This is a genomic window from Streptomyces liliifuscus (assembly GCF_016598615.1).
Taxonomy (GTDB): Bacteria; Actinomycetota; Actinomycetes; order Streptomycetales; family Streptomycetaceae; genus Streptomyces; species Streptomyces liliifuscus.
Genome location: NZ_CP066831.1, coordinates 455,716 through 917,088 on the forward strand (window position 1 = coordinate 455,716; position 461,373 = coordinate 917,088).

Annotated in this window: 386 protein-coding genes, 1 tRNA gene and 11 pseudogenes (2 of these 398 cut by a window edge); 191 read left to right on the forward strand and 207 right to left on the reverse strand. The window is 69.3% G+C overall.

The genetic code is table 11. The features are described 5' to 3' along the window. The 3 genes from JEQ17_RS02005 to JEQ17_RS02015 all read right to left on the reverse strand — a co-directional run. Positions 1–1,474, reverse strand: partial view of an ArnT family glycosyltransferase gene (locus tag JEQ17_RS02005; protein WP_200393538.1) — the 5' portion only. 788 nt of this gene lie to the left of the window's left edge; 1,474 of the gene's 2,262 nt are visible here — the first part of the coding sequence; it begins with the start codon at positions 1,472–1,474; its stop codon lies off the left edge, out of view. 17 nt (positions 1,475–1,491) lie between these two features. Further along, the gene (locus JEQ17_RS02010; RefSeq protein ID WP_200393539.1) at positions 1,492–2,781 is read right to left on the reverse strand and encodes a bifunctional glycosyltransferase family 2/GtrA family protein; all 1,290 of its coding nucleotides are present in this window, start codon (positions 2,779–2,781) and stop codon (positions 1,492–1,494) included. A 375-nt stretch (positions 2,782–3,156) separates the two neighbouring features. Then, positions 3,157–5,598, reverse strand: a complete 2,442-nt coding sequence (locus JEQ17_RS02015) for a SpoIIE family protein phosphatase (protein ID WP_200393540.1) — start codon at positions 5,596–5,598, stop codon at positions 3,157–3,159. Between the two features lie 145 nt (positions 5,599–5,743). On the opposite strand from JEQ17_RS02015, the gene JEQ17_RS49850 reads away from it, so the two are divergent. Together JEQ17_RS49850 and JEQ17_RS02025 are read left to right on the forward strand one after the other, a co-directional pair. Continuing rightward, complete coding sequence (locus JEQ17_RS49850) at positions 5,744–6,148, forward strand: aldehyde dehydrogenase family protein (RefSeq protein ID WP_234048005.1); 405 nt, start codon at positions 5,744–5,746, stop codon at positions 6,146–6,148. A gap of 78 nt (positions 6,149–6,226) precedes the next feature. Next, positions 6,227–6,565: a carotenoid oxygenase family protein gene (locus JEQ17_RS02025; protein WP_200393541.1), complete on the forward strand. Its 339-nt coding sequence runs from the start codon at positions 6,227–6,229 to the stop codon at positions 6,563–6,565. Here JEQ17_RS02025 and JEQ17_RS02030 read toward each other — a convergent pair. Further along, positions 6,542–7,426: an IclR family transcriptional regulator gene (locus tag JEQ17_RS02030; protein WP_325176234.1), complete on the reverse strand. Its 885-nt coding sequence runs from the start codon at positions 7,424–7,426 to the stop codon at positions 6,542–6,544. The genes JEQ17_RS02025 and JEQ17_RS02030 overlap by 24 nt on opposite strands. A 395-nt stretch (positions 7,427–7,821) precedes the next feature. Here JEQ17_RS02030 and JEQ17_RS02035 point away from each other — a divergent pair, with 395 nt between their 5' ends. Genes JEQ17_RS02035 through JEQ17_RS02045 form a run of 3 tightly spaced genes read left to right on the forward strand, consistent with a single transcriptional unit; the run spans position 7,822 to position 10,086 of the window. Then, the gene (locus tag JEQ17_RS02035; RefSeq protein ID WP_200393543.1) at positions 7,822–8,370 is read left to right on the forward strand and encodes a flavin reductase family protein; all 549 of its coding nucleotides are present in this window, start codon (positions 7,822–7,824) and stop codon (positions 8,368–8,370) included. Continuing rightward, positions 8,367–9,302, forward strand: coding sequence for a fumarylacetoacetate hydrolase family protein (locus JEQ17_RS02040; protein WP_200393544.1), 936 nt, complete (start codon positions 8,367–8,369; stop codon positions 9,300–9,302). Before JEQ17_RS02035 ends, JEQ17_RS02040 begins: the two co-directional genes overlap by 4 nt. Positions 9,303–9,318: 16 nt before the next feature. Further along, positions 9,319–10,086, forward strand: a complete 768-nt coding sequence (locus tag JEQ17_RS02045; RefSeq protein ID WP_200393545.1) for a cupin domain-containing protein — start codon at positions 9,319–9,321, stop codon at positions 10,084–10,086. 41 nt (positions 10,087–10,127) lie between these two features. On the opposite strand, the gene JEQ17_RS02050 is transcribed toward JEQ17_RS02045, so the two are convergent. The 19 genes from JEQ17_RS02050 to JEQ17_RS02140 all read right to left on the reverse strand — a co-directional run bounded on the left by JEQ17_RS02050 (position 10,128) and on the right by JEQ17_RS02140 (position 27,693). Beyond that, positions 10,128–11,264 carry an IclR family transcriptional regulator gene (locus tag JEQ17_RS02050; protein WP_325176235.1) on the reverse strand — a complete coding sequence of 379 codons (1,137 nt, stop codon included), beginning with the start codon at positions 11,262–11,264 and terminating at the stop codon, positions 10,128–10,130. 27 nt (positions 11,265–11,291) lie between these two features. After that, entirely contained in the window at positions 11,292–11,933 is a 642-nt protein-coding gene (locus JEQ17_RS02055) for a 3-oxoacid CoA-transferase subunit B (protein WP_200401247.1), read from the reverse strand. 23 nt (positions 11,934–11,956) lie between these two features. Then, the gene (locus JEQ17_RS02060; protein ID WP_200393547.1) at positions 11,957–12,691 is read right to left on the reverse strand and encodes a CoA transferase subunit A; all 735 of its coding nucleotides are present in this window, start codon (positions 12,689–12,691) and stop codon (positions 11,957–11,959) included. Positions 12,692–12,719: 28 nt separating this feature from the next. Next, a complete protein-coding gene (locus JEQ17_RS02065) occupies positions 12,720–13,427 on the reverse strand; it encodes an SDR family NAD(P)-dependent oxidoreductase (RefSeq protein ID WP_200393548.1) in 708 nt (235 codons plus the stop codon). After that, the gene (locus JEQ17_RS02070) at positions 13,420–13,836 is read right to left on the reverse strand and encodes an SRPBCC family protein (RefSeq protein WP_200393549.1); all 417 of its coding nucleotides are present in this window, start codon (positions 13,834–13,836) and stop codon (positions 13,420–13,422) included. Before JEQ17_RS02070 ends, JEQ17_RS02065 begins: the two co-directional genes overlap by 8 nt. Before the next feature lie 46 nt (positions 13,837–13,882). Continuing rightward, a complete protein-coding gene (locus JEQ17_RS02075; protein WP_200393550.1) occupies positions 13,883–14,533 on the reverse strand; it encodes an NADPH-dependent F420 reductase in 651 nt (216 codons plus the stop codon). Continuing rightward, positions 14,530–15,288 carry an ABC transporter ATP-binding protein gene (locus JEQ17_RS02080; protein WP_200393551.1) on the reverse strand — a complete coding sequence of 253 codons (759 nt, stop codon included), beginning with the start codon at positions 15,286–15,288 and terminating at the stop codon, positions 14,530–14,532. Before JEQ17_RS02080 ends, JEQ17_RS02075 begins: the two co-directional genes overlap by 4 nt. Next, the gene (locus JEQ17_RS02085) at positions 15,285–16,061 is read right to left on the reverse strand and encodes an ABC transporter ATP-binding protein (RefSeq protein WP_200393552.1); all 777 of its coding nucleotides are present in this window, start codon (positions 16,059–16,061) and stop codon (positions 15,285–15,287) included. The genes JEQ17_RS02080 and JEQ17_RS02085 overlap by 4 nt, the downstream gene beginning before the upstream one ends. A 2-nt stretch (positions 16,062–16,063) precedes the next feature. After that, positions 16,064–18,052 carry an ABC transporter permease gene (locus JEQ17_RS02090; RefSeq protein WP_200393553.1) on the reverse strand — a complete coding sequence of 663 codons (1,989 nt, stop codon included), beginning with the start codon at positions 18,050–18,052 and terminating at the stop codon, positions 16,064–16,066. Positions 18,053–18,081: 29 nt separating this feature from the next. Then, complete coding sequence (locus tag JEQ17_RS02095; RefSeq protein ID WP_200393554.1) at positions 18,082–19,329, reverse strand: acyl-CoA dehydrogenase family protein; 1,248 nt, start codon at positions 19,327–19,329, stop codon at positions 18,082–18,084. A gap of 108 nt (positions 19,330–19,437) precedes the next feature. Further along, the gene (locus tag JEQ17_RS02100) at positions 19,438–20,766 is read right to left on the reverse strand and encodes an ABC transporter substrate-binding protein (protein ID WP_200393555.1); all 1,329 of its coding nucleotides are present in this window, start codon (positions 20,764–20,766) and stop codon (positions 19,438–19,440) included. 128 nt (positions 20,767–20,894) lie between these two features. Then, positions 20,895–21,194, reverse strand: a complete 300-nt coding sequence (locus JEQ17_RS02105; RefSeq protein WP_200393556.1) for a DUF6295 family protein — start codon at positions 21,192–21,194, stop codon at positions 20,895–20,897. A gap of 23 nt (positions 21,195–21,217) precedes the next feature. Next, positions 21,218–21,973: a dienelactone hydrolase family protein gene (locus tag JEQ17_RS02110; RefSeq protein WP_234048006.1), complete on the reverse strand. Its 756-nt coding sequence runs from the start codon at positions 21,971–21,973 to the stop codon at positions 21,218–21,220. Between the two features lie 31 nt (positions 21,974–22,004). Next, positions 22,005–22,463: a VOC family protein gene (locus JEQ17_RS02115; protein WP_200393557.1), complete on the reverse strand. Its 459-nt coding sequence runs from the start codon at positions 22,461–22,463 to the stop codon at positions 22,005–22,007. A 40-nt stretch (positions 22,464–22,503) separates the two neighbouring features. Then, entirely contained in the window at positions 22,504–24,159 is a 1,656-nt protein-coding gene (locus JEQ17_RS02120; RefSeq protein WP_234048007.1) for an FAD-dependent monooxygenase, read from the reverse strand. 219 nt (positions 24,160–24,378) lie between these two features. Next, complete coding sequence (locus JEQ17_RS50830; RefSeq protein ID WP_200393558.1) at positions 24,379–24,810, reverse strand: helix-turn-helix domain-containing protein; 432 nt, start codon at positions 24,808–24,810, stop codon at positions 24,379–24,381. 338 nt (positions 24,811–25,148) lie between these two features. Further along, a complete protein-coding gene (locus tag JEQ17_RS02130; protein WP_200393559.1) occupies positions 25,149–25,838 on the reverse strand; it encodes a 3-oxoacid CoA-transferase subunit B in 690 nt (229 codons plus the stop codon). Beyond that, positions 25,835–26,506 carry a 3-oxoacid CoA-transferase subunit A gene (locus tag JEQ17_RS02135; protein ID WP_200393560.1) on the reverse strand — a complete coding sequence of 224 codons (672 nt, stop codon included), beginning with the start codon at positions 26,504–26,506 and terminating at the stop codon, positions 25,835–25,837. The genes JEQ17_RS02130 and JEQ17_RS02135 overlap by 4 nt, the downstream gene beginning before the upstream one ends. Beyond that, entirely contained in the window at positions 26,503–27,693 is a 1,191-nt protein-coding gene (locus JEQ17_RS02140; protein ID WP_200393561.1) for a thiolase family protein, read from the reverse strand. Before JEQ17_RS02140 ends, JEQ17_RS02135 begins: the two co-directional genes overlap by 4 nt. A gap of 83 nt (positions 27,694–27,776) precedes the next feature. Between JEQ17_RS02140 and JEQ17_RS02145 the strand changes: the two genes are divergently transcribed. The 6 genes from JEQ17_RS02145 to JEQ17_RS02170 all read left to right on the forward strand — a co-directional run bounded on the left by JEQ17_RS02145 (position 27,777) and on the right by JEQ17_RS02170 (position 34,846). After that, positions 27,777–28,679: a LysR family transcriptional regulator gene (locus tag JEQ17_RS02145; protein WP_200393562.1), complete on the forward strand. Its 903-nt coding sequence runs from the start codon at positions 27,777–27,779 to the stop codon at positions 28,677–28,679. A 191-nt stretch (positions 28,680–28,870) separates the two neighbouring features. After that, positions 28,871–29,818 carry a helix-turn-helix domain-containing protein gene (locus JEQ17_RS02150; protein ID WP_200393563.1) on the forward strand — a complete coding sequence of 316 codons (948 nt, stop codon included), beginning with the start codon at positions 28,871–28,873 and terminating at the stop codon, positions 29,816–29,818. Positions 29,819–29,946: 128 nt separating this feature from the next. Further along, positions 29,947–31,740 carry an FAD-dependent oxidoreductase gene (locus JEQ17_RS02155; protein WP_200393564.1) on the forward strand — a complete coding sequence of 598 codons (1,794 nt, stop codon included), beginning with the start codon at positions 29,947–29,949 and terminating at the stop codon, positions 31,738–31,740. 5 nt (positions 31,741–31,745) lie between these two features. Next, positions 31,746–32,801, forward strand: coding sequence for a maleylacetate reductase (locus JEQ17_RS02160; RefSeq protein ID WP_200393565.1), 1,056 nt, complete (start codon positions 31,746–31,748; stop codon positions 32,799–32,801). After that, on the forward strand, positions 32,798–33,685 hold the full coding sequence (locus JEQ17_RS02165) for an intradiol ring-cleavage dioxygenase (protein ID WP_200393566.1): 888 nt from the start codon (positions 32,798–32,800) through the stop codon (positions 33,683–33,685). Before JEQ17_RS02160 ends, JEQ17_RS02165 begins: the two co-directional genes overlap by 4 nt. Before the next feature lie 369 nt (positions 33,686–34,054). After that, the gene (locus JEQ17_RS02170) at positions 34,055–34,846 is read left to right on the forward strand and encodes an MHYT domain-containing protein (RefSeq protein ID WP_200393567.1); all 792 of its coding nucleotides are present in this window, start codon (positions 34,055–34,057) and stop codon (positions 34,844–34,846) included. A gap of 180 nt (positions 34,847–35,026) precedes the next feature. Here the strand turns inward: JEQ17_RS02170 and JEQ17_RS02175 are convergent, their stop codons facing one another. The 9 genes from JEQ17_RS02175 to JEQ17_RS02215 all read right to left on the reverse strand — a co-directional run bounded on the left by JEQ17_RS02175 (position 35,027) and on the right by JEQ17_RS02215 (position 47,826). Further along, positions 35,027–36,352, reverse strand: a complete 1,326-nt coding sequence (locus JEQ17_RS02175) for an MFS transporter (RefSeq protein WP_200393568.1) — start codon at positions 36,350–36,352, stop codon at positions 35,027–35,029. Positions 36,353–36,766: 414 nt separating this feature from the next. Further along, entirely contained in the window at positions 36,767–38,275 is a 1,509-nt protein-coding gene (locus JEQ17_RS02180; RefSeq protein WP_234048008.1) for an MDR family MFS transporter, read from the reverse strand. Positions 38,276–38,855: 580 nt separating this feature from the next. Then, complete coding sequence (locus JEQ17_RS02185; protein ID WP_200393570.1) at positions 38,856–40,214, reverse strand: MFS transporter; 1,359 nt, start codon at positions 40,212–40,214, stop codon at positions 38,856–38,858. 748 nt (positions 40,215–40,962) lie between these two features. Then, on the reverse strand, positions 40,963–42,294 hold the full coding sequence (locus JEQ17_RS02190; RefSeq protein WP_234048009.1) for an acyl-CoA dehydrogenase family protein: 1,332 nt from the start codon (positions 42,292–42,294) through the stop codon (positions 40,963–40,965). Between the two features lie 267 nt (positions 42,295–42,561). Then, positions 42,562–43,077: a nuclear transport factor 2 family protein gene (locus JEQ17_RS02195; RefSeq protein ID WP_200393571.1), complete on the reverse strand. Its 516-nt coding sequence runs from the start codon at positions 43,075–43,077 to the stop codon at positions 42,562–42,564. Further along, a complete protein-coding gene (locus tag JEQ17_RS02200) occupies positions 43,074–44,432 on the reverse strand; it encodes an acyl-CoA dehydrogenase family protein (protein ID WP_234048010.1) in 1,359 nt (452 codons plus the stop codon). Before JEQ17_RS02200 ends, JEQ17_RS02195 begins: the two co-directional genes overlap by 4 nt. Before the next feature lie 111 nt (positions 44,433–44,543). Then, complete coding sequence (locus JEQ17_RS02205; RefSeq protein WP_200393572.1) at positions 44,544–45,842, reverse strand: acyl-CoA dehydrogenase family protein; 1,299 nt, start codon at positions 45,840–45,842, stop codon at positions 44,544–44,546. 73 nt (positions 45,843–45,915) lie between these two features. Beyond that, positions 45,916–46,491, reverse strand: coding sequence for a flavin reductase family protein (locus JEQ17_RS02210; protein ID WP_200393573.1), 576 nt, complete (start codon positions 46,489–46,491; stop codon positions 45,916–45,918). 36 nt (positions 46,492–46,527) lie between these two features. Continuing rightward, the gene (locus JEQ17_RS02215; RefSeq protein ID WP_200393574.1) at positions 46,528–47,826 is read right to left on the reverse strand and encodes an acyl-CoA dehydrogenase family protein; all 1,299 of its coding nucleotides are present in this window, start codon (positions 47,824–47,826) and stop codon (positions 46,528–46,530) included. Positions 47,827–47,955: 129 nt separating this feature from the next. Here JEQ17_RS02215 and JEQ17_RS02220 point away from each other — a divergent pair, with 129 nt between their 5' ends. Further along, the gene (locus tag JEQ17_RS02220; RefSeq protein WP_200393575.1) at positions 47,956–48,651 is read left to right on the forward strand and encodes a TetR/AcrR family transcriptional regulator; all 696 of its coding nucleotides are present in this window, start codon (positions 47,956–47,958) and stop codon (positions 48,649–48,651) included. Positions 48,652–48,938: 287 nt separating this feature from the next. Beyond that, entirely contained in the window at positions 48,939–50,327 is a 1,389-nt protein-coding gene (locus JEQ17_RS02225; RefSeq protein WP_200393576.1) for an MFS transporter, read from the forward strand. 76 nt (positions 50,328–50,403) lie between these two features. On the opposite strand, the gene JEQ17_RS02230 is transcribed toward JEQ17_RS02225, so the two are convergent. Both JEQ17_RS02230 and JEQ17_RS02235 read right to left on the reverse strand, forming a co-directional pair. Further along, positions 50,404–51,024: an NADPH-dependent FMN reductase gene (locus JEQ17_RS02230; protein ID WP_200393577.1), complete on the reverse strand. Its 621-nt coding sequence runs from the start codon at positions 51,022–51,024 to the stop codon at positions 50,404–50,406. Positions 51,025–51,087: 63 nt separating this feature from the next. Then, entirely contained in the window at positions 51,088–51,972 is an 885-nt protein-coding gene (locus JEQ17_RS02235; protein ID WP_200393578.1) for a nuclear transport factor 2 family protein, read from the reverse strand. Between the two features lie 156 nt (positions 51,973–52,128). On the opposite strand from JEQ17_RS02235, the gene JEQ17_RS02240 reads away from it, so the two are divergent. The 5 genes from JEQ17_RS02240 (at position 52,129) to JEQ17_RS02260 (ending at position 57,626) form a co-directional block, all read left to right on the forward strand. Beyond that, entirely contained in the window at positions 52,129–53,592 is a 1,464-nt protein-coding gene (locus JEQ17_RS02240; protein ID WP_200393579.1) for a benzaldehyde dehydrogenase, read from the forward strand. Between the two features lie 49 nt (positions 53,593–53,641). Beyond that, positions 53,642–55,195: a carotenoid oxygenase family protein gene (locus tag JEQ17_RS02245; RefSeq protein ID WP_234048011.1), complete on the forward strand. Its 1,554-nt coding sequence runs from the start codon at positions 53,642–53,644 to the stop codon at positions 55,193–55,195. Positions 55,196–55,234: 39 nt separating this feature from the next. Beyond that, positions 55,235–55,729, forward strand: coding sequence for a VOC family protein (locus tag JEQ17_RS02250; RefSeq protein ID WP_200393580.1), 495 nt, complete (start codon positions 55,235–55,237; stop codon positions 55,727–55,729). 211 nt (positions 55,730–55,940) lie between these two features. Further along, positions 55,941–56,795 (forward strand): fumarylacetoacetate hydrolase family protein, encoded by an 855-nt coding sequence (locus tag JEQ17_RS02255; protein WP_200393581.1) that lies wholly within the window; start codon positions 55,941–55,943, stop codon positions 56,793–56,795. A 42-nt stretch (positions 56,796–56,837) separates the two neighbouring features. Then, positions 56,838–57,626, forward strand: coding sequence for an IclR family transcriptional regulator (locus tag JEQ17_RS02260; RefSeq protein ID WP_200393582.1), 789 nt, complete (start codon positions 56,838–56,840; stop codon positions 57,624–57,626). Between the two features lie 91 nt (positions 57,627–57,717). Here JEQ17_RS02260 and JEQ17_RS02265 read toward each other — a convergent pair whose 3' ends face one another. Then, entirely contained in the window at positions 57,718–59,301 is a 1,584-nt protein-coding gene (locus JEQ17_RS02265; protein WP_200393583.1) for a sodium:solute symporter family transporter, read from the reverse strand. Between the two features lie 1,155 nt (positions 59,302–60,456). Here JEQ17_RS02265 and JEQ17_RS02270 point away from each other — a divergent pair. Further along, on the forward strand, positions 60,457–62,400 hold the full coding sequence (locus JEQ17_RS02270) for an alpha-L-fucosidase (RefSeq protein WP_200393584.1): 1,944 nt from the start codon (positions 60,457–60,459) through the stop codon (positions 62,398–62,400). 131 nt (positions 62,401–62,531) lie between these two features. Here the strand turns inward: JEQ17_RS02270 and JEQ17_RS02275 are convergent. The 3 genes and pseudogenes from JEQ17_RS02275 to JEQ17_RS02285 all read right to left on the reverse strand — a co-directional run. After that, a pseudogene (locus tag JEQ17_RS02275) lies at positions 62,532–62,960 on the reverse strand (FadR/GntR family transcriptional regulator); the annotation flags it as partial. Positions 62,961–63,194: 234 nt separating this feature from the next. Next, a complete protein-coding gene (locus JEQ17_RS02280; RefSeq protein ID WP_200393585.1) occupies positions 63,195–64,952 on the reverse strand; it encodes a ThuA domain-containing protein in 1,758 nt (585 codons plus the stop codon). Positions 64,953–64,969: 17 nt separating this feature from the next. Further along, positions 64,970–67,819, reverse strand: coding sequence for a PQQ-dependent sugar dehydrogenase (locus JEQ17_RS02285; RefSeq protein ID WP_407700032.1), 2,850 nt, complete (start codon positions 67,817–67,819; stop codon positions 64,970–64,972). A 490-nt stretch (positions 67,820–68,309) separates the two neighbouring features. Here JEQ17_RS02285 and JEQ17_RS02290 point away from each other — a divergent pair, with 490 nt between their 5' ends. Next, positions 68,310–69,272 carry a threonine ammonia-lyase gene (locus JEQ17_RS02290; RefSeq protein ID WP_200393586.1) on the forward strand — a complete coding sequence of 321 codons (963 nt, stop codon included), beginning with the start codon at positions 68,310–68,312 and terminating at the stop codon, positions 69,270–69,272. A gap of 145 nt (positions 69,273–69,417) precedes the next feature. Here JEQ17_RS02290 and JEQ17_RS02295 read toward each other — a convergent pair whose 3' ends face one another. Further along, entirely contained in the window at positions 69,418–69,834 is a 417-nt protein-coding gene (locus tag JEQ17_RS02295) for a hypothetical protein (RefSeq protein ID WP_234048012.1), read from the reverse strand. A gap of 178 nt (positions 69,835–70,012) precedes the next feature. On the opposite strand from JEQ17_RS02295, the gene JEQ17_RS02300 reads away from it, so the two are divergent. The 4 genes from JEQ17_RS02300 to JEQ17_RS02315 all read left to right on the forward strand — a co-directional run bounded on the left by JEQ17_RS02300 (position 70,013) and on the right by JEQ17_RS02315 (position 73,135). Next, positions 70,013–70,264 carry a hypothetical protein gene (locus JEQ17_RS02300; protein ID WP_200393588.1) on the forward strand — a complete coding sequence of 84 codons (252 nt, stop codon included), beginning with the start codon at positions 70,013–70,015 and terminating at the stop codon, positions 70,262–70,264. A gap of 81 nt (positions 70,265–70,345) precedes the next feature. Continuing rightward, the gene (locus tag JEQ17_RS02305) at positions 70,346–71,092 is read left to right on the forward strand and encodes a phosphotransferase family protein (RefSeq protein ID WP_200393589.1); all 747 of its coding nucleotides are present in this window, start codon (positions 70,346–70,348) and stop codon (positions 71,090–71,092) included. A 150-nt stretch (positions 71,093–71,242) separates the two neighbouring features. Continuing rightward, positions 71,243–72,319 carry an AI-2E family transporter gene (locus tag JEQ17_RS02310; protein WP_383382736.1) on the forward strand — a complete coding sequence of 359 codons (1,077 nt, stop codon included), beginning with the start codon at positions 71,243–71,245 and terminating at the stop codon, positions 72,317–72,319. Between the two features lie 105 nt (positions 72,320–72,424). After that, complete coding sequence (locus JEQ17_RS02315) at positions 72,425–73,135, forward strand: DUF4389 domain-containing protein (protein ID WP_200393591.1); 711 nt, start codon at positions 72,425–72,427, stop codon at positions 73,133–73,135. Between the two features lie 72 nt (positions 73,136–73,207). Here JEQ17_RS02315 and JEQ17_RS02320 read toward each other — a convergent pair whose 3' ends face one another. The 4 genes from JEQ17_RS02320 to JEQ17_RS02335 form a co-directional block, all read right to left on the reverse strand. Continuing rightward, complete coding sequence (locus tag JEQ17_RS02320; protein WP_200393592.1) at positions 73,208–74,062, reverse strand: carbohydrate ABC transporter permease; 855 nt, start codon at positions 74,060–74,062, stop codon at positions 73,208–73,210. Positions 74,063–74,064: 2 nt separating this feature from the next. Continuing rightward, a complete protein-coding gene (locus JEQ17_RS02325) occupies positions 74,065–75,081 on the reverse strand; it encodes a carbohydrate ABC transporter permease (RefSeq protein WP_200393593.1) in 1,017 nt (338 codons plus the stop codon). A gap of 64 nt (positions 75,082–75,145) precedes the next feature. Next, positions 75,146–76,486, reverse strand: coding sequence for an ABC transporter substrate-binding protein (locus JEQ17_RS02330; RefSeq protein WP_200393594.1), 1,341 nt, complete (start codon positions 76,484–76,486; stop codon positions 75,146–75,148). Between the two features lie 81 nt (positions 76,487–76,567). Further along, positions 76,568–77,587, reverse strand: a complete 1,020-nt coding sequence (locus JEQ17_RS02335; protein ID WP_200393595.1) for a LacI family DNA-binding transcriptional regulator — start codon at positions 77,585–77,587, stop codon at positions 76,568–76,570. Positions 77,588–77,768: 181 nt separating this feature from the next. Between JEQ17_RS02335 and JEQ17_RS02340 the strand changes: the two genes are divergently transcribed. Beyond that, positions 77,769–79,109, forward strand: coding sequence for a glycoside hydrolase family protein (locus JEQ17_RS02340; protein ID WP_200393596.1), 1,341 nt, complete (start codon positions 77,769–77,771; stop codon positions 79,107–79,109). A 103-nt stretch (positions 79,110–79,212) separates the two neighbouring features. On the opposite strand, the gene JEQ17_RS02345 is transcribed toward JEQ17_RS02340, so the two are convergent. The 3 genes from JEQ17_RS02345 to JEQ17_RS02355 form a co-directional block, all read right to left on the reverse strand. Continuing rightward, positions 79,213–80,280 carry an isopenicillin N synthase family dioxygenase gene (locus tag JEQ17_RS02345; protein ID WP_234048013.1) on the reverse strand — a complete coding sequence of 356 codons (1,068 nt, stop codon included), beginning with the start codon at positions 80,278–80,280 and terminating at the stop codon, positions 79,213–79,215. A gap of 95 nt (positions 80,281–80,375) precedes the next feature. After that, positions 80,376–81,272, reverse strand: a complete 897-nt coding sequence (locus JEQ17_RS02350; RefSeq protein WP_200393598.1) for an RNA polymerase sigma-70 factor — start codon at positions 81,270–81,272, stop codon at positions 80,376–80,378. Positions 81,273–81,423: 151 nt separating this feature from the next. Beyond that, entirely contained in the window at positions 81,424–82,623 is a 1,200-nt protein-coding gene (locus JEQ17_RS02355) for an NAD(P)/FAD-dependent oxidoreductase (RefSeq protein ID WP_200393599.1), read from the reverse strand. 251 nt (positions 82,624–82,874) lie between these two features. Here JEQ17_RS02355 and JEQ17_RS02360 point away from each other — a divergent pair, with 251 nt between their 5' ends. Then, entirely contained in the window at positions 82,875–83,663 is a 789-nt protein-coding gene (locus JEQ17_RS02360; RefSeq protein WP_200393600.1) for an SAM-dependent methyltransferase, read from the forward strand. Between the two features lie 96 nt (positions 83,664–83,759). Next, positions 83,760–85,658 (forward strand): Na+/H+ antiporter NhaA, encoded by a 1,899-nt coding sequence (nhaA, locus tag JEQ17_RS02365; protein WP_200401254.1) that lies wholly within the window; start codon positions 83,760–83,762, stop codon positions 85,656–85,658. A 96-nt stretch (positions 85,659–85,754) separates the two neighbouring features. Here the strand turns inward: nhaA and JEQ17_RS02370 are convergent, their stop codons facing one another. Together JEQ17_RS02370 and JEQ17_RS02375 are read right to left on the reverse strand one after the other, a co-directional pair. Then, the gene (locus tag JEQ17_RS02370) at positions 85,755–86,369 is read right to left on the reverse strand and encodes a VOC family protein (protein ID WP_200393601.1); all 615 of its coding nucleotides are present in this window, start codon (positions 86,367–86,369) and stop codon (positions 85,755–85,757) included. Positions 86,370–86,408: 39 nt separating this feature from the next. Further along, entirely contained in the window at positions 86,409–87,524 is a 1,116-nt protein-coding gene (locus tag JEQ17_RS02375) for a phage baseplate protein (RefSeq protein WP_200393602.1), read from the reverse strand. 252 nt (positions 87,525–87,776) lie between these two features. Here JEQ17_RS02375 and JEQ17_RS02380 point away from each other — a divergent pair, with 252 nt between their 5' ends. Both JEQ17_RS02380 and JEQ17_RS02385 read left to right on the forward strand, forming a co-directional pair. Next, a complete protein-coding gene (locus JEQ17_RS02380; protein ID WP_200393603.1) occupies positions 87,777–91,070 on the forward strand; it encodes a GH92 family glycosyl hydrolase in 3,294 nt (1,097 codons plus the stop codon). Between the two features lie 251 nt (positions 91,071–91,321). After that, complete coding sequence (locus JEQ17_RS02385) at positions 91,322–91,705, forward strand: hypothetical protein (protein WP_200393604.1); 384 nt, start codon at positions 91,322–91,324, stop codon at positions 91,703–91,705. 195 nt (positions 91,706–91,900) lie between these two features. On the opposite strand, the gene JEQ17_RS02390 is transcribed toward JEQ17_RS02385, so the two are convergent. The 3 genes from JEQ17_RS02390 to JEQ17_RS02400 all read right to left on the reverse strand — a co-directional run bounded on the left by JEQ17_RS02390 (position 91,901) and on the right by JEQ17_RS02400 (position 94,499). After that, positions 91,901–92,962 (reverse strand): threonine aldolase family protein, encoded by a 1,062-nt coding sequence (locus tag JEQ17_RS02390; protein WP_200393605.1) that lies wholly within the window; start codon positions 92,960–92,962, stop codon positions 91,901–91,903. Positions 92,963–93,111: 149 nt separating this feature from the next. After that, positions 93,112–93,687, reverse strand: coding sequence for a helix-turn-helix domain-containing protein (locus JEQ17_RS02395; protein WP_200393606.1), 576 nt, complete (start codon positions 93,685–93,687; stop codon positions 93,112–93,114). Then, positions 93,687–94,499 (reverse strand): alanyl-tRNA editing protein, encoded by an 813-nt coding sequence (locus tag JEQ17_RS02400; protein ID WP_234048014.1) that lies wholly within the window; start codon positions 94,497–94,499, stop codon positions 93,687–93,689. The genes JEQ17_RS02395 and JEQ17_RS02400 overlap by 1 nt, the downstream gene beginning before the upstream one ends. Positions 94,500–94,738: 239 nt before the next feature. On the opposite strand from JEQ17_RS02400, the gene JEQ17_RS02405 reads away from it, so the two are divergent. Beyond that, the gene (locus JEQ17_RS02405) at positions 94,739–96,847 is read left to right on the forward strand and encodes a LamG domain-containing protein (protein WP_200401255.1); all 2,109 of its coding nucleotides are present in this window, start codon (positions 94,739–94,741) and stop codon (positions 96,845–96,847) included. A 99-nt stretch (positions 96,848–96,946) separates the two neighbouring features. Here the strand turns inward: JEQ17_RS02405 and JEQ17_RS02410 are convergent, their stop codons facing one another. The 5 genes from JEQ17_RS02410 to JEQ17_RS02430 all read right to left on the reverse strand — a co-directional run bounded on the left by JEQ17_RS02410 (position 96,947) and on the right by JEQ17_RS02430 (position 101,345). Next, a complete protein-coding gene (locus JEQ17_RS02410; RefSeq protein ID WP_200393607.1) occupies positions 96,947–97,888 on the reverse strand; it encodes a hypothetical protein in 942 nt (313 codons plus the stop codon). Further along, on the reverse strand, positions 97,885–98,367 hold the full coding sequence (locus tag JEQ17_RS02415) for a hypothetical protein (RefSeq protein ID WP_200393608.1): 483 nt from the start codon (positions 98,365–98,367) through the stop codon (positions 97,885–97,887). The genes JEQ17_RS02410 and JEQ17_RS02415 overlap by 4 nt, the downstream gene beginning before the upstream one ends. 3 nt (positions 98,368–98,370) lie before the next feature. Then, on the reverse strand, positions 98,371–99,591 hold the full coding sequence (locus tag JEQ17_RS02420) for a macrolide family glycosyltransferase (protein WP_200393609.1): 1,221 nt from the start codon (positions 99,589–99,591) through the stop codon (positions 98,371–98,373). Further along, positions 99,588–100,496 carry a patatin-like phospholipase family protein gene (locus JEQ17_RS02425; RefSeq protein WP_234048015.1) on the reverse strand — a complete coding sequence of 303 codons (909 nt, stop codon included), beginning with the start codon at positions 100,494–100,496 and terminating at the stop codon, positions 99,588–99,590. Before JEQ17_RS02425 ends, JEQ17_RS02420 begins: the two co-directional genes overlap by 4 nt. Before the next feature lie 162 nt (positions 100,497–100,658). Continuing rightward, on the reverse strand, positions 100,659–101,345 hold the full coding sequence (locus JEQ17_RS02430; protein ID WP_234048016.1) for a nitroreductase: 687 nt from the start codon (positions 101,343–101,345) through the stop codon (positions 100,659–100,661). 227 nt (positions 101,346–101,572) lie between these two features. Between JEQ17_RS02430 and JEQ17_RS02435 the strand changes: the two genes are divergently transcribed. From JEQ17_RS02435 to JEQ17_RS02450, 4 genes are all read left to right on the forward strand, one after another. Continuing rightward, positions 101,573–102,046, forward strand: coding sequence for a carboxymuconolactone decarboxylase family protein (locus tag JEQ17_RS02435; protein WP_200393612.1), 474 nt, complete (start codon positions 101,573–101,575; stop codon positions 102,044–102,046). 232 nt (positions 102,047–102,278) lie between these two features. Continuing rightward, positions 102,279–103,175 carry an RNA polymerase sigma-70 factor gene (locus JEQ17_RS02440; RefSeq protein WP_200393613.1) on the forward strand — a complete coding sequence of 299 codons (897 nt, stop codon included), beginning with the start codon at positions 102,279–102,281 and terminating at the stop codon, positions 103,173–103,175. 195 nt (positions 103,176–103,370) lie between these two features. Further along, positions 103,371–105,071, forward strand: coding sequence for an L-aspartate oxidase (locus JEQ17_RS02445; protein WP_200401256.1), 1,701 nt, complete (start codon positions 103,371–103,373; stop codon positions 105,069–105,071). Between the two features lie 57 nt (positions 105,072–105,128). After that, entirely contained in the window at positions 105,129–105,920 is a 792-nt protein-coding gene (locus JEQ17_RS02450) for a sigma-70 family RNA polymerase sigma factor family protein (protein WP_200393614.1), read from the forward strand. Positions 105,921–105,932: 12 nt separating this feature from the next. Here the strand turns inward: JEQ17_RS02450 and JEQ17_RS02455 are convergent, their stop codons facing one another. Then, entirely contained in the window at positions 105,933–106,835 is a 903-nt protein-coding gene (locus tag JEQ17_RS02455; RefSeq protein ID WP_200393615.1) for a helix-turn-helix transcriptional regulator, read from the reverse strand. A 199-nt stretch (positions 106,836–107,034) separates the two neighbouring features. Between JEQ17_RS02455 and JEQ17_RS02460 the strand changes: the two genes are divergently transcribed. Further along, the gene (locus JEQ17_RS02460) at positions 107,035–107,862 is read left to right on the forward strand and encodes an SDR family NAD(P)-dependent oxidoreductase (protein WP_200393616.1); all 828 of its coding nucleotides are present in this window, start codon (positions 107,035–107,037) and stop codon (positions 107,860–107,862) included. A 156-nt stretch (positions 107,863–108,018) separates the two neighbouring features. Here JEQ17_RS02460 and JEQ17_RS02465 read toward each other — a convergent pair whose 3' ends face one another. Next, positions 108,019–108,477, reverse strand: a complete 459-nt coding sequence (locus tag JEQ17_RS02465; RefSeq protein ID WP_200393617.1) for an SRPBCC family protein — start codon at positions 108,475–108,477, stop codon at positions 108,019–108,021. A 552-nt stretch (positions 108,478–109,029) separates the two neighbouring features. Here JEQ17_RS02465 and JEQ17_RS02470 point away from each other — a divergent pair. The 4 genes from JEQ17_RS02470 (at position 109,030) to JEQ17_RS02485 (ending at position 114,438) form a co-directional block, all read left to right on the forward strand. Next, entirely contained in the window at positions 109,030–109,806 is a 777-nt protein-coding gene (locus JEQ17_RS02470; RefSeq protein WP_325176326.1) for an AfsR/SARP family transcriptional regulator, read from the forward strand. A gap of 177 nt (positions 109,807–109,983) precedes the next feature. Continuing rightward, positions 109,984–112,863, forward strand: a complete 2,880-nt coding sequence (locus JEQ17_RS02475; protein ID WP_234048018.1) for a beta-ketoacyl [acyl carrier protein] synthase domain-containing protein — start codon at positions 109,984–109,986, stop codon at positions 112,861–112,863. Continuing rightward, entirely contained in the window at positions 112,860–114,038 is a 1,179-nt protein-coding gene (gene redW / locus JEQ17_RS02480; protein ID WP_200393620.1) for an L-prolyl-[peptidyl-carrier protein] dehydrogenase, read from the forward strand. Before JEQ17_RS02475 ends, redW begins: the two co-directional genes overlap by 4 nt. Positions 114,039–114,087: 49 nt before the next feature. Continuing rightward, positions 114,088–114,438 (forward strand): RedY protein, encoded by a 351-nt coding sequence (locus JEQ17_RS02485; RefSeq protein WP_200393621.1) that lies wholly within the window; start codon positions 114,088–114,090, stop codon positions 114,436–114,438. Between the two features lie 9 nt (positions 114,439–114,447). On the opposite strand, the gene JEQ17_RS50665 is transcribed toward JEQ17_RS02485, so the two are convergent. From JEQ17_RS50665 to JEQ17_RS02520, 7 genes are all read right to left on the reverse strand, one after another. Continuing rightward, the gene (locus JEQ17_RS50665; RefSeq protein WP_325176236.1) at positions 114,448–115,110 is read right to left on the reverse strand and encodes a response regulator transcription factor; all 663 of its coding nucleotides are present in this window, start codon (positions 115,108–115,110) and stop codon (positions 114,448–114,450) included. 439 nt (positions 115,111–115,549) lie between these two features. After that, on the reverse strand, positions 115,550–116,779 hold the full coding sequence (locus JEQ17_RS02495; protein WP_234048019.1) for a nitroreductase family protein: 1,230 nt from the start codon (positions 116,777–116,779) through the stop codon (positions 115,550–115,552). Between the two features lie 13 nt (positions 116,780–116,792). After that, entirely contained in the window at positions 116,793–117,575 is a 783-nt protein-coding gene (locus tag JEQ17_RS02500) for a 4'-phosphopantetheinyl transferase family protein (RefSeq protein WP_234048020.1), read from the reverse strand. A gap of 8 nt (positions 117,576–117,583) precedes the next feature. Continuing rightward, the gene (locus JEQ17_RS02505) at positions 117,584–118,474 is read right to left on the reverse strand and encodes a DUF6206 family protein (protein ID WP_200393622.1); all 891 of its coding nucleotides are present in this window, start codon (positions 118,472–118,474) and stop codon (positions 117,584–117,586) included. A 10-nt stretch (positions 118,475–118,484) separates the two neighbouring features. Next, positions 118,485–118,928: a DUF6041 domain-containing protein gene (locus JEQ17_RS02510; RefSeq protein ID WP_234048021.1), complete on the reverse strand. Its 444-nt coding sequence runs from the start codon at positions 118,926–118,928 to the stop codon at positions 118,485–118,487. A 75-nt stretch (positions 118,929–119,003) separates the two neighbouring features. Then, entirely contained in the window at positions 119,004–120,242 is a 1,239-nt protein-coding gene (locus JEQ17_RS02515) for a beta-ketoacyl-[acyl-carrier-protein] synthase family protein (RefSeq protein WP_200393623.1), read from the reverse strand. Continuing rightward, positions 120,239–120,487 carry an acyl carrier protein gene (locus JEQ17_RS02520; protein ID WP_200393624.1) on the reverse strand — a complete coding sequence of 83 codons (249 nt, stop codon included), beginning with the start codon at positions 120,485–120,487 and terminating at the stop codon, positions 120,239–120,241. Before JEQ17_RS02520 ends, JEQ17_RS02515 begins: the two co-directional genes overlap by 4 nt. A 363-nt stretch (positions 120,488–120,850) precedes the next feature. Here JEQ17_RS02520 and JEQ17_RS02525 point away from each other — a divergent pair, with 363 nt between their 5' ends. The 11 genes from JEQ17_RS02525 (at position 120,851) to JEQ17_RS02575 (ending at position 140,658) form a co-directional block, all read left to right on the forward strand. Continuing rightward, positions 120,851–121,852 carry a beta-ketoacyl-ACP synthase III gene (locus tag JEQ17_RS02525; RefSeq protein WP_200393625.1) on the forward strand — a complete coding sequence of 334 codons (1,002 nt, stop codon included), beginning with the start codon at positions 120,851–120,853 and terminating at the stop codon, positions 121,850–121,852. 23 nt (positions 121,853–121,875) lie between these two features. Then, positions 121,876–122,124: an acyl carrier protein gene (locus tag JEQ17_RS02530; RefSeq protein ID WP_200393624.1), complete on the forward strand. Its 249-nt coding sequence runs from the start codon at positions 121,876–121,878 to the stop codon at positions 122,122–122,124. 96 nt (positions 122,125–122,220) lie between these two features. Beyond that, the gene (locus JEQ17_RS02535; protein WP_200393626.1) at positions 122,221–122,481 is read left to right on the forward strand and encodes an acyl carrier protein; all 261 of its coding nucleotides are present in this window, start codon (positions 122,221–122,223) and stop codon (positions 122,479–122,481) included. Next, complete coding sequence (locus tag JEQ17_RS02540; protein ID WP_200393627.1) at positions 122,478–124,379, forward strand: aminotransferase class I/II-fold pyridoxal phosphate-dependent enzyme; 1,902 nt, start codon at positions 122,478–122,480, stop codon at positions 124,377–124,379. Before JEQ17_RS02535 ends, JEQ17_RS02540 begins: the two co-directional genes overlap by 4 nt. 7 nt (positions 124,380–124,386) lie before the next feature. Continuing rightward, entirely contained in the window at positions 124,387–126,039 is a 1,653-nt protein-coding gene (locus tag JEQ17_RS02545) for an amino acid adenylation domain-containing protein (RefSeq protein ID WP_200393628.1), read from the forward strand. 11 nt (positions 126,040–126,050) lie between these two features. After that, positions 126,051–133,832 carry a type I polyketide synthase gene (locus JEQ17_RS02550; RefSeq protein WP_200393629.1) on the forward strand — a complete coding sequence of 2,594 codons (7,782 nt, stop codon included), beginning with the start codon at positions 126,051–126,053 and terminating at the stop codon, positions 133,830–133,832. A 44-nt stretch (positions 133,833–133,876) separates the two neighbouring features. Further along, on the forward strand, positions 133,877–134,800 hold the full coding sequence (locus JEQ17_RS02555; protein WP_234048022.1) for a thioesterase II family protein: 924 nt from the start codon (positions 133,877–133,879) through the stop codon (positions 134,798–134,800). Next, on the forward strand, positions 134,788–135,867 hold the full coding sequence (locus JEQ17_RS02560) for an SAM-dependent methyltransferase (RefSeq protein ID WP_200393630.1): 1,080 nt from the start codon (positions 134,788–134,790) through the stop codon (positions 135,865–135,867). The genes JEQ17_RS02555 and JEQ17_RS02560 overlap by 13 nt, the downstream gene beginning before the upstream one ends. Positions 135,868–135,888: 21 nt before the next feature. Further along, positions 135,889–138,621, forward strand: a complete 2,733-nt coding sequence (locus JEQ17_RS02565; protein WP_200393631.1) for a PEP/pyruvate-binding domain-containing protein — start codon at positions 135,889–135,891, stop codon at positions 138,619–138,621. Between the two features lie 62 nt (positions 138,622–138,683). Continuing rightward, positions 138,684–139,916 (forward strand): aromatic ring-hydroxylating oxygenase subunit alpha, encoded by a 1,233-nt coding sequence (locus tag JEQ17_RS02570; protein ID WP_200393632.1) that lies wholly within the window; start codon positions 138,684–138,686, stop codon positions 139,914–139,916. 61 nt (positions 139,917–139,977) lie between these two features. After that, complete coding sequence (locus JEQ17_RS02575) at positions 139,978–140,658, forward strand: methyltransferase family protein (RefSeq protein WP_200393633.1); 681 nt, start codon at positions 139,978–139,980, stop codon at positions 140,656–140,658. A gap of 99 nt (positions 140,659–140,757) precedes the next feature. Here the strand turns inward: JEQ17_RS02575 and JEQ17_RS02580 are convergent, their stop codons facing one another. The 3 genes from JEQ17_RS02580 to JEQ17_RS02590 form a co-directional block, all read right to left on the reverse strand. Next, a complete protein-coding gene (locus tag JEQ17_RS02580) occupies positions 140,758–142,617 on the reverse strand; it encodes a LamG-like jellyroll fold domain-containing protein (RefSeq protein ID WP_200393634.1) in 1,860 nt (619 codons plus the stop codon). Between the two features lie 199 nt (positions 142,618–142,816). Beyond that, positions 142,817–143,929, reverse strand: a complete 1,113-nt coding sequence (locus tag JEQ17_RS02585) for an ABC transporter substrate-binding protein (RefSeq protein WP_200393635.1) — start codon at positions 143,927–143,929, stop codon at positions 142,817–142,819. A gap of 194 nt (positions 143,930–144,123) precedes the next feature. After that, positions 144,124–144,711 (reverse strand): helix-turn-helix domain-containing protein, encoded by a 588-nt coding sequence (locus JEQ17_RS02590; RefSeq protein WP_200393636.1) that lies wholly within the window; start codon positions 144,709–144,711, stop codon positions 144,124–144,126. 133 nt (positions 144,712–144,844) lie between these two features. Between JEQ17_RS02590 and JEQ17_RS02595 the strand changes: the two genes are divergently transcribed. Together JEQ17_RS02595 and JEQ17_RS02600 are read left to right on the forward strand one after the other, a co-directional pair. Further along, the gene (locus JEQ17_RS02595) at positions 144,845–145,525 is read left to right on the forward strand and encodes a class I SAM-dependent methyltransferase (RefSeq protein WP_200393637.1); all 681 of its coding nucleotides are present in this window, start codon (positions 144,845–144,847) and stop codon (positions 145,523–145,525) included. A 42-nt stretch (positions 145,526–145,567) separates the two neighbouring features. After that, on the forward strand, positions 145,568–146,077 hold the full coding sequence (locus JEQ17_RS02600) for a DinB family protein (RefSeq protein WP_200393638.1): 510 nt from the start codon (positions 145,568–145,570) through the stop codon (positions 146,075–146,077). Between the two features lie 11 nt (positions 146,078–146,088). Here the strand turns inward: JEQ17_RS02600 and JEQ17_RS02605 are convergent, their stop codons facing one another. Beyond that, positions 146,089–146,985, reverse strand: coding sequence for a LysR family transcriptional regulator (locus JEQ17_RS02605; protein ID WP_200393639.1), 897 nt, complete (start codon positions 146,983–146,985; stop codon positions 146,089–146,091). A 116-nt stretch (positions 146,986–147,101) separates the two neighbouring features. On the opposite strand from JEQ17_RS02605, the gene JEQ17_RS02610 reads away from it, so the two are divergent. Together JEQ17_RS02610 and JEQ17_RS02615 are read left to right on the forward strand one after the other, a co-directional pair. Then, positions 147,102–147,761: a dihydrofolate reductase family protein gene (locus tag JEQ17_RS02610; protein WP_200393640.1), complete on the forward strand. Its 660-nt coding sequence runs from the start codon at positions 147,102–147,104 to the stop codon at positions 147,759–147,761. A gap of 116 nt (positions 147,762–147,877) precedes the next feature. Further along, entirely contained in the window at positions 147,878–148,468 is a 591-nt protein-coding gene (locus JEQ17_RS02615; RefSeq protein ID WP_200393641.1) for a cysteine dioxygenase family protein, read from the forward strand. Between the two features lie 7 nt (positions 148,469–148,475). Here JEQ17_RS02615 and JEQ17_RS02620 read toward each other — a convergent pair whose 3' ends face one another. Both JEQ17_RS02620 and JEQ17_RS02625 read right to left on the reverse strand, forming a co-directional pair. After that, a complete protein-coding gene (locus JEQ17_RS02620) occupies positions 148,476–148,787 on the reverse strand; it encodes a hypothetical protein (protein ID WP_200393642.1) in 312 nt (103 codons plus the stop codon). After that, the gene (locus tag JEQ17_RS02625; protein ID WP_200393643.1) at positions 148,784–148,969 is read right to left on the reverse strand and encodes a hypothetical protein; all 186 of its coding nucleotides are present in this window, start codon (positions 148,967–148,969) and stop codon (positions 148,784–148,786) included. Before JEQ17_RS02625 ends, JEQ17_RS02620 begins: the two co-directional genes overlap by 4 nt. A 152-nt stretch (positions 148,970–149,121) precedes the next feature. On the opposite strand from JEQ17_RS02625, the gene JEQ17_RS02630 reads away from it, so the two are divergent. The 6 genes from JEQ17_RS02630 (at position 149,122) to JEQ17_RS02655 (ending at position 159,372) form a co-directional block, all read left to right on the forward strand. Then, on the forward strand, positions 149,122–150,126 hold the full coding sequence (locus tag JEQ17_RS02630) for a LacI family DNA-binding transcriptional regulator (protein ID WP_200393644.1): 1,005 nt from the start codon (positions 149,122–149,124) through the stop codon (positions 150,124–150,126). A 315-nt stretch (positions 150,127–150,441) separates the two neighbouring features. After that, positions 150,442–151,776, forward strand: coding sequence for an ABC transporter substrate-binding protein (locus tag JEQ17_RS02635; RefSeq protein ID WP_200393645.1), 1,335 nt, complete (start codon positions 150,442–150,444; stop codon positions 151,774–151,776). Positions 151,777–151,895: 119 nt separating this feature from the next. Next, a complete protein-coding gene (locus JEQ17_RS02640; protein WP_407700033.1) occupies positions 151,896–152,702 on the forward strand; it encodes a carbohydrate ABC transporter permease in 807 nt (268 codons plus the stop codon). Between the two features lie 47 nt (positions 152,703–152,749). Beyond that, positions 152,750–153,556 (forward strand): carbohydrate ABC transporter permease, encoded by an 807-nt coding sequence (locus tag JEQ17_RS02645; protein WP_200401262.1) that lies wholly within the window; start codon positions 152,750–152,752, stop codon positions 153,554–153,556. Between the two features lie 59 nt (positions 153,557–153,615). Then, entirely contained in the window at positions 153,616–156,345 is a 2,730-nt protein-coding gene (locus JEQ17_RS02650; RefSeq protein WP_200393646.1) for a glycoside hydrolase family 38 N-terminal domain-containing protein, read from the forward strand. A 51-nt stretch (positions 156,346–156,396) separates the two neighbouring features. Further along, the gene (locus JEQ17_RS02655; RefSeq protein ID WP_200393647.1) at positions 156,397–159,372 is read left to right on the forward strand and encodes a glycoside hydrolase family 2 TIM barrel-domain containing protein; all 2,976 of its coding nucleotides are present in this window, start codon (positions 156,397–156,399) and stop codon (positions 159,370–159,372) included. A gap of 51 nt (positions 159,373–159,423) precedes the next feature. Here the strand turns inward: JEQ17_RS02655 and JEQ17_RS02660 are convergent, their stop codons facing one another. Both JEQ17_RS02660 and JEQ17_RS02670 read right to left on the reverse strand, forming a co-directional pair. Next, entirely contained in the window at positions 159,424–160,257 is an 834-nt protein-coding gene (locus JEQ17_RS02660; RefSeq protein ID WP_200393648.1) for an alpha/beta fold hydrolase, read from the reverse strand. A gap of 308 nt (positions 160,258–160,565) precedes the next feature. Further along, positions 160,566–161,813 carry a sensor histidine kinase gene (locus JEQ17_RS02670; protein ID WP_234048023.1) on the reverse strand — a complete coding sequence of 416 codons (1,248 nt, stop codon included), beginning with the start codon at positions 161,811–161,813 and terminating at the stop codon, positions 160,566–160,568. A gap of 160 nt (positions 161,814–161,973) precedes the next feature. On the opposite strand from JEQ17_RS02670, the gene JEQ17_RS02675 reads away from it, so the two are divergent. The 5 genes from JEQ17_RS02675 to JEQ17_RS02690 all read left to right on the forward strand — a co-directional run bounded on the left by JEQ17_RS02675 (position 161,974) and on the right by JEQ17_RS02690 (position 166,130). Then, on the forward strand, positions 161,974–162,339 hold the full coding sequence (locus JEQ17_RS02675; RefSeq protein ID WP_200393650.1) for a DUF4333 domain-containing protein: 366 nt from the start codon (positions 161,974–161,976) through the stop codon (positions 162,337–162,339). 47 nt (positions 162,340–162,386) lie between these two features. Continuing rightward, entirely contained in the window at positions 162,387–163,073 is a 687-nt protein-coding gene (locus JEQ17_RS02680; protein ID WP_200393651.1) for an ABC transporter ATP-binding protein, read from the forward strand. 142 nt (positions 163,074–163,215) lie between these two features. Then, positions 163,216–164,229 (forward strand): FtsX-like permease family protein, encoded by a 1,014-nt coding sequence (locus JEQ17_RS50670; RefSeq protein WP_325176237.1) that lies wholly within the window; start codon positions 163,216–163,218, stop codon positions 164,227–164,229. After that, on the forward strand, positions 164,172–165,230 hold the full coding sequence (locus tag JEQ17_RS50675) for a hypothetical protein (protein WP_325176238.1): 1,059 nt from the start codon (positions 164,172–164,174) through the stop codon (positions 165,228–165,230). Before JEQ17_RS50670 ends, JEQ17_RS50675 begins: the two co-directional genes overlap by 58 nt. A gap of 171 nt (positions 165,231–165,401) precedes the next feature. Continuing rightward, on the forward strand, positions 165,402–166,130 hold the full coding sequence (locus JEQ17_RS02690; RefSeq protein ID WP_200393652.1) for a response regulator: 729 nt from the start codon (positions 165,402–165,404) through the stop codon (positions 166,128–166,130). Between the two features lie 223 nt (positions 166,131–166,353). Here JEQ17_RS02690 and JEQ17_RS02695 read toward each other — a convergent pair whose 3' ends face one another. From JEQ17_RS02695 to JEQ17_RS02705, 5 genes and pseudogenes are all read right to left on the reverse strand, one after another. Continuing rightward, entirely contained in the window at positions 166,354–167,205 is an 852-nt protein-coding gene (locus JEQ17_RS02695; RefSeq protein ID WP_200393653.1) for a maleylpyruvate isomerase family mycothiol-dependent enzyme, read from the reverse strand. 106 nt (positions 167,206–167,311) lie between these two features. Next, positions 167,312–167,800, reverse strand: a pseudogene (locus tag JEQ17_RS51035) (IS630 family transposase); the annotation flags it as partial. A gap of 206 nt (positions 167,801–168,006) precedes the next feature. Beyond that, entirely contained in the window at positions 168,007–168,237 is a 231-nt protein-coding gene (locus JEQ17_RS02700) for a DUF6479 family protein (RefSeq protein WP_200393654.1), read from the reverse strand. 248 nt (positions 168,238–168,485) lie between these two features. Further along, positions 168,486–168,608 (reverse strand): hypothetical protein, encoded by a 123-nt coding sequence (locus JEQ17_RS50440; protein WP_267924743.1) that lies wholly within the window; start codon positions 168,606–168,608, stop codon positions 168,486–168,488. Between the two features lie 65 nt (positions 168,609–168,673). After that, positions 168,674–169,139 (reverse strand): annotated as a pseudogene (locus JEQ17_RS02705) (NADPH-dependent oxidoreductase). A 457-nt stretch (positions 169,140–169,596) separates the two neighbouring features. Between JEQ17_RS02705 and JEQ17_RS02710 the strand changes: the two are divergent. The 3 genes from JEQ17_RS02710 (at position 169,597) to ltaE (ending at position 174,225) form a co-directional block, all read left to right on the forward strand. Next, positions 169,597–170,907: an ATP-grasp domain-containing protein gene (locus JEQ17_RS02710; RefSeq protein ID WP_234048024.1), complete on the forward strand. Its 1,311-nt coding sequence runs from the start codon at positions 169,597–169,599 to the stop codon at positions 170,905–170,907. 7 nt (positions 170,908–170,914) lie between these two features. Beyond that, entirely contained in the window at positions 170,915–172,936 is a 2,022-nt protein-coding gene (locus JEQ17_RS02715) for a CocE/NonD family hydrolase (protein ID WP_200393656.1), read from the forward strand. Positions 172,937–173,196: 260 nt separating this feature from the next. After that, positions 173,197–174,225, forward strand: a complete 1,029-nt coding sequence (ltaE, locus tag JEQ17_RS02720; protein ID WP_267924744.1) for a low-specificity L-threonine aldolase — start codon at positions 173,197–173,199, stop codon at positions 174,223–174,225. Positions 174,226–174,258: 33 nt separating this feature from the next. On the opposite strand, the gene JEQ17_RS02725 is transcribed toward ltaE, so the two are convergent. Together JEQ17_RS02725 and JEQ17_RS02730 are read right to left on the reverse strand one after the other, a co-directional pair. Next, the gene (locus tag JEQ17_RS02725; protein WP_200393657.1) at positions 174,259–174,858 is read right to left on the reverse strand and encodes a hypothetical protein; all 600 of its coding nucleotides are present in this window, start codon (positions 174,856–174,858) and stop codon (positions 174,259–174,261) included. Positions 174,859–175,063: 205 nt separating this feature from the next. Continuing rightward, on the reverse strand, positions 175,064–177,217 hold the full coding sequence (locus JEQ17_RS02730) for an alpha-galactosidase (protein WP_200393658.1): 2,154 nt from the start codon (positions 177,215–177,217) through the stop codon (positions 175,064–175,066). A gap of 85 nt (positions 177,218–177,302) precedes the next feature. Between JEQ17_RS02730 and JEQ17_RS02735 the strand changes: the two genes are divergently transcribed. The 5 genes from JEQ17_RS02735 (at position 177,303) to JEQ17_RS02755 (ending at position 184,266) form a co-directional block, all read left to right on the forward strand. After that, a complete protein-coding gene (locus JEQ17_RS02735) occupies positions 177,303–178,370 on the forward strand; it encodes a LacI family DNA-binding transcriptional regulator (RefSeq protein ID WP_234048026.1) in 1,068 nt (355 codons plus the stop codon). Positions 178,371–178,488: 118 nt separating this feature from the next. Further along, positions 178,489–179,823 carry an ABC transporter substrate-binding protein gene (locus JEQ17_RS02740; RefSeq protein ID WP_200393660.1) on the forward strand — a complete coding sequence of 445 codons (1,335 nt, stop codon included), beginning with the start codon at positions 178,489–178,491 and terminating at the stop codon, positions 179,821–179,823. Positions 179,824–179,877: 54 nt separating this feature from the next. Beyond that, positions 179,878–180,807 (forward strand): carbohydrate ABC transporter permease, encoded by a 930-nt coding sequence (locus JEQ17_RS02745; protein WP_143642653.1) that lies wholly within the window; start codon positions 179,878–179,880, stop codon positions 180,805–180,807. A 62-nt stretch (positions 180,808–180,869) separates the two neighbouring features. Beyond that, positions 180,870–181,694 carry a carbohydrate ABC transporter permease gene (locus JEQ17_RS02750; protein ID WP_200401264.1) on the forward strand — a complete coding sequence of 275 codons (825 nt, stop codon included), beginning with the start codon at positions 180,870–180,872 and terminating at the stop codon, positions 181,692–181,694. A gap of 100 nt (positions 181,695–181,794) precedes the next feature. After that, positions 181,795–184,266 (forward strand): CBM35 domain-containing protein, encoded by a 2,472-nt coding sequence (locus JEQ17_RS02755; protein WP_200393661.1) that lies wholly within the window; start codon positions 181,795–181,797, stop codon positions 184,264–184,266. 135 nt (positions 184,267–184,401) lie between these two features. On the opposite strand, the gene JEQ17_RS50445 is transcribed toward JEQ17_RS02755, so the two are convergent. Together JEQ17_RS50445 and JEQ17_RS02760 are read right to left on the reverse strand one after the other, a co-directional pair. Then, positions 184,402–184,536 carry a hypothetical protein gene (locus JEQ17_RS50445; RefSeq protein ID WP_267924746.1) on the reverse strand — a complete coding sequence of 45 codons (135 nt, stop codon included), beginning with the start codon at positions 184,534–184,536 and terminating at the stop codon, positions 184,402–184,404. A gap of 176 nt (positions 184,537–184,712) precedes the next feature. Then, positions 184,713–185,468, reverse strand: coding sequence for a helix-turn-helix transcriptional regulator (locus JEQ17_RS02760; RefSeq protein ID WP_200393662.1), 756 nt, complete (start codon positions 185,466–185,468; stop codon positions 184,713–184,715). 54 nt (positions 185,469–185,522) lie between these two features. On the opposite strand from JEQ17_RS02760, the gene JEQ17_RS02765 reads away from it, so the two are divergent. After that, the gene (locus JEQ17_RS02765) at positions 185,523–186,746 is read left to right on the forward strand and encodes an MFS transporter (RefSeq protein WP_200393663.1); all 1,224 of its coding nucleotides are present in this window, start codon (positions 185,523–185,525) and stop codon (positions 186,744–186,746) included. A gap of 77 nt (positions 186,747–186,823) precedes the next feature. Here the strand turns inward: JEQ17_RS02765 and JEQ17_RS02770 are convergent. Together JEQ17_RS02770 and JEQ17_RS02775 are read right to left on the reverse strand one after the other, a co-directional pair. Next, positions 186,824–187,072 (reverse strand): annotated as a pseudogene (locus JEQ17_RS02770) (transposase); the annotation flags it as partial. Positions 187,073–187,472: 400 nt separating this feature from the next. Next, the gene (locus JEQ17_RS02775) at positions 187,473–187,703 is read right to left on the reverse strand and encodes a hypothetical protein (protein WP_200393665.1); all 231 of its coding nucleotides are present in this window, start codon (positions 187,701–187,703) and stop codon (positions 187,473–187,475) included. Positions 187,704–187,849: 146 nt separating this feature from the next. Here JEQ17_RS02775 and JEQ17_RS02780 point away from each other — a divergent pair, with 146 nt between their 5' ends. Together JEQ17_RS02780 and JEQ17_RS02785 are read left to right on the forward strand one after the other, a co-directional pair. Then, on the forward strand, positions 187,850–188,542 hold the full coding sequence (locus JEQ17_RS02780; protein ID WP_200393666.1) for a response regulator transcription factor: 693 nt from the start codon (positions 187,850–187,852) through the stop codon (positions 188,540–188,542). Then, positions 188,539–189,990, forward strand: a complete 1,452-nt coding sequence (locus JEQ17_RS02785; RefSeq protein WP_200393667.1) for a HAMP domain-containing sensor histidine kinase — start codon at positions 188,539–188,541, stop codon at positions 189,988–189,990. The genes JEQ17_RS02780 and JEQ17_RS02785 overlap by 4 nt, the downstream gene beginning before the upstream one ends. Before the next feature lie 365 nt (positions 189,991–190,355). On the opposite strand, the gene JEQ17_RS02790 is transcribed toward JEQ17_RS02785, so the two are convergent. From JEQ17_RS02790 to JEQ17_RS02805, 4 genes are all read right to left on the reverse strand, one after another. Then, a complete protein-coding gene (locus tag JEQ17_RS02790; protein ID WP_200393668.1) occupies positions 190,356–192,506 on the reverse strand; it encodes an MMPL family transporter in 2,151 nt (716 codons plus the stop codon). A gap of 88 nt (positions 192,507–192,594) precedes the next feature. After that, on the reverse strand, positions 192,595–192,957 hold the full coding sequence (locus JEQ17_RS02795; RefSeq protein ID WP_200393669.1) for an aromatic-ring hydroxylase C-terminal domain-containing protein: 363 nt from the start codon (positions 192,955–192,957) through the stop codon (positions 192,595–192,597). A gap of 333 nt (positions 192,958–193,290) precedes the next feature. Beyond that, complete coding sequence (locus JEQ17_RS02800) at positions 193,291–193,689, reverse strand: hypothetical protein (RefSeq protein ID WP_200393670.1); 399 nt, start codon at positions 193,687–193,689, stop codon at positions 193,291–193,293. A 3-nt stretch (positions 193,690–193,692) separates the two neighbouring features. After that, positions 193,693–194,535, reverse strand: coding sequence for a hypothetical protein (locus JEQ17_RS02805; RefSeq protein WP_200393671.1), 843 nt, complete (start codon positions 194,533–194,535; stop codon positions 193,693–193,695). A 711-nt stretch (positions 194,536–195,246) separates the two neighbouring features. Between JEQ17_RS02805 and JEQ17_RS02810 the strand changes: the two genes are divergently transcribed. The 4 genes and pseudogenes from JEQ17_RS02810 to JEQ17_RS02820 all read left to right on the forward strand — a co-directional run bounded on the left by JEQ17_RS02810 (position 195,247) and on the right by JEQ17_RS02820 (position 202,752). After that, positions 195,247–201,237, forward strand: a complete 5,991-nt coding sequence (locus JEQ17_RS02810) for a hypothetical protein (protein ID WP_200393672.1) — start codon at positions 195,247–195,249, stop codon at positions 201,235–201,237. A 3-nt stretch (positions 201,238–201,240) separates the two neighbouring features. Beyond that, a complete protein-coding gene (locus JEQ17_RS02815; RefSeq protein ID WP_200393673.1) occupies positions 201,241–202,236 on the forward strand; it encodes an NUDIX domain-containing protein in 996 nt (331 codons plus the stop codon). Between the two features lie 89 nt (positions 202,237–202,325). Beyond that, positions 202,326–202,401, forward strand: a pseudogene (locus JEQ17_RS51040) (helix-turn-helix domain-containing protein); the annotation flags it as partial. Between the two features lie 168 nt (positions 202,402–202,569). Beyond that, positions 202,570–202,752 carry a hypothetical protein gene (locus JEQ17_RS02820; protein ID WP_200393674.1) on the forward strand — a complete coding sequence of 61 codons (183 nt, stop codon included), beginning with the start codon at positions 202,570–202,572 and terminating at the stop codon, positions 202,750–202,752. A 635-nt stretch (positions 202,753–203,387) separates the two neighbouring features. On the opposite strand, the gene JEQ17_RS02825 is transcribed toward JEQ17_RS02820, so the two are convergent. Then, positions 203,388–203,463, reverse strand: a tRNA-Ile gene (locus tag JEQ17_RS02825). Positions 203,464–203,625: 162 nt separating this feature from the next. On the opposite strand from JEQ17_RS02825, the gene JEQ17_RS02830 reads away from it, so the two are divergent. From JEQ17_RS02830 to JEQ17_RS50685, 5 genes and pseudogenes are all read left to right on the forward strand, one after another. Then, complete coding sequence (locus JEQ17_RS02830; protein WP_234048028.1) at positions 203,626–204,381, forward strand: phosphotransferase; 756 nt, start codon at positions 203,626–203,628, stop codon at positions 204,379–204,381. Positions 204,382–204,591: 210 nt separating this feature from the next. Continuing rightward, a pseudogene (locus tag JEQ17_RS02835) lies at positions 204,592–205,253 on the forward strand (RNA polymerase sigma factor). Then, the gene (locus JEQ17_RS02840; RefSeq protein ID WP_234048029.1) at positions 205,250–205,837 is read left to right on the forward strand and encodes a hypothetical protein; all 588 of its coding nucleotides are present in this window, start codon (positions 205,250–205,252) and stop codon (positions 205,835–205,837) included. The pseudogene JEQ17_RS02835 and the gene JEQ17_RS02840 overlap by 4 nt, the downstream one beginning before the upstream one ends. Positions 205,838–206,149: 312 nt before the next feature. Continuing rightward, positions 206,150–206,617 carry a hypothetical protein gene (locus JEQ17_RS50680; protein ID WP_325176239.1) on the forward strand — a complete coding sequence of 156 codons (468 nt, stop codon included), beginning with the start codon at positions 206,150–206,152 and terminating at the stop codon, positions 206,615–206,617. 14 nt (positions 206,618–206,631) lie between these two features. Further along, positions 206,632–207,105 carry an acyltransferase family protein gene (locus JEQ17_RS50685; protein ID WP_325176240.1) on the forward strand — a complete coding sequence of 158 codons (474 nt, stop codon included), beginning with the start codon at positions 206,632–206,634 and terminating at the stop codon, positions 207,103–207,105. Here JEQ17_RS50685 and JEQ17_RS02850 read toward each other — a convergent pair. Further along, entirely contained in the window at positions 207,095–208,951 is a 1,857-nt protein-coding gene (locus tag JEQ17_RS02850) for an alpha-1,3-galactosidase-related protein (RefSeq protein WP_234048030.1), read from the reverse strand. The two genes, JEQ17_RS50685 and JEQ17_RS02850, sit on opposite strands and share 11 nt — an antisense overlap. 137 nt (positions 208,952–209,088) lie before the next feature. Continuing rightward, entirely contained in the window at positions 209,089–210,084 is a 996-nt protein-coding gene (locus JEQ17_RS02855; protein ID WP_200393676.1) for a LacI family DNA-binding transcriptional regulator, read from the reverse strand. Between the two features lie 253 nt (positions 210,085–210,337). Between JEQ17_RS02855 and JEQ17_RS02860 the strand changes: the two genes are divergently transcribed. After that, the gene (locus JEQ17_RS02860) at positions 210,338–212,329 is read left to right on the forward strand and encodes a carbohydrate-binding protein (RefSeq protein ID WP_234048031.1); all 1,992 of its coding nucleotides are present in this window, start codon (positions 210,338–210,340) and stop codon (positions 212,327–212,329) included. A gap of 12 nt (positions 212,330–212,341) precedes the next feature. On the opposite strand, the gene JEQ17_RS02865 is transcribed toward JEQ17_RS02860, so the two are convergent. Continuing rightward, entirely contained in the window at positions 212,342–213,442 is a 1,101-nt protein-coding gene (locus tag JEQ17_RS02865) for a hypothetical protein (RefSeq protein WP_200393677.1), read from the reverse strand. Positions 213,443–213,773: 331 nt separating this feature from the next. Here JEQ17_RS02865 and JEQ17_RS02870 point away from each other — a divergent pair, with 331 nt between their 5' ends. Continuing rightward, positions 213,774–215,459 (forward strand): ribonuclease J, encoded by a 1,686-nt coding sequence (locus JEQ17_RS02870; protein ID WP_200393678.1) that lies wholly within the window; start codon positions 213,774–213,776, stop codon positions 215,457–215,459. A gap of 171 nt (positions 215,460–215,630) precedes the next feature. After that, positions 215,631–216,359, forward strand: coding sequence for a polyamine aminopropyltransferase (locus JEQ17_RS02875; RefSeq protein ID WP_200393679.1), 729 nt, complete (start codon positions 215,631–215,633; stop codon positions 216,357–216,359). Positions 216,360–216,462: 103 nt separating this feature from the next. Here the strand turns inward: JEQ17_RS02875 and JEQ17_RS02880 are convergent, their stop codons facing one another. From JEQ17_RS02880 to JEQ17_RS02900, 5 genes are read right to left on the reverse strand one after another with little or no spacing between them, the layout of a single operon-like run. Next, positions 216,463–217,038 (reverse strand): hypothetical protein, encoded by a 576-nt coding sequence (locus tag JEQ17_RS02880; protein ID WP_200393680.1) that lies wholly within the window; start codon positions 217,036–217,038, stop codon positions 216,463–216,465. Further along, positions 217,035–218,429 carry a hypothetical protein gene (locus tag JEQ17_RS02885; protein WP_200393681.1) on the reverse strand — a complete coding sequence of 465 codons (1,395 nt, stop codon included), beginning with the start codon at positions 218,427–218,429 and terminating at the stop codon, positions 217,035–217,037. Before JEQ17_RS02885 ends, JEQ17_RS02880 begins: the two co-directional genes overlap by 4 nt. After that, positions 218,426–219,235 carry an ABC transporter ATP-binding protein gene (locus JEQ17_RS02890; protein ID WP_200393682.1) on the reverse strand — a complete coding sequence of 270 codons (810 nt, stop codon included), beginning with the start codon at positions 219,233–219,235 and terminating at the stop codon, positions 218,426–218,428. The genes JEQ17_RS02885 and JEQ17_RS02890 overlap by 4 nt, the downstream gene beginning before the upstream one ends. A gap of 32 nt (positions 219,236–219,267) precedes the next feature. Beyond that, positions 219,268–220,086 (reverse strand): zf-HC2 domain-containing protein, encoded by an 819-nt coding sequence (locus JEQ17_RS02895; RefSeq protein WP_200393683.1) that lies wholly within the window; start codon positions 220,084–220,086, stop codon positions 219,268–219,270. Continuing rightward, positions 220,083–220,643: an RNA polymerase sigma factor gene (locus tag JEQ17_RS02900; RefSeq protein WP_234048032.1), complete on the reverse strand. Its 561-nt coding sequence runs from the start codon at positions 220,641–220,643 to the stop codon at positions 220,083–220,085. The genes JEQ17_RS02895 and JEQ17_RS02900 overlap by 4 nt, the downstream gene beginning before the upstream one ends. 232 nt (positions 220,644–220,875) lie before the next feature. Here JEQ17_RS02900 and JEQ17_RS02905 point away from each other — a divergent pair, with 232 nt between their 5' ends. The 9 genes from JEQ17_RS02905 (at position 220,876) to JEQ17_RS02945 (ending at position 231,626) form a co-directional block, all read left to right on the forward strand. After that, positions 220,876–221,973, forward strand: a complete 1,098-nt coding sequence (locus tag JEQ17_RS02905) for a LacI family DNA-binding transcriptional regulator (RefSeq protein WP_234048033.1) — start codon at positions 220,876–220,878, stop codon at positions 221,971–221,973. Between the two features lie 56 nt (positions 221,974–222,029). Continuing rightward, on the forward strand, positions 222,030–223,628 hold the full coding sequence (locus JEQ17_RS02910) for an FAD-dependent oxidoreductase (RefSeq protein WP_200393684.1): 1,599 nt from the start codon (positions 222,030–222,032) through the stop codon (positions 223,626–223,628). 97 nt (positions 223,629–223,725) lie between these two features. Further along, complete coding sequence (locus JEQ17_RS02915) at positions 223,726–225,855, forward strand: hydantoinase/oxoprolinase family protein (RefSeq protein WP_200393685.1); 2,130 nt, start codon at positions 223,726–223,728, stop codon at positions 225,853–225,855. Next, on the forward strand, positions 225,852–226,451 hold the full coding sequence (locus JEQ17_RS02920; protein WP_200393686.1) for a hypothetical protein: 600 nt from the start codon (positions 225,852–225,854) through the stop codon (positions 226,449–226,451). The genes JEQ17_RS02915 and JEQ17_RS02920 overlap by 4 nt, the downstream gene beginning before the upstream one ends. 3 nt (positions 226,452–226,454) lie before the next feature. Next, positions 226,455–227,762 carry a TRAP transporter large permease subunit gene (locus JEQ17_RS02925; protein WP_200393687.1) on the forward strand — a complete coding sequence of 436 codons (1,308 nt, stop codon included), beginning with the start codon at positions 226,455–226,457 and terminating at the stop codon, positions 227,760–227,762. 54 nt (positions 227,763–227,816) lie between these two features. Beyond that, positions 227,817–228,818 carry a twin-arginine translocation signal domain-containing protein gene (locus tag JEQ17_RS02930; protein ID WP_200393688.1) on the forward strand — a complete coding sequence of 334 codons (1,002 nt, stop codon included), beginning with the start codon at positions 227,817–227,819 and terminating at the stop codon, positions 228,816–228,818. Between the two features lie 140 nt (positions 228,819–228,958). After that, positions 228,959–229,279 (forward strand): hypothetical protein, encoded by a 321-nt coding sequence (locus JEQ17_RS02935; protein WP_200401269.1) that lies wholly within the window; start codon positions 228,959–228,961, stop codon positions 229,277–229,279. A gap of 354 nt (positions 229,280–229,633) precedes the next feature. Beyond that, entirely contained in the window at positions 229,634–230,428 is a 795-nt protein-coding gene (locus JEQ17_RS02940) for an SDR family NAD(P)-dependent oxidoreductase (protein WP_200393689.1), read from the forward strand. Between the two features lie 370 nt (positions 230,429–230,798). Next, positions 230,799–231,626, forward strand: a complete 828-nt coding sequence (locus tag JEQ17_RS02945) for a winged helix-turn-helix domain-containing protein (RefSeq protein WP_234048034.1) — start codon at positions 230,799–230,801, stop codon at positions 231,624–231,626. Between the two features lie 31 nt (positions 231,627–231,657). On the opposite strand, the gene JEQ17_RS02950 is transcribed toward JEQ17_RS02945, so the two are convergent. Continuing rightward, positions 231,658–232,443, reverse strand: coding sequence for an SDR family NAD(P)-dependent oxidoreductase (locus tag JEQ17_RS02950; RefSeq protein ID WP_234048035.1), 786 nt, complete (start codon positions 232,441–232,443; stop codon positions 231,658–231,660). A gap of 165 nt (positions 232,444–232,608) precedes the next feature. Here JEQ17_RS02950 and JEQ17_RS02955 point away from each other — a divergent pair, with 165 nt between their 5' ends. Continuing rightward, a complete protein-coding gene (locus JEQ17_RS02955) occupies positions 232,609–233,595 on the forward strand; it encodes a helix-turn-helix domain-containing protein (RefSeq protein WP_200393691.1) in 987 nt (328 codons plus the stop codon). 262 nt (positions 233,596–233,857) lie between these two features. Further along, positions 233,858–234,115: a DUF6221 family protein gene (locus JEQ17_RS02960; protein ID WP_200393692.1), complete on the forward strand. Its 258-nt coding sequence runs from the start codon at positions 233,858–233,860 to the stop codon at positions 234,113–234,115. 231 nt (positions 234,116–234,346) lie between these two features. Here JEQ17_RS02960 and JEQ17_RS02965 read toward each other — a convergent pair whose 3' ends face one another. Continuing rightward, positions 234,347–235,594 (reverse strand): MFS transporter, encoded by a 1,248-nt coding sequence (locus tag JEQ17_RS02965; protein ID WP_200393693.1) that lies wholly within the window; start codon positions 235,592–235,594, stop codon positions 234,347–234,349. A gap of 123 nt (positions 235,595–235,717) precedes the next feature. On the opposite strand from JEQ17_RS02965, the gene JEQ17_RS02970 reads away from it, so the two are divergent. Continuing rightward, the gene (locus JEQ17_RS02970) at positions 235,718–236,680 is read left to right on the forward strand and encodes a LysR family transcriptional regulator (RefSeq protein ID WP_200393694.1); all 963 of its coding nucleotides are present in this window, start codon (positions 235,718–235,720) and stop codon (positions 236,678–236,680) included. A gap of 90 nt (positions 236,681–236,770) precedes the next feature. Here JEQ17_RS02970 and JEQ17_RS02975 read toward each other — a convergent pair whose 3' ends face one another. After that, on the reverse strand, positions 236,771–237,403 hold the full coding sequence (locus tag JEQ17_RS02975; RefSeq protein ID WP_200393695.1) for a DUF1707 SHOCT-like domain-containing protein: 633 nt from the start codon (positions 237,401–237,403) through the stop codon (positions 236,771–236,773). 333 nt (positions 237,404–237,736) lie between these two features. Between JEQ17_RS02975 and JEQ17_RS02980 the strand changes: the two genes are divergently transcribed. From JEQ17_RS02980 to JEQ17_RS02995, 4 genes are all read left to right on the forward strand, one after another. Next, positions 237,737–241,573 carry a hypothetical protein gene (locus tag JEQ17_RS02980; RefSeq protein WP_200393696.1) on the forward strand — a complete coding sequence of 1,279 codons (3,837 nt, stop codon included), beginning with the start codon at positions 237,737–237,739 and terminating at the stop codon, positions 241,571–241,573. Then, a complete protein-coding gene (locus JEQ17_RS02985; protein WP_200393697.1) occupies positions 241,570–245,763 on the forward strand; it encodes a hypothetical protein in 4,194 nt (1,397 codons plus the stop codon). The genes JEQ17_RS02980 and JEQ17_RS02985 overlap by 4 nt, the downstream gene beginning before the upstream one ends. A 6-nt stretch (positions 245,764–245,769) precedes the next feature. After that, positions 245,770–246,597 carry a trypsin-like serine protease gene (locus tag JEQ17_RS02990; RefSeq protein WP_200393698.1) on the forward strand — a complete coding sequence of 276 codons (828 nt, stop codon included), beginning with the start codon at positions 245,770–245,772 and terminating at the stop codon, positions 246,595–246,597. 202 nt (positions 246,598–246,799) lie between these two features. Continuing rightward, positions 246,800–247,624, forward strand: coding sequence for an SDR family oxidoreductase (locus JEQ17_RS02995; RefSeq protein WP_200393699.1), 825 nt, complete (start codon positions 246,800–246,802; stop codon positions 247,622–247,624). A gap of 12 nt (positions 247,625–247,636) precedes the next feature. Here the strand turns inward: JEQ17_RS02995 and JEQ17_RS03000 are convergent, their stop codons facing one another. Continuing rightward, a complete protein-coding gene (locus JEQ17_RS03000) occupies positions 247,637–248,503 on the reverse strand; it encodes an LLM class flavin-dependent oxidoreductase (RefSeq protein ID WP_200393700.1) in 867 nt (288 codons plus the stop codon). Positions 248,504–248,705: 202 nt separating this feature from the next. On the opposite strand from JEQ17_RS03000, the gene JEQ17_RS03005 reads away from it, so the two are divergent. The 3 genes from JEQ17_RS03005 to JEQ17_RS03015 are packed head-to-tail and all read left to right on the forward strand — an operon-like array spanning position 248,706 to position 251,343. Beyond that, positions 248,706–249,542: a CPBP family intramembrane glutamic endopeptidase gene (locus tag JEQ17_RS03005; protein WP_200393701.1), complete on the forward strand. Its 837-nt coding sequence runs from the start codon at positions 248,706–248,708 to the stop codon at positions 249,540–249,542. Further along, positions 249,539–250,687, forward strand: a complete 1,149-nt coding sequence (locus JEQ17_RS03010) for a sensor histidine kinase (RefSeq protein ID WP_200393702.1) — start codon at positions 249,539–249,541, stop codon at positions 250,685–250,687. The genes JEQ17_RS03005 and JEQ17_RS03010 overlap by 4 nt, the downstream gene beginning before the upstream one ends. Further along, entirely contained in the window at positions 250,684–251,343 is a 660-nt protein-coding gene (locus JEQ17_RS03015) for a response regulator (RefSeq protein ID WP_200393703.1), read from the forward strand. Before JEQ17_RS03010 ends, JEQ17_RS03015 begins: the two co-directional genes overlap by 4 nt. 5 nt (positions 251,344–251,348) lie before the next feature. Here the strand turns inward: JEQ17_RS03015 and JEQ17_RS03020 are convergent, their stop codons facing one another. Continuing rightward, positions 251,349–251,801 carry a DoxX family protein gene (locus JEQ17_RS03020; protein ID WP_200393704.1) on the reverse strand — a complete coding sequence of 151 codons (453 nt, stop codon included), beginning with the start codon at positions 251,799–251,801 and terminating at the stop codon, positions 251,349–251,351. Between the two features lie 236 nt (positions 251,802–252,037). On the opposite strand from JEQ17_RS03020, the gene JEQ17_RS03025 reads away from it, so the two are divergent. Then, positions 252,038–252,331 carry a hypothetical protein gene (locus tag JEQ17_RS03025; RefSeq protein ID WP_200393705.1) on the forward strand — a complete coding sequence of 98 codons (294 nt, stop codon included), beginning with the start codon at positions 252,038–252,040 and terminating at the stop codon, positions 252,329–252,331. Positions 252,332–252,373: 42 nt separating this feature from the next. Here JEQ17_RS03025 and JEQ17_RS03030 read toward each other — a convergent pair whose 3' ends face one another. Continuing rightward, on the reverse strand, positions 252,374–253,195 hold the full coding sequence (locus JEQ17_RS03030; protein ID WP_200393706.1) for a DUF899 domain-containing protein: 822 nt from the start codon (positions 253,193–253,195) through the stop codon (positions 252,374–252,376). A 144-nt stretch (positions 253,196–253,339) separates the two neighbouring features. Continuing rightward, positions 253,340–253,930, reverse strand: a complete 591-nt coding sequence (locus JEQ17_RS03035; protein ID WP_200393707.1) for a TetR/AcrR family transcriptional regulator — start codon at positions 253,928–253,930, stop codon at positions 253,340–253,342. Between the two features lie 152 nt (positions 253,931–254,082). Here JEQ17_RS03035 and JEQ17_RS03040 point away from each other — a divergent pair, with 152 nt between their 5' ends. Continuing rightward, positions 254,083–255,102, forward strand: a complete 1,020-nt coding sequence (locus tag JEQ17_RS03040; protein ID WP_200393708.1) for an aldo/keto reductase — start codon at positions 254,083–254,085, stop codon at positions 255,100–255,102. Between the two features lie 99 nt (positions 255,103–255,201). On the opposite strand, the gene JEQ17_RS03045 is transcribed toward JEQ17_RS03040, so the two are convergent. After that, positions 255,202–255,930 (reverse strand): TioE family transcriptional regulator, encoded by a 729-nt coding sequence (locus JEQ17_RS03045; RefSeq protein ID WP_200393709.1) that lies wholly within the window; start codon positions 255,928–255,930, stop codon positions 255,202–255,204. A 58-nt stretch (positions 255,931–255,988) separates the two neighbouring features. Between JEQ17_RS03045 and JEQ17_RS03050 the strand changes: the two genes are divergently transcribed. Beyond that, positions 255,989–257,188, forward strand: coding sequence for an erythromycin esterase family protein (locus tag JEQ17_RS03050; RefSeq protein WP_200393710.1), 1,200 nt, complete (start codon positions 255,989–255,991; stop codon positions 257,186–257,188). A gap of 57 nt (positions 257,189–257,245) precedes the next feature. On the opposite strand, the gene JEQ17_RS03055 is transcribed toward JEQ17_RS03050, so the two are convergent. From JEQ17_RS03055 to JEQ17_RS03090, 8 genes are all read right to left on the reverse strand, one after another. Next, positions 257,246–258,670, reverse strand: coding sequence for a glucoamylase family protein (locus JEQ17_RS03055; RefSeq protein WP_200393711.1), 1,425 nt, complete (start codon positions 258,668–258,670; stop codon positions 257,246–257,248). Positions 258,671–258,873: 203 nt separating this feature from the next. Beyond that, entirely contained in the window at positions 258,874–260,076 is a 1,203-nt protein-coding gene (locus JEQ17_RS03060; RefSeq protein WP_200393712.1) for a glycoside hydrolase family 1 protein, read from the reverse strand. Between the two features lie 136 nt (positions 260,077–260,212). Then, positions 260,213–261,082, reverse strand: a complete 870-nt coding sequence (locus tag JEQ17_RS03065) for a carbohydrate ABC transporter permease (protein WP_200393713.1) — start codon at positions 261,080–261,082, stop codon at positions 260,213–260,215. Then, positions 261,079–262,056, reverse strand: coding sequence for a carbohydrate ABC transporter permease (locus JEQ17_RS03070; protein WP_200393714.1), 978 nt, complete (start codon positions 262,054–262,056; stop codon positions 261,079–261,081). The genes JEQ17_RS03065 and JEQ17_RS03070 overlap by 4 nt, the downstream gene beginning before the upstream one ends. Before the next feature lie 24 nt (positions 262,057–262,080). Beyond that, positions 262,081–263,325, reverse strand: coding sequence for a sugar ABC transporter substrate-binding protein (locus JEQ17_RS03075; RefSeq protein ID WP_200393715.1), 1,245 nt, complete (start codon positions 263,323–263,325; stop codon positions 262,081–262,083). Positions 263,326–264,001: 676 nt separating this feature from the next. Next, entirely contained in the window at positions 264,002–265,093 is a 1,092-nt protein-coding gene (locus JEQ17_RS03080) for a LacI family DNA-binding transcriptional regulator (RefSeq protein ID WP_234048036.1), read from the reverse strand. 622 nt (positions 265,094–265,715) lie between these two features. Continuing rightward, entirely contained in the window at positions 265,716–266,054 is a 339-nt protein-coding gene (locus JEQ17_RS03085) for a thioredoxin family protein (RefSeq protein ID WP_200393717.1), read from the reverse strand. 411 nt (positions 266,055–266,465) lie between these two features. Beyond that, positions 266,466–267,608 (reverse strand): PucR family transcriptional regulator, encoded by a 1,143-nt coding sequence (locus JEQ17_RS03090; protein WP_200393718.1) that lies wholly within the window; start codon positions 267,606–267,608, stop codon positions 266,466–266,468. Between the two features lie 87 nt (positions 267,609–267,695). On the opposite strand from JEQ17_RS03090, the gene JEQ17_RS03095 reads away from it, so the two are divergent. From JEQ17_RS03095 to JEQ17_RS03105, 3 genes are all read left to right on the forward strand, one after another. Then, positions 267,696–268,751, forward strand: a complete 1,056-nt coding sequence (locus JEQ17_RS03095) for a ferredoxin reductase (RefSeq protein ID WP_200393719.1) — start codon at positions 267,696–267,698, stop codon at positions 268,749–268,751. 7 nt (positions 268,752–268,758) lie between these two features. After that, a complete protein-coding gene (locus JEQ17_RS03100; protein ID WP_200393720.1) occupies positions 268,759–269,877 on the forward strand; it encodes a fatty acid desaturase family protein in 1,119 nt (372 codons plus the stop codon). Positions 269,878–270,831: 954 nt separating this feature from the next. Beyond that, positions 270,832–271,602 carry a YhjD/YihY/BrkB family envelope integrity protein gene (locus JEQ17_RS03105; protein ID WP_200393721.1) on the forward strand — a complete coding sequence of 257 codons (771 nt, stop codon included), beginning with the start codon at positions 270,832–270,834 and terminating at the stop codon, positions 271,600–271,602. 87 nt (positions 271,603–271,689) lie between these two features. On the opposite strand, the gene JEQ17_RS03110 is transcribed toward JEQ17_RS03105, so the two are convergent. Together JEQ17_RS03110 and JEQ17_RS03115 are read right to left on the reverse strand one after the other, a co-directional pair. Next, positions 271,690–272,976, reverse strand: a complete 1,287-nt coding sequence (locus tag JEQ17_RS03110; protein ID WP_200393722.1) for an MFS transporter — start codon at positions 272,974–272,976, stop codon at positions 271,690–271,692. Beyond that, on the reverse strand, positions 272,973–273,461 hold the full coding sequence (locus JEQ17_RS03115) for a MarR family winged helix-turn-helix transcriptional regulator (protein ID WP_200393723.1): 489 nt from the start codon (positions 273,459–273,461) through the stop codon (positions 272,973–272,975). Before JEQ17_RS03115 ends, JEQ17_RS03110 begins: the two co-directional genes overlap by 4 nt. Before the next feature lie 284 nt (positions 273,462–273,745). Between JEQ17_RS03115 and JEQ17_RS03120 the strand changes: the two genes are divergently transcribed. The 3 genes and pseudogenes from JEQ17_RS03120 to JEQ17_RS50835 form a co-directional block, all read left to right on the forward strand. After that, a complete protein-coding gene (locus JEQ17_RS03120) occupies positions 273,746–275,815 on the forward strand; it encodes a serine/threonine-protein kinase (protein WP_200393724.1) in 2,070 nt (689 codons plus the stop codon). 116 nt (positions 275,816–275,931) lie between these two features. Beyond that, positions 275,932–276,933 carry a helix-turn-helix domain-containing protein gene (locus JEQ17_RS49870; RefSeq protein WP_234048037.1) on the forward strand — a complete coding sequence of 334 codons (1,002 nt, stop codon included), beginning with the start codon at positions 275,932–275,934 and terminating at the stop codon, positions 276,931–276,933. Further along, positions 276,816–277,058 (forward strand): annotated as a pseudogene (locus JEQ17_RS50835) (hypothetical protein); the annotation flags it as partial. The gene JEQ17_RS49870 and the pseudogene JEQ17_RS50835, both read left to right, overlap by 118 nt. Here the strand turns inward: JEQ17_RS50835 and JEQ17_RS50840 are convergent. Then, positions 277,044–277,172 (reverse strand): hypothetical protein, encoded by a 129-nt coding sequence (locus tag JEQ17_RS50840; RefSeq protein WP_407700034.1) that lies wholly within the window; start codon positions 277,170–277,172, stop codon positions 277,044–277,046. The pseudogene JEQ17_RS50835 and the gene JEQ17_RS50840 overlap by 15 nt on opposite strands. 391 nt (positions 277,173–277,563) lie before the next feature. Between JEQ17_RS50840 and JEQ17_RS03135 the strand changes: the two genes are divergently transcribed. Next, positions 277,564–278,013, forward strand: coding sequence for a spore-associated protein (locus JEQ17_RS03135; protein WP_200393725.1), 450 nt, complete (start codon positions 277,564–277,566; stop codon positions 278,011–278,013). A gap of 549 nt (positions 278,014–278,562) precedes the next feature. On the opposite strand, the gene JEQ17_RS03140 is transcribed toward JEQ17_RS03135, so the two are convergent. The 3 genes from JEQ17_RS03140 to JEQ17_RS03150 form a co-directional block, all read right to left on the reverse strand. Continuing rightward, a complete protein-coding gene (locus JEQ17_RS03140) occupies positions 278,563–278,805 on the reverse strand; it encodes a DUF6411 family protein (protein WP_200393726.1) in 243 nt (80 codons plus the stop codon). 133 nt (positions 278,806–278,938) lie between these two features. Continuing rightward, positions 278,939–279,511, reverse strand: coding sequence for a dihydrofolate reductase family protein (locus JEQ17_RS03145; RefSeq protein WP_200393727.1), 573 nt, complete (start codon positions 279,509–279,511; stop codon positions 278,939–278,941). Between the two features lie 132 nt (positions 279,512–279,643). Beyond that, on the reverse strand, positions 279,644–280,546 hold the full coding sequence (locus JEQ17_RS03150) for an EamA family transporter (protein WP_200393728.1): 903 nt from the start codon (positions 280,544–280,546) through the stop codon (positions 279,644–279,646). Positions 280,547–280,615: 69 nt separating this feature from the next. On the opposite strand from JEQ17_RS03150, the gene JEQ17_RS03155 reads away from it, so the two are divergent. Beyond that, positions 280,616–281,479 (forward strand): LysR family transcriptional regulator, encoded by an 864-nt coding sequence (locus tag JEQ17_RS03155; protein ID WP_200393729.1) that lies wholly within the window; start codon positions 280,616–280,618, stop codon positions 281,477–281,479. Between the two features lie 12 nt (positions 281,480–281,491). Here the strand turns inward: JEQ17_RS03155 and JEQ17_RS03160 are convergent, their stop codons facing one another. The 3 genes from JEQ17_RS03160 to JEQ17_RS03170 form a co-directional block, all read right to left on the reverse strand. Further along, the gene (locus JEQ17_RS03160) at positions 281,492–282,637 is read right to left on the reverse strand and encodes an RNA polymerase sigma factor (protein ID WP_200393730.1); all 1,146 of its coding nucleotides are present in this window, start codon (positions 282,635–282,637) and stop codon (positions 281,492–281,494) included. Beyond that, positions 282,634–283,053, reverse strand: a complete 420-nt coding sequence (locus JEQ17_RS03165; protein ID WP_200393731.1) for a YciI family protein — start codon at positions 283,051–283,053, stop codon at positions 282,634–282,636. Before JEQ17_RS03165 ends, JEQ17_RS03160 begins: the two co-directional genes overlap by 4 nt. Positions 283,054–283,151: 98 nt before the next feature. After that, a complete protein-coding gene (locus JEQ17_RS03170; protein ID WP_200393732.1) occupies positions 283,152–283,898 on the reverse strand; it encodes a TetR/AcrR family transcriptional regulator in 747 nt (248 codons plus the stop codon). A gap of 239 nt (positions 283,899–284,137) precedes the next feature. On the opposite strand from JEQ17_RS03170, the gene JEQ17_RS03175 reads away from it, so the two are divergent. Beyond that, positions 284,138–286,369: an MMPL family transporter gene (locus JEQ17_RS03175; protein WP_200393733.1), complete on the forward strand. Its 2,232-nt coding sequence runs from the start codon at positions 284,138–284,140 to the stop codon at positions 286,367–286,369. Positions 286,370–286,573: 204 nt separating this feature from the next. After that, on the forward strand, positions 286,574–287,260 hold the full coding sequence (locus tag JEQ17_RS03180; protein WP_200393734.1) for a GOLPH3/VPS74 family protein: 687 nt from the start codon (positions 286,574–286,576) through the stop codon (positions 287,258–287,260). 8 nt (positions 287,261–287,268) lie between these two features. Here the strand turns inward: JEQ17_RS03180 and JEQ17_RS03185 are convergent, their stop codons facing one another. Further along, positions 287,269–287,637 (reverse strand): hypothetical protein, encoded by a 369-nt coding sequence (locus JEQ17_RS03185; RefSeq protein ID WP_200393735.1) that lies wholly within the window; start codon positions 287,635–287,637, stop codon positions 287,269–287,271. A 149-nt stretch (positions 287,638–287,786) separates the two neighbouring features. On the opposite strand from JEQ17_RS03185, the gene JEQ17_RS03190 reads away from it, so the two are divergent. Further along, positions 287,787–289,109 (forward strand): hypothetical protein, encoded by a 1,323-nt coding sequence (locus JEQ17_RS03190; protein ID WP_200393736.1) that lies wholly within the window; start codon positions 287,787–287,789, stop codon positions 289,107–289,109. A gap of 31 nt (positions 289,110–289,140) precedes the next feature. Here the strand turns inward: JEQ17_RS03190 and JEQ17_RS03195 are convergent, their stop codons facing one another. The 6 genes from JEQ17_RS03195 to JEQ17_RS03220 all read right to left on the reverse strand — a co-directional run bounded on the left by JEQ17_RS03195 (position 289,141) and on the right by JEQ17_RS03220 (position 294,002). Further along, entirely contained in the window at positions 289,141–289,680 is a 540-nt protein-coding gene (locus JEQ17_RS03195; protein ID WP_200393737.1) for an SMI1/KNR4 family protein, read from the reverse strand. Between the two features lie 132 nt (positions 289,681–289,812). Then, positions 289,813–290,802 (reverse strand): phosphotransferase family protein, encoded by a 990-nt coding sequence (locus JEQ17_RS03200; protein ID WP_200393738.1) that lies wholly within the window; start codon positions 290,800–290,802, stop codon positions 289,813–289,815. A 193-nt stretch (positions 290,803–290,995) separates the two neighbouring features. Continuing rightward, positions 290,996–291,199, reverse strand: a complete 204-nt coding sequence (locus JEQ17_RS03205; RefSeq protein WP_055617413.1) for a cold-shock protein — start codon at positions 291,197–291,199, stop codon at positions 290,996–290,998. A 280-nt stretch (positions 291,200–291,479) separates the two neighbouring features. Next, positions 291,480–292,373: a prenyltransferase/squalene oxidase repeat-containing protein gene (locus JEQ17_RS03210; RefSeq protein WP_200393739.1), complete on the reverse strand. Its 894-nt coding sequence runs from the start codon at positions 292,371–292,373 to the stop codon at positions 291,480–291,482. 10 nt (positions 292,374–292,383) lie between these two features. Next, positions 292,384–293,103: a helix-turn-helix transcriptional regulator gene (locus JEQ17_RS03215; protein ID WP_200393740.1), complete on the reverse strand. Its 720-nt coding sequence runs from the start codon at positions 293,101–293,103 to the stop codon at positions 292,384–292,386. Between the two features lie 215 nt (positions 293,104–293,318). Beyond that, the gene (locus JEQ17_RS03220) at positions 293,319–294,002 is read right to left on the reverse strand and encodes a GntR family transcriptional regulator (RefSeq protein WP_200393741.1); all 684 of its coding nucleotides are present in this window, start codon (positions 294,000–294,002) and stop codon (positions 293,319–293,321) included. A gap of 163 nt (positions 294,003–294,165) precedes the next feature. Here JEQ17_RS03220 and JEQ17_RS03225 point away from each other — a divergent pair, with 163 nt between their 5' ends. Together JEQ17_RS03225 and JEQ17_RS03230 are read left to right on the forward strand one after the other, a co-directional pair. Next, positions 294,166–294,705, forward strand: a complete 540-nt coding sequence (locus JEQ17_RS03225) for a YbhB/YbcL family Raf kinase inhibitor-like protein (protein WP_200393742.1) — start codon at positions 294,166–294,168, stop codon at positions 294,703–294,705. An 8-nt stretch (positions 294,706–294,713) separates the two neighbouring features. After that, a complete protein-coding gene (locus JEQ17_RS03230) occupies positions 294,714–295,415 on the forward strand; it encodes a metal-dependent transcriptional regulator (RefSeq protein ID WP_200393743.1) in 702 nt (233 codons plus the stop codon). Between the two features lie 199 nt (positions 295,416–295,614). Here JEQ17_RS03230 and JEQ17_RS03235 read toward each other — a convergent pair whose 3' ends face one another. Beyond that, entirely contained in the window at positions 295,615–296,073 is a 459-nt protein-coding gene (locus JEQ17_RS03235; protein WP_200393744.1) for a nuclear transport factor 2 family protein, read from the reverse strand. Between the two features lie 291 nt (positions 296,074–296,364). On the opposite strand from JEQ17_RS03235, the gene JEQ17_RS03240 reads away from it, so the two are divergent. Both JEQ17_RS03240 and JEQ17_RS49875 read left to right on the forward strand, forming a co-directional pair. Next, positions 296,365–299,373, forward strand: coding sequence for a family 16 glycoside hydrolase (locus JEQ17_RS03240; RefSeq protein ID WP_200393745.1), 3,009 nt, complete (start codon positions 296,365–296,367; stop codon positions 299,371–299,373). Between the two features lie 38 nt (positions 299,374–299,411). Further along, a pseudogene (locus JEQ17_RS49875) lies at positions 299,412–299,822 on the forward strand (ABC transporter permease); the annotation flags it as partial. 13 nt (positions 299,823–299,835) lie between these two features. Here the strand turns inward: JEQ17_RS49875 and JEQ17_RS03245 are convergent. Continuing rightward, positions 299,836–300,669, reverse strand: coding sequence for a helix-turn-helix domain-containing protein (locus JEQ17_RS03245; RefSeq protein ID WP_200393746.1), 834 nt, complete (start codon positions 300,667–300,669; stop codon positions 299,836–299,838). Positions 300,670–300,830: 161 nt separating this feature from the next. On the opposite strand from JEQ17_RS03245, the gene JEQ17_RS03250 reads away from it, so the two are divergent. Beyond that, positions 300,831–301,556: an alpha/beta fold hydrolase gene (locus tag JEQ17_RS03250; protein ID WP_200393747.1), complete on the forward strand. Its 726-nt coding sequence runs from the start codon at positions 300,831–300,833 to the stop codon at positions 301,554–301,556. A 13-nt stretch (positions 301,557–301,569) separates the two neighbouring features. Here the strand turns inward: JEQ17_RS03250 and pepN are convergent, their stop codons facing one another. The 3 genes from pepN to JEQ17_RS03260 all read right to left on the reverse strand — a co-directional run bounded on the left by pepN (position 301,570) and on the right by JEQ17_RS03260 (position 305,197). Further along, positions 301,570–303,681 (reverse strand): aminopeptidase N, encoded by a 2,112-nt coding sequence (gene pepN / locus JEQ17_RS03255; RefSeq protein WP_234048038.1) that lies wholly within the window; start codon positions 303,679–303,681, stop codon positions 301,570–301,572. Further along, on the reverse strand, positions 303,678–304,037 hold the full coding sequence (locus JEQ17_RS49880; RefSeq protein WP_234048039.1) for a hypothetical protein: 360 nt from the start codon (positions 304,035–304,037) through the stop codon (positions 303,678–303,680). The genes pepN and JEQ17_RS49880 overlap by 4 nt, the downstream gene beginning before the upstream one ends. Positions 304,038–304,234: 197 nt before the next feature. Beyond that, the gene (locus JEQ17_RS03260) at positions 304,235–305,197 is read right to left on the reverse strand and encodes an NAD(P)H-dependent flavin oxidoreductase (RefSeq protein ID WP_200393748.1); all 963 of its coding nucleotides are present in this window, start codon (positions 305,195–305,197) and stop codon (positions 304,235–304,237) included. A gap of 74 nt (positions 305,198–305,271) precedes the next feature. On the opposite strand from JEQ17_RS03260, the gene JEQ17_RS03265 reads away from it, so the two are divergent. Beyond that, positions 305,272–305,694: an ankyrin repeat domain-containing protein gene (locus JEQ17_RS03265; protein ID WP_200393749.1), complete on the forward strand. Its 423-nt coding sequence runs from the start codon at positions 305,272–305,274 to the stop codon at positions 305,692–305,694. A 49-nt stretch (positions 305,695–305,743) separates the two neighbouring features. Here JEQ17_RS03265 and JEQ17_RS03270 read toward each other — a convergent pair whose 3' ends face one another. Continuing rightward, on the reverse strand, positions 305,744–306,847 hold the full coding sequence (locus JEQ17_RS03270) for a DUF4037 domain-containing protein (protein WP_200393750.1): 1,104 nt from the start codon (positions 306,845–306,847) through the stop codon (positions 305,744–305,746). A gap of 171 nt (positions 306,848–307,018) precedes the next feature. Beyond that, complete coding sequence (locus JEQ17_RS03275) at positions 307,019–307,456, reverse strand: glutaredoxin domain-containing protein (RefSeq protein ID WP_200393751.1); 438 nt, start codon at positions 307,454–307,456, stop codon at positions 307,019–307,021. A gap of 122 nt (positions 307,457–307,578) precedes the next feature. Between JEQ17_RS03275 and JEQ17_RS03280 the strand changes: the two genes are divergently transcribed. Next, positions 307,579–308,772 (forward strand): MFS transporter, encoded by a 1,194-nt coding sequence (locus tag JEQ17_RS03280; protein ID WP_200393752.1) that lies wholly within the window; start codon positions 307,579–307,581, stop codon positions 308,770–308,772. A gap of 34 nt (positions 308,773–308,806) precedes the next feature. Here the strand turns inward: JEQ17_RS03280 and JEQ17_RS03285 are convergent, their stop codons facing one another. After that, positions 308,807–309,976, reverse strand: coding sequence for an FAD-dependent oxidoreductase (locus JEQ17_RS03285; RefSeq protein WP_200393753.1), 1,170 nt, complete (start codon positions 309,974–309,976; stop codon positions 308,807–308,809). Between the two features lie 49 nt (positions 309,977–310,025). Further along, positions 310,026–310,763, reverse strand: a complete 738-nt coding sequence (locus JEQ17_RS03290) for a TetR/AcrR family transcriptional regulator (RefSeq protein WP_234048040.1) — start codon at positions 310,761–310,763, stop codon at positions 310,026–310,028. Between the two features lie 166 nt (positions 310,764–310,929). Between JEQ17_RS03290 and JEQ17_RS03295 the strand changes: the two genes are divergently transcribed. After that, positions 310,930–312,447: a hypothetical protein gene (locus JEQ17_RS03295; RefSeq protein ID WP_200393755.1), complete on the forward strand. Its 1,518-nt coding sequence runs from the start codon at positions 310,930–310,932 to the stop codon at positions 312,445–312,447. Positions 312,448–312,508: 61 nt separating this feature from the next. On the opposite strand, the gene JEQ17_RS03300 is transcribed toward JEQ17_RS03295, so the two are convergent. From JEQ17_RS03300 to JEQ17_RS49885, 10 genes are all read right to left on the reverse strand, one after another. Then, positions 312,509–313,732, reverse strand: coding sequence for an FAD-dependent monooxygenase (locus tag JEQ17_RS03300; RefSeq protein ID WP_200393756.1), 1,224 nt, complete (start codon positions 313,730–313,732; stop codon positions 312,509–312,511). A gap of 18 nt (positions 313,733–313,750) precedes the next feature. Continuing rightward, positions 313,751–315,238, reverse strand: a complete 1,488-nt coding sequence (locus tag JEQ17_RS03305; protein ID WP_200393757.1) for an MFS transporter — start codon at positions 315,236–315,238, stop codon at positions 313,751–313,753. A gap of 267 nt (positions 315,239–315,505) precedes the next feature. Continuing rightward, positions 315,506–318,052 (reverse strand): FtsX-like permease family protein, encoded by a 2,547-nt coding sequence (locus JEQ17_RS03310; protein ID WP_200393758.1) that lies wholly within the window; start codon positions 318,050–318,052, stop codon positions 315,506–315,508. Beyond that, positions 318,049–318,870 carry an ABC transporter ATP-binding protein gene (locus tag JEQ17_RS03315; protein ID WP_200393759.1) on the reverse strand — a complete coding sequence of 274 codons (822 nt, stop codon included), beginning with the start codon at positions 318,868–318,870 and terminating at the stop codon, positions 318,049–318,051. Before JEQ17_RS03315 ends, JEQ17_RS03310 begins: the two co-directional genes overlap by 4 nt. A 411-nt stretch (positions 318,871–319,281) precedes the next feature. After that, positions 319,282–319,956 (reverse strand): response regulator, encoded by a 675-nt coding sequence (locus tag JEQ17_RS03320; RefSeq protein WP_200393760.1) that lies wholly within the window; start codon positions 319,954–319,956, stop codon positions 319,282–319,284. Continuing rightward, positions 319,953–321,227, reverse strand: a complete 1,275-nt coding sequence (locus tag JEQ17_RS03325; RefSeq protein ID WP_200393761.1) for a sensor histidine kinase — start codon at positions 321,225–321,227, stop codon at positions 319,953–319,955. Before JEQ17_RS03325 ends, JEQ17_RS03320 begins: the two co-directional genes overlap by 4 nt. Before the next feature lie 73 nt (positions 321,228–321,300). Next, entirely contained in the window at positions 321,301–322,395 is a 1,095-nt protein-coding gene (locus tag JEQ17_RS03330; RefSeq protein WP_200393762.1) for a fatty acid desaturase family protein, read from the reverse strand. Between the two features lie 214 nt (positions 322,396–322,609). Next, complete coding sequence (locus JEQ17_RS03335; protein WP_200393763.1) at positions 322,610–323,821, reverse strand: acyltransferase family protein; 1,212 nt, start codon at positions 323,819–323,821, stop codon at positions 322,610–322,612. Beyond that, positions 323,818–324,795 (reverse strand): alpha/beta hydrolase, encoded by a 978-nt coding sequence (locus tag JEQ17_RS03340; RefSeq protein ID WP_200393764.1) that lies wholly within the window; start codon positions 324,793–324,795, stop codon positions 323,818–323,820. The genes JEQ17_RS03335 and JEQ17_RS03340 overlap by 4 nt, the downstream gene beginning before the upstream one ends. A 160-nt stretch (positions 324,796–324,955) precedes the next feature. Then, positions 324,956–325,939, reverse strand: coding sequence for a helix-turn-helix domain-containing protein (locus JEQ17_RS49885; RefSeq protein ID WP_234048041.1), 984 nt, complete (start codon positions 325,937–325,939; stop codon positions 324,956–324,958). 322 nt (positions 325,940–326,261) lie between these two features. Between JEQ17_RS49885 and JEQ17_RS03350 the strand changes: the two are divergent. Continuing rightward, a pseudogene (locus tag JEQ17_RS03350) lies at positions 326,262–326,620 on the forward strand (helix-turn-helix domain-containing protein); the annotation flags it as partial. Positions 326,621–326,682: 62 nt separating this feature from the next. Here JEQ17_RS03350 and JEQ17_RS03355 read toward each other — a convergent pair. Both JEQ17_RS03355 and JEQ17_RS03360 read right to left on the reverse strand, forming a co-directional pair. After that, positions 326,683–327,978 carry a cytochrome P450 gene (locus tag JEQ17_RS03355; RefSeq protein WP_200393765.1) on the reverse strand — a complete coding sequence of 432 codons (1,296 nt, stop codon included), beginning with the start codon at positions 327,976–327,978 and terminating at the stop codon, positions 326,683–326,685. Beyond that, on the reverse strand, positions 327,969–329,786 hold the full coding sequence (locus tag JEQ17_RS03360; RefSeq protein WP_234048042.1) for a non-ribosomal peptide synthetase: 1,818 nt from the start codon (positions 329,784–329,786) through the stop codon (positions 327,969–327,971). The genes JEQ17_RS03355 and JEQ17_RS03360 overlap by 10 nt, the downstream gene beginning before the upstream one ends. A gap of 251 nt (positions 329,787–330,037) precedes the next feature. Between JEQ17_RS03360 and JEQ17_RS03365 the strand changes: the two genes are divergently transcribed. From JEQ17_RS03365 to JEQ17_RS03380, 4 genes are all read left to right on the forward strand, one after another. Continuing rightward, positions 330,038–330,988, forward strand: coding sequence for a LysR family transcriptional regulator (locus JEQ17_RS03365; protein ID WP_200393766.1), 951 nt, complete (start codon positions 330,038–330,040; stop codon positions 330,986–330,988). A 156-nt stretch (positions 330,989–331,144) separates the two neighbouring features. Beyond that, positions 331,145–332,248, forward strand: a complete 1,104-nt coding sequence (locus tag JEQ17_RS03370) for an FAD-dependent monooxygenase (protein WP_234048678.1) — start codon at positions 331,145–331,147, stop codon at positions 332,246–332,248. Between the two features lie 66 nt (positions 332,249–332,314). Continuing rightward, on the forward strand, positions 332,315–332,941 hold the full coding sequence (locus JEQ17_RS03375) for a DedA family protein (RefSeq protein WP_200393768.1): 627 nt from the start codon (positions 332,315–332,317) through the stop codon (positions 332,939–332,941). Between the two features lie 174 nt (positions 332,942–333,115). Then, a complete protein-coding gene (locus tag JEQ17_RS03380) occupies positions 333,116–334,087 on the forward strand; it encodes an AraC family transcriptional regulator (RefSeq protein ID WP_234048043.1) in 972 nt (323 codons plus the stop codon). A gap of 25 nt (positions 334,088–334,112) precedes the next feature. Here JEQ17_RS03380 and JEQ17_RS03385 read toward each other — a convergent pair whose 3' ends face one another. Genes JEQ17_RS03385 through JEQ17_RS03405 form a run of 5 tightly spaced genes read right to left on the reverse strand, consistent with a single transcriptional unit; the run spans position 334,113 to position 339,648 of the window. Next, positions 334,113–335,003, reverse strand: a complete 891-nt coding sequence (locus JEQ17_RS03385; protein ID WP_200393769.1) for a PhzF family phenazine biosynthesis protein — start codon at positions 335,001–335,003, stop codon at positions 334,113–334,115. A 6-nt stretch (positions 335,004–335,009) separates the two neighbouring features. After that, positions 335,010–336,563 carry an FAD-dependent oxidoreductase gene (locus JEQ17_RS03390; protein ID WP_200393770.1) on the reverse strand — a complete coding sequence of 518 codons (1,554 nt, stop codon included), beginning with the start codon at positions 336,561–336,563 and terminating at the stop codon, positions 335,010–335,012. Next, the gene (locus tag JEQ17_RS03395; RefSeq protein WP_200393771.1) at positions 336,560–337,069 is read right to left on the reverse strand and encodes a PhzA/PhzB family protein; all 510 of its coding nucleotides are present in this window, start codon (positions 337,067–337,069) and stop codon (positions 336,560–336,562) included. The genes JEQ17_RS03390 and JEQ17_RS03395 overlap by 4 nt, the downstream gene beginning before the upstream one ends. Positions 337,070–337,102: 33 nt before the next feature. Further along, complete coding sequence (locus JEQ17_RS03400) at positions 337,103–339,028, reverse strand: anthranilate synthase family protein (RefSeq protein WP_200393772.1); 1,926 nt, start codon at positions 339,026–339,028, stop codon at positions 337,103–337,105. Further along, positions 339,025–339,648 carry an isochorismatase family protein gene (locus JEQ17_RS03405; protein WP_200393773.1) on the reverse strand — a complete coding sequence of 208 codons (624 nt, stop codon included), beginning with the start codon at positions 339,646–339,648 and terminating at the stop codon, positions 339,025–339,027. Before JEQ17_RS03405 ends, JEQ17_RS03400 begins: the two co-directional genes overlap by 4 nt. A 448-nt stretch (positions 339,649–340,096) precedes the next feature. Between JEQ17_RS03405 and JEQ17_RS03410 the strand changes: the two genes are divergently transcribed. Together JEQ17_RS03410 and JEQ17_RS03415 are read left to right on the forward strand one after the other, a co-directional pair. Further along, the gene (locus JEQ17_RS03410; protein WP_200393774.1) at positions 340,097–340,648 is read left to right on the forward strand and encodes a DUF3455 domain-containing protein; all 552 of its coding nucleotides are present in this window, start codon (positions 340,097–340,099) and stop codon (positions 340,646–340,648) included. A gap of 196 nt (positions 340,649–340,844) precedes the next feature. Then, positions 340,845–342,485, forward strand: a complete 1,641-nt coding sequence (locus tag JEQ17_RS03415) for a serine/threonine-protein kinase (RefSeq protein WP_200393775.1) — start codon at positions 340,845–340,847, stop codon at positions 342,483–342,485. A 22-nt stretch (positions 342,486–342,507) separates the two neighbouring features. Here the strand turns inward: JEQ17_RS03415 and JEQ17_RS03420 are convergent, their stop codons facing one another. Continuing rightward, positions 342,508–343,161 (reverse strand): response regulator, encoded by a 654-nt coding sequence (locus tag JEQ17_RS03420; protein ID WP_200393776.1) that lies wholly within the window; start codon positions 343,159–343,161, stop codon positions 342,508–342,510. Further along, complete coding sequence (locus JEQ17_RS03425) at positions 343,158–344,129, reverse strand: HAMP domain-containing sensor histidine kinase (protein ID WP_200393777.1); 972 nt, start codon at positions 344,127–344,129, stop codon at positions 343,158–343,160. Before JEQ17_RS03425 ends, JEQ17_RS03420 begins: the two co-directional genes overlap by 4 nt. 285 nt (positions 344,130–344,414) lie before the next feature. On the opposite strand from JEQ17_RS03425, the gene JEQ17_RS03430 reads away from it, so the two are divergent. The 3 genes from JEQ17_RS03430 (at position 344,415) to JEQ17_RS03440 (ending at position 346,662) form a co-directional block, all read left to right on the forward strand. After that, the gene (locus JEQ17_RS03430; protein ID WP_200393778.1) at positions 344,415–344,885 is read left to right on the forward strand and encodes a cation:proton antiporter regulatory subunit; all 471 of its coding nucleotides are present in this window, start codon (positions 344,415–344,417) and stop codon (positions 344,883–344,885) included. Positions 344,886–344,889: 4 nt separating this feature from the next. Continuing rightward, positions 344,890–346,128, forward strand: a complete 1,239-nt coding sequence (locus tag JEQ17_RS03435) for a cation:proton antiporter (RefSeq protein ID WP_200393779.1) — start codon at positions 344,890–344,892, stop codon at positions 346,126–346,128. A 192-nt stretch (positions 346,129–346,320) separates the two neighbouring features. Next, positions 346,321–346,662: a VOC family protein gene (locus JEQ17_RS03440; RefSeq protein WP_200393780.1), complete on the forward strand. Its 342-nt coding sequence runs from the start codon at positions 346,321–346,323 to the stop codon at positions 346,660–346,662. 27 nt (positions 346,663–346,689) lie between these two features. Here JEQ17_RS03440 and JEQ17_RS03445 read toward each other — a convergent pair whose 3' ends face one another. Next, the gene (locus tag JEQ17_RS03445) at positions 346,690–347,376 is read right to left on the reverse strand and encodes an SDR family oxidoreductase (RefSeq protein WP_200393781.1); all 687 of its coding nucleotides are present in this window, start codon (positions 347,374–347,376) and stop codon (positions 346,690–346,692) included. A gap of 144 nt (positions 347,377–347,520) precedes the next feature. Between JEQ17_RS03445 and JEQ17_RS03450 the strand changes: the two genes are divergently transcribed. Further along, the gene (locus JEQ17_RS03450) at positions 347,521–348,126 is read left to right on the forward strand and encodes a TetR/AcrR family transcriptional regulator (protein WP_200393782.1); all 606 of its coding nucleotides are present in this window, start codon (positions 347,521–347,523) and stop codon (positions 348,124–348,126) included. Positions 348,127–348,271: 145 nt separating this feature from the next. Continuing rightward, the gene (locus JEQ17_RS03455) at positions 348,272–349,933 is read left to right on the forward strand and encodes a serine/threonine protein kinase (protein ID WP_200393783.1); all 1,662 of its coding nucleotides are present in this window, start codon (positions 348,272–348,274) and stop codon (positions 349,931–349,933) included. A gap of 48 nt (positions 349,934–349,981) precedes the next feature. Here JEQ17_RS03455 and JEQ17_RS03460 read toward each other — a convergent pair whose 3' ends face one another. Both JEQ17_RS03460 and JEQ17_RS03465 read right to left on the reverse strand, forming a co-directional pair. Then, complete coding sequence (locus tag JEQ17_RS03460; protein ID WP_200393784.1) at positions 349,982–350,203, reverse strand: helix-turn-helix domain-containing protein; 222 nt, start codon at positions 350,201–350,203, stop codon at positions 349,982–349,984. After that, on the reverse strand, positions 350,203–350,694 hold the full coding sequence (locus JEQ17_RS03465) for a DUF2975 domain-containing protein (RefSeq protein ID WP_200393785.1): 492 nt from the start codon (positions 350,692–350,694) through the stop codon (positions 350,203–350,205). The genes JEQ17_RS03460 and JEQ17_RS03465 overlap by 1 nt, the downstream gene beginning before the upstream one ends. A gap of 225 nt (positions 350,695–350,919) precedes the next feature. Between JEQ17_RS03465 and JEQ17_RS03470 the strand changes: the two genes are divergently transcribed. Both JEQ17_RS03470 and JEQ17_RS03475 read left to right on the forward strand, forming a co-directional pair. Further along, positions 350,920–351,441, forward strand: coding sequence for a DinB family protein (locus JEQ17_RS03470; protein ID WP_200393786.1), 522 nt, complete (start codon positions 350,920–350,922; stop codon positions 351,439–351,441). Positions 351,442–351,564: 123 nt separating this feature from the next. Beyond that, the gene (locus JEQ17_RS03475) at positions 351,565–352,215 is read left to right on the forward strand and encodes a TetR/AcrR family transcriptional regulator (RefSeq protein WP_234048044.1); all 651 of its coding nucleotides are present in this window, start codon (positions 351,565–351,567) and stop codon (positions 352,213–352,215) included. Between the two features lie 94 nt (positions 352,216–352,309). Here the strand turns inward: JEQ17_RS03475 and JEQ17_RS03480 are convergent, their stop codons facing one another. Together JEQ17_RS03480 and JEQ17_RS03485 are read right to left on the reverse strand one after the other, a co-directional pair. Beyond that, on the reverse strand, positions 352,310–353,119 hold the full coding sequence (locus JEQ17_RS03480; RefSeq protein ID WP_200393787.1) for a class II aldolase/adducin family protein: 810 nt from the start codon (positions 353,117–353,119) through the stop codon (positions 352,310–352,312). Between the two features lie 51 nt (positions 353,120–353,170). Next, positions 353,171–354,721, reverse strand: a complete 1,551-nt coding sequence (locus tag JEQ17_RS03485; protein ID WP_234048045.1) for an aldehyde dehydrogenase family protein — start codon at positions 354,719–354,721, stop codon at positions 353,171–353,173. A 107-nt stretch (positions 354,722–354,828) separates the two neighbouring features. Here JEQ17_RS03485 and JEQ17_RS03490 point away from each other — a divergent pair, with 107 nt between their 5' ends. From JEQ17_RS03490 to JEQ17_RS03510, 5 genes are all read left to right on the forward strand, one after another. After that, positions 354,829–355,812, forward strand: a complete 984-nt coding sequence (locus JEQ17_RS03490; RefSeq protein WP_200393788.1) for an SMP-30/gluconolactonase/LRE family protein — start codon at positions 354,829–354,831, stop codon at positions 355,810–355,812. A 165-nt stretch (positions 355,813–355,977) separates the two neighbouring features. Next, positions 355,978–356,781 (forward strand): SDR family NAD(P)-dependent oxidoreductase, encoded by an 804-nt coding sequence (locus tag JEQ17_RS03495; protein ID WP_234048046.1) that lies wholly within the window; start codon positions 355,978–355,980, stop codon positions 356,779–356,781. A gap of 97 nt (positions 356,782–356,878) precedes the next feature. Continuing rightward, a complete protein-coding gene (locus JEQ17_RS03500; protein ID WP_234048047.1) occupies positions 356,879–358,102 on the forward strand; it encodes an amino acid deaminase/aldolase in 1,224 nt (407 codons plus the stop codon). 56 nt (positions 358,103–358,158) lie between these two features. Next, positions 358,159–359,457, forward strand: a complete 1,299-nt coding sequence (locus JEQ17_RS03505) for an MFS transporter (RefSeq protein WP_200393791.1) — start codon at positions 358,159–358,161, stop codon at positions 359,455–359,457. Positions 359,458–359,575: 118 nt separating this feature from the next. Further along, positions 359,576–360,895: a D-arabinono-1,4-lactone oxidase gene (locus JEQ17_RS03510; protein ID WP_200401276.1), complete on the forward strand. Its 1,320-nt coding sequence runs from the start codon at positions 359,576–359,578 to the stop codon at positions 360,893–360,895. A gap of 180 nt (positions 360,896–361,075) precedes the next feature. Here the strand turns inward: JEQ17_RS03510 and JEQ17_RS03515 are convergent, their stop codons facing one another. After that, complete coding sequence (locus JEQ17_RS03515) at positions 361,076–361,978, reverse strand: phosphotransferase family protein (RefSeq protein WP_234048048.1); 903 nt, start codon at positions 361,976–361,978, stop codon at positions 361,076–361,078. Positions 361,979–362,201: 223 nt separating this feature from the next. On the opposite strand from JEQ17_RS03515, the gene JEQ17_RS03520 reads away from it, so the two are divergent. The 6 genes from JEQ17_RS03520 (at position 362,202) to JEQ17_RS03545 (ending at position 369,786) form a co-directional block, all read left to right on the forward strand. Further along, positions 362,202–362,735, forward strand: coding sequence for a hypothetical protein (locus JEQ17_RS03520; RefSeq protein WP_200393793.1), 534 nt, complete (start codon positions 362,202–362,204; stop codon positions 362,733–362,735). 246 nt (positions 362,736–362,981) lie between these two features. Continuing rightward, complete coding sequence (locus JEQ17_RS03525; protein WP_200393794.1) at positions 362,982–365,192, forward strand: protein kinase domain-containing protein; 2,211 nt, start codon at positions 362,982–362,984, stop codon at positions 365,190–365,192. A 100-nt stretch (positions 365,193–365,292) separates the two neighbouring features. Next, positions 365,293–367,536: a serine/threonine-protein kinase gene (locus tag JEQ17_RS03530; RefSeq protein WP_200393795.1), complete on the forward strand. Its 2,244-nt coding sequence runs from the start codon at positions 365,293–365,295 to the stop codon at positions 367,534–367,536. 250 nt (positions 367,537–367,786) lie between these two features. Then, complete coding sequence (gene rpmF / locus JEQ17_RS03535) at positions 367,787–367,957, forward strand: 50S ribosomal protein L32 (protein WP_200393796.1); 171 nt, start codon at positions 367,787–367,789, stop codon at positions 367,955–367,957. Between the two features lie 6 nt (positions 367,958–367,963). After that, the gene (locus JEQ17_RS03540) at positions 367,964–369,136 is read left to right on the forward strand and encodes a GTP-binding protein (RefSeq protein WP_200393797.1); all 1,173 of its coding nucleotides are present in this window, start codon (positions 367,964–367,966) and stop codon (positions 369,134–369,136) included. Between the two features lie 188 nt (positions 369,137–369,324). Further along, positions 369,325–369,786 carry a pyridoxamine 5'-phosphate oxidase family protein gene (locus JEQ17_RS03545; protein ID WP_200393798.1) on the forward strand — a complete coding sequence of 154 codons (462 nt, stop codon included), beginning with the start codon at positions 369,325–369,327 and terminating at the stop codon, positions 369,784–369,786. Between the two features lie 39 nt (positions 369,787–369,825). On the opposite strand, the pseudogene JEQ17_RS49890 reads toward JEQ17_RS03545, so the two are convergent. Beyond that, positions 369,826–369,912, reverse strand: a pseudogene (locus JEQ17_RS49890) (aldo/keto reductase); the annotation flags it as partial. A 72-nt stretch (positions 369,913–369,984) separates the two neighbouring features. Beyond that, the gene (locus tag JEQ17_RS03550; protein WP_200401277.1) at positions 369,985–371,019 is read right to left on the reverse strand and encodes a zinc-dependent alcohol dehydrogenase family protein; all 1,035 of its coding nucleotides are present in this window, start codon (positions 371,017–371,019) and stop codon (positions 369,985–369,987) included. Positions 371,020–371,353: 334 nt separating this feature from the next. Between JEQ17_RS03550 and JEQ17_RS03555 the strand changes: the two genes are divergently transcribed. Then, complete coding sequence (locus JEQ17_RS03555; protein ID WP_200393799.1) at positions 371,354–372,268, forward strand: helix-turn-helix transcriptional regulator; 915 nt, start codon at positions 371,354–371,356, stop codon at positions 372,266–372,268. A gap of 53 nt (positions 372,269–372,321) precedes the next feature. Here the strand turns inward: JEQ17_RS03555 and JEQ17_RS03560 are convergent, their stop codons facing one another. Next, a complete protein-coding gene (locus JEQ17_RS03560; RefSeq protein ID WP_200393800.1) occupies positions 372,322–373,239 on the reverse strand; it encodes a helix-turn-helix transcriptional regulator in 918 nt (305 codons plus the stop codon). 266 nt (positions 373,240–373,505) lie between these two features. Between JEQ17_RS03560 and JEQ17_RS03565 the strand changes: the two genes are divergently transcribed. The 6 genes from JEQ17_RS03565 (at position 373,506) to JEQ17_RS03590 (ending at position 379,804) form a co-directional block, all read left to right on the forward strand. Then, positions 373,506–374,357 carry an aldo/keto reductase gene (locus JEQ17_RS03565; protein ID WP_200393801.1) on the forward strand — a complete coding sequence of 284 codons (852 nt, stop codon included), beginning with the start codon at positions 373,506–373,508 and terminating at the stop codon, positions 374,355–374,357. A gap of 138 nt (positions 374,358–374,495) precedes the next feature. Further along, positions 374,496–375,032: an SDR family oxidoreductase gene (locus JEQ17_RS03570; protein WP_200393802.1), complete on the forward strand. Its 537-nt coding sequence runs from the start codon at positions 374,496–374,498 to the stop codon at positions 375,030–375,032. 68 nt (positions 375,033–375,100) lie between these two features. Continuing rightward, on the forward strand, positions 375,101–375,745 hold the full coding sequence (locus JEQ17_RS03575) for a flavodoxin (protein ID WP_234048049.1): 645 nt from the start codon (positions 375,101–375,103) through the stop codon (positions 375,743–375,745). A gap of 235 nt (positions 375,746–375,980) precedes the next feature. Then, on the forward strand, positions 375,981–376,625 hold the full coding sequence (locus tag JEQ17_RS03580) for a (2Fe-2S)-binding protein (RefSeq protein WP_200393803.1): 645 nt from the start codon (positions 375,981–375,983) through the stop codon (positions 376,623–376,625). Positions 376,626–376,631: 6 nt separating this feature from the next. Further along, the gene (locus tag JEQ17_RS03585; protein ID WP_200393804.1) at positions 376,632–377,612 is read left to right on the forward strand and encodes an FAD binding domain-containing protein; all 981 of its coding nucleotides are present in this window, start codon (positions 376,632–376,634) and stop codon (positions 377,610–377,612) included. Further along, a complete protein-coding gene (locus JEQ17_RS03590) occupies positions 377,609–379,804 on the forward strand; it encodes a xanthine dehydrogenase family protein molybdopterin-binding subunit (RefSeq protein WP_200393805.1) in 2,196 nt (731 codons plus the stop codon). The genes JEQ17_RS03585 and JEQ17_RS03590 overlap by 4 nt, the downstream gene beginning before the upstream one ends. A gap of 134 nt (positions 379,805–379,938) precedes the next feature. On the opposite strand, the gene JEQ17_RS03595 is transcribed toward JEQ17_RS03590, so the two are convergent. The 5 genes from JEQ17_RS03595 to JEQ17_RS03615 all read right to left on the reverse strand — a co-directional run bounded on the left by JEQ17_RS03595 (position 379,939) and on the right by JEQ17_RS03615 (position 389,588). Beyond that, positions 379,939–383,004 carry an alpha-L-rhamnosidase gene (locus tag JEQ17_RS03595; protein WP_234048679.1) on the reverse strand — a complete coding sequence of 1,022 codons (3,066 nt, stop codon included), beginning with the start codon at positions 383,002–383,004 and terminating at the stop codon, positions 379,939–379,941. 221 nt (positions 383,005–383,225) lie between these two features. After that, positions 383,226–386,426, reverse strand: a complete 3,201-nt coding sequence (locus JEQ17_RS03600; RefSeq protein ID WP_200393807.1) for an alpha-L-rhamnosidase — start codon at positions 386,424–386,426, stop codon at positions 383,226–383,228. Positions 386,427–386,498: 72 nt separating this feature from the next. Next, on the reverse strand, positions 386,499–387,767 hold the full coding sequence (locus JEQ17_RS03605; RefSeq protein ID WP_200393808.1) for an ABC transporter substrate-binding protein: 1,269 nt from the start codon (positions 387,765–387,767) through the stop codon (positions 386,499–386,501). Between the two features lie 55 nt (positions 387,768–387,822). Further along, a complete protein-coding gene (locus JEQ17_RS03610) occupies positions 387,823–388,644 on the reverse strand; it encodes a carbohydrate ABC transporter permease (protein ID WP_200393809.1) in 822 nt (273 codons plus the stop codon). Beyond that, positions 388,641–389,588 carry a carbohydrate ABC transporter permease gene (locus JEQ17_RS03615; RefSeq protein WP_200393810.1) on the reverse strand — a complete coding sequence of 316 codons (948 nt, stop codon included), beginning with the start codon at positions 389,586–389,588 and terminating at the stop codon, positions 388,641–388,643. Before JEQ17_RS03615 ends, JEQ17_RS03610 begins: the two co-directional genes overlap by 4 nt. 324 nt (positions 389,589–389,912) lie before the next feature. Here JEQ17_RS03615 and JEQ17_RS03620 point away from each other — a divergent pair, with 324 nt between their 5' ends. The 4 genes from JEQ17_RS03620 to JEQ17_RS03635 all read left to right on the forward strand — a co-directional run bounded on the left by JEQ17_RS03620 (position 389,913) and on the right by JEQ17_RS03635 (position 394,305). Then, positions 389,913–390,998, forward strand: a complete 1,086-nt coding sequence (locus JEQ17_RS03620) for a LacI family DNA-binding transcriptional regulator (protein ID WP_200393811.1) — start codon at positions 389,913–389,915, stop codon at positions 390,996–390,998. 134 nt (positions 390,999–391,132) lie between these two features. Beyond that, the gene (locus JEQ17_RS03625) at positions 391,133–392,272 is read left to right on the forward strand and encodes an ABC transporter substrate-binding protein (RefSeq protein WP_200393812.1); all 1,140 of its coding nucleotides are present in this window, start codon (positions 391,133–391,135) and stop codon (positions 392,270–392,272) included. A 132-nt stretch (positions 392,273–392,404) separates the two neighbouring features. Next, the gene (locus tag JEQ17_RS03630) at positions 392,405–393,661 is read left to right on the forward strand and encodes a sensor histidine kinase (RefSeq protein WP_200393813.1); all 1,257 of its coding nucleotides are present in this window, start codon (positions 392,405–392,407) and stop codon (positions 393,659–393,661) included. After that, positions 393,658–394,305 (forward strand): response regulator, encoded by a 648-nt coding sequence (locus tag JEQ17_RS03635; protein WP_200393814.1) that lies wholly within the window; start codon positions 393,658–393,660, stop codon positions 394,303–394,305. The genes JEQ17_RS03630 and JEQ17_RS03635 overlap by 4 nt, the downstream gene beginning before the upstream one ends. 152 nt (positions 394,306–394,457) lie before the next feature. On the opposite strand, the gene JEQ17_RS03640 is transcribed toward JEQ17_RS03635, so the two are convergent. Further along, complete coding sequence (locus JEQ17_RS03640) at positions 394,458–395,354, reverse strand: helix-turn-helix transcriptional regulator (RefSeq protein WP_200393815.1); 897 nt, start codon at positions 395,352–395,354, stop codon at positions 394,458–394,460. Between the two features lie 166 nt (positions 395,355–395,520). On the opposite strand from JEQ17_RS03640, the gene JEQ17_RS03650 reads away from it, so the two are divergent. The 4 genes and pseudogenes from JEQ17_RS03650 to JEQ17_RS03665 all read left to right on the forward strand — a co-directional run bounded on the left by JEQ17_RS03650 (position 395,521) and on the right by JEQ17_RS03665 (position 400,065). Next, the gene (locus JEQ17_RS03650; protein ID WP_200393816.1) at positions 395,521–395,778 is read left to right on the forward strand and encodes a cupin domain-containing protein; all 258 of its coding nucleotides are present in this window, start codon (positions 395,521–395,523) and stop codon (positions 395,776–395,778) included. A 118-nt stretch (positions 395,779–395,896) separates the two neighbouring features. Then, positions 395,897–398,185 (forward strand): FUSC family protein, encoded by a 2,289-nt coding sequence (locus tag JEQ17_RS03655; protein ID WP_200393817.1) that lies wholly within the window; start codon positions 395,897–395,899, stop codon positions 398,183–398,185. A gap of 12 nt (positions 398,186–398,197) precedes the next feature. Then, positions 398,198–398,461, forward strand: a pseudogene (locus tag JEQ17_RS03660) (metallophosphoesterase); the annotation flags it as partial. Between the two features lie 398 nt (positions 398,462–398,859). Further along, positions 398,860–400,065: an aldo/keto reductase gene (locus JEQ17_RS03665; protein ID WP_267924755.1), complete on the forward strand. Its 1,206-nt coding sequence runs from the start codon at positions 398,860–398,862 to the stop codon at positions 400,063–400,065. A 176-nt stretch (positions 400,066–400,241) separates the two neighbouring features. On the opposite strand, the gene JEQ17_RS03670 is transcribed toward JEQ17_RS03665, so the two are convergent. The 3 genes from JEQ17_RS03670 to JEQ17_RS03680 form a co-directional block, all read right to left on the reverse strand. Further along, positions 400,242–401,219, reverse strand: coding sequence for an aldo/keto reductase (locus tag JEQ17_RS03670; RefSeq protein ID WP_200393818.1), 978 nt, complete (start codon positions 401,217–401,219; stop codon positions 400,242–400,244). 332 nt (positions 401,220–401,551) lie between these two features. Next, the gene (locus JEQ17_RS03675; protein WP_200393819.1) at positions 401,552–402,223 is read right to left on the reverse strand and encodes a response regulator; all 672 of its coding nucleotides are present in this window, start codon (positions 402,221–402,223) and stop codon (positions 401,552–401,554) included. Next, on the reverse strand, positions 402,198–403,373 hold the full coding sequence (locus JEQ17_RS03680; protein WP_200393820.1) for a sensor histidine kinase: 1,176 nt from the start codon (positions 403,371–403,373) through the stop codon (positions 402,198–402,200). Before JEQ17_RS03680 ends, JEQ17_RS03675 begins: the two co-directional genes overlap by 26 nt. 203 nt (positions 403,374–403,576) lie before the next feature. Between JEQ17_RS03680 and JEQ17_RS03685 the strand changes: the two genes are divergently transcribed. Both JEQ17_RS03685 and JEQ17_RS03690 read left to right on the forward strand, forming a co-directional pair. Next, positions 403,577–403,792 (forward strand): hypothetical protein, encoded by a 216-nt coding sequence (locus JEQ17_RS03685; RefSeq protein WP_200393821.1) that lies wholly within the window; start codon positions 403,577–403,579, stop codon positions 403,790–403,792. 5 nt (positions 403,793–403,797) lie between these two features. Continuing rightward, positions 403,798–405,981, forward strand: coding sequence for an MMPL family transporter (locus JEQ17_RS03690; protein WP_200393822.1), 2,184 nt, complete (start codon positions 403,798–403,800; stop codon positions 405,979–405,981). Positions 405,982–406,074: 93 nt separating this feature from the next. Here the strand turns inward: JEQ17_RS03690 and JEQ17_RS03695 are convergent, their stop codons facing one another. Further along, positions 406,075–407,469 (reverse strand): MFS transporter, encoded by a 1,395-nt coding sequence (locus tag JEQ17_RS03695; RefSeq protein WP_234048050.1) that lies wholly within the window; start codon positions 407,467–407,469, stop codon positions 406,075–406,077. 347 nt (positions 407,470–407,816) lie between these two features. After that, on the reverse strand, positions 407,817–408,812 hold the full coding sequence (locus JEQ17_RS03700; protein WP_200393823.1) for an aldo/keto reductase: 996 nt from the start codon (positions 408,810–408,812) through the stop codon (positions 407,817–407,819). 127 nt (positions 408,813–408,939) lie between these two features. Between JEQ17_RS03700 and JEQ17_RS03705 the strand changes: the two genes are divergently transcribed. The 3 genes from JEQ17_RS03705 (at position 408,940) to JEQ17_RS03715 (ending at position 412,019) form a co-directional block, all read left to right on the forward strand. Next, positions 408,940–409,800 carry a helix-turn-helix transcriptional regulator gene (locus tag JEQ17_RS03705; RefSeq protein WP_200393824.1) on the forward strand — a complete coding sequence of 287 codons (861 nt, stop codon included), beginning with the start codon at positions 408,940–408,942 and terminating at the stop codon, positions 409,798–409,800. A 221-nt stretch (positions 409,801–410,021) separates the two neighbouring features. Beyond that, complete coding sequence (locus JEQ17_RS03710) at positions 410,022–410,930, forward strand: hypothetical protein (protein WP_200393825.1); 909 nt, start codon at positions 410,022–410,024, stop codon at positions 410,928–410,930. Between the two features lie 186 nt (positions 410,931–411,116). Continuing rightward, a complete protein-coding gene (locus tag JEQ17_RS03715) occupies positions 411,117–412,019 on the forward strand; it encodes a TIGR03619 family F420-dependent LLM class oxidoreductase (protein ID WP_200393826.1) in 903 nt (300 codons plus the stop codon). A 163-nt stretch (positions 412,020–412,182) separates the two neighbouring features. Here the strand turns inward: JEQ17_RS03715 and JEQ17_RS03720 are convergent, their stop codons facing one another. Next, positions 412,183–412,476 (reverse strand): hypothetical protein, encoded by a 294-nt coding sequence (locus tag JEQ17_RS03720; RefSeq protein WP_325176241.1) that lies wholly within the window; start codon positions 412,474–412,476, stop codon positions 412,183–412,185. A gap of 182 nt (positions 412,477–412,658) precedes the next feature. Between JEQ17_RS03720 and JEQ17_RS03725 the strand changes: the two genes are divergently transcribed. Then, entirely contained in the window at positions 412,659–413,129 is a 471-nt protein-coding gene (locus JEQ17_RS03725) for a hypothetical protein (RefSeq protein ID WP_200393827.1), read from the forward strand. Positions 413,130–413,217: 88 nt separating this feature from the next. Here the strand turns inward: JEQ17_RS03725 and JEQ17_RS03730 are convergent, their stop codons facing one another. Then, positions 413,218–413,685, reverse strand: a complete 468-nt coding sequence (locus JEQ17_RS03730) for an SRPBCC family protein (RefSeq protein WP_200393828.1) — start codon at positions 413,683–413,685, stop codon at positions 413,218–413,220. Between the two features lie 236 nt (positions 413,686–413,921). On the opposite strand from JEQ17_RS03730, the gene JEQ17_RS03735 reads away from it, so the two are divergent. The 5 genes from JEQ17_RS03735 (at position 413,922) to JEQ17_RS03755 (ending at position 418,157) form a co-directional block, all read left to right on the forward strand. Further along, the gene (locus tag JEQ17_RS03735; RefSeq protein WP_200393829.1) at positions 413,922–415,253 is read left to right on the forward strand and encodes a cytochrome P450; all 1,332 of its coding nucleotides are present in this window, start codon (positions 413,922–413,924) and stop codon (positions 415,251–415,253) included. 172 nt (positions 415,254–415,425) lie between these two features. Then, positions 415,426–416,025 carry an isochorismatase family protein gene (locus JEQ17_RS03740; RefSeq protein WP_200393830.1) on the forward strand — a complete coding sequence of 200 codons (600 nt, stop codon included), beginning with the start codon at positions 415,426–415,428 and terminating at the stop codon, positions 416,023–416,025. A gap of 10 nt (positions 416,026–416,035) precedes the next feature. Next, positions 416,036–416,944, forward strand: coding sequence for a GlxA family transcriptional regulator (locus JEQ17_RS03745; RefSeq protein ID WP_200393831.1), 909 nt, complete (start codon positions 416,036–416,038; stop codon positions 416,942–416,944). Positions 416,945–417,050: 106 nt separating this feature from the next. Further along, positions 417,051–417,830, forward strand: coding sequence for an SDR family oxidoreductase (locus JEQ17_RS03750; RefSeq protein WP_200393832.1), 780 nt, complete (start codon positions 417,051–417,053; stop codon positions 417,828–417,830). 45 nt (positions 417,831–417,875) lie between these two features. Continuing rightward, on the forward strand, positions 417,876–418,157 hold the full coding sequence (locus JEQ17_RS03755) for a hypothetical protein (RefSeq protein ID WP_234048051.1): 282 nt from the start codon (positions 417,876–417,878) through the stop codon (positions 418,155–418,157). Positions 418,158–418,299: 142 nt separating this feature from the next. Here the strand turns inward: JEQ17_RS03755 and JEQ17_RS03760 are convergent, their stop codons facing one another. The 5 genes from JEQ17_RS03760 to JEQ17_RS03780 form a co-directional block, all read right to left on the reverse strand. Beyond that, the gene (locus tag JEQ17_RS03760) at positions 418,300–418,851 is read right to left on the reverse strand and encodes an RICIN domain-containing protein (protein WP_200393833.1); all 552 of its coding nucleotides are present in this window, start codon (positions 418,849–418,851) and stop codon (positions 418,300–418,302) included. 83 nt (positions 418,852–418,934) lie between these two features. Next, on the reverse strand, positions 418,935–419,846 hold the full coding sequence (locus tag JEQ17_RS50450) for a calcium-binding protein (RefSeq protein WP_267924756.1): 912 nt from the start codon (positions 419,844–419,846) through the stop codon (positions 418,935–418,937). A 148-nt stretch (positions 419,847–419,994) separates the two neighbouring features. After that, complete coding sequence (locus JEQ17_RS03770) at positions 419,995–422,682, reverse strand: LuxR C-terminal-related transcriptional regulator (RefSeq protein WP_234048052.1); 2,688 nt, start codon at positions 422,680–422,682, stop codon at positions 419,995–419,997. 191 nt (positions 422,683–422,873) lie between these two features. Beyond that, positions 422,874–423,275 (reverse strand): peptidoglycan-binding domain-containing protein, encoded by a 402-nt coding sequence (locus JEQ17_RS03775; RefSeq protein WP_200393834.1) that lies wholly within the window; start codon positions 423,273–423,275, stop codon positions 422,874–422,876. Between the two features lie 202 nt (positions 423,276–423,477). Continuing rightward, complete coding sequence (locus tag JEQ17_RS03780) at positions 423,478–423,867, reverse strand: hypothetical protein (RefSeq protein ID WP_200393835.1); 390 nt, start codon at positions 423,865–423,867, stop codon at positions 423,478–423,480. Between the two features lie 286 nt (positions 423,868–424,153). On the opposite strand from JEQ17_RS03780, the gene JEQ17_RS03785 reads away from it, so the two are divergent. The 3 genes from JEQ17_RS03785 (at position 424,154) to JEQ17_RS03795 (ending at position 426,365) form a co-directional block, all read left to right on the forward strand. Next, positions 424,154–424,330 (forward strand): hypothetical protein, encoded by a 177-nt coding sequence (locus JEQ17_RS03785; RefSeq protein WP_200393836.1) that lies wholly within the window; start codon positions 424,154–424,156, stop codon positions 424,328–424,330. Between the two features lie 234 nt (positions 424,331–424,564). Further along, complete coding sequence (locus JEQ17_RS03790; RefSeq protein WP_200393837.1) at positions 424,565–425,623, forward strand: ArsR/SmtB family transcription factor; 1,059 nt, start codon at positions 424,565–424,567, stop codon at positions 425,621–425,623. Between the two features lie 244 nt (positions 425,624–425,867). Then, on the forward strand, positions 425,868–426,365 hold the full coding sequence (locus JEQ17_RS03795) for a hypothetical protein (protein ID WP_200393838.1): 498 nt from the start codon (positions 425,868–425,870) through the stop codon (positions 426,363–426,365). 86 nt (positions 426,366–426,451) lie between these two features. On the opposite strand, the gene JEQ17_RS03800 is transcribed toward JEQ17_RS03795, so the two are convergent. From JEQ17_RS03800 to JEQ17_RS03815, 4 genes are read right to left on the reverse strand one after another with little or no spacing between them, the layout of a single operon-like run. Continuing rightward, positions 426,452–427,852 carry an acyl-CoA reductase gene (locus tag JEQ17_RS03800; RefSeq protein WP_200393839.1) on the reverse strand — a complete coding sequence of 467 codons (1,401 nt, stop codon included), beginning with the start codon at positions 427,850–427,852 and terminating at the stop codon, positions 426,452–426,454. Then, entirely contained in the window at positions 427,849–429,192 is a 1,344-nt protein-coding gene (locus JEQ17_RS03805) for a hypothetical protein (protein ID WP_200393840.1), read from the reverse strand. The genes JEQ17_RS03800 and JEQ17_RS03805 overlap by 4 nt, the downstream gene beginning before the upstream one ends. A gap of 10 nt (positions 429,193–429,202) precedes the next feature. Continuing rightward, the gene (locus JEQ17_RS03810) at positions 429,203–429,916 is read right to left on the reverse strand and encodes an ABC transporter ATP-binding protein (RefSeq protein WP_200393841.1); all 714 of its coding nucleotides are present in this window, start codon (positions 429,914–429,916) and stop codon (positions 429,203–429,205) included. Positions 429,917–429,961: 45 nt separating this feature from the next. Further along, positions 429,962–431,200, reverse strand: a complete 1,239-nt coding sequence (locus JEQ17_RS03815; RefSeq protein WP_200393842.1) for an ABC transporter substrate-binding protein — start codon at positions 431,198–431,200, stop codon at positions 429,962–429,964. A 188-nt stretch (positions 431,201–431,388) separates the two neighbouring features. Here JEQ17_RS03815 and JEQ17_RS03820 point away from each other — a divergent pair, with 188 nt between their 5' ends. Next, complete coding sequence (locus JEQ17_RS03820) at positions 431,389–434,148, forward strand: branched-chain amino acid ABC transporter permease/ATP-binding protein (protein ID WP_200393843.1); 2,760 nt, start codon at positions 431,389–431,391, stop codon at positions 434,146–434,148. Between the two features lie 69 nt (positions 434,149–434,217). On the opposite strand, the gene JEQ17_RS03825 is transcribed toward JEQ17_RS03820, so the two are convergent. The 5 genes from JEQ17_RS03825 to fabG form a co-directional block, all read right to left on the reverse strand. Beyond that, positions 434,218–435,012, reverse strand: coding sequence for an SDR family NAD(P)-dependent oxidoreductase (locus JEQ17_RS03825; RefSeq protein WP_200393844.1), 795 nt, complete (start codon positions 435,010–435,012; stop codon positions 434,218–434,220). A 16-nt stretch (positions 435,013–435,028) separates the two neighbouring features. After that, on the reverse strand, positions 435,029–436,234 hold the full coding sequence (locus JEQ17_RS03830) for an acetyl-CoA acetyltransferase (protein ID WP_200393845.1): 1,206 nt from the start codon (positions 436,232–436,234) through the stop codon (positions 435,029–435,031). Further along, positions 436,231–437,670: an OB-fold domain-containing protein gene (locus JEQ17_RS03835; protein ID WP_200393846.1), complete on the reverse strand. Its 1,440-nt coding sequence runs from the start codon at positions 437,668–437,670 to the stop codon at positions 436,231–436,233. Before JEQ17_RS03835 ends, JEQ17_RS03830 begins: the two co-directional genes overlap by 4 nt. Next, a complete protein-coding gene (locus JEQ17_RS03840) occupies positions 437,670–438,929 on the reverse strand; it encodes an acetyl-CoA C-acetyltransferase (RefSeq protein WP_200393847.1) in 1,260 nt (419 codons plus the stop codon). The genes JEQ17_RS03835 and JEQ17_RS03840 overlap by 1 nt, the downstream gene beginning before the upstream one ends. Before the next feature lie 68 nt (positions 438,930–438,997). Beyond that, entirely contained in the window at positions 438,998–439,744 is a 747-nt protein-coding gene (fabG, locus tag JEQ17_RS03845; RefSeq protein WP_200393848.1) for a 3-oxoacyl-ACP reductase FabG, read from the reverse strand. 104 nt (positions 439,745–439,848) lie between these two features. Here fabG and JEQ17_RS03850 point away from each other — a divergent pair, with 104 nt between their 5' ends. Beyond that, complete coding sequence (locus JEQ17_RS03850; RefSeq protein ID WP_200393849.1) at positions 439,849–441,066, forward strand: acyl-CoA dehydrogenase family protein; 1,218 nt, start codon at positions 439,849–439,851, stop codon at positions 441,064–441,066. 198 nt (positions 441,067–441,264) lie between these two features. On the opposite strand, the gene JEQ17_RS03855 is transcribed toward JEQ17_RS03850, so the two are convergent. Next, a complete protein-coding gene (locus JEQ17_RS03855; protein WP_200393850.1) occupies positions 441,265–441,834 on the reverse strand; it encodes a DUF2889 domain-containing protein in 570 nt (189 codons plus the stop codon). Next, positions 441,831–442,712 (reverse strand): enoyl-CoA hydratase-related protein, encoded by an 882-nt coding sequence (locus JEQ17_RS03860; protein WP_234048053.1) that lies wholly within the window; start codon positions 442,710–442,712, stop codon positions 441,831–441,833. Before JEQ17_RS03860 ends, JEQ17_RS03855 begins: the two co-directional genes overlap by 4 nt. Before the next feature lie 201 nt (positions 442,713–442,913). On the opposite strand from JEQ17_RS03860, the gene JEQ17_RS03865 reads away from it, so the two are divergent. Together JEQ17_RS03865 and JEQ17_RS03870 are read left to right on the forward strand one after the other, a co-directional pair. Further along, positions 442,914–443,714: a FadR/GntR family transcriptional regulator gene (locus JEQ17_RS03865; RefSeq protein WP_200393851.1), complete on the forward strand. Its 801-nt coding sequence runs from the start codon at positions 442,914–442,916 to the stop codon at positions 443,712–443,714. A 98-nt stretch (positions 443,715–443,812) separates the two neighbouring features. After that, positions 443,813–444,994, forward strand: a complete 1,182-nt coding sequence (locus tag JEQ17_RS03870) for an amidohydrolase family protein (RefSeq protein ID WP_200393852.1) — start codon at positions 443,813–443,815, stop codon at positions 444,992–444,994. Positions 444,995–445,088: 94 nt separating this feature from the next. On the opposite strand, the gene JEQ17_RS03875 is transcribed toward JEQ17_RS03870, so the two are convergent. From JEQ17_RS03875 to JEQ17_RS03900, 6 genes are all read right to left on the reverse strand, one after another. Further along, positions 445,089–446,216 carry a serine hydrolase domain-containing protein gene (locus tag JEQ17_RS03875; RefSeq protein WP_200393853.1) on the reverse strand — a complete coding sequence of 376 codons (1,128 nt, stop codon included), beginning with the start codon at positions 446,214–446,216 and terminating at the stop codon, positions 445,089–445,091. Beyond that, on the reverse strand, positions 446,206–447,678 hold the full coding sequence (locus tag JEQ17_RS03880; protein WP_200393854.1) for a class I adenylate-forming enzyme family protein: 1,473 nt from the start codon (positions 447,676–447,678) through the stop codon (positions 446,206–446,208). Before JEQ17_RS03880 ends, JEQ17_RS03875 begins: the two co-directional genes overlap by 11 nt. 4 nt (positions 447,679–447,682) lie before the next feature. Further along, entirely contained in the window at positions 447,683–448,105 is a 423-nt protein-coding gene (locus JEQ17_RS03885; RefSeq protein WP_200393855.1) for a MaoC/PaaZ C-terminal domain-containing protein, read from the reverse strand. Beyond that, the gene (locus JEQ17_RS03890; RefSeq protein ID WP_200393856.1) at positions 448,102–448,554 is read right to left on the reverse strand and encodes an FAS1-like dehydratase domain-containing protein; all 453 of its coding nucleotides are present in this window, start codon (positions 448,552–448,554) and stop codon (positions 448,102–448,104) included. Before JEQ17_RS03890 ends, JEQ17_RS03885 begins: the two co-directional genes overlap by 4 nt. Before the next feature lie 131 nt (positions 448,555–448,685). Further along, positions 448,686–449,537 carry an enoyl-CoA hydratase-related protein gene (locus tag JEQ17_RS03895; RefSeq protein WP_200393857.1) on the reverse strand — a complete coding sequence of 284 codons (852 nt, stop codon included), beginning with the start codon at positions 449,535–449,537 and terminating at the stop codon, positions 448,686–448,688. Between the two features lie 4 nt (positions 449,538–449,541). Continuing rightward, entirely contained in the window at positions 449,542–450,036 is a 495-nt protein-coding gene (locus tag JEQ17_RS03900; protein ID WP_200393858.1) for a PaaI family thioesterase, read from the reverse strand. Between the two features lie 176 nt (positions 450,037–450,212). Between JEQ17_RS03900 and JEQ17_RS03905 the strand changes: the two genes are divergently transcribed. The 3 genes from JEQ17_RS03905 to JEQ17_RS03915 all read left to right on the forward strand — a co-directional run bounded on the left by JEQ17_RS03905 (position 450,213) and on the right by JEQ17_RS03915 (position 452,879). After that, positions 450,213–451,424: a CaiB/BaiF CoA transferase family protein gene (locus JEQ17_RS03905; RefSeq protein ID WP_200393859.1), complete on the forward strand. Its 1,212-nt coding sequence runs from the start codon at positions 450,213–450,215 to the stop codon at positions 451,422–451,424. A gap of 96 nt (positions 451,425–451,520) precedes the next feature. After that, a complete protein-coding gene (locus JEQ17_RS03910) occupies positions 451,521–451,922 on the forward strand; it encodes a hypothetical protein (RefSeq protein ID WP_200393860.1) in 402 nt (133 codons plus the stop codon). Positions 451,923–451,931: 9 nt separating this feature from the next. Further along, entirely contained in the window at positions 451,932–452,879 is a 948-nt protein-coding gene (locus JEQ17_RS03915; RefSeq protein WP_200393861.1) for a hypothetical protein, read from the forward strand. Positions 452,880–452,921: 42 nt separating this feature from the next. On the opposite strand, the gene JEQ17_RS03920 is transcribed toward JEQ17_RS03915, so the two are convergent. From JEQ17_RS03920 to JEQ17_RS03945, 6 genes are all read right to left on the reverse strand, one after another. Beyond that, on the reverse strand, positions 452,922–456,296 hold the full coding sequence (locus tag JEQ17_RS03920) for a CHAT domain-containing protein (RefSeq protein ID WP_200393862.1): 3,375 nt from the start codon (positions 456,294–456,296) through the stop codon (positions 452,922–452,924). 5 nt (positions 456,297–456,301) lie between these two features. After that, positions 456,302–456,847: a hypothetical protein gene (locus JEQ17_RS03925; protein ID WP_200393863.1), complete on the reverse strand. Its 546-nt coding sequence runs from the start codon at positions 456,845–456,847 to the stop codon at positions 456,302–456,304. Positions 456,848–456,971: 124 nt separating this feature from the next. After that, on the reverse strand, positions 456,972–457,736 hold the full coding sequence (locus JEQ17_RS03930; RefSeq protein ID WP_234048054.1) for an SDR family NAD(P)-dependent oxidoreductase: 765 nt from the start codon (positions 457,734–457,736) through the stop codon (positions 456,972–456,974). After that, on the reverse strand, positions 457,736–458,305 hold the full coding sequence (locus JEQ17_RS03935) for a nuclear transport factor 2 family protein (protein WP_200393865.1): 570 nt from the start codon (positions 458,303–458,305) through the stop codon (positions 457,736–457,738). Before JEQ17_RS03935 ends, JEQ17_RS03930 begins: the two co-directional genes overlap by 1 nt. After that, the gene (locus JEQ17_RS03940) at positions 458,302–459,558 is read right to left on the reverse strand and encodes an acyl-CoA dehydrogenase family protein (protein ID WP_200393866.1); all 1,257 of its coding nucleotides are present in this window, start codon (positions 459,556–459,558) and stop codon (positions 458,302–458,304) included. The genes JEQ17_RS03935 and JEQ17_RS03940 overlap by 4 nt, the downstream gene beginning before the upstream one ends. A gap of 20 nt (positions 459,559–459,578) precedes the next feature. Continuing rightward, a complete protein-coding gene (locus JEQ17_RS03945; protein WP_200393867.1) occupies positions 459,579–460,697 on the reverse strand; it encodes an acyl-CoA dehydrogenase family protein in 1,119 nt (372 codons plus the stop codon). A 118-nt stretch (positions 460,698–460,815) separates the two neighbouring features. Here JEQ17_RS03945 and JEQ17_RS03950 point away from each other — a divergent pair, with 118 nt between their 5' ends. Beyond that, positions 460,816–461,373: the 5' portion of an enoyl-CoA hydratase/isomerase family protein gene (locus tag JEQ17_RS03950; protein ID WP_143641711.1), read on the forward strand. The gene runs 264 nt beyond the window's last position; only the first 558 of its 822 coding nucleotides appear in the window; it begins with the start codon at positions 460,816–460,818; its stop codon lies off the right edge, out of view.

Genomic DNA, 461,373 nt, shown 5'->3' on the forward strand with positions numbered 1-461,373 from the left:
CCGCCCAGGCCCCCGGGGCCACCAGAACGGACGCCACCGCCGCGCCCACGGCGGCCGCCAGCAACCGGCCGTGACGTCGTGAAAGCACCAACAGGACGACGGCAGCGCAGCCCACGAGCAGCACCGGCCACACCAGCCAGCCGTTCCAGTCGGGTTCACGGCGGACCAGCACCACCGCCCAGACCACGCTCACCGCGACCCCGGCCGCGCCGGCCAGTGGAGCCCAGCGCAGCCCGGCACGGTGCACGCGGACCAGGCCGGCCGTCAGCCCGCCGCACAAAGCAGCTATGGCCGGAGCGAGTTGGGTCGTGTAGTACGGATGGAAGATGCCTTCCTGAGTCGAGTACACGGCAGCGCAGACCACCAGCCAGGTTCCCCACAGCAGCCAGCCGGAGGCCGGCAGCAGGGCGGAGGCGGGCAGCTTCCCGCGTCGGTGCAGTACCGCCGAGGTGACGGCGACGGCCAGAGCCAGCGCGCAAAGGGGCAGCAGCCAGCTGATCTGACCGCCCACCTGCGTGTCGAACATCCGGCCAAGGCCGGACTGTCCGCCGAACCCGCCGAATCCACCCCCGCTTCCGCCTCCGCCCCCCATGCCCTGGGGCGTTCCGTCACTGGAGCCGAAGACCCTTCCCAGCCCGTTGTAGCCGATCACGAGGTCCCAGGCCGAGCCGTCCTTGCTCCCGCCGATGTAGGGGCGGTCGCCCGGCCACAGGGCGACCATGGCGACCCACCACAAGGAGGACGCCGCCAGGATGGCTCCCGCGCCCAGCAGACGCCGCACTCGCGGTATCCAGGGGCCGCTTCCTCCCACGAGCCAGGCGACGGCGAACGCGGGGATGACCATCCAGGCGGCGAGCATTTTGGTGAGGAATCCACACCCGATCAGGAAGCCGCTCGCGCACAGCCACCAGGTCGCGGCCCTGCCCTCCTCCTGCAGTGCGCGGGTGAGCGCGTACGCCGCCGACACCAGCAGCAACACCAACAGTGTGTCGGGGTTGTTGTCCCGGTTGATGGCCACGGTGATGGGGGTGAGCGTCAGCACCAGAGCCGCGACCAGGCCCGCGCCCTCCCCCGCCCAACGGCGCACGGTGCGGTGCAGGACGAGGACCGCGGCCACGCCCTCGATCACCTGCGGCAGGAGCAGTGCCCAGCCGTGCATCCCGAAGATCTTGCTGCTGATCACCTGTGGCCACAGTGCGGCCGGCGGCTTGTCGACCGTGATCACGCCCGCCGGATCGAAGGAGCCGAAGAGGAAGTTGGTCCAGCTCGTCCCCATCGACTTCACAGCCGCCGAGTAGTAGCTGTTGCCCCAGCCCAGCGAACCCAGCGCCCATCCGTACAGAACGGCCGCGAGCGCAAGGACGGCGCCGAGTGCCGCGGGTGCGGCCCAGGCGGGCAGCGAGCGGACGGTCGGGCTCGTCCGATCGCGGGTCGGGGCCGCCGATACGGGCTTGAAGTGCGCGTAGTTGCTCATGTCGGAATTCGCTCTCATCAGCGGGTACGGCCACGGGGGTCGGCGAATACGGCCAGCCGCAGCACGGCGAAGCGCACACAGGTGACCGCGACGGACGCGATGGCAAGGACCACGGTCTCCGCGGCCGGTGAGGCCCCGGGATCGAGCCACTTGAACCACAGCACCGCTGCGGAGGTGACCAGGTAGCCGAGGACGAACAAGCCACCGGCACCGAGGTGGGCGCGGGCGGGCAGGGCGGTGGAGTGCCGGAAGGTGAGGCGTCGGTTCGCCTCGGTGTTGAGGACGGTGAGGACGAACAGCGAGACGAGGTTGGCGACGGCCGGGCTCCACCAGCCGCGCAGCAGCCAGTACAGGAGTGCCTGCCCGACCGTGGAGACGAGGCCGATCGCGGTGAAGCAGCCGACCTCCCACGACAGCACACCGCGTCGCGCGACGGGTGCGAGGACGGCGTCGGGATGCTCGGCGGCCGGTCCTGGGCGCGGCCGTACCTCGACCCGGGCACCGCCGGAAGCCTTGAGACGCGCCATGCGCCACAGACCCCGCAGGTCGTCCGTGGCGGTGCTCACCACGTCCACCCGGGTGTCGATGTCCTCGACCCAGTCGACCGGCACCTCGTGGACGCGCAGTCCGTTGTGCTCGGCGAGCAGGAGCAGCTCGGTGTCGAAGAACCATGTGTCGTCGCGAGTCACCTTCAGCAGCGGCCGTAGCACCTCGGTTCGGGCCGCCTTGAACCCGCACTGGGCGTCGGTGAAGCGGACGCCATGGGTGAGCCGGATGATGCCGTTGTAACAGCGGGAGACAAACTCGCGGCGCGGCCCGCGCACCGTGCGCGCGCCGGGTGCCAGCCGGGAGCCGATCGCGAGGTCCGAGTGCCCGCTGGCCAACGGGGCGACCAGCGGAAGCAGTCCATCCAGGCCGGTGGACAGGTCCACGTCCATGTACGCCACGATGTCCGCGTCGCTGGCGCCCCAGACGGTGCGCAGGGCCAGTCCTCGGCCCTTGCGGTCCAGGTGGACCACGCCGACCCCGGGCAGTTCGTCGGCGAGGCGGCGGGCGGTGGCGAGGGTCTCGTCGGTACTGGCGTTGTCGGCGACCGTGATCCGCCAGGGGAAGGGGAATCCCTCGGACAGACGAGCGTGGAGGGTGCGCAGGCACCCGGGCAGGGCGCGCTCCTCGTTGTAGACCGGAACGACGATGTCCACCGTCGCTGTACCGGCGTCCGGGAGTAGCGAACGGTCGACCGGCTGGAATGGGGCCGGCCGCTCCACGCGGGCGGCGATGTCGGTGAGGTGGGGGGTGGGAGTCATGGCTTCCTCAGGCATGAGGGGACGGCAGACTGCGGCTCACGGGCCCTGGTCCAGGGCCGCGGCCTCACTGTTGCCGTCCCGCCTGTGGGGGTGGGGGGAGGATACCGAGAACTGACGGAGAGTCAGATCAATGGCCGAAAGCGCTGCCACCGTTCACTGCCGTCGGCACTGGGCGGGCTGACGCTCCGCCGGCCGCACGTCGACAGAAGGTACTCACCACGGCTCAGAGGATCACCGACCGCCTGACCGCCGTCGGAGACTGACAACGCACCGGTCGTCCCAACCCAAAGGCCGCTCATGGTTCTCAACTCTGCGTCGCCATGCGGCGCAGGACGCAGACCCAGGAGCCGTAGACAGCAGGCCAGGAAACACGGCCTACAGAGTTGCGCTGTCCCATACGGCGGCATAGGCGGTGTCCTGCGCCGCAAGGGCTGTTGTCGATTCCTCCGCCCAGATGGTCTTGCCCGTCTGGTGGTAACGGCTTCCCCACCGTTTGGAAAGCTGGGCCACCAGAAACAGCCCACGGCCCCCTTCGTCGCCGACCCGCGCACGCCGTAGCCGGGGCTGGGTGTTGCTGCCGTCCGTGACCTCGCACACCAGCGTCGCGTCGTCGTGGAACAGGCGCAGGCCTACGGTGCCACCGGCATAGCGAATCGCGTTGGTGACCAGCTCACTGACGATCAGTTCGGTGGCGAATGCCATGTGATCGAGCTCCCAGGCGGCCAACTGCCTGGCGACGGCCCGGCGTGCGTCGGCCACTGCCGCGGGATCGTCCGGGAACGTCCAGTCGGCGATGTCGGACGCGGGGACCCTCTGGGGGCGGGCCAGGAGAAGCGCCATGTCGTCACGGGACGGCGTCTCGGTGTGCTCACCCATCACAGCGTTACCGATGTCCTTCAACGTTTCGTCGTGGCGGCACAGCGACGAAAGTCTGTTCAGAAGTTCTCGGATGCCCCGGTCGGTGTCGTCAGACCTGGCACGGACGACGCCGTCGGTGTAAAGAGCCAGCGTGCTGCCGGGTTCCAGGTCGACTGTGGTCACCTCGAAAGGCATGCCGCCAACTCCGAGCGGTGGCCCTGGCGAGACAGTGATCAGATGGCCCGTTCCGTCGGGCGAGATCACCGCAGGGGGCGGGTGTCCCGCAGCGGCCAGGGAGCAGGTACCGGAGACCGGGTCATACAGCGCGTACAGGCAGGTGGCGCCGATGCTGTCCTTCAGACGAGGATCGGTCTCGTCAGCGAGTTGCTGGACGAGATCGTCGAGATGGCTGAGGAGCTCTCCGGGTGCGAACTCCAGGTCGGCCAGGGTGTGGATGGCGGTCCGCAGGCGCCCCATGGTGGCAGCCGCGTGCAGTCCGTGCCCGGTGACGTCACCGACGACGAACGCCACTCGCAGCGACGGCAGGGGGATGACGTCGAACCAGTCGCCACTGATGTCCGCCCCGCCGCCCGCGGGTATGTAGCAACCAGCCGACTCCGCCGCCGTGGTCCGCGTGACGGCCCTGGGCAGCAACCGCTGTTGCAATGCGACCGCGGCCCGATGCTCACGGGTGTAGCGGCGGGCGTTGTCCAGGCTCAGCGCGGCGCGCGCGGCGATGTCGAACAGGAGGTCCTCGTCCTCCTGCTCAAACGGCTCGGGCCACTCGGTCCGCCACACCACGACGAAGCCCAGGAGATGATCACGCGCAAAGAGCGGAGCGACGATCACCGAGTGCCCTTTCGCGGGCATCATCGACCGGATCACCTCCGGATCCTTGAAGAGGTCCGCCATCTCCCGCCGCGTCGTATTGAGGACCGTGTCGCCGTGCAGGGCCCCCTGGCGCACCTGGGGATCGTCCGGGAGTTCCGGGATCACACCGCCCACGGGGATGAGCTCGGCGGGCCAGGGGCCGACGGCCGAGGCCACCGCCACTCGGCGCAGGGACCATTGGCCGCCAGGAAGGACACCCTTGGGCATCTCGTCGCCTTCGAGCACAGGATCGGCGATCTCTACCATGGCCATGTCCGCGAGGGCCGGCACGAGCACACTCGCGATGTCCTGGGCTGTCCGGGTCACGTCCAGCGAACCACCGATCCTGGCCGACGCCTCGTGACTCACCTCGGTACGGCGCCGGGCGCGCCACTGCTCTGTGTTGTCGCTGAAGAGCGCGGCGACCCCCGTCGCGCGGCCGCGCCCGTCCTCAAGCCGGAATGCGGACACGGAGAAGGACCGCTCCCGCTTCGACGCGTCCCTCGCACGCATCCGCTGTTCCCCCGCGACCTGCGCCACCCCGGTCGCCAGTACCTGACGCAACCGCGCCTCGGCCTCGTTCGCGTCGTCCGCGGAAATCACGTCTGCCAGGTGATCGCCCACATGCAGGCGAGGCCACCCGTACATCCCCGGGGTGCCGTTGGTGCGCACGACCTTCAGTCCGGTGTCGAAGAGAACGATCCCCATTTGCTCCTGAGCAAGCAGGGCATGCAGGAAGGCCGCACTCTGTTCCCACACCCCTGGTTCCGGTGCCGGCGTCACCACGAGGACGACTTCGGAGGAGCCGTCCAGAGGCTTGGCGGCGACAGTAAGTTCGACCGGTCCCCCGGAGCTGTGCCGGAATCGAATCGGGCCGCGGCCCGTGAAGGGGCGACCATTCTCCGCAACGACGCGGCTCAGTTCGGAGGGATCTTCGAGCAGCGCAGCGATCGGCCGCCCGCAAACCTCCGCGGCCGTGTATCCCAGCAGCTCAGCGGCCGTACTCGAGAACCGCCGCACGACTCCCGCGCGGTCGAGCAGGATGACTGCCACCTCTCGGGCCGCGCCGCGCTCACTCAGGTTTGCCATGAGCCACCTCAACTGTGGCGGACGCCGCGCTGTCTCTTCAGTATGTATCCGTGGCGCCTACACCCGCCAACGGACGGCACCTGTGCTCCGCGTATCACGGGGCACACATATCGGAGCCGCCACGCCCGCCGACCTGGACAGAGCCGTGACACAGGCCGCACGGGCCCGGCGCGCGTGGGGCCCTGCCGTACAACGAGCGAGCGCAGGTGCACGGCATGCCGGAGCCCTGTTCGAGAAGCACCAGACGGGCATCGCGGACGGGATCGTGCGTGAGTCGGGAGCCCTGCGCCCGTTCGCGGAGTTCCAGACCTCGAAGGGCGCCGCCGAGGAGCGCTACGAGGCCGCAGCCCTCACGGCGGCCCTCTTCGGCGTGATACTCCGCTCGGTGCAGGACCGGCTGTCGTTCTCTCGGCGACGGTCCGTGGCCGCCCTGGGCGTGATCGCTCCGTTCAACGTGCCGATGGTGCCGGCCCTGCAGGCGGTGGCACCGACACTGGAGCGGCGCCGGTGGACGGACGACCCCGGGTACCGGCCAACTCCGGGCCGGTGAGGCGATCGCCACGGCCGCGGCACAACCCCTGAAGCGGGTCCACCTGAGGGTGGGCGGCGCTGAGGCACCCGCTGGGTGATGACCGACTCCATGAAGTTCGAGGTCGAGCAGGGCCACGCCGTCCACAGCGGCTTCGCCAACAGCGCCGGTACAGCGCCCCTCCCCCCACCGCGCTCCCTCAGGAAGAACGTCGCCAATACCGACGTCGGCATCTTCGACGACCACTTGCTCGTCTGCTGCGAGGGCGGACTGCCGTACTCGAAGCACCCCGAAACGCTGGAGACGTACGGCAGTTACGACTTCCACGACGGCGTCGACGTCCTGTGCACCGGCCGCTACAAGACCGACCCCGACAGCGGCGACATGCTCTTCTTCGCCGCCACCGGACGTCGGTTACTGCGTCGGCTCGAACGATGAGGAAGGCAGGTCTCCGGTCGCGGTCAGGCGGTCGGACATCTCACGCGCGACCGACTGCAGTTGCTGCACCAACTCCGCGTCCTGAGCCGGGTCCAGCTTCCCCAGACACACCATGGCCGCCAGGGGACGCCCACCCGAATCCAGCACCGGGACCGCGATCCCGCGGCCGGTGTCGAACCTCTCGAAGTTGTCGACCGCGTAGCCCTGCGCCCGAATCTCCTCGAACTCGCGCCTCATCCGGTCGAGATCGGTGATCGTGTTCCGCGTGAAGCGCCGCAACTCCTCGACCCCGAGGACGTCACGCACCTCGTCCTCCGGCAGATACGCCAGCAACAGCTTCCCGTCAGCCATCGCATGCGCCGGCTGCGGATGCCCCGGCTCGAACTCGAGGATCTCCGTGTTGACACCGGCCGAACGTGCCAGCTGCACCGTCTTGGCACCGACGAGCGTACTCAGCACCGCGTCGTGACCCGACCACTGGGCAACCCGGGCAAGATACATTCGGCCATCGTGCACGACAGGGTTGGTCACGAGCGCCACACTGCCTATGCCCACGGCCCCCATCCCCAGGCGATACTTGCTGGTCCGCGAGTTCTGCTCCACCCATCCCACGCTGACGAGCGTCGCCACCAACCGGTGGACACTGGCGGGCGAGAGCCGTACGAACTTGGCCAGCTCCACGATGCCCATCGGGTACGGATGCTCGGTCAGCGCCCTCATGATGCGAGCCGCACGCTGGACCGCCCGGACATGCCCGACATCCCGGCCCTCGCCGGACGAGGCGGCTGAAGACGAGCGTTCTTCGTTCACATGTCCTCCGATCCACCTCAGGATACTGATCCGGAGCCGCGCTCGTCGCACCTGGCTCGGACCGCGATCTCAAAGGGCCTCCGATCGGGACCGGTTGCCCTCCATGCACCGAGCAATGAGCGTCTCGCGAGGTGAAGCGTGTCGCAGAAGGGTGCCTTGGGGCAGGTCAGAGACGCGTTTGGGACGGTTGGGTTCACAAAGGAATGCCTGCGCTGTCGGCCGATCGCCGAGACCGTCCGGGACACGTAGGCACGGCTTGACCGGGACGACGAGCGGGACCCCGAGCGACGCCGTACCGCCCGGCCCGAGGCCGCACCGGCGTCACTGCCCGCAGGGCTCTCCGACCCCCCTTCGACCTCCGCACGAACGATCCCTCACCACCCTTGACGGCCGTGGTGCGCCTTACTACATTTACGGAATCAGATTCCGGCAGATGGAATAACGACATGTCACTGCAAAGCAAACGAGTCGCAGACACCTCCGTTCCCAAGCACATCGACCCGAGCGAGTTCCGGAACGTACTCGGCCATCTCCCCACGGGGGTGGTGGTGCTCGCCGCCGACGCCTCCGGTCAACCTGTGGGGATGGCGGCCAACTCGATCACCTCCGTCTCGCTCGACCCGCCCCTGATCGCCGTGTGCGCCGCTCGAACGTCGAGCACATGGCCGCTGATCCGGCGCGAGGAACGCTTCTGCGTGAGCGTGCTGGCCGCGCATCACGAACACATCTCACGGCAGTTCTCGCGATCCGGCGCGGACCGATTCGCCCGGATCAGCTGGCACCACCGCGACACCGGGCCGGCGCTCGACGATGCCATCGCCTGGATCGACTGCGAGCTGGTCGCGGAACACGACGCCGGCGACCACACGATCGCGGTGGCACGGGTACTGGACCTCGCCTCCGCACAGGACGGACGGGCCCTGGTCTTCTTCCGAGGCCAGTACGGCCGGTTCGTACCGACCGGCTTCGAACCATCACGAAGGGAAAACGGATGAAGCTCCTGTTCTTCAATGACTTCCGGCTGGGCGTATTCGACGGCGACTCCGTCATCGACGTAAGCGGCGCTGTCGCGGACATGCGGCCGACGCACCCGCAGGAACTGCTGACGGCCGTCATCACACGGTGGCCGGAGTTCGAGGACAAGATCCGGCAGGCGGCCGATCAGGGTACCGGCGTCCCGCTGGACTCCGTCCGTGTCCGGCCTCCGGTTCCGAGGCCGCTGAACATCGACTGCATGGCACGCAACTACATGGAGGGCGCCACCGAGCGTCCCCCCATCAACGGCTTCCCCAAGACGCCCAACTCGATCGTGGGCCACGGCGACCAGATGGTGCTGCCCGACATCCCCGCGACGGTCTTCGAAGGGGAGGCCGAACTCGCCGTCGTCATCGGGCGGCGGGCGCAGAACGTCTCCGTCGACGAGGCGCTGGAGTACGTCTTCGGGTACACCAACCTCATCGACGGCTCCGCCCGGGGCATCCCGCCCCGGCAGAACGCCTTCTACCAGATGAAGTCCCGTGAGACCTTCTGTCCGATCGGCCCGTTCCTGGTGACCGCCGACGAGGTTCCGGATCCGCAGAACCTGCCGGTCCGCCTCTGGACCAATGGCAACCTGATGCAGGACTTCAACACCGACGACATGGCCTACGGCATCGCCGAGTCGATCGCGTTCGTCTCCTCGCTGCACACCCTCGAACCCGGTGACCTGGTGGCCACCGGAACCACCCATGGCGGCCTGCACCCGTTCATGCACGGTGACGTCGTCGAACTGGAGGTGGGCGGCCTGGGACGGCTTCGCATCGACGTGCACGACGACCTCAAGCGCACCTGGAAGCGGGAGACGCGTCACGACCGTGCCCTTGCCGGCCTCGACGGCACACCGACCCAGCTGAGCGGCAAGTACACTCCCGAAACGGTCCAGGCCTGAAGTGCGCGTACTGCACGTGACTGACGTCTCCGGAGCCGCGGATGTGCGTCAGGTCCTCCTCCCTTACCGCGATGCTCGGGACAAGGGGCGGCCGTACGACGTCATCCCGGCATCGGGGTTCTGGCTCGCCCGGCTTCGGGCAGACGAAATGCCCGCGTTCCCAGCGCTCGGCTGTCACTTGGTCGTAGTGCTGTCCGGTCGTATCGAGCTCTCCGTCAGGGGAGAGCCCGCGAGCGAACTGGAGCCCGGGGACGTTGTCTGCTTCGACGTCGGCGCTTGCGACGACGTCGCGCTCAAGTGGCCGGACGACGCATGGCTCTTCTTCGTCTCCACGCCGGGATGGGTGCCGGAACCGGGCTGTCACGAAGTCGGGTCCCGTCACGACCCCCGCCCCGGTCGCCCCCTTCTCACCTGGATCCGCGACGACGACGGGCGATCGCGCTCCGAGCCCTTCCGGTGGCCGTACCCTCTGGGCCCGGTACCGCCCGTGGACACATGGCCGGCATCGATCGGGGCTTTCGTCACCCGGCGTGAATACGGATCGGAGGGCTACACCCCAGGGGTATGGCACAACGGCCCGCGACGGCAGTTCGGCATCACCCTCAACGGGTGCGCCGAGAACGAGACCGGGGACGGCACCGTCACCCGCCCGGTGACCGGCGACGTGGCTCTCATCGACGACGTGACCGGGGCCGGCCATGTCACCCGCGGTCTCGGAGACCGATGGATGATGTTCGTGACGGTCGCTCCCGGCGACCTCGGCGAGCTCACCCCGGAACTCTGACCGACCCCGCACCATCGAGGTACGGGCCGCCCCCGAATCAGTCAGCCACGGCCAGGATCGGCGCGAACCACGGACTGCGTCGGCTCGAACGATGAGGAAGGCAGGTCTCCGGTCGCACTCAGGCGGTCGGACATCTCACGCGCGACCGACTGCAGTTGCTGCACCAGCTCCGCGTCCTGAGCCGGGTCCAGCTTCCCCAGACACATCATGGCCGCCAGGGGGCGCCCGCCGGAATCCAGCACCGGGACCGCGATCCCACGACCGGTGTCGAATCTCTCGAAGTTGTCGACCGCGTAGCCCTGCGCCCGAATCTCCTCGAACTCGCGTCTGATGCAGTCGAGATCGGTGATCGTGTTCCGCGTGAAGCGCCGCAACTCCTCGACCCCGAGGACGTCACGCACCTCGTCCTGCGGCAGATACGCCAGCAACAGCTTCCCGTCGGCCATCGCATGCGCCGGCTGCGGATGTCCCGGCTCGAACTCGATGATTTCCGTGTTGACACCGGCCGAACGTGCCAGCTGCACCGTCTTGGCACCGACGAGCGTACTCAGCACCGCGTCGTGACCCGACCACTGGGCAACCCGGGAAAGGTGCATGCGACTGTCCTGCACAACAGGGTTGGTGACAAGGGCCACGCTGCCTATGCCTACGGCCCCCATCCCCAGTTGATACTTGCTGGTCCGCGAGTTCTGCTCCACCCATCCCACGCTGACGAGCGTCGCCACCAACCGGTGGACACTGGCGGGCGAGAGCTGCACGAACTTGGCCAGCTCCACGATGCCCATCGGGTACGGATGCTCGGTCAGCGCCCTCATGATGCGAGCCGCACGCTGGACCGCCCGGACATTCCCGACGTCCCGGCCCTCACCGGACGAGGCGGCTGAAGACGAGCGTTGATGGTTCACATGGCCTCCGGTCCATCGCAAAATGCTGAGAATACTGTTTCGCCGCTGCACTCGTTCCGCCTGCCTCGGACAACGGCCCGGCTGGTCATCTCGGAGGCCCGAGATCGTCTCTGACAGATGAAGACGCAAGCAAACAGGGGAAGTACCCGCAGACCGGCCGCGTCGTCCATGCGGAACATGGACGACGCGTAGTTCTGCCGGAAGGACCTCGTGCCGGCGCTGTCTGTGACCTCCCGGAGAGCCAACCAACCGCCTGCCCGACGAGGCACGCACGAAGAGTTCGGAGGCTGTCGGTCCGAGTCAACCCCCCTCACGGCTGTCGGCGAGCCGGGGCGACACGACGACCGGAGCCGCCGTGGCGCCCAGAACCAGGTCGAGACCAACGCCCGGGGCCAGCTCGACCAGCTCCAGACCCTGTGCCGTCACATCCAGCACACCGAGATCGGTGATGATCCGGTCGACCACGCCGCGGCCGGTGAGGGGGAGGGTGCACCGAGGCAACAGCTTGGGCGAACCGTCCTTGGCGACATGCTCCATGAGGACGATGACACGACCGGCGCCGTTCACCAGGTCCATCGCCCCACCCATCCCCTTCACCATGAGGCCCGGGATCATCCAGTTGGCGAGATCTCCGGTGGCCGAGACCTGCATTCCGCCGAGGACCGTGGTGTCCACGTGCCCTCCGCGGATCATGGCGAACGACATCGACGACGAGAAGAACGCCGCACCGGGCAACGTGGTCACCTGCTCGGTACCGGCGTTGATCACGTCAGGGTCCCCCTGGCCGTTGTCGGGGTACGGCCCGACGGCCAGGACGCCGTTCTCGCTGTGAACCACCACATGGATGCCCGACTCCAGGTACTGGGGTACCTGGGTGGGCAGCCCGATGCCGAGGTTGACGCACTCGCCGTCGCGCAGCTCCCGCGCCGCCCGCGCAGCCATCTCCTGTCGGGTCCGGCCGACCTTCACTCGATCCTCCCGGCGCCCACGGCGATCACTCTCTGGACGAAGACCCCCGGCAGGTGCACCGCGTCGGGATCGATCTCGCCGGGTTCCACGACCCGGCCCGCCTCGACCACCGTGACGCGCCCCGCCATCGCAACGTCCGGATTGAAGTTCATCGCCGCGGCATGAAAGACGGCGTTGCCATGACGGTCCGCGACCGCTGCCCTGACGAACGCGTAGTCGGTGACGATGCTCTCCTCCAGAACGAAGTCCCTGACGCGACCTCTCACCGTGAAGGTGCGGACCTCCTTCGCCGGCGACGCCACGAGGACGTCGCCGCCTGCGTCGTAGCGCCGAGGGAGTCCTCCCTCGGCCACCACCGTGCCCACCCCGGTCGGAGTGAAGAAGGCCGCGATCCCCGCACCGCCGGCACGCAGGCGTTCGGCCAGCGTGCCCTGGGGCGTCAGTTCGACCTCGATCTCGCCGGCGAGGTACTGGCGGGCGAACTCCAGGTTCTGGCCGAAGTAGGACGCGATGACCTTGCTGATGCGGTGCTCTTCGAGCAGGCGCACCAGCCCCGCACCGTTGATACCGCAGTTGTTGGTCACGACGGTGAGGTCCTTCGCGCCGTGGTCGAGCAGCGCCGCCACCAGCTCCCACGGGACACCTGCCGTCCCGAATCCGCCTACCGCGATGCTCGCTCCGTCGGGGATGTCCCGGACAGCCGCAGCGGCGCTCTCGACTACTTTGTCCACGGCGTGCTCTGTCTCCTCACCCTGTCGTTCACCGCAGCACCAGTCCCCCGTCCGGGCAGATGGTCTGCCCGGTGAGAGCCTCGGCCTCCCGTGAGGCGAGGAAGCCCACGACCTCGGCCACGTCCTCGGGAACCAGACTCCGTGGGAGTGCCTGCCGCGAGCGGACGCCCTCGGCCACGTTCGAACCCAGTCCGGGTTCGGACACCGGGGGCGGCGTCATGCCGGGCGCCACACAGTTGACGGTGATGCCGTCTGTGCCCAGGGAACGAGCCAGAGCCCGCGCGGCGCCGATCAGGGCGCCCTTGGTCATGACGTACGGGAGCATGTCCGGCACCGGCGGCGGGTCGAAGAACGTGTCCGACACGACCATCACGACCCGGCCGAAGTGATGCTCGGCCATGCTCGGCGTCAACTCCTGCAGGAGCCAGAGCGGAGCCTCGACGTTGACGGTCATCATCCGGCGCATGAGTGCGGCATCGAGGTCGGGCAGGGCGGCTCGCTCGAAGTTGACGCCGGCGTGGACCAGTACGTCACAGCGTCCGTGCCGCTCCAGCACCGTGCGGGCCACCGCACGGACCTGCTTCTCGTCCGCGAGATCGACGGCGTCGTCCCCACCCCGGTCAAGGACGACGACACGGTGGCCCCGTGCCGTCAACGCCTTGACGATCGCACTGCCGATGAATCCAGCGCCTCCGGTGACAAGCGCGACAGGCGCCCCGCCATCGGCCTCACCCATTGAACTTGGCATCGAGACCGGCGAGCGCCCCGTCGATGTCGGCCCCGATCCCGGCGCGGGCAGCGTCCTGCATCGGGTCGGGCACATCGACTTCGATGGCGTACTCGACGTCGCTGTTATCGCCGGACCCGGTCACGGTGAACGTCGCGGCGAGCTTCTTCATCGGCGTCTTCTGGCCGGGGACGAGCTCGTAGGTGAGAGTACGTGCCGCGTCGTCCTTGGCGGAGATCCGGTCGAGCACCGAGTCACCGCGGGTGAAGTTGACCAGGCGGTCGCCGTCGGGGCGCAGTTCGACGGAGGCGATGTGCGGCTGCCACGCGGCGTAGCCACCGAAGTCACTCACGAACGCCCACACCTGGTCGGCCGGGGCCTTGAGTGCTATGGACTTGCTGACGTTGACAATGGCCATGGTGTTCTCGCTTTCCTTGTGAGGGGTGTGCTTGGTTCGCCGGGTACTAACGCACCTGTTCAAGTGCCTTTGCCAGGCGGGCCCGGGCATCGGTCGGCGTGATCATCTCGAGGGTTCCGGCCAACGGGCCGGACATGCCCTGCAGCCAACCGCCGGTGTGCAGGCCACCGGTGTCGACGGCTTCCCCGCCGATGCCGGCGATGAGCGCCCCGACGAGCGACTTGGCGGCGGCGTCGTCCCCGGCGATGTAAACGGCGTTGTCCTCGCCCGCCGACGATCCGAGGCCCTTGACCAGGAACGGGATGGGCGTGGTGTTGAAGGCCTTGACCAGCCGTGCACCGGGCACCAACTCGGCGACGACCTCGCTCGAGACGCGGTCCCCGATGTCGATGAGGCCGTCGGGGCCGGGCTTGGTGCGGTTGTTGGTGGTGTCGACCACCACCACGCCGGACCAGTCCTCGACCACCGACACCGCCGCCGCGGTCCTGCCCCAGGGTGTGGCCAGAATGACGAGGTCGCTCCCCGCCACCGCGCCGGGGACATCGGCCGCACTGGCGTGCTCACCGAACCGGGCCGTCAACTCGGCCAGCGACTCGGGGCCTCGCGAGTTCGCGAGCACCACGTCGTGGCCGGCCTCCACGAAGAGACCCGTGAGTGCCTGGCCCATGCGGCCGGCCCCGATGATTCCAATTTTCATTGCAGTTCTCCGTCTCGTTCCTTTTCACGGTCAGCTGTGGGCGTCCACTCCTGACCACCCAGGTAGCTGGCCTGGATCACACTGCGGTCCCGGCGCAGTACCGCGGCGTCGTGGCTGTCGCTGCCGGCACCGTGGGCCATCAGGTAGGCCCGGTCGGAAATCTCCAGGGCGAGGTGCACGTGCTGCTCAACCATCAGGACGGCGCAGCCGCTCTCGTCGGCGTAGGTCCGGATCACCGGCAGCAACTGCTCGACGATCACCGGAGCCAACCCGAGACTGAGTTCGTCGAGCACCAGCAGCGAGGGCCTGCGGGCCAGGGCGCGTCCGACCGCCAGCATCTGCTGCTCTCCCCCGGACAGGACCCCCGCCCGTCGGTCGGCGATCGCCGGCAGTGCCGGGAAGTACTGGTAAGCCATGTCCGGGTCGATTCGCTCGCCGCGCGGTCCGAGTCTGAGATGTTCGGCAACGGTCAGCCCTCGGAACAGTCCCCTGTCGTCCGGGACGTGCGCGATGGCGCGGCGCGCTCGTGCGGCGGGGGTCAGTCCGGTCAGGTCCTGCCCGTCCATCGACACGGACCCCGCGGAGACTTTCACCAGACCGGAGAGGGCGCGCAACGTCGTGGTCTTGCCGGCCCCGTTGGGGCCCAGCAGGGCCACCACCTCGCCCTTTCCGACCTCCAGATGGACGTCGCGAACGACATCGACGCTGCCGTAACCGGCGGTCAGCCCCTTGATGCGCAGTACTGGTTCGGTCACGGTTCCTCCCCGACCTTGATGTCGTCGGAGGCGGCCGATCCCAGGTAGGCGGAGACCACCTTGGGGTCACGGCGCACGTCCGCCGGGCGGCCCGTGGCGATGACCCGGCCGAACTCGAGGACGACCACGTGGTCGCATGTCGCGAACACGAGGTTGATGTCGTGGTCGATGAGCAGCATCGGAGTGCCCTGATCACCGATTCGCCGCAGTTGTTTGCCGAGCTCCGCGCTCTCGTCGGTGTCCAGGCCGGCCGCGGGCTCGTCCAGCAACACCACTTTCGGGTCACCCACGAAAGCCCGGGCCATGCCGACCAGCTTGCGCTGCCCTTCCGAAAGCTCGCCGGGCATCGCCTCGGCGAGGCCCACGATGCCGAGCGCCTCCAGGGCGTGGCCCACCGAGGGCTTTGCCGCGTCGCCGTTGACCACCAGCTCACGGAGCGTCGTCAGGACCGTGGGCCGACGGGCGGCGACAGCCAGGTTCTCCGCCACGGTGAGGGCGTCGAAGAGTTCCACGGCCTGCCACGTCCGGCCGAGTCCCGCTTGGACTCGGGCGTGTGGGCGCATCCGCCCGACGTCACGGCCGGCCACCTCGACGCTGCCCGTGCAGCGCGCGAAACCGGTCACAGCGTCGATGAACGTGGTCTTCCCTGCCCCGTTGGGGCCGATCAGGCCCACGATCTGGCCGGGACCCACCTCTATGTCGACGTCGGAGAGCGCCTGCACCCCGCCGTAACGGACGTTGACACCGCGGGCGGACAGAACCGGACTCGACATGTTCACACACCTCCCTGCGGCTTGGCGCCCACGACGGACAGCGCCTTGTCGGCGCGTGATGCACGCGCACGTCGCTCCCGCTTCAGCGCCGTGGACACCAGCAGTCCGTCGGGGCAGAACCTCAGCTGGATGAGCAGACCGGCCCCGATGATGAGCTGCATGTAGATGGAGACCCGGTTCTCCGGCAGGACCCAGGTCTGGAGGATGAGCGGGATCACCGCGCCGGCTGCGCCGAATCCGGCGAGCACCGCCCCCTGGCCCAACGTCACGCCCAGGACGTAGACACTCGCGACCAGAGCGAGGGCGGTCATGGTGTCGTAGCTGTTCGCCGACACCGTGCGGAAGCCGTAGGCGTACAGCACGCCGGCGACGCTGGCCAGGAAGGACGCGATGGCGAAGCCCTGGATCTTGACGGCCCGCACGTTGACGCCTGCCGCCGCGGCGGCCCGTTCGTTCGAGCGCACGGCCAGCATGCGGCGGCCCAGGTCTCCCCTGCGCAGATTCGCCACGAACAGGTAGAGCAACACGGTCACGATCAGGGCCAGGAAGCCGAAGACCGGGCTGGGCTGCGACCCGTCCAGGCCGCGGAAGGAGGCGTCGGTGCCGAGGTTGAAGCCGAACAGTGTCGGTGACTCGACAGCAGCCCCCGTCTGGCCACCGCCCCAGTCCGGGTTGGCGAAGATGAACTGTTCGATGGCGATCGCGGCAGCCAGTGTCACCACGACCAGCGTGACTCCCCGCACCCTCAGCGCACTGGCCCCGATGAGCACCCCGAGCACGGTCGCCGCGGCGATCGCCAGGACCGGGCCCAGGGGGAAGCCGATGCCGTACTCGGCCCCCAGGTGCGAGAGCGCGAATCCCGCGACTCCGGCCAGCGCCAACTGGACGACCGAGAGCTGACCGACGTAGCCCATGATCACCACGAAGGAGAGACACAGGACGGTGGCCACCAGGCCGGTTGTGACGGCCTGTCGGAAGTCGGAGGGAAGCACCACGAGCGCCACGGCACACGCGATGGCCACCGGGGCGACCCGTACGACGAGCCGGTCCTGGTTGGGCACCATCGGTAGTGACCGTTCCACCAGGTCGCCACGGAGCGGAAGGCCGGAGCCCCGCCACCACAGGGCGATGACGATGAGGAGGAACTCGGCCAGCTGCTGCACGCCAGGAATGGCGGAGCCGTTCTGGGTCGGGAACCACGACTCGTTGGACGCCTGGTACAGCAACGACTCGCTGATCCCGATGAGCAGGCTGACGGCGCACGCGATGCCGAACGAGGTGAACCGCGCGAAGAGCGCCGCGGCCAGCGCCGGGATGATCAGCAGAGGCAGCGTCGTGGCGCTGAGCCCGACGATCGACGCGGCCAGCACTCCCACGAACCCGGTGGCCACATGCCCGAGGACGGAGTTGCCCAGCGAGATGGCGTCCGGCGACAGCCCGGCGAGAGCGGCCGAACTGTCGCTCTCCGAGGCGGCCCGCGTCGCGAGCCCGAAGCGGGTGAAGCGGTAGAGAGCCGCGAGAGCGCCTGTCAGCACCACGACGATCCCGGCCAGGATGAACTGCGCTTCGGGCACCGCCACACCGAAGACGGACACCACGTCACTGGTGAGCACCGCCGGGCTGTTCAGCGGCGAGGTGCCGAAGATCAGCAGGACCAGCGCCTGAGTCAGCAGCAGAACACCCAAGGACGCCACGAGCTTGGCGAGCGGGGAGGCATTGCGCAGCGGTCTCACGGCCACCAACTCCACGACCACGGCGTAGAGGGTCATGAACAGCAGCGTCAGGATGATCGCCGGGACGGTCTGCAGCGCGAACCCGAAGAACCCGGTTCGCAGGGCCCAGAACACATAGCCGGCGACCATGACCGTGGCGCCCGCCGCCAGGTTGATGGAGCCGCTGCCTCGCCAACTGAGCACCACACCCAGCGCGATGCCGGCGATGACCGCGCCCGAACCAAGCCCCAGCAGCGCGAAAAGAACAAATGTCTCCATGAACTTTCTCCTTCGGCCGTGCCGCCGGCTCAGACGAGCCCGTCGGCCTTCAGGCCGAAGTGCTCCTGGGCCAGCGCGGTGGCGAAGGTCTCCCACTGCAGCCCGACATTGGTCCGTGCCGTGGAGATATCCCGGTAGTACCGCTGCATACGCGAGCCGTTGCGCCCTCCCTCACTGGTGCCGGAGGTGCGGAACAACAACTCGACCGCTTCCCAGGCGAGGTTGACGGCGTGGTGGGTGCTGGCGTGGATCCGCATCAGCCGCTCCGGGGCGAACCCCGTGTCGTCGACAACCGCCTCCCGGCAGAGTTCCATGTAGAACTCGCTGCTCCGCAGGAGCACGTCCTCCGCCGCGCTGATCTTGCCGCTGGCCACACCCCAGTGGCGCTGGTAGTCGGCCGTCTGGAACCGCGGAACGCCGTGTGGTCCCGGTGTCCTCTTGACGCGGATGATCCGCTCGTACTCGTCCAGCGCCGCGTAGGCACAGCCCACCAGCACCGACGTGATCTCCAGTTGGAGGTAACCCATCGAGTGCCCGGCGTACATGGGATTCCCGTGCAGCCGGTACCCAGGCGTCTCCGGCTTGCCGGCGAACCCCAGCGGGTTTCCCCGGACGACGAACTCGTCGGGCACCACGGCCCCGTCGACCTCGATGCTGTTGGATCCACTGCCGCGCATCCCGAACGAACGGTGCCGCCAGTCGTCCATCAGCGTCCAGTCCGCACGCGGCACCAACGCCAGACCCTGGGCGCCCGTCGGGCCTTCGCCCTCGTCGAGGCGGACCGCGAGGATCGCATGGGTGGAGTACGGCGAACCCGAGCAGTAGTCCCACGTCCCGGCGATCCGCCACGAGCCCTGCTCGGTTCGCGTGGCCGTGCCCATCGGAATGCCGCGCATCGGTGCGGCGAAGTCCCCGTCGGGCCCGATGGCCGCGGCCTGGGCGGCCTCGCCGTAGAGCCCGCCGATCTGCAAGCCGTGCCCGGCCGCGAGGCACAGGCCCCAGCCGCTTCCGGGACATCCGCGGGCGATCTCCACGATCACCCGCAGGAACGTGGGTACGTCGAACTCGTAACCGCCGTACCGGCGGGGCAGGAGGGTCCGGTAGAAGCCGGCCTGCCGGAAGAGCTCATGGGTCTCCGGCGAATAGGCGCCTCGCTCCTCCGTCGCTTCCTGCTCGTCGAGCAGTCGGTCCCGGAAGGCCGCCGCGTGTTGCACCAGGTCTTCGGGGCGCGGGTTCGGCTCACGGGGCCGGATCGTGGCGCTCGCTGGGGCGCTCATGCTGTCTCCTCGTCTTCGCCCGCCGTCGTGCGGGCATGGGTGGTCTGCAGGGGGTCGATCGTGCGGTTGTGGTTGTGTGTATGACGTGCCGTTACGTGCCTTCGGCCGTCAGAGGCCGGATGGGGTGATCCAGTCGGTGGCGGCGGAGAAGGTGTTGCCGCCGGTGTGTTCGAAGACCCGGCTCTGGGCGCCGCAGAGTCCCGGCTGGTCGCTGTAGGCACCGCACTTCACCGTCTCGCTGCCCAGGAGCATCGGACCCGTGAACGACTCGGCGGCCTTGGCCACCGTCTTCGTGGTCGCGTCCGCGCCACCGGCCGCGTTGAGGAACTTCGTTGCCGTCATGACCAGGCTCCAGGCGAGCGTCGCGTCGGAGTCGCTCTGGGCGTCCGCGTTCAGCGAAGCGGCCTTCGACTGCTTGAGGTAGGCCTGCACGTCACTGAGGGAGGTGTCGGCGACGTTGGTCTGCGTCGACAGCTGCAGCCACTTCGGCGCTTCACCGCCCAGTCCTTGTGCGACCGCGTTGGAGAAGCAGAAGGAGCCCGTGGACACGATCGGAGCCTTCACCGACAGGGAGTCCAGCGCCTTCGCCGCCGAGACACAGTTCGGCGGCGACGACACCAGCGGTACGACGGCGTCGGCCGTCTGGACGCCGGCGGCGACCGCGGCCGCGGTGAGATTGGTCGTCGACGGGTCGAACCCCACCGCCTTGAGCTTGATGCCCAGCTTCTTCAGGTCCTTCCGGAGCACATCCACGCCGTCGATGCTCTGTGCGTCCTGCGGGTAGAAGACGGCCACGTTCTTGGCCTTGACCTCGTCGTCGAGGTAGGTCGCCAGCCCTCCGAAGATCGAGTTGGGGTTGCCGTTGAAGATGAAGACGTTCTTGCCCTTGGCGTCCGGTGTGCTGATCGAGTTCGACATCATGATGGGCTTGCTGCCCTGGATGACCGCCCGCATGGACTGACCGCCGTTGATCAGCGTGCCGACGAGGACTGCTTCGATGTCGTCGTCGTTGGCCATCTTCAGTCCGCAGGAGTTGCCCTCCTGCTCGCTGTCCACCACGTAACAGGTGCTCAGCTGGAGCGGATGACCGTCGATCCCGCCGAGTTTCTCGTTGATGTACTTCACCGCCGCCTGAGCACCAAGTGTGGCGTTCGGGTACTCCAGCGACCCGCCCTGCTGGTTGACCCATCCGATCCTGACCGGCGAGAGGCTGGTGTCGGCCGCCCCCGACTTGCCACCGGTGTAGTCGGCCGGATCCGTCACCGCCCAGGGATCCGCGGAGCTGGAACTACGGGGAGAGGTGCTCCCACCGGCTGTGGCGGCGGTGTCCGAGTCGGCGCACCCGCCGGCGACCAGGCCGAGCACCACGCTCAGTCCGGCGGCAGTGATCCTCGCGCGCCGGCCGACCGGAATGCCTGCATACACGTTCTTGGACATCTACGACTCCTTGCTTCCCGCAAATCCGTCCGGGGGCGGCCGTGGACCTTCAAAGGGTCCTATGCGGAATTTGATTCCGCTAGATGGAATGCGGGGAACGTAACAGCGTGACCGGGACCACACAAGAGTTACGACACGGTTTCCTGTTCCGAACCCGCCAGGGCATGCCGCTGGGCCGCGAGATCCGCCTGGGCCTCCGGGCTTTCGAGGGCTGCCGTGATGGCTCGCACCAGTTCCCACGCCGAGGCGGCGCTGAGCTCGATCCCAACGCGAGCGCCCACGCCGGCGTCGGGGTCGACGAAATCGATGATCAACGCGTGGTCGTACGCGGCACTGACGGGGTGGTCGTAGAACACGTTGGCCCGCGTCACCTTCAGCCAGTCCGGTACCCCGCGCGCAGCTCCGGCGATGCCGATCTGCTCGGTCATCCATGTGCACATGCCGGCCTCCTTCAGCGCAGGTGCTCGTTGTAGAACTCGAAGACCCGCTCCCACCCGTCCACGGCCTGCTCCTGCCGGTAGTTGGGCTTGTCCGAAGCGAAGAACGCGTGACCGGCACCGTCGTAGCGGAAGAACCTGAACGACTTCCCGTGCTTCGTCAGCACGCGTTCCATCTCGTCGACCTGCTCCGGGGTGGGGTTGAGATCTTCGTTGCCGAAGATCCCCAGAAGTGGCATCGACATGTCCGGCGCCCTGTGGATGACGCCCTTCGGTGCCGGGCCCGGGCGACCGGGATCGGGGGGTTGCGGGAAGATGCTCCCGCCCCAGCAGTCCACCGCCGCATCGAGCGAGGGCACGTCGCAAGCCGCCAGGAACGCCTGCCGGCCGCCGGAGCAGAAGCCGATCACCCCGACCTTGCCACTGGCACCCGGCTGCGCCCGCAAGTACGCTGCGGCGCCGGCGGTGTCGCCCATCACCTGTCCGTTCGGCATCGCCTTGGCGAGCCCCTCCGCGCGAGCAGCGGCGGCGACGTCCGCCCAGTGCCCGGGACCGCGCCGGTGATAGAGGTGCGGAGAGATGGCCGTGTAGCCCCGGGACGCGAAGCGCCGCACCACCTCCTTGCACCACGGGTCAAGTCCCGGTGCGTGGTGGAGGACGACGACTCCGGGGGTGGGTTCGGTGGTCACGGGCCGGGCGAGGTAGCCCTCGATTGCGGTGTCCTCGTGACCCCGGAAGCCGACGACCTCGACGATCATTCCTTCTTTCAAGGGAGTTCTCCTCCCTGGAGGCCCCGCCCGGTCACGCCGAGGCCTTCATGTCGTCCAGCACCCCGAGGAGCTCCGCCTCGGACAGGAACAGGTCGATCGGCTGGCTGAAGGGCTGCGGCCAGTCGATGCCCGTGTGCCAGTAGACCTCGACACGGTTGTCCTCGGGGTCACGGAAGTAGCAACCGATCGCGTTGCCATGGTTGTTGACGTGGTCGATCGAGTACTTCCGCTCGACGATCTGCGCGTAGAACTCCCGCAGGTCCGTCAGCGACTCGACAACGAAGGACAGCTGCTGCGGGTCGGTGTGCCGCTCCTCGTTCTTCGCCAGAAGCAGCTCGTGGTGCTCCTCGCCGGGACGCGAGCTCAGGAAGACGCGCCGCTCGTCGCGGTCGGTCACGGTCATACCGAGGAAGCCCGAGTAGAACGCGAGCATGACCTCCGGATCGGTGACGAACAGACCGACGTGGCCGAGACGGGTGACCTTGGGCATGGTGGATCTCCTTTGTGTGGTGGGCGCCGAGTGGCGCGATTCACGGGGTAACGGCCGTCGGCCAGGCCGACGACCCGGTGACGACGTCGAGCAGACGGTCGACGTCGTCCAGCGCATGGCCACGCCAGGCGACGTGGTGGTCCGAGCGGAGCAACGTCGCGGGTGCCAGGTAGAGGTCGTGCAGGGCAGCCCGGTCGGGCTCGCCGGGCGTGAACACGTCGAGCGGTACGCCGCGCGCGTCGGCCGCCCGACGCAGCGGCCCGGTCTCGATCTCGTCCAGCACCAGGAGGGTGAACCCCTGCCCGATGTGGTCATAGAGCGAAGAACCGTCCTTGAGCCAGTGATGGGGAGCCCGGTTGCCCGGCGCCGCCGAGGGGACGTAGTCCTCGAAGTTGGCCGCCGGCTCCTGCACGCCGTCGCGCAGGATGATCGGCGAGCTGGAGTACCGGTAGCCCAGTTGGCCACCCATGCGCTTGAACTGTCGCGCCTTCTGCACCTGGATGTCCTCGGCGACCTGCGCACGCACGGCATCCCCTTGCGGACCCGGGTCCTCTATACCGTCGCGCACCAGCTGCGACGCGCCCACAGCCTGATTGCGCTCGCAGCCGTCGAGGATGAACCGGGCCGCTTCGCCCCGCTCGATGCTGTAGCTCGCCAGGAGCAGGGGCCCACCCCATCCTTGGACGAGTGCCGCGAGCTTCCATCCGAGGTCGGCGGCGTCCCCGATGCCGATGTTCATACCGAACCCGCCCATCGGGGAGACCAGATGGGCGGCGTCTCCCGCCAGCAGCACCCGGCCGTAGTCGTAGCGCGGTGCCTGCATCGAGTGGGTGATGAACGTCCCGCCCTCCAGCGGCTCGACCTCGAACTCGGCGCCGACCGCGCGGAAGAGCATGTCGCGGCATGCCTCCCAGTCGTCGCCGTCGATGTGGTCGGGAACCGGCGAACAGAAGTACGCCCACTGGTCCTCGCCGGACTGCGGTACGAGGCTGTCGCAGTAGCGGTCCTCGTTGTAGAAGAGCGTCATGGAGACCATGGGCGAGGCCTTCCAGTGCTCTGCGAGCCCGGGGGCACGCAGATGCCAGAGGAAGCTCCGCGCCAGGTTGGCCTTGCCCTCCAGGCGCACATTGAGAACCCGGCTGCGCAGCCGCGACCGGCTTCCGTCCGCGGCCACGAGGTAATCGCTGCGGAACGCCCTCGGCCCGTCGGGCCCGGTCACGTGCACGGTGACGCCGTCGTCGTCCTGCTCGAACGACTCGACCTCGTGCCCGAAGCGCACGTCGATCAACGGGAGTTCCGCAGCCCGGGCCCGCAGAGTCTTCTCGATCGCCTCGTTGGGCGCCCACTCGGCGACCTCCGAGGCGATCGGCAGCCGCTCGGACCACTCGTAGGCCCGGGGGAAGTGCTGGATCAGATGCCCGTTCAGTCGTGTCACGAAGGCCACGTCCCGCTGGATCCGCGGGCTCACGGGGTCGTTCTCCCGCAGCGCGTCGGCGATCCCCCAACGGCGAAAGTGCTCCATCGAACGGACGTTTGTCATGTTGGTGCGCGCCGAGAAACGGTCGCCTTCGGCGCGGTTCTCGAAGACCACGCTGGCCACGCCACGCTGCGCCAGGTCGATGGCGAGCGCCATCCCAACGGGCCCGCCTCCGGCTATCGCCACCGAGGTCGACGCCTCAATAGGTGCCCTGCTCACACTTGACCTCCATTCCGTCAGGTGAAATCTGATTCCAAAATAGACGCCGGGTCACGCCATGTCGAGCGTCCGGCAGGCAGTTCTTTCGTCCATGTCTCGCGCGGGTTACTTCGCCGGGTACCACCACATGCCCACCGACAGGGACCGCTTCGGCGCCGAAGCGCACCCACATGCCTGCGCCACCCGCTCGGCCATGGGCCGGTCCCCTCGGCGTCACGTTCAAGGCGCGTGACCGGTGCGGCCGTGCAGGCCGGGGCCTCCCCCGCCCCTCTTCCTCGCACTCGCTCCTGGACGACCGGCATTCAGCCTTCTTGGCACAGAGCCGCTGGTGTCGTACCGCGAGAGCGGATCAGCTCGGTCCAGGTGCTCCTGGCGGAAGAAGCCGTGCCGGGCCACCACCTGTGCGATGGACAGGCTTCCGGGACACAGCAGGCGGGCTGCCTGTTCCACTCGGAGTCTCATGAGAGAGCGATGGGCAGGGCGCCCGGTACGCGCCTTGAACTGCCGTGCGAATTGGCTGAGTTCGGCCCCGCCGTCGCGGCGAGGCCCTCCAGGGAGACGGGCCAGGAGGGGGTCGGTACCGCCGAACTGCTCCTTCAGCCATGCTGGTGGGCCGGTCCGCCACGGACTGCCCAATCGTGTCCGGCACATGGACGTGCACGGCGTTCAGGTACGCACTGGGCTCCGCGTCCGGTTCCGTGCCTGCCGGGTACAGGAAATGGCCACCGACGGCACCTGTCGCGCGGCGGTCAGCGCCTGCGGCATCCGCGGCGGACGGTGACCGGCCCGTCCAGACGCGGGATCACCAGATGGCTGCCGGCCCCCAGGAAGGCGTCCCTGTACGGCAGTTCCCGCTGCGCCGATACAACCGGCCTCGTTCCCGGCCGGGCCCGGCGCTCTTGCGGACCGTACACACGCCAGTCCGGGCCACCGTCCCGTGGGGGTCAGTCAGCGCCTACATGCAGGAGAGCCATCGGCGCAGGCACACGTCAGGGCCCGTCCACACGAGACAGAGCGACTTCGAGGCGCTGCGCGAGGTCGTCGTACTGAATGCCGAAGGTCTCAAGGACGGTGGCGCCCCCGGGACCCACCTGGAACGTCGCGAAGTCCGTGTAGATGCGGTCGACACAGCCGATGCCGGTGAGCGGGTAGGTGCACTCCGGGACCAGCTTGGGCACACCCTGCTTGGTGAACAGAGTCATCATCACGAACACCCGCTTGGCGCCGATCGCCAGGTCCATCGCCCCTCCGACAGCCGGAATGGCGTCGGGGGCACCCGTGTGCCAGTTGGCGAGGTCGCCGCCCGAGGACACCTGGAAGGCACCCAGTACGCAGATGTCGAGATGGCCGCCACGCATCATGGCGAAGGAGTCGGCGTGGTGGAAGTAGGCGGCTCCGGGCAGTTCGGTGACCGGGATCTTGCCCGCGTTGATGAGATCGGGATCGATCTGTCCGTCCTGGGCCGCCGGGCCCATGTTGAGCATGCCGTTCTCGGTGTGCAGCACCACCCCCGCCCCCTCCGGAAGGTGGTCGGCCACCAGCGTCGGCTGGCCGATGCCCAGATTGACGTAGGACCCGTGCGGGATGTCACGCGCCACCCGCGCGGCCATCTCGTGCTTGGTCAGCGGCCCCCGGCCGAGGTGTTCCACGAGGGACAGGGATGAGCTCGTCGGGTTCATGCTGCGGGCACCACCTGTACGACGCGGTCGACATAGATGCCGGGGGTCACCACGGCCTCGGGATCGAGTGCGCCGACATCGACGATCTCGCGCACCTGGGCCACGACCGTGGTGGCCGCCGTGGCCATGACCGGCCCGAAGTTGCGGGCGGTCCTGCGGTAGACGAGGTTGCCCATCCGGTCGGCCCGGTAGGCACCGATCAGTGCGACGTCCCCCTTGATCGGGTACTCCAGGACATGCGTGCGGCCCGCTATCTCCCGGGTCTCCTTGCCCTCGGCGAGCAGGGTGCCGGCACCGGTGGGCGAGTAGAACGCGCCGATCCCGGCGCCGGCCGCGCGCAGCCGCTCGGCGAGCGTGCCCTGCGGGGCCACCTCCAGTTCGATGCGGCCAGCGCGGTACAACCGATCGAAGACCCACGAGTCGGACTGCCGGGGGAACGAGCACACGATCCGGCGCACCCGCCCCTTGTCCAGCAGGGCCGCGAGCCCGGCGTCGCCGTTTCCGGCGTTGTTCGACACCACGGTCAGCCCGGTCGCGCCCTGCCGGATGAGCGCGTCGATCAGCTCGACCGGCATCCCGGCCATGCCGAACCCGCCCACCAGTACGGTCGAGCCGTCCTCGATCCCGGCGACGGCCTCGTCGGGATCCCCGCACAACCGAATGCTCATACCGCACTCTCCAGGACCACGGCCAACGCCTGTCCGACACCGATGCAGATCGCGGCGACCCCCCATCGCTGTCCCGACGCGCGCAGACGCCCGGCCAGCGTGCCGAGGATCCGGCCGCCCGATGCTCCGAGTGGATGGCCGAGAGCGATGGCACCGCCCATGGTGTTCACGATCGCCGGGTCGATCTTCCAGGCGTCCACGCAGGCCAGGGACTGCACAGCGAAGGCCTCGTTGAGCTCGACCGCGGAGACATCGGCCCACGAGATCCCGGCTCGCTTCAACGCCCGCTCGGCCGCCTCGACCGGCGCGAACCCGAACATCTGCGGTTCGAGCGCCGACACCCCCCGCCCGGCGATCCGGGCCAGCGGCGTGCTGCCGATCCGGGAGGCGGCTGCCTCGGAGCCGATCAGCACGGCGGACGCGCCGTCGCTGAGCGGCGAGGCGTTGCCTGCTGTGATGCAGCCGTCGGGCCGGAAGGACGGTTTGAGGCCGGCCAGCTTCTGCGGAGTGGATCCGGCCCGGATCCCCTCGTCACGGGACAGGACATCCTCCCCGTCCACCACGACCGGGATCACCAGGTCGTCGTAGAAGCCGGACTCCCAGGCGGCGTGCGCGAGGGTGTGGGAGCGGGCGGCGAACTCGTCCTGGCGCTCTCTGGGTATCTCGAACCGGTCGGCGAGCTGCTCGTTGGCCTCGCCGAGGGAGACGGTCCACTCCTTCGGCATGCGTTCGTTGATCTGTCGCCAGCCGAGAGTGGTCGACAGAGCGGTCACATGGCCGGTGGGGAAGGCCCGGGACGGCTTGGGCAGCACCCACGGTGCCCGGGTCATCGACTCCACGCCGCCCGTCAGGACGATGTCGGCGTCACCGCTCTCCACCGCGCGCGAACCCGTGATCGCCGCGTCGAGGGAGGAGCCGCAGAGCCGGTTCACGGTCGTCGCGGGGACCGTCGTCGGCAGCCCGGCCAGGAGGACCGCCATCCGGCCGACGTTGCGGTTGTCCTCGCCTGCTCCATTGACGTTGCCCCAGAACACGTCGTCGAGGGCGGCGGGATCGAGGGAGGGGACCTTGCCCAGAACAGCCGACACCGCGGTGGCGGCGAGGTCGTCGGGACGGATCTCGGCGAGCGCCCCGCCGTAGCGGCCGAAGGGCGTTCGCACTGCGCTGTAAACGAAGCTGGCAACCATGGCAGCGACGCTAGGCCGCGCCATTAATCACGTCCAATATCTATTGGTTCATGATTAATCATCAACGAAGATAAGCTGTGGTCATGGAGCTCCGGCAGATCCGCTACGTCCTCGCACTCGCCGAGGAGTGCCACTTCGGCCGCGCCGCCGAGCGACTCCACGTGGCGCAGTCCGCCCTCTCCCAGCAGCTCAAGCAGTTGGAGCGCGAGCTGGGCACCACACTGTTCACACGGTCGACGAGGCGGGTCGAACTCACCGAGGCCGGCCGTCAGCTGGTCGCCCATGGACGGTCGATCCTGGCCGAGGTCGGACGGGCCGAGGAGCAGATGACGCTGCTCGCCACCGGCCGGGCGGGTCGGGTGTCCATCGGCTTCGTCGGCACAGCCACGTACGACGTCCTGCCGCAGATCGCCCGACGGGTTCGCGCGCAGCTCCCGGACGTGGCCCTCGAACTGCACGGCGAACTGCTCAACCCCGAGCTGGTCGAAGGCCTTCGGGACGGCGCCTACGACCTCGCCCTGCTGCGCTCCGACGCTCTGCCGGACGTCGGCCTGACCTTCACCGCCCTGCGGTCCGAACGCCTGGTGGCCGCCCTTCCCGCCGGGCACCCACTGGCCGACCGGAGCCGAGTCGCCCTCGCGGAACTCGCCGACGAGTCCTTCGTCGTCCATCCCTCCCAGGGCAGGTCCTCCATGCACGGCCGGGTCCTCGCCGCCTGCGCCCGTGCCGGCTTCGTTCCCTCACCGTTGACGGAGGTGGGCGAGACATCCACCCTGGTCGTCTTCGTCGCGGCCGGCCACGGTGTCGCCCTGGTCCCGGAATCGGTACAGAGCCTCCGCCTCGACAGGGTCGTCTACGTCCCACTTGTCGAGACCGAGACGGTCACTCTCGGACTGGCGCGTCGTCCGCTGCGGAACTCGCCGGCCACGGAACGGATAGCGGCGATGATCGAGCAGTACATGTCGAGCAGTGCCGGGCAGCAGTAGGCAGGCCGCGGACGGGGGTGGCGGCCGTTGCGCCAGATGTTCACGGCCCGCACCGGCTTCCCGCACCGGTCGCCAAGGTGCACCGCCCGTCTTACGGAACCGGGAGCCCGGCGGTACCGTTCCGACCCTTGGCCAACAAGCGACCCCGACGCACACTGTGGTGGAGTCGGTATTGAGCAGGCAGGTGCAGCATGATCGGCGCCGTCAGGATTCCCAGAGCCCGTCGCTTCGCCACCGCACGGATCGAGCCGGACCGTCAGGTGGAGCTCTGGGAGCGGCACAACGCGGAGTCTTTGATCGCCCTCGCCTGTCGACCGCCGGTGGCGAGGCCGTTCGCTGCTGTAGAGGTGAACCTCCAGCTTGAGCGGGTCCATCTCGCCCGGGTACGTGGGACTCGGCACGTGGTCGAGCGCTCTGCCGAGTTGGTCGAGGCCACGCCCACCGAGGCGATCGCCGTCTATATGACCATCACGGGAGAGGCGGTCTTCGAGCAGGACGGACACCGTCGGGTGCTGCGGCCCGGGCAGCTTCTCGTCTGCGATGCCGACCGTCCCTTTCTCCGTGGGTTCGGCCGCGGACTGGAGGAACTGGCCGTAAAGGTTCCCCGTTCGGAGTTCTCCGCGCTCACCGGCCTGGCGACCGTGCCCACGCCCGTCGTCGTCGACGTGGGCCCCGGCGAGAACCCTCACGGTCGGGCCCTGGCCCGACTCGCGGCACGGGCGGTCCGCCAGGATCGCCCTGTGCCGGCAGACGAGCAGGCAGTCATCGAACTCGTATCGGTGCTCGCCGCCTCCGACCACGTCGGTCTGCCGGTGGCACACAGAGCGGCGGCTCGCACGTTCATCGAGGAGCACTTCACCGATCCGGCGCTCCGCGCGGCCGACATCGCGTCCGGCACGGGCATCAGCGAGCGACACCTGTCGCGTCTGTTCGCGGCCGTCGGCACCAGCGTGCCCGGACACATCCTCTCGCGTCGGCTGGATGCGGCGTACAGCATGCTGACGTCCGATGCGGCCAGCGGCCTCCGCACGTCGGACGTGGCTGCACGGTGCGGCTTCACGTCGGCCGCGTACTTCTCCCGCACCTTCCACGAGCGGTTCGGCACCACCGCCGGCGGGGTTCGGGCCGGGTCCGCCTGACCGGTCGCGTCCCGCGATGCTCATTTCCGCCATCTCGGTCCGGATCGTTGGGTCGGCCCGGGTGTGACCGCCGACACTCGTACGCACCAGCCCGGTGCCCTTGTCCGGGACGAGGAAAGGTGTGGCACATGCCCGTGTTCGACGACGGTCAGCCCGAGACCCGTCCGCCCACGTCGTCGGTGGTCGAGACCGAAGTCCTCATCGTCGGCTCCGGACCGGCCGGCGCGTCGGCGGCGTTGTTCCTGTCGACGCTGGGCGTCGACAACATGGTGATCACGAAGTACCGGTGGACGGCGAACACGCCGCGGGCTCACATCACCAACCAGCGGGCGATGGAGATCTTCCGGGACATGGGCATCGAGGACCAGGTCCTGGCCGATGCAACACCGCACCACCTGGTCGGCGACACGGTTTTCTGTACGTCGATCGCCGGTGAGGAGATCGGGCGTATCCACACCTGGGGGACCCACCCGGCGCGTGAAGCCGACTACCAACTGGCCTCGCCCTGCCTCGTGGTGGACATCCCGCAGACCTATCTCGAGCCGATCCTGGTCAAGAACGCGACCGCGCGAGGCACGCAGACGCGGTTCTCCACGGAGTACGTCTCGCACGTACAGGACGCGGACGGCGTCGACGTCCTGGCCCGGGACCGGCTGACCGGTGCGGAGTACACCATCCGGGCCAAGTACCTGATCGGCGCCGACGGTGCCCGCTCCAAGGTCGCCGCGGACATCGGGCTGTCGTACGAAGGCGCGATGGACATCGCCGGGTCGATGAACATCACGTTCAAGGCCGACATCGAGCGCTACGTCGGTCACCGGCCCTCGGTCCTCTACTGGGTGATCCAGCCGGGGGCGAACGTCGGAGGCATCGGGGCCGGCCTGGTGCGCATGGTGCGTCCGTGGAACGAGTGGCTGATCGTCTGGGGCTACGACATCGACGACGAGCCGCCCGTCGTCGACGAAGCGTCCGCGACCCAGATCGTGCGCGATCTCCTCGGGATGCCCGACATCGACGTCGAGATCACCGGCACCAGCCTGTGGGGCAACAACGAGATGTACGCCAAGCACCTGCAGAAGGGCCGCGTCTTCTGCGCCGGGGACGCGATCCACCGGCATCCGCCGAGCAACGGGCTGGGCTCCAACACCTCGATCCAGGACTCCTACAACCTGGCCTGGAAGCTCGCCCTCGTGCTGCGCGGCCAGGCCGACCGGAGTCTGCTCGACACCTACTCGGCCGAGCGGGCGCCGGTCGCCGAACGCATCGTCCGACGGGCGAACCGGTCCAGCCGTGAGTTCGTGCAGTTCTTCGAGGTGCTCGGACTGCTCGACGCCACGACGGAGGAGGAGATGGTCGCGGCAATCGAGGAGCGGAAGGCCAACACGCCCCAGGGCGCGGCCAAGCGCGCCGCTCTGGTAGCCGCGATGGACCTGAAGAACTTCGAGTTCAACGCCCACGGGGTGGACCTCGGCCAGCACTACCAGTCCGCCGCGGTCGTCTCCGACGGCTCAACCCTGCCTGCGCCCAGCCGCGATCCCGACCTGTACTACGAGATGTCCACCGTGCCCGGCTCGCACCTGCCGCACGCCTGGGTCGGTGACACCATGCACAGGACGGCGATGATGGACCTCGCCCCCTACGACCGTTTCACCCTCGTCACCGGCATCGCCGGCGAGGAGTGGGCCTCCGTGGCCGACAAGGTCGCGCACGAGTTCGGGATTCCGCTCGCGACCGTCGTCATCGGACCGGGCCAGGAGGTCACCGATCTGTACTACGACTGGGCGAAGCTGCGCGAGGTCGACGAGGGCGGTGTCGTGCTGGTGCGGCCCGACAAGCACATCGCCTGGCGCTCGACGACCATGCCCGAGGACCCCGAGGGCGCTCTGCGTGCGGCGCTGCGCCAGATCCTGGGGAAGGCGTGAAAAGCATGCGGTTCGACCACGACACCCTCCCGCAGCGGGTTCGGTTCGCCTCAGCGGCGGCGGCGCAGAACTTGGCCGACGAGATCAAGGAACTCGGCGCGGCCCGGGTCATGGTGATCGCCGCGGAGGCCGAACGCGAACTCGCCCACCGGGTCGCCGCGCAACTGCCCGTGGCGCACTGGCACCACGAGGTGGCCATGCACGTGCCTGTCGAGGTTGCCGAGCGGGCCCGGGAACAGGCCGCCGCTCATCTCGTCGACGCGCTCGTCTGCATCGGCGGAGGCTCGACGACTGGCCTGGCCAAGGCCGTGGCGCTCACAACAGGTCTGCCCATCGTCGCGGTGCCGACCACGTACGCGGGCTCGGAGGCAACCAACGTCTGGGGACTCACCGAGCACGCGCGGAAGACCACGGGCACCGACCCCCGGGTGCTCCCGCGAACAATCGTGTACGACGCGACACTCATGCTCACCCTGCCGGTCGACCTGAGCGTGGCGTCCGGCCTCAACGCCCTGGCACACTGCGTCGATTCGATGTGGGCCCCACGAGCCGACCCGATCGACCGGGCACTGGCCGGCGAGGGCATCCGGGCCCTGCGCATCGGACTGCCGATGGTCGCCGCCGAACCGGGCGGCCTCGACGGGCGTGAACACGCCCTGTACGGCGCCTACCTCTCCGCGGTGACGTTCGCCTCGGCGGGATCGGGACTCCACCACAAGATCTGTCACGTACTCGGCGGCATGTTCGACCTCCCCCACGCACAGACCCATGCCGTCGTCCTTCCTCACGTACTCGCCTTCAACGCGCCGGCGGCTCCGGACGCCGAGCGACGTATCGCCGCCGCCCTCGACTCCGGGTCCGCGACCGGCGGACTCGCCCGACTGCGCGCTCAGCTCGACGCACCCCGCGCTCTTCGCGACTACGGCATGCCGGAGTCCGGCATCGCCCCCGCCGCGGAAGCGGTCCTCGCCGCTGTGCCGCCGGGCAATCCGACCCCCGTGACCCCCGACAACATCACCGGGCTGCTGCGCGCGGCCTGGGAAGGAGCAGAGCCCCGATGACCGACACCGTCTCCGCCGAACAGGAGCGTCGCGAGGCGGACCTGGTCGAGCGTGTCGTCCGTTCGTTCGACGGCTGCTCCGACCCGCGGCTGAAGCAACTGATGACCTCGCTCGTGCACCACCTGCATGCCTTCGCCCGTGAGGTGCGCCTGACCGAGGAGGAGTGGGCCAAGGGCATCGGGTTCCTGACCGCCGCAGGGCACATCACGGACGACAAGCGCCAGGAGTTCATCCTGCTCTCCGACGTGCTCGGCCTTTCCATGCAGACCATCGGCATCAACAACGAGGCTTACGGCGACGCGACCGAGGCGACCGTCTTCGGTCCGTTCTTCGTCGAGAACAGCCCCGAGATCCCCCTCGGCGGCTCTATCTCCGGCGGCGCGACCGGCGAACCGTGCTGGGTCGAGGGCACCGTCTCCGACAGCGACGGACACCCGGTCGCCGGTGCTCGCATCGAGGTCTGGGAGGCCGACGCGGAAGGCCTCTACGACGTCCAGCACGATGACGGCCGGACCGCCGCCCGTGGCCATCTGTTCACCGATGCCGAGGGACGCTACTCGTTCTGGGGCGTCACACCGACGCCGTACCCCATCCCCCATGACGGTCCTGTGGGTCAGATGCTGGCGGCCGTCGGCCGGTCCCCGATGCGGGCCTCGCATCTGCACTTCATGGTCAGCGCGGCAGGACAGCGCACCCTGGTCACCCACATCTTCGTCCGCGGCGACGAACTGCTCGACTCGGACACGGTGTTCGGGGTCAAGTCGTCCCTGGTGAAGGGGTTCGAACGCCAGGCCCCCGGCTCCCCGACGCCGGACGGGTACGCGGTGGACGGCGCATGGTCACGGGTCTCCTTCGACATCGTGCTGGCCCCGGCCGGTACGTGACCGTTCGGCACAGTCCCCACCGGCCGACGCGCGTTCGCGGGCGGTTGGTGGGGCGACCGAACGGGGCGGGCCACTCGACGGAGCAGAGGGCGAGCCCAACCCCGGGGACACCCGTGCCCTCCCACCCCGACCAGGTCCCAGCCCTCGAACGAGCGTAGCCAGGTCCGCAGCCTGCGGGATCCTGCCGCCGTGGCCTCGAACAGCCCGAACCCCGACGTGGCCTGAACCGACCGTCCGGTTCACTGCATCCCACCTGCCCGGCAGGACTGCCGTGACGGCCCACACCCCTGTCCCCGACTCCGGCGGGACGCAGCCGACCGCTCCGCCCGGCCGCGGTCCGTCCCGCCGTCCGACACGAAGGGAACCCGTATGCGCGCCACCGTCTCCAACTTCGACTACGGCGTCGTGACCCCGATCGCCGCCTACCTGATGGCCACCATCGGGGCGGCGCTAGGGCTGCGGTGTACGACACGGTCGCTGAGACGTCCGCACCACAGAGCCAGATGGCTGGCCCTGGGCGCCGTTTCGTTCGGCTGCGGTATCTGGGCCATGCACTTCATCGCCATGATCGGCTTCGATGTCGAGGGCGTGGCGGTCCGCTACGACCGGGACCAGACTCTCCTCAGCCTCGCGGTCGTCATCGCCTGCGTAGCCGCCGGCATGTTCCTGGTCGGCTACCGGGGCCGCTCTGCGTTGACCCTGGTGGCGGCCGGCATCATCACCGGGAACGGGGTGGTGACCATGCACGGCGTCGGGATGAACGCCATCAAGATCGACGGCAGCCTCCACTACGACGGCCGCATCGTGATTCTCTCCTTCGCCTTCACCATCGTGATCGCCACGGTGGCACTGTGGGCGGCGGTCTCCATCCACGCCCTGTGGTCCAGCATGGGCGCGAGCCTGATCATGGGAGTGGCGGTGACCGGCATGCACTACATCGGCATGACCGCCCTCTCCATCCAGCTCACCGGCCAGGCCGCCGCCGAGGAGCCGACCAGCAATCTGGGGTTCCTCATGGCCATGCTCGCCGGCCCCCTCGCCGTCCTGCTGATCGCCACCACCATCGTCATGTTCGACCCCGACATGATGACCGGTGACGACGACTTGGGCCGAGCGGCACTCGCACCACGCGGCACCGACTCCACCCACCCCGTGCAATAGACGTCCCAATCGCTGATAGGCCGGTTCGGCCAACTGGTCGGCGCGTTACGGAAGGAGGGCGGCCGTCGCGCCTTGCATTTGTTCGCGTGTGCGGGCCTTCGGGCTGCGGGGACGGTCGGTTGACGACGATCCCCCGGCGCGGCCGATCCCGGATTCGAAGCCGTACGTGCGGCGTTCGCGTCACCCGCGTCGGCGATGGCGGCCCGCGGCGGAGCTGTCGAACCTCACATCCCGCGGCTGCGGCACCGGGTACCCGCCAGGGAGATGGGCCTCGACTGCGTCGTCCGCCGAGGCGGGTGCCACCGGGCCGGGGACCGGTGGCTGCGCCCAGGCCGTCTGAGTTCCCGGGGAAGGCTCCGGTGCCGGCGCATCGGTCGTCGCGGCCGGCGCGGCGGGTTTCGCCCGGCGCCCGGCACGGTGCCGCCTCCCAGGGGAGGGCCGGTTCCGTCGGCCCGGGGTCAACTTCGGCGGTTCCTCGGCCGAACCCACGGACCTGTTGAAGGTGTCCGCGACCCAGGTGTTGACCAGGTTCAACGCGCCCTGCAGACCGGACCCGACGGGACCGAACAGCATCACGAGCACCCCGACCGCCACACCGAACGTTCCCGGCATGAGCACTACGAACCCGAGTCCGCCGATGGCGCATCCCAACACGGTCCTACGGTTCGAGCCCCGCCGTAGCGCGACCGCGGCCACCACGCAGGCCCCTACGACCGCACCGGTGTTCAGCGTCAGGTTGAACTGGAGGTCCGAGGAGAGCCCGCGCAGCGGGCCGAGAGCCGCCGCGCCCGCCCCGCCGTCCAGGATTCGCCAGGTGAGCAGATTGACGGCGGCGACCACCGCGCCGAGTAGACCGGCCATGAGTCCTCGCCGGAACGGTGCGCCGCTCGCCACCGACCGCGCACCCGGACGAGCCGTACCGTCCGCCCTCTCACGGGCAGGCGGGAATTCCGGAAGCCACCGCGCGGCGACAGCGAGGACGAGGACTCCCAGCGCGGAGCCGACGGCAAACATGGCCCGCCAGCTGTAGGCGGGCAGCACCATGGGCGCCAGCACCATGGCACTGATGCCGCCGCCGGGTGGCATCAGTGCCAACGACACTCCGGTGACCCGCTTGGCCCGCCCGGGCGGCATGGATTGCCTGCACGCGGTGAGCACGCAGGGCACGACGGCGCCCAGACCCAGCCCCGCCAACCCGCGGAAGTTGGCAAGTTGCACCGGATCGGCGGCCAGCGCGCAAGCCGCGGTCCACACGCTCGACCAGGCGACCTGGACGAGTACCACCGGACGCAGGCCGAACCGGTCGAGCAACGCTCCGGAGAACATTCCGCCGGCCAGCACCCCGACATAGACGGTGCTGCCGGCGGCCCCGGCGGTCACCGCATCGAGGCGCCATCCCGGCTCGCCCAGGAGCGAGCCCAACAAGGTGCTGTAGACGATCAGGTCGTAGCTCTGCACCAGGACCAGGAGGGCGCACAGTAGTCCCACGCCGCGTCCGATTGCCATGCCCTGCCTGTCAGCATGTGTCATGCGCTGCCTTCCTGCTCCGTTCAGCATGGGGCGCGGCCTCCGGCAGACGGATGTGAGGCGAGTAGCGCCGCCGCGACAGGGCGGGGGCGGGAGGTGCATCGTGACCGCATTCTCGAATGCGCCTCGGGGCCGTCACCCACGCTCGTGCCGACTCGAGCGGCACCGGTAACGGTGCCGGGTGTGCACTAGGGACAGTCCTCGGTATTGCACTACGGGGTACGGAAGACAGGGCGTTCAGCGACCGCGCGCTCCGGTCTCCTCCAGAACAGCCGTGCCGGATACGTGCGGGCCCGACGAGCACCCGATCCCCTCCGGGTGACAGTGCGTGGCTGCCGGAGAGCTGCCGTCGCGGCGATGAAGGTCCTGTCCGAAGTGATGTCGCCCGTCCGTTCACCTCGCCTTCGTCTCCGGTCCTCCGGGCGCTGGTCCCGGTGTCTCCCCGTCCGGGCTTCCGGAGTCGCCACCCGCGAGCCGCTTCTCGGGAAGTAGGACGGCCAGCACAGCACCGACGAGGAACAGCGGGACCAGATAGGCGAAGACCGGGGTCAGGGCGTGCTGGTAGGCCGCAACTATGGCGTCCTGGACAGGGGCCGGCAGGGCATGGACGAGTGCGGGGGTCAGCGAGTCCGTGTCGCCGACTGTCTTGAGGTCGCGCAAGGACAGCCGGTTGCCGAGTTGGTCGGTCAGTCGGCTGGTGAAGACCGCGCCGACCGCAGCGGTCCCGACCGTCGCGCCGATCTCGCGGAAGAAGTTGTTGGCGGCGGTCGCGGTGCCCACGTCGGCGGCTGGAAAGGCGTTCTGCACGGCCAGGACGAGGGTCTGGGACATGAGGCCGATGCCCACGCCCATCAGGAAGAGGTACCCACAGAGCAGAACGAGGGGGGTGTCCACCTCGATGGTGGAGAGCATCAGGGCTGTGACGGCGATGACGAGCGAACCGGCGATCGGGTAGATCCGGTAACGGCCGGTCCGGCTCATCTGCTGGCCGACGGGCAGACTCGCACCCATCAGGCCGACCACCATCGGCAGCAGTAGCCAGCCGGACTGTGCGGCGGTGGCGCCGTAGACCATCTGCAAATACGTCGGCATGTAGCTGATGACCGCAAACATCCCTACACCGATCACGATCATGCCGATAAGGGTGGCGATGGAGAAAATGGGGCTGCGGAACAGACGCAGCGGGATGATCGGTTCGGCCACGCGGCTCTGCGAGTGGAAGAACAGGATCCAGGATCCAACGCCCGCACCGGCGAGGCCGAGGATTAGCGGGTCGCTCCAGGCATAGTCGGTGCCGCCCCAGTCCGCGACCAGGACGGTGCAGGCGACGGCCGCCGTCATGAGCGCGATGCCGATGTAGTCGATCGTGGCCTTGAGTGCCTTGCGCGGCAGGTGCAGCGCCACAGCACACACAGCGAGTGCGAGCAGGCCGACCGGCAGGTTGATCCAGAAGCACCAGCGCCAGCCGACGCTGTCGGTGAACCAACCGCCGAGCAGCGGGCCGACGACAGCTGCCAGCGCGAAGATGACACCGATCGGAGCCATGTACTTCGCGCGCTGACGGGTCGGTACCAGGTCGGCGACGATCGCCTGTGAGGTGATCATCAGGCCGCCGCCGCCCAGGCCCTGAACGGCCCGGCCTGTGATCAGCATCGACATGTCCTGCGCGGATCCGGCGATCACGGAACCTGCGAGGAAGAGGATGATTCCGCCGATGTACAGGTTCTTACGGCCGAGCAGATCACCGAGGCGGCCGTAGACAGGCATCACAACGGTGGCGGCCAGAATGTAGGCCGTGGTCACCCACGCCATATGTGTCACGCCGTGAAGTTCGCCGACGACAGTGGGCAGTGCGGTGCTGACGATGGTCTGGTCGAGCGAGGCGAGCAGCATCACTGCCATCAGGCCGGCGTATATGAGTCCGAACCGGCTCGGCCCGTCGGAGGAGTGCCGCTTTTCCTCCGGCGAGCTTGTCACAGAGAGGGAGTCACTCATCGGTTCTCCGGAATGGGGGGAGAGCAAGTCTGGGGCGGGCGGTCTTGTGGCCGACGGCGCATCAGGTCGGGGGAAGGGTCTGTCGGAGATCGGCGGAGCGCTCGACATACGGCACGGCCGCGTCGTCGCGCCCAGTTCGTAGCTGCGCTCCGCTTCAGGGATGATCCGGTCGGAGCCGCGCGTGACGAGCGTGAGCCGGAGCTCTGGGGGTTTCTCGCTCGTCCAGTGCTCCGGCCCACGCGCACTGCGACCGGTTCAAGGACGGCGACCAGGCTGGGCGTCTCGTCGTAGCGGCTCTGCCCCAGACGTTCGGCGACCACGTCGGTCGGCGAGCACGCCCACGCGGATGGGTCCGCCTCCGCGTGAAGTGCTCTTCCTGACCGCCGGTTTCCGCCCCCCTGGGATCAGAGCGCCCGAGCCGATCCCCTCGCGGCGACAGGTCTCGCAGAGCGCCGAGAGGATCGTCCCGGCATGCTGTCGAAGGCCGTCACGCCGGCTCGATGGTCTGATCGGGCGGGTTTCCGATCTTCCACTGTGACGGGAACTTCGGTAGTACCGCCGCCAGGACGACGGCGACCACCGTCAGCGCGGTGAGCGCGAGTACCGGCACGGTGTAGCTTCCGGTCGCGGTCTGCATCGCGCTGACCAGGAACGGCGACATGCCGAGCGACAGGGTGGAGATGGCCAGCGTCAATCCCTGCAGTTGCGCGAACGAGGCAAGGCCGAAGTACCGCGCGATGAGGAAGGGTCCCAGCGCCGACTCGGCGCCGGTGGCGAAGCCGAGAAGGACCATCGCGACGAACAACAGCGGCGTCGAGCCGTGATTGACGAATGCGATCAGGAGCCCCACCGGCACCGCCGCGAGCATCGGGACCACCACCCGGGGCCGGTCGGTCCTGTCCAGGATCATCCCACCGCCGAGAAGTCCGACGACTGACGCAGCGAACAGCGCGGACAAGGACAGCGAGACCGTCGCCTCGGTGAATCCGCGCTCGTTGAAGAAGTCGACCGCGTTCTGCCGCACAGTCATCGGCCCGGCTGCTGCGAAGGCGAGGGAGACCGTGATGGAGATCCAGATCCGCGTCCGGACCGCCCTGCGCAGCGGGATGCCCGGAAGACGCGGCAGATCCACTTCGGGCCCCGTCACACGCGGCGCCGTCGGCTGCGTCGGCTCCTGCGGCTCCTGCGGCTCAGAGATGAGGAACACGGTCGTCGGGATCGCCACTACTGCGATAACCGCAGCCACGAGTAGGTAGGTTCCCTTCCATCCAAGGCCAGCGCTGCCGCTGATCAGCCACTGGAACACGGGGGAGAACACGGTGGCGGCCAGGCTGGAGGCCACGCCGATGAGGGCGAAACCAATCCCTCTGTGCTGCGGCAGCCAGGTCGAGACAACCTTGAAGACGACAGCCAGACCTGACATGAAGCCGAACACGGACGCCAGGATCAGCACGACCGCCAGCGCCGGCACGCTGGACCCGCACAGCGGGATCAGGGCCGTCAGCGCCGCGTAGAGGACAGCGGAGGGGATCGCGACCCTGCGTGCGCCCAGTCGATCCACCCAACGGCCCGCGAAAGGCAGGACGATCGGCCCGATCAGCAGCGGGAGGGAGACGAACACGAGAATGCCGGCGGATTTGGCGGCACCCGTGTCCATGGCGAACGCCGGCACGATGAACGTCGTCATGGCGGAGAGCCCGGAAGGACTCACCAGCATGAGGAGAAGACAGCCGGCCAGAGCGGCCTTGGCGCTCGGTGGTGCCTGCCAGAGGTCGGCGAGATAGGACTTCCAGCCTGGTTCGGACGAAGACGGGACGGTGTCGCCCGTCGGCACGGAAGTGGTCATGGGAAAGCCTCCGTTACGGATACGCCGCGGCCCCATTGGCGCGGCGAGCTATTCAGAGGGCGGCTCAATCGGTCATGGGCCGGGATGGCGACGCTGTGGAATGCTTCGTTCCTGACCAGCTGTGGGAGTTGTTCCGGCGAGTAGCGCCCGCGGCGCCAACGTGGCCGCACAGCGGCAGTCGGCGTCGGCACGGCGACCGGGAGGTGCCGGCCTGCGATCGTGTACTCGGCCATCTCTCGGGGTGGCCGAGGCCAACCACCGCCTTTCGTTGGCCCGTTGGGCCCGGCCGGACCGGTCCCGGCGCGTGATCGACTCCGACACCATGAGGGCTCTGGAAAACGGGGCCCGGCAGATCCCGAGCAGAGTGAGAATTCGCTTGCTCGCCGTGCGGAGGGGCCTGCCCCTCCGCACGGCTCAACTCCTTGTGCGAGGTATCCCACGCTCCCGGCGCGGCACAGCGGGTCGCCACGCCTGGCACCCCCGCCGCCGCATGCGCTCCGCCGCAGGCCCTGCCGACACGGGCTGCGACTTTGTCACCTGCGCCGTTGGCTCCGGACCCTCGGTACCACCGCGCGCATCCGCCCGTGGATGCGTCGAGTTCTCCGAGCGCCCGGAGCGCTGCTTCCGGACCATCGGGAGTACCGCTGCTCGGCTCACGTGGTGACGCCGCTCCGGCATCACCACGAGCGGAGAGCCGACCACTTGCTCACATTCGCCGGTAGCGCCGCAGCCCTCATGCGGAATCGGTTCACGCGGGGCGCGGCACCGGGCCCGGAAAGCTGCCGTTGGCCGCGTGCGGAGGCATCTTCGCGGGAGGAGGCGAACCGAGGGCGGCAATCATCGGTAGCGGCTCCATCCCGAAGATGTCCCGACCGTTGATCTCGGCCATCGGATCGATCCGGAACGCGCCGTGGGTCGCCAGCACATGCACGTCCCGGACGAACCGCTGGATCGGGTTGGACAGGCCGACGGTCGAGGAACCGAGTGCCAGCTGCAGCCCGTCGATCACCTGGAGACAGGCGTGGATCTGATGGACGAGGTCCATCGTGATCTCGGGTTCATCCCACGGGTGGAAGTCCTCGCCCGCCAGCGCGCGCCTGTCGATCTCGTCCGCCTGCCGCTCGATGACCGCCGCGGCCGTGTTGATGACGGCCCTCGCCTTCCCCGCCACGACCTGTGTCGAGGCCATGTCGGCCATGGCCGGATAGGGCAGGTTGAACGGCGGCCGCTTGGCAGCCTGTTCGACGAAGGCACCGAGAGTGCCTTCGGTCATGCCCAGAGCGAGTGCCGCGAAGGCCGTCGTGGTGGCGACCATGGTTCCGGTCGCGGAGTGCATGAATCCCAGTCCCTGGTACTTGCCGCGCAGGGCGTCCATGCGCGCGGGCATGTCCATGGTGTGGATGACCCGGTACTCGGGGACGAACACCTCCTCGTCGGCTCGCACACTGTTGCTCGACGTGGCGCTCATGCCCATGACCTGCCAGTCGTCGACGATCGTGTACTGGTCCTGGGAGAGCAGCCCCATCGCCCGACGCCGTTCTCCGGTCTTGGGATCGTCGTACTCGAAACCGACCGAGCCCCACTTCGCGATCTTGCAGCCGCTGCCGAACGCCCAGCGGCCCTTCACCATCCAGCCGCCTTCGACCTTTCGACCGTCGCCGACCTTCGGCGCGAAGACGGTGGCGCCGAACAGGAGCGGTCCCTGCCAGGTCCCGATGTCGGCGAAGACCTCGTCCTTCACACGCTCGTCGAGTGCGAGCGCACTCCGGGACGCGCTGGAGACGATCACCGTCCAGCCGGCCGACCCGTCGACGCGTCCGAGCTCACGCACGACCTCCGTGGTGTCGCGTGCTCCGAGTGCGAACCCGCCCAGCTCCACCGGGATGGTGATGCGGAACACCCCGATCTCGTGCAGTACCGAGACCGTCTCGGGTGCGAGTGTGCCCTGCAGCTCCCCCTCGCGCGCACGTTCGGCGAGGCCGGGCGCCGCCGCGCGCACCGCGTCGCGCATGCGCCGTCCCTCCTCGCTGAGATAGGGGGACTCGGGGAACCTGCTCACTTTGGGCAACGTCATGGTCATCTCAGTTCTCTTTCCTCGTCCTTGGGCATCGCCGACGCGTTCTGCACTGCGCACGAGTGGCGGCGGATTGCGATGGGGGGGCAGGAGCGACTCGGCCCTGCGGCCTCGAAGGCGGATGTACGGCGCGGCCTTCGAGGTCGACCAGGTCGACCTCGGACCCGCCGTCCGCCACCGCGCGGTTGTACGTCCGCTGCGCGATGAGGGAGCGCGCGGCGCCGGCCTGAGCGGTGCTGCGGCAACGGTCTGCGACCGGGCCGGGCTCGCCGCTCAGTTCCCCGGCATCGGTCCGGCCATCTTGCGGAAGGCACTCCAGTGCTCGGCGAGCTTGCCGTCGCGCACGCGGAAGACCGTCAGGATGTACCAGTCGTATGTGCTGCCGGGGCTCACCGGGTCCGGCGTCGGATGCTTCATCATGACGCACGCCAGATCGCCGTCCAGGACCACGCTCACCACCGGCGGCGGTGTGCCGTTGCCGGTCGGCACGTGGCGGAAGTGTTCGATGAGGTTGTCCAGGCCGTTGCCGGGCGCGTTCGGGTCGTGCTGGATGTAGTCCTCGACGATGTAACGCTTCATCACGTCGACGACGTTGTCCTGCACGCTGTCGTCGCGCACCATGCGCGCGAGGTCGGCCTCGAAGTCGACCAACAGGCGCTTGACGGCGGTCCGCTCGGGTGTCTCGGCCTGCGCGACGGCGGCCTTGTAGTCCTCGCGGTCGAGCCAGGTCTCGTACAGCTTGGGGTCGTTGATGTGTGCGACGCCGTCGATGATGCTGAAGTCACTCATGCGCGGATGGGCTCCTTGTCTCGGGATGAATCTGTTGAGGCACGGCGCTCGGGAACGGCGCCGCCGATCATGGCGAAGGGAGGCAGGCCCAGGAGCCGGCGTCCGTTCTGCTCCGCCAGCGGGTCGACGCGGATCGCGCCGTGCGACGTGAGTACGCGGACGTCTCGGACGAACCGCTGGATCGGGTTCGACAGGCTCACGGTGGACGAGCCGATCGTCTTCTGCAGCAGGTTGATCGCGTCCTCGCACAGGTTGGCCGCGTACGCGATGGAGAGACTGATCTCGGACTCCTCCGGCGGGGTGAAGTCGAGTCCCGCCGCCGTTCGCGCGTCGAGCTGGTCGGCAGTGCCTTCGATCGCCGCGGCGGCGAGGTTGATCATCGCGAGGGCCTTGCCCGCCGCGACCTGGGCCGACGCCATGTCACCGATCGTGGGATACGGAAGAGTGAAGGGCTTGCGCTTGGCAGCCTGTTCGGTGAAGCAGTCGAGCGCTCCCCGCGCCATCCCCAAGGCGATCGCGATGTTCGCAAGTGACGCGCAGAGCAGAAGCGCCAGACCGTGCTGTGCGAAGCCGACGCCTGTGTAGCGGTCGCGCACCTGCCCCAGCCGCAGGGGGAAGTCTGCGAGGTCGATGAAGCGGTGCGCCGGGACGAACACCTCGTCCTGCACGCGAAGGCTGTTGCTGGACGATCCCGACAGACCCATGACTTCCCAGTCGTCGAGGATCTCGTACTGCTCCCGGCGGAGCGCGACCATGCCGCGTCCGCCTCCCCCTCCGGCTTCGGCGGGGTCGTACTCGATGCCGACCAGTGCCCAGCTCGCGTGCTTGCAGCAGCTGCCGAACGCCCACTTGCCCTGCACCATCCAGCCGCCGTCGACGGCTCGGGCAGCGCCGACCTTGGTCGCGAACACGGAGGCACCCACGATGGCCGGCCCGACCCAGTCCCCGGTCTCGGCGCGCACCTCGTCGACCACCTGCGCATCCATGGCGAGCAGGTTCTTCAGGCCCACTCCCACGAAACCGGCCCACCCGGCGGAGCCGTCGCCCTCGCTGAGCGCGCTGATCACCTCGACCAGGTCCCGTGCGCCGAGCCCGTATCCGCCCCACTCGACGGGCATCGACATGCGAAAGACACCGGCGTCATTGATCGCTTCGAGCACCTCGGGAGTGAGCGCCGCGATCTTCTCTCCCTCGCGGGCCTGAGAGCGGATCAGCGGGATCAGCTCGCGCACCCGGTCACGGATCCGGCGGCCCTCGTCGGTGATCCACGGGGAGGCCACGGCTGACGCGGGCACCGCGGGTGGCATCGGCGGCAGTTGGGCGTCATGTGGGCGCGGCGGGGGTGATGCGGTCATCGAAGCACCATCGTTTCTATCGAAATGGACTGCACCGTTCAGTGCATCTTGTGGGTATGAGGATGAACAGGTTGGAAAAGCGGAACGGGAGGTCACCCAGGGGCGTCGGCGTCAACCGCGTTCAGGTTGAGGGGCGTTGACGCCGCGCTGCGGCACTGCGGCGCCGATCATGGGGAACGGCCTGAGTCCGAGGAGGCGTCGGCCGTTCTGCTCGGCGAGCGGGTCGACGCGGATTGCTCCGTGCGAGGTGACCACGCGTGCGTCACGAACGAATCGCTGGATCGGATTGGACAGCGAGACGGTCGAGGAACCGAGCGTTTTCTGAAGCAGGTTGATGGCGTCCTCGCACAGGTTCGCCGCGTACGCGAGCGCGAGACTGATCTCCGACTCCTCGTCGTCGCCGAATTCGAGACCGGCCTCGGTGCGTGCGTCCACCTGGTCCGCGAAGCGTTCGATCGTCGAGCCGGCCAGGACGATCATTGCCTGCGCGCGCCCGACGGCCACTTGTGCCGAGGCCATCTCGGCGACGCTCGGGTAGGGCAGGGTGAACGGCTTGCGCCTGATCGCCTGTTCCGCGAAACAGGTCAGTGCGCCGCGTGCCATGCCCAGCGTGATCGCGGTACTGCTGAGGGCTACGGTCATCAGCAGCGCCCGGCCGCTCTGCCGGAAGGCGGCGCCGCTGTAATGGTGTCGGATCCGGTCGAGCCTCGGCGGAAACTCGGCGAGGTCGAGGAAGCGGTGGTCGGGGACGAAGATGTCCTCGGTGACCCGCAGGCTGTTGCTGGACGTTCCGGAGAGCCCCATGACGTGCCAGTCGTCGAGGATCTCGAACTGCTCCCGCTCCAGCACCACGACACCGCGACCGGTGCCGCCGGCTTCCGCGGGGTCGAAGGCGACTCCCACCAGCGCCCAGCGGGCGTGCTTGCAGCCGCTGCCGAAGGCCCAGCGACCGTTGACCATCCAGCCGCCGTCGACCTTGCGTGCGTTCCCGACCGTGGTCGCGAAGACGGAGGCACCGACGAGAGCCGGACCCACCCAGCCCTCGATGTCCTTGCGGATCTCTTCGACCACCCGTGGTTCCAGGGCCAGGAAGTTGCGCAGTCCGACTCCGACGAAGGCACTCCAGGCCGCCGACCCGTCGGCCTCGCCCAGGGCTGCGACAACCTCGACGATGTCGCGGGCGCCCAGCGCGCTGCCGCCCCACTCGACCGGCATCGTCATGCGGTAGGTGCCCGCCTCGTCCAGCGCCTGAAGCACGTCGGGAGTCAACGCCCCGATCCGCTCTCCCTCGCGTGCCTGCGACCGAATGAGAGGGACGAGGTCCCGGATCCGGTCGCGCAGCTCACGTCCGGCGTCGGTCAGCCACGGCGATTCGACCGCCCTGACCTCCGGGGCGATGTGCTTGGACATCGGCTCTCCTCATTGAGATTGAGCGAATACAACGAACTGATCTGTATGGGGTGGGTGAGTTGGTGGCAGCCCCTCAGGCGGGGACAGCCGACCTGTCGCCGTCGTCGAGCCGCCGGAAGCGGCTTCCGTGGAAGACCAAGGGCTCGGCCGACGGCAGCGTCCACAGGCGATCTATCTCCAGCAGGGCGATGATGTGGTCGCCCGCCGGCAGTTCGGCGCGGAGCGTGCAGGTGTACCAGGTGACCGCCCCGGGAAGGACCACAGCTCCTTCTCCGGTCGTCTCCCAGTGCACCTCGGCGAACCGGTTCTCCTCCGCACCTGCGAGCGCGCGGCACACCTCGCCCTGCTGCTCGCCCAGGACACTCAGGCCCAGCCGAGGCAGCTGCCTGAGCTTCGGCCAGGTGCGCGACGAGGTCTGAAGGCACACCGAGACAAGGGGCGGAGCCAGCGAAACGGAGGTGAAGGAGCTCACCGCCATTCCGACGGGCCGATCGTCCACCATTCCGCACACCGCGATCACCCCGCTCGGGAAGCGGCCGAACGCTTCCCGCAGCGCCTGCGCGTCCATCGCCGCCACCGGTGTGGGCTGCGGCTCGACGCCGGAGCTCGAATTCACGAGCCCATGGGGTCCGTGGTCATTGATCGACATGGTCCTCACCTTCCTTCTTCCTGCGCGGGGGTCCGCTCAGCCCACCTGGGGCACGCCGCCGGCGAACATGGGAAACGGTTCGAATCCGAGGAGCTGGCGGCCGCTGAGCTCGGCCAACGGGTCGAAGCGGATCGCGCCATGCGTGGCCAGCACGCGCACGTCCCGCGCGAAGCGCTGGATGGGGTTCTTGAGGCTCACCGTGGAGGAGCCGAGAGCGAGTTGGAGTTTGTCGATGGCGTCCGCGCACAGCCGCACCGCGTAGACAAGGTCCATCGTGATCTCGGACTCCTCGGCGCCCGTGAACTCGATCCCGGCCAGAGCGCGGCGGTCCACCTCGTCGGCATGACCGAGGATGGTCGCCTCCGCGGCGTTGATCATCGCGCGGGCCGTGCCGGCTGCCACCTGGGTCGACGGCATGTCCGCCACGGTGGGGTAGGGCAGGTTGAACGGCTTGCGGGCCTTCGACTGCTCGACGAAGCAGTCCAGGGTGCCGCGGGCCATGCCGAGTGCGACTGCCACATTGCTGAGACAGGTGATCAGCATGAGCGCGCGTGTGTCGTTGCGGAACCCGATACCGGCGTAGCGGTCCCGCACGCTGTCCATGACCGCGGGGAAGTCGGCCAGGTCGACGAAGCGGTGATCAGGGACGAACGCCTCTTCCTCGGCGGTGATGCTGTTGCTGGAGGTGGCCTTCAGCCCCATGACCTTCCAGTCGTCCAGGATCGTGTACTGCTCCCGGCTCAGCAGCGCCATCGCCCGGCGTGGCCGGCCTTCCGCGTCCTCGCAGGTCACGCCCACGGCCGCCCAGGCCGCGTGCTTGCAGCCGCTGCCGAACGCCCATTTCCCGGAAACCAGCCATCCGCCGTCCGCCCTGCGGGCCGATCCCACGCTGGTGGAGAACACGGAGGCGCCGACGACCAGCGGGCCGATCCAGGTGTCGATCTCCTTGAAGATCTCGTCGACGGTCTGCTGGGGGAAGCCGAGGACATTGCGGATGCCACCGGCCACGAAGACCGTCCAGGCGGCGGATCCGTCGCCTTCGCCGAGTGCCGTGATGATCTCCACGGTGTCTCGCGCCCCGAGAGCGTAGCCACCCAGTTCGACGGGCAGGGCGGTCTTGAAGACACCCGCTTCGTGTATCGCCCTCAGCGTCTCGGGGGGCAGGGCGCCGAGGTCTTCTCCTTCCTGCGCTTCCTTCCTCAGGAGGGGGCTGAGGGCGCGTGTCTCGTCCCGGATCTGCCGACCGCGGTCGCTGAGGTGCGGAGAGGGACGCCGATCGCCCGCCGTAGTGACCGACTCGCCTCTGGAAGGGGTCGGAGAGGGTGGGGTGCTCATGGGGCTCCTTCGCATCCAACTGTACTGTACCGTTCAGTTCAACTGAACCGTACGGTAGGGTTCAGCGAAAGGTCAAGCGATGAGATGCGTACCGGCTCCCACCAGGGCCGGGATTCGACAAGGAGTGAGATGGCTGAACAGGGGCGCCCCCGGCGGGCGGGCGGGCGGAGCAAGCGGGAATCCATTCTCGACGCGGCCATCGAACTGTTCCTCGAACTCGGTTTCGATCAGACCTCGATGGATGTCGTGGCAGCGCAGGCCGGCGTATCGAAGACGACCGTCTACGCCCACTTCGGCGACAAGCTGGAGCTGTTCCGTGCGGTGATCGCCCGCGGAGGAGCCTCGCTCGACTTCGATCTGGACCAGACGATGCTGGCCTCCGTCGACGACCCCCAGGAGAGGCTGGCGCGCATCGTCCTGAAGCTCCTCCAGGCCACGACAGCCCCGGCCTACCTGGCCTTCATTCGCGTCCTGACCGTCGAGGCGGGCCGCCGCCCCGAGCTGACCGAGGCGATTCGCTCCCTCGGCGTACCCCATGTCGTCGACCTGGTGGCCGTGGCCCTGCGCGAGGACGCACGGCAGCGCGGCTACACCCTTCCCGACCCGGAGGCGTACGCGGGACTGTTCGTGCGCATGACGGCCGCCGGGCCGCAGATGGATGCGCTGCTGGATCCGGAGTCCGACCGCGACCTGGCCCATTTCGAGGCCTACGCCCAGTGGACGACCGCCATCTTTCTGCGGGGCCTGCGCGCCGGCGACCTGCCGGCTGCCCCCGCCTCGGCGATGAGTCAGGTCTTCCCCCGGCTCTCGCGGGCGAACTCCTGACAGGCGCCGGGGCGCGGATGGCAAGGCCTTCCGCGCCACGGCGCCCCTGAGGACTCCTCCGGGACGCTCGGACACCGTTCACGGCACCCTCCGCACCCTCTCCCTGGTGGGCCGCCATGGCACTCGTCTCGCGCCGGACCTCTTGACCTGTGCACTGCACTGGACCGTACAGTGCATCATCGGAGTGCCGCTCGGCGCTTGGCACCCTCGGCGAGCCACCGGCAGCACGAGGCCGCCCCGCCCGCTCAGTCGGCGGCCGCCACCTCCTTGTGCGAGGAAGGACGACGATGTCCACGCCCCAGTCCCACCCGGAATTCACTCCGCCCGGTCAGCCGGGTGCCCCTGCCCCCGCCTCCCTGCGGGAGTCCTTGTCCGCATTGCGCGGCTATCCCACACCGGCCTGGAAAGCCGCGATCGCCTGTGTGCTCGCGATGGTCCTCAGTCCCCCGGCTCTCGTCACCGCCGTCACGTTCCTCATCGACCCGGTCGCCAAGGACTTCGGCTGGTCCCACTCGGAAACGCTGAGCATCTTCAACATTCCCACCGTGGCGGCCCCCTTCGTGCTGCCCCTGGCCGGCCGTCTGGTCGACCGCTGGGGCGCCCGGGCGGTAGCCGTACCGGGCACCGCCCTCTACGCGCTCTCGACGGCCTCGGTGTCGCTCGTGGGTGCGAACGGCGTCGTACTGATGATGGTCCTGCTGGTCAGCACGGCTCTGGGATACACCTCGATTCTCGGCGTGGTCTACAAGGTCGTCTCGGAGTGGTTCCCCCGGCACCGCGGACTGGGATACTCCCTGCTCATCGGCGCGACCTCCAGCCTTGCCGGTGCCGCCCTCTCTCCCCTGAGCCAGTTGTCCATCGACCATTTCGGCTGGAGGGCGACCTACCTGCTGATAGGCGTGTGCATCCTGCTGATCGTCTTTCCCGCCCAGTACTTCCTGATGTACGAGCCCGTGTCGGCACCACTCACCGGTGCAACTGCCGTTCCGTCGAAGGGAAAGATCCGCCCGGCGCACAAGGAGCTGCCCGGCCTCCCGCTGGGCCGGGCACTCAGGACCCGGGCCTGGTGGTACATGGTGCTGGTGCTGACCGTGGCGGCGGGTGTGGCGATGAGTGTGCGTCTGAACGCCGTGTCACTCTTCGGCGAACAGGGCTATTCGGCCACCGAAGTGTCCCTGTCGGTGTCGGTGATGCTGGTGGCATCCATCGGCGGGCAGATCCTCGCGGGCGTGGTCCTCGACCGGTCGCGCACTCCTCGTGCCTTTGTGCCGTTCATGGTGTGCCTGGTGCTCGGCATGGTCATGGTCTTCGCCGCCACAGGAGACATGTGGGCCCTGTTCCTCACCATGGCCCTGCTCGGTGTCGTGACGGGCGCGGAGTCAACCACCGGACCGTACCTGGTGGGGTGCTACTTCGGTATGCGGGCCTTCGCCCAGATCCAGGGCATCACACTGGGCGTCGTCAGCCTTGTCGGCATCGGAGTCTTTCCGGTGCTGGCACAGGGAGCCGCGGAGAGCACCGGTGGATACACCGCGACGCTCATCGTGCTCACCGCCGGAAGTCTGATCGTCCTTGCCCTGTCGCTCCTCCTGCCGCGCTATCCGAACCCCGACGAGAGCCCGGACACCGACGAGCCGGAAGCCAGCCGCGCCGATGAGCGCATAGGCAACGTGTAACAGCCGGCTGCACAAAGATCCCGGGAGGGTACGCGCTGCGCGTACCCTCCCGGGCGTTGTCGGGGCTCGGCCGGTACTAGACCCGCGACACGGGGGCTCCCGGCACCGGCGGCGCGGCGGGAGCCGGCGGCAGCGGGTTCAGGCGCAGGGGCTGCAGAGCCTCGGTCCAGCGCAGCAGTTCGTCGAGCATCATCGTGGCTCCGGCCTCCAGCGGTCCGTCGGCCTGGAAACCACTCTCCCCCATGAGTTTGAAGACGAACGGTATGGCCACAGCCTCGGGAATCGGCATCATCTTGAGAGTCGTCGCCACCTGCTTGAGCACCTGCACGGAGCGCATGCCGGCCGCTACGCCGCCGTAGCTGACGAATCCGACAGGCTTGTAGAGCCACTCCCGGTACAGGAAGGAAAGGGCGTTGAGCAGCGCCGCAGGAGGACCGGAGTTGTATTCGGGCGTGACGAAGACGAAGGCGTCGGCCTTGTCCACCGTGGCGCTCCACCTGAGTGTGTGTTCGTGGGTGTACTGGCCCGCACGCGGATGACCGGGTTCGTCGAGGAGCGGGAGGCCGAGCTCAGCGAGGTCGACCAGTTCGACGTCGAAGCCGCCGTGCTGCTTCGCGGCCTGGGCCGCCCACTGGCCGATGGGTAGTCCCAGCCGGCCGGGACGGGTGCTTCCGATGACAACGTGCAGTTTCGGCATGGGTGCGCCTTTCTGAGTATGCGTGTGTTCGAGTACGAGCAGACCGAGGAAGCCGACCGCCGATCAGGTCTGGGCGGCGGGCGGAGGGCCGGGGGGCTTGGGCGGGGCGGACTTGGTGATGCCGCTCAGGTGCTCCGCGAGCCGTTGCCCACGTAGGCGGTAGGCGTCGTACATGTAGTACGGGTAGAGCGCGCCGCTTTCGTCGGGTTCGGCCTGGGGAAGCAGTGCGGCGACAACGACGATGTCGCCCTCGGCGACGATCAGCGCCGGCGGGATGAGGGGCTCGGCGGGCGGCGGAACAGGACCGTCCGGGAATCGGCTGCGCACGAACTCCTCCAGCCCCTCCCTGCCGGGCGGGTAGTGGGAGACGTGCTGGAGGTAGTCCTCGGTGACGAAGTCCATGACCGCGTCCGGGTTCTGCGCGTCGAAGACGCAGCGGTAGAAGTCCACCACCAGGCGCTTGTTCGCCTCGATGTCGATCGAAGGGGATGACGACACGGTGGTAGCTCGCGTCGGCGTGTCCGGTGCGGGGAGCCGCGGTGGGGCGATCTTGTTGATGGACGGCCACCGTTCGGCGATCCGTCCGTCGCGGATCCGGTAGGTGGTGAACGCGTAGTAGTCGAAAGTGGAGCCTGGGGAGTCCGGGTCGGGTTGCGGCATGTAGTGGCAGGCACAGACCAGGTCGTTCTCCGCTATGACAAACACCGGGTCCCGCGGCCCGGAGACATCGGCCGTGCCCTGGTCCGCTGCCGGTCCACGGTCGAACTCGCGGCGCAGGAGATCGGCGAACGCCTGCGCGCCGTCCGGGACGTCGGCACCGTGCTGGACCAGGTCCGGGGCGACGTAGTCGGCGACCGCGTCGGCGTTTCTCGCGCCGAAGACATCGGCGAGGAACCGGTCGACCAGAAGTTTGTTGATACGTGGCTGTTGCTCGAGTGATGTAGCCATGCGACTAACTAAACTGTACCGTACAGTTCAAGTCAACCGGACCCTCGGCACCTCCCCCCAACCAAAAGGGAGTGTCCCAGATGGCGTCCTGAATGCTGGATCACTAATTGCGAAGCACAGGACAGCGACGGCTTGTCCTGCAGAGAAGGAGACGTCATGACTCTTCTGGATGCCAGCGACTGGCAGGAGCGCATCTTCTCGGGAGAATGGATCAAGGCGGCCGGTGAGTCCTACGACTCCGTCGAGCCGGCCACCGGCAAGACGTTGGGCCGAGTCGGCTCCGCCACCCCCGCCGACCTGGAGCGGGCCGTGGAGCATGCGGCGCGGGCTCAGCGCGACTGGGCGGCGCGGCCCTACGTCGAGCGGGCCCAGGTGCTGCGGCGGGCGGCGCGCCTGTTCGAGGAGCACCAGTCCGAGATCGCGGAATGGATCGTGCGAGAGGCCGGTACGCTGCGGCCGTTCGCGGACTTCCAGACCTCGAACGGGGCGGCCGAGGAGTGCTACGAGGCCGCGGCGCTGGCGGCGGCTCCGTACGGAGAAGTGCTGAGGTCCGTCGAGGACCGGCTGTCGTTCGCGCGGCGGCGCCCGGTCGGCGTTGTCGGGGTGATCTCCCCGTTCAACGCGCCGATGGTGCTGGCCATGCGCGCCGTCGCCCCCGCGCTGGCGCTGGGCAACGCTGTCGTGCTCAAGCCCGACCCGCGCACCGCCGTCTGCGGCGGCGTCACCATCGCCCGCGTCTTCGAGGAGGCGGGCCTGCCCGCGGGCGTGCTGCACATGCTGCCCGGCAGCGCCGACGTCGGCGCCGCGCTGGTGGACGACCCGCGCGTGCCCGTCATCGCGTTCACCGGCTCGACCCGGGCCGGAAAGGCGATCGCCACCGCCGCGGCGCAGCGGTTGAAGCGCGTCCACCTGGAACTCGGCGGCAACTCGGCGCTGATCGTCCTCGACGACGCGGACCTGGAGAAGGCCGTCTCCGCCGGAGCGTTCGGCTCGTTCCACCATGCCGGACAGGTGTGCATGGCCTCCAGCCGCCACCTGGTGCACGCCTCGGTCGCCGATGCGTACGCCGAGCTGCTGGCCCAGCACGCGAACGCCGCCCCGGTCGGGGACCCGGCCGGCGGGAAGGTCGCTCTGGGCCCGATGATCGACGAACGGCAGCTGCAGGCGGCCCACTCCATCGTCACCGACAGCGTGGCGACCGGGGCGCGTCTGGCGGCCGGCGGAACCTACGAGGGCCTGTTCTACCGGCCGACGGTGCTGGCCGACGTGCCGCTCGACGCCCGTGCCTACGCGGAGGAGATCTTCGGTCCGGTCGCCCCGGTCGTGCCCTTCCAGGACCTCGACGAGGCCGTCCGGCTGGCCACCGACACCGAGTACGGACTGTCGCTGGGCATCCTGACCCGGGATGTGGCCAAGGGCCTGGCGCTGGCCGACCGTATCCCCACCGGGCTGGTGCACATCAACGACCAGACCGTGAACGACGAGGCGACCGTCCCGTTCGGCGGCGTCGGCGAGTCCGGCAACGGCTCCCGTCACGGAGGGAGCGTCGCCAACCTCGAGGCCTTCACCGAACAGCAGTGGGTCACCGTCCGCGGCGAGATCCCCGACTACCCCTTCTGACGCCGCTCTGGTCTCTCTCCCCCGCTTCACCCGCACTTGGAGCATGCAGATGACACTTCCTTCGCGGCAGGGCCCGTCCCTGCCCGATCCCCTGACGATCGCGCCGCGTACCACCGCGCATCCGCCCACCCCGCGGCTCGCTCAGGACGCCGCCGGCTGGGCACCCGGCAACAAGTTCCTGGAAGGCCCGTTCACTCCCTGGACGGAGGAGAGCGGCGCGTACGACCTGGAGGTCGACGGGCAGATCCCGGGCGACCTCGCCGGGGCGCTGTTCCGTATCTCCTCCAACCCCCGCTTCCAGCCGCGCGATCCCGACCGCTACCACTGGTGGGAGGGCGACGGCATGGTCTGCGGCATCTACCTGCGCGACGGACGCGCCGCCTACCGCACCCGCTGGGTGATGACCGACTCCATGAGGTTCGAGGTCGAGCAGGGCGAGGCGGTCTACAGCGGCTTCGCCAACGGCGGTACGCCCTCTCCCCTCCCCGCGGCGGCCCCGCCGGCAAAGAACGTCGCCAACACCAACGTGGGCCTCTTCGACGATCACCTGCTGGTCTATTTCGAGGGCGGACTGCCGTACTCGATGCACCCCGAAACGCTGGAGACGTACGGAAGTTACGACTTCCACGGCGGCATCGACGTCCTGTGCACCGCCCATTTCAAGACCGACCCCGACAGCGGCGACATGCTCTTCTTCGCCGCCACGGGGCCGACCATCACCTGGTACCGGGCGGACGTGAAGACCGGGTATGTCGTCGACAGCCACAGCTTCGACATCAAGGTGCCGGTGCTGATGCACGACTTCGCCGTCACCGACAACTACGCGATCTTCTTCGTCACCCCGGCCCAGTTCCGCCTCGACCACATCATGCGGGGCGAGCCGGGCGTGGTCTGGGACGAGGCGTCGCTGCCGCACGGTGTGCAGATCGTGCTCATGGACCGGCGGACGCACGCCGTCAGTTGGCACGAGGTGGGCGGCCACTGGGCCAACACCCACTTCTACAACGCCTACGAGGACGACGGCCAAGTCGTCATCGACGGACACCGCATCACCCGTCTGGGCACACCGGCCGACCGGCTCGACACTCCTGTGACGTCCCACTCCTGGTTCCCGCCGTCGGTGCCCCACCGCTGGCGTGTGAACCTGGCGACCGGGCGGGCGACGGAGGAGTTGGTCGGCGGCGTCGCCGGAGAGTTCCCGAGGATCAATGACGCCTTCACCGGCCGACGTCACCGCTACGGCTATTTCGTCACCACCCGCTATCTGGCCGACGACACCATGAGCGACGGTCTCGCCAAGCACGACGCATTGCGCGACTCGACCACCGTCGTCGAGGGACCGGACCACCTCACCAACCCCGGCGAGCCGGTCTTCGTCGGCCGGGAGAACGCCGTCGCCGAGGACGACGGCTACCTGCTCACCCTGTGGTGGAACCGCGCGACCGGCCTGAGTGAACTCCTCATCCACGACGCCGCCGACCTGCGACGCACCCCCCTGGCCCGGGTGAAACTGCCCAGCCGTGTGCCCTTCGGCTTCCACGGCAACTGGGCCGACCACACCACGCTCGATCACGCTGTGGCCGCCCACAGCGACGCGAACTGACCCGTCTCTTGCATCACATGCTTCTGAAAGGAGAGGTCCATGGCTATCACCGGCCTGGGACACACCGGCTTCTGGGTGGACGACCTGGAGACGATGCGTGACTTCTACACCCGGGTCATGGGGTTGACCGTGACCGACGAGGACGATGAGCGGGGCATCGTGTTCTTCTCCTCGCGCCCCGAGGAGGAGCACCACGAATTCGTGCTCCAGCGCGGCCGCACCGCTCCTCCCGGTGCCAAGCTCACCCACCAGGTGTCGTGGAGGGTCGACTCGCTGGAGACGATCATCGAGTTCCACCACCGGTTCCGCGCCGAAGGCATCAAGGTCCAGCAGGAAGTCACCCACGGCAACGCGATCGGGATCTACTTCTTCGATCCCGAGGGCAACCGCAACGAGGTCTATCTCCGGGTGGAGCGGGACGTACGCCAGCCCTTCCGTAAGTCACTCAACCTCGACCTGTCCCCGGAGGAGATCTTCGCCGAGGCCGAACGGCTGCTCACCGAGGGCGGCCCGGCCTACCAGCCGGTCCAGTGACGGTGTCCCCACCACGGCCGCGCTCCGGAATCCCGGAGCGCGGCCGCAGGACTTCGGCGCCGGCGGCCGTGGCCCTCGATGCCGGACGCACAGCCCTCCATACAGCACGCTTCGTACTCCGATCCCTCCCCCACCTCAATGGCCCACCCGCGACTTCGGCCGAGGTGCCGACCCTGGCCGCCGTTTCGACCCCGCCTTCCGGAGAACCGTCATGAGACTGAGCACCGTCCGTCTGCCCGCCCCCGATTCCGACGGGCTGATCACTGCTGCCGCCCGCCACGAGGCCGATGAACTGGTCCTCCTGCCGTACCCGGACGTCGGAGTGCTGCTGGCCGGCGGGGAGGACTGGCAGCATCGCGCCGCAGCGGCCGACGGCGAGCGGCTGCCTCTGGAGGGGGCGTCCCTCGCCCCCGTCGTCCCGCACCCCAACAAAATCGTGTGCCTCGGCCTGAACTACGCCACACACATCAAGGAGATGGGACGGCCGACCCCGACCCACCCGACGCTCTTCGCGAAGTACGACGGGTCCTTGGTCGGGGCCCACGACGACGTCCATATGCCGTCCGTCAGCGACGACCTCGACTGGGAGGCCGAGCTCGGTGTCGTGATCGGACGGCGAGCCAGGCACGTCACCCGGGACGAGGCGCTCGCCTACGTGGGCGGCTACACCGTCGTCAACGACGTGACCGTACGGGACTGGCAGCATCGCACCCGGGAGTTCCTCTCCGGGAAGACGTTCGAGGCGACCACGCCGGTCGGGCCGTCTCTCGTCACCCCGGACGAACTCCCCCCTGGCGGCTCGGGATTGGTTGTCGGCTGCAGTGTCGACGGCCACACCATGCAGAAGTCCAATACGTCCGACCTGCTCTTCGACGTCGCCGCGATCATCGCCTACATCAGCACCATCATTACGCTCCTGCCGGGTGATCTGATCGCCACCGGCACACCGGGCGGAGTGGGGGCAGGACGCGACCCCAAGGTCTTCCTGCGTCCCGGGCAGCAACTGGTCACGTTCATCGAGGGAGTCGGCGAGCTGTGCAACACGGTCGTCAAGGACCGGTTGTGACCTGCGGTCGCCGGGAGGCAACTGCGCTGTAGGGTGTCTCCCATGTCAGGATCAGCGTCCCCCAGCTATCGCGAGCGCAACTCCACGGCCGACCGGGCCCTGGACATCCTGATGATGTTCGACGACACCCAACTTGTCATTTCCGGTAGCGCGGTCGCCGAGCGTCTGGGGGTCGCCCGTTCGACCGCCTACCGATATCTGCAGTCCCTGGTGAGCAGCAGGTTCCTGGAGGAAGCTCCGGGCGGTGGGTTCCGGCTCGGGCTGCGTGTCCTGGAGATCGGCCGGCTGGCAAGGCGCAGCTACGGACTGTCCGAGATCGCTGTTCCGGCGATGACCGAACTGTCCGAGGACGTGTGCGAGACGGTGCTCCTGACACGTCGCGCCGGGGACCTGGTCGTCTGCGTCGACTCCGCGGAGGCCGGCACACGGGCGGTACGCATCTCCTACGAGCGTGGCAGCACCCTCCCGCTCAACGCCGGTGCCTCCGCGCTCGTCCTGCTGGCTTGGATCCCGCAGGACGAGGCGCGCCGACTGCTGGAGGCGGCCGAACTGCGGCGTTTCACGCCGGCCACGCTCACCAACGTGGACACTCTCATGGACCGGCTCGCACACATCCGTCGCGCCGGGTATTCCGTCACGCGCGGCGAACTCGATCCCGATGTGACGGGCGTAGCCGCACCGATCCGCAACGACGAGCAGCAAGTGGTCGCTGCGGTGAGCGTCGCGGCGCTGGCCTCCAGGGTGTTTCCCGAAGCAGAGGCGGAACTGGCTCAGAAGGTGCTGACCACGGCCCAGAGGATCTCTGACCGTCTGGCCGCCGTCGGAGGTTGAGGACGCCGGGTCGCGCCCAACTCGGGGGCCGAGGCGATGGAAGTGGCCAGAGCCACCTCCTTCGCCTCCGGGTCGGCGTTGAACGAGTCGCTCAGGAGGCAGGCCGCATTGGCGCTGTCTCAGGGCGGCTGGCGTTCCGATGTCGTCCTGCCATGCTGGAAGCCCATCCTAGGAAGAAGGTTCCGGGGACGGAGATGAGGGCCGGGCTGATCTGATGCAACCGCGTGAAGTCGACGCCGGGGAAGAGCGCGGCAGGGATTCCGGTAAATGAGGGTGACATCAAGTACAGGACGACCGTGAGCGCTGTTCCTCCGTACAGTGTCCACAGCAACCCCGTGCGGTTGTAGCCCTTCCAGAAAAAGGTGTACAGAAGAGCTGGCGCGACGACGGATGCGGCGATCGCGGCACTCACTGCGCCCAGGAATACCGTGGAGTGGTTACGCCACAGCACAGCTATCAGAATTCCCGAAGCGCCGAACAGGAAGGCGCTGGCCCGAGCTGCCAGCATTCCGTTCCGGAAATGCTGATCGTCGTCATCCCTAACGTTCTGGTAGATGTCCTTGGCTATCGCGCCCGCCGCAGCCACGGTGCTTCCTCCGACGACAGCGAGCACACTGAGGAAAACGGCGCAAGCGACTGCCGTGAACAGCGTTCCCCCGCTGCCCAGGTTGCGCGCCAGGAGCAACAAGGCGCCGTCCCCGTCTCCGCTTCCGGACGAGATCTTTCCTGCTCCCACCAGAGCGGAAGCACCCATGCCGACAATGACGATTGCCGAGGAAAGCAGGGCAACGAGACATGTCGCGTACTTGACCGAGCGCCGCGCGGTGGCAGGATCCTTTGCGCCATGGATCCTGACCAGGACATGCGGCATACAGGCACTCCCCAAGATGAGGATGAATCGCTCTCCGACCCAATCGAAACGCGCCGCTGCCCCCGTTCCGTTCATCGTTCCGGAACTCAGATAGCCACCAGGCTTGGCGCTTCCGGAGTCCGCTTGCGCGAGGAGGGAGCCGAAGTCGCCGTGGAACTTGACGACAACCGCGAGAGCAGCCACAGCCATGGCAACCAATACCACGACGGCGGCGAGGATGTGCACCGCCGTGAGTCCTTTGATACCGCTCAGCACTACACAGGTGACCATCAGACCACCGATGACCACCGTGCAGACCTGCTGCACCCCCAGACCCGAAAACCCGAGCAGATCTGCGGTCAGTCTGCCCGCGGCGATGAGCTGAACGACCAGAAATGGGCCGGCTATGGCCAGGGTGGTCACGGCCGCGGCGACACGCGGCGCAGTTCCCGAACCCGGGATCGAGAATATGTCTCCGAGAGTCTGGGCGTTGCGCAGCCGGATTGGTCGCGCCAGCACGACCAGGAGGCCGAAGGACAGAAGGACGTTCGTGGCATCCATTATTCCGTCGAAACCGAAGGTTGCCACCGTGGCGGTGCTATTGAGTAGCAGCGGTGCCGACACAAAGCTGCCCGCTATCGCCAGACCGCTCACCAGCGGAGAATGCCTGCCGCCTCCTACATAGAATTCTTTCGGAGTGTCCGATTCGAGACCGGAAAAGACAGACAGGAAAAGAGTGATCGCGATGAACAATAGAAAGACGGTTATGATGGGCAAGTTTTCGTGAGTGTCCGTTGCCAGCGAGACGTCCAGATTGTTCACCACGCTTTTTCCTCGCATCTACTTCCTCTGTCGAAGCGATGCACGGTTGCCAGGAGGAGTGCCACCTGAGTGAGGCAGAGGAGAATCCCCAAGGGCATACCTGATGTGCCGAAGGTCCGAATCTCCGGCAGTTTACCGATCGTTCCAAAAATGATCTCAACTACGAGGAGTGCGATGTTGGGGGCCAGGTATTTTCTCTCCAGACTCCACTTCTTGCGAGTAGCGCTGCGTACGCCGGAAGAATGCTTCGATACGGGGTTCTCCTGCGATGATCGCAGGTGAAAGCCTTCTTGCATGGGATATCTCCACGCGGGGGTATGGGGGCGGTCGGCTGAAGGCACGACCAGGGAGCGGTGTGGCGCCCACAGTGTCGGCTCAGACCGCTGATGCAAGCGTTGACGATACCGCAAGACGAGCACATGTCCTCTTAATCGATACACATGTTTCGTAAAGTAAGACAGTGCGCGACTCTGAGAGGAGGGGCAGAGCGCCGGCCCGGTCGCGTGACACCGTTTCGCGCTGCGGGCGCTGACTCACAGGACCGGAACGGCGCCGGCACAGATGCCCTTCGTGCAGCCGCCTGACGGCTCGGCAACGGCCAGATCGTCCTCATGCACGACTGGTCCGCCAACACGCGGGCCGCGACACCCTGTTGGGCATTCCAGTCCGCCCGGGCGCGCCCCTGCCAACCGCGTGGCCATCGACCCCTCTGGGCCTCCCGACGGCGAGAACGGACGCCGCGCAGCCGGCCTGAACCCAACACCCCCACGCACGTAAGGAGATCCGAGACTCAGTCCCCAACTGTTGTGATGGCGAGCCTTGTTGACGCCCGACCGGGCACGGAGGCGATCAAACATGCCATGTCTAGGCCTCGAAAAGACTGCACAATACGCCTTATAACGCGCAAAGTTCCCTCCGTGATCGGCTTTTCATCCCTCCAAACGGTTGACAGTCCGGTGTTACGTGCCCGAACTTCATGCGTAACACCTGGTGCTTGAGACGCGTGAGTGTCGCGGCGTCTGTGTGCTTTCTCCGTACCAAGGATGTCCTCATGCACTTTGGCGGGCATGCGCTGTCCTTTTCCCCGCAGCTGGAGAGGTTTCGGCCCTCTTCTGAACAGTCCTACGCGGCTGGAGCCACACAACTGGGAGTGAGAGCATGTCGCCAGGAAGTCTGTCCCGCCGTACGCTGCTCGGGGCCGCCGGCGCCGCTGCCGCCGCGACCGCGCTGCCCGTCGTCCCCGCCTTCTCGGGCCTGGTGTCCGAGGCGGTGGCCGCCGACCCCCAGACCAATCTGAACGACATGGTGGACATGCGGTTCGGCATGTTCAACCACTTCAACATGGGCACGTTCACCGACGAGGAGTGGGCCGCCCCGAACCAGAACCCCGCCCTCTTCGCCCCCACGGCCGTGGACTGTGCGCAGTGGGCGGCCGCCGCCGCGGCGTCGAAGATGAGCTACGGCGTGCTGACGACCAAGCACCACGACGGCTTCTGCCTCTGGCCGACCGCGTACAACGACTACAACGTCGCCAACAGCTCCTACAAGCAGGACATCGTCGCCCAGTACGTCGACGCGTTCCGGACCAAGGGCCTGAAGGTGGGCCTGTACTTCTCGATCTGGGACCGCACCTACAGCGTGCAGGCGTACGACACCCGGCACGGCGTCGCCGCCGACCAGACGATCCAGCCCGGTGATCTCACCTACATGCTGAACCAGATCACCGAACTGCTGACCGACTACGGCACCATCGACATGTTCATCACCGATGGCTACGCGTGGCAGATGGGCCAGCAGGCCGTCTCGTACCAGCGGATACGCGAGCACGTGAAATCGCTCCAGCCGGACATCGTCATGATCGACCACGGTGGGTTGTCGGTACCGTTCCTCGGCGACGCGATCTACTTCGAGGAACCGCTGGGCATCACCTCGCCGACCGGAAACACCTACGCCTCCATGCAGGGGCAGACGATCAGCAACGGGTGGTTCTGGCATCCGTCGACCCCGACGGAAGGCCTGATGAGCAAGGCCTCCATCCTGGCCCACCTGACCGACCTGGAACCGAAGTACACCTCGTTCATCCTCAACTGCCCGCCCAACCGCAACGGCAAGCTGGACACCAACGTGGTCGCGCGGCTCGCCGAGGTCGGGGCAGCATGGAGCCCCGACACTTCCAGGGCGCCCTTGCCGACGCAGATGGCACGCGCTGAGCACCCCGTGACTCCCGTCAGCGCTTACGCCACCGGATTCCATACCGGCGAGGGCCCGATGAACGCGATCGACGGGCTGAGCGACAAAGGCTTCGAGACCTGTTGGTCGACATGGGGACAGTCCCCGTCCCTGCCTCACTCGATCACCATCGACCTGGGCGGAGTATGGAGCAACGTCTCGACCCTGGAGTACCTGCCCAAGCAGTGGAACCGCAGCAACTCCACTGACGGAGACATCACTTCGTACACCATCTCCACGAGCGCCGACGGCACGACCTTCACCCAGGTCGCCACCGGTTCCTGGACCGGCGACCATGTCACCAAGGTGGCCGAGTGGAGCGCCAGGAATGTTGGATTCGTGCGGATTCAGGCCACCTCCGGCACTGGCGGATACGTCAACATGGGCGGCATCCGGATCGGCGGCAGAACCGCCGAGCCAACCCTGTTGTCGCGTGTCCTACCGGGCAACGCAACCGTCTATCGCCTGGTCAACCGCAACAGCGGCCAGGTAGCCGATGTGCGCGGGAACGGAACCGCCAATGGCACCGGCATCCTCCAGTGGCCCTGGCTGAACCAGGCCAACCAGAAGTGGACCTTCGCCTCCACCGGTGACGGCTACTTCAAGATCAAGAGCGTCAGCAGCGGCAAACTCATGGAAGTGGCCGGCCTCTCACGTGCAGACGGCGGCAAGGTTGGCATCTGGTCGGACGACAGCGTTTTCCAACAGCACTGGGCGGTGACGCCCACGGGTGACGGCTACTACTACCTCACCAACCGGCTCAGCGGACTGTCACTCAACGTCCACGGCGCCTCCACCGCCAACGGTGCCGACATCGAGCAGGAGACGTACAACCGGGCCTCCCAGCAGGAGTGGCAGATCATCGCCGTGTGATGCATCGATTCGATCACTCCGTCGCAAGTCGACGTGCGATGAGCCGACGGGATTGAGGTCACCGACGGCAGCGGGATCGGCGCCGTCGCAAGAGGCCTGGTCGGGCAGCGCCCATCCTCTCCTTTCCGCAGGGTCGTCCCGGAGAGCAGGGCTTCGCCTGAGCCCAGGTACGCCCTCAACCAGCGCTCGGTGTTGCTCACGTGCAGCAGTACCGCGGCCTGGCTGAGGGCGGCGTCATGGGTGGACAGTGCGTCAAAAATCGCCTCGTGCTCTGCGAGGGTGCGACCTGCGGCCCGGGGGTCGACCAGACCGCGCCAGATGCGGGCACGCAGCGTGCGGCCGGAGACTGCCTCCAGGAGAGTGAGCAACGTTTCGTTGCCCGTGGCCGAGACGACGGCGCGGTGGAAGGCCGCGTCGTGCGCGTTGAGCCGGGCGAGGTTGCGGGACAGGCCCAGCTGTGCGGCCAGGTCCGGCTCGAGAGGAAGCTTCGAGCCCGGAGGCAGGGCACCGGTCCGGATCAGCTCACGTATCTGCTCGATGGCCTTGTCCATCGAAGACAACGCGAGCTCCTTCCGTGACCGTCTCAGCGGGCGCGTCCGACCCGATCAGGTCCTGAGCGCGAAGATCACCCCAGAGACCTTCTGGGACGTGCCGACGACGTGCGGATCCCTCCGGTCATGTACGACCTCCCGGCGACTGATGGCATCGCGTCTTCGCCCCGCTCACGCCGGTGAGCGGGGCGAAGTCATCAAGAAGGGCGCTGGTTCAACGCACCGTGGCAGTCAGTCAGTTCGTCACGGCAGGGTCCATTTCTGGTTGGCGTTGGTGTGGCAGGTCCACAGATGGACCGCGGTTCCGTCGTTCCAGGTGCCGCCCGAGGCGTCCAGGCACTTGCCGGACTGCGGGTTGCGGACCGTGCCGTCCGACTGAGCCGCCCACGTCTGCGCGCCCGAACCGTTGCACGTCCAGAGCTGGATCCTCGTACCGTCCGCGCTGCCTCCCTCGGACACGTCCAGGCACTTGCCCAGTGCCCGCAACGTGCCGTCACCGGAAACCGTCCACTTCTGCGCCCCGGACCCGTTGCACGTCCAGATCTGCACCTTCGTACCGTCGGCCGTCTGGGCGTTGTCGATGTCCAGGCACTTGCCGTTCACACCCTTCACCTCACCCGAGCGGGAGCCGGGATCCTGGCCGCCGGCGCGCTTGACGCGGATGTTGCGGAAGGACACGTCGTCGCCGTCGCCGTGGTTCTGGATGCCGATGTGCCCCTGTCGCAGACTCCGTACGGGGTCGGTGTTGGTGAAGTCGTTGATCTTCCGGCCGTTGAGGAAGATCTCCAACCGCTCGCCGGTGACCCGGAGTTCGTAGGTGTTCCACTCCCCCGGCGGATTCAGCGCCGCGTCCCGTGCGGCGATGTCCGCCGACTTGAAGCCGTAGACGGAGCCCGTCGTGCGGTCGGCGGCGTCCGTGGCGTCGATCTGGATCTCGTAGCCGTTGTTCACCGCCGTCCACGGGTCGTCGGAGGCCGGGAAGCCGATGAAGACACCGGAGTTGTCGTCCCCGGCCATCCTCCAGTCGAGCTTGAGGGAGTAGTCGCCGGTGAACTCCTGGGCGTTGTACCAGAACAGCCCCATCCCGCCGACGGAGGTGAGGGTGCCGTCCGCGAGGCTGAACTGCCCCGGACCGGCCTGCTTCCAGCCGCTGGTGGACGAGCCGTTGAACAGCGATGTGTAGCCGGTCTCCGGCCGGCAGTCCGCGTCGGTCATCCCGGCGGCCCAGCGGATGCCGCCGAGCAGGTGGCGACGGAAGGCGGGCTCGGCGTACGACTCGTCGGTGTGCCCGCCGCCGGTGTAGAAGGCCCTGCCGCCCTGGTAGTCCTTGCACCAGGCGATCGGATGGTCGCCGGACATGTTCCCGCCCGAGTAGCTGGACTCGTCGAGCGAGGCCAGGACGTGGGCGGTGGTGCGCGGGTTGGTGCGATAGTTGTACCACTCGTCGGTGCGCTGCCAGGTGCTGCCCAGATGGGCGGTGGCGTCGTGCGCCCGGTCCTCCACCTTGACCGTGGCGGACTGGATGGCCGGATGCGAGTGGAAGAGCGCACCGGCCAGGCCCTCGTAGAACGGCCAGTCGTACTCGGTGTCGGCGGCGGCGTGGATGCCGACGTATCCGCCGCCGCCCTGGACGTACTGCTCGAAGGCCGTCTGCTGGGCGGAGTTCAGCACGTCGCCCGTCGTCGACAGGAACACGACGCTCTTGTACTGGGCGAGATTGCCGGTCGTGAAGGTCCCCGCGTCCTCGGTCGCGTCCACGGTGAAGTTGTTCGCGGTGCCCAGGCCGCGCAGCGTCTCGATGCCCTTCTCGATCGAGGAGTGGCGGAAGCCCGCCGTCTTGGAGAAGACAAGGATCTTGTACGCGGGGTCGGCCGCCGCGACCGGTCGTGTTTCGGCGGTGACGGACTGGCTCACCGCTGCGGGCAGCGCCGCGGCCTGCGGGGCCAGACAGAGCGCGGCTCCGACGAACAGGCCGAGGGCCGCTTTCAAGTAGGTACGCATGGTCGGTCTCCTCCCTCCTACGGCAGGGTCCATTTCTGGTTGGCGTTGGCGTGGCAGGTCCACAGGTGGACCGCTGTTCCGTCGTTCCAGGTGCCGCCCGAGGCATCCAGGCACTTGCCGGACTGCGGGTTGCGGACCGTGCCGTCCGACTGGGCCGCCCAGGTCTGGGAGCCTGTGCTGTTGCACGTCCAGAGCTGGATCTTCGTGCCGTCCGCGGTGCCTCCCTCGGACACGTCCAGGCACTTGCCCAGTGCCCGCAGCGTGCCGTCTCCGGAGACCGTCCACTTCTGGGCGCCTGATCCGTTGCACGTCCAGATCTGCACCTTCGTACCGTCGGCCGTCTGAGCGTTGTCGATGTCCAGGCACTTGCCGTTCACGCCCTTCACCTCACCCGAGCGGGTGTTGCCGCCCGAGGTGGTGAAGGAGAACTCGTCCACGTCGAAGAGCGCGCCACTGCCGCCCTTGAAGACGAGGTACAGGGGGGTGGAGCCGGTGGGCTGGTTGCTCAGACCGGCCGTCACGTCCTGGAAGGTCTCCCACCCGCCGGTCACCGGCACGGTCGCCGTGCCGAGCAGGGTGCCGGTCGTGGATCCGGCGCGAACCTCGATGGTGCCGCCCGCGCCCGCGGAGGAGACCCGTGCGGTGAACTGCGTCGCGTTGCCGAGGGCGTACGGCTGGAAGGAGATCCAGTCACCGTTGTCGATGTTGCCGACGGTCTTCCCGCCGTGTGCGGGACCGTGGGAGATGACGTCGACACCGGCCGAGGCGCCGTAGTGCTCGCCCTGCCGGTGGCTGGGCTGGACGACGTGCTGGTCGTGCGAGGTCAGCGCGGGCTGACCGCCGGCGCCCTTGTCGGTGTACTCGGCGTCGATCACGCCGAAGATGTTGGCGTTGGGGTCGTGCTCGCCGTCCGCCAGGGTCTGGAGTGTGCCGTTGCAGCCGGTGGTCGAGGTCTGCGGATGGCCGTGGCTGTCGTGTCCGACGATGAAGGTGACCTTCACCTTGGAGCAGTCGATCGTGCCGTCCTCGGGGTCGGTCACCGTCACCTTGAACGGGATGGCGTCACCGAAGTCGTGGATGCTCCCGTCCAGCGGCAGGTCGAGCTTGACCGTGGGGGCGGTGTTCCCCACCGTGATCTGTACGGAGGCCGTCGCGGACTTGCCGGTGGTGTCCGTGACCTTCAGCGTGGCCGTGTACTGGCCGTTGGTCGCGTAGGTGTGGGAGGGGTTGGCGGCGGTGGAGGTGCCGCCGTCGCCGAAGGTCCAGGCATGGCTGAGGGCGTCGCCGTCCGGGTCGGTGCTGCCTGCCGAGGAGAAGGTGACGGCCAGGGGTGCCTTGCCGGAGGTGACGTTGGCCTTCGCCTGTGCGGTCGGGGCGAGCCCGTCGACGACGTGCTCGATGCGGTACAGGGCCGAGTTCTCGTCGCCGCTGAAGTAGCCGGTGCCGTAGTCGAGGACGTACAGGGCGCCGTCGGGGCCGAAGGCCATGTCCATCACCTGGGTGCCGCTCCAGGGGAAGGGGTTGATGGACTGCACGGTGCCGTCGGTGCCGGACTCGATGCGCTTGATCCAGCGGCGGCCGAACTCCCCGGCGAAGTAGTCGCCGTCGTACTCCTGCGGGAACTTCACCTCGGAGGTGGAGGCGGCGTCGTAGCGGTAGACCGGGCCGCCCATCGGGGACTCCGAGCCGTTGCCGAACTCCGGTACGGATCCGCCGTCGTAGGGGATCCAGGCGGGCTGGACGGGCGGCAGGGCGGTGAGTCCGGTGTTGTTCGGTGAACTGTTCGTGGGCGCGCCGCAGTTGAAGGCGGACCCGGAGGCGCCGGTGGCGAAGTTGTAGTCGATGTAGGCGTCGTTGTCGCCGGTGCAGTACGGCCAGCCGTAGTTGCCCGCCTTGGTGATCCGGTTGAACTCCACCTGCCCGCCGGGTCCTCGTGTGGGGCTGGCGGTGCCGGCGTCGGGGCCGTAGTCGCCGAGGTAGACGATGCCCGTGGCCTTGTCGACGCTCATGCGGAAGGGGTTGCGGAAGCCCATCGCGTAGATCTCGGGGCGGGTCTTGGCGGTGCCGGACGGGAAGAGGTTGCCGCTCGGGATCGCGTACGACCCGTCCGCGTTGACCTTGATCCGCAGGACCTTGCCGCGCAGGTCGTTGGTGTTGGCCGAGGAACGCTGGGCGTCGAAGGCGGGGTTGCGGGTGGAGCGCTCGTCGATCGGGGTGTAACTGTCGGAGGCGAACGGGTTGGTGTCGTCGCCGGTGGACAGGTACAGGTTTCCGGCCGCGTCGAAGTCGATGTCGCCGCCCACGTGGCAGCAGATGCCGCGGGAGGCCGGCACGTCGAGGATCTTCTTCTCGCTGCCGAGATCCAGCGTGCCGTCGGTCTTCAGCACGAACCGGGACAGCCGGTTGACCCCGTCGAAGGGGGCGAAGTCGGCGGCCGTGCCGTCGGCCGGGGCATCACCGGCCGGAGTGCTGAGCTTGGGGGCGTAGTAGAGGTAGATGGACCGGTTGGACGCGAAGCCGGGGTCCACGGCGACGCCTTGCAGGCCTTCCTCGTCGTGGCTGTACACGTCCAGCTTGCCCGCGACGGCGGTGGTCCCCGCGGCGTTCGTCAACCGGACCGTGCCGTCACGGGAGGTGTGCAGGACCGAGCGGTCCGGCAGCACCGCCAGGGTCATGGGCTCGCCCGTCTCGGCCACGCCCTTGGCGAGCGTGACCTGTTGGTACTCGACGGCTGCCGCCTTGGGCCCGGGGGCCGGATCCGCCTGGCGGGCGGCGGCCTGGGGCATGGGCAGCAGACAGCCGAAGGCGCAGGCCACGGCGGTCAGCAGGTAACGGATGCGTCTGTGTCTGAGCGGTTTGTTGCGCACAGAGGTCTCCCAAAGTGGGGTGGGATGACAGCAGCCCTCGCCGGGCTGCCAAGCCAAGCAGTGCACAGGCGCGCGCCGTCGCGCCGTCATGACCGGTTGCGGCTCTATGACCGGTTCATTTCAAGGAAGTTAGCGAGCTTTGTTGAGCTCCGTAACCCCTTTCACGCATGATCTCGATACTTTTTCCACGTGCGGGACAAAGTTGGGGCCCCGGTCTTGCCGGGGCGACCGCAGGCCGACCGCAACTCGCCCCTCCGCCATCGGAAACGTACGAGTCCCGGCACGAAGGCGTCGCTCCCCGCCCGGCCCCCTGCCCGATCCCCGGTACGGGCCACCACCCGACAGCGGACACTGTCCTCGAAGGAGACCGCAGCCACGGCCTCGCCTGCGACGGAGTCGTCAGGGCCGTGCCGACCGCGACATGCGAAGTCATGTGCAACGTAGGGCTGTTGGGCCCGGCCGCGACGCGGCGTGCGGTACGTTGCTCGTCATGCTCACGACGCGCCTCGATCTTGCCCGGATCCGCGCGGCCCGTCGGGACATCGACCCGATCTTCCTGGATACGCCGCTGTACCAGTGCGACGCGTTGGGACGCGAGCTCGGCTGCACGGTGAGTATCAAGCTGGAAACGGCGAACCCTGTGCGCAGCTTCAAGGCCCGCGGTACCGAACTTTTCGCCACCCTGCTGGCAGGCCACGGCGGCACGGCCGCGGTGTGTGCCAGCGCCGGCAACCTCGGCCAGGCACTCGGTTGGTCCGGTCGCCGCCGTGGCCTCGATGTGACGGTCGTGGCATCGCGCAGGGCACCCGCCGCCAAACTCGATCGGATCCACGCGCTGGGTGCGGAGTTGGAGCTGGTCGACGGCGACTTCGAGGCGGCCCGCGAGCGAGCGGTGAGTATCGCGCAACAGCGCGGGGTCCGGCTGCTCGAGGACAGCCTCGACATCGAGACCTGCGAAGGCGCGGCGACCATCGGCCTGGAACTGGCCGACAGGGCGCCCTCCTTCGACGCTGTCCTGATCGCCCTGGGCGGCGGCGCGATGGCCACCGGAGTGGGCTACGTCCTGAAGACCCTTTCGCCGGACGTCGAGGTGATCTGCGTGCAACCCCTCGGTGCACCCGCGTTGACCCGCTCCTGGCACCAGCGCCGGGTCGTCACCACCGACTCCACCGACACCATCGCCGACGGCGTGGCCGGCCGATACCCCATCCCGGCGGTCCTGGACGACCTCCTCGCGGTGGCCGACGACGCCGTCCTGGTCCGCGAGGCATCCATCGTCACGGGCATGCGGATGCTCCTGGAGCGCGCGGGCCAGGTCGTCGAACCCTCAGCGGCCCTCGGCGTCGCGGCCGTCCTGGAAGACCGTGACCGCTTCGCCGGCCGTCACGTGGCCACCATCATCTGCGGCAGCAACGTCGACCTGGACGCCTACCACCACTGGGTCCGCACGTGAGCCGGCGGGACTGGGCGTTCGATTCGAGTGCATCGAGGTCTGCGGAAGTTCCGCCACGCTACGGCGGACACGGGCCTGGTTGCGTCGTCGCCAGGTGGTTCAGCTCAAAGGCGCGCAGGTCGTCGCGGTCCTGATCGGCATCCACCTAGTGATCGACTGAGGCCTCACTGCTCGGGTGCCACCGGAACCAGAGGTCTCCTCCGTCGGGCCGGTAGCGGTCCCCGTCGTCCAACCGCACCTCACCCATCAGCCGCCGAGCGGCGTCAGGCACCTGACGGTGTGGCGCAAGGAGCAAGTCCAGTTCGTCGTAGCGGGCATCGACCCCTGCCGGATGCTCCTCCCTCCACACCTCGCACCTGACGAAGATTGCCCACTGCTCGCGCTCCATCGCCACCGCCGCCTCGCTCGCGGGCCAGACAAAGTACTCGTCGGCCACGTTGGCTGGGTGGTGGTCCCAACCCTCGAAGTAATGCGGGACACCATTGATGACCGCGAGTCCTTGACGCGGCCCGTCGTACCAATCCAAGACGGCGTACGCACGCTCGAAGCCGTCTGCGATCAACTGCTGCTCATCCCAAGGCCCAGGCACATCGGCATGCTACCGGCCGGCGGCCTCGTCACCCGGGCAGGGTGAGGCGTGCGCCGACCTCGGCCCGGAGAGCGGGAAGAATTGCCTGCATCGCGCCGTGACCGCGTGCCCTTGACCGGCCGACAGCTGGATTCCGTTCTCGTTCTCCGAGGTGCCCGGGCTTCGCTTCAAGATGTGGCTCTCCGATCCGGACACCAACCGGTGGGGAGCCGCTCTGTTGTGGGAGTCGGAAGAGGCGTCCCAGCAGGCGCTGGCCAGCCTGGCGCTCGAACTCATCGGCTACCCACCGCAGGTCGCGCACGGGTTCGACGTGGAGGCAACGACCGAAGGTCGGTACAAAACGCAACGACTCGCCCTGCAAGGGCCGGCCTTCGCCGAAACAACGCAGGGAAACAACGGCTGACTCCATGAGCCGAGTTGTCGGTGGGTGTGATGAGCCCGGACCGGATCGACTCATCGATCATTCCCGGGATACTGGTCGCCCATGGATGAGGTCAAAGTCGTCGTCGCCCATTCCGAGCGCGCGACCCTGCGCGTCGGCGACGTGTTCCTGAAGGTGGACGCCGATCAGACGCGCATCGACGTCGAGGTCGAGGCGATGGCACTGGTGCCGGTCCCGACCCCGGAGGTCCTGTGGCGCAAGCCGCCCGTGCTTGCGATCGCCGCGGTCCCGGGGACGGCGCTCGGCCGCCTCGGCGAGCCGTCGACCGCATCCCCGGCGACGTGGGCCGCGGCGGGTGCCGCCATCCGGAAGTTGCACGACGCGCCGTTGCCGCCCTGGCCGGGTCGGGGCGGCCGGGGCATCGACGAGTTGGCGGCGGATCTCGACGGCGAGTGCGAGTGGCTCGTGACGAACGGCGTCCTGCCCGCCGACCTGGTCACCCGCAACCGCCAGGTCGCCGAGGCCGCGTTCCGGCCGTGGACTCCGGTGTTCACGCACGGCGACCTGCAGATCGCTCACGTGTTCGTGGACGGCGACGAGATCACCGGCATCATCGACTGGTCCGAGGCGGGCCAGGGTGATGCCCTGTTCGACCTCGCGACCTTGACGCTCGGACACGAGGAGCACCTCGGCGACGTCCTTGCCGGCTATGGCGCCGACGTCGACCTCGACGTCATCCGCGCGTGGTGGTCGTTGCGAAGCCTGCTCGCGGTTCGCTGGCTGGTAGAGCACGGCTTCGACCCGTTCGCGCCGGGCTGCGAGGTCGACGTGCTGAGGTCCCGGCTGTGAGGCTTCGCGGGCCCGACAGATGACGGCACAGCCGAGGACGACGAGCGCGAAGCAGGCGCGAAGTCCCGGTGCCTCACCGACCGGTGGGTTCCGCAGCCCAGGTCATCCGGTCGGCAGCCGTGCCAATAGGGTTCCAGCGTGACTGCCACCCTGAGTTCCACGAAAGCCCGCGACGCGCTCCGCACATCGGCGCGCTTTTCCGCAGAGCTGCTGCTGATATTCGCCATGCTCGCAGTGTCTCTGTGGCTTCTGGGCCGGATGTGGTCGGTGGTGTGGCCGCTCGTCGTCGGCCTGCTGCTGACCACACTGACCTGGCCCCTGGCCCGTTTCCTGCGTCGTCACGGGTGGAAGCCCGCCCTCGCCGCGTCGGCCGTGACCGTGCTGTCCCTCCTCGTCGCAGGCGGCGTCGTGGCGCTCATCGCCGTACCGGTCGCGTCCCAGTCCGGCGAGCTGACCGACGGCGTGGTCGACGGCATCCAGAAGTTGCGTGACTGGGCCTCCGGGCCGCCGTTGAACATCGGCGACGACGACATCACCAAGGCCATGGACAGCGCGGTCGCCCGCGCTCAGGACGGCCTCGGCAGCATGGTCACCACTGTGGTCACCGGAGTGAGCACCATCGTCAACGGCCTGGTCACCGCCGTGCTGGCGCTCTTCCTGATGTTCTTCTTCCTCAAGGACGGCCCGCGCTTCCTGCCGTGGCTCGCCCGTCAACTGCCCGGCCGGCTCGCCACCGACATCCCCACCGTGGCCGCTCGCGGCTGGGCGACCCTGGGCTCCTTCGTACGTTCCCAGGCGGCCGTCGGCCTGCTCGACGCCATTCTGATCGGTCTGGGCCTGTGGGTCGTGGGGGTGCCGCTGGTGCTCCCTTTGGCGGTGCTGACGTTCGTCTCCGCGTTCGTGCCGATCATCGGCGCCCTGTTCGCCGGTTTCGTCGCGGTCCTCATCGCGCTGGTCTTCAACGGTCTGACGGACGCGCTGATCGTGCTGGCCATCATCATCGTGGTGCAGCAACTCGAAGGGAACGTGTTCCAGCCCATGATCCAGAGTCGTGGGCTCGGCCTCCATGCGGCCGTGATCCTGCTGGCGGTGACACTGGGCGGCAGTCTGGCGGGCATCGTGGGCAGTCTGCTCGCCGTACCGATCGCCGCGCTGATCGCGGTGGTGTGGAACTACCTGCGCGAGCAGCTCAGCGAGCCGTCGCCGGAGCCGGTGGCCGAAGGGTGACCTGCCGGTCGGGGAGTCGGTAGGGGCCGGGCGCGCGAACGGCCCCTCCCAGGTCGCGGTGCTCCACCTCGCTTGCGAATCTGCAAGCGAAAGGAGTTGCCTCCCATGGTTCCTGTCACCGCGTCGCCCGTGCGTATCGAGGCGTCCGTCGATGCCCGGCTCTCCAGATGGCTGTGGCTGGTGAAGTGGCTCCTCGCCATCCCGCACTACATCGTGCTGTTCTTCCTGTGGATCGGTTTCGTCCTCGTCACGGTGGTCGCGTTCTTCGCCATCCTGTTCACCGGCCGGTATCCCCGTTCCCTCTTCGACTTCAGCGTCGGCGTACTGCGATGGAACTGGCGGGTCAGCTACTACGCCCACACCGCGCTCGGCACCGACCGGTACCCGCCGTTCACCCTCGCGGATGTGCCGGACTACCCGGCGCGGTTCGACGTCGCCTACCCCGAGCGCCTCTCACGCGGTCTGGTCCTGGTGAAGTGGTGGCTGCTGGCGATCCCGCAGTACATCGTCGTCGCGATGTTCGCTGGTGGCTGGGGATGGGGCGGGGGCGGGGACGACGGGGGCTGCTGGCGGGGCGGCGGGCTGATGCCCTTCCTCTCCCTCGTCGCCGTGGTCATCCTGCTGTTCACCGCCCGGTACCCACGGCACCTCTTCGACTTCCTGATGGGCCTCGCCCGGTGGGTCGCGCGAGTGATCGCCTATGCCGCGCTGATGACCGACCAGTACCCGCCGTTCCGTCTCGACATGGGCGGACAGGAGTCCACGCCGGGCCCCCGGCCGGACTCACCGCCGGCGTCCCCCATGACAAAGAGCTGAATCCGCGGAGGGGGCGCTGGTACTCGGACGGCAGCGCCCCCTGGTATTTGTCCGTTCCCTCGGCAAACGTGCTCAGCCCTTGACGGCGGAGCTGGCGACTCCCTGGACGAACCAGCGCTGGAAGAACGCGAAGACGATCAGCACGGGCAGGACCAGCAGGACGCCGAAGGCGAGGATCTGGCCCCAGTCCGGGGGCAGTTGGGCCTGGAAGACGCTCATCTCCAGCGGCAGCGGACGTACCGAGGGGTCGGAGACCATCAGGACGGGCCAGAGGAAAGAGCCCCACTGAGTGAGGAAGGTGAGGATCGCCACGGACGCGAAGGCCGGCTTCGACATGGGGACGACGATGGCGAAGAAGGTGCGCCAGGGGCCCGCGCCGTCGATGCGGGCGGCTTCCTCGATGCTCGGCGGGATCGAGCGGAAGAAGGTGTGGAACTGGTAGACGGAGAAGGCGTTGGCGATGAACGGGATCGCCTGGATGAAGAGCGTGTTGCGCTGGTCGTTGTACATGTAGAAGAGCGGGACGGCCACCGACTCGAACGGGACCAGCATCAGCAGCAGGATGAGGGTGAAGACGGCGTTGCGGCCGCGCCACTTCAGCCGTGACAGCCCGTACGCCGCCATCGAGTTGACGAACAGACCGCCCGTCACCACCACGAACGCGAGCAGCAGCGAGATGCCCATGAAGCGCCAGAAGTAGCCGGTGCTGTCGGAGTTGAGGCTGCTCAGGACGTTGGAGTAGTTGTCGAAGGACAGGTGGGTGGGCAGGAAGCCGGACAGGCCGTTCAGTACTTCGTCGGACGGCTTGAGGCTGCCCATGAACAGGTAGAGGACGGGCAGTACGAAGATGAACGCCAGCACGCCGAGGACGGCGTAGTCGAGGAAGCGGCGCAGGGGTGTGCGGGTGAGGCCCGTGCTGGTGCTCATGGTCAGTCCTCGTTGTCGGGCCGGACGACGCGGCGCTGGATGAGGGTCAGGGCGACGACGATCAGGAAGAAGACGACGGTGATCGCGGCTGCCTGGCCGACGTTGTTCTGGTCGAAGGCGGTGGTGACGGCCTGATACATCACGGTGCGGCCGGCGTCCTCGTTGAGGCCGCCGCCCTTGACGAGGACGTAGACCTGGTCGAAGACCCGGAAGGAGAGCACCGAGGTGAGCAGGGCGACGAAGACGAGGGTGCCGCGGATGCCGGGCAGTGTGACGTGGCGGAACTGCTGCCAGCGGCTCGCGCGGTCGAGATCGGCGGCCTCGTAGAGTTCACCCGGTATCTGCTGGAGGCCGGCGAGGAGAATGACCATCTGGAAGCCGACGCCCTGCCAGATGGACAGCACGATGATCGAGGCCATCGCGGTGGCGGAGTCGCCGAGCCAGTCGAAGGCACCCCAGTTGCCGAAACTGACCGCGTCCAGGGTGGAGTTGAGCATGCCCTGGTCGCTGCGGGCGAGGATGAGCCGCCAGATCACGGCGACCAGCGCCATCGGGAAGACGACCGGCATGAAGAACAGGGACCGGAACAGGCCGATCGCCTTGAGCTTGCGGTTCAGCAGGATCGCCAGTCCGAGTGCCAGGGCCGTCTGGACGGGGACGACGACCACGGCGAAGGTCAGGTTGTTCAGCAGGGCCCGCAGGAAGGGGCCTGACAGGTCGGGGTCGGTGAACAGCCGCCGGTACTGCTCCAGGCCGAAGAAGGTGGGCGCGAGCGGGGAGCCGAGGCGGACGTTGTAGAAGGAGAGGACGACGGCGTAGCCGAACGGGATGCCCACGAAGGCGATGAGCCCGGCGACGGCGGGCGTGGACATGAGCAGTCCGTGCAACCAGTCGCGGTTCTTGCGCACGGAACGCCCGGGACGCGCTGGACGCACCGGACGCGCGGGCTTGGCGGCGGTCACGGGTGGGGCCTTCTCCCGGGCGTGGGGCGCTTCGTGCGCCGGTTCGACGGAGGTCACGGATGGGTCCTGTTCCCGGCGGGGGCGGGCGCGGTCTGTACCGTCCCGCCCCTGGCCGATGGTCCTACGGGATCTTGTAGCCGGCGTTGTCGGAGAAGTCCTGGTCGATGGCGCGGGCGGCCTTCTCCAGGGCGCTCTTCGGGTCGGCCCCGCCGTAGATCGAGTTGAGGGCCTCGCCGAACTTGGCGGTGATGGTGGGGTATCCGGCGGTCACCGGGCGGGTGACGGCGACGCAGGACTTGGTGATGTCGCTGTCGCCGCAGGGCTTGGCGAGCTGGTCGGCGAAGAGCTGGAGCGGCCCGCCCCGCTTGTACAGGGGGCTCGCGGCGAGCGCGGTCCTGGTGGCGGGCGGGGCGCCGTTGGCCGTCGTCATCGCAGTGACGTTGGCGTCGTTGAGGAGGTAGTCCACGAAGGCGCCGGCGGCCTTGGCGTTCTTGGTGTCGGCGCCGATGCCCCACGCCCAGGAGCCCTGGCCGGTCTTGGGACCGTTGCCGAAGTCGGGCAGCGGCAGTACGACCAGGTCGTCGCCGAGGGCCTTGCTGTAGGTGGGGTACATCCAGTGGCCGACCCAGCTCAGGGCGACGCGGCTCTTGGCGAAGGCGTTGCCGTCGGTGTTGGGGTCGACGTACGTCTTCCAGGACTGGACGGTCTTCAGCGCCGAGACCACCGCCGGTGTGTCGAGGGCGCCTTCCGCCTTGTCGCCCTTGATCAGCGAACCGCCGGCCGACCAGACGACGGGGGCGAAGCCGTAGGTTCCCCACTCGGTGGCCAGGCCGTTGCCCTCTTGGATGTCGAGGGTCTTGCCGTCGGAGTCCTTGCCCTTCAACGCCTTGAGCGCGGCCGTGAACTCGTCCGCCGTCCAGGCGTCGGCCACGCTCGTCGGGTACTTGACCCCGGCCGCGTCCAGCAGCTTCTTGTTGCCGTAGATCCCGAGGCCCGAGTCGTACATGCCCAGGCCGTAGTGCTTGCCGCCGATCGCTCCCTGGGACTTGTTCGCGTCGGTGGCGTTGGCCATCGTCTTGGAGGAGACATAGTCGTCGACGGGGGCGAGCTTCTTGTTGTAGACGAAGTTCGCCATCGTCGGGCCGTCGAACTCCAGCACGTCCGGCAGCTCGGAGGCGCTGGTGGCGGTGATGGTCTTGGTGTAGTCGTTGCCGGGTATCAGCTTCAGCTCGACCTTGATGTCGCTCTGCGAGGAGTTGAAGGACTTCACCGCGGCCTGCACGGCGGCGTCCTCGCTCTTCTGGCCCTGGTGGGCCCAGACGCTGATGGTGCCCTTGCCGCTGCCTGCGTCCGCCGAGGCGTCGGTGCCGCTGCCCCCGCCACAGGCGGCCAGTGCCACGAGAGGGAGCAGGGCCAGGCCCGTACAGGCCGTGCGGCGGTGCCTTCTGTTGGTCGAGCTCATGTCTGTGCCTCCGTGCTGTGGCGTGGGTTCGAGGTGTGGGAGCGCTGTCGAGGCGTGGGGGGGGTGGGGCCCGGACGGGCGTTACTGAGGTCCGCGCGGACGGGGCGGGGCGGTGGTCTCGCGCAGGACCATGCGGATGGGCATCCGGACATGGCCGGGGTGTTCGGCGGCCGGCTCGTCCAGCTGGCGCAGCAGCAGCCGGGCGGCCTCGGCGCCCTGGCCCGCGACCGGCTGGGCGACGGTGGTCAGACCGATCACGTCGGCGAGTTCGTGGTCGTCGAAGCCGACGACGGACACGTCGTCCGGGACCTTCAGCCGGTGGCGGCGCAGGGCGCGCAGCGCGCCCATCGCCATCTCGTCGGACTGCGCGAAGACGGCCGTCGGCGGCCGGGAGGCGGCCAGCAACTCGGTCATCGCCCGCTCGCCGCCCTCCAGGGTGTAGTCGCCGTCCGCCTCCAGGGTCGGGTCGTGCTCGATCCCGGCCTCGGCGAGGACGTCGAGATACGCCCGGCGGCGCTCGACGGGTGTGGTCCAGTGCAGCGGGCCGCTGGATCCGCTGATCATGCCGATCCGGCGGTGGCCGATGTTCACCAGATGCCGTACGGCGCTCTCCGCGCCGAGCCGGTCGTCGATGCCGACCACGGTGAAGCCGGGCCGGGCGCCGCCGACCGTGCTGGCCAGCGGCACGCCGAGGGAACGCAGCGCCGCGGACTCCCCCTCGTCGGGGATGAGCAGCGACAGCACCGCGTCCACCCGCTTGCGGACCGGCAACTTCGTGAAGAAACGCTTGCGTGTCTCGGGCGTGCCCAGGTTGTACAGCAGGACGTCGTACCCGGCGGCGCTGAACACCTGCTCCGCCGCGTCGAGCACGGTGCCGAAGAACCAGCGGCCCACGTAGGGGACGACGACCCCGATGGTGAAGGTGCGGCCGCTGGCCAGGCTGGAGGCGGAGCGGGACGCGGTGTAGCCGAGCTGTGCGGCGACGGCCGCGATCCGGTCCCGCACCTCGTCGGAGACGCCTGTGCGGCCGCGCAGGGCGCGGGACACGGTGGACGCGGAGACGCCGGCGGCGCGGGCGACGTCGTTGATGCTGGCCGTCACGGCTCAGTTCCTCCCGTTGATTTCACGGCGGTGTGATCTGCGAGTGACGTGACCGTAAACCTGACCTCGCTGTTGCGCAAGCGTTTGCGTTCATATTTACTTGGGCCGATTCTCAAGAGATGCCGCTTTGGTCAATGGTCAGCGCATGCGTTTGGGCGCTGTAAGCCGACAGGAACTGTGCATGCGATACGCCCCGCCCGGCCTCTGCGTGAACGACTTCGCCCTCCTGCGCGACGAGGACGGCACGTACACCGTGCTGCACCTTCAGGGGCCCTGGACGGCGGAGTTCGACCACCTGCGGATGGAGACCTCCTACGGCCGGGCGACCTCCGCCGACCTGGTCCACTGGCAGCCTCAGGGCACCGCCTTCGGCAACGGGCTGCCCGGTCGCTTCGACCAGCAGGCCGTGTGGACCATGCACCCGTTCCGGCACGGCGGCGGGATGGCCATGTTCTACACGGGAGTGAGCGGGCTGACGGCGGACGGCTGGCCGCTGCAGGCCGTCGGCCTCGCGTACTCCGACCGCACCGACGGCACGGGCTGGCGACGCCACGGCACCGGGCCCGTCGTCGAGGCGGACCCGCGCTGGTACCGCACCGGTGAACGCATGGGCTGGCGCGACCCGTTCGTCGTACGCGACGACGAGGGCGAGGGCTGGGTGATGGCCGTCTGCGCGAGCGACGTCTCGCTGCCGGTGGAGGTCAGCGGCTGCGTGGCCCTGGCGACCTCCCCCGACCTGGAGCACTGGACGGTCCACCCGCCGCTCGTCTCGCCGGGCGACGTGGACGAGTTGGAGTGCCCGGTCCTGGAACGCCTCGACGACGGCAGCTGGCTGCTGCTCGGCTCGATCGGTGCCACCCGCGGCTTCGACGCGTGGACCGCGCCCCGCCTGCGCGGCCCCTGGACCCGCCGCGGCTCCCTCGGACCGACCGGCTCGTACGCCCCCCGTGTCATCGCAGCGCCCGACGGTTCACGCGTCGTCCTGCACACCACGCCCCGTCAGGTCGGCCTCACCGACGCCGGCGACCGCTGCCGCGGCATGCTGGCCCAGCCCAAGTCCCTTGTCGTACGGGAAGATTCGGCGCCCCGCCTGGAATGGTGGACCGGCCTGAACGCCTGGCTCGGCGAGGAGACCGACCGGCCCGCCCTCCACGCGGTCGGTGACATCGGCATCACCGGGCCCGTCGAAATCACGCTCCGCACCGACACCCCGGACGACGGGGCTTCGGCCTTCTCCGTCGGCTGCGACGGCAAGAACCTCTGGGTCACCGGCCCCGGCGGCATCCGCCTCGGCGAGACCGTCCTGACCGAGCCCGCCGCCACCCTCCGCATCCTCACCATCGGCGAATACGTCGAGGTGTACGCCGACAACGTCTTCGCCCTCACAGCCCTGTGCTACTCCGGGCACTCCGCCCCGTGGACAGCCGTAACCGAAGAACACAGCCGCACGATCCCCGTACGCCCGATCCGGCTCCCCGACCCCCACCGCGACGACGCCTCGGCCGTCTGGCCCGGACCCTGAGCCACGACGAGCCACGACGCCTGTCCGATCCCGTGGGCGGCCGAGCTTCGTCACCTCACTGCGCCGAGCACCGCCGACATCACTCGGCCGAGCACCGCCGGCATCACTCGGTGGCAGCCCGGGCACGTGCGGCCTCGCGGACCGCTGCCGCGTTCTTCTTGCCCTGCCGCGAGCCGTTCAGCTTGGCCCTGATGTGCTCCCGGACGGTGACGGGTTCGTAGGCGAGGCCGTCGTCCGCGTCGAGAAGGGCGGGCAGTGTCTCGATGACCGCCTCCGGGTTCCCGTCGTGGAAGAAGGCGGCCGAGCGGCGCCGCAGGATCCTCCCGTCGACGACGGGGGGCTTGACGCGGTGCAGCGTCGACATCCACCGGTCGTTGGTCAACCGGGCCGTGAGATCGCCGAGGTTGACCAGGAGAGCGCCGTCCGCGGGCGCCACGTCGTGCCAGGTGCCGTGTCGGTCGAGCACCTGGAGGCCGGGAATCCGGTCGGCCCACAGCACGGTGACGATCCCGTAGTCGGTGTGCTCGCCCATCCCCATCAGCTCGCCGTCCAGGTCCACGGTGCCTTCGGGCAGGGCGTAGTTGTTCATCCGGAGCACGTCGATGGAGTGTCCGGTGAGCGCGTCGAAGAAGCCCGGTTTCTGACCGAGGGCGTCCGCGAAGATCCGCGTCAGCGTGCGTGCCACCCGCGAGGCGTGCGCGAAGTAGGCCTCCACCCGCGGTGTGAACCCTTCGGTGTCCGGCCACACGTTGATCCCGAAGTCGTCCTCGGAAAGCCCGAGTTCGGGCGGGAAGGAACGCGCCTCGACACCGATGTTGAAGGCTTCGAAGAAGTCGTTCATCCGTGAGGCCGACTCCAGGCCCAGGCTCAGGCTGAGCGACTCGCTGTTCGGCGGGCTGTACCCGCGGTTGGCGCCGCCGTCGACGCGGTACGCCTTCTTCGTCTCAAGTGGCAACGAGAAGAACGCGTCCATCGCCCCCTTCAGACCGTCGAGCGCGCTCTGCGGAATGCCGTGCCCGAGCACCTGGATGAACCCCACCTCGGCACAAGCGGCATCGATCAGCCGTGCCACACGCCCCCGCTCCTCGTCCGTACCGTCCCCGACGTAGGGGGAGATGTCGACGGTCGGCACGGTGAACCTGGGTGTGGGGGTGGCAACGTGAGAATTCACTGTCCTACGTCCCTTTCGGACTGCGGTCATTGGGCGAAGGGTCACTGGCCGTGAGGTCGGGCGCGCCGGGCCCCGAGTGCGGCGGCCGAGGCGCGTCAGCGCGATGAGAGCGGTGTTTCCGACTCGACGCGGGTGAGCTTTTCGGGGTTGCGGACGTAGTAGAGGCCGGTGACGCGGGTGTTCTCCACCGTGAAGGCCAGCACGCCGTCGATCACATCGCCCAGACGCAGGATGAGGCCGGGGTTGCCGTTGACCGTCGTGGGCTCACTGCTGAAGGTGCCGCCCGCCTTGTCGACACTGCCGGCCATGTAGCGGAGCACCTTGTCGGCGCCGACGACCGGCCGCAGGGCCGCCAGCCTGAGGCCGCCGCCGTCGCTGACGAAGACGACGTCCGGGGCGAGTACGTCGAGCAATCCCTGGAGGTCCCCGGTTTCGAGCGCGCTCCGGAACGAGTCCGACGCCGCCCGGGCCTCCTCCGGGGAAGCCGGTGTGCCCGGTCGGCGGGCGTCGACGTGCTGACGGGCACGGTAGGCGATCTGGCGGGCGGCACCAGGGCTCTTGTCGATCGCGGCCGCGATGTCGTCGTAGCCGAACTCGAAGACCTCGCGCAGGACGAAGACGGCGCGTTCGGTCGGTGAGAGCGTTTCGAAGATGTACATGAGCGCCAGCGACAGGTTCTCGGACAGCTCGACGTCCTCAGCCACGTCCGGCGCGGTGAGCAGGGGCTCGGGCAGCCAGGGGCCCACGTAGGCCTCCTTGCGCCGATTGAGGGTGCGCAGCCGGTTGAGTGCCTGCCGGGTCGTGATCCGCACCAGGTAGGCGCGCTGGTCCCGCACCTGCGCCAGGTCGGCCTTGACCCACCGCAGCCAGGTCTCCTGGAGGACGTCCTCCGCGTCAGCCGCCGAGCCGAGCATCTCGTAGGCGACGGTGAACAGCAGGTTGCGGTGGGCGACGAAGGCCTCGGTCGCGGGGTCGGTCACGTGGTCGTTCATGTCGTGCGTTTCGCTCTCTCGCGGTCGGCCCCACCTTCCGGAGGCGGGCCGTGGATATGTACCCGGTCCCAAGACGGGCTATCGCCTGCCGAGCCCCCTCCTCCTTCGGCCGACCCGCTCGGTTCGGCCGAAGGAGGACAGGGCTTGGCGGCTAGGCCGCGCGTCCCGTGTCGGACGGGGTCGTGCGGTGTTCCGGCCGGGGCGTCTCCAGGCGGTCGGTGTCGTCGCCGTGGGCTGTGCGGGGACCGGCCTTGCGTGCCCCGGACACCAGCTTGCCGAGGGTGAACCGGCAGGCGATCTCCTTGACGCCGGCACCGGTCCGCCCGCTGATGCCGATCGCGTTCACCTTGTCGTTCGGGTACGAGAACTGGGTGACGCCCTCCCTCCGGCCGAGGCTGAGGCACTGCCCGGCGAAGAACATCCGGACGGAAGCGGGTGTCTTCCCCGCGATCCGGCGCAGGATCGTGTCGGCGGCGGCCGGGCCCATCTGTACGGCGGCCTGGCAGCTCATCCGGAACGGGTGGTCCGGCATCGCCCCCGCGTCCCCGGCGGCGACGATGCGCTCGTCGTCCAAACTGGTCAGCGTCGTGTCGGTGAGCAGCCGACCCGCGGAGTCGGTGCGCAGCCCGCTGTGGGCGGCCAGGTCCGGGACCCGGAAGCCCGCTGTCCAGATCGTCACCGCGCCGACCACCTCGCGGCCGTCGTCCAGCCGTACGCCCTCGCCCGTCACCTCCGTCACCTGTGCGCCGGGACCTTCGAGGACGGTCACACCGAGCCGGGCGAGCCGACGGGCGACCGGGCGGCGGACCCGGGCGTGCAGGGAGGGGCCGAGCACGTTGCCGCAGACCAGGGTGACCTTGCGGCCCGTTTCCGCCACCTCGGCGGCGGTCTCCAGACCGGTCGGGCCGGCCCCGACCACGGTCACCGAAGCCGACGCGGGCGCCGCGTCGAGCACCGACCGCAGTCGTTCCGCGCCCTCGAGGTCCGACACCCAGTGGGCGAACTCCGCCGCTCCGGGCACACCGGGGTCGGCGGCGCCGCTGCCCACCGCGTAGACGAGATAGTCGTACGAGAGCGTGTCACCGCCGGCCAGCGACACCCGGCGTTCGGCGGCGTCGATCCGGGTCGCGGTGTCGACCACCAGCCGCACGTTCCCGCCCAGGACCTCGCCGAAGCTCTCGACCGCGTCGTCGGAGCCGGTCGCGAGCTGGTGCAGACGGATCCGCTCGACGAATTCGGGACGAGGGTTGACCAGGGTCACCGACACGCCGTCGCGCCGAGCCAGGCGGTTGGCCGCCGTCACGCCCCCGTAGCCGCCGCCGACCACGACCACCTGAACATTCCCGTTCATCATGTCTCCCTGTGTCTACCTCGAGTGATGGACTCGGCATGGAGACACCAGCCGCGCATCCCGTGTCACGGCCCGCGGATGAGACGTAGCCCACATCGGACACCCTGGCCTCACCTTGTCCAGTTCAACGAGGCACGTGGGCGCTGGGACGCTCTTCCCTCCCGCGCGAAGCACATGATCTACTCGACCAGGGCACATGGAGTACTCGGCCTGGCCCAGTCACCTGGAGCGACGGACACGACGGAGCTGTCATGCCGACCGGCCCACAACGGTTCTCACGGATCGTCACCGACAAGGCCCATCCCGCGCGGGTCTACGACTGGCTGCTGGGCGGCAAGGACAACTATCCGGTCGACGAGGCCGTCGGTGAGAAGCTACCGCCCGAGGCCAGGGACGCGGCGCGGCAGAACCGCCAGTTCATGCACCGGGCGGCCGCCTGGCTCGCCACGCAGGGCATCGACCAGTTCCTGGACATCGGAACGGGGATCCCCACCGAGCCCAACCTCCATCAGGTCGTTCAGGGCATCGTGCCGACGGCGAAGGTCGTCTATGCCGACAACGACCCGATCGTCCTGCGTCATGCCGAGGCATTGCTGGTCAGCCTGCCCGGAGGAGTCACCGACTACATCGAGGCCGACGTCCGGCAGCCGCAGGGGATCGTCGAGCACGCCCGGCGCGTCCTGGACTTCAACCGCCCGATCGCGCTGTCGCTGATCGCGCTGATGCATTTCGTCCCCGACGAGCAGGACGCGCACGCCATCGTCCGCGATCTGGTCGCCACACTGCCGCCGGGCAGCTATCTGGTGCTTTCGCACGCCGCCTCCGATCTCTATCCGGAGCTTGCCGCACAGGTCACCGCCGAGTACGCCAAGGGCGGGATCCGGCTCGGCTTCCGGACCCGTGCCGAGGTGGAGCGCTTCTTCGACGGCCTCGACCTCGTTCCGCCCGGCCTGGTCACCGCGACGGAGTGGGCTCCCTCGGGCAAGGAGCAGGAAGCCGAAGGCAGTGGCATCTACGTGGGAGTGGCCCGCACTTCGTGAATCGCGGGCTCTCCCCACGGACAGCGTCGGCGGTGGCGGCGGTCCCCTCTTCGCCGGGTGCCGAATCCTGAGTGGGGTCAGACTTGTGGGGTGACCGTGCCACCTGAGACCTCACCCCCGTCGGGACAGACCCTCTGCGGCCAGGACACGCGCGGTCCTCTGAGTGTCTTCCTGCGGACGGAGACCGGCAGTGCCTCGGTGCTGCTCGCCGGCGCCCTCGCCGCTCTCGTCTGGGCCAACATCGCCGCCGGTTCGTACGAGGCGCTGTGGGGAACCGAGTTGTCGGTCCGTATCGGATCGGGCGAGGTGTCGCTGGACCTGCGCGAGTGGCTGAACAGCGGGCTGATGACGTTGTTCTTCTTCGTCGTCGGCCTGGAAGCACGCCGTGAGTTCGACATGGGCGAGCTGCGAGAACGCCGACGGATCACCCTGCCGCTGCTAGCCGGGCTCAGCGGCATGCTCGTGCCCGTCGCGATCTACCTGTCCGTCAACGCGGGCGAGGACTCCGTGCACGGCTGGGGTGCCGCGATGTCGACAGACACGGCCTTCGCGCTCGGCATGCTCGCCGTCTTCGGGACCCGGCTGCCCGGCAGCCTTCGGGTCTTCATCCTCACGGTCGCCGTCGTCGACGACTTCCTGGCGCTGGCCATCATCGCCTTCGCCTACAGCGAGGCCGTCTCCCTGCCCGCACTGCTGACCGCGCTCGCGCTCTTCGCCGTCGTCCTGCTGGTGCTACGCACCCTCGGCATGCGATTCCCTTCGCTGTACGCGATCCTGGGCGCGGCGATCTGGGTGGCACTCCTGAAGTCCGGGGTGGACCCGGTCGTGACCGGCCTTGCGATGGGCCTTCTGACCTATGCCCGCCCGGCGGAGCGCCAAGACCTGGAACGGGCCAGCAGGCTGTTCAGACGCTTCCGCGAACAGCCGACCCCGGAACTCGAGCGCTCGGTACGACGTCAGATCGCCTCGACGCTCTCCCCCAACGACCGCCTCCAGCGGATGCTGCACCCCTGGACGAGCTATGTGATCGTGCCGCTGTTCGCCCTCGCCAACGCTGGCATCACTCTCAGCGCCGACCAGTTGGCCCGGGCCTTCACTTCACCGGTCACCCTCGGCATCCTGTTCGGCTATGTCCTCGGCAAGCCGCTCGGCATCATCGGCGCGACCTGGCTCACGACGCGCCTCAGCGGAGGGCGCCTGCACCCGCCGGTCGGCTGGGGCGCCATCACGGCCGGCGGCACCCTGGCCGGGGTGGGCTTCACCGTGTCCCTGCTGATCGCCACCATCGCCTTCGACGGTGACGAGCTGGAGCAGGCGAAGGTCGGGATCCTGGCCGCCGTCCTGTGCGCCTTCCTCCTCACCTGGCTGGTCACCGGAGTGATCGGCGCCCTTCCGCGACACTCCCGTGCCCGCGCGCTCCTCGGCACCGGCCGGTCGATCGTCGACCTCAGCGATCCTGTCGACATGGACCGCGACCACGTACGCGGCCCCGTGGACGCACCCGTGACACTCCTTGAGTACGGGGACTTCGAGTGCCCCTACTGCGGGCTGGCCGAGCCCGTGGTGCGCGAGCTGCTCGCCGACTTCGGGGACGTGCGCTATGTATGGCGGCATCTGCCGCTCACCGACGTGCACCCGGGCGCCCAGCTCGCCGCGGAGGCCGCCGAAGCCGCCGCCCGCCAGAACAGCTACTGGGAGATGCACGAGCAGATGATGCGTCATCAGGGAGAGCTGCGGCCCAGGGACCTGCTCCGCTACGCCGAGGAGATCGGTCTCGACATCGACCGGTTCCGCGCCGACCTGAGGGCCGGTACGGGAGCCGCCCATGTTGCCGCGGACGTGGAGTCCGCCGACCTCAGCGGGGTGTCCGGCACCCCCACGTTCTTCGTCAACGGCCGTCGCCATCACGGCGCCTACGACATCGCCACCCTGTCCGCGGCCGTACGCGCCGCGCGGGCACGAGCAGCTCTCACGGGAGCGGGTCACGAGAACTGACGTCCGGTTCCGCGACGGTCGTCCTCCGGTGCCGACGGGTCGGGGCAGAGCGAGCACTCGTCGTGCCTCGCCTCCGCGATGCCGTCGGACGGGGCCTCATGCCGCCGCGGGCTCCCACAGGAACCCGTCCGGGTCGGTGAAGGTCTCGGTGCCGCCGCCGATGGTCAGACAGTGGGACCCGCTGCCCTCCGGCGGGACTCCGGCGACCTTGGCCAGGCCGCGGCGTCCGTACAGCGACAGCTTGATGGGACTGGACGAACCGTCGAACTCGACGTACTTGCTGCCGAAGCTCTTCGCGACCGTGAGGCCGCGGTCGACGTAGAACTGCTTGGTCGCGGCCATGTCCGAGACGCCCAGCAGGACAACGATCTCGTCGATGTTCCGGCTGTCCGGGCCGGTGTCCTTCTTCGACGAGCTCGCGAGCTGCCAGATCGTCCCGTCCGGGGCCTGTACGACGCCGCCGTAGCCCCACAACGACTTCTTGGCGGGCTTCAGCTCGGTGGCGCCGGCGGCCAGGGCCGCGCCGAAGAAGCCGTTGACGATCGACGGCTGGGAGACCACGAGGGACACCGTGAACCCGCGGAAGCCGGATGTCGGCTCCTCCGAGGCCCGCAGACGTACTTCTTTGCCCAGGCCGAAGGCCTCCGTGTAGAAACGCTCGGCGGCCGTGGGGTCGGCCACCTCAAGGGTGAGGAACTCGATGGAAGTCATGAGATTCACGCTAGCCGCGACCCGGTGACCGGCGCTTCTTCAATCCTGATCGGTATGCCCACCTGGGTGCTGCCGGGGCCCGGAGCTGGGCTCCTCCCGGGCCTCCGGCTTCTGAACGTCCGCTGCCTTCGTGGCCGCCTGGACGAACTGGGTCTTGTAGAAGACGCTGGACTGCCGTACGCCGTCGGTGTTCGAGTGGAAGCCGAAGGCCAGCCGTGCGGCGCCGGACGCCAGCCAGATCGCCATGCCCTGCGGTTCACGGCCGGGCAGTGACGCGCCGGCCGTCGTCTCCCACCGGTCCACGACGGTGGACTGTCCGGTGCCGTTCAGGTCGATGACCGAGATGTACGACGGGCCGTTCGCCGCGCCTTCCAACAGGTAGGCGTAGCGGCCGTAGACGGCGAAGCCCTGGAAGGGGTTGGCGGTCCCCCAGTCACCCCTGGACGGCAGGGCCCGTTCGGCCAGCCGGTGTTCCGGATCCTCGGTCAGCCGTCCCGCGCGGGCGTCGCTCATGGTGAAGCCGACAATGCGCGGCATGTCCGCGGCCACCTTGTAGCGCACCCAGAGCCGGTCGGTGGACGGATCGATCGCGGGCTGCGGATTGACCATGGTGTCGGCGATCGACGGTGTGCGGTCCTGGATCGCGGCGCTGGTCATCTCCAGCGTCGCCCCGTTGACGAACTTGAACCGTCCCACCTTGGTGCCGAACCCGGACGCGCTGCTCCACCACTCGGTCCACAAGTAGACGGAGCCCTGGTAGGGCTCCACGCCGATCTGGACCCCGTGGCCGAAGTTGTGCAGCGCCATCGCGCCGAGCTCGTTGCCGGAGAGGTCGGTCTTGGTGATCCACAGATCCCCGACGCGCTCAGGGTCCGTGTTCGACGTGTTGGTCTGGGCGAAGTAGATGTGCTGGTTGACGTTGTCGTACGCGAACGACTGCATGACCCAGTTGGCGTGCAGGGACTTCCTCTTGACGGGATTGTCGCCGTCCCCGTCGAGCTTGAACCGCGGCGAGTCGTCCACTACTGCATGCGCGGGGCCGGCACCGAGCAGAGTGGTTCCGGCGCCGAGCAGGGCCGCGGCGGCCATGCCCCCGCCGGTGCCCAGCAGCCGCCGTCGGCTGAGACCAGGGTCGTTCGAACGTATCGGGTGCATGTGTCTCCAGGCACTGGATGGCTGATCCACCCATTCAAGCAAGCGGGTCGACGCGGTACCGGGAGTTTCTCCGCGGCGCGGGGCACAAGGCGCGTCGCGGAGGATGCTCACGACGTCCCGGTCCTGCACGGGCGTCGACGTCGGCGAACTCAACTGCGCACGGCGGCGTTTGGGCCATTGACAGCGATCCGGTCGGCATGGCAGGTTCTCGGTCTGTCCAGCCGAGACAACGTTGTCAAGGAGGTCTGCCCGATGCGGCTGTCCGTCAGACGGATAACGGCCCGCGCAATCGCTGTGGGCGTCAGCCTGCTCATTCCAGGCCTGCTGTTCGGGGGTGCGCTTCCGCCGGTCGCGGCCGCCGCCGAGCCGGTCTCCGACCCCGCCGCACTGGTGAATCCCTTCATCGGCACCCAGAACTTCGGGAACACCTTCCCCGGGGCCGCCGCCCCCTTCGGCATGGTCCAGGTCAGCCCGGACACCGGCGGTCAGGGCGGATACGACTATCAGCAGGACAAGATCCACGGGTTCAGCCAGACCCATCTCTCCGGGGTCGGCTGCGGTGTCTCCGGCGAGCTGCCCATCATGCCGACCACCGGCGCGGTCGACAGCGTGAACCCGGACACGTACCGCTCCAAGTTCTCGCACGACGACGAGGAGGCCTCCCCCGGCTACTACCGGGTGGGGCTGTCGACGTACGACATCGAGGCCGAGCTGACCGCCACGCAGCGTACCGGCTGGCAGCGGTACACCTTCCCGGCCACCGGCGCGGCGAACGTGCTGTTCAACACCGGCAAGGCCAACCAGCAGGTGTTCGACTCCGAGGTGCACGTGGTCGGTGACCGCACGGTGGAGGGGCGGGTGCGTGCCGGAGGGTTCTGTGCCGGGAAGGACAAGCACACCGTCTACTTCACCGCCACCTTCGACCGGCCCTTCAAGGACCACGGCACCTGGCGCGGTTCAACTCCCCAGCCGGGCACGCGCGATGCCGAAGGGGACGGTGCCAACGGTGCCTGGGTGACCTTCGACGCGACCGACGACCGGGACGCCGTCGTGAAGGTGGGCCTGTCGTACACCGGCATGGACGGTGCCCGGAAGAACCTCGCGGAGGAGACCGGCGACTCGTACGACTTCGACGCGACGCGCGCCGGGTTGCGCGCCACCTGGGAGAAGCAGCTCTCCTCGATCAGGATCGGCGGAGGGTCCCAGGAGCGGCGGAAGGTGTTCTACTCCGCGCTCTACCACGCCCAGTTGCACCCGAACCTGGCCGGTGACGTCGACGGCCGCTACACGGGGTTCGACGGCGCGGTGCACACCGCCTCCGACTTCACGCCGTATCAGAACCTGTCGCTGTGGGACACCTACCGGCCGCAGAACCAGCTGCTGGAGATGCTGGAGCCACGGGTCGCGCGGGACGTGGCGCTGTCGGTCCTCGCGATCGGCAAGGACGGCGGGTGGCTGCCCCGTTGGGCCCTCGCCAACAGCGAGACCAACATCATGACCGGTGACCCCGTGACGCCGTTCCTCGTCGAGGCGTGGTCGAAGGGCCTGCTGGCCGGTCACGAGGACGAGGCGTACGCGCTGCTGAAGAAGAACGCGACCAGTACCCCGCCCGCCGATTCCCCGTACAACGGCCGCTCCGGCGTGGACCAGTACAGCAAGCGCGGCTACGTACCCTCGGGCCTGCAGCTGAAGAAGGACTGCGCGGACAAGGGCGGCGACAACGACTGCACCCACCCGGCTTCGGCGACCCTGGAGTACTCGGCGGCGGACGCGTCACTGGCCCTGATGGCCAAGGGGCTCGGGCACGGCTCCGACGCGCGGATGTTCGCGTCCCGCGGTCAGTGGTACCGCAATCTGTGGGACTCCTCGATCGGCCAGTTCCGGCCGCGCACGACCGCGGGGACGTGGCTGACGCCGTACGACCCGGTCGAGGCGGGCCACCAGTTCCATGAGGGCGGCGCGTACCAGTACCAGTGGCTCGTGCCGCAGGACCCCGCCGGTCTCGTCGATCTGATGGGCGGCCGGAAGGCCACGGAGAAGCGGCTCGACTCCTTCTTCGCCTACGACAGGCTGCTCACCGACCCGGCGGGCACGGCGCGCGAGGACTGGATCTCCCAGCCGTACGACTACTACGGCAAGCCGACCTACAACCCAAACAACGAGCCCGATCTCCACGCGCCCTACATGTATCTGTGGGCGGGCGCGCCGGCGAAGACGGCGACCGTGGTGCGCGCCGCGATGACGCTGTTCACCAACGGGCCCGACGGCATGACCGGCAACGACGACCTGGGCACCATGTCGGCCTGGTACGTGTTCTCCTCGCTCGGCCTCTACCCGACGATGAGCGGCGGCGACTTCATGGCGCTGTCCAGCCCGCAGTTCGACTCGGCGGCCATCACGATCGGCCGGTACGGGAAGCGGCAGGGCGGAACACTGACGATCGACGCGCCGGGGGTGAGCGACACCAACCGGTACATACAGCGGGTGTCGTTGGGCGGCCGGGACGTGAAGCGCACCTGGCTGGACTGGGACAAGCTCTCGCACGGCGGCACTCTGGTCCACCGGCTCGGTGCGACGCCGTCGGGCTGGGGTACCGGTGCGGATGCCCAGCCGCCGTCGGTCAACCGTGCGGACGCCGACGGCCGACGGCACCTGGACGCGTCCCTGCGGAGCTCCTCCGACGTCGTCCCGGTCGGCGACACGGATCAGACCGCCCACCTGACCCTGGACGTCCTCGGCCAGGCCCCTGGCGAGCTGCGGGCGTCGGTGACGGCTGAGGCGCCCACGGGCTGGAAGGTGACGACAACTCCGCGCTCGCCACTGCGGATCCGGTCCCTGCACCTGCCCGTGCAGAAGACGGTGTCCGTGAAGGTGACCGTGCCGCCGGGCACCGCCACCGGGTCATATCCGGTGCGCCTCACGGTCGAGGCGAAGGGAGCGGGCACGGTCACCCGCGACGCCACCGTCGAGGTGCGCCCGGCCGCGGAATGTGCGACGGCCACGGACAAGCAGTGCGCGGTGGACCTGAGCCGGGACATGGCACACGACGGGACGGCCACCACGGACAAGCCCGGCCAGGGTGACTTCGACGGATCCGGCTGGAGTTACGACGCCGACCTGCTTCCGGCCGCCGGTCCTGTCACCTGGGACGGCGTGAAGTACGAGGCGCCGGATCCGACCGGGACCGCGACGAACTTCGTCGAGGCGCGCGGCCAGACGCTGTTGCTGCCCGCCCGCAGTCACGGCACCCTGCGCCTGGTGGCGGCGTCGCACAACGGGCCGGTGACGACCGGGCTGACCGTCCGATACGCCGACGGCAGCAGCTCCGAGGTCCCGGTCGTGGTCGGCGACTGGGCCGGTCAGGCCCCTGATGGCAGCACCGTCGTCCTGGACATGCCCCACCGGATCAAGGCCGGCCAGGGCGTCGACGGGCCGCCGGTGCGGCTGTTCGGCAGTTCCGTCGAGCTGAACGACGCCAAGGAGATCCGCTCGTTGACGCTGCCGGACGACCCGCGGATCGAGGTGTACGCGATCACGCTGTCGTAGGCGGCCTCGCGGAGGCCGCCGTCGGAGACCGTCCTCAGCCCCCCATCCGCCTCCGCTCCAGCCCGTCCGGCCGGAGCGGAGGCGGGGCGTATCTCTCTCGTTGAGTAGTGGTTACTCATGCCATGCCGCAGCAGCGCGAGGCACTCTCTCTACTGGCTCGTCGGGCCAGGCGAAACCTTCCGGTAGGGGCGAGCGGTTCATGTGCGGGCTCAGCGGAGCCGTGCACAGTCGGCATGCATCAGGAGGCAGGTATGAGAGGCAAGTTACGACGAAGAGGCGCCATGGCCGCGCTGGTCGCGGCGCTGAGTGCCGGTGGGATGGTTCTGTCGACCGTGTCCGCGTCGGCGGCCGCGTCCGCGTCCGCGCTGCTCAGGGTGGAGGTCGGGGCGGCTGTCTTCAACGGCCGCAACCTGGCCTCCGGTACGGTCGGAGTCCCGGATCTCTGGGCCGGGGATGTACTTCTCGCCACCTGCTGGAGCACCGGCGAGAACCTCGGTGGAGGCAACCGTTGGTACCTCACCGTGTACGAGCGCTACAACCACCTCAACGGGCTTGAGCTGACGGTGACCGGGTGGACTTACGCGCCGTTCGTGGACAACAGTGCCGCTTCGAATGGCACCATCACGCGCTGCTGATCTGATGGGCGTTACGCCTTTTCCACCGTGAACGTGCTGGTCAGCGATCCAACGCACCTCCGGTGCGCGCCCAGGGCGGGGTCAATCCCGTGGCGCGCGCCGGAGGTTTTTCCTGCCGTCGAGCTGTTTGCCTATTGGGCAAATAAAATGGCCCCATGGGGGCTCCCAGCTACTGGCCGACCTGGCCGCCTTCGGTCAGCGCGTGTGGCGGCGGACCGCGTCGAGGAGTTGGTCGATGTCGTCGGCGCTGTGGGAGAAGGCGGTGACGAACCGGACGATCCCCGGTTCCCAGCGGTCGTGGTAGAAGGCGTAGCCCTCGGCCAGGAGCCCTTCGGTGACCTCCTGGGGCAGACGGCAGAAGAGGATGTTGGCCTGCGGTGTGGCCAGCAGGCCTGCGCCGGGGGTGGCCTTGAGACCGTCACCGAGCCGGGTGGCCATCGCGTTGGCCTGGCGGGCGTTGCGCAGCCACAGACCGTCGGTGAGGTACGCGTCGATCTGGGCCGTGTGGAAGCGCATCTTGGAGGCGAGCTGGCCGGCTCGCTTGGCGCGGAAGGCGAGTTCGGCGGCGAGTGCGGGGGCGAAGGAGATGATGGCGTCGGCGGTCATCGCACCGTTCTTGGTGGCGCCGAAGGACAGCACGTCGATGCCGGCCTTCCAGGTCATCTCGGCCGGCGTGGCGCCGAGATGCACCAGGGCGTTGGCGAAGCGCGCGCCGTCCATGTGGACGCGCAGTCCCGCGTCCTTGGCGATGGCGGACAGACGGCGGATCTCCTCCAGGGTGTAGACGCTGCCGCTCTCCGTGGCCTGGCTGATGCTCACGGCGGACGGCTGCACGCTGTGCACGTCACCGGCCCGACGGCGCACCGCCGCCTGCAACGCATCGGGGTCGATCTTGCTGTCGGGGCCCGGCACCCCGACGAGCTTGGCGCCGTTGGTGAAGAACTCCGGAGCCCCGCACTCATCGGTGTTGATGTGGCTTTCGGGGTGCGAGAGCACGCTGCCCCACGGCGGGGTGAGGGCGGCCAGGCTCAGGCCGTTGGCGGCGGATCCGGTGGAGACCGGGAAGACGTCGACGTCCCGCTCGAAGATCTCGCCGAGCCTGCGGCGGGCGCTGTCGGTGTAGGGGTCGTTGCCGTACGGCAGGACCTGTCCGGCGGCGGCGTCGGCGACGGCCTGGGCTATCTGCGGGGATGCCCCGGCCATGTTGTCGCTGCTGAAGGCACGGCTGGAGGGGGTGATGGCGATGGTGGTGCTCATGAGGGGTCTTCCTTGGTCTCAAGTACTGAGGTCTCAGGCGTGGGGTCTCAGGCGTGGGGTCTCAGGGGTGGCGTCTCAGGCGTGGGGTCGCAGCGGCCGGGGTCTCGAGCGCCCGGGTCTCAAGCGCCGGGGTCTCAGGTGCCGGGGTCTCAGGTGCTGATGGGCGAGGCGAAGACGACGGTGATGTCCACTTCCTCGGCGCCGGTGCGGTAGAAGTGCGGGGCGTCCCCGGCGAAGGCGAGCATGTCGCCGGGTCCCAGGTCCTGCGGGGCGTCGACGGGACCGGCGGTGACATGCCCGGTGGCGATGAGCAGGTGCTCGATCGTGCCGGTGGCGTGCGGGACACCGGGCAGCTCCGTCTCGGGCGGAATGCGCAGCCGCCAGATCTCCAGGCTGTTGCCACTGCTGATGCGGCGCAGCAGTTCCCGGGAGACCTCACCGGGCTCGGCGTCCGTGCCCGGCCGGAAGACCGGCCCGGTGTCGGCGTCGCGCGCCAGCAGGTCGGCGATCGGGATGCGCAGGGCGACCGCGATCGCGTCCAGGGTGTCGATCGTCGGATTGCCGTTGCCGGCCTCCAACTGCGACAGCGTGGCCTTGCTCAGCCCAGCGCGCCGGGCCATCTCCGCGGCACTCATACCGCGCTGCTGACGGCGCAGCCGGATCTTCGCGCCGACCGCGGCGGCGGTACTGCTCACTGGCTGACGGCCGGTCGGCGGGGGCGTCATCAGTGGCTCCTGTGCGTTGCGGTACCCGATACGTGGGGTGCGGCGTCGTATGGCACGTGCGTCGCAGCGCGGGGCACGTGCGTCGCGGTGTAGGACAACACATGCGTCGCGGTGTAGGACACGCGGATGCGGCCCTTCTTGACCTTGAGCGTAGGCAGCACGACATCGGCCAGGTCGCCGAGGCTGCGCACGTGCGTACCCCCGCACGGCGCGGAGTGGAGCGAGTCCAGGTGCACCACGCGCCGCCCGTCGGCGAGGCACCGCGCGAAGACCGGCAGATCGTCGGCGACCGCTGCTGCCACGGCGACGCGCAGCAGGGCGGTCACCTCCTCCCGCCCTTCCGGGTCGGCCAGCCGTGTGTCCGTCCTCGGGGCCTGGAACTCGATGCGTGCCTGACCGGGGAAATGGTTGCTGGCGACCATCTCCCACCCCTGCATCCGCCCGGCCGCTTCGACGAGGTGTCCGGCCGTGTGCAGTGCGGCGTGAGCGGTCCGGACCCGAAGGTCGATCCGGGCCCGCACGTTCTGTCCCTCGGCGAGGGGCGGAAGGCTGCCGCCCTCAACTGCCCTGACCAGGACCAGTCCCGACTCGCGGTCCCGCACCGGGACGACCTCGGTGTCCTCCAGCCACCCCCGGTCGGCGGGTTGGCCCCCGCCCTGCGGATGGAAGGGGTTGCGCTCGACGGCCGCCCATGGCGTTCCGTCCCTCTCGTCGACCGCGATCACCCGCGTATCGACCTGCTCCAGGTAGGTGTCGTCGAGGTAGGCGCTGACCTGTGCGCCAACCTCAAGCACCGCGATCGAGTGAACCATGCGTTCACTATACCGAACTATCTCTGAGCTAGTAAACCTGGCGTTCGTTTTACTGAACAGCTCCGGTCGAGTCAGCGCCACTGCGGGCTGGATGGCTCCGCGTGAGCGAAAACCCTGTCGGTGCTTGTCAGTGCCCTCTGTTAGCTTCAGGCGCTCGTGTGATCCACGAGCCTCAAGCGCTCACAGGGGAGGGACACTTGACCAGGTTCAGAAGGACGGGCAGACGCAGACGGACGGTGATGGGGAGCTGCGCGGTGGCGTTGCTGTTCACGGCCACCGGGACGGCGTACGCGGTGGACAACCTGCCGCCGAAGCAGCCGCTCGTCCAGGATCTCAAGTCGGGAAGCAAGGCCTGCGCGACCGGCGACAACACGCCATACGTCTCGGCGCCGCCCAGGCTCGACGCAGTGCTGTACGACCCGGAGGAGGACAACCAGCCCTCCGAATTCAGCCCGGTCACCGGCGAGTTCGAAGCCTGGTGGACGGACGCGTCAGGCGTGGAGCAGCGGCGCGACCACACCACCATCACCCAGTCGTCCGGATCGCACCACTACTGGACGGTGCCGGGCGACATCCCGGCGAACACCGTCGTCTCCTGGCACGTCCGCGCGAACGACGGCAAGGCGACCTCCGCGTGGAGCGACGAGGGCGACGGCTCGGTCTGCTCGTTCGTGTACGACGACGTGAGCCCGGCGAAGGCAACGATCACCTCTCCCGAATACCCCAACCCCGAGGAAGTGTTCTGGGTTGACGGAGTGGGCGTCTACGGCCACTTCACCATGGACTCACCCTCCGACGACGTGGTGTCGTACACGTACGGCTTCCTGGGCGGCCCCTATGGGACCGTTTCCGCGGAGCGTCCCGGCGCGGCGGTGACCATTCCGTACCTGCCGCTCACCTCGGGGCCCAAGGCGCTGACGGTCCGCGCGATCGACCGGTCGGGCCGGAGCAGCGGGGAGTCCCGGTACGAGTTCAACGTGAAGGCCGGCCGTGCTCCCGTCGCCCGCTGGAAACTGGACGACCCTGCGGGTTCCCGCTCGGCCGCTGCCGAGACCGGCACCGCCGCCCGTGCCGGCACCGGCGTGACCTTCGGCGGCCCGGTACCCGCGGGCACCAACACCTCCGCCACGGTCGGTCTCGACGGCAGCGGCCACGGTTTCCTCACCCCGGACGCCCCGGCGACCGACATCCGCAAGACCTTCGCGGTGAGTGCGTGGGTGCGGCCCACCTCGACCGGACGGAACATGACGGTCGCCAGCCAGGACGCCAACGGGACTCCCGGCTTCGGCCTGGGGCTGCGCCGTCAGGACTCCGGTGCCGCCTGGTCGTTCTCGGTCGGTGGCGCACGGGTGTCCGGCGGCGCCCCCGAGACCGGCGAGTGGGCCCATGTGCTGGGTCTGTACGACGCCGAGACCGCAAAGGCGCGGCTGTACGTCAATGGCCACGAGGTCGGGACGGCGGCGGACGCGGCTCCGGCCGAGGCGGCCGGCGCTTTCCAGATCGGGCGCGCCCGAGGGACGGCCGGCTATCGGGACCGGTGGCAGGGGAACATCGGTGACGTTCAGGTTCACGACCGGGTAGTGGTGCCGGAGGAGGTGGCCGAACTGGCGTACCGCAAGCCGAAGTTGCTCGGCCACTGGTCACTGGAGAACGCGACGGACGGCGTGAGTCCCGAGCAGTCGGACGGCGCGCCTCTGCGGCTCGGTGCGGGTGCTTCGATCTACCGGGGCTCCGACAGTTCCTGTATCCCGGACCTCGACCCCGACTGCACCTACGTGCCGCCGCCGCTGGTCGGTGACGGGCATCTGCGTCTGGACGGCGAGAGCGGGTACGCCGCTGCCGACGGGCCCGTCGTGGACACCGGGGACAGCTTCACGCTCGGTGTGGTCGTGCGCCTCGCGGACTCCGAGCCCGCCCACCCGATGACCGTGCTCTCGCAGGCCGGTGAGCACACCGACGCCTTCAAGGTGCGCTACGAACCGTCCTCGCACACCTGGCAGTTGGTGATGCCGGAGAAGGACGAGGCCGGAGCCCCGGAGCAGGTGGTGTCCCAGATCGAGGGCGCGGACGGGGGCGAGGGCCAGGGGCATCACCTTGCTGTGGTCTACGACGACGCGACCGACACGATCAAGCTGTACCTCGACGGGTACACCAACGCCCAGGCCACCGCGAGCCTGCCCAACGGCTGGAACAGCACCGGCGCCCTCCAGATCGGCCGGGCCAAGGCCGCCGACGGCTGGGGCGAGTACCTGCATGGCGACGTGGACGAGGTACAGGCCTACTCCGGCGCGCTGCGGGACGGGGACGTCCGCGGCCTCGGGTCGGGCACGGATCCTTGTCTGTGCTGACCCCGGATCCCTGATCCCGGAGCCCTGATCTCCGGCCTCCCCTGCGGCCCGCCCGAACCCAGGTTCCGGCGGGCCGTTCTCCGGTCAAGTCCCTCGTGGCTACGGGTGATCCGACACCTCGGTCACCCTGGTCACCCTGTGACGGTCACGGATGAGCGCGATCACGGTGTCGGCGGTGCGGTCGAGATGACTGCGGCCATCGGGCAGTTGAGCCGTCGGACTCACATAGCTGCACGGCCCGACGTGCGTGGCCGGGTCGAGCCGATGCACGGTGATCTTCCCTGCGCGGTCGGCCCGGTTCCACGCACTCCCCCGGAACAGCGGCCAGCGCTGAGGGAACATCCACGTACCGACTCGCTCGATCCGGTCGCTCGAACTGGTCAGCCGGTGCAGGTGCTCGGCGCGGGTGAGGTCGTTGGCGCCGTTGTGGAAGCCACCGAGCGTGATCAGCAGGAGCGGGGAGCGCAGTCGGCTGTACAGTTCGTCGATCGCGCCGCCGGCGACCTGGGCACCGCCGCTGTAGCTGAGCAGCACCACGGGGATACCGCTGTCGGGCCGGTAGCCGGCGAGCCGGAGCTGCGTGGAGATCTGGGAGCCGACGGCCCGGTTGTAGAGGGGTCGGTATCGCTGGTCGGCGGCGACGAAGATCTGCATGACGTTGTGCAGGAACAGCAGCAGCCCGATGCGATGGCGCAGCCACTTCCACACCGGTCGTTCGGCGAGCGGGGCCGCCAGTGGCGAATAGGGCTGTACCTGACCCAGTACCCGCAGCTCGGGAGCTCTGGCGATCAACGCCTTGACCAGCTGACCGCCGTCCCGGCTGTCGCGGACGCGGCGTTTGCCGATGCCGTCCAGGTAGACCAGATAGGCATCAGGCGGACTGTCGGGCGCCGCGCCCCGGGCGTAGGGCACACCCTCCGGGAGCTTGGTGACGGGGGTCCGCCAGCCGGAGCCGTAGGCCAGCACCTCGTAGCGGGCGAGCAGGGCCTCGGCGATGAGAACCGGCCCGATCGCGAAGGCCCAGAGCAGGTACGCGTTCATGTGACCGCCCCCCGTGCCTCGGCAGCGCTGATCCTCACGACGAGACGCCGAACGGCCTCCACTGCGATACCGAGCCCGGCCCCGGCGACGGCCACACATCCGGCGGCGCCCCACCAGCCCAGGTCGGTCGCCGCGGCGAGCGGGCCGGCCAGCCCGGCCCCGACCGCCACGAAGAGCAGCAGGTGGAGGAAAGGCCCGAGCAGGGGGAACGCGAGGACGGCGGCGAGCACCAGCGGGGCGACCAGATCGGGTGTCCAGGCCAGGCCGTCGCCCGCCGGTGCGGAGGACAGCACCAGTTCGGCCAGGGTCCACGCGGTCAGCGGCCACAACGCGAACACAGCACCCTCGACGAGGCCACCGGCACACAGCAGTCCGGCCACCCGCGTCCGCGACATGCCGGGGCGGCCCACGGCCACAGGCAGGATGCGCCCGGCGGCTTCCGACACACCGGCGAACAGCAACAGGACGACGAGTGCCATGATTCAGCCTCGCCGGGACGGATCCGCGATAGCCGGCCGACCGGCCACGGCGTTCGTGCGCAGATACCGCTCGCATTCGTCGGCGGCACGCCGGTATCCGCCCGCCTCGTGCTGAGCACCCCGCAGCGTGGCAGCGGCAGCCCGGAACCGCGGTTCGTGGAGCAGACGCCCCGCGAGGGCACGTACGGAGTCCTCGGTCACGTCCTGGGTGCGGATCGACAGGCCGGCGCCGAGTTCCGCGACACGGCGGGCCACCATCGGCTGGTCGGCGCCCTGCGGGACGACCAGCATCGGAACACCTGCGTACATGGCCTCGTTGACGCTGTTCATACCGCCGTGGGTGACGAACAGCGACGCGCGGGCCAGTACCTCCGGTTGTGGGACAGAGCGGCGGGCGAGCACGTTGGGTGGCAGCGGACCCAGCGCGGCGGGGTCGGTCTGCCCGGTGGAGACGACGACAGTGCCGCCCAGCGGGGCGAGCGCCGTGGCGAAAGCGCGCAGCAGCCGCGGGTCGGCGTTGAAGACCGTGCCGAGCGAGGCGTAGAGCACCGGATCCCGCAGCCGATCGGCCGGGAACGACGGGTCGGCCGGGCGGGCGCCGATGCTGGCGCCCACGAACCGGTAGGACCGGTCGAACTCCTCGACGGCAGGCTGGAACACCCGTGATGTGTAGACCAGGTTGAGTGGCTGGCGGATGTTCCCCAGGTCGAGGAGGGGCAGCCCACTCGTGTCGAAGCGGCGCAGCCCCCGGCGCGCCCGCAGATAGCCCTTGAGGCTGTCCGGCCGAGTCGCCGCCTCGGCCAGCAGGTCCCATGAACCTCGGGTGGGGCTGGGCACGTGCCGGTTGAAGGCGAACGTGGTGAACGACGACGCCGCCGGTACTTCGAGTTCGCGGGCGGCGATCGCGCCCCACAGACAGGCGCTGTCGTGAACGATCAGATCGGGCTGGAGCAAGCGCAGGTCGATCAGCACCGAAGGCAGCAGACGGACGGCGGTGCTCGCGAGCCCCTCCATCAACGTGACGGGCGTCGGCGGATCAGGAAGCGGCTGGTCACCCCCGGGGTAGAGACACACCGTCGCGCCGACGGCCTCGATCTCCGCACGGAAGGCGGGCGAGGTGTGGTACGTGACGGAGTGGCCGCGGCGAACGAGCTCGGCCGCCACCGGCAGCGTCGGATTGACGTGCCCGTGCATGGCGATGTTCAGGAACGCGATGGTACTCACAGGGCCACCCCCGATATTGAGGAAGTCGAGTTCGAGGAAGTCGGTGCTGTCGAGTTCGGGGAAGTCGATGCTTCGGCCGGGCCGTCCGACGTCCCCGGAGGGCCCTCGGCCCGATACAGGCCCGGCCCGCTGACGTGCAGGCCGTCGAGAAAGCGTCCCGCCGTGCGGGAAGCGGTGCTGATGAGCCGCTGGGAGTGGCCGAAGTCCCAGGGGGCGGGCCATTCCTCGATGCCGGTCGGCAGCACGACGGTCGGGATGTGCTGGGCCACCTCGTGCAGGTCACGCTCGATCTGATGGTGCATCAACAGCAGCCCGGCCCTGGCGGCGATGGCGTCGGCCCTCCGCCTCGGGACGGTCGGGCTCAACGGCGAGCACTCCGGTCCGGTCGACAGCACCACCACACTGGCGGCCCCGGCCCGCAGTGCTGCCAGCACCGGGACGTACGCGATCACGCCTCCGTCGACCAGCGTCCAGCCCTCTCGGTCCACCGGGGGCAGCATGCCGGGAACGGCCGCGCTGGCCAGCAGCGCGGACTCGAGGTCTCCGTGGTCGAGCAGTGCCGGAGCGCCGGTGGCCAGGTCCATCGCCACCGCGGTGAACGGGACCGCCAACTGCTCGATCCGGGACGGCAGTCCGGCCCCGGCGATCAGTCGGCGCAGGCCGCGGTCGGTGAAGACACTGGCCCGCGAGGCCGGGAAGCCGAGCGGATACACCTCTCGGCGGCTCAACCGGGTCCACACGTGGTCCAGCCAGGGCGCGGCCGTGTCCGGGTGGGCGGCCGCGATGGCGCCGTTGAGAGCGCCAACCGAGGTACCGATGATCATGTCCGGGACGAACCCGCGCTGCTCCAGAGCGGCCCCGACTCCGACGTGTGCCGCACCGAGCACTCCACCGGCGCCCACCACCACGGCCACGGGACGGGGAAGGGCGTGCAGGCCACGACCACTCGTCGAGTCGCCCCGGCCGAAGCCCGAGGGAGCCCGTGAGACCGGCCTCCGACCACAAGCAATCATCAAGATCAACTCTCCCGGTGCTGAACCGAATCGTTTTTTGGTTCCTCACTCATGTCAGGGCGGCAGCCCTATCTGTGACACCATCTGCCGCATTTTTCTTGTGAGTAGGTCATTGAGGCGTGCGGCAACGCGCGGCACCCATCGGGGGCGGCGAGGGTGACGTCCGGCAGGGTCCACGGTTCCGGTTCCCTGGTCGCGGGGCGTCGAGGTCGAGCAGGTCGCCGCCGTCTCGGCAGCGTCCTCGAAACCGATCGACATGCCGCAGAAGAGGATGAGCCCGTCCGGGAGTGACAGCACCTCCGCGACGGATCGGTGGTACTTCACCCAGGCCATCTGCGTACAACTGTGCAGCCCTTCGGCGCGGAGCAGCAGCATGACGGTCTGCAGATACCTGCCGACGTCGGACCACTGCTCCGGGCCCAAGTCCCGGTCGACGTAGCAGAACAGGACTGCGGGAGCACCGAGGGCGGGCCGGCGTTCGCCGTAAGGGGACTTCGGTGCGGCCGAGTACTGCTCGCACGCCGGCTCGCTCCAGGAGGCGCCCACTGCATCACGTTCACCGACCAGCTTCTCCAACTCGGCCAGTGGCCGTCCGGTCAGCACGTAGACGCGCCGCGGCTGGAGGTCCGGCGCGGACGATGCCCAGGCGGCAGCGGACAGCACCCGCTCCAGCACCTCCCGCGGGACATGCCGATCGGTGAACCCGGACACCGCCCGCCGGCTCGTAACCGCTTCGTACATGTCCAAGTCCGCCACCCATTCCGCTCGGCGTCCCTGCTTGGCCGCCTCCAGATAGTATCATTCAATACCATCTCGTACGCGACGATGGCTGCACGCCCGGGCGTGGATGCCGACTCCCAGGGGGTGGAGACCGAAAGAGGCGCACGTCACGTTCCATCGCTGTCACGGATCACCGGGTGAGCCCGGTCAATACGGTGTAAGCGCCCTATCACCGAGGAGATCCCGTCATGGATTCGCGCGTCAACTACTTCGGAAACGCTCTTGCCGGCAAGGTCATGAGGCACCTCAACTCGGCCAACAAGGTGGTGGCCGAGTCGACGCTGCCGGTCGCGACACAGGAGCTCGTGAAGATCCGCGCAAGCCAGATCAACGGCTGCGGCTTCTGCACCGACATGCACATCAAGGACGCCGTCGCCGCCGGCGAGACCCAGCAGCGTCTGAACCTGGTGGCGGTCTGGCGTGAGGCCAAGGTCTTCACCGACGCCGAGCGTGCGGCCCTGGAGATCGCCGAACAGGGCACCCGCATCGCCGACGCCGCCGGCGGTGTCCCGGACGACGCCTGGGCGCGTGCCGCGAAGTACTTCGACGAGGACCAGCTCGCCGCGCTGATCTCGCTTCTCGCGATCATCAACGCCTACAACCGCATCAACGTCATCAACCAGCAGCCTGCCGGGGACTACGAGCCCGGCATGTTCGGCTGAGGCGATCCGGCCTCGCCGGACATCACCGTCCGTCTCCTCGTCACCCCGGCCCACGACGGGGAGACGGGCTCCCGGGGGCCGACGCGAACACTGATCCGGTGCACCGGATCAGCCCACGCGCGCCTCGCGAGAAGGAACAAACCCCAGGTCAGAAGTGGTGTGAGTGGCCTCGGCGCCCAGAAGCGCGCGGTCCGTGGCGGTTGTAGCATTGTCCTGGCCGAAGGGGGCGACCATGCACGCCGAGGATGACGCCGACTCGCTCGAGAGAGCGACACAGGAGTTCATCGCGGCGCGTCCGCAGCTGTTCGGTGTCGCGTACCGCATGCTCGGCAGTTCCACGGAGGCCGAGGACATCGTCCAGGAGGCCTGGCTGCGGTGGCAGAACACCGACCGTCGGGAAATCGTCGAGCCGAAGGCCTTCCTGACGACAGTCACCGCCCGGCTCGCGATCAACCTGGCGCAGTCCGCGCGGATGCGGCGGGAGTCGTACGTGGGCCCGTGGCTCCCCGAGCCGGTCGACACCAGCCGGGACCCGAACGTGGGTGCGGAGCGCGCCGAAGCGGTCGAGATGGCGGTTCTTCTCGTGCTCGAGAAACTGAATCCGGTGGAGCGGGCCGCCTACGTCCTTCGGGAGGCGTTCGACTACCCCTACCCGCAGATCGCGGAGATCGTGGACACCAGCGAGGCCAACGCCCGCCAGTTGGTGAGCCGGGCGCGCAAGCACCTGGCCGCCGAACGGCGGGCACCGGTCGACAGGGCGGAGCACCAGCGCCTCTTGAAGGTGTTCCTCACGGCGGCGCAGACGGGTGATCTGGCCACGCTGGAGCACGTCCTCTCCGAGGACGTCATCAGCTACGCCGACGGGGGCGGCATCCGTGGCGCGTCGAAGATCCCGGTCGTGGGGCGTCAGCATGTTTCCCGGTACCTCGGGGCGTTCGCCCCGCGCTTCTGGCCCGGGTCGGAGATCAGCTGGGTCGAGGCCAACGACCGGCCCGCGGTCCTGGTCTCCTCCGGCGGCAACCCGGTCGCACTGCTGTGCGTCGACGCTTCGTCCCGCGGCCTCGAACGCATCATGTGGGTGATGAATCCGGCGAAGCTGGCACCCTACGTGGCGTCGCTGGCCGACTGACCCTCGTCCGAGAACAGTGGGACGCGAGGTGGCGCGGTTTGGAGTGGGCCTGCCGCCCGGGTGAGGCAGAAACGCCTGATCAGGTGCGGGAGTCATGAGCCGTTGTCACAAACGGCGGGATCAACTGGTCGTACTGAGTGACGAACCAAGTGATCGGAGCGGAACGTGGCTATCACCGAGCAACGCCTGTCCACCATGGTGTTGGTGATCGGAACGGGCGGAGCGGGACTGCGGGCGGCGATCGAGCTCGCCGAGGCAGGCATGGACGTACTCGCCGTCGGCAAGCGTCCCAAGGAGGACGCCCACACGGCCCTGGCGGCGGGGGGCATCAATGCGGCCCTGGCCACCATGGACCCCGAGGACAGCTGGCAGCAGCACGCCGCGGACACGCTCAAGGAGAGCTATCTCCTCGCCGATCCCCACACCGTCGAGATCGTCACCCGGGGCGCCGCCCTGGGCATCGACGACCTGGAGCGCTACGGCATGGCTTTCGCCCGGGAAGAGGACGGCCGCATCTCCCAGCGCTTCTTCGGCGCTCACAAGTTCCGCCGCACCGCCTTCGCGGGTGACTACACCGGCCTGGAGATCCAGCGCACGCTGGTCAGACGTGCGAGCCAATTGCCGGTCCGCATGCTCGACAGCGTCTACATCACCCGGCTCCTGGTGCACGACGGGGCGGTGTTCGGCGCCTACGGCTTCGATCTCAACGACGGGACGCGCTACCTGATCCACGCCGACGCCGTCATCCTCGCTGCGGGCGGCCACACCCGTATCTGGCGACGCACTTCCTCGCGGCGCGACGAGAACACCGGAGACTCGTTCCGGCTGGCGGTGGAGGCCGGTGGCCGTCTGCGCGACCCCGAGCTGGTGCAGTTCCACCCCTCGGGAATCATCGAGCCCGAGAACGCGGCCGGCACGCTGGTCAGCGAGGCTGCCCGCGGTGAGGGCGGCATCCTGCGCAACGCGCTCGGCGAGCGGTTCATGTCCCGCTACGACCCCGAGCGCATGGAACTGTCCACGCGTGACCGCGTCGCCCTCGCCTCCTACACGGAGATCAGGGAAGGCCGCGGCACAGCCAAGGGCGGTGTGTGGCTCGACGTGTCCCACCTGCCTCGACAGACGATCATGAGCCGTCTGCCGAGGGTCTACCAGACGCTTCTGGACCTGCAGATGCTGGACATCACCCGCGATCCGATCGAGATCGCGCCGACCGCCCACTACTCGATGGGCGGGGTGTGGGTCAGTCCCGACGACCACAGCACCGACGTACGCGGCCTGTACGCCATCGGCGAGGCCTCCAGCGGTCTGCACGGAGCCAATCGCCTCGGTGGCAACAGCCTCATCGAGCTGCTGGTCTTCGGCCGTATCGCGGGACAGGCCGCGGCCGCCTACTCGAAGGGGCTGACGGCACAGCCGCGGTCGGCGGTCGCGGAGGCCGAGGCCCGGCTCGAGATCGACGGCCTGCTCGCCGCGGACGGCCCCGAGAATGTCCGCGCCCTGCAGCGCGCCATCCGCAACACCATGACCGAGCACGCGGGCGTCGTCCGCGACGAGGAAGGGCTGCGCGCCGGTCTGGCGGAGCTCGCCGAGATCGACGCACGCATGGAGAACGTCGGGGTCCACCCGGACATCGCCGGCTTCCAGGATCTCGCGCACGCCTTCGACCTCAAGTCCGCGGCCCTCGCCGCCCGGGCCACCCTCGAAGCGGCGATCGAGCGCCGGGAGACCCGGGGCTGCCACAACCGCAGCGACTACCCGGACATGGATCCCGCACTGCAGGTCAACCTCGTCTGGTCCCCGAAGACGGGAATCACGCGCGAGAGCATCGCGCCCGTCCCGGACGAGATCGCAGCCGTGATGGAAGAGGTGTCCACCGAAGGAAAACTCGTGGAGTGACCGACGGTCGAGGCGGTCGCCCGCTCTGCGCGGTGCCGTGCGAGTGGAGGACGCCGTATGAGCGAAGCAGGTGATTCGGTGTCGATCGCTGATCTGCTCGACGAACGGCGGCATCTCCTGGACATCGCGCACCGGCTGTTGGGCAGCACCTGCGAGGCGGAGGAAGTCATCGCCGAGACCTACCGGCGGTGGTACGAGCTGTCCGGCCCGGCGCGGGCGCGGATCACGACCCCTCGGGCCTGGCTCGAAGGGGTCGTGAGCAGTATCTGCTCGACCCGCCCCACCATGCGCGAACAGCACCGGGACCCTGCGAACGGGGAGAACGGTGGTGCGGCGGACATCGCGGGACGGACGGAACCGGAGTACGTCGAACCGGCCGACCGCGCAGTGCACAGTCTGCAAGCCCAGCGCTCGTGTCCCACCACGCCGCAGCGGCACGACGCCGTGGTCCGTACCGTCCGGCGGGCCTGCGTCACCGAGGACGCGCCTCTTCTGGCCTCTCTGCTGGCACCCGACGCCATGGCGTTCTTCGACGGCGGCGGCAAGGTCCGCGCGCCGATCGGACCCGTCCAGGGCAACCTGCGGGTCGCCCGCAGCCTGCTGACCCTGGTCGCCCGGCACCCGCTGGTCGCCTTGCGCACCCACCCGGTCAACGGCCGCACCGGAATCGTCGTGCGCCACGACCGCCAGGTCGCCGCCGTCATCAGCCTCGACATCGCCGGTCACCATGCCGTACAGATCTGGGTCACCCTCAACCCGGACAAGCTCCGCTCCTGGAACCCGTCACGCAACGAGCGGGGCAGTCGCGCCAGTTGGGCACACCCTCAAGCACCTGGACCTCCCTTGTGACGGCTGCCGACGTCACGCGTACGGCGTGGTCCTGGGCGTCTTCGAGGTGTCGGGCGTCGAGGCGTCGGAGCGGGCGTGGTCGGTGGCCCATGCGGAGAGCACCGTCAGGGCCTCGTCCGACGGTGATCCGGGGTCGGCGAGGAACGTGAAAAGGGTCTGGTCGGGGTCGCCGGGGAAGGTCAGTGCCTCCGTGCGGAGGGTGAGGCGGCCGACGATCGGGTGATGGAGGGTCTTGGTGCCGTGGCTGGGCTCGACGACCTTCTGTCCGGCCCACCAGCGCAGGAAGCGGTCGCTCTTCATGGACAGCTCCCCCACGAGTTCGGCGGTGCGCGTGTCGTCGGGGTGGCGGGCGGCATCCATCCGCAGCGTCCCGACGAACATGGAGGCGGCCTTCTCCCAGTCCTGTGCGAAGAGCGACCGCGCGGCCTCGTCGAGGATGACCCAGCGAACGGCGTTCCGGTCCCGGACCGGCATCGCGCCGAAGTCGGCGAGCAGAGCGCGGGCCATTCGGTTGCTCGCCAGGATGTCGGTACGGCGCCCCAGCACGAAGGCCGGGGTGTCCCCCAGTCGCGCGAGCAGCGCGTGCACCCCGGGACGTACCTTCTGCACGGTACGGGGTGTGCGGCGCCGGCTCGTGGCCGGGCGGCGCGCCACCGCGTGCAGATAGCTGCGTTCCGCCGGATCGAGCTGCAGGGCGTCCGCGAGGGCGTCCAGGACGGCTTCCGAGGGTGTGATGGGCCTGCCCTGCTCCAGGCGCGTGTAGTAGTCCACGCTGACGCCCGCCAGCGCGGCCAGTTCCTCCCTGCGCAGGCCGGGGACCCTGCGCGGGGCCGCGTCACGGATACCGAGCTGCTGCGGGTCCAGTGCCGCGCGCCGGGCGCGCAGGAAATCGCCGAGTCCCTCGTTGCGCTCCATGACCCCATGGTCGCCGGTGCCGACCCGCCGTGTCCCGGTGAAGGTGGCCCTGCGGATCCCAGGATGAAGCGGGCCAATCCCATGGCCCACGTACGCCTGTGTCGGCAGTTGGCTGGAGAGCGGGACACCACACCGGTGCTCCCTTCCCGTCCACCGGGCCGTACGTCCGACGCGCGGCCCACCAGAGAAAGTCTCCGCCATGCCTTCCACCTGGCTCATCACCGGCGCGACCTCCGGCTTCGGCCGTCTCGTGGCCGAACGCGCACTCGCGGGCGGCGCCCATGTGATCGCCGTCGGCCGACGCGGCGACCGGCTCGCCGAACTCGCCGACGGCGCTCCGCAAGGGCAGGTCACCCCGCTCGCCCTCGACATCACCGCACCCGACGCACAGGAGGTCCTGGCCGAAGCCGTGCGCTCCGCAGGGGGCCTGGACGTCCTGGTGAACAACGCCGGCTACGGACTGTTCGGCTCCGTCGAGCAGATCGACGCGGACACGGCACGCGCGGTCTTCGACACCAACGTGCTGGCCAACCTCACCGTCCTGCGCGCCGCACTCCCCGCCCTGCGGGCCGCCCGAGGCCGGATCCTGCAGACCTCCTCGCTCATCGGCCAGTTCGCCTGGCCCTCCTCGGGCCTGTACTCGGCGTCCAAGGGCGCCGTGGAACTGATCAGCGAGGCTCTCGCGCACGAGCTGGCCCCCACCGGTGTCAAGGTCACCATCATCGAACCGGGCACCTACGCCACCGAGTTCTCCACCAGCCTCCACGTCGTCGCCCCGAACGACGTCTACCTGCCGACCGTTGGACAGTTCCTGACCGACTTCGCCGCCCTGCCGCCCCAGGCGTTCGGCGATCCCGAGACCGTCGCGGACGCCATCATGGCGGTTACGGAACTGGACGAGCCGCCCCTGCGCCTGGCCGTCGGCGCGGACGCCGTCGAACACATCCGGGCCTCGCTCCGCTCCCGCCTGGCCGAACTCGACCGTTGGGAGTCCTTCCCGCGCGTACCGGTGGGCGAGCGGGCCTGACCGTCCCGCACCACCGACGCACGAACCGGGCCCGTGTTCCCACGGGCCCGGTGACGTGCGGATGTGCCCGGTCGACGCCGGCTGGAGCCGAGCAGGTCCGGCACGTGCCGGACAGGGACGGACAGGACAGGGAAGGACAGGGACGTCTGCGGGGCGTCAGCGCGGGCTGATCGCCGCTTCGGCCGCGGCCTTGATCCGGTTGCCGAAACCGGCGGCGTCCTTGCGGGCGGCGGCCAGCGCCAGGCCGACGAGGAGCTTGCCGAGCCCGTGGCCCTCCAGGACGTTGAAGATTCGGACCCGGGTCCTGCCGTCCGCCAGCGACTCCAGGTCGTAGCCGCCTTCGCGTGCCGTCACGCTGTTCTTCGTCACCTCGGCCCACCGGATCTTCACCGGGGCTTCGAGGGTGGTGATGCGGAACTCCCTGGCGGTCTTCATCCCGGCATCCTTGACGGTGCTCCGGAAGACGGTTCCCACGGCTGTGGCGGTGTCGGGGATCCGCTCGATCTTGAGCACCCGGGGGCTGAACTGCGGGTCGTTGCGTCCGTCGGCGAGATAGGCGAACACCTCTTCGACGGGCCGATCGACCTCGACCGTCGCTTCGAACTGTCCTGACATCGGCACTCCTGACCGGTCGAGCCGCTCCGTGCCGACGCGTCCCCTTCGGCTGATGTCCGCCGGACCGCCATGCCTCGTGGGATCTGCCTCGCGCACACGCGAAGGAACGCGAGGGCCGCGCCGTACCGCCAGTCCTGTCGTGGCGGCACCGCGACCCTACGGGACCACCGGGCATCTCGCGCGGTGAGCGACGCAACCGCTCGTCCAAAGGTGGGAGGCGTCGGCGCCCCGTCCTCCCACTGCAGTCCACCCTTCGTTGACTCTCGGCGCCGCTCGCCTCAACACAAGGTTGAGACAGCCCCACCTCGGAAGTCGACCGGACGTGGAAGGGGGAATCGATCGGGTGATGGATGACATATGCCAGGAGGGCTGAAAGACTGAGCCGCGGAAACGCCGACCACGCGCAACTTTCCTTGATGAACTGCAAAATCAACGAGCAGTGCACCGATCCTGTTTCTGCAGCAGTGCGCATTTCACGCAGACCGCTCCATCGTGCACCACGCATCGGGGGACAGCTTGCACATCAATATTCTGGGACCTGTGTCCATCAGCGTGAACGGGAAGCTTCATCCCATACGTGCCAACAAGGTTCGGGCATTCCTTGCCACTCTCGCATTGGAGGCCGGCCGGGCGGTGTCCAATGAGGACCTGGCCGACGAACTGTGGTCCGGGCACCTGGTGGGCAACACCCGAAACGCCTTGCAGGCGCACGCGACCCGGCTGCGCAAGGAGATCCTCGGCTCCGCCCACCAACGACGTGGCGTCTCCGTGCTGCGCGCCGTGCCCAACGGATACCTTCTCGACGTCTCGCGCGAGTGCGTCGACGGCAACAGGTTCCTCGACCTCTCCGCTCAAGGGGCCGCCGAGTTACAGGTCCGGCCGGAGCACTCCCTTGAGCTCCTGCAGCAGGCTCTCGAACTGTGGCGGGGGCCCGCGTTGCTCGACGCCGGTGACGGGTTGCGTGCCCGCAGCGCGGCCGCGCTGTTCGACGAGCGCCGCCTCGCGGCCTGGGAGAACCTGGTCAGCGCCTGCCTCACGGTGGGGGACGACGCGCGCGCGATCGCGGAGCTTCGCCAACTCGTTGCCAGGTACCCCCTGCGCGAGCGGTTCTGCGAACTGCTCATGCTGGCTCTCTACCGAACCGGTCGGCAGGGCGAGGCGCTGGATCTGTTCCAGCGGACCAGGAGGCGGCTGGACGAGGAACTGGGAATCCAGCCGGGTGCCCTGCTCCAGCGCCGTCACACGGAGATCCTCGCCCAGGACCCCGCGCTGACGCTCCCCTCCGCGGTGGTGTCGAGTCGGCGGGAGCACGCGGCAGCCAGAAACTGAGGCGCGTGAACACAGCCGCGCCGAACGGCAAGGGTCTGTTCGTGCTGCGCCTCAAGCGCGTACGACTACACCTTCCGGTCCGGGCCGGACTTCGTTTCTCCGATCGCACGGAATTCGCAACCGTAAGCCGGAAAAAAACAGCAGGGGTGTCCACATATCATGCGGTCCGATTCGGTTATGGGGCGAAAGGAACACACCATTCCTCCGGAGCCCGTGGCAATCGTGGGTATCGCCGCCCTGTACCCGGGCGTACAAGGTCCCGAGGAATACTGGAACCTGATGAGTGAGGAATTTCCGGTCGCGGCACCGTCCCGTGCTGCCCGCCACCTCGACGAAATAGAAGTCGATGTCGCTCGATTCGGAATTCCCCCTGCCCAGGCCGGGTCCATGGCCCGTATGCAGATCCTCATGCTCGAGGCCGCCCGGCAGTGCCTGACGGACGCGGGGCACCCCGGGCGACCTCTGCCGGTCGAGCGAACGGACGTCATCGCCGGGACCTGCTTCGGCCTGGACCGCCAGCACGCCAACGCGCTGCGTATCGAGGCGAGCCGCTTCGCCCGCGAGGTCGAACGTGCGGCCGTCTCGGTGGGTGCCGACCCCGAACACGCGGGGCAGGCGGCCGAGGAGCTGCGGATGCTCCTGTCACGGCGTCTCGGGGGTTCTCCGCACGACCGGGTCGGGGAAATGGCGAGCACGATTCCGGCACGCATCGCCACAGCCTTCAAGTTCCACGGCAGGACGCTGACGATGGAATCGGCGGACACAACCTCGTACGTAGCTGTCGCACAAGCCGTCCAGAACCTCCGCGGCGGAATGTCCGACGCGGTCCTCGTCGTCGCCGGCCAGCGCCGCGAGAGCCCAATCGTCGCCAGGGTCCTCGACGCCAAAGGACTCACCACCACGGTCGGTCGCCCGTTCGCGACGGACGGCTGCGGCTTCGAACTCGGCGAGGGAGTCGGCGCCCTGCTGCTCAAGCGGCTGTCCACCGCCGTACGCGACGGCGACCGGATCTACGCCACGATCCTCGACTGCTCGCTGCGTCACGACCCGCGCCCGGGTGCCTTCCACTATTCGCCGTCCGTCGGCCTTCGCCGCTCGACCGCCTCCGACTCACTGCGAGCGGCGGCGGTACTCCCGGAGACGGTCCAGTACGTCGAGTGCGTTGGATCCGGTGTCGGGCAGGAGGTTCGAGCGGAACTGGACGCGCTTGCCGCGCTGCATGAGGGTGCTGCCGCCGGGTCCGTGGCCGTGGGAAGTGTGAAGGACCGACTGGGGCACACCTTCGCCAACGCGGGCCTCGCCGCGATCACCAAGGTCGCCCTCGCGTTGCACCACCGCACGATTCCACCCCAGTGGCAGCCGGAGGGCGCATCGGCGTTCGAGCGCGACGGCACGCCGCTTCGTCTGCCCGGCACGAACGAGCCGTGGCCGCCGGCCCCCGAAGGCCGCCCACGCCTCGCGGCAGTGCACGGTGCCTCCTTCACCGGAACGTTCTGCCATCTCCTTCTCGAAGAACATCCTGTTCTCGAGAAACATCTCCCACTCGAAGAACGTGAGGGGAACGGCCGGCACGAACACGGTCGGGCACCGGTTGCCGAGGCTGTTCGGACGTCCACGCCGCCGGTGGACGGGCCGGAGGCCGGTTATGCGCTCCACAGCTCGGCATCGGACGCCGAGCCCATTGCGGTGGTGAGGCTGGCGGGGTGGTTTGCGGACTCGCCCGACGCCGAGAGCTTCTGGCGGGCCATCCGCTCGGGCGTCAGCCGGATCGGTCCGGTACCGGAGGCCGTACTCGACCAGGACCTCTACTACGCCCCGGGCGCGCTGAGCCTCACCCACAGCTATACCAACCAGGGCGGTCACACAGCGGTTCCGGACGCTCCCCCACGCGATCTGCAGATCTCTCCCGCTCGCCACGCGTCCATGGACAGCGCGCAGCGCCTCGCCCTGCGCGTCGCCGCGCAACTCCTCGACGGCGGGGGCGCGTTGAGCGGACCCGGACTGATCGCCATTGGCAGCAACCTGGGCCTGTCCCGCGAACGCCGTGCCAACGCGGCGTTGTCCTTGGAGAATCTGGAGGACACGGTCACTCGCCTCACCGGTCTCGACGGCCTGTCGCCGCTCCAGCGTAAGTCGCTCGTCACGTCGGTGCGCGAGCGTGTGGAGTTCCCGGACGAAGCCATGTTGCCGGAGCTGCTCGATGGCTGTCTGGCGAGTGGTATCGCCGCCCTCGTCGCCAACGAGTACGGGCTCGACGCGGTGCCCGTCGCTGTGGAGGCAGCATGTGCCTCCTCCCTCGCGGCGATCGATGTGGCAGTCGGAGCGCTCCGTTCCCGAGCAGCCGACTTCGCGATCGCGGGGGGCGTCGAGCTGGCGTGCAACACCCGCGACATGGTCCTCTGCTCCGCGCTCGGGCTGCTGTCCCACAGCAGGAACGCGCCGTTCGACGCGGGCGCCGACGGCTTCACTCCGGGCGACGGTTGTGGCTTGTTCCTGCTCAAGCGCTACGGCGACGCGCGGCGCGACGGCGACGAGATCCTCGGTCTCCTGCGGAGCGTCGGAGCGTCGAACGACGCCAAGTCGCTGATCGCACCCGATGTCGAGGGACAGGCACGAGCGATGGAACGGGCCTTCGCCCAGGTCGACTTCACCCCCTCGGCAGTCGACTACCTAGAGGCACACGGCACCGGCACCAAGGTGGGAGACCGAGTGGAGATCGCCGCTGTCGCAAGGGTCTACGGCAGCGCACGGCGCACCCGACCACTGGAGATCGGATCGGCGAAGTCGTTCTACGGTCACACGTTCGCCGCCGCGGGCAGCGCCGGGCTCCTGCGGACGCTGCTGGCGATACGAGAGCGAACGCTCCCGCCCAACACCCACCTGCACACGCTCAATCCGACGCTCGATCTGGCCGCCGTCCCCGCCAGGGTCTCGACCGAGGCCTCCCCATGGGTGCCTCGGCCCGGGCAGCCCAGGCGTGCGGGCGTGAGTTCGTTCGGCACGGGCGGCATCAACTACCACGTGCTCGTCGAGGAACACATGGACGGATCACGATGAACTTCGCATTCGACCCGGACGTCGAAGAGATGCGCACCATGATCGTGGCGTTCGCCCGGCGCGAGCTGGGCGGGCGGCCCGAGCAGTCCGACACCGGCTTCGACCCCGACGAGTTCCGCAGGCGCTGGATGCTTGCGGGCAAACAGGGTGTGGTGGGTGGCGTGATGCCGCTCGAATACGGGGGCAGTGGCCTGGACGCGGTCGCCGCGTCGGCGGTAATGGAGGCCCTCGGATACGGCTGCTCCGACACCGGCTTCGCCTTCTCCGTCGCCGCGCATCTGTTCGCCTGCCTGATGCCGATCGTCGAGTTCGGCACGGAGGAGCAGAAGCGGCGCCTGCTGCCGGCGCTCTGTTCGGGAGAGCGCGTCGCGGCACATGCGATCACCGAACCCGAGGCGGGTTCCGATGCGCTGAACCTGCGTACTCGTGCCGAGTTCCGGGGTGACCACTACGTCCTCCACGGCAGCAAGTGCTTCACCACGAACGCGCCGGTGGCCGATGTCTTCGTCGTGCAGGCGGCGACCGAGCCGGGTGGTGGCTTCTTCGGCCTGACCGCTTTCGTCGTCGAGGCCGACACCCCGGGGCTCAGCGTGGGGCCGCCTCACAACAAGGTCGGTCTCAGAGGCTCCCCGACGGCCGACGTCCACTTCGACGGATGTGTCGTGCCCGCGGCCGATGTTCTCGGAGTCGAGGGCACGGGGGCCGGCGTGTTCTCCTCGTCCATGAAGTGGGAGCGCACCTGTCTCTTCGCGGCCTACCTCGGTGCCATGCAGCGCGTCCTGGAGTCCACGATCGACTACGCCGGAGAACGCGAACAGTTCGGCGCACCCATCGGCAGTTTCCAAGCGGTCAGCCACCGCCTGGTCGACATGACGCTGCGCCTGGAATCCGCCCGGCTCGTGCTGTACAAGGCCGCATGGGGGCTGGCGCGGGGTGACGAGGACGACGTGGCACCCGCGCTGGCGAAACTGGCCGTCAGTGAGGCAGCCGTCCAGGTGGGCCTCGACGCGATACAGCTGCGTGGCGCACTCGGCATCGTCGAGGGAGAGGCCGAGACCCTGTTGCGCGACGCGCTTCCCTCTCGGGTCTTCTCCGGGACGAACGAGATCCAGAAGAACAACATCGCCCGGGCGCTGGGCCTGAGTGGGAACCGCCGCCGGGCCGGGCGTCGCTGACGTGTCCGGTCGACCCCGTCAACGTGACGAATCCGGAGTGGAGTACGCCATGACGATCATCATTCACCGTATCCGTCTGCATGACGGTGTGACACCGATCCGCTTCGAGACATGGGTGCGGGACGTCGACTACGCCACGTGTCCCGAACTGCCGAGTGTCGTGTCATTCAGCGTCCAGCGGGTTGTCGATCCGGCGGCGCGGAAACACACAGATGCAAAGGGAGTCGTCGGCGACGAGATCTTCCACTACGTCGAAATGATCGAGGTGACCAGTCCTGAGGACTTCGAGCACGACATGCAGAGTCCTCCATTCCGAAAGCTGGTCTCCGACTTCGATCAGATGGCCAAGGTCGTCGACGAGACGGTGGGAGAATGTATCGGAGACGGTTATCACGCGTGAATTTCCGACCTAGGTCGAGTTTGAATTCTGTTCAAGGGCCGATATGAGCCCCGTCTCATAGGCGACGGCCACGGCCTGGGCACGACTGCCGACGCCCAGCTTCCTCAGCAGGTGATGAACGTGAGACCGGACCGTCGCCGCGGAGACCGAGAGTTTCAGGGCTATCTCCGCGTTGGACTTCCCCTGGGTGAGCAGTGCGATCACCTCGGCTTCCCGCGGCGTCAGAGTGTGTACGACGCCTGCGGCGAGGCCGGAGGCCTGTCGGAGCGGCAGACGGTCGAAGCTCCCCCGGGCCGCCTCGGGGATGACCATCGCGCTGCCCGCGCTGACAGTCCTCAGAATGTGGACCAGTTCTTCGGCGGAGGTGTCGGGCGCGAGGACCGCCCGCACTCCGAGACGGAGAGCCTCGATCGAGCGGCAGGCACTCTCGGCCTTGGCGATATGGATGACCTTGGCCAACGCGGCGAGAGCAGTCAGCTCGCGCCTGTTCTCGATGGTCAGCGCGGGGGCCATGACGACGATGACGTCAGGCAGTGAGTCCGCGGCGGCGGCTTGGGACTCCCGCCCGGTCGTGTAGCCGATGACATCGATGTCGGGTTGCTGGTCGAGCAGAGCCCGCATACCGGCCCCCACTATCGACTCCTCGCAGCACACCAGTACGCGAATGCTCACCCGGCACCACCGTCCCGTACGGAATGCCGCGCCGAAGGAGTCGACCGTTCGACTCTCGGGCGTGAGTGCCCGGACTCCCCCTTGAGGGCGGTCATCGCTCGATAGTCGGATAGGCCGCCCGTGCGATCCATTGGGTACCGCTGAGTTCTTTTCGCCGACGGCAGTGCAAGGCTCGTTCCTCCCCGGATATTGACGCGACCCTGCGCATTCCAGTACGACCCTCGATACTTTTCGGCCACCGACCCCGCTCACAGCTTATCAATCACGCAACATTCAAGCCGAGCAACAGGTCCAGACTAACACGCAGAACGCACTCCACTACCCTTTGAGTCCATCCGAGGATTTACCCCCGAGTAACCCACTGCCCTATGTGTCCGGAATAGGCCGCGTCGATCGGGCAACAATTGGGAGAATTCAGCAAGAAGCTTTGAACGGCGTATCAGATCATCCGCACCGCCCGGGCGCCGGTCCGCCGCGGTGACCGGGGGAATTGCGTGAGGGGACGCCCGAGCCGGCTCACGAAGAAGGTGCGTCCGGGCAGTCCGAGCCGGTCCTGCAGCTCCGTTCGTACATCGTCGTGCTGCAGGACGACGCTGACCGGGTGCAGGGCGAGCCCCGCGTCCGTGGCGCGCATCCAGTACTCGGCCAGGTGCGCTCCACCGCGGACAGCGTCTTCGAGGCCGGGAGCCGTTTCGGCGAAACTCATGGTGACGATGGCGGGCGTCGGCCGTACGACGAGGGCGAGTTGGCGGGCGAGCAGGCGGGGATATCCCGCATGCCGTAGCACCCGCATCGTCGTGGGAGCGAGTGCGGCGCGCAGGATGTGCCGACGCGGCCCCGACATCGGTCCGAACAGCTGACCGAGGGTGAAGCCGTCACCGCGTGCCACGGCCTCGGCCTCGTTCCGGCGCAGAAAGGAATGAGTTTCACGCCAGGCCTGCCGATGGCTGAAGTCACGTCCACCGTGGCGGGCCACGAAGTGCGCGAAAGTCGAGCGCTCGCCGTCGGTGACGAGGTGCCGGACAGTGACGTCCGCGCCCTCGGCGGCGCCTGCCCACGGGGCGCAGAGGCCGGCCAGAACAGTGGGGTCGAGCGCTTCGGGGCGATAGGGCCCCCGGTTGGTCCGTCGAGCCAGTGCGGTCTCCCGGAGTTCGGCGAGCCGACCGGAGGACTCGTCCGTGCGGCGCAGCCGGACGGCACACAGAGGTGACCACAGCGGGGGCCAGGTGTCACCGAGTGGTCGGCCCGCGCTCGGGGTTCCGCTCGTGCGCTCGTCGGAGAGTGGGTCGACGAAGCGGATGAGGTCCGTCGACCAGCCCTCAAGAGCCAGTGAGTGCAACAGGATCTGAAGATACGCGCCGCAACTGATCAGCATCTCGACGGCGTGCGCCGGAAGGGAAGTGAGGCGGCGCTGCCGGTCGAGGGCCAGGATTACGTACTCATCCGTTTCGGGCTCATCGGTGCTGCTGCCGTCGGGGGCCTCGCCGACGAGCAGGGCCGCTTCCTGACGGGCACCAGGGCTGGTGGGCCATGCGACGCCCCAGGGCTGGCAGTTGTGGGACGACGGGCTGAGCGCGGCGACATCGGCTGCTTGGCGCAGCGCGTGCTCGAACGACGATCGGCGCTCCGTGGAGGACGTTCGAGGTGTCGGTGCGGGTGGACTGGTCACGGTACTGGGCTCCCTACTGCCACACGAGGGCCAGGGCGTATCCGTCGACGTCCCGGGCCCAACTGTCAAGACGAGTGCTGTCGGCAGCGGGCGCGTGGCGGCGAAGCTCCGGCCCCGCACGCCATGCGAACCGGCCGTCGGGCCACCACTTGGTCAGCTGCACCTCGCGGCTGTCGATGCGCAGGCCGAACCCGAAGTGCTTGAGGACCGCCTCCTTGCAGGCCCACCGCAGTGACAGCGGCATGGCGCCCACGCTCCCGAACCCGGGGCCCGCCGACGCTTCCGGAGGCAGCGTGAGCAGTTCGGCGAGCAGCGGCGGCATTTGTCGCCTGCGCTCGAGGTCGATCCCGACGGCCCGCGGCCCACAGGCGGCGACGGCGAAGTCGGCCGAGTGGGACAGGCCCACCTCGACGCGGGCGTTGACGGTGGGTTTTCCGGCGCGGAGTCCGCCCGGGACCGCCCCGACCGTGATGTCGCGAGGACGCACCGAAGTGCCGACGTGCCGCCGCTGGTAGGCACACACGCTGTGCTTGATGGCCAGACGCCCGGCCAGCCATTCCAACTGTCGCTTACGCAGGTGCAGTTGTGCTGCCTGGTCCAGCTCGTCGTCGCTCAGATGCCGGGCACCGATCGCCGCGCGGTCCGCCTCGTCGCGCCCGCGCAGCCAGGCGATCGACACCACGGCGATCGTCAGTGGCCCGCGTGCATGGCTGACGTACAGGGGACGTGAGGGATCGAGCGCCAGGATCTCGTCGAGCCCGCGCGCCGGGACGCGGCCCGGCGAGGTGATCGTCACGTCGGCCTTCAGCGATCCACGCGCGGGGGCAGGAGAAACGGGTAGGTACTTCGCTTGATCCTTTTGTGCCAGAAGCGGTCGGCCCGACGCAGGCGCTGGATGAGTTCCCACATCCGGGCGTCCGCGCGGTAGTACGCGGCGACCTCCTCCGCGGTGATGGGTTCCGCCAGGCGGGCGTTGGCCTGGTCCAGAAACGCCGGGACGAGGCTGTGGAGCTGCTCCTTGTGCAGGTTGCCGAGGAAGTCCAGAAGGACTCCGCGGGTCTCGTAGAACTTGTCGAAGATCGACCCGCTCATCGAGATGCGGACGGCGTCGCGGAGGATCCAGGGAAGTGAGGAGAAGAAGAGCCGGACATCCAGTCGTTCACGACCGCGGGCGTCGCGCATGAGGGGGGTCGTGACGTCGACGTACATCAACTCACCCCCGACATCCACCCAGTTGGCGGCCTGTGCGTCCAGGCCGAGAGCGGGCTGTACGGCGCGGTCGACCTGGTCGAGGAAGCGGGCGAAGAAGTCCTTGGCCCAGATCTCGTCCTCGGTGTGGAGGAGCCTGGAGCACAGCCGATGCGGTGGCAGCTCACGCTGGACGCAGTAGGCGACGATCCGTCCCGATGGCAGGCGCGTGTGCCAGAGCTCGGTGCCGGCGACGTTGAGACCGCTGTCCGTGAGCCTCCTCAGATATTCGGCGAGGCCTTTCTCGTAACGCTCGAAGCGGCCACGGTCGGGGAACACCGGCAGACGCTTGCACGCGAACGTCTCCTCACCGGCCCGAAGCCTCAGTACCAGGGTCACTTCGCCGTACCCGAGCACATCGAGTGCCCTGCCGTCCGTGGTCCTGAGGGCGTGCTGGACCTGTTCTTCGAGGTGTGCGAGCTCGGCGTGGGGAACGGTGAAGGACATGGCATCGCCCTTAGCTCTGGTTGTCCGTCCTGGCAGGCGTGGTCGCCGTGGCAGGAGGAGACGGTCTGCGGCTGTGCACAAGGAGGAGGTGGATCCCCGCCGCGAAGAACGCGGCGTCGAGCACGAGGATCTGCGGCACGCTGCTGACGAGGACGACGACGAAGCAGACCAGCATGAGCAGTTGGCCGTAGAGCGCGCTGACGACCGGGCCCCGGTTGCGGATGAGTACCGCACCGCTCAGGACCATCGCCGCCGCGACGAACACGGTGACTCCCATGGGGTACTTGGCCAGCCATTCGGTGAAGGGACCGATGACCGCAGCGCCGTCGTTGGCGTCCGCGGCGTCGTCCAGGCGCTCTTCGACCGACTCGATCTGAGGGAAGAACTTGCCTACGCCGGCGATGATGTAGAGGACGCCGACCGTGCGCTGGAGGATCAGGTTTCGTCTGGTCACGTATCGGAGTCTTCCGGTGTCGTGGCCGGGCAGCCGGGGCTTTTTCGGACAGGAGCCGTTGGTGCGTACGGTGACTCAGGCGGCCGTGATGACCAGGACCGCGTTCTGGCCGCCGAAGCCGAACGAGTTGCTCACCGCGACGTCCACCTTCTGCTCACGTGGCGATCCGGCGACGATGTCCAACTCGATCTCGGCGTCCTGCCGTTCGAGGTTGGCGGTCGGGGGTACTCTGCCGTGCTCGACGGTCAGGACGGTCAGCACGGCTTCGATCGCGCCGGCCGCTCCCAGGGTGTGGCCGGTCACCCCCTTGGTGGATGTGACCGCGGCGCCTTCGCCGAGGAGTTTGCGCAGTGCTCCTGCCTCCGCCGCGTCGTTGAGCGGCGTCGAGGTGCCGTGCGCGTTGACATGGTCGACCTCGTCGGGCATGACCCCCGCTCCGGCCAAGGCCGTGCGCAGGGCTTGCAGGACACCGACGCCCGCCGGGTCCGGGGCGGTCATCTGGTAGGCGTCGGCGGAGGCTCCGTACCCGGCGATCCTGGCCCGGACCCGCGCCCGGCGGGCATGTGCGTCCGCCTCGCGTTCGAGGACGAGCATGCCGCTGCCCTCGCCGATGACGAACCCGTCGCGGTCCGCGTCGAACGGGCGGGACGCGGCGGACGGTTCGTCGAGTCTCCTGGAGAGCGCGCCCATCTGGGCGAAGCCCGTCACCATGAGCGGGCTGACCCCGGCCTCGGCGCCACCGGCGACGACCAGGTCGCAGCTTCCGTCGCGCAGCAGCTGCAGGGCCGTGCCGATCGCCGTCGCGCCGGATGCGCAGGCCGTCGCCGTGACGAGATTCGGGCCCGTGGCGTGCAGGTCCATCGCCAGGTGTCCGGCGACCATGTTGGGCACCAGCATCGGGATCAGCAGGGCGGACACCGCTTCCGGCCCCTTCTCCAGCATCCGCCTGTGCTGGGTTTCCCATGTCGCCACACCGCCGAGGCCACATCCGACGACGACCCCGACGCGAGCGCCGTCCCAGTTCCGCGGATCCAGGCCGGCGTCGGCGACCGCCTCACGTGCCGCGGTGATGCCGAGCTGGGTGAAGCGGTCGTGCGCCAGGGAGCTGCGCCTGCCCACGTGTTCGCGGGCCGAGAAGCCGGGCACGGTGCAGGAGATGTCCACGGGAAGTCCGGCCAGCAGCGGGTTCCGGGCCGCCGTGGGCCGACCTTCGCACACGCCCTTCCAGGTGGCGTCCACTCCGATGCCGGCGGAAGTGACCAGACCGACACCGGTCACCGCGATGTCCGGCGACGGGGATACGGGCGTGGTCATGCTGAGGCCTCGGCGGACGCGAGGCGCTCGATCAGGTCGGCGACAGCCGTGATCGTGTCCCCGGGAGACGCGGCGTCGTCCCCGACGTCCACACCGAACTCGGACTGGATCACCAGGAGCAGTTCCACGAGGAACAGCGAGTCCATGTCGAGATCCTCGAACGTGGTGTCGGCGCTGATCTCCGCACGGTCCACCTCGAATCGGTCGACCAGAAGATCGACCAGCCTGCCGTACATCACGCTCATGAGACGCGCCCTGCCCTTCCTGCTGCATGACCTGGCTCGACGACAACGCACGGTCGAACGTGCGCCGATGTCCCGGCCGTTCGTCGACGTCGAGTGTGCGTGCTCGGACTGACCGCTCACTGACCGATGACTGACGGCACGCTGACCGGTCGAGGTGCCCGGATGCACGGGCAGCGGCACCGCGGAATCCGCGACGAGGGAGCCGCCGGGAGCCGCACCCACTCGTGTGCCGCGTCAGCCATCGGTCAGTGGCTGGTCAGTCATCGGTCAGTGCCTCGGGCCAGACTCGGCCCGGACATCACCTTTGGTCCACCGGGAGACGAGGAGCACCAGCGTGGTTGCACGTCGTCGGGACCATGTCCGATGAGTCGGGCCGCCGTGTTGACCGGGGTCGGCAGCTGCCTGCCGCCCAGGGCCGTGTCCAACGACGAACTGGCCGCCGGACTCGGCAGTTCGGATGAGTGGATCCGGTCGCGCACAGGTATCGAGCAGCGGTACTTCGCGGAGCAGGGGACGGCGACCTCCGATCTGGCCGTCGGGGCGGGCGAGAAGGCCCTGAAGAGCGCGGGGGTCTCCGCCGTGGACATGGTGCTCGTCGCCACCACCACGCCCGATCGCCCCTGTCCGGCGACCGCGCCGACGGTGGCCGCCCGGCTCGGGATGAGGGGGACCGCCGCCTACGACGTGTCCGCCGTCTGCACCGGGTTCGTCTATGGGCTGGCGACCGCGGCGGGGCTCATATCCGCCCGGGTCGCCGACCGGGTGCTGGTGATCGGCGCGGAGACGTTCTCCACCCTGCTCAATCCCGAGGACCGGTCCACCGCCGTGATCTTCGGAGACGGCGCCGGCGCCGTCGTACTGCGCTCGGGGGATCCGCGGGAACCCGGCGCGCTCGGCCCCTTCGACCTGGGGAGCGACGGAGCGGGCGAGGACCTGATCAGCGTGTCGGCGGGCGGCTCGCGCCAGCGCCTGTCCGGAGCGGATCCCGCCGCCGACGACCGGTACTTCACGATGTCCGGCAAGGAGGTCTTCCGGCATGCGGTGCGACGGATGACCGGATCGGCCCGCACGGTCCTCGCGCGAGCGGACTGGGATGCGCAGGACATCGACCATCTGGTGAGTCATCAGGCCAACCTCCGGATCACCCATCACGTCGCCGACAGCCTCCGGATCCCCAGGGACCGCTGCGTCAGCAACATCGCCGAGGTCGGTAACACGGCGGCCGCCTCCATCCCTCTCGCGCTCGACCAGGCACACGCGGAGGGCACGTTGCGTCCGGGTGGACGGCTGCTGCTCACGGCGTTCGGAGGCGGGCTCACCTGGGGGTCGGCGGTACTGACGTGGCCGGAACTGGACCGTTTCTGAGCGCAGGGGAAGGAACGCACAGCATGAGCGTGATGTACGGCAGGCTGGTCGATCTTCTGGTCGACCGATTCGAGGTGGACCGTGCGGAGATCAGCGCCGACACCACGTTCGAGGATCTCGACATGGACTCGCTGTTCCTCGTGGAACTGCTCCTGGTGATCCAGTCCGAGTTCGGTGTGGACGTCGGCGACGACGCCGCGTCTCCCGGGGACACGATCACGGCTGTCGCCGACCTGATCGAGCGCCTCGCGTCCGCCGAGGCCTCAGCATGACCACGTCTGCCGCACGCACGGCCGCCATCGTCGCCACAGGGCCGTAGTCAGGCCGGAGTCAGGCCGGAGTCCGCCGAAAACGAGCCGAGGACGACCATGAGCACCCAGCAGTCGATCATCAACTACATCGCCGACGTCTGGCTCGACGGTGACGCGGACGGGCTCGACGCGCACGTCCCCATCGCCGATCTCAACATCATCGATTCGGCCGAGATCTTCGACCTCGTGCATTACCTGCAGAACGACTTCCGGATCACCGTTCCGCTGCGGGAGATCGCTCCTGCCAACTTCCGGACGGTGGACACGATCGCAGCACTCGTCGAACGGCTGCAGCGAGAGGGAGACAGCGTCCGATGACGCACATCATGGGGAACCGGCAGGAGAACACCGGCATCCATCGGCAGGTTCTCGACATCATCGCCTCGCGGACGCTGTACGACGAGTCCTATCTCCTGCCCGACAGCCACTTCGAGGCGGAGCTCGGCATCGACTCGGTCATCTTCGAGTCGATCCTGGCCTCGGTGAGGGAGCAGTTCTCCCTGGCGACGCAGCTGCCGCCCGGCATCGCCACGATCGGCGAGCTCGTCCGTGCGGTCGAGGAGGCACTCGGCCGGGGCGGCGACGCACCCTCGCCGACGGAGCCGGGCGTCGCCACGGCTTCCGAAGGGGACGATCCGCTCCTCGACGCAGTCGTCACCATGACCATGCGGCACACCCAGTACCAACGCGATCAACTGGCGCTTGACGCCGACTTCGAGAGCGAGCTCGGCATCGACTCCGTGCTCCTGGCCGCGATCGTGGCGGACTCGGCCCGGGAGCTCGGCCTTCCCAGCACTCTGGCAGGCACCGTCACCGCGGCGTCCGTGCGCGATCTCGTCACGGCACTGCGTCCGTTCCACGACGGCATGCAGCCTGGGGACCAGGGCTTTGGCGGCGACCGGCCACCCGGGGTCGGCGCGGTCGCGGACGAGTCAGCCGCGCAGTGGGACTCGGCCTGGGACGGCCGCTCGATGAAGGACTTCGTGGAGGAGCGCGACGGCGACCTGTTCGCCAAGGCCCGCAGCTTCGGCACGTACCTGCGACGGCGGGAGGCCGACCGGCTCTACTGGTACGGCATGCCCCTGCATTCCCGCTGCTCGAACCGGGCCGTCATCTTCGACGAAACAGAGGGCCGCACACGCGAGTTCCTCATGTTCGCGTCCAACAACTACCTCGGCCTCGCCAACCACCCCAAGGTGATCGAGGCCGTCTGCGACGCCACGCGCCAGTACGGAGCCACGCACACCGGCTCCCGGTTCATCGGCGGGACCAACACGCTCCACAAGGAACTGGAGCGGCGTCTGGCGGCCTTCAAGCAGCGGCCGGCCTGCATCGTCTACCCCGGTGGATACTCCGCGAACGTCGGTGCGATCTCCGCCCTGGTCAAGAGCTACGACACCCTGGTGGTCGACAAGCTCAACCACATGAGCATCGTGGACGGCGCCCGGCTCTCCGGTGGCACCCGCAAGATCTACCAGCACAACGACATGGCCGACCTGGAGCGCATCCTGAAGCGCTCCGACGACACGTCGGGCGGCAAACTGATCGTCGCCGACGGCGTGTTCAGCATGCACGGCGACATCTGCGACCTTCCCGAGATCGTCCGCCTGGCGAAGGAGTACGGCGCCCGGATCATGATCGACGACGCCCACTCCACGGGCGTGCTCGGCCGGCGGGGTTCCGGCACCGCCGAGCACTTCGGGCTCAAGGGCGAGGTCGACCTCGAACTCGGAACGATGAGCAAAGCCCTCGCGGGCATGGGCGGCTTCGTCGTCGGCGAGGAGGAGGTCGTCGAGTACCTCCGCTACTACTCGAACTCGTACGTGTTCGCCGCGAACATCCCCGCGGGCGTTGCGGCCGGGCTGATCGCGTCGATCGACGTCATCGAGGCGGAACCCGAGCGGATCGCGGAACTGTGGTCCAACATCCGGCTCCTCCACAGCCAGTTGTCGGACGCCGGTTTCGACCTGGAGAACACTCGCAGCGCCATCCTCCCCATCGTCATCGGCGACGAGCGCAAGGCGATGGAGATGGGGCGCGCGGTACGCGCGAGGGGGCTCTTCTGCCAGACGGTCGTCTTCCCGGGCGTGCCGCTCGGCGACGCGCGACTGCGTGTCAGCGTCACCTCGGAACACACAAGGGACGATCTGGAGACCGCCGCGGGCATCTTCGTCGAGGCCGGCCGTGAGGTCGGTGTCCTGCCGTCGGCGGGGTGAGGCGACAATGACGGGAACAGCCATACCCCGGACGCCACACGAGGCCGACCTGTCGCTGATCCGGCTGCAACGGCCGCTCTCCCAGGAGCAGGCGGCCCGTCCGGCCCTCGTCGGCGCGTGGACCATTACCTACGGCCGGCTGGACGCGGAGGTCACCGCCATCGCCTCCGGTCTGCTGGGGCTGGGTGTGGCGATCGGTGACCGCGTGGCGGTCTGGATGGACAAGCAGCCGCTCTACGCCGAGGCGATTCTCGCGACGCTGCAGGCCGGTTGCGCCTACGTCCCGCTCGACGGAGGGCAACCGCCCGCGCGGGTGGAGAGCATCCTCGTGGACTGCGAACCCGTGGCGCTGTTCACCGACCGCCGTCACATGGAGCTGCTGGCGGACCGCGAACTGCCCGCTTCCCTGCGGACGATCGTCGTGTCCGACGGTGCCGACCAGGAACCGAACAGCGCCCTGGCCAAGGCCGACGGCAGGCCGACGGCACCTGTCCGGCCGTGGGCCGACTTCGCCACCGGTGCGGCGGGACACGTCGGGCTCCCGCCCACGCCGGAACGGGACGATCTCGCCGCGATCCTCTACACCTCCGGGTCGACGGGCACTCCGAAGGGCGTGCGGATCTCCTATCGGAATCTGGCGAACTTCATCCGCTGGGCCCGCACCGAGCTGACCGTGGGCCCGCAGGACGTGTTCGCCAACCACGCCTCGTTCAACTTCGACCTGTCGACCTTCGACCTGTTCACTGCACTGTCGGTGGGCGCCCGCGTCTGGATCGTCGCCGACGACCAGGCCCGCGACGTGACGGCGCTCGCCACGGGCATCCGAGATCACGGAGTCACGGTGTGGTACTCCGTGCCCTCCGTGCTGAAACTCCTGACGGTCTCGGGAGCACTCACCGCCGACACCGCGCGCACGCTGCGGTACGTCCTCTTCGCCGGCGAGGTCTTCCCCATCGGGCAATTGCGCTCCCTGGCCGGACTGCTGCCCGAAGGGACCGAGCTGTACAACCTCTACGGCCCCACCGAGACCAACGTCTGCACCTACCACCGGGTCCGCCCGGCAGACCTGACGCGTGACGAACCCGTACCGATCGGCACTCCGCTACCCGGTGTCCGCGTGTCCGTCGTCGACGGGGACGGACGCACGCTGGAGGGGCCCGAGGCATTCGGCGAGTTGATCGTGGAGGGGGACTGCGTCACTCCCGGCTACTGGCGACGGGAGTCACAATCGACCGCCGCCGGACACGGGAAGGGCCGCCACGCCACCGGGGACCTGGTGAGCTACGAGGGCGACAGCATCGTCTACCGCGGGCGCAAGGACCGGATGGTCAAACTCTCCGGCTACCGCGTGGAGTTGGGCGAGATCGAAGCCGCGGCGCTGAGGCACGCGGACATCTCCTCCGTGGCCGTCGTGGTCGACACACAGGGCGCCGAACCCCGGATCGCCCTCTACTACACCCTCCGTACGGGTGCCCGCAGACCGAACCTCATCGAGATCAAGCGGCACTGCGCCCAGCACCTGCCCCGGTACATGCTGCCGCACTCGGCCACCTGTCTCGAGGAGCTCCCGCACAACGCCAACGGCAAGACCGACTACCACCACCTGAGCAGCGGGCCGGCCGGTGCCGTCCGACGCTCACAGGCCCTGCCCGGCAAGTGACGGAGACGCTCATGAACCAGGATCCCAACGAGACACACCTGCGGGGGAACGGGCCGAAAACCGTCGCCGCGCTGCTGCGGCACCATCTCGAACATCGTCCGGGCGCGCTCGCCTACCGTTTCCTCTCGGGAACCAGGCAAGGCCGCTCCGGCGGCGACGGCGAGTCATGGGACTACCGCGAACTCGACCTTCGCGTCCGGGCCGTGGCCTCGCTTCTCCAGCGTGAGGGCCTGTCCGGCAAGCCGGTCCTGCTGCTCCATCCCCCGGGGCTCGACTACATCGCCGGGTTCCTCGGCTGCCTCTACGCCGGAGCGATCGCCGTACCGGCCTATCCCCCGGAGACACGGCGCTTCGGCCAGACCATGCCGCGTCTCGCGGCGATCGCCCGGGACTCGCGGGCCACACACGCACTCACGACCGGGGCGTTGTCGCGGTTCGCGGCCACGAAACGGCGTGAGATCGACTCGCTCGGGCTCGCCGGTCTGCGCTGGCTGGCGACCGCCGACCTCGGCACCGCCGGAGCCGACGACTGGCGAGACCCCGATGTCGACAGCGACTCGACGGCCTTCCTCCAGTACACCTCCGGTTCGACCTCGTCCCCCAAGGGCGTCATGGTCAGCAACGGCAACCTGCTGCACAATCTTCGTTCGATCCATCGCAGGCTGGAGCACGACACCGAGTCGGGAATGGTGTCCTGGCTGCCCCCGTACCACGACATGGGTCTCATCGGCGGCATCCTCACGCCCCTGTACGGGGGGTTTCCCGCGCATCTCATGTCCCCGGCGTCCTTCGTACGGCAGCCGCTGCTGTGGCTGGAGACGCTTTCGCGGACCCGGGCGTCCACGAGCGTGGCCCCCAACTTCGGGTTCGAGCACTGCGTACGCCGGATCACCGACGAGCAGCTCAGCGGCCTGGACCTGAGCCACTGGAGGCTGGCGTTGAACGGCGCCGAGCCGGTACGCGCGGACACCCTCGACCGGTTCGCCGAACGGTTCGCGCCCTGCGGCTTCGTACGCCGCGCCCTGCTGCCCTGCTACGGCCTCGCGGAGGCCACTTTGATGGTGACGGGAGTCGGCGCGCACGAGCCGCCGACGGTCGGCACGTTCGTGCCCGCGGCACTGGGCGTGGGAGTCGCCCGGCCCGCGGGCGGACCGGAGAGCGGGCGGGCGATCCGCACCGTCGGGTGCGGCCCCGCCGTCGACGGGGTGGACGTCGCCATAGTCGACGCCGATACGCGACGGCGGATCACCGACGAAGAGCGCGTCGGAGAGATCTGGGTCGCGGGCGGGAGCGTGGCACACGGGTACTGGCGCCGCCCCGAGGCCACGGAGGAGACCTTCCGGGCCCGCGTCGAGGGCGAGGGAGAGACGAGTTACCTGCGCACCGGCGACCTCGGCTTCCTCAGTGGCGGCCAGCTGCATGTCGTCGGACGTATCAAGGACGTCGTCATCGTGCAGGGCCGAAACCACTACCCGCAGGACATCGAACTCACCGTCGAGCAGGCCGACGAGGCGATTCGGCCGGGCTCGGGCGCGGCCTTCTCGATCGAGGTCGACGGCGCGGAGGAACTCGTCGTCGCCTACGAGATCGAGGGCAGGCGCGTCGACGGCGCGTCGGCGCTTCTGGCGAAACTGCGCACGGCCATCGCCGAGCAGCACGAGGTCGCGCCGCACGCCGTCGTTCTCCTCAAGAGGTCGACGGTCCACAAGACCACCAGCGGCAAGATTCAACGGCAGGCGTGCAAGCGGGCCTTCCTCGACCTCGGGCTCTCGGTGGTGGCGGCCAGTGTCACGCGGGACGTCGAGGTGTCTCCGTCCGTGGACCGTCCCGCCGGTCTGTCCGTCGCCCAGCGCGGGCAACGGGTGACCGACGCGGTCACGGAGGCGCTGACGGGAGTCCCGGCGGCCGCCGACGCCCCGGATCTGACCGGCTGGACGTTCGCCGAACTCGACCTGGACTACCCGGCGTTGCTGACCGCCGTGCGCGGGCTGGAGGAAAAGCTCGGCACGAGGATCGCCGTGGGCGAGCTGCTGGCGCTTCCGCGGGTCGACAGCCTGATCGACCTGTTTCTGGGTGAGGCACCGCAGGGCGGGACGGCCGGCTCCTCGCGGGAGGACGCCGCTCGGCCCTCCGAACTGCGTAAGCCGGAGGCAGTGGAGGCATGGCTGGTCGGAGAGGTGGCCCGGTGCCTGGGAGTGCCGGTCACCTCGGTCGACGTCACCAGGCCCTTGACCTCGTTGGGCCTCGACTCGAAGCAGGCCGCCGCGATCCTCGCGGAGCTTGGAGCCAGGACGGGGCGCGAGGTGACCACGGGTACCGCCTTCGAGCACCCGACCATCCAGGCAGTCGTGGCCCACATCGGTACTTCTCAGACGTCGGCCGACACGCCCCTCGCGGAGCTGCCGCCCCGGCACCAGGAACCCCGGTCCGAGCCGATCGCAGTCATCGGTATGGGGTGCCGCTTTCCCGGAGCACCCGACACGGACAGCTACTGGCGTCTCCTGGTCGACGGACGCGACGCGATCACCGAGATACCCGGCGATCGCTGGGCACCGGGGCAGGTGAACGCTCCCGCCTTCGGCGGCTTCATCGATCGCGTGGACGAGTTCGACGCCCGTTTCTTCGGCCTGTCGGCCAGGGAAGCGGTTCGGATGGATCCTCAGCAGCGGTTGCTCCTCGAAACCGCCTGGCAGACGGTGGAGGACGCGGGTCTGGACCCGACGGGGCTCTCGGGCAGCGCGACCGGCGTGTTCGTCGGCATCAGCAGCCACGACTACTCCGAGCTGCAGATGAGCCGACCGGAGACGATCGACGTCCACGCGGCGACCGGCAACGCGCACTCCATAGCGGCGAACAGGCTGTCGTACACACTCGATCTGCGAGGGCCGAGTCTCGCTCTGGACGCCGCGTGCTCGTCCTCGCTGCTGGCGGTTCACCTCGCGTGCGAGAGCCTGCGGCGCGGCGAGTGCGACTCGGCCCTGGCCGGCGGAGTGAACCTGCTCATCACACCGGGGCTTTCGGTGGCGTTCGCCCAGGGCAACATGCTCTCCCCGGACGGACGGTGCCGTACGTTCGACGACTCCGCGAACGGCTACGTGCGCGGTGAGGGTGTGGGCCTGGTCCTCCTCAAGCCGCTCTCCGCGGCCCTCGCCGACGGCGATCCGGTCCATGCCGTGATCCGGGGGTCGGCCACCGCACACGGCGGCCGGAGCAACGGCCTTACGGCACCGAGGGGTTCGGCCCAGCGGTCCGTCATCGAACGGGCCCTGGCCCAGGCGGGTTTGAGCGGCCGGGCCGTCGACTACGTCGAGGCTCACGGCACCGGCACCTCGCTCGGCGACCCCGTCGAGTGGGAGGGCCTCGCGGCCGCGTACGGAAAGGGGCGGTCCACAGGCGACCGCTGCCTCGTGGGGTCGGTCAAGACCAACATCGGGCACCTGGAGGCGGCCGCGGGTATCGCCGGACTCATCAAGGCGGCCCTCGTCGTACGGCACCGCCAGGTACCGCCGACGCTCCACCTGCGTACGCCGAACCGCCGCCTGGTCTGGGAGGACGCCGGGCTCGACGTTCCGACACGGCTCGTCGATCTGCCGGACGCGGGCGTCGTACGGGCCGGAGTCAGTTCGTTCGGATTCGGCGGGTCGACCGCACATCTGGTGCTCGAATCGGCCCCCGAGCCGGACCCGATCGACGCGGTGGCCCCGAAGCGGCCCGTACATGCCCTGTGCCTGTCGGCGCACACGGGGACCGCCCTCACCACACTGGCACAGCGGTGGCGCACACACCTGGCCGGCCATCCCGACGCGGAGCTCGCGGATCTCTGCCACACAGCCCACACGGGCCGGGCCCAGCTCCCCTTCCGGGCGGTCGTCACCGGCGGCTCCCGGGCGGCGTTCGACACCGCGCTCGACACGCTGGCCCGCGGCGGACCGTCGACCGTCGTGGTTCGCGGTCACGCCCGGCCCGGGTACGCCCCGAAGGTCGCGTTCCTCTTCAGCGGCCAGGGCACGCAGTACACAGGCATGGGCAAGGGCCTGTACGACACGCACACCGGGTTCGCCCGCACCCTGGACCGCGCCGACCGTGTCCTGCGTCCGCACCTCGGCCTCCCACTGACCGAACTGCTCTTCGGGGAGGGCGGTACCGAGAAGCTGGCGAACACCCGTTACTGCCAGGCCGCCCTGGTGGCACTGGAGGTCGCACTCGCCGAGTTGTGGATCTCGCTCGGTGTGCGGCCCGCGGCTCTTCTCGGGCACAGTATCGGGGCGTACGGCGCCGCGTGCGTGGCCGGGATGATGTCCCTGGAGGACGCTCTGGCGCTGGCCGTGGTGCGGGGCAGGTCCATGGCCGAACAGCCTGGCGACGGGGCGATGATCGCCTGTGCCGGAGACGCGGAGGTGATCCGCGCGGCAGTCGCCGACAGCGACTCGGTCGCTGTCGCCGCCGTCAACGCCCCCGAGCAGCTGGTGCTGTCAGGGCCCCGCACCGAGATCGACAGGGTCCGTGCCCGGCTCGAAGGCCAGTCTGTCGTCGTCAGGCCACTGGCGGTGTCGCACGCCTTCCACTCCCCGCTGATGGCCGGTGCGGCTCAACCGCTGCGCGCGGCAGCCCTCGATGTCGAGTTCCGGGAGCCGGAGTACCCCTGGGTCTTCGACGCCACCGGCGAGCAGGTCACCGGGCGGATCGGGGCCGACGACTGGGCCCGGCACATGCTGGGCCCGGTGCGCTTCGCCGACGGTTTCGCCACGCTCCGTCGCCTTGGCTGCGACGCCTTCGTGGAGATCGGCCCGCATCCGACCCTGCTCAACACGGCGCGCACGATGACAGCCTCGGAGGACGAGGAGTCGGTGCTGTGGCTGCCCTCTCTGCGACGGGTCCGCGGCGGCCCGGTGGGCGACGGTGACTGGCAGACACTTCTGCAGTCGCTGGGCCGCCTGCACTGCGCGGGCGGACGCGTGGACTGGGCCGCCCTCGACGAGGGATCCCGCAGGCCGCGAGTCCCGGTACCGCACGCGGTCCTCGAAGGACAGCGGTACTGGTTCTCGCCTCCGTCGGAGACGGACACCACCGTCGACCGGCCGGATCGTGAAGTCGGGCCGACGTCCACAGCGCCCGTGCCGATGCCGGCCGCCGAGGTCGGGAACGACCCTGCGGAGCCCGGACCGGTGCGGTCCGCCGCAGTCGTCGCGGACGCGGTGCGGGACTCGGTGCGAAGCGAGGTGGTGCGTCAGGTCGCACGGACGTGTGCCTTCCCGCCCGAACAGATCCCGATCGGCGCCCGGCTCGGTGCGGACCTCGGATTCGACTCGCTGATGCGGACCGAACTGGAGCGCTCCCTGGCCCGGCAGTTCCCCGAGCACCTCGAGAAATACCGGGAGTCGGTACCCGAGGACCCGACCGTCGGTGAACTGGTGGCTCTGCTGGGCGCCGACGGACAGCAGGCCCCGAGGAGCGACGATCTCCCGGCGGCCCCTCGCTCGCCCCGACCCGTGGCATCGGCCGTGCCTGTGCGTTCCAGGGACGGTTCCGGTCCACCGGTGAAGCAGGAGCGCGCGTTCGAGGAGTGGGCCGAATACGCCGAACTCCAGGGCCGGCTCCGACAGGTGAGGGCGAGCGGCTCGAATCCGTACGGCCGAGTCCACGAGGGCTACAACTCCGGTCGTGCCTCCGTCGACGGTCGCCAGGTCATCAACTTCTCCTCGTTCAACTACCTCGCGCTGTCGAATCACCCGCGCGTCCGCCGAGCTGCGCAGGAGGCCATCGAGCGGTACGGCACCTCCAGTTCCGCGACGCCCCTGCTGTTCGGTGAGACGCCGCTGCACCGCGAACTGGACGCCGAGATCGCCTCGTTCCTCGGCACCGAGGCCGCCATCGTCTTCGCCGGTGGCCACGCCACGAACGTGGCGACCATCGGACATCTCTTCGGGCCCGAGGACCTCGTCCTGCACGACGAGTGGATCCACGACAGCGCGCTGCGCGGCTGCATGCTGTCGGGTGCGCGGCGCCGTCCCTTCCCGCACAACGACTGGCGGGCGCTGGACGCGATGCTGGGCACCCTGCGCCCGGGGGCCCGACGGGTCCTGGTACTCATCGAGGGCGCGTACAGCCAGGACGGCGACGTCCCCGACCTGCGCAGGTTCATCGACGTCAAAGCGCGCCACGGCGCGATGCTGATGATCGACGAGGCGCACTCGATCGGCGTCCTCGGGAGAACGGGCCGGGGCATCGGCGAGTACTTCGGCGTCGACCGCCGTGATGTCGATCTGTGGATGGGCACCCTGAGCAAGGCGATCGGCAGCCTCGGCGGCTATGTCGCGGCTCGCGAACCGATCATCGAATACCTCAGGTTCACCGCACCGCTGCACATCTTCAGCACCGGGATCTCGCCGGCGAACACGGCCGCGGCTCTGGAGGCGATCCGGGTCATCAGGGACGAGCCGCAGCGCGTGGCCCGGGTGCGACAACTGTCCGAGCGCTTCCGCGACTCGGCACGGGCCCGCGGACTCGACATAGGTGTGTCACGGGCCTCAGCCGTGATCCCGGTCGTCATCGGCGACTGGGAGAGGACGATGGCGCTCTCCAACACCCTGCTCGACCAGGGCGTGAACGTGATGCCGATCGGCTACCCGGCCGTCGCCCGCGACGAGTGCCGTCTGCGCTTCTTCCTCAACGCGGACCACGTCGAAGAAGACCTGGAACACACCCTCGACCTCCTGGGACGAGCCATGTCGGAGAACACGCACACGACCCCCTCGCCCGAGCCGGAGCCGCTTCGCGACGCCGCTGCCGCCGACGTCCTGGTCACCGGGGCGAGCGGCTTCATCGGCGGACATCTGACCCGTCGGCTGGCCGAGCGCGGCCACCGCGTACGGGTGCTGGTCCGGGAAGGCAGCGACCGTTCCGCCTTCGCGGGTGTCGACGTCGAGGTGGTGATCGGTGGACTCGGCGATCCGGCAAGTCTGCGTCGTGCCACGGCCGGTGTGCGGCACGTCTACAACTGCGCGGGCATGTCGGCCGACTGGGGCCCCTGGGAGGAGTTCCGGCGGATCAACGTCGACGGCAGCCGCAACCTCGTCGAGGCGGCCCACCACGCGGGTACCGTCGAGCGCCTCGTCCATCTCAGCACCACCGACGTCTACGGCTATCCGGTGGCACCCTGCGACGAGAGCGCGGAACCCAAGGACATCGGGCTGCCGTACAACCGCAGCAAGGTGTTGGGGGAACGCGCCGTGCGGCAGGCCGCCGAGCGCACCGGTCTGCCGGTGACCGTCATTCGGCCCGTGTCGGTCTACGGTCCGCGCAGCAAGGACTTCGTGATCGAGATCGCGACGCTGCTGCTGGGCCGGCAGATGGTCTACATCCGCGGGGGTGCCGTACCGGCCGGACTCGTCTACGTGGGCAATCTCGTCGACGGAATGATCGCCGCGTGCACGTCCGACGCCGCGGTGGGCAAGGCGTACAACCTGCGGGACCCCGATGCGACGACCTGGCGGGAGTACGTGGAGGCGCTGGCCCTCGGTCTGGGTGTGAAGCCTCCCGCGTTCAGCCTGCCGACTCCGCTGGCGCGCGGCGTGGCCACGGTCTCGGAGAAGCTCTACGGCGCCCTGCGGGTGAAGTCCCGCCCCGTACTCACCCGTCACGCCGTTCATCTGTTCGACCGCGATCAGTCCTACGCCATCGACCGGGCCCGCGACGACTTCGGGTTCAAGAGCGAGGTGGGCTTCGAGGCAGGCATCGAGCTCACGCTGGCCTGGCTGGACTCACCGGAGGGCCGCAAGGCCGTCGCCCGCTGACCAGTTGCTGCCAAGGACCGCGAAACCGTACCGAGAGGACCCACGTGCACACGATCGAGCGGGCGACAAGGAGTCCCTCGGCTCCGCGGCCTGCGGCCGACAGGTGGTTTCAGGGGTTCGGCCCGAACCCGGACGCGGGGGCACTCATTCCCCTACTGCGCCCGACCCCGGACTCGGGGGCAGGCACTCCCCCACTGCGTCTCATCTGCCTTCCGTACGCCGGCGGCACGCCGTCCGTCTACCGGGACTGGTCGGCGGACCTGGGCGACGACGTACACGTCGTGCCCGTCCTCCTGCCCGGCCGGGGACTGCGCGTCAAGGAAACGCCGTACACGGCCATGGCCCCTCTGGTGTCCGACCTCGCGGACGCCCTCGTCGAGCGCGAACTCGCCCATGACTACGCCCTGTTCGGCCACAGCATGGGAGCCCTGCTCGCCTACGAGGTCGCCTGCGAGCTGCGCGACCGCGGCCGGCCCGAGCCGACGCACCTGTTCGTGTCGGGAAGCAAGGCTCCGCATCTGTACGGCGATCGCCGGGATCACCAGCTCTCCGACGCCGAGCTGCGGCAGCTGGTGCGCGATCTCGGGGGCCTGGGTGCCGACGACACCATCGGCGGCTCGTACCTCGAACGGCGTCTGCCGGTGCTCCGCGCCGACCTCGCCGTCTGCGAGACCTACCGATGGGCCCCGCGCCGCCCCCTGCGCTGCCCGATGACCGCGTTCTCCGCCACCCACGATCCGATCGCGCCCGCGCACGAGATGGAGGCGTGGCGCGTCCACACCCGAGGGTCGCTCCTGCGCCACCACGTGGAGGGTGACCACTTCTTCCTCAACGGCCCTTCGAAGCCGCACCTCCTGCGCAAGATCCGTGCCGAACTCGCCCGCCACCTCGACGAGTCGAGCGGCCCGGGCGCGACGGCGCGAGACCGACTGCCCACTGTGAAGAGGGAACCCTCATGGATCTACTGAGCCTGGCCAGGACCGTCAAGGACCGGGTGGAGGCGCCGATCACGGATGTGCTGGCCGTGGCGAAGGTCGTCACCGATCCACGGACCCCGCTGCTCCTGGCGCTCTCCACCGTGGTGGTCACTCCGCTGTACCGGGCGGCCTTCCTGGCGTCCGCCTCCGGTTCGGGCGTGCTGCGGTGTCTGGCAGTGCGCCCCTGCGACCTGGAGAGCCTGGCCGAGTACCTGGAAGTGCCCGAGGACCGGGAGCGGCTGCGCACCTGGCTGGAGACGGGCGTCCGCCTCGGCGAGTTCGAGGTGCGCGAGGGGTGTTACCGCCTCAGGAGCACCACGGCCAAGCTCCTGGCCCAGTCGGGGAACGACGCGGTCGCCGCCGCCCTCGAAGAGATCATGCGGTTCCACCTGCCGGTGCTCCTGGACGCGCCCCGGATGCTCAAGGAGGGCCGCCGTTTCTCCCTCGACGACCAGGACGGCACGGTCATCGCCCGTTCCTCCCTGGCCCTGCAGGGACTGGTGCACGAGGCGATCGACCGCACTCTGGAGCGCACCACCCCTATCCGGCTGCTGGAGATCGGCTGCGGATCCGGTGCCTACGTCCGCCACGCCGCGCGCCTCAACCCCCGCCTGACCGCCCTCGCGGTCGACCTTCAGGAAGAGGTCGCTGTCCGGGCCGCCGACAACATGACCGAATGGGGGCTCACCGACCGCGTGGAGACCCGCCAGGGTGATCTGCGCACCCTCGAACTCCAGCCCCAGTTCGACCTCGTCACGCTCCACAACAACATCTACTACTTCCCTGAGGCCGACCGGGTCGAGGTGCTGGAACGAGCGCGCTCCTTCCTGGCGCCCGGCGGCCGGCTGCTCCTCACGTCGTCGTGCCAGGGCGGCGGCAACCTCGGCCTCGACGTGCTCAACCTCTGGTTCGAGTACGCCGACTTCGGTGGCCCACTGCCCAGCGAGGACGAGCTGGTCGCCCAGCTGGAGAAGGCGGGGTTCGCGGACGTACGGGCGAGCCGGATCATTCCCACCCAGCCGTTCCGCGCGTTCGTCGGAACCAACGTTCAGGCCTGACCAGGGCCAGGAGACCTCATCATGGACACCCGAACGGCACACACCCCCGCCTCCGCCCTCTCCGACACCGCGTCGAACGCCCCGCACCGCGAACTCGTGGCCGTGCTCGGCCGCGCGCCCGGCGCCGGTACCGAGACCCTGGGCGGCAAGGCCGCCCGGCTGAGCGAGATGATCGAGGCGGGCCTCCCCGTACCGCCCGCGTTCTGCCTCACCACCGGCCTGTTCGACCTGTTCCTGCGCGAGACGGGCCTCGCCGCGGAGATCCGGGCCGCCGAGGCCCGCGCGGCGGACACCTCGACGATCCGCGAGCTGATCACCGCCCGGGAGCTGCCCGAGGCCATCGCCGATACGATCCTCGCCGCCTACGAGGACCTCGGCCGGCCCAGGGTCGCGGTCCGTTCCTCCGCGTGCCGGGAGGACTCCGCCGCCCAGTCCTTCGCCGGACAGCACGACACCGTCCTGGACGTCGCGGGTGACGAGGCGCTGCTCGACGCGGTGAAGGTCTGCTGGGCCTCTCTGTGGTCCGACCGCGCGGCCGCCTATCGCGACGGAACAGGCCCCACGGGCTCCATCGCCGTGATCGTGCAGGAGATGATCCACGCGGACGTCAGCGGTGTGCTGTTCACCGTCGATCCCGTCGGCGCACGGCCCAACCGCCTTGTCGTGGAGGCTTGTTGCGGTCTCGGCGAGGGGCTGGTCTCCGGACGGGTGTCCAGCGACTTCTTCGTCGTCGACGACCGCACACTGGAGGTGATCGAGGAACACGTGCGGTACAAGGTGACCAAGTGCGCGCCCCTCACACCCGGCCGGATCGGCATGACCAAGGTCGACGCCGCCGACCGCAACGCACCGTGCCTGACCCGGGAACAACTCGGCGAGCTCGCCGGCCTCGCGGTCGAGGTCCGGTCCCACTACGGCACGGAGCAGGACATCGAGTGGGCCATGCACGACGGCACACTCCACCTCCTACAGGCCAGGCCGATCACCACCCACCCCCAGGACAGGGCTACGGACCAGGAGCACAGCCCGTATGTCGCCCGGCAGGCCGACGAGGTGCAGCACGGCACGCTCTGGTCCCGGATGGACATCGGCGAGATCTTCGTGGGCCTGATGTCACCGCTCGGCATGAGCTTCGCGCAGTACTACCAGGAGCACGTGCACGCCGACTGCGCCGCCGCGCTCGGCGTGCGGGACACCGGTGACGTCGGCCTCCACATGGGCTACCTCCAGGGCCATGTGTATTTGAACATCTCCTACACGGCCTACCTGCTCGGTCAGTGCCTGCCCACCCGGGACCAGCGGCACTTCACCCGACGCTTCGTCAGCGAGGAGGTCGACCTCGCCGCGTACGAGAACCCCTTCGGTACCTTCCCCGGAGGCATGGAGGACCTGCGTTCCACGCTTCACTGGGTGCAGTCCACCGCCACCGAGATGCTGAGCATGAAGAACCGTGCCGAGGAGATGGTCTCCGTACGGCTCTACGAGTTCGACCGTGCCCGGCAGTTGGACCTGACGCGGATGAGCCGCCGGGAACTCGACGCGGAACTCGCCCGCTACCTCGGCTTCTTCCACGACGCGCACGTCGGTTATATGCCGTACTACATCAATGCCTTCGGGTTCTACGGCGTCCTCACGGAGTTGTGCGCGAAGTGGCTCGGTGCCGACGGCGACAACCTGCAGAACCGGATCAAGACCGACATGTCGAGTCTGCGGACCGTCGCGTCGGCACAGGAGATCTGGGGCGTGGCCCAGGCCGCCAAGGCCAGGCCTCGCGTCATGGGGATCATCAACGAGGCCCCCCTGGAGGAGATCGAGGAGCGGCTGCGCCAAGATGTCGAGGGCCTGGCCTTCTGGGACACGCAGATGAAGCCCTTCCTGCGGGCCAACGGCACCCGCGGGCGCCAGGAGATGGAGCTCACCCACCCGCGCTGGATCGACGACCCGTCGTACATCTTCCAGATGATCCGCCGCTACGCCGCCGACGGGCTCTCCGTCGACGACATCATGGGACGCAGCCGTGCGCTCGCGGACGGCGACGCCCGGACGGTGCTGGAGAAGCTGCCGCTGCACAGGCGGAAGGTCCTCGAAACCGTCATCACGATGTACAGCCTGTGCAGCGAGCTCCGCGAGACCACCCGTATGTCGATGATCACCTCGATCTGGCTGGTCAGGAACGTCGTGTACGAGGTGGGCCGGCGACTCGTCGCGGAAGGAGTCCTGCACTCCCTGGACGAGGTCGCCTTCCTCGACTTCGAGGACGTCCGGGCCTACCTGGCCGGTGGCGCCACGGAACGTGAGTCGTTCCCCCGCACAGAACTGGACGAACGACGGCGCCTGTACGAGTACCACAACCGGCTGCCCGAACCGTCGCTCACGTTCATCGGAGAGCACGACATCACCCGGGCGGTGCGGCCGGCGGCCGACGGCGCACACCTCGTGGGTCTCGGATCCAGCCCCGGGCGGATCGTGGGCCGTGCCCGCATCGTGGAGGACCTGGTCTGGCAGGCCGACGAGTTCCTGCCCGGCGAGATCCTGGTCACCCGCTACACCGACGCGTCCTGGACGCCGCTCTTCGCCATCGCCGGCGGAGTGGTCACCGACATCGGGTCGATGCTCTCGCACAGTTCGATCGTGTCCCGGGAGTTCAACGTGCCCTCCGTGGTCAACACCAAGTACGCCACGCAGCGCATCAACACGGGCGACATGATCGTCGTCGACGGCGACACCGGCGTCGTCGAAGTCGTCGAGGGCTGAGCGCTCATCAGCGAACCGTGCCGCATCCGCCATGGCGCGGTTCACACAAGGAAGGCAGCGAGATGATCCCCAATCAGTGGTACCCGATCCTGCAGACCTGTGACATACAGCGCGACAGGCCCACGGGCGTTCGGCGCATGGGCGAAGAGCTCGTGCTGTGGCGCGACCTCGGCGGCAACCTCGTCTGCCAGACCGCACGGTGCCCGCACAAGGGCGCCAACATCGCCGACGGGCGGCTCAAGGGCAACACGGTCGAATGCCCGTACCACGGCTTCCGGTTCGACGGCGAGGGCACGTGCAAGGTGGTCCCCGCCCTCGGTTCGGACGCCCGGATCCCCCAGTCGCTCAAACTGAAGACGTACCCGGTGTGGGAGCAGCACGGTCTGGTCTGGCTCTGGTGGGGTGACCAACGTGAGCGACTCCCGGAGATCGAGCTGCCCTCCGAACTCGTGAGCAACCCACGGCCGTACGAGACCATCTCCTGGACCCGGCCCGTCCACTACACCCGCTACATCGAGAGCCTCCTCGAGTTCTACCACGTGACCTTCGTGCACCGGGATCACTGGACGAACAACATCGACTACACCTTCATGTACGGCACCGCGCGCAAGCTGTGGATGGACGGCCGCGAGCGCTACCTGGCCGCGAACAAGATCGTCAACCAGCGGGTCGAAGTGGACGGAACCACGATTCGTTCCACCTTCGACCAGTGCGAGGAGGCGAATCCCGCCAACACATCGCACTTCAACCTCATCTATCAGGCTCCCGGCCTGACACACGTCAAGACCGGCCTGCTGGAGATCACCACCTGGCTCACTCCGATCGACGACGAGAACACGCTGGCGATCATGCGCCTCTACGAGTACCCGCAACTGCGGACCATGGTGCCCGTCAAGCAGCTCAGGCCATGGGTGCTGCGTGCTTCTCTCCTCATGGAGAAGCACGTCCAGGACCCCCAGGACGTGGGCATCATGCTCCGCCAGGAGCCCAAGGTCAGCGAACGCGGTGTGAACAAGTTCATCGCCCTCGACGAGATGGACGCCAAGTTCCTGCAGATGCGTGACCGCCTCAAGGCGGAAGCGGCGGCAGCGCGCTCCCAGGACTCGGAGACATCTGCGGCGCAGACCGCCGAAGCGACTGCCGCCGAGGCGCCGACCGACGAGACGTTGGCCGCGGCCAACACCAACGGCAGCGGCAGCGGCAGCGGCAGCGGCTCGAACGGCACGCGCGGTACTCGAAAGAAGCGGACCGGGCAGGTGGACCGAGAAGGCACCCTGGCGAAGGCCCGTTCCTGATCGCGTCCGGTCACACAAGGTCCTTCCCCCACAAGGGAGTTCAGAGAAAGCGAGCTCGAAGATGTACGGCGGGTACGACGCCTCGACCGGCCCCAAGGCTCTGGTGACCACGTGCAACGCGCTGGCCGTGGCGGCCGCGGGGTGGTTCCTCGTCGGCGGGACGGACACGGTGGCGGACTGGTTCGGGACGCGGCTGGACCAGGCCGAACCGTTGCGCCGGGGGATGCTGTTCACGCTCTCGGCGGTCTACCTGCTGCGCTTCATCGCGACGACGTTCATCATGCTCAAGCGCAGCATGGAATGGTCGGAGGCCGTGACCGTGGGGGTCTGGGTCGTCGTCATCCACGGCACGATGGCCTACCTGGGCGGCACCAACACCGCTTCCGTGGGCGCGCTCGCATGGGTCGGCGTGGTGCTCTACGTCGTGGGTTCGTACCTCAACACGGCCTCGGAGTACCGACGCAAGCTGTGGAAGCGGGTGCCGGAGCACAAGGGCAGGCTCTACACAGAGGGTCTCTTCAAGTACTCCATGCACATCAACTACTTCGGTGACGTCGTGCTCTTCACCGGGTTCGCCCTGGTGACAGGCAGCCCTTGGGCCCTGGCCATCCCGGTGATCATGGCGTGCATGTTCTCCTTCCTGAACATCCCCACGCTCGACAAGTACCTGGCCGAGCGGTACGGCACGGCATTCGAGGAGTACTCCAAGAAGACTGCCAAGTTGGTTCCCTTCATCTACTGAGCGTGCGGCGGTGCAGCACGGGCAGCTCTTTGGCCGTCGAGTGGGCCGATCCCGCGTGCACTGCGGGACCGGCCCACCGAGTCGGTCGAGCGACGCTCCTCACTCGAACGGCGTGAGGAACTCCCGTACGGGCAAGGCCCGGTTCACAATGCGGGTGTCACCGATCCACCCGTAGAAGCCCTGCCCGAAGCGCTCGTCGAACTGCGTGGCACCGATGACGAACGGCTTGCCGAGGGTGGCGATGCCGGTGGACGGCTGAGAAGGATTGCGGGCGATCTTCGAGCCGTCCACGTACATGACCGTGCGGCGCCCGTCGTTGACGACGGCTATGTGCATCCAGCGGCCCACAGGCACCGCATGGCTCCAGGAAGTGGGGTCGGCGTCCTGTCGCTGCGGATAGACAACGAACTGGAGGAACCGCTCGGGCGAGAGGTTGAGGCTGCAGGTGGGCTCCAACGGGGACCAGCCCGTGGTCTTGCCCGCGTCACCGTTGCGCCCTTCCCAGCTGAGGATGCCCATCCAGGCGTGGTCGCCCTCGAAGGGGTCGGGCAGCCTGATGAAGGTCTCGATGGTGTAGCCGCGGGTGAACTTCTCCCCGTTCAGGTCAGCTTGGGCGGCGGTGGTCAGGACCGCGCCGCGGTCAGGGCTCTTGCCACCGTCGAAGCGCAGGCTCGCGTGCGCCGGCTGACCGGGATGGTGGTCGGCCGACCAGGTCAGCGCCTCGGGCCCGCTGGCGTGCAGACGACTCACGGTCAGATCGTTTCCGCGGCCGGTGAGGTCGCGTACGACCGTGCCGTCCGCGACCGGGCTTCCCGCGGCCGTCCCGGACGCGTCGAAGCGCCAGTACGCGACCGTGCCGCGCGGCATCACCGCGGCGGGAGGTCGGGGCTTCGGCGGCACGACGGGGGCGAAGCCCTCGAAGCGCGCGTCGAAGTCGATGCTCAGGCTGAACCGGTCCGAGGGGCCGGTCAGTTCGACGGTCTCGGCCTCCAGGGACGACCGCTGCCCGGAATCACGGGCAAGGAGCCACGGCGAGAAGGTCTCGACATCGATGACACCGCGGACCAGGTCGAATCCGTATGTGCGGATCATGCCCGCTCCGCCGTAGTAGCGGTCCTGGTAGTTGGTGATGTGGACGTGGACATCGTTGTCGGAGTCGTTGCGCAGAACCGTGCGCCCCGGCGGCCAGTAGTGGCCACCCAGCGCGAGGAAGATCTGGTCGTTGCCACGGATGAGGCCGTCCCACAGGCGTTTGCCGTTGTCCGACAACTGTGCCTCGCCGGCGTCGTCCGACCAGGCGAGGTCATGGGTGGTGAGGACGGCGGGCAGCGTGGGGTGCGCGTCGAGGACGCCCTGCGCCCACCGCAACCCCTTGTCCGACACCCGCCAGTCGAGGGCGAGGACCAGCCAGGCACGGCTCGCGGCAGTCAGCACGTGGTACGTGTTGTAGCCGTCGGGCGAGGCGCCGCGGTAGGTCGGCATGGACGCGTACCGGGCGGGACCGAACGCGGCGAGATACGCGGAGGCGCCCCGCTGGTCGTCCCCGGAGTTGATGTCGTGGTTGCCCGCCAGGACGCTGTAGGGCACCTTGCCGTGGATGGTCCGGAAGGTGTCGGCGGCGCGTTCGATCTCGTCCTTGGTGCCGTGCTCGGTGACGTCACCGAGGTGCGTCATGAAGGCGATGTTCGCCTCGGCCCGCTCGGCGACGAGATGGCGGAAGGTCTCGCGCAGCGGGGTCGGGTCCGCGCTGTCGGCGTCGAAGAGGTACTGCGTGTCGGGGAGGACGGCCAGCGCGAAGCGCGGGCTTTCCGGATCGAACCGGCCTGAGTGAGCCGCGGCGGACGCCTGCGCCGGCGTCGCCTCGAAGGCGGCAGCCGCCGCGCCGACCGCGGGTAAGGCGGCCGCTGCCCGCAACAGCGCGCGTCTTTGCAGGGGGTTTCGTTGTTCTGCCGCAGTCATGAACACTCCGTAGGACGGGGGCTGTTGGCAGGCCGTACGCTGCTCAACTGCCACAGCCGTACGGTGGCGGGGAGTTGAACCTCCGCTGCCGGTCACCCAACGTTTGACGGGAGGCAGAATCCTGCCGCTGGTCGCACGGACGGCCAGGCGGTCGGGCGGTCAGGCGGTCAGGCGGTCAGGCGGTCAGGCGGTCAGGCGGTCAGGCGGCGTGAAGGATCCGGAAGCGATCGAGTTCTGCCGGATCCCGGTCGACGACCTGGATTGGCGGCCCGGCCCATTGCCAAACGCTGATGCCCGGCATGCGGGAGAAACGGATCTGCCCGCGGGTGCCTTCGACTGCGACGCGCGGCCAGGATTCGGCAGTGCGCGCCCGGTCCGCGCCGTTGGAACGCAGCACATCGGCGAGGACGGCGACCGTGTCATAACCCTCGAAGGCGACGAAGGAGGGGGCTGCGGCCAGCTGCTCACGGAGCGCCTCCTCGACTCGTACACCGAGTGGAGTGAGGCGCTCGGGCAGGTAGCGCAGGAACGGGATCGCGGCGCTGTCGTCGCCCAGCAGCGTCGCCCATTCGGCGAACTCCGGTTGCCCGGCCGGAGCACCGATCATGATCTCGGCGAGCCGCTGGTCACGGCGGACGGACTTGACGATCGGCACTGCCGGTTCCGGGTGGCCGACCAGGAGAAGGAGGGCTGTCGCGCGATTCTCGACGAGTTCGTCGCACACGGTCGTGGCGTCGAGCGCGCTCATGTCGAGTTCGATGACGGTGCCGCCGCGTGGAGCGAGGTAGTCCCGCAGAATACGGGTCCCGGATGCCCAGTAGACGCTCGGCTGGGCTGCTACGGCGATTCGACTGTGGCCCGCGGCGAGGAGGAAGTCCGCATAGACCTGCCAGCCGCGGGACTGCGGCGGGGAGAGTCGCGCGACCCATTCCGTCGGCTGTTCGGTGAGCGCGTCGAGAACCGCCGACGAGCAGAGGAACGGCAGGCCGAGGGCGTCGGCCCTGGTGGCAGCGGCGCGGGCGACAACGCTGTGGTACTCCCCCGCCAGGGCAGCCACGCCCAGGCCGGCCAATTCGTCCACGGCCGCCGCGGCCCTCTGTGGATCGGCCGCGGTGTCCCGGACCACCAGCTCGAGTGGCCTTCCGGCGATCCCGCCGGTGTCATTGACTTCGCGTACGGCCAACTCGAGTCCTGCGAGCAGGTGTTGGCCCGCCTGGATCCAGCCAGGCCGTGTCAGCGGAACGAGAGCGCCGATCCGGACGGACGCCCCGTCGGTCCGCTCCGCTCCGGGCTGCGACGGTGGCGTGGTCATGTGTTGGCGTCTCCCGTACGGCGGTTGGCTTGCACGTGGCGGCCCAGGTCTCGGAGTGAATGTCCCGGTCAGTCTGCAGGGGACATTGATGTGGGAGACAGGGGCTGTCACCTCGGCAAGCCAAGATCATTCGAACGTGCAGCTTACCCACGTACAGGCCCTTGATCCAGGGCAGTCTTTGGCCGATGTGATGGTCAGTGCCCGGACGGTGCCAGGTGTGCGCGCTCTCCCTGCGGGCCGAACAGGGCGAGCAGTTCCGCGGGCCGGCTGTCGGCGCTGCCGATCCAGTGCGGTGTGCGGGTGTCGAACTCCGCGGCCTCTCCGACGCCGAGCCGGAACTCCTGCTCGCCGAGCACGAACCTGACCTGTCCGTTGAGGACGTAGAACCACTCATATCCCTCGTGGGTCTGCAGGTTCATCGTGGGGGCTCGGCCGGCGGGCGGATGGATCACCTTGTACGCCTGGATGCCGCCGGGCCGCCTGGTCAGTGGCACCATCACCAGCCCGGAATGTCGTACTGGTCGCAGGTGCACGCGAGGGTCGCCGGTGGGCGGTGCCGCGACGAGGTCGTCGAGCGGGACGCCATGCGCCCGGGCCAGGGGAAGCAGTTGCTCCAGCGTGGGGCGGAGCTTGCCGTTCTCCAGGCGGGACAGGGTGCTCGCCGTGAGGCCGGTTTCGTCTGCCAGCGCTGCCAGCGTGGCGCTCCGCGCCCGGCGCAGGGCACGCAGTCGCGGCCCGACTCCGGCCAGAACGTCTCCTGCGGGGTCGTCCATGTTGTCCATGGCCCGATGATGCGGATCCGCAATTTTTCTTGCAAGGGCGAAACCGCGATGCCGATGCTGTCCGTACATCACCGGCGTCCGATGTGCGTATCGGATCACGCTCGGCACGTCGGCCGACGAAGGGGCACCTTAGATGGATTCCACCCGAAGCCGACGGGCCACCGCCGACGCCACGGGCGACCAGGGCACTGCGCACGAGGACGCCCAGCTGTTCTGGGAGCGGCACTACCGCACCCAGCGCGCCTGGGGCGCACGCGTCAACCCGCTGCTCGCCGAGACCGCCACACCACTGCACCACGGAGCAGCCCTCGATGTGGGCTGCGGCGCCGGTGGCGACGCCATCTGGCTCGCCCAGCAGGGCTGGCACGTCACCGGCGTGGACATCTCCACCACGGCCGTCGAACGGGTGCGGGAACGTGCCCGCGATCTCGGCATCGCGGACCGGGTCGTCACCGCACAGCACGACCTGGCCAACAGCTTCCCGGCCGGACGGTTCGATCTCATCTCCGCCCAGTACTTCCACACCCCGCTCCCCCTGCTCCGCGGCCAAGTCCTGCGCACCGCCGCCCGGGCCCTGCGACCCGGCGGTCTCCTGCTGATCGTCGACCACGGCTCCACCGCGCCCTGGTCGTGGAATCAGGACCCCGACATCCACTACCCCACACCCACCGAGACCGCCGCCGAACTCGATCTCGACCCCGCGCGCTGGTCCGTCCTGCGCGCCGACATGCCCAGCCGCCGGGCCACCGGACCTGCTGGTGAGACGGCCACGGTCGTCGACAATGTCCTGCTCGTCCAGCGCACCGCCGAATGACCGCCCCCACCACACGACATCACGTCGGAACGGAGTGACTCGATGTCAGGAAATGACTCGCAGCGATCCCGGACCCGGGCGAAGGACACCGGACCTCCGCTGACCGGGACCGACGAGAAGGCCACCCTGCGGGGCTTCCTCGACTATCTGCGGAACGCTGTCGCGGACAAGGCCGCGGGTGTGCCGGAACCGCAGGTCCGAACGGGCGGAGTGCCCTCGGGCACCAACCTTCTGGGGCTGGTCAAGCACCTGGCGTTCGTCGAGCGGTTCTACTTCCTCGGTGAGGAGGTCGGCGACTGGCGTACGACCATGCGGCCGTCGGCTCAGGACACCGTGGACAGTGTGCTCGCCGACTACCGCAAGACCGTCGAGCGAGCGAACCAGGTCATCGAAGCCTGCCCCGATCTGGCACTTCCCGCCCCGCGACCCCCGCGTCGAGGGCAGGCACCGTCGATGCGATGGGTCCTGGTGCACATGATTGAGGAGACCGGCCGACACGCGGGCCACGCCGACCTCCTCCGCGAGCAGATCGACGGATCCACCGGCCGCTGACCAGTCGGCCACTACTGAGAACCCACGTCCGGCACATCCTGACCACCCTGGCCTCCCAGCTGGATGGCCTGGATCAGCGCCTTGGTGGCCGGTGGGTCGGGTGGATCGCCGTAGGTGACGGTGTAGATCCGGCGGGGGAAGTCGGGGATCTCGGTGGTGTGGACGTCGGGCAGGCGGTGGGCGCGGAGGGCGAGTCCGGGCAGGGTGGTGACACCGATACCGGCGGCGACGAGGGCCTGTACGACGACCATGTCGTCGCAGACCGACTCGATGCGTGGGGCGAATCCGTGGTGCCGGCAGACGGCGGTCAGCTCGCCCTGGCACCGTTCGCAGCCGCCGATCCAGGCTGAGTTGCGATGGTTCGCGACGCTGTCGTCGGGGCTCCGGCTCACCAGGTAGATCGGGTCGTCGGCCACATGGACCATGCGGAACCCTTCGTCCTCCAGCGGGGCGTGCGCGTACCGGAAGACGAGTGCGACGTCGATCTCGCCGTGCCGCAGCATCTGCAGCGCCTCGACCGGATGACGGTCGATCACGCTCAGCGTGAGGCCCGGGTGAGCCTCGGTCAGCATGGCGGCCGCCTTCGGCACGATCGTGCTGAGTACGGACGCGTTGGCGGCGAGGCGCACCCGCCCAGTCCGTAGACCGACCTGCGCGGACAGCTCGTTGGCCGCCGCGTCGACCCGTCCCACGATCTCGGTGGCCCGGTTGGCCAGCAGCTCGCCCTCAGGGGTCAGCCGGATCCCACGGCCCACCCGCTGGACAAGCTTGACACCGGTGGCCGCCTCCAGGCGGGACAGGTGATGGCTCACCGACGGCTGCGAGTAGTGCAGCTCCCTCGCGGCCTCGGTCACGGACCCGTGCCGCGCCACCGCGGCCAGCACCTTGAGATGGACCAGATTCAGCACGTATCAAGAATATCGATGTGTTCCTCGAAGGACTGGCATTAGACGTCATCTGTGCCTCGGTCCATGCTCGTTGGTGAGGGCGCCGATGGCGGTGCCGAGCCGACTGAGGAGGCACGATGAGCAAGCTCAGGTGTCACATCTCGATCTCACTGGACGGTTTCGTCGCCGGCCCGAACCAGAGCGAGGAGAACCCGCTCGGGGAGGGTGGCGAGGGACTCCACGACTGGGTGGTTCCGCTGGCCGCCTTCCGTCAGCCCCATGGCGAGCAGGGCGGTGAGGTGAACGCGAGCACACCGGTGTTCGAGGAGTCGCTCGAGAACATCGGCGCCGCGGTGATGGGCAGGAACATGTTCGGCCCTATCGGCGGAGGTGCCTGGGGCGACGAGCAGTGGACCGGCTGGTGGGGTGACAACCCGCCTTACCACTATCCCGTGTTCGTCGTGACCCATCACCCGCGCAAGCCGGTGGAGATGGCGGGAGGGACCACGTTCCACTTCGTCACCGAGGGAATCGAGTCCGCGCTCGACCAGGCGAAGAAGGCCGCCGCCGGCAAGGACGTCATGTTGTGGGGCGGCGGCATGATCGCTCGGCAGTACCTGGCAGCGGGCCTGCTGGACGAGCTCGAACTGCACGTCGTTCCGGTGTTGCTCGGCGGCGGCTCCCGCCTCCTCGACAGCCTCGGCGACGCGGATGTGCGGCTCGAGCAGGTCCGTGCCGTCGAGGCGCCGGGCGTCACCCACCTCAAGTACCGGATCCTGCCCGGCACTTCGTCTTGATCGACTTGGCGGTCATGGGTTCAGTACACCCAGCCGCACACTCACACCCCACAGCCTGCTGGACCGAGTCATCGCCCGGCGCGCCGCGCAGAAGGCACCCCGCAGAGGAGAGCACCATGCAGTTCGACCGCTTGAAGACTTTCATCGACGACGTGGGACTCGTGGTGCGCAGCACCGACGACGAGCACGAGATCACGGCGCGGGTCGCCGAGCGGCTGTCCGCTCTGCTGGCCGACGGCTACCGGCTCCCGCCGGAGGTCACGCGGGCATCCTCCGCGCGTCACCTGACGTATCCGCTGTACATCGCTCCCGACGACAGCTGGTCGATGGCGTCCGTGGTCTGGGACGTCGGTCAGCAGACCAAGGTGCATTCGCACGAGACATGGGGTGTCGCCGGCATCTACGCGGGCGCCGAACAAGAGATCCGGTACCTCAAGCCGACGGAGTCCACCGCGAGCGGGCCACTGACGCCGGCCGGTGAGACGCGATGGGCGCCGGGGCAGGTGACCGTCTGCTGCACCACCGACGACGATGTCCATGCCGTCACGGCCGTCGGCAGCGAACCAACCGTCGGCATCCACGTCTACGGCGGCAACATCGGCACGATCCGACGACGGTCGTACGATCCCGCCACGGGCGAAGTCGACTGGTTCGTCTCCGGCTGGGACAGCGCCGAGGACGTGTCCCGAGCGAGGGCATCGAGCTGAAGACGGGCTACAGGTCGAGCACCGCCCGGAGCGCGTCGTCGACCAGGGCCTGCTGCGCGGGGCCGATGTTGCCGAGGCAGGTGCCCGTCTCGAAGCGGACCGCGGAGAGCTGGAGCAGGTTGACGGCCACGACCGAGGCGTCGACCGGAGTCGCCAGGCGCACACTCATCGCCGTATCGGGATGAGCCGCGGGGGCGTGCAGCACCAGGGCGACCACGGCCCCGTACCGGTCGGCGAGCCCGTCGAGGCTGGCGATCAGCACGGTCCGGTTGCCCTTGCCGGTGTCGACGTCCCACACGTCGCCCTTGCGGATCGTCACAGAGCGTCGCCCTCGCCATCGAGGTCGAGGCGCTCCAGGGTGGCGAGACGGCCGGCGGCATCGAGGGTCATCTGACGGCGCACGGCCTTGACGATGTACTCGTTCAGCGAGGCGGCGCCGGCCGCGGCATCGCGCAACGGTTTGTCCATGGAGTCCGGAATCCGAACGGTGATGGCAGTCATGCCACCAAATCTAGTGCCAAGACTGCCACCACCGCATCCCCTCGACCGGAGTCGGCCACTTCGCCCAAGGCCCGGCGTCGTGCCGGAGCCCCGTACGTGCATACTCAGGCTTTGCGCGCGCACCGGCGTTCGCGAGAAGCAGGAGGTGGGCGATGGTGTCGGCATCGGGTGCGGAGTCCCGGAAGGTCACGATCAACGACGTCGCCAAGTCCGCGGGGGTGTCCAGGCAGACCGTTTCGCGGGCACTCAACGACAAGGACGAGATCGACAGCGACACCAAACAGCGCGTACTGGACGCCGCTCGGGCGCTCGGCTACCGGCCGAGCCGGTTCGCCCGGGGCCTGGTCCGCCAGGACACCATGACCATCGGGCTGGTCATCCCCGATCTGCTCAACCCGTACTTCACCGAGGTCGCGGCCTCCGCTCTGGAGGCCGCCCGGACCCATGGCTGGCATGTCGTCGTGTACGACACCGCCGACCGGGCGGAGGAGGAGCTCGGCACGCTCCAGGTGATCAGTTCGCAGGTCGACGCGGTCATCGGCTACTTCAGCTGCTCCGACAGCGAACTCGAGGCGTTCACCCGCGGCATGCCGGTGGTGCTCATCGGCCGTGAGGGCAAGTCCACGCGGTTCAGTTCGATCCGGATCGACGGCCGGGAGGGCGTCCACGCCGCGGTCGCGCACCTGGTCGCGAAGGGGCACACCCGGATCGGCATGGTCGACCACCAGGCCCGGGCCGAGCCGAGCATCCGGCACGCGTGGTTCACGGCGGCCGCGGCGGCGCACGGGATCGACGCGGGCATGGTGGTCGGCGCGGATCAGACGGCCGACGGCGGCGGAGCGGCGCTCAGGGAGCTGCTCACCGCTCATCCCGAGGTGACCGCGGTCTTCACGTTCAACGACATCATCGCGATCGGCGCGCTGCGGGAAGCCCGCCGGCTCGGCAGGAGCGTGCCGCAGGATCTGGCGGTCATCGGCTTCGACGGTCTTCAGCTCGGGGCGCTCATGGAGCCCCCGCTCACCAGCGTCGCCCTCGACACACGGCAGCTCGGCGTGCTCGCCATCGAGCAGGTCGCACGGCTGCTGTCGGACCCGCGCACGCTCGCGGTCGAGGACCTGGTCGTGCATGCCGAGCTGCGGCCGAGCGGGTCCGCGTAACCCGCCGGAAACCCATCCGCATCGAATGTCTTGACATTGAACCGCGCCGAAGCGCAGACTTCCGAGCACTTCGCATCGCATCTCGCGAAGTACCTCTGAGAATCCCCGTGAGCGCTCCCGTGAGCGTTCACGGGACCGCTCACAAGTATCCATAACCAGTGTTTTCGCCCCTTCTGTTGTCACCCTTCGCCACGGCGCTCGGCGCCTGAACCGACACCGTTGCGTCCTGTCCCTTCCACCCAGAGGGCGTTCCGCCCGAGGGATCAGCATCGAGCCGCCTAGCACCGTCGCTAGCCGTTGTCTGGAACGGAAAATATGAGCAACACAGTCACGCGCATCCGCCTCGCCGTCGTCACCGCGGCAGCCGGCGTCCTCGTACTCGCCGGATGCTCGTCGTCCGACTCGTCGGGCGAGTCGTCCGCAGCATCCTGTGAGCCCTCGAAGGGCAAGGTCACACTCCAGTACTGGAACACCGTCAACGGCATGGACAAGGTCGTCGACCTGTGGAACAAGGACCATCCCGACATCCAGGTCGAGTCGAAGAACATCTCCAACGACCAGTACGGCGCGATCGGCAACGCCCTGAAGGCCGGTAAGGCCCCGGACCTCGCCCAGGTCGGCTACGACCAGTTGCCCACCCTGCGCTCCCAGGACGCCTTCGTGGACGCCACGGCCTGCAAGACGGCCGCCGGCACCAAGTCGAAGTTCGTGCCGTGGACCTGGTCGCAGGCCAGCTTCGGCGGCGAAGGGGTGTACGCCCTTCCGCAGGACACGGGCCCGATGGCCATGTACGTACGCACCGACATCTTCAAGAAGTACGACGTCCCGATTCCGACGACCTGGGACGAGTACACCACCGCCGCGCAGAAGCTGCACAAGGCGAACCCGAAGCTCACCATGACGTTCTTCGACCCGAACAACGCCGAATGGTTCAACGGGCTCCTCTGGCAGAACAACGCGAACATGTACAGCTACTCCGACGACAAGTGGCACGTCACCGTGGAGTCGGACAAGAGCAAGCAGGTCGCCGAGTACTGGCAGAAGCTGATCGACGACAAGCTCGTGCGCACCGACCTCGCCAACGGGTCGACGCAGATGTTCGCCGCCTACCAGAACGACCAGATGGCCACCCAGCTCGGGGCGGCCTGGGGCTACACGGGCATCCGTGACAACCTGCCCGACCAGGCCGGCAAGTGGTCGATCGTCCCGATGCCGACCTGGGGCACGGGCGGCAACTCCGGTGACTGGGGCGGCTCGACCGTCGCCTTCATGAAGGGCGGCAAGCACCTCTACGAGGCGGCCGAGTTCAACACGTGGCTCAACACCGACCCCGATGCGCTCGCGCTGGCGAACGAGGTGGGCGGTCTGTACCCGGCGTCCACCGACGGGTTGAAGCTTCCGGCGCTGGCCAAGGGTGTGCCGTACTACAACGACGAGAAGATCTTCGACGTCTTCGCCGAGTCGTCCAAGAAGGTCGACACCGACTTCAGCTGGGGCCCCACCCAGAAGACGGTGAACCTGGCACTGCAGGACGCGATGGCCAAGGCGGTGGCCGGTGACGGCAAGCTGACCGGCGCCCTCGCGGCTGCCCAGGCTTCCGCTCTGAAGTCGATGGACGACCTGGCGATCCCTGCCACGGCGGGCAAGTGACCGCGGAATGACCGACATCGCCACCCGCCCCACCGACGCGGTGTCACCACCGCCCCGGGGCCGGCACCATCGTCGCGTTCCTGACGCCCTTCTTCCTGCCGTTCGTTCTCTTCTACCTGGTGCCCATCGGCTACGCGCTCTGGCAGAGCTTCCGCGTGGTACGCCGCTCCGGCGGGCAGTACGGCACCTCGTACACGACGTTCGGCGGCTTCGAGCAGTACGTCGAGGTGTTCCAGAACGACGAGTTCTGGGCCAGCATCGGCCGCATCGGTCTGTTCGGCATCGTGCAGGTGCCCGTGATGCTGTTCACCGCGCTGGTGATGGCACTGCTCCTCGACACCCACCTGCTGAAGCTCAAGGGGTTCTTCCGCACAGCCGCGTTCATGCCGTACGCGGTGCCAGGCGTCATCGCCGCGATCATGTGGTCGTATCTCTACTCGCCGCAACTCAGCCCGGTCGTCGACCTGTTGAACGCCATCGGTCTGAAGCCGGACTTCCTCGGCCCTGGTGCCGTGCTGTGGTCGGCGGCGAACGTCTCGACCTGGCTGTGGACCGGCTACAACATGCTGATCATGTTCTCGGCGCTGCAGTCCATCCCGCAGGAACTCTACGAGGCCGCGAAGATCGACGGGGCCGGCAACTGGGTAATCGCCTGGCGCATCAAGGTCCCGATCATCGCCCCGTCCATCGTCATGACCACGGTGTTCTCGATCATCGGCACACTCCAGCTGTACTCCGAGCCGGCCGTGCTGCGCCAGATCTCCTCGAACATCTCCAGCACGTTCACCCCGAACATGCTCGCGTACACCGTGGCCGTCGGGAACAACTACCAGCAGGCCGCGGCCATTTCGGTGGTCATCGCCGTCATCACGTTCGTCTTGAGCTTCGGGTTCATGCGACTGACCTCCAAGAGGGCGGGACTGTGAGCAATCGACCCCCTTCGCAGGAAAGCCGCGTGAGTCGTACGGCCGTCATGGCCCTGATGCTCGTACTGGCGATCTACTTCCTGCTGCCGCTGTACTTCCTGATCGTCGCGGCGACCAAACCTCAGGGCGATCTCGCCTCCACCAGCGGCCTGACGTTCTCGAACTTCCAGCTGTTCGACAACCTGCACACCCTGTTCACCTTCAACGACGGCATCTTCGCCCGATGGATCCTCAACACGGTCGTCTACGCGGTGCTGGGCGCGGCCGTGGGCACCCTGATCTCGGCGCTGTGCGGCTACGCGCTCGCCAAGTTCCGCTTCCGCGGCAGGGAGTTCCTGTTCTCGGTGATTCTCGGCGGTGTGCTGGTGCCCAGCACCGCGCTGGCGCTGCCGCTGTTCCTGCTCTTCTCCGAAGTCGGACTCGTCAACACCTACTTCGCGGTCTTCCTGCCCAGCATCGTCAGCCCGTTCGGCGTCTATCTCGCGAGGATCTTCGCGAACGCCGCCGTGCCGCAGGAACTCATCGAGTCCGCGCGCCTGGACGGTGCCGGCGAGTTCCGCACGTTCTTCTCGGTGTCGTTCAAGCTGATGTCGCCGGCGCTGGTGACCATCTTCCTGTTCCAGTTCGTCGGCATCTGGAACAACTTCTTCCTCCCGATGGTGATGCTCCAGAAGGAGGAGCTCTTCCCGATCACGCTCGGCCTCTTCACCTGGAACGGGCAGACCGCCCGCACCCCGCTTCTCCAGGAGTCCGTGATCATGGGCTCGCTGGTGTCGATCGTGCCCGTGATCATCCTGTTCATCGTCCTCCAGCGGTTCTGGCGCACCGGGCTCGCCGCCGGTTCCCTCAAGTGACCGCCCGCGCCCGCTCCTTGTCTCCGTACGCCCCGCCCGCACAGAAGGTTCCTCCCGCCATGAGCAACTCCGCCGTCTTCGTGCCCCATTTCCACTGGGACCGGGAGTGGTACGAGCCGTTCCAGGTGTTCCGGCACCGGCTGGTCGCCGCCCTCGACACCGTGCTGGAGACGGCCGAGGCGAACCCGGACTTCCGGTTCACCGTCGACGGGCAGATGGCCGCGATCGAGGACTACCTGGAGATGCGGCCGGAGAACCGCGACCGGCTCGTGGCCCTGGTCACCGAGGGGCGGCTCGCCATCGGCCCGTGGCTCATCCTGCTCGACGAGTTCCTCTGCTCCGGCGAGACCATCGTGCGCAACCTCCAGATGGGGTGGGCGGCAGCGGAGCGGCTCGGCGGCGCGATGCCCATCGGCTATCTGCCGGACATGTTCGGTCACGTCGCGCAGATGCCGCAGATCCTGGCCCGCGCCGGCATCGAGCACGCGGCACTGTGGCGCGGGGTGCCCGGTTCCGTCGACGGTCACGCCTTCCGCTGGCGCGCGCCCGACGGCTCCGAGGTGCGCACCGAGTTCCTCTTCGACGGCTACGACAACGGCCTCGACGTCCTGCTGGTGCCCGACCGGATCGGCCGGGCGCTGGGCGAGTACGCGGAGATGACGTCCGAGCGGTGGGGCGGCGATCCGGTACTGGCGATGGCCGGCACCGACCACAACGCGCCCGACCCGCAGCTCGCGGCCTGGCTGCGCAAGGCGTCCGGCGCCGAGCTGCCGATCACCGTCGCGACACTCGACGAGTACATCCGGGGACACGTGCGCGACGAGGTGTCCGCCGTCGTCACCGGGGAGCTGCGCAGCCATGTGCGCGGCAACATCCTGCCGGGCGTGCTCTCCGTACGGCTCGGGCTCAAGCAGCGGATGGCGGTCGCCGAGCGGACGATCGACCACGCCGAGCGCATGAACGCGCTGTGGTCCCGGCGCGACGACTCACCGTTCCTCTCCCTCGCCTGGCACAAGATCATCGAGTCGACAGCGCACGACTCGGTCGTCGGCTCCGGCACCGACGAGACCTGCGACCAGGTCGCCGCGCGCCTGGCGGAGGCGGCGCAGACCGCTCGCGCCGTGCGGGACGCGGCGCTCGCCGAACCGGCGGCCCTGGTGCCGAGCGACGCCCACCTGGTCGCCAACCCGCTGCCGTTCGGGCGTACCGCGCTGGTCGAGGTGGATGTCGCCGCCCCGCCCGCGGGAACAGGGCTGGCAGCGATCGCCACCGACGGATCGGTGCAGCCCGTTCAGCTGATCGCCGAGGCACCGACGGTACTCAGCGACGAGCACATGGACGCCTCCCAGCTCGAACGCGTGCTGCGTCGAATCCACCGCCGTGAGCTGTTCGGCCGTCTCATCGACCGCTACGAACTCACCCCCGGTCAGCTCGTCTTCCACCTCGCGGAGGTCCCCACCAGCGGACCCTTCGACCTGCTCATCCTGCGCCGGGAGGTCGCCGCCGCGGCCGCCGCGCATCCCGGTGAGTGGCGGGTGCTGACGGTGGAGGAGGCCCGGGCAACCGCACTCGTTCCCGTGCAGGTCCCCGCCTCGGGGCTGACCGCCTTCCGGGTCGAGCCGCGCGAGGACACGGCCGCCGTACCGACGTCGTACGACCCCGCGACAGCGTCGGACCGCACGCTCTCCAACGGCCTGGTCGAGGTCGCGGTCGCCGCCGACGGCACGCTGGACATCACCGGCTCCGACGGGACCGTGCTGAACGGCGTCGGTCGTCTCGTCGACGGCGGTGACCGCGGCGACAGCTACAACTACGCTCCCCCGGCGCACGACCTCCTCGTCCCGGACCCGACGGAGATCACCGTCGACCTTCTCGAGGACGGCCCGCTGCGGTCACGGCTGCGGGTCACCCGCGTCTACGCGTGGCCCGCCGCGCTCTCCGCCGACCGCGATCTGCGCGACGAACGGACCGTGCCGACACCGGTGGAGACACTCGTGGAGGTACGTGCCGGTGAACCGTTCGTACGGGTCTCGACCTCGTTCCTCAACCAGTCCGCGGACCACCGGCTGCGCTTCCACGTGCCGCTGCCCGAGCCGGTGGCCACGTCCTCGTCCGCCGGCCAGTTCGCCGTCACCGAACGCGGTCTCACCGCCGAGGGCGGCTGGGGCGAGTACCCGTTGCCCACCTTCCCGGCCAGTACGTTCGTGTCGGCGGGCCCCGCCACGGTCCTGCTCGACCACTCCAGCGAGTACGAACTCGTGGGCGACGGCACCGAACTCGCGGTCACCCTGCTGCGTGCCATCGGCTCGATCAGCGTCAACATCCATCCTCTCCGCGACGAACCCGCGGCCAGCGAGATCCCCACGCCGGGTGCGCAGGACCTCGGCATGCGCGTCGAGAACCGCTTCGCCGTCGTGCCCTCGGCGACCGGCTGGCGCGGGGCGAACGCGGTCGCTCTCGCAGAGGAGTTCCGCAACGACGTACTCGTCACGCGCGGGACCGCGCCCGCCGGAGGCCAACTGCCGCCCGACACAGCCGGGTTGCACGTCGACGGCCAGGACGTCCTCGTGTCCGGCATCCGCCGCGTCACCGACGACGAGTTGGGGACCGGCACCGAGCTGCGGCTGGCCGCGATGCGCGACACCGCGTCCACCGTCCGTGTGACGGGCACGTTCTCCGAGGCCACCACCGTGGACCTGCTCGGCCGCTCCCTCTCCCGTACCCAGGTGGCGAACGAACTCGAACTCGCCATCGGTGCCTGGGAGATCCGCACAGTCGTACTCCGGTAGAGCCCCGTCGTATCAGCGTCGTACGTGACACACAGAAAGAGTTGTGACCTCTTGCCCAGCCAGCTCTCCCCCCATGTTTCCGACATCGCGCCAGGCCGTGGAGCACTGCGCCCGGCGCGCTCGTGGCTGCACTCCGACACACCCTCGCGTTCACTGAACGGGGCCTGGCGGTTCCGGCTGTCCCCCACGGCGTCGGTGACGGAGGACTTCGCGGCCGACGGCTTCGTCGACGACGGCTGGGACAGCATCCCCGTGCCCTCCCACTGGGTGCTGGAGGGTGACGGGGCCTACGGCCGGCCGATCTACACGAACATCCAGTTCCCGTTCCCGATCGACCCGCCCCACGTCCCGGACGAGAACCCGACCGGCGACTACCGCCGCCACTTCGACGTCCCCGCCGACTGGTCGGACGCCGAACGCGTGGTGCTGCGCTTCGACGGCGTCGAGTCGCTCTTCCGAGTGTGGGTCAACGGCGTCGAGATCGGCAGCGCGAGCGGTAGCCGGCTCGCCCACGAGTTCGACGTGACCTCCGCGGTGCGCACGGGCGACAACGTCGTCGCCGTACGGGTCCACCAGTGGTCGGCGGCCAGCTACGTCGAGGACCAGGACCAGTGGTGGCTGCCGGGCATCTTCCGCGACGTCACCCTGATCGCCCGGCCCGCCGGAGGCATCGAGGACGTCTGGCTGCGGACCGGCTTCGACCACGGGCGCGGAAGCGTGGAAGCGGAGATCACCGCCGACGCGGCCGCGTTCCCGGTCACCCTGTGCATCCCCGAACTCGGTGTGGAGCACGTCTGGGCCGCACCTGCCGACGTGGCTCCCCTCGATGTCACCGGAGTGGAGCCCTGGTCGGCCGAGCGGCCCCGCCTGTACGACGCCACCGTGTCCACGGCCGCGGAGAGCATCGCGCTGCGGGTGGGCTTCCGTACGGTCGAGATCCGCGGCGACCAGTTCCTGGTCAACGGCAGCCGTGTCGTCTTCCACGGGGTGAACCGTCATGAGACGCATCCCGAGCGTGGCCGAGTCTTCGACGAGGAGCACGCCCGCGAGGACCTGGCGCGTATGAAGCAGTTCAACATCAACGCCATCCGCACCAGCCACTACCCGCCGCATCCCCGGCTGCTCGACCTTGCCGACGAACTCGGCTTCTGGGTGGTCCTCGAATGCGATCTGGAGACGCACGGCTTCGAGAAGCTCGACTGGGTCGGCAACCCGAGTGACGACCCGGCGTGGCGCGAGACGTGTCTGGACCGCATCCGGCGCACCGTCGAACGGGACAAGAACCATCCCAGCATCGTGATCTGGTCGCTCGGCAACGAATCGGGGACCGGCGGCAACCTGGCCGCCATGTCGGCGTGGGTCCACGCCCGCGACACCGGCCGCCCCGTGCACTACGAAGGCGACTACACCGGCGAGTACACCGACATCTACTCGCGCATGTACGCGTCGGTGCCGGAGACCGAGCAGATCGGCTCCGACGGCACACGCTCGGCACTGCTGAACTGCACTCCCGCGCAGAGCGCCAGGCAGCGCACCAAGCCGTTCCTGCTGTGCGAGTACGCGCACGCGATGGGCAACGGGCCGGGCGCGTTCGACCAGTACGAGGCACTCGTGCGCCAGTATCCGCGGCTGCACGGCGGCTTCGTATGGGAGTGGCGCGATCACGGCATCCTCGCCACGGCCCCGGACGGGAAGCCCTACTACGCCTACGGCGGCGACTTCGAAGAGGTCGTGCACGACGGCAACTTCGTGATGGACGGCATGCTGTTGAGCAACGACGTCCCCACCCCCAGCCTCCACGAGTTCAAGGCGGTCGTGCAGCCGGTCGAGTTCGTCTTCGACGGCGAGAAGGTCGCGGTCACGAACCTGCGGCACTCGGCCGACACGTCCGACCTGCGCTTCCGCTGGCGCGTCGAGCACGACGGAATCCCCGTCGCTTCCGGGGACTTGGAGATTCCCCTCGTCGCCGCGGGCGAGTCGCAGTGGGCGTCGCTGCCCCAGGTCGCCGTCGCTCCCGATGCCGAGACGTGGCTCACGATCGATGCGGCGCTGGCAGCGCCAACTTCTTGGGCCCCTGAGGGACATGTGATCGCGACGGCCCAACTGGACTGCTCGGCACGGCGTCCCGTGCCCGCGGTCCGGCCACAGGCCGACTGGCGACCGGGCGACGGAACCCTGTCGCTCGGAATCGCCGAGTTCACCGGCGGATCTCTCGTGCGTCTCGCCGGCCGCCCCGTGACGGGGCCGCGTCTGGAGCTGTTCCGCGCGCCGACCGACAACGACGAAAGCCCGTCCGACGGGGTCGAGGAGAGCGACGACAGCGTCGCCGGGGTGTCCAGCGCCGACCTGTGGCGTCGCGACGGCCTCGACCGGCTGACCACACGGCGCGTCTCCGTGGAGCACACCGCGGACGCCCTGCGCACCCTCGACAAGGTCTCCGCGGCGAACTCCGCGCTGTGCGTGATGGTGGAGTCCATCTGGTCGATCGAAGACGGCGAGCTGGAACTGCGCGTGGAGATCGAACCCTCGCGTGGCTGGCAGACAGTGTGGCCCCGGATCGGGGTCCGCTTCGAACTGCCCGACGGTACGGCTCCCGTCGACGGGGCCCAGTGGTTCGGCCTGGGTCCGCTGGAGACCTACCCCGACAGTCTCCGCGCGGGCCGCACCGGCCGCTTCTCCGCCACGGTCCACGACCTCTCGGTCGACTACGCACGCCCCCAGGAGACCGGACACCGCTCGGAACTGCGCCGGCTGACACTGACGAGCGGCTCCACCGAGGTGCTGCACGTCGAGGTGCTTCCCGACACCCGGGGGCGTCGCCCCGGCTTCACCCTCAGCCGCCACACCCCCCAGCAGATCGCCCGCGCCGCGCACCCCTTCGAACTCGGCGACTCGACGACGAGTCATCTGATCGTCGACGCGGCCCAGCACGGTCTCGGCTCGCGGACGTGCGGACCGGACGTCTGGCCCGAGTTCGCGCTGCGCCCCGAGTCGCGCACGATCAGGCTGCGTATCTCGGAGGGATAGAAATCCGAAATCCGGGCGCGGCGCCTGAGGCGTCGCGCCCGACCGCCATGTTCAGGTGCGGGCGAGGAAGCCGAGGAGTGCCTCGGTGGTCTCCTTCGGATGGGTCAGCAGACCCGCGTGAGCGGCCCCGGGTATCGCGACGAACTCTCCCCGGGGAAGCACCTCGACCGCGGCCTTTCCGGACCGCACCGGGAAGTACAGGTCGTGCTCGAACGCCGCGACGAGTACCGGCTGGTGGATGTCCGCGAGGGCGGACATGCGGTGCCCGTCCCGCACCCACCGGCCGGAGGCGGCCCACTGTCCGGTCGCTCCCTCGGCCGATGCCCACACCGACTCCTGGGCGTCGAGCAACTCCAGCCAGGTGCGCACCTGTTCCTCGTCCTCGCGCAGTACCTCCGGTGACAGTGAGGTCAGCAGGGTCTGCAGTTTCGTGAACGCCGGAGGCACATGACCGGTGGCCGAGGCCAGTTCGTTCCCCGCCTGCAGGAAGGCGTCCAGCACTGCCGTCAGCGGCCCGGCACCGGCCAGAAGCACCGCCGCGCGCACCAGATCCGGGCGGGTACGGGCCAGAAGTTCGGCGGTGAAGCTGCCGAGCGAGTAGCCGATGACCGTGACAGCGGTCAGGTCCAGTGCGTCCAGCAGGCCGGCCAGGTCCGCGGCGAGGGCCTCGACCGTGTACGGGGCAGGCGGTGCGTCGGAAGGTGCCACCCCACGCGCGGCATACGTCACCACCTCGAAGCCCGCGTCGACCAACGCGCCGCGCAGGCCGCACAGTTCCCATGCGACCGGCGGCATCCCGGTACCCCCTACGAGGACAACCGGCCGCCCGGCCCCACAACGCTCGTACGCGATCCGCACCCCACCACCGACCGACACCGACTCCATGACCGCTCCCACCTCGATGATCTGACTGGACGTCAGATACTGATCGTGCCACGACGTCCGGCGACGTTGTCGTAGTAGCCCTCCCACTGGGAGGTGTCGATCAGGTACCGCCAGACATCCGCGGCATTCACACCGGCCACGATCACCTCGTTGGAGACGAAGTTGTCTCCTGTACCGGGCAGGTACTTCTCGGGCCAGTTGATCGCGTTCTGCGCGGCAGCCCGCGCCGTTACCGCCCAGCCCGGTGAGACGGTCGCACCCGACGATCACTCCCGCCGCCGGACCGATGTCCTTGAGGGGTGGCTGCCTCAGAGGGCGAGTCGCCTCGTGCTCGTCGCCACCGTGGGGAGCAGGGCCATGACCTCCCAGCCGACGTCCGGGCGAGGGCCGGTGTGCAGTACGCCGCCGAGGGCGGTGACGCGTTCGGTGAGACCGACGATGCCGAAGCCGCCGCCACGGGCGGCATGCGGCATCTGCGTGCCGCCACGGCCGTCGTCGCGCACCAGCACCCGCAGCATGCCGTCCTCGTACGTCAGGCCGACGGTGACCTCGGCGGCGTCGGCCGCGTGACGGCGTACGTTTGTCAGCGCCTCCTGGACCACGCGGTGCGCGGCGGCCTGCACCTCGTGCGGCAGGTCTGCGGGCACCGAGGGATCACGGAGCAGCACGGCTTTCGGGCCGACGAAACCGCCGAAGCCCTCGACCAGGTCCACGAGCGACGACAGATCGGCCGCCGGATGCCGGTCGACCGGCTCCGGAGCGGCCAGGTCCTGCGGGCCCTCACGCAGGATGCCGACCGTGCGGCGCATCGAGGAGAGCGCCTCGGTGGCGGCGTTCTGGATGCCTGCCAGGACCGGGTCCAGGTTCTCGGGTTCGGTGACGGCCATCATGCGGGCCATCTGTGTCTGGACCAGGATGCCGGTGACGTGGTGCGCTACGAAGTCGTGCAGATCGGCCGCCATGGCGAGGCGTTCGGAGCGGCGGGTCTCGGTGACCGCGACACCGCGCCGGTGGTCCAGGACCCGCAGATAGCCGCCGAGCCCCGCCATGATGGCGACCAGCAGCACGAGCACCAGGACAGCCCCGGTCATGCCCGCCGTGCCGCTGTCACCGAGGGAGCTGCGGATCATGCGCAGCGGCAGCACGACCACGGCCACGCCGTCCAGTACGGAGCACGCGACCACCCAGCGCGGCGGGCAGCCGCGGACGGCGACCAGCAACAGGCAGAGCAGGATCGCACTCTCACCGGGCCCGAACTCCTCCAGCCGGCCGGTCGGGGCGGCCACGGCCGTGATCACCAGGGAGACGCCCGCGGGTACGGCCGTACGCAGCTGAGGGGTGAGCCAGGCCGGCTGACGCGCGGCTGGCCAGAGCACGGCGGCGAGACCGAGCGGCAGCACCACCAACAACGGCCGCAGGGCGCCGCCGTCGTTGGCTGTGATCACCAGATCCGTGAGGGCCAGCAGGACCAGCACGGTGATGCCGACCGCCCGCAGACAGCTCTGTCTGCGGGCACGGGGCGCGGCGGGGTCGTCGACCGGAGGCTTGAGGTTCACCTCGCCGAGCGTACGGAGCGGCCGGGGGCAGGGGATCGGCCGAACGGCTGACCCGGTCGCGAACGGACCCGCCGACAGTGGCCGTTCGGCCGAGGTGCGCAGTGCCGTCGGGCGGCGAGAGTCGAGGCACATCGAACACCTCGACCTCAGGAGAAGCGCCATGCAGCGCAAGCACTTGATCGTCATCGGCGTCACGGCAGTCGCCCTCGTCGGTGGCGGTGCCGGAGTGACGTACGCGGTCAGCGGCACGCAGTCCACCACAGAGCTGGACAGCTACTCCACGGTGACAGTGGACGGCCACAAGGCTCTCAGCGCCCGGATACTCGACGGTCGCATCCGGTCCAAGTACCGGCCGCTGCCCTGGATCGGCCGGGACATCGGCCCGGTGTCCTGCCCGAGCGGGCTGAAGGCGGTGACGGGCGCGTCCCTCACATGCACCGCGGAGGCGGACGGCAAGCGGGTGGAGATCCCGGTGAGCGTCGTCAAGGCCGACGACACGTCGATCACCTGGAAGTTCGAGCGCTGAGACACGCGCGCCGCCACGAACCACCGAGAAGGGAACGGCACACGATCATGGGCACCGTCCTGTCCGGGCTCGGCCTGGTCAAAAAGTACGCGTCCGCCACGGCACTCGCCGGAGTCGACGTGGCAGTCGGCGAGCGCGAGTCGCTGGCCATCATGGGCCCCTCCGGGTCCGGCAAGTCCACGCTCCTGCACACCCTCGCCGGGATCATCCGCCCGGACGACGGGCAGGTCCTGCTGCGCGGCGAACGCATCGACCACTGGGGCGAGAACCGGCTCAGCGCGCTGCGGCGCCGACGCTTCGGATTCGTCTTCCAGTCCGGCCAACTGCTTCCCGAACTGCCGGCCGAGGAGAACGTCGCCCTGCCGTTGATGCTGGAGGGCATGCTCCGCAAGCACGCCGTCGCACGGGCCCGCCGCTGGTTCGCCCCGCTCGGCCTGGAAGGTCTGGAACAGCGCCGCCCCGGGCAGCTGTCCGGTGGGCAGGCCCAACGGGTGGCGATCGCCCGCGCGCTGGTGGCCGAACCGGACGTGGTCTTCGCCGACGAACCGACCGGCGCGCTGGACCAGTCCACCGGCGAGGAGGTCGTCCGGCTGCTCACCTCCGTCACCCGCGAGCAGGGCGCCTCCCTGGTCATGGTCACCCACGACGCCGATGTCGCCGCCCACTGCGACCGCATCCTCCAGGTCCGCGACGGCCGCGTGCACGGCCACATCCAGTACACGACAGCGCCCTGACGGAGCGGCCTCGCAGCGACCGCGCCCCCGTTGATCTGCGCCGGCCTCCGCGCCCTTCAGGGGCGCGGGGAACTGCGCGACCAGCCCCCACCGGCCCGCACCCGACACCCAACACGCCCGCCCCGTACGTTCGGAGCCCTCCATGCCCTCCCTCCTGCCACTGACCTGGCACCTGGCCCGCCGCTCCGGGCGCCGCGGCCTGCAGTCCCACCTACTGGCCGCAGGCGCCGCCGCCGTCAGCGCACTCGTGCTGCTGGCCCTGACCGCAGCCTGGCTGGGCGCCGGCGCCCGCGCAGACCGCACCGACTGGCGCACACCGCACCCCGACAGACACGGCACCGCCATCCAGGCCCTGGCCACCACCTTCGTACGCGGCGAACCGGTCACCGTCGTCAACCTCGCCCACCTGCCCGGCCACCGGGTCACCCCCGCCCCGCCGGGCCTGACCGCCTTCCCGAAGCCGGGGCAGGTCAACCTCTCGCCCGCCCTCGCCGAGCTGATGCACAAGCTGCCCACGAACCAGCTCGCCGACCGCTTCCCCAAGCCCTCGGCGTACGGGACGGTCGGTGACGCCGGCCTGGCCGCCCCCGACGAACTCCTCGCCGTGATCGGCCGTGCTCCCTCCGACCCCACGGTGTCCAAGGCCGCGGGCGAGGCCGTCCTGGAAACCGGTCTGACCGGCCGGGCCGTCGTCTCCGATTTCTCCGGCACCACCTCGAACGCGTTCACCGCCCAGGACAGGGACGGCATGCTGCTGGGCGTCGGTCTGCTCGTCGTGCCGGTGATCGTGCTGGCCAGCGCCGCCGGGCGGCTCGGCGCCGCCCGCCGCGAACAGCGGCTCGCCGCCCTGCGGTTGGCCGGCGCCACGCCCCGGCAGATCCTCGCGATGACCGGAGCCGAGGCGGCGGCCGTCGGCGGGGCGGGAGCGGCCGCGGGCGCCCTCGCCTACGGCGCGCTGCTGCCCGCCCTGGCCCGCCTCCCGTACGGCATCGGCACCTGGTTCGCCGGTGACCTGTGGGTCGGGGCACCCGCCCTCCTCGGCGTCGTCGCCGGGGGGCCCTGCTCACCGCACTCAGCGCGGTCAGCGCGCTGCGCGAGGTGGTCCGTTCACCGCTGGGCGTCGCCCAGCAGTCCGACCCGCGGCGCACCCGCATGATCCGCCTGGCCCTGTTCGTCGGCCTCGTGCTCTACGTCGTCACCACGGCCCGGGGCGGCGGCCTCAGGACTCCCCAGATCGTCGCGCTGATGATCCTCTTTTACGGGGCGTTCTGGATCGTCGGCCCCTGGGCCGTGGACCGGCTCGGCGGGATCATGGGCCGCTTCGCCCGTCGTCCCGCCACGCTGCTGGCCGCCCGCAGGCTCAGCGACGACCCGCGCGGCGCCTGGCGCACCGTCAGCGGCCTGGTCCTGGCGGGCTTCGTGGCCGGGTTCTTCTCGGTGGCGCACCTGGACGTCGGCGGTTTCACCTACCCTCATCAGGTCGCCGTGGCCACGCCGGGCGGAACCCACACGCCCGGCACCGTACGGGAGACCGCCGACCGGGCCCGCACACTGCTGAAGCAAGCCGGGGTGCCCGCCACCGTCCGGATCCGTACGGGCGACCGGGCCGACGAGTCGCTGCTGCTGGGCAACACGGGCGTCACGGCCAAGATCTCCGGCGGCCCGGCCCGGGTCGACACCGCCGTGACCGTGCTGGCACCGCTGAACCGCGCGGCACCGGCCTACACCGACAAGTACTTCACCGCCGTGGACGACTTCTCCACCGGCCAGCTGCGGAACCTCAGCCTGGCGACAGTGACCCTGAGCTTCCTCGTCGCCACCGCTTCCGCCGGTCTCACGGCCGCGGCCAACGTTCTGGACCGCCGCCGGGTGTACGGCAGGCTGCGGCTGGCCGGTACGCCACTGCGGGTGCTGGACCGGGCCCGGGTCCGCGAGACGGTGGTCCCGCTGGTCCTCCTCGCCGGGACCATGACGGGGTGCGGTGTCTACGGCGCGATGCAGCTCAACAAGGCGGTTGGCACCACCATCAACACGGCCGGTGCGCTGCAACTGGCCGCGTGTGTGGTGCTTGGCGCGGGGGCGATGTTCGCGGCGATCGGTGCGAGTCGGCCGCTGTTGCGGGCCGTCACTCTCAGTCCGGCTCAGGAGCCGGACTGATGGGCGGGCCGGGCCCCTGCGGGCGGCAGAGCGGGTGGGTCGTGGCCTGGCCGCGGGCCGTCCATGGTCTCCCGGCCTTCGGCCGGGAGGCGCCCCCAGGTCTCGCAGTTCTCCGTGCCCCGTGCGGGGCACGGTCCGCCCTTCTCTCCCACGTTCAGGCAAGATGCGCCCATGAACGATCGTGACCGTGAGCGTGCTCCGATCCGTGTGCTGATCGCCGACGACCAGGACATGGTCCGTACGGGATTCCGGTTCTTCCTCGACGCACAGCCGGACATCACCGTGGTGGCCGAGGCCTGCGACGGGGAAGAGGCCGTGACGCTGGCCAGGCGACTGCGGCCCGACGTATGCCTGCTGGACATCCGGATGCCGAAGCTGGACGGGCTGGAGGCCACCCGCATGCTGGCCGGACCGGATGTCGCCGCCCCGATGCGGGTCGTCGTGGTGACCACCTTCGACCTCGACGAGTACGTCTATGGCGCACTGAACAGCGGTGCCTGCGGCTTCCTCCTCAAGGACTCCGGGCCGACCCTGCTCGCCGAGGCCGTCCGCGCCGCGGCGGTCGGCGACTCGTTGGTTTCCCCGTCGGTCACCGTCCGCCTCCTCAAGCACATCACCGCCGCCCAGGGCCGGAAACACGGACAGGGACGGGCGAAGGAGGCAGTGGCTACCACGCCCGCCTCCTCCGTGCCCCAAGATCCCCTGACCGAACGCGAGTTGGACGTCGTACGCCTGGTAGCCCTCGGCCACACCAATGCCGAGATCGCCGCCTCCCTCTTCGTCTCCCTCTCGACCGTGAAGACACACCTCACCAGCATCCAGCTCAAGCTCGCCGCCCGAAACCGCGTCGAGATCGCCGCCTGGGCCTGGCGAACCGGCCACGCCGACGGCCCGGCGTAGCCCCTCGGCCACCGCCAGATTCTCCGGTCGGCTCGCGGAACACTTGTTGTCCATCGCCCTGTGGGTCACCGTCCGCGATCTCTGCGGGAGGGCTTCGTGGTCCCACGTCAGACGGCGGCGCTGCGTCAGCCGGCCGTGACGGTACTGAACTTGAATGCGTGATCTGCCATCTGTGGCCGGCGGCGACACGCCGCGACAATGGCCCTCGCCGCGGCAGCGTTCATCAGTAGACGATGGACACGATCTGGCAGGCAGCTTCGGCAATCCGGCGCTCGCCGCTGATGCGGACTCGGGCAAGGGCAGTGGAAGGATCAATGCCACGGGTGCAGAGTCGCCAGGCGGTTTCTGGGTCCAGCCGCACTGATGCGGCTGGCCGCCCGCGGGGTGCCGCGGCCAGTGACCAGCGGTCCGCGGTGGCGGTCACGGTCCAAGTGACGGCGGCCGGCTCACCGATGACCACCTGGAGTTGTGTCCCAGCGGGCGCGGGCGTGTGACGCAGCGTGTGGGGCAAGGCCCTCATGAAGGTGTCCAGGACCACGGACAGGGCGTTGGGCTCCGGGTCGGTGTCTCGGCCGGTGGCGTGGCGGATCTGCTGGCGGTGGGTCCAGTACTCGGTGAACTCCCGGGCGAGATCCAGCCACATGGGCGCCGGGTCGGTCCCTGCCCAGGACACTCCCAGGCCCGTTGAGTCGAGGTCGGCGCCCTCGAATTGACAGGCGGCCTGGGTCCCGGCCAGTTCCAGAGCCTCGATGAGCTCGGCGGGGCTGTGATCGGTGTGGAGGTCTATCCATTCCTGGTTGACCCGGTGGATGAACGCTTCCAGCGTCTCTCCAGCCGCCATGGTGCGCTGATGGCCCTCTGTGCTCCAGCCGAGACGGCCGTGGAGGTCACCGAGGATGTGGGCGGCAAGGTCGTGCACTGTCCAGCCCGGGACCGCGGGCTTGCTCCACTCATTGCGCCGCAGACCGCGTAGCACGTCGAGGAGCGAAGCCAGCTCTGGCTCGAACAGCAGGCGAACGTCGATCGGCTTGCCCAGCCAGGAGGGGTTGGATACGTCGTCGGGCCGAGGACTCATACCCAGAGCCTGTCAGCCGGGAGGCCCGGTCTTCCATCGAATACCCCCTCACTTGACGGGAGCATGCTCCGTCAGCCGCCCATGTTCGGGCCGGCGCCGACCAGCAAATGCCCTCTTGCGGCTTCAAGTCGAGAGTGTGGGCGGGCAGCTGGAAGATGACGAGCCAGGTGGCGTTCGCATCGATGAACGTGCTTGTCCCGGCAGTGAGCCGGCGACGCACGTCGCCCCGGAGAAGCACGATGGGTCCGCCGAGATGGATGCGGGCCCGCTCGACCAGGTCGCCCAGGTCCCGTGGCCGAAGCCCTTCGGCTGCCCCGGCGGCCCCGGTTCTCGCGGACTGCCTGGAGCATCCGCGAGCGCCGACCCCGCTGGTAGCAGAGCAGTCCCTGCCATCGACACCCGGCCCGCTCCTCTTCCGCGTAGCCTCACCACGGGCGTGCAGCCCCCGGCGCCCCCAGGTCCCGCGGATCGCAGCGGAGCAGGCGACTGGCTGGCCTCGTCCCGCAGGGCGGACCCAGGCACCGAGCGCCGCCGTGGTGCTCTTGCCCGCGGCAAGACGTCCCTCCTCCACAACTCGACCGCCGTGTCGTCGCGTTCACGGCGCGGCAGTGGTCCGGCGGGTAGTGCTCCGCGAGTTGCGGCTGTGTTCGACACCGCTTGCCTTCAGGGTCCTTCGTCCGCGGCACAAGGCCTCGTACGAGGGGTCTGTCGAGTGGAGCCGCAGGGCTCCGCCCGGGTCGCGGCCGCCGAGCCTGGGGTTGCAGGTTCGAGGCGAGTGCTGGGTGCGACAAGGACGACCGGTCAACGACGCGTCTGCCCATCACCGCTCTCGTCGGGCGTCGTCCAGGAGCCCTGCCGCGGCGCCGCCTCTGGCCCATGGCCTGCGGGACGGGCGCCTGGAGTCTTGCGGTTCGCCGCGCGACGGGTGCCGTACCAGAACGCGCCGATCAGGAGGGCGACAACCACAAACCCGGCGACGATCAGGAAGAACGATGCCGAGCCTTGGGCCGCGAGGGTCTGGGAAGCAAACATATTGGCCGAGTACCCCACTGCCGCGTTCCTACCGGAAACGAGCAAATTGGCGTGAAACGTAAACACCATCGGCTCCGGGTCATCGCCCTGACGCGCTCCGTCTGGGACTGCACCCCTGGTGCAGCACCTGTGCCAGACGACGGGTCCACCGTGCGCCATGCTGCGGAAGGTTCTCCGGCTCCCAGCTGAGCAGGTTCCATGTCCTCCGCTCCGACGGCTTGATCGTCGGGGTGGTCCCCTGCCCGCCCCTAGCGTCGGGATCGGCGGTAGGCCAACACGATTCCGACGACGGCAAGCACGCCGATCAGGACCACGAACCACGGGGGCATCAGGTGGAGCCCCTTGTAGGCCAGGGGCACAGTCTCAGACATCGAGTCTCCTCGGACGGTCGGCAGCGGTGAAGTCAGTGACGTTGTAGAGGCGATTCCGCGGGGTTTCACCTCGGCGGACAGGGGTGGCCGGTGAGCTGGTGAGCCAGGTGCACGGCGTTGGCGGCGAGCGTGTGTGTCGTCGTCTTCACGGCGTCCGGCGTCTCCTTGAGGTCCTGGAAGTCGGTGCCCCGCTGGGCTTCGCGAACCCATGGGTGACCGCCCCGGCGCGAGAGCGAGAAGCCGATGTCGTTGAGGCCCTGGAAGACGCCGGCGCTCACCTCGTGGGTACCGTCCTCGTTGCCCACGACCGCGAAAGCGGTGAGCTCGTTGTAGGCGAGGAGACGACCCTCGTCGTCCGTCCCGGAGAGTTCGGCGTCCAGTCGCTCCAGGGCTCGCTGGCAGACGCTCAAGGGATGATCTCTCCCTTCAAACCAAGCCCCGGAACTCGGCGATCACCTGTTCCGCGAGCAACTGGCTGCTGGAGGAGGTGGGCGAGGTGTTCAACGAACAGACGAGGGACAGTGCGCGCATGGCAGTCAAGCTCCCGACGTGAATCGGCCACCGGCCCGGGAGCCCATGCCGTGGTGCCTGTGTCAGAGTTCCCGGGTTGGGCCCATTCATCCCGGACTGCATCCGCGCATCCTCTGAGCAAGGACGCCCAGCGTGAACACCTCAGTCGCATCGATCAGAGCTGCCCCGGCCGCCGCTGAGACCACGCCGGGAGCCGGGCACCCTGCGTCGGTTCTCCAGGGCGGCCTCCGTCGGCGTCTCAGGTCCGCCCTTGACCTGCCAATGTCGCCAAGGTGGCCGACGCCCACCCCGGGAACCCACCGCCACATTTCACGGCGTCAGTCGCCCTGTTCCATCAAGGCAGTCTCGATCGCTCTGGGTCCTGCGCGGACAGATGACGCCGTTGAGGCTCTCGCCGTGTGCCTGATCGTCTCGCGGGTACTCGCCCGGCTCCATGCACCGACCCCTGGAGCCGTCAGTGAGCCCACGCCCCCGCAACGTATTCGTCGTCGGTCTCGACCAGGCCAATCTGCGGACCCTGCGGGCCGTAACCCGCGCCGAAGAGCTGCGTTTCCACCGCCTCCTGACCATCCAGGAGCTCCAGCACGGCGAGGTGGCCGTACCGGACCTGCTCGACCGGGCCCGGAGCGTGCTGGACGGCTTCGACGAACCGGTCGACGCGATCGTCGGCTACTGGGACTTCCCCGTGAGCACGCTGGTCGCGCTGCTCGGAAAGGAATACGGGACGCGCGCCACCAGTCTGGAATCGGTGGTCAAGTGCGAGCACAAGTACTGGAGCCGTCTCGTACAGCAGGAGGTCGCCACGGAGCATCCGCGCTTCGGCCGGGTTGATCTCGACGCGACCGACCCGCAGCCGCCGGAGGGTGTGCGGTTCCCGATGTGGCTCAAGCCGGCGCTGTCGTACTCATCCGAACTCGCCTACGGAGTAGGGGACATCAAAGAATTTCGCACCGCCGTCGAGCACATCGGCCAGGGCATCCACCGCGTCGGCCGCCCCTTCGACTACATCCTTGACCAGCTCGACCTGCCCCAGGAGATGGCCGGGGTCGGCGGCCGAGTCTGCCTCGCCGAGGAGACGCTCAACGGCGTCCAGGTCGCGGTCGAGGGGTACGAGCACGACGGCGAGATCACCGTGTACGGCGTTCTCGACTCGATCAACTACCCGGATTCCACCAGCTTCCTGCGCCACCAGTACCCCTCGGCCCTGCCGGATCCGGTGCAGCAGCGCCTGCGCGAGGTGTCGAGGCGGGTCATGCGGCACATCGGCTGGCGGCAGGCGACGTTCAGCATCGAGTTCTTCTACGACCCGGCCACCGACGACATCTCGATCCTGGAGATCAACCCCCGCCACTCCCAGGCGCACGCCGAACTCTTCGCCTACGTCGACGGCGTGGCCAACCACCACTGCATGCTCGCCCTCGCCCTGGGCGAGGACCCGGCCATCTCGCCCGGGCAGGGGCCGTACGCCCTGGCCGCCAAGTGGTACTACCGCTGGTTCGCCGACGGGGTCGTGCGCGAGGTGCCGGCGCCCGAAGAACTGGCCCGCATCGAGAAGGAGATACCCGGCGTCCGGATCGACATCGTGCCCGACGAGGGGCAGCGCCTGTCGGACGTCGACCAGCAGGACAGCTACAGCTACGAGGTGGCGCACATCTTCACCGGCGGTGCCGACGAGCGCGAGCTGCGCGAGAAGTACGACCGCTGTGTCGCCGCGCTGCGACTCGCCTTCGACCACCCGACCGACCGTAAGTCCGACCGCACGACCTGAGAGACGTATGCGATATATCGAGAACCTCCCTCACACCACCAGGCAAGAGGACCACGTCAGGATCCCGATGCCGGACGGCGTCCACCTCTCGGCGCGCATCTGGCGCCCGGTGTCCTCGGACGACTCCCCCGTCCCGGCGATCCTGGAGTACATCCCGTACCGCAAGGGCGATCTGAGTTCGGTCCGCGACTCGATCCACCACCCCTACATCGCCGGGCACGGCTACGCGTGTGTCCGTGTCGACCTGCGCGGTACCGGTGACTCCGAGGGCGTACTCACCGACGAGTACCTGGAAGTCGAGCAGAGCGACGCCGAGGCGGTGCTCGACTGGCTCGCCGCGCGGCCCTGGTGCGACGGCACAACTGGAATGATGGGCATTTCCTGGGGCGCGTTCGCGGCGCTGCAGGTGGCCGCTCGGCGCCCCGCGAGTCTGCGGGCCATCGTCATCTCCTCGTTCACCGACGACCGTTACGCCGACGACATGCACTACATGGGCGGCGCGATGCTGTCCGACAACCTCGCCGAAGCGGGCACCATGTTCGCCTACGCCACGTGCCCACCGGACCCGTCCGCCGTGGGCGAGCGCTGGCGCGAGATGTGGCACGAGCGTCTGGACGCCGCACAGCCGTGGGTCCTGAACTGGCTGCGCCATCAGCGCCGCGACAGTTACTGGCGGCACGCGTCGGTGTGCGAGGACTACACCGCCATACGCTGCCCCGTCCTCGCCTCCAGCGGCTGGGCCGACGGATACTCCAACGCGGTGACCCGTCTGCTCTCCCACCTGGACGTGCCGCGCAAGGGGCTGATCGGCCCCTGGTCCCACAAGTACCCGCACCTGGGCGAACCCGGACCAGCCATCGGCTACCTCCAGGAAGTGGTGCGCTGGTGGGACCACTGGCTGAAGGGTGCGGACAACGGGGCGGTGGACGGTCCGATGCTCCGGGCGTGGATGCAGGACAGCGTGCCACCCTCCACCTCGTACGAGGAACGCCCCGGCCGCTGGGTCAGCGAACCCACCTGGCCCTCGCGGCACGTTCGCAACACCGCGTACGCGCTGCGCTCCCGCCACCTCACAGCCGAGGGCGAAGCCCCGAACGACGGGCGGAGCCAGACGCTGCGGTCCCCGCTGTCCGTGGGGCAGTTCGCCGGAAAGTGGGCCTCCTACAACGCCCCGCCGGACCTGCCCTATGACCAGCGTGAGGAGGACGGCGGCTCCCTGGTCTACGAGACCGAGCCGTTGACGGACCGGCTGGAGATACTCGGGGCGCCACGTGTCGAACTGGAGGTGAGCGCCGACCAGCCCGTGGCCATGGTGGCCGCCCGGCTGTCGGACGTGGCCCCGGACGGCAGCGCCACCCGGATCACGTACGGCGTACTCAACCTCACCCGCCGGGACAGCACGGACGAACCCTCGCCCTTGGAGCCGGGTCAACTCCACCGGGCCACGCTGCACTTGAACGGTGTGGCGCAGGCATTTCCACCGGGCCACCGCATAAGGCTTTCCCTGTCCACGTCGTACTGGCCGTTGGCCTGGCCACCGCCACGGCCCACGCTCCTGACGGTCCACGAGCAGCCGTGTCGCCTCGTCCTACCGGTTCGCCCGGCCGACGAACCGGGCACCTCGGCCCCCTTCGAGGCGCCCGAGGGCGCCACCCCCATCACGACGACTCAGATGACGCCGCCCGAGCAGCGCTGGGAGGTCAGCCGCGACCTGATCGACTACGGCGCGGCGTTGAACATCGTCAAGGATCGCGGCACGATCCACTTCGACGCGATGGACCTGGACGTCGGGTGCCGCGCCCACGAGCGGTACACCTCAGTCGCCGACGACTTCACCTCACCGGCCGGTGAAGTGACGTGGACCATGAGTTTCCGGCGCAAGGACTGGGACGTACGGGTCCGCACGAGCACGACGTTGACCTGCGACGCCGAGGAATTCCACGTCAACGCCACGCTGGACGCCTACGAGGGCGGTCGGCGCGTCGCCTCGCGCACCTGGAACGAGTCGGTCTCCAGGGACATGCTGTAGACCGTGCGCGAGCAGGCCGTTCAGACGCGACTCAGCGTGCTCATCCTCGGACAGCGGTCCTGACAGGTGGCTGCACAGGTCGGCCGGCACGTCGACCGAGCCGTCCTCATCACGGACCACCAGCAGGGCCACCCGCCAAATTTCCGGACCGTATCCCGAGTCCTGGCTGCGAGGTACGACTGCGAGGATGTCGGGGTGCCGTCTCAGGCGGTGGGCTGAAAGAACGTCAGTACGGGAAAGAGCCGAGGGGAAGACACACATTGCAGCCGACAGCAGACTTCCGATCAGACACCGTCACGCGCCCCGATGAAGCGATGCGGGCCGCCATGGCATCCGCCGAGGTCGGGGACGCGGTTTTCGACGAGTGTCCGACCAGCAAGCGGCTGGAAGCGTTCGCCGCCGAAATACTCAACAAAGAGGCGGCGTTGTTCTTTCCGACCGGCACGCAGTCGAACCTTGCCGGGCTGATGGCCCATTGCGGACGCGGAGACGAGTACATCGTCGGCCAAATGGCCCACACGTATCGCAACGAGGGTGGCGGCGCTGCCGTCCTGGGCTCGATCCAGCCTCAGCCGCTGCCGAACGAGACGGACGGCACCATCGCGCTGGAGGCGATAGCCGCTGCGATCAAGCCCGATGACTTTCACAATGCGGTCACCCGTCTGCTGGCGCTCGAGAATACTTTCAATGGTCTTGCCCTGCCCGAGGGCTATCTGGAAGACGCCACCGAGCTGGCGCGAACTCGCGGCCTGGCAACGCATCTGGACGGGGCGCGGCTCATGAACGCTGCCGTCGAAAGCGGGCGCGACCCGGCATGGATCGCCGGCCGGTTCGACACCGTTTCGCTCTGCCTCTCGAAGGGGCTCGGGGCGCCCGTCGGCTCTGTCCTGGCGGGACCGGGGCAACTGATCGAGAAGGCGCGGCGTATCCGAAAGATGCTGGGCGGCGGTATGCGGCAGAGCGGAATTCTGGCGGCGGCGGGCATTCATGCGCTGGAACACAATGTGACTCGGTTGCGCGAGGATCACGAACGGGCAGCGCGACTTGCTGAGATACTGAGCAGATTCCCAGAACTTGGGGCAGGAAAGGCACAGACCAACATGGTCTTCATGTCCCCAAGGAAGGCGGACGCAGGCGAGTTCGTGTCCTTCCTGGCCGACCGAGGGATCGCCGTCGGCGGAGGATACGGAACCCTCCGCTGGGTAACGCATCTCGATGTCGACGACGTCTCGATCGATCGAGTCGAATCAGCCTGCTCGGAATTCTTCGAGAACGAGAGAAACCAATAACAGCGCCGAAGCCACTCTGACCTGCACCGATACTCACTTCTCGGAGTCGGACCAAGTCGCCACAAGGGCTCGCCGATCTGGAAAGCGGGGACCGGAGATTGTCTCCTTGGTGGGTTCACCATTGAGCCAGCACACTTGCTCGGGGGCGCCGTCGCCGGTGTCGAACAGGCAGCACACTCCTCCGCTGTCGGCGGTGAGGTCGGTGAACACCTTCCTGATGTTGGCCGACCGGGCGAACAAGCGGCTCATCCCCGACGTCGCTGCCGAGCACTCCATCGACGTGTAGCCAGGGTGCAGAAGGGACTCGAACCGGATCGTCGCGTAGATGTACCCGATCTGGATACGCCCGCCCGCTTCGCGTTCAGGGCCGTTCGTCTGCGCGTACTCGCGCAGTGCGTCATCGACGTCGAACATCAGGGACGTGTCGAGTTCGAGCGTGCTGCTCGTGGAGCAGTCGACCGGCTCGCTCTCGAAATGCGACGTGAACGGGAGGACCAGCCGGTCACCGCCGGGCAGGGTGATCTCAAGTGGTGGTCGGGCACGGGCCGGTGGCGCCAGCGCTGCCAGATTGGCCAACGCCCTGGCGACATTCCGCGGACGCAGATAGATGTCGTAGCTGTAGATCAACCCCACACGTTCCCCCTGTCCCAGATCGCACCGCACCCTCTCACGGCCCGCCCCTCGGGCGCTTGTCGGTTTAGAACGCGCAAAACGTTCATAAGTGGTTTCTTTTGAGGCGCCGTCGGCAAATCAGGCTGCAGGCCAACGAAAGCACGGTGCCGCGTTTGCACACTTCTCAAGATCCTGCTTCGAACTCCAATGGCGGGCCTGGCCGCCTCTACCCTCCCGAAGTGAGACGGATCAGCAGGACGCCGGGCGTGCGCGGCAGCGACACCCGCAGTCCGTCCCCGGTCCCGTCACCGTCCCCTTCCCAGACCGCCGAACCGGCTGTCGGAGCGGACGGGTGCAGGATCTCCGTGCGAACCTTCCGGCCTGCCAAGTGCCGCACCGGCAGATGGAGTTCGCTCTCCCCGCCGCGGCGCCAGACCGAGACGTACGACGTACTGTCACCAGGCAGCCGCATCCCCAGAGCCAGCCATTCGTCCGTCCAGCCAGGAAGGCCGAGCGGCCAGAACGGCACGGCCTCCGCGAGATCCCCGCGGATGGACTTGTACACGGCCACCGCGCTGCGGACGAGCCCGAGTTGGTACTCCGACATCCGGTTCAGGTGGCCCGACAGATGAATTCGCCCGAGCAGCGCCCCGCCCAGAGTGAAGGTGATCAGATCGTCGTCGAACTCGGGCTGCGGGTAGGCCCAGACAGCGCCCTGCTCGGGCGGGACCGCCGTCGGTGCGGCGGCGGCGATCGGTGGGAAGCGCAGCGGGTCCTGCTGATCGCTGGTGGACTGGAGCTGGGCGACGGCCAGCGTCGCCCCGTCCATCCGCATCCCGCCCGAGGCGCAGTTCTCGATCACCAGACCCGGGTGCCGGTCCAGCACCTCGGACAGCCAGCCCAGGTACGCCTCGGCGTGGCCGAGCAGCCCGGCTCCCGGCGCGATGTCCCTAGGGGCGCAGGTCCCCGGGTCGACCACGATGTTGTAGTCCAGTTTGAGGTAGCCCACCCCCCAGTCGCCGACGAGCCGGTCCACCGTCTTGTCCAGGTGCGCACGGGCGGCGGGGTGTCGCAGATCGAGCTGGTGGCGGCCCTGCTCGGTGATGCGCAGGCCGTCGCGCTGGAAGAAGGCGTCCGGCGGCAGTGAGTCCGCGACCGGACTGCGTACGCCCACGACCTCCGGCTCCAGCCACAGACCGGGCACCATGCCGCGCTCCCGGATCCGGTCGAGGACCTCCTGGATTCCGCCGTCGGGGAAGCGGCGAGGTGAAGGCAGCCATTCGCCGACGCTGTCCCACCAGCCCTCGGTGCCGTCGTCGTACCAGCCGGAGTCGATGCAGAAGTACTCCGACCCGGCATCGGCGGCCGCGTCGATCAGCGGCAGCAGTTTCTCCGTCGTCGGATCGCCCATCAGCGTGTTCATGTAGTCGTTGAAGACGACCGGCAGCGTGGTGTGGTCCGGGTGCGGGCGGCGTACGGCACGGCGGTACGAGGTCAGGGCGCCGAAGGCGTCGTCCAGCCCGGAACCGAGGGCCAGGACGCCGTGCACGGTGGTGAATTCGGAGCCGGGGGTCAGCCGGACCCGCCACTGGTGCTCCGCGTCCATGGGCCCGTTCAGCGCCAGATACGTACCGTGGTCGCGCTCCCCCAGGTCCCAGCGCCAGCCCGCCGGGGACTCGATCTGCCACAACCAGGCCCGGTCGCCCCCGCATTCGGTGAGTGCGCCCATCGGAAGGTGTCCGTCGGTGGGCCAACTACCTCGTCCGCTCAGGGTCAGTGCCGCCCGGCTGTCGTGTTGGTGGACGTCGACATGGATGTCGGTGACGGTGTCCCGCAGCGGCTCGGTGTGCCAGCGGCACTCCGCAAGCCAGTCGTTGCGGGCGCGGTGGACGTCGAGGCTGTCGGGTGAGGGAAGGGCGCCCAGCAGCAGACTGCTGACCGACTGGACGACGAGGGGCTCCCCTCCGTCGTTGCGGAGGCGGACGCGGGAGCGGAGCACAGGCAGTCCGACGGGCGAGGACAACTCCAGGAAGGCGGTCAACCCGGTCCGGGCGTCGTGGAGTTCGACGGTCAGGTGCGTCCAGCCGTCGCGTTCCCCGGTGACATGACCGCGGTACCGCAGGCGCGAACCGAGGGCCGTGCCGGTGAAGCGCGGGCCGGACCAGCCGCTTCCGTGGCCGAGGGCGGTGAGCTCCACAAGGTGGAGAGGGGCATCGGAGCCGGACTCCGACACCGGGTCGCCGGGGCGCGCCAGGCGGACCAACCTGAGGACCCCGTCGGCGCCGGTGGCGAACTCCGTCTCCAGCTCCCGGTGGCCCCAAGTGACCGTCTGGTGAGTGTTGTTGGGGGCCGTACCCGCCGCGTCCGACGTAACGGTCAACGTCTTCCCCTCCCGCTGACCGCCGCTGACGGCGGTCTGAGTCTGCCGCGTGAATTCATGATTACGGTCTCTTGACGAGCCTCATGTGACCGGTCACAATCCTGGCATGAATGTGACCGGTCACACAAGGCGCTCGGTGAGTATCAGGGATGTCGCGACCGCGGCCGGGGTCTCGTACCAGACCGTCTCCCGGGTGATCAACGACCATCCCAGCGTCAAGCCGTCCACCCGGGAGCGGGTGCTCGCCGCCATCGACGAACTGGGGTTCAGGCGCAACTCCACCGCGCTCGCCCTCGCCAGCGGACGCAGCCGCGCCGTGACCGTGCTCACCTCCAACACCACGCACTACGGCTATGCCTCGGTCCTCCAGGGCATCGAGGAGGCGGCGCGGGCTGCCTCCTACACCGTGGGGATCGGCGTTCTCGAGTCGGCCGATGAGGCCGACGAGGCAGCCGTTGCCGCGCAAGTTCAGCGGTCGGCGGACGCAGGCGGCGGGCTGATCGTGATCGCATACGATCCGGCCGGTGTACGGGCCCTGGGCGCGGTGCCCGCCGATCTGCCGGTCGTCGGTGTGGTGGAGACCCCCGCGAGCCCGCCCAGCGACGACCGCCCCTGGGTGTGGGCCGACGACCGCGAGGCCGCCTACCAAGCGACCCGCCATCTGCTCTCCCTCGGCCACCAGACCGTGCACTACGTCGCCATCCCGTCCAGCACCCGGCGCACCAGCGCCCGTACCACCGGCTGGCAGCAGGCGCTCAAGGAGGCCGGAGCGCGACGACCCCGCCCGCTGCAGGGCAGTTGGGGCCCGGCGGGCGGCCACGCGGCGGGCCTGAAGCTCGCGGGGAACCCCGATGTCACCGCGATTCTGTGCGGCAACGACGACCTCGCGCTCGGGGTCATCCGCGCCCTCCACGAGACGGGCCGGGCAGTGCCGGGCGACGTCAGCGTGGCCGGGTTCGACGACGCCCCGCACTCCGCCTATCTCACCCCGTCGCTGACGACCGTCCGTCTGGACTTCACCGGGCTCGGGCGGTCCGCGTTCGCCCTGCTGCACGGCGTGCTGGAGGAGTCCGCGCAGATCGCCCCGCACCCCGTCTCCGTACCGGAACTGATCGTGCGGGAGAGCTCGGGGCCGCCGCCCGAACGCGGGTGACCCGTGCCCGCTCCCTTTCTTTCGCTTTGTTTCGCTCCACCCGAACTGCCCGCTCGCACCTCCTCAGTTGGACCGCTTTCCGATCCGCTGACCTGAGCCCGTTCGCGAAAGGCACACCATGAAGAGAAGAGCCCTGCCCGCGCTGGCGTTCATATGCGCTGCCGCTCTGTCCGCCACCGCGTGCAGCGACCCCACCGCCGGCGACTCCGGTTCCTCCTCCGACTCGGGCGGCAAGCAGACGAAGGTCGACCCGAACGCGCGCCTGGACGGCGTGAAGCTGACCATGTGGACCGCGCAGAACACCATCAACGCGCCGAAGCAGGTCATCGACGCCTTCGAGAAGGCCACCGGCGCCAAGGTCGAGGCCCAGGCCATCCCCGACCCGTACGAGCAGAACGTGCCGACCAAGCTCGCCTCCGGCGACAAGCCGGACCTGATGTTCTGGCAGCCGTCCATCTCCACGCTGCCCTTCATCCAGCCGAAGCAGAACCTCCTGACCCTCGACGGGGAGGAGTGGGAGTCCAAACTCGGCGACACCGAGAAGTCACTCGGCATGATCGACGGCAAACGGTACGCGGCGATCGTCACCAGCCCCTCCATGCTCGGCGTCTACTACAACAAGGACGTCTTCAAGAAGGCCGGGCTCACCGAGAAGGACTTCCCGAAGTCGTACGACGAACTGCTGGCACTGGGCAGCACCATCACGGACAAGACCGACGCGGCCGGCTTCTACGAGGCAGGCGGCGACAAGTGGCCGCTGCAGTGGCAGACGCAGGTCCAGCTCACCGACCTCGACAAGCAGTGGTGGGCCGACCTCAACCGGAACAAGGAGAAGTGGACCGACCCGGTCGTCGTCGACGCCATCAAGAAGTACAAGGAGAAGCTGCTCGACGCGGGCCTCGCGCAGAAGAACTACAAGACCGGCACCTTCACGGGGCAGGCCGACTCCCTCTGGAAGGGCGAGTCCGGCATGGTCCTCAACGTCACCTCCTTCCAGAGCCAGTTGCAGGCCAAGTACTCCACGGCCGAGATCGACAAGAGGATCGGCTGGTTCCCGATCGCCAACTCCTCCGCGACCGGGATGTACTCCCCCGACCAGACCAACGGCGTGGTCGCGTTCAAGACCGGTGACGAGAAGCGGCAGAACGCCGCCCGCCAGTTCATGGCCTTCTGGCTCGGGCCGGACTACCCCGACTACATCAAGGCGATGAAGATCCCCTCCGTGCAGCCGTCCGTGCCGACCCCCGACGGCCTCCCCCAGGCGTCGAAGGACCAGGTCGCCGCGCTGCCCACGGCCATCGGCGTCTTCCAGGCCAAGGCGATCGTCGCGCCGGACACCCACCTGTATCTCGCCGACATGCTCTACGGGAAGAAGAGCCCGCAGCAGGTCGCCCAGGCGATCCAGGACCAGTTCGCGCAGGTGGCCAAGGCCCAGGGCGCGACCGGCTTCTAGCCCGACAGCCCGACCGACCCGAACCCGACCGACCCGACGGGCAGGGATTTCCCGATGGCGGACACGGCCATACGCACGCGCACGCAGAAACCGGCGCCCGCCAAGGGCCGGGCAAGAAAAGTGGGACGGCTGCCCCGCGCCGCCGTCCACCACCCCTGGTGGTTCGCGCTCCCCGCGATCGCCGTCTTCGCGGCCTTCTTCCTGGTGCCGAACCTGCTCAACTTCTACTACCCGTTCACCAATTGGTCCTCGTACCACCCGGACATCGCCTTCACCGGCCTCGACAACTTCAAGACCATCGCCGACGACGGCTCACTGCTACGGGCGATCCGTACGACGCTGGTGTACGCCCTGCTGGCCGCGGTCTTCCAGAACGGCTTCGGGCTGGTCCTGGCGCTGCTCCTGGAGGCGGACTCCCGGTTCAACCGCTTCTTCCGCGCCGTCTTCTTCCTGCCCGTGCTCATCTCGGCGCTCGCCACCGGCTACGTCTTCCAGGCGCTGCTGAACCAGGACGGCGCCGTCAACGGACTCCTCGGCACCAATATCCCCTGGCTCGGCTCGACGACGTGGACGCTGGTCCTGGTCACCGTCATCCACGGCTGGAAGTGGATGGGCCTGTCCATGCTGATCTACCTGGCCGGCCTCAAGGGCATCCCCGGCGAGATGCTGGAGGCCGCGAAGTGCGACGGCGCCGGGCCGTGGCGGACCTTCTGGTCGGTGCGCTGGCCGATGCTCGCGCCCGCTCTCACCTTCAACGTCACCACGGCGCTGATCGGCTCGATGAACACCTTCGACATCGTGCAGGCCACGACGGGCGGCGGGCCCGCGGCCTCCACGGAGGTCTTCAACATCTACATGTTCCGCATCTTCGGACAGGGCCTGTACGCCCAGGCCTCCGCGATGAGCCTGGTCCTCTTCCTGGTCGTGGTCGCCGTCGCGATCCCCCTCGTCATCGGACTGCGCCGACGGGAGCAACTGCTGTGAGCACCACCGCGAATACCCCGTCCGCCGCGCTTCCCGTATCCACTGTGCGTCGCGCGTCCGGCGTGCACCCCGCCTGGCGTTACGGCCGTCCGGCGCTCGTCCTCCTGATCGCCGGGCTCGCCGTGGGCGTACCGCTGTGGCTGGTCGCCGTCACCTCCGCCAAGCCGCAGGCCGAAGCGATCACACCCAACCTGGACCTGCCGCGGCAGTGGCAGCCGTCCAGCAACTACGAGGACGCCGTCAGCCAGGGCGAGATGCTGCGCGGCTTCCTCAACTCCCTGCTCGTCGTGGTGCCTTCGGTCGCCCTCGTACTGATCCTCGGGGCGGGCGCCGCCTGGGTCTTCGCGCGCCGCAAGTCGAAGCTGGTCTCGACGGCGTACGCGCTCTGCATCAGCGGGCTACTGCTGCCGCCCGCCGTCATCACCATCGTCATGGAGCTGCGGCAGCTGGGCCTCGCGGGCACCCGGCCCGGGATGATCGCCGTCTACACCGGGATGTACCTCTCCACGTCGATCTTCTTCATGACCGGCTTCATCCGGGCCATCCCGGTGGAACTGGAGGAGGCCGCGCGGATGGACGGCGCGGCGCCGCTGCGGATCTTCCGGCAGATCATCCTGCCGCTGCTCAGGCCGGTCATCGCCACCGCGACGATCATGGTGATGCTCTACGCCTGGAGCGACATCTTCTACGCCTTCTTCGTCCTCGGCGGCGGAGACAAGGCGACCCTGCCGCTCAACCTCTACAAGGTCGCCAGCGCCCAGCTCTACCTCAACAACTGGCATCTCGTCTTCGCGTACGTCGTGGTGATGAGCCTGCCCATGGTCGCCATCTTCCTGGTGGCCCAGCGAAAGATCGTGTCCGGAATCACCAGTGGAGCCGTCAAATGACTGGAGGTCCAACAGCGTGAGCACCCCCACCCGTTCGGGATCCCGCACCAGGTCCCGTACCAGAACCGCCCTTGTCACAGCCGTACTTGGAGTCACCGCCATGGCAGGCACCCTCCCCGCGGCGGGGACCGCGACCGCCGCCGCCGACCCGCAGCGGGTCACCGTCGACCTCGACGCGTCCGAAGGCCCGGTGATGCACGGCGCCAACGGCACGCTGTACGGGCTCAGCGACGACGGCGTGCCCAGCGACGCCGTGCTGGCACCCTTGAAGATCACCAGCGTCTCGCAGAAGCCGGAGGGCGGCGCCCAGCACCCCAACGGCGACGCCCTCACCGTCTCCAAGTCGTTCTTCCGCAACGGCGGCGGCGAGATCCTGGTGATGATGCAGGACATCTACTCCAAGTGGCCGTACGAGGACCTCGGCATCGCCGACTATCTCCCGAAGGTCGACAAGATCGTGACGGAGGTGTCGGCCGACCCGAACAGCGACCGGTTCGTCTACATCCCGTTCAACGAGCCCGACCAGATCTGGTACAACCTCGGCACTTCCAACCAGGCACAGTACGAGGTCAACCGAGACCGGTTCTTCAAGGACTGGAAGACGGTGTACCAGCGGATCCGCGCGATCGACCCCGACGCCAGGATCGCCGGTCCGAACGAATCCGGCTATCACACACGCCTGTTGAAGGACTTCCTCACCTTCGCGAAGCGCGAGAACGTCCTGCCCCAGATCATGACCTGGCACGAGTTGGACTCCAGCTCACTGAAGAACTTCCAGGGGAACCACGACAGTTACCGCGCGATCGAGCGCGAACTCGGCATCGCACCACTGAAGATCAACATTGACGAGTACGCCAACCGCCGCGACCTGTCCGTTCCGGGCCAACTCGCCCAGTGGGTCTCGATGTTCGAGCGGAACAAGGTGTACGCCAACCAGGCCTACTGGGACGCCGCAGGAAACCTCGACGGCAATGTGGTGCGGTCGAACATCCCCAACGGCGGCTGGTGGTTCTTCCGTTGGTACGCCGGGCTGACCGGCAACACCGTCAAGGTGACCCCGCCGCAGGCCAATACCATCGACACCCTGCAGGGTCTGGCTTCGTACGACAAGAAGCGGCGCCAGGCGCAGGTCCTGCTCGGCGGCTCGGCCGGTGACTCCGATGTCGTCGTCCAGAACGTCTCCCGGTCCGTCTTCGGCCGCACGGTGACCGCGACCGTCGCCGAGTCCGCCTGGTCGGGCTACGAGGGCCAGCACGCGGCGCCGCGTGTCCTCGCACGGACGAAGGTCAAGGTCGCGGCCGACGGTTCGGTGACCGTCCCGCTGCGCGGCATGCACAAGATGTCCGCCTACCGCATCGCCCTCACCCCCGGCGGCTCGGGCACCCCGTCCACCGCTTCCGTCCCGTGGGCCGCCTCGTACGAGGCCGAGGACGCGGCCATCACCGGAGGCCAGGTCTACACCCAGGGCACGGTCAGCAACGCCAACGGCTACGCGGCCTCCGGGACGAAGGACGTCGGCTCGCTCAACACCGCTTCCAGCAAGGTCGACTTCACGGTGACCGTACCCAAGGCCGGCACGTACGACCTGGCGATCCTGTACGGCAACCAGTCCGGGGCACCCGCCACACAGAAGCTCTCGATCGACGGCCAGGACCCGGTCACGGTCTCCTATCCCTCCACCGAGAACTGGACCTACCGCGCCAAGAAGGACGTCACCGTCGAACTCCCGGCGGGCCAACATGTGCTGACGCTGGCCAAGGGCGACGCCGAGGTCACCCTGGACCGCATCGACCTGACCGCCCGTACCGCCGCCGCGCCTTCCGCGTCGTACGAGGCCACGCTGGCGGACATCAGCGGCAAGCCGTCCTACGACTACTCATCGTCGGCCGGGGTAGGCACGGGCGCCCTTGTCCTGCGCTCGGGTGACAAGGCGGTCTTCGACGCCTACGCACCGCGCGACGGCTACTACACGGTGGTGTCACGCGCCTCGGCGGCGGTCAATCTGGAGCTGCACGGTGAGCAGGTGACGGCGGCACCCGGCCGGGCCCTGCGGCTGTACCTCGTGGCGGGCAACAACCGCATCGCGATGACGGCCAAGGCCGCCGCCGTCCGCTCCCTCGACGTCTCGGGCGCCGGCTCGACGTCAGGCACCCTCTCCTACGAGGGCGCAGCGGCCTCCCTGGCGGGCGGCGCGAAGCTCGTCGACTCCACCCACGCCTCCGCCGGTTCCTACATCGGCTGGCTCGGCAACAGCGCTTCCAGCACCGCCGAGTTCACGGTGGACGCGGCCAAGTCCGGCCGCTACATGCTCGTCGTCCACTACGCGCACAACGACCGGCGCGACAACGGCCACTCCTACAACACCGACATCATGTCCCGTACGGCGGACATCACGGTGGGAACCTCCGCTCCCCAGAAGGTCACCTTCAAGAACACCTGGAGCTGGGACGACTACTGGACCGTGGGCGTCCCCGTCGACCTGAAGAAGGGCTCCAACAAGGTCACGTTCGGAAACGCCAGCGCCTGGGCTCCCAACATCGACCGCATCGAACTGGGCCGAGTCATCGACTAGTCGACCAACTCCACGCTGACGGCACACGCCTTGGCCGTAGCGGTGGAAGGGCAGGGAGCAAGCAGGGCGCGCTGGGCCGGATCTCTGCGGAGATCCGGCCCAGCGACATGACCGAGCCGTGCGCAGGGGCGGTTGTCACTGTGGCGGGAGTCGGCGGGGGCAGGCCCAGGCGAAGTGGGCGGGGATGAGCGTGGGCCAGAACCACATGGCTGCTTCCGTGTTGACGACGGCCAGGGGAAGGGAGAGGCCGAAGACCAGAACGCTGGACACGAGTTGGGCGGTGAAGCGTCGGCGGGCCGCGGACGAGGTTCCGACGCCACTGCCCCATCACCGTGGTTCGTCCCGGGAGAGGGTTTCGAACGCACTCCGGGCGAGTTCCCCTTCCAACGGCCGTGGATCCGCTGTGCGGCAGGCCGCGGGGGCGCCCGGTGGGGACGATGGGACAGTCAGCCGGTCCGCTCGCGCGACTGGTGTGTTCCCGGGGTGTGCCCGAAGGTGCGGCGGAAGACATCGATGAACGCGCTGGCGGACGACCAGCCGCACAGATGGGCCACGGCAGTCACGGGGGTGTTCTCGGCCAGCAGGACCAAGGCGTGGTAGAGGCGCAGTTGGGTGCGCCACTGCGGGAACGTCATGCCGAGATCGGCCTTGAAGAGGCGGGAGAGAGTGCGGTCGCCGGCGCCGACTTCCCTTCCCAGTGCGGCCAGGGTGCGGCCGTCGGCTGGATTCGTGCGCAGGATTTCGCACAGCGCGATCAGCGGAGGGGCGGTGGGCGTGGGCAGGTGCAGTGGCTCCTGGGGTGATGCCCTCAGCTGGTCGAGCAGCACAGCCCGCAGCCGCCCGCGTTCGGCGCTGTCGTCGTGCGGGGTGCGGGTGTAGGCGAGGATCAGTTCCCGCAGGAGGGCACCGACGGTCAGCACGGTCGGCTCGTCCAGACCGAGCGGGTTGTCACTCGCAGGCAGACCGACCAGGTGCAGTTCGAGTTCACCGTGGGCCTGGTGGGCGTGCACGGTGCCGGACGGTACCCAGATGGCGCGATTGCCCGGCGCGATCCATGAGCCGGTGCTGGTGGTCACGGCCAGCACTCCCCGGCCCGCGTAGACGATCTGGTGGTCGTCGTGGCGGTGGGCATCGATGGCGGCTCCGGGGGCCAGCCACTGAGTGCGGGTCGGCGCCACGGGCTCGTGGCGGATTTCTGTCATTGGTTGGCAGTTTATCGGAAGCGCGACATGCCGCCCGGCGATGACCATGGCGATGTGTCAAGGAAGAAATCAATCACTCTGCTGTCGGTCGGCCATGCCTGTGTGGACATCTACCAGGGCGCGGTCGCCTCTCTCGTGCCCTTCTTCGTCGCCGAGCGCGCCTACAGCTACGCCGCAGTCTCGGGCATCGTGCTCGCCGCGTCCGTGCTGTCCTCGGTGGCCCAACCGGTGTTCGGTCTGCTCACCGACCGCTGGGCGATGCCCTGGATCCTGCCGGTGAGCACGATCCTCGGCGGACTGGGGATCGCCCTGAGCGGCCTGAGCGGTTCCTACCCACTGACCCTGCTCTTCGTGGCCGTGTCAGGCGTCGGAGTCGCCGCCTACCACCCCGAATCAGCCCGCGTCGCCCGGCTCGTCAGCGAAGGCAGCCACACCGCGATGGGCTGGTTCTCCGTCGGCGGCAACCTCGGCTTCGCCGCCGCACCGCTCATGGTCACCGTCGTCGCCACCGGCGGCCTGCGCCTATCGCCACTGCTCGTACTCCCGGCCCTCGCCGGCAGCGTGCTGTGCTTGCCCGTTCTGCGCGCACTGCACGCACTGCAGAAGAAGACTGCATCCGACGGCTCCGGCAGCCGAGCCGCAGCGGGCGTCGACGACAAGGCGTCATTCGTGAAACTGTCGCTGGCCGTGGTCTTCCGGTCCATCGTCTTCGTCGGCCTGAGCACGTTCATCTCGCTCTACGCCCAGCAGCGTGTGGGAGGCGGCACCACAGCGGGCACCGTGGCGTTGTTCGTGCTCTACAGCGGCGGTGCGGTGGGCTCGGTGCTGGGTGGCAGCCTGGCCAACCGCTGGGACCGGGTCACCGTCGCCCGCTGGTCCTACCTCCTCACGATCGTCGCCGTCGCCGGAACGGTGTTCATCCCCGGCCCGGCGTTCTACGCGTTCGTGGCGCTGACCTCCATCGGCCTGTACGTCCCCTTCTCCCTGCACGTCACCCTCGGCCAGGACTACCTGCCCACGCGCGTCGGCACCGCGAGCGGCGTCACTCTGGGACTGACCGTCAGCATCGGCGGCCTGGCCAGCCCCCTCATCGGCGGCATCGCCGACGCGACTTCCCTGCGTACCGCTCTGACACCTCTGATCCTGATGCCCTTTCTGAGCTGGCTGCTGTTCCGCACCCTGCCCGAACCCACCACACCCAAGCCCGCGACGACGGCGCGGCAGAGCCGTGAAAGCACGGAGGCCGAGCTCGCTCCCGTACGCAACCATCACCGGTGACCAGCCTGCACGTCCGGCGACCGGACGTGCAGTCACCTGGCGGCGTGAACGACCGGTCGATGACGTCGTCGCAACGGCTACCAACTCCGCGCCGCGTCGAGCACCACCAGGCCCGGGTCCGCCTTCCGACGCGCCATCTCCCCCATCTGCCGGCCCAACAGACCGTGAATGGTCTGACCGATGCCGTCGTCACACCAGGTGCAGAAGTAGTACTTCACCGCGCCGGGCGGCGGAAAGTCGTGCGGGAGCAGCTCCCACTGACAACCGGTCCGGCCCTGGTAGAGCAGCGCGTTGACGATCTCCCGCATCTCGTACCGGCCCCGACGGCCGCTGACCGGCCGGGATGCCGCGCCGCCACACGTTCAGGCGAGGACAAAACTCCTATGCACTCTCACTCCGCCCTCCCAGACCTCCGGGTGTCCGCCGGCGCGCCGGCGGAGGAAGGATTCGCGGGCCCGGATCACCCGGCGGCGCACCGGTGGGATCCGCAGCAGCAGGGACGGGACGAACACCATCAACTGCCCGGATTCCTCGGGGCAACCCGGCAGCGAGGAACGCCTGGCCGGCCACCCCGACGCGCCAGCCGTCGGGGGACATCCTGGCGACGAGGACCAAGTCCAGGGCGGCGAGGGCGAGTCCACAATCCGAGGTCCCGCGCCCGGATCTGGTGCCAACGCCAGCCGGTGACCGTGGTGACCGGCGTGATCGCGAACGTCACGGCGAGACTCAGCGACGCGGCATTCCGAGTACGCCGGCGGCGTTCTGCTTCAGCGTGGCCACGGCGCCGTCGTCGCCGGTGAGCGCAGCGGCCGGCAGCACGGTCACCAGGAGCACCGGGCTCAATGGCAGCAGCCGCAGGATGATGAGGGTTGGGCGCGGGAGCCACCTGAGGACGCCGAGCGCCCATGACCGCCGCGGAGGATCTGCTGTCCGGTTGCAGGGTGCGATGCCGGTCATCTGGTCCTCCCCTGCATGAGCCGAGGTAGGTTCCATTTCTTAGGCACCCGTAAGAGCGCGGTCCCCAGCGACGCTCTAATGCTGGCCTCAGGTTGATCGGGGACAATGAGCGGCAAAAACATCGACTGGATAGGGGGCGGGCCGGCGTGCGGATCATGATCGCGGATGATGACGTGGCCATCCGTGAGGGGCTGGAGCGAGTGCTCCAGGTAGAGGGTTACGACACCAGCACCGTCGCCAACGGGTTCGCCGTGCTCGACGGGGTCGGTGGGGCCGGCGGTGACACGCTGGATCTGCTGCTCCTCGACGTGATGATGCCCCGCCTCGGCGGGCTGGAGACCTGCCGGCGGTTGCGGGCCGCGGGTCGGGATCTGCCGGTGCTGATGCTGACCGCCCGTGACCAGGTCTCCGACCGGGTCGCGGGGCTGGATGCGGGCGCCGACGACTACCTGCCCAAGCCGTTCGCCACCGAGGAGTTGCTGGCCCGGGTGCGGGCCCTGCTGCGCCGGCGCACGCCGACCGACGAGGAGTCGCAGATCCTGTCGTTCGCCGACGTCCGGCTCGATCCCGACAGGTTCGAGGCGTGGCGGGGCGAGCGGTCGCTGCGCCTGACCCGGACCGAGTTCTCCCTCCTGCAGGTCCTCATGTGCAACGCGACCCGGGTCGTGACCCGCGACGCGCTGTTCGAGGCGATCTGGGGCTTCGGCATGAGCTCCACAGCCAACAACCTCCAGGTATACGTGAGCTACCTGCGCCGCAAGATGGAGGCCGAGGGTGAGCCGCGACTGATCTACACGCTGCGCGGCCTGGGATACACGTTGCGGGAGACTCCTCCGTGAGCAGGCCCGCCGGCCGGGAACCGCGCCGGCTGACCCGATGGTGGCGCCGGCGGTCCCTGCGGACCAGGCTGACGGTGATCGCGGCGACGGCCATCGCGGTCAGCGTGTTCGCGTCCTTCCAGGTGGCCAGCGAGCTACTGGCCTGGGAGCTGCGGGACACCACCGAGAATCAGCTACGCGCCGACTCCCGCGTCCTGGCGACGAACGCGGAGCGCGCCGGTCCGGCGCAGGTCCAGCTACCGCCGTATCCCGGATCCGGTCGGCTGGTGCGGGTCATCCTGCCCGACGGCTCGACCCGGACGCCGGCCGGCCAACCCGCGCTGCCCCCGGTCAGCGAGCACGCCGGGCGCGTGGCGCAGGGCGCGTCGGCCGACCTGATGGAGTCGAACGACAGCGACGAAGACGGCTACCTCATCTACACGCTGCGGGCGGGCGACGGCGCGGTCCAGGTGGCCGTCGTCGCCGACGACAGCCCGATCAACCAGTTCGGGTTCGGCATGCTGCTGATCGGGCTGCTCTGCGTGGTCGGCGGCGCCCTTGTCGGGCGGACCGTGGCGCGGACCGGGCTGGCACCGATCGACCGGCTGACCGCCGCCGCGGTACGTGTCGCGCACACCCGGGATCTCGACGCCGACATCCCGGATGAGGGCGGTGGGGAGATCCGGCGGCTGATCCAGTCGATCAACGACATGCTCGCCGCGCTCCGGGACTCCCGGCTGGCCCAGCGGCTGCTCGCCGAGGACGCCGCCCACGAGCTCAAGACCCCGCTCACCAGCCTGCGCCTCAACGTCGAGCTGCTGATCCGGCTCGATCGGCGCGGCACCCTGCACAGCGCACTGCCGGCGGAGAGCCGGACCCGGCTGCTCAACGATCTCGGCGCCCAGGTGACCGAGTTGAGCACCCTTGCCGCCGAGCTGACCGACCTGGCGCGCGGTGACGTCAGCGACGAGAGCACCGAGGTGCTCGACTTCGCCGACGTGGTGGTGGCCGCCGCGACCCGGGCGGGTTCCCGCGCGCCCGACATCGAGGTCGCGCTCGACGTGACCTCCATGTGGGTGAGCGGGCGTCCCGCTGCGCTCGAGCGGGCGGTGCTCAACCTCATCGACAACGCCGGCAAGTGGTCCCCCGCGGACCAGCCGGTCCAGGTCCGGCTCCGCGCCGAGGGCGCGTCGGCGGTGCTTGAGGTCGACGACGCCGGGCCGGGCATCGACGCCGCCGACGTACCGCGGGTGTTCGACCGGTTCTACCGTGCCGACAGCGCCCGCGCGTTGCCGGGATCCGGTCTGGGGCTGTCGATCGTGCAGCGGGTCGTCGACGCCCACGGCGGCCGGGCCACCGTCGCCCGCTCCGCACGCGGTGGCGCGCTGCTTCGGGTCGACCTTCCGGCCGCGGCCCCGCCCGCCCCGATCGCGCGGCTCACCGCCGGGGAGGACACCTCGGTGCGCTGACCCGCCCCAGCGGCGTGGCGCAGGACAAGGGACGGCGGCCCTCGGGCATGGCCCCGCGCGGCTCACCGCCGGGGCAGGACACCGCGATGCGCAGACCCCAGCCCCGGCCGCACGGCGCAGGACCAAGGGCGGCGACCGTCGGGCAATGGCCCGCGCGGCCCACCACCGGGCAGGACACGGTGCCCCAGCCCCAGCCCCGGCCGCGCGGCGCAGGACAAGCGGCCCACCACCGGGCAGGACACCGCCATGCGCCGACCCCAGCCCCGGCGCGTGGCGCAGGATCAAAGGGCGGCGGCCGTCGGGCCCATGAAAAAGATCCGGGACGGGCCTGGGGCCCGTCCCGGATCTCGTCCGTGCCGCCGCGCTCACCGTTGCAGCGCGGGCTCCTCGTCGTTGGCGAGCGTCTGTTGACGGTCCGGCAGCTCCGCCGCTGGACCGGACAGCCGGCTCGGCCACCACATCCGCTTGCCGATCAGCAAGGTGAGGGCGGGCACCAGGACCGACCGCACCAGCAGGGCGTCGAGCAGCACGCCGAAGGCGACCAGGAACCCGACCTCGACCAGCATCACCAGCGGAAGTGTGGCGAGGACCGCGAACGTGGCCGCCAGGACCAGGCCTGCCGAGGTGATGACGCCACCGGTGGCCGAGAGGGCTTTGAGCATGCCCTCTCTGGTGCCGAGACGCACGGTCTCCTCCCGGGCCCGGCTGGCCAGGAAGATGTTGTAGTCGACGCCGAGCGCCACCAGGAACAGGAATGCCAGCAGCGGCACCGAAGAGTCGATGCCCTTGAACCCGAGAACCGTGTCGAAGAAGAACACGCTGCCACCGAAGGCCGCGGCGAATGAGATGACCACAGTGGTCATCAGGACCAGCGGGGCCAGGATCGCGCGCAGCAGCAGCCCGAGGATGATCAGGACGACGACGAGCACCAGCGGGATCACCAGCTTCTCGTCGCGCACGGTGGTCACCTCGGTGTCGAGGTTCTCCGCACTCGGCCCGCCGACGATCGCCTCAGCCCCGCTCACCGCGTGCACGGCGGTGCGCACCCGCTTGATCGTGTCGTACTCCGCGGCGGTGTCCGGCGCGTCCTTCGGGGTCACGGAGATGTTGGCCCAGCCACCGCTGGTCTGCTCCGGGACGGCCTCGGCCACACCGCGAGTGTCCTTGACGACGTCGAGCACCCGCTCCTGGTGCTCCGGCCGCGTGAAGATCGTCATCGGCTGGCCGCCGAGCTCCGGGAAGTGCTGGCGGAGAACGGTGAAGCCGTTGACCGACTCCGGCGTGGACAGGAACTGGTCCTGCTCCCGCAGGGCGCCGGTGTTGCCCGCCAGCCCGAGGGCGAGCACGCCGAGGACTCCGAGCGAGCCGAGCGTCGCCACCCACCGGCGGCGGCTGATGGCGGTGCCGAGCCGTCCCCACAGCCCCGGCTTCTCCTCCACGGCCGTGCTGAACCGCGGGACGGCCGGCCAGAAGACCCGCCTGCCGAGCACCACGAGCACCGCCGGGAACAGCGTCAGCATGGCCACAAGGGCGCACAGGATGCCGGCCGCACCGATCGGGCCCAGCCCGCTGGTGCTGTTCAGGTCCGCGACGAGCAGGCAGAGCAGGCCGGCGACCACGGTGGCCGCGGACGCGACGATGGCCGGCGCCGCGCCGCGCAGCGCGTGGACCATCGCGACCCGGACGTCCTCATGGTGGTGCAGTGCCTCCCGATATCGAGCGATGAGCAACAGCGCGTAGTCCGTGCCGACGCCGAACACCAGGATCGTCAGCAGCGCCGAGTTCTGGTCGTTGACCACGATGCCGAAGCCCTTGACGAGCAGGTAGACGGTGCCCATCGAGGTCAGTGCGGCCGCGCCGACGGCCACCAGCGGGATGATCCACAACACCGGGCTGCGGTAGGTGAGGATGAGCAGGAGCGTGACGACGATCATGGTGGTGAGGAGGACCTGCGTGTCGATGCCGTCGAAGACGGCATCCATGTCGCCGTCGATCGCGGCCGGGCCGGTCACGTCGAGTTCCAGGCCGGAGGGGCGGTCCTTCGCGGCGTCGCGTACCGGGCCGACGAGGTCCTCCGGTGGGCCGTAGGACGTGTTCACATCGAGGGTGAACACCATCGCCTCGCGGTCGGTGGAGCGGCTCATCGGTGAGCCCTCGTCGTCCTCGCCGGCCGCCGCCGTCCCCTTCGGCGGATACCGCTTGGTAAGGGTGTCGTAGTGGCGCTCGACCGTCGCGCGGTCGGCGTCGGTCATGCCGCCGTCGCGGTGGTACACGAAGACGAACGTGTTGTCCTCACCACCGGGGAGCTTGTCGTCCAGCGCCGCCACCTTGGTGGACTCGGCACTGGCCGGCAGGGTGTCCACGGCACTGTCGGTGGTGACCGAGCTCAACTTTCCACTCAGCGGCACCATGCCCACCGCCAGCACCAGCCACAAGCCAATCACCAACCATGGCACCCACCGGCCTGCCAACCGACCGGCCGGCGCTGCCCCGGACGGCGCTGCGTTGACTGCCATCACTAGCCTCCTACATACGGGTTTTGCATCGCTTAACTGGACGCCTACTTCCTACCGAGCGAACCTGAGACGACTGTTAGGACGGAGCTCAGGCCGGTTGGCCGAACCATGTGCCCAGCGCACGCGCCAGCGTGGTGGCGTCGAGGTCCTGCCCGGTGGGCAAGGCCCGGGCGACACAGCCGTCGGGCCGGATGAGCAACGCGTCGACGTCCACCCGGTCCGTGCGGGCGGTGACGGTGTCGACCCGTCCGATCCACACGGCCGCGGCGTCGCGGACCTCCGCGCGGTCGACGAGGTCCAGCAGGAGCCCACACCCCTCACGCAGCAGGTCCGCCGACCGGGTCACCGCGGTGACGACATCCGGGTCGGGCCGCTCCGGCGTCGACTTCATGTCCGGGCACAGGGTGCCGACGAGCCGGTGGTCATCGCCCAGGTCGTACCGGACGTCCATGCCGGCGAGCATGTCGGCGACCTACCGGTGGGCGTCGTCGAGGTCCATCAGGTCGGAGAACATCTCCCACAGCGCCCTCGTCTGCGGGTCAGGTCGCATCACGGCGAGCTGGGCCCGGGTGTTCTGCAGCAGGCGTGCCGCGACCGGATGCCGTTCGGTGGTGTACGTGTCGAGGATGTCCTCGCCGACCCAGCCTCAGGGACCTCGCCGAACTCAGGATCGCCGCCGCCGGGGACTCTGCTCAACGGACCGTCCCCGCGAACACCAGCCACAGGGCCGCCGCGACAACCATCCCGCCCAACCAGCCGACGGCGCGGCTGGTGTAGACGTTCTTCAGGGCGGTGATCCTCGCGATGGCGTGCGCGGTCGCCCATGCTTGGGCCGCCAGCCGCTCGCTGTCGGCACCGTCGTGGTCCGCCGCGTCCAGGGAGAACCTATTCGGCTCCGAGTGCCGCCCCGTACGCGGCCGGATACCTGCACCAGCAGGTATCCGGACACAATGAAGGTGAGCGTATAGGCGAGGGACGCCAGCCAGAACAGTGCGGCCGGTAGGTCGGTCGGCGCCGGAGCGCCGACCGACGCGATCTGCGCGGACACCACTGCCGCGAGCCCCACGTGCACCGTGACCAGGGTCCCCGCCTTGGTATCCGCCTGCTGCGTGACCTGCTGGAACAACGCCATCGCGGCAACCGCCGCCGCCAACTCCCGCGCAGCCGGGTCATGTTCGGCCATTACTCAGTGCCCGCCCTGGTGGAAGTGGTGGCCGAGGTCGTGGTAGTAGGCAGGGTCGTGGTATCCCGGATCGTCGTGATGGGGGTCGGGGTGGTACGAGTCGGGATTGTAGGGATCCTGGTGGTACGGGTCGCCGTGATATGGAGCAGGAGGATGCACCTCGGCATGCTGCGCGTCGGCGTACTGCACGTCCTGATGGTGCGGACCCGTGTCAAGGGAATCGGGATGGTGCAGGTCCCCAGGATGCGGGGCGGTGTGATGCACGTCAGCGTGATGCGGGCCCGGGAGCCAGGGAGTTCCGCAGTGCCCGTTCCCGTGATGGCCGCTCCCCAGGTGGGCACTCCCGTGGTGGGAGCTTGGCTGCTGGCGTCCCGTGTGGTGGCCGTCTGTGCTATCGCCGTCGCGCGCGTCCATCTCGTCCGGGCCGCCGAAGTCCCCGTCCCCGCCCCCGTACGAGACGCCGGTGTCAGGGCCTGTCAGTGCCCACTCCCGCAGCGTCTGACCGTGCGAAACCACCGCTGCCGCCACGTGAGCGACACCCAGCGCCGGTACGACGAACTCGCGCATCGCCGTATGGGCCGGCGAATGTCCCCAGATCACCGGCTCCGGCCGGGAATCCCGGACGGGAGCCGAGGGCGGCACATGCAGCCAGGCACCGCAGGCGAAGTTTTTCTTCACGACGGCCACGTCGATCCGGTGGAACCCGGCGGCCAGACCGCGCCCGTCGGGCAGGATCACGTCCCGGTACATCTCGTCCGGCACGGCCAGCGCCAAGTCGCTGCCCTCTTCGATTTCGAGGGCGTCGCGCAGTCCGTCCGAGTCGACGAGCCGGTTGACCAGCACCACGGAATCGCCCAGGTAACCGCGGTCGGCCCGGGAGACCGACCCCAGCGCGAGAGCGTCCCGAATCCGGCCTCAGCCCCTCCCACACACCTCCTGCGGACCCCTGCCTCAACGCCAGACCATCACATCCGCGCAGGTCAGAGCGATTCGAACTGACGCCGACGGTTGCGGGGTTGAACTCACGAGCAGCGGATTCAGTCCGTTCAGGCAAAGTTGACGATCCGACACCCAAAAAAGAACGTTTGCGCAGGTCAAAAGCCTAAGCAGGTGGGGCGGGTGGGACTCGAACCCACGGCCGACGGACTATGAGTCCTTTGAGGATCTCGGCGGCCCTTGCCGATCGGTGTCCATTCATGACGCTTCTGCTGCTCAGACATGGTGGGCCATGTCTCCGCCCGTCAGTCTTCGTCGGTCTGTTCCTATCCTTGCGTCCCACATGTGTCCCGACACCGCCCCGAACGGCCAGGGACGCCGGGCTGTCAGGCGATTACGCGAGCTCGGAGGTGGGGCTCGAACCGGCCCGCAGCGGATTTACCTTCCAACGCGCAGAGGATTTCCCGGGGTACCGGGCCAAATCCTCTGCGTGCGGTTCGGGCGCGATCGTCCGCTACTTACGAATCCGTCTCCTGGTCACCCATGCAGGGTGGTACAACAACTAACTTGGGTGGTCGGAGCATGGCAGGATGTGGCCGACCGGCGGAGGTTGGGGGACCGTTGGACAAGAAGCTGCGTCTCGCCGATGCCGCATATCAGGAAATGGCGACTGAGGCCCTGAACCTCTGGTTACCCTCCGCGAGGTTCCTCTTCGAGCCGATGCCCCGGGGCCGCTCGGGTGCCGAGCTGGTGAGCGTGGACATTAGCGGCAACACCGGAGACTTCCGGCCAGGCACCTACGTCCTACGTGTTGGCCCAGCAGAGGAGGATCTCGCCCAGGCGAACGAACTGGCAGCCCATCAACTGATCCGCGAGGCCGACCCGGAGTTCGCCGAGCGGCACATCCCGCGTCTGCTCCGCATCGACCAACGCCGCCACGGCGACGCCCGGCTGGTTGTGTCGCTGCACCAACTCGCCGGCGACAGCCTCAGCTGGTACAGCCCGCCCCGAAGCGGGTCGACGGGGCTGTTGCGTTGCGCGCAAGCCATCTCCCGCGACATCCTGAATGCCTGGGCGGATCCGAGCGACTTGACGCAGATGCGGCCGCACGACGTGCTGTCGAAGGTGACAGGAACGGCCAAGCTCGACGAGTGCCTGGCCGTTGTCTCATCCCTCTTCGGAGGTGACGTCCACCAAGAGGACGGGCACGCGTTTCTCAACCCCCTCTCCGTCCTGGGCGAGGCTGAAAACAGCGAGCTGCCGATTATGGAAGGCATCTGCCACGGGGACCTCAACACCAGCAACGTGCTCGTGCCTCGGAACGAAGTGGCGGTCGCTGACGGCTCCTTCTGGATCGTCGATCTGGACCAGGCGCGCCGGTCCGTCGTCGGGTTCGACCTGGCTTACCTTGAGGTCAGCGTCCTGGTGAACATGCTGCCGACCATCCGCCGCCCCGTGCTCGCCCGGTGCCTGGAGGCAGCCGAGGACGCTTCGGTCAAGTCCGTGCCGGACGATTGCCAGTGGCTCGTGGAGTTCCTGCAGCAGTCACGCGCCGGCATTCTGGAATGGATTTACAGACAGACCGGGCGGGTGGACCGCCTTCACCAGCAGTTAACGCTGGTGCGCATGACAGCCGCACTGCTGTGGGCCCGGCGCTTCCCCCGTGATGACGAACGTACCCGGCTCTGCCTCGCCTATGCCGGCTGGTACGCCCTGCGGTACCGCAGGACCTTCGCCAGCGCCGCGCCGCAGCAGCCGAGCGTTCCGGCGGTTTGCACCCCGCCCAGGGAGGTGGAGCGGGTCCGCGAGGATCTCTGGGAGTCCCTCTGGGGCACCGTCTCCGGGTTCTCCCCGCACGCGGCCCGGTACATCCTCGTCGCGGAGCAACTCCCCCGCGCATCGTCCATCTCGGCGCTCGGCCGCATCCCCTGGTCGCTAATCGTCGACCTCGACCCGGCCTCGGACGGCGACGGACTTCACCACTGGGCCAGCCCGGTCCTCAACACTCAGCGCGCGGTGCATCTCTTCACCGAGGAGCGCCCTGTGATCGACTATGCGCGTGGCACGGCCTGGCTGCTGGCCGCCGGTTCCGTGCTGCGCCGGGAGCCCGCCCTGGAAGGCCGCGAGTGGGTGCTCCGTCGCCTGGACACTGTGCGTCGGCTGACATCCTCGTTCCACCAGTTCGCCGGCGACACGCCGGTGTGCGTCCTGGTGCTCGAGGGCGGCACCGAGTCCGCGCCAGAAAGGGGCCGGAACAGACTGCTGCGGGTCATCGAGACCATGGACGAAATGCTCCAGGGGCAGGCGACCTTCCTGCATGTGGGACTGGCCGACCTACAGCCCTACGTGCCCGTGGTCCAGGTGCCGCTACCCGTACACGACCTGCTGGACCGCCTCGCCGCGACGCTGGGCAGCAGCGCCGAGTACCTCGACTACACGGTCCCCGCCCTCGACAACGGCACGGTGGCGATCTCGCCGGAAACCATGCAGAAGCTGCGCGAGCATCTGGTGATCCTGCATGACGGGATCGATGCGTCAACTCTGCCCGGCGACAAGACCAACAACGACGCCTTCTGGCGCGGCGGCCTCATCGGCTGGGACGATCTGGACGCTGGCCGGGACGTGGTGCGCGCCGTCAACGACGGCATCGTGGCCGCCCTCCGTGACAGTCTGAAGCAGCATCGCACCCGTACCGTCGTGGTTGAACACCGGCCGGGTGCAGGCGGTACGACTGCAGCCCTGCGCGCCGCCTGGGACCTGCATCACGAGTCTCCGGTGGCGGTACTCCCGCACGGCGTGCCGATCGGGCCGTCTCGCGTCCCGCTCGTCGCCGACCGGTTGCATCTGCTGTACACCATCACGCAACTGCCAGTGCTGCTCGTCGCGGAAGCGGGCGACCTGAGCGAGTCCTACCGGGAGACGCTGTACCGCGAGTCAGCCAGACGCAACACCCCGCTGACGATTCTGTATGTCAGACGGGGGGTCACTCAGTCCAGCCGGAGCGCCCTTCAGGTGTCAGAGCCGCTCGAACCGGCGGAGACCGCCGAGTTTTTGGCCCGCTATTCCGCGCTGACGGACGACCAGCATCGGATCGACGAGTTGCGGATGCTCGGTACCAAACACTACGAGCCCTACCGCACGCCATTCTTCTACGGCCTCGTCACCTTCGAGCGGGAGTTCACCAAGCTCTCTACCTACGTACGCACCCATCTCGACCATGTACGTGGCCGAGCGCGCGAGGTCATGCAGTACCTCGCCCTGGCTACCATCTACTCCAATACCGGGCTGCAGCGGGAGCTAGTGCAGAAGCTGATGCACGTCTCCACGCCGTCGGCAGAACTCGACCTCTCCGATGTGCTGGGCCCGGAAGCATCCCGTCTGGTGGCGGTGCGCAACGGCCGGGTACGCCTCCAGCATCAGCTCTTGGCCGAGCAGGTACTGGCCGAACTCCTGAACGACGACCGGTGGAAGCAGCATCTCAAAGAGCTGTCGATCGACTTCATCCAGGCTCTGGCGATCACCACCGACGTATCCGCGGACCCAGTGCGGGTGCTGCTCCGCCAAATGTTCGTGGACCGGCAGGGCGGCACGGCAGACGGGATCGAGGACCGGCGGAAATTCGCCCCGCTCATCGAGCAGCTGGACCTCAACTCCGCCCACCAAGTACTCAAGTCCCTCACCGAGCACGTGCCTGACGAGCCGCACTTCTGGAACCACCTGGGCCGGCACCAGATGTACCGCCTCAACCGGGAGCTCGACAAAGCGGAGGAGTACGTCACGCGCGCCGTGGACCTGGCGGAGTGGGATTTCCTGCATCATCACACCCTCGGTCTCGCGCGCCGCAGCCGGATGCGCCAAGCGCTGCGCGACGCCAAGCGGCGCGGAGTGCAGTCGGTGATGGCCGCCGCCGACCGCTGGTTCGCGCAGACCGTCGAGTGCTTCGCCACCACCCGGAAGCTCAACCCGGAAAACATCTACGGATACGTCACCCATGTGCAGGCCATCGTCGATGTCGCCAAGGCAATTAAGGACGCGGCACGGGTCTCATCCATCGCGGAACTCAGCTCCGACGCGAGCGAGTGGGTCACGGAGAACGTGGCCGAGGCCAACTTCCTGCTGAATGAGGCCGCCCAGCTCTACGGAACTCTAGACCAGCACGACGACTACTTGGTGCGGTGCCAGGCCGACATCAAGCGGCTGTACGGCGACCTCGACTCGGTGGTCGAGCTGTGGGAGCTCGCCGTCGCCGGTAACCGCAGCACACCCATGATGCAGCGGGCACTCGCCCAGGCGTACTACGTGCGCGGCGGCCGCACCTGGCGGGAGTTGGACGACTCCGAGCTGACCCGCATCGTGGAGCTGGCACGGCAGAACCTCTCCAGAACCGGCTGCAAGGAGGAGGACTACCGGCTCTGGTTCGAGGCGTACAAACTCCTGCCGGAGTTTGACATCGACGAGGCGCTCTCCCAGCTCCAGCTCTGGGCGGATCGCTTCCCCTCGTGGCGCGCCCACTACTACCGGTACTGCCTCTTCTTCCACCTCTGGTTCACTGGCCGCAGCAACGACGTGGAGGCTTTCCGCGTGGAACAGCAGCAGGCCGAGAAGTATGTGGTGGGCCGCTCCAACCGCTCCTATCTGTGGCTGTCCACGGGCCCCGATTGGTATCCGCTGATCGCCGACAGCGACCTGGGCGAGTGGAACCGCCGGGACATGTTCTGGACGAACACCACACATCTGCAGCGGGTGAATGGCGTCATCGACCTCATCCGCGGGCCCCAGGCGGGCACCATCCAACTCGAAGGCGCGGTGACCGCCTTCTTCGTCCCGTCCCGGGGCAAGTTCCTCCCGGACAGTGACGAGAACACCCCGGTCAACTTCTTCCTCGGCCTCAGCCCCGAGGGACCCCGCGCGTGGGACGTCAGACGGGGGCATCTCGACCACGCCCTGCGGGCACGGCAGACGGTGTCAGCGGGCCCGGCGCGCACGCTCACCGCCCGGCACCCCGTGCACCTGGCACCGGCCCAGGTTGCGGCGCAGGCTGCTATGCTCACGCGGCAGCGCAGGCTCGATTTCTGCATCTCCCTGCTGGAGGCATGGCAGACGGTCGGCGACACGCCTCGCCTGTCTAGGCTCACCGAGCGGGTCAGTGCTCGTTTCCGGTACAACGGCGCGGACGTAGCCGAACTCCTTGCCGAATCGGACCGCGTCCACTTCGACGCCGACGAGAACGACCCACTCGTCCAACTGCTCGGCTGCCAGGGTCAACCGGTCCGGTCGACAATGGCCGACCATGGGCAGTCCTCCGACGGCCAGCCGGAACTGGGCCGCATCACGTTCGTCAATGAGACCCACGGGCACGGCATCGTTGAACTGGTGAACCACGGGTGGGCGCGCTTCACGACCGACGATGTGCGGACGCAGCTTGCGAACGGCCCGGTCCGCGGCCAGATCGTGCGGGCGGTCATGGTGGAGATGGACCGCAATGGTGGGCGCAACGCACGGGGCCTGGAGCTGTTCCCCCTTACGGCCACGCTGGTGGGCACCGAGGTGGTGGACGTGGAGCAGCTCCTCGATCGCGTTGAAACCGACCTGCGGTACGAGATCGAGGAACGGCTTGCGCAAGGAGTGCGCATGGTGCCGATCCGAGAACTCGAGGAGTGGCTGGAGGAAAGGTTCAAGGGCTGCCAACCGCTCGCGAGCCGCCTCGGTCTGCCGTCCCTGCGGCAGCTGTGGACCGGGCTGGACTGGCTGAAACAGAGCGGCAACCCCGGCAACAGGATGCTGAGCCTGGCCAGCGGGACAGTGTTCGGGCGCGTCTCAGAGGCCCGTGGAAAAGCTGCGGGCCGGGAGCGTCACGCTGATGAGCGCGACGACTTCGGCACGGCGCTGGATTCCGTGGTCACCACACTCCAAAAGGATAATGAGGGCAAGGCACCCACGTTCTACAAGGTGAAGAACGGGCTTGTGAAGCTCTTGAGGAGCAGGTACGACGCCGTGGTCGGCAGGTCCCTGCAAAGGCGGATCGAACAGCAACCGGGGTGGGAACTGCGGGAACTAAATTCCGGTGTGCAGTTAGTCCACCGAGCCGGTACTCCCGCGCCGCCCGCCGACGCGCCGGAGCCGTTCGCCACCGTACTCGCCCACACCGTGGACGAACTCGCCCGGCAGGGAAGGCCCCCAAACCTCCAGATGATCGGGTCTAGCCTGCGGTCCCGACTCGGCGAGGCGTATGCGAGCGTCGTCGGCTCTTCATTGAAGAAGCGGATCGAACGCGAACCCGAGTGGCGGCTAGAGGAGATCAGGCCCGGGGTGCACCTGGCCCATCGAGCCGAAGCCCCCGCCCCGGCGGGGCGCTCTGCGGCAGAGGTGGACGTCGCGGCGGACCTGAACGCCGTGATCGGAGAGCTACTGACGCGTGACGGCGAGGCTCGTCTCACCGTTCTCGGGAACGCGTTGCGGAAGCGGTGGGGCCCTGAGACCTATCAGGCGTTGACCGTCGACCGCACGCTCCGTCAGGTGGCCGAGGCGCACGGCTGGGAGGCCCACTGCCCAAGGCCGGACACCTGGGTGCTGCGCCGGCGCAGTGCCCAGCCCCCCAGCGTGGAAGGATGAGCTGTGGCGGACGATGAGGCGGCTGCGGTCGCCGCGCTCCTGGAGGCCTTGGCCGAACATACCGGGCCTCCGGTCTCGGTGTCCGAGCTTTGCCGACGGACAGGCCTGAGCAGACCAACTGTCGAGACCGCAGCGCCGATGGTGCTGGTGCTGCTGAGCGCGTTCGGCGTCCTGCGGTCCGAACACGAACCGACGAACGGTCAGGCTGGCGTGGTTCCGGTCAGCCCGCAAGCGCGCTACTTCCTGCACAGTCTTGCCTCCTATGTGCGGACGGGCCGCTCGATCCTGGCCAACTGGGAAAGGCCGGGAACGGCCGAGCCGCCATACACCAGCCGCCAGGCACTGTCCGGACCGCAGTTTCTCTACCTGATGGAGGAGCGGCGGCTGGCCCTTGATTCCGACGCCGCACCGCTACGGCGCACCGACGTCGTCCAGGTGGTGGTCAAGTGCCGCCTCCGGGGCCGCGGCGGCCGGGCTCAGTACCTGCTGGTGTACGACGATCGAGCCCGGCAGTACCAACTACCGGGCGGCCACATCCGTGCCTCGGACGCTGACGTCCGCGCCGCAGCCGCCCGGGAATTGGAGGAGGAGCTGCCGGGCTATGACCACACTCCGGGCAGGGACGAGCTGAAGGAACTCGGTACGGTCTCCGCTGTCCAGCTGTCCCGGACGTTCGGCGCAGTGACGGAGTACCGGGTCGTCTTCTTCCAACTCGAGTCAAAGGCCCGGTCAATCCCGGTGGGCCCCGGCGGACGCTGGGTGCCCGAGGACGCCCTGCTCGACCAGGTGACCCTGCTCGACGGCACTACCCTGAACGTCACCGCCCTGAACCGGCTCGACCAGTCACTCCCCGGGGGCCTCCGCAGCCTGCCGTGGAGTCTGCCGGACGCCCAGCGCAGATCGCTGCGCGCGGTGGTCCGAGACAGACCATGGGAGACCGTCGGCCTGGTCATCGGAATCCTCGGACTCTTGCTGTCCGTCATCCCACTTCTGGGCTAGAGATCTTTAACTGTGCGGTTACGTCGTGTCCTGCTGGCTGCCTTGGGCTACATGATGCCAGGAGGACGAGGTATCCCGATGGCGGTGGATTGACGGCCGAGGAACGGGCTCGGCGTGAGCAATTCCGGCTCTCAGTCGCTGGCCTGATCGACGCGGGGCAAGTGCCGAGGAGAGGCCGGAGGATTCAGGGTGTAGCGGATCATGCGGGAGCGCAGGATCGCCAGAACACCCGATGCACCGGGCGCCGCAGCCTGATGAAGGCTGACGCCAATGCGGCGTAATCACCGGATCCGATCAGCCGGGACGTCACCGCCACGCGCCCCGGGACGAAGGTTGTCGGAGACATCCCCTGCATCCCCACCGCCGGGGCGGCGCGCCCTCGTCTGGTCGCTGGACCTGGCCGTCCGGCGAACCACGGACTCCCGCTACGGCCGCGCCCACATCGGCGTGAGTGCGCTGCTCGGCGGCGCCTACATCTACCAGGGTGAGGGACTCGCACTGCTGCGCCTGGACTGACTGACGGACGTCGAGGGGATCACCCCAGCGCCCAGTCGCGCCCGAATGCGCCAAGGCCCGTCCGGTGTCATCCCCGCTAACCGGACGGGCCCTGGTCCATCTACAGGAGCCCGTTGGAGGCGCCGAAGACGAGGACGTAGAGGGCCCCGCCACGAGAACGATCGCCCCATAGCGAACTGTCGCCTTGCGGTACCTGACGGCCACGACTCGGAGCCTCGAGATGCGACGCATCAAGAAGCTCTTGGGCCGTTTTCAGCACGGGCCGTTAGCCGTCGCTCCATCAGACCTCTACAGCGGCTCGGTGATCAGGGGAGCCCAAGCCTAACCTCGCGCCACCCCACCACTCCGATGCCCCTACCCAGCCTTGGTGGGCCTCGACGACACGGCATGGGAACAGCCGCTTCCGTTTCCCTGTGTGCTGCGAGCGTCCCGAATGCGGCGCCCAACCACTCACAGAGGCCATCCACGGCGCCCTCCGCCGCCTACAAGCCTGGCATCCCCGCAGGTCAGAAGAGTTCGAACTACCGTCGTCGGCAACGCTGTTGAACTCACGCGCAGCGGATTCACTCCGATGGGCCAAAGTTCTGAATCCACACTCCTGACGAGACGTTTCCGCAGGTCAGGACCCTGCACAGTGGGGCGGGTGGGACTCGAACCCACGGCCGACGGACTATGAGTCCGCCGCCCCCCTTCCAGGACGAACGCACTCCCTGACTTCCAGAGATTCCTCCGCCAGGCGGAAGCCGCATCGCGCCCGGAAAGGACTCGTCCCGACGATGTCGCCACCCCTTCAAGACGGGAGCCGCAACAATGTCCTGACCGAGTTGTCCGCCCCGCTCGGCCTCTGCCGCGTCGGCTGTGGTGGAGGCCGGGATGATTCAGAGTGGAGGGATGTCTGAATCGTCATTGCCGGGTGGCTTCGTCAATCACGTTGTGCGGGTCGGTGCCACGGTGCGCCGCCCCGCGTCGGCCAGTACAGAGTTCGTCGCCGAACTGCTGAGGTTCCTTGAGGTCCATGGCTGGGGCGGTGCACCGCGGTACCTGGGCCTCGACGAGGACGGGCGTGAGGTCCTCACCTATCTTGACGGGCACGTGGCCTGGGAGCGGGAGCAGCCGTCAGCCGTGCACTCCGAGGAGGGTCTGTTGCTGGTCACGCGGCTCGTGCGGGAGTTCCACGATTTGACAGCCGGCACCGAACTGGCCGGATCACAGGAGGTCGTCTGTCACAACGATCTCGCGCCCAAGAACACGGTCTACCGATCGGTCGACGGCGCCTTGCGTCCGGTGGCCTTCATCGACTGGGACTTGGCGGCTCCGGGCGCGCGCATTCACGATGTCGCCCATGTGTGCTGGCAGTACATCGGTCTCGGGCCCAGGGTGAGAGACATCGACGACAGCGCGCGGCGCTTGCTGTTGGTCGCCGACGCCTATGAGCTGGCCGATCAGGACGACCTCATCCCTGCGATCTTGTGGTGGCAGGACAGGTGCTGGCGCGGCATCGAGGCTGCTGCGCGGGCCGGAGACCAAGCGATGATCGGTCTTCGAGCCGCAGGCGCAGTCACTGAGGTCCAGGCTGCCTGGCAGTGGGTCCTGAACCACCGGGATGTCCTGGCTCGCGCACTGCGATGACGCGATTACGTGCTTGGTGACGGGCATCGTCCCTGCCGACGAGCAGCATGATGCTGCCCGGAGAGGATCTGTCATTTGCCGGGCGCCCGGGCTTGCCCTGTAACGCTTTTCGCGCCTCGGTCCAAGAACAGGTGAAGTGCCTTTGAAGAACCCCGGTGAACCTCCGACGAGGAGGATCGCTTGGGAGTCTCCGACGAGAGGGAGTCGCCTGTGGACGGCGCGGAACGGCTACAGGGTGGGCCCGCCGCGGCAGCACGTGACCCGCAGGTCTTCGAAGAGTTCTACCGGCGTCACGTGGACGCGGTGATGCGTTTCGTGGCCCGCGTGTCGATGACCCTCACACCCCTGCCGACCTGACGGCCGAGATCTTCCTCGCCTTTCTTGACTCCGCCCACACCTACCGGCCACGCCTCGGCAGCGAGACGGCCTGGCTGTACGGCATCGCGCGCAACATCGTGTCGTCGGAGCGGCGCTGGGTCGCGTGGGAGGCGGAACTCGATCTCCGCTTCTCCGGTCGGAGGTTGCTGGAGGCCGACGACATCGTCCGCCTTGAGGACAAGCTCGACGCGGAGAGCCCGGGGCGGCGGGTCCTGGCCGCGCTCGCGCGTCTTCCCGAGGGCGAGCGGGCCGTCATGGAGCTGGTCGCAGTGGGCCAACTCACGGTCACGGAGGCCGCGGCCGCGCTGGGCATTCGGCAGGTGACGGCCCGGGTCCGGCTGCATCGGGCGCGCAAGGCCCTGCGGGAAGAGGCGGGCGTTGCGGCCGCCGAGACGAATGCCGCGAAGACGAACCCGCCGTCCGTACGGGCAAGTTCCACCGGATCGGGAACGCCGGACGCATCGCTGCTGCACGTTGCCAGGGGAGAAGCATGAGCGCGAGGACGACGTTCGAGGACCGGCTCCTGGATAATCTGAAGAAGGAGATCGAACTGCGCGAGGCCGAGGCGAGCCGGGCCAGGGTGGTCACGGTCGCAACCGGCGAGGGAAAGCCGAAGGCTTCCGCACGCCGACTGTTCACCCCGCGTCGGATCGCCGTCGTTGCGTTCGCCTGCGCGGTGGCCTGGCTCGGCGCAGTGGTCGTGCCCGGCTCACTGGCCGACTCGACGGCGTACGCGGTGAAGCGCCACGGTGACGGCAGGGTCACACTCACCGTCAAGGACCAGAACATCGGTGTCGAGGCTCAGCATGAACTCGCGAGAGAAGTGCGCCCCTTGTGCATTGAGGTGACCATTGACTTGCTCCCTGCCGGATACGTCTGCGAGCGCAGCAAGGTCACGCCGCTTCCGGCAGTTGATCGGCAGGCCAACCGTGTCCTCATCATCCCCCTGAAGGCCGGCTGGGATGTCACCCTGCGCCGGGGCAACGTGCTGGCGTTCGAGAACACAGGGGTGACTCCCGACCTCGCGCGGCCGAGTTCTACAAGAGCAAGAGCGAGGCCGAGCCCTGCGTGCCGATGAAGGTCGCACTGCCGGACGACTAGCCGACGAATTCACCGTACTGGGGCCAGGCGCAGCCGCCACTGCACGTCACACGGGTGATCGTGACGTAAGGCCCCTCATCAAGCATGCCCTGCCTTCCGCCGCCCTGCGTCCCCGTCTTCGGCACCCGGCACCCGGCACCCGGCACCCGGCACCCGGCACCCGGATCAGAAACCCGCACCCCTCCTCCCTCACTCCCCTAGGCGGCCACCTTCCGTGACGTGGCGATTACCGACTTCCGAATCCGCTGCCATGCCGCCCCCTCCGTACCCGCTGTGGGCGACTGTCGTCATGGCAATCCTCGCCGTCAGCTGCCTGGGTCTCGCGGAGGTTCGTGATTTCGGCGGGCAGAGCGCTGCCACGGTGACCGTCGCTCACATCACCCTGCTCCAGGAGTTGTTGGGGACACCCAACCTCCTGCTCGTCCTGTGGACGCTCTCGTACGAGATGGCCTTCTATCTGCTGGTCGTCGCGCTCTTCACGGTCCGTCTGCACCAGCGGTCGGCGGCGGTCGCCATCTCCCTGGCCGTGCTCGCCGCCGTGAGCGTTGCGGTAGACGACACGCTGCCGGATGCCGCTCTGTCCGGCCTCGTCGGCACGGGCCTGCTCATCGGACTCGCCTCGGGCGCCCTGATACTCGCGATCTGCTGTGCCAGCACCAGGTCGCCCGCGCTCCGCGTTTCCGGAGGTGTGCTGGGAGGGGTGCTGGCACTCGTCCTGGTCCGCTCAACGGCACGGTCCCGCTGTGGGAGGGCCTGATCATCCTCGCCGTGATGTTCCTCGGCACCGCCGTCCACCGGGCCGAGAACGGTCAGAACACCTGGCAGCTAGCGGCCTGCACAGCCGTAGTCATGGTCACCTGCGCGGTGGGCAGTGCGTCCCAGTACGGCAACAGCGACCAGTTCACCCGGCGCGGCTGGATCGTGGCGTTCCTGCTGGCCGTGCTCACCTTCGATGTCGGGCTGGCATCGCGCCGTCGGCATGTACCGCGACTCCTGACCGGACTTGGCACGATCAGCTACTCGGTCTCCCTGGTGCATCCGGTGCTGCTGGCGGTGATCGACAGCACGATGGGCCGGTTGCGGCACAACAATCTCGTACTGGAAGTGGCGTTCTATGCCGTGCTGTTGCCGCTGTGCATGCCGACTCATCGTTGCATCGAGGCACCGGCCCAGTCATGGGGCCGCGAGCTGGCACGCCAGGTCCCGACCGATCTCAGGTCGGGACCCGCTCCCTTCAGTCAGTGACCACTGACGTGTTCAGGCCCTTGTCGTAGCGGTTGTGTGCGATCCGGATGTCTGAACTGCCGTGGAAGACGAACAGCGGGGAGGTGTACGGCGGGTGAGCCGGTCCGTCCAGCCGCCGGACGGTGTTGCCGGTGAACGCGAACCCGCCGACGCTCTTCGCGTTGACGATGGTGACATCGCCGATGTCGAACGAGTTGTGCTCGACCGAAATGTTGCGATGCACCGGGGTCGACGGGTCGATGACCTGGTTGGTCGGCTCCACGAAGATGACCGGGCCGCTGGGCCGCGTGAACGAGTTCCCGCGGATCGTCAGGTCGGCGACCGGCCCGGACTCGTACCACTGGTAGGCGTCGGCGGAGACGTAGATGCTGGCCATGGACATCCCGTCGAACCGGTTGCCGGTGATCAGGACGGGTTTGCGGGTGGTGACCAGGATGCCGCGGGTCGGCACGTTGCGGAACACGTTGCCGGAGATGACGACCGACGGGGTGGCCGTGATGTTCTCGACGACCGTGCCGCCGATCTCGACCCCGGCGGGAATAGGCCGGTCGAAGGTGACGGTCATCGTGGTCAGCGGCTTGTCGTGGTCCATCCCGCTCGGTCCGTCGACGGCGGTGACCTTCGCGTGCGGGCTCGCCAACGCTGTCATCGTTCGCTTGGTGGCGAACTCGACCTTGTCGCCCGGGGCGAACTGCGGGAATCCGGCGGTCTGCGGGTGTTTGTAGGCGAGGGTGAGGGTGGACGGTCCGGGTTTCCCCACGACCTCGAGATAGGTGCCGTGGATGTTGATCGGGTCGTCGTGCGGGCCGTCGAAAACGCTCCGGGTGATCGAGACCTTCCCCTTGACGCCGGACATCTGCACGAAGTCCGCGAAGGACGATGTCGACCGGCCGGACCTCGGAGCGGGTGCGAAGTTCACCTTGTCGATGGAGATGTTCTCGCTGAACTGCCCCACCACACCGAAGGACTGGAGGTAGTAGGCGTTCATCGAGCGCATCGTGACGTTCTTGGACTGCCAGATGAACGCCCCCGGCTCCGTTCGCTCGATGAGGCGCATCTGGTAGACGAGCCCGGCGTCCGCCGGCCGTGCCGCGGTGGTGTAGTCGATCCGGATCCGGCGTCCGCCCAGGTCGGTGACCGAGGCGACGTCGTTGAACAGCGGGTTGTCCGCTCGCCAGGTCCGTTGCGCCTTGGGGTCGTGGATCTGTGTGTACTGAAGTCCGTCGACACCCGACCAGTACGGCTGTCCGGTGGCCGGGCTCTTCTCGCCGAGCCAGGTGATGTGCGTCCCGTTCACCTCGTACGGGCTGCCGGCCGGGATCGACAGCACGCGGTAGGCGTGCCCGTCGGTGACGCCCGTGGTGGCGACGGTCGCGTCGATGACCTGAGGGGCCGCGTAGTCGAAGGAGAAGTTCGTGAACGTCACGTCGGTCGACCGGATCGACGCGAACGCCGTCTGAAGGCCGTGGTAGACGAGCTTCGCTCCGCCACCGTCGATGGTGACGTCGTGCATGTCCTCGACGAGCAGCCCGATCTTCTTGTCCCGGTAACGCTGGTCGGCGCCCACGGTGTTGGAGACGTACAACTCACGCGTCTCGGCCCGCTCGGGGTAGAGCTGGTAGGTGCCCTTCGAGAAGACGATCCTGACCGGCCGATCGCGATCGACCCACTTGGCGTGCCGGAGCGCCGCGACGACGGCGGGCGTCGAGTCGGTCCGCCCGGTGGGGTCGGCGCCGTAGGCGTCCACGACGACCACCACCGGCCTCGACTTCGGCGCCGCGGCGACAGGACCCCCGCCACCCACGAGCAGCGCGAGCGCCACCCCGAGAAACACGAACCGAGACATAGCCCCTCCGGAGCATCCATGAGCCACGAAACACCCGATGAATAGGGAGAGTTGCCGCCAATGATCTGACTAGATCCCCGAGTGGAGTGTCCATAGACCCGACCTCTAGGTCAATGGTCTGGACGAACAAGTGGAACTCACGCCTTCGGAACCGCCGTGCTCGCACGGATCACCAGTTCGGGGTCGAAGAGGAGTTCACCGACAGGGACGTCGCGGTTGCCGACCAGGGCGAGGATGCTGCGTCCCACCTCCGAGGACAACCGGTCGGCCGGCTGCCGGACCGTGGTGAGCGGCGGGTCGACGAAGTCCATGATCATGGAGCCGTCGTAGCCGACGACAGACACATCGCCCGGTACGTCGTATCCCTGGCGGCGCGCACCACGGATCGCACCCAGAGCCATGTAGTCACTGGCGGCGACGATCGCCGTGGCACCGCGACCGAGGAGCGAGATCGCGGCGGACTGGCCGCCCTCGACGGTGTAGGACTGGCGGACCACCCACTCCTCCGGGTCCTGGACACCCCGCTTGGCGAGGGAGGCGACGAAGCCGCTGACACGACGGTCGGCCGGGCGGTTGCCGACCGGGCCCGATGCCATGCCGATGCGCCGGTGGCCGAGCCGGTGGAGGTGGTCTACGGCGAGTTCGGCGGCCAGCAGGTCGTCGGTGGAGAAGACCGGAGCCTCGCTCACGCCCTCGAACTGGCCGTTGATCCCTACGAACGGGATTCTGCGGGAACGCAGGAGTTCGTACGCCTGCGGGTCCGCGCCCTCCAGTGTGTTGCTGGCCGAGAGGAACACGACCGCCGCGACACCCCGGTCGGCGAGGGAGGTCACGAAGTCCAACTCCTGTACTCCACCGGGAAAACACGGGCATAGGACCGTCTTGAGGCCGTGCGGGGCGAGGATGGACTCGATCCGTTCCGCGACGTCGGCGAAGAACGGGTTGGAGACCAACTCGGTGACGACCGCCACGAGTTGACCCCGCATCTGCCGCTCGTAACCCAGGTCGGCCATCGCCTGCTCGACCGCCTCGCGGGTCTTGCGCGACACCCCCTGGCGCCGGTTGATGACCCGGCTGACCGTGGCCTCGCTCACCTGCGCCCGGTCCGCGACCTCGGTGATGCCGACCTTCATACGGTTCCCTCCGTCACTCCTGGTGCCCACCGGCCGAAGTGACGCCCACGAAGCCGGTCTACCAGACTTGCAAGATATCGACGAAAACTTTCAGCACGAATCTCTGCTCAAATTAGCAGCCAACTTGCTTGTCTTCCATGTTTCTTGCGCATGACCATTGAATCGCCTCTTCGGCCCCTGCTAGCTTTCCCGCCACCGTTCGCCCCGCCTGCCCGCTCGCTCGCTCGCCGTGACTGAAGACCCGGGAGACCCGATGAAGCCCTCAAGGCTCATGCTGCTCACCGCTGTTGCTCTGCTCACGCCGATGGCCCCCGCGCTGTCCGCCGCGGCGGCGCCCGGAGACGGTGGGGTTCCCGGTTCACGCACAGCCGCCGCCCGTCCTCAACTCGCCGTCCCTGACCCGGGGTTCGAGAACGGCGGCACTGGCTGGACCTTCGGCGCGGGCACCGGAGTCGGCACCGGCAACTCCCACGGCGGCGCCCGCTTCCTCTACCTCGACGCCGGAGCCGGCAAGAGCGCCGAGCTGACCATCGTCGCGCCACGGAACGGCAGTTACGACTTCTCCGCGTGGATCGGAAGCGCCGGCACCGGCGGTACGTACACGGTCCGGCGCAACGGCGAGACCGTCGAGACGATCACCCTGCCGGAGCGCCGCGCGTACGCCCGCTACACCATCAGCCGCGTCGAGCTGAGAGCCGGCGACCGGCTGCAGATCGCCTTCGGCTCAGGCAGCGCATGGGTCAACGCGGACGACCTGATGATCTCCCCCGCCGCGCCCGCCGATCCCAAGGTCACCTCGTCCGACCCCGAGGTCGTCCAGATGTTCGGCTGGGCCAAGAGGAAGGCCAACAGCTGGGCTCAACTGCCCGGCACGACGGGCCCGATCAACGTCGACGAGCACCAGACCGGCGGCACCGGAACCGCGCAGTACGCGGCCACGTACTGGGCCGGATACGCCAACCGCAGCGCCTACTACTCGCGCGACATGACCCACCAACTCGCCGGCGCCCACATCCTCGGCCTCGACGAGGCGAACAGGACGATGCTCCGTTCGTTCGCGGCCTCCTCCACCGCCGCGCACAAGTACTTCCCGGTCTGGGCCCTGAACTTCGATGCCAAGACCTATCTGAGCATCGACTACAAGAGCCCGGACAACTACGTGCGCGAGGTGCCCGCCGTCTTCGAACTCGTGGAGAAGGCGGGCCAGGCGTATCTCTGGACCGGCGACCGGAGTTACGTGGACGACCCGACCATGTGGAACTTCTACCGGCACTCCACCGAGGAGTTCATCGACCTGCACAACAGCGCCAAGCCCAACGGCAAGGTCAAGGTCGCCGAGGGCACGGGCAACGGCATCTTCGCCGGCGCCGCCAGCTACAACGAGCAGGACGGCGACGGTCTCGCCGAGGCCGGGGACGGCATCGCCTCGCAGTACCAGGCGTATCTCGCGCTGGCCACGCTCGCCCGCGGCAAGGGCGAGACCGCGCTGGCAAGGACGTATGACCGGCGTGCCGCCGAACTGAAGGCGTACTTCAACGACGAATGGAGCGGCAGCGGAAGCGGCGCCGACATGGTTCGCGCGTACACCACGTCCAACACCCCGGTCACCGGCTGGGGCAAGGAGAACAGCGTGTTCGTGCCGATGAAGCAGATCCTCGATCCCGGCCCGCGCAACGACGCCTATCTCGACTACATCCAGGAACAGGAGTTGGGGCCGGAGGGCTCGCCCAACATCGAGTCGACGACGTACCTGCCCGACATGTTCTTCAAGAACAACCGCAACGACACCGCCTGGACGTGGATGAGGAAGATCTACGGCCAGCGGGAGCTCCAGCACGTCAACTCAAGCCAGGGCCCCAACGGTGACTACCCCGAGGTGTCGTTCACCCTGGTCAGTCAGACCGTCGAGGGCCTGATGGGCATCGCGCCGGACGCGGCGAACCGCACGGTGACCACGCAGTCGCGGCTGCCGTCGGGCATGAAGTGGCTCCAGGCCGCGGACGTGCCCATCGGCACGAGCACGATCACCGTGCGGCACGACGGCGCGACGAAGACCAGGCTGACGAACAACGCCCGCCATGGCGCCTACCGCTGGGAGGCCCGCTTCCCCGGGGTCCACAAGAACATCGAGGTCAACGGTGTCCCGCAGCGCGTGCGCACCAAGACGGTCGGCGGCGTGACGTACACATACGCGACGCCGACGGTGCGGGCGGGGGCGACGGTGGTGGTACGGGTGACGGACTGACGCGACCGCAGTTCACAGTCCGAGCACGCGCCGAGCGCGTCCGGGGAGTTCTGCGAGGTGAGCACCAAATTCCTCCTGGTGCGCAGTGCACACAGGGACGCCTGCGAATTGAGCGGGTGAGGGTGTGTATCGGGAAGGATATTGACAGTCAGGGCAGGTTTGTCCGGCTTCCTCAAGCATCGCCGCGAATCCGGGGAACAGTACTCGATCTTGGCTGGCGAGGATTTCCCGGTAGTGGTTGTTGTTCTGTGGGGTCGAGCTGATGCGGTACCAGAGTTTGACGTTCTCGCGTGCCTGGTCGACAGTCTGGGCTGTTTCCGGATTCCCGATCGTGAGGCTGTCCTCGACGAATCGGTAGCGGCGCATTGTCATGTGGATGGGGCCGGCAATGTTGCGGAGAAAATTGACGACTGGAGTGCGTTCGGGGGTGTCGGCCCAGTGGGCGTCGATATTCCAGAGTGTCTCGCGATAGGTGCGATAGGTGGTTTGGCGGAGGCTGGGGTGGGCGTAGGCGAAGGTGTTGCAGATTTCGCCTTCGGCCCGGTGTTTGTGATAGGCCACCGCGTCGTACATGGCGTCGCAGATTTCGGTGAGGATCTGGTTCTGCTCCTCGGTCAGCCAAGCGTCTTCGATGTTGTTGCAGGCCAGTGAGGCGGCGATGAAGAGACGGGCCTGGGCGTCGCAGTCTCGGATTCGAAACCACTGAGCGGGGCTGTGGGCGATCGCTGCCGTGTAGCGGCTCAGGAGTTCGGCGTTCCCGTGTGGGGAGGACTTCTCGGCGGTGATCAGGATTGAGGAGTAGTACTCGCGGGCCATGGTCTCGTCGACGGCGGTCCCGGCGAAGAGTGTGGCCAGCAGTTCACCCGTGTCGTATCCCGCAATGATTGGAGAAGCCAAAGGGGAAATGTGTTCGCCCCTGAACTCCGTCACGGTGGAAATGGCCGTGAGGCGTGCGAGCGCGATGTATCGCGCACGGTTCGTGTAGGCGGGGACTATCGTTCGCACATATTCCCAGGCGCAGGCGAGCGCTTCATCGGCCTGCCCGGGGGTGAGCCCTTCGGGTTCGAAGGTGCCCCTGAGATCGGGGGGAAAATGCCAGGTCTCATCGGTCACGGGGGCCTTCCCGGAGGCGGGTCAGAATGTGTGGGCGGGAACGGACACCGCTGAGGCTCGGTTCGCCACGGCCGCCGACGACGACGGCAGGGCAGTCGGTTTCCTTACGGCTGCCCTGAATTGATCACCAACCCGAGGCGATTCAACCAGGGGTCCACCGGGTGGCACATACTCCGGTGATACGGGTCCATACGCGTGCGTACACGACCGTCCCGTCCGCTGCCGAAGCAGCCCCGCTCCGCTCGCCGACTCCCTCAGCGGCGCCGTACCGAACCCGCTGGTCGGGGCAGCCAGTGGATCACCTCGGCGGACTCTCCGGTAACGTCGGAATATGAGCCATCCACATCCCGAACTCAAAGCCGCCCCTCCCCTGCCTGAAGGAGGGCTGAGGGTCGTCGCCCTGGGCGGTCTGGGTGAGATCGGCCGCAATATGACCGTCTTCGAGCATGCCGGCAAGCTGCTCATCGTCGACTGCGGCGTGCTGTTCCCCGAAGAGACACAGCCCGGCGTGGACGTGATCCTGCCGGATTTCACCTCGATCCGTGATCGCCTGGACGACATCGTCGCCGTGGTACTCACCCACGGCCACGAGGACCACATCGGCGCCGTGCCGTATCTGCTGCGCGAGCGCTCCGACATCCCTGTCGTGGGCTCGAAGCTGACGCTGGCGTTCCTGGAGGCCAAGCTCAAGGAGCATGGAATCCGGCCGCGCACGGTGCGGGTACGTGAGGGCGACCGGCGCGGCTTCGGCCCCTTCGACTGCGAATTCGTGGCGGTCAACCACTCCATCCCGGACAGCCTCGCGGTCGCGATCCGTACCGGAGCAGGGATGGTGCTGCACACGGGCGACTTCAAGATGGACCAGTTCCCGCTGGACGACCGGATCACCGACCTGCGCGCCTTCGCCCGCCTCGGCGAGGAAGGCGTCGATCTCTTCCTCACCGACTCCACCAACGCCGAGGTCCCCGGCTTCACCACCTCCGAGCGCGAGCTGAACCCGGCGATCGAGCAGGTGATGCGTACCGCCCCGCGCCGGGTCATCGTCTCCAGTTTCGCCAGCCATGTGCACCGTATCCAGCAGGTCCTGGACGCCGCGCACCAGCACGGCCGCAAGGTCGCCTTCGTGGGCCGCTCCATGGTCCGCAACATGGGCATCGCCCGTGACCTCGGGTATCTGAAGGTTCCCAGCGGCCTGGTCGTGAGCACCAAGGAGATGGAGAAGCTCGCGGACCACAAGATCACCCTGGTGTGCACCGGATCCCAGGGTGAGCCGATGGCGGCGCTGTCCCGGATGGCCAACCGCGACCACGTGATCCGCATCGGCAAGGGCGACACCGTCCTGCTCGCCAGCTCCCTGATCCCCGGCAACGAGAACGCCATCTACCGGGTGATCAACGGGCTGACCCGGTGGGGCGCCCATGTCGTCCACAAGGGCAACGCCAAGGTGCACGTCTCCGGGCACGCCAGCGCAGGTGAGCTCGTCTACTGCTACAACATCGTCAAGCCCCGCAATGTCATGCCCGTGCACGGCGAATGGCGCCATCTGCGGGCCAACGCCGACCTGGCCATCCGTACGGGGGTCGATCCGGAGCGGGTGGTCATCGCCGAGGACGGCGTCGTCGTCGACCTCGTGGACGGGCGTGCGTCGATCACCGGCAAGGTGCCCGCGGGCAATGTCTACGTGGACGGTATGGAGGTCGGCGGCGCCACCGAGGCGTCCCTGAAGGACCGCCTCACCCTCGCGGAGGAAGGCGTGGTCACCGTGGTGGCGATCGTCGACGCCGACACGGGCGCCCTCGCCGAGACCCCCGACTTCCTGGCCCGCGGGTTCGTCCACGACGACACCACCTTCGAACCGGTCATCCCTGTCATCGAGAAGACTCTGGCGACCGCGGCGCAGGAAGGCGTCGGCGACGCACACCAGCTGGAGCAGCTCATCGCCCGCGCCGTGGCGAACTGGGCCTTCCGTACCCACCGCCGCAGGCCTCTCATCATCCCGGTCATCATCGACGCCTGACCTGCCTCCTTCCCCGCTCCTGCCCTGCCCGCCGGCTGCTTTGCCGGCGGCGGGAAGGGACGGTTTCGCGCCTGTATCCACACCCGCGCGGAGCGGCGTTCCAGGCCCGCGCGAAGCGGCGTTCCAGGCACCGACTTCCGGCACCGACGGTGCCTCAGAAAGGCAAAACGGATGAGCGCGCGTTTCGAGGAGATCGACTGGCGCCCGACAGCGATGGGCGACATCAGTCTGCGGCGCCGACGCGACCCGGCATCGGGCACCGATGTGTACGAGGTGAAGCTCGGCGACGAGTTCTTGATGTCCAGCCTCTTCACCGCCGGCGAGATCGCGCTTACGGAACTCGGACTGGCGATGCTGCCGGACACCGAACTGGACGTCGTGGTCGGCGGACTCGGACTCGGGTACACCGCCGAGGCTGCGCTGGACGACCCGCGGGTGCGCTCGCTGACCGTGATCGAAACGCTCGCCGAAGTCATCGACTGGCATCAGCGGGGCCTGGTCCCGCTCGGCGCCCGGCTGGCTTCGGACGCCCGCTGCCGCCTGGTTCAGGGCGACTTCTTCGCGATGGCGGCCGACTCGTCCGGTCTGGACCCGAAGGAGCCGGGCCGCCGCTTCCACGCCATCCTGCTGGATGTCGACCACTCGCCACGCCATGTGCTCCACCCGCGCCACGCGGCGCTCTACCAGCCTGCCGGGCTCCGCGCTCTCGCCGAACACCTCCGACCCGACGGGGTGTTCGCCCTGTGGTCGAACGACCCGCCGGACAAGGAGTTCACCTCCGTACTCGGGGAGGTCTTCCCGCAATCAGCGGCCCATGTCGTCGACTTCGACAATCCCCTGCAAGGCGGCACCTCGACCAACACCGTGTACGTGGCCAGGACAGAACCCGGCCCCCAGTAGGCAGACCGTGCGACCAGGACGGCTGCCACGATCGCGGCGTCGCCGCGATCAACCTGCCGACGTAGCCCGATGGTGACTCCCGGTCCGAGGTATCGGGGTCCGGCTACCGTCTCGGTCCCGCGACGGCGTAGGCCGCGGTGCCGACGACCGTGAGGACCAGGGCCGTCCAGGTGCCCGATGCCGTGCCGGGAGGCAGCAGCATCCACATCGCCACCTCCATCGGCGCGCTCGTCGGGGGCGGGGCGAAGAACGAGAACAAGAGCCAGGCGAACGGCAGCGTCCAGGCGTACTGGCCGCCCGAGATCGCCGCGCCCAGGGCGGCCAGCCCCATCAGGCCCGCGCTGTCCCGGACTACGAACGCGGTGGTGGCCATGGACGCGCCCATGCTCTGCACCGTCAGCAGCACCGCGGCGACGACCGCGCCGCAGAGCAGCACATGCGCCGCTCTGCGAGGCACCCAGCGGATCGCGGCCGTCCGGTCCAGCGCGAGGTCCTGCCCGCCGAGCCCGACCGAGAAGGCCATCACCCCCGTGGCGAGGACGAGCACGGGCAGCCTGGGATCACCGGGCCCCGCGCCCTCGTCCCGGGCGAGTGCCCACACCGCCAGCGCGCCGATCACCACCGCGGCGAGCGAAGCGGGTATCCGACGCGAGCGCGCGTACAGCGTCAGCCATCTCACCGGGACGAACCGCCGGACAGCACCTCGAACGGGTCGCCCTCGCAGGAGAGCGCGACGGCGCGCATCGCCTTGATCCGCGAGAGTTGCTCTGCCCGTGGAAGCGCCTTGAGTTCCTTCCACACCGGTCGGGTCTCGGCTTCGACCTCGCGACGCATATTTGCCGGCGTACCGCCGAGCGGCTTGAGGTCCCCCAGGACCCAGCCGACCGCGACGGTCTGCGCGAATTCATCTCCCCCGAAGCCGCTCCAGCCGACGGGAGTGCACCCTGGCACCATGCCTTTGGCGATCAGGGCCCGGGTCAGCTCCTCGCCCTTCGCAGCGGCGACGATGGAGTCGTCGAAGTCGAGGAGCACGGTCTCGCGGGACCACTGCGGCGTGGAGCCCTCCGGCAGTACGGCGGTGTTCTCGCGGATCGAGACCGGCGCCTGATCACCCAGGGCACCGTGCAGCCAGCGCAACGCCTCCTTGCCGGGACCCGCGAGGTCCGCGAGTCGTGCCTGCTGCGTCTTCGTCACGCACACCGGGCCGTCGCACACCAGCTCCGCGGCGGCCTCGTCGACGACGTACATCCGGCGCGCGTCGGCGGGGAGGATAAGCAGGGCGATCGCCGCGCCGGCCAGGACGGGCGTCAGGGCGGTCAGCCGGGCGCGCGGGGTCACGGCGACCAGCAGCGCGAAGCCGGTCCCGGCCATGCCGAGCAGCCAGAGCGTCTGTCCGACGTGCACGGAGGCGGAGAGCGTGACGAACGCCTCGCGCGCGTCTTCCACCGTCGGTGACAGCAGCGAGACCCGGTTCGGTTCCGAGTTCGTGAACCCGTCCGCCGTGTCCGTCTCCGTCCGGCCCAGCGACATGTGCATCAGGGCCGTGAACACGAAGGCGCCCATGGCCAGCGCGGGCGGGGTGAGCGGGGACGGCAGGGCTCTCCCGGCCCCCATGCCCAGCACGGCCCCCGCGACGAGGAAGAGTGTCCCCACCAGCGAGATCGGCAGCCACCCGAGGTGCGTGTACTCGGTGTGCGCGAGCACCTGGACCCCACCCACGAGGACCAGGAACGCGAAGGCCGAGGCCAGCGTGATCGCCGTCGCGCCCGCCAGGGTGGCAGCGCGGTGCCGGGCGGGCCGCGGGGTGCTCGTCAGCAGCTCGGACATCTTCGAGCGGTGGTCGCGCAGTCCCTGCAGTGCCCCGAGCCCGACGGCGAGCGGCCACAGGTAGAACAGCAGGGAGCGGGTCCACAGGGCCAGTGGTGTCCACTGGGCCGTCCACGCCGTGGTGCCACTCCACCAGGCGCCGTTCAGCAGGAACAGGAACGCCAGCGCCGGTGCCAGGACCACGACGCCGGCCCACGGGGCGACCGAACGCCTCAACTCGATACGCAGGACGCGGCTGTTCACCAGGTGCCCCTTCCCTGCTCGGGGTTGGCCAGCAGGGCCGAGTAGCCGCGCTCCAGCGGGCTGTCACCCACGTGTTCGGGGCCGCCCGCCGAGGCCAGTTCGTCCGGAGGGCCCTGGAAGACCAGCCGGCCCTCGGCGAAGAGCACCACGTCGGTGCAGGCGGCGGCGACGTCCTCCACCAGATGGGTCGAGACGAGCACGCAGGTGTCCGTACCCAACTCCTGCAGCAGCTCGCGGAAACGCAGCCGCTGTGCCGGGTCCAGGCCGACCGTCGGCTCGTCGAGGAGCAGGATCGTCGGGTCGTTGACGATGGCCTGGGCGATGCCGACCCTGCGCACCATGCCGCCCGACAGGGCCTTCATCCTCTCGTCGGCGCGGTCCGCCAGGCCCACCCGCTCCACGGCGCGCTGCACCGCCGCGGGGATGTCCGCCTTGGGCACCTCCTTCAGCCACGCCATGTACTCGATGAACTCACGCACCGTGAAGCGCTTGTAGTAGCCGAACTCCTGCGGCAGATAGCCGATTCGGCGGCGTACCGCACGGTGCTCGCGCATGCCGCCCACGGACTCGCCGAGCAGCTCCAGGCTGCCCTCGGTGGGACGCAGCACGGTGGCCAGCGTCCGGATGAGGGTGGTCTTGCCCGCCCCGTTGGGGCCGAGGAGCCCGTGTACGCCGGTGCCCAGCGACAGGTCGAGGCCGTCGACGGCCATCCTTTTCCTGCCGACCCTGACCTTCAGCCCGGTTGCCTGGATCTGCCAGGCGTAGGCCGTCGGTGCGATGTCGGCCGCGCTCACGGCGGACGTCATGTGGTGTTCCTTTCCCATGTTCTTTCCGATGGTCATTGATGAGCTCCCAGCACGGTGTACGCCCCTCTGCGGGCGACCACGACACCGATACCGAGCGCGAGGATCAGCCCCCACACGGGCAGGCCGTCCGTCTGCAGGGCGAAGGTCGTACGGCTGGTGGCCAGGGTCGGCGCCACGACCACGGCGGCCCACACGGCGGCCAGCACGACGGCGGCGCGGGTCACACCGACGACACCGCCGAGCGCCAGCGTCGTGGCTGTGAAGGCCAGACAGGGCAGCAGCCACTGGGCCACCATCACCCCCGTCACCCATCCGCCCACCAGCAGCGCGGGGACCAGCACGGCAAGAACGGACGCGGTGCGCCGCAGCACCAGATAGAGCCCGGCCCTGGGCACGGAGGTCGTCAGTTCGTACGCCGGGTCCAGACCGCGCGACCAGGACGCCGCGACGCCGAGCACGGGCAGGACCGGAGCGACCAGCAGCACCAGCGACACCTCGCCGGAGCCGGTGTCGGACAGGTCGAACAGCAGGGCCAGCAGCGTCACGCCCACGACCATGGCCAGCCACGGCACCATCGTGGGCGTCATCCACCTCGCCAGCGGCGCCGACCAGCGCCGTCGGCGCGGCATCGTGGCAGTGACCGCGAGTTGGGGTTCGAGGCCGGACCACACGGTGTCGACGAGCGACGCCACGGCGGGCGCCCCCGCGCCGACAGCGGCGGACAACCGGTCACGGCACTCCCGGCACATCTCCAGATGCGCCTCCACAGCCCACACCTCGTCGGCGGAGAGGTCCGCGCCGCCGCGCACGTACCCCTCGATGATCCGCTTCGACGCGTGTTCGACACTCATGCCAGCGCCCTCCGCATCTCGATACGGGCCCGGCGGGCACGGGTCTTGACCGTGCCCTCGGGCAGCCCGAGCAGGACCGCGGTCTCCCGGACGGACAGCCCGTCGAGCACCATGGCCTGCAGTACCTGTCTCAGTTCCGGCGCGAGGCACCGCAGCGCGTCCCCGACATCACCGCCGACGGTGTCCGCGAGCGCCAACTCCTCGGCGGCGGGCGCCACGTCGGGCGGAGCGGCGGCCTGCGGCGGCTCCGCGTGGTGAGCCCTGCGCCGGAACGCGTCGACGAGGCGGCGCGCCGCGATCGTCCACAGCCAACCGGTGGCCGTCCCCCCGACCGCGGTTCCGGCGAACGCACCCGCGGCGCGCCACACGGCCAGGTAGGTCTCCTGCATGACCTCCGCGACGATCTGCTCGTCGATACACCGGCGGCGCAGCCGCACCGCCATCCACGGCGACGTACGCCGGTACAGCTCCTCGAACGCGGCACGGTCGCCTTTTGCCACCAGCCGGACGAGACGCTCCTCGTCCACCTCGTGCAGCGCTGCTCTGACTGATCTCACACCTGCTAGACGCCCGGCCCGGGCGACAGGTTTTCCCACAGCAGTGATCCACGTCACACCGGAACCCTCGCCGCCACGGGCCTTCGGGTGCCGCTCTCCATCACGGCACTTCTGTCCCATGCCTTGACCCGCCGGGCCGGGAGGTGCAACCTCTCGTTAATGCGCATTAGGTAATACGCATTAACGCGCTGTCGGCAACAGCACCAAGCGCTGCCCGGAGGAGAGAAGCACTGTGGAACCCAGGAAGCGGCCCGGACGTACGCCCGCTCCGGCCGGTCGTACGTCGCGGCCCCGGCAGGCCGAGGTGGCCCGGCTCGCGGGGGTGTCGCAGGCGACCGTGTCCCTGGTGCTGTCCCCGAAGCCCGACGGCAAGGGACGCATCATCTCCGAGGAGACCCGGCAGCGGGTCCTGGAGGCGGCCCGCAGCCTCGGTTACGTGCCCGATCCGGCCGCCCGGCGACTGGCCGCCGCCCGCAACAACCTGCTCGGTGTCTTCAGCTTCACCGCCACGTTCCCGACCGATGTGCAGCACTCGTACTACCCCTTCCTGGTCGGCGTGGAGCGCGAGGCGGCGGCGCTCGGCTACGACCTGGTGCTGTTCACCGGGTCGAGCACCGGCGGCGCGGGGGCCACGGGTCCCGACGCCCTGAGCCGGGTCCGGCTCGCCGACGGCTGTCTCTTCATCGGTCGGCACACGCCCCGGGCGGAGCTCAAACGGCTGGTCGAGGACGGCTTCCCGGTCGTGCACCTGGGCCGCCGCGAGGAGTTGGAGGGCGTGGCCTGGGTGGGCGCGGACTATGTCGAGGCCACGCGTGAAGTCGTGGGCCATCTGGCCGAGTTGGGGCATCGGCGCATCGTCCTCGTCCGTGAGGACGACGACGCGCCCGCCTCGACGGACCGTCAGCGCGGCTTCCTGGAAGGACTGGTAGCAACGGGTCTGCCCTCCGGGCCCACAGCCGTCTTCCGGTCCGCGGATCCGCAGCGGGAGCTCAGCCCCGAACGGCTGCGCGCCTGGGTCGATGAAGGAGTGACGGCCTTCGTCGCCGAGGAGACCGACACCGGGGCGGCCTGGCGAAGCCTGCTCTCCGCCGTGCGCGAGGCGGGCCTCGACTGCCCCGGAGAGGTGTCCCTCGCCCTGCTCGGCAGCCCGCCCGCCGACCTGGCAAGTGAACCCGAACCCACCGGATTCGACATCCCCCGCCCGCAGTTGGGTGCTGCCGCCGTGCGGTTGCTGGCCGCGCTCGTCGCGGGCGAGGAGGCACGAGAACCACTCGTCAGCTGCGTCTTCCGCCCGGGCCCGACGACCGCACCGCCGCGTGCCCGTCCCTGAGCACGGTCCGTACCGGCCTCACCCCCTGTGCCCCTGATCCAGCAGCAAGGAGAAGCGTGATACCCGAAGCAGACATCCTCGTCGTGGGAGGCGGCCTCGGTGGTGTGGCCGCCGCACTCGCCGCCTGCCGGGCAGGACGCAGCGTCGTGCTCACCGAGGAGACGGACTGGATCGGCGGCCAGCTCACCAGCCAGGCCGTACCGCCCGACGAGCACCCGTGGGTGGAAAGGTTCGGCACGACCGCCTCGTACCGGCGGATGCGCGAGGAGATCCGGAGGTACTACCGCCACTGGTACCCGCTGCGGGCCGAGGCCCTGGCGCTCACCGACCTCAACCCGGGAGCCGGCCGCGTCAGCAAGCTCTGCCACGAGCCGAAGGCCGCCCTCGCCGTCCTGGAGGGCATGCTCGCACCCCACCGAGCGGCGGGACGGCTGACCGTACTCACCGAGCACCGGCCGATCTCCGCCGAGTCCGACAACGATGTCGTACGGTCGGTGACCCTCAAGGACCTGCGCGACGGGACACATCGCACCCTCACCGCGCGTTACGTCCTGGACGCCACCGAGACGGGTGAACTCCTCGACCTCGCGGGTGTCGAGCACGCGAACGGGGCCGAAGCGCAGGCCGAGTTCGACGAGCCGCACGCCCCCGACGAGGCTCAGCCTCTCAACCAGCAGGGCATCACGGTCTGCTTCGCGCTCTCCCATCACGAGGGCGAGGACCACACGATCGACCGCCCGGAAGACTTCGACTTCTGGCGCGACCACCGGCCCTCGTTCTGGCCGGGCCCGCTGCTGGGCTTCGAGGCCCCCGACCCGCGCACGCTGGAGGCGGTGCCGCGGACCTTCGTACCGAATCCGGCCCTCGACCCGCTCAGCGTCTCCGCCGACCAGAGTGCCGACGCCGGTGACAAGGAGCTGTGGGGCTTCCGTCGTATCCTCGCCCGCAAGCTGCACGCGCCGGGCGCCTTCGATTCCGACATCACGCTCGTCAACTGGCCGCTCAACGACTACTGGCTCAAGCCGTACATCGGTCAGGAGGCCGAAGCGCTGCGTGAGGCACGGCAGTTGTCGCTGTCGCTGCTGCACTGGCTGCAGACCGAGGCGCCGCGCGCGGACGGCGGGACCGGCTTCCCGGGACTGCGGATCCGCCCGGACGTGACCGGCACGGCGGACGGCCTGGCCAAGGCGGCGTACGTCCGTGAGTCCCGGCGTATCAAGGCCGTCACCACGGTCACCGAGCACGACGTGGCGATCGACATCGTCGGCCCACGCGGCGGCACGCGGCATCGCGACTCGGTGGGCGTCGGCAGCTACCGCATCGACCTGCATCCCTCGACCGGCGGCGACAACTACATCGACATCGGGTCCGTGCCGTTCGAGATCCCGCTCGGCGCACTCGTGCCGCGCCGGGTGCGCAACCTGCTGCCCGCCGGCAAGAACATCGGCACCACGCACATCACCAACGGCTGCTACCGCCTCCACCCGGTGGAGTGGAACGTGGGCGAGGTCGCCGGTGCCCTGGCCGCGCACTGCGTGGCCGAGGACGTCGAGCCGCACCAGGTGCAGGCCGAGGACAAGCGGTTCGAGGAGTTCGCGCGGCTGCTCGACCGCGACGGAGTGCAACGCCACTGGCCGGACGTACGCGGCTACTGAACGACCCCCGCCTGGGAGGGAGTTCGGGCGGGCGGATCCATCCGCCCGCCCGGCCATCGCCCGCGCGAACCGATCCAGCACAAGGAGGTGCACGGATATGAACACACCCCGCATCCGCGTCGGCATCGACGTGGGCGGAACCTTCACCGACGCCGTAGCCGTGGACGCCACGACCCTCGAACTCCTCGGGCAGGTCAAGGTCCCCACCAGCCACCATCACGAGGACGGCGTCGCACACGGCATCGTCGAGGCACTCGACCGGCTCCTGGAGCAGACCGGCTGCGCCCCGGCCGACGTCGCCTTCCTGGCGCACGGCACGACCCAGGCCACCAACGCCCTCCTGGAGGGCGACGTGGCGACCGTCGGACTGATCGGCATCGGGACCGGCCCCGCGGCGGTGCTCACCCGCCGCCTCGCGTCGTTCGGCAAGCTCGAACTCACCCCCGGCAAAAGGCTTCCGCTGGCCTACGCGCATGTCACGGACCCTCAGGACACGGCCGCTGTCCGCCACGCCGTCGAGGAGCTGAAGGGCGACGGCGCTCAAGTCCTCGTCGCCAGCCAGCCGTTCAGCGTCGACCGTCCCGAGGGCGAGCAGGCCGTCCTGGACACGGCACGGCCGTACGGGCTGCCGATGACCGCCGCACATGAGATCACCTCGCTGTACGGGCTGCACAAACGAACCCGCACCGCCGTCGTCAACGCGGCGATCCTGCCCCGGATGCTGGCCACCGCCGACCTCGTCGACGCCTCCATCACCAAGGCGGGCGTGACAGCGCCGCTGATGGTGATGCGCTGCGACGGAGGCGTGATGGTGCTCGACGAGATGCGCCGCCGACCGCTCCTGACGGTCCTGTCCGGACCGGCTGCCGGAGTCGCGGGCGCTCTGATGCAGGAGCGGGTGAGCGAGGGCGTGTTCCTTGAGACCGGGGGCACCTCGACCGACATCAGCGTCGTACGCCGCGGCAAGGTCGCCGTCCGGCACGCCACCATCCTCGGCAAGACCTCGTATCTGAGCGCCCTCGACGTGCGCACGGTCGGTGTCGGCGGTGGCTCCATGGTGCGGATCGGCGGCGGCCGCGTGACGGGGGTGGGACCGCGCAGCGCTCACATCGCGGGGCTGCCGTACGCCTGCTTCGCCTCCCCCGACCAACTGCGCGACGCCAAGGTGGACACCGTCCGGCCCATGGACGGCGACCCCGCCGACTACGCCGTGATCGACGCGGCGGGCGGGCGGTTCGCCGTCACCCTGACCTGTGCCGCCAATGCCCTCGGCCGTGTCCCCGAGGGCGACTTCGCCCGCTGCGACCCCCAGAGCGCGCGTGCCGCGATCGCGCCGCTGGCCGCCCATCTCGGCACCGACGTCGCGACCGCGGCGACACGGATCCTCGACGCGGGAATCGCGCAGGTGAAGACGGTGGTGGACGCCATGATCCGCGACTACCGCCTCGACAAGGACACGGCGATCCTCGTCGGCGGAGGCGGCGGTGCCGCGTCCGTCACCCCGCACCTCGCCCTCAGCAGTGACATGGAGGGGCGGATCGCCCGTCACAACGAGGTCATCAGCCCCATCGGCGTCGCCCTCGCCCTCGTCCGGGAACAGGTCGAGCGGATCGTGCCCGGTGCCACGCAGGAACAGATCCTCGCCGTACGGGCCGAGGCGGAGCGGGCGGTCGTCGCCCAGGGCGCCGCCGCCGAGGGTGTCGAGGTCGAGGTCACCGTCGACCCGCAGACCAACACCGTGCGCGCGGTCGCGACCGGCGCCACCGAACTGCGCACCCAGGACCGGTCCCACCGCGCCGACGACACCGAGCGGCTCCGGGCCGCTGCGGCCAGCCTCAAGACCGACCCCGCGGCGGTCCACGTCCTCGCGGGCACCGCCGCCCACACCGTCTACGGCACCGAGACGCGCCGCCGCCTGCGCGCGACCCGCCGCCCTATACGGATCGTCGACGTGGACGGCGTCGTACGCCACCACGCCGCCGACGCCCACGTGGAGACCACCACCGTGGCCGGTGCCCCGGAGGTCCTCGCGCGGCTGGTCGGCGAATCCACCTCGTACGGCGACGGCGGGGTGCGCGCTCCTGCCCTGCGGCTGCTGCTCGGCGCCCGTATCGCCGACCTGTCCGGCGTCCTCGACCCCCAGCCTCTACTGGCGCTGGCCCGCAGCGAGTTGCGCGCCCGAGCGGCCGACGAGCCGGTGGTCGCGGTGCTGGAGGTACGGTCATGACGGCCGCCGAACTCGCCCTGGGGGGCGAGGCGTCGACGGATCTCGCGGCCGTCGACGACATCGAGTGGGCCGTACGACTGCTGGCCGCCACCCCCACCCACGAGGGCCGCGACCGCGAACTGCTGCGCCAATGGGCCCGCAGGGCCGACGAGTTCGGCTCCCGGCTCGCGCCCGTTGCGTCCACGGCACGCGTGGTCGAGCGGGACGACGGGCTGGAGCGGATGCTGCTCGCGCGCTACACGTCACGGCCCCCGACGGTCGAGCTGTACACCGACACGCTCGCCCTCGCCGAGGAGTTGGTCGACGCCCGCGGCTGGCGTGCCTGGTACCCGACGGGCTCGGTGCGCGCGGCCGCGCTGGCCCACGAGGCGGTGCACGCCCACCTCCACCACGGCCCCGCGAAGGCCGCACTCAAGCAGGCGCTAGACCACACCGTGCTGCGCCTGGGACGCCGCCGCATGGCCGGTCATGTCGCCGGCGCCGAGGAGGTCGCGGCGCACGCCTACGCCCGAACCGTCTGCGGACTCGGTCGGGGCCCCCTGCTCCTCACCGCCGCGCTTCGCGCGGAACTCACCCGGCCCGGAAGAGAGAAGTGACCCATGGGTGTCGTCATCCTTCTCGTCATGGCGGCCGGCGTCGCCCTGATGCTCACCCGCAGACTGCCCACCGCCTTCGCGCTGGCCCTGCTCGCCGTCGCCATCGCCTTTCTCGCCGGGGCGCCGTTCACCGGCAAGAACAGCGTGCTGGACACCGTTCTCCAGGAAGGCGCGCCGGCCCTGGCCGCCACCATGATCGCCATCATTCTGGGGTCCTGGCTGGGCAAACTCCTCGACGAGACCGGCATCGCGGGCACGCTCGTCCGCAAGATCGTCGAGTTCGGCGGTGACCGCCCGACCGTGGTGGCCCTCGGCGTCCTCGCCGTGTCCGCACTCGTCGGTACGGTGACCGGCTCGGCACCCGCCGCCATGCTCGCCGGGATCATCGGCATCCCCGCCATGATCGCCGTCGGCGTGCCCAAGGTGACCGCCGCGGGCACGGTGCTGATGGGCATCGCCGTGGGCATCCCCTTCGAGCTGCCGCTGTGGCAGTTCTTCTCCACCGCGCTGGAACTGCCGATCCCGACCGTGCGCGGCTTCATGGTGAAGCTCTTCCCGTTCGCCCTGGCCGCCGCTCTCGCGTTCGTCCTGGTCGAGACGCGACGGCGTGGCACGGAGCACGCCTGGTCGCTCAAGTCCGTCGACTCCCCCGGCTCTCCCGGCTCCTCCGGCGCGAAGCCTCGTTCACGTCGCGCGGAGCTGGGCGACGCGCCCTGGTACGCGCTGCTCGCCCCCGCCGTCCCGCTCGTTCTCGCCCTGGGTTTCGAACTCGCCATCATTCCTTCGCTGTTGGCGGGAGTCCTGTACGCGCTGGTCACCACGACCAGGCCCGGCAAGATGAACAAGCGACTGCTACGCACCCTGTACGGCGGCTTCGAGGTGGCGGCCCCGCCGCTCGTGCTGTTCATCGCCATCGGCATCCTGCTCGCGGCCGTGAAACTGCCCGGCGCCGTGGACGCACTCGAACCGCTCGTCAAGGCCGTCAGCCCGCAGAACCCCGTGGTGTTCGTCCTCGTCTTCACGCTCCTCGTCCCGCTGTGCCTCTACCGCGGCCCCCTCAACGTGTTCGGGCTCGGCGCGGGCATCGCCGGCGTCCTCATCGCCGCCGGGATCTACCCCGCGGTCGCCGTCCTGGGCATGGCCACCTCGTACAACCAGGTCTTCGGCGTCGCCGACCCCACCAGCACACAGACCGTGTGGAGCGCCCAGTACGCGGGCGTCTCTCCCCAACAGGTCATGGTGCGCACGCTGCCGTACGTCTGGGCGGTCGCCCTCGGCGGGCTGTGCGTGACCGCGGCCACCTACCTCTGAGCGCGGGCCCGTTCGGGCCCTCCGAGCCACACACCTTCTGTCATTGGAGCCACCATGCAGGAGCAACACCCCGACCGACGTCTCTTCCTGCGCGCCACCGCCGCCACCGGAGCCGCCCTCACCGTCGGGACGGCCCTGGGGTCCCAGCCCGCGGCCGCGGCGCCCGGCGGATTCCCCAACTACACCTACGTCCGCACCCTTCTGACACCGTCCAAGCTGAAGTACAACCCGACCGGCGAGATCATCTTCCCCTGCATCAGAGGCGTCTACGACAAGCTGAGCTCCCCGCTCGGCCGCTACTACCTGTACTACGCGCCGCACGACGCGCCCGGCGGCATCTGCCTGGCATACGGCAACTCGCTGGAAGGGCCGTTCACGGAGTACCCGTCGAACCCGATCGTCTCCAACAAGTGGTCACCGCACTACTCCGTCAGCCATGTCTCGTCCCCCCATGTGCTCTGGAACCAGGACGCCAAGGAGTTCTGGCTGTACTTCCACGGAGAGAACACCACGACCCGCCTCGCCCGCTCGACCGACGGGATCCACTTCACGTACGACAAGGTCGTGCTGTCGACGTCCATGCTCCCGGCGGGCACCACGGAGACGTCGTACGCCCGGGTCTTCCGCCACGACCTGCCCTCACGCGGCGCCCGCTACGTCATGGTCTTCATGCTCAACAACACCACCAACCACCGTGACATCCACTGGGGTTGGTCCGCCGACGGCCGCACCTGGGCCTACGATCAGCAGCCGCTCATCCGGCACGGCGACGTCGGCGCCGTCAACGTCGGCGGCCCGCACCTCCTCCACCGCAACAACAGCACCTACGTCGTCTACAACAAGGACAAGGCGAGTGGCGGCGACATCATGATCACCGAAGTCGGCAACGACTTCACCAAGCGCACCCACCTCGGCGTCTTCTACAACTCGCGCGGCACCGCCCCGGACAACGGCCGCGCCGCGGCACCCTCCTTCGGCACCGACGGCGGCGTCCCATACATGATCTACGAGGCGGGAGAGAGGCTTTCCGGGGCCATCGCGATGGCCCGGGGCTGACCGACCCGCCAACCCGGGGTGCCTCAGTCGGCGGTGGGCCCGGAGCTGTGCGTATATCGCGTTGTGGGTCCAAGGGCTCCCGCCATAAGGTCACCGGCATGTCTGTTCGTCTTCGTATGCGTCAAGCACTGCCGGAAGCGATGCGCGCCCGTGACAAGGCCGCGGTGAGCGCCCTGCGGTCAACACTTGCCGCGCTGGACAACGCCGAGGCGGCGCCCGTGGACGAAGCCGAGCTGCGCGGCGTGGCCCTTGAGCAGTCGCCGGTCGGTGCGGGCGCCACCGAGGCGGCGCGGTGTGAGCTGAGCGAGCGCGGTGTGGTGGATGTGGTGCGTGCCGAGGCCGCGGAGCGACTTGAGGTTGCGGCGCAGTTGACTGCGCCCGCCCACGCCGACCGGGCCGCGCGGCTCCGGGCGGAGGCCGCCGTGCTGCTTCGGTTTCTCGACGGTCCCGACGCCGCGTAGGACACGGTGAGGTTTCTCACCGGAACCGGAAGCGGCGCGGGGGCAGGACTGGGAGCTGGTGGTGGCCGGCCGAGCGGGTCGGCCACGCCGGTACGGACCGGGGCAGGCCAGACCGGGTCGCGGCTGGCCAGGCGGCGAGGCAGCGTCTGCTGAGCCACGCCCGCCGGGACGCGAATGCCGATGCGGAAGCGGATGCGGAAGCGGATGCGGTCCTTCAGGGCACGTCTGGACGGCGCGGGAGCAGTCACCCGTACTGCCCCACCCCAAGGTTTCCGGACATGATCGGGCGCTTTGAGGAGAAGAAGTGCCGTGACGGCCTGATGGCCGCGGAACCTGCGTCGGGAAGGAAATGACATGCGCCTGGACCTCACAGGCCGGACCGCTTTGGTGACGGGATCCACCCAAGGCATCGGAGCCGCGATCGCGGCCGGACTCGCACGGGCCGGCGCCAGGGTCGGAGTCAACGGACGCGACCAGGGCAGGGTCGAGGAGTCCATCAAACAGCTCAAGGCCGACGTGCCGGACGGCGACTTCGTCCCCGTCGCGGCCGACGTCACGACCGAGGCGGGCGCCGCCGGCGCCCAGGAAGCCCTGCCGGACGTCGACATCCTCATCAACAATCTCGGCATCTTCGGCGCCCAGGACCCGATGGAGATCACGGACGACGAATGGCGTCGCTACTTCGAAGTGAACGTGCTGGCCGCTGTCCGTCTGACCCGCACCTATCTGCCGCGGATGACCGAGCAGGGGTGGGGCCGCGTCCAGTACATCGCCAGCGACTCCGCGGTGGTGATCCCGGCCGAGATGATCCACTACGGCATGTCGAAGACCGCCCTCCTCGCGGTCGGCCGAGGCTTCGCCAAGCAGGCGGCGGGGACCGGCGTCACCGTGAACTCCGTCATCGCCGGCCCGACCCATACAGGCGGCGTCGAGGACTTCGTCTACCAGCTCGTCGACCGCGACCTGCCGTGGGACGAGGCTCAGCGAGCCTTCATGCGACAGCACCGCCCACAGTCTCTCCTCCAGCGCCTGATCGAACCCGAGGAGATCGCCAACATGGTGGTGTACCTGAGCTCCGACCTTGCCTCCGCCACCACGGGCGGCGCGCTGCGGGTCGACGGAGGGTATGTCGATTCCATCCTCCCCTGACCTTCGCTGGCATGCAGCAACGCTGTTCGTGATCGCTGCCGCGGGACTTGGTACGCCCAGTCTCGGAAGGGTCCTCGCGTGCAGGGTGCGAGCGCCTCGGGCCGGTTGGCCGAACTGGGCTTGCGCTGCTCGTCTTCGGTAGGCGGAACAAGTTGAACGGCCGGGTGGGGCACGCTGGTTGACCGACGATCCGTTGCTGCGGATCCGGCGGGCCGGGCCCGTAGTCGGGACGCAAGCGCGGGGGCGTGGTCCGCGTCGCCAGCCCGGCCCCGGCCTCGTCCACCGCCATTCATCAGGTGGGCGGAGGCGATAGATTCGGTATGTGGTGTCGTCTCGAAGCGGGGACCATAGGGGCCCGGAGTTCCGCCGGGTGGACAACGCTCTGCGTGAGCAGTTGGCGAACGGAGTGTTCCGGCCGGGTGACATGCTGCCCCCGCAGCGGTCCCTGGCCTCCGAGTACGGAGTCTCCCGCGACACGGTCCAGCGGGTCCTGCGGCAATTGGACTCCGAGGGCTGGATCGAGTCAAGACGGGGCAGCGGCAGCCGGGTGCTGAGGCTCCCCTCTGTCGACCCGGCCGGGCCGGCTACCGAGCGGCGCGGTCGCGCCCTGCTCCTCCCGCTGATCGACGCGGCGTTCGAGGAACCCACGGTGTCTCTGGACGTCTTCACGCTCACCTCCGAAACTCTGGCCCACCACTTGAGGCACCAGACGGAGCGGGCCCTGACCAAGGAGATCTCACCCGAGCGCCTGCACGTCCGCGTACTCCTTCCCTGGGAGGACGCGCCTCTCGCCTACCCACGCGCCAAGGCTCCGGACGATCACAGGGTCTGGCAACGCTGGCAGACGATGACCCGCACACACCTCAAGGACATGCAGGAGTGCTGCAAGGCACTGCGTCAGGCGGGCGTGGACGCCCGCCTGGAAATCCGCAGAGTGCCACTGACCCCGCACTGCAAGCTGTACGTGCTCAACAACTCCGTAATGCTGTACGGGACTTATGACGTGGTCGAGCGCACGGTCACCGTCAGCGACGGTACCGACATCGAGGCCCTGGACGTGATCGGCCTGGGCTCGACCCTCTCGTACCACCGCCGAGAAGAGGACGAGCAGTCGCACGACTCCATGTTCTTCACGAGCATGCAGGACTGGTTCGAGTCGACCTGGACCCTCCTGGGCCAGGACCGTACGACGGGCTGACGTATGCGAACGGTTTCTCGCCGTCGAGGAGTCAGTTGTCGATCCCGTACAGGTTCGTCTGGCCGTTCGACGCGGTCAGGCCTCCGTCCACGGGAATGTGCACTCCATTGAGAAACCCGGCGTCGCGACCGGCGAGGAAGGCGACGACGGCGGCGACCTCGGACGGTTCGCCCGGCCGGCCCATGGGCACACGATCCACGAAACGCCTGCGCAGGGCCGTTTCCTCGGCGAGTGCGTCGCGGATGAACTGGCTGCTGAGCGTCACGCCGGGGTGGACGGCGTTGACCCGGATCTCACGGCCGTGGTCCAGCGCCATCGCGTTGGTCAGGTTCGCCAGCGCGCCCTTGGTCGCGTTGTAGGCGGCCTGGGACCAATCGCCGCGCATGGCACCCACGGACCCGACGTTGACGATGCATCCGCGCACCGCCCGCAGGTGGGGCAGCGCGGCTCGCGAGGCGAAGAAGACGCCGTCGACGTTCGTGCTCATCATGGTCCGGTAGCTGTCCATGTCGATCTGGTCGACAGTGCCCGGAATCGCCACGCCCGCGTTGTTGACCAAGACGTCCAGGCGTCCGAACCGATCGGCCACTCCGTTCATGACCGCGGTGATGGCATCCAGGTCCGATACGTCCCCGACCCAGGGGTACATGTCCGCGCCGTCCGGGCCCTGTTGGGCGGTCTGCCTCAGAGTCTCCTCCGTACGGCCGACGAGCACCACGGTGTATCCGTCGGTGGCGAACCGGTGCGCTATCGCCGCTCCGAGGCCGGCACCGGCACCCGTGACGACTGCCACGCGGCTGGACTTCTCTTGGTTCACGAGTCTCTTGTCCTTCGTGTGCGCCGGGCCCGGAACGGCCCGGGTTTGCTTCTCCCTCAGAAGCCTAGGAATGCTGGCACTGCCCGCACTTGGACCGGCGCGGCGTCCGAGCAGAACAGATGCGCCACAAGTCGGCGGCGGAGCAACGAAGGGGACCGGCCTGCGATGAGCAGCACTGGAGCGGAGGCCGACGGAACGCTCGGTGCGTTTTCCGTGGACTCCACCGTCCCGGGGGCCGTACCGCGAGGATTCGACGTCTTCCTGCGCGAGTGGGAGACGCGGATCGGTGATCGCTTCCCGCAGCCGACCTACAGCCCGGAAACGATCGCCGACTTCCGGGTCAAGAGCCGTGTCGCCAAGATTCGTGACGTGGCGATCACCGATGTCCACGGTGTGTCGGCCGTCCGTACCGCGGGCATCCCGCGTGGTGTCGAGGACCAGGTACGGCTGTACGTCGTCCGGCGCGGAGCCTGGACGTTGGGCGGCTCGCGCGATGGTGGCGAACACACCGTTCTTGGCGGGCAGTTCCTCCTCCGGCACGTCGGGCGGCCGTCGCACTTCGAGACGGTGCCCAACACGACGGCGCGGGTCCTGGTCCTGCCCGCCACGATGCTCAAACCCCTGCTGGGGAACAGGATCATGACCGGGTCGGCGGACTCACCCGAGATACGCCTTCTGGCGGCCCACGCGAACATGGTCCACGCAACGATGGCCGACCTCAGTCCGGCCGGTGTGCACGCCGCCCACAGCAGCCTGATCGAGCTGGCCAAGGCAGTGGCGCAGAGCCGGTTCGACGACATGGAACCCCGCCTGGCCCCGGCACTCGCCCAAGCCGCGAAGGACCTCGCGGACAGCCAACTAGCCGACCCCGAACTCTCCCCACCGATGCTGGCGCGTGAACTCAACGTCTCCGTACGCACCTTGCAACGGGCCTTCGCCGCAGTGGGAGAGTCGGCGACCACCTACATCCGCCACCGTCGCCTGGAGGAAGCCCGCCTCGCCCTCACCGCCGGGCCCGGCCGACCGACCGTCTCGGAACTCGCCGCCCACTGGCAGTTCGCCGACAGCAGCCACTTCATCCGAGCCTTCAAGAAGCACTACGGCCAGACCCCCACCGAGTACGCCCGCGCGACCAGGCCGCCCGAAAACTGAACCAACTCCGTCTACGCAACGCACCGGGCACCGACTGGCGAACCCGAGTCCGCCAACACTGCAGCCCCGCCCAACAGGGCCTCCCACCGGGCGAGTTGCGCCGACGAGCAGCCTGCGGCGAAGCCCCCCATCGGCGGTCGCCCACCGGCCTTCGACGCGGAGGCGTACAAGCAACGCAACGCGGTCGAAGAGCCAGCTCGTCGGGCGGGCTCATCAAGTTGAGCTCGGCCGATGCCGCTCGCCGGTAGGCGAAGATGAGCCCATGGACGACCTCGTGAGATTCCTCCGGGACCGCAATATGGCGGACAACCACGCCTATGCCGAGGTGGCCCACCGCTTCGGTGGCGACGCCCTCCTCGACAGCCACCTGCCGATGCTCGACCTGGTCGACATGCTGGCCAGGGAGTACGAGGCCATGGCCCCGACGGATACACGCCACGCAGGCCTCGCTTACGCACTCAAGGTGCTGGCGCAGTCGTACACCGAGCACCCGGGCTACCGCCAGGAATGGCGTCCGTAGGGCCCAACAAGGACAGCGCCTGGGCCTTCTCCTTTCATCGAGCTGCTCGCATGTCGGGGAGGCCGCTCGGTTACCTGTTGCTGTCGGAAGCGTGGGGACCGCGGGTACGGCGCGGAGGCGCGCGCCGTGGCCCCCGGCTGGTTCGCCAACGCGCTTCCCGGCCGGCCGGTAGTGCTCCGCACCCAGACCGCCAATAGGCGCTCGATGCGCCTCGCGGCAAGGTGTGGTGACTCATACGGCCCGGACCCCCTCCGTCAAAACCCCAGACTCAGCAGCCGACAAATCCATCCGCCTGGGCAGCAACAGTGGCGTAGCAAGCAGGAGAACACCGGACATCGTGATCGCGGTGAGCGGGCTGGTGAGTGTGGCGAGGACGCCCCAGATCACGATCAGGGCAGCTTGCAGGAGTTTGCTGGTGGCGCTCCAGGTGCTGAGGACTTGGGCGGTGCGGTTCATGGGGGTCCGCTGCAGGCGTTCCGTTGCGTAGATCGGGTTGTAGATGCCCATGCAGGTGATCAGCAGGCCCTCGACGACTATCACGGTGAGGAGTCCGGGTATGCCGGGTCGGACGAACGCGAGGCCGAGCGGGAAGAGTGAGCGCAGCCAGCCGGAGGCGATCATGACCCGGTATCGGCCGTAGCGGGTCACGAGGCGCGCGGAGAGGCGGGCGCCCGCGAAGCCGCCGAGTGCCGGGATGCCGAAGGCGAGACCGTATTGCCAGGCCGGGAAGTGGTATTGGCCCAGCAGGAGGACTGCCAGGAGCGGGGCGGTGGCCATGATGAGGCCGCTGACCAGGATCGAGTTGAGGAACAGGCGTCTCAGTGCGCGGTCGTGGAGGATGAACCGCCAGCCGGCGAGGAGGTCGGCTCCGCGCAACCTGGTGGTCCGGTCGCGGGGTGCCGCGATGTCGCCTCCGCGGATGCGGAGGACACCGAGCGCGGACAGCAGGTAGCTGAGGGCGTCGGCCATGACCGTGACGACCGGGCCGAGCACACCTATGAGCGCACCGCCGAGGGGCGGGCCCGCCGCGGTCGCCGCCCAGCTCGTGCCCTCGAATCTCCCGTTCGCAATAAGGAGGTGATCGCCACGGAGGAGGTACTTCAGATACGCGCCGGACGCGGCGGAGAAGGCGATGCTCGCGGTCCCGGAGATGACCGAGACAACCAGCAGTTGCCCGTATGACAGGAGACCTAGGACATACGCGATCGGGGTGCTTGCCACCGCGACGAACCGGATCAGGTCCATCGCGATCATAACCGGCCGCTTGGGCCGGTGCTCGACCCACGGCCCGAGCGAGAACGCGACGACCGCCGCGACGGCAAGTCCGGCCGCCTCCAGCACCGACACGGCAAAGGCCGACGAGTGCAGCACCTGTACCGCGATCAGCGGAAACGCGCCGAAGGCAAGCCACGTACCGTATGTACTGACGGCGTAGGCCGACCACAACCAACCGAAACTGCGCCCCAACTTCACGCGCATGCGACTCCCTCGCGACTTCCGATGTCCGGGTCGCCGAATCACACCGGACGCACCGTCGCGGGATCAAACAACCGGCTCCCGGGCGAGCCACAACCATCGGTTGGGCACATCTATGCTCGATCAATGGATACCGAGGCGGTGCGATCGTTCGTCCGTGCTGCCGAGCTCGGGCAGCTGCAGCACGCGGCCGACGAGCTCGGCGTAACGCAACAGGCCGTGTCGAAGCGGATCGCGACCCTGGAGCGCGAGCTGGACGTCCGGTTGTTCACCCGCACCGCCCGAGGGGTGGAGCTGACACTCGACGGTCAAGCCTTCCTCCCGCATGCCCGGAGCATCGTCACGGGTGTCGATCGCGCCATCACCGCGATCAGACCGGGCTCGCGGGCCCTTCGGATCGACGTTCTGGGCCTGCGATCCGCACAGGCCGTCGTCCTTCACGACTACTGGCGGTCGCACCCCGAAACCGACCTCGACGTGGTGACCCTCAGGGTCAACGACCCGCGCCTGGCGGTCGCCGCCGTCCAGGCAGGCGATATCGACGCCTCGTTCCGCTCGGTCACCGACCCGGCCACGCTGCCGCGCGACGTGCAGATGATCCACGCCTTCGACTCCCCGCTGGAACTGCTCGTCGGCCCGAGGCACCCGTTGGCCTCCGCACGGACGCTGACACCAGCCCAGCTACGCCGGCACCGGATCTGGGTGCCGGGTATCGCGCCGCGAAGCGAATGGGCGGAGTTCTACGATCAGTTGGCCACCGACTTCGACCTCCGCATCGACGCGGCGGGACCGAACTTCGGCAACGAGGTCCTCCTCGACATCCTCGCGGACTCCGAGGACGTGGCAACCCTCGTGGGCTCGCGCGATCGGTACATCTGGCCCACGAACCACGACCTGCGCCGCATCCCGATCGTGGATCCGACGCTCGCGTACCCGCTCTCGCTCATCCTGCCCCGCGAGAATCCGCACCCAGGACTCCGAGCGATCATCAACCACTTCGGAAGCCTGACACCACTCCCCGAGGCAGCCTGGCTCCCCTCCTGGGCAACGACTCCACGCCCCGGCGACGGAACCATCGAACACACCTGACACCGGCGGCCGAGGGCTGCAAGGACAGCCCGCCCCACCGACAGTTCACGGCAGTGCACGACACGGGAGTCGAGCGCCTGCAGGGAGGGATCAGTGCCTACGCAGCAGCCACTGCCCGAACGTCCGACGCCGGGGCCGTACGACCACGCGACCGAAGGCCTTCGTACCGACCAGCTCCACCCGAAGAGCGACCGGCGCGTCGGGATTCTCCGAATTCTGGCGGTACTTGACCTTGCTGTGCACCAGTTGCAGACCATCGGTGTCGACCACGACACCCGGCCTCGTGATCAGCGTCAGGGTCTTCCCGGTCATCCCCACGTCGATTCGCAGGGTGTCGTGCGTGATCACCGCGTCAGTGAAGTCGAGGGTCATCTCGCAGTACGTCACCGCGAGCTCCAGCCTCCGCGGGACCACCCAGCGTCCGACGCGCTCGATCGCGCCGCTGTGGACCTGTTCGATCCGGACTACGTCCTTGACCTCCGCCACGGTCGTGCCGGACGTGGCCGACACGGGCGGCAAGTCAGCGGTGAGCGTGGTCAGTTCGCTCAGTGTCCGCGCCGACAGGGCGGCTTCCAGGCGCTCGTCCAACTCGTCCGCGGTCAGCAGGCCGTCCCCCGCCGCGATACGCAGCACATCCACCACCCGGTCCCGGTCCGCATGGGAGGCTCGCAGCTCGGGCGACGAGCCGGAGGGCTTCCCGGTGGGCGAAATCTCTCCCGACATGCTTCCGTCCTGGTCAGTCGAACGTCCCCGCGCGACGCAGGCAGCGGCGCGACTAGAAGACTAACGCCATATCGCGACATGGATCCCGAGCCCCACCTCCAAGTGGTCACACCTCCGGCCACGCGTCCAAGAGGTGCCCACCGCGGCGAACGCCGCGCCGGCCGCCAGTCCGGCGCGCACGTCAAACCTTCCACCCGACAGCCACTCACTCGTTCGGATGCATATCGGATATGAATCACCCATACAGCTCAATTGGCATATTGAGCCACATGTGAGGCCGAGGTTACCGTCGTCGCCCAGCGCGGACACTCATCACCTGGGCAGGAGCGGCTGGTGACCTCTTCGAATCCGAATCCGGCACTCATCAGGCTGTTACGTACGGAAGATCTGCTGGATCTGAGATTCAGCTTCCTGGGGCTCCGCCTGGACGATCCGCTGCTCGGCAGGCGAACACTCCTGCGGGCCGATCCGGCTGTCGAAGGCTGGGTGGTCGTCGAGTTCGGCCCGCAACATGTCACCGAGCAGGCGTTCTTCGAGTCCGCGGGACCCGGCCTGCCCGCCGCGGGCGAACCGGGTGCGAGCGAACCCCACCCCGCGCCGCCCGTGCCCGCACGGATCGGCGGGCGCAGCGTCCTGGTCTTCGTCGTCGGCGAGCAGGACCGGATCGACTACACGTCCGCCGGCCTGCTGGGCGCCATGCGCACTCTGCCCTTGCGCGTGGTCGACGCGGCTCGGGCGCCGGTCACACCCGCGGTCACCGCACGACTCGCCGAGGCCGTGGCGGACCATCGCGCCGAACACGTCCTGCGGGCGGTCCGGACCCTGGCCCAACTCACCGCGCGGTACGACGCGGAGACCGCGCTGTCCGCGGTGCTCGGCACCCGCCCACCCAACGCACCCCCGCCCAGCATCGCCGCACCGGAACCAGTGCCGGAACCAGTGCCGGAGCCGGGGCCGGGGCCGGAGCGGGGGCCGAGCCGGGAACCGAGGACTGAACCGGTCCAGCAACCAAGGCCGGAACCGCGCCAGGAACCCGGGCAGGTCCAGGGCGTGCAACCGAGGCCCGGCCCTGAGAACCCCCTGGCCGACCCCACCAACCCGCGCACCGGCATCGAACTGCCCTACCGCCTGCTGCTGTCGCCCACCCAGGACGCGCGCTGGACCCACACCGTCGCGCTCGACCCGCCGCAGCCGCAGGAGCGGATCGCGCTGTGGCACACCGGACTGCGGCAGGAGACCGCCAGGGTCGTCTGGACCCGGGACCCCGACTTCGTGCCGGACCGGGTCAGCCTGCCCCCGCCGCGCCAGTACGAGTTCCGTATGCCCCTGGACTCCCGGGACCGCCACCAACTGGTGCACCTGACCTCGAACTTCGCGCTCACCGGCGACCGGCCGCCCGAGCCGGTGGACGTGCGCAACCTGACCCTGTCCAGCCTCGGCGGCGGCCTGGACTCGATCGGCCGCTGGACGACGCCCCCGGAAGACCTGGACGTCACCCAGTGGCGGCACCGCGCGGCCCTCGGCCGGGACCACTATGTGCGCGTCATGTACGCGGGTCGGCTCTGCCCGTTCGGCCACCGGGCCGAGCTGGTCAAGGTCACCGAGCGCAAGTTCGACCACGCTCGTCCGGACCGCGGCGCCTATCTGTCTCAGCGCATGTTCATCGTCGTGCGCGAGCCCGTCATCAACTACGACCGTGAGGTGTACGGGCCCGGCGACCCTCCGCGGGACCAGCTGCATCTGCTGTTCCCCTTCACCAGCGTGCAGTTGCTCACCTCGGTGACCCCGGATCTGGCCGAGCCCGCCAATCTGGACGGCATCCTGCCGAGCGAGTACGCCTTCTTCGCCGTTCCGTACGGCAAGGATCCGACCAAGGCCGAGGACGCGTTCCGGTTCTCCGTCAGTGCCGTCGACCGGGACGGCACGCTGATCGAGTTCCAGGTTCCCCTGCTGTTCCTGGGCAAGACCGCTCACCACTCGCCTGCCCATGTGACCACCGTCGTCAACCAGTACAACGCGCAGGACAGTCGTCCGACCTCGGGCCCACCGGACCAGACCGCGCCCATCGGACGGGTCACCGCGACCCTGCGCGGCCAGTCGATGGCCCTGGCGCCGAGCAAGACACCGGGTGACACCGCGCTCGATGTCGCGGAAGCCGTATGGGGCATGGAGACCACCGAGGAGTTGCTGGCTGAGGACAGCGAGGCCGCTCCTCGGTTCGTGCCACGGCTGCGCTGGGCGCGCGGGGTGCTTCCGCAGGTCAGCAATCTGAGCGGGTTCAGGTCGGCGGTGCCCCTGCGCTACCCTCCTCCCTTCGTCAAACACGGCTTCGGGGACGGCAACCAGGGCGAGCTGTTCGTGGAACTCCTCGATTCCGCGCCGATGGCCTTCCATCACTCGGGCGAGAAGTCGGGCGCCCTGGTGACGCCGAGTTTCTCGGTGGCGGGCGTCTCCCGGCTGACCGGCCCGGTCGCGGCGCCACCGCTGCCCCGCCCGCCGGGCGTGAGCGCGGTGGAGGTGGTCGGATACGACTGGTCCGCGATCGCCGGGGGCGGGTTCGACCCGACGGCGTTCTTCGGCGACAACGCCAAGCTGTTCGGGGTCATCCCGCTGGTGGAACTGCTCAAGGCGACGGGTCTCGACAACCTCCAGGCACCGAACTTCTTCGCCGAGACGGTCGACGCCGTCACCGGATTCCTCGGCGATCTGCGCCGGGTGCGCGGGCTCACCGCCTCGCTGGAACAGCTGTTTCCGGAGATCGCGACCCTGGTGATCAGGACGACCGACTCGGCGGTGATCTTCGCCGAGACCTGGACCGCGTTCATCGTGGGCCGGCTCAAGGACGACGTCGAGGCGCCCGGACTCGACGACGTGGAGAACGCGTTCCGGGCTTTCGAGACCGCGCTGACCCTGCTGCGTGACAACCTGCCCGCCGCCACGGACGCCGGCGTACGCGCCGTACTGGAACGCGTACAGCAGCAGGTGGCGACCTGGCAGGACACGGTCGGCGGCGCCCTGGCACTCAAGGACGCGATTCAACTCGCCGCCAAGGGCGCCAAGTTGGCCGACGTGGTGAACGCCAGGATGGAATGGGCGCCCGATCTCAGCGACTGGCCGGCGCCCCCGAAGGACCCCGTCTTCCATCTTCCCGACGGAGCGGCCGGGCACCTCACTCTCGTGGTGGACCGGCGGGGCGCGCTGCGCGAGGGTGTCCCGCAGGGCGCCGATGTGACCTGCACGCTGTCCAACTTCGACCTGAATCTGGTGCCCGGTGTGCTCCGGGGCCTTGAACTGCACTTCGACCGGATCCGTTTCACCATGCGGATCGGCAAGAAGCCGGACATCGAGGTGAAGTTCGGGCGCGTCCGGTTCGTCAAAGAGCTGTCCTTCGTGGAGACGCTGCGCGAGCTGATCCCGCTGGACGGTTTCAGTGACCCGCCGGCGATCGAGGTGACCAGCTCCGGCATCACGGCGAACTACTCGATGCCGCTGCCGAGCGCGGCGGTCGGGGTGTTCAGCCTGGAGAACATCGCGCTCAGCGCCTCACTCCAAGTGCCGTTCATCGGCGGCACGTTGGAGGTCGGTTTTGCGTTCTGTCGCCGGGAGGCACCTTTCCGGCTCACCGTCTCCATGCTGGGCGGCGGCGGGTACTTCGGCATCGTGCTGTCCGCCGAGAAGATCAAGGTGCTGGAGGCCGCCCTCGAGTTCGGCGCCGCGGTGTCCCTGAACTTCGGGGTGGCCAGCGGAAGCCTCTCCGTGATGGCCGGGGTGTACTTCCGGCTGGACATCGAGTGCGGTGTGAAGCTCGTCGGCTATCTGCGGGCGCGCGGCGAGGTCGACGTGCTCGGCCTGGTGTCCGCCTCGATCGAGCTGTATCTGGAGATCGGGTACAGCGGCGGCTACGCGGTCGGCCGGGCCACCCTGACGATCAGCATCGAGATCGGCTTCTTCTCCGAGTCGGTGGAGATCACCTGCGAGAAGCGGTTCGCCGGCTCGGGCGCCGCCCCCGCTCCCCTGGCCGCGACGGCAGGGCTCGCGGCCGCCGATCCCCCGCCCATCAGCCCACCGACGTTCGCCGACCTCATGGCCGACTACCCCGACCCGGTCACCGGAGAAGAGCGGGACCCCGTGTTCGAGTACTGCACCGCCTTCGCGGGGGTGACCCGGTGACCACGAGCCTCTCCGGGAGCGCCCCCGTTCCGCCGACCCGCACCCTGCGCTGGACCGTGCTGCCCGACGGAGTCGTCGGCAAGGACGGGGACGGCCACGACATCCTCCGGGTCTCCGTCCTGGTCACCCCACTGCTCACCGGATCCGCCCGCCTGGGCGACTACGCGGGGATGGGCGACTGGCCGGCCACCCTGAACGGGCTCGTGGCGAGCATGTCCCTCGCCTTCTACGACGGTTCGGACGGATCGGCCGGTACGGTCACCTCGACCACGCCCGCCGATCGGTTCCCGCCCGCCGACAGCCGCGTATGGACGACGTTGTTCCGCGACGACACTCTGGTGCAGCCGCCGGGGCAGTCGCGTGCGGCGCTCGCCGAGCCGGTCAGGAAGACCCTGCGCTCCTATCCCGCGGCCGCGGTCCACACCGAAGTCACCGGCCTGTACCGGGAGGTGGCGGTCGCCACGACGGCCGACCGCGTCCGGCTGGAGGCCGCCGCGGGTGAACTCGGCGAATGCGGCCCGCCGGACCCGGACCTCAACCAGGGCTGTCGGTTCCCCTCAACCGGCAGGGTCCTCTCCCTGATCGGTCAGGGAGTGAAGGACTTCTCACTCGATCCGTCCACGGTCTACTCCACCCTCGACACCCTGCTCAACCGCGGCCACGGGGTCGCCGACGACGCGTCGCCGTACACACCCAGGGTCATGCGGCGCACCGGCAACCCGCAGTACGAGCCGGAGGCCAAGACCTTCGCGTTCGCCGAGGCCCACCGCTTCTTCGACCGCACACCGCCGTCGGCCGACCGGACGGCAGCGCCCGAACCCGAGCCGCCCGAGACGCACCGTGTCGACTTCCATCAGGCGTGCACCCTGCTGGCCGACTACCCCGAACTGCAGCGCAGGTTCGGGCTGGTCGTCGACCTGCTCTTCACCGCACCGCCCGGACTGGCCGACGAAGGGTCGGTCCAGGTCTCCTTCGAAGGGCACCCGGACAAGGACCTGCTCCACGCGCCCGGCCTACGGCCGTTGACCAGACTGCGGTACCAAGCCGGGTCCGGGTTCGAGCCCCTGTCCGCCGACGAGGACGTCCTGCGCACCGGAATGCTCAACCTCGGCTCGGACGCCTTCCGGGTGACCGATCTCGACGTGGACGGCTCGGCACTGAAGTACGTCGACTACGCCAGGGCGATCAACAGCCTGGACCAGGGCCTCCTCGACGACACGGCGCCCGCGCGCAAACAGCTGGGCACCGGCACTCCGGCGGCGCGCGGGAGCGGACTCACCGTGCTCGTGGCCGACGGCGAGCACCGGCTGGCGGGCCGGATCGGCGCGGACGGCGAGCGCGTCGCGACGTCCGCCGACCCCAAGTTGCACGCGGAGGACCTGGTGCGGGGCTACCGCGTGGACGTCGGCGTCGCCGACACCACAGGCGAGGTCCACAGCTGGCACTCGCTCTGCCGGCGGGTGGGCACGTACACCGTCCGCCACCCCGGTGAAGTGCCCGTCCCGCTCGTCGTCCGGCCCGACGAGGGCCAGGTGAAGACCAGCGCGGTGACGAAGCAGTCGCCGGATGCCGACGAACTGTACGGCCACCAGGCGCTGTTCGGCTGGGAGGGTTGGAGCCTGGTCGCCGCGCGCCCCGGAAAGACGATCAGCCTCCAGGACCGGCCGGAGGCGGTGGTTCCCGAGGTTTCCCCGGACGTGCCGTTGGAGACCCGGTTCACCGCCCAGCCCGGCAGTCTGCCCGCCCTGCGCTACGGCGAGACCTACCGGCTGCGGGCGCGCTCCGTCGACCTGGCCGGCAACAGCCTCTCCCCCACCGACCCGATCCCCGACGAACTGGCCGCGCCAGCCCTGACGTACCGGCGCTGGGAGCCCGTGCCGCAGCCGGTCGTCGTACCGCTGAAGCCGTTCAACGAGGGCGAGTCCGCGGAGCGGCTCGTCATCCGCAGCACGGTCGAGGACGACGGCAGGGAGATCTCCGCCCTGCGCTACAGCGTGCTGCGCTCGGACGTTCCGGACCACGGCACCGATTCCGGCATCGACCATCTGGACCGCAGCTACCGCTTCCGCGACGAGCGGCACATCGCGCCGCCCAAGTGCGCGCTGCGCATGGCCGAGGAACACGGCTGCTACGACCCGGCGTTCGGGCCCGAAGTGCCCGAAGCGGTACGCCGACGCTACTTCGCCTCCGCCGCCCGCGAGTCCGGGTCGTTCCTGGACACCGTCGTCAGCGATCCAGAGAACCCCCACTTCACCACCGATCTGCTGCTGCGCCGCGAGATCCATGTGGCCAAGCACAGTGTGGACGACACCGAGCCGCTGACCGAGCTGCCGCTCGCTCAGCGTGGCGCGGGCCTGAAGACCGGCGAGTTCGTGATCCACGACCGCGACCAGCTCCTGCTGCCGTATCTGCCGGATCCACTCGCGCGTGGTGTCTGTCTGCGCGGTCTGCCGGGCACCACCGGCAACTACCTGGTCCCGTTCGCCGGGTCCTGGCCGCATGCCAAGCCGTTCGTGCTGCGCATCCAGGAGGGCGACGACGAGCCGCTGCTCGAAGACACCCTGCTGCGGCGCCGGTTGACGGTGTATCTGACGAAGAGCGAGACCGCCCGCGTCTACATCAGCTGCTATCTCGACCCCGCCGACCTGCCCCTGCTCAACCAGTGGACCCTCCTGACCCGTTCCGAGTACTGGGCGGGGCTCCAGCAGCGGGACCGCGACTTCATCACCCGGATCAGCGCGGCGGGCGAGAACTGGCTGCTGACCCCTTGGGTGCGGCTGGACCTGGTGCACGCGGTGGAGAAGCCGCTGCGTCCGCCGGAGCTGGACCGGCCGAGCGCCGACCGGGACCCCGAACAGACGTCCGCCCGGCTCTCAGGCAGCCTGCTCGTGCACGGGGACAGCACCGCCCAGGTGGCCGTCGAGGGCGCCTGGGGCGAGTGGGTCGACGACGTCACCCAGGCGGGACCGCAGCGCTTCAACCACCTGGCCCACCTCGACGACACGACCATTCCGGCGGACGCCGACTTCGTGTACCTCTCCCGCGCCCACCAGTTCGGGGACACCCGGCACCGCAACCTCACCTACACGCCCGTCGCGATGACCCGCTTCCGCGAGTACTTCCATCCGAGCATCACCGGCGACCCGAAACTGGTCACCAGGACCGGCCCCGGCGTAGCGGTGCCGGTGCCGAGCTCCCGACGTCCCGAGCCACCCGACGTCAGCCACCTCGTGCCGACGTTCCGCTGGTCACGGACGGTCGACCAGGACACGCGCACGGTGACCCGGACCCGGCATCTCGCCGGTCTGCGGCTCTACCTGAACCGCCCGTGGTACTCCTCGGGCGACGACGAGCTCCTCGCCGTACTCCTGAATCCGAGTGGCGACCTGCCCGACGAGTTCGCCACGCGATGGGGCATCGACCCGGTGTGGGCGGACACCACGGCCATGGCCCCACCGTCGCCGGCCAACTTCCCGAACCCGACCACCACGGCCACCGACCTGCCCCTCGCCGAGTCCACCGGCACCAGCCCGCAGACCGTGTCCATCGCCGCCTACACGCCCACGTACGACGCGGACCGCCGCCTCTGGTACGTCGACATCGACGTGGACCTCGCCGCCGCCGGGCCCACCGCCTATTTCCCGTTCCTGCGCCTGGTCGTCGCCCGCTACCAGCCCTTCGCACTGCAGGGCCTGGAACTGTCGAAGGCGGTGGTGGCCGAGTTCACCCAGCTGCCGCCGCACCGGACCGTCACCGCCACGACCGTCGACAACCACGCCCGGCTGCGGCTGTCCGGCCCGACCACCTTCAACGAACTCGGCCGGCGGATCGGCTCGGGCCTCGCCGCGGTGAAGGGAAGCCGACGGGTCCGGGCCACCCTGCAGAAGCTGGCGGCCGGCAACGAACTCGACTGGGTGCCGGTCGGCGACCCGGTCGAGCTCGGCTGTCAGCCGGACGGCAACGCCTTCTCCTGGACGGTCGACTTCCCGGGCCGTCCCACCGAACTGCTGTCCCGCTACCGGTTCCTGGTCGAGGAACACGAGCTGTACCAGACCGACCCGGACACCGCCGCCGAGACCGTGCCCGTGGCCGGCGTACCCGTCCCGGTGGCCCGCCGCCTGGTGCACGCCGACTATCTGCCCGCCAAGCGCGGACTGCTCGGCGGCATCGTCATCGACATCGAGCTGTGAGGGGCCATGCCGACGAAAGCACAACCCGGATACGCGGTCGCCCTCGCCGCGGTGGGCCTGCTCTGCCTGATGCCCATGGCGCTCGACGCACCGCAGCGACCGACCGCCGTCGCGGCGTACGACCGGCTCAACGACGTACAGCCGCACCGCGGGGGCGCCGGTCTGTCGGTCTTCCCGACGGCCACCACCTACGACTGCACCGCCGGATTCGCCGTCCGCAGCAAATCCGACCCCAGGACGGTGGGCATGGTGACCGCCGGTCACTGCTTCGCACTGAACCGTGTGCTCGGCTCCGGCAACGACGCGGGCGGCGCGATCGACTTCGGCGCGGTCACAGCCGTGAAATACGAAAGAAACGTACCCAATGGGACACACGACATGGAACTGATCACCGGCGTCCCCAGTCAGACCGGACCTCAGACCTATGCGCCCACCCTCTGGGCCGATCCCCGGGTCCCCAGCGCGATGCGCGTCGTGGGCACAGGTGCCGCAGGTCTGGGCGACAGCGTCTGCTACAGCGGAATGGTCACCAGGGCGAACTGCGGATTCACGGTCCAGACCCTGTCGGGAAGCAAGTCGTGCAGCCGGGAACCGGGCCACACCAACGACTGCACCATCGGCCTCGCCGAGGCAACCAAGCCGGTCTCGTCCGGCCCCAGGCCCGGCGACTCCGGCTCACCGGTGTTCAAGGTCGACGACAAGGGCAACGCGATCATCGTCGGGATGCTCGTCGGCGGAGACCCCAGCAAGGACGCGGCGGTCGTCTTCCACACGCTCCAGCAGATCGAGTCCCCCGACGGCCTCAACGTGAGGGCACTCACCCAGGCGCTCTGAGGACGGCTGGAGATCCACGCACAGACCCGACCCGCCACTACGGGGGGAAGTGACGGGCCGGGCCTGACTCCACGGTGTCACACTCGTCCCCGGCGCGCGCGGTCTCCGGGGGAAATCGCCCGAGCGCAAGGTTGCCGTCCTTTTCTCCGCGGCCTGATTCTGCGGGGCCGCGCTCATCCGAGCCCGATTACCGTAGGGCGCCATGAAGGTCCTGATCATCGGCGGCAGCGGTTTTCTCGGTACGGAACTGGTGCGCCGGGCGGTGGCCACGGGCTGGGAGACGGCCGCGACGCACTGTTCCCGCCCCGGTGGCAGTGCCGAAGCCACGTGGTACCGGCTCGATCTTCGCTCCCCCGGGAACATCGACGAGGTACTGGCCGCGGTGGCCCCCAGTGCCGTCATCGACGCAACGAGCGGAGGAAGCGACTGGGCGGTCACCGCGGACGGCTCGATCCGCGTGGCGATGGCCGCGGCGCGACGCGGCTGTCGCCTGGTCCACGTCTCCAGCGACGCGGTGTTCTCCGGTTCCCGGATTCACTACGCCGAGACCTGCCTGCCGGACCCGGTCACCCCGTACGGCGCTGCCAAGGCCGCCGCCGAGACCGCTGTGCGGTTTCTGGCGCCGACGGCCGCTGTCGCTCGTACGTCGTTGATCATCGGAAACGGCGGATCCGTGCACGAACGCCTGGTCCACACCCTGGCCGCCGGCACCCTCGAGGGCGTCCTGTTCACCGACGACATACGGTGCCCGGTCCATGTCGAGGACCTGGCTTCCGCGCTGCTGGAGCTCGCGGTGTCGGACGGGGCCGGGATGTTCCACCTCGCCGGAGCGGACGCCCTCAGCCGCCATGAGCTCGGCGTACTCATCGCCCGGCGCGACGGACTCGACGCGGCCCGGCTGCCGGCCGGGCGCCGGGCCGACACGCTCACGCCCGGCGCCCTCGACATCCGCCTCGACAGCAGCGCCACCCAGGAGCGCGTACGCACCCGCCTGCGCGGAGCCGAAGAATTCCTCCAGGTCCAGTAGACGCACCACGCGCTACAAGACCGGCGGACCCTGTTCGATGCGGCGCAGCACCGGTGCGAGCCGGTCCAGTGCTTCGCCGGTCTGGAGCTGCCGTTCGTCCCACCAGGTGGCCCCCGCCTCGGCCAACGGGCCGATCAGATCGCGGGTCCCGGCCGCGTCATCACCTGGTGTGGCACCGCCGAGGACGATCTCGAACGGGGTGCCGGACCGGTCCTCGCGCTGCTTGCGGACGTATGCGACGAGGTCGCGGACCTGATCGACCGGCGGTACGTGGCCGTGCCTGGCCTCGGTGAACAGCGGGACCACACCGTCCCAGCGGGCGGCCCGGCGCATGGGCGGGCGGTTCGGCCAGAATCCGGCCACCCAGACCGGCGGGCGAGGGCGTTGCACCGTGGCGGGCAGCAAGGTCACGTCCCGTACCTGGTAGTGCCGTCCTTCGTGGTTCACCGGCTTGCCGGACCAGTAGCGCTGGAGCAGGTCCAGGCCCTCGTCCAGCCGCTCGGCCAGCACCTTCGGGTCGGTGGTGTCACCGAAGCTCGCGTACTCGTCCTCCACGGGCCCGCCCAGCCCAGCGGCGAAGGTGACGCGGCCGCCGCTCACGGCGTCCAAGGTGGCGACCTGACGGGCGAGTTGCTGCGGGCGCCGCCGGGCGACAGGGGTGACCAGTGTGCCCAGCCGGATCCGGGACGTCGCCAGCGCGGCGGCGGTCAGTAGCATCCAGGGGTCCCCGAAGGGCCTGCCCCCGTGCTTGCGGTGCAGCACGTGATCCCAGACGAACAGCCCGTCCCACCCTGCCTGTTCCGCCGCCACGGCCACCTTCGCCACGGTCCTGGGATCGGCGAAGTCACCGAAGTTCGGAATGTTCACCGAGAAGCGCATCCCCGCATCGTGCTGCACGGCACCGGGACCGGCAACCGAAAATCCTGGCGGCCCGGCGCACCCTGTCCGGCCCGGTGCGCCCTGTCCCCCGTGAGAGCTACGCGCAGGTGTCCACCGAGCGGTGACGATTCCGGCTCGCCGGATCCATAGCTTTCTACCCAGCCCGCGGCACTCCGGTCGCGGCTCTGACACAGGAGTTCCCATGAGGCTGGTCTGGCAATTCGTGGCCGTCGCGGCGGTCGCATTCATCGGCGGCCAGGCGATTGCCGCACTGGAGGACCAGCCATGGCTCCAACTGGCCGTCGGCGTCCCGACAGCCGTGCTCGCGGTGCTCGTCTACGGATGGGTGGTACGGCGGACCGAGCGCCGCCCGTCCACGGAGGTGGCCCTGGAAGACGCGCCGTCCGCGCTCGGCCGCGGAACGCTGATCGGCGCCGCGCTGTTCGGGGCCGTCATGGTGAACCTGTTCACCTCCGGGCACTACGAGGTCGACGGCGTGGGCTCGGTGTCGGGCGCGGCGGGGTTGTTCGGCTTCATGGCCGCCGCCGCTGTGACTGAGGAACTGCTGTTCCGCGGTGTCCTGTTCCGCATCGCCGAGGAACGCATCGGCACATGGATCGCGCTGGTGCTGACCGGTGCGCTGTTCGGCCTGTCGCATCTGCTCAACCCGAACGCCAGTGTGTGGGGCGCCACCGCCATCGCCATCGAGGCCGGCGGCATGCTCACCGCCGCGTACGTCGCCACCCGCAAGCTGTGGCTGCCGATCGGTCTGCACTTCGGCTGGAACTTCGCCGCGTCCGGCGTCTTCAGCACCGAGGTCTCGGGCAACGACACTCCTCAGGGACTGCTGGACTCCGCGATGTCGGGCCCGAAGCTGCTCACCGGCGGCGACTTCGGCCCGGAGGGAAGCGTGTACTCGGTGCTGTTCTGCGTACTGGCGACGATCGCGTTCATGTGGCTGGCCCATCGGCGCGGCCATGTGGTGCCCCGCCGTCGGCGCGCCGAGCGGATCGACACCACCGCTACACTCCCCCGATGATCAGTCTTCGGCGGCCCCCGGAGTGGTGGAGCCGGGCCGACGTCACGGTCCGGGATCTCCCGTTCGGGGTGCTGTGCCTGGCCGCCTCGTTCCTGCCTGCGTCCCACGGGACGCAGCTCGGCGGCCTGCCGAACCGCCCCTTCGACACGCTGGCCCTCGTGGCGATCTCCTTCGAATGCCTCCCGCTCGCCGTGCGTCGGCGGTGGCCGGTCGTCTGTCTCGCCCTGGTCTCGGTCGGCTTCGCCATCGACCAGCTTCGCGGCTACCACACGTTCGCGGGCACCGCGCTGCCGATCGCGCTCCTGAGCGTGGGGGCGCATCTGGAACGGCACCGGCGTACCGCCGCGATTCTCTTCTCCGTGGCGTACGTGCCGCTGGCGGTGGCGCTCTCCCGGGCCGGTTCGGGGGAGCCGCCGAGCGGGTTCGTGACGTTCTATCTGGCGATGGTCCTCGCATGGGGTGCGGGGGCGTGGCTGCGCTCCACCCGGGTCGCGGACGCCGAACGCCGCAGCCGTATCGCCGAGGACACCCGCACCGCCGAACGCACCCGTATCGCGAGCGAGTTGCACGACGTCGTGACCCATCATGTGACGGCGATGGTCGTGCAGGCCGAGGCGGCGCGCTATCTGACCGCCTCACCCGATCGCCTTGACCAGACCCTGACCGCGGTCACCGACACCGGCCGGCGGGCGATCACCGACCTGCGGCACCTGCTCGACCTGCTCAACCCCGACCACGGCACCGAGGCCAGAACGCCGTCTGTCGGCAGGCTGCTCACGCTCGTGGAGCAGACGCGCCGGGCCGGTCAGCCGGTGGAGTTCACCGAGGAGGGCACTCCGGCGGAATCAACCGGAAGCGCCGAACTCGTGGCCTACCGGGTCGTGCAGGAGGCCCTGACCAACGCCCTCAAATACGCTCACGGCAGCCGCACTTCGGTCCAGGTGCGCCATGCCGAAAGGGAGATCACCGTGGAGGTCAGTACGGACGGTTCCGGCTCGCGGGCGCGGTCCCCCGGCGGGAGCGGGCGGGGCCTGGCCGGTCTCCGCGAACGGGTCGACATCCTGGGCGGCGACTTCAGCGCGGACCGGCAGAAGGCCGGTGGCTTCGTCGTACGGGCGCGCATACCCGCGGGGAACCCGTCATGAGCTCACCGATCCGGGTCCTGGTCTGCGACGACCAGGTACTGATCCGCACCGGACTGGTGACGATCATCGACGCCCAGCCCGACATGGAGGTGGCCGGCGAGTGCGGAGACGGACAGGCCGCCGTCGACCTCGCCGGCCAAGTGCGCCCGGACGTCGTGGTGATGGATGTACGCATGCCGGTGCTGGACGGCATCGAGGCCACCCGCCAGTTGGCCGGGGCCGGTGTCCCGCATCCCGTCAAGGTGCTCGTGGTGACCACGTTCAACCTCGACGAGTACGTCTACGAGGCGCTGCGCGCGGGGGCGAGCGGATTCCTGCTCAAGGACGCGCCGCCGGCCCAACTGCTGCACGGGATCCGGACCGTGGGCACGGGTGCGGCGCTGCTGGACCCCGAGGTGACACGTCGGCTCGTGGGCAGGTACGCCGCCCGCATCCGGCCCGCGGAGGGCGCCCCGCACGACATCCCGCTGACCCCTCGCGAACTGGAGGTCCTTCGCCTCATCGCGAACGGCCTCTCCAACAGCGAGATCGCCACGACCCTTGTGATCAGCCCGGAGACGGTCAAGACCTTCGTCTCCCGCATCCTCGCCAAACTCAACCTCCGCGACCGCGTCCAAGCGGTTGTGTACGCCTACCGCCAGGGCCTGGTGACCTGACCGCGCTACCGGGCCTGTTCGGTCATCGGCCCGGCGACGGGACGCGCGCCGCTCCCGCGGCCGACCAGGCCCGCGAGGGCGAAGGCACCGGGTCCGGAGAACACGATGAGCAGGAATCCCCAGCAGAAGAGCACCGGTGCGAGTCCCCCGTTCTGCAAGGGGAAGAGGCCGTCCTGCTGGTGCTCCGTGAAGTACGCGAACGCCATGATGCCCGAGCTGATGAACGCCGCGCTGCGGGTCGCGACCCCGAGGAGAACAAGAACGCCGCACACCAGCTCGATCACTCCGGCGTACCAGAAGGGCCAGTCGCCCGTCGGGCTCGCCTTCCGGTCGAGCACCCCGAAGACCGTGGCAGCGCCCTCGGAGGCGAACAACAGGCCAAGGACCATGCGGAACAGGCCCAGCACGAACGGCCGGCGCGTCGTCAGCCAGTCGTCGAGGCGCGGATTGGTGGTCATCGGTACTCCTCGAAAGTGTCACAACGGGACCAGGAGGCCATGAACCACAGCACGCAGGTAGAAGCCCCCAGTTGACCGTACGTGTCCGGAGGGCTCCGGGTTCAAACGGGTTCCGATGTATCTGCGCACCGTGGTCGTCGTCCCCCGCGTCGAGGTCCCAACCGGCCCCATTCCGCACTAGCACTCACCAAGTGGCAGACGGCATGATGTGCATCCGGAGCTCATAGGGAGTAGTCATGAGATCGCGCCTGCAGTGGATCCACGGCCGCGGAGAGCGTGTCATCGTCGGCCGCAAGCAGACGTACACGGCCGAGATCTTCGTCAAGTTCTTCGTCCTGGCCGGCCTGCTGTACATGCCGGTTCTCGTCTTCGAATGGGGTGAGTGGATCCCGTTCGCCGGGGCCAGTGTCTATCTGCTCTGGGAGCTCGGCCGCTCCAACAGCGCACTCGGCGAGCTCGCCGAACTCTGGAACGAGCAGCACGATCAGCGGCAGGAGTCGGCTCGAACCGACTCCCTCCAGCGACACTGACGCAGCCGGTCGACGACTGCGTGCGATTCCGCCGCCCACGTGTCAGTGGTGGTGACCCTTGCGGCCGAGGGTCTCCACCTGGGTCGCGCCGGGGCGGGTCCACTGCGGCACGGGGCGGCTGGTAGGGCCCCAGGTGGCGTTGCCGTCGGCGTCCGAGCGCCAGTACCAGCAGGCCTGTTGGCCCACGGCCGGGTGCCCCTCGCGGACCTCGCCGATCACGGCCCTGCCCTCGGGGTTGTCCTCCCACGCCTCGCCGCGGCCGTGGGGCGTCATGTCGAGCAGGCCGAGCGACCCGTTGACCCGCTCGTTGCCACGGCCCGTCGTGGAGTAGGTGAGGAACACACGGTCGCCGTCGCGCAGGAAGCAGGCGATGTGCCCCATGTTCCCGCCGACCGGCGCCTCCACGCCCCGTACCGAGTACCAGGGCTGGGTGTAACCCATGAACTCGACGTACGAGGCCACCTCGTCCCAGGGACCCGAGGTCAGGACGGCGAACGAGACACCCCGGGCGTTGAGGTAGACGGCGTCCTTCACGTGCCAGGCCGTGGTGGTGCAGCCCTCGCACTGCCCCTGGTGCGGCGCGCCGTCGTACCACATGTGCTGATAGACGACCAGCTCGTCGCGCCCCTGGAACAGGTCCAGGAACGGGACCGGGCCCTCGGCTCCGACGACCTCGACCGTCCCGTCGAGCTCCACCATCGGCAGCCGCCGCCGGGCCGCGGCGATCGCGTCGCCCTCACGGGTGTGCGCCTTCTCGCGGACCAGCAACGCGTCACGGGCGGCCTGCCAGGCGGCCGGGTCGACCACCGGTGGCTTGCCGGGGAGGTCGCCGCTCGCGTTGCCGGGCGTGAGCATGGTCGTCATGGTGTCCTCCGTGGTGTCTCGTGCAGGGCAGCGTCGTACGACGCCTACGACGCTCACGAGAACAGACTCTCGGCCCCGCCAAAAATCATCGCGGCAGGGACGCCCTCGGCCATCCGAGTACTCCGCCATCCACGACTGCCACGATCAGTGCGGTTGGCGTAGGCCCGCGACGAGGAGCTCGACCAGCCGGCGTGCGTCGTAGCGGGTATCGCTGTCCGCGCCGATGCAGAGGTTTCCGATGCCGCGCATGAGCTGGTAGGCGTCGAGGTCGGCGCGGATCTCGCCGGAGGCGGCGGCAGCGTCGAGGAGCTGGGTGCACACCGGCAGGAGGCGGTCGAGGAAGTAGGCGTGCAGCGTTTCGAAACCGGCGTTGTCGGTCTGCAGCGCGGCCGCGAGTCCGTGCTTGGTGACCAGGAAGTCGACGAAGAGGTCGACCCACTGTGCGAGGGCGGCGTGAGGTGTCGGGCTGCTCGCCAGAAGAGCCGGGCCGGCCTCGGCGCAGGCGTCGACCTGGTGGCGATAGACGGCGATGACGAGATCCGCCCGAGTCGGGAAGTGGCGGTAGATCGTGCCGAGCCCGACGCCGGCCTTGGTCGCGATGTCCCGTACCGGCGCTTCCACACCCGACGTGACGAAGACGGCTGCGGCCGCGTCGAGCAAGGTCTCCTTGTTGCGCCGGGCGTCCTTCCGCTTGGACTGGGGCGCGCTCCCCGCGCCCTCGTCGCTGTCGTTCACCGCGCCACCCTCCGCCGTCGACCTTGCCAAACGGAACAGCGTTCCGTATCGTTCCGGAACGAGGTTCCGTTTGCTTATGATGCCAGAGCCCGGGACCGGCAACCAAGCCATGCAGTGACACCACGCTTCACCCGCAACGGAGGAACACGGTCATGCAGTACCGCACCTTGGGCCGCACCGGTGTACAGGTCAGCTCCCTCGCGCTCGGCGCGATGAACTTCGGCAGGATCGGGCGCACCACGCAGGACGAGGTCACCGCTGTCGTGGACGCCGCCCTCGAAGGCGGGATCAACGTCATCGACACCGCTGACGCGTACAGCGCCGGCGAGTCCGAGGAGATGGTCGGCAAGGCCGTCGCAGGCCGCCGCGACGACATCGTGCTGGCCACGAAGGCGACCCTGCCGATGGGCGACGAGCGCAACCACCGGGGCAGCTCGCGCCGCTGGCTCGTCACCGAACTGGACAACAGCCTGCGCCGTCTCGGTGTCGATCACGTCGACCTCTACCAGATTCACCAGTGGGACCCCACCACCAGCGACGAGGAGACGCTGTCGGCCCTGACCGACCTGCAACGCGCGGGAAAGATCCGCTACTTCGGCTCCTCGAACTTCCCGGCATACCGCGTCGTGCAGGCGCAGTGGGCCGCCCGCGAGCACCGTCTGAGCCGCTACGTCACCGAACAGCCCAGCTACTCGATCCTGCAGCGCGGGATCGAGTCCCACGTCCTGCCCGTGACCGAGGAGTACGGGCTCGGGGTGCTGGTGTGGAGCCCGTTGGCCTCGGGCTGGTTGTCGGGTGCGGTCCGCGAGGGCCGGCACATCACCACCAGCCGCTCGACGTTCATGCCGCAGCGCTTCGACACGGCGATCCCCTCCAACCGGGCCAGGCTCGACGCCGTCGAGCGGCTGGCCGAAGTCGCCGACGAGGCCGGCCTGACCATGATCCAGCTCGCGCTCGGATTCGTGACCGCGCACCCCGCCGTGACCAGCGCGCTCATCGGTCCCCGCACACTGGACCACCTGCACTCGCAGCTCGCCGCGGCCGACACCGTGCTCTCCGCCGACGTACTGGACGCCATCGACTCCATCGTCGCGCCCGGTGTCGACCTGGCCGCGCACGAGAAGAACGACACTCCGCCGGCGCTGCTCGACCCGGCACTGCGACGCCGCTGACGGCTTGGCGCGGACACGTGGTCCACATCCACATCCACGTCCGGTACTCGCTCCGGCTCGCCGATACGCACGGTCTCGTGGGCCGGGTCCTCCGAAGCCTCATCCGCGCTCGCGGAGGTACGCCTCCATCTCGGCGGCCCCGGTCAGCATCGCCCGTCCGCGGGCCGATACCCGGCCTCGCCAGTCGGCCAGTGCGGCCTCCAGCGGCTCCAGCCCGCCGGCCGACCGTACCTGGGCGATCAGCGGGGCGATCTGCTCCAACAGGTAGCCACCCCGCCTGAGTTGGTGGGACAACCGGGCGTCCCGTACGTCGGACTCGTCGTAGACGCGATACCCCGTCAGCGGATCGCGGCGGGGGCTCACCAGCCCCGCACGCTCCCATTTGCGCAGCGTCGCGGGCCGGATCCCGAGCTCTTCCGCCAGCGGTCCGATGAACCTGTCGGCGAGCCCGGAAGCCGAATGGGGCTCGGGCGTGGCGGGCTCCAGGTCACGGAGGGCGCTCTCCACGGCCTGAAGGGTCCGTCGGTCGTCGAGAAGTTGGGTGTGACTCTCGTCGATGAGACGGAACGCCTCATCGACCGCGCCCTGGTTCACGGCCCGCATGATCGACGTCGCCGTCTGGTGGCCGTGGCCGGGCACCAGGGCAAGAAACGCGCGCAGCGCACCCGCGTGCAGCGAGGTGTAGGTGCGGTAGCCGTGAGGGGTGCGACCGGCGGCCGGAAGGATGCCGGCCTCCTCGTAGTTCCTGATCGCCTGCGTGGACAGGCCGTGCCCGCGCGCCAGGTCAACCGGCCTGAGCCGTTCGCCGTTTTTAAGGTTTCGCCCCATGGCCCCGCCGATATCGCGCGAAAGTTTCAACCGGAGGTTCAACGATACCGTTGAAGGCATGGCTACTGACATCAAGGACGCCGTCCATGCCGTTGACGCTGCCGCTGTCATGAGGCTGCTTCCGGCCCGGCCTCGACTGCTCGCTCTGGGCGAGCCAACCCACGGCGAGGACACTCTCCTCGACCTGCGCAACGAACTCTTCAGGCAGCTTGTCGAGCAGGAGGGCTACCGGACGATCGCGATCGAGAGCGACTGCCTGATGGGCCTGGCCGTGGACGACTACGTCACCTCCGGCACAGGCACTCTCGACGAGGTCATGGAGCACGGATTCAGTCACGGCTGGGGCGCCTCCGCGGCCAACCGCGAGCTCGTACGTTGGATGCGCGCCTACAACGAGGACAGGCCCGCGTCCGACCGGCTCCGCTTCGCCGGTTTCGACGGCCCGTTGGAGATCACCGCCGCCGCGAGCCCCCGCCAGGCTCTCACCGCGCTCCACGGTTACCTCTCGCGGGTGGACACGGACCTGCTCCCCTGCACCGCGGAAACACTCGACCACCTGCTCGGCGCCGACGACCGGTGGACCGATCCCGCCGCGATGATGGACCCGTCCCAGTCCGTGGGGCAGTCGGCCGACGCCGGTCGGCTGCGGCTGCTCGCCGACGATCTGGTGGCGCTGCTGGACGCGCAGACGCCCCACCTGATCACGACGACCTCGCGGGCCGACCTGGACCGGGCACGCCTGTACGGGCGCACCGCGACCGGCCTGCTGCGCTACCACCACTGGATGGCCGACACCTCACCAGCCCGCATGACACGACTGTGCGCGCTGCGGGACCTGATGATGTCCCACAACCTCCTCGCCCTCACCGATCGGGGACCGACACTCGTCCACGCCCAGAGCTCCCATCTCCAGCGACAGAAGAGCTCGATGCGGATGTGGCAGGGACGGGTGGAGTGGTGGAGCGCCGGCGCCCTGGTGAGCACCCGACTCGGCAAGGAGTACGCCTTCGTGGCCACGGCCCTCGGCACGATCCACCACCAGGGAGTGGACGCTCCACCGCCGGACACCGTCGAAGGCCTCCTGTACGAACTCCCGGACGACCGCTACGTCGTGGACGCCCGGGAGCTGACCACCGCCCTCGGCGGCACACTGCCCGCACTCCGCGTCTCCCCCTGGTTCGGCTACGCCCCGTTCGACCCGACCCACCTGGGGGACAGCGACGGCATCGTGTTCGTCAAGGATGTCCCGCAGAGCTGACGCCACCATGAGCAGTTCGGCCCGTCGGGGTTCTGGTGATGCCTCTCCCGTCCACGTCTAGAGGGAGAACCGCTCCTTGCCGAGCAGCGGGCGTACCCGTGTGTGGAAACCGGCTGTGCGGAACGGCGTTTGGAGCAGGCCCGGGCGCAGGTGCTGCGCGATGGCCGCGGTGATCATGCCCTGGTCGAGGGCGAGGACGAAGTCGCTCACGCGGCCGGTGGTGACGTCGACCGAGTCGCGGAAGCCGTAGCGGTCGTCGTAGGCGCCGAAGGCACGGTCGAGGGCGCGGAGGTTGGAGAGTGCCTCGGCCCGGGCCTGGGGCAGCGCGAGGAAGGAGGCGTGCGGGGTGACGACACCCAGGGAGTTGTAGCCCTCCTCCTGCATGCCTATCCCGTCGACCCCGTACTCGCGATAGCCACCGGCGGGAATGGACGCCGGGGAGAAGCCCCAGTAGCCGTACTCCTCCTCGATCAGGCCGTGTTCGATCTGGCTGCGGACGTAACGTCGGTGGGTGGTGCCCCAGGAGCGGGGGGACCACTCCGATTCGGGCACGAACAGCGGGACCATCAACGCCTCGAACATGGAGCCGCCCCAGGTGGGGACGAGCTTCCGCCCCCGGTAGGTGTAGTGGCCCTCCCAGACGCGTACGCCGTCGATCTCGACGTACTCGCCCTGCGGTTCCTGCTCCTGGCCCGCTCCCGGAAGCAGCGTGCGCATCATGTGCCAGTAGTGGTCGGTCGGCAGTGAACCGTCGGCGATACCGAGGTAACTGGCCATACGGGGTTCGGTGTTGAGGGCGCCGTAGTGGTGGCCCGTGGGTTCGCCCTTGCCCGGCTTGTCCGGCCAGAAGCCGCCGCGCAGTTGTCCGGGACCGGCGACCGGGTCGGCCGGATCGAAGGGGGTGTAGTAGTACGACCAGTCGGCGTCGGCGAGGAGGGCGGCGATACGGGGACGCAGGCCGGGGTGGGCGTGCGCGGCGATACGCAGACCGGTCACCAGCCACGCGTTGTCGACGCTGGACAGGAACGGACGCACGGGGTCGCCGGTCTCCGGCCAGGTCGTCAGCAGTGAACCGTCGTGCGCGTCGTACCAGTTGAACCAGAAGCCGTGGGCGCGTTCCAGGCGTTCCACGGCGGCGACCGTGCGGGCCAGCCGACTGCGCATGGTGGCCGCGGATATGACGCCGAGTCCGGCGGCCGCGACGGTGGACCACAAACCGCAGCCGATGTTGGTGGGCGAGGTCTGCGCGGACGGCACCGGTGTGCCGCTCCCGCTGACGTCGATCTTGTCGGCGGCCAGGCCGAGTTCGGTCGTCATGGCCTCCATCGAGCGATGGGTCGCGACGAACCAGTCGCGCAACAGACGGCTCTCCGCGTCGGTTCGAACGGCTGGGGTGGCGTTGGCCGCGGTGGCGGTGAGGGACGTGGCGCAGGTGGCCGCGGCAGTGGTTGCGGCGGCGGTGAGGAAGCTACGACGGTTCATGCGGCTCTGGCTCCTGTGCTGTGGGAGGGCAGGCAGGCGGAAGGGTGCGTGTCTGTGGTGCGGCGATGCGGTGATGCGGTGATGCCGGATCGTGCGGGTGCTGCCGAGGCGGGGCTCGGTACTGCCGGTTGTGATGTGTGAGGAGTGCCGGGAGCCGGCCGGTGTCAGGGGCCGGCCGACTCCCGGGTTCTGGGGGGGGACCGTCAGGACTCGGTGCGCGGCAGGGCGCGGTCGCGGCCCAGGCTGCCGAGCCAGACGGCGGATGGCTTCGGGGTGCGCTCGAAGGTGGTCGGGTCCACGGCGATCAGTCCGAAGGTCGGCTTGAAGGAGCCCCATTCGTAGTTGTCCAGGGCGCTCCACGCAAGGTAGCCCTGGACGTTCAGGCCGTCCTCGACGGCGGCGGCGACCGCGCCGAGGGCGCCGGTGTAGTAGTCGACGCGGCGGCTGTCGTCCGCGGTGGCGATGCCGTTCTCGGTGACGATCAGGGGTGTGCCGTCGCCGATGACCTCTGCGGTGTGCCGCAGGGCGTGGCCGACGGCGGTCGGGTAGTACTCCCACTGCGTGAGGGTGCGTTCGACGTCGTCGGGTGCCGGGACGGGACCTTCGGAGGCGATCTTGGTGCGGGTGTAGGACTGCACGCCGATCCAGTCGTCGCCACGGGCGGCCTCGATGAAGACGTCCTCGCGGGGGTGGCGGTAGTCGGCGGTGACCTGCTCGGCGCCGGGCAGCGCCTGGTAGACCTGGTTGGCGATGGTCCAGCCGACCTGGATGTCGGGGTGACCGGCGCGGATGACCTTGACGGCCGTGTGGTGCGCCGCGATGACCGCGCGGGTGGTCTCCTCGTCCGGGGTGGGCAGGCCGGCGGGTGGGAAGCCCTGATTCCCGGCCTTCGCGAGGCCTGCCATGACGGCGATCATGTTCGGCTCGTTGATGGTGCACACGTGCCGGACGCCGTCGGCGATGACGGGCGCGCACTCCTCGACGTAACGGGCGAAGAGATCGACGGCGCCGTCGGCGGTCCAGCCGCCGAAGTCCTCGAACCACTGCGGGACGGTGAAGTGGTGCAGGGTCACCATGGGGCGCAGACCGCGGGCGAGGGCGCCCTCGACCATACGGCGGTAGTGGGCGATCTCGGCGCGGGAGAAGATGCCGCGGACCGGCTCGATGCGCGCCCACTCGATGCTGAACCGGTAGTCGGTGAAGCCCAGTTCGGCGAGCAGGTCCATGTCCTGCTCCCAGCGGTGATAGCTGTCGCAGGCGTCCAGGCTGGGTTCGGCGATCCCGGCCGCGGGGTCGTGCTCCTTGCGCCACCAGTCGCTGTTGACGTTGTTGCCCTCGATCTGGTGGGCGGCGGTGGAGGCGCCCCACAGGAAGCCGTCGGGGAAGCGGGTGGTGGTGTGCGTCATCGTCCGTTTCTGTCTTTCTGGTGTGGGGGCGGTGGCATGGCGACCGGCCCGGGGGTCGCGGCGAAGCGACCGGCGGGTCACGAGAGGCCGGGAGAAGCGGGTGCGGGAAGGCCGTGGGAAGAGGCGCCCGGTGGGGCTACTTCAGGCCCGCGGTGGCGATGCCCTGCGTGAAGTGCCGTTGCAGGACGATGAAGACGGCCAGGACCGGGAGTACGACGAGGAGTGAGCCGGCCATGAGCATGCCGTTGCCGCCGCCGACCGTGCGGTTGGGATCGTTGGCGAAGGTCGCCAACGCCACCGGCAGGGTGTACTTGTCCGGGTCGTTGGTGGCGATCAGCGGCCAGATGAAGTTGTTCCAGGAGCCGAGGAAAGTGAAGATCGTCAGGGTCGCGAGTGCGGGCTTGACCAGCGGGATCACGATCCGCCAGAAGATGTACCACTCCCCCGCTCCGTCGAGGCGGGCCGCCTCCAGCAGTTCGTCGGGCACGGAGAGCATGAACTGCCGCATCAGGAACACCCCGAACGCACCGGCCGCGAAGGGCAGCACGAGTCCGGCGTACGTGTCGATCAGGCCGAGGCCGTTCATCAGCACGTACAGCGGCAGGATCATCAGATTGCCGGGGACCATCAGGGCGGCGAGCACGACCGCGAAGACCTTGGAGCGCCCGGTGAAGTCGAGCTTGGCCAGGGCGTAGCCGAGCATGGAGCAGAACAGCAGGTTGCTGACGGTCACCAGGACGGCCACGATCAGCGAGTTGAGGAAGTACTGCGGCATGTCGAGCTGGTCGAGCAGGGCCGTGAAGTTGTCCAGCGTCCACCGCGAGGGGATCCACACGGGCGGGCTCGCCGTGAGGTCCTGCTTCGTCTTGAACGCGGACAGTGCCATCCACAGGAACGGGGCGGCCATCACCAGCAGTGCGACCGAGGCGATCGTGTAGAGCAGCGGGGTGCGCACCCCTCCGGTGCGGCGGCGGGGCCGGGCCTTGGTTGCGGTGTCGGCGGTCATCGGGTGTTGTCCTTCAGCAGTCGGAGCTGGAGCACCGTGATGCCCATGATCACGACGAACAGGACGTACGCCATGGCGCTGGCGTAGCCCATGTGGAAGAAGTTGAATCCCTCGCGGTACATGTCGAGCGACACGGTCAGCGTGGAGTCGGAGGGGCCGCCCTGGGTCATCACGAAGGGCTCCTCGAAGACGTTGAGGTAGCCGATGGTGGTGATGACCGTGGCGTACAGCAGGGTGGGCCGCAGCAGCGGGACGGTGATGCCGCGCAGTTCCTGCCAGGCGCCGGCGCCGTCGAGACGGGCCGCCTCGCGGACATCGGCCGGGATCGCCTGGAGGCCGGCGATGCACAGCACCATCACGGTGCCGAGGTTCCGCCACACGGCCATGGTGATCAGGGACGGCATGGCCCAGGTCTCCGAGCCGAGGAAGTCCGGCGCCGTCAGGCCGACTTCGGAGGCGAGGGAGGCGATCAGTCCGTCGGAGGGGTCGAGCACGAAGCGCCAGACGACGGCCACGGCGACGATGGTGGTGACGACCGGCGCGTAGAAGCCGACCCGGAACAACGTACGGGCCCGGTCGATGCCGTTGTTCAGCAGGATCGCCGCCAGCAGTCCGAGGACGATGGTCGCGGGGACGCCGACGACCACGAAGTAGGCGGTGTTGAAGAGGGCCTTGAGGAACTTGTCGTCCTGGAAGAGCTGTGTGTAGTTGTCAAGGCCGACGAACTCCGCCTCCAGCGGGCGGGTGACGTTGCGGGCGCCGAAGTCGGTGAAGCTCATCAGGAGCGTGGCGACGATCGGGAAGAGCATGAAGACGCCGAAGAGCACCAGGAACGGCGTGGAGAACAGCCACCCGGTCAGGTTGTGCTTGCTCAGTGAGCGGCGGCCGCGGCGGGTGCGACCGGATTTCCCGCCGCTGTCGGGGCTCTTGTCGACGGCCGCCTGTGGGACGGCGGGTCCTGTGGTGAGGGACATCAGGGAACGCTCTCCTACTGCCTTCTACTGCACGAGTCCTTCGATCTCGGACTGGGCCTTGTCCAGCGCGGCCTTCGCGGAGGACTTGCCCTGGGTGACCGACTCGATGGCCGTGTCCACCTTGGAGGTGATCTCGGTCAGCTTGGGCTGGGAGGGGGTGGCGCGGGCGGTGTCCATCTGCTTCCGCCACACCTGCATGGTGGGGTCGGTGGCGAGGTCGCCGGTCTTCCAGGCGGCCGTGTTGGCGGGCAGGTCGTTGGTCCGCTCGAACCAGTCGACTTGGCCCTTGGCGCCGGTGAGGTAGGAGACGAGTTCCTTGGCGGCGGCCTTGTGGTCGCTGTCGGCGGAGACCGCGAGGCTGGACCCGCCGGCCATGGACACCGATGCCTCATCGGCGGGTACGGGGGCGACGGCCCACTTGCCCTTGATGTCGGGGTAGTTCTCGTCGAGGAGGTTGGTGATCCAGGGGCCGCCGAAGAACATGGGTACGGCACCGGAGTTGAAGTCCTTGGTGACGTCGTAGCCGGGGCGTACGGACTTCTCGCTGAGGCCCTTGTCGAAGTAACTGCCGTAGTTCTCCAGCGCCTTGACGGCCGCGTCGGAGTTCACGACGGCCTTGCCGTTGTCGTCGATGACGGCGCCGCCGGCGGAGTACAGGAACTGGTAGAAGCTCTGTACGGTGTCGAGTCCACCCGGCTGGATGGACAGACCCCACTTGGTGTCGGCCTTCTTCTGGTACGCCTCGGCCGCGCTCTGGAGCTCGGCCATGGTGGCCGGAGCCTTCTTGATCCCCGCCTTGGTGGCGAGGTCGGTGCGGTAGAAGAGCACGCGAGTGTCGACGTACCACGGCACGCCGTAGGTCTTACCGTCGTAGGAACCCTGCTGCCAGGCGGCGGGGAAGAAGTCGCCCTCGCGGAAGGTCTTGGTGTCGACCGGCTCCAGGACACCCATGTCGGCGAACTCGCCCAGGTAGCTCCCGCCCATCTGCATCACGTCGGGCAGCTTCCCGGCGGCGGCAGCGGCGACCAGCTTCTGGTGGGCCACGTCCCAGCCGATCGGGGTGATCTTGACCTTGATGTTGGAGTGCGACTTCTCGTACTCCTTGGCGACATCGCCGAGCTTCTCCCCCTCCGTGCCCATCGCCCACACGGTCAGGGTCTGCTTGGCGTCTGCTGCCACGCCCGCGCCACCCGAGCCGCCACAGGCGGTGAGGGTGAGCGCAGACGCCAGGGTGAGTGCGATCGACCCGGTTGCGACGGCGCGGTTCATGGGCGGCTCCTCCTTGAGCGGTGATGTATGCGCTGCCTGTAAGCGCATACATCACTCTGTTGCAGCGATTCCGGGCCTGGCAAGAGGGGCCTTGGTCACACTCCCGTAACGAGAGGGACATCCGACGGGTGGCCCGCTCCGCCCGGCGCGACCGTGCCGACCGTGATGGGCCTGTGCGAGAGCAACGTAAAACGGATCAGTGCGTGGGGAAAGGATCTGTGATCCAGGGCTCTCGCCACGGAATGGTTGCGTGGGCTCCAGGAGGCTCGCCGCACGGTTGGTGGCGGGTGCGGGCTTTGCTGGCGCTACCGTGCGGTGGGGGCGTGCGCTCGCGACGGTTCCGTAGCCGGAGACGGCTACGGCGGGGCGCGACGAGGTTGGCGCCGACGTACTGCGTCTCGACGAGGGGTTCGTTGGCGGGATCGAGCGCCGGGGGCGCCCTGGGAGGACTGGCTCTCGGGGGTCGGAACAGTTGACCGCGGCGAGGGTCGGGGACTACTTGATGCGGTTTGCGCCGATCCGATCCGTGTCGGCAGGGACAGGGACAGCGGTGAGTCTGTTCGCGCCCACGTCTACGCGTTGGCGGGAGCCGGCGCCCGGAGGTCAGGCGGCCGGTGGGCCGCATGCGGGTGTCGCATGTCGGGTGGGCGGCGACCGGGCATCGGACGGGCGGCGTTCAGCCGGTCGCCATCGAGGGGGGCGCCGTCGCCTCGTCGCAACCGCAGCTTGCCCGGCGGACGACACCGACAGGCAGCATCAGTGAGACAGGCTCCTCGGGCGGCTGTCCGCTCAGCCGTCGAACCAGCAGGTCGACGGCCTCCTCCCCCATGCGCACCATCGGCTGACGCACGGTGGTCAGGGCGGGGCGTACCAGGCGGCTCAACGGGATGCCGTCGAAGCCGGTCACGACCACGTCGTCGGGGACTCGTACACCACGGCGTTCGAGCGCCTGGAGCGCACCCACCGCCATCTGGTCGTTGGCGAACACGAACGCCTCGGGCCGGTCGCCGTCTCCCTCGCACAGCAAGTGCGCGGCGCGGGCGCCTTCGGCCTGGGTCATCATCGGCATGCGCAGTGCCGGCGCGGCGGCGGCCTCGATCCCGGCCTCCAGGCAGGCCCGGCGGAATCCGCGGAAACGCGCCTCGACGTCCGGAGACTCGTCGACGAGCCCCACGTAGGCGAGGCGGCGCAGCCCGTGGTCCTGGACCAGGTGGCGGGTCAGCTCGTACTGGCCGTCCTCGTTGGCGACCTCGACGTGGTCGAGGTGGTCGAGCGAGGGGTCCTGCGCGCGGGGGCCGGCCAGCATCACCACCGGTCGGCGCCGGGAGATCGCTTCGAGCTCCTCGGTCGGTACCGTGCGGGCCATCACCGCGAAGCCGTCGACGCGGCCGGCCACCTGTGCCACGAGGTTCTCCGGACCGCCTTCGAGGGAGGCGGCGATCAGCAGCGCGTACCCGTGCCGGCGGGCCGCGCGTTCCATGCCCCGGATGATCTGGTCCGAGTAGAGCATCGCGGCATCGTCGTCCTCGGCGCCGAGCGTGTCCGGGTCGGAATAGTCCGGGAAGCACAGGCCGAGGACGCCGGTCGAACGGCTGGCCAGACCGCGGGCGTTGCCGCTCGGCACGTATCCCAGTTCACCGGCCGCCGCCAGCACCCTTTCGCGGGTGGCGGCGCGCACGGAGTCGGGGCTGCGGTACACCCGGGACACCGTCGCGATGGACACGCCGGAGCGTTCGGCCACGTCGTACACCGTGGGGATCGCGTTCACGATGCGGTGCCGTTCATGGGTCGGGCCCCCGTCTCTTCTGATGCATGCACGTAGATGAAAGCGCATTCACCCTAGGGCGGGCGGGTCTACGAGGCAACCGGGGCTCGGGGGCGGGGGTGTCGTGGCTGCCGGGGGGGGCGGGGACCTCTCCCCTGTCGTTGGCTGAAACCTGCGGGTTCGGGGCCGTTCGCGCCCGGGGGCACTTTCTCACTGAGGGGACCGCCCTCAAATACGCCTCAGCGAGATGGAGCCGACAACGAAGAGCAACCGCGGGACCCGCCAGATCAGGAACCTCTGCCGACCCGCCCATGGCGCAGGTCCGACATCCGCACTTTCCGACCCGTCGTCCGCGCCAGAAGGTAGGTATTCGTCACCGTGTACGGCGCGCGGCTCGCCGATGGACCACCTTCGGTCGTCGGCGTTGTGAGGAACGAAGAAGCATGCACCGCAGGGCGGAACGCATTGCTCCATGAGCAGGCGGCCTCAAGCGCTGCGCGGACGCGCCGTCGTCCTCGCCCCGGTACCCCACTAGTCAGTAGCCGAACAGGGCGAAGAGCCGTCCCGCCGCGGATGGATCCAGACAGCGTGGCGGTTCTCAGCAGACGGCGCCCGCCGCGGCCGCTCAGAGGTGGCCGTCCAGGAACGTCCGTACCTCGGCGATGGTCATGGGCCCCGTGCCGTGCGCCACCGCCTCTCCCTCCTTCAGCAGGACGTAGGACGGGGCTCCGGTGATCCCGTATCGCTCGGTTGCGGCCGGACAGCGCGTGATGTCGGCGCGGACGGCCGTCAAGCGGCCCGTGTAGTCGTCGGCGATGCCACCCACGACGAGGTCCATCACCCGGCAGGGCTCGATCGCCTTGGGCCAAGTCCCTGTGAAGTACGCGAGGACCGGAACTCCGCTCATCCCGAGGATGAAATCGAACTCCGCGTCCTCACGGGGTCGGTGAACCCGCTTCGCCATGGGAGCTCCTGATCTCACGTTCCGTCATTCCATCCCCATCATCCCTCGCGCGATGTGCCGGGCCGGCCCGGTCGGTCCTCCGGTTGACCTGCCGGGAGGGAGGCCGGGGGCCGTCGCGGAACCACGGTGGCCTGCGGCGCGAGCGGCCCGGCTCCCCGCCCGTGGTGACCAGGCTTGGCCGCCCCGGCGGTCACCCGGCTGCAGCCCGCCGCGCGCCCGTGGGCCAGCTCGTGCCAGGGCAGCGCCCCCGACGGGCTTCCCGAGGCCTTGTCCGGTCTTCACATCGACCAGCGGTGTCAGCAAGGCTGATACCGCTCTTCGACGGGCCGTATGAGCCGGCTGATGGCGCCGAGAACGAGGCACGATTCCTGGACCGCTCGCGGACGTGGGCGCGGACGGTCGACGTACGCGTCAGCTGACCCCAAGACCGACCGCGAGGGTCAGTTCAAGGACCCGGTGTGGCGACGCGAGATCCGGAAACAGCTCCCGCAGCTGCGACATCCGGTACCGGACGGTCTGGGGATGGACGAACAACGCCGCCGCCACCTCGTCCCGCCTGCCCTGGTGCAGCAGCCACTCCCGCAACGTCTCCTCCAGCCGCCGCCCGGTCGCGGGCGGCAAGGTCCGCAACGGTGCGAGGGCCCGGGCACGCAGGTCTGCGAACGCGTCCGCGTCGGCGCTCAGCACCAGCTCGGGCAGGTGGTCCTCGGTGTCGCGTATGTCGGAGGAGAGGGAGCGCGCGCGTACGGCTCGTGCGTACGAGGCGGACGCACGGGTCCATGGCCGGGCAGGGCCGACCACGGCGGTGCGGTCGGTGAGCTGCCGCAGGAGATGTGATCGGTCGGCATCGGGGACGAGCAGCACACCGGTGGCGTCCGGCAGATCGTCGAGGACGAGGGTGCTCGGGTCGTCGAGCGCGCGGTAGGCGGGCCGGGCCTGGGCGGCGGGCAGCAGGACCGCGGTCAGTGAGACCGGAGGCTGCCACCCGGCCCGTTGAGCAGAGGCCAGCAGCACGTCCGGGCTCGCGCCGGCGAGGAGGTCGCGGGCCAGGTGTTCCAGGTGGCGCTCCTGGGCCCGGCCCCGGGCGGCCAGTTCGTCGGCGTGGCCAGCGGCGCTCGCGGCGGAGAGCTCGTCGATGTAGGCGAAGGTCAGCTCGGCGAACTTGGCGACCTCGGCGGCGGGCAGACCCGCGGGTACGGCACCCGCCGCCAGGCATCGCCAGGCCACGCGGGCGCCGACGCGGTAGGCGCTGAGCAGGGCGTCCATCGAACGGCCGTCGCGCACCTCGCCGCGGCCCAGCTCGTAGGCCGCGTCACCGGCGTCGCCGCCCGTGGCGTTCCCGCTCGCGAGGTCCAGGTAGTGCCCCAGGGCGGTGCGGACGGCTCGGCGGATGGTGGCGCCCATGCGGCCCGAAAGGGCGTTGGCGTAGGGAGGGACCTCGTCGATGATCGCCTGGACGACCTCGTCGGCGGTGCTCTTCAGCGCGGCCCGAAGTACGGTGACCGTCGTCTCATCCAGGGCCAGCTCGCTGGCCCTCCGGATTGCATAGCTCACGTTTTTGTTCCCAGCGAACAATTCAGCCGACCAGATTTACGTCCTACGGTCAGGACTTTACGCCCTGAGGCGCAGCAAGCTGGAGGCATGACGAGTACAGCTCCCCGCAGCAGGGCGTGGAAACTGCTGGAGATGGTCACGACGCCACTGCTGCCGTCGGACTACCTCGACCTGGTCAGCCCGCTGCGTGCGGGCGCCGACCTGCGTGGGCGCATCGAGGCCGTGCACCCCGAGACGGGTGACGCCGCGACCGTCGTGATCAGACCGGGACGGGGCTGGCGCGGCCACACAGCCGGTCAGTACGTGCGGATCGGGGTCGATGTCGACGGGGTGCGCCTGTGGCGTGCCTACTCCCTCACCTCGCCGACAGACCGCAGGGACGGCCGCGTCACGATCACCGTGAAGGCGATCCCGGACGGCAAGGTCAGCAACCACCTGGTCCGCAGGGCGAAACCGGGCACGCTGATTCAGCTCGACCAGCCGACCGGTGACTTCGTGTTGCCGCAGGCCAAGCCCGCCAAGGTGCTCTACCTGACAGCCGGCAGTGGCATCACACCCGTGATGGGCATGCTGCGCGACACCGAGTTCGACGACGTCGTCATGGTGCACTGCGCGCCACAGCCGCAAGACGTGATCTTCCGCAGCGAACTGCACGACCTGGTCGCGGACAAGAAGCTGCGGCTCACCGAGGTGCACACCGACACGGACGGCATGCTCGACATCGCCCGTCTCGACGAACTCGTGCCCGACTGGGCCGAGCGCGAGACCTGGGCCTGCGGGCCCGCGGGCCTGCTCGACGCCGCCGAGGAGCACTGGACCGAGCACGGCGTGCAGGAGCGCCTGCACACCGAACGCTTCCGCCCCGGCATCGTCGTCACCGGCGACGGCGGCGAGGTCACGTTCAGCACCACCGGCAGGACCGTCGACGCGGACGGCGCCACGCCGTTGCTGGACATCGGCGAGGAGGCCGGCGTGCTCATGCCCTCCGGGTGCCGCATGGGCATCTGCTTCGGCTGCGTGACGCCGCTCAAGGCGGGCGCCGTCCGCGACCTGCGCACCGGCGAGATCACCGAGGCCGAGCCGGGCGTCCTCATCCAGACCTGCGTGTCCGCCGCGGCGGGCCCCTGCGACATCGAACGGTAGGAGCACCTTGACCGCCACCGACCCCACCGCCCACCTGACCGCGGAGCAGATCGAGGAGCTCGGCCGCGAGCTGGACGCGATCCGCGACGAGGTGATCGCCAGCCGCGGGGAGAAGGACGCCGCCTACATCCGCAAGGTCATCTCGGCGCAGCGCAAGCTCGAGCTGGTCAGCCGGGGCGTACTGCTGTTCTCGATCTTCCCGCCCGCGTGGCTGATCGGCACCGCCGGTCTGTCCGTGGCGAAGATCATGGACAACATGGAGATCGGCCACAACATCCTGCACGGCCAGTGGGACTGGATGCGGGACCCGAAGATCCACTCCACCACCTGGGAGTGGGATCACGTCTCGCCGTCCGAGCAGTGGAAGCACTCGCACAACGAGCTGCACCACACGTACACCAACGTGATCGGCAAGGACAACGACCTCGGCTACGGCATCATGCGCGTCGACGAGGACCAGAGGTGGCACCCGTTCCACCTCGGCCAGCCGCTGTGGAACTTCATCAACGCCTGCTTCTTCGAGTACGGCATCGCGGCGTACGACCTGGAGCTCGGCAAGAACCTGCAGAAGCGCCGCCGCAAGAACCCGGAGTTCCGCGCGCGGGCCAGGGCCGTGGGCCGCAAGATCCGCAAGCAGGTGCTCAAGGACTACGTGATCCACCCGCTGCTGTCGGGCCCGTCGTTCCTCCCCACGCTCGCCGCCACGTTCACCGCGAACCTGGTCCGCAACCTCTGGACCCACTCGGTGATCATGTGCGGGCACTTCCCCGAGGGCGTGCAGGTCTTCGAGCGCCGGTCGATCAAGGGCGAGACGCGCGGCCAGTGGTACCTGCGCCAGATGATGGGCTCGGCGAACATCAGCGGCAGCAAGGCCATGCACTTCATGACCGGCAACCTCTCCCACCAGATCGAGCACCACCTGTTCCCGGACCTGCCGAGCAACCGGTACGCCGAGGTCGCGGTGAAGGTGCGCGCTCTGTTCGAGAAGTACGAGCTGGAGTACGTCACCGGGCCGCTGCCCAAGCAGGTGTTCTCCGCGTGGCACAAGGTCTTCCGGCTCTCCCTGCCGAACAAGAAGCCCAAGGTCAAGACACCGGACCGCGAGCAGGAACTCCTCGCGGCCTGATCCCGGTATCGGTTCAGATCTGCCGACGGGCGGGCTGGGTGAAAGGCTTTCGCCAAGAGCAGGGGTGCTGTCGCTCGGGGTTGTCGGGCAGCGTTTGGGGGGTGCTGGACCGAGACCCTCCAGCGCAGGCCACCACTGCGATCGCTGGCGCGCTGAGGAAGATCGTGAGCACCGAGGACTTGTCCACCGTGTCGATGCGGCCGACACGGAGAAGTTCTTCCCCTGCCTGTTCGAGGATGCCGACGGTGGCGGCAGGACCACATGCCGACGTCTGCCTGGCTCCTTCTGCAACCTCCCGGCCGTCCCCGCCGCAGACGGGGACGGCCGGGTACGCGGACCGCCTGGCTCACCCCGGAACGGGTGCCGAGGCCGGCAGGTGCCAAGGCTGCTGAGCCGGTCGCGCTTCCGGAGGTGGCGGGGCACGCTGGAAGCAGCCACTCGTGACGCACGGAGCTGCCCGGTGCCGGAACGAGTCGGCACTCGGTGCACGGGTACGGGAGCACGGGACGAGGTGACGACGCATGCGCCACGGGGTCGTGCCGTCGTCGCGGACGGCTTCTCACAACCCTCGTAACCCTCGCGGTCCTCGCAGCCTTCGTCACCCTCCCCCACTGGAGCGGAGCGCGGGACATGCCCCGCCATTCGGACCCCTCTGAGCCCTCTGAGCCCGATGAGCCCTCTGAGCCATCCGGCTCAACGGGGCCTCCTGGCTCTGCGGGGCGCCCGGACTCTTCGGGGCCTCCTGATAATTCAAGGGCCTCGGATTCTCCGGGTTCCGCGCACCCCGGCCGACCCGGCAGAGGCAGAGGCAGAGACCGGATCAGGGACAGGGGCGCGGACAAGGCCAAAGACGGGACGCATCCCCACAACCGCGGGCACCGGTCTGCGGAACTGGGGCGCTTCCTCCATGACAGAGGCACGCACGTTTGGCAGCGCGGCAAAGAAGTGGAGCTGATGCACCGGGCCATGGGCTTCGCGGCGCTGGGACTGGTGACGCTCGCGCCGTTGCTGATCGTGGTCGCGGCGGCCCTTCCGATCGAGGAGCGCGGCTTCGCCCTGTGGATCGTGGACGGCATGGGACTGTCCGGACGCCCCGCCGACGCCGTACAGGATCTCTTCGCCGCACCCAGCAAGGTCCTGAGCACGACCAGCGTCCTGAGCGTGGTGCTGCTCGCGCTCTTCGGCGTGACGTTCGCGGGCAGCGTGCAGACCGGCTACGAAAAGGTGTGGGACCTGCCGGCCGGCCGCTGGCACACCGTATGGCGACGCGTCGTGTGGCTCGCCGCTCTGACGGCCTACCTCTTCGCCGAGGCGCAGAGCGTGGCCGTTCTGGGGTCGGGAACCCTGCGCTCATGGGGCCGGATCGGTCTGTCCTCGCTGCTCGGCGTGCTCTTCTTCTGGTGGGCACCACGTTTCCTGCTGGGCGGTCGCATCTCCTGGCGCGCCCTCCTGCCGGGCGCCATCGCCACGCTGGCGGGCCTGGTCGGCCTGCGCCTGTTCTCGTCCCTGGTCTTCTCCCCGCTCATCGTGAGCAACGCGGTCTCGTACGGTTCGGTCGGCACCGTCCTGATCGTGACGTCATGGCTCATCGGCGTCGGATTCGTCGTCTTCGGCGGCGCCCTCGTCGGTCGCTACTGGTACCTCCACGAACCGCACCACGTTCCGCATCCTCATCCCCACCCGCGCTCCCGCTCCCGCACTCGCGCCCGCACCCGGAAGCGCTGAAGCTCCTACCCACTCGTCGGTCCGGACTGGGCAGCCCACCTGCCCGACGCCTTCTCGGAGAAGTCGGCGGGCAAGCCGTTGGAGCGCCTAACCAACAGCCGTCGCCGTGTCGGCAACCCCGCGGGCGGTCGGCTCCGCGGCGGTGGGCGGCGTGCGGTAGGCGCGAAGAGGCGCGTTGGCCGCGGCCACGGCGGCAATCGCCAGGACGGCGGACACGCCGCCGGCGACAAGGGAGAAGGAGGCGGACGTGGCCGACGCCAGCAGGCCGCCACGGAAGTTGCCGAGCTCGGGTCCCGCGACACCGATCACGTGCTCCACGGAAGAAACCCGCCCCCGGTACGCATCCGGCGTCTCCAACTGGACCAGGGCACTGCGCGTGACCACGGACACGGTGTCGGCGGCGCCGGCCACGGCCAGGCAGCCGAGCGCCAGCCACAGGGGCCCGGCCAGGCCGAAGCCGGCCAGTGCCACGCCCCAGACCCCGGCCGCGATCAGCTGGACCAGACCGCCACGGCGCCGACGCGTCACCGTGCCGGAGAGCAGGCCTGCTGTGATCCCCCCGACCGCGACGGCTGAGAGGAACAGGCCGAGGGTCTGCGGGTTGCCGTCGAAGCGGATTTCGTTGACCAGCGGGAAGAGTGCGACGGGCATGGCGAGCAACGTCGCGGACAGGTCGGTGGCCATCGAGCCCCACAGCGTCGGACGGCGCAGGATGATCCCCCAGCCGCCGCGCTCCGGTCGGCGTCTGCCGCCCGACGCGTCGACGCCCTCGGGTTTCATGGCCGGGAGGCGGATCACCGCGAGCATCGAGACGATGACGGCTATGGCCTGTGCGGCGTAGGCGGCAGGGAAGCCCCAGCGGGCGATGATCAGCCCGGCCAGCGCGGGCCCGGTCAACATCGCCGCCTGGAAAGAGACGTTGGTCAGCGCGAGACCGGCCGCGACCTGGTCGAAGGAGAGCAGCCGGACCGGGAACGTACGCCGGGCAGGGGCTCCGAGCGCGCCGCATGCGGTTCCCATGGCGACCAGGGCGAGCAGCAACGGCACGTTTCGGTTGTCCGCCAGAGCCTGGGCGCACAGCCCCGCAGCGACCAGCAGTTGGCCTGCCGTGGCGGCCCGCACCACCGTCCGGCGGTCGACGGAGTCGGCCAACGTGCCGCCGAGCAGCCCGAACAGCACCATCGGCAGGCCGGTCGCAAGCCCGATGGCACCGGTGCCCACCGGGCTGCCGGTCAGGTCCCACACCTGGGCCAGCACCGCCACGGTGGCTATCTGCCCTCCGAGTTGGGAGGCCGAGGAGCCGATCCACAGATCGCGGAACGGTCGGCTGCTCCGCAGCGGGCGGGTGTCCAGGAACCGGACACGCTGTCTCATCCCTGTGGCTCGACGAGGTGGTGAAGGATCCGCTGCCGCATGGACCGCTGTTCCAGCGCCCGCCGAAGTTCCTCGACGACGGTGGTCAGCGCGTACGGGACCTCTGCGTCCAGCTCGGCGACCGTCGCGTGCGTGGCACGCCACTCGGCCTCCAGGAACGGCACCAGCGACCGGCCGCGCTCGGTCAGGTCGATTCGCCGGGTGCGGGCGTCGGGGCCGGGCTCGGAGGTGACCAGATCCTCCTTGCGCATGGCGGCGATGGTCTGGCTGATCGCGGAGTGCGAGCGGTCCAGGGACTCCGCGAGTTCGCGAATGGTCAGCGGCCCGGTGTGGGCAAGCCGGATCAGCGGATAGGCGAACCGCGGCCGCACCCCCTTGATGCCACGCTCGACGTAGACCTGCTCGATCTCGGCGTCCATGGCGGCCAGCAGCTTGTGCAGCGACTGCCAGGGATCGGACAGCGCCGTGGGATCAGAATTTGTCACAGCGCTAATATAACAGCGCTGCGATAACTGGGTGCAGCCCTTCACTCCCGACCATTGAGCTGGAGCGGTCACAGGGCTCGACAAAGCAGGACGACAGTGACCGGGCACCGGTGAGGGCCCAGCTCCGATTGCAGGCCCAACACATCGGCTCAGGAGAGGCCATCGGCCTCATCGAGCACACCCGTTCCAGTTGCGGGAGCGACCACTGACCCGAGGGGTTTCCGGCGTATACGCTCCCTTTCTGCGGCCGTTCGAATCGCACAGGCGAACAGGGGGAGTTCGAGGTGCAGGCGCTGCGCGAAACGGATCCTCGGTGGATCGGCCCGTACGCGGTTCTGGGCAGACTCGGTGCGGGCGGCATGGGCGAGGTCTACCTCGCCGAAGCGCCCGCAGGACAGCGGCTGGCCGTCAAGCTGGTGCGGGCCGAGCACGCCGAGGACCGGACCTTCCGGGCCCGTTTCCGTCAGGAGGTGCGGGCGGCGCGGACCGTGGGCGGGCCCGGGACGTACATCGCCCGTGTCGTCGACGCGGACACCGAGGCCGAACTGCCCTGGATGGCCTCGGAGTTCATCGACGGCCCGAACCTGCGCGACGCGGTTCTGGACCACGGCCGGCTGCCCGAGGAAGCAGTGCGATTGCTGGCCGCCGCTCTCAGCGAGGCGCTCATCGCGATCCACGGCCAGGGCCTGGTCCACCGGGATCTGAAGCCGTCCAACATCCTGCTGGCACAGGACGGGCCACGGGTCATCGACTTCGGCATCGTGCGGGCGCTGGAGGCGACCGCGCTGACCCGCACCGGAACCGTCGTCGGCTCGGTCGGGTACCTCTCGCCCGAGCAGATCCGCAACAACGGCCGGGTGGGGCCGCCGAGCGACGTCTTCGCGCTCGGCGCGGTCCTCGCGTACGCGGCAGCGGGGCGTGAACCATTCGGCGAGGGCCAGGACGCGGTGGTCCTGATGCGCATCATGAACCGGGACTTCGACCTGTCCGCGGTCCCTCAGGACATACGGTGGCTCGTCGAGCCCTGCCTGGGGGAGGAACCGGAGGAACGGCCCACGCCTGGCGAGGTGATGTCGGCGGTGGCCCACACGCCCGAGTCGCTGCGGGAGAGCTGGCACCCAGGGTGGTACACGGCCGCCGCGGCAGGCCCCGAATCCTCCGAGGGCGTCGAGCGATGGCTTCCCGAGCGGGACTCCGGGGAGCAGGAGAGCCGAGTCGAGTACCTGGCTCCGCTGACGATCACCGACGTGCCGGCCGACGCGCCCTCGGCACCGCCGTCCCGGCGACGGCTGCTTCAGGGGCTCGCGGCCGGAACACTGGCCGCCGCCGGTGTCGGCACCGGCGGGTGGCTGTGGCTGCGGGATCGAGGCGGCGACGGAGAGGACGCCGGCGGCAGCAACTCACCGTCGGCACGTGCCTCGGCCACGCCGCAGCCCGCCGTCGTGGACTGGGCGTACGGCGTCGCCAGGCTCAGCGAGATGGGCGGCCCCAGTGTGACGCTGTCGCCCGACGGCGACACCCTCTACTTCGGGGGCGTGGACGGAAAACTGCACGCCGTGTCCCCGGACGGCAGGGAGCTGTGGAAGACGGATCTCGGCGAACCGCCCCTGTACGGAGGCGTGGTCGGGGCTGCAGTGGCCACCGACGACGGCGCCTACTGCCTGTACGGCGACGGACAGAAGCTGTGCGCGCTGGATGTCGGCGGCCGCGTGCGCTGGGAACGCGTGTTTCCCGACGGCGACTACGGCACGATGCCCGTGCTGGCCGGCGAACTGGTGCTCGTCACCACCGACGGGTTCGCCAAGAAGCACATGGTTCGCGCGTACCGGTCCGACGGAAGTCTGGCCTGGCGTGCGGGCCTGCCCGACCAGGTGGACGAGCCTCCGGTCGTGGCGGAGAACGTGGTCTACGTGGCCATCTCCGCCGAGGAGCTGATCACTCTCGACGCGGCGAAGGGAACACGGCTGTCGGGGTTCGAGACGGAATCCTCCGCCAGGCGGCCCGCCGAGTTCAACGGAACCGCCGTCGTCCCACCCGACGGCGCCGGCTCCAAAGGCCTGGTAGTCCGCTCGTACGCGGGCAGGCTCATGGCGGTCGACTTCGACGACGGGTCCAAGGCATGGACGATGGATGGCCAAAGCGGCACGACCAACAGCGATCCGACCGTCCATGAGGACCTCATCTACGCGTTCCTCGGCGAAAAGCTGTTCGTCGTGGACCGCAACGGCACCCCACAGCGGGTGCTGACCTTCCCCAAGACGTCGATCCTCACGGACTACCGACCCGTGATCGACAGCCGGCACGTGTACGTGGCCACCAACAAGGGCATCGCCGCGGTCAACCTGCCGGTGTAGACCGACACGACGTCCAGACTCCCCCGGCAGGCACTTGAGCCACAGTGCCGTCCAGGCAGATCATGTGCGTCACATGACAGCGCCGGACCAACCAATGCGAGGTGGATCGACCGGCGATGAACAGCACCGGAGCAGAGGCCGAAGGGGCGCGCGGGGCGTTCGCTCTGGACTCCACCGCACCGGGCGCCGCACCGCGGGGATTCAACGCCTTTCGGAGCGAGTGGGAGACACAACTCGGAGATGGCTTCCGGCTGCCGGCCTTCAGTGCGGCCACGACCGGTGACTTCCGGGTCAGGAGCCGCGGTACCAAGGTGGGCGACGTGGCGATCACCGATCTCCACGGTGTGTCGGCCGTCCGTACCGCGGGCACCCCGCGCGGCGTCGAGGACCAGGTACGGCTGTACGTCGTCCGGCGCGGAGCCTGGACCCTGGGCAGCCCACCCGATCGCGGCGAACACACCGTATCGGCCGGGCAGTTCATGCTCCGGCACTTCGGGCCGCCGACACACATCGACACGGCACCGCACACGACAGCGAAGATCCTCTTCCTGCCCTCCGCGATGCTCGGCCCCCTGCTGGGTAACCGGATCATCACCGGGTCGGCGGACTCACCCGAGGTGCGCCTGCTGGTGGCGCACACGAACATGGTCCACGCAACGATGGCCGACCTGAGTCCCGCCGGTGTGCACGCCGCCCACAGCAGCCTGATCGAGCTGGCCAAGGCTGTGGCGCAGAGCCGGTTCGACGACATGGAACCCCGCCTGGCCCCGGCACTCGCCCAGGCTGCTAAGAATCTGGCGGACAGCCAACTAGCCGACCCCGAACTCTCTCCCACGATGCTGGCGCGTGAACTCAACGTCTCCGTACGCACCTTGCAACGGGCCTTCGCCACAGTGGGAGAGTCAGTGACCGCCTACATCCGCCACCGGCGATTGGAAGAGGCCCGGCTCGCCCTCACCGCCGGGCCCGGCCGACCGAGCGTCTCGGAACTCGCCGCCCACTGGCAGTTCGCCGACAGCAGCCACTTCATCCGAGCCTTCAAGAAACGCTACGGCCAGACGCCCACCGAGTACGCCCGCGCGACCGGGCCCGGCCGCCGGTTCCCACTCGACCGCTAGGCTTCGGCACTCCGTGCCCTGGGGATGCCTGCCGTGGTCCGCATGTCCCGGTACGGGGCCAGGAAGGCGGTCAGCGCGGGTACGCGGACGCCTCGCTCGATGCCCTCGGTTCAGCCACTGGCCTCGGCCGCGGCTCCCTCTACGGCGCCTTCGGCGACAAGGACGCCCTGTTCGGCCAGTGCCTCGACCGCCATGCGTCGATCTACGGCACACCGTACGAGCAGGCGCTCGCGGCGCACCCGGGTGATCCGGTGCGTGCCGTCGAGGCGTTCTTCGACGTGGTCCTGGGCCGTATCGCCGACCCGTCGGTCCCCGTGGGGTGCCTCATCGCGCAGTCCACCGCGCAGTCACTGACGCTGACGCTGACGGATCGGACGCCGAGCTGCGCTCCATCGCACGAATCACCTGCACGACGGTGGCGGACACCCTCGCCCGAGCAGCAGTCAGGCCACCTCGAGAGAGCCGAGCCCGAGGAGCGATGCCGCTCAACAGACAGGCGCCCAGCGCGTGTTGGGCCGGGGCGCGTTTCCTCGGCACGGGATCCTCGCGCGAACCATGCACAACCATTCGGATGCCCCGCGTGTCACACCAGGCAGGAGCAAACGCCTGCAAGAAGCACAAGGGGGAAATATGAGATTCAACCGTTCCGTCCTGGCTGGTGCCGCTTTGGCGGCCCTGTCCGTGGGGGCCACCACCGCGTTGGCGGCGCCCGCCTCCGCCGCACCCAACACCACACCGCAGAAGGTCTGCGGAAGCAGCTACAAGACCGTGAACTCGGCGCCCGTCGGCTCGTTGGGCACCGTCTACCTGACGTACAACTCGTCGAACGGCGAGAACTGCGTCGCGACGATCCGCAAGAACCCCGGCACCGCGGTGGACATGTCCACCTGGATCTACGTCCCGGACACCGATGAGGGCGCAGAGGACTACGGGCGGTACACGTCGTACGCGGGTCCGGCCTATGTGTACGGCAAGGCCCACTGCGTCGACTGGGGCGGCCACATCAACAACGTGTACGTCCAGGTGACCGGCTCCAACTGCCAGGCGCTCAAGGAGCACCGGGCCACGTTCACCCGCTGATCCGCTCCTCCTCCCGGCCACGACCCTCCCGTACCGCCGACTTCCGCCGCCCGACCAGGCGGAGCCGACGGTCATCGCGACGGCGCCCATGACCAGCCCGTCGCGCGGGAACCCGTAGTGGTTCGGCCCGCCCTGGCAGACTCACGGAGTTCTGCCAGGGCGGGTGCGCGTTCGAGCCCTCCCTCCACAGGGAGTACATGGGCTTGACCATTCGCACGACCCACGCTGATCGCCGGCCTGAACCCGCCCGGGACCCGCTCAGTCCGGGTCACGTACTTGCACTATCGGCGCCGGAGTCAGGGCTTCCCCCGGACTGCGGGTTCCGCGGAGCGAACCGGCACTATTTCGGCATCGCGGCCCACCCGCCGCCAAGGCGGGGGGGCCGCACCTACGTACACCTTCCTCAGTCGCAGGGCGGGCCGGCGCCCCTCCGGCCCTCGCGCATCTCACCAGGGTGCTGCCGCACTCGGGCCGGTTCGGTGCGGTACTTCGGCGGCTTTCCTCGCCGAACGTCTCGGGTGAGAGCGCCGGCAAGGTACTGGCGGCCAGTCAGAAAGGCATACGGCCCCGCGTACGACGGCCGGCGGCGCCGCTGCGGCTGACGGCTCGGGAGCTGCTGCTGAAGGGTTTGCGCAGCAGCCTGCCCAGCGGACCTGGTGCCTTGCCCGCGGCCTGACCGCCGGCTCCGAGCGTGCGTTGCGTTCCGTTCTGGGGGTGGCGTGACAGCCTGGGCAGCAGAAACGCGAGCACGAGCAGTACGACGCAGACGGCAACGATACCGACGATCATCATGGATTGACTCCTCCTTCATTGGGTCCTGCACTGGGTCTTTCGTTGGGCGAAGTACCCGGGTACCCACACGTCCACCTCGCACGCGGCGTTCGACCACGCGTGCCAACCACCCGACCCCTGCTGATCGACCGGCTCAGCGGCGGACCCGGTAGCGGATGTGGGTGGCCTCCGGTGTGTCGATCACCTGGATGATCTCCAACTCGATCTGCGCCGGCAGGACGTCGAACAGTCGATGGCCGCCGCCGAGCAGCACCGGGATGTGATGGATCTGCACCTCGTCCAGTACCCCGGCCGCGAGCGCCCGTTGGGCCGTGTAGGCGCCGTGCACGAGGACGTTCCGGTCCCCGGCTGCGGCCTTCGCCTGTGCCATCGCGCTTTCGATGCCGTCGGCGACGTACGTCACCAGCGGGTAGCCCCACCGGGCCGCCGGGCCGGGCGGGCGGTGGCTGGGCACGAAGATCGGCACACCGTGGTGGTCGCCGCCCCAGTGATCCATGAGCTCGGCGGTCCGCCGACCCGCGAGGACGGCGCCGGTCGCGATGATCTCGTCCGCGAATTGCCTTGCCGGCCCGGACAGTTGTCCGGGCTCCCCGTCCGGAGCGGACCAATGGTGCAGCCGCTCGCCGTCCTCGCCGCCGAGGTAGTCGTTGGGGTCGGCGATGTACCCGTCGAGTGACATCGACATGTCGAGCACTGATGTGGACACTTCGGCCTCCTGTGGTCTCGAATCGCACTGGGTTCAATGTGCTGCGGAGCAGGCGTGGAAGGGCGCGGACTCTCGGTCGGCGGCCGAGTCGGTGGCCGGCAGGATCCGCCGCCGCATGGCCGGAACTTCGCTTCAGCGGTTGCCCGTACGCACCGCGCCCGCGCTGGCCGCGACCACCAGCGCGATCGCGGCGCACTGCGGCAGCGACAGCCCTTGGTCCAGGACCAGAAAACCCGCCGTCGCGGCAAGGGCGGGCGCCAGACTCGTCAGCACCGCGAACGTCGCCGTGGGCAGCCGGCGCAGGGCAAGCAGTTCCAACGTGTAGGGCACCCCCGAGCTCATCACCGCGATCGCCAGGCCCAGACCGAGCACCCCCGGATCCAGCAGCGTCCCGCCCGATGCCCCGATGCCCAGCGGCAGACTGACCAGCGCGGCGACGGCCATCGCGATCGCCAGACCGTCCAGCCGCGGGAAGCGGGCGCCCGCGCGGGCGTTGAGCACGATGTACGCCGCCCACATTCCCCCGGCGCCCAGGGCGAAGGCCACGCCTGCGACGTCGAGCCGGGCGAAGCCTCCCTGGCCCAGCAGGCAGACTCCCGCCAGCGCGAGACCGGCCCACAGCAGGCCGGCCGCGCGGCGCGAGGCGACGACCGACAGCAGCAGCGGCCCGAGCACCTCAAGGGTGACCGCCGCCCCCAGCGGGATACGGTCGATCGCCTGGTAGAAGAGGATGTTCATGCCGCCGAGCGCCAGGCCGAACCCGCCGGCCACCGCCCAGTCGGCGCGTGGGTGTGCGCGCAATCGGGGCCGGGTGATGACGAGCAGCAGCACCGCGGCCAACGTCACCCTCAGCGCGACCACGCCGAGCGCCCCGGCCCGGGGGAACAACAGCGCGGCAAAGGCAGACCCGAACTGCACCGACACCGCCCCGGCCAGCACCAGTCCGACGCCGCCGAGGGTGCCGCGCCCCACTGCGTGACGGACCAGAACAGGCGCGGCCGTCGTCCTGGTCGAGTGGTGCTCCGTGGATGTCATGCCCTTCAAGCTAGGGATCCGGCGGTACCGCGTGAAATGCCGATTCCGCTGCGGTTATGCTCCCGAGGCATGACCATCGAGTTGCGGCATCTGCGGGCCTTCCTCGCCATCGCCGAGGAGGGCAATGTCACCCGCGCCGCCACCCGTCTCCATCTGGGCCAGCCCGCGCTCTCCCGCACTCTGCGCCAGTTGGAGGACCATCTGGGCGCTCGGCTCGTCGACCGCTCCACGCACCACCTGGAGTTGACCGCCGAGGGCCATGTCTTCCGCGACAAGGCACTCGCTGCCCTCGCCGCCGTCGAGACCGCGCTCGACCCCCGGGGGTTGGGAAACTGGCCGCTGCGCCTGGGCCACACCTGGGCTGCGCTCGGCGACCACACGGTCCCGTTGCTGCGCCGCTGGGACCAGACGCACCCGGGGACTCCGCTGGAGCTGCTGCGCATCGACGACCGTACGGCGGGCCTCACGCAGGGCAAGGTCGATGCGGCCCTGCTGCGCGGCGCGGTCACCACGGCCGGGCTCCGCACGGAACTGCTGCTGTCGGAGGACCGGGTGGTGGTCATGCCGGCGGACAGCCCGTTGACGGCTCTCGCCCGGATCACCCTGGCGGACCTCGCCGCTCATCCGATCGCCCTCAACACCGTCTCCGGCACCACGACGACGGGCCTGTGGCCGCCGACGGCCCGGCCCGTCACGACCATCGAGGTGACCAACACCGACGAGTGGTTCATCGCCATCGCCGCGGGCCGCGCCCTGGGGGTCTCCACGTCGGCCACCCCGAGCAACTACACGCATCCCTCGCTGGTTTACCGCCCCCTCGCGGACGCGCCGACCGTTCCCGTCGTCCTTGCCTGGCGTGAGGGGCCCGGGCACCCGGCCATCCCGGATCTACTGGCACTCGCACGCCAGATCCTCGCGGACGGGAGCAACTGAACCAACCAGGAGTCAGCGAGGCCGGCAGGTGTTGAGGCGGGCTGCCTGGCGGGTGAGGTGGGCGCGTTCGGCGAGGTTGGGTGCCTTCTGGGCCGCCTCGGCGTACAGGCGTGCCGCTGTCGTCAGGTCGCCGTCGCGTTCGTGGAGGTAGGCGGCCACCGCGGTGTGGCGGGGCAGTGAGTCGTCCAGTGCCGCGAGCGCGGCCAGGCCGGCCCGTGGCCCGTCCGCCTCGCCGACGGCGACCGCGCGGTTGAGGCGGACGACCGGGTTGTCGGTCAGACGGGCGAGTTCGTCGTACCACTCGACGATCTGCACCCAGTCGGTCTCCTCGGCGGCGGGCGCGTCCGCGTGGAGGGCCGCGATGGCGGCCTGTGCCTGGAACTCACCCAGGCGGTCGCGGGCGAGCGCCGTCTGAAGGATCTCGACGCCCTCGGCGATCAACGTCGTGTCCCAACGGCCGCGGTCCTGCTCTGCCAGCGGGACCAGGCTGCCGTCCGGCGCGGTCCGGGCGGCGCGGCGGGCGTGATGGAGCAGCATGAGGGCGAGCAGTCCCGCGACCTCGGGGTGGTCGATCGCGGTCGCGAGCTGCCGGGTGAGGCGGATGGCCTCGGCGGCGAGGTCGACGTCGCCGGAGTAGCCCTCGTTGAAGACCAGGTAGAGGACGCGCAGCACGGTGGCGACATCGCCGGGCTGGTCGAAGCGCACCTCGGAGATGGTGCGCTTGGCGCGGCTGATGCGCTGCGCCATCGTCGCCTCCGGCACCAGGTAGGCCTGGGCGATCTGCCGGGTCGTCAGCCCGCCGACCGCGCGCAGCGTGAGTGCGACCGCGGACGACGGTGTGAGCGAGGGGTGGGCGCACAGGAAGTACAGCTGGAGCGTGTCGTCCGTCGCCGGTGCGGGCCCGGACGCCGGCTCCTCCTCGACGAGGTCCTCGCGCCGACGGCGGGCGGTGTCCGCGCGGGTCGCGTCGAGGAACTTGCGCCAGGCGACGGTGACCAGCCAGCCCTTCGCGTCCCGCGGAGGGTCCGCGGGCCACACGCGCACCGCCTCGATGAGCGCGTCCTGCACGGCGTCCTCGGCCGCCGCGAAGTCGGCTCCGCGGCGGACGAGGATCCCGAGCACGTTCGGCGTGAGGCTCCGGAGCAGGGTCTCGTTCACTTCCAGGGGCAATCCGTGGCCGTGGCCTGCGTGCCGTAGAACGGGCGCAGCTCCAGCCACTCGTGGATCGGCCGACCACCCGCTCCGGGGGCGGCCGACAGCTCCCCCGCCAGCTCGACGGCGCGCTCGTAGCTGTCGACGTCGATGACCATCCAGCCGGCGATGAGGTCCTTGGTCTCGGCGAACGGCCCGTCGGTGACCGGCGGCCGCCCCTCGCCGCCGTACTGGACGAATGTCCCCTCGGGGGAGATCGCCTGGCTGTCGACGAACTCGCCGCTCTTCTCCAGCCGCGCCGCGAAGTCGCTCATGTACTGCACGTGCGCCGAGATCTCCTCGGGCGTCCACTGGTCCATGGGTACGTCGTTGACCGCGGCCGGGGCGCCCCGGTAGTGCTTCAGCAGCAGGTACTTCGCCATGGTGTCTCTCTCCTCGGTACTGATGCGACCCATTGTGGTCGCGTTCACTGCGGGGACGGAGCCGGCCACGGGTTCTCGACATCACCGCCCAAAGTTTTTCAGCGCGGCTTGCTCACGTGTGCGGGGATCCGGCGGTGGATGTCCTCGATCAGGGTCCGCATCGCCATGCGGAAGACCTCGGCCTGGTGATCACCGAGGAATGAGGTGTGCCCGAACACCTCCAGGACGACGAGACCGTGCAGGTGTCCCCACGCGCTCAGCAGGAGGGCGGTCGAGGCCGGGGGCAGATGTCCAAAACCGTAGTGCGGCAGCTGTTCCAGGTATGCCCTGAGTGAGGGCGAGAGTGCGGGGGTCTCGGCCGCGGCGAGTTGCTCCGCGGTGAACCCGTCGAACATCTCGCGCTCGAATATCGAGCTCATCCGGCGCGTCGCCTGGGTGGTCGGGCCGTCGACCGGTGCCGCGTAGTCCCGCAGCGGTGTTCCGTAGATGAGTTGGAAGCGCTCGGGATGGGCAATGGCCCATCGGCGGTAGCCCTCGGCCGCGACCACCAGGCGCGGCAGGGCCGGGTCCTCCGGGGCGGTCTCGACGGCGGCCTGCACGGCATCGGCCAGGTCGTCGTACGCCTTGGTGACGAGCGCCGTGACGAGGGCGTCCCGGCTCGGAAAGTAGTGGTAGAGCGCCTGCACGGTCATCCCGAGGCTCCGGGCGATCGCTCGTAGGGACAGGGCCGCGGGCCCTCGTACGGCGATGTGGTGTTCGGCGGCGTCCAGGATCTCCTGCGTGGCGGCGGTCCGGCGTCGCTGGCGCAGGGTGGGCGTGGCCATTGGGTGTTCCTCCGCGGGCATGCGACGACCGTACGACGGTCGCCCCTGTGGGCCCCCAGAAGTGCGGGGTGTGAAGAAAATCTAACACTGCCAAATCTTCTGCCGCGTCACTAACGTCTCTCTCGGCGACGAAGAGTGCGACACCGCACCTGCTTCTGACGGGGTGAAGAGACTCCGCAGGGCACCGCGCCGGCCCCACGCAGGTCAACTCCGGCCGTTTCGCGCCGTTTTCACCGCATGGACATCAAAGGAGATCGGGCGTGTTTGAACGCATAGCCGAACTGGCAATTCGCCGGTCGCGGCTGGTACTTGTCGTCGCCGTCGTGGCTGTGGCCCTCATGGGAGTCCTGGGCGCCGGCGCGTTCGGCAAGTTGCTGGGAGGTGGCTACGACGACCCGGCCTCCCAGTCCTCCCGGGCCGCGAAGGTCATCAACGAGAAGTTCGGCGGGGAGACGAACCTCGTCCTGCTGGTCCGAGCCTCCGAAGGCCGTGTCGACGCTCCGGCCGCCCAGCAGAGTGGCCGGGCCCTGGTGGCCGACCTCAAGAAGGAACAGCACCTCGAGAACGTGGTCTCGTTCTGGGACACGGCCAGCCCCGATCTCCGCTCCAAGGACGGCCGCGAAGCCATGGTGCTCGCGAGTGTGAAGGGTGAGGGCACCGAACGGGACGAGAACGCCAAGAGTGTCATCGACGCCTTCACCGGACCGTACAAGGACGCGTTCACCGTCCAGGCAGGCGGCGGCGCCGCCGTGACCAGCGAGATGGGCACGCAGTCGGGCGAGGATCTCCTCCTGGCCGAGGGCATCGCGGTGCCGCTCACCCTGGTGCTGCTCCTGCTCGTCTTCGGCAGCATGGTCGCGGCCCTGTTGCCGCTGGCGATCGGAATCATCGCCATCATGGGCACGTTCGCGGAGCTCTTCGTCCTCGGCAGCGTCACGGATGTCTCCATCTTCGCGATCAACCTGACGACGGCCCTGGGCCTCGGCCTCGGCATCGACTACGCCCTGCTGATGGTCAGCCGGTTCCGGGAACAGCTCGCGGCGGGGGCGAGCGTGGACGACGCGGTCCGGCGGACGGTGAGCACCGCGGGCCGTACGGTCGCGTTCTCCGCGGCGACGGTCGCGGCCGCGCTGGCGGCACTCATGGTGTTCCCGCAGTACTTCCTGCGCTCGTTCGGCTATGCCGGGGTCGGTGTCGTCGCCATCGCGGCCGTCAGCACCCTGTTCGTCATGCCGGCCCTGTTCGTCGTCCTTGGACACAAGGTCAACAGCGGGCGGCTGCCATGGGCGAAGCGCGAGCGCTCCAGCACCCGGGCACCCTTCTGGGGACGGCTGGCCGGTACGGTCATGCGGCGGCCCGCGCTCACCGCGCTGCCCGTGCTCGCGGTTCTGCTCCTTGCGACGAGCCCGCTCCTCGGCATCACCTTCGGCACACCGGACGAACGCGTGCTGCCCGAGGACGCCGAGAGCCGCCAGGTCTCGTCGGTACTGCAGGAGAAGTTCAACGGCAGCGACGACTCGGCCCTCCACGTCGTCATCGACAAGGCAGTGGACAAGGCTCCACTGGAGTCGTACGCGGTCGAACTGTCCGGGCTCAAGGGCGTGGTGCGCGTCGAGACCAGCGCGGGGACCTATGCCGACGGAGGGGCCAAGGCGACCGACCCCGGCAACAGCGCACTCGGTCGCCCCGACGCGCAGCAGATCAACGTGGTGAGCGGCCTGGCACCGAAGTCCGACGAGGCCCAGGACCTGGTGGACGAGGTACGTGCGCTCGCTCCGCCCGCCGGGTCACAGCCCCTGGTGGGCGGAGTCGACGCCGTACTGGTCGACTCCAAGGACTCCGTCGGCAGCCGGCTCCCGCTCGCCGTGGCGCTGGTCGCCCTCACCACCTTCCTCCTCCTCTTCCTGTTCACCGGCAGCGTCGTACAGCCGCTGCGTGCGTTGGTCCTCAACATGATCAGCCTGGGAGCGACCCTCGGCGTCATGACCTGGATCTTCCAGGACGGCAACCTCTCCTCGCTGCTCGGCTTCACGGCGCAGCCGATGGATGTGTCCATGACCGTGCTGATGTTCTGCATCGCCTTCGGTCTCTCGATGGACTACGAGGTGTTCGTCACCAGCCGGATCAAGGAACTCCACGACCTGGGCGAGGACAACGAGTCCGCGGTGACCAACGGCCTCGGGCACACGGGACGCATCGTCACCGCGGCGGCCTGTCTGCTCGCGGTCAGCTTCTTCGCGTTCGGAACGGCCAAGCTCAGCTTCATGCAGCTGTTCGGCCTGGGCAGCGGCCTGGCCATCCTCATCGACGCAGTCGCCGTACGCGGCATCCTCGTTCCCGCCGCGATGCGCCTGCTCGGCCGCTCGGCCTGGTACGCGCCCGGCTTCCTGCGCAAGTTCCACGGGCGGTTCGGCCTCAGTGAGGGCGGCCCCGCGCCCGCACCGGCGTCCCCGGTGGAGTCGCAGTACGTGAAGGACTCGACGGGAGTCTGACCGACCGAGCCCATCCGCCGCTGTGTGCCCGCCTCTGCTGTATGGGAGGCGGGCACACAGGGGGTTGGCTGTCACAGGACACTCATGACGTCTGTCACGAACAGTGATGACAGGCCGTGCCGCTCTCGCTGTCCCTTCGGGCCTAGCTTGGGCTGAGGCCCACTCCCGAGGGCCTCTCCCGACACCAACGGTTGGAAACGGACCATGCAGAACGAGACCCTCATTGTCGAAGATCTGATGCTGCTGCTGATGGACGACGAGTCGGGAGCGATCGCGGGAGCCAGCACGCTCTACTACACCCTCGGCGGCGCCGTTCTCGTCGAGCTCGCTCTCGACGGACACGTCACGGTCGACGAGAACGACAAGGGACTGAACGGTCTGAAGGTCCACGCCGTCTCCGGAGATCCACTGTCGGACCCTGTGCTCCAGATGGCTCAGGAGAAGGTCACCGCCGACCGGGTACGAGGCGTGCAGACCCTCCTCATCGAGATCGGCACCGGATTGCGCGAGACCGTTCTCGATCGACTCGTCGAGCGGGGCATGCTGCGTCGGGAGAGCAAGAAGACGCTGGGGGTGTTCCGTTCGACTTCCACCATGGCCGCGGACACGGGGCACAAGGAGGCCCTCATGGAGAAGGTCCGCGCGGTTCTGGTCTACGGCGAGGAGCCCGATGCCCGTACAGCGGCGGTGATCGGCCTGCTCTCCGCAAGCGGCACCCTGCCGAGTCTGCACCGCTCCATCCCGTGGTCGGGCAAGGTCTACAAGCGTGCGAAAGAACTGGAGCAATCCAGTTGGGGCGCGGAAGCGGTGAACACCGCCGTGATGCGGACCGTGGCAGCGGTCTCCGTGGGAACCGCTGTCGCCGTCACGGTCACCAACCAGGTGTCTTGATCCCGAGGTCAGGTGTGCCAGTCGAGTTGCTGTTCAGGGACACCCACGGAGCGGCCGTAGTCCTGGGCCTCGCGACGGCCTCCGACCTGCCCGCGTGGGTAGCGGAAGACCTTGTCGGCAAAGACCACGAAGGTCTCGCGCGAGGTGTGAAAGTCGGTGTACCAGCCTCCCGTTGACGAGAGACTGGACGCCAGTTGATCCGCGAGCCGCTCGGCTTCGAGCTCGTCGGCGGCGAAGTCCAGCAGTGTCCACAGCCGTGGCTGGTCCTGCCCGGCGTCGGTCATCTCGACCCGGGTCAGCTTGGTGATCCGCAGTGGGATCCCGGTCAGCTGGACCCCGGCCCGCAGGCTTTCGGCGATCAGTACACCTTCGAGCATCTGAGCCTCCTTGGTGTCGGTGGGGGTCTTTCCTTCTCGGGGCCTTCTCGGGACCCCTCCCGGCGTCCTCTCAGTAGAGTGCCCGGCGTTCGAGCACGGACGCTCGAACGCGCAGTGTCGGAGGGCCACACAGAAGGATCGCGACGCGGATGGGCAGGAAGCTCGAAGAGCTGATTGGGAACCTGAGTGTCTGGCAGACGGGCGACTACGGCGACGTAGACACTTCAAGTCCTCGCGACCTGGCCATCGTCGAGCTGCGAACGATGGGTCCGCAAGCAGTGCAGGCACTCATCGAACGGCTCGATGGTCTCCTGGCCGCCACTGCGGCACATCGCAAGCGTGTCAAAGCCGTCCAGGCGGCATGGACCGCCTGGTACGAGGAGAGCGACAGACTCGGCGACGAGCACGGACTGGGCGCCGACCTCGAGCGCTACCGCACGATCCCCAGCGACAGCCTCCCCCAGCGGTCGGCGGAGGACACGAACTACCGGGATCCCTACGAGCTCAAGCAGGGGATCATCGAGGCTCTGCATCAGCTGGGTGACCAGCGGGCGGCTCCCGTGCTCACGGCCGCGCTGTCCGACCGTACGTGCATTCCCGCGGCGGCCCAGGCGCTGTGTCACATCCACGCCGACCATGCCGTGCCCGCGTTGCTGAACGCTGTCACCCTCGTCGACCACAACACCAACAAAGGCATCGTGTTCGATCCGCTGCTGGCCTCGCTGCGGCACTACGGGGTCTCCATGGCGCAGGCGCGGGAACGGTTCGAGGCCGAGACCTCCCCGCAGGGCCGGGTGCGCCTGATGCACTTGATGACGCAACTGCCGGACGACGGCGCCGACAGGCCCTCCGAGTCTGAGATCAGGGACTCGCTGGTCTTCCTCGCGCTCGACGACAAGGACAACACAAGTCGGTGGGAGGCCGTCGGCATTCTGAACAGGATCGACAACAACACGGCCGAGAGGGACATCTTCTCCGAATGGGAAGCGCCGCCCCCGGCCGATGTCATCCGTTCGGCGATCGCCTTGGCCGCCCACGGCAAACCGCCGGGCCACGAACGGGAGTTGGCGAGCAGGCTGCGCCGCATTCGGCACACGGCCCCCGCCGCGCAAGCCGTCGAGGCCACGCTCACCCAGGACTCACCCGAGCCGGACACCCAGGAACTGCGCCTCGCGCTACGGCTCGCCCTAGGGGTGCACACCTCCGAACTGGACGACCCTCTGCGGTTCGCCCGCGCGTTGCACCGCTTGTCTTCGCACTCCCAGGTCGGCGGCTCCGCGCTGCTTGCCCTGCGCCGCACCTGCTGGGATCTGCTGTTCCCGCAGATGGTCCAGGACGACGAAGCACGCCGACGCGAGGCGCGGACCATATTCGACGCCATCGCCACACCGCACGAGCACACCCGGTTCGCCGGCTACACCTCGTCCCAATCGTTCTGGACCAAGCTCCGGCAGCGGTTCAGGCGGGGGTGACGCGCTGGTGCCCGGCGTCTTCAGGGGCAGCTCATCGCCGCGTGCGCCAGTGCGTGAAGCGCGGCGCGGGCTTGAAGTCGATGCTGTACGCGTCGAATTCGTGCAGGAGGAGCTTGCGCAGGAACTCGACCATGCCGCAGGGGACGATCCTGCATGGCACGAGCAGTTCCTGACGGTCGAACAGGAGCACGGGCCACTTGTCGGGGTCCGGATCGCTGGTCAGCCAGCACAGGATGTCGGCGTGGGAGGTGTATCCCCAGGCGAGGATGTGCTCCGGGTCGATGTCGAGCGCTTCCTGGTCCTGGCCCTCGATCTCCCACACGTAGCGGGCGTTCCCCGTCTCGTCCTCGAAGTCGTCGGGAGGAAGCAGACCGGACTCCGTGGGGAACGGCGCAAGGATTCCGATCTCGCCGATCGAGTCCTCCGAGCCGATCAGACCGACTCCGTACGCGGACATGAAGGCCATGTAGTCCCGCGGGAAGCTGGTGCCCCACCGTGCTTCGGCCGCCTGCCAGTCGATGTGTTCGCCTGCGCCGGGATCCGCGGGATCCGGAGTCAGAACCTGCCGCAACGCTGCTACCCCTGTCGGGTCTTCCACTGCGTTCCCGCCCTTCGATGCCCTTCGATGCCTTTCGATCAAGTCAGCGAGAGTGTAGGAGGCAGGACTGACACAGGCCCGAACAAGCCGACACGCGGCGGGCGTTCAGATGCGGATCAGTTCCAGCGCCTGAGTCAGGTTGTCCTCGGCGACACACGCCATGAACGCCCGGTCGGGGAAGTCCCCGTCGAGCAATCGAAGTGGTCCCGCCGTCAGCGACAGACGCTGCGCCAGCATGTAGAGCGCGAGCCGGTCCTCGTCCAGTCCGTCCACCTCCAACGGCCGGTAGGCGTCATGCAGGCGGATCCGGAGAAAGACGTGCTCCCACTCGACGTCGAAGTACATCAAGCCCTCGATGTCGATCGCCACGGGGTTCCCGACCGCGTCCACCAGCACATGATCGGGCCCCAGTTCGCCATGCACGACCGCGTACTCCGCGCGCGGCCTCACCTCCGCCGCCAGACCCCGCAGCCGTTTCTCCAGCCGGTCGCGGGCTCCCGCGATCCGCGGATCACGCGACGCGGCCTCGGCGAGGTCTCGCAGCGCGCGGTCCAGCACGACCGCCTCGCACGACGTCCCGAGCGACGAGCCTCCCCCGTCGACCACGGCCACCTTGCCGTACGTGGGCGCCCGATGCTGCCGCATCGACTCGAGGGACTCCCCCAGCCGGGCCATGACCGGGGCGGCCACGCTCGGGTCGCGCGCGAGCAGGTCCTCCAAGTTCTCGCCCGGGAGGTCCTCGACGATCGCGAGGTCGGCCGGGCAGTGGGCGCCGTCGCGGTCGACGAGGCGGATCGCGGGGACGCGGACGCCGAGCGCGTCGAGCCGCGTGTGCGCGGCCTGGAACAGGTCGAGCCCGAGGCCCGGCGAGAACGGGTCGGTGAGGTCGTCGTCACCCTCGGCCGTCGGCCAGTAGTTCTCGGCGTGGTCCCACAGGTAGGCGATCGCGGTCGTCGCGTCGTCCATCACCAGGCGGTACACGCCCTTCTTGCTACCGCCCGCGATCCGCTCGGCGGCCGCCAGCCGCCGCCCACCACCCAGCGCGGCCCGCGCCGCACCGGCCAACTGGGCACGCGTCTCCGCCCTGGGTGCCACGCCCGAACCACCTCTCCCTCACGACGACTTACGCACCGTACGGGACCGTATGCCTGGCGGCGATTGCTTGGTTCCGCCGCCGACGCACCGACCCGCCGACCCGGTCCGCTCAAGGCATGAGGAATCGGATCCTCAGGAATGCGTCGGCCCCCGGAACACATGTTCCGGGGGCTGACGAGGTCCGACCGCTGTATCAGGCGGGCGTGATGTTCTCCGCCTGCGGGCCCTTCTGGCCCTGCGTGACGTCGAAGGTCACGACCTGGCCTTCCTGGAGCTCACGGAAGCCGGTGGAGTTGATGTTGGAGTAGTGCGCGAAGACGTCCGGTCCCCCGCCGTCCTGAGCAATGAAGCCGAAGCCCTTTTCGGCGTTGAACCACTTGACGGTTCCCTTGGCCATGCTGATGCCTTCCAGTCAATATCGGACCCGCACCGCGCGGCCCCGGAGGTGATCGCCCTGGTCCGGCACTGCACAGCAAAACGCCCGCGCCGGAGCGCGGGCAGGTACTGCGAACCACGACATCTGAGAATGACGCTACACGGCAAAACCGGCTCCCACCAGAGAACAACAGCCATGATCCGAACCGCGTCGCGCGTACTGCCCGTCAGCGGCCCGCGCACGCAACGCCGGCACTCGTTCTCCTGGCGCCCGGGGCCATGACGGGCACGGCCGGAGCCGCTCAGAGCCGACCGTGCTCCCGGAGGATGTGCAGGGCGTCGAGGGTGACGATGCCGCGCCACTCGGTGCTCTGTGCCGGCATCCAGTGGAGGAAGTGGAAGTCCCAGCCTCCGTCGTCCAGTTGCTCGCTCTCCAGCCGCTCGAGATCGGCATCGATCTGGGCGGGTGTGAAGAGCGCCCGGCTCGGGGTTTCCGGCCGCGGTGAGAGTTCGAGCGGCTTGATGTGTTCGCCCTCGATGCCGCCCGGGACGGGGACGGTGCCGTCGGGGCGGATCGCCGGCCGTAGCCGGTCGATCGCGGCGGCGGCGCGGTCCGGGTCGGGTACCGCGTCGAGGAACTGCAGGCCGAACACCACGGTGTAGCCGCCGGCTTCCTTCTGCGATTCGAGCTCACGCCAGCTCCAGGCCGTCGCGGCGTCGAGCCACGGGTGCTCGACCCCCAGCTGATGCAGCCGGCCGGCGATGGCGAACGTCAGGAAGCTGGACTCGTCCTTCGGCTCCATCCAGGGGGTACGCGGGTGGCCGAGTGCTGAAGGCAGTACTTGTGCGACTCCGCTGTCGGATCGGGCGACCGAGGCGACCCAGTCGGCGGTCGCGGTGACCATCGGGTCGTTCGTGGCACCGATCTCCGCCAGGACCCCGAGCGCGGTGAGAGCCGCGGAGGGCTGGCTGCCCGGACAGCGCACATCGGGTTCGAGCGCGTGGCCGAAGCCGCCGTCGGGATTCCGGTAGGGCCGCAGCGCGTCGAGCACCGGCTCGACCGGCGCGTCGTCGAGAAACACTTCGAGCTGGCGCCGCTCCAGCACGCGGGCCGTGCCTTCCATGAACTGCCGAGCCGAGTCGATACGGGACTCACCGCTGGTCCCAGTTGGCGTTGTTGTCGTTCGAGTAGTCATGCCATCGACGCTAGGCGGCGGTCAGCCGGACGTCTTCCAGGAATCGGACAGGCGTGACTCCCGTCAGCCGGTGGACCTCATCCGTCATATGGGCCTGACTGGCATAGCCGGCCGCAAGCGCCTGATCGGCCAGCGACATCGTGGGCGCCTCGTCGGCCCCGATGAGCCGACGGAGCCGGGCGACGCGGGCGAGCGTCTTCGGGGCGTACCCGACCGCGGCGGTCACCCGCCGGTGGAGCTGCCTCTCGCCGACTCCGAGTTCGGCGGCGAGATCGGCGACCCGGATCTCGCGGTCCGCCAGGCGCCGGGCCGCCTCGGTGGCGAGCGGATCAGGCGTGACCCGGCGGTGGAGAACGGCTCCGGCGAGCAGACGCAGGCATTCGGCGGTGTCACCGGCCGTGGCCACCTGCTCGCTCAGGGCCCCGGCCTCCGGCCACACCTCGGTGAGAGGGACCTGAAGGTCGCGGACGGCGGAGGCCGGCAGCCCCAGCACGTTGCCCGCGGCGCCCTGTCGCAGGCGTACGCCGCAGGTCGGCACGCCGGTCGGCTCCCACACCACCGGGCCGGTGTCGGGGCCGACAACGAGCGGCGGGCCGTCGCCCAGCCAGACCAGGTCGACGCAGCCGTCCGGGACCACCCGCTCCGTCCCGTCCACGAGGGTGTCGTTGCGCCACAGGCAAGCGACCACGGGCAGCAGCCCGGTCGGCGCACGGAACTCGCGGTAGCTCACGCCATCCACGATAGAACCCCGACCGGATTCGTCCACGTACACCGTCGACGCCCACGTCGACGCCCACGTCGACGCCCACGCCCACGCCCACGCCCACGCCCACGCCCACGCCCAGCGGCAGCGTCCAGGATCAGCGTTCGTCCGCTGGTTCGGGCAGCAGTCGGGAACCCTGAAGCCCGCGGATGTTCACGAGAAACGGCGGCGCGGCCCTGTCGTCACTCGGTAGTGCCGGTCAGTCCGGCCGCGGTCTGGGTGAGGTGCCGGGTCAGTACGTCGGCCGCGGTGTCGGCGTCGCGGGCCAGCGCCGCCTCCTCCAGTCGGCGGTGCTCGTCGACATGGTCCCGGCCGGGGACGCGGTGTGCCGACCAGCGGCGGGCCAGCTCGCTCGCGGTCCACATCCGGTCGACGGTCTCCAGCAGCACGGGGTTGCCGCACCCCTCCAACAGGGTGCGGTGGAAGACCCGGTGGGCTTCGGACCAGGCACTGCTGTAGTACTCGCCCTCCTCCGGAACGTACGCCGGAGTACGCGCCAGACGGTGGTGGGCGGCGCGCACGCGCGCCTCCCAGTCGACGTCGCCGCGCTCGACGGACATGCGCAGCACGACCGGTTCGATGGTCAGCCGGGCCTCGGTGATCTCCTGCCAGCGCCGGTCGGAGAAGGCCGGGACGGCGAAGCCGCGGTTGGGCAGCCGATCGGCGAGCCCCTCGCCGACCACCCGCACGAGCGCCTCCCGCACGACGGCCAGACTCACGCCCTGCTCCTTGGCGAGGTCCTGCGGCTTGAGTGCGTGGCCGGGGGCGTATTCCCCGCGCATGATCGCGTCCCGCAGGTGTGCGTAGACCTGCTCGGAGAGCATCTGCTTCCCCGGCGAAGTCGAGGTGTGGGCCGTCTGCGTCATGCCGCCATCGTAGACGATCCAGTCGATAATCGATTATCCGTGTTATCGTCGATTTAGAGTTCGGCGGAAGACAGCAACGATCCCTCTACGCGACGCTGCGTGCCCTCCGTCGGCCGCAAAACAGCCACCACCACTCACAGCAAGGCCTGAAAGGAACGACGCGATGAGCGCCAACGACCCCTTCGCCCGCCTCCCCGAGGCGGCCTCCTTCACCGTCACGAGCACCAACGTCACCGACGGCGCCGCCTGGTCGCCCGAGCAGCTCTCCGGCATGTCCGGTGTCCCCGGCGGGAAGGACATCTCCCCGCAGCTGTCCTGGAGCGGCGCCCCGGAAGGCACCAGGAGCTACGCCGTCACGGTCTACGACCCCGACGCCCCCACCGGGTCCGGGTTCTGGCACTGGGCGGTCGCCGACATCCCCGCCACCGTCACCGAGCTGCCGGAGGGCGCCGGCGACGACACCGGCTCGGGCCTGCCCGAGGGCGCCTTCCAACTGCCCAACGACGCCCGTGCGGCCCGCTTCATCGGCGCCGCCCCGCCGGCCGGGCACGGCCCGCACCGCTACTTCGTCGTGGTGCACGCCCTCGACGTCGAGTCCATCGGCGTTGCGGCCGACGCCACGCCGGCCGTCCTCGGGTTCACCATGGCGGGCCACATACTCGGCCGCGCGGTCCTGACCGCCAGTGCCGAAACTCCCGCCTGACGAACAGCATGTCCGCACTCATCGACACCACGGAGATGTATCTCCGCACCATCCTGGAGCTGGAGGAGGAAGGTGTGGTCCCCCTGCGCGCCCGTATCGCCGAGCGCCTGGACCAGAGTGGCCCCACCGTCAGTCAGACCACCGCCCGTATGGAGCGCGACGATCTGCTGCACGTCGCCGACGACCGGCACCTGGAGCTGACGGAGAACGGCCGTCGACTGGCCACGCGCGTGATGCGCAAGCACCGCCTCGCCGAGTGTCTGCTCGTCGACGTGATCGGTCTGGAGTGGGAGCAGGTGCACGCCGAGGCCTGCCGCTGGGAGCACGTGATGAGCGAGGCCGTCGAGCGCCGCGCCCTGGAGTTGCTCCGGAACCCGACCAAGTCGCCCTACGGCAACCCGATCCCGGGCCTGGAGGAGCTCGGCGTGCAGAGCACTGTGGATCCACTCCTCGACGAGGCCGTTGTCAGCCTCAGCGACCTGGCCCCCGAGCCGAACGACACGAGCGCGACCGCGGTCGTACGGCGCATCGGAGAGCTGATCCAGACCGACCCCCTGCTGATGCGCACCCTGCGGCAGGCCGGGGTGCGGCCCGGCGCGGTCGTGAGCGTGACGTCATCGCCAGGCGGCGTGACAGTGGGCGGCGGCGGGGCGGCGTCCGCCCAGTTCCCCACGCGGACCGCCGCGCACGTCTTCGTTGCCAGGCGCTGAGCACAGCCAATCCCTGAGCCCAGCGAAGCGCTGAGCCCAACCGGATGCCGACCCGCCGCCACGGGCGCCCGTACAGCCACCAGGATGGCCCTCGACCACTGGACGGAGGATCGTGGTCGAGGGCCATCCTCGTTGATTCAGTCGGAGGGTGTGCACGAGTTGGCCCCGTACATGACGGTTGGTCAACTCTCCCGCGCATTCATGGGGTGCAGGCCTCGGCGATCGACAGGCTGTTCTCGTAGAGGTGGTGCCGGGTGATCCGGCCGTCCTCGACGGTGAGGCGCAGTGCGAACGGGCCCTCGAAGGACTTGCCCGTCGCGCGTACGGTCCCCGACAGATGGCCCATCAGGACCGCGTCGGTGCCGTCGACGAGGAAGGTGTCGACGGAGGCGCGCGCGTCCTCGGGCACGGTGTGCTCCATCAACTCCTGGGCCTGGGCGGCGCATTCGGCGGCGGTGGACCGCGGGCGGATCCACGGGACGGCGGGGTTCTCGGCGAGCATCCAGTCGACCTCGTCGGCGAACAGCGTGACGAGCCGCCCGGTGTCCCCGGCCACCCGGGCGGCGATGAACTCCTGCACGACGGCCCGAGTGGCCTCGGCCACGGAACTCGTGGTGGTGGCCGAACTCGCCGTGGTCGCGGTGGACTTGACGGACATCGCACTCTCCTCGCTGCTGCGGCCGGGTCCCGGCGGGGTTCCCGTCGGTGTGCTCGATCCTGCTGGAGTGAGGGGTGAGCGGTCGATTACCCCGGAGGTAATGGCCCTGGCCGCCGCAGCGCGGCCGATTCGTTCGGATCACGCGGGTATCCGCCAAAGACTTTGAACACTGAGATGACAAAGTATGGACATGTCAAGTGAAAGCCCCTTAGGTTGGCGGCGCAACGCAGTCACGTCAATGAAGACCGGAACGAAATCCGGCACGGTCCGGTCCCGCCTTATGGAGGACCGTTGTCCCACGATCTGTTCCTGCGTGCCCGAAGACTTGTCACGTCCTTACTGACCGGAGCCGTTCTGGCCGGTGGCCTCTGGGCCGCCCCGGCGTCCTCGGCCGCCCCGGCGGACATCCCGCCACAGGAGCCCGGCGTCACCATGCGCGTGTTCGACGTGCAGACACCGCTGAGCAAGCTGTGCACCCTCAAGCCCGGACAGACCCCCAACCACGACTCGTTGAAGGCGACGGTGGACTGGTCCACGGCCGACGACTTCGGTGGCTTCTCCGACCGCTTCGTCACCGAGGTGACCGGCAACCTGGTCGCGCCGCGCGACGGCACGTACGGGTTCCGTCTCACCAGCGACGACGGCTCCCGACTGACCATCGGCGGCGACACGGTGGTCGACCACGACGGACTCCACGGCGCGGAGCCCAAGGACGGTGCGATCACGCTCACCGCGGGATCGCACCCACTGCGCATCGATCACTTCGAGCGCGACGGCGGACAGCAGCTCCAACTGGCCTGGAAGCCGCCGGGCGAGAGCGACTTCACCGTCGTGCCCCGCGAAGCACTGAGTACGGATGCCGACGTCGTCCGCGTGACGGCCCCCGGACGCAAGGAATGCGAGGCGAGCGGCGACTCCCCCGGCGACGGCCTCCCGCTCACATCCGTACGGCCGGACCTGACACTCACCGATCTGCGCCCCGACGGTTTCGAACCGCAGGTCACCGGTATGGACTGGCTGCCCGACGGACGGTTGGCGATCAGCACCTGGGGCGGCTCCGACAACGTTGCCGGAGAGGTCTATCTGCTGGACAACGTCACCGGTCCGACGAGCAAGGACAAGGTCACCGTCAAGAAGGTGGCAAGCGGGCTGCGTGAGCCCATGGGCATCAAGTACGTCGACGGTTCGCTGTACGTCTCGCAGAAACACGAGCTGACCCGGCTCGTCGACCGGAACCGCGACGACGTGGCCGACGAGTACCGCACCGTCGCGACCTGGCCGTACGGAGGGAACTTCCACGAGTTCGCCTTCGGCCTCCTCTACCGCGACGGCCACTTCTACGTGAACCTCTCCGTCTCCATCAACCTCGGCGGTGCGACCACGGTTCCGCAGCCCGCGCCGGGCCGCGGGACGACGTACAAGGTCAGCAAGAAGACCGGCAAGATCAGCCCGGTCGCCGGCGGACTTCGTACGCCGAACGGGATCGGCTGGGGACCGGACGGTGAACTCTTCGCCACGGACAACCAAGGCGGTTGGCTTCCCTCGTCGAAGCTCGTCCACGTCAAGCAGGACCGCTTCTTCAACCACTACACCGAGCCGTCGGGCCCCTTCGACGCCGCGGCACCGACCGATCCCGTGCTGTGGTTGCCGCAGAACGAGATCGCGAACTCGCCCTCCACGCCTCTGTATGTGAAGAAGGGCAGGTTCGCGGGTCAGATGCTGATCGGCGACGTGACCTACGGCGGCCTGCAGCGCGCGTACTTGGAGAAGGTGAAGGGCCAGTACCAGGGCGCCGTCTTCCGCTACACGCAGGGTCTTGAGGCCGGGGTCAACCGCCTCACCCTCGGTCCCGACGGCTCGATCTACGCCGGCGGTCTGGGCGCCGAGGGCAACTGGGGTCAGGAGGGCAAGCTCAAGTTCGGCCTGCAGAAGCTCACGCCCAACGGCGGGAACACCTTCGACATCCAGACGATGCGTGCCGTACCGGGTGGCTTCGACCTGACATACACCCAGCCGGTGTCCACGACGACGGCCGAGGAACTGGCCAAGCACTACCGCGCCGAACAGTGGCGATACACGCCGACCACCGACTACGGCGGCCCGAAGATCGCCGAGGAGGCGCTGCCCGTGCGGTCGGCCGAGCTGTCGAAGGACGGGCGTACCGTGCGGCTGCGGCTCGACGGTCTGAAGTCGGGCCGGGTCGTCCACCTTCGCTCCCCGCGTCCCTTCACCTCGGCGTCCGGCGAGGCGCTGTGGAGCACCGAGGCCTGGTACACACTCAACGCCATGCCCGGCAAGCAGCCGCCTCCCCCCATCCAGTACGAGGCCGAGGAGGCGCGTCTGACGGGAGCGGCGGGCGTCGACACGGATCACGTCGGCTACTCCGGCAGCGGCTTCGTCGACCGGTACGCCACGGAGGGCAAGGTTGCCACCACCTTCGACGTGACAGTCCCCAAGGCAGGCACGTACGACGTCAACCTGCGCTACTCCAACGGCCCCAATCCCTTCCAGGGCACCAAGTCGCTCTCCCTGTACACCAACGGGAAGAAACTGCGGCAAGTGAAGCTGGCCTCCACCGGTGACTGGGATTCATGGTCCACCCAGACGGAACCAGTGGTGCTGCGCGCCGGAAAGAACACCCTGTCCTACAGCTACGACGCGGGCGACACCGGGCACGTCAACCTCGATCTGATCACTGTTCGCCCGCACGGCGCGCCGGTCTCCCTCTTCGACGGGAGCGCCGCCTCGCAGTCCGCATGGCAGCACACGGACGGGCGACGGCTGAAGTGGCCGCTCTCCGACGAGAAGTCGATGGAGGTGTGCTGCGGTGACATCCGGACCCTGGACGCGTACCAGGACTTCAAACTGCACGTCGAGTTCCGTGTTCCGCTGCTGCCTCCCGATGTCACGGGACAGGACCGTGGCAACAGCGGAATCTTCATCCAGGACCGCTACGAACTCCAGATCCTCGACTCCTACGGTGACACCTCCTTGGACACCAACGAGGCCGGAGCCATCTATCTGAAGAAGGCGCCCGACGTGAACGCGGCCAGGGCGCCCGAGACCTGGCAGACGTACGACATCGTCTTCCGCGCCGCCCGCTACGACGACAGCGGGCGCAAGACCGCCGACGCGCGGCTGACCGTGGTGTGGAACGGCGAGAAGGTGCATGACGACATCGCCCTCGACGGCCCCACTGCCTCGGGCAGGGCCGAGACACCGGCAGCGGGAGCGATCCGTCTGCAGGACCACGGGAACAAGGTCCGGTTCCGCAACATCAGACTGGAGCCGCTGACCTGATCCGAAGCCGGGCCCGGTTCCTGACCGGGCCCGGCTTCGAGGCCGTCCGGGACGTAGTCCCCGCCACGCTCAATCCACAACTGCCCGGCATGGTCCAGATCAGCAAGCCGTCCGACGCCGGCCGCCAAACGAGCCGCCCAGTCCACGTTCTCGGTGCTGGAGCGGCGCCGGGAGATCGGGCTGCGCCGGCGCTGGCTGCGAGCCGGGGCCGGATCCGCGGCCAGTTCCTGACGGAGTCGGTCGTCCTGTGCACGCTGGGCGGACTGGCGGGCACGGTCATGGGCGTCCTGGCCACGGTCGGCTACGCGTCCTGGCACGACTGGCCTCCGGTCGTCCCCGCGGCGGCTGTGCTGAGCGGGGTGGGAGGTGCCGTGATGATCGGGGTGGTGGCCGACGTCCACCCCTCGGTCCGAGCGGCCCGGCTCACACCGACAGAGGCACTGGACACCGTCTGGCGGCTCGTCAGGTCCGGACAGACATCTGTATGGCGGAGGCGAGCAGCGCCAGTTTGTCGGCGCTGTCAGTACCGGGGTCCGGGTGGTGGACGACGAGCATCTGGCCCGCCGCGCCACCGATGCCCAGTCTCTCCCGGTTGAGCTGCAGACCACCGACCTGGGGGTGGTCGATGTGCTTGGGTGCGCCTTCGCACGCCTCTACGTCGTGGCGTGCCCAGAGCCGGCTGAAGCGGGGGCTGGCGAGAGAGAGTTCGCCGACGAGCTCGATGAATCGGGGGTCGTCCGTGTCGGTGCCGACGGACTCGCGGAAACCGGCGACCATGCCCGCGGTGGCGTTCTCCCAGTCCGGATAGAGGGCCTGCTCGGCGGGGTCGAGGAACACGTCCCGCAGCCGGTTGGCTCCCGCCACCAGACGCGGGGACAGGGCTGTCGCCAAGGCGTTGGCGGCGAGTACGTCGAAGTAGCGGCCCTCGACCGTGGCGGGCAACGGGAGCATGGCGACGAGTTTGGCGATGCCCGGAGGAACGGTTTCCTTCCGGCGTCGGCGTTGGCGCCGTCGTGGTTTGTCGGCGCCGAGGCGTAGCAGGTATGCCGTCGCGTCGTCGTCGAGCCGCAACACGCGGGCGAGCGACTCGAGGACCTGCACGGAGGGGTTGCGGTCGCGGCCCTGTTCCAGGCGCAGGTAGTAGTCGGCGCTGATACCGGCGAGCATCGCGACCTCTTCCCGGCGCAGACCCGGTACGCGCCGAACCCCCATGACGGGGATACCGACCTGTTCGGGAGTGACGAGCTCACGGCGGGCGCGCACGTAGTCGCCCAGCAGGTTCGGTCCGACGGTCATCTCTCCACTGTAATTCGCGCGGTTGCGCGCGTGCCTGGTCCTGTCACCCCCAGGATCGCGGGGGCCCTGGCTCGGTCGGAGCGAGGACTACAGCGTGGTCGGCGGCCCACATCATCGCCCGCTTCTCCCCAGCGCGGGCAATCACAGCTAGGAGCGCGAACATGTCGACGTATCTGCTGGTACACGGCGCCTGGCACAGCGGAGAGTGCTGGCAGCGGGTGGTCCCGTCGCTGGCGTCGGCCGGGCATCGGGTGCTCACGCCGTCGCTGACAGGTTACGGCGACAAGGCGCATCTCCTCAGTCCCGAGGTGGGACTCGACACCCATGTCGACGACATCGTCGAGCTGATCATCGAGGAGGACCTCACCGAGGTGACCCTCGTCGGGCACAGCTACGCCGGGCTGGTCATCTCGTCCGCGGCCAACCGGGTCCCGGACCGGATCGCGCGTCTGGTCTACCTCGACGCGATGGTGCCGGAGGACGGCGAGAGCGCGGCCGATGTCCTGCCCGTGACCCAGGCCCTGATCGACCTCGCCGTGAAGTCCGCCAGTGGCTGGCGGGTTCCGCCGCTGCCCGAACTACCCCCGCCCTCCGGCCTGTTCGGGGTCACCGACCCGGCGGACGTCGCCTGGCTGCGGACCATGCTGTCGGACCAGCCGGTGCGCTGCCTCCAACAACCGGTCCGACTCGACAACCCGGCCGTGAACGCGATCCCGCGGACCCACATCCACTGCACTGTGGGCAAGCCGGACGGCTTCGACCGGCGCCCGGTCCCCGCGGTACAGCCCAACGGCGCCCCGGCCCAGGTCTGGGAACTGGCCACGGGGCACGACTGCATGGTCACGATGCCGGACGAGCTCGCCGAACTACTGCTCAAGCTCGGCTGACCCACTCACCCGGTCACCCACTCACCCGGCCCGTCGGAGTGCCCCGGGAGTTGAGCATTCGCTTCACCATGTCCGAGCGTTCCAGGAGCGTGTTGCGGACCACCGGGGCCGCCTCCTGGGACGTCTTCTGGGCCTCCTCGATGTACGCGGGGTCAATGGCGTGCGGTGGGAAGAGCTGGCCCGCGAAGACCATCGCCGGGATCATTCCGCCTCGGTGCAGATGCGGAACCGAGTCCAGGTAGTGCCGGGTGTACGGCGTCAACAGGGTGTCCTGGTCGGGGCGCCAGAACGCCGCAGCCACCTGGCCGACCGAGTTGACGGGCACCGCGCGGTCCACCGCCAGCTTCTGCCAGACCTCTGCCTTCGCGGCGGGGTCCGGCAGCGCGGCCCGTACGGTGAGGGCGCGGACCCAGGCATCGGGGTCCGGGTCGCGTTCCAGCAGGCGGGCGCTCTCCGACGAGACGTCCCCGCCGAGTTCCGCCTCCCGGACCAGCGCTCGCCAGAGCAGGTCCACGTCGTCACCGGCCTGTTCGCGGAGCCGGGTCAAGTCGTCCGGTGTCGTCGCGGTGCGGGCCAGTCCGCGAAGGGCGACCTGGCGTCGACCGGGGTCCGTGGCGAGGCGCAGACAGGCCTCCGCCACCGCCGCTGTCAGTCCGGCGCGTTCGCCTTCCGGCGCCCACAGTTCGGCGATGTTCGCGACGAGGGTCAGGTAGGGCTCGATCACGGAGTCGGACGTCTCGGCCGTGAGGACGGCGGTGATGCACCGCCCGGCTTCCGCCGCCGTGGCCTCGCCGGTGGTCAGCATGTCCCACACGGTCGCCGTGGCGACTCCTCGGGAGATGGCGGTGGGCAGTTGAGCGGCCGCGCGGAAGAAGGCGTCCCTGGTCGCGCGGTCGGGACGGGTCGTGGCGAAGGTCAGGTCCTCGTCGTTGATCAGCAGAACGTCGAGATCCTCCTCGGTCGGGAGGCCGGTGACCGGAGTGCGGGTCTGCGTGACCTCGACGCGCATCAGCGCCCTGCGTTCCAGGACTTCGCCGTTCGTGCTGTTCCCGTTGTTCCTGCTGTACGCGCCCACCGCCAGCACCTGCGGGCGCGGGGTGTCGGCGGCCACGAGCGTGACGGTGTCGCCGTCGCGTTCCAGTGAGAAGCGGTCGGTGCCCGCCGTCGCCAGCCAGGCCGTGCGCCAGGTGTCCAGGTCCCGCCCGCTGGCCTCGGAGAGTGCGTCGATCAGGTCCTGGAGCGTGGCGCTGCCCCACGCGTGACGCGCGAAGTAGGCGGTCATGCCGACCCTGAACTGCTCTTCGCCGACATACGTCATGAGCTGCTGGAGAACCGAGGCGCCCTTGGGATACGTGATGTTGTCGAAGATCGACGCGGCCTGGGCGACGTCGTGGATTGGCTGGTGGATCGGGTGCGAGACGGGACCCTGGTCGGAGAGGTACGCCCTGAGCTTGCCGCCCGCCAGATGGCTCGCCCACGCGTCGGTGTACCGGGTGGCGCGCTCGGCGGCCCAGTGACAGGCGAACTCCGCGAACGCCTCGTTCAGCCAGAGGTCGTCCCACCACCGCATGGTGACGATGTTGCCGAACCACATGTGCGCCATCTCGTGCAGCAGCACCTTCGCGAACAGCTCGCTCTCGGCGGGCGTCGGCGTCGCCCGTCGCAGGAACACGTCCGACCAGGTCACACAGCCGTAGTTCTCCATCGCGCCGCCGAATTCGGGCACGAACACCTGGTCGTACTTGCGCTGCGGGAACGGCATCGCGAAGACCTCGCCGAAGAAGGCGAGCCCCTGTCGGGTGACGGTGAAGAGCTCGTCCGCGTCACGCTCAAGAATCGGAGCGAGGGAGCGGCGGGCATAGATGCCCAGGTCGTGGCCGTCTGCTTCGCGGCGGATCTCGTGGAAGGGGCCCGCGTTGATGACGGTGTTGTACGTCGACAGCGGCGGGGTGTCCGGGAAGGTCCAGCGGCGGGCCGACTCCAGTTCCTCGATGCGCGGGTCGCCGGAGTTGCTGGTGACGGTCCACGCGGACGGGGCCGTGACGGTGAAGGCGTGCGGTGCCTTGAGGTCGGGTTGGTCGAAGCACGCCCAGACGAAGCGGGCCTCGTCCGGCTCGAAACTCATCCACACGTAGACCTCGCCGTCCGCGGGGTCGATCGCCCTGTGAACCCCGTGGTCGTGTCGGCCTGGATGCTCTCCACGCGCAGAACGTTGTGCCCGGCGAGCGCGGGCAGGGATATCCGGCCGTCCCCGGTGGGGGTGAGGGAGCTGCCGTTCAGGGTGGCGCTCCGCACCTCCGCCGCACAGTCCACGAAGGTCTCCGCACCCGGCTCGCGACAGCTGAAGGTCACGGTGGAGACACACCGGACCTCAGCCCCGTCGACCAGACCGGTGAGGTCGACGTCCACGTCGTACCGCTCGACCTTCAACAGCGCGCCCCGGCGCTCGGCTTCGGTACGGGACAAGCTCCGGATCTCCATACGTCCTCCCTCGGCAGACAGCGGCGTCAGCGTACGACGGAGGGCGGCCGCGGGCGCAGGGGTTTTTGTGCGCCGAACGGGCTTCTGGAGCCTTGCAGTTGACGTGGCTGCGGACGTACGTGCCGTCCACTCCCGCTTGGGATCGGTGACGTGCTCAACTCATCGGCTCCGGCGCGAAGCAGTCTCGCAGGCGGCCGTCAGCGTCTTCCGGCTCGGTCGAGTGCGTCTTCGGCCTGCGCGGCCAGGGTGGAGACGAGATCGGCCGCGGACGGCAGGTCGGTGATGAGGTCGATCGCCTCGCCCGCCCACATCGGCAGCGGAGGGATTTCACCCTGCGCCACGTCGTGTTGGTAGTCCTGTCTTGCCCTGGGGTCCGCGGCGAGTTCGGCTTCCCTGCCGCGCCACTGGTCCAGGTAGGGGTGGCCGAGGGTGCGGGCGGTGTACTTCGACGGCCACCGGGAGCCTCGGGCGATGTCGAGCACCCTGTTGCGCTCGGTGTCCTCGCCATGTCCCTCGACGATCGCCTTGGCGGTCGCGGGATCCACCAGGGCCTCGGTCGTGGCTTGGAAGCGTGTGCCGATCAGCGCTCCCTCGGCGCCCAGCGCCAGGGCCGCCGCCACCCCACGGCCGTCGGCGATCCCGCCGGCCGCCAGTACCGGCACGGGTGCCGCCAGATCCACCACGACCGGCACGAACGGCAAGGTGGAACGCCCTTGTCGGGCCCCGTGCCCACCACTCTCGGTGCCTTGCGCCACGATGACATCGGCGCCCAGGTCGACCGCCCGCCTGGCCTCTTCCAGGTCGGTCACCTGGATGATCAGCACCGTGCCCGCCCTGCGGATGCGCTCGGCGAACGGGCTCGGGTCCCCGAAGGACAACATCACTGCCCTGGGCCGGTGTTCCAGCGCCCGCTCGATCGCGTCGACGTCGATCTGCCAGGTCAGGAAACCGATCCCCCACGGCTTCCCACCGGCCTCCGCGATGAGCGGCAGCTCGCGGGCCAGCCACTCCGGATCGCCGTTCGCGGAGCCCAGCATCCCGAGCCCGCCACCACGAGAGACGGCCGCCGCCAGCGCACCGCCGGCAGATCCGCCCATCGGCGCCAGCACGATCGGATGCCGCACACCCAGCAACTGCGTGAACCGCGTCGACAGCCCCATGACCGCCTTCGTCCCCCTCCGTGGAGCAGATATTGCTGGCCCCGCCGCGCGCCCAGTCGTTAACCTCGGCCCCTATGAATCAGCGGCAGCGGAAGAAGCTCTCCCGCCAACTCTTCGCAGCAATTCTGGCGGGTGACACCGCCCGCGTGAAGGCAGCGCTGCGGGCCGGAGCCGACCCGGAGCGAGGAGACAGCGAGGGCACCACCCCGCTGTACGTGGCATCCGTGAACGGAGAAGCAGAGATCGCCCGCCTGCTCCTGCTGGCAGGAGCCTCTCCTGACGTCGAGAGCAGCGGCCTCGGCTCGGACGGCACGCCGTTGTGCGCGGCCGCATGCTGGGGGCACACCGAGACAGTGCGCGAACTGCTGGCGCACGGCGCCGATCCGAACCTCCATGAAGATCACGGCACAGGCCGCTCCCCTCTGCACTGGGCGACCATCGGCCCACACCCCGAAACAGCCGATCTCCTCAGGACAGCGGGAGCGGCAGCGACGTAGCACCGCTGTCGGACCAATCCCACTGCAGGCCTCCAGGTGTTACCAGGACTCAGCTCGTCCTTTCGGTCACCGTTACGTGAGCGGCCGTGCGTGTCAGTTCGGGGTGGCTGAGGACGTCGGTGCTGTCGATGAACTGGTCGACGGTGCCGATCGTCGGCAGGGAGCCGATGGCCGGGTCGGTGATGCGGGCAATCAGCGCCTCGGTGAAGCGTTCGGCGTGCAGCACTTGGAATGGTCTGCTGTGGTAGGGCCGCGTGGTGGGGTCGACGGGGTCGGTGAGGCCGAGCTGGTTGTGCATGACCGCGACGGCCTCGTAGGCGCGGGTCAAGTGGTGCTCCCGGAGGTGCCAGTCGGTGGCGGCGAGGGCCGCGGTGAGGACCGGGGTGAGGGAGGACGCCCGGGGAATGCGGGCGAAGGCGCTGCCGAGCCACTTGCTGTACGGCGGATAGCGGCGGTCCATGAGCAGGCAGAGCCTCATCACATCGCGCACCAGACGAGCGGCGACGACAGCGGATCCCAGCTCGTCGCCCACTTCGCCGCAACGGCCGACGAAGGCCTCCTCCTGGGAGATGCGCTGCCACTGGCAGGCGAGCAAATGGAGCCAGAGATCGTGCGGGTACCAGTCGAGGGCTGCGCGCGCCGGTACGAGCCGACCGAGTCCGTCGTGGAAGACGGCACCGCCGGTGACCTCGGCGAGCAGTTGCGTGGGCGTGGCCAGCCAGTCCGCCGGTGTGACGTCCCTGCACGGGTCGAAGCCGAGTTGCGCGGTGAACCAGGCGCCCAGGTCCGTGACTTCGATTCGATGGTGGACCGGCCCGTCGGTCGTCTCCATGACCCCAATGCCCGCTTCACCGGCCGGGGCGAAGTGCGTCGGGTAGCCGCGGAAAGTCTTGGGCAGGCGTTCGGAGAGCAGCTCGGTGATCCTCGCGCCATGGCGGGTGACGTCCTGCGGGTCCAAGAAGAGCTGCAGGCGGGGGCCCCACTCGTGGTCGGCGGAGCGGGCGGTGTCGAATCCGAGGACTTCCGAGCCACTGCCCAGGCGCGCGGCGGAGTGCGCAATTCCGGGGACGGCCTCGTCCAGCAATGGCCGTACGGCTTCGAAGTAGAAGTGGCGGCAGAGTTCCAGCCCGGGGATGAAGGACGGCTTGGTCATGCCGTGGAGGGTGCCGGATCGGCGTACGGTCGGTCGAAGGCTTTTCCACGTCCGGCGGGGGCGGCTGACCGCGCGCATGGCCTGCTGTTCTTCGAACCGACCCTGCCAACGGCAAAGCTGACGATCCTTCGGGGGCCTACGGACGCCACTCAGCCATGGCGCCGCTCCCGATCACGCGGGAGGAGAGAGCTGTTCGCGTACCCATGCCGGATCGGGGTTGACGTGCGGTCGGCCCGCAACGAAGACAGTCGGCACGGTCTCATTGCCGTCGTTGGCTGCCCTCACCACAGCTGCTCCATCCGCGTCACGCCAGATGTCGACCCAGTGCAACCGGCGGGCGCTGCGGCCCAACCGCATGCGCAGTCGCTGGCAGTAGACGCAACCCGGCCGCCAGAAGACGACCGGCCGGCCGTCGACCGCACTGCGGCGTTGTGCCTCCAGGGCACCGATCGACCTCGGGAAAATCAGGGGCGAGTTGACGCCTGCGAGCAGCAGAAACACCAGCAGGAGCGCTACGGCCGCGCCGGTGCTCCCTCTCAGGGTCAGCCCAGCGGCAACGACTGAGCCACTGAGTACAAGCAACATCGGCAGGATCCAGGCGCGCATCATGATGACTCAGGCTATCGAGCCGCAAAGGGAGCCGTTCCTGGGCGTCCGCCACTTTCCGTAATGGCGGCGCGTCGGGCACGCCGCGCCGGTGCCCCACGGCTCGCGGGATTACCGTCGGCGGCATGGACGGTGATCGCCGAGGGTGGCTCCAGTGTTTGCTCAGCGGGGCGGTGTTCGCCGTGTGCATGGCCGGTACGACGCTGCCGACCCCGCTCTACCCCCTCTATCAGGAGAAGTTCGGGTTCTCCGAGCTGACGGTGACCGTCGTGTACGCCGTGTACGCCTTCGCGGTCATCGCCGTGCTGCTGCTGGCGGGCAACGTCTCGGATGCCGTGGGCAGGCGCCCGGTGCTGCTCTGGGGCCTGGGGTTCGCGGCGGCCAGCGCCATCTGCTTCCTGTGTGCCACCGGACTTGGCTGGCTCTATGTGGGGCGGTTGTTCTCGGGGCTGTCCGCCGGTCTCTTCACCGGGGCAGCCACGGTGTATGTGATGGAGCTGGCACCGGAGGGCGGTGCGTCCCGGGCCACGTTCGTGGCGACCGCCGCCAACATGGGCGGGCTGGGCTGCGGTCCACTGCTCGCCGGAGTCCTCGCCGAGTACGCCGCCTGGCCGCTGTATCTCCCGTTCGTCGTGCACCTCGCGCTGGCGACCGGTTCGGCCGCCCTCCTGCTGTGGTGGCTGCCGGAGACCGTGCGCGAGCGGCGGCCGCTGAGCACGGTGCGGCCCCAGCGGCCCGGTGTGCCCCCGCAGGTGCGGAAGGCGTTCGTGCCTGCGGCGATCGCCTCGTTCGCGGGGTTCGCACTGTTCGGGGTGTTCACGTCGGTCAGCCCGGCGTTCCTGGCGCAGTTCCTGGACGTGGACAATCACGCCGTCAGTGGCCTCGTCGTCGCGCTCGCCTTCTTCTCCTCGACCGCAGGGCAACTGGCGGTCGGCCGGGTCGGGTTGGAACGGTCGCTGCCGCTTGGCTGCGCCGGGCTCCTCGCCGGGCTGGCGCTGCTCGCGGGCGCACTGCACTGGGACCTGCTCTCGCTGGTGGTGCTGAGCGCGATCGTCGGCGGGGTCGGGCAGGGTCTGGCGTTTCGCGGTGCGCTCTCCGCGGTGGCCCAGGCGTCTCCCGCGGACCGCCGGGCGTCGGTGATCTCGACGCTGTTCGTGGTGGCATACGCGGGCATCTCGGTGCCGGTGATCGGTGTGGGACTACTGACGAGTCCGATCGGCCTGGAGGGCGCCGGGCTGGTGTTCATCGCCTGCATGGCCGTCCTGGTGTCGACCGCGGGCGTCTACTTGCTCCGGCGACCGGTACGAACGACTACGTGAGGTGTGGGCTCCCCCTGGGGTGCTGCGGGCAGCGTCAGTTGTCGGCGTGGCCGTGGGAGGCGAACTGGTCGTACAGGCCCTGCAGAGCGTTGTCGCCGAACATCAGCTCCAGGCTGGCGGCGGAGTCAGCGGCGGACGCCTCGCTGCGAGGGAAGAGTTCCTGTTCGTAGGCAGTGAGGGCGGACTCCTTGTCCCTGGAGTGGTCGGCGATCGCCCGGCCGAGCTGGGCGCCGTCGAACATGGCCAGGTTGGCTCCCTCCCCTGCGAAGGGGGACATCAGGTGCGCGGCGTCGCCGAGGAGGGTGACACCGACTCGGTGGTCCCAGCGGTGGCCGACGGGCAGGGCGTGGATACGGCGGGGAACCGCGGGGCCGTCGGCGTCGGCGACCAGCGCGCGCAGATCCTCGTGCCAGCCGTCGAAGTGGGCGAGGACCTGCTTCTTCGCGGTCTCCGTGTCGGTGAAGTCGATGGTGTCCAGCCAGCCCTCGGCCGCCTTGACCGCGGTGTAGACGTGGATGCTGCCGTCGGACTCGTTGTGCGCGAGGAAGCCCTTGTGGTCGCCGAGGCAGATGAAGAATCCATCTCCGACCACCGCGGCGGCGGCCGGGTGGCGGGAGGCGGCCTCCAACAGGTCGGTCTCGACGAAGGAGATCCCCGTGTAGGCGGGGAGGGCATCGGAGACAAGGGGGCGGATGCGCGACCAGGCGCCGTCCGCACCGACGAGCAGATCAGTGGTGATCGCCGTGCCGTCCGCGAAGGTCACCTCGTGACGGCCGTGGTCCAGCTCCCGGGCGCCGGTAGCACGTTTTCCCCAGCGAACGGTGCCCGCCGGAAGCGAGTCCAACAACAGGTCGCGCAGTTGCCCGCGGTCCACTTCGGGGCGGTCGCCGTTGCCGTCGTCCTCCTGCGCCAGGCGCACCGATCCCTGTGGGTCGACGAGGCGCATCGCCTCGCCGCCGGGATGGATCAGCTTGCGGAATTCGTCGTACAGATCCGCGGCGCGCAGCGCGGCTTGTCCGGAGTTCTCGTGGATGTCGAGCATGCCGCCCTGAGTACGGACCTCGGGTGATGCTTCCAGGTCGAAGACGGTCGCCTCGATGCCGTGGACGTGCAGCACCCGGGCCAGGGTGAGGCCGCCGAGGCCGCCACCGATGATCGCGATGGGGTGGTGTCGGGTGGGCTGGGTGGAACCGTTGTCGGTCATGGCTGCTCCTTGCACTGGTCGAAGTACTGGTCGAAGCGATGGGGAGGGTTCAGCTGCCGCTGCGGTCCGTGTCCGGCGTCGGAGCGGGGCTGGGGGTGGGGCTGGGGGTAGGAGTGTGGGCGATGCCGTGAATCAGTGCTTGAAAGCACCAGGTCATGCGGTCCTCGGGCGATCCGGCCAGGAGGCTTGCCGCCAGCGTGTGGACGTGGGGGTGGGTCTTCTCGTCGACGCCGTGGATTGCACGAGTGAGGGCGTCCCATTCCTGCTCGGCGTCCGCCGCCTGCCTGCGGGTGGACTGCTCGGCCGCGGTGGCGGTGGCGAACTGCAGCAGGACGTCCACGCCCCAGGCGGCCTGCGTGCGCGGTACGCCGCCCTCGTCCAGGAGAGCCAGCAGCCGCTCCAGCAGCCGCAGGTAGTGCTCGCCGTTGGGCCGGGCGGTCAGAGCCGAGCGGGCCAGCGCCGGATGCTCGAAGAGCATGTCGGAGTAGGAGGTGAGCACCCCCGCGAGCCTGTCGCGCCAGTCGCCTTCGCCCCCAGCGGGGTCCAGTTCGACCTCGCCGAGCAGCTCGTCCAGGACGGCCGCGTGCAGTTCGGCGGTGTTGGCCACGTACACGTACAACGAGGCCGGTCCGGTGTCCAGCTCCTGCGCCAGGAGCCGCATGGTCACCTTCTCCAGCCCTTCGGCACGCATGAGGGCGACCGCCGTCGCGACGATCCCTTCGCGGGTCAGCGCCGGTTTCGCCGGACGCTCCCGCCTGCTGGTCGGTGTTCTGCGTCGTTCTGTCACACCACAACGGTAACGAACATGTTCGCCAGAAACAAGTTCGTGACGAACATGTTCGTGATTCAGGAGCAGACTCAGGACGCGCTCAGGACGTGACCAGGCACCCCAGCAACTCGTCGACGTCGAAATCCACGAGCCACTCGGTCCCGGTCCAGGCAGGATGCCCTCTGTGAACGACCTCCTGTGCGGGCTCGCCGCCAATACGGCTCTGCCGTCCGAGTTGGTCGACCGGCTCATCGCGGTCGCGGACGACGACATCGCCGCGGACCTCGCCGGCCGCGCGGACCTCAGCCATGCGCAGGCGATTGCGCTGGTCTCGCGCGTCGAAGAGAGCGCCGAGCGGCTTGCGTACGAGGGCCGGCTGACCGCTGCCGACATCGATCCCGCGGCACAGCCGCACGCCGCCCTCGCCTTGCTCCTCGAAGGCGCCGGCAGACCGGAGTGGGCGCGCCTGCTCGCGGCAGATCCGCTCGTCGAGCGCCGGGAGAAACTGGCTGCCTGTCCCGGCCTCCCGTCCGATGTGGTGGAGTCGCTTGCCGCGGACTCGGACATACGAGTCGTCGCGGAGCTCGCGCTGTATGCCACACCGGACACGGCGACCAGGCTCGCGGGACATCCGCACGCCGAGGTCCGCCGCGCGGTGGCGGCAAACGAGGCAACACCGCCGACCGTGCTGGCGGCGCTGACCACAGGCGAAGGGCTGCCTCCCGTACAACGGTGTCTGGTCTGCGACCGCGAGGAAACACCGTTCGCGCATGACCCTCAATGCGCCCGGCTCGACTGCGACCTACTGCCGGGCGCCTCCTGCGACGGCTCCCACGAGTCCACCCTGCATGACACCCAGCAAGCGGTTCTGGGGAACCCTGCCACACCCACCGAGGCCGCCATCGGCTTTGCCGACCATCCTTCGACACTGCTCCGCTGGGCACTCGCTGCCCGCCCGGACCTGCCTTCGGAGGTGTGCGGACGGCTCGCCGTGGACGGCATTCCTGGGGTACGAGCCGACCTCGCCGAGAATCCCGCGATCGACGAAGCCCTGATCCGCGTACTGGCCGACGACCATGGCCACGATGTGCGGCGCAGGCTCGCGCACAATCCACACGTACCGCTCGACGTACTCACCGGCCTGGCCGCCGACGCCAGGATCGGCGCCACACTGCTGCCGCGGATCGCCACAGCTTCGCCCAGGGAGGTTGAGGAACTGGCCAAGTCACCGAACCCGGCCGCGCGGATGCTCCTGGCCCAACGACGCGACCTGCGGGCCGAGATACGCGACGCGTTGGCCGGCGACCCTGACGCGAAAGTGGTCAAGTCCATCGCTGGGCACCCCGGCCTCTCCGAGGCGCAGTTGCGCACGATGGTCGACCGGCACGGAGTCCAGGTCCTCGCCAAGGTGGCTGCCAATCCGGACGCGACTCCGGCGCTGTTGGAGTACGTGACCCGGCACCGACCACCGGTCCAGAAGGCGTTGCGCGAGGTCGCCCGGCATCGCAATGCGACCGCCCCGGCGCTGCTCGTCTGCTTGGCAGACAGAAGGGCGAGGCCCATCGCCGCCGGGCATCCCGCACTCCCGCCGCCGGTGATCGTGGAACTCCTCGCCGACACCGACTGGCAGGTGGTTCAAGCAGCTGCCGCCAACTCGTCACTGCCGCCTGCGGCGATGTGGGACCTGGTGCCCCAGCTGTAGTGGCAGCACCCCCGGAGGCCGAGGTGTGGGCGGCAGGGACCACTGATCCCCGCCGCCCCACTCACCGGGAGCCAAGCTCGCCGGGGAAGTCCTCGGTGTGTTCGGGCAATGTGAGAGCCGTGTGGGCCGGGCGCCCGGATTTCGGTGGCAAGGCGGTGAGGCCGCGGAGTTTCTTGTTGCGCCGTTCAAGAGCATCGGCAGTGGTGGGGAAAAGCGCCGCGTCGCCTTCGCCGACCTGTGCCTGGTTCAGTTCGACGAATGCGCGGATTTCGAGTTCGTACGCGGCGAAGGCCGCGGTGTGGTCGCGATGGGCGGCCAGCGAACCCGCGAGCATGTAGGCGCCGACGAGGGCGAGGCTGGACCCTTGCCCGGTCAGGAACGAAGGGGCGTAGGCGGCATCGCCGAGGAGCGCGACCCGGCCACTGGACCAGCACGGCATGTGGACTTGGCTCACGGTGTCGAAGAACGCGTCGTTCGCGTGGCGCATGGCGGCGACCATGGCCGGGATTTCCCATCCGTCGTCGGCGAAGGTGGTGGCGACGAGATCACGTTGCGCCTCCGGGGCGCGGAGGACATCGCGAGGCGGTTCAGGGTGGGCGAAGTTGAGGAATGCGTGTAGCTCGTTGCTGTCCTTGACCGCGTAGAGCGCCGCGGCCCTTCCGGGAGTGTTCCAGATGAGTGCTTCGTGGGAGAGCCCAAAGGTGTTGGGCATGGTGAATATGGCGAAGCAGTACCCCAAATAGCGGTGGAATTGATCCTCGGGTCCGAATACAAGCTCTCGGGTACGCGAGTGCAGTCCGTCCGCGCCCAGGACCAGATCGAAGGTGCGCTGGACGCCGCTGCGGAGGGTGACGTCGACTCCGTGCTGGTGTTCCTTGAGTGCGTCGATGGAGTCGTCGAACACGAACTCCACCTCGTCGCGGACGGCACCGTACAGGAGTTCCGCCAAATCCCCGCGAGGCACCTCGACATCATGTCCCTCGACACCGCCGACCACCGCCTGTGGATGAACCACCGCCGCCTCACTGCCATCGGCGTTGAGGAAGGTCAACCGGCGCGACTCGATATGCGCTTTCTGGAGCTGCGGCAGGATTCCCATTCGGCGAGCGACCTCCACCGCGGTGCCGCGCACGTCGATCGGGTACCCGCCGCCACGAAGTCCGCTGGACTTCTCCACCACCGTCACAGCGAATCCGTACCGTTGCAGCCAGAACGCCACGGCGGGACCCGCGATGCTCGCGCCGGAAACCAGGACCGAACCCTTCGTTGCGGTTCTTGTGTTCATTCGTCAACTCCCAGTTCGTTATGAGGAATTCGGAATTCGAAGGCCGGCCGTGTCCCGCTCCAGCTCGGGCGACGGCGAGTTGCGGCTGAGGCGTGTGCTTCGTACGAGCATGACGACCAGTACCGCGGCGATTGCGAAGGCGCCCGAGGCGATCGCGATGTAGCTGTACACGCCCGTGGCCGAGTTCGTCGTCTCGCCGTCGACGACCACGGCGGTCGACTTGAGCACGGCCGCGCCCACGAAATTCAGGACCACCGAGCCGATCGAGACCATGACCATGACGAGGCTGGACACGATGCCCTGCCGTTCGGCGGACGCCAGGCTGCCCGCCATGTTGAAGCCGGATGTCCCGAGCGCTCCTACCGTGACTCCCAGCAGGAATGCGCAGCCGAGCGCGGCGGCAAGTTGGGAAGCCCCGAGGAACATCCCGATGGTCACCACCGTTCCGAGCATGACCGTCCCGGCCAGCGTCGAGGCCGGTCCGACGCGTGCTGCAAGCCAGCCGGCCACCGGGCCCCCGAGCATGACTCCGAGTCCCGGCGCCGCGAGCAACTGCGCGACTGACCCCTGGTCGGCCAGTCCGTACCCGAGTTGCTGATCCGCCGAGACGTCACCGATGAGAGGGATGAGCTGCAGCATGCTCTGGTACGAACCGGCTCCGAGGAAGACGACGAGGAGCATGAGTACCAGTGGCCCATCGAGGTCCCTGACGTCGATCAGGGGGTCGGGCTTTCGACTGGAGACCAGAAACCACCTGGCCAGCGCCGCGATGCCACCGACGAGGAGAGCCAGCGGGCCGGCGGCGAGCCAGCCGAGGTCCGAGCCCAGACTGACGTAGCTGAGCACCCCGGCGAGACCTCCGCCGAGGAGGAGGGCACCGCCGACGTCGATCCTGCCCGGTGTCCTGACCAGGGATTCGGGAATGACTTTGTGCACGCAGATCGCCATCACAGCCCCGACAAAGGCCGACAGGAGGAACAAGATCTGGAAGCCGAACTCCGTGGCCAGCTTCTCGATGAGGAAACGGGACGCGATGTTGAGCACCGCGGAGCTCGAGGTGACGATGCCTACGACGATCATCGCGATGCGGGGTGCGCAGACACCGCGAACGATCGCGACGGACAGGAACACGGCGGCCAGGGACGCTCCCTGAAGCATGCGCCCAGGCACGAATATCCAGATGCTGGGGGCCACGGCGCACAGGAGGGCACCCGCGCAGCTGAGGAGCAACGCCAGTACGAGCACCCGGCGCTTGCCGTAGATGTCGGCGCTCTTTCCGAGCAGGGGCGCCCACATCACCCCCGCCAGCATCGCGGTGGCGTTGAGCCACGCCGCCTGGTCGGTACCGAAATGGTCCAGCATCTCCGGGAGGACGAGCAGCGGCGCGGTGATGGCCGAGTCGACCACGAAGTTCACCAGGGCCAGAACAACCACCAGGCCGATGAGCCGCCCGTTCCATCTCGTGTGCAGTCCGGTGTCCGTACTTCCGGTCCTGGTCTGCTGCATTGAGGACTCCTCACTACGGGTTCGCGTGCGTCTACTTGCGACGGGGTGGAGAGTGCGGGGGCGGCTGCGCACCGGGCGTCATACCGGGGAGCCAATGTGGACGTGCTACCGCGGTAGGGGGTGGAGGGGCCGAGCCCGATGAATCAGCGGCACAGGGCGATGGCGCGAGCGAATGCGGCAACTGGCCCCGCCCGTCCCGGTTGTGCGACCGGCTCGCCGACGGCGGGTACGCTCCCGGCCCCGGCCCGCGCACGGCCCTTTCCGACCTCAGGTCTCCCGGTCTCGCAGTGCCGCGCGGGCAGGGAGGGTTACTGCGAGGAGGCCGAGGAATACCGCGGTTGCGGCGAATGTGGCGTACAGCAGTGGGGGTATGTGTGGCGACTCGCCCGTCAGGCCGCGCATCATGGGGGTCAGCGTGATCATGGCGATGGTCGTGCCCAGGGCCACCCCCGCCACCGACACCAACAGGCTCTCCCAATGGAGCATGTGCAGCACCTGGCGGCGGGTGGAGCCGACGAGGCGGAGCGTGGCAAGTTCGCGGCGGCGGTCCAGGACCGTCATCACGAGGGTGTTGACGGCGGCGATGACGGCGAAGCCGCCCAGGACACCGGCCATCGTGTAGTTGGCCCAGGCGCCGAGTTCGCGGTCCACGTTCTGCTCGACGACGTAGCCCGAGGCGTCGGTGACCTCGCCGAGTGCGCCGAGCGGCTTGGCGTCGCCGCCGCTTACCAGCAGCGTGCTGTCGAAGCCCGACGTGACATGGCCGGCCAGGGACGCGCGGTCCATGGTCACCGCCGCCAGACCCAGGCCTCGGCCGTAGACCGCGACGACTTCAGGCCGGGCCTCGGTGCCGTCGGGGAGGTAGAGCGGCAGCTTGTCGCCGACCTCGACCTTCGCCGAGGTGGCGAGGGTGGTGCCGATCGCGATACGGCCCGTGCCCACGCGGTCCAGGCTGCCGGTGCGTACGTCCAGGTCCTGTACCTCGGCGAGTTGGGCGCCGGAGCCCGAGATGCCCTGGGTCGGCGCCCCCTGCAGCGATGTCTCGCCGCCGGAGTCGACGGGCACCAGCACCTGTGTGTCGAGCAGGCTCACGGCCGCGTCGACGCCGGGAGCGCGGGCGGCCCGGTCTGCGGCGCCGGCGGGCAGGCCCGCCGGGTCCGTGACGACGTGGTCCGCGGTGATGCCGTCGCGGAGCTGTTCCGAGGCGATTCGGCTCTCGCTCGTGTGCATGAAGACGAGCGTCGAGGCGAAGGCCATCGCCAGCACGATCGGAGTGATCGCGGAGGCCAACCGGCGTGCGTTCGTACGGGAGTTGGCGGCGGCCAGCGCCGCAGCGGCGCCGCCCCCACGGAGCAGCAGGCCGAAGAGCGCCGCGCACAGCCGGGCCACCAGCGGGCCGAGCAGGGCGACGGCGAGCATGAAGAGCATGATGACGCCGAGGGAGGCGTTGGCCGCGTTGTCACCGGCTGCGGAGGCGGCGACGCCGGCGAAGACCGCGCCGCCGACGAGCGCGCCCAGCCCGAGGACGGTACGGATTACGCCCGGCCGCAGCCGCTCCACCGAGGCTTCGGTGAGGGCCTGCCCCGGCTTGATCTTCGCGGGCCTGCGCCCGGCCATCCAGCCGGAGCCGAGCGCCGTGAGCAGTCCGGCGCCGACGGCGGCGACCAGCGGGATCCACGAGACGTGCAGATCGACCGCTTCCGGGACGGCCCCGCGGTCCTTCAGCTGCCCGAACCACCAGCTCGCCAGCGCGATCCCCGGCAGGCACCCGACCAGCCCGGCGAGCGGCGCGACAAGCAGCGCCTCGGTGGCGACCGCGCGGCGGATCTGCCGCGGGGTGGCACCGACGGCGCGCAGCAGCGCGAACTCGCGGATGCGCTGGCCGACGGACAGGGCGACCGTGCCGGCCGCGGTGAAGACGGCGACCAGGGTGGCGATGCCGCCGAACTGGCTGCCGAGTCCGGTGAGCGTCTCCTTGGCGTACGCCAGGCCCCGCTCCTCGGCTTCGCCGCGGCTGTCGCCGGTGAGCACCTGCGCGCCGGAGCCGGCGAGGGACTTCTCGACGGCGGCGGCGAGGGCGTCGGTGTCGGCGCCCTCCGCGGCCAGCACGGCGATGGCGTCGGCCTTGCCGGGGTGCCCGGCCAGTGCGGGTGCCTCGGCGTCGGCGAACCAGGCCGTGGCCTTGCCGCCGCCCACTGCGCCCGCAGCGCCGCCCGCGCCCGCCGCTGCGATGTCACCCGCCCCGGCCTTGGCCAGCCCGGACACCCGGAAGTCCGTACGTCCGGCGGCTGTTTCGAGCGCGACGGTGTCGCCCACGTCGGCCTGCGCGGTACGGGCCGCGACGGCGTCGAGCACGACTTCGCCCGCGCGCGGCGCGACTCCGGCGGACAGCGCGGTACCGGTGAAGGCATGCGAGCCCCAGCCGTGGCCGGTGAGCGCCGCACCGCCCTGTCGCAGGCCATGCCGTACCCGGAAGGTGAAGTCCGGCACCGCAGCCTCGGCACCCGGTGCCCGCGCGGCCTTCGCCGCGAGCCCCACGTCCACGCGGGCGGTGTCCGGCAGCGGGTACGCGGTTTCCTCGGGGCCGTCGATGCTTTCGGCGACGAGTCGCACGGACTGGTCGGCCGCCGCGACGACCGGCGCCTTCGCGTACCGCTCCGCCGGTACCGAGGCGCGAGCGCCCGTCTCCAGCAGGATGCCGCAGGCCGCGACGATCAGCGCCGACATCATCAGCGCGACGAACGTGCCCGCGAACGACGCGGGTTTGAAGCGTACGGCCGCACGAGCGAGGCCGTTCGGGGCGAGGCTCCTCATGCCGCTGCCCCTGCCATCGCGCCCGAACGACCGGCAAGCATCGCCATCCGCGCCGCGATCTGCTCCGCCGAACCACGCTCCAGGCCGTCGACGAAGGTCCCGTCGGCGAGGAACAGCACGCGGTCGGCCCAGGCGGCCGCGGCCGGGTCGTGCGTGACCATGACGACGGTCGCGCCGAGGGTGTCCACCGCGTGCCGGAGCAGGCCGAGGACCTCGGCGGCGGTGCCGGTGTCGAGAGCGCCGGTGGGCTCGTCGGCGAAAATCACATCGGGGCTGGTGACCAGTGCACGGGCGACGGCCACGCGCTGCTGCTGGCCGCCGGAGAGCTCGCCGGGCCGGCGCCGCGCCTTGTCGGCGAGCCCGACCTGCGCGAGCACCGCGGCTGCCCGGCGGCGGTCCCGGCGTTGCCCGGCCAGGCGCAGGGGCAGCAGTACGTTCTGCTCCACGGTCAGCGACGGCAGCAGGTTGAACGCCTGGAAGACGAAGCCGAGGCGGCTGCGGCGGAGTTCGGTGAGCTTGTTCTCGCTCATGCCGGTGATCTCCGTACCGCCGAGGCGCACGGATCCCGCCGACGGCCGGTCGAGCCCGGCGGCGCACTGCAGGAAGGTGGACTTGCCGGAACCGGACGGGCCCATGACCGCGGTGAACGTCCCGCGCGGGAGAGCGAGGTCGACGCCCGCGAGGGCGTGCACGGAGCCCGCGCCGCGGCCGTACTGCCGCCGGACACCGAGCAGTTCGACGGCGAGACCGGGTGCGGTGGCGGCCGGGGCCTCCGGTCGGTCTTCCGCCTTCTGCCGCTTGCCGTTGCGTAGCCTCATGTTCCGCCCTCTCGCGTTCTTCTCGTGCTGACGAGGTGGAGAGTGTGGGGGCGGCTGCGCGCCGGGCGTCATACCGGGGAGCCAATGTGGGTGTGCTACCGGGGTAGGGGGTGGAGGAGGAGCGGGGCCCTCCCCCGCTCAGGGCTTACCGCCCGGGGCTTGAGGGGCTGAGCCTTGGCCTGCTCCGGAGGCGCGACGGCCTGGCTGCCGCCAGGGCAGCGTGCACGGGCTGCGCCCGCAGCCGCCCTGTGCCCGGTCCAGGGCGCAGTCCCGACGAAGGAGGCACTTCCCTGAGTGGGAGCCGCAAGCCGCGCCGCCTCCCCTCCGCCTCCGCCTCCGCCTCCGCCTCCGCCTCCGCCTCCGATGCCGACGTGCTCGGGGTCCCGGGACTAAACCAAGGGCGGGGCCGTCCTACTCGCCCGGGGCCACCAGCCCCGATTCGTACGCGAAGACCACCGCCTGGGCGCGGTCTCGCAGGTCGAGCTTGGTGAGGACGCGACTCACGTGTGTCTTCACCGTCTGCTCGGCCAGCACCAGCAGCTCCGCGATCTCCGTGTTGGACCGGCCGCGGGCCACCAGGGTGAGGACCTCGGTTTCGCGTTCCGTCAGGGCCTTGAGCCGCAGTGCGGGCTTGCCCCGGGCGGCGGGACGTTGGCGGGCGAAGTCCGCGATGAGGCGGCGCGTCACGGAGGGGGCAAGCAGTGCGTCGCCCGACGCCACGACACGTACCGCCGAGATGAGGTCGGCCGGCGGGGCGTCCTTCAGCAGGAAGCCGCTCGCGCCCGCGCGCAGCGCCTCGTAGACGTAGTCGTCGACGTCGAACGTGGTGAGCATCAGGACGCGCGGCCGGTGCGTCACGCCCCGCGGGGGCGCGAGGAGAAGGCGGGCGGCCTCAAGGCCGTCCATCTCGGGCATACGGACGTCCATCAGCACGACGTCGGGATGGGTGCGCCGGCTCAGCTCGACGCCCTGCGCACCGTCCGGGGCCTCGCCCACCACGTCGATGTCGCTCTGGGCGGCCAGCAGTGCGGCGAAGCCGGCTCGCACCATGGCCTGGTCGTCGACGATGATGACGCGGGTCGTCACGTGAAGTCCTTTCCGTTCAGAGGTAGTTGGGCGGCGACCCGGAAGCCGCCGTCCGGTAGCGGCCCCGCGTCGAGTGTGCCGCCTATGATCCGCACCCGCTCGCGCATGCCGACGAGGCCGTGCCCGGTGCCGCCCTGCTCAAGCGGCGCGGCGGGCGGCTCGGGCGGCGGGCCGTTGACCACGAGGACGGTGAGCCGCGCACTGTCCTCCGAGCCGGACTCCGACGCCGACACCGACACCGAATCCAACACGGACTCCGACGCCGACACCGACACCTGAGTCGGAGCACCCGGCGCGTGCCGCACGACGTTCGCGAGGGCCTCCTGGACGATGCGGTACGCGGAGAGGCCTACCGCCTCGGGCACTTCGGCGTCGCAGGGGGTGAACTCCACCGGCACGCCCGCCCTTGCCGTCGCCTCCACCAGCTGACCGATCCGCGTCAGGCCCGGCTGGGGCGCGAGTTCGCCGTTCGTCTCCTCGTTGCGCAGCACGCCGAGGAGCCGTCGCATCTCGCCGAGCGACTCGCGCGAGGTCGCCGCGATGGACGTGAACTCCTCCTGGACGTCCGGCGGCACCTGGTCAAGACGGTACGCCGCGGTGTCGGCCTGCACCGTGATGACGGACATGTGGTGCGCCACCACGTCGTGCAGCTCGCGCGCGATGCGGGCGCGTTCCTCCAGCAGCGTCCGCCGGTCGCGCTCGGCCTCGCTGATCGTCTCCTGCTCGGCCAGCCTGCGCTGCGCGTCGTACCGCTCGCGGAGCGCACCGCCGAGCACGAGTACGACGCCGCTGAGAATGGTGAGCAGTACGTTCATGGCGCTCGTGCCGTGGGGCGAGAAGAACCCCAGGCCGACGTTCGCGCCCGCAGTCGCCAGCCACACCAGCAGCAGCGTCCGGCGCGGCTCGCGCAGGCCGAGGGCAAGGCAGAGGCCGATGTACCCGACGATCTCCATGGGCGGGAACGGCCACAGGAGCTGCTCCTTGAAGTCGACGGTGAGCAGGGCGAGCGCCCCGGCCACGTCCGCGGCGAAGATCACGTACCAGGCCTGCAGCGGGCGGACGACGGCGAGCAGCAGCGGTGCCGCCTGTGCGACGGCCAGCGCGCTCGCGATGCCGCCGTTCAGGCCGTAGTCGGCACTGAGCACCTGGATGGTGGTGGGCAGCAGGGCGACGCTCAGCACGAACGCCACACCCCACGGCAGCAGCCGTACCCACCGCCGCGAAGCCCCCGCGAGCAGCGCGCGCGGGGGTTGCTCCTCCACTGGGGTCATGGGCCCCAGCCTATGTGAGGTGGGACGACCTCAGCAGACGCGCAACTGCCAGGCCGACTGGGCAGAACCGCAGTCACCGAGAACGCCGAACCTGTGAGTGCCTGCTGTCGGCGCGCAGCGGTTCTCCCACTTCGTGCATGTGCCGCAGGGCCTGGCGGTAGGAATCGATGAGGCCGGTCTCCGCGTAGGGGATACCGAGGTCGCGGCAGTGGGCCTTCACCATGGACTGGGCGAGCCTCAGGTGCGGCCGGGGCATGCTGGGAAACAGGTGGTGCTCGATCTGGTAGTTGAGACCGCCGAGGAACCAGTCGGTGAGGACGCCGCCCCTGACATTGCGGGACGTGAGGACCTGGCGTCGCAGGTGACCCCACTTTTCGCCGTCGGGGTCGGGCATGTCCATCCCCTTGTGGTTGGGCGCGAAGGCCATGCCCAGGTGCAGCCCGAACAGGGCTTGATGGAGCGCGGCGAAGACGAGTGCGTGCGCGAGCGGCATGGTCGTCAGGAGCAGGGTGACGTACCCGGCGATGTGGGCGACAAGCAGCGCGCCCTCCACCAGGCGTTCGCGGCCGGTCTGTCGGCGCAGGTCCTGGAAGCCGTAGAGCTTCAGGGCGAGACCTTCGAGGAGGGTGAGGGGGAAGAAGAGCCATGCCTGGTGGCGGGTGAGCCGGCCGCGGAAGCCCGTGCGGGTGGCGGCCTGCTTGCTGGTGAAGACGAGGACGTCGGCGGCGACGTCAGGGTCCTTGTCGATGTGATTGGGGTTGGCGTGATGGCGGTTGTGCTTGTCGTTCCACCACGCGTAGCTCATGCCGAGCAGCAGGTTGCCGTGTACGAGTCCGATGCGGCGGTTCGTGGCGCGGTTGCCGCTGATCTGGGCATGGCCCGCGTCGTGGCCGATGAACGCCGTGCGGGCACACAGGACGGCGAGCACGGGGGCGAGAGCAAGTACGCACCACGAACCGCCGATGAGTGCCATGCCGGTGACGACGGCGGCCAGGCCGAGCGCGTTGGTCGCCATGGTGCGGGCGTACCAGCCGGTGCGCCCTTCCAGCAGCTCCTGTTCCTTGACGGCGCGCAGCAGGGGTGCGAACTCGCTGCCCATGTCCGGTGGGGACTGCCTCGCGGCCGCCTTCTCGGGGTGCGGCAGAGCGGTTTCGCCGGCCAAGGACATGGTTGTGCTCCTGTGTTCGCTGGATGGTGGATGGGTGTCGATGCGGCGGCGTGTGTCTCGTCGGCGGCCCGGCCTGAAAGGACGTACGGATCAAAGGTGTTGGCGGGCCATGTAGCGGTGACCCGGCCGATCGGGGGCACGCACGCGGAGGGGGTGATCGAGCGTGCCTGCGGCGGCCTCGGGCAGCGGCGACTCGGCGATGCGTATGCATCGCTCACGCCGCCAGCGCGAAGTAGGCGAACCCCGCGGCCAATACGCCCGCCACCGCGCGGCGGGTCGTGCCGGTGCGGTCCCACGGGGTCTCCAGGGGCCGGGCGAACTTCGCGATGGCCACGAGCAGGCCCGCGAAGAGCGGCATCCAGGCGATCCGCGCCACGATCCATCCGGCCGTGTCCGGCGCGGTGGTCAGGCCGGGGATCTCGCCGAAGTACGAGGCGGGGACCGCGGCGGCGAGCATCGCCGACTGGTGCCAGCACAGGATCGTCATCGCCGACAGGTTGATGATCACCACCGGGGCCCACAGGGCGGGGCGCCGGAGCAGCCGGGCCAGCCGGTCGCGCAGCAGGATCGCCGCACCGGACTGGGCGGCGGCGAGCGCCAGCACCAGCAGGGACGGCGGGTGGGAGTTGGTACGGGACTCGCCGGGCACGCCCACCATCGACGCCGGGTAGTGGAAGGCGAGCAGCAGGGTGGCGAACAGGGCCGCGCCGCCGGCGAACAGCAGCCACGCCTCGCGGCGGCCCAGCCGCTTGTCCGCCCAGGTGACGCCCAGTTGGTAGGCGAACATCCAGCCCGGAAGCAGGTTGAGCAGACTCACCCAGGAGGGGATCGCGTCCGCGTACGGCCCGTATCTCAGGAAGTCGACCACCGCGACCGAGCCGAGCAGCGGGGCCGCTGACCAGAAGCCGAGGCGCTGCGAGGCGCGGACGCAGTACGGCGTGAGGGCCGTGATGACGGCGTAGACGCCGACGAACCACAGGGGTTGGACGACCAGTGTCGACGCGGTGTGCAGGGTGGCGGTCGGGATGCCGAGGCCGTAGTGGAGGGCGGGTAGCAGCAGCGCCCATACGGCGGTGACGCCGAGGACCGGGCGGCCCAGGCGGGTGAGCCGCCCGGTGATCCACTCGCGGGCCGAGCCCTTGCGGCGCCGGTAGGAGAGGTACGAGGCGTAGCCGCCGACCAGGAAGAAGATGCCCAGCATCTGGAGGATCCAGCCGGCCGGGGCCAGCACGCCGAACGTGGCCAGTGGGCTGGCGTTGTGCAGGCCGCCGCCGGTGTCCAGGGTGAAGCCGCCGAGCAGCCAGTGGCCGGTCGGGACGGCCAGGAGCGCCAGCGCGCGCAGGCCGTCGATGGCGCGGTCGCGGTGGGCGGGGGTCCGGTCGTCGATCGTGGCGGTGAGCCTCGCGAGCTTCGTGGGCGTCTTCATCGCAGGTCTCCGCCGGCGATCGCCGCGAACGCGGTCAGGGTGGAGGTGCCGGGGGTGAAGTACTCGTCGTGCGCCGGGACGTCGTCGGCGGGCAGGACGGTCGCGCCGAAGTCGGGCGAGGTGGGGTCCGTGCCGTGGCCCAGGCCCAGGATCTCGACGTTGGGGACACGGTCGATCCAGTCGTCCGGGGACTTCGCAGCCCAGATATGGGCATCGGTGCCGAGTGCGGTGACGTCGTCGGCGCGCATGCCGGGCGAGCCCATGACGACGATGTCGCTCGCGTCGGTGTCGGGAGCGGCGAGCCCGCAGACCACCGAGCCGTAGCTGTGGCAGAAGAGGGAGGGATCGGGGAGGCCTGCCGCGTTCAGACCGTCGGCGAAACGGGTGAGGCGCTCGGCGCCGATCTCGGCGAGCCGGCCCGTCGCCAGGTCGGGGCCGATGCCGGAGGGCGTGGTGTAGCCGGCCCAGGCGATGACGGCCGTGTCGTCGCCCGCCTCCTCCTGGAGGTCGGCGGCCCACTGTGCCGGGCCGTCGAACGTCGAGAGGTCGCTGTCGGAGCCGGGGACGATCACCGAGACGTGAGTGGCGTGCTCCAGGTCGCCGACGACCTGCGCGATCAGGCCGCGGCCGCGCGGGTCGTACGCCAGGACCTGGTCACCCGCGGGGGCGTTGGCCTCGTAACGGAGGCTCACGGGGGCGCCGTCGAGGTTGCCCACCACCGTGGGGTGGTCCTCAACAAGTCGCCGCTGCTGAGTGTCGGTCAGGCCGGCGAAGAAGACCGCCACTTCGGACGGGGCGGACGTGGTGGGGTCCGGCAACTCCTTGCCCAAAGAGTCGTCCGCCAGCCAGGCGGCGGTGCCGGGGAGCGGACCGCGCAGCGTGCTCTCGCTGCTCTCCGAGGCCCAGCCCGCCGTGCTGCCGACCAGCAGTGTGGTCAGTACGGCCGTGGTCAGGGCCTTCCTGAAGCGGCGCATCCGTACGTCTCCCTCTGTCTCGTCCGTGGTGACGGAGAGGAAGGTAGGAAGGCGGTGGCGGGTGGCGCGTCACACTGGGGAGCCAGGTCGGGAGTGGTACCCCGGTAGGGGGTGGGCCAGGTGCAGGCCCCCGCGATGGGCGGGGGTTCAGGCGTTCCGTTCACCTCCCGGTCGGCCCGGTCGAGCGGGCGTACTCGGTGGGGGTCTGCCCATAGCGCTTCTTGAAGGCCCGGATGAAGTGGCTGCTGTCGGCGAACTGCCAGTGGGCGGCGAGCTCCGAGACGCTCGGTCGGCCGGGCCCCGCGGTGAGGGCGAGGCGGGCTTCCTCCAGGCGCCGGTGGCGGATGTAGGTGGTCACCGACTCCCCCACCGTGGCGAAGGCCCGCTGCAACGTGCGTACGGAGACACGCAGTTGACGCGCCAGCATCATCGGGGACAGCTCAGGATCGGCGAGGTGATTGTCCACGAGGTCCTTTGCGGCCTGTGCGAGCGAAGGAGCCAGCAAGGGTTCCGTGTCGTCGAACCGGCTCTGCGCCACCGCCTTGGCCAGCTCGATCAGGGTGCTGTGGGCGGCGTGCACACCGGCCGGGCTCAGGTCGGCGATGGTTTCGTGGACCATGTTGGTGTGCGCCACCAACAGCCGCACCTCGGCCGAGTCGACCGGTCCGGTGACGGTCCGGTTCCCGAGCAATGGTCCGAGCATCGCGGTGGGCAGGAAGAGGATCTTCGCCGTGGTGTGCGGCGCTGTCTCGAAGGCCGACGGATGTCCGAAGTGCCGCAGGAGGAACTGCCCGGCCGACACGGTGTGTTCGTCACGATCGCGCGGGCCGTCCAACGCCCATTCGCCCTGCCGGACCACGTACATCCGCACCAGATCCTCGTCGCCGCGCGGGGTGCCCACGGTTCGAGTGGCGGACGCGCCGTGGAGATCGGCGATCGTCACGTCGCTCAGCCTGGCGGCGCGGCCCTTGACCCGGAAGTCACCGATCGTGGCGGGGCTGAAGGCGGGCAGCCTGAAGCCACCGCCGAGCTGTGTCTCCCACCCGCGCCGGAAGGCCTCGAGTCCTCGCGACGCGGCGCCCGGGACAGTGGAGTCCAGACGGAACGCCCCGTGCGAAACGTCGGCCCTCGTTCGAGTACTCATCGCCTTCCGGATCCCCCTCGCATGAATTGCTCCAACGCCCGCTTGTGACACGGATGTTCCGTCCGGATGCCACTGTTGTTCGAGTGCCTGGCGTGTCGACTTTCCTGGACTTCGGCGGGAGGGGCAAACCCCGACACTTCCCGGCGTGGCGCGTACTCGTCGCCGCAGTGTCGGTCACCGCGGGCGTCAACCAGTTGACGGCACCCCGCGGCGCGGATGAAGGACATGCTCATCCACTGATGGGGAGTCAGTGGATGAGCCTGCTCGCGCCTGCGACGAGGCGTACGACGCCGACAGGGAAAGCCTGCTCATGGAACAGGCGTTGGACCGCGTCTCGTTGAGCGACTTCCTGCGTGCCCGGCGGGAGGCGCTGCGGCCGGAGGACGTGGGGCTGCGCCGCGGAACACGTCGGCGCGCCCGCGGGCTGCGCGGGGAGGAGGTGGCCGAGCTGTGCGACATGTCGGCCGACTGTTTCGCCCGCCTGGAACGTGGCAGCGGGCCGCAGCCGTCGCAGCAGATGACGGCGGCCATCGCCCGCGGGTTGCGCCTCACCCCGGACGAACGCGTTCACCTGTTCCTGCTGTGCGGGCACCGCACACACCGCGGCGGCCGCTGCGCAGCGAGCGCGTCAGCCCTGGGCTGACGTGCATCCTGGACCGGCTGCGGAACACGCCGACTCAGGACCTCTTGTGCCAGCTACGACGAACTGGCCCTGCTGAAGGTCCGCGGCACGGACGGTTTCCCTACCGACTGACGCCCTCGATGCCCCCGTCTCGCCGGCCCCGCCAGTTGTCCCCCTTGCGGCGCGTCGCGACCAGCGGCAGGTGCTTGATCCCCGCGATGAAGTTCGAGTGCAGGTGTTCCGGTTCACCCGCCGGCTCGAAATGCTCGAACTGGGCGAAGAGTTCCTGGAAGAACTCCTCCAACGTGATCCTGACCAGGGCGTGGCCGAGGCAGAAGTGCGGGCCGACGCCGAAGGCCAGGTGCCGCTGAGCGTTGCGCCGTATGTCGAAGGTGTACGGGTCCGGGAACACGCTCGCGTCCCGGTTCGCCGAGCCGATCCACGCGGCGACCGCCTCACCCGCGCGGACCGTGACCTTGCCGAGTTGGACGTCGTGCGTGGCGTAGCGGATGAAGTGGCTGGTCGGTGAGGACCAGCGCAGCGCTTCCTCGATCCCGCTGCCCAGCAGCTCCGGATGGTCGGCCCAGTCCGCGTACGTGCCGGTCACGGTCAACTCGGCCAGGGCCGCGTTCGGTACGTGCGGTGTCGTGACGTTTGCGCCGAGCAACAGGCTGTAGCAGTTCGAGACGATCTCGCCCGCGGTCAGCGGTCCTGCGCCGTCTTCGAACTCCATCGTGGACAGTACGTCGATCAGGTCGCCGGTGCCGCCGCCCTGACGCTTCGCGATGGCGTCCTGCAAGCAGGCGAACAACTCCCGGTGTGCGCGGTGCAGGGTGGCCTGCGCGCCTTCCGGTCGGACGAACTCGGGATCGTCCGGTGCGACGGCCTGGGTGGTGAGGAACGTCAGATGGGACCAGTCGTCGCGATCGAGGCCCATGAGTGTCCCGATCACCGCCATCGGCAACTGGTCGGTCAGCGCGGCGAAGTCGAACGGCTCACCGTCGACGACCCCCGTGAAGAGACGCCGGACCTCGTCGCGGATCACTCCGCGATGTCCCTCCACCGCACGGCCGTTGAGCGCGCGCTGGATCGGTGAGCGCATGCGTGTGTGCCGTGGCGGATCGGTCGCGGGAAGTTGCTTCCCGCCGGCCGGGTCCTTCCTCCCCAACAGGTTCAGCAGTGTGCCGTGTTCGGAGGTGAACGCCGTGTGGTCCCGTAACACCCTCGCCACGTCGTCATAGGCCGTCGCCGACCAGAACCCCAGGTCCGGGCGTAACTGCTGCCAGTGCACAGGGTCGTGGGTGCGCATGGCGAGCCAGATGGCATGTGGGTCGCCCTCCGCGTGCAGGACGGGGCCGACCAGGTCCACCTCGTCCAGGTCGATCGCTTCGTCTCCGGTCGGGTGTGTCAGTCGCATGCCCTGTCTCCCTCATGGTCTTCGTCGGACGGCTCGGTGGACGCTTCGGTGTGCGCGGCGACCGTTTCGGCCAGCCCCGCCACCGTGGGGTTCTCGAAGAACAAGCGGGCCGCCGGTACGTCGGCCGCCAGTTCGCCGCGGAGTCGGGCGAGGACGTCCGCGGCGACGAGCGAGTTGCCGCCGATGGCGAAGAAGTCGTCGTGGATGCCGACCTCTTCGACCGCCAGAGCATCGGCGAACACCTCGGCCAGCTTCGTCTCGACCGGCGTCCTCGGGGACTCGTACGCGGTGTCAGTGGCGCGCGGTACGAGCTTCGGCGCGGGTAGCCCCGTACGGTCGATCTTGCCGGCCCGGGTCAACGGGAACTCGGGGACCATCGTGATCGCTGCGGGGACCATGTGCCGCGGCAACCGGTGGCGGAGCGCCCGGCGCAGATCGTTGGCCAGGTCGGTCGGGTTCTCGTCCGGGAGTTCCGCGACGACATAGGCGACGAGGACCTTGTCACCCGGCGTGATGTCCTCCCGGGCGATCACGACGGCTTGCGACACACCGGGCTGGTCGGTCAGCGCGGCCGCGATCTCGCCGGGCTCGATCCGATGGCCGGCGATCTTCACCTGGTCGTCGACGCGGCAACGGAACTCCAGTACACCGTTCTCGCCGCGGCGGACCACATCTCCGACCCGGTACATCCGCTCGCCGGGCACGAACGGATCGGGCGGGAACCGCTGTTCCGTAAGCTCCGGGCGGTGCAGGTAGCCGCGTGCGAGCCCGGCTCCGCCGGTGTACAACTCGCCCCACTCCCCCTCGGGAACCGGCCGCAGGCCCTCGTCCAGAACGTACACGCGTGTACCGGCGATCGGCGTCCCGATCGGAACCGTGCCCCTGATCCGGCGCGTGACCGTGTGGGATGTGGTGAAGCAGGTGTTCTCCGTCGGGCCGTATCCGTTGACCATCCGGATCTTCGGGTGGGCACGCCGTACGCGGTTGACATGGGCCGGTGAGAGCACGTCCCCGCCGGCGACGAGTTCGCGAAGACCGCCGAAGCTGTCCACGTGGCGGTCCACCATGCGGTGGAACAGCCCGGTGGTCAGCCACAGCGTCGTGATCTCCTCCCGCCGGAGGCGGTCCGCCAGTTCGGGCAGCGACAAGGGGCCGGGCGGGTGGATGACCAGGCAGCCACCGTTCAGCAGGGCTCCCCAGATCTCGAACTCGGACGGGTCGAACGTCAGCGCACACAACTGGAGAAAGGTCTGGTCAGGGCCGAACTCGATCCACTCGGTGTCGTGGACGAGCCGGACCACGCCACGGTGCGGCACGGCCACAGCCTTCGGATGGCCGGTCGAGCCCGAGGTGTAGCGCACATACGCCAGCCCGTCGGCCGACCCGCCGGGTGGAAGTGGCGTGGCACCAGGGACCTCGGAACCGTCCACATCGAGCACGGTCACGTCGAGACCGGGCAGTTTCCCGAGGACGGGCCGGTGGGTGAGCAGAACACGGGCACCCGCGTGATCGAGCATGAACCGCAGCCGCAGGGCGGGCTCGTCCGGATGCAGCGGCAGGTAGGCCGCTCCTGCCTTGAGCACACCGAGGAGCGCGACGATCATCTCGAAGGAGCGCTCAGCACATACGCCGACGATGTCCTCCGTCCCGATGCCGACGTCTCGCAGCCGGTGTGCCAGATGTTCGGCCCGCAGATCCAACTGCCGATAGGTCATCTCCTCACCGCGGAAGCGCAGCGCCGTCGCCATGGGCGCGCACCGCACGCGATCGGCGAACAGCTCGGTGATCGTGACGTCCTTCATCGGCATCCCCGCTTCATCGGTGCCCCTGCCCTCACGGACGAAGTCGGCGCGGCCGGTCGGATGAGGTTGTCGCACAGCCGACTCAACCAGCGACCGGCCGAAGGACACATACTCCGGTGATGCGGGTCCATACGCGTGCGTACGCGTAGGGGTTGAAAAGCGCGCTTGGTCGAAGCGAGCTCACAACCCGCGGCGCGACCGCACGGCCGCCAACTCGCGCCGACCAGCGCATACTTGGTCGCCCTAACATGCACTCCATGCAACTGGACCTGAATCTCATGGCGGTGCTGGATGCCCTCCTCGAGGAGGGCAGCGTCACAGGGGCGGCAGAACGGCTGCGCCTGTCCGCCCCGGCCACGAGCCGCAGCCTCGGCCGGATCCGCCGGCTCACCGGAGACCAGATTCTGGTCCGCACAGGCCGAACAATGACACCGACGCCCTACGCCCTGGAAATTCGTGCCGACGTGCACCACCTCGTCGCACAGTCGCGCGCGATCCTCGAACCGAAGCGCACGCTGGATCTCGGCAACCTGCAGAGAACTTTCACCATCCGGGGAAACGACGCCCTCACAACGGCGATCGCTCCCCATCTCCTCACTGCGATCAGGCAAGCCGGACCCGGCCTGTCGGTGCGGCTGCTGGCGGAGGCCGACATCGACACCAACGATTTGCGGCACGGCAGGGTCGACCTGGAGATCAGCTCGACCATGCCGACCCTGCCGGAGATCAACCATGAGACGCTCGGTGCCGACCGGCTCGTGGTCGCGTTCCACCCCGACCACCCCTGCGCAGACGCTCCGTTGACCGCTGAACGCTTCGCTGCTGCCGACCACGTCATCGTGTCCCGACGCGGGCGGACCGAGGACCCGATCGATGTTGCCCTGAAAAGCCTCAGCCTGCGGCGCAGAGTTGTTGCATCCGCCCCCACCAGCACCGCAGCACTGCACATCGTCAGCCAGAGCAAGCTGCTCGTCGTGGTGTCCGAACGGATCTGCCGGCCGACGCTCGACGCCTGCGGACTGCGCATCGGCACGCCGCCGTTCGACCTCGCACCCGTACCGGTGACTCTGGCCTGGCACCAGCGTTACGACAACGACAGGGCACACGCGTGGCTCCGCAATCGGGTACGCGACTCTTTCGCCGGCTTTCTCGGGCACCGGCCCACGACAGGCGCCGACGCGGCCGAAGCAGGTCCGGCCGACGTCTGAACAGCGGCTGGGACCGCGTGGCGGCGTCCAGCGCGGGTCAAATGCATACGGGTAAATCCCGCATTGATTAAATTGCATTTGAAGCAAGCGACGACTGCTCGTAGTGTCGAGGTGCGGCTCTGGTTCGCACCTCGCTAAGGAGTAGAGAAATTGTCTGTGAATTCCACGGTGATCGTCGGAGGCGGTCTGGTAGGACTCACAACCGCGGCCTCCCTCAAACTCATCGGCCACGAGGTCGTCGTGTTGGAACAGGCGCCGCGGATTCGCGCCGTAGGCGCAGGAATCGGCTTGTGGGCCAACGCGTTACGAGAGTTCGACCGCCTCGGCATCGGCCCGGCAATCCGCGACATGGGTATCCAACAGAACACGTGGTTCTTCAACTCTGCCGGCGAACCGGTCCGCGCTCCTGGTTACACGGACAGGGATCACCAGTTCCTGCTCGTGCCGCGCCCCGAGTTGAACAGCCTCTTGGCCGACACCGTCGGTCGCGACCGAATACGCGTCGACGCCCACGTGTCCGGATACACCGAGACCGGATCGGACGTCGTCGTGCACCTCGCCAACGGCGAGACACTGCGCACGGATCTGCTGATCGGCTCGGACGGCGTCCATTCAAGTGTGCGCAAGCAGCTGGTTCCGGGGAGTGATGCCGTAGCGCACTCCGGCCACTACGCCTGGCGCGCGATCGTGCCGACCGGTGACCGGAGCACAGAGGCCACCGTGCTCACCGTCGGCCACCGCCGAACCCGCGGCGGGTACGCGAGGATCGCCCGCGATCGGACCATGTGGATGGTCAACCAGTTCGATGCCGGACCGCTCACCGGAAGCAAGCGCGAACGGGCCCTGGAACGCGCACAGAACCTGGCCGAGGCGGGATGGAACGACGAACTCCTGTCCCTGATCGCCGGAACGCCGGAGGAATCCATCCTGGAGAACCAGGTCACGCTGGTCCCGGAACTGCCCCATTGGACCAGCGCACACGTCGCTCTGATCGGCGACGCCGCGCACGGACTGTCCCCCCACATCGCTTCCGGCGGCACTCTCGGCATCGAAGATGTCGGCGTCCTGCGCAGCACCCTGGCAGCCGAGGCCGACCTGGAGAAGGCCCTCACCACCTACGAACACGCCCGCAGCTCCCGCTTCGAGGCGGTACGCGAGCACTCGGCCGCCGTCGAACATGCCGGCGACGCAGTCGAATTCGCGCAACGCTACGCCGCATTCAGCCACTGGATGCTCACCACTGCACCCGCCACCCCATAAGTGCCTACAAATACAAGGGAATTACCCTTGAAATTCATGGTCCATACGACAGGAGCCAGCTAGCAAATGCCGGACTGGTTAAGCCTCGCGGAGTCTTTGGCGGCGTCACCCGTACTCTACGCCGTCCTCATCGCAGTGTCCTTGCTCGACTCTTTCCTCCCGTTGATCCCGAGTGAACCCGTCGTGATCCTCGCGGGCATCGCCGGCGCGACCGGGCAGACAAATATCATGCTGGTCATCGCCGCCACGACGACCGGCGCCTTTCTCGGCGACCTCGTCCCCTACTCCATCGGCCGGTTGATGGGGGAACGTGCATTGAAGCGTCTACCGGTCGGCACCAAGCGCCGGAAGGCGTACGACTGGTTCGAGCGCGAGCTCGATTCACGCGGCGGTTTTGTGCTCGTATCCACGCGATTCATTCCGGTCGGACGCTATCTCGCCACAGGAACGGCGGGGGTGGTGAGGTACCCGCTGCGCAAGTTCATGCTGTACGTCGCGATTTCCACCTCCACCTGGAGCGCCTATACCGCGCTGTCGGGATACCTCGGCGGCGTCTTCTTCCAGGAGAACACGCTCCTTTCCATCGCAGTCGGCGTCGGGTTCGCGCTCGCGGTAACCGGCGCGGTGGAGTTCTCACGATATGTTCGGCGCCGCAGGAATCCTGTCAAAGTGCGCACGGACACCCTGAGTTGACGTGCCGGGATCGGCGGAGTCGGCTCAGGTTCGACAACACTGGCTCGTGGCGCGGATGTTCTGTTCGGATGCCGCTGTGGTTCAAGTGCCCGGCGTGCCGATCGGCCTAGGCTCCGGCGTTAGGGCAAACCCGAGAGGTTCCGGACCCTGCCGCGTACGAAGGACAAGAAACTCGTGAACCACCAGAAGAGTTCCACCCACGTGGCTGCCATAACTCGTGCCAGTACCGACTCGGGCACGGACATACTGAGCGAGGCCATCGGCAGCGTGCGGATCGGGCGGGCCCAGGCCTGCCGGGTCAGGGAGTCGGGCTCTTGGGGCATGCGATTTCCCGCCTTCGCGGGCAGCGGGTTCCACATCCTTCTGCGGGGCAGTGGCTGGCTGATCCCGGCAACCGGGCGACCACGTGCACTCAAGGCGGGCGATGTCGTCCTCACCCCGTTCGGTGCCGAACTCGGATTCAGTCACGCACCAGGCCTGCTCAAGGACCTGCCCACGGCGGCAGCGGTCGTGAGCGAGGATCGGCACAGTCCCGATCCGGCCGACGCCGAGTTCCTCTGCGGCGCGTACTGGCTCGACCACGGGCAAGTACACCCGTACTTGAGAGCGTTACCCGAGCTCCTCGTGGTTTCGCCGGGCCATGACCGTGCCTTGCAACTGCGGTTGCTGGCCGACCTGTTGGCGGTGGACGTGTCCGACACGCAACCGGGCAGTGGGGCGACCCGCCCCGCGCTCCTGGACCTGCTGCTGACCCACGCCCTGCGCCAGTGGCTGGAGCAGAATCGCGACGCGGAGCGGACGGAGATCGACGATCCCGCCATCGCCCTCGCGCTGCGCGAGATCCATTCGAGCCTGCACAAGCCGTGGACGGTACAGCAGCTCGGCAAGAGCGTGGGAATGTCACGGACTGCGTTCACCAAACGCTTCACCGCGATGGTGGGAAAGCCACCCATGACATACCTGACCGGCCGACGCCTGAGCCACGGGGCACGTCTGCTCCGGGAGACCAAAGCACCACTGGCGACGATCGCCCGTCAGGTCGGCTACTCCACGGAGTTCGCGTTCGGCGCCGCTTTCCGCCGTGAGTACGGCATTTCACCCGGCCGTTTCCGTGACCTCGAGTCCCGCCGGACCTGTGGAGCCTGAACCGGGCCATGAGGGCTCGCCGGGCTCAGGCCAGGAGGGTTCCGCGGGCGGTGATGACCGCTGATCCTTCGACCTCGACCGTGTCCAGTCGGCGGCTGTTGCCCTCTGCCCTGGCGAACATCTGTGACGGACGACCCATTTCCACCCCTTGGACGATCTCGATCCGCTTTCCGAACGGGACGAGTCCGTACCGTGCGAGGTGCACCGCGAGTGGGCCGGCGGCCGAGCCCGTCCCCGCGTCCTCGCTCACGCCGTAGGCCGGGGAGAACATCCGCATCCGCCAGCGTTCCCCCGAGCCCTCGAGACCCTCAGAACCCCCGGCGTCCCCCGCTTCCTCGGGATCCCCGGAGCGCGTGAAGCAAATGGCGGCCATGTCCGGGTGTCCTGCCAGCGCGCGCAGATCGGGTCGGAGCCGAGAGAGGGCCGCTTCGCTCTCGACTCCGACGTAGACGTGCCGGGGCCCGTTGCGGTAGGCGTCCACCGGCAGGGTCGAGGATTCGAGGCCGAGCGCGTCGAGGAGGTCGCCCTGTCGCGCGTACGGCTCCCGGACCGGGATCGGCTGGCGCATGGCGGCGGTGACGGTCCGCTCGCGTCGATGGCTGAAGTCGATCGGGATGGTGCCGCCCGCGGTTTCGAGCCGCAGCCGGTCGACCGCCGTGGACACGCCGAGCACCGCGGCCGTGCCCAGTACCGGGTGCCCGGCGAACGGCAGTTCGTTGATCGGGGTGAAGATGCGGACGTACCGGTCCCCGTCGGCCCGGGCGGGGAGGACGAACGTCGTCTCCGAGAGGTTCATCTCGCGGGCGATCAGCTGCATCCTCTCGGCGGGGATACCGACGGCGTCCGGGAAGACGGCCAGGGGGTTGCCCTGTAGGGCGACCGTGGTGAACACGTCTACGATCACGTACTGGTGCATGGTGGTTCAGTCTCCTGCCGCTGCTCTGCCTGCCTGGGCGCCGAACACGAGGGCCTGACCGATCGTCGCGCCGGTGCCCGGGTAGGCGGCCCCGAACGGGCCGGCGGCGACGTTGCCCGCGGCGTACAGCCCTGGTACTGACGTGCCGTCGTCGCGCAGCACACGTCCGTCGGGATCGGTGCGCGGGCCGCCGCTGGTTCCGCCGAGTCCGGGCCGTACCGGCACGGCGTAGAAGGGTGGTGCGTACAGGGGCCCCAATGTCGGGTGGACCGCGCCGGGATCGCCCATGACGCTGTCGTAGGGGCTCGCTCCTCGGTCGAAGTCCGGATCCTCGCCGGCGGCCGCCGCCCAGTTGAACCGGCTGACCGTCTTGGCGAGCGCGTCGCCCGGGACGTCGATGAGTCGCGCCAACTCCGGTAGCGTGCAGGCGCGTTGCAGCCAGTCCGGGTCGGAGTCCTCGGGGCGGACCGGACCGATCGGATAGCGGCGGCGGTGGGTCGCGTCGACGATCAGCCATGACGGTTCGGTTGGGTGCAGCGATCGGCCGACCTCGTGGTAGCTCCGGGCCTCGTTGGTGAACCGGTGGCCGTCGCAGTCGACCAGCACGGCACCGGGGCGCGCCCGCTCGGCGAGGAGTATCCGGTGCACAGGTTCGCCTTCGATCGCGTCGCCGGGTATCCGGATCGTCGGACACCACCAGGCCTGCGCCGTGTTGTGCAGCGCGGCCCCTGCGGCGATGGCCATACGCAGCCCGTCGCCACGGGCACCGGGTGCTCCGGTGAGACCGGCGATCGGGCCGCCGAGGAATCGCCGGACGAGCGCCTCGTCGCGTTCGAAGCCACCCGTCGCGAGTACGACCCGTCCGTCGAGCAGTGTGCCGTCGACCGCCACACCGGTGCCGAGGAACCTCGTCGCCCTGGCGTGCGTACGGATGGTGACGCCCGCGTCGACGGCGGCCGTGAGCAGTGCCGCCACCAGTGCCTGGCCCGCGGTGTGTACGCCGGCCTGTCTGCGCTGCTCGATGAGGTCGGGTGCGGCTTTGCCGGTGAGGAGTTCGCCGAGGGTAGCCCTCGACCGCCAGGGCAGAGCGGCCCGCACCAGAGCCGCGACCTGCGGTGTGGCACGGAACGGCCTTGGTTCGAGCGACCGTCCGGCCTCGTACCCGCCCGGCAGCGTGCTGTGACAGTCCGGTACAGGAAGGGTGGCCCAGCGCAGCGGTGTCCTCATCTCGAGCCACTCTGCGACCCGCGGTGCCTCGTCGACGAACCGGTCGGACATGACTGTCTCCGCGGACTCGTACCCATACCCGGGCTCGGACCCGTACGCGTGCTCGTCGGATCGGCCGAGGGCATTCAGATAGGTACGGGCGCGCTCCGGGGTGTCCTCGGCGGCGAGCGGCAGGTGGTTGTTGGGCAGCCAGGCCGCCCCGCTGGACAGGGCGGTGGTGCCGCCGATCGTCGATGTCGCCTCGACAACAGTGACCTCGGCGCCCGACTCCCGTGCCGACAGGGCCGCGGCCAGCCCCGCCGCGCCCGAGCCGACGACGATCACCGAGGTCATGCCACCTCCCCGTCGGTGGGGATCCCGCCCCTCTTGACGACCGGTACCTCGATGCCCAGGGCCCGCATCTGCTCACAGGGATTCATGAACTCCCTTATCTCCGCGATCTTTCCGTTGTCGAGGCGGAACGAGTGGATGAAGTGGTTGCGGTAGTGGCCCGGCGGATAGTGCGGGAAGATGATCTGCCCTTCTCCGTCGCACTCGACCCACATCCGGTTGGGGTCCTGGGTCTCGAAGATCTCGACATTGGTCCAGCGCCAGTCGGGGAAGCACTCGAGCGACCACGCGGCCATCAGGTACAGGTTCTCCCGTCCCGTGACAGCGGCCGGTTGTCCGGTGTCGGTGGTCCAGAGGCCGCCTCGCGCGTCTTCGGTGAAGAGGTGATGGCGTTGGAGCCTCGCCGGTCCTTCCGTCATGTCCAGGTATCGCTCCACCGTGGCCCGGTTGGTGCGGCGGAGTTCCGCGTCGTCGTCGACCCACTCCTGGGGCCTCGTGTGTTGGGTCATGGCCGGTCTCCTCGGTCGTGGGTCGGGCATGTGTCAGGCCAGCGCCTCGTCGATGCGCGCGGCGAAGAGGGCGGGGCCGTTGCGGGTCAGCACCGACTCGGCGTGGAACTGCAGGGAGGCGAAGCCGGGTCCTCGCAGTGCGTGCACCTCGCCGGTGCCCGCGTCCCGACTGACCTCCACCGGGCCGACACCGGGCACGTCGAACTTGTCCGTGTCGCTGTGCGCGGCGAACGTGTTGTAGAAGCCCACCGTCTCGCTCTCGCCGAACAACTCGATCTCGCGTTGCGTGCCCTGGTGGGGCACGGCTCCGCGCCGCACGTCCAAACCGAGTTCCAGGCCGAGCAGTTGGTGGCTCAGGCACACGGCGACGAACGGCTTCCGCCCGGCCAGCAGCGTTTCGATCGCTTTGCGGAGATGCGAGTTCCTGGGATCGTCGGCGTCTCGGGGGTCGCCCGGCCCGGGACCCAGCACGACGAGATCGTCCGCGTCCCACGAGTACGGCTCGTCCCAGCGCCGGACGGTCACCGCCAGGCCCAGTGAACGGAGTTGTGCGGCGATCATCGCGGTGAACATGTCCTCGGCGTCGACCACCAGGACCCGGCGCGAGGACGATGCGGGCGCCGACGGTGGGTGTTCGGAGTCGAGCCAGAACCCGGCGAGGCCCCTTCTGCGGTGCTGCAGCACATCCCGTACGTAGGGATGCTCGCCGAGCGGGCGATGGCGGCCCACCCCGCGGCGGGGCGCGGACCCCGGATCGGCGGACATGACTCGGAGCAGGGTCGCCGCCTTGGCGCGGGTCTCGGCCGCCTCGGCCGCCGGGTCCGAGTGACGTACGAGCGTGGCCCCGACACCGATCCCGACCCGGCCCGTCGGGTCGACATCGGCTGTACGGATCATGATGGCCGAGTCGAGACGGTGACCGCCTGTGGCATCGCGGCCGATCAGCGCGGCGACCCCGCCGTAGTAACCGCGCCCGGCCGGCTCGTACCGAGTGATCACCCGGCACGCGCTGGCCAGCGGGCTGCCGGTCACCGTGGGCGCGAACATCGTCTCCGACAGGATGTCCAGCGGATGTCGGCGGGAACGGCCCGTGATGAGGTACTCGGTGTGCGCCAGCCGTGCCATCTCCTTGAGCCGCGGCCCCAGGACCCGGGCACCACCACTACCGCCGTCGCCGTCGCAGACGCGGGCCATCATCTTCAGTTCCTCGTCGAGCACCATGTGCAGCTCGTCGGACTCCTTGTGGCTGTCCAGGAACGACATCAGTCCGGCGAGGGTGGGGCCGTCCTCGGAGTAGCGGTACGTGCCGCTGATCGGGTTCATCACCGCGTCACCGTCGTGCAGGCTGACATGGCGTTCCGGTGTGGCGCCGACGAAGGTCCGAGTGCCGGTGTGGATGAGGAAGGTCCAGTACGCTCCGGACTCCTGTTCGCACAGTCGGCGGAAGATGGTGCGTGCCATGTCGAGGTCGTAGTCGGCGATATGCCCGGCAAAGCGTCGTCCGAGCACGAAGTTCGAGCCCGCGCCCTGCCCGATCTCGTCCCTGACGACCCGTTCGACCGTACGGGCGTAGGTGTCGTCGTCGGTGTCGAAGTGTCCGTCGACGAGCCGGACCGGGACCTCGGGAATGCGCCGGAGCAGATCGTGCAGCGGCACCACCGCCTGCTCGGTGATCACCATCGCGATCAGCGGCGCACCATCGTCGACACACGCGAGTCCACGTTCGCGGAGCTGCCGGTAGGGGACGACTGCGAGGACCTGATGTTCCTGGCCGTCCTCAGTGCCCGCTTCGACGCCACCTTCGGCCAACGGGACATCGGCGAGCCGGTCCGGCGTGCACAACTCGCCTGTGATGACGTCGAGTTGGTGTCGTCCGGTCCGTTCCGGGCGGTGCAGCAGCGCGAACGGGGGCGGCTCCGCTGCCAGCACCCGGTGGAGCAGAGCTGACGTACCGGTCACGGCAGGACGTCCTCCGTGGTGACCACGACAGCGCACTTCCGCGCCGCGTACTCCAGGGCGAATCGATGGTCCTGTGCCGAGAAGTCGGCGACCGCGTCGGCCACGACGAACGGCTGGACGTCGTTGCTGAACGCGTCGACCGCGCTGGCCAGGACGCCCACATGGGCGTAGACCCCGCAGATGACGAGCTGATCGGCACCGTGCCGGCGCAGCCATGCCAGTAACTCGGTTCGGAAGAACGCGCTGTACCGCCACTTCGTGAACACCCCGTCCAGCGGCCCGGGTGTCAGTGGTTCAGGCACATCACGGTCGGCCGGCGCGGCTTCCATTCCCGGACCCCAGAAGTCGGCGAGCAGACCGCGCTGCGACGGGTCCATCCCACCGGGCTGCATCGTGTACGCCACCGGCATCCCCAGCGCCCGGCACCGGTCCAGCACCGAGGCCGTGTTCCGGACGAGTTGCCCGGTCATGGCCTCGGGAAAGGGACGCAGGAAGTACCGCTGCATGTCATGTATCAACAACGCGCCGCGCCGCGGGTCGACCGTCCAGTCGGCCACGTTCTTCGGCAGCTCCGCCGATGTCGGTAAGGGGTACGGCTCGATGTCCGCAATGCCAGTCATGATCCCCCCGGGCGGCTCTCGGAAAAGCGAGTGGAGAGCTGTCCCCCGGGAACGGTGGAGGCGTGCATCACGACTGAATTCCTTTTCCACTTACGGCGGTTCAGCCGGGGTGACTCGTGAAGTTGCACGTTCTGTGGTGCCCCGGCGACGGCTACGACGACCTACGCAACCACTGCCTCGCACCCCGCAGCCATACGCGCATGGCCGGGATCCATACGCGTCTGAGCCTGCCGTACGACCGTCCGAGCCGGTGAGCAGAGTTGGCCACTGACTGATCAGAAGTTGGCCGCACAACCGGCCTGCTTCACGCGTACAGTGCGGCATCAGGGCTGAAGATCATCTGACCGGCCCGGACGTCTGGAACCTGCCCGGTCCTGGCTTGGGACACGCACGGCATCCGCGTCCATTCCCACGAACACGTTCAGAAATTGCTCTGGAGACACACCTGATGAAGCTAGCCAAGCGGCTTGTCCTCACCACCACGGCTCTCGCCACTGTCACCGCCGCCACTCTCATAGGCACGACGGTCGCCCCTGCGGCGGCCTCGCAGACCCCCCGCACCGGCGTCGACGTTCCCGCCGCGCTGAAGGTCCCCGACGGCAACCGGCTCACCGGCGTCTTCTCCGCCGAGGGCGTCCAGACGTACACCTGCACCGACGGTGCCTGGAAGCTGCTGGAGCCCGCCGCCACCCTGTGGGCCAAGAAGGACCACTCCCGCCGCACGGTCGCTCTCCACTCCCGCGGCCCCGTCTGGGTGTCCACGGTGGACGGCAGCGCGGTCAACGCCGCCGCCGTCGCCACCTCCCCGAAGGCCGGCACGATCCCCGAACTCCTCCTGAAGTCCACCGCCACACGCGGCACCGGGGTCTTCGCCGACGTCTCCTACATCCAGCGCCTCAACACCCGCGGCGGCGTCGCCCCGACGACCGCCTGCACCGGCACGGACCAGACGAGCGTCCACTACTCCGCCACCTACACCTTCTACAAGCCCGCCAAGTAGTGCGGTAGCAGCAACGGCAGTGGCCCCGGGGCGTTTTCGAGGGGCCACTGTTGTTGCTGCCCCCGCCCAGCAGCAGTACGTACGACGTGGACTGGCGCCATGCACCGGACCGGCCTCCGGCCGCTACGCTCGGCCCGCTTCGAACAGACGACGACCGGTGGGCATTGACATCGCCGGGAAGGAAATGTGAGAGCGCGTGTTATCCGGAGATGGCGATCACCAGGCGGGGACCCGTTCGGAACACGGCTCGGGACGCGGCTCGGGACGCGGCTCGGGACGGCTGGTCGCCGGCCGGTACCTGCTCCACGACATCCTCGGCCAAGGCGGCATGGGCACCGTCTGGCGCGCCCACGACCAGCTGCTGGACCGCCCGGTCGCCGTCAAGGAACTCCACATCCTCACCCACGGCGACGAGGAACACCGCATCCGGCTGCGCCGTGCGGTCCGCGAGGCACGCGCGGTCGCACGGGTACCGCACCCGCACGTGGTGGGCGTCCACGACCTGGCCGAATCCCAGGACCGGCTGTGGATCGTCATGGAACTCATCGAGGGCCCCTCCCTGGCCCAGCACCTCACCGAACACGGACCGCTCACCGCGCAGCACACCGCCACGCTGGGACTACAGTTGCTCGACGCACTGGTGGCGGTGCACGCCGCCGGCACCCTGCACCGCGACGTCAAACCCGCCAACGTCCTGCTGCGCCGCGACGGCAACGCCGTCCTGACCGACTTCGGCATCGCGGTCCTGGACGACGGCGAGTTCCTGACCACCACCGGCGAACTGATCGGCTCCCTGGAATTCATGGCCCCCGAGCGGGTGATGGGAGCCGAGGTCGGCCCCGCCTCCGACCTCTGGTCCCTCGGCGCCACCCTGGCCACCGTCTGCGGCGGCCAGTCCCCCTTCCGCAGACCCGCCCGCCCCGCCACCCTGCACGCCGTCGCCTACGCCGAACCCACCCTCAGCGAACGGCTCGGCCCCCTGCGCCCGGTCATCGAAGCCCTGCTGCGCAAGTCCCCCCACGAACGCCCCACCACCACCCACACCCGCCAGGCACTGCACCACATCGCGACCGGCCACACGGACCCCGAACCACTGCTGCCCTCACCCACCGGACACACGACCCGGCCCACACCCACGCCCACACCCACGCCCGCGCCCACGCCTGCGCCCGGACCCCAGCTGGCCGACGCGGACACCCTCACCCGCGGCCGCCAGCACCCGGCCCCCGCCGGACACAGCGGGCAGAGCGGGCAGAGCGGGCAGACAGCCACGCACACCACCTCGCTCAGGCCCACGCCCCAGCCCTCCTCCAGCTCCCGCGGCGCGAAGCGGCTGGGCTGGACCCTGGCCGCAACGGCCGCACTGGCGGCGGGCGTTGCCGGGAGCCTGTTCCTCACCGGAGTCCTGCCGCTGACGAAGGACCCGGTCACCACGACCACCCGGCAGGCCGTGAAATCCACCACCGGCTGGCAGCCAGTGCGAGGGATGACCATCCAACAAGGCGACAAGGTCACCGTCCGCTTCCTCTCGGGCCAATGGACCGTCGACCACGTCAACATCCCCATGACCGGCCCGGCCGGCTACACCACCGCCATCGACCAGTCACTCGCCGGCGCCAAGGACTGCAAGATCAAACCCGCGGCACCGTTCGGCACCCTCCTGGCCCGCCTCACCGGCCAACAGAATCCTCCCCTCCACTCCGCCGGACGGAAACTGACCTTCAAAGCAGCCGACGAAGGCACCCTGCAACTGGCCATCAACGACATCGCCGACCGATGCGTCCACGACAACAAAGGCACCCTGACCGTCCAAGTCACCGTCACCCACCAACCCTGATGGGCCCGGCTGCAACTTGCCTTCAGGGCTCGATGAGGCCGACGCGGATGGCGTAGCGGGTGAGTTCCAGTCGGTCGCGCAGGCCCAGCTTCTGGAGGAGGTTGGTGCGGTGGCGTTCGACGGTTTTGGCGCTGATGACGAGGAGGAGGGCGATCTCTTTGGATGTGTGGCCCTCGGCGACGAGTTTGAGGATCTCCTCTTCGCGTTCGGTGATGGGGCGGGCGGGCAGTTGTTCGCCGGTGCGGGCACGGTCGAGGTAGGTGCGGATGAGGGTGGTCTCGGCGCCGGGGTAGATGAAGGGCTCGTCGCGCAGGGCGGCGCGGCAGGCTTCGACGAGGTCGCGGTCGGCGACGGATTTGAGTACGTAGCCCGAGGCGCCGGATCTGAGGGCCTCGAAGAAGTACTGCTCGTTGTCGTACATCGTCAGCATCAGGGTGCGCAGGCCGGGACGTAGGCGGGCCAGTTCGCGGGCGGCCTGCAGGCCGGTCCGGCGGGGCATGGCGATGTCGAGTATGGCCAGGTCGATGTCGTTGCCGCGGGCCTGGGCGATGGCTTCGGCGCCGTCGGAGGCCTCGGCCACGACGGTCAGGTCCGGCTCGGCGTCGAGGATGAGGCGGACGCCGTGGCGGACGAGGGCGTGGTCGTCGGCGAGCAGGATGCGGGCCGGTGCGGTCATCGCGCTGTCTCCTGGGTGCGGTCGTCGGCTGCGTGGCCGGTGACGTTCAGGCGTATCTCGGTGCCGTCCTGGGGACCTTGGCCGATCTGGAACTCGGCGCCGATGAGGAGGGCGCGTTCGCGCATACCGCTGATGCCGGCTCCTTCGGGTGCGGCCCCGATGCCCGGCCCGTTGTCACGGACCAGCAGTCCCACCCGGGCGTTGGGCAGGGCGCGCAGATGGACCTCGACCCGGGTGGCGTGGGTGTGGCGGGCGGTGTTGGTGAGCCCTTCCTGGGCGACGCGGTAGAGGACGAGTTCGGTGGCCGGGTCGAGGCGGGGCAGCCCGGGAGTGATGTGCGCGGTCGCGCTCAGGCGGGAGGTGGTGAACTCGGCCGTCAGGGCGCGCAGGGCGCTGTGCAGGCCGAGTTCCTCCAGGACTCCGGGGCGCAGGCGGCGGGCGATACGGCGGATCTCGTCCAGTCCGGCACGGGTGGTCTCCTGCGCCTGCCGCAGATCATCGCGTACGGGCCGAGGTGCGTGGTCGGCTGCGTGTTTGAGCTGGAGCAGGACTGCGGTGAGGGTCTGTCCGACCTCGTCGTGGAGTTCCCTGGCGAGCCGCTGGCGCTCGGCTTCCTGTGCTGACAGGGCCCTGCCGGAGCTGGTGGCGCGTTCGGCCTCCAGCCGGGCGAGCATGGCGTTGAAGCTCGTGGTGAGTTCGGCGATCTCGCCGGGTCCGGTGACGGTCGTGCGGCTGCCGGGCTTGAGGAGGTCGACAGTGGCCATGGTCCGGTTCAGGCGAGCCAGCGGAGCCAGTGCGACCCTCAGCAGTACGGCGTTCGCGATCACCATCACGATCAGCCCGGCGAGCAGGACTACGGCCTCGCCGAACAGCACCGGGGTGGAAACGGTGACCGGGCCCAGGAGCAGCAGGACGGCGACGACGAGCACGCCCGCATTGAGGACGAAGATCCGCCAGTACAACGACATGGCCTTGTGCTCCTTTCCCGGTGACTACTCACCTCCACTGTCGCCTGCCGAGGCCCAACGGCCCTGTTGAGGGCTCTGGCCTGCGATGGGATCTACTGCCCCCGCCTCACCCTGACCCCTGTGGGGGCGCCGTGTCCATCCGGGCTGACACCCATATCCCCGGGCTGTTCGCAGGTGGCACCATGAGTCCCCGCCGCGCCGGATCACCTCGCTGAATCCGTCGTGGCCCGCACTGCTGCCGCAAAGAACGATGAAGAGGGGGGAGGGGTTGTGCCTGCTGGGCGAATGAGCACCACACCCTTGCCGGGGATCGGTGTCCAGTACGACCTCACCACGAGGGAGCAAGGTCACCTGTCGGTGATCGCGCACCGGGACGGCGCCCGCACGGTGAACGTCTACCGGAACGACGACCCCGACGCCTGCGCCCAGTCGCTGCGTCTGACCGAGTTGGAGACCGCCTCGCTGATCGACGCGCTGGCACCCGCGCACCACAGTCCGAACCTGCTCTCCACCACCGACCTCGGCCTGGTGGCCGAGCGGATCGAGCTCTCTTCGGTCTCGCACTGGAACGGGCGTGTCCTCGGTGACACCCGGATGCGCACCGAGACCGGAGCGTCGATCGTGGCCGTGCTGCGGCGGGCGCAGGCGATCCCCTCCCCCGTTCCGGACTTCCGGCTGGCGGGCGGTGACATTCTGATCGTGATCGGCACCCGTGAGGGTGTGGAGGCGGCCGCCGCGATACTCGGGCGGGAGTGACCCGGTGCATTCCTCCGCCATTTTCCTGATCGAGTTCGGTGCGATCATCCTGGGTCTTGGGCTGCTCGGCCGGTTCGCCGGGCGGTTCCAGTTCTCCCCCATACCCCTCTATCTGCTGGCCGGGCTCGCGTTCGGCGAGGGCGGGCTGCTGCCACTGGGCACCAGCGAGGAATTCGTCGCGATCGGCGCCGAGATCGGCGTCATCCTGCTGCTGCTCATGCTCGGCCTCGAATACACCGCCACCGACCTGGTCTCCAACCTCAAGACCCAGTACCCCGCCGGCCTGGTCGACGCCGCCCTGAACGCCCTGCCCGGCGCGGCGATGGCGCTGCTGCTGGGCTGGGGCCCGGTCGCCGCCGTCGTTCTGGCCGGGGTCACCTGGATCTCCTCCTCCGGTGTCATCGCCAAGGTCCTGGGCGACCTGGGCCGGCTCGGCAACCGCGAGACCCCGGTGATCCTGAGCATCCTGGTCCTGGAAGACCTCTCCATGGCCGTCTACCTGCCCATCATCACCGCCCTGCTGGCCGGCGCCGGCCTCGCCGCGGGCAGCGCCACCCTGGCCATCGCGCTCGGCGTGGCCGGCCTGGTGCTGGTGGTCGCGGTGCGTTATGGACGTCACCTGTCCCGCTTCGTCTCCAGCGACGACCCCGAGAAACTGCTGCTGGTCGTGCTCGGCCTGACCCTGCTGGTCGCGGGCGTCGCGCAGCAGCTGCAGGTCTCCGCGGCGGTCGGCGCGTTCCTGGTGGGCATCGCGCTGTCCGGGGAGGTCGCCGAGGGCGCGCACGGGCTGCTGTCCCCGCTGCGGGACCTGTTCGCCGCGGTGTTCTTCGTCTTCTTCGGCCTGCACACCGACCCCGCCAGCATCCCGCCGGTGCTGCTGCCCGCCCTCGCACTGGCCCTCGTCACCGCCGGCACGAAGATCGCCACCGGGTACTGGGCCGCGAAGCGGGCCGGGATCTCCGCCAAGGGCCGCTGGCGGGCCGGCGGCACGCTGGTCGCCCGCGGCGAGTTCTCCATCGTCATCGCCGGACTCGCCGTCACCTCCGGCATCGAACCCCGACTCGGCCCCCTCGCCACCGCCTACGTCCTCATCCTCGTCATCATCGGCCCCCTCACCGCCCGCTACACCGAACCGGTGGCCACCCGCCTCACCACCCGCCACCGACAGCCCACCATCCCGGCCGCCGACACGCCCCAGGACCGGGACCTGGTCCCAAGCCCCGACACCCCCATCGACACGTAACCCACCGGGGGGTTGGCTTGCAGCCTGCGGGTGAGTGGGGCTGATCGCGCAGTTCCCCGCGCCCCTTAGAAGCAGGGGCTACCGCCCCCTCAAGGACAAAAGCCGGGGCGCAGCCCCGCTTTTAGGGGCGCGGGGAACTGCGCGACCAGCCCCCACCGGACCCGCACCCGACAACGCACCTACCATGACCGCATGCCCCTCGACCTCTTCGCCGGCATCCCCGTCAACGACTTCGCAGCGGCACTGCCTTGGTACGAGCGACTCCTCGGCACCCCGCCGACGTTCTTCCCGCACGACACGGAAGCCGTATGGGAACTGGCGGAACACCGGTACGTATACATCGTGCAACGGCCCGGTCAGGCCGGTAACGCCGTGCACACCATCCTCGTCGACGACCTCGACACCCGTGTCGCGCGGATCGCCGACCGGGGTCTGCAGCCCACGACCCGCGAGACCTACGCGGAAGGCATGCGCAAGATCACCTACCACGACCCGGACGGCAACGAGTTCGGATTCGGCGGCGCCGCGCACTGACGCCGCCGTGCGATGAGCCGCTTTCTGTCAGGTGATCAGCATGCCGCCGTCGACGTTCAGATCGTGAGCGTTCATGCCTGCGTTGCGCAGCAGGAAGTCGGTGGCGTCGGCGATCTCGGCCATGGTGACAAGTCGCCCGGTGGGTGTGCGGCGGAGGTGCGGATGGTCGGTGACGTCACGCCATTTGGGACTGTCTCCGATCACGCCGGGGTGCAGGGCGTTGACCCGGTGCGGGGCGATCTCGGCGGCGAGGGTCTTGACCAGGCCGGTCAGGCCGGCGTTGAACGTGGTCACCATCGTCGAGCCGGGGTAAGGGCGTTCCCTCGCCAGCCCGCCGAAGAGGACGACTGAGGCGGCGGGGTTCAAGCGGTCGCGCAATACGCGGACCGTTTCGGCGTACCCGACCAGTTTGATGGTCACGACGCGAACGGCGTCGGTGAGATCGAAGTCGGCCAGGGAGTTCGGCACGGGATCCATCGCCGTGATGACCAGTTGGTCGACTTCGGTGATGCCACCGAGGGCCTGCGCGATCGTGTCTGGCTGGGACAAGTCGAGGGCCATGCCCCGGGCCCCGCCTCCTATCCCCTCCGCCGCCGCTTCGGCGCGTGCCTTGTCCCGGCTGGTCACGACGACGGAATCACCACGGTCGGCGAATCGCTGGGCGATGACGCGGCCGAGTCCGCCGCTGCCGCCGATGACGATGGACGTACTCATACAGAAGTCCCCTTCACGTTCCGGACAGGCTTGAGAGGGACGTGCGCCTGTCGGCACAGCCCCCGGCTCCACTAATGACCACTTGGACAGTAACGCATCGAACGGCCGCCGCAAGGCCGTTCTGTACGCGCGTACAGTTAGGGGGTGCCAGAAACCTCACGCCCCGACAGGGCTCCGTCGCGGGCGTCGGCCACCGGTCGCCGACGCGATCCGGAGGCGAGCCGCGCAGCCATCCTGGAGGCGGCCCGGGCGGCTTTCACGGAACGGGGCTACGCGCGGGCGACGATTCGTGACATCGCCCGCCGGGCCGGTGTCACGCACGGCCTGGTCATGCTGCACTTCACCTCGAAGGAGCGGCTTTTCCTGGCGGCGGTACCCGGGACGCGCGACCTGACCGACATCGTCGCCGGCGACCACGAAACGCTGCCCGAGCGGATCGCCGCCGGCTTCGTCGAGCGGATGGAGAGCAACCCTTCCGGCGACCCCTTCGTCGCGCTCCTGCGCAGTGCCGCCACCAACGAGGCCGCGGCTGCGAATCTCTACACGGCCATGCAGGCCCACAGCGAGTCGACCTACCGCGAGGCGCTCACCGGCGACGACATGGACGTACGAATCGGGATGCTCGCCGCGCAGCTGATCGGCGTGACGTTCACCCGATACATCGTCAAGGTGGGCAGGCTCGCCGAGATGTCGACTGACGAACTACGCGTTCACCTGAGCCGCGTCCTGCGCCAAATCCTTTTCGCCTGAGGCGAGTTGGCCGAGAACGGGCCTGCCTCGGAGCGTCGACGCGCCGCACCGCCGGAAAGCGCAATCACGCCTGATTGAACACTCACCGGCATTGCCTTCGTACTCATGACCAAGGTGCAAACCACGGGCTCAGTGAAGGATCAGCATGGCAGAAGCGCAGACCTCCACAAATGAGTTGATCGCCGGGAGGTATCGACCGCTCCAGATCGTGCACCGAGAGGAGTTCCGGGTCGGCTGGCACGGCCAGGACATGGCGTCCGGCCGACTGGTTTTCCTGGCGGAAGCACGGCTGCCCGCGGTTCTCCGCGAGGAGACGTCCCGGCAGACCACGGCCCGGGTGCTGCGGGAGACCGCGGACCTGGAGGCCGCCGCGCCCGGCCAGGTGGCCACCGTCCTCGACGTCACCGAGCAGGACGGCCGGCTGTGGACCGTCATGGAGCCGATCGAAGGCCGGTCGCTGAGTGAACTCCTCAACCGGCGTGGGCCGTTCAACCAGCCCCGGGCGGTCCGTATCGGTCTGCAGATCCTCGATGTACTCGCCGCCGCGCACCGCCTGGGCGTCACACACGGCGACCTCGGCCCCGACCAGGTCTTCGTCAAGGCGGACGGCGGGGTCGTGGTCACGGGATTCGGACTGACCGGGGCGACCCGGTCCTTGAGGGCGACCGCACCCTCGTACGCGTCTCCGGAACAGATCCGCGGTGAGGCGATCGATCCCTCGACCGATCTGTGGGCCCTGGGAGCGCTGCTGCACACCATGATCGAGGGCCGGCCGCCCGCTCCGGACCCGGGGCACGGCGAAGGCACTTCGACTTTCGCGCAGGTGTACACGGGAGAGGGAACCCAAGCAGGAGAGGAGAGATCCTCGGGGGGTGACGTCCATACCGGCCGGCTGCGCCAGACCATTCACGGGCTGCTTCGCGAGAACCCGAACGAACGGCTCACCGAACCGGTCCTGCGCAAGGCGCTGAGCCGTATGGTCAGCGAGGACTCGGCCGAACAGTCGCACATGTTCAGGCTGCGCGGAGCGTACGGGACTTCGCCGGGAGCGGAGCGGGCCTGGCGCAGGAAGCGGCCCATCGTCCTGGCCATTGTCGGTTCCGCGCTGGCCGTCGTGGCCATCCCGGTCGTGCTCGCCGTGAACAGCAGACCGGCCTCGGACGCACCCGACGCCTCCGGCCCCGTACCCACCGCATCCGGTTCCGCTGCCGCGCCGCCTCCCGCGGCCTCCACCCCCGCCGTCCCGTCCGCGGACCCGACCGGCGGCGCCTCGGCAAGCGCGTCGGACCCGGGCGCGCCCGCCGCCCCCTCCCCCTCCCCCACCGCTTCCGCCGGGAAGACGGCACCGCCCGCCACCAAGCGCTACGACGCGCCGGAAGGATTCTCGGTCCAACTGCCCGCGGACTGGCGACGCATCAAGGACACCGGGCGGCCTGACAACGCCTTCAGCGTCACGTTCGGCGCCTCGGGTGACCCCCGCGCGCTGAGGATCACCTTCGGCAGGGTGCCCTCGTCCGACGCCGTCACCGTCTGGCGCGACGCCGAGCCCCAGTTGCGGCGGCTCACCCCCGGCTTCGACCGCATCGGCGACATCCGGCGCGTGGACGGTTCCGGTGGCCGGGAAGCCGACCTGGAATGGTTCGCCGACGGCGACCCCGACCGCACGCGCACCCTGGCCCGCGCCCTCCTGGTCGACACCGACCTCGGCTACTCCATCAGGTGGACGACCCCGGCCGACGACTGGAACACCCCCGCCAACCAGCAGGCCCTCAGCACCTTCTTGACATCGTTCCGCCCCGCGCAGTGAACGGTCCGAACCGGGCACGCCCCCAACTTCATGATCCTGAAGGGCACCTCACCCGCTTGCGGCGTCCTCGGCTTCCCAGCGCAGCAGGTCGCCCGGCTGGCACTTGAGCACCTCGCAGAGCGCTGCGAGAGTCGTGAAGCGCACCGCTTTGGCGCGGCCGTTCTTGAGTACCGCCAGGTTGGCGGGCGTGATCCCCACGCGGTCCGCGAGCTCGCCCACGGACATCTTCCGCCGGGCCAGCATCACGTCGATGTCGACGGCGATCGGCATCAGATCACCTCTGCCAGCTCGGCCTGCAGCTGCGTCGCTTCGACGTCGCGTGCGACGGCCTGGGCGAGCAGCATCCGCAGTACGAGCACGATGAGCGCGACCCCCAGGATGCCCAGGCCGATCCCGCCCATGATGACGGTGACGCCCGGGTCGTCCCGCTGGCCCGGTGCGTTGATGGCCGTGACCGTGAACCATACGAGGGCGGCCGCCACGATCGCGCCGATCACGCCGTCCACGTACCGGAAGGCGGCATGGGAGAACACGGTTCCGCGCCGCACCATCGTCACCAGCCGCCATACGCAGACCAGGGCGACCTGAACCGACACCATGCCCAGGATCGTGATCACGCGCAGCGGGGTCAGCGGGAGCGACCCGTCCTCCGGATCGTTCCCGCCGACCAACGCCCACATCATCCCTGCCTGCACGAACACGGTGCCGGCGAGCACCATGCCGAGTACGGCGCGCAGCGCACACACTGTCAGCTTTCCCACGACCCATCCTCCCATCGAATGACGATGAGAATCTATCGAATTTCGATAGGCTAGGCAAGCGTCGGGTCGGGGGTGGCAGGTTCGCACGATGGTGCCGGAGATCGCGTTGCGAACCCTCCTGGGCTCAGCACTCCAGTACGGTTCCGTGATCCGTGACTGATTGCGTGTCCCGCGTATCGGAGAATTCCCGGCACGACCGCAGGAGTTGGGGAATCCTGAGTCACCGTGACCGAAAAAACGAGCGAAACAACTCCGGACAGCGAGGTCAGGGCGCTTCTTCGGGTCTTGGCCGGGCAGCGCCGCCACGTTCTCGGCATCCTTGACGGGCTCGACGCGGAGGATCTGCGAAGGCCGGTGCTGCCGTCCGGATGGCACTGCCTCGGGCTGGTCCAGCACCTCGCCCTGGACGTTGAGCGTTTCTGGTTCCGTGCAGTTGTCGCCGGGGAGGAGGAGATCATCCGCGGCTTGACGAGCGGTGCCGAAGCTTGGAACGTGGCTCCGGAGGCGCGGGCCGCCGACGTGCTCGACGGATACCGGCGGGAGACAGAGCTCTCCGACGCCGTCATCACCACCACTCCCGCTGACGGCGTCCTGGCGTGGTGGCCTCACGAACTGTTCGGCGAACCGCATCTGCACAACCTGCGCGACGTCCTGTTGCACGTCATCACTGAGACCGCATGCCACGCCGGCCATCTCGATGCGGCACGCGAGCTCATCGACGGCCGGCGCTGGCTGGTCCTGACCTAGCACTGCGCGTCTGCCGCCTGCCGTTGCCGTTGCCGTTAGCGTCAGATGTTGGTCGGTCGTCCAAGACGCTGCGATACCCTGGGTGGGACACGCATTCCGTTCACGAAGCAGGAAGCGAGCCAGATGTCTCGTATGGCAGCGAAGGACCGGCGCGAAGAGCTGATCGCGGCGGGGTTTCGGGTGATGATCCGCGACGGAGTCACAAAGGCGACCACGCGCGCGATCGTCAATGAGGCCGACATGCCGCTGGGCGTCTTCCACTACTGCTTCAAATCGCGCGAAGAACTGCTTCAGGAAGTCCTCACCCGCTTCACCGACCGCACGGTGGCCGCCGCGCGGAAGACATTCGAAGCGGAGGGCGACCTCGGATCGCGCATCACCAAGAGCCTCAGCGCCTTCTGGGGCACTGTCGAACTCAGTCCGGGAGAACACCAGGTCAGCTATGAACTGACGCACTACGCCCTGCGCCAGGCCGGGTTCGAGGATCTGGCCCGACGTCAGTACCAGCACTACCGGGAAGTCCACCAGGAACTCCTGGAGGAGGCCGCCAAGGCCGCGGACATCGAGTGGGCCGTGCCCGTTCCGGTGCTGGCCCGCTACCTCAACGCGGTGCTCGACGGCGTCACCCTGAACTGGCTGGTCGACCGCGACAGCGAGCACAGTCGCGAGGTCCTGCGCCTGACGGGCGACCACCTCTTGACGCTGGCCCGCGAGCGGCCCCGGCCGGCAGACGAGCCGAACCCGGCGACAGCGGAGCCGAGCCCGGCGTCGTAGTCGCCACTGGTCGCGAAAGCGGCCGCCGCCGCTCCGCCGAACTCGGAGCGGCGCCGCGCCGCTTACGTCTGCGTCGTCTACTCGAATGGGTCGCCTACTGGAACAGATCAGGCTCCTCCGCCGTGATCTGATCCCACAGCGGACGGAACTGGAACCAGCCCGGCAGCGCACCGGAGATCTGGTCACGGACCATCCGTGCGGTCTCGGCGTCGATGAGATGCGGCTCTCCGGCGGCCATGGCCAGCAACTGGGCCTGGCAGGAACGCTCCATCGTGATGAAGTACCAGGCCGCCTCGGCGACGGACGACCCGACCGTGAGCAGCCCGTGGTTCCGCAGGACGACAGCCTTGCCGTCACCCAGGGCCGCGCCGATGCGCCGGCCCTCCTCGGTGTCGTTCACCACGCCCCGGTAGTCGGAGTAGATCCCGTGGTCCTCGTAGAAGGCACATGCGTCCTGGGTGATCGGTTGCAGCGGGACGCCGAGGCTGGAGAAGGCCTTGCCGTGCACGGAGTGGGTGTGCGCCGCCGCGACCACGTCCGGCCTGGCCCGGTGCACCTCGGAGTGGATGCAGAACGCGGCGTTGTTGACCGGCCGCCTGCCTTCCAGGAGCGTGCCGTCGTGGTCGACGAGGATCAGGTCGGAGACGCTGATCTGGCTGAACGACATGCCGAACGGGTTGACCCAGAACGCCGACGGGTTCTCGGGGTCACGGGCCGTGATGTGTCCGGCCACGCCCTCGGAGAAACCGAAGCGGGCGAACAGCCGGAAGGCGGCGGCGAGTTCCTGCTTCCGCACCTCGCGCTCCTGCTCGAAACTCAGATTCTCCTGGGGCAGCGGCAGGAAGACGCCTTCGGGCAGGGTGGCGACGGAGTCGTGCGTGGGCGTCTCGGGTGTCGTGGTCATGGTCTGGCCTCTCGAAGGTCTGGCAGGTGGTGAACAGCGGGACGCGAACCGCTACTTGGCACGGCCGCGCAGCCCGGGCACGCCGGCCCCGTACATGACGTCCACCAGGCGGAGGATGAACCGGTACGCCGAGGGCTCGTACGGGATCATGTGCATGTCGCGGCGCATCGGGAACCGGTTCGTGCTGATGGCCTGGAGCCTCGTGTACTTGAGGAATCCCTCGGCCCCGTGGCGGACGCCGAGGCCCGATTCCTTCCAGCCGCCCATCGGCAGACCGAGGGCCATGTAGTTGGTCTGGGCGTCGTTGATGGTGACGCAGCCGGCCTCGAAGCGTTCGGCGAGGCGGCGGGCGCGCTTCAGGTCCGATCCGATGATCGAGGCCTGAAGCCCGTACTTGCTGTCGTTGACCAGCCGGAGCGCTTCCTCGGCGTCGGCGACCTTCATCACGGGCAGCGTGGGGCCGAACGTCTCCTCCCGCATGCACTTCATGCCGTGGTCGACGTCGACGAGCAGCGTGGGTGCGAAGAACCGGCCGGGTCCTTCGGAGGCCTGCCCTCCGACGAGTACGCGGGCGCCCTTGCTCACGGCGTCGCCGACATGGTCCTTGATGACCGCCAGTTGGGGAAGGAAGGTGACGGCTCCTATGTCGACACTGCCGAGCCCGGCCGGCCGGCCCGAGGTGACCTGCTGGAACCGTTCACGCAGCAGGGCGATGTACGCGTCGTACACCGGCTCCTCGACATAGACCCGCTCCACCGAGGTGCACATCTGACCTCCGTTGGACAGGGCCCCCTGGATCGTGACACTGACGGCCCGCTCCAGGGAGGCGTCGGCCAGAACGACCAGCGCGTCCTTGCCGCCGAGCTCCAGTGAGCAGGGGATCAGACGCTCGCCCGCCCGGGCCGCGACCAGGCGACCGGTCCTGGTCGAGCCGGTGAACATCACGAAGTCCACGGTGTCCACGACCGCGCTGCCGGTGGCCCCCGCGCCGGTCACGACCTGGAAGACGTCCTCGGGCCAGCCGCACTCACGGGCCATGCGCTCCATCAACAGCGCGGTCAGCGGCGTCTGTTCGGAGGGCTTCAGGACGACCGTGTTGCCCGCGGCGAGGGCGGGGATGGCATCGCCGAAGGAGTTGAGCAGCGGGTTGTTCCACGGGCCGATGACTCCGACGACGCCTCGCGGCACCCGGCGTGTGTACATGCCGCGGCCGAGGACGAACGGCGAGAGGGAGCGGATTTTCGTGCTGGCGAGCAGGCCCCGGGCCTGCCTCGCCCAGTAGGCGAAGGCGCTCGCGCAGTAGACGATCTCGACGACCGCGTCCTCCTCCGCCTTGCCGTTCTCCTCCACGATGAGGTCGGCGATCTCCTGCCGGTGGGCCAGGAGCCAGCGGCGCCCCCGCGCGAAGAACTCGGCGCGGGCACGGGTGTCCAGCTCGGCCCAGCCCTTCTGCGCCCGCCGGGCGCGCTCCACTGCCTGCGCCACCTCTTCCGCGGACGTGTCGGACACCTCGCCGACCACCGCTCCGGTGGCGGGGTTGTCCACCGCGATACATGCGCCCGTCGGAGGGCCGCCTGTCATGAGCACCTGATTCTGAGCCACGGAAACTCCCCACCGGAACGTTGACTTCTCTTCACTCAGAATGAGACGGTCAGTCGTACAAGTCAAGCGTCTTGTACAAGCGTCCAAGGACGCGAAGGAGCGGTCGGATGAACGGTCGGACGAGAAGGACGGCATCGGTCGCACTGAGCGGCCTGGGCGTTCCCGAGTCCCTGCGCTGGTACCAGGGAGCCCTGTGGTTCTCGGATCTCGCGCACGGCACGGTGCACCGATGGGACGGCATCGCGGAGCCGGAGACGGTGATCGAGGTCCCCGGCCGGGCCGGCGGGCTCGGCTGGCTTCCCGACGGCCGCCTGCTCGTCGTATCCATGGACGGGGGCCGCGTCCACCGCCGGGAGGCCGGGGGCGAACTGGTCGAACACGCCGATCTGCGCCACATCGTCGGCGGCCCGGTCAACGACATGCTCGTCGACCCCGAGGGGCGCGCCTACGTGGGCAACTTCGGCTTCGACTACCACGCACACTCCCGCGAGCACCCGAACTCCATGCTCTACGCACCGCCCGGCCCCCCGAGAGCCCCGATCGCCTGCCTGGCGCCGGACGGAAGCCTGCTCGGGCTGACGGAACCCCTGCTCTTCCCGAACGGGACCCTGCTCAGCGCCGACGGCAGGAGCGTGATCGTGGCCGAGACCCTGGCCATGCGGCTCACCGCCTTCTCCAGGAACCCCGACGGCACGCTGACCCGCCCGGAACCGTGGGCGCCCCTGATCTCACCGCTCCTGTGGCGCCTGGTGAACCACCCGGGGACGGCAGGCCGCATCACCCGCAGGATCTCGGCGCTCCTGGACCACCCGGCCGTGTCGAAGCGCTCCTCGTCCCCGATCGCACCGGACGGCATCGCGTGGGACGCCGACGGCACGTCCATCTGGGTCGCGAACGCCCTTCGAGGCGAATGCGTACGCGTCGCCCGCGGCGGCCGTGTCCTCGACCGGGTCTCCACGAGCCAGAACACCCTGAGCTGCCTGATGGCCGGACACGACGGACACACCCTCTTCGCCGCCACCGTCCCGACGGACGATCCCGTCCGCGCCGCCGAACTCAACGGTGGCCGCATCGAGATGGTGCGGCTGTAAGCCCCTGTCCCGCATCTCCGCCCCTGGGTAACAATCCAGGAGAACTCCACTTGAACAATTGACTTGGACAGTTGACCAGGAGAATCTGAGGCCATGTCTCAACCATCCGAACCATCCAGGCCCAATAGCCCCTACAGGCCCTCCGAGGAAGGCAAGGTCCTTCTCGTGACCGGCGCCGGCGGCGGCATCGGAGCCGCCATCGCGGAACTGGCGATCACGCGGGGCCATCGCGTCCTGTTGACCGACGTGGACGAGGAGGCCGTCCTGGCCCGAGCCGGCACCCTGGGCGAGCGGGCCGCCGCACAAGCCCTGGACATTCGCAGTCCCGCGGACTGGAGCAGGGCGTTCGACGCGGCTCAGGCACGCTTCGGGGTCGTCGACGTGCTGGTCAACAACGCCGGCATCACCCACACCGGACTGGCCCGCGATCTCCGTCCCCAGCAGCACCGCGACATCGTCGAGATCAACCTGCTGGGCACGATCACGGGGGTCTGTACGGCGCTGGAGCGCATGACCGCGCAGGGCCACGGTCACATCATCACCGTCTGCAGCATGACGTCGTTCCTGCCTCTGCCCGGATACGCCACCTACGGCGCCACGAAGCACGGCCTTCGAGCCTTCCACCACAGCGTCGCCATCGAGGAACGCGACGGTCCGCTGGACTTCACGATCGTCCATCCGCCGTCCACCCGGACCGGAATGCTCGACCAGGAGATGGCCGACCCCTCCGCCGCCATCGCCTTCGCGGAGAAGTCCTACGCCCCGGAGCAGATCGCCAGGGTCGTCGTCGACGCCATGACCGCCAAGCCGGTCGAAGTGGTGTTCCCGCCGCTCGCCGGCCGCTTCCAGCGGATCGTCGGAGTCTTCCCCCGGCTCATGCGCCGCGCCATCCCCATCGTCGAGGCCAAGGGCCGGCGGCAGCGGGAGCGGTTGCGCTCCGCTCAGGGGATCCCGGCATCCGGGAACTGAGGGGATCTCCCCAGCCCACCTTTCGAACAGACCTCCCAGAAAGGGTGCGGATGTGAGTACGCACATGACGTCCCGACCGGACGTGACAAGGCCGGGCATGAAGAACGCCATATCCGCCGTCCCCGGGCCGAACGAGGCCCGGATGATCCAGCTGAACAGGGCGACCGAGCACCTGGACCCGCCGTTCGCCGTGGTGGACCTGGACGCCTTCGACGCCAACGCCGCGGAGCTGGCGCACCGGGCGGCCGGCCGGGCGACCATCCGCCTGGCCAGCAAGTCGGTACGCAGCCGCGAGCTGATCGGGCGTGCCGCCCGGCGTGAGGGGTATCGGGGAATCCTCGCCTTCACCCTGCCCGAGGCCCTGTGGCTCGCCGAGGACCACGAGGACGTGGTGATCGGCTATCCGACGACGGACCGCACCGCGCTGAAGCGGCTCGCCTCGGACGAGCGCGCGGCCTCGCGCATCACCCTCATGATCGACTCGATCGCCCAGTTGGACTTCGTCGACGAGGTGGTGGGCACCTCCCGCCCCGACATCCGCGTCTGCATCGATCTGGACGCCTCGCTGGAACTGGCCGGAGGCCGCATCCACCTGGGCCCGTACCGATCGCCCGTGCACTCCCCCCGGCAGGCCGCCGCACTCGCCCGCGCCATCCAGGACCAACCCGGATTCCGGCTGGCCGGGCTCATGTCCTACGAGGGGCAGATCGCCGGGCTGGGCGACAACCAGCCCGGGTCCCTGCTCAGGCGGGCCGCGATCCGCGCCATGCAGCGCCTCTCCGCCGCCGAACTGGCCGATCGGCGCGCGGCGACCGTAGCCGCCGTCGAAGCCGTGGCGCCGCTGGAATTCGTGAACGGCGGCGGTACGGGCTCCATCGAGCAGACCTCCGCCGAACACGTCATCACCGAGATCGGTGCCGGATCAGGGCTCTACGGGCCCGGACTCTTCGACTTCTACCGGCGCTTCCGCCCCCTGCCCGCGGCCTTCTTCGTCATGTCCGTCGTACGCCGCCCGAGCCCCAGGATCGCCACCGTGCTCGGCGGCGGCTGGATCGCCTCCGGCGCGACCGGCCTCGACCGCCAGCCCACCCTGGCCTGGCCGCGCGGCCTGCGTACGAACCCACGGGAAGGGGCCGGCGAGGTCCAGACACCGGTCCTTGGCACCGCCGCGCACGGGATGCGGCTCGGCGACCACGTGTGGTTCCGGCACGCCAAGGCCGGCGAACTGTGCGAACGCGTCAACACACTTCACCTGGTGTCCGGCACGGAGATCGTCGACGAGGTCGCGACCTACCGGGGCGAGGGACACGCCTTCCTGTAACCAGTTCCCGAACAGGCCCGCTGCTCAGCAGCGTTGTTCCCGTCCCCGGAGGCCGTATGCCCACCGAGTTCCACGCTCCGGCCCCGGTGCCGCCGGCTGCCGCCACAGGAGCCGCCACGGGAGCCGTCCTCGCGCCAGACGTCGGCCATGCGCCGACGGAGCCCGTCTCCCGTGGCTGGATCGCCTTGTTCGGCGTGGTCTGGTTCGGGTTCTGGATGGCGAGTCTCGTCCCCCTTCAACTGCTGTTGCCCCAGCAGTTGGAGATCATCGATCCGGCGTCCAAGGTGCACAGTTTCGCCGTCGTCAACGCGCTGGCCGGACTGGTCTCGCTGCTCGCCCTCCCGGTGTGCGGGGCGCTGTGCGACCGCTCCCGCAGCCGCTTCGGACGCAGAAGGCTCTGGCTCGCGGGCGGCGCGCTGTGGTTCGCGGCGGGGCTGGCGATCACCGGGGAGCAGACGACGGTGACGGGCATGACCCTCGCGTGGTCGGCGAGCATGCTCGGCCTCAGCGCCGCCACCGCCGGGCTGACCGCCATGATCGCCGACCGCGTCCCCGTCGGCCAGCGCGGTCTGGTGTCCAGCGCGATCTACGGCCCCCAGGCTCTCGGCGTGGTGACCGGCATCGCCCTCGTCTCCGTTCTCGCGCTGTCCCCCGCGAGCGGCTACCTCGTCATCGCCGCCCTGCTGATCGTCTGTACCGTGCCGTTCCTCGCGCGCTTCCGTGACACCTCGTACGACGCCGAGCCCGCGCTGAGTCTGCGTACGCTGCTCACCTCGATGGGCCGCTCGCTCGGGAACCGCGACTTCGCCTGGGCGTTCGGCGGAAGGCTCCTGGTCAACCTGGCGAACTCCCTGGGCGTCTGCTACACCCTCTACTTCCTGACCGACGACCTGAAGGTCCCCGATCCGGCCGGCAGCCTGCTCGCCTGTACGGCCCTCTACCTCGTGGCCGGCGTCCTGGCCAGCTCCGTCGCCGGAGTGCTGTCCGACCGCCTCGGCAGACGGCGGATATTCGTCGCGCTGGCGGCGCTGCTCCAGGCGGCATCGGGTTTCCTTCTGGCGAGCTTTCCCAACCTGGGTGTCACGCTGGTGGCGTCGGCCGTCATGGGCGCGGGTTTCGGTGCGTACATGGCCGTCGACCAGGCGCTGATCACCCAGGTCCTGCCCGATGCCGAGAGCCGCGCCCAGGACCTCGGCATCATGAACATCGCCGCGGTCGTCCCGCCCTCGCTGGCCCCTCTGATCGCCAGCTTCCTCATCACCTCCGACCGCGGCTATCCGCTCCTGTTCTCGTGCGTAGGCGTGGCCGCGACGGTGGGAGTTCTGCTCGTGTACCGCGTTCGGTCCGTCAGATAGAGACGCTGAGCCACCCCTCACCCGCCCTCCGCCTTGAGAAGAAAGGAAAGCCGTGGACACGCTCCCCTCCAACGCGCCCTGGCACAGAGCGAATCCGAACCCGACACCGACCCCGACGTTGTCCCCGAAGTCGTCCCGGAAGCCGGACACCTGGCGGAACTGGGCCGGGAACGTCACCGCTCGCCCGGCCCAAGTCGTCTCACCCGCCTCGGTGGAGGAGCTGCGCGCCGTAGTTCGCCGGGCGGCCGAGGACGGTCTGCCCGTGAAGGCGGCGGGTACCGGCCACTCCTTCTCCACCGCCGCCGCGACCGACGGCGTACTGATTCGCCCCGACCGACTCAGTGGCATCCGTACGATCGACGCGAAGGCCGGCACCGTCACCGTCGAGGCGGGTACGCAACTCAAGACGATGAACATGGCCCTGGCCCAACACGGCCTGTCGCTCACGAACATGGGCGACATCATGGAACAGACAGCGGCCGGTGCCACCAGCACGGGCACCCACGGAACGGGGCGCGCATCGGGTGGGATCGCGGCGCAGATCCGTGGCATGGAACTGGTGACGGCGGACGGTTCACTGCTGACCTGCTCCGCGACGGAGAACCCGGAGGTGTTCGCCGCGGCGCGCGTCGGACTGGGCGCCCTGGGGGTCGTCAGCGCCCTCACCTTCGCCGTCGAGCCGCTGTTCCTCCTCGCCTCCCGCGAGGAACCGATGACGTTCGACGCGGTCACCGCGGCCTTCGACGAACTCCACGCGCACAACGACCACTTCGAGTTCTACTGGTTCCCGCACACAAACAACTGCAACACCCTGCGCAACAACCGGACCGTCGGCCCTCACGCCCCACTGGGCCGGCTCAAGACATGGTTCGAGGACGAGTTCCTCTCCAACACCGTCTTCCAGGCGCTCAATTCCGTGTGCCGAACCGTCCCCGCCACCGTCCCGGCGATCGCGCGGATCACCAGCCGCGGCCTCTCGGCCAGGACGTACACGGACATCCCTTTCAAGGTCTTCACCAGCCCGCGCCGCGTCCGGATGATCGAGATGGAGTACGCCGTCCCGCGCGAGGCCGTCCTCGACACCCTCCGCGAACTCAAGTCCATGATCGAGCGCTCCGATCTGCGCATCAGCTTCCCGGTCGAGGTCCGCACCACGCCCGCCGACGACATCACCCTCTCCACGGCAAGCGGACGCGACAGCGCCTATATCGCCGTCCACGTCTACCGGGGCATGCCGTACAAGCGGTACTTCGCGGAAGCGGAGCGCATCTTCGTCGCACACGAGGGGCGCCCGCACTGGGGCAAGCTCCACACCCAGGACACCGCCTACTTCGCGGCCGCCTACCCCCGCTTCAACGAGTTCACGGCACTGCGCGACCGGCTCGACCCCGACCGACGCTTCACCAACGCGTATCTCCGCAGGGTGCTGGGCGACTGACCCACCCGGCACTTGGGGAGCTCAAAGTGCTGGGCCAATAGGGCGTACAAGGGCGCCGGGGAACCCCTCCGGGTACCGTTTCGGGGCCGCCGCCTTATGTGATGGGAGCGCTGCCACAGCCGGACGTGGCAGCGAGCCCGGGCTCGCTGCCGTGCCACACGCGCCCCGGACCGCCTTGGCTCAGCCCGGCGTGTCCATCAGGGCCGTGACATAGGCATCCAGCCGCTCCTCAACGGCTCGCGTCGTCAGCTCGGTTCTCCCTGCCTCCCGCCAAGGCTGCGACACCCACTGCACTTCTTCCGAGAATGCCAGCGCGTCCCGCGCCCGCCAGTACAGCCGTTCGCTCGTGCCCACCGCCAGCACCCCACCGGCCTCCTCATACGCCTCGGCGAACCGCAGACCCCACGCCGGGCCGTGCAGCAGCGCGAGATTGGTGGAGCAGTGCGCCACATCGAGATCCGCCGGGCCCCAGGAGGTGGCCGCCCAGTCGACGACGCCGGTGATCCGGGCACCTGCCGACGGTGGGGACGGCACGTCGAACAGCACGTTTCCGGGGTGGAGGTCCCGATGCAGGAAGCGCCCTTCATAGGGCGGTGCGGGCTTGCAGATCACGTCGATCGCCTCGGCCCATGCCGCCGTGTCGGCGCCCTTCGGAGTCACGACGGTGTCTGCGGTCGTCAACGCCACATACTCCCGGGGCCGCTCGGCGGGTCGCACCGCGTGGATCGCCACGAGTTGACGGGCCAGCAGAGGGAGGCGCGTCTCCAACCCCTCGTAGTCGAGGACCGTCCGGCCCGCCAGCTGTGTCATGAGGAGCGATGGATACTCGCAATGCGCTGCGGTGGCATCAACCGCGACCAGTCGAGGAGCCGGCACACCGGCCCCCGGGAGCAGCGTCAGGGCGCCGGCCTCCCTGTTCAGCCAGTCCTCGGCGTGCTCCACGTCGACGAAGGTCCGCAGCACCAGGTCACGGGTACCTCCGTCCCGCGTGCCGATGGTCAACCTCCGCATCTCTGCAGTGATGCCGCCGCGCAGCGCCTCAGTTCTGACGACCCGTTCCCCGACCCCCAGGTGCCGGCTCACCCAAGCCAGCGTCAACGGCCGAACAGCCCCCGCCTCATCGTGGTCAGTCACCGTGCCACCCCATCATCCGGACAGAGCCACACGCAAAGGTCTTTCGTTGGAGGCGATGACAACCCGGCTCGCCGTCGCGCCACGTGAGTGGGTGCCCCAGCCTGAATCGCTCCGCTACACCGATTCAGGCATTACCGTCCCGGGCCGAACCACTGGCGTGGATCATGAGGCCATGGACTGGGTTTCGCCGCTGTCAGGTCTCGTGGGTGCGCTCATCGGTGGTGGTGCTTCCCTCTACGGAGGGCGTGCCCAAGTGCGTGCGCAGTTGGACCTGAAGAACGCCGAGATGGTGGCGGCATCCGCGGAGCAGGAGGACGCGGAGCGGGGCCGCATCGCGGCGGCGCTGGGTCCACGGCTGCTCGAACTCACGCGGGTGTACCGCGCGGTGGGCGCAGAGTTCTCCGACGGCAGAGAGAACCCCGATTGGCCCATGCTCGTCATGGATGCGGAGCTGGCAGCCCTGGAGATCCCCGACCGGGAATTGCGTGAGTTGATGGCTGACGCCCTGAAGGCTGTCGAGCACTGGAGCAGCAGCTTCCGCAACGTGAATGGCAGACCTTCGCGGCTCATCCCTGTCGTCCTCGACCACCTGATGCAGTGCCTCTTCGCATGGAGGCGCGGGGACGAACTGCCCGAGCCGAGCCAGGCGTTCGAGAACGCGCAGGAGTCGTGGATGCTGTGGATCGACGAGCACAGCCACCCCTGAAGCTGTCTCCGATCCTGGCCGTCAGGCGCCGACTTCGCGGGCGGCGCCCACTGTGCGTTGAGCCCGTTGCCACCTGACATGACCTGAAGTGGTTCGCCTACCGTCCCCCAGAAGACACCCCCACCGGCAAGGAAGCGCAATCAACTTAGCGCCGGCGCCAGTTGGGTTCGGGTTCCCGGGAACCTCTGGCGCCGTACAGGCGTCGCAAGGACCATCGGCGCGCGGGGCGTAGAGGCAGGGGGGCTGATGGGCCGGTTCGAGTTCGGGGAGTACCGGACGCTCGCGCTGCTCGGGGCGGGTGGCATGGGCCGGGCGTATCTGGCCCGTTCGGGGTCGGGGCGGCTCGTCGTGCTCAAGGTGATGCATGCGCACCTCGCCGCCGAGCCGCAGTTCCGGGAGCGGCTGCGGCGTGAGGTGCGGGCGGCGCGCGCCGTGACCGGTCCGTTCACGGCGGCCGTGCTCGACGCGGCGCCGCAGGCTCCCCTGCCGTGGCTGGCCGTCGAGTACTGCGCGGGTCCGACCCTGTCGGAGACCGTGGCCGGGTACGGGCCACTGGCGGCCGGTGACCTCGCCTCGCTGGGGGCCGCTCTCGCCGAGGCGCTCACCGCGATCCACACGGCCGGCCTGGTGCATCGCGACCTGAAGCCGGCGAATGTCCTGGTCACCGGTCAGGGCCCGCGCGTCATCGACTTCGGTATCGCAAAGGCGCTCGGTGACGGACCGGCGTCGGGACCGGCGTCAGGACCGTCTGACGAGGCCCTGACGGGGAGCGGGGAGATGCTCGGCTCTGTCGGCTTCATGGCACCCGAGCAGATCACGTACACCACCGAACCCGCGGCCTCCTGTGACGTGTTCGCGCTCGGGGCGCTGCTCGCGCTGGCGGCGACGGGCCGCAGTCCGCACGGCGGCGGCACGGCCCCGCAGATCATGTACCGGACGCTGCACGAGGAACCGGATCTCGCCGGCGTGCCGGACGGGGAGTGGACCGCCTTCCTGACCCGCTGTCTGTCGAAAGGGCCGGACGGGCGCCCCACCGCGACGGAGGTCCTGGACTGGTGCGCCGCCCGCGCGGCCGAACGGCCGTGGTGGGAGCGGCCCGAGGTGACCGCCCTGATCGACGGCCACGAGGAGACGGTCGCGCGCCGGATCGCCGTGTCGGCCGAAGCCGACGGGGAAGGCGCCACCCGCGTCGACCGCCCGTCGACCCCGGCGACCCCGCCGTCCCCCGCGGGTCCGTCGCGCAGACGCGTGTTCGCGTGGGCGGGCGCCGCCGTCACGACCGCCGCAGGGGTGACGACGGCGATCGCCCTCTCAGGGGACGAGCCCGGCACGCGGCGGCAGCCGGTCACCTCGTCCTGGCGCTCCGGCACCCCGCTGTGGACCCGCGAGGTGGGCGCCCTCGAGTACGGCGGCTCCCTGACCCGTACGGCCGACGCCCTCTACGTACGCCAGGATGGAACGGCCCGCCGACTCGACCCGAACACCGGTGCCGTTGCCTGGGAGGTCGAGGACGCGACCGCCGTCCTGTCCTCCGGCGACACGGTGTACGTCACCCACCTCCGGGAGGGCAGTATCTCCCCCGAGGTCGTGGCGCTCGACGCGGCCAACGGCACGGAGCGGTGGCGCACGGGCGCCCTGGAGTCGAACCCGCACCGGCCCTACGGTGTCTACTCGCCCGACGGCGACTCGACGCTGCTCGCCGTCACGCGGCGCACTGCATGCCTGGTCACGTTCGCCGAGTACGACACGTCGTGGGCACGGCGCACGAACCAGGGGAAGCCCTGGCGGGCGTACGGCTTCGACCTGCCGACGGGCGCCCCGCTCTGGTTCAGGAGCGGTACGGCCGCGCAGGTGACGGCGCTGAACGCGGCAGGCGGCCGGTTCGCCCTGGCCACGGCAACCGCGACATGGGGTCCCCTGTACGTGCTCCATGAGCGCTCGGGCGAGGAGGAGTCCAGCATCCCCGACGGCTCGGCCACGCCCGAAGTGCATCCGGGAGCCCGGGGAACCCGCTACTACACGACGGTGGCGTCCGTACGCCGGGTGAACCTGGCCACGGGGAAGGCGAGGTGGACACGGCGCCTGACGCACGCGAGGGTGGCGGAACCGGCCGGCGACGAACTCGTCGTGGCCGCCGCGGCCGAGGGCCTGGGCGCACTGGACGCGGCCGGCGGCGACCGGCGCTGGTGGCGCGACGACGTCCGCGCGCTCACCACCACCGACGGCCGCCTTCTGGCGGACGCCACGGCGATCTACGCGACGGGCCCCGAACCGGGCGTCTCCGCCACGTCCGCGGGCACGTCCGCGTGGGGCATCCACGTCCTGGCGGCCGCCACGGGCAGGCTGCGCTGGGCCGTCCCGGTGGACGGCCTGACGACGATGTCGTACGGGGCGGCGGGCGACGGCCTGATCCATGTGTGCACCGGTGCGACGCTGCAGACGTTCCGCGGGCCGTGAGCCGGGCCGGCCCGCGCGAGCGGGCAGCGCAACGGGAGGAGTACCGGCCCACCGACGACCACCCCCGACGGCGAAGGAAAGGCTCACAGGAGGCCCGCGCATGACCACCGCCCTTCTCCCCGAGGACCCCAGACAGCTGGGCCGGCACCACCTGATAGCCCGGCTCGGCGCCGGAGGCATGGGCCAGGTCTACCTCGCCCGCTCTCCGGGCGGCCGTCTCACCGCCATCAAGACGATCCACGAGCACCTGGCCGAGGACCCGCACTACAGGGAACGGTTCCGCCGCGAGGCCACCGCCGCCCGCAGGGTCACCGGTGCCTACACGGCCCCTGTTCTGGACGCCGACCCCGACGCACGGCTTCCCTGGCTGGCCACCGCCTTTCTGCCCGGAGTGACCCTGCGCCGCGCCGTCGCGGCGACCGGCCCCCTGCCCTTACCGGCCGTACGCGCCCTCGCCGCCGCCCTCGCCGAGGCGCTGCGCGACATCCACGCGGCCGGCCTCGTCCACCGTGATCTGAAGCCTTCGAACATCCTGCTCACCCGGGACGGGCCCCGCGTCATCGACTTCGGCATCGCCCGCGCCCAGGACGACCGGGCCCTGACGGAGACCGGCGGGATGATCGGCACCCCCGGGTACATGTCCCCTGAGCAGATTCTCGACGGCCCGGCGGTGACCTCGGCGACGGACATCTTCGCGCTGGGCGCGGTGCTCGCGTTCGCGGCGACGGGCCGGGACGCGTTCGGCGCGGCCTCCGTGCCCGCGCTGCTCTACCGGATCGTCCACGAAGAGCCCGAACTCGATGACGTACCCGTGGAATCGGGCTTGAAGGACCTGATCGACGCCTGCCTCGACAAGTCCCCCGGCAACCGCCCCGATGCCGCCGCGATACTCCACCGCACTGTCACATCCGCCCGGTCGGCCTGGTGGCGCGACGAACCCCTGCGTTCTCTGTTGGCCGACGCCGAGTCGACGCCGCACCCCGACCCGGAGCCGCCGCCGGCTCCCACCGTCTCGCTGCCGAGTCCGGCCCCCTCTCCCTCTCCCTACCCCTCCCGGCGGGGCGAGTTGTCCCGCCGCGCCGTCGTCGCAGTCGGCGGTGCCGGCCTCGCCGGCCTGTTCGGCTATGCGGTGGCACAGGGCGGCGGCAACGCCCAGGACGAGGATCCGGACGCCTGGAAGGTGACCGGGGGAACGGCCGCCTCCGGCGCGATCCGCTGGCGGCTGAGCGCGGGCGCCGGCCGGGTGGACGCCCTGCTCGCCACGTCGGCCGGGCTCGTCCTGCACGGGCTCGAAGGAACAGTCGCCAGCTCCGGGGCGACGCAGCTGCGTACCGCCTCGACGGGCCGTCGGCGCTGGGTGTCCGAGACCTCTGACGATGTCCCGGACGACTGGGGCGTCACCGACGACGGGCTGCTCCTCGCGGGCGGCATCCTCACCCCCACCACCATCAGCACAGGCAAGATCCTTTCCAAGGCGGCGACGCCGGACCCCACCCAGCAGTGGTACGCACTCGCCGGCACCGTCATGGTCATCCGCGACGTGAACGTGCTGCGAGCCGTCTCGCTCACCTCCGGCACCGAACTGTGGCGCCGCGAAGAGCGTTCCGAGTGGCGCCGACCCGCCGTCGTCGGCGACGCACTCCTGCTCACCGACGAGTTCGCCCGTCCGACCTGCGTGGGCGCGAGGGAGGGCGAAGAGCTGTGGGCCTACGGGGAGTTGGGCAAGGACGACACGGTGACGGCCGTGGGCGCACTGCCCCCGGACCGGTTCGCGCTGCTCACCGAGAAGGGCATGCTGCATATCGTCGACGCCCGCAGCGGGGACCGGGTGACCGCCCGCGCTCTCAAGACCGGCATCGCACGCGGTGCCACCGCTCTCGCCCGCGCAGGCGACGCCGGCCTCCTCCTGACCGGCTCCACCCTGCACGGCTTCGGCCTCGACGACGCACGCCTGAACTGGAGCACGCCCGCGCTCGGCCTCGACGCCTGCTGGCCCCGGCGCCCCGGCGGCGTCCACGTCCCCGTCGTCGCGGGCGGACTGCTGCTGCACTGGAAAGACGGCCGTACGCTCGCCGCTCTCGATCCGCGCACCGGTCGATCGCGCGGCCGGGCAAAGCAGTTCGAGGGCAACGGGCCCGCCCAGTGCCCGCCCGCCGTCGCACCTGACGGCACCGCGGTCTACGCGGCAGCGGGCCGAGCCTGCGCGGCGCTGCGGACGACCGCGAAGGGCCTGACCGAAACACACACCCGCACAGCCCCCGCTCCCGTCACCGCCCTCGCGGCCGACACCCGCGGCTGGTATGCCTGCGCAGGCCGCAAGACCGTGATGGCGGTCAACGGATAGCCCTCGGCAACCGGCCGCGCGACACCCTCGACGGGGTTCAGTGCGTACTCGTACGTCAAAGGGCCCCGCGCGGCCATCGAGACATCGTCGTCCGGCCCTCGTCTCGGCCCGCGTCTCGGCCTGCGCCCTCTTCGGCTCGCGCCCTCTTCGCCTCGGACGGCTGTCGCCTCTGCCCGGCCCGCACGAAGGTTGGTAATGGGATCCATTTTCATATAGCGTCGGTCCTGCTCGCCCACCAAGGAGGACCGACATGGCCGTTCCCAAGCGGAAGATGTCCCGCAGCAACACCCGTCACCGCCGCGCCCAGTGGAAGGCGGCCACCTCGCAGCTCGTGCCGGTCACGGTCGACGGGGTCGCCCGACTCGTGCCCCAGCGGCTGGTCAAGGCGTACGAGCGCGGGCTGCTGCGCCCCGAGGGCTGACCGGGCATGAGGTTCGACCGACTGCCCGTGACCGTCCTGTCCGGATTCCTCGGCGCGGGCAAGACCACCCTGCTCAACCACGTCCTGGGAAACCGCGAAGGCCTGCGCGTCGCGGTCATCGTCAACGACATGAGCGAGATCAACATCGACGCCGCCCTGGTGCGCGGCGGTGAAGCCGCCCTGTCGCGGACCGAGGAACGTCTGGTCGAGATGACCAACGGCTGCATCTGCTGCACCCTGCGCGACGACCTGCTGGAGGAGATCGACCGGCTGGCCCGCGAGGGCCGCTTCGACTACCTCCTCATCGAGTCCAGCGGCATCTCGGAACCGATGCCGGTCGCCGCCACGTTCGCCTTCGCCCGCGATGACGGCGCCACCCTCGGCGATCTCGCTCGCCTCGACACGATGGTCACAGTCGTCGACGCGGCGAACTTCCTGCCCGAACTGACCAAGGGCGACGAACTCGTCGAACGGGGCCTGGACCAGTACGAGGACGACGAACGTACGGTCAGCGACCTGCTGATGGACCAGATCGAGTTCGCCGACGTCATCGTGCTCAACAAGCTCGATCTCGTCGACGAGGATGCCGCGGCCCGGCTCGGGGCAACGCTCAGCCGCCTCAACCCCGTTGCCCGGATCGTCCCCGCCGTCCACGGCCGGGTCGAGCTCGGCGCGGTGCTCGGCACCCGACTGTTCGACCTCGAGCGCGCCCAGCAGGCACCGGGCTGGGTCATGGAGCTCAACGGCGACCATGTCCCCGAGACCGAGGAGTACGGCATCTCCTCGACCGTCTTCCGCTCCGAAGAGCCGTTCCACCCGGGCCGGTTGTGGTCCTTCGTCACCGGAGAACTCGACGGTGGCGCCTTCGGGCAGATCCTGCGCTCCAAAGGCTTCTTCACCCTCGCGAGCCGCCCGTATGTGACGGGCCTGTGGTCGCAGGCCGGCTCCGTGGCCCGCTTCGAGCCCTCCGCCGCCCGCGACACCGACGGGCCGGGCAGCCAGGAACTCGTCTTCATCGGCACGCACCTGCACGCCGAAGCTCTCCACACCGCGCTGACGGACTGCCTCATGACCGACGGCGAGAGCCTGCCTTCCGTCGACCCGTTCCCCGCCTGGGACACCTACGGCATCGACGACACCTGCGAGCACGAGCACCCCGAACTCGTGGCCGGGGCCTGAGAACTCCGGGTCGGGCGGTGGACGCAGCCACGGCACTGCCCGACCCGGAACGGACACCGAACCGGAACCCCTCGCCCATCCCGCTGGACTGCCGCGGGGCGAGGAGTACCGACTCGGCCGTTTCCGCACTGTGGCCTAGGACTTGCGCCCGATGTGCGTCGCAGGCGGGATGTCTAGGGTCGACATCCATGCAAGCTACAGAGATCACGCGTCGCAATGCGGCGGAGCGCAGGCGCGACACCTTGGCCCGGCTGGGCGCGGAGCGCGACGTGTGGGTGTCGACGGCTCACCCCGATCATGGTCCGCATCAGGTGCCGTTGTGGTTCTTGTGGGACGGGCGCGCGGTATGGATGTGTACCGGTGCGGCCTCCGCGACCGCGCGCAACGTACGCGAGGAGCCGCGCATACGTCTGTCGCTGCCGGATACCTTCGACGTGGTGCTGCTGCAGGGAGAGGTGGAGGCGTATCCCGCAGGGGATGTACCGACGGATGCTGCCGACGCCTTCACGGCCAAGTTCGGCTGGGATCCGCGGACGGAACAGGGGTCCTTCCTCTACCTGCGCGTCGAGCCGACGACGGTACGCGCCTGGCGCGGAGAGCCAGAGCTTCGCGGCAGGGTCATCATGCGCGATGGGGCGTGGCTCGGGTAGCGCCGAGTGCCATCACCGTCGGCGCAGCCGAGAGCGCTGGTGCAGCAGATACAGGTCGAGGTACTCCAGGCCCAGTTTCTCCAGGCTCGTGTCGAAGGCACGCAGCGCGGAGTCGTAGCCGCAGTCGATCAGTCGGTAGCCGTCCCGGAGGGCGGTCTCGACCGCCGCGGCGGGGTGTGACGGTGTGACGAGCGCGGATCAGGATCGGACCATCACCTTCAGTGCTTCGCGGTCGGCCATCGCGCGGTAGCCGTCGGGGATGTCGTCCAGGCCGACGGTGCGGTCGAAGACGCGGCCGGGTTCGATGCGGCCTTCCAGGACGTCGGGGAGGAGTTCCTCGATGTAGGCGCGGGCCGGGGCGACCCCGCCGGTGAGGGTGAGGTTCCTCATGAACTCCGGGAAGCCGAGAGGGACTTCGGGGTACTGGGGTGCGCCGACGCGGCTGATGGTGCCGCCCGCGCGGACCGCGCCGACCGACATGTGCAGGGCGGGCAGTGTGCCGACGCATTCCAGAACGGTGTGCGTGCCGTCGCCGCCGGTCAGTTCCCGTACGCGCTCGATGCCCTCCTCGCCGCGCTCCGCGACGACGTCGGTGGCACCGAAGTCGCGACCCAGGTCGGTGCGGCCCTTGTGCCGGCCCATCAGGATGATCCGCTCCGCACCGAGCCGCTTCGCGGCCAGCACGGCGGACAGGCCGACCGCTCCGTCGCCGACGACCGTGACCGTCGTACGCGGGCCGACCCCGGCGGTGACCGCACAGTGGTGGCCGGTGCAGAACACGTCGGACAGGGTGAGCAGGGACGGCAGCAGGGCCGAGTCCTCGGCCACCGGCAGCTTGACCAGCGTGCCCTGCGCCTGCGGGACGCGTACCGCCTCGCCCTGACCGCCGTCGATGCCCTCACGCCCCCAGGTACCACCGTGCCGGCAGGACGTCTGCAGGCCCTCGGCGCAGAAGTCGCAGGTGTTGTCGGACCAGACGAAGGGAGCGACGACCAGATCACCCCGCTTGAGCCCGGACACCTCCGCGCCGGTGTCCTCGACCACGCCCAGGAACTCATGACCCATCCGCTGCCCCTGCTCTGTGACGGGCAGCGAGCCATAGGGCCACAGGTCACTGCCACAGACACAGGAACGCAGGACGCGTACCACCGCGTCGGTGGGCCGCTGGATCTTCGGGTCCGGGACGTCCTCGACCCGGACGTCCCCCGCTCCGTACATGAGTGTTGCTCGCATGAGGCTGCTTTCCTTGTGCTGGATACGAATTGACGGGCCGTCCTCGCCCTGAGGCATCACTCGGTTGACGCGCGGCGCGTCCTGCTGGAAACGAGGAAGGACCGATTCGTCCTCCACGATGTCATCGAGGTCCTCGAACCGCTCGATCGCGCTCATGGTGCTCGGCCACCCGGCGTACATGGCCCTCGGGGACGCGGGTCCCGGCACAGTCAACAGTTCCTCGCACCCGCTCTACGTGCCAGACCGCGCTGTGCCGGGGAACCCCGTTCCAGGGCATGACAGGGCCCCCCACGCGTCTACCGACGGGTCACCTTTCCCCCGCACACTCGAAGGCATGACACGTGAGCAGCCCACCGGCGGGGACACCGAGCTGGGGCGCTTCCTGCGCGCCCGCCGGGGCCGGATCACCCCCGCCGAGGCCGGTCTCACGGTCGGCCCGGGACTGCGCCGCACGCCCGGTCTGCGCCGTGAGGAACTGGCCACCCTCGCCGGCATCAGCATCGACTACTGCACCCGCCTGGAACGCGGCAAGGAGACCAGGCCCAGCCCGTCCGTCGTCGACGCCCTGGCTCATGCCCTGCGCCTGGAGGAGGACGAACACGAGCATCTGCGCAGCCTCGTCGCCCTCGCCGCCCGCACCACGCCGGAACCTCCGGCGCCGCCCAGCCGGACCATACGGCCGGGCATGAAGCTGCTGCTGGAGACCTTGCGGCCGAACCCCACGCATGTGGTCAGCCGTACCAACGACCTGCTCGCGGCCAACCCCAGCGGGCTGAAACTGCTGACCGGGATCGAGGAGTGGCCGACCAGGCAGCGCAACATCGCCCGCTACGTCTTCCTCCACCCCGCCGCCCGCAGCCTCTTCCACGACTGGGCCACCCAGGTCCGCGGCTGCGTCGCCCGTCTGCGCGCCCTGGCCGGCACCGACCCCGATGCCCCGGACCTGACCCGGCTCGCCGGGGAACTCCTGCTGAAGAGCCCGGAGTTCGCCCGCCTGTGGGAGCGCTACGACATCAAGGGCCACTCCCACGGCCGCAAGACCTTCCATCACCCTGACGTCGGCGACCTCACCCTCGGCTACCAGTCCATGGAACTGGAAGGCACGCCGGGCCACCGGCTCATCACGTACTACGCCGAGCCCGGCACCGCCGACCACGACGCCCTCGTCCTTCTCGACCTGCTCGGCTCCCAGTCGGCGCCGCACGCACCGACCGCGCCCCAGGACGAACCCACGTCGCCGTCGGCCTGACCCACCGCGCCCCACCGTCCCTGGCAAGGCGCCGGGCAGGCAGTCGGCGCTCGTCAGGACTGTGGGCGTCGTTGCTGTTCAGCCCGCGTACTGACATTCCCGGCGGACTGGGGGACGCTCGCGTCGAGCAGGAGCATGGCGTCGTGGTCCGGGGTCCCCGGTTCGGCGATGTAGACACCCAGGCGCTGGCCGGGGGTCCCTTCGATGTGCATGCTCTGGCCGCTGAGCGTGAGGATGCCGACCTCGGGGTGATGGAAGGTCTTCTCGATCTTCTTGCGCCCAGTGACGTCGTAGCGCTCCCACAGCCTGGCGAAGTCAGGGCTCTTCAGCAGGAGCTCACCCACCAGGCCGGTGAGGTCGGGGGCGTCCGGGTCGGTGCCGGCAAGAGCGCGGAGCCGGGCGACGCAGCCGCGGACCTGGTGGTCCCAGTCGGGGAAGAGGGTGCGCGCGGTGGGGTGGAGGAACAGGTAGCGGGCGAGGTTGCGCTGAGTGGCGGGCCAGTCGGCCAGGCCCGCGTACAGGGCGAGACCGCCCGGATTCCAGGCGAGCAGGTCCATGCTGCGGCTGATGACGTAGGCGGGACCCGGCCGCATGGTCTCCAGGGTCAGTTTCAGATGCGGGCGCACGGTCCGGCTGGGCGGCGGCGCGGGCTCGGGGGCGTACCGGGCGGCCCGGGCGGCGAGCTCGCGCAGGTGCTGGTGCCCGGCGTCGTCGAGACGCAGGGCACGGGCCAGGGCGTCCAGCACCGAGGGGCTGGGGCGGGTCTCCTTGCCGCGCTCCAGGCGTACGTAGTAGTCGATGCTGATGCCGGCGAGTGTGGCCAGTTCCTCGCGGCGCAGGCCAGGGGTGCGGCGCAGGCCCGTGCCCACGGTGAGACCGACCTGCTCAGGGCTGGTCTGGGTGCGGCGCGCGTGCAGGAACCGGCCCAGTTCCATGTCGGCGCTCCTGCTGGTGCTTCGCTCCGATGCCATATCGACAGTCTCACACCGCGCTGACCTGCGTGGGAGGCGTGTGGGGGGCCCTGTCACACCCCTGAATGCCGCTCCCCTGTACGGCCCGGCCTGCCACAGCGGACAAAAAGGCGCGAGGCTCGTGTTCCGTCAGCTCGGCTTTTCCCAGTGCAGGAGATCGTCCCTTGTGCACGTCCGCCCCAGACGCGGGCCTGTGCCCGCGCCTGCTGGAGCGCTGACCGTTCACCTGTCCCGCCCCGCATCGCCCCGTACAGAGAGAAAATCCCATGCAGACCGTCACCCTCAACAACGGCGTCGAGATGCCGATCCTCGGCTTCGGCGTCTACCAGATCCCGCCGGAACAGACCGAGCAGGCCGTCACCGACGCCCTCGCGGCCGGCTACCGGCTGCTCGACACGGCCGCCGCGTACCAGAACGAGGAGGCCGTCGGCCGGGCCATCAAGAACAGCGGCATCCCGCGCGCAGAACTGTTCGTCACCACCAAGCTGTGGGTCCAGGACGCGCCCGCCGAGGAGAACACCAAGAGCGCCTTCGAGACCTCCCTGACCAAGCTCGGCCTGGACTACCTCGACCTGTACCTGATGCACCAGCCCTACGGCGACGTGTACGGCCAGTGGCGTGCCATGGAGGACCTGAACCGGGAGGGCCGCGCCAAGGCGATCGGCGTCGCCAACTTCTACCCCGACCGGCTCCTCGACCTCGTCATCAACAACGAGGTCACCCCGGCGGTCAACCAGATCGAGACCCACCCGTTCTTCCAGCGCACCACCGACCAGGAGCTCATGCGCGAGCACGGCGTGCAGATCCAGTCATGGGGCGGCTTCGCCGAAGGCAAGAACGACATCTTCACCCACCCGGTCCTGAGCGGTATCGGCGAGAAGCACGGCAAGTCCGTGGCGCAGGTCGTGCTCCGCTGGCTGACCCAGCGCGGTGTCGTCGCGATCCCCAAGTCGGTCCGCGCCGAGCGCATGGCGGAGAACATCGACATCTTCGACTTCGAGCTCACCGACGACCAGCTGGCGGCCGTCGCCACCCTGGACACCGGAGGGACACTCTTCTTCGACCACCACGCACCGGACATGGTCAGCTGGCTCAGCGCGCGGCGTCTGGACGGCTGACCCGGCAGACGGCGACAACCGCTCCTGAACTCACGCGCGCGGGTGCATTCACCCGCCCCGGACCGAGGCACCCGCGCCTGAGGATCTCCGCCTCGCCGCCCTCACGGCAGCACCCGCCTCACGGACCAGGACCTCACGATGTCCCAGAACCAGAACATCACCGACGTACTCATGATCGGCGCGACCGGCAGCATCGGACAGCTCGCCGTGCGCGCCGCACAGCGACAGGGCCTGCACCCCCGGGCACTCGTGCGCGATCCGCGCCGGGCCGAGCAGTTGCTCCCCGGTGTCGAGCTGGTAAAGGGCGACCTCGAGGACCCCGCCTCACTGCGGCGGCTCGTCCTGGAGCAGGGCGACACGGCCGACGGCGGGATCGCCCGCGACCAGATCGCCGAGACGCTGGTGCGCAGCCTGCTGACCGACACCGAACTGGGCAAGACGTTCGAGCTGATCGCCACCGAAGGAGACGAGCCGTCGGACTGGGCAGAGCTCTTCGGTGCCCTCAAGAGCGACGAGTCCGGCTCTGTGGACGGCGTGTTGGACCCGGCCGACCTTCCTGTCGAAGCCGAGCCGCGGAAGGGGCTTGCGGATCTCGAAGCCGTCCGTTCAGTTCGCGGAACCAGTGGAACCACCGGGATCACCGGGATCACCGGGATCACCGGGATCACCGGATGACAGCCGGCCGAGTCGGCGCCGGGCAGTGCAAACCCGCCGGGCCGGGGCGCCGCACGCTCCTTCGTGGCGTGCTTCTGGGAGGAGCCGCCGTCATAACCGGTGTCCAGATCGCCGGCTGTTCCCCGTCGGAGTCGAGCGGGCCGACGCCGGAGTCCACTGAGCGATCCACCTCGGCCGCCTCGCCGGGGCGGCGGATCCTGCTGGCCTACTTCTCCCGGCCGGGCGAGAACTACTCCTACGGCGGGCGTACGAATCTCAAGGTCGGGAACACCGAGGTTCTGGCCGAAATGATCAGCGAGCGCATCGAGTGCGACGTCCACCGCATCGAGGCCGTCGACCCCTACTCCGACGACTACGACGAGACGGTGGCGCGCAATGTCCGCGAACAGAACGCCGATGCGCGGCCCCCCATCGTCGATCCGCCGCCCTCGATCGAGCGTTACGACGTGGTGCTGCTGGGCAGCCCCATCTGGAACGTCAGAGCACCCATGATCATGTCGACCTTCGCCGAGAGGTACGACTTCCGCGGCAAGACGGTCCATCCGCTCACGACGTACGCGATGAGCGGACTTGGCACCACCGAGCGGGACTACGCGGCGTCCTGCCCGGGCGCGACCATCGGGGAAGGGCTCGCGGTGCGCGGCGAGGAGGTCCGGAAGGCCGATGCCCAAGTCGAGTCGTGGCTGCGGCGCGTCGGCGTTCTGCGGGGCTGAGCCCCTTCTCCAAACGGCCCAGTCTTACAGTGCCGTGCCCCGTGGGACAGGTGGGAAGAGGGGCCCTCTCACACCCTGGCTCACCGTTCCCTGGCACAACACGGCCTGCCACACGGCCAGTTGTCCCGCCAGGCTGGGCAGAAGCCGAAATGCCATGAGGGGCAACGGTGAACCTCCGTCCTGGGCTCACACCGATCAGCGAGTCCCCCACCTTCCTCGTGTCGAGAGAGTGAGCATGTCTACCGAAACCTCCGAGTCAGCCACGTCTCCCCCCACCCGGCCGCCGGCCGCACCCTCGCGTCGTACCTTCATCGCAACGACGTCCGCGGCCGGCGGTGTCATCGCGACGGGCGGTCTGGTCGCGGCGCCGTCCGCTCTCGGCGCCGAGGAAGCGGTCGCCGCCGAGGCGCCGGTCCCCAGCAGTCGCGTCTCGTTGACGGTCAACGGCCGGCGGCACACCGTCACTGTCGACAACCGGACCTCGCTCCTCGACCTGCTGCGCGAACACCTCGGTCTGACCGGTTCCAAGAAGGGCTGCAACGCCGGTGCCTGCGGGGCCTGCACGGTCCTGGTCGACGGACGCCGCGTCAACTCCTGCCTCACCCTGGCGGTGCGCCTGGACGGCGCCGAGGTCACCACCGTCGAGGGCCTGGCCAGGGGCGATCAACTGCACCCGCTGCAGCAGGCGTTCATCGACCAGGACGCGTTCCAGTGCGGCTACTGCACACCGGGCCAGATCGTGTCCGGTGTCGGCTGCATGCAGGAGGGCCACACTGGCTCCGGTGAGGAGATCCGGGAGTGGATGAGCGGCAACATCTGCCGCTGCGGGTGTTACGTGAAGATCGTGCGCGCGGTCGAGCAAGCCTCGGGCCGGAAGTGAGTGGCGATGTATCCCTTCTCCTTCACCAAGGCACCCAGCACGCGTGAAGCCCTCGAAGCCGGTCGGCGTGGCGGCCGTTACATCGCCGGCGGGACCACCCTGGTCGACCTGATGCGCGAGACCGTCGAACGCCCCGAGACCCTCGTCGACATCAGCGGTCTGCCGTTGGACGAGATAACCGTCACCGAGCGTGGCGGGCTGCGCATCGGCGCGCTGGTGACCATGAGCGAGGCCGCCGCCCACCGCAAGGTGCGCACCACGTATCCGGTCGTCTCGCAGGCGCTGGAGCTGAGCGCCTCCGCCCAGCTGCGCAACATGGCGACCATCGGCGGCAACATCATGCAGCGCACCCGCTGCACGTACTTCCGTGACGTGACGGCCGCCTGCAACAAGCGCGAGCCCGGCTCCGGTTGTGCCGCGCGGGAGGGGTACAACCGCACCCACGCGATCCTGGGTACCTCCGAGGACTGCGTGGCCACCCACCCCTCCGACGCGGCCGTCGCCTTCGCCGCCCTGGAGGCACGGGTGCACCTGCTCGGCCCGGGCGGGGAGCGCGCCGTCCCCTTCGCCGAATTCCTGCTGCGGCCCGGCCGTACCCCGAACCGCGAACAGGCCCTCACCAAGGGTGAGTTGATCACCGCCGTGGAAATCCCGGCCTACCCGCGCCCGCTGAAGTCCGGCTACCTGAAGGTCCGGGACCGGCAGTCGTACGAGTTCGCCCTCACCTCCGCCGCCGTCGCCCTGCACATCCGCGGCGGCGTGATCCGCGAGGCGAAGGTGGCCGCCGGCGGCGTGGGGACGGTGCCGTGGAAGCTGCCCGCAGTCGAGCGCGCCCTCATCGGCGAACGCCCCTCGGAACGGCTCTGGGCCCGGGCGGCCGCGTCGGCCGCGGACGGGGCCCGGCCGTTGAAGCACAACCGGTTCAAGGTCGAGCTGCTCCAGCGGACGGTCGAACGCCAGCTGCGCATCGTAGGAGACAACGCATGAGCCCCCAGCCGCAGGCCGCTGTCGGCGCACCGCTGTCCCGGGTGGACGGGCGCCTCAAGGTGACGGGGCAGGCGAGGTACGCCGCCGACCACGAACCCGACGGTGTGGTGCACGCCGTCGTGGTCGACAGCAGTATCGGCAAGGGCCGGATCACCGGCATCGACACCCGCGCCGCTCTCGCCCATCCCGGCGTCCTGAAGGTGATCCACCACCGCAACGCCCCCAAGCTGCCGTACGGGCCCAATCCTGGATCGCTCAACCTTCCGGGTGAGCGGCTGCGCGTCTTCCAGGACGACCGCGTCCGCTTCCACGGCCAGCCGGTCGCCGTTGTCGTGGCCACCACACTGGAGGCCGCCCAGCACGCGGCAAGCCTGGTGAAGCTCGACTACGACAGCGAGGAGTCCACCACCGACCTGACGGATGCTCCGGCGGCGGGCGAGCCCAGGACCTACGCGCGCGGTGACGCGGAGGCGGCCCTGCAAGCCTCCCCCGTACGGCTGGAGATGACGTACCGTCCCGCCCGCAACCACCACAACGCGATGGAGCTCCACGCCACCGTCGCCCAGTGGGACGGCGAGCGGCTGACGCTCTGGGACAAGACCCAGTGGGTGCAGAGCCCGCGGGACGAGCTCGCCGCCAACTTCGGCATCCCGGCGGAGAACATCCGTGTCATCTCGCCGTTCGTCGGCGGCGCGTTCGGCAACGCCGCGCGGGCCTGGCCGCACATCACCATCGCGGCCCTCGCCGCACGCGAGGCGGGCCGACCGGTCAAGCTCGTACTGACACGCAGGCAGCTCTACTCCGGCGTGGGCTACCGTCCGGCGTACGAGTACAAGGTGCGCCTGGGCAGCGACCGCCGCGGACAGCTGACGGCGATGACCCACGAGCTGCGCGCCGAGACGTCCAGCTACGAGACGTTCGCCGAGCGCGGGGTCGTCTCCCCGGGGCAGATGCTCTACACCACGCCCAACGTCGCCCAGACGCACCGAACGGTGCCGCTGGATGTGAACACCCCGACCCCGATGCGCGGGCCGGGCTACTCCACCGCCGCCTTCCCCATCGAGAGCGCGATGGACGAACTCGCCCACGAACTGGGCATCGACCCGATCGAGCTGCGGCGGCGCAACGAACCCGAGAACGACCAGTCAAGCGGGCGGCCGTTCTCCACCCGACGGCTGCGCGAGTGCTACACCGTCGGCGCCCGCGAGTTCGGCTGGAACCGCCGCAACCCCCGGCCGCGTTCCACCCGCGACGGCGACTGGCTGATCGGCACAGGCATGGCGACCGCGCTCTACGACACCCTGCGGGCCCCCGGCCAGGCCGGCGTGCGGCTGGACGCCGACGGCACCGCCCTGGTCGAGTCCTCGACCAGCGACATGGGGCCGGGCACATACACCTCCATGACGCAGGTCGCCGCCGACGCCCTCGGCCTGGCGGTCCGCAACGTGACCTTCCGGCTCGGCGACACGAACATGCCCACGGCCCCGCTCCACGGCGGTTCGCTGACCATGGCCAGCGTCGGATCCACCGTCCAGGACGGCTGCGACAAACTGCGCCAGCAGGCGATCGAACTCGCCGTCGGGGACGAGGACTCACCGCTGTACGGAATCGACGCCGACGACATCGTCGTACGGGGCGGCCGACTGCACGTGAGCGACAACCCCGCGCGCGGGGAGACCTACCGCCAGCTCCTCACCCGCAACAACCGCACGCACCTCGAAGCGGTCGGGTCCTGGATTCCGGGACAGTCCCGGTCCTCGATGTACGCCTACGGCGCGGTGTTCGCCGAGGTCGCCGTCGACGCCCGCCTCGGTCTGGTCCGGGTGCGGCGGATGCTCGGCGTCTTCGACGCGGGCCGCATCATCAGCCCCAAGCTCGCCGACAGCCAGGCCATCGGCGCCATGACCGGGGGCATCGGCATGGCACTCCTCGAACACACCGTCACCGACCACCGCGACGGCCGGATCGTCAACGCCAACCTGGCCGACTATCTGGTCCCGGTCAACGCCGACGTCCCCGAACTCAAGGCGATCTACGTCGACGGCCGGGACGACGAGGCAGACCCCCTCGGCGTCAAGGGCCTCGGCGAGGTCGTCCTGGTGGGCGTGGCACCCGCCATCGCCAACGCCGTCTTCCATGCCACCGGCCGACGGGTACGCGATCTGCCCATCACCGCCGAGTCGCTGCTCTGAGCCATGCCGCGGGCAGCGGTGCACACCTACCGCTGCCCGCGGCATGGAGCCCCCTGTTCCTTCCTGGAGACCCACCTTCATCTTCGGCGCCGTCGACTTCGCGGACGCATCGCTCACCTCTTCGGTACTGCCGATCAGCGGAGCTTGGCGGTGATGCGGTATCGGCCGGACAGCAACCGGCAGACGTAGAGGCCATCGGTCTGGGCGATGAAGCGCGCCCCCTCCGCTCTTGCCAGCGGGGTGCGTCCTTCGCGGACGGAATCGGCCGACGCCGCCGGAAGTCGCAGTGTCGCCTCGCTGTTCGCGGGCACCACCACGTCGTACACGATGTCCCTGCCTCTGTCCTCCAGCTTCCACGCGCTCCTGATCTCGCCGTACGGCGATTCGTGCGAGGCCGAAACCTGTGTGATGCCGCCCGTGGGATCGATGTGGGGTTGCAGCAGGAAGTGCTTGAACCCGGGGCTTTCCGGGTCGCGGGCGATGCCTGCCATGTACGCGTACATCCACTCCATGATCGCGCCGTAGGCGTAGTGGTTGAAGGAGTTCATGCTGACGGGGCCGAACCCGTCCTCCGTGGAGTAGGAGTTCCAGCGCTCCCAGACCGTGGTGGCACCGTTCTTCGCCGAGTACAGCCAGGACGGCAGTGCGTCCTGGTGCAGCAGCTTGTACGCCAGGTCCGCGCGGCCCTCGTCGGTGAGGACGGGGGCGAGGACGTTGACGCCGAGGAAGCCGACGGACAGCGTGTTCTCGGCGTACCTGACTCGGCTGCTGTTCGGGTGCGCGGCCTTGTAGGCCTCGTCGTTGCCGATGTTGTCCGCCAACAACCCTACGAGGACGCGACGTTGGGCCTGCGTCTCGTAGAAGCCGAGCTTGAGGACCCACAGCAGCGCGCTCTGGCTGTTGTCCTCCGTCTTCTGGTTGGGGTCGGCGCCCGGTTCGATCGGGGAGGCCTCACCGAGGCTGGACCTGACCGTGACCGTGCCGCCCCCGGTGCTCAGATACTTGGCGATGAAGGCCTGCTTGATGCGCCCGAAGAGCCGGTCGTACGCCTTTCCCTCCTCCGGCCTGCCGATCGCGCTGGCCATCCGAGCCATCAGCCGGGTGCTGTAGCCGTAGTAGATGTCGCTCATCATCTGGGCGCTGGTCTTCTGCGGCGCCAGCCAGTCGCCGGTGAGGGAGCCCTGTCCGGCGTAGGTGTCGCCCGTCTGCTGCCGGATCCAGTCCAGGTAGCGGGTCATGGCGGGCCAGTTGTCCTTGACGACGGTCGCGTCGCCGGTCATCTGCCAGACGGTCCACGGCACGATGACGCCGGCGTCCGCCCAACCGCTGCCACCGCCTGGGAAGTTGTAGCGTCCGCCGGGTGCGACCCCGGTGAACTGTGCCTTGTCCTCACCGTAGATGACGGCGGAGTCGACGACGGTTTCCTGGAAGTGGCTGAGGAACACCCCGGCGTCGACGTTGTAGAGGCCGGTGGTGGCGAAGACCTGGGTGTCGCCCGTCCAGCCGAGGCGTTCGTCGCGCTGCGGGCAGTCGGTGGGCACCCAGAGGTAGTTTCCGCGCTGACCCCACCGAATGTTGCTCGCGAGCCGGTTGATGTCGGGGTCGTTGGTGGTGACGGTGCCGATCTCGCGGATCGCGGACGTGGCGACCTTCCCGGTCAGGCCGGTGACCGTGACGGTGTCCGTCGCGGTGACGGACACGTAGCGGAAGCCGTAGAAGGTCAGGGAGTCCTGGTGGGTCTCTCCGTTCCGGTCGCCCTTGAGGATGTACGTGCTGGTGGCCTTGGCACTGCGGAGGTTGGCCCGGTAGACGGAGCCCTCGGGGCCGTCCGCGCCGGCACTGTCGTCGTTGAGCATCTCGCCGAACCTGAACTCGACCCGGGCTCCGGCCGGTCCGCGCAGTCGGTAGCGGGCCACGCCGACCATGTTCTGGCCCATGTCGAAGACGACGGTTTCGCCACTGCCGATTGTCACGGACGCGTTGGCCGCCTTCGCGGGATCGGTCACCGTCCGGGCCGGGTCCACGACGATGCGTCCCTTGCCGTTGGGGCTCCCGTCCTGTCCGGTCACCCCCGTGGCGACGGTGATCGACTCCGGACGGCGATCCCACTTCGGCATCAGGCGGGCGGTCTCGCCCGGGTAGGCGAGGAGTTGCACGTCGGGATACTTGTCGTCGAACGCGACACGTTCCACGTCCGACCAGGCGGAGTCGTCGAACCCGTGCGCCGTCCAGCCCGGGAGTTCCATCCGGGCGTCGTAGGTCTGGCCGTCGTAGATGTCATCCGCCCTGTACGGGCCGCTGTCCGTGGCCTTCCAGCCGCCGTCCGGCTCGGTGACGACCGTCTGGGCCGTCCCGTCGGTGTACCGGATCAACAGCTTGGCCTTGACGGCCAGGACGTTGCCGTCCTGCGAGTAGTACGTACTGCCGTCGGATATCCGGCCGTTGTACCAGCCGTTGCCCAGGACGACCGCGAGGGTGACGTCCGACTCCCTCGTCACGAGGTCCGTGACGTCGTAGGTCAGGTAGTTGAGACGCGCGTCGTAGTTCGTCCAGCCCGGGGGCAGCAGTTCGGTCGTCGTGCCGCCGTCCTGCGGCACGGTCAGACGGCGTCCGTTGACACAGGCCTCGTAGACGCCAAGAGCCGAGACGTACAGTCGCGCCTCGCGAACCCGCGGTAGATTCCTTCCGGAGCCAGCGTCCTTGAGCTCCACCTCCTTCCGCAGCATCGGCGCGCCTGCCGAGTTGGGGGTCTTGCCCTTCATCCCGATCCACTGGGCGCCCTCCCATCCACGAACGCCGTCGGTGCTCATCAGTCCGGTCTCGAAGAACGCGGGGGACGCCGTTCCCACCGGGCGGCCTTCGGCGTCCCATACGGTGACGGTCCAGTGATAGCGGGTCGAGGCGCGCAGCGGTTTGCCCGCGTAGCGCACGGCCACGGAATCGGCGGAGCGGACACGGCCGCTGTCCCAGACGTCCGCGCGGGCGACGGTCAGCTTGTCCGGTGAACTCGCCACGAGGATCTGGTACGCCCCCTGGCTCCGGCCACGGGCGGACGACCGCATGCGCCAGCCGAAGCGCGGGCGATCGGCGTCCACGCCCAGAGGATCCCTGCGGTGCTCCGCGGTCAGCCCCGTCACCGTGTCGGCTTCTCCGGGGGCCGCTGCCGCCGCATTCGTTCCGCCTCCCACGGCGCCCACCACTACAGGCACGGCGCCGGCGGTCGCGGCGAGCACGGTTCGACGACGAACTCCGCTCCTGTCTCCACGAAGAGGGACACCCTCGTTGACATCGCGGTCGGCGCCGTCTCCACTGCGCGCTTCATGGTGCACCCATCTGCCTTTCGGTTGTGCGGCCACAGGTGAACGGCCGCTCGGGCATGGACGGTTCGCTGAAAATCTCTTGGAGCCACGGAGCCACGGAGCTACGCGGTGTCGCGGGCGGTGAACGTGTGCCTGCCCGAGGCGACGACGTAGACGGCTCGGTCGCCTCGCATTCCCCGGAACGCCGCGCCGTCTCCGGCCGCCTGGACTGTGCCACCCCCCGCGGGCACCCGGACTTCCGCCGTCGTGTTGGGCGGGAGCTCCACGTCGAGTCGGAACCTGCCGTTCTTACGGGTCCATTGCGCGGACACCACGCCGCACGGGGTGCGGTAGCTGCCCTCGACATGGGTGAGTCCGCCGACCGGTCGAGGGTCGATCACCAGTTCGCGGTAGCCGGCCGTACCACGTGCCTGGCGAATGCCTGCCAGTCCGCTGTGGAACCACTCCTCGATCTGCAGCAGGATCATGTGGTTCTTGGAGTTGCCCATGTCCCACTGCTCGGGGATGGTCGTGAGGCCGCCGGGATTGGCGGTGGTGGGTGCCATGAAGTAGCCGTAGCTCGGTCGGGTGTCCTCCTGGAGGACTTCCCAGAGGACGTCGTCGCGGCCACCCTCGTGCAGGGCCTTGACGATCGGCGCGAGACCGATGGTGCCGCCGCTGAAATGCGGTCCGCCGCCGAACGGCTGGTGGGCGCGGACGAGTTCCACGAGTGCGTCGAGAACCCTCTCGCGTTCGCTCTCCGGTACCAGGCCTTCGTCCAGCGCGAGCGCCTGCGCGGCCTGGGTCGCCCCGGCACTGCTCTGGTCACCCGCGGCGGTGTAGCGGCCGAGCGCCTCGTTGTAGAAGGCGTCGTTGAACGCGTCCTTGATGTTGGCAGCGAGGTTGCGGTACTCGGACGCGTCCCCGTCGCGCCCGATCAGCGCTGCCATCCGGGCCATGCGGTCGGCGATCTGGTGGTAGCCCCAGGTTCCGGTGATGCGGCCCGAGGTGTTCTCACTGGCGATCCAGTCGGCCAGGGCCGCGTCCACGATGTAGGCGTCTGCTCCTGTGCCGGCCTTCTTCGTCCTGATGTAGTTGAGGAAGGCCTGCATCTGGGGGTAGTAGCGGCGCATCGTCTGCGTGTCGCCGTACGTCTCGTACGACAGCCAGGGCACCAGGACGATGCCGTTGCCCCAGTTGATCTCGTCGCCGAACCGGCCGGTGTAACCCCAGTCGTACACCGGGGCCTTGAGCGCCACGTTGCCGATGTTGTCGCCCGCCCTGGACTGCCCCTCCACGAGGTGGCGCTGCATGGTGCGCAGGTAGGCCGCGTATCCGAAGGTGCGGTGCAGGGAGCCGAAGGGCTGCACGTAGTCGGCGGGATAGGCGAGCTTCTCGCGGCCGGGGCAGTCCGTGAAGGTGGACATGGTGTTGCTCATGATCGAGTAACGGGCCATGCGGTGAATGCGGTTGATCCGGTCGTCGGAGGTCCGCAGGGAACCGGCGGACGGCACGTCCGCGTGGATCTGCAGGCCGGTGACCGTGTCCCGGGTCGGTACGTAGTCCGCGGGCAGGCCGGTCACCTGCAGCCACTGCATGCCGAAGTAGTGGAACTGCGGGTGCCACCGCTCGCCTCGTTTGTCGCCGTACGTCGTGTAGGCGGCGAACACGTTGGTACCACGGGCGGCGCCACCACCCATGATGGACGCCTGATTGACGGTGCCGTCGGCGTTCAGCGACTCGGCGGGGTACAGCTTGACGGTGGTGCCGGCCGGGAGGGAGCCGTCGAGCCGGAGCAGTGGCCAGCCGGCGAAGTTCTGCCCGAAGTCGAAGACCCACACGCCGGGCTGCGGCTGCTTGACGCTGACCGGACGCAGTGTGTCGACGACCTTGAGCGGCTCGGCCACGCGCCACACCAGCTCGGTGGTGCGATTGGGTGGCGGAGCGATTCCGGCGTCGGCCCAGCCCATTGCCGTACCGTCCCGCCGTCTCGCCGATGCACGGAGGTCTGCGCCGGGGGCGGTCCAGGCGGGCTGCTCGCGGCGTGCGTCGTAGTCGGATCCGGAGTACCAGTTGGCGGTGGTGGTCGGGCCGAGAGCCGTCTTCCAGGAGCGGTCGCTGACCACGGTCTCGACCGTGCCGTCGTCCTTCGTGAGTTCCAGGCGGGCGATCAGACGTGGTGTGACGGCGGCGCCCGCGCTGGGATCGGTGCTCGCGAGCGGGTTGCCGGAGCCGGTGACGGCGGCACCGCTCTCGTGTCCGGAGGCCAGTGCGGGCTCGAAGGTGATGCCGGTGCCGTCGGCGCCCGCGGTGCCGATCGCGGTGATCGTGCGTGACTCCAGGCGCTCGCCGCCGTCGCCCGTGTCGATGTTGACGGTGCCGCCGACGTGGTAGTTGGCCACGTTGTTGACCTTGATGGTGGTGGCGCCACGGGCGGCGGGTGCGAGGAGGCTCCCGCTGCCCTTGAACTGACTCTGCCACCAGCTGTACGGGGCGGTGCGGCCGGTCGTGGGATTCGTGACGGACCGGGTCACCAGCGCTGTGCCGTGGCCAAGTTCGACGCCCAGGGTGTTGTCGCCGTCGCGGATGAGGCCGGTGACGTCGAAGACCCGGTACTCGGTGGAGAGTTGGTAGTTGGAGTTGCCCGGGGCGAGCACCTCGTCGGTGACGGGCCTGCCGTTGAGCCGGGTCACGTGCAGTCCGACACCGGACAAATACAGCCTCGCCCTGACGATCTTCCCCCTACGCCTGTCCACCCGGAAGGCGCGGGCGAACACCGGCAGTGGCTGGTCGACGGTTCGGCCCGGGTACTCGATCCACCGGGCCCTGCCCCAGTCGGAGCGCTTGAGGAGCCCCAACTCCCATGAGGCGGGAGGGCTCCACGGTGTCGGGTCGCCCTTGGTGCTCCACGCCCGCACCTGCCAGACGATCCGGTCGCGCGAGGACGGTGCGGGACCGTGCCATGCCACGTCGGTCTGGGCCGAGGAGCGGACCTTGCCGCTGTCCCACAGCAGACGGCCCCTGTCGAGATCCCGCTCAGTGCGCGCCGCGCGGATCCGGTAGGCGGCCTGAGTCCATCCCGCGCCGACACCCGCGACCCGCCAACTCAGGCGCGGGGCGGGGTCGTCGACGCCGAGCGGGTTGTCCTCGCGTCCGTCGACGGCGAGACCGGTGACCCTCGCTCCGTGTCTGTCGCCCTCCTCGTCGGCGTAGGCCTCCTGAGTGAGGCCGGGGACGGTGGGCAGCGCCAGTCCTGCCGCGGAGACGGCCGCGGTGCCGACCACCTGTCTACGGCTCAACGCTCCGCCCGGTATGCGGGACATGCCAAACCTCCGTTGATTCGATGATTCCTGAGGGAATGTGAACGGTCGCCCACACAGCCGACTGCCCCGGGGTCAGCTCCCGGCCTTGTAGTCGGCATCCATTTCCTTGAGGACCTTTTCCGGCGTGGACTGGTCGCTGAAGATCTCCTGGAGGCCGCTGAGCATGGTCTGCTGCACCTTGGGGTTGGGCCAGAGCTGGTCCATGAACGGCACCGTGCGGTCCTCCGTGATGAACTTGGACAGTTCGGTCAGGGACGGGTCGACCGCATAGCCTGTGTCGGGCAGGGAGGGCAGACCGCCCTGCTTCTTGACGAACAGGTTCATGCCTTCGGGAGACATCACGAAGTTCACGAACTTCAGCGCGAGGTCCTTGTTCTTCGCCTTGGCGTTCACTCCGTAGCCCGCACCCGCCGCGGCCGGGACGATCGTCGCGGACGGGTCGTCGGTCGCCGGCAGCGCCTTGAACGTGAACGTGCCCTTCGGGTTCTTTCCCTTGAGGAGGGCGATCACCCAGTTGCCCTGGACGATGCCGAGCGTCTTGCCGGTGGCGGCGAGGCCTTGGCTGGCTTCGTAGTTGGTGCCCAGTGGGTTCTTCTGGAAGCAGCCGGTCCTCTCCATCGTCAGGTACTTGTCCAGGGCGGTGGTCCACGGCGACTGTGCGAAGGTGGCCTGGCCGGCCTGCATCTTCTTGTCGAAGTCGCGGTCGTCGCCGTAGACGGTCGTGGCGACCAGCGCGTACTGGACGAGTTGGGTCACCCAGTTGTCCTGGTTGCCCAGTGCGAAGGCGGGGGTTCCCTTGGCTTTCGCGGCCCGGCAGAACTCCAGGAGGTCCTTCCAGGTGTCCGGGGGCGTGAGACCGGCCTTCTCCAGTGCCTGTTGGTTGTAGACCGCGCCGATGCCGTTCTGCCCGAAGATGGCGTTGTAGGTCTTTCCCTCGTACTGGGCGACGCTCTTGATCGCGTCGGGCATCTTGGCGGCCCATGGCTGGTCCGAGAGGTCACGCAGGTAGCCGGGCTTGGCGAGGACGTAGGTGGCGCCGGGGTTGCCGTTGCCGGGCCAGACCGACATCACGTCGGGTGCGGTGCCCGAGGACAACTGGGTCCGGATCTGCTGCTGGTACTGGTCGGCGCCGCTGGTGGTGTAGCGGACCTTGACGCCCGGGTTGGCCTTCTCGAAAGCCTTGACGACGTCCTCGACCGAGCCCTGGTCGACCGAGGCCAGCGTCAGGGTCTTGGAACCACCGCCACCGGAGTCACCCGCCTCGGTGCCGCCACTGCAGGCGGCAAGAAGGGCCCCAGCTGTCACGACGGCCGGCAGGACCGTCGGTATGCGTGTCTTCATGATGTCTCCCTCGGAGAAGAGGCCACGGCCGTGGTGGTCGGGTGGGACACATGGGTCATCCCTTCAGCCCTCCCGCGAAGCCGTTGATGATGCTGCGCTGCAACAGGAAGTAGACGAGCAGGACGGGCAGGATGCTGATCACCAGTGCGGCGAAGATGAGGTTCCAGTCCGTGACGTACTGGCCGACGAAGCCGGCGATCGCGACCGGCATGGTCTGCTGTGCGCTTCCGCTGAGGTACAGCAGCGGGGTGAAGAAGTCGTTCCAGATGGCGACGGTGTTGAGCACCAGGGCCGTCACAGTGATCGGTTTCAGCATCGGCAGCACCACGTGGCGGAAGCCCTGCAGCGGTGTACAGCCGTCGATCAGGGCCGCGTCCTCGAAGTCGCGTGGCAGAGCGCGCAGGAAGCCGACGTAGAGGAAGACGGTGAACGGCACTTGCAGGCCGGAGTAGAAGAGGACCAGGGCCCAGGGGGTGCCGAGCAGACCGAGGTCCCGCATGGTCTGGTAGAGCGGCAGCGAGGCGAGCTGGAAGGGCAGGACCAGGCCCAGGAGGACCAGCAGGTACGTGCCGCGTGACCAGCGTGCCGTGACGCGGGCCAGCGGATACGCGGCGAGCGAGGAGACGGCCAGCACGACGGCCACACTGCAGACCGTCACCAGCACGCTGTTGCCCAACGCCCCGCCCAGCGAGCCCTGTTGCCACGCCTGCGAGAAGTTGTCCAGGGTCGGCGAGGTGGTCGGGCTGATCGGCGAGGACGTGTCCGACGCCGGCCGCACAGCGAGGTTGACCAGTACGTACACGGGGAAGCCCACGAAGAGGGCGGCCGCGATCATCGCCAGTTCGAGGGCAAGAGTGCGCGGACGGTAGCGGCTCATGACGCGGCCCTCTCGTTGCGGGACAGCACCAGGTACTGTCCGGCCGAGACGACCGCCACGATGATCGTGAGGACGACCGCGAGCGCGATGCTGTAACCGAACTCGCCGAGCGTGAAGGCGTCCTTGTAGATCAGCGTCGAGATGGTGTCGGTGGCGTGTCCCGGTCCACCACCCGTCAAGGCGTAGACCTGGTCGAAGAGTTTGATCCCGCCGATGATCGACAGCATCAGGTTGATGGTGAGGGCCGGAGCCAGCAGGGGCCGCGTGACCGACCAGAAGCGCCGCACCGGGCCCGCCCCGTCGATGGCCGCCGCCTCGTGCACCTCCTTGGGCACCGACTGGAGCCCCGCCAGGAAGATGACCATGGAGTAGCCCGCGAACTGCCAGACGATCACGCCGACCACCGACCACAGGGCGACCTGCGGACTGCCCAGCCAGTCCTGCCGCCAGCCGTCCAGACCGACCGCGCCCAGCAGGCTGTTGACCGCGCCGTCGGGACTGAGCAGGTTGCGCCAGAGGTACGCGGTGACGATCGGTGTGATCACGGCCGGAGCGAAGAGGAAGACCCTGAGCAGGTTCCGGGACTTGATGGCCGAGTTGACTCCGAGCGCCAGCAGCAGGCCCAGCGCGTTCTGGATGACGGTGATCGACACGGCGATCAGCAGCGTGTGCCGGATCGCCTGCACCGCATCGGGATCGCGGACCATGTCGGCGAAGTTGTCCAGGCCCACGAAGGAGAAGCTGGGGTCCAGGCCGTCCCAGTCCGTGAAGGCGTAGTAGACACCGCGAATGCTCGGCACCAGGACGACGAAGGCGAACAGGACCAGGGCGGGAAGCGCGAACCACCAGGGCGGCATGGCACGCGCCCGTCGTACTCGTGGAGGTGGCTCCACGTCCGGCGGCCGGTCCTGGTCCGGAAGGTGCTCGTTCGGAGCGAGGGTCACCGACGCACCTCCTTTCCTGAAACGTTTCAAACTGACGGTCGGGTCGACACTGCGGTTGGTTGGACTGAGGGAGGAGCGACTGTCGCTGCTTCGTCGCGGGACGGGCTGAACCGACGCGGTGCCGGATCACTTGTAGCGCTGATGGGTAACGTTTCCCACAAGGTGTGGCCAGACCTTAGAGAGCGTCCCGCGTGACGTCAAGATGCCGCGCACGCTGCACGATTGTTACGCCGGAGAAACGGCGCAGCCCTCGCGAGGAACCTGCCGAGCCGCTGACTCGTACGTACACTCTGCGGCAACGTTGCCCAAGGGGAGAGGAACCGGATGGAGCCGCAAGCACCACGCCGCCGCGTCACCATCGTCGACGTCGCACGACACGCCCAGGTGTCCACGACCGCCGTGTCCAAGGTGCTGCGCAACGCGTACGGAGCCAGCCCCGAGATGCGGGCGAAGGTACGCCGCGCGATCGACGAGCTCGGCTACCGGCCGCATGCGGGCGCCAGGGCCCTCCGCGGGCAGACGTACACCATCGGCGTGATGCTGCCCGACATCCGCAACCCCTTCTTCCCCGACATCCTGGACGGGATCACCGCCCGGCTCGCGGACACCGACTACCAGGTCTTCCTGGGCCCGGGCTGCAACGGGGAGCCGGAGGAAGCACGGGTCACCGAAGCCATGATCGACCGGGGAATGGACGGCCTCGTCCTGATCGCACCCGTGTCACAGCGGGCCCACCTCGAGCATGTCGCCTCCGTCGTCCCGACCGTCGTCGTCGGCCGCCATGGGCATTCGCCGGTGTACGACACCGTGACGGACGACGACGTGGCGGGCGCGTCCTTGGTCGTCGGTCACCTCGCCGATCTCGGGCACCGCCGGATCGCCCACATCGAGCACCACGAAACCGACCCGACACGCATCGCGGAGATGCCCAACGCCCAGCGTGCCGACGGGTACCGGCGTGCCATGCGGGCCCTCGGCCTCGAGGAGGAGATCGACATCGTCTCCACCACCTACACCCAGCAGGGCGGGTACGAGGGCGCCAGGGAACTGCTCGCACGCCTCCGTCGGCCCACGGCTGTCTTCGCCGGTGCGGACATCGTCGCCATGGGTGTCCTGGAGGCGCTCACCGAAGCCGGGCTGTCCGCTCCCGGTGACATCTCGGTGGCCGGCTACGACAACACGACGTTCGCCTCGTTCGGTCCGATCTCACTGACGAGCGTCGACCAGGCGGGCCACGAGATCGGCGGCAACGCCGCACGCCTCCTCCTGGAGCGGATCGCCGACCGTCACAAGGCGCCGGTCCAGGTCAAGCTCTCCCCCTCGCTGGTGCCGCGCCGGACCACCGCTCCTCCCCCGGAGCAGACCGGCATTTCCGGGTCCGGGCAGCGCGGCGTTCAACCGTTCGGTTGAACGCCGTTTCCACCTCCGGGAAGCCTCTTCGCGCCGTACGGACGACGCGAAGACGATCTCGGCCGCACCAGAATGACGATCGTCCATGGCGCCCGGGCCCTGAGAACCATCCGCTTGAGAGAGGTCTCCTCACCATGCCCAACTTGCCCAGCAGACGACGTGTCCTTGCCGTCGGTGCCGGTGCCGCCCTCGGTGCCGGCGCGTTCGGTGCCTCAGCGGTTCCGGCGTCGGCCTCTCCCGCCGCGTCACGGCGCTCGAGCGGACGCGAGGAGACCAGGACACTCGACGAGCTCTACCGTGCCGCCCTCGCGGAGGGCGGGAAACTCGTCGTCTACGCCGGTGGCGACACCCCGACCCAGCAGGACGGCACCAAGGCCGCCTTCAAGGACCGCTTCCCGGACATCGACCTGACACTGATCGTGGACTACAGCAAGTACCACGACGTGCGTGTCGACAACCAGTTCGCCACCGACACCCTCGTTCCCGACGTCGTGCAGTTCCAGACCCTTCAGGACTTCGACCGCTGGAAGCGGCTGGGCCGCCTGCTGCACTACAAGCCCGCCGGGTTCTCCAAGGTCTACGACAAGTTCAGGGATCCGCAGGGCGCGTGGGTCGCCACGGGCGCGATCGCCTTCAGCTTCATGTACAACACGGCCGCGGTCGGTTCGGGTGCGCGGCTCACCCCGCGAGACCTGGTCGACCCGAAGTGGAAGGGCAGGATCGCCTCGTCGTACCCGCACGACGACGACGCGGTCCTGTACCTCTACGCGCTGTACGCCCAGAAGTACGGCTGGGACTGGGTGGCCGAGCTCGCCGCCCAGGACGTGCAGTTCGCGCGGGGCAGCAACTCCCCGGGCGACGCCGTCTTCGGCGGCCGGAAGACGATCGGTGTCGGCACCGCGGGCTCGGCCGCCGGCTCGTCTCCTGTGACGTTCGCGATCGACGCACGGCACCCGTTCATGGCCTGGGGCCAGCGCGCCGCGATCCTGGAGCAGGCCAAGAACTCCACGGCCGCCAAGCTCTTCCTCAACTGGCAGCTGTCCACCGAACACCAGCAGCAGTCCTTCAACGGCTGGTCGGTACGCACCGACGTCACTCCCCCGGCCGGCCTGAAGCAGATCTGGGAGTACCCCAACGCCCACGTGGACGGCTTCCCCCGCTTCATGGCCGACCGCGCCGAGGTGGAGCGCTGGAAGCAGACGTTCGCCCTGTACTTCGGCGAGGTCAAGGGCGACCCCACGCCCGGCTGGCTCGGACTGCACCCCGGAGCCTGACCGTCGAGGGGCTGCCGGTCCAGTGCTCCACAGCCCAACGGAACGGCAGCCCCACTCTTCACATCGGCCATACAAGCGGCGGATAGACTCGGACGCCCTGTCCCAGTGGATCATTCATCCAGGGGGTTCGTCGTGTCCGACCCCGGCCTTGCCCAGGCCCCGGCGGCGGGTAGCCGCAGCCGGTTCGGCCCGAGGCAGGCACCACACCTGGTGTTCTTCCTCGTCGTCGGTGCCGCGATGGTCCGCCTCGCCCGTCTGAACATCTCGCTGTGCTGGGACATCGTGATCGTCAGCGGGCTGCTCGCCGTGACGTACGCGGCTGGGCTGGCGCTGTGGAACAGCCTGGGCACGTTCGCCCGGCACTCCTGGGTCGCCGCTCTCCTCCTCCAATGGGCGATCCTCGTCCTCCTGACTCCGCCGCCCCTGACCGGCGCCTACGTCTGGTGCGCCGTACCGCTGGCGTGCGTGGCCCTGGGCGTGCTCGGGCACCGGGCCTCCGTGGCGGCGGTGGCCGCCATCACCCTCCTGCTGATCGGTCAACTCACCAGGACCGCGGGCGGATTCGACGCTGAGATGGTGCTGATCCCGGTGGCGGCCGTCTGGGGCACCGTGGCTCTCTACCGCGCGCAGCAGCGCAACGTCACGGAGCGGCAGCGTCTGGTCGAGGAACTGCGCGGCACGCGTGATGTGCTGGCGGACGAGCGGCATCGGACCGGTGTGCTCGAGGAACGCGCGCGCCTCGCCCGCGACCTGCACGACACCCTCGCCCAGGAACTGTCCGGCAGCCTGATGCTGCTGCAGGCGGCCGAGCGGGACTGGGAGGAGCGGCCCGATGTGGCGCGCACCCGGGTGCGCGCGGTCACCGACGGCCTGGACGCGGGGCTCACCGAGACCCGGCGCATCATCCAGGACCTCACTCCGTCCACTGTGGCCGAAGCCGGGCTGGAAGGTTCCCTGCGGCTGCTGTGCGACCAGGCGCAGCAGGCCGAGGCCGCGGTGCGCGTGCAGTTCCGCTCGGTCGGAACCCATCGCCCCGAGCTGGACGAACAGGCCGCCACCACCTTGTTCCGCGTGGCACAGGGCACGATGGCGAACGTCCGCGACCACGCGCACGCCACGAACCTGTTGGTGACGCTGCGCCATCAGGCGGACCGCGTCGAACTGGACATGAGCGACGACGGGGTCGGCTTCGACCCGGCCCGCATCAGTGGGGCGGTCCGGTCGGATCGGGGGTTCGGTCTCCCCGCCGCCCGAGCGCGGCTTCGTATGAACGGCGGTGATCTGGACATCGACAGCGCGCCGGGCCGTGGCACACGGATCAGGGCCAGTGTCCCCGCCCGCGCGAGGCCCGGCCTGCCGGTGGCCATCGCCTCGGCGGCAGTCCGATGACGGCGCCATCGCTGCGCCTGCTGATCGCCGACGACCACGCGGTCGTACGGGCCGGCCTGCGAGCCCTGCTGGAGGGTGCGGCGGACCTCGGCGTGATCGCGGAGGCGAGCAGCGGTGAAGAGGCCGTCCGCCTCACCGTCGAGCTGACACCCGACGTCGTACTGATGGATCTGCGGTTCGCGGGCACGCGTCACGGAATCGACGGCGTCGAAGCGGTCCGCCGGCTGGCCGCCGAGGCTCCGGGCACACCCGTGGTGATGCTGACCAGCTACTCCGGACGCGCCGAGGTCGTGCGCGCGCTGGAAGCCGGCGCCCGCGGTTACGTGCTCAAGGCCGGGCCGCCGGAGGACCTGTTCCGCGCCGTGCGGAGCGCCGCCGTGGGTGGCATGGGCCTCGCGCCGGAGGTGGTCGGAGACCTCGTCGGGCAAGTCGTCAGCCCTGTACCGGAGTTGACGCAGCGTGAGAGGGAGGTCGTGCGGTTGATGGCCGACGGTCACAGCAACCGCTCCATCGCGGACTCCTTGTACCTCAGCGAGGCGACCGTCAAGACCCACCTGGTGCGCATCTACCGGAAGCTCGGCGTCGACAAGAGGGCGGCAGCGGTCTCCGAGGCGGTCCGCCGAGGTCTGCTGGAACTCACCTGACGGAGACCGCGGCCCGGGCGCAAGATCGTCGAACCCCTGCAAGTCGCCTGGCCACATGTACACGGCGCTCGCCATGACGGGCTGAGCAATCCGGCGTCCCGTCTCCGCCGTCGCGAACCCTGTCGGCGTCATCGGCTCCGAACGCCTGCTGCTCAGCCCGGGTGCTGCTCGGCGGAGGTCGCACCGCGATCTTGATCCGCCTGGTCGAGGAGGACCACGGCGTCGTAGTCCGGCGTGCCGGGCAGGGCGTAGTACGTCACCAGGCGATGCCCGGGGGTGCCCTCGATCAGCAGGGACTGGTAGTGGAGGGTGAGCGTTCCGACTTCGGGGTGCTGCATGGTCTTACTCCCCTGGGCGAATGCCTTCACGTCGTAGGACTCCCACAGCTGCGTGAACTCTGGGCTCTTGAGGCGCAGTTCGTCGACGAGCTCCGTGAGGTCGGGAGCGTCGGGGTCGGTGCCGGCGAGGGCACGCAGTCGGGCGACGCAGCCACGAGTCATCACCTCCCAGTCCGGGAAGAGCTCGCGAGCCATGGGGTGGAGGAAGACGTACCTCGCGATGTTGCGCTGCTCGACGGGCCAGCGCTCGATCCCGGTCAGTGTCCGCAGTCCGCCCGGGTTGCAGGCGAGCAGGTCCATGGTGCGGCTGAGCACCCGGGCCGGGAAGGGCCGCAGGTGTTCGAGCAGGAAGTCGGTACCGGGGTCCACGGAGCGGCTGGGCACGCTCTGGTTCGGAGACAGCCTGCGGGCGGCACGCAGACCAAGGTCGTGCAGGTGCTTGTGCTCGGTTTCCCCGAGCCGCAACGCATGCGCCAGGGCATCCAGGACGGCAGGGCTGGGGTGGCTCTCCCTGCCGCGTTCCAAGCGGGCGTAGTAGTCGATACTCACCCCGGCGAGGGTGGCCAGCTCCTCCCGTCGCAGCCCCGGCGTCCGGCGCATTCCCGGGCCGGCCTTGAGGCCGACCTCTTCGGGGCTGACCTCCGTCCGACGGGCACGCAGAAAGCGCCCGAGCTCGGTGCCGCTGTTTCTCTCCTGCTGCTCACGTGCCACACCCCTCAGTGTGACAGCCGCACGAAGGGGTGCTGTTCGGCGACGTGACGAACTCGTCGAAGCCCTCACCCATGTGGCCTTCTACGCCGGATGGCCCAGCGAAATGGGAGCTCTCACGCAGTTGAAGGCCATCATCGAAGAAGCCGAGTAGGAGCGCCGAGGCGGTATGAAATTCCTCGAGAGGCAGCCATCGTCGAAGGGACCTGCCCAGCGGTTCGCCGGCGACGCCTGGGTGGACATGATCGCGGAGGGAGAGGCGCCCTCGCGGCTCCGGGCGGGGGTGGTGCGCTTCGCCCCCTGCGCCCGCACCGCCTGGCACCGGCACTCGGGCGGCCAGACCCTGCACGCCACCGAGGGCTTCGGCCTGGTCCAGGCCCGCGACGGCAAGGTGAGGAGTTCGGCGAGCCCAGTCGTGAGTCGATGACGGCCACCGGCAGCGGCCACCGCACCTCGACAACGCCCGACGGACGTCAGCGGTTCAGGACGGTCTTCCCGCGCTCACCTGGGTACCCGGCATCCCATCGACAGGAAGTGCGGCCGGCATGCAGAAGCGGTGGCGGATGTGGCCGACGCGGTTCCGTGAGTGGTTCCTCGATCATGATCCGGAGCTGGCCGCAACACGCCGTGCCACCCGAACCGCGCTGGTGATGCCGGCGCTGTTCGCGCTGTGCAGTCAAGTGATCCACTCGTCGACAATGGCGACCTTCGCCGCGTTCGGTGCCTTCTCGATGCTGCTCCTGGTGGACTTCAGCGGCTCGCTGGTGGAACGGCTTCGGGCCCACCTCGGGTTGGCGGTGGCCTGGAGCGTGTTGATCTGTCTCGGCACGCTCGTGGCCGGACACACGTGGCCGGCGATCGTCGGCACTGTCGTCGTCGGCTTCCTGGTGCTGTTCTCCGGTGCGGTCAGCTCCGTACTCGCGGGGGCGGCGACCGCACTGCTTCTGGCATTCATCCTCCCGGTGACCTCGCCCGCGCCGCTGTCGGAGCTTCCCGAGAGGCTCGCGGGTGCGGGGCTTGCCTCGATCGCCGCCATGCTCGCGGTCTCCGTGCTCTGGCCCCGGCCCGCCGCCGATCCGCTGAGCGCGCCGGCCGCCCGGGTCTGCCGCGCCGCCGCCGCACAGCTGCGCGCCGATGCCGCCCGGTCGACCGGCGAGCAGGGCGACGCGAGAGGCACCGAGCAGCACCAGGCGGTCACCGAAGAGGCCGCCGACGCCGCGGCCGACCTGCGCACCGCCTTCGACGCAACCCCCTACCGGCCAACAGGACTGTCGACCGGTTCCCGTGCGATCGTCCGCCTCGTCGACGAGTTGACGTGGCTCAGCACCATCGTGGCCGACAGCGGGCCGCTCTCCGACGACAGCGCCTGCGACCCCGAGGCCCTCGCCGTACGGCGAGCCGTCGCCACGGTCCTGGAGCACTCGGCTGATCTGCTCGACACCCCACACGCCTCACCCGACACGCTTCAGGCTGCCGCGGCGGACCTCCGCGTGGGCCTGGAGCGCATGGAACACCGCGCCACCACTCGGTTGCCCGTGCACGAGCGGCCCCGCACGGAGTGGGAGATCCGCGCCTTCATCGAGACCCTGGACGCCTCTTTCCGCGCCCAGGAACTGGGGTTCGCCACGCTTCAGACCGCTGCGAACGTGGACCTTGCCTCGGCCGCCGAGCGGCGCGGCTGGCTGGAGCGGCTGCTCGGCCGCGAGCCAGGTGCCGTGACCGAACCGCTGGCCTCCGCCCGTGAGCGGGCCGCCGCCCACCTCCAGTCGGACTCGGTCTGGCTGCACAACAGCCTCCGAGGTGCGATCGGACTCGGTATCGCGGTCGCTCTGGCGAACCTCATGAGCGTCCAGCACTCGTTCTGGGTATTGCTGGGAACCCTGTCGGTGCTGCGCTCGAACGCGCTCAACACCGGACAGAACGCGGTCAGGGCCCTCGGCGGCACGCTCGTGGGTTCGCTCATCGGGGCCGGACTGCTGCAGCTCATCGGTCACCACGGCACCGTGCTGTGGTTCTTGCTTCCTGTCGCGATCCTCGTCGCCGGTATCGCGCCGTCCGCCGTCTCCTTCGCCGCCGGACAGGCCGCCTTCACCATCACCCTGGTCGTCCTGTTCAACATCGGCCAGGACCCGGACTGGCACATCGTCCTGCTGCGCATCCAGGACATCGGCATCGGCTGCGCGGTGAGCGTGCTGGTGGGCCTGTTCTTCTGGCCTCGCGGTGCGGCGGCAGCGGTCGACCGGGCCCTGGCCGCCGCGTACACGGACAGCGCCCGCTATCTCGCCGCAGCCGTGCGGTACGCGGTCGGCAGGTGCGGTGCCCGGACCGCTTCCGGCCACGCCCCCTTGCAGGAGAGCCGCCAGGCGGCCGCGGCCGCCCGACGACTCGACGACGCCTTCCGCAGCTATCTGGCCGAACGGGGTGCCAAGCCCGTCCCCCTCGCCGACATGACCACTCTGGTCACCGGAGTCGTCGCACTGCGCCTCGCGGCGGACGCCGTACTGGGGTTGTGGCAACGCGCCGACGATCAGCCCACCGAAGCGGATCGGGCCGACGCAGGCCTTGTCCTTCTGGGGTCGGCCGGCAGAGTGACCGGCTGGTACCAGGACCTGGCCGCCGGGCTGGGCAGCCGCGACTCCGTTCCCGAGCCCCTCCCCCGCAACCCCGGCGCCGAGGCGGGCCTGGTCGGCTCCGTCCGTCACGATCTGCGTGGCGAGGACGGCTGGGCCACCGACACGGCGGTCCGCATCATCTGGACCGCCGACCATCTCAACGCGGTCCGCCGTCTCCAACCCGGTCTGGCGGCCGCGGTCAAGGCCAGCGATCCGACCTGACGTCAGATGCGCGTACGGACTCTGGGGCTGCGCCCGCTGGAGAACGCCCGCACCGAGTTGCCCGGCTTCGACCTCCAGCTCTCCGGCCACCCCCACGGCGGCCGGCTCTGGCCGGGCAGCCTCCTGGCCGAACTGGCCAACCCCACGGTCGCCGGCCCGGAGCGCTACGGCGACACCCAGCTGTACGTGAGCCGCGGCGCCGGCGTCTGGGGCCCACCGGTGCGCGTGGGTGCACCGTCCGACATCGCCGTTGTCCAACTCGCCTCGATGCAGGCCTGGTTCCTGGCGGCTATGCGGCGATCGGCAGCCGGCGCGCTGTCCGGTCGTGAGGGGTACTGCCGTTACCCGGCACGGCACGCCCTCCCAACCCGACGGGCACGCTGATTGAATCAGGCTGGCCACGCGGCAGCATCGGGACCGCGGGACGCCTCATCGCCGGACGAGCGCGGGCGTCATCCGAAGTCACGGACGTGGACCGAACACCGCCGCAAGAAGTGCCCAGGTGCTCATCTCGGACGCTCTTCACTTCGGCCATTCGATGAGGCCGACGCCGTTCGCCGGGGCCCCGTCCCGGCCGGGACAAGACCTCACCAGGGCAACAGGGTCTGCTTCTTGGCCACCGACGATGCCGCACCAAGGGTGCTCTCAACAGACGACCACGAGGGATGTAGCCCATGCACGAACAGGACAGCACGCCCAACGGCGACTCGACCGACCATGGCCGTCGCGGCTTCCTGAGCGCGGCCGCACTCGCGGCGACCTCGCTGATGGCCGTGTCGGGAGCCGCGGCGCCACAGGCGTACGCGGCGTCGCCCACCACCGGCAGCAGGGCTCCGAGCCGCCGTCGTAACCAGGTGACCGCGGCCATCACGCAGACCGGTCACCGCAGGCTCGGATCCCTGAAGGTGTCCGGCATCGGCCTCGGCACCCAGACCATGCCGGGCAACCTCTACGGCCCCGTCACCAGCCGCAAGGACATGGTCGCCCTCATCCGGACAGCCGTCGACCAGGGGGTGACCTTCTTCGACACGGCCGAGGCGTACGGGCCGTTCGAGTCGGAACGGATCGTCGGCGACGCCCTCCGGCCCTTCCGCGACGACGTGGTGATCGCGTCCAAGTTCGGCTGGGACATCGACCCGGACACCGGAGCACGAAACGGCCTGAACAGCCGCCCGGAGCACATCCGTCGAGCCGTCGACGGCATGTTGAAGCGCCTCAGGACCGATCACATCGACCTGCTCTACCAGCACCGCGTCGATCCCGAAGTCCCGATCGAGGACGTCGCGGACACGGTGAAGGACCTCATCTCCCAGGGCAAGGTGCTGCACTGGGGTCTTTCCGAGCCGGGTCTGCGGACCGTCCGCCGGGCCCACGCCGTCCAGCCGCTCACCGCGATCCAGAACGAGTACTCCACGCTGTGGCGCGGACCGGAGGAGAACGTGCTGCCGCTCTGTGAGGAACTCGGGATCGGCTTCGTGTGCTGGGCGCCTCTGGGCATGGGCTTCACGACCGGCACGATGAGCCCGTACACCCGTTTCACGGAGGGAGACCGCCGGACCGCGTTCCCCCGCAACAGCCGGGACAACCTCGCCGCCAACATGCCGCTGGTGCAGCTGCTCCAGGACTGGGCCGTACGCAAGGGCGCCACGCCCGCCCAGATCGACCTCGCCTGGTTGCTGGCCCAGAAGCCGTGGATCGTGCCCATTCCCAGTACCACCAGGCTGTCCCACCTCCTGGAGAACATCGGTGCCGAAGAAGTCAGGTTCAGCCGCGACGAACTCCAGGAGCTCGACGCCGCCGTCGCCCGCATCACCATCCATGGCGACCGCCTTCCACCGGAGGCCCTCGCCATGACGGGTGTCGAAGCACCGACCCGCTGACCGAGGACACACACTCGACAGCCCGGAAGACAATCCTCACCACCCCGGCCGGACTCCCTCATGGTGACGGGTGTTCCGGCCGGGACGACCCGTGCCGGGGAAGGCAGCGCACCGGGACCTTGGCCGAAGCTCGATGCCGCCTGGCCCGGCCGGGCTGCCTGATGCCGGCGGCTGTCTCAGCGGCCGAGCAGCCGCGTGCCCGCCTCGTCGTGGTGGTCGCCGGCGGCCGGGGTCAGACCGTCGAGCTCGGCGAGCTGCTCGGCGCTCAGTTCGATGGCGTCGGCCGCGGTGTTCTCCTCGACACGGGAGACCCGCTTGGTGCCGGGGATCGGAGCGATGTCGTCGCCCTGTGCCAGCAGCCAGGCCAGGGCCACCTGCGCCGGAGTGGCGCCGACCTCGTCCGCTACGGCCTTGACCTCGTCGGCCAGGCGCAGGTTGAGCTGGAAGTTCTCACCGGTGAAGCGCGGATTGTTCTTGCGCCAGTCGTCATCGGCGAAGTCATCGGTCGAGCGGATCTGACCGGTGAGAAAGCCATGGCCGAGCGGGGAGTAGGGCACGAAGCCGATGCCCAGCTCGCGCAGCACCGGCAGGATCTCCGGCTCCGGGTCGCGGGTCCACAGGGAGTACTCCGACTGCAGGGCGGTGACCGGGTGGACGGCATGGGCACGGCGGATGGTCTCAACCCCCGCTTCGGACAGCCCGATGTGACGGATCTTCCCCTGGGCGACCAGCTCGGACAGCGTCCCGACCGTCTCCTCGATGGGCGTGTCCGGGTCGACCCGGTGCTGGTAGTACAGATCGATACGGTCGGTGCCGAGCCGCTTCAGCGACCCCTCGACCGCGGCGCGGATGTTCGCCGGGCTGCTGTCCAGAGCACCGGCGCCGCGCCCGGTGTGCGACATGAACCCGAACTTCGTGGCCACCACGACCTGGTCACGACGACCCTTGAGGGCCTGACCGACGAGTTCCTCATTGGCGTACGGCCCGTAGACCTCGGCGGTGTCGATGAGCGTGACGCCCAGGTCGAGCGCCCGGTGAAGGGTGCGGATCGACTCGGCGTCGTCCGAGCCCGCGCCCGTGTAGGCGTGGGACATGGACATGGCGCCCAGACCGATGCGGGCAACGTCCAGGTCGCCCAACTTGATGTGCTTCATGGGTGCCACTCCCTGTTGCTCGGGTGTCTGCGGGCAACCTGGCGCCTCGCGCCGGGCTCCGCCGGCTCAGAGGAATCGGCCGCCAAGCCCTCAGAACGCCTCGGCCGATCGCCCCGGCCTCCCGTTGCCTGACGGTGGTGAGGCCGGGCGGTGTCCTGTCACACGAACCTGATCTTCAAGCCAAAGGCAGTCTTCCGCCTTCGCGCATCACGTGGGAGGCCGGGCTGTGCCGGGGAGCGGTGTTCCGGGGTGTGGTGTTCCGGGGTGCGACAGACCCCCCATGCGCAGCTCCGCTCGGCCGGCATGGTGTCAGATGTCGGCGTGGTCGGGGTTCAGTCCGTGAGCCAGCCGGGGCTGACCATGCGGTACTCGTAGGCCATGACCACGACTTGGGATCTGTCCCGGGCGCCGAGTTTGGCCAGGATGCGGCTGACGTGGGTCTTCGCGGTCAGCGGGGAGACCACCAGCCGTGCCGCGATCTCGTCGTTGGTGCAGCCGGCGGCGATCAGCTGCATGACTTCGCGTTCGCGGCCGGTCAGGGCGTCGAGGCAGTGGTCGGGCTTCCGGGTGTTGTCCGGGCGTTCGGCGAACTCGGCGATGAGCCGACGGGTGACGGAGGGACTGATGAGTGCGTCGCCCCGCGCGGCCACACGCACCGCGTGCAGGAGTTCCGCCGGTTCGGTGTCCTTGACGAGGAAACCCGTGGCGCCGGCCCGCAGCGCCCCGTACACGTACTCGTCGAGGTCGAACGTCGTCAGCATGACCACCTTCACCGCCGCCAGTTGCTCATCGGCGGCGATGCGACGAGCGGCTTCGAGCCCGTCCATGCCCGGCATGCGGATGTCCATCAGCACCACGTCGGGCCGCAGTTCGCGGCAGGCGGCGAGGGCGGCGTGCCCGTCGGCGGCCTCGGCGACCACATGCAGGTCGTCCTCGTCGTCGAGGATGCCGCGAATCCCCGCGCGCACAAGGCGCTGGTCATCCGCCAGCAGAATTCGGATCATCAACTGTTCCGCCGATCGGCTCGTGATGGTCTGAGAACGGTAGCCGGGCCCGGACGACGAATCCGCCCGCGCTGCCGGCTTCGGCGCTCAGCGTTCCGCCCAGTGCGCGCGCCCGTTCCGTCATTCCTACGATCCCGCTGCCGCCCCCGTGCACGACGCGGGCCCCACCCTGCCCGAAGTCCTGGACACTGAGCGTCAGTTCCCGGTCCCCGCGATTGAGTCGGACGACGGCGTGCTGGGCGCCGCTGTGCCTGACGGCGTTGGTCAGCGATTCCTGGACGATGCGGTAGGCAGCGAGGTCCACCGCGGCCGGCAGCGGTGAGTGGGTTCCGCTCCGCTCGATGCGTACGTTCAGGCCCGCCCGAGCTGCCGAGGAGACCAGCTCGTCGATCCTGGACAGCCCTGGGGAGGGGGCGGTGGGGGCCGCTTCGTCGACCTGGCGCAGTACGCCGAGGGTGGCGCGCAGTTCTTGCAGACCCTCCTTGCTGCTCCGCTTGATGGCGGTCAACGCTTCCTGCGCCTGACGGGGGTCCTTCTGCAGCCGATGCAGGGCGGAGGACGCCTGCACATGGATCATGGACATGTTGTGGCCGATCACATCGTGCAGTTCACGGGCGATGCGCAGCCGCTCCTGCGTGGCGCGCAGCCTCGCCTCCTCCTCGGCGTAGGCGACCCGACCGTGACGCATCGCGCCCAGAGCCACCACCGCCACCAGCCAGCCGGTCAGCATGAACACCGCGGTGCCGCTGACATCACCGGTGCCTGCCAGAGTCCCCACGCCCACCCCGATGACCATCACCGCCGCCATGGCGACCGACGCCCGGATCCGCCCCTGGGTCGCCAGCGCGTACAACGCGGCGATCGGGATCACGACGAGCGGAGCGTCGACCGTGCTCAGGAGGTAGTAGACGCCGGTGCCGACCACCGTGAACCAGCCCACCTCCACCGGGTGGCGGTGGCGCAGCGGCAGCGCCGCGCACACCGCGACCGCCAGGAACCAGGAGCCGATCACCGATGCGGTCGCGTCCTGGTTCGAGCCCAGGCGCTGCCCCTCGGCCACCCCTGCCAGCACCAGCACGACCCCGGCGAGTGCCATGTCGGCACGCGGCCCCGTGGGCAGGCGGAAGCGGGTGACGTCGAGGTGCGGCATGGCTTCATTCTGCCTGCAGAGCGGCCGAACCCCGGGGCGTATGTCCGTGTTTGCGTTGAGGGTGCGTGCTGGAGAGGTACGCGGCGGCGTGGACGTACATCTGCTGGTGTACGTCACGGCGACCGCCTCCTGCCGCTGGTGCAGGCCAGCTGTCAGCCGTGGGCCGACGCCCTGGCCGGGGGCGGGCAAGCACGATCGAGGGCATGTCGTCGTCCCTCACTCCCACCCGGATCAGTGCCGCCCTCGTCGGCGCACTCGTGGGTACCGCTGCCGGAATTCTGCTGGTCACCGCTGCCGGAACGTTCTCGATCACGGTCGGTGGGTCGTTCGCCGGGCCGGCGCTCGGTGTACCCGCATTCGCCGGGGCGGTAGTGGGCGTGGCGCTGACTCCAGGCAACACTCGCTCGAATTCGAGGTAGGCATCATGTCTTCCCCCCGCGGCTCCGCCGCGTCCCTCGCCCCGCCTGGGCCACAGGGCGGCACGTCCACGCCCGTCGGACGGTTCGGCGCCCTGGCCGGCTGGGCACAGCGTCATCGCTGGGCCGCCCTCGTGCTCTGGGTGGCTGTCGTGGCCGCCATCACGTTGGGTTCCACCGCTGCCGGTGCCGCGTACAAGAACGACTTCTCGCTGCCGGGCACCGGTTCCCAGGCGGCCACCGATCTGTTCAAGAAGCACGGCAGTGATCAGGCGGGCGACAGCGTCGAGATCGTGTTCAAGGACGCCGCCGGCATCAAGAGCGCCAAGGCCGGCATCGAACCGATGCTGGCCGAGGTGAAGGGCATGGCGGGGGTCGCCGACGTACGCAGCCCCTTCTCCGATGCCTCGGCGGTGTCCGAGGACGGCACGATCGCCTATGCGTCCGTCACGCTGGACGGCAAGACCGAGGAGGTCCCCAAGGAGGACGTCGCCCGGATCATCGACACCGCGCAGAGCATCGCCACCGAGCGCCTCCAGGTCGAGGTGGGCGGTGAGGCCGCGCGCAACGCGGAGGACAAGGCGGCACCGACCGCCGAACTCACCGGGATCGTGGCCGCCCTGGTCATCCTGGTGCTGCTGTTCGGTTCGCTGCTGGCGGCGTCGCTTCCGCTGATCACCGCGCTGTTCGCGGTGGGCGGCGCCCTCGGCCTGATCGCCCTGGCCTCGCACGTCTTCACCGTCGCCGACTTCACCCCGCCCATCCTGATGCTCGTCGGCCTCGGTGTCGGCGTCGACTACGCCCTGCTGATCTTCTACCGCTACCGCCATGAACTCCTGGCGGGTGCCCGGCCCACGGAAGCCGGGCGCAAGGCTCTCGACTCCGCCGGCCGCACTGTCTTCTTCGCCGGCTGCACGGTCATCGTCGCGCTGCTGGGGCTGGTCGCCCTCGGACTCGGCTCGCTGCAGGGCATCGCCCTCGCGGTGGCCATCACCGTCCTCATCACCATGGCCGCCTCCCTCGTGCTGTTGCCCGCCCTGCTCGCGCTGTTCGGCAGGCGCATCCAACGCCACGTCCTCAAACAGCGGGCCAAGGCCACCACGAAGGGCAAGACCGAAGGTGACCGCTGGCGCGCCATGGCAAGGGCCGTGCAGCGCCGCCCGATCCCGACCCTGCTGGTCGGCGTGATCGCGCTCCTGGCCCTGTCGGCACCGGTCCTGGGCATGCGCCTGGGCTTCGCCGACTCGGGCAACGACCCCGAGAAGACCACGTCCCGCCACGCCTACGACCTGCTCGCCGAGGGATTCGGCCCCGGCTTCAACGGTCCGCTCGTCGTCCTGGTGAAGGGCGATCAGGAAGCCGGCCAGGCCGTCCGGGCAAAGATCGCCACCACCGTCGGCGTCGCCGACGCCAGCCCCGCGCTGCCCTCCGCGGACGGCGCCCTGTCCACCGTCTTCGTCTACCCGACGACCTCTCCGCAGGACGAGGGGACCGTGGACCTCGTCCACCGCCTGCGCGACGACGTGGCACCGCCCCTGGAGGACACCACCGGCGCCGAGGTGCTGGTCGGCGGTGCGACGGCCGCCTCCCAGGACGTCTCCGAGACACTCGCCGCCCGGCTGCCCCTGTTCGTCGCCGTCGTCGTGGGCGTCTCCTCGCTCCTGCTCCTGCTGGTCTTCCGGTCCATCTGGATTCCCGTGAAGGCAGCCATCCTGAACCTGCTGTCCATCTCCGCCGCGATGGGCGTGGTCACCCTGGTGTTCCAGTACGGCTGGTTCGGAGCCCAGTCGGGCCCCATCGAAGCCTTCATCCCGGCACTGATCTTCGCGATCGTCTTCGGGCTCTCCATGGACTACGAGGTCTTCCTCATCTCCCGTATCCACGAGGAATGGACGCGCACCAAAGACCCTTCGCAATCCGTGCGTGAGGGGCTCGCCTCCACCGGCAAGGTCATCACGGCGGCCGCGGCCATCATGATGTTCGTCTTCGGAGCCTTCGTCCTCAGCGACGACCGCATGCTCCAGCAGTTCGGACTGGGCCTGGCCGTCGCCATCCTTCTCGACGCCGTGGTCATCCGATGCCTCATCGTTCCCGCCGTCATGCAGATGCTCGGCAAGTGGGCCTGGTGGCTACCCGCACCCTTGGCCAGGAAGCTGCCCAAGGTGTCCTTGGAACGCCCTGAGCACAGCTGACCAGTTGGCCCGGCGCGGGTCACGGATTGCGCTGTGACCCGCGCGAGGCGGACCGTGGCCGGGCTCGCTCCTTCGCGTTCCTGGCGCGGACGGCTACGGACAGGCGGCCTGACCGTTCACGCATGGCGTCGTGCTGTCCGCGGCGCGACGGGCACGGGTGATGCCCCATCCCACCAGCGCCGCGGCCAGGACCGTGAGCGCGAGGCCGGCCCAGGTGACCGCCTCGCGGAACTCCGTGGTCTGGTGAGTGCTCCAGCTCGATGTGGCGATATCACCGGTGAAGAGCGCTGCGAGGATGGTCCCGCTGACGGCGATGCCGATTCCGGTGGTGACTTCGCCGGCGGTGTCCACCAACGCCGCTCCGATGGTGGTGCGGTTGGTCGGGAGGCCACGCATCACGTTGGTCCCGGCGACGACACCGACGACGCGCATACCGGCGGCCACGAGTACGAGCGAGAGGGCGACCCACACGTACCCGAAGCGGCCGAGCAGCCCGTAGACGGCGAGCCCGCACACGACGGATCCGGCGCTGAGCCAGGCGGTCCTGTCGAGGCCGACGCGCGTGACCAGCGGACCGATGAGAGCACCGCCCGCGATGAGCACGACGACCTGCGGCAGCATTCCCATGGCCGCTTGAGCGGGTGTCCAGCCCCAGTCGAGCTGGAGTTGCAGGGTCACGAGGTAGCCGAGGCCGGCGGTCGCGAGGCTTGCGGCGGCCTTGAACGCCAGGCCGCTCGACACGAGTGGGCGGGCGACGAGTTCGAGGTCGAGCAGCGGAAAGCGGGCGGAACGCTCGCGGACGACGAACAGCACTGCCATCACGAGGGCCGCTGCCGTGGTCAGCCACGGGAGAGGCGATGCGGTGCCCGCGTCGACGAACAGCGTGGGTGCGACCAGCGCGAGGACGATCGTGGTCGTGCCGAGCAGGGCGCCCGTGCCATCGATCGGGTCGCGGTGCAGCTCGTCCACCCTGTCGGCGGGGATGCCGCGTCGAATGCCGATGAACGCGAGTGCGGCGATCGGCACGTTCACCAGCAGCAGTACCTGCCACGGAGCGAACGCGAGCACGAAGCCACCCACCGTGGGCCCGATCGCAAGTCCGACCAGGCCCACGGTCGAGATCAGGGTGGTCGCACGGACGCGGAGCCCGTCCTCGTCGAACAGGCGGAACGCCAGGGCGAGGGAGCCCGGCGTCGTCATCGCGGCCGCGACACCCATCGCCACGCGGATCGCGATGAGCTGCGGCGCCGTGGTGACGAACGCGGTTGCCAGACTTGCCACGCCCAGCAGCACCAGGCCGACCAGCATGACCTTGCGGCGGCCAACCCGGTCGGCGAGCGCGCCGAGGGCCAGCATCAGCCCGCCGAACGCGACGGCGTACACGCCCGTGACCCACTGCAGCACAGTCGTCGACGCCGACAGCTCGCGGCCGATGGTCGGCAATGCGACGTTGAGGATCGAGTTGTCGAGCATCTCGAAGAGAAACACCGCTGACAGCCCTGCGAGGGCTACCCCCGCTTCGCGGAGGGAACGTGGCGAACGAGGGGCTTCGGTGGGAGCGCCGACATTCTCGGCAGCTCCATTGCGACGGGCTTTCACTGCGCACTCCTTCGATGTGAAGAAGTGGCGGCCCGTCCGAACCGCGTATGCGCGCGTGGCCCCTGCTCCATCGACCGGCGTGGATGCCCGGCAGTGAACACACGTTTCTACTTCCAGTGCTGCGACACTACACCCGGCTCGCAGATGAGGGCACGGCCCTTATCCCCGTGCTGATCCGCTGGGCCGGAACCGGGGGCCGCTACCGGTCCCTCCGGGGCGTTGACGGATGTGGGGGCTCAGTTGCCGACGCCGAGGCCGGCCATGAACGCGGACGGGTAGCGGTCGCCGCGCGCCGCTCCCGGCGGCACCGCCTTCTCGATCTCGGCGAGGTCGTCGGCCGTGAGGTTCACCTCCAGCGCGGGCAAAGCCTCGGTCAGCCGCTCGCGGGTGCGGGCACCGACCAGCGGCACGATGTCGTCGCCCTGTGCGGTCACCCAGGCGATGGCCAGTTGGGCGACCGTGCACCCCTTCGCGTCGGCGACCCGGCGCAGCGCCTCCACGAGGGCGAGGTTGTGTGCCACGTTCTCACTCGAGAATCGCGGGCTGAAGGCGCGCCCGTCGCCGGGGCCGGCGGTCCGACCGGCGGACCAGTGCCCAGAGATGAGGCCACGACCGAGGACGCCGTACGCGGTCAGGCCGATGCCGAGCTCCCGCAGCGTGGGCAGGATGTCCGCCTCCACCGCGCGGGACAGGAGGGAGTACTCGATCTGAAGGTCGGCGACAGGGTGGACGGCATGCGCCCGGCGGATCGTCTCGGCGTCGACCTCCGATAGGCCGAGGTGCCGGACGTGCCCGGCGTCGATCATCTCCTTGATCGCGCCCACCGTCTCCTCGATCGGTACCGCCGGGTCCAGCCGGGCCGGACGATAGATGTCGATGTGGTCGGTGCCCAGCCGGGTCAGCGAGTAGGCCAGGAAGTTCTTCACCGCCTCGGGCCGGCCGTCCTGCCCGCTGAACTCACGGCCCGGTCCCCGCAGCTGACCGAACTTGACGCTCAGCTGGTAGCTGTCCCGGTCCCGGCCGTGCAGCGCCTCGGCGAGCAGCAGTTCGTTGTGGCCCATGGCGTAGAAGTCGCCGGTGTCGATCAGCGTGACGCCGGCCTCCAGCGCGGCGTGCACGGTGGCGATACTCTCCGCGCGGTCGGCCGCGCCGTAAGCGCCCGACATGCCCATCGCACCCAGGCCCAGCGCGGAGACGGCGGGGCCGGTGGTGCCCAGGGTTCGTGTCTGCATCATGTTCTCCTTCGTGGTCGGTCTGCCGTCCACCTTGCGGCCGTGCGGCGGCGCACGGGAGCGGAGCGTTCATCCTGGGATCGCCGCTCCCTGGCTCGGCTCCCCCGCCGCGAGGGACGATGGGGTCATGGAACGTGACCAGCTCGCCGACTTCCTGCGCCGCCGTCGCGAGGCGATCCGCCCGGCCGAGGTCGGCATCGCCGACGGCCCCCGCCGCCGCACCAGCGGCCTGCGCCGGGAAGAGGTGGCCACGCTCGCCGGCATGTCGGTGGACTACGTCGTACGCCTCGAACAGGGCCGCAGCAGTCAGCCGTCGGTCCAGCTGCTCGGCGCGCTGGCCCGGGCGCTGCGCCTCTCCGACGACGAGCGCGACCACCTCTTCCACCTGGCCGGCCATCGGCCCCCACCGGCCGAAGGGGTGGCTCGTCAGGCCCGCGCCGGCCTGATCCGCATGCTCGACCTGCTCGGCGACACCCCGGCCCTGGTGCTGTCCGACCTGGGCGAGATCCTCGCCCAGAACCGGGCCGCCCTGCTGCTCACGGGCGACCACACCGGCTTGTCCGGCGACCGCCGCTACATCGCGTACCGCTGGTTCACCGACCCCGCGGTCCGCGCCATCACCCCGCCCGAGGAACAGGAACGCCACGCCCGCCAGCTCGTGGCCGACCTGCGTGCGGCCGTCGGCCGCCGCACCGGCGACTCCACCGTCGCCGGACTCGTCGACCGGATGCAGGCCGCGAGCGCCGACTTCCGCCGGCTCTGGGCCGAGCACGAGGTGGCGGTCCGGCGCGCCGACCGCAAGACCCTGCTGCATCCGCGGGTCGGCCGCCTGCTGATGAACTGCGAGACCCTGGTCACCCCCGACCAGGGCCAGCAACTGCTCGTGCTCACCCCGGCGGACGCCGAGGCCCGCGAGCGGCTGGAGCTGCTGCGGGTGATCGGGGTCGAGGAATTCCCCACAGGGGCAACGGGCCCGACGGCACGGTGACGCGGTGCCCCGGTGACCCGGTTCCCAGGCGACCCGGCCGACTAAAGCGCGGCGGCTCGGCATCGCAGGAACGCGGGACGCCCGGGGCACCGCGAAGTGGTGAGCCGCGCATCTCCCCGCGCCGAGAATCGGACATGAATTCGCCACTTGTTGGGAAACTCCGACAAGTGCGCTGATCTGCCGTCCTGTTGGTGGTCGTCCGAGGAGAGAGTGCCCTGCCCATGAGCCAACCGGAGCTGAGCGAGATGGGATGGATCACCGCCGGCTGGCTGCTGGGGTTCGCCGGGTTCAACACGGTTCTGGGCGTGGCCTGGTGGAGGCGCACGCGCGAGGAGCGGCAGTTCCTGCGGGTTGCACGGAGGTCGGTCGTGGACCCGATCCAGGCGGGGTGGTGGCTCGGCGCCTCCTGGAAGGGCGCGTCGGCTCAGCGGGAGGGATACGCCGCCGAGGTGGCCGTACGACTGCTCGTCCTGGCAGGCCACGCCCAGGTCGACGAGACCGGTCGGATCAGCCTGACGCCGGGACAACACGGCGCTCCGGAGGATCCGGCCCTCGCCGCCCTCGCCGCCGCCCTGCGCCGCGACGAGGGCGTCACCGTCCATGAACTCCTCACCGAGCCGCGCTTCGCACCGTTCCGCACGGCCCTGGAAGCACACCGTGCTCCCCTGCGCCGGTGTTTCGGCGCGTACCGCGTCCCCGCGCTGCTCGCCGCCCTCGTGGTGTCGTTCGGGATGTCCATGAACGCGATGCTCCTGGGCAACGGGTTCCCGGGCCTGTCCGACCAGGACCCCGGATGGTGGACGCTTCTGTGGATGGCGCCTTGGGCCGCCCTGTCCCTCCTGGCGGCTGCCTGGCCGCCCGAAGCTTCCCGTCCCTGGCCCCGGTTCACCCGCCGCTGCCGCGCCGCGCTCGCGCGGGCTCTGGCCGGCGAGAGCCCGGAGACCGGCTTCAGCGTCTCCAGAGGGGCGTACCCTCCGCCCACCTCGCAAGCGTCCACTGCCGGAGCGAATGTCCGCCGGCCCCCGGACGGGTCCACCGACCGTACGGGACGCGGGAATTCAGCCGAACTCGCCAACGACACTGCCGACTTGGACATGGACCACGACAGCGGCTTCGTTGGCGGTGACTGACGCTGGGCGCGACACGCCGTCAGCGGCCAAGCGAACTAGTTGCGCAATCAACTTCTGTACTCTCGGTGCGCATGACGGCCGTGGACGACCGTCCCGCCGTGCCAACTCCCTTACAGGGAACCGGTATGCGCTGGTCGCCCGAGGGGACGGTCGATGGTTGCCACGACTACTCAGCAAGGATCAGCCATGAAGATCGGTTTTGCGCTCCCGCAGTTCCACAAGCAGGCCTTAGGCATCGCCCGGACCGCGGAGTTCGCGCGCGAGGCGGAGAACGCCGGCGCGGCGAGCCTGTGGGTGGGCGACCGCAATCTGGCCGCCGTCAACCCCAAGGTCGGCTACGGCGGGCAGGGCGACTCCATTCCGGCCGAACTCAACACGGCCGCCGACCCGTTCGTACTCCTCGCCATCGCCGCGAGCGCCACCGAACGCGTACTGCTCGGCACGCATGTACTGATAGCCCCGCTGTATCCGCCGGTCCAGCTGGCCAGGTCGCTCACCAGCATCGACGTGATCAGCGACGGCCGTCTGCTGCCCGGCTTCGGCATCGGCTGGTCGCCCGAGGAGTACGAGGCCGCGGGCTCGGACTTCACCCGGCGCGGCGCCCGGATGAACGAACTGCTCGACGCCCTGGACGCCATCTGGACCACCGACCCGGCCCAGTACAGCGGTGAACTGATCTCGGTGCCCGCGCACCACTCCCCCCTCAAGCCCGCTCGGCGCCCCCGTCCGCCGTTCTACCTCGGCGCCATGTCCGAGCGCGCGCTGCGGCGGGTCGCGGAGCGCGGTGACGGCTGGCTGCCGCTGGTCGTGGTGCCCAGTTACGTGGACATCGACGGGCTCGTGCACCAGCGGACGGCCATCGACCAGCTGGCCCGGGAGGCCGGCCGGGACCCGTCCGCGATCGACGCCGTTCTGCGGGTCAACATCGACGCGGGCACCACGGCCCAGAACGTCGCCGACACCATCAAGACCGTCCACGAGCGCACCGGCATCGACCACTTCATGGTCGACTCCATGTACGCCGTCCACAGCGTCGACGAGTCCCTGGCCCTCGCCACCGAACTGATCGCCCTGGTCCAGAAGGGCTGACGCCAGCACTGCGCCGATCCCCCTGTCGCAGCCAGTGCCGCAGCCAGGGGGATCGTTCGCCCTGACGGACCGTCCTCCCACCGGGGCCCTTCGCGGCCCGATGGTGTCCGCCCGCAGCCCATTGCGGCTCTCCTGCCCGCCGCGTGAGATGGGCAGTCCCCTCTCAATCAACGGCCTTCCTTACGAGCGCGCGGATCGCCACCTCGTCGGCTTCGCCCAGTCCTGTCAGGGCATAGGCGGTCGGCCACATGGTGCCGTCGCCGAGGTTCGCCTGATCGCTGAAGCCGAGCGTGGAATAGCGCGTCTTGTCCTTCTGCGCGCTCAGGAAGAAGCACAGGACCTTCCCGCCCCTGGCGTGGGCGGGCATCCCGTCCCACAGCTTCGGCGACAGGGTCGGGGCCTCTGCGGTGATGACGACGTGCAGGCCTTCCGCGATCGCACGGTCCGGTTGCGGCATCTTGGCGATCGTCGAGAGTACGTCCTTCTCGTCGGCGGCCGCCTTTCCCTTTCCGCGTCCGCGACGACTGCTCGTCTTCAGCTCCGCGGCTCGCTCCTTTCCTGACCGGTTCGGCGCGGTTGCGCTACGCTCTCGGCGCTCCGCCCGGGCCGGGCGGGCGGGACACGACGACAGGGGGCGCGATGCGAGCCGGTACGGGGCTTCGGTCGCTGATACCGCTGCTGGTCTGCGGGGTCATGGCCGCGGCCGCGGGGTGTGGAGGTTCCACCGACGAACAGGGCGGCGAGTCCCTGGAGTTGGAGGCGAAGTGGCACGACAGGATCAGCGAGGCGGTGAACGCGAAGCCCGACGGCTGCACGGCGGGCGTGGGCAGCGCCTGCGAGACCCATGCGGCGGCCGTGCACGCGATCACCGAGCGGTTGCACAAGGAGGTGGAGGCCCTGCCCGACAAGGACCGCTACCAGGCGACGCTGGACGGCACCACCGCCATCGACGAGCAGTACGACCAGTACTTCACCCAGTTGTGCGCCACCGTGCCCGAGACCACGGTCGATGCCGCCACCACCCAGAAGTTCAACACCTGCTCCGGGCTCTACACCTCGATCATCACGGGCGCGGGCGATCTCCGGAACAACCTGCGCCCGTCCGAGTAGTACGGGTCCAGGGCGGGCCGAGCCCACGCCGGAGGACGGACTACCACCTGCCTTCGACGCCGCAGGGCCAGGTCGCAGCCGACCCGAGTCAGTCGGTCCCTTCGAGGTACGACGCCAGGTTGGCCAGCGAGGAGGCGATCCCGGTCTCGTGGTCCGCCTGGTCGATGCCGGGTGGCACATCCGTGGCGGTGACGGTCACCTCGGTTCCGTCACCGGCGGCGGCGAGATGCCAGGTCATCGTCATGGTGCCCGCGAACGACGGGTCGTCGGCCTCGAACACCGCCCGCTGCACCACGCGTTCCGGTGGCACCAGCTCGGCGAACCCCACGTCGACGACATCCGTCGCGTCCGACGTCTTGCCGGGGCTGTCGGTGGGGTCGAGGTAGGTGAGGACCATCCGGAATCCGCCTCCGGGCCGGGGATCCCACCACTCGACCCGCCCGCGCATGCCCTCCGGCGGCAACCAGGCCTCCAGGGACTCCCGGTCGAGGAGAGCGTCGTAGACATTCGCCGGGGGCGCCGCGATCACTCGGCTGGCGCGGTCAGTCCTGTCCATGGCCCGAGTCTAGGGCGAAGGCGGTTCCCTGGACGGCGCGGGGCTACGGTGTCCGGGCCGTGCCGGGACGGGTCGGGCTGTGCCGGAAGGGCCGGGCCGGGCTGTGCCGTGCTGTCCCAGGACGGACGCCGTGCCCAGGTGAACTGTCACCCGATGTGTCCGCTCCCGTACAGTCCGCCTTGGCGCCGGCGCCCCGTTGCGGCCGAGCCCGGCGGCCGTTGACCAGGAGAGGAAACATGGACCCTGAAGCCAGTCCCGACTCCCCTTCGTACGTCCCCGGCGCGAGGCGGCTGATCCCCGAAGCCGAGCCTGCACTCGTGAAGCGGTGGCATTCGGGCGGGGGTGAACTGGTTGAGCTGCTGTCCCAGGTGCGCGAACGGTTCGGCGGAGTCGCCGCGTTCCGCCTCGGGCCGACCCCCACGGTTCTCGTCACCGACCCGGAAGCGGTGCAGCACGTACTCGCCCGGCACCCGGAGCGGTACGTCAAGCGCTCCCACCGCGCCCGTGTGCTGATCGGCGACGGTGTCCTGGCCGCCACCGGTTCGGCGTGGAAGCAGCAACGCCGTTTGCTGCAGTCCCAGTTCACCGGTACCGGGATGCGTCGCTACGAACAGCGGATCATCGGGGCCGCCCGGACCACCGCGGGGCGCTGGGACGGGTACGCCCGTACCGGGCAGTCCTTCGATGTCGGGCAGGAGATGCGCCGCTTCGCCCTGGACTCCATCTGGCGATCCCTCACCGGGCATGCCCTCGACGACGAGACCGAGCGCGAACTGGCCGCCGTGGAAAGCGTGGGAGCCGCCCTTCCGACTCTGCCCGCCGATATCGGCGACGCCCAGAAAGCCGTCGCCGACGATCTCGCCCGGATCGATGCGGTCGCGCGGCACGCCATCGAGGCCGCCCGCGGCGGAGCGGCCGGACCCGACGGCCCGGGCCTGCTGCACGTCCTGCTCGACGCCTCCGCCGAGCACCCCGAGTACACCGACCGGCTGATCCGCGACGAACTGGTCACGCTGCTCGCGGCCGGGCACGAGACGACTGCCACCACCCTGACCTGGCTCTATCTGCTCCTCGACCGGAACCCCGCGGCCCGTGAACAAGCCCTGGCCGCAGGCGGCGAAGGGTCCCCTGAACGCCGCCAGGCCATCCAGGCCCTGTTCCACGAAACGCTCCGGCTCTACCCGTCGGCCTGGATACTGCCCCGCCACGCCGCCGAGGACGACACCCTCGCCGGGTACGCCGTCGAGGCGGGCACCGACCTCCTGGTCTGCCCGTACCTCACGCACCGCGATCCCGAACTCTGGCCGGACCCGGAGCACTTCGCCCCCCAGCGCTTCATCACGCCGGGCGCCCGCCCCACCCACCCGGGCGCCTACTTCCCCTTCGGCATCGGCCCCCGCGCCTGCCTCGGCCTCCAATTCGCACTCCGCGAATCAACCGTCCTGCTCGAACACCTCCTACCGCCCCACACCCCGGCGTTCTCCTCCACCCCCACAAAGGCAGTACACGGCATCACCGTCCGCCCGGACGGGCCCACCCCGGCGACCTTGGTACCGACATTTGCCTGAGACGGGCCGTCGCGCACCATGGAGTTGCCGGAGGGCGGCAGAGTTCTGCCAGGCATTGGTGCCGGGAGCGGCTGTCCGTCTGTGGTCGCCCCCCCACCCATGACCGGATCGGTCCGTACCCGGACCCGATGTGGCCTGGTCCTGGCCCTCTCGTACGGCCCAGGCTTGAGGCATGACCCGAGCACTGATCGTCATTGATGTCCAGGAGTCCTTCCGGGCCCGTCCGCTGTGGGAAACCACCTCCGACCTGAAGATCGCCGACCAGGTGAACCGCCTGGTCCGGCTCTCCCGGCAGGCCGGGGACCTGGTCGTATGGGTGCTGCACTCCGAGCCCGGCAGCGGGGATGTCTTCGACCCCGCCCTCGGCCATGTACGGCTCATGGAGGAACTGGAGCGGGTGGACGGGGAACCGCTGATCCACAAGACGTCGCACAACGCCTTCACCACCACCAACCTGCAGCAACTGCTCACAGAGCGCGGTGTCCGCGAAGTCACTGTCTGCGGCATCCGCACCGAGCAGTGCGTGGAGACCACCACCCGCGTCGCGAGCGACCTCGGCTACCAGGTCACCTTCGTCACCGACGCGACCGCGACCAATCCCATCCCCCACCGCGACGCCCCCGCCGACCAGAGCGTCGCCGAGCTGCTGGCCGACCCGCTCACGCTGCCCGCCGAAGAGGTCATCAGGCGCACCGAGTACGCCCTCGCCGGACGCTTCGCCACCATCGCGACGGTCGACCAGCTGGAGGCAGCGGCAGGATCTGGGGCATGATGACCGAATCGTGAGCCACATCGCCTTCTTCCTGGTGCCCGGAGTCCACCTGCTGGACCTGGCCGGCCCCGCGCAGGTCTTCTCGACTGCCGCCGACTTCGGGCACCCCTACACGCTCTCCTACGTCGCCGAGCGGCCGCAGATCTCCACCGCGCAGGGGCTGCCGCTCGTGGCGGAACTGGACTGGCCCGAACTCGGGCCCGAGGACCTGATCGTGGTGCCCGGCTGGCGGGCAGCGACACTGGCCGACAGTCCCGCCATCGGCGCCGCCTCCCTCCAGGTCCTGCGGGACCACCACGCCAGAGGGGGCACGGTGGCCAGCGTCTGCGCCGGGGCCGAGGCGCTCGGCCGGGCCGGTCTGCTGGACGGCCGCCGCTGCACCACCCACCACGACGTGCAGGACGAACTGGCCCTGCGCCATCCCGGGGCCCTGGTCGTCCGCGACGTCCTGTTCACCTCCGACGACCGGGTGATCACCTCGGCCGGCATCGCCAGCGGTATCGACCTGGCCCTGCACCTGGTCGCCGCCCAGCGTGGCCCGGCCGTCGCCGCGCAGGTGGCCCGCGACATGGTGGTCTACGCCCGCCGAAACGGGCATGAGTCGCAGTCCAGCGCGATGCTCCGGCACCGGTCACACCTCGACGACACCGTGCACCGGGCCCAGGACCTCATCGACGCGCGCTTCGACCAGCCGCTCCCCCTCCCCGCCCTGGCCGCGGCCGTCGGCGTGAGCGAACGGACCCTCACCCGGCTCTTCAGCCGCGCCACGGGACTCACCCCACTGCGCTACCAGCAGGCCCTGCGCCTCGAACGCGCCCAGCACCTCATCAGCCACGGCGCGACAACCGACGCCGCCGCTCGATCGGTCGGCTTCGAGGACCCCCGCATGCTGCGCCGCCTCCGCGCCCGCGCGGCCTGACCACGCCAACGCCAGGCCCGAAGAATTCCTCCGCACATCGGTCACACTCCCCCGCCGCGCTCCGTCAGGAAAGTAACAGCGCAGAGGATTCCGAGGAGACAAGATCATGGACGTACGCAGGAAGTTCGCAGTCGCCGGAGCGACCGGACGAGTCGGACAGCACGTCGTCGAGGTGCTCATGGAGCAGGGCCACGACACCGTGGCCATGTCCCGTTCCGGCGGAGTGGACGTAGTCACCGGCAAGGGCCTGGACGAGGCGCTCACCGGCGTCGACACCGTCATCGACGTCTCCAGCACCCCGTCGCCCGACCAGCGGGAGGCCACCGACTTCTTCACCGCCGCGGCCGGCAACCTGCACGAAGCCGGCGTACGGGCCGGCGTACGACGTCTCGTCGTGGTGTCCATCATCGGCATCGACCGCGGCTTCACCACGGGCTACAACGCGGCCAAGCTCGCCCACGAACGAGCCGCCCTCGCGGGACCGGTCCCGACGCAGATCCTGCGCGCGGCCCAGTTCCACGAGTTCGTGCCCCAGCTGCTGCAGTGGGGCACACAAGGCGAGACGGCGTACGTCCCTGAGATGCGCACTCAGCTCGTGGCCGCACGAACCGTCGCCGAGGCCCTGGTCGCGTTGGCCGTCGCCCCCGCCCCCGAACCGGGCACAGCGGCGGCCCCCTTCCCTGAGATCGCCGGCCCGCGCGAGGAGGACCTGGCGCAGGTCGCGTCCCTGTACTCGGCGCGGCACGGCTCGGCGGTGAAGGTCATCGCGGTCACCAACCCCGACGACCCGGACGCCCACCTCTTCGCCGACGGCTCCCTGCTGCCAAGCCCCCACGCGAGGCTGGCGGGGCCGACGTTCGAGGAGTGGGTGAACGCCGAGCGCTGACCCGCACCACAACGCACCGGGCAGCCTGCAGCAGTATGGGGAACCATGAAGAGTGACGACCCCATGAGGAGTGTCGAGGACGAGGAAGTCTGTCGCGTCTGCGGCTACACGGACGGTGACCTCTTCTTCGAGAACACCTGGCCGACCCACATCATCTGCAACTGCTGCGGATGGGAGTCGGGCACGCCGGCACTCGACCTCTCGGCCACCCGGGAGTACCGCGGCTACTGGACCGGTCAGGGCGCCGAGTGGTTCTCCCGTGGGGCAAGGCCCAAGGACTGGGATCTCCTCGAGCAATTGCGCAACATCCCCAAGGATTGGCGCTGACGACGGATCCGGCAAGCCCGCACGCACGCGGACCTGCCGTTTCCAGATGGCCATCCATTCGCGATCGGCTACGCGAGGACCTCCGCGACGAACTCGGCCCGTCCCTCGCCGGTATGGGACGCGGACTGCAGGCCGCACCGAGTCAGCCGAACTGCCAGCTCTGGCTCTGTGTTCCTGTTGCGCCGCAGGTGAACTGAACGATCCCGGCCTTGTTGGCCAGGCTCGAGTTGGCGACGGTCAGGCACTTGCCGCTGTGGCGTGCTGCCAGTCGAGTTCCGACGCCGTCCGAGTCAGGCTGCCGGGACCACTGCTGGCTGAACTCCGCGTTGCAGCCGTTCTGGACCACCACCGCGTTGTTGCTCACGCTTCGGCCCCGGACGTCCAGGCATTTGCGGCTGTTCTCGTTGATGACACGGAAGAAACCATTGCCCTGGGACTCCAGCGTCCAGAGCTGGTTGCCATTGCCGTTGCACTCGTACTGCTCGATGCCTTGGTTGTTGGAATTGCTGTTCTCCGGCACATCCAGGCACTTGACGCTGCGGCTGTTGATCACAAAGGTGTACACCGCCTGCGTCTGTGCGGGGGCGGCACCGGCGCCGGCGCCCGCAAGTACGACCAGGCTCAGGCCGAATGCCGCGGCGAGGGCGACACGGCTGACTGGCTTCTTTCCCGTACGGATCATGTTCGCGGCCACTGGATCATCCTCCAGTTGTGAGCAGTGGGTGTGGATCGCGTCGGCAGAGCAGGAGCAGGAGCAGGAGTGGGGCCTGTCCGGCCTCACGCCTCGCAGAAGCTCTTGGGGTCGCCGGCGTCGGCGGTGCAGGTGTCGGTGTTGGCGCCCCCGTCGAGGGAGTCGTTGCCGAAGATGTTGTCCACGCCGTTGAGGGTGTCGTTCCCGGGGCCGCCGATGAGGGTGTCGGCGCCGACGCCGCCGATGCTCTGGACTAGGTCACCCTGGAGCGTGTCGTTCCCCGCGCCGCCGACCAGCCGGTCGTTGCCCCCGAAGCCGAGCATGTTGTCGTTCAACGAGCTCCCGGTGATCGTGTCACCGAACTGGCTGCCGTAGATGGCCTCCACGTCGGTGAGGACGTTGTCGCCCTCCCCGCCGGCTCCGTCGTCGGCGGCGTTGTCGAAGTCGACGACGACGCCCGAGGTGCTCTCCAGGTAGCTGACGATGTCGAAGCCGCCCCCGCCACGGAGCGTGTCGGCGCCGGGTCCGCCGACAAGGAGGTCGCTCACGGGGCCGCCGTTCACGGTGTCGTTGCCCGTCCCGCCGTTGAGGACGTTGGTGTTGCCCTGGGTGGAGCCGCCGTTGATGGTGTCGCCGCCCGACTCCCCGTTCAGTTCCCCGCGGACGGCGGCGGTCTTGGTGATGGTGTCGTTGCCGTCCCCGGCGTTGACCACGACCGAGGCGCGTACGAGGTCGATCGAGCAGGCCACCGAGCCGTTGATCTGGACCGCGCAACCGGTGCCTGCCGTCAGGGTGTCGGCGGTGTCCTGGATGACGACGAAGCTCCCCGACAGGCTGACGGTGATGTTGTTCGCGCGGCCCTGTGCCGCGTTCACGACCACGTTGTCCCCACTCCTGAACACACCGGTGGCCGCGTTCGCCGAACCTCCGGTCAGGGTTACCGCGGAACCCGCCATCGCGGCGACCACCATGATCCGTAACAGCGCGTTTCTGCCCATCGTCTTCCCCTCCGTTGTGTTTTCCGCAACCGCCGTGCGGTTGCGGGCCGGCACTCTCCTGAGCCCATGGCCGGCGTTTCCATGACTGAGAGTGCCGGTGGCGCGGTGGGATGGCGTGAGTAGTCGGTACTCAACCGCCGGTCGCGCTCTACGACCGGCCGTGCTGGTGATCCGGACGTGGGACGGGGGACGGTGTCCTCAGGGTCCGGGCCAGTTCGCGCCTGGTGGTGACGCCGAGTTTGGCGTAGGCGCGGTGGAGGTGGTTGTCGACGGTACGCACCGACAGGGCGAGGGCGTCGGCGATCTCCTTGCTGGCGTTGCCGAGCGCGGCGAGCAGGGCTATCTCGCGTTCGCGGTCGGTGAGCGGAGCGGTGGGCTGGGCGGTGGTCAGCAGTGGTGTGCGGGCGCCTTCGCAGCGGGCCGGGGCGGCGGCGGCCCGGTGGGCGGCCGCCGAGGCGCGGCGGGCCCGGTGTGCCCGGCGCCAGGCGGCCGCTGCGGCGGTGGCGGCCTCGGCGGCGAGCAACTCCGCGCCCACGGCCTGGCACGCGTCGGCGGCCCGGAGGAGCTGGTCGGGGTCGTCGGCCGCCAGCGCGGCGGCCAGTTGGGCTCGGGCCGGGGCGAGTGCCCCGTCGCATCTCTGCGCGAGTGCGGTCAGCCGGTCCGTGACCTCCTTCGCTCCGCCGAGCCGGGCCACATCGGTCAACAGCAGTGCCTCGCCGGTGAGATGGCCGGTCGAACGGGCGACAAGGGCGGCGGCGGTGAGCACGGACCGTGCCCGGCCCAGGTGTCCACGGGCGGCCAACAGCCAGGCCTCGCCCAGGCGTTCCTCCCCGGCGGACAGCAGGCCCGGTGACAGCGGCGGCAGGGTGCGGTGTTCGGCCAGCGAGGCTTCGGCCGCGTCCAGGTCTCCCAGTACCGCCGCACAGGCGGCGAGCCCGCCGAGCACCGGGCGCAGGGCCATGGTGTGGTCGAAGGAACGGGCCAGGGCGGCGGCCTCGGCCCACCAGCGGCGGGCGGTCGCCGGCCGGCCGGCCAGCCACTCCGTACGGCCGAGGAAGACCGCCAGCCAGACCCGTACGACGGAGTCGGCGGCGACCAGTTCGGCGTAGGTGCGCTCGCCCTCGCGGCGGGCTTCGGCGGGGAGGCCGGCTTCGGTGAGCGCGAGGACGAGCGGGATGCGCTGGACGGCGGGATGGGAGACGAGGGCGTGTTCGTCGACCTTCCGGTGGCCCGCGTGGGCGCGCTCCGCCCAGGTCGCGGCCTCGCCGGTGCGGCCCACCAGCGCCAGCGCGAAGGGCTTCATCCAGGCACCCCGCAGCCAGACGTCGACGTCGGGGGCGTCGCCGACGTCGGTCTCCACGTCGTTCAGCAGGGCCAGCCCCTGGGCCGGCAGGCCGGCGGCTATGCGCATGAAGCCCTCATTGATCCTCAGCTTGCGGCGGCCCTCGGCGCTGGTGATCCGGTCCAGGGCGGCGTCGTTGACCGCGAGTGCCGCGGTGAGAGGGGCGTTGCTCCACAGCAGGTTCAGTGTCCGGACCAGAACGACCGCCAGTTTGTCCTGCTCACCGATGGCCACGGCGTCGGCCTGGGCGATCGCCGCCTCGGCCTGGTCCCAACGCCCCATCTCGAAGAAGGCGTGGCCGAGCATCAGGCCGGTGGCTGTGGTGCGGTGCTTCTCGGGCAGTGCCTCCAGGAGAGCGACGGTCTGGGGGTAGTCGTGCGCGTGGCGGGACAGTACGGCGGCCTGCGTGAGAAGGGTGGGGTCGGCGGTGCCGGTGGCGGCCAGCCGCCAGGTGGCGATGTGCACCAGGTCGCCGCGGCGGCGGGCGCCGCGGGCCTCGACGCGTGCGGCCTGGTCGAGCAGCAGGGCCCGGCGGCGCAGGACCGGCAGACCGGCCCGCAGCACCTCGCCGTACAGCGGGTGGGCCAGGGACACGGCCGTACGCCGACGGTCCTGCGTGATGCGGATCAGTCCGGCCTGTTCCAGGGCCGCCATCACCTGCGGCGGAGCCAGGTCTTCGGCATCGGCCAGGGACAACGGCTCGCACAGCGCCAGCAGTTCGAGTACGGGGCGTCCGGCGGAATCGGCGGTGGCCAATCGGCCGCCGATCACTTCGGTCAGCCGCGCTGTGGCCGGCAGCCGGCCCTCGGCCAGGTGCCAGATCTCCCCGTCCTCGGTCAGGTCCCCGGCGGTCAGGGCGCCCAGGACCAGTTCGCGCAGGTACAACACATTGCCGCCGCTGGCGGCCGACAGGTCGTGCAGGCTGCGCCGGGCGACCGCTCCGCCGAGCGCGGCCTGGAGCAGCGCCTCGATCTGCTCCGGGCTCAGTACGGTCAGGTCGACCCGACGCACCGCGTCTCCGCCCCGCAGTGCGGTGACGGCCTTCCCGTACGGCTCACCGCTGCGGACCGTGCCGATCAGCAGGAGCACACCGGTGTCCATCAGCTGGCGCAGCAGCACCGCCGAGGCCGAGTCCAGCAGATGCATGTCGTCGACCAGCAGCGCCCATCGTCGGCGCCCCGGCCCGGCGGCCAACCGCTCGGCGACCGCGGCGAACCCGGCCACCGGGTCCGACAGATCCACCCCCGCGGGCAGCAGATGCGCGATCGCCCCCAGCGGGACGGCACCCGCCGCGGCACTCGCGGTGGCCCTCCCCACCCGGAAACCCGCCGCCGAGGCCCGGCCAAGACACTCCTCGGCCAGCCGGGACTTGCCCACCCCGGCCGGCCCTCCCACCACGAACCCCCGGCACTCCCGGTCCGCCAGCGCCGCGGCGAAGGAGTCCAGCTCCTCCTCGCGGCCCACCAACGGCCAACGGCCCACCCGATCCCGCACCACGGCTCCCCCTGGCAGGGCACGCCACGCGAACACCCCGACGGGCACCCCCGGACGCACTCCACCCACTCAGCACGTGCACGATTCGCTTGACGCCAAGTGAGTCTAGGAACGCCCGGCGGAGCGGACCAACCGGCTCTCCGGCACTTCTCCGAGTCCGCCGCCCTACACGCCGCCTCCGGCCATGGCGCCTATCCCCATTCGGTATAGCCGTTCACATGCTCGAAGCAGCTGATCGTCTTGGGCCCCGCTATTCCGTCCACGCCTCCCGCGCACCAGGAGTACTGCTGGGAGCCCTGGATTCGCGAGGTCCAGTCCCTGGTGCGGGGGCCGTAGATGCCGTCAACGGTGAGGACCTGGCCATAGCGCCTGTTGATCTGCCGCTGCCACGACGTCACGCAGAAGTCGGTCATGCCGGGCGAGAGGTTGTACTCGGGCACCAGGTAGTGCCCACCCCCGGGGATGAGTGGGTTGTCGTAGCTCGTGATGTAACACGTGCCGGGAGAGGCCTCGGCCGGAGCGGCGACGAGAAGCGAGGCTGCGGCCAGTGCGGCCGTCATGCACGATGCGGCGATTCGTCGGGCATGGATCATGGGTGTGTGTCCTCCGTTGCTCGTCTGCCACTGCTGCTGCGGCGGCAGAGGTGCAGGGCATGTGACCAGAGCTCCCGGAACACCGAACTCCCCTTGTTCCAGGGGGTTTGCGGCTCGGGTGAAGGAGAGTACTACGCTCGTCCGGCGCTGGCTGGCGTGTGGTCACCCGCTCTCAGGCAGGTGACCACTGGACATCAGACGGCTACTCCGGCTGTGTCACGGTCAGCGCCCACCGAATGGACTCCGTGGAAGCGTCGACAGCCACGGAGAAGGATCCCGGACGAACCACACCGGCCTCCATGGTCACCGAGCCCACCCCGGCAGCGCCTGACGGGCAATCAACCGAGAACGCGGAAACCTCCACCTGCTGCGAGTCCATCGTCACCCGCACGCTGCCGCCGCCCTCGCAGGCCACGGTGAGGACGGTCGGCAGCTCCTCCCACGCGCCGCCCGACACGACGCCACCGTCTCCTGTGCGTTCCTCCACCCACACCAAGCCCTCCGGACCGGGGTGGGGCAACAAGACATCGGTCGACGCAGTGGCAGGGCCCGCCACCACACCCGTAAGCCCTAACGCCGCCAGCGCCGTCACGGCCAGAGTTCTCCTCGTCCGCCTCAAGTTCACTCCTTCTAGGTTGGTCATGGACACCACAGTCTGTCCCGGGCGCCTGGCCGCGCACATGAGTTCCCCTACTCAGGTTCACTGCGGTGTGGTCGTCCTCCGCAACGTCCCTGGCACCTGGTGCCGGGGGGCGTGACGGTGGTGGACGCGGCCGCCGGAATGTACGCGCGGCGCCTCGCCGAGCGGGGCTTCGTCACTCTCGCGTACGACGCCGCCTTTCAGGGTGAGAGCGAGGGCACCCCGCGTGGCCTGGAGGATGCGGCCCACCAGGTCGAGGACATCAAGGCCGCGGTGTCGTACCTGGCCAAAGGAACTCCGCTGGATCGAAGGCGCCGGCCACCTCGACCTGTACGACAAGAAGGACGAGTATGTCGCCCCCGCCATCGCCGAGTTGGCCGCCTTCTTCCACGCCCGACTGGCCTCGACGCCCTGAAGCGACGCAACCGCTCCCACTTGCACGACGAGAGTGAAGGGTTCCCGGCGGGGCGGGCGCCGATGGACACCCACAGCCACAGTTGGGCCGTCGGCGTCTTCGCCGCCTGCTACGCGCCCCTGCTCGCAAGTGGCCCGTGTGACCGAATGTGCCCCCTTGCCCGGGCAGTTGGGCTCCCCCACTGTCGTTGGGCACCGCCATTCACCTGATGACCGCCCACCCTCGGAGATCCCCATGCTGCGGGTGCACTTCACGGCCGACGACATCGCACGTGTACGTGTCGCCGCCGCCCCCGACCCCCTGTGGGAGATCGTCAACAGCTTCCAGGCGCTGATCAGGGAGGAGAACTCCCTGGCGTTCGGCGAGTGGCGGCGGATCGTACGGCCACGACTGGGTCCGGCGGACGGGCTGCTCGCCGCGCTGCTGCCGCCCCGGGGCTACTTTCCGGACTTCCTCACGCCCGACCTGGGCGGCTCTCTCGGGCTGGAGCACGCGGTCGACACCGTGCTCGGCACGCCCCGGGCCGACCTGCGCGGCGATCTGGCCAGGCTCGCCGCCTCCCCGGCCCGGCCGAGACAGTTGCCGGCCGAGGCCCGTGCCCTCGCCGAGGGCACCCTTGAGGCCCTGCAACGGCTGGGCGCCGCGCTGTATGGGTACCACCGACGAGCCCTGGCCGCCTTCTGGCCGCACATCCGGGCGCAGGTGGACGCCGACCGTGCCGTACGCGCCCGGGCGGTGCTGGGAGGCGGAACCGATGGGCTGCTGGCGAGTCTCCGGCCCGTACTGCGCTGGCAGTCGCCGGTACTGGAGGCCGACTATCCGGTCGACCACGAACTGCGGCTCGGTGGACGGGGGTTACTGCTCCAGCCGTCCTTCTTCTGTTCCCGACGACCCGTCACTCTCGCCGCGCCACTCCCCGACCGCACGCCGGTCCTGGTCTATCCGATCCAACACACCCTCGGCTGGGCGCTGATGCCCGGCGCCACGGGCCGGGGCTCGGGACCATGTTCCGGACCGAGCGCAGGACCAGGGGCAGGACCGGGAGCAGGACTGGGAGCGCTGCTCGGCCGTACCCGGGCCGCCATCCTCCAGGACGTCGTGACCGGGCGTACGACCGGTGAACTCGCGGAGCGGATCGGGATCTCCGGGGCGGCGGTGAGTCAGCACACGGCCGTGCTGCGGCAGGCCGGACTGCTGCTGAGCGTGCGCCGCAGCAAGCATGTGCTGCACACGATCACTCCGGCGGGGCTCGTCCTCCTCGACGGCGCGCAGCACACGCCGTTCGACGCCTGACCCCTGCCCCACGGGGCGTGACGCCTGCCCCCACCCCTGAAGCCTGACGCCTGGCCACTCCCCCTCAGGCATGACGCCTGAGTGACTGCTTCCGTTTAAGCCACGGCTTCAACGTGTGGCGGCCACGCAACGGCCGACGACAACCTGGCACCACAAGCGGGGTCACACCGCCACCGGATGCCTCGTATGTCGCGTCCTGAACAGGGGGATCAACCGAATGCGCAGAGTACATAGCGTTCTCGGAGTGCGTGGCAGGCGCTCCATTCTCGGCCTCATCGGTGCCTTGGCTCTGATGCTGGCGGCCGTCTTCGCCGCCGGCCCGGCCCAGGCGTCCGTCGCCTCGGACGACGGTGCGGTCGGCCGGGTCCTGACCGCGCCGCCGGCACCGCAGGACGCACAGTCGGCGTCGACCCGGTCACCGGCCGCGAACTCCCCGAGCGTCTCGCCGTCCGCCAGGTCCATCCACATGGCACCCGGCACCACGTTCAACTGCCCCAGCGGAAACCTCTGCACGGAGGTCTGGGATCCCACGACGGGCAGCTGGGAGATCTTCTTCCTCTACAACTGCAACCGCTACTACACGTCGTACTGGAACGGCGCCGGCTACTACTACGACTTCCAGACCGGAGGCGTCACCTCGTACTTCTACGGCCAGAGCGGCAACGTCCTCCACTCCTTCAGGCCCGACTCGGCCCTGCACTCCTACACCTGGACCCCTGTCTGGAGCGTCCGCAACTGCTGAGCACGAGTACACGATGACGTCCGCCCCGGCACCGCACTCAGGAGAGTGCCGCGCCGGGGCGGACGTATCGACCCTGCCGCCGAGAGTCACTCGTCGTTCACCCAACGCATGAGCCGTTGCAGCGGATAGAAGCCGTCGTGGGAGAGACCGGGTGGCATGCCGCCCGCCCTGCCGAGCGACACCACGCGCTGCACACCCGCGCAGGCGAGAGCGTCGCGCAGTTCCGTCTTGCGGGTGTCGGGGTACACGCCGACCGTCTGGGTGGCGACCCCGGCGTGTGTGACGGCGTCGGTGAGAGCGGCGACCGGGACGACGTTGACTATCTTTCCGTCGGGGTGGAAGTCGACCGGTTCCGGGGAGCGGATGACGAGGCCTCGGCCGTCGTAGGCGCCCCACACCCGGTAGTCGGGCGCGAGGGACCGCAGTACGTCGATCTCCTCACGGAGTTCCCCGGCGACCCGTGGGCCGTCGGCCGAGCTGAACTCCCGGGCGACGCCGAGGCGTTCGCAGAGCAGCTCGGCGTAGCGGTCCGCGTCCTGCTCAGAGCCCTCGACGAACTGGAAGCGACTGGCCACGCACGCCTGCTGGTTGAAGAACGTGGCGTCCGCGGCGGCCTCTTCCACAGCCTGGCGCAGAGTCTCCTCGGAGGCGAAGGCCTCGCGGCCGATGACCGAGATGGAGGTCTTGGGATCGAAGGAGACGAGCTCGAAGCCGGGGCCGACGTACTTCAGGGCTCCGCGGATCGTGGACTCACCGCCCCAGGCCACCAGCTTGTCGAAGAACTGCGGACGGAACAGCACGCTCTCCACCGTCTCGTCGCCGCCCCTCCAGTACACCGCGGAGAACGAGCGCACCACGGGGTGACCGGGTGCCACCGAAGCCATCGTGCGCAGGATCGCGGTCGCGGTGAACAGGTCGTTCGAGGGCAGCTTCAGCAGGTTGACGCCCTTGGTGAGGGCGCCGCGTACGACGGACATGGCCGCCACACCGGGCGCGTTGCCCGCGATGATGTGCACCAGGCGGGGCGGGAACGCGCGCGTGGCGGCGATCCGGCCTTCGGGCAGCCGCACCTCGCGCCAGCCGTCGAGCACGTCCGCTCCGCCGAGTTCGTGGTCGATCTGGGCGTACAGGCCGGTCCGTTGGAAGCTCCGCCACAGCACGGCGTAGGCGCGTTCGAGCACCTCGGCGGGGAGCGGACTGATCCGGACCATACGGTCCAGTGCTTCGGCGAGCAGGCCCTCCCGGTCCGCCTTCAGTGCCTCACCGGTCTCCACCAGCAGGTCGACGATCTCCGCGCTGGGCACGTCGAAGGCGGGTCCGGGTTCGGTACGGGACCACACCAGGCGGTCCAGGTCCAATGCTGGTGCCGAGAAGGCCGAGTCCCCGCGACCGTGACCGACGGACGGGGCCTGGTCCACCTCGCCCCGCACGACATGCACCACCTCCGTACGGACCGAGGGCTCGCCCCGCAGTGTCGTACCGGTCATCCGTGGATCATTCCCCTCACATAGGAGTCGAGTGTCGCCGCGCAGGTGATCTTGTCGTCGCCACCGAGGTCTCCGTAACGCTGGATGTCAGGCAGGACGGCCGGGCCCGATCTGCCGCAGGCGCACGGTGAGAAGTCCACGAAGACCCGGTCACCGCTGATCAGTCCGCCCCAGCGGCCTTCCAGGGAGACGTCCAGGAACGCGAACCGGCCTTCCACGACGCCGAGTTCGGGGTTCAGCAGCTTTTCGCCCGCCTGGTCGAGCACCAGCGGGATCACCCACGGGGGGACGTGGTAGTTGCCCTTCTCGCAGGCGAGGCAGGAGCCCTGAAGCTCCGTCATGCCGTAGCTGCGGACCCGCCGTACGCCCTGGTAGAAGGCGGCGAACTGCTGCTGGTAGTCGTCGGGCAGCGCGCGGCCCTTGTTGCCTCCTCCGCTGAGCACCAGCGTGTCGGGGTGGAGGCCGCCGTCGGGTACGCCTCGGGCGCGCAGAGCCTGGATCAGGGTGAACTGCTGGTTGTTCATCCCGGCGATCAGCAGCGGCTCGTCGCGGTGGGCGGCGATGTCGTCGACGATCCGGTTCATGGCCGCGCCCACTTCCTCCTCCCGGGAGCCGGAGGCGGACTCGAAGGAGCTGATCTCCTGCGGGGTCGCGATGCCCTCGGCCATCCGTCGGCGCAGCAGCGCGCTGCTCATCAGCTCGGACACCCGCATCGGGTCCTCGGTCAGCAGCCGGGTCTCACCGGGCAGTGCGAAGACGTCCGCGTGCCAGCGGAAGCCGTCGATGGAGCGCATCGGTCCGCTCGCCGGAGCGAGGAGGTAGGCCCGGCGGACGGGATCCGGCGGCAAGGGATCGGGCCAGCAGGTGAGGTTCTCCAGGATGTCGTGCAGGAACCGCAGGTCGGTGCCGTCGCAGTTGAGGAAGGAGACCTTCCCGGACGTGCCGCTGGTGATGTAGGGGCGGTGGCCGGCGGCGGTGATGCGTTCGGTCCACTCGTCGATGTCGCGTACGCCCTCCACGTCGACCTCGTCCGGTTCGACCACCGACACGGTCGAGTACCAGCGCAGGAGCCGGTCCCAGCGGCCGGCCGTGATGAGCGAGACGGGGTACGACTTGTAGCTGGTGTGCGAGAAGAGGAGGGGCACGAGGTCGTCGAGGCCGGCGACCTCCCGCACTCCGGTCTCCGCCGCCCGGGTGCGCAGCAGCGGGATGCGCTCGCGGTGGGCGGCGAAGGCCTCCCGCGCGGCCTCCAGTTGCAGTTCCGCCATGTCTTCGGCGGGTTGGTCGAAGGTGTCGGCGGACCGGACCAGGGATCGGATCTGCTCGCGTGCGCTTGCCACAGCACCTACCTCAATCGGTTGTCACAGTTGCCTTGTGCGCGAGGTAGGACGACTCGATCTCGTCCAGGTTCGCGCGCAGTTCCTTCGGGGTCCCGGTCATGACGATCCGGCCGCGGCGCAGCACGTACACGCGGTCGGCGATGTCCAGCACCTTGCGCACGTGCTGTTCGACCAGCAGTGCGCCGAGCCCGCGGTCGGCCGCCTCGCGCACGGCGCGCAGAAGGCGGTCGACCACGAGCGGGGCGAGACCGAGGGAGAGTTCGTCGGCGAGGAGCAGCTTGGGCGTGCGGCACAGGGCCCGTGCGAGCGACAGCATCTGTTGCTCGCCGCCGGACAGCATTCCGGCACCGGTCCTGAGCCGCTTCTCCAGTTCGGGGAAGAGCGCGAGGGCCTGGTCCGTCGTCACCCGGCCCACGCGCAGGTTGTCGGCGGTGTCGAGACGGGTGAAGACCGCCCGCTCACCGACATAGGCCAGCCCTTCGCGGGCGCGGCGGTGCAGTGGTGCCTGGCCGGTGCCGCCCAGCCAGCGCACCTCGCCGCTCATCGGGGCCAGTTCTCCCGACAGCACCCGGAGGGTCGTGCTCTTGCCCGCGCCGTTGGGCCCGAGCAGGGCGACGACCTCACCGGGTCGGACCTCCAGGTCGAGATCGCGCAGTACGGGCACGGTGCCGTAGCCGGCGGACAGTGCGCGGGCTTCGATCAGGGGCTGTCCCGTGTCGTGCACGGACGTTCTCCTTCCTCGGGCTCCAGGGCTCTCGTACGCCGGAGGTCAGCCGGCCGAGCCGCCCGTCAGCACCTTCCGGACGTCGATGAAGGTCGACCCGGACTTGGCCCACTCGATCTTTCCGTCGCGCATGGTCAGTTCGGTGGCGGTGGTGTTGTGTATGCGGTTCAGGCCCTTGATCGGCAGAGCCGTCGACTCCGCCCAGGTCAGCGGCGGGGTCAGGCCACCGGTGTCGATGCCCTTCGTGGTGTTGAGCTCCTCGACCAGGGCCTTGGACGAGATCGTCGGCAGCTTCTTGGCGGCCTCGGTGAAGACCTTGAACGCCACCCAGGCCGTCGCGTTGGCGCCGTTCGACGTGTCGAGTCCGTCGCCCTTGGTGGCTTCGACGAAGTCCTTCCAGGCCGGGTCCGAGGTCGGCGGGTAGTAGCCGGTGATCGCGGCGCCGTTCAGCGGGCTGCTGCTGCCGCCGGTGCTCTCGGCGAGTTCCGGGGTGAGGTTGCCGACGACGCTGCCCAGCTCGGTCTTGGCGCCGGACTGTACGTACGACTTCACGAACAGGTCCGAGTGCGTGCCGAGGATGACGCTCACGCAGTCGGTGCCCTTGGTCGCCGCGGCGACCTGCGGGGCGAGGTCCGTGGCGGTGAGCGGCACCTTGAGGTCCTTGGGCGGCGCTCCTCCGGCGGCGGTCACGCCGAGCGCGAGGAACTTCGAGACGGTGTCGGCGGCGGCGACGTCGTACCGGACGCCGGAGATCTTCTTGCAGCCCTCGTCGACCAGTTGCTTGCCGTGTGCGGCGAACACCACGGGGGTGCCACCGTTGACCGGGAACGACATCGGGCTGGAGAACTCGGCCGCCGAGACGCCCGTACCGCCGAGGTAGGGGATGCCGGCCTTCTCCAGGATCGGCATGTAGCGGTCTCCGGCGAGGCTGTACGAGCCGACGACCGCGACGACCTTCTCGGCGACCGCCTTCTGGGCGCAGTTCTCGGCCTCGTCGGCGTCGTTCTTCTCGTTGCAGGTGAGCACCTTCAGCGGGCCCCCCTTGATCCCGCCGTTGTCGTTGATCCACTTCTCGTAGGCCTGAGCCGTCTGCCGGACCCCGGGCTGAGCGCTGCCCTGGGTGTTCTCCGGCGCCCAGACCATCACCTTGACCGTGGCGCCCTTCAGCGAGGACGTGTCGGACGAGCTGCTGGAGGCCTCTCCCCCACATCCGGCGGCCAGTAGGGCTCCGGTCACGGCGAGACAGCTCGCTGTGGCACTTCTGCGTCGTCGTGAGTCGTTCATGGTCCCTCCGCGGGGCTCGCGCCCGTCATGGGCGACGTCGAGATGCCGACAGCATGGAGGGTGGCGTTTGTTTAGTGAAGTACTCTCGGCACAATTATTTAAATAAATACGCTGTCTGGTCTTGTCGGGCGATCCGGCGTTCGCTACTCATGGAGCTCTGAGAAGTAAGGCCCTGGGAGGTTCTTCACGTGGACGACATCCTGCGTTTCGCACTGCTCGGCCTGGGGCTCGGTGCGCTCTACGCGCTCACCGCGCACGGCATCGTGCTGGTCTACCGGGGCTCCGGTGTCCTGAACTTCGCGCACGGCGCGATCGGGATGGCCGGCGCCTATGTCCAGTGGGAACTGGCCGTCAACCACGGTGTGCCGTACTGGCCCGCCGTCGCCTGCGGGGTGCTCGGGTCCACGGTGCTGGGGGTGCTCACCCATCTGCTGGTGATCCGGCCGCTGCGCAGGGCGTCCTCGCTCGCACGCCTGGTCGGCACCCTGGCGGTGTTCATCGTGCTCACCGCCGTCGCGGTCAAACGCTACGGCGACAGTGTGCAGTTGGTACCGGCCAAGCTGCCGTCCGGGCTGGTGGAGATCGCCGGAGCGACGGTCTCCGAGGACCGGATCTGGCTCCTCGGCATCGCCGTCGTCGTCACCGTGGCCCTGCACGCCCTCTACAAGCGCACCCTGTTCGGCCTGGGCACGACCGCGGTCGCGGAGAACCAGGGCGCGGCGGCCTCACTCGGCTGGTCCGCGGATCTGATCGCGGCCGCCAACTGGGGACTCGGGTCGGCTCTCGCGGGGCTGACGGGCATCCTGATCGTGCCGGTCATCGGCCTGTCGGTGACCGGTCTGACCACCCTGTTGCTGAGCGCGCTGGCCGCCGCGCTGGTCGGCAGGTTCTCGTCGTTCCCCGTCACTCTGGCGGGCGGCCTGGTCATCGGGGTCGTGCAGTCCGAACTGACCCGCTTCGGCTCCGACGTCACGGGGCTCGCCGCGTCGGTGCCCTTCCTCGTCATCGCCCTGATGCTGGTCGCCCGCGGCCGGGCCCTGCCACTGCGCGGCACGTTCCTGGAGCGACTGCCGGCCCTGGGCACCGGAAGGGTGCGCCCGGCGCCGCTGGCGCTCGCCGTCGTGACCGGGCTGCTGCTGATCGGGCTGTCCTCGCCACTGTGGGCCGACGCGATCACCAACACCCTGGTGCTCTCGCTGATCATCCTGTCGATCATCGTGGTCACCGGGTACGCGGGACAGGTCTCCCTCGCGGCGTACGCCCTCGCCGGGACCGGCGCCTTCATCGCCGGGCACGCGGCGGCCGACTGGGGCTGGCCCTTTGAACTCGCCCTGCTCGCGGGTGTGTTGGGCACGGTGCCGATCGGCCTGCTCTTCGCCCTGCCGGCCGTCCGCACCCGCGGGGTCAACCTGGCGATCATCACGCTCGGGCTCGGCACCACGCTGGAGACGATGGTCTTCCAGAACACCGACCTGTCCACGACACCGGGCAGCGACGGCATCGCGGTGGGCAAGCAGACACTCTTCGGGATCGACATCTCCGGCGTCGACCATCCGCAGCGGTACGCGGCGGTCGTGCTGGTCATGTTCGTCGCGGCCACCCTCGTGGTCGCCAATGTCCGGCGCAGCAGAACCGGCCGCCGGCTCATCGCGGTGCGGGCGAACGAGCGGGCCGCGGCGGCCCTCGGCATCGACGTCCGCGCGGCCAAGCTCTACGCCTTCGGACTGTCCTCGGCGATCGCCGCGCTCGCCGGAGTGCTCACCGGCTTCCGCTCGACCTCGGTCGTCTTCGCCGACTTCGCGAGCTTCGACTCCATCACCGCGCTCGGGCTCGCGGTCATCGGAGGCGTCGGCTTCCTCGTCGGACCGCTCTTCGCCGCCACCTTCGCCGCGGGCACGGTCGGCGCCCGCTTCGGAGACCTGGTACTGCCCGGACTCAGCGAGTGGATGCCGCTGATCGGCGGGATCATTCTGGTACTGACCCTGGTGGGCAACCAGGACGGCATCGGACGGGAGCTCGGCAGGCAGGCGGCGGGAGCCGAGCGCAGACTGCTCGCGAAACGACGCCCGACGCACACCGGCGTGGCACAGGACCCGGCAGAGCAAGCGGCAGAGGGCGACGAGCCGGCCGCACCGGACGTACGCCCCGCGGCCCCTTCCCAGGCCGCGCACCGCACCCCCGGACTCCCCCTGCGCGTGCGGGACCTGACCGTGCGGTACGGCGGGGTCGTCGCCGTGGACGGCCTCTCCTTCGACATCGAGCCGGGCCGGGTCGTGGGTCTCATCGGTCCCAACGGCGCCGGCAAGACCTCCGCCATCGACGCCGTCACCGGCTTCACCCGGGCGGCGTCGGGAAGTGTCCTCCTCGGCGACCGGGAAGTGACCCGCCTGCCGGTGCACCGACGGGCCGGCGCCGGGCTGAGCCGATCCTTCCAGTCGCTGGAGCTGTTCGAGGACATGAGCGTCCTGGACAACCTGTACGCCGCCTGCGACCGGCCCGGACCGTGGGCGTACCTCAAGGACCTGGTGCGCCCCGGCAGCCGCCCGCTGCCCGCCCATGTACTCGTCGCCGTAAGGGAGTTCGGGCTGGAGGGCGCCCTGGACCGGCCGGTGGGCGATCTCTCGTACGGCGAGCGGCGGCTGCTGGCCATCGCCCGCGCGGTGGCGACCTCGCCGTCCGTCCTGCTGCTCGACGAACCGGCCGCGGGGCTGTCGGACGACGAGTCCCGGGAGCTGGCCCAGCTGGTCCGGCGGCTCGCCGAGGACTGGGGCATGGGTGTGCTGCTCGTGGAGCACGACGTCGACATGGTCATGAGCGTCTGCGACGAGGTCGTCGTCCTGGATTTCGGCCGCCGGATCTGCGTCGGCACTCCGGAGGAGGTACGCGGCGATCCGGCGGTCCGGGCGGCCTACCTGGGCGACCTGTCACCGGAGGAGGTCGCCCCGTAAGGGGCGCGGGGAACTGCGTGACCAGCCCCCACCGGCCCGCAGACAACGAACCGCACACCCTGCGGAGCGCTACGCGTCCCGCAGGTCCGCGACGTACGGCTGGTGGGCCAGCAGGCCGCCGTCCACCCGCAGGGTGTGCCCGGTGATGAAGGCGGACTCGTCGGAGGCGAGGAAGACGACCGCCGACGCGACGTCCTCCGGCTCTCCCAGCCGCGGCGTGAGGTGATGACGGAGCATCGCCTCACGGATCGCGCCGTGGGCCGAGCCGGAACTGGCCGGCGTGACGATGAAGCCCGGCGCGATGGCGTTGCAGCGCACGCCCTGCTTGCCGTGCTGCGTGGCGACGTACTGCGTGAGGTTGATGAGCGCGGCCTTCGAGGCGCCGTACGCGGGATTGCGCAGGTCGCCCGCGAGCCCGGCTCCGGACGAGGTGTTGATGATCGAGCCGCCGCCGCGCGCGACCATGTGCGGGACCGCGGCCTGGATGGCGACCATGGTCCCGCGAAGGTTGATGCGCATCGTGTCGTCCCAGACCGCGGGGTCGGCCTCCACGACGGCGAGGTCCTTGCGGGCGGCCAGGTGGGTGGCCGCCGCGTTGTTGTGCAGGACGTCGAGTCCGCCGTACGTCCGAATCGCCGCGTCGACCATGGCCCGTACGCTCTCGATGTCGCCGAGGTCGACCGGGACCGCGGTCGCGGAACCTCCGGCGGCTCGGATCTCCTCGGTGACCGCCTTGGCGCCGTCGAGGTTCAGATCGGCCACGACCGTGTGCGCGCCCTCGGCCGCCACGCGGCGGGCGGTGGCGGCGCCGATACCGGACGCGGCTCCTGTGACAATCGCGATCTTGTCGTCCAGTCGTCCCATGACCGAACCGCCTTTCTCAATCGGTGAGTTGGCTTCCGACCACCGACACGAAGGAGACGCATTCGCCCGGTCCGCCGCCAAGGTTGTGTGTGAGTGCGAGCGAACGCTCTGCCGACGTCCGGACCGTCCGCTCCGGCGGGGCCTCGCCCCGCAGCTGGAGCCAGGCCTCGAACATCATGCGCAGGCCCGACGCGCCGATGGGGTGCCCGAATGCCTTGAGTCCCCCGTCCGGATTGACCGGCAGTGAGCCGTCCAGGTCGAAGGCCCCGCTGGTGACATCCTTCCAGGCCTGGCCGCGCTCGGAGAAACCCAGGTCCTCCATCAGCACCAGCTCCGTGGGCGTGAAGCAGTCGTGGACCTCGGCGAGGGCGATCTCGGCGCGCGGGTCGGTGATGCCCGCCTGCCGGTAGGCCTCCTGCGCCGACGCGACGACCTCGGGGAAGGTGGTGAAGTCGTACGCCGGGTCGAGGAGGCCGTCCGCCGGACCGGCGACGAAGGACAGCGCCTTCACGAAGACGGGCTTGTCGGTGTACTTGTAGGCGTCCTCGGCCCGTACGACGATCGCGGCGGCCGAGCCGTCGGAGACCCCCGAGCAGTCGAACACCCCGAGCATGCCCGCGACGATCGGCGCCGACCGGATGCGTTCCAGCGGCACCTCCTTGCGGAACTGGGCTCGGGGGTTGCGGGCACCGTTGACGTGGTTCTTCCAGGCGATGCGGGTGATGACGTCCTTCAACTCCTCTTCCGACAGGCCGTACTTGGCGGCGTAGGCGGGGGCGAGGAGGGAGAAGTTCGCGGGGGCGGTGATCTCTCCGCGGCTGTCGTCGCCCGCGCCCGGCATGGTGGTGCCCGAGAGCCCGGACATGCCGGAGTCCTTGAGCTTCTCCACGCCGACCGCCATGGCCACGTCGTACGCGCCCGAGGCGACCGCGTAACAGGCGTTGCGCAGCGCCTCGGAGCCGGTGGCGCACATGTTCTCCAGGCGGGTGACCGGCTTGTACTGCAGGTGCAGCGGCCTGCTGAGGGTCAGTCCGGAGACGCCGGACGCCTGGGTGCCGAGCCAGAACGCGTCGATGTCGTCGATGGTGATGCCGGCCGAGGTGACGGCCTCGCCGACGGCGTCGATCAGCAGATCGTCGGCCGAGCGGGTCCAGTGTTCGCCGAAGGTCGTGCAGCCCATGCCGACGATCGCGACCCGGTCCCGGATTCCGTGCGAGCTCATCCGTCTGTCCCCTCGGTCTCGCCCGTGCGCACCGGCCGGGCCTTCCAGAAATAGTTGTGGACGCCGGACGCGGTGACCGTGCGCCGGAACGTCATCTCCACCCGGGCGCCGATGACGGCGTCGGCCTCGGTGGCGTCGGTGAGCTGGCAGCGGAACCGGCCGCCGCCGTCGTAGTCGACGACCACGACGAGCATCGGCGGACTCGGAGTGTGGGCCAGGCGGTCCACGGTGAAGGTGGCGACGGTTCCGCGCACGTGCTCCATCGGCTCGTCGGTCATGGCGTCGACACTCCGGCAGCTCGCGCACACGCGGTCCGGCGGCAGATGCCGGGTGCCGCACTTCTCGCAGCGGGAGGCGACGAAGCCGTACTTCCAGCCGCCCCGGCGGTGTGCGGGCGGGGCGTAGGGCGGCTCCGGGTCCGGCCGGCGGGGCGGCTCCCGGTCGAGGAGACCGCGCCAGGAGAGGTACGTGGCGTACGGCACCGGCGCGCTGCCCGCGGCGATCTGGGCGGCGACCGGGCGGGCGCCGCGGTGCGTGGTCAACGCCTCGGTGGCGCGCAGCAGGAGGACTCCGGCGCCGTCGCCGAGAACGACCAGCGCGATGGTCTCGCCGGGGCGGGCGCGGTCGAGGACGTCGGCGAGGAGCAGTCCGGGCTGGGCGGTGCCCGCGTTGCCGATCGCCCCGGTGAGGTCCGGGGTCACCGCCTCGGGGCGTACACCTGACGTGCGCCGCACGGTCGCGCAGGCCCGCGCGTGCAGTCCGGAGACCACGAAGTGGTCGATCGCGCCGATGTCCAGGCCCGCCTGGTCGAGTGCGGCGCCGAGCGCCTTGCCGGTCAGGGACACGTAGATCTCCTCGGCGAAGCGCTCCTCCCAGACGCGGGAGGTGGGCGAGCCGGGCAGCCGCCAGCGTTCGAGGATCTCGTCGCTCACGGTGTCGTGGCCGAGCAGTTCCGCGATGACGGGCGCCCCGTTGCGGTGGCCGCCGAAGACGAAGGCGGCAGCACCGTCGCCGCCCGCGATCTCGTCGCTGCCGCCGGGCAGTCCGGTGCGCAGGTCGGAGAGGACCGTCAGGGTCGGGACCGGTGAGCGGGCGGCGGTGACCAGTGCGCCCAGGCCGGAGCGTACGGAGCCGGCCATGTCCGCGGCGAGGACGTGTTCGTCGAGGCCGAGCGCGGCGTGCACGGCGGTCGCGTTCGTCTTGTCGAGGTAGGCGGGCGCGGCGGTGGCGAGGAAGAGCTGGCCGATGCGGGGGCGGAGGCCGTCGAGGGCCAGGGCTCCGCGGGCCGCCTCGACGGCCATGGAGGTGGTGTCCTCGTCGTAGCCCGCGACCGCACGGGTTCCCTTGCCCGCCTTGGTGCCCAGTACGGCGGCGACATCCGTTCGGGCGAGGCGGTGGTACGGCACGTACGCGCCATATGCGATCAGTCCGGCCATCAGCGTCCTCCAAGAGCGTTGAGCGCGTTGTGTGCGTGCGTCGGCCGTTCGAAGACCGCGGCCAGGCCCTGTCCGCCGCCGAGGCACATGGTCTCCAGGCCGTAGCGGGCCTGACGGCGGTCCAGTTCACGCAGCAGGGTGGCGAGGATGCGGCCGCCGGTGGCCCCGACGGGGTGGCCCAGCGAGATACCGGAGCCGTTGACGTTGAACCGGTCGAAGTCGGCCTCGGTCAGGGCCCATTCGCGGGTGCAGGCAAGGACCTGGGCCGCGAAGGCCTCGTTGAGTTCGATCAGGTCCATGTCGGCGAGCTTCAGACCCGCCCGTTCGAGTGCCCTGGCCGTGGCGGGCACCGGTCCGATGCCCATCGTCTCGGGTGGCACGCCCACGACGGCCCAGGAGACCAGGCGGCCCAGCGGGCGCAGGCCCAGTTCGGCCGCGCGCTCGGGATGGGTGACGACACAGATCGAGGCGCCGTCGTTCTGCCCGCTGGCGTTCCCCGCGGTGACGGTCGCCTCGGGGTCCTGCCGGCCGAGTACGGGGCGCAGCGAGGCCAGCTTCTCCAACGACGAGCCGGGGCGCGGGTGTTCGTCGGTGTCGACGGTCGTCTCGCCCTTCCGGGTGCGTACGGTGACGGGCACGATCTCGTCGGCGAACCGGCCCTCCCGTTGGGCCGCGACGGCCTTCTCATGGGAGCGCTGGGCGAGTCGGTCCTGCTCCTCGCGGGGGATGCCGTACGCGCGCCGCAGGTTCTCGGCGGTCTCCAACATGCCGCCGGGAACAGGGTGGTTGACGCCGCCGGACGTGACGCGGCCGCGGGCCAGCCGGTCGTGCAGCGTGGTGCCCGCGCCGCGTACACCCCAGCGCACATCGGTGGTGTAGAACTCGGCCTGGCTCATGGACTCGACACCACCGGCCAGCACGAGGTCGCTCGCGCCGGTCTGCACCTGCATCGCCGCGGTGATGACCGCCTGCAGTCCGGAGCCGCAGCGGCGGTCGATCTGGAGCCCCGGCACCTCCACGGGCAGGCCCGCGTCCAGGGCGGCCACGCGGCCGATGGCCGGGGCCTCGCCGTTGGGGTAGCACTGGCCCAGCAGGACGTCGTCGACGGCTGCGGCCGGTACACCGGTTCGTTCCAGCACGGCGCGTACGACCGTGGCCGCGAGGTCTGCCGCCGTCACATCGCGGAAGACGCCTCCGTAGCCACCGACCGGGGTACGCAGGGGCTCGCAGATCACCGCGTCACGCAAGAGGGCGGGCATCGGTCGTGCCTTTCATGAGGGGTACGGGTCAGCAGACGGAGCGGTATGGGGGCACGGAGGGGGCGAGGTCACATGTACCGGCCGCCGGTCACCTCGACCACGGCTCCGGTGATGTAGCTCGCCATGTCGGAGGCGAGGAAGAGGACTACCTGGGCGACCTCGGCGGGTTCGCCCGCGCGGGCCATGGGGATCTCGGCGAGTTTCGCGTCCCAGGCGGCCCGGGGCATCGCCTCGGTCATCGCGGTGCGGATCAGCCCGGGCTGCACGGCGTTGACGCGGACGCCAGACTTCGCGAGCTCCTTGGCGGAAGCCTTGGTGAGGCCGACGAGCCCGGCCTTGGCCGCGCTGTAGTTGGTCTGCCCGAAGTTGCCGACCTTGCCGGCGATGGAGGAGATGTTGACGATGCTGCCGCCCCGGCCATGGGCGCGCATGGCCTCGGCGGCGTACCGGGTGCCGTTCCAGGCTCCGGTGAGATGGACGTCGACGACGGCGCGGAAGTCGGCGAGGGCCATCTTGCGCAGGGTCGCGTCGCGGGTGATCCCGGCGTTGTTGACCATGACGCCGACCGGTCCGAACACGTCGGTGCCATGGGCGACGAGAGCGCCCACCTCGTCCTCGTCGGTGACGTCGCAGCGCAGCGAGGTGGCGGCCACGCCGTCCTTGGCCAGGCGTTCGGCGGCCTGGGCCGCGGCGTCCTCGTTGATGTCGCCGATGACGACGGACGCTCCCGCCCCGCCGAGCACGCCGGCGATCTCGAAGCCGATGCCCTGTGCGCCGCCGGTGATCACGGCGTTCCGGCCGTCCAGCAGTCCCATGTTCAGCCCGCCCTGGCTCGTCGCTATTCCTCTTAAATAGATAACCTATTACACTGAAACTATCAATACCGCGATGGGCCGGCCGAGCGCAGGAGGCACTGCAGGTGGACATCACCTATCCCCCGGAGACCGAGGCGTTCCGCACCGAGGTCGGGACATTCCTCGCCGAAGCCCTGCCCACGGACTGGAAGGGCATCGGCGCCCTCGACGAGGAGGCCGCCTGGACCTTCGCCCGCGACTGGCGCCGACGGCTCGCCGAGCGCGGCTTCCTCTCCCTCACCTGGCCCGAGGAGTTCGGCGGCCGCGGTCTGTCCAAGCTCCACCAGGTGGTCCTGATGGAGGAACTGGCCCTGGCGGGCGTGCCGTTCGGTCTGCCGCAGGACACCTTCGGCGTGAAGATGCTGGCCAACACACTGCTGCGCTGGGGCACGGAGGAGCAGAAGAGTCACTTCCTGCCGCGCATCCTCAGCGGCCAGGACACCTGGTGCCAGGGCTACTCGGAGCCGGACGCGGGCTCGGACCTCGCTTCCCTCAGGACGCGCGCCGTACGTGAGGGCGAGGAGTGGGTGATCGACGGGCAGAAGGTGTGGACCTCCGGCGCCCATCACAGCGACTGGATCTTCGTCCTGGCCCGCACCAACCCCGACGCCTCAAAGCACCGCGGCATCTCGTTCCTCCTCGTGCCGCTCGACCAACCCGGCGTCGAGGTCCGGCCGTTCCGCATGATGAGCGGGCAGCTCCACTTCAACGAGGTCTTCTTCAACGGCGCCCGCACCCGGGCCGACCTCGTCGTGGGCGGTGTCGACAACGGCTGGACGGTCGCGCAGAGCCTGCTGGGCGTGGAGCGCGGGGAGGAGGCGGCGACCAATCCGATCCTCTTCCGGGCAGAGGTCGAACGCCTCGTCGAGCTGGCCCGTCTGTACGGCAAGGACCAGGACCCGGTGATCCGGCAGCGGATCGCCTGGTGCTGGTCCAAGGTCGAGATCATGCGCTTTCTCGGCTACCGGATCCTCACCGGGTGGCTCAAGGGCGCCGAGCCCGGCCCCGAGACGTCGATCGCCAAGCTGTACTGGAGCGAGTACCACGCCAAGGTCACCGACCTGGCGATGGACATCATGGGCCTGCACGGGCAGGTTCCCGTCGGGCGGGCGCCCCTGCGTACGTACCGTGCCGACGATCCCGGCGCCGCGAACTCCTCGGCGTCCTGGTCCACGACCTATCTGATCGCCCGCTCCGGCACGATCTACGCCGGGACGTCTCAGGTGCAGCGGAACATCCTCGCGGAGAAGGTGCTGGGGCTCCCGCGCGAGCCGAGAGCTTGATTGCGCCCCTGCCGCCCCTACCCGTTCCCGTCCCTTTCGGGGGCCGGCCCCCGAACCCCCGCTCCTCAAACGACGGAGAGGCTGAGTTTTAGCCTGTCCGGCGTTTGAGGACGAGCGCGGAGCGCGATACGGGGGTCTGGGGGCGGAGCCCCCAGGGACGGGACGGGTAGGGGCGGCGGGGGCGAAAACACACACCGGCTACGCCCCTCCGAACGCCTCCACCCCCGGAACCGGCCGCGGCCCCTCCCCAGGCCGCCACCCCGCGTCGAGTTTCCGCAGACCCACCCCGTCCGGCGCCCAGATATGGCAGCTGTTCAGCACGCCCGCCGTGGAGCGCGGGCCGTGGGACCGCTCACCGGCGTCCCGGCGGCGCGCATTGGCCGAGATCGCCGCCTGCACGACCGCGGGACCGAGGGCACGAGCCAGCTCGTAGAGATGCGAGCAGCCGGACACACCCCGGAACCGCTCCTGGATCGCCCGGTTGTACCCGGCGGCGACGCTCAGCCCGACAAGTCCGTCGAAAGCCGGAGTGATCAGCGGGCACTCGGCGTGCGGAAAGGTGCGCATGTCCGCGTCGGCGTGTACGACGACCATGTCCGCGAGGCGGATGCGCACTTCGAGCACCATCCGGTGGACGACATGGGCCGGGAGCTCCGCCCGGGGCCGCTCGTCGACCAGCACCGCCTCGACCGAGATCTCGTCCCCATCCTCCTCGTGGGCGGTCACGGTGATCGTGCGGCGATGCAGCGGCAGTTCGGCTCGCGTCATGACGAGGCCCCCTCCTGGAGCACCGAAGCCGTCTCCGACATCGGAGACACCTCCGGCACCGCCTGCGTCTCCGGTGCCGGAGGCGCCCCGAGCGCCGCGAACTCCGGCTGTCGGCGCTCGATGAAGCTGCGTACACCCTCGCGGTAGTCCGGGGCCCGCTTCGCCGTGGCGAGCAGCGCGGCCGCGCTGTCGCGGCTCTCGGTGAAGCTCCTCGACTGGTCTTCGGCGAGCTGCCGCTTGATGAGGGACATCGCGTACGGGCTGGCCGACGAGGCCAGTCGGGTCGCGTACGCGATCGCTGTCGGGAGCAGTTCCGCCGGCTCGACCAGGCGGTTGACCAGGCCCATCACCAGGGCCTCCGTACCGGTGATCCGGCGCGAGGACAGCAGCAGGTCGCTCGCGTTCCCGTATCCGACGAGCCGGGGCAGGAGCCAGGACACACCGTCCTCCGCCACCAGGCCGCGCGCACTGAAGGCGGCGGCGAACTTGGCGTCCGGTACGGCGAACCGCACGTCGCACATCAGCGCCTGGTTGAACCCGATGCCGGCGCAGGCACCGTTGACGGCCGCCACGAGCGGTTTCGGGAAGGACATGGGCCGGGTGCGCGGCGGCAGCTCGTCGGTCGGCCACGGGTTCGCGCCGGAGGAGGCTCCGTCCAGCACGCTCATGTCCATGCCCGGGCAGAAGCTGCGCCCCGCCCCGGTCAGCACGACGGCCCGCACCGCCGGATCGGCCTCGGCGCGGTCGAACAGCTCGTTGTAGAGCAGCTCCATCTCCAGCGTCCAGGCGTTGTGCCGTTCGGGCCGGTTCAGGGTGAGGAGCATGACCCCGTCGTCGGTCAGCTCGGTGAGGATCACCGGGGTCGGGTTCTCGGTCATCGAGGTCACTCCCACGGGCCCGTTCGGTCCATAGCCAGATGAATTTTATAGCTAGATGAATCATCTATATACCCAAGGATGGCCCGGACACCAGACCAAGTCCACACCGGACCAGGTCCCGCATGGACAAGATCACCCGACCCTTGACCTGGTACCCTCGATGCACTAAGACGATTCATTTTGCTATATGAGGAGTCCACCGTGGCTGAGGCAGCCCGCGCAGAGACGCCGATCGTGCCCGCTCCCTCCCGCGGCCCCGTCGGACGCCAGGTGCGCGTACCGAAGACGGCCGAGCTGGTCGCCGGACATCTGCGCCGCCAGATCGTGCGGGGCGAGCTGAAGCCCGACGACGCACTGCCGCCGGAGTCGGGGCTGATGGAGCAGTTCGGCATCTCGCGCCCCACGCTGCGCGAGGCGTTCCGCGTCCTGGAGTCGGAGTCCCTGATCACGGTCCGCCGCGGAGCCCATGGCGGCGCGCGCGTGAGCGCACCCGACTCGGACGTCGCGGCCCGGTTCGCCGGCCTGATCCTGGAGTACCGCGGAGCCACCCTCGGAGACGTCTACCGGGCGGCGGCCCTCATCGAGCCGCCGTGCGCGCGCCAGGTCGCCACCAAGCACACGGCGGACGACATCAAGCGGCTGCGCGACGCGGTGGCGGCCGAGAAGGCCGCCCTGGACAGCCCGCTGGCCCTGGTGGACGCACAGGACGCGTTCCACGCCCTCCTGGTCGAGCTCACCGGCAACCAGACCCTGATCCTCCTCTGCGGCATGCTGCGCAACATCATCGACCGGGCCAACGCCTCGTACACCGCGGCCGCCACCGACGCCGAGACCCAGAAGGCGCAGGCACTCAAGGGGCACCGGGCGCACGTCCGGCTGGTCGGCCTGATCGAGTCCGGCAAGGCGGACGAGGCCGAGAAGCTGTGGCAGCGCCACATCTCCAGCGCCGACGACGTCGTCAACGCACTGGGCCCCAAGACAGTGCTGGAGCTCATCGACTGACCACCCGAACACCCGCCGCTCACCCTCCCTTGCGTTCTCCAAATAGTTAGATAATTATAGGAGGCGTACTGAATGGCTTCAGGGTGGAGGCGACGGCCATGGCCGAACAGCGCAAGCGGATCTTCGACTGCGACCAGCACATGTACGAGGAACGGGACTCCTTCACGCGCTACCTCCCGAAGGAGTTCCTCGGCCAGGCAGTGGCGCCGGTGACCTTGCCGGACGGCCGTGAGGTCATCCTCGCCGGGGACCGGATCGTGGTCTGTCTTGAACCCGAGTTCGGGCAGGTCTACCGGCCAGGCTCGCTCAAGGAGATGCTCAAGGCGATGGCCTCGGGCAACCCCGACGAGACGTACCAGTTCGAGCCGATGCACGAGTCGTACCAGAACCGCGATGCCCGGCTGCGCGTCATGGACGAGCAGGGCCTGGACCAGACGATCATCTACCCGGGCGGCTGGGCGCTGGTCGCCGAGGAGTACGTACAGGGCGTCGAGCCGCTCTATGCCAACTACCACTCGTTCAACCGCTATATAAACGAGGTGTGGGGCTTCAACCACAACGACCGCATCTACTCCCCCGCCCTGCTGTCCCTGCGCGACCTGGACAGTGCGGTGAAGGAGCTGGAGTTCGTGCTGGAGCGGGGCGCCCGGTTCATCATGCTGCCGACCGGCCCGCAGTACGGCCGCTCGCCCGGGGACCCGTACTTCGACCCGTTCTGGAAACTGGTCAACGAGGCCAAGGCCAGCGTCTGTTACCACATCAGCGAGTTCTACTACAACTCGAACGTCGCCCCGGCCTGGGGCCACGACGCGAGCCCGATCCACTTCCGGATGTCCGCGTGGCAGTGGATGAACACCTACGGCCAGCGCCCCATCGAGGAGACGCTGTCGGCGCTGATCTTCGACAACCTCTTCGGGCGTTTCCCCGACATCAACGTCCTGGTGTCCGAGTTCGGCGCCGAGTGGGTGCCCCACTTCGTCCGTCACATGGACAAGAGCCGCGGCATGGGCCGCAACGGCCCCTGGATCGGCGGCCAGTTGGCCGAGCGCCCCAGCCAGGTCTTCCGCAAGCACATCCGGGTGGTGCCCTACCCGGAGGACGACATCCCGAGCCTGGTGAAGCGTCTCGGCTATCACGAGTCCATCGTGATGGGCTCGGACTTCCCGCACGCGGAGGGCATCGCCAACCCGGCCGACTACCGCAAGCTCCTCGCGGAACTCGACGAGTCGGTCCAGGACGACATCATGTACAACAACGCGCAGCAGCTGATCAGCCGTTGAGGCTGGCGGTCTCCGCGACTGAGCCCGGTACCGACATCGGTACCGGGCTCAGTCAGTAGGACATGGCACGCGCCGTCCAGCAATTGGGTCAGGCTCAGTCGGCCAGATCGGCCGCGAGGTTCGCCAGGTTGGTGAGCAGGGCCGTGCCGCGCCGCGAGTGGTCGTAGCCCGCGAGCGGGTAACCGTTGCTCAGACAGGCCAAGGACAGGCCGGACTCCGGGTCCATGAAGCCCAGTTGGTACGCGGCGCCTGCGCTGCCGAAGAGCAACGGCGAGCCTGTGGAAGGCAGTTGGCTGCCCGCGTCCGGTCCGGCCACGGTGACGAACAGCCCCATGCTCGTACGCCGCCCGCTGCCGCCCCCGTAGATCTGTTCGCCGTGCGGGTGCTCGGTCAGGCGGATCCTGGTGCCCTCCACCACCGCTTCCGGCTTCCACAGGCCCGAGTGCTCCAGCGCCTGGAAGTACAGGGCGACGTCGGCGGCGGTGGCGACCAATGCGTGACTGGGCTCGCCGGCCGCGAGCACGCGCGGGTCGGACAGGTACCAGGGCCCCCAGGGGTCGGGGTCCTGGTCGTCGTCCGTCCGGTCGGTGGCGATCATCGGGGCGACGGTACCGGGCTGTCGGTCCACGGGGACGCCGAGTTCGATCGAGGACAGGCCCAGCGGGCGGGTGATCCGTTCGTGCAGGTACTCGGCGAAGGTCAGGCCCGTACGCCGCTCGACGATCTCGGCGATCAGCCAGGCCGCCGAGGTGAGGTGGAACTGGAAGCGGCTGCCCGGCGCGGAATCGAGCCGCCAGCGGCCGAACGCGGCGAGCCGTTGCTCGCGGTCGAGCATCTTCGGGTACCCGAGCGGTGCGAACGGGAAGCCGGCGGTGTGCGTGAGGACGTGCTCGACCGTCACCGCCTCCTTCCCGTTCGGCGCGAACTCCGGGATGATCGCGGCGACTTGCTCACCCACGTCCAGCAGCCCGTCGCCGATCAGCTTCCACACGACGCCCGCGACGATCGACCGTCCGACGGACTGCAGGACGTACCGGGTGTCCGGACCGGCCTCGCCCCAAGTCTCGAAGGCCACCAGCCGACCGCCCCGGGCGACGGCGACCTGAGCTGACGGCAACGGTCCGTGGTCGACCTCCAGCCGGATCCTGCGCAGCAGTACGTCGAGCCGGTGCGGATCGACGCCGACGGCCTCCGGGGCGACGACGGAGCGGTCAAGTGCCATACGAGTCTCCCTTGTTCACCGGCGGTTCCCGCAGGCCGCGGCGCATGACCTTGCCGTTGGCGTTGCGCGGCAGCTCGTCCACGAACCACCAGCGGACGGGCACCTTGAACCCGGAGAGGCGGTCGCGGGCGTACGTCCTGAGCGCCGCAGGTTCTGGTGGATCGTCCAGGTCGGACGGTACGACGAAGGCCACGACGGTCTGGCCCAGCCGGTCGTCCGGCGCGCCGGCGACCGCCACGTCCGCGATGCCGGGGTGCGAGGCGAGAACCGTCTCCACCTCCAGCGGGTGGACGTTCTCGCCGCCTCGGATGATCATGTCGGTTCGTCGGCCGGACAGATAGAGGTAGCCGTCCTCCGACACCCGGCCCAGATCGCCGCTGTGCAGCCAGCCCTCGGCGTCCACGCGGAAGAGATGGTCGGCGCGGGCGTGGATCTCGCCGACCCCGTCCGGCCCGGCGTCGCGGACCCGCAGCTCGACGCCGGGGGCAGCCCGTCCGACGGACCTCAACAGTGCGGCGTGCCCGGCGACCGCCTCGCGGTGGTCCTCCGGGGTGAGCACGCTGATCGGCGAGCCCTCCGTCTGGCCGAACATGTTGAGCATGCGGACACCGGGCATCGCCTCGTACGTGCGCCGCAGTGTGCCGGGGCGGATGGGCGCGCCGCCGTACTGGAGGACGCGCAGCCTTTCGTGGCGGGCCTGACCGGCCGCAAGCAGCGTTTCCAGCATCGCGGGGACCATGCTGGTGTGGGTGGTGCCGAGTTCCCGCAGCAGGGCCCAGCCCTCGACGGTGAAGCGCGGCAGGCCGGTGATCAGCGCGCCGGCGGCGAGGGCGACGGCGATGTTGCCGAGGCCCGCGATGTGGTGGAAGGGCGCGCTGCCTCCGTAGAAGCTGTCCGGGCCGAGCGCGCAGAGCCGGCCGTTGACGTGGGCGCGGGCCGCCAGCCGCCGCTGTGTCATGGGGACGGGTTTGGGGATGCCGGTCGTCCCGGAGGTGTGCAGGACGGCGGCGAGCGCGTCGGGCTCGGCGGTCAACGCCCGCCCGCTCGGGCGCAGTTCAGGAACGACAACGGCCGGGCAGCCGACCAGTTGGGCGACATGCTCACCGAGTTCGGCGAACTCCGGTTGGGCAAGGAGGAGTTGGGATCCTGACGCCTTGACCACCGCCGCGACCTCGTACGGGGTCGCGCGGACGCCGAGGGGGGCCAGCGGGTGGCCCGATCCCGCGCCGCCGATGACCAGCGCGAGGGCGTCGGCGGAGGTGGCGATCAGTGCGGGTACCGGTTCACCGGGGGCGAGGCCGAGCGTGTCCAGCAGGTCGGCCGCGCCGCCCGCCCGGTCGAGGAGTTCTCGTCCTGTCCAGCCCACGTCTCGGAACCGGACGGCGGGGCGCGCGTGGTCGTAGGCACGGTTGACCATCGCGGTCCAGGTGGGTGCCGCTACGGCCTTCTGCGCGCCGCCCATCTGTTCAGGGCTCCAGCCGGGCCGCCGCGATGCCGGTGACCACCTCGGCGCCGTTCTGGTTGACGGTGCGCACGGAGAAGTGGGCGACCGGTCCGGCCGGTGTGTCCTCGACGGACTCGACGGTCGCCGTGGCCGTCAGGGTGTCCCCGGGCCAGACCTGGGCCTTGAAGCGCACGCCGAAGGTCAGCAGCGCCTCGGTGCCGACCCAGTCGGTGAGGACCCGGCCGGTCATGCCCATCGTGAGCATTCCGTGGGCGAACACGCCGGGGTAGCCCGCGACTTCGATGGCGAACCGCTCGTCGGTGTGCAGTGGGTTGTAGTCGCCCGACGCGCCCGCGTACTGCACGATCCGGGTGCGCTTCAGGTCCTCGACCAGCACGCTCTCCCGGGTCTCACCGACCTTGATGCCGTCCGCGCTCAGGCTCATCGTGCGTCTTTCGGGGTCGCGGGGCCCTCGGGCACGACGGCCACGGTCCGGGCGCTGACGACGGGTTCGCCGGCGGCGTCCCGGTACTCGGTGACGCGCTCGCTGAACAGCAGACGGCCGGTGCGGCCCTGCTTCTCCCAGCTGCGTCCGGGGACGGTGGTCGCGTACAGGGTCTCCCCCGCGCGGACCGGGCGGTGGTACTCGAAGTGCTGCTCGGCGTGCAGCCCGCCGCCGCCTTCGGGCATCGCCCCGGGACCGCTCCCCGACCCGAACCACTCCTCGCCCGGCCTGGGCCGCAGGCGATGGTCCGGGTCGTACTGAGCGCTCGCCATCGTGAAGGTGGGCGGTGCGAGTGCGGTCTCGCCCCGGTGGGCCTGGGTCTCGTCGCCGATGGCGCGGGCGAACATCATGATGTGCCCGGCCTCGACGGGGAACGGCTGCCCTGTCATCGTCCAGTCTCCTCGGTCGGTACGGGGGTTCGGTACGGCGCGTCGTACGACGGTTCATTGCGGCGGTTCAATGCGGCGGTTCAGCACGGCGCGTCGTGCGCCAAATCAGTACGCCAAATCAGTACGTCGGATCAGTACGGCAGGAAGGCGTCGCGGGTGGCCTCCTCCGGGTCGAAGTCGGGAGGCAGCCCCTCGAACTTCGGCTCCCGCTTCTCGACGAAGCTGGCGACACCCTCACGGAAGTCCGGCGAGCCCGCGAAGAACTCCATGGCGGAGTAGGAGCGGGCGAGTGCCCCGGTGAAGTCGCGGTCGAGGTCGCCGTACACCTGGTGGCGCACGACGGCCATGGCGCGTGGGGAGCAGTTGCGGGCGATGTCGCGGGCGTAGGCACGGGCGGCGTCGAGCAGGTCCTCCGGCTCCACGACGCGGCTTACGAGACCGAGTTCCTTCGCCTCGTCGGCGTCGAAGATCCGGCCGGACAGCAGCAGGTCGAGCGCGTTTTCCAGGCCGACGACGCGTGGCAGCACGTACGGCATGTTGTACTCGCCGGCCAGGCCGCGGCGGGTGAAGGCGGTGGTGAAGCGGGCACCGCGGGCGGCGAAGCGTATGTCGCAGATGAGTGCCTGGACCAGGCCGATGCCCGCGCAGGCACCGTTGACGGCGGCGATCAGGGGCTTCGGCATGTCGCGCCTGCTGTACATGGGAACGCGGGCCTGGAGATTGAGGGACTGGCCAGGCTGTGCGTTCTGTTCCAGCCGCTGGACGTCCATGCCGGGGCAGAACGCCCGGCCCGCGCCCGTGATGACCACGACCCGGACGGCGGGGTCCTCGGCGGCTTGGTCGAGGAGCGCGAAGAAGCGGCGCTCCATGGGGATGCTCCAGGCGTTCTTGCGCTCGGGCCGGTTGAGGGTGACGGTGGCGACGCCGTCCTCGTCGACCTCGTAGAGCACCAGGTCCTGGTCCTGGGCGGGCTCCTCGGGCATCACGTCACTCCTCGGTCAACGGTTCGATGGGGTCACCGACGCCAGGGCGCTCCCCCGAGATGGTCACCACCACCTGGCCGCGGGCGCAGATGCGTCCGTCGGCCATCCGCACGTCGACGTCGGCGAAGTGCAGTCGGTGGCCCCGTCTGACGCACCGCGCGAAGGCGACGGCCTCCCGGCCACGGGCGGGCGCGAGGTACTGGACCGACATCGACACGGTGCTGAGCCGGCTTCCCTTCTGGAAGTCGTGCCCGGCGATCACGGCTCCGGCGCCCGCGGTGTCGATGAGCGCCGAGATCACCCCGCCATGGAAGACGCCTTCGTGGGCGGAGAGGGCCTCGGCATAGGGAAGCGCCACCTCAACGCCGTCGGGGTCCCAACGGAGCATGCGCATACGGCAGTTGCGGTTGAACGCGACCCCGCGTTCCCAGCGGGCCCGGAACCACGCACGGCGTTCGCGCTGCTCCTGATCGGTGAGGGTCCTCGCCGCGACGGTCATCCGCACGCCCTCCGGTCTCGGCCTGTCCGGCCGATCTATATAGTTACATGAATTGAATAGTTGAGGCAATCGTACGGGACGAGCCCGGCCTCCAGATGTATTATTTATATAACTCATTAGCTCGCTCGTCACAGGGTGCTCCAGCACGGAGTGCCCTCCCAGAGGGAGGCCCCTCGATGCCGTCGACCGCCCTGGCCGGAATCCGCGTCCTCGATCTGTCCCGCATCCTCGCGGCGCCGCTGGCCACCCAGATGCTCGCCGACCTCGGCGCGGAGGTGATCAAGGTCGAGCGGCCCGGGACGGGCGACGACTCACGGACGTACGGCCCGCCCTTCGCGGCCGGTCCCGAGGGCGACCGCACGGACACGGCCGCCTTCTATCTCTCGTGCAACCGCAACAAGCAGTCGGTCACCGTCAATCACGCCACCGCCGAGGGCCAGACGCTGATCCGCGCCCTCGCCGCCCGTTCGGACGTCCTCGTCGAGAACTTCCGCGCGGGGACGCTGGCGAAGTACGGCCTCGACCACGAGAGCCTGCGCGAGCTCAACCCGCGCCTGGTGTATCTGTCGGTCACCGGCTTCGGCCAGAGCGGCCCCTACGCCCAGCGGCCCGGCTACGACGGCATCTTCCAGGCCATGTCCGGGATGATGAGCGTCTCCGGACACCCCGCCGAACCGATGAAGGTCGGGGTCAGCATGGTCGACATCCTCACCGGGCTGTACGCCTCCACGGCCGTCCTGGCGGCACTGCGACACCGGGACGCCACCGGCGAGGGCCAGTTCATCGACCTCTCCCTGCTGGACTGCGGGCTCGCCTCGCTGTCGCACTTCGCGATGAACTACCTCGTGTCCGGGGAGGTTCCGCAGCGGCGCGGCAACGGCGGCTACGGCGGGATCCCTTCCCAGGCCTTCCAGTGCAAGGACAAGCCCCTGTTCCTCGTCGCCGGCAACGACAAGCAGTTCACCGCGTTCTGCACTGCGGCCGACCGCAGCGACCTTCTGCAGGACCCCCGTTTTGCCACGACGTCCGCCCGGATCACCCACCGCGAGGAGATCCTCCCGGTGCTGGAGGCGATCCTGGTCACCCGCACCCGTGACGACTGGCTCGCCGTACTCGACGAACACGACGTCCCGGCAGGCCCGTTCAACGAATTGCCAGAGGTCTTCGCCGATCCGCAGATACAACACCGGGAGATGCTGGTCGAGGCCGGGGATCCGGTGTCGGGGCGAGTGACGCTGCTCGCCAATCCCATCCGGTTCACGGCAACGCCTGTCGAGGGCTACACCCCGCCGCCGACTCTGGGCGAGCACACCGCCGAAGTCCTGCTCCGACTCGCCGGGGTGACGGAAAGTCAGCTCGATGCTCTGCGCGCTCGGGGTGTCGTCTGAGGGTTCCTCATGAGCACCGGCGATCACCCCACAGGGCACTGGGACAACTGCCAGACTTGCTTCTCGATACGCGCGCCAGCAAGGGGGAGGCGGAGCATGGACGACCGAATGTCGGCGGAGCTCGCCAAGGAAGTGCTCGAACTGTTGCCCAGGCTGGTGGGCGCGGACGCTCCCCGGATCGCGGAGGACATCCACCGCGCGCTGGCCACCTCGGCCCGCACCGGAGGGACCGAGGAACTGCGCCGCGCCCTGCACGCCGACCTCCGCGTCCGGTCCTGGGTCGAGGCAAGACCGTGTCCGCCGGACGAGCGGAACACGCCGCAGAACGGAACCGGGTATCAGGCACTCGGAGGCAGACACATGCTCGCCACGTCGGCCACGACCTTCGTGTGCAAGAACCCGGCGTGCTCAAGCCCCGACACCTGGACGCGCGGTTTCATGGGCGAACCCGTGCCACGCTGCTCCGGATGCACCCGCCCGCTCGGCCGCGAAGCGTAACGGGGCGCCGTGCCGGCCTTCTGGAGTGCGGCCGCCGGGAAACTGGTCGAGCGGTGGCTCGCCTCCGGTCTGGCGTCGGCGGTGTACTGGCTGGTCATGGTGCTGGCCTGGGCCGCCGGACAGCGGCACCCCAGGCAGGCCCTGGTGGGACGGCTGGACACCGTGGGGGCGATGCGCGCCGGTGAACAGATCACGCTGTTGCTGGTGGTGCTCGTCGGGCTCGCCGCATCCGGCCTGCTCATGCGGCAGTTGACGCTTCCCGCGCTGCGCCTGCTGGAGGGCTACTGGCCCCGGTTCCTGTCCTCGGCGAGCGAGCGGCTGTGCGCAGGGCACGCCCGTCGGCGCACGGCCGACTCCGCCGAGTGGAGGGTGCTGTACGCACGTCTGGAGGCGGCACCGTCGGCTGCCGGGCCACCGGCACCGCTCAGCGCGGCGGAACGCGCCGAGTGCACCAGACTGGAGGCGCGGCTGCGATGGAGTCCGCGCGACCCGGCTCTGACCATGCCGACGCGGGTGGGGAACATCCTGCGGGCCGCCGAGGCCGAGCCCCACCACAAGTACGGCCTGGACGCGGTGCTGCTCTGGCCGCATCTGTGGACCCTGCTGCCCGAGGCCTTCCAGCGGGACCTCTCCGTCGCCCGGCAGCGACTGGACGCCGCGGTGGCCGCGGGGCTGTGGGCGCTGTTGGTGCTGCCCGCCGTGTACTGGACTCCCTGGGCGCTGTCGGCGCTGCTCTTCACGCCGGCCGCCTGGGGATGGTGGCTGCCGCGCGCCTGCCAGGACTACGCGATCCTGTTGCAGGTCGCGTTCGACCTCCACCGCCGTGAGCTGTACCGCGCGCTCCGCCATCCGCTCCCGACCACCGCGGCGGAGGAACCGGCCGCCGGTCTCCGTCTGACGGCGTACGTGTACCGCGGCTCCGACGACCCCGCCCTGATCTTCGATCCCGGCGACTGACGGACGACCGGCCGTAGCCCGGACGTCCGGCGGTTCCCCGCCCTACGGCCCGAAGTGCACGAAGGGCGCCCACTCGTACGGCCGGGGACGGGTGTTCCTGATCTCCCGCACCGCGGCGTGCAGCGCGAACGCGGGATCGAAGGTATTGCCGTACAGAGCCGCCAGCCGGTGGAACTCCGCGGCCACCTCCGCGGCCGCGCCGTCCCGGACCGTCCACTGGGTGGCGACGACATGCGCGAAGCCCATGGCCTGGAGCAGTCCCGCGATGTGCGTGTGCTCGTCCGCCAGCGTCAGGTGGCCCACCGCGGTCTGGCAGGCGGAGAGGAAAGCGAGTTGTGCCCCGTCCAGGGACAGCTCGCCCAGGTCCGACAGTCCGATGCGGAGTCCGCCGGACAGGTAGTCGTGGGGCAGCAGGCTCGCGCTGTCGGCGACCTCGGCGTTCTGTGTCCCGTGCCCGGCGAAGTGGAACCAGGCGTGCCGAGGGACTTCCTGAAGGATCCGCTCCTTCGTGGCCTGGGCGCCGAACAGCACGGTGCTGCCGGGGCGATGTGACCGGATCGCGGCGACCTCACGCGGTACCTGGGGCAGCCCCGCCGTGCCGGGGGCTTCCGGCGCCACCACGAGAAGCCCGCCGTCCCCGGGCCCTCGGTCCGAGCACCCTCGCAGGGCGTCGGCCCGCCGGGCGGCAGCCTCAAGCGTGCGCAACGTGGGAGCGTACGAGGAGACGACACGGTCGAGGGCACCGTCCCCCGTCGATCCGTCGTACAGGGAACCGTGGTCGCCCGCCGCGTGCAGCGGGAGGAAGGACATCAGGCCGGTCGGACACCACCAGATCCTCGGCCAGGGCGTGCCCCGGCCGGCGGGTGCGGTCAGGCCGAGGGCATCGAGCACCGGACGCACGGTGGTGTGCCAGAGCCAGCGCAGGACGCCTGGAACCGCGACGTGCTGGGCCTTGTACAGGTCCTCGCGGGGGCACGCGGGGTCCTGGGACCGCTGCACGGCCCAGAGGAAGGTGCCGGCCTGGCGGATGAGCGCGGCGTGGCTGAGCCTCGGCAGCGGGACGACGGTGATCGCCCCGTCGCGCACGATCAGCGCGTCGCAACGGAGTCGGCCGATGTTGATGACGGCCACGGTACGGCCGTCCGCGACCGGGTGAGCGGTGCTCGGCCGCGGATCGTGGCGCAGGGTGGGAAGCAGCAGTCCCCGGCCCTTCTCCAGCAGTTCGACGGCGCGTGCGGGACGGCCCGCGCCCAGCGCGGACGCGGCGGCGTCCGAGGCGAGGCCGAAGAAGGCACCGAGGTTGCGCTCCTGCGCGGCACGCCCGAGTTGGGGCGCGGCGGCCCTGGAGAGCAGGTCGATGCCTTCGGCGTAGGCCTCTTCGGCGGCGGCCCACTCGCCCGCACCGGCGTGGAGGACGCCCAGCTGGTTGGCGGCGGAGGCACGGCCGGCGAGCGAGCAGCCGTCACCGGCCGCAGTGACGGAGCGCAGCAGCGCGACCGCCTCGGTGTACAGATCACCTCGGCCCTCGGCGGTGGCCCGCAGGGCCAGGCAACGGGCCAGTGCGCAGGTCACAGTGGCGTACGCGTGCATGCCGGGCCTCTGCTGCCGGTATGCGGCGCGCAGCAGTCTCTCCGCCTCACTCAGCGGCCCGTCCCCGGCCCGCTCGTCCCCTGCCGACTCGGCCTCGTGCTCGTCCATCAGGTTCAACGCCAGGTTGAGTGCCGCGAGTTCGTGTGCCTGGCTCTCGGGCACCGCGGAGGAGAGGATCTCCCGGAAGGCCCGGTGTGCCCTGCGCAGGGCGTCCGGCCGGTCGTCGGCGTCGTGGCGGCGCACCAGCGTGGCGAGGTTGTTGAGCGCGAGTTGGCGGTCGGGGCCGGGCGGCAGGGCGTCCACCGCCGCGTTCAGTACGGTCATGGCCTCGGCGTAGGCCTGGTTCCGCCGGGCCGTTCCGACGGCGAGGGCTGCCTGCAGCACCAGTCCGTTGCCGAGGTGCACCAGGGCGATGCCCCGCATCCTGCTGCCGGGGGGTGACTGCTCCTCCGCCTGCCGGAGCCGCTCGACACCCTCGGCCAGTTCGGTGGGGTCGCCGATGGTCTCGTAGCGCGCGATCAGGATGCGTCCGAGGCTGTTCAGCAACGCGGGTACGACCGTGCCGTTCTCGGCGGCCAGGTCGACGGACTGGCGGGCGTGTTCGAGCGCCTCCCGGAGACACGCCTCGTCGCCGGTGGCGCGGTGGCGCTCGTAAAGGGTGTCCGCGAGATCGCTCTGGTAGGCGGTGCGTCCGGAGTGGCCCGGCGGCAGCGCACCGACGGTCGCGGCGAGAGCGTCCTCCGCAGCACCGAGGTCGGCCGGGTCACCGGTGTGACGGGCCCGGAGCATGAGCAGCCGGCCGTGGTTCGCGACGACGGAAGAGCGGTCGTCCTCCTCCGGGACCCCGCCCATCGCGGTACGGGAGCAGTCGATCGCCTCGTCGAGTACGGCCGGGTCATGCCCGTACACGTAGCAGTCGCCGAGGACGTTCGCCGCCGTCGCATGCACGTAGGGCCGGGCGGGGTTGTCGCCGGACACCGTGCGTACGGCCTCCCTGCACACGGCGGCCGCCTCCTCCAGCCAATGGCTGTCCGCGCCGGCCGAGGTGCGGGAGCGCAGAACGTCCGCGCGCTGGATCAACAGCCGGGGACGCTGCGGGTCACCGGCCACGACCAGCCTCAGCGCCTGTGCGTTGGCCTGGTCCGCGGCCTCCAGATCGCGCAGGTCGCCGGTCGAGTCGTGGCGGTCGAGGCAGGCGGAGCAGAGGGCATGAGCATGGGTGTGGCCGAGCAGGTCTCCGGCGGGAATCGCCGCAACCGCGTCCGTGAGGACCGAGACGGCGTTGTCCAGCCTCCACAGTTCACCGGGGTCGAAGGCGTACCGGCGGCGCAGCGCCCTGCCGAGCAGCCCGAGCGCGTCGTGCCGTCTGGGGGCGTCCGCCGGCCAGGTGTCGAGGGCCCGGGTGAGCATCTCGATCGACTGGTCGAGCATCGCGGGGCTGCCGCTCGACCCGCTGTTCTCCAGCAGGTGTTCGGCCCGGGCCACCGTCTTCGCCAGGCGGTGGAGGGGGCCGTGAGGATCGGCGCGGGCCATGACGAGTCCGTCGGCGACGTGCGGGGGCAGTTCACCCGGCAGCACTCCGGCGACCTTGCCGAACAGGGTGAAGGCCAACTGGGCTTCCTCGCCGCCGAGTTCACCGGCGGCGAGCGCACGGAACTGATACAGCCAGGCCACCGCTGCGACACCCTCGGGGGTGGGACGTACGGCCACCGCCCGGGAGGCTTCCCGGGCCGCCTCGTCCCCCGACACCGCGTCCGTGTCGCCGGCACGGAACCGTTCCAGGCGCTCACGCACATGATCGAGCGCTGTCCCGGAGAAGTCGGACACGGCGTTCAGTCCTCCATCTCCCAGATCCCGAAGGGCAGTTCGTCTCCGAAGTTCCACAGCCTGCTGTCCGGGCCGGTCAGCATCTGCTCCAGATCGGGTATCCAGTCGCGCAGCGCCTGGTGCGTCGACGGCCGCCACGCCCACAGGAAGTCGATCATGTCGTCCGGGACCATCTCCAGCTTCTGGTCGTCGTCACCACCCCCTCGGAAGCGGTTCGTGAAGCGTTCGTGGGCCTCCATGTCGCCGGTCTTCTGGAACCACAGGACGGCATTGAGGGTCAGCATCTGCCCGATGTACTCGATGAGTGCGAGCAAGTTCTGCGGCGAGGGCTCCTTGCCCACGGCGAACAGGACGCCGTGGTAGAAGTCGGGGAACAACGGGGGGATGTCCCGGGTTTCGACACCCCGCGACGGGGCGGCGGGCCCGCGCGCAACAGGTGCGCTGTCACGGCTGGGCCCCGGTGAGGCCGTAGACGTGGACATGGTCTTGCGCACGGCGGCCAGGACCAGCCACACCAGCGCAATCAGTATGAGCAGCAGGAAGAAATTCATCGCCTGTCCCCCATGCGACGGCTACGGCTCCACCACTATGAGGCACAACAGCCCCCAGACATACCCAACTTCATTGAAGTTCTGCCAAGGCATCAGAAGTCGGAAGAAACTGGGGACGGCGGCCTCACCCGATGAGTGTCCGCCCGCCCTCCAGCATCAGCGTCGCCCCGGTCAGATACACCATGTCGTCGCTGACGAGTGCGGCCACCGCCCGGCCTATGTCCGTCTCCGGGGCGCCGAGTCGGCCCAGCGGAATCTCGCGGGCGAGTTCCGCGGCCTTCTGCGGGTGCGCGGCCAGGTACTCCTCCGCCGCCGGGCTGAGTGCGGCGGGGCAGATGACGTTCACGCGGATCCCGTACGCACCCCACTCCCGCGCGGCGACCCGGGTCAGCCCGCGGATCGCCTCCTTGGCCATCGCGTACGCCGCGAAGGTCGCCTCGCCCTGCACGGCCGCCGAGGAGCCGAGATTGACGACGCTGCCGCGGGTCTCCTTGAGGTGGGGCAGGGCGGCCTGCATCGCATGGAAGACAGCCAACGGGCCGCTGCGGTAGGTGAGTTCGACATCCTCGTACGACGTGCTCTCCAACCGGCGCTGGACCGAGGACTGCGCGTTGTTGACGAGTACGTCGAGCCCGCCGAACTCGCGTACGGTCTCGGCCACCATGCGGTCGACGTCGGCACGTTCGCCCACGTCCCCGACGACGGTGTACGCCCTCCCCCCACGCTCGGCGATCTCCCCGGCGGTGTCCTTGAGCTTGCTCTCGGTACGGCCGGTGATCACCACGGCCGCTCCCTCGGCGGCGAGCGCGAGCGCGATGCCGCGGCCGACCCCCTGCCCTCCGCCGGTGACCAGAGCCGTCTTCCCGGCCAGCCGTGTGCCTCGCTGCATCACATGTCCTTCCAGAAGGGCTCCCATGAGGGAAAGGCGTCCGGGAGCGCCGGTTCTCCGGACCCCTCCCAGCCGTTGAAGCCCACCGCCTGGGGGCGCTCGGTCACATCGGCCGCGTACCAGTGCTGCTCACGGCGGCGGGAGAAGTACCACTCGCCGTCCACGCGCGCGTAGTCGTCCCGGTAGCGGATCGCCATCACGATCCACCGGTCGCCCACCTCGTGCTCGGCACGGCAGTAGACGGAACCGGTCGCCGTGTCAGGGTCGGTGAACTCGATGCGGTGGCCGCAGATCTGGTGGACCGACCGGCGGAAGCCACGGACGAGGGGCTCGATGTACGCACGCAGCGCTTCCCGGCCCCGGCCGTGCCGCCCCATCTCCACGTCCGGCCGGAAGCAGCCGACCCAGGCGTCGAGGTCGCGGGCGTCCACGGCGAGCGCGTAGCGGACCGGCAGTTGCTGAATGGCGAGGTGCGACTCGATGCGGTCGATCCGGTCCTCCAAGGACCGGCCCGCAGCGCCCGGAGAACAGCCGGCCGCGTTCAGAGGCCCGCTCGCGGCGTCGCTCATGGCCGGGGCTCCTTCGGCAGGCCGAGGACCTGTTCCCCGATGATGTTGCGCTGGATCTCGCTCGACCCGCCGTAGATCGTCTCCGCGAGCGACAGCAGGAAGGAGCGCTGCCGGGTGTCCAGGCCGTAGTCCTCACCGACGATCTGTCCGGCGGGCCCGGCCAACTCCATGGCCAGGTGGCCGAGTTGCTGGTGCCGGGTCGAGGCGTACAGCTTGGCGGTTGTGGCCTGCGGTCCGGGCGTGCGGCCCGCGGTCAGTTCGGCGATGGTCCGCAGGTTGGTGGTGCGCATGATGCGTACGGAGATCCAGGCGTCCACGATCCGGCGGCGCAGCATCGGGTCGTCGAGCGCGCCCCGCTCGCGGGCCAGACCGATCAGCGACTCGGCCTCTCGCTCGAAGGTGAGCTGCTGGGGCAGCAGAGTGGTGCCGCGTTCGATGCCGAGGGTGGCCATCGCCGTGCGCCAGCCCTGGCCGATCTCGCCCACGACCATGTCGGCATCGGTGCGCGCGTCGGAGAGGAAGACCTCGGCGAACTCGTCCTGGCCCGCGAGGTTGCGGATGGGCCGGATCTCCACCCCCGGCTGGTCGGCGGGGACGAGCAGCATGGTCAGTCCCTTGTGCCGCCGGGAGTCGGGGTCGGTCCGGGTGAGGACGTAGAGCCAGTCGGCGTGGATGCCGAAGGAGGTCCACACCTTCTGCCCGCTGACCACCCACTCGCCCCCGCTCTCGACTCCGGTCGGGCGGGAGGTGCCCCCGAAGGAGGTGCCCCCGTCGTCTCGCTCGGCCCGCATGCCCCCGTCGGCGCGCTCGGCCCGCGTGCGCACGGAGGCCAGATCGGAGCCGGCGCCCGGTTCGCTGAAGCCCTGGCCCCAGAGTTCCTCGACAGAGAGGATCGGCGGCAGGAAGCGCTTCTTCTGCGCCTCGCTGCCCATCGCGAGGAGCATCGGTCCGAGGAGGTCGAGGGCGTTGCCAGTGGCCCGGTAGGGCGCGTTCGCGCGGGCGTACTCGTACTCGAAGACGATCTCCTCAAGGAGCCCGAGCCCCCGACCGCCGTACTCCCGCGGCCAGCCGACCCCCAGCCAGTTCCCGGCCGCCAGCTCACGGTCCCAGGCGAGGCGGACCTCCCAGGCCGCCCCGTCGGTGGGGCCGCCCACGCCCCGGTGCTCGGCGAACTCCCCCACGAGGTGTTCGGCCAGCCAGTCCCGCAGCTCGTCGCGGAAGTCGCGTACCGCGGGCCCGAAGTCCAGCTCCATGCCAGCTCCTTTGCCGGTGATCAGATGCCGAGCCGGGTGGCGAGCAGCTCCCGGTGGTACGACGGTGTGCCGAGCAGCACCTCGGAGCTCTTGGCCCGCTTGAGGTAGAGGTGCGCGGGGTGCTCCCAGGTGAAGCCGATGCCGCCATGGACCTGGATGTTGTCGCCTGCGACCCTCGTGAAGGCCTCCGAGCAGAACGCCTGGGCAAGCGCCGCCGAGATCGCGATCTCCGCCTCGTCGCCCGTGTCCAGCGCCCACAGTCCGCCGTACGCGGCCGAGCGGGCGGACTCGATCTCCACGAGCATGTCGGCGCACTTGTGCTTGATCCCCTGGAACGAGCCGATGGGCCGTCCGTACTGCTCGCGGATCCTGGCGTGCTCCACGGCGGCGTCCAGTGCGGTGGCCGCTCCCCCGACCTGTTCGGCGGCCAGCAGTACGGAGGCCGTGGCGAGGGTGCGTTCGAGGCCCGGCCAGGCCGCGCCCTCGGGGCCCAGTAGGCGGGCGGCGGTGTTCGTGAACTCCACTCGGGCCTGCTTGCGCGTCTGGTCGAGTGTCGGGAGGGGCGTACGGACGAGGCCCGGCGCTTGGGCTTCGACGGCGAACAGGCTGACGCCGGACGGTGTGCGGGCGGCGACCAGGAGCAGATCGGCCAGATGCCCGTCGAGAACGTATGTCTTTACGCCGGTCAGTCGCCAACCGCCCGCCCCGTCATGGGCGTTGAGCGTGATGCCCGACTCGTCCCACCGGCCGTTCTCCTCGGTGAGCGCGAGCGTGGCGACGGTCTCGCCGGAGGCGATGCCCGGGAGAAGGTCGCCGCGGGCGGTCTCGTCGTCGCAGCGCAGCAATATCTCGGCGGCCAGGGCGACGGAGGCGAAGTACGGCGCGCACAGCAGCGCGCGGCCCGTCTCCTCGAAGACGACGCCGAGGTCCACGTAGCCGAAGCCCGAGCCGCCGTACTTCTCCGGCACGGCCAGTCCCTGCAGGCCGATCTCAGTGGCCATCCGCTGCCAGACGGCCGGGTCGTACCCGCTCGGGTCGGCGGCCAGGCGGCGTACGTCGGCCTCCGTGGCGTGCCTGGTGAGGAACGACCGTACGACCTTGCGCAGTTCGTCCTGTTCCTCGCTGAAGGTGAGATCCATGCCGAGCTTCCCGTCCTCGGTGCGACCGGGCGCAACAGGCTTGCCACCCGCTTGCCGCTCACCGCTCGATACAGTTAGATAATTATAGTATCCGCACTGAATACACCAGGAGCGCGACGTGACCGATCTCTATGACCAGTTCACGAGCCTGACGTTCGAGCGGCCCGCGTCCGGCGTGCTCCGTATCGTGCTCGACGCCCCGAACCTCAACGCCGTGGACCCTCGGATGCACGGTGAGCTCGCCGATGTCTGGCCGGTCGTCGACCGGGACGAACAGACGCGTGCGGTGCTGGTCCAGGGAGCGGGCAAGGCGTTCTCGGCCGGCGGGACCTTCGATTCCATCGATGCCCTGACCGAGGAGTACGCGGTGCGTGCCCGGGTCATGCGTGAGGCGCGGGACATGGTGTACGGGGTGATCAACTGCTCCAAGCCGGTGGTCTCCGCCATTCACGGCCCGGCCGTCGGCGCCGGGCTGGTCGTCGGCATGCTGGCGGACATCTCCATCGCCGGGCGCAGGGCGAAGATCGTCGACGGGCACACACGACTCGGGGTCGCGGCCGGTGACCACGCCGCCATCTGCTGGCCGCTGCTGTGCGGTATGGCCAAGGCCAAGTACTACCTGCTGACCTGCGAGACGCTCACCGGCGAGGAGGCCGAGCGCATCGGCCTCGTGTCG

Coding starts and splice junctions, on each gene's coding strand:
- JEQ17_RS02270 (WP_200393584.1), top strand. CDS start 60,457: ATGTCGCCAGGAAGTCTGTCCCGCCGTACGCTGCTCGGGGCCGCCGGC.
- redW (WP_200393620.1), top strand. CDS start 112,860: ATGAACTTCGCATTCGACCCGGACGTCGAAGAGATGCGCACCATGATC.
- JEQ17_RS03250 (WP_200393747.1), top strand. CDS start 300,831: ATGTCGACGTATCTGCTGGTACACGGCGCCTGGCACAGCGGAGAGTGC.
- JEQ17_RS03480 (WP_200393787.1), bottom strand. CDS start 353,119: ATGACCACGACACCCGAGACGCCCACGCACGACTCCGTCGCCACCCTG.
- JEQ17_RS02585 (WP_200393635.1), bottom strand. CDS start 143,929: ATGACCACGCCACCGTCGCAGCCCGGAGCGGAGCGGACCGACGGGGCG.
- JEQ17_RS03930 (WP_234048054.1), bottom strand. CDS start 457,736: ATGCAGCGAGGCACACGGCTGGCCGGGAAGACGGCTCTGGTCACCGGC.
- JEQ17_RS02380 (WP_200393603.1), top strand. CDS start 87,777: ATGCGGCTGTCCGTCAGACGGATAACGGCCCGCGCAATCGCTGTGGGC.
- JEQ17_RS03230 (WP_200393743.1), top strand. CDS start 294,714: ATGTCCGCACTCATCGACACCACGGAGATGTATCTCCGCACCATCCTG.
- JEQ17_RS02580 (WP_200393634.1), bottom strand. CDS start 142,617: ATGACTGCGGCAGAACAACGAAACCCCCTGCAAAGACGCGCGCTGTTG.
- JEQ17_RS03275 (WP_200393751.1), bottom strand. CDS start 307,456: ATGATGCGCGCCTGGATCCTGCCGATGTTGCTTGTACTCAGTGGCTCA.
- JEQ17_RS02155 (WP_200393564.1), top strand. CDS start 29,947: ATGCCCGTGTTCGACGACGGTCAGCCCGAGACCCGTCCGCCCACGTCG.
- JEQ17_RS02190 (WP_234048009.1), bottom strand. CDS start 42,294: ATGACCATGACGTTGCCCAAAGTGAGCAGGTTCCCCGAGTCCCCCTAT.
- JEQ17_RS03440 (WP_200393780.1), top strand. CDS start 346,321: ATGCCCCTCGACCTCTTCGCCGGCATCCCCGTCAACGACTTCGCAGCG.
- JEQ17_RS03455 (WP_200393783.1), top strand. CDS start 348,272: ATGGCAGAAGCGCAGACCTCCACAAATGAGTTGATCGCCGGGAGGTAT.
- JEQ17_RS02405 (WP_200401255.1), top strand. CDS start 94,739: ATGGGGAGCTGCGCGGTGGCGTTGCTGTTCACGGCCACCGGGACGGCG.
- JEQ17_RS03610 (WP_200393809.1), bottom strand. CDS start 388,644: ATGAGCCGCTACCGTCCGCGCACTCTTGCCCTCGAACTGGCGATGATC.
- JEQ17_RS03670 (WP_200393818.1), bottom strand. CDS start 401,219: ATGAAGCACATCAAGTTGGGCGACCTGGACGTTGCCCGCATCGGTCTG.
- JEQ17_RS02280 (WP_200393585.1), bottom strand. CDS start 64,952: ATGCGTACCTACTTGAAAGCGGCCCTCGGCCTGTTCGTCGGAGCCGCG.
- JEQ17_RS02040 (WP_200393544.1), top strand. CDS start 8,367: ATGAAGCTCCTGTTCTTCAATGACTTCCGGCTGGGCGTATTCGACGGC.
- JEQ17_RS02100 (WP_200393555.1), bottom strand. CDS start 20,766: ATGTCCAAGAACGTGTATGCAGGCATTCCGGTCGGCCGGCGCGCGAGG.
- JEQ17_RS02395 (WP_200393606.1), bottom strand. CDS start 93,687: ATGACGCCCCCGCCGACCGGCCGTCAGCCAGTGAGCAGTACCGCCGCC.
- JEQ17_RS03040 (WP_200393708.1), top strand. CDS start 254,083: ATGCAGTACCGCACCTTGGGCCGCACCGGTGTACAGGTCAGCTCCCTC.
- JEQ17_RS03620 (WP_200393811.1), top strand. CDS start 389,913: ATGGAGCCGCAAGCACCACGCCGCCGCGTCACCATCGTCGACGTCGCA.
- JEQ17_RS02200 (WP_234048010.1), bottom strand. CDS start 44,432: ATGACCGCATCACCCCCGCCGCGCCCACATGACGCCCAACTGCCGCCG.
- JEQ17_RS02245 (WP_234048011.1), top strand. CDS start 53,642: ATGACACTTCCTTCGCGGCAGGGCCCGTCCCTGCCCGATCCCCTGACG.
- JEQ17_RS03700 (WP_200393823.1), bottom strand. CDS start 408,812: ATGCAGACACGAACCCTGGGCACCACCGGCCCCGCCGTCTCCGCGCTG.
- JEQ17_RS02680 (WP_200393651.1), top strand. CDS start 162,387: ATGGGCACCGTCCTGTCCGGGCTCGGCCTGGTCAAAAAGTACGCGTCC.
- JEQ17_RS03560 (WP_200393800.1), bottom strand. CDS start 373,239: ATGGCATCGGAGCGAAGCACCAGCAGGAGCGCCGACATGGAACTGGGC.
- JEQ17_RS50830 (WP_200393558.1), bottom strand. CDS start 24,810: ATGTGCCGGACACGATTGGGCAGTCCGTGGCGGACCGGCCCACCAGCA.
- JEQ17_RS02740 (WP_200393660.1), top strand. CDS start 178,489: ATGAAGAGAAGAGCCCTGCCCGCGCTGGCGTTCATATGCGCTGCCGCT.
- JEQ17_RS03060 (WP_200393712.1), bottom strand. CDS start 260,076: ATGACGCACACCACCACCCGCTTCCCCGACGGCTTCCTGTGGGGCGCC.
- JEQ17_RS03070 (WP_200393714.1), bottom strand. CDS start 262,056: ATGTCCCTCACCACAGGACCCGCCGTCCCACAGGCGGCCGTCGACAAG.
- JEQ17_RS03900 (WP_200393858.1), bottom strand. CDS start 450,036: ATGACCGTCGCGGCGAGGACCCTCACCGATCAGGAGCAGCGCGAACGC.
- JEQ17_RS03690 (WP_200393822.1), top strand. CDS start 403,798: ATGTCTTCCCCCCGCGGCTCCGCCGCGTCCCTCGCCCCGCCTGGGCCA.
- JEQ17_RS03835 (WP_200393846.1), bottom strand. CDS start 437,670: ATGGCCGGACTGATCGCATATGGCGCGTACGTGCCGTACCACCGCCTC.
- JEQ17_RS03650 (WP_200393816.1), top strand. CDS start 395,521: ATGAAATTCCTCGAGAGGCAGCCATCGTCGAAGGGACCTGCCCAGCGG.
- JEQ17_RS03205 (WP_055617413.1), bottom strand. CDS start 291,199: ATGGCCAAGGGAACCGTCAAGTGGTTCAACGCCGAAAAGGGCTTCGGC.
- JEQ17_RS03685 (WP_200393821.1), top strand. CDS start 403,577: ATGTCGTCGTCCCTCACTCCCACCCGGATCAGTGCCGCCCTCGTCGGC.
- JEQ17_RS03190 (WP_200393736.1), top strand. CDS start 287,787: ATGGGCAGGAAGCTCGAAGAGCTGATTGGGAACCTGAGTGTCTGGCAG.
- JEQ17_RS02150 (WP_200393563.1), top strand. CDS start 28,871: ATGATCGGCGCCGTCAGGATTCCCAGAGCCCGTCGCTTCGCCACCGCA.
- JEQ17_RS03420 (WP_200393776.1), bottom strand. CDS start 343,161: ATGACCGCACCGGCCCGCATCCTGCTCGCCGACGACCACGCCCTCGTC.
- JEQ17_RS03395 (WP_200393771.1), bottom strand. CDS start 337,069: ATGACCCAACACACGAGGCCCCAGGAGTGGGTCGACGACGACGCGGAA.
- JEQ17_RS03235 (WP_200393744.1), bottom strand. CDS start 296,073: ATGTCCGTCAAGTCCACCGCGACCACGGCGAGTTCGGCCACCACCACG.
- JEQ17_RS02650 (WP_200393646.1), top strand. CDS start 153,616: ATGAGCAACTCCGCCGTCTTCGTGCCCCATTTCCACTGGGACCGGGAG.
- JEQ17_RS03055 (WP_200393711.1), bottom strand. CDS start 258,670: ATGAACCGTCGTAGCTTCCTCACCGCCGCCGCAACCACTGCCGCGGCC.
- JEQ17_RS02645 (WP_200401262.1), top strand. CDS start 152,750: ATGGCCCTGATGCTCGTACTGGCGATCTACTTCCTGCTGCCGCTGTAC.
- JEQ17_RS03840 (WP_200393847.1), bottom strand. CDS start 438,929: ATGCCCGCCCTCTTGCGTGACGCGGTGATCTGCGAGCCCCTGCGTACC.
- JEQ17_RS03360 (WP_234048042.1), bottom strand. CDS start 329,786: ATGCCGATGAAGGACGTCACGATCACCGAGCTGTTCGCCGATCGCGTG.
- JEQ17_RS03260 (WP_200393748.1), bottom strand. CDS start 305,197: ATGGGGCTGTCGACGCGGTTCACGCAGTTGCTGGGTGTGCGGCATCCG.
- JEQ17_RS03520 (WP_200393793.1), top strand. CDS start 362,202: ATGGACTGGGTTTCGCCGCTGTCAGGTCTCGTGGGTGCGCTCATCGGT.
- JEQ17_RS02210 (WP_200393573.1), bottom strand. CDS start 46,491: ATGTCGATCAATGACCACGGACCCCATGGGCTCGTGAATTCGAGCTCC.
- JEQ17_RS02225 (WP_200393576.1), top strand. CDS start 48,939: ATGTCCACGCCCCAGTCCCACCCGGAATTCACTCCGCCCGGTCAGCCG.
- JEQ17_RS03265 (WP_200393749.1), top strand. CDS start 305,272: ATGAATCAGCGGCAGCGGAAGAAGCTCTCCCGCCAACTCTTCGCAGCA.
- JEQ17_RS02870 (WP_200393678.1), top strand. CDS start 213,774: ATGAGCCATCCACATCCCGAACTCAAAGCCGCCCCTCCCCTGCCTGAA.
- JEQ17_RS03755 (WP_234048051.1), top strand. CDS start 417,876: ATGAAGAGTGACGACCCCATGAGGAGTGTCGAGGACGAGGAAGTCTGT.
- JEQ17_RS02240 (WP_200393579.1), top strand. CDS start 52,129: ATGACTCTTCTGGATGCCAGCGACTGGCAGGAGCGCATCTTCTCGGGA.
- JEQ17_RS03935 (WP_200393865.1), bottom strand. CDS start 458,305: ATGAGCGACGCCGCGAGCGGGCCTCTGAACGCGGCCGGCTGTTCTCCG.
- JEQ17_RS03220 (WP_200393741.1), bottom strand. CDS start 294,002: ATGACGCAGACGGCCCACACCTCGACTTCGCCGGGGAAGCAGATGCTC.
- JEQ17_RS02015 (WP_200393540.1), bottom strand. CDS start 5,598: ATGGCAAACCTGAGTGAGCGCGGCGCGGCCCGAGAGGTGGCAGTCATC.
- JEQ17_RS02130 (WP_200393559.1), bottom strand. CDS start 25,838: ATGAACCCGACGAGCTCATCCCTGTCCCTCGTGGAACACCTCGGCCGG.
- JEQ17_RS03635 (WP_200393814.1), top strand. CDS start 393,658: ATGACGGCGCCATCGCTGCGCCTGCTGATCGCCGACGACCACGCGGTC.
- JEQ17_RS03800 (WP_200393839.1), bottom strand. CDS start 427,852: ATGACCGGTACGACACTGCGGGGCGAGCCCTCGGTCCGTACGGAGGTG.
- JEQ17_RS02800 (WP_200393670.1), bottom strand. CDS start 193,689: ATGGCCGAACATGACCCGGCTGCGCGGGAGTTGGCGGCGGCGGTTGCC.
- JEQ17_RS03270 (WP_200393750.1), bottom strand. CDS start 306,847: ATGACCAAGCCGTCCTTCATCCCCGGGCTGGAACTCTGCCGCCACTTC.
- JEQ17_RS03180 (WP_200393734.1), top strand. CDS start 286,574: ATGCAGAACGAGACCCTCATTGTCGAAGATCTGATGCTGCTGCTGATG.
- JEQ17_RS03735 (WP_200393829.1), top strand. CDS start 413,922: ATGGACCCTGAAGCCAGTCCCGACTCCCCTTCGTACGTCCCCGGCGCG.
- JEQ17_RS02370 (WP_200393601.1), bottom strand. CDS start 86,369: ATGACTTCCATCGAGTTCCTCACCCTTGAGGTGGCCGACCCCACGGCC.
- JEQ17_RS02400 (WP_234048014.1), bottom strand. CDS start 94,499: ATGGTTCACTCGATCGCGGTGCTTGAGGTTGGCGCACAGGTCAGCGCC.
- JEQ17_RS03315 (WP_200393759.1), bottom strand. CDS start 318,870: ATGAGGCTACGCAACGGCAAGCGGCAGAAGGCGGAAGACCGACCGGAG.
- JEQ17_RS02185 (WP_200393570.1), bottom strand. CDS start 40,214: ATGACCACTTCCGTGCCGACGGGCGACACCGTCCCGTCTTCGTCCGAA.
- JEQ17_RS02025 (WP_200393541.1), top strand. CDS start 6,227: ATGACCGACTCCATGAAGTTCGAGGTCGAGCAGGGCCACGCCGTCCAC.
- JEQ17_RS49880 (WP_234048039.1), bottom strand. CDS start 304,037: ATGGAGATCCGGAGCTTGTCCCGTACCGAAGCCGAGCGCCGGGGCGCG.
- JEQ17_RS02635 (WP_200393645.1), top strand. CDS start 150,442: ATGAGCAACACAGTCACGCGCATCCGCCTCGCCGTCGTCACCGCGGCA.
- JEQ17_RS02070 (WP_200393549.1), bottom strand. CDS start 13,836: ATGGCCATTGTCAACGTCAGCAAGTCCATAGCACTCAAGGCCCCGGCC.
- JEQ17_RS02445 (WP_200401256.1), top strand. CDS start 103,371: ATGGTGTTGGTGATCGGAACGGGCGGAGCGGGACTGCGGGCGGCGATC.
- JEQ17_RS03790 (WP_200393837.1), top strand. CDS start 424,565: ATGCTGCGGGTGCACTTCACGGCCGACGACATCGCACGTGTACGTGTC.
- JEQ17_RS02535 (WP_200393626.1), top strand. CDS start 122,221: ATGAGCACCCAGCAGTCGATCATCAACTACATCGCCGACGTCTGGCTC.
- JEQ17_RS03150 (WP_200393728.1), bottom strand. CDS start 280,546: ATGACATCCACGGAGCACCACTCGACCAGGACGACGGCCGCGCCTGTT.
- JEQ17_RS03000 (WP_200393700.1), bottom strand. CDS start 248,503: ATGCGCTTCTCGGTGAACATTCCGAACTTCGGTGACTTCGCCGATCCC.
- JEQ17_RS02115 (WP_200393557.1), bottom strand. CDS start 22,463: ATGCCCAAGGTCACCCGTCTCGGCCACGTCGGTCTGTTCGTCACCGAT.
- JEQ17_RS03405 (WP_200393773.1), bottom strand. CDS start 339,648: ATGACTGGCATTGCGGACATCGAGCCGTACCCCTTACCGACATCGGCG.
- JEQ17_RS02745 (WP_143642653.1), top strand. CDS start 179,878: ATGGCGGACACGGCCATACGCACGCGCACGCAGAAACCGGCGCCCGCC.
- JEQ17_RS03625 (WP_200393812.1), top strand. CDS start 391,133: ATGCCCAACTTGCCCAGCAGACGACGTGTCCTTGCCGTCGGTGCCGGT.
- JEQ17_RS03110 (WP_200393722.1), bottom strand. CDS start 272,976: ATGAGACAGCGTGTCCGGTTCCTGGACACCCGCCCGCTGCGGAGCAGC.
- JEQ17_RS02135 (WP_200393560.1), bottom strand. CDS start 26,506: ATGAGCATTCGGTTGTGCGGGGATCCCGACGAGGCCGTCGCCGGGATC.
- JEQ17_RS03885 (WP_200393855.1), bottom strand. CDS start 448,105: ATGAGCCTGAGCGCGGACGGCATCAAGGTCGGTGAGACCCGGGAGAGC.
- JEQ17_RS02935 (WP_200401269.1), top strand. CDS start 228,959: ATGCGCGCCCGTGACAAGGCCGCGGTGAGCGCCCTGCGGTCAACACTT.
- JEQ17_RS03245 (WP_200393746.1), bottom strand. CDS start 300,669: ATGACCGTCGGACCGAACCTGCTGGGCGACTACGTGCGCGCCCGCCGT.
- JEQ17_RS49885 (WP_234048041.1), bottom strand. CDS start 325,939: ATGAGTACTCGAACGAGGGCCGACGTTTCGCACGGGGCGTTCCGTCTG.
- JEQ17_RS03140 (WP_200393726.1), bottom strand. CDS start 278,805: ATGATGATCGTCGGTATCGTTGCCGTCTGCGTCGTACTGCTCGTGCTC.
- JEQ17_RS02360 (WP_200393600.1), top strand. CDS start 82,875: ATGCCGACCGGCCCACAACGGTTCTCACGGATCGTCACCGACAAGGCC.
- JEQ17_RS03155 (WP_200393729.1), top strand. CDS start 280,616: ATGACCATCGAGTTGCGGCATCTGCGGGCCTTCCTCGCCATCGCCGAG.
- JEQ17_RS03010 (WP_200393702.1), top strand. CDS start 249,539: ATGATCAGTCTTCGGCGGCCCCCGGAGTGGTGGAGCCGGGCCGACGTC.
- JEQ17_RS03870 (WP_200393852.1), top strand. CDS start 443,813: ATGGCCGAACAGCGCAAGCGGATCTTCGACTGCGACCAGCACATGTAC.
- JEQ17_RS02525 (WP_200393625.1), top strand. CDS start 120,851: ATGAGTCGGGCCGCCGTGTTGACCGGGGTCGGCAGCTGCCTGCCGCCC.
- JEQ17_RS02160 (WP_200393565.1), top strand. CDS start 31,746: ATGCGGTTCGACCACGACACCCTCCCGCAGCGGGTTCGGTTCGCCTCA.
- JEQ17_RS02440 (WP_200393613.1), top strand. CDS start 102,279: ATGCACGCCGAGGATGACGCCGACTCGCTCGAGAGAGCGACACAGGAG.
- JEQ17_RS02315 (WP_200393591.1), top strand. CDS start 72,425: ATGGTTCCTGTCACCGCGTCGCCCGTGCGTATCGAGGCGTCCGTCGAT.
- JEQ17_RS02435 (WP_200393612.1), top strand. CDS start 101,573: ATGGATTCGCGCGTCAACTACTTCGGAAACGCTCTTGCCGGCAAGGTC.
- JEQ17_RS49870 (WP_234048037.1), top strand. CDS start 275,932: ATGAACAGCACCGGAGCAGAGGCCGAAGGGGCGCGCGGGGCGTTCGCT.
- JEQ17_RS03300 (WP_200393756.1), bottom strand. CDS start 313,732: ATGAACACAAGAACCGCAACGAAGGGTTCGGTCCTGGTTTCCGGCGCG.
- JEQ17_RS03940 (WP_200393866.1), bottom strand. CDS start 459,558: ATGGAGCTGGACTTCGGGCCCGCGGTACGCGACTTCCGCGACGAGCTG.
- JEQ17_RS03385 (WP_200393769.1), bottom strand. CDS start 335,003: ATGCACCAGTACGTGATCGTAGACGTGTTCACCACGGTCGCCCTACAG.
- JEQ17_RS03570 (WP_200393802.1), top strand. CDS start 374,496: ATGTCCCAGAACCAGAACATCACCGACGTACTCATGATCGGCGCGACC.
- JEQ17_RS03890 (WP_200393856.1), bottom strand. CDS start 448,554: ATGACAGGGCAGCCGTTCCCCGTCGAGGCCGGGCACATCATGATGTTC.
- JEQ17_RS02960 (WP_200393692.1), top strand. CDS start 233,858: ATGGACGACCTCGTGAGATTCCTCCGGGACCGCAATATGGCGGACAAC.
- JEQ17_RS02355 (WP_200393599.1), bottom strand. CDS start 82,623: ATGAACGGGAATGTTCAGGTGGTCGTGGTCGGCGGCGGCTACGGGGGC.
- JEQ17_RS50680 (WP_325176239.1), top strand. CDS start 206,150: ATGGCAATCCTCGCCGTCAGCTGCCTGGGTCTCGCGGAGGTTCGTGAT.
- JEQ17_RS03680 (WP_200393820.1), bottom strand. CDS start 403,373: ATGCCGCACCTCGACGTCACCCGCTTCCGCCTGCCCACGGGGCCGCGT.
- JEQ17_RS03895 (WP_200393857.1), bottom strand. CDS start 449,537: ATGCCCGAGGAGCCCGCCCAGGACCAGGACCTGGTGCTCTACGAGGTC.
- JEQ17_RS02520 (WP_200393624.1), bottom strand. CDS start 120,487: ATGAGCGTGATGTACGGCAGGCTGGTCGATCTTCTGGTCGACCGATTC.
- JEQ17_RS02195 (WP_200393571.1), bottom strand. CDS start 43,077: ATGAGTGACTTCAGCATCATCGACGGCGTCGCACACATCAACGACCCC.
- JEQ17_RS02340 (WP_200393596.1), top strand. CDS start 77,769: ATGCGATACGCCCCGCCCGGCCTCTGCGTGAACGACTTCGCCCTCCTG.
- JEQ17_RS03855 (WP_200393850.1), bottom strand. CDS start 441,834: ATGACGCGAGCCGAACTGCCGCTGCATCGCCGCACGATCACCGTGACC.
- pepN (WP_234048038.1), bottom strand. CDS start 303,681: ATGAGTTTCGAGCCGGACGAGGCCCGCTTCGTCTGGGCGTGCTTCGAC.
- JEQ17_RS02460 (WP_200393616.1), top strand. CDS start 107,035: ATGCCTTCCACCTGGCTCATCACCGGCGCGACCTCCGGCTTCGGCCGT.
- JEQ17_RS03460 (WP_200393784.1), bottom strand. CDS start 350,203: ATGCCGATCGCCGTCGACATCGACGTGATGCTGGCCCGGCGGAAGATG.
- JEQ17_RS03580 (WP_200393803.1), top strand. CDS start 375,981: ATGTCTACCGAAACCTCCGAGTCAGCCACGTCTCCCCCCACCCGGCCG.
- JEQ17_RS02465 (WP_200393617.1), bottom strand. CDS start 108,477: ATGTCAGGACAGTTCGAAGCGACGGTCGAGGTCGATCGGCCCGTCGAA.
- JEQ17_RS02570 (WP_200393632.1), top strand. CDS start 138,684: ATGATCCCCAATCAGTGGTACCCGATCCTGCAGACCTGTGACATACAG.
- JEQ17_RS02840 (WP_234048029.1), top strand. CDS start 205,250: ATGAGCGCGAGGACGACGTTCGAGGACCGGCTCCTGGATAATCTGAAG.
- JEQ17_RS03085 (WP_200393717.1), bottom strand. CDS start 266,054: ATGGCGAAGCGGGTTCACCGACCCCGTGAGGACGCGGAGTTCGATTTC.
- JEQ17_RS02775 (WP_200393665.1), bottom strand. CDS start 187,703: ATGACCGGCATCGCACCCTGCAACCGGACAGCAGATCCTCCGCGGCGG.
- JEQ17_RS02415 (WP_200393608.1), bottom strand. CDS start 98,367: ATGGCACTCGTCGTCCTGTTGCTGTTCGCCGGTGTGTCGGAAGCCGCC.
- JEQ17_RS02760 (WP_200393662.1), bottom strand. CDS start 185,468: ATGACAGAAATCCGCCACGAGCCCGTGGCGCCGACCCGCACTCAGTGG.
- JEQ17_RS02035 (WP_200393543.1), top strand. CDS start 7,822: ATGTCACTGCAAAGCAAACGAGTCGCAGACACCTCCGTTCCCAAGCAC.
- JEQ17_RS03545 (WP_200393798.1), top strand. CDS start 369,325: ATGCAAGCTACAGAGATCACGCGTCGCAATGCGGCGGAGCGCAGGCGC.
- JEQ17_RS03045 (WP_200393709.1), bottom strand. CDS start 255,930: ATGGGGCGAAACCTTAAAAACGGCGAACGGCTCAGGCCGGTTGACCTG.
- JEQ17_RS03860 (WP_234048053.1), bottom strand. CDS start 442,712: ATGACCGAGAACCCGACCCCGGTGATCCTCACCGAGCTGACCGACGAC.
- JEQ17_RS02975 (WP_200393695.1), bottom strand. CDS start 237,403: ATGTCGGGAGAGATTTCGCCCACCGGGAAGCCCTCCGGCTCGTCGCCC.
- JEQ17_RS02920 (WP_200393686.1), top strand. CDS start 225,852: ATGACGGCCGCCGAACTCGCCCTGGGGGGCGAGGCGTCGACGGATCTC.
- JEQ17_RS02850 (WP_234048030.1), bottom strand. CDS start 208,951: ATGTCTCGGTTCGTGTTTCTCGGGGTGGCGCTCGCGCTGCTCGTGGGT.
- JEQ17_RS03715 (WP_200393826.1), top strand. CDS start 411,117: ATGAAGATCGGTTTTGCGCTCCCGCAGTTCCACAAGCAGGCCTTAGGC.
- JEQ17_RS03775 (WP_200393834.1), bottom strand. CDS start 423,275: ATGATCCATGCCCGACGAATCGCCGCATCGTGCATGACGGCCGCACTG.
- JEQ17_RS03880 (WP_200393854.1), bottom strand. CDS start 447,678: ATGGGCGGCGCGCAGAAGGCCGTAGCGGCACCCACCTGGACCGCGATG.
- rpmF (WP_200393796.1), top strand. CDS start 367,787: ATGGCCGTTCCCAAGCGGAAGATGTCCCGCAGCAACACCCGTCACCGC.
- JEQ17_RS03325 (WP_200393761.1), bottom strand. CDS start 321,227: ATGACCCCAGTGGAGGAGCAACCCCCGCGCGCGCTGCTCGCGGGGGCT.
- JEQ17_RS02410 (WP_200393607.1), bottom strand. CDS start 97,888: ATGAACGCGTACCTGCTCTGGGCCTTCGCGATCGGGCCGGTTCTCATC.
- JEQ17_RS50440 (WP_267924743.1), bottom strand. CDS start 168,608: ATGTCTGAGACTGTGCCCCTGGCCTACAAGGGGCTCCACCTGATGCCC.
- JEQ17_RS02675 (WP_200393650.1), top strand. CDS start 161,974: ATGCAGCGCAAGCACTTGATCGTCATCGGCGTCACGGCAGTCGCCCTC.
- JEQ17_RS02940 (WP_200393689.1), top strand. CDS start 229,634: ATGCGCCTGGACCTCACAGGCCGGACCGCTTTGGTGACGGGATCCACC.
- JEQ17_RS03540 (WP_200393797.1), top strand. CDS start 367,964: ATGAGGTTCGACCGACTGCCCGTGACCGTCCTGTCCGGATTCCTCGGC.
- JEQ17_RS03605 (WP_200393808.1), bottom strand. CDS start 387,767: ATGAAGACACGCATACCGACGGTCCTGCCGGCCGTCGTGACAGCTGGG.
- JEQ17_RS50670 (WP_325176237.1), top strand. CDS start 163,216: ATGCCCTCCCTCCTGCCACTGACCTGGCACCTGGCCCGCCGCTCCGGG.
- JEQ17_RS03430 (WP_200393778.1), top strand. CDS start 344,415: ATGAGCACCACACCCTTGCCGGGGATCGGTGTCCAGTACGACCTCACC.
- JEQ17_RS03490 (WP_200393788.1), top strand. CDS start 354,829: ATGAACGGTCGGACGAGAAGGACGGCATCGGTCGCACTGAGCGGCCTG.
- JEQ17_RS03015 (WP_200393703.1), top strand. CDS start 250,684: ATGAGCTCACCGATCCGGGTCCTGGTCTGCGACGACCAGGTACTGATC.
- JEQ17_RS02615 (WP_200393641.1), top strand. CDS start 147,878: ATGCAGTTCGACCGCTTGAAGACTTTCATCGACGACGTGGGACTCGTG.
- JEQ17_RS02970 (WP_200393694.1), top strand. CDS start 235,718: ATGGATACCGAGGCGGTGCGATCGTTCGTCCGTGCTGCCGAGCTCGGG.
- JEQ17_RS02105 (WP_200393556.1), bottom strand. CDS start 21,194: ATGACCGAGCAGATCGGCATCGCCGGAGCTGCGCGCGGGGTACCGGAC.
- JEQ17_RS03355 (WP_200393765.1), bottom strand. CDS start 327,978: ATGCGACTGACACACCCGACCGGAGACGAAGCGATCGACCTGGACGAG.
- JEQ17_RS03025 (WP_200393705.1), top strand. CDS start 252,038: ATGAGATCGCGCCTGCAGTGGATCCACGGCCGCGGAGAGCGTGTCATC.
- JEQ17_RS03390 (WP_200393770.1), bottom strand. CDS start 336,563: ATGACCTCGGTGATCGTCGTCGGCTCGGGCGCGGCGGGGCTGGCCGCG.
- JEQ17_RS02215 (WP_200393574.1), bottom strand. CDS start 47,826: ATGAGCACCCCACCCTCTCCGACCCCTTCCAGAGGCGAGTCGGTCACT.
- JEQ17_RS50450 (WP_267924756.1), bottom strand. CDS start 419,846: ATGGGCAGAAACGCGCTGTTACGGATCATGGTGGTCGCCGCGATGGCG.
- JEQ17_RS03285 (WP_200393753.1), bottom strand. CDS start 309,976: ATGACCGACAACGGTTCCACCCAGCCCACCCGACACCACCCCATCGCG.
- JEQ17_RS02175 (WP_200393568.1), bottom strand. CDS start 36,352: ATGGCAATCGGACGCGGCGTGGGACTACTGTGCGCCCTCCTGGTCCTG.
- JEQ17_RS03725 (WP_200393827.1), top strand. CDS start 412,659: ATGCGAGCCGGTACGGGGCTTCGGTCGCTGATACCGCTGCTGGTCTGC.
- JEQ17_RS02695 (WP_200393653.1), bottom strand. CDS start 167,205: ATGAGTCCTCGGCCCGACGACGTATCCAACCCCTCCTGGCTGGGCAAG.
- JEQ17_RS02390 (WP_200393605.1), bottom strand. CDS start 92,962: ATGAGCACCACCATCGCCATCACCCCCTCCAGCCGTGCCTTCAGCAGC.
- JEQ17_RS03720 (WP_325176241.1), bottom strand. CDS start 412,476: ATGCCGCAACCGGACCGTGCGATCGCGGAAGGCCTGCACGTCGTCATC.
- JEQ17_RS02610 (WP_200393640.1), top strand. CDS start 147,102: ATGAGCAAGCTCAGGTGTCACATCTCGATCTCACTGGACGGTTTCGTC.
- JEQ17_RS03830 (WP_200393845.1), bottom strand. CDS start 436,234: ATGAGCTCGCACGGAATCCGGGACCGGGTCGCGATCGTCGGCATGGGC.
- JEQ17_RS03330 (WP_200393762.1), bottom strand. CDS start 322,395: ATGTCCTTGGCCGGCGAAACCGCTCTGCCGCACCCCGAGAAGGCGGCC.
- JEQ17_RS03375 (WP_200393768.1), top strand. CDS start 332,315: ATGCCGGACTGGTTAAGCCTCGCGGAGTCTTTGGCGGCGTCACCCGTA.
- JEQ17_RS03585 (WP_200393804.1), top strand. CDS start 376,632: ATGTATCCCTTCTCCTTCACCAAGGCACCCAGCACGCGTGAAGCCCTC.
- JEQ17_RS02485 (WP_200393621.1), top strand. CDS start 114,088: ATGACGATCATCATTCACCGTATCCGTCTGCATGACGGTGTGACACCG.
- JEQ17_RS02715 (WP_200393656.1), top strand. CDS start 170,915: ATGCGATATATCGAGAACCTCCCTCACACCACCAGGCAAGAGGACCAC.
- JEQ17_RS02700 (WP_200393654.1), bottom strand. CDS start 168,237: ATGTTTGCTTCCCAGACCCTCGCGGCCCAAGGCTCGGCATCGTTCTTC.
- fabG (WP_200393848.1), bottom strand. CDS start 439,744: ATGGGACTGCTGGACGGCCGGAACGCCGTGATCACCGGCGGCGCACAG.
- JEQ17_RS03030 (WP_200393706.1), bottom strand. CDS start 253,195: ATGACGACCATGCTCACGCCCGGCAACGCGAGCGGCGACCTCCCCGGC.
- JEQ17_RS03020 (WP_200393704.1), bottom strand. CDS start 251,801: ATGACCACCAATCCGCGCCTCGACGACTGGCTGACGACGCGCCGGCCG.
- JEQ17_RS02955 (WP_200393691.1), top strand. CDS start 232,609: ATGAGCAGCACTGGAGCGGAGGCCGACGGAACGCTCGGTGCGTTTTCC.
- JEQ17_RS02085 (WP_200393552.1), bottom strand. CDS start 16,061: ATGTCGAGTCCGGTTCTGTCCGCCCGCGGTGTCAACGTCCGTTACGGC.
- JEQ17_RS03445 (WP_200393781.1), bottom strand. CDS start 347,376: ATGAGTACGTCCATCGTCATCGGCGGCAGCGGCGGACTCGGCCGCGTC.
- JEQ17_RS50685 (WP_325176240.1), top strand. CDS start 206,632: ATGTTCCTCGGCACCGCCGTCCACCGGGCCGAGAACGGTCAGAACACC.
- JEQ17_RS02575 (WP_200393633.1), top strand. CDS start 139,978: ATGTACGGCGGGTACGACGCCTCGACCGGCCCCAAGGCTCTGGTGACC.
- JEQ17_RS02330 (WP_200393594.1), bottom strand. CDS start 76,486: ATGAGCTCGACCAACAGAAGGCACCGCCGCACGGCCTGTACGGGCCTG.
- JEQ17_RS02235 (WP_200393578.1), bottom strand. CDS start 51,972: ATGGCTACATCACTCGAGCAACAGCCACGTATCAACAAACTTCTGGTC.
- JEQ17_RS02165 (WP_200393566.1), top strand. CDS start 32,798: ATGACCGACACCGTCTCCGCCGAACAGGAGCGTCGCGAGGCGGACCTG.
- JEQ17_RS02600 (WP_200393638.1), top strand. CDS start 145,568: ATGTCAGGAAATGACTCGCAGCGATCCCGGACCCGGGCGAAGGACACC.
- JEQ17_RS03050 (WP_200393710.1), top strand. CDS start 255,989: ATGGCTACTGACATCAAGGACGCCGTCCATGCCGTTGACGCTGCCGCT.
- JEQ17_RS03730 (WP_200393828.1), bottom strand. CDS start 413,685: ATGGACAGGACTGACCGCGCCAGCCGAGTGATCGCGGCGCCCCCGGCG.
- JEQ17_RS03500 (WP_234048047.1), top strand. CDS start 356,879: ATGAAGAACGCCATATCCGCCGTCCCCGGGCCGAACGAGGCCCGGATG.
- JEQ17_RS02145 (WP_200393562.1), top strand. CDS start 27,777: ATGGAGCTCCGGCAGATCCGCTACGTCCTCGCACTCGCCGAGGAGTGC.
- JEQ17_RS03425 (WP_200393777.1), bottom strand. CDS start 344,129: ATGTCGTTGTACTGGCGGATCTTCGTCCTCAATGCGGGCGTGCTCGTC.
- JEQ17_RS02545 (WP_200393628.1), top strand. CDS start 124,387: ATGACGGGAACAGCCATACCCCGGACGCCACACGAGGCCGACCTGTCG.
- JEQ17_RS02660 (WP_200393648.1), bottom strand. CDS start 160,257: ATGGAGTCGGTGTCGGTCGGTGGTGGGGTGCGGATCGCGTACGAGCGT.
- JEQ17_RS02515 (WP_200393623.1), bottom strand. CDS start 120,242: ATGACCACGCCCGTATCCCCGTCGCCGGACATCGCGGTGACCGGTGTC.
- JEQ17_RS02375 (WP_200393602.1), bottom strand. CDS start 87,524: ATGCACCCGATACGTTCGAACGACCCTGGTCTCAGCCGACGGCGGCTG.
- JEQ17_RS03875 (WP_200393853.1), bottom strand. CDS start 446,216: ATGGCACTTGACCGCTCCGTCGTCGCCCCGGAGGCCGTCGGCGTCGAT.
- JEQ17_RS03280 (WP_200393752.1), top strand. CDS start 307,579: ATGGACGGTGATCGCCGAGGGTGGCTCCAGTGTTTGCTCAGCGGGGCG.
- JEQ17_RS03530 (WP_200393795.1), top strand. CDS start 365,293: ATGACCACCGCCCTTCTCCCCGAGGACCCCAGACAGCTGGGCCGGCAC.
- JEQ17_RS02055 (WP_200401247.1), bottom strand. CDS start 11,933: ATGGCTGCGCGGGCGGCGCGGGAGCTGCGCGACGGCGAGTGCGTCAAC.
- JEQ17_RS03675 (WP_200393819.1), bottom strand. CDS start 402,223: ATGATCCGAATTCTGCTGGCGGATGACCAGCGCCTTGTGCGCGCGGGG.
- JEQ17_RS02925 (WP_200393687.1), top strand. CDS start 226,455: ATGGGTGTCGTCATCCTTCTCGTCATGGCGGCCGGCGTCGCCCTGATG.
- JEQ17_RS02795 (WP_200393669.1), bottom strand. CDS start 192,957: ATGGACGTCCGGTACGACCTGGGCGATGACCACCGGCTCGTCGGCACC.
- JEQ17_RS02550 (WP_200393629.1), top strand. CDS start 126,051: ATGAACCAGGATCCCAACGAGACACACCTGCGGGGGAACGGGCCGAAA.
- JEQ17_RS03750 (WP_200393832.1), top strand. CDS start 417,051: ATGGACGTACGCAGGAAGTTCGCAGTCGCCGGAGCGACCGGACGAGTC.
- JEQ17_RS02205 (WP_200393572.1), bottom strand. CDS start 45,842: ATGTCCAAGCACATCGCCCCGGAGGTCAGGGCGGTCGAATCGCCGTGG.
- JEQ17_RS02990 (WP_200393698.1), top strand. CDS start 245,770: ATGCCGACGAAAGCACAACCCGGATACGCGGTCGCCCTCGCCGCGGTG.
- JEQ17_RS02290 (WP_200393586.1), top strand. CDS start 68,310: ATGCTCACGACGCGCCTCGATCTTGCCCGGATCCGCGCGGCCCGTCGG.
- JEQ17_RS02875 (WP_200393679.1), top strand. CDS start 215,631: ATGAGCGCGCGTTTCGAGGAGATCGACTGGCGCCCGACAGCGATGGGC.
- JEQ17_RS03525 (WP_200393794.1), top strand. CDS start 362,982: ATGGGCCGGTTCGAGTTCGGGGAGTACCGGACGCTCGCGCTGCTCGGG.
- JEQ17_RS03705 (WP_200393824.1), top strand. CDS start 408,940: ATGGAACGTGACCAGCTCGCCGACTTCCTGCGCCGCCGTCGCGAGGCG.
- JEQ17_RS02170 (WP_200393567.1), top strand. CDS start 34,055: ATGCGCGCCACCGTCTCCAACTTCGACTACGGCGTCGTGACCCCGATC.
- JEQ17_RS02890 (WP_200393682.1), bottom strand. CDS start 219,235: ATGACGTCCGCCGTGAGCGCGGCCGACATCGCACCGACGGCCTACGCC.
- JEQ17_RS03565 (WP_200393801.1), top strand. CDS start 373,506: ATGCAGACCGTCACCCTCAACAACGGCGTCGAGATGCCGATCCTCGGC.
- JEQ17_RS02560 (WP_200393630.1), top strand. CDS start 134,788: ATGGATCTACTGAGCCTGGCCAGGACCGTCAAGGACCGGGTGGAGGCG.
- JEQ17_RS03065 (WP_200393713.1), bottom strand. CDS start 261,082: ATGACCGCCGACACCGCAACCAAGGCCCGGCCCCGCCGCCGCACCGGA.
- JEQ17_RS02625 (WP_200393643.1), bottom strand. CDS start 148,969: ATGACTGCCATCACCGTTCGGATTCCGGACTCCATGGACAAACCGTTG.
- JEQ17_RS02305 (WP_200393589.1), top strand. CDS start 70,346: ATGGATGAGGTCAAAGTCGTCGTCGCCCATTCCGAGCGCGCGACCCTG.
- JEQ17_RS03600 (WP_200393807.1), bottom strand. CDS start 386,426: ATGTCCCGCATACCGGGCGGAGCGTTGAGCCGTAGACAGGTGGTCGGC.
- JEQ17_RS02250 (WP_200393580.1), top strand. CDS start 55,235: ATGGCTATCACCGGCCTGGGACACACCGGCTTCTGGGTGGACGACCTG.
- JEQ17_RS02450 (WP_200393614.1), top strand. CDS start 105,129: ATGAGCGAAGCAGGTGATTCGGTGTCGATCGCTGATCTGCTCGACGAA.
- JEQ17_RS03905 (WP_200393859.1), top strand. CDS start 450,213: ATGCCGTCGACCGCCCTGGCCGGAATCCGCGTCCTCGATCTGTCCCGC.
- JEQ17_RS02350 (WP_200393598.1), bottom strand. CDS start 81,272: ATGAACGACCACGTGACCGACCCCGCGACCGAGGCCTTCGTCGCCCAC.
- JEQ17_RS03105 (WP_200393721.1), top strand. CDS start 270,832: ATGCACCGGGCCATGGGCTTCGCGGCGCTGGGACTGGTGACGCTCGCG.
- JEQ17_RS02830 (WP_234048028.1), top strand. CDS start 203,626: ATGATTCAGAGTGGAGGGATGTCTGAATCGTCATTGCCGGGTGGCTTC.
- JEQ17_RS02530 (WP_200393624.1), top strand. CDS start 121,876: ATGAGCGTGATGTACGGCAGGCTGGTCGATCTTCTGGTCGACCGATTC.
- JEQ17_RS03335 (WP_200393763.1), bottom strand. CDS start 323,821: ATGAAGACGCCCACGAAGCTCGCGAGGCTCACCGCCACGATCGACGAC.
- JEQ17_RS02855 (WP_200393676.1), bottom strand. CDS start 210,084: ATGAAGGTCGGCATCACCGAGGTCGCGGACCGGGCGCAGGTGAGCGAG.
- JEQ17_RS03825 (WP_200393844.1), bottom strand. CDS start 435,012: ATGGGACGACTGGACGACAAGATCGCGATTGTCACAGGAGCCGCGTCC.
- JEQ17_RS03075 (WP_200393715.1), bottom strand. CDS start 263,325: ATGAACCGCGCCGTCGCAACCGGGTCGATCGCACTCACCCTGGCGTCT.
- JEQ17_RS03475 (WP_234048044.1), top strand. CDS start 351,565: ATGTCTCGTATGGCAGCGAAGGACCGGCGCGAAGAGCTGATCGCGGCG.
- JEQ17_RS02565 (WP_200393631.1), top strand. CDS start 135,889: ATGGACACCCGAACGGCACACACCCCCGCCTCCGCCCTCTCCGACACC.
- JEQ17_RS03410 (WP_200393774.1), top strand. CDS start 340,097: ATGAAGCTAGCCAAGCGGCTTGTCCTCACCACCACGGCTCTCGCCACT.
- JEQ17_RS02860 (WP_234048031.1), top strand. CDS start 210,338: ATGAAGCCCTCAAGGCTCATGCTGCTCACCGCTGTTGCTCTGCTCACG.
- JEQ17_RS03945 (WP_200393867.1), bottom strand. CDS start 460,697: ATGGATCTCACCTTCAGCGAGGAACAGGACGAACTGCGCAAGGTCGTA.
- JEQ17_RS02995 (WP_200393699.1), top strand. CDS start 246,800: ATGAAGGTCCTGATCATCGGCGGCAGCGGTTTTCTCGGTACGGAACTG.
- JEQ17_RS02475 (WP_234048018.1), top strand. CDS start 109,984: ATGGGGCGAAAGGAACACACCATTCCTCCGGAGCCCGTGGCAATCGTG.
- JEQ17_RS03550 (WP_200401277.1), bottom strand. CDS start 371,019: ATGCGAGCAACACTCATGTACGGAGCGGGGGACGTCCGGGTCGAGGAC.
- JEQ17_RS02690 (WP_200393652.1), top strand. CDS start 165,402: ATGAACGATCGTGACCGTGAGCGTGCTCCGATCCGTGTGCTGATCGCC.
- JEQ17_RS03665 (WP_267924755.1), top strand. CDS start 398,860: ATGCACGAACAGGACAGCACGCCCAACGGCGACTCGACCGACCATGGC.
- JEQ17_RS03135 (WP_200393725.1), top strand. CDS start 277,564: ATGAGATTCAACCGTTCCGTCCTGGCTGGTGCCGCTTTGGCGGCCCTG.
- JEQ17_RS03185 (WP_200393735.1), bottom strand. CDS start 287,637: ATGCTCGAAGGTGTACTGATCGCCGAAAGCCTGCGGGCCGGGGTCCAG.
- JEQ17_RS02180 (WP_234048008.1), bottom strand. CDS start 38,275: ATGGCAGTGATGCTGCTCGCCTCGCTCGACCAGACCATCGTCAGCACC.
- JEQ17_RS02065 (WP_200393548.1), bottom strand. CDS start 13,427: ATGGGTGAGGCCGATGGCGGGGCGCCTGTCGCGCTTGTCACCGGAGGC.
- JEQ17_RS03310 (WP_200393758.1), bottom strand. CDS start 318,052: ATGAGGAGCCTCGCCCCGAACGGCCTCGCTCGTGCGGCCGTACGCTTC.
- JEQ17_RS02430 (WP_234048016.1), bottom strand. CDS start 101,345: ATGTACGAAGCGGTTACGAGCCGGCGGGCGGTGTCCGGGTTCACCGAT.
- JEQ17_RS02540 (WP_200393627.1), top strand. CDS start 122,478: ATGACGCACATCATGGGGAACCGGCAGGAGAACACCGGCATCCATCGG.
- JEQ17_RS03555 (WP_200393799.1), top strand. CDS start 371,354: ATGACACGTGAGCAGCCCACCGGCGGGGACACCGAGCTGGGGCGCTTC.
- JEQ17_RS03305 (WP_200393757.1), bottom strand. CDS start 315,238: ATGCAGCAGACCAGGACCGGAAGTACGGACACCGGACTGCACACGAGA.
- JEQ17_RS03165 (WP_200393731.1), bottom strand. CDS start 283,053: ATGGCGAAGTACCTGCTGCTGAAGCACTACCGGGGCGCCCCGGCCGCG.
- JEQ17_RS03225 (WP_200393742.1), top strand. CDS start 294,166: ATGAGCGCCAACGACCCCTTCGCCCGCCTCCCCGAGGCGGCCTCCTTC.
- JEQ17_RS02095 (WP_200393554.1), bottom strand. CDS start 19,329: ATGAGCGCCCCAGCGAGCGCCACGATCCGGCCCCGTGAGCCGAACCCG.
- JEQ17_RS03210 (WP_200393739.1), bottom strand. CDS start 292,373: ATGACTACTCGAACGACAACAACGCCAACTGGGACCAGCGGTGAGTCC.
- JEQ17_RS02320 (WP_200393592.1), bottom strand. CDS start 74,062: ATGAGCACCAGCACGGGCCTCACCCGCACACCCCTGCGCCGCTTCCTC.
- JEQ17_RS02090 (WP_200393553.1), bottom strand. CDS start 18,052: ATGGAGACATTTGTTCTTTTCGCGCTGCTGGGGCTTGGTTCGGGCGCG.
- JEQ17_RS02075 (WP_200393550.1), bottom strand. CDS start 14,533: ATGAAAATTGGAATCATCGGGGCCGGCCGCATGGGCCAGGCACTCACG.
- JEQ17_RS02505 (WP_200393622.1), bottom strand. CDS start 118,474: ATGTCCTTCACCGTTCCCCACGCCGAGCTCGCACACCTCGAAGAACAG.
- JEQ17_RS02915 (WP_200393685.1), top strand. CDS start 223,726: ATGAACACACCCCGCATCCGCGTCGGCATCGACGTGGGCGGAACCTTC.
- JEQ17_RS03505 (WP_200393791.1), top strand. CDS start 358,159: ATGCCCACCGAGTTCCACGCTCCGGCCCCGGTGCCGCCGGCTGCCGCC.
- JEQ17_RS03170 (WP_200393732.1), bottom strand. CDS start 283,898: ATGCCCGCGGAGGAACACCCAATGGCCACGCCCACCCTGCGCCAGCGA.
- JEQ17_RS02385 (WP_200393604.1), top strand. CDS start 91,322: ATGAGAGGCAAGTTACGACGAAGAGGCGCCATGGCCGCGCTGGTCGCG.
- JEQ17_RS02230 (WP_200393577.1), bottom strand. CDS start 51,024: ATGCCGAAACTGCACGTTGTCATCGGAAGCACCCGTCCCGGCCGGCTG.
- JEQ17_RS02965 (WP_200393693.1), bottom strand. CDS start 235,594: ATGCGCGTGAAGTTGGGGCGCAGTTTCGGTTGGTTGTGGTCGGCCTAC.
- JEQ17_RS02895 (WP_200393683.1), bottom strand. CDS start 220,086: ATGAGTGTCGAACACGCGTCGAAGCGGATCATCGAGGGGTACGTGCGC.
- JEQ17_RS02595 (WP_200393637.1), top strand. CDS start 144,845: ATGGATTCCACCCGAAGCCGACGGGCCACCGCCGACGCCACGGGCGAC.
- JEQ17_RS03005 (WP_200393701.1), top strand. CDS start 248,706: ATGAGGCTGGTCTGGCAATTCGTGGCCGTCGCGGCGGTCGCATTCATC.
- JEQ17_RS03340 (WP_200393764.1), bottom strand. CDS start 324,795: ATGCGCCGCTTCAGGAAGGCCCTGACCACGGCCGTACTGACCACACTG.
- JEQ17_RS03740 (WP_200393830.1), top strand. CDS start 415,426: ATGACCCGAGCACTGATCGTCATTGATGTCCAGGAGTCCTTCCGGGCC.
- JEQ17_RS02010 (WP_200393539.1), bottom strand. CDS start 2,781: ATGACTCCCACCCCCCACCTCACCGACATCGCCGCCCGCGTGGAGCGG.
- JEQ17_RS03785 (WP_200393836.1), top strand. CDS start 424,154: ATGCGGCCCACCAGGTCGAGGACATCAAGGCCGCGGTGTCGTACCTGG.
- JEQ17_RS02260 (WP_200393582.1), top strand. CDS start 56,838: ATGTCAGGATCAGCGTCCCCCAGCTATCGCGAGCGCAACTCCACGGCC.
- JEQ17_RS02455 (WP_200393615.1), bottom strand. CDS start 106,835: ATGGAGCGCAACGAGGGACTCGGCGATTTCCTGCGCGCCCGGCGCGCG.
- JEQ17_RS03815 (WP_200393842.1), bottom strand. CDS start 431,200: ATGAACGACTCACGACGACGCAGAAGTGCCACAGCGAGCTGTCTCGCC.
- JEQ17_RS02755 (WP_200393661.1), top strand. CDS start 181,795: ATGGCAGGCACCCTCCCCGCGGCGGGGACCGCGACCGCCGCCGCCGAC.
- JEQ17_RS02140 (WP_200393561.1), bottom strand. CDS start 27,693: ATGGTTGCCAGCTTCGTTTACAGCGCAGTGCGAACGCCCTTCGGCCGC.
- JEQ17_RS03925 (WP_200393863.1), bottom strand. CDS start 456,847: ATGAATTTCTTCCTGCTGCTCATACTGATTGCGCTGGTGTGGCTGGTC.
- JEQ17_RS02930 (WP_200393688.1), top strand. CDS start 227,817: ATGCAGGAGCAACACCCCGACCGACGTCTCTTCCTGCGCGCCACCGCC.
- JEQ17_RS03365 (WP_200393766.1), top strand. CDS start 330,038: ATGCAACTGGACCTGAATCTCATGGCGGTGCTGGATGCCCTCCTCGAG.
- JEQ17_RS03590 (WP_200393805.1), top strand. CDS start 377,609: ATGAGCCCCCAGCCGCAGGCCGCTGTCGGCGCACCGCTGTCCCGGGTG.
- JEQ17_RS02630 (WP_200393644.1), top strand. CDS start 149,122: ATGGTGTCGGCATCGGGTGCGGAGTCCCGGAAGGTCACGATCAACGAC.
- JEQ17_RS03655 (WP_200393817.1), top strand. CDS start 395,897: ATGCAGAAGCGGTGGCGGATGTGGCCGACGCGGTTCCGTGAGTGGTTC.
- JEQ17_RS02255 (WP_200393581.1), top strand. CDS start 55,941: ATGAGACTGAGCACCGTCCGTCTGCCCGCCCCCGATTCCGACGGGCTG.
- JEQ17_RS03095 (WP_200393719.1), top strand. CDS start 267,696: ATGACGAGTACAGCTCCCCGCAGCAGGGCGTGGAAACTGCTGGAGATG.
- JEQ17_RS02590 (WP_200393636.1), bottom strand. CDS start 144,711: ATGGACAACATGGACGACCCCGCAGGAGACGTTCTGGCCGGAGTCGGG.
- JEQ17_RS03710 (WP_200393825.1), top strand. CDS start 410,022: ATGAGCCAACCGGAGCTGAGCGAGATGGGATGGATCACCGCCGGCTGG.
- JEQ17_RS02220 (WP_200393575.1), top strand. CDS start 47,956: ATGGCTGAACAGGGGCGCCCCCGGCGGGCGGGCGGGCGGAGCAAGCGG.
- JEQ17_RS03910 (WP_200393860.1), top strand. CDS start 451,521: ATGGACGACCGAATGTCGGCGGAGCTCGCCAAGGAAGTGCTCGAACTG.
- JEQ17_RS02790 (WP_200393668.1), bottom strand. CDS start 192,506: ATGGCAGTCAACGCAGCGCCGTCCGGGGCAGCGCCGGCCGGTCGGTTG.